Origin of the sequence: Nitratiruptor sp. YY08-10 (assembly GCF_016629565.1) — a bacterium.
Lineage (GTDB): Bacteria > Campylobacterota > Campylobacteria > Campylobacterales > Nitratiruptoraceae > Nitratiruptor.
This window is the reverse complement of sequence record NZ_AP023057.1, coordinates 512,318-973,690: the sequence shown is the minus strand read 5'-3', so window position 1 is coordinate 973,690 and position 461,373 is coordinate 512,318. Positions and strand designations below refer to the sequence as shown.

Here is a 461,373-nt window from a genome sequence, read left to right as displayed (position 1 = left end):
TGTAGTAACTTTGATATTTTTAATGATCTGCTCTTTTCGTTCTAAAAGTAACATTTGAAAATACTTAATATCCATGTTTTCTACCCTTTCCCAAATTTTGCGAAATTCTATCATATTAATCTTGCTAATAAGTTTAAACCAAAATAAAAGAATAAGATATAATACGGAAAATCTAAAAGGAGCAGATTATGGGACTAAAAGAACAGTTACAACAAGACTTGAAAGAAGCGATGAAAAGCAAAGACACTTTCAAACGAGATACCATTCGATTTTTGATGAGCGCTATTAAACAGGTAGAAGTGGATACCAGAAAAGAATTGAGCGATGAAGATGTTATCAAAATCATCCAAAAAAGTGTAAAACAGCGTGAAGAGGCTGCTTCTCAATACAAAGAGGGAGGAAGAGAAGATCTTTATGAAAAAGAGATGAAAGAGGCTGAAATGCTCAAAAATTATCTCCCAAAACAGCTGAGTGACGATGAGCTTGAGAGTGAACTCAAAAAGATTATCGAGGAAGTGGGTGCCACATCAATGAAAGATATGGGAAAAATCATGGGAGTTGCAACAAAAAGACTCGCCGGACGCGCCGATGGAAAGAGAATCAACCAAATGGTAAAAAAGATTCTTGGGTAATTTTAAATTCTAAAATCGAGAATTAGGAATGTGGAATTGGTAACTTTTTAATGTTCAAATAACCTAATTCCTCGTTCCCGATTCCTGATTACTTTCCTTTAATTTCTTGAACTGCCTTTGCAATATCGTTTTGTCTCATAAAATACTCTCCAATCAAAAAGGCATCTACCCCTAATTTGTTTAATTCCACAACCTGTTCATGGGAATGAATGCCGCTTTCAGCAACGATTATTTTCCCATTTGGAATAAGGGGAATGAGCTTTTCACTCAAACTCATATCCATTTCGAATGTTTCTAGATTCCTGTGATTGATACCGATAATATTGGCCCCTGCAAAAATCGCTTTGATCAAATCCGCTTTATCATGAATCTCTACAAGTGCTTCCATGCCCAAATGCCAGGTATACTCTAACAACTCTTTGAGTTCTTTTCTGCTGAGCGCTTTTGCTATCAATAAAACAAAATCGGCACCATATACCAGCGCTTCCACCAACTGATATTTATCGATGATAAAATCTTTTCGAAGAAGCGGCATGGGTACATAGCGTCTAATTTGTGTAAGGTATTCGATATTTCCTTGAAAATAGTGTGGTTCAGTCAATACAGAAACTGCATTTGCCCCGCCCTTTTCATACTCTTTAGCAATTGCGATTGGATCGAAATCCTCCCGGATGACTCCTTTGCTAGGACTGGCTTTTTTCACTTCCGCAATGATCTTATACGGATCGTCTGGCGTACTTTTGAGTGCCTCTTCCACAGGTCTTGGAACAAATGGATTGTACGCAAGACTTCTGCCAAGCCACTCCAAAGGATACTCTTTCTTTCGCTTTTCAAGATCAGCTTTCGTTTTTTTAATAATTTCGTCCAAAATCAAGGTCTCTTTCCTTTTACACATTTTTGGATAGTTTTGAGATGATATTCTACCTCAGGCTCTTTTAAACCAAAATCATAATAGACTTTTTTCATTATTTTCAATGCTTCCTTGCACTTGCCTATTTTATAATATCCCCACGCCAAAGAGTCCAAAAAATAGGGAGAATTCGGATTAGACTCCAGAGCCTTTTGGACAAGTTTTATACCCCTATGAATATTGAAATCATGGTCAATGTAAAGGTATCCCAAAAAATTGTAATAGATCGGATTTTTCACATATTTCAAAGCTCTTTCCATTTTTTGCGCCACATCTTTGAGCAGATCCCTGTTCTTTTCTGACGCACTTTCATACTCAAAAATCGCAGCATCGGCAAGATACTTGTAATTATTTGTTTCGTGAAAAAGTTCGTTTGCCAGCTGATAGGCTTCTTTATACGACTTTTTCATTCTATACAAATCTAAAAGCAACTTTTTCATTTCTGTTTTCTTCGCCCATGCAATTGCTTCGTTAATTCTGTTTTGATAGACAAGAAACTCAATTACTTTTTTGGCATATTGAGGGTCTTTATATGTTTCATAGAGTCGTTTATATACAGAAATCATACCATCGATATTATTTTGGAGGCCATAAAAGGATGCAAGAGAGTGACAGACATGTTTGCTGCATCCATAAATACGCATGTGGGTCTCAAGGTATGCAATCGCTTCTCTCTTTTTTCCGAGATAGAAATACATTATATATGCCATAGTTGAGAGAGTTGTTGCAGATGGTTTGAGAGCATAGGCACTTTTGTAATATTTTAAAGCGAGTTCATACCGTTTTTGCGTTAAATAGATAGAAGCCAACAACTCATAGGTTTGTGGACTTTTTTTAAGTTTTATCGCCTCTTTCACAAATTTTTCTGCTTGCATTAGATCTTTTTTTTGTATGTACAATACCGCTGCCAATTCATAAAATCTTGACTCTTTCGGATAGAGTTTCATCCCTTTATGTGCATATTTCAATGCTTTGTCAAATCGTTTGGCACGATAGTAGTTTTCAATCGTTTTGATCAAAAAAAGTTTGGCACCTGTCATTTTGTACAGTTTTTCATACATCGACGCTGCAGGTACAAAATATCCATTTGATTCTAAAAAAGCTGTCTGTATGAGCAGTCCATCGATTTTAGCACTGTTATTTATTTTCGGCGATTTTAAGCTACATCCACTCCAAAACAGTAAAACGATTAAGAGTGTAAGATAATACCTTTGCATTCTTGACAAACCTCTTGTAAATTTTCTTTCTCTTTATACCGATCCCAGAAAGGATAGGTACGACACTGCATAGGTCGTACCGGATAGATAGTACAACCTTTCCCCTCATCAAAAAAGAGACAAAAATATTCATTGTTTCTTTTTAGCTCTTTTAAAGAGTAGCGATAACCAACTTTTACCAGATACTCTTTTTTGAACTGCTCGTTTTCTATTCCTAAAAAATCGCTGATTTGGGCTATCTCTTTTGAACTGACCCAAATATATCCACTTTCGCCTCTACAGCAAGCTCCATTACAACTGGCACACGCATTTTGATCAAAACGGAACGCAAAACCCTCTTTTTCTATGATAGATCGCATTTTATACTGTGTACTCCCACTTTTTTAAATATTTTTTTTGTCTCTTGTGTATATTTCCCGTCCTCTCCAAAAACGATAAGGGGCGGAAGAATACTGCAAAGCGATTTTGAACTTTTTCTCGCATGCATTATAACCAGTGATGCATTTTTATCTTTTTTTGGATGAATATATTTCATTGTCTCAATCGTAAATTTATAAAAATGAAGCAGTGTCATTATGGATTGTATCTGCTTCGCATCATAACAAAATATGACTGAACCCCTGGGTTTGAGCAAGGAATTGGCTTTTTTCAAAAATTTGTCCAGCGGAAGATGCCCCGCATACCGAGCGGTATCTATCATCTCGTTTTTGCTTCTAAGAACCTCTGTATGATAAAAAGGAGGATTGGATACGATCCAGTCAAACCGTTTCTCAAAGACCATATGCAAAAAATTTCCAAAATAGATGTTGATATCCTTTTTATTTGCTTGCGCATTGATATTGGCTATCTTTACAAAATGCTCCTGCACTTCTATGGCATTAACACTTGCTTTTGGATAGTCTCTTTTAATAAGCAGTGCCAAAATTCCGGATCCGGTACCTACATCGAGCACTTCTCCTTTAATTTCGAAATACCGTATAAAATCGTATAGAAAAATCGTATCGCTATTGTAACAGTATCCCTCACTGGGCTGATAAATAACCATTCTTCTCCTTTATTGCTATAATTTTACCTAAAAAAGGATAATCGATGATTATCATTCCAGCAAGACTTGCTTCAACAAGATTTTCTCGCAAAGTCCTCCACCCTATCAATGGCATACCTATGATTATTCATACAGCACAGCGTGCTTCGCAAGTGGATGAAGTTGTTATAGCAACCGACAGTGAAGAGGTTATGAAAATTGCCAAGCAGTATGGGTTTGATGCTGTTTTGACAAGCGAGACGCATGAGAGTGGAACCGATAGGGTCAATGAAGCGGCAACTCTTTTAGGCCTTGATGCAAAAGAGATCATCATAAACGTCCAAGCAGATGAGCCTTTGATTGAACCGCAAGTTATTAAAAAAGTGAAAGAACTTACTATAAAACATACAAAATCATGCGAAATTATGCTTTGCAGTGCGTATAAAAAAATATCTTTCGATGCAACCAATGATCCCAACAGTGTCAAAGTGGTTCTTGATGCAAGCGATAAAGCACTCTATTTTTCAAGAAGCCAAATTCCTTATCCGCGAAGCGATGTCAAAACCATAAATATTCATCTTGGAATCTATGGATATACAAAAGAGATGCTGCAAAAATTTTGTACCCTACCCACTGCTCCATTGGAACAGATTGAAAAACTGGAACAACTCAGAGCATTGTATCACGGATACCGTATAGCTATGGTTGAGGTAACTTCGCAAAGTATCGGTATCGATACGCCAGAAGATCTCAAAAAGATCAATGCATCTTTTTTCGAATAATCTCCTGGGCTTTTGCCCGAATCTCCTTTTTACTCATCTGTTTGATCGTTTTTTCCCTTTCTTGAGGCTTTCTGTTTTCTTTCAAACTCTTCTGTTTCCCAAACGTTCTCTTTGCCAAAAAAACGATATATAAAAAGATCACAAAATATACAGACCATTTAACGAAGAAAATAGCCCCCAATACATCGGTTTTTTTAACATTTTGAAGATAAGAAAATAGATCTCGATAAAAAAACTCGATCACCAAAACAGTCAAAAGAAGGACGAAGATTTTGTACAGAAAAGCCCTATACCTGTAAATCTGTGTCCAAACAAAAGCAGATTTAATTTGACGAAACATTGTTTATCCTAAAAAAGAGAAAGTCCCAAAGCCGCAAGTAAGGCGATAAGGCCTTTTGCTTTGAGTTCATCATAGAGTTTGAGATGTTCATCTGCATAGATAATTTCAAGCTCTTCTTGGGTAAACTCCTCTTTTTTAAGATGGTGTTGCGTTAAGCGGGCTTGAACTCGAAGCTCCACTCTTTTCTCAATTGCTTCTTTTGCCTTTGTCTGCAGGTGTTTTGGGATTTTTTGTAAAAATTTCATAGCATGGACTCTTTTCTATTTGTCAGTTTTTGAAGATAGTCGCTGATATTAATAAGACTCAATGTAACCAAAAAAATCATAAGTCCGGGGAAAAAACTGACCCACCAGGCGATATCAATTACCTCTTTCCCTTCGCTCAAAATCGATCCCCAACTCATTTCGGGAGGCAAAACGCCAAGGCCCAAAAAGCTAAGACCCGACTCTGCCAAAATAGCTCCTCCAACCCCAAACGTAAAAGAGATGAAAAAAATTGGTGCAATAAGTGGAGTAAAATATTTTAATATTATTTTATATGAATGAACTTTCGCTATTTGCAAAATTTTTGTAAACGGTTTTTTCGCTATGGCAAAACTTTCGCTTCGTATCATCCTTGCCGTACCCATCCAACCCGTCAAAGAGATGACGATGATTAAAACAAGCGCAGAAGCCTGGATATAACTCACAAGTGCCAAGAGAAGAAAAAATGTAGGAAAGGTTAAGAAAAGATCTACAATTATCACAAAAGATTTATCTATAAAACCTCGAAAATATCCCGCACTCACTCCTGCTATCAGACCAATAAACGAAGAGATCACTGCACTTCCTACACCTATTATTAAAGAGTTCTGTCCACCTTTTATGACCCTTGCCAACAGATCCCGCCCCAATCTATCGGTTCCAAACGGATGATCCATCGACGGAGGAAGCAAAATGGCATTTTTATTTAAAAGATAAGGATCTGCAGAATAGACAAATCCACCAAAAAAGACCAAGATGACGATAGCTACAAGTATAGAAATGCTAAAAAATGGTAGTTTTTTCATTGATAAAAACTTAATGAACTCTTTCCATATTTTTTCGTTTTTTCTTTGTTGTATTTTCCAAGCGAGTTCCCAAAATCGTGAGTGCTCATATGCTCGATGATGATAGATTCTACAACCTCTTTAGGAATCTTTTTGATAGTTTGGGCGACTTCATCATAAATATCCTCATATCCTTCACGGATACTGAATGGCGGATCGAAATAAAAATAGGCTTTCTCTTTGTTTCTCTTTAACTCCTCAATGATATCCCAAAGAAGTTCAAATGCATCGCCATATCGAACCAAACATGAAGACTCATCACAGTTTTGTACATTTTTTTTCAAAACTTTGTATGAATCTCTGTTCTTTTCGATAAAATAGACCCTTTTTGCTCCACGGCTCAACGCTTCCAAACCCACACTGCCACTTCCACCAAATACTTCTACAAAATTTTTGTCAACAATATCAAATTGCAAAATATTAAACAGCGCTTCGCGTAAAATGTTTTTGGAACTTCTCGTTACCTCTTTTTGGGGTAGAAGAAGCTTTTTTCCTTTATATTTTCCGCCAATGATACGTGTTGAAAGCTCTTTTTTCATCTTTGTTCCTTTAGCAAAATTTTATCATAAAGATTTTTTGGATAAAATTGTAAAAACTTTATACAAAGGGTGTCAATGACAAAAAAAGTAAACAAAGTTGTTTTGGCATATAGCGGAGGTTTAGATACTTCCGTCATTTTAAAATGGCTGCAAGAGACATACAATTGTGAAGTCGTTACGTTTACTGCCGATATCGGTCAGGGTGAAGAGGTGGAACCAGCCAGGGAAAAAGCACTCAAGCTTGGGATAAAACCGGAAAATATCTTTATCGAAGATCTGAAAGAGGAGTTTGTTCGAGATTATGTTTTTCCAATGTTTCGCGCCAATGCCATCTATGAAGGAGAGTATCTTCTTGGCACTTCCATCGCACGACCTCTCATTGCAAAAAGACAGATCGAAATCGCTCAACAAGTGGGTGCCGATGCAGTAGCACACGGTGCCACAGGAAAAGGAAACGATCAAGTACGATTTGAAATCGCTTATCTCTCTTTAAATCCAGATATCACAGTAATAGCACCATGGAGAGAATGGGATCTCAATTCTCGTGAAAAACTTCTGAAATTTGCTGAAGAACATGGGATTCCTATCGAGAAACATGGCAAAAAGAGTCCCTACTCCATGGATGCAAACTTGCTCCATATCTCATACGAAGGCGGGATTTTGGAAGATCCGTGGGCAGAACCAGAAGAGGATATGTGGCGATGGACAAATTCCATCGAAAATGCTCCAAATGAACCAGAATATATCACCATCGATTTTGAAAAAGGCGATCCGGTCGCAATCAATGGCGAACCTTTGAGTCCGGCAAAACTTTTAGAAGCACTGAACGAATACGGGAAGAAGCATGGAATCGGCAGAATCGACATTGTAGAAAACCGATTTGTAGGTATGAAAAGCAGAGGATGCTATGAGACACCAGGCGGTACTATTTTGCTCAAAGCCCACAGAGCCATAGAGAGCATTACATTAGATAGAGAAGAGGCACATGAGAAAGACAAACTGATGCCAAAATATGCAGAACTCATCTATAACGGATTTTGGTTTAGCCCTGAGCGAGAAATGATGCAAGCAGCTATCGATAAAACGCAAGAAAATGTGAATGGTACAGTACGACTGAAACTATATAAAGGGAATGTTTTTGTGGTTGGAAGAAAATCTCCAAACTCTTTATTCGCACCAGAATTCAGCACATTCGAAGAGGATGAAGTCTACAACCAAAAAGACGCTCAAGGTTTTATCAAATTGAATGCATTGCGGTTTATTATCGAAGGTCATGTAAGGAGAAAAAAATGAAAGTATTACTTATCAAAGATGTAAAAAATCTAGGTAAAGCTGGAGAAGTCAAAGAAGTCAAAGATGGATATGGGAAGAATTTTTTGATTGCACGCGGATTTGCCAAATTAGCCACTCCAGATGTAATTGAGGCATGGGAGAAAGAACAAGCGAAAAAAGCCCAAGAAGAAGCAGCTGAGATAGAAAAGCTCAAACAGCTCAAAGAAAAAATCGAATCTACAAAACTTATTATCAAACATAAAGCTGGGGCCAACGGGGCGCTTTTTGGGGCCATTACAAATAAAGAAGTAGCTGAAGAACTGAAAAAACAGGGCATAGAAATCGATAAAAAACATATCGATATTCATCCGCCTATCAAGCAAACAGGTGAGTATGAGGTGGATGTAAAGCTTGGACATGGCATCCATGCAAAATTAGACCTTGTGGTAGAGGCCGAATAATGTTTGAAGCCACAACGATACTTGGCTATAAAGGTGACGGAATTGCCGTCATTGGAGGCGATGGACAGGTAACTTTTGGAAATACCGTCTTAAAAGGCAACGCCACCAAAATAAGGACACTCTACAACGGACAGATCTTAGCCGGATTTGCTGGGAGCACTGCAGATGCTTTTAATCTTTTTGATATGTTTGAAAAGATCTTAGAAAACAAAAAAGGCGATTTACTTAAAAGCGTTATTGAGTTTTCCAAAGAGTGGAGAAAAGATAGATATTTGCGACGGCTTGAAGCAATGATGATCGTACTCAATACAAAACATATCTTCATCCTCAGCGGTACGGGAGATGTAGTTGAGCCGGAAGATGGCAAAATTGCTGCCATCGGAAGTGGAGGAAATTTTGCACTTTCAGCTGCACGAGCACTCGACAAACACGCCAATCTTGATGCAAAGACACTTGTGGAAGAGTCTTTAAAAATTGCGGGAGAACTCTGCATCTATACCAATACAAATATTAAACTCTTAACCTTGGAGGAGTAATGGATTTAACACCAAAAGAGATAGTTTCCTATCTTGACGAATATATTATAGGCCAAAAAGATGCAAAAAAAGTCATTGCTATCGCTTTACGAAACAGGTATCGTCGCATGCAGCTTCCCAAAGAGATGCAAGATGAAATTACTCCTAAAAATATCTTAATGATCGGAAGCACCGGAGTTGGGAAAACTGAAATTGCCAGACGCCTTGCAAAAAGTCTTGATCTTCCTTTTGTCAAAGTCGAGGCCAGCAAATATACTGAAGTAGGCTTTGTTGGACGTGATGTGGAGTCGATGGTACGAGATCTTGTAGCAAATGCTATCGTTTTAGTCAAAGAGATTTATAAAGAGAAAAATGCCAAAGATATTGAAGAGTATGTAACAAAAAAAATTTTGGAAAAACTACTGCCTCCTCTTCCTAAGATGGCGAGCGAAGAGAAAAAGAGCGAATATCAAAAAAGCTATGAAAAGATGAAAGAGCGTCTTGAAAAAGGGGAACTGGACAATCTCAAAATTGAAATAGAACTCCCGAAACACTCCGTAAGTCTAGAAGATACAAACTTACCACCCGAACTTGCCCACGCACAAGAGTCCATTGCAAAAATTTTTACATTGGGTCTCAATAAAGAAAAGATAAAAAAAGAAGTAAGTGTCAAAGAGGCAAAAGAGTTACTGAAAAACGAAGCAAGTGAAGCACTGCTTGATATGGAGCAGATCAAGCAAGAAGCACTCAAAAAGGCTCAAGAAGAGGGAATTATCTTTATCGATGAAATTGACAAAGTTGCTGTATCAAGCTCCTCGCAGGGGAGACAAGACCCAAGCAAAGAGGGAGTCCAACGAGATCTTTTGCCGATTGTCGAAGGAAGTACAGTCAGTACAAAATGGGGACCAATCAAAACAGATCACATTCTTTTCATTGCTGCCGGAGCGTTTCATCTGAGTAAACCAAGTGATCTTATTCCGGAGCTGCAAGGCCGTTTTCCGCTTCGGGTAGAACTCGATTCACTCGATGAAGATGCCCTATACAAAATACTCACAATGACCAAAAACTCTCTTATCAAACAGTATCAAGCCCTTTTGGCTGTTGAAGGTGTCAAACTGGAATTTACCGATGATGCACTTCGCGCTATCGCCAAATATGCCCATAGTGCCAATCAAAAAATAGAAGATATCGGCGCAAGAAGGCTTCATACCGTTATAGAAAACCTACTTGAAGAGATAAGTTTTGAAGCAGACGAACATAAAGGCGAAACGATTACCATCGATAAAGCATATGTTGATGAGAAACTAGGTGAAGTCGTTGCAAACGAAGACTTAGCAAAATATATCCTATAAGGCAAAAGATGTCCGAGACCAGATCTGGCTTTGTTGCCCTTATTGGGCGACCAAACGCTGGGAAAAGTACACTTCTTAATTGGCTACTTGGCGAAAAAATCGCCATGGTAAGCCATAAAGCACAGGCTACGAGAAAAAGGCTGTATGCTATTGTTATGCATGGAGACGACCAAATTATTTTCATCGATACGCCAGGCCTCCATGAAAAAGAGAGGCTTCTCAATAAATTTATGCTTGAAGAGGCCATCAAGGCGATAGGAGATTGTGATCTTATCCTTTTTTTGGCTCCTGTAACTGATCCGATAACCTACTACGAAAAATTTTTAGAACTTGCAAAAAAGAGACCACATATAGTCGTTTTAACAAAAATTGATATGGTCAGTAATGAAAAATTACTGCAAAAAATAGCCGAATATCAAAAGTTTCAGAATCAATTTTTAGAACTTGTACCGGTTTCAGTAAAAAAAGATATCGGCAAAAAAGATCTTTTGGATACAATCGTGCGGTATCTTCCAAAACACCCTTACTATTACGATCCAGAACTCCTTACAACTGAAAACATCAAAGATATCTACAAAGAGCTTATCAGAGAAGCGATTTTTGAAAATGTAAGTGATGAAATTCCTTATGAAAGCGATGTAATTATTGAAAAAATCGAGGAGTCCCCTACTTTAGACAAAGTCTATGCTATGATCATAGTGGAAAAACCTTCACAAAAAGGTATCCTCATAGGAAAACAAGGGACAACGTTGAAACGAATCGGAAAAGATGCCAGAAAACTGATGGAAGAGTTCAGCCAAAAGAAAATCTTTCTTAATCTTTTTGTCGTTGTCAAAAAAGGATGGACAAAAAATAAAAAAGATCTTGAAACAATCGGCTACAAATTGTAGCATTTCCATACTAATTCTTTATAATTATGTCAACTTTAAGAGTTTTATAGTTACGATATATTTAAAGAAAGTTAGGAAATAGCGTTATGGAAAGAAAAGAGTATAAAAAGATTGTAGGGATAGATCCTTATTTCCGAAAATATTTCGTTTTTGATAACCATAAAAACGAAATAAGACTATACAATGATGTACGAACTTCTAAAAATGATATCCATACTTCCTATTTTCTGACAAAAGATACCATCATCTCAAATATAAAAGTCAGTCGAAATGTCCCTCAAGAGGATCTTGAAGATATTTTGACAACAAAAGCATATGATGAACTAGAACTCGATCCTACGGCAGAGTACAAAATCTCCTTTTTGGAACTACCCACCGATTTACATAGCAAAGAGAGAGAATTTCAGCTGTTTATTACAGAATATGCCACACTTCATGATACATACGATGAATATATTGAAAAACTTGGTTATTTAGATTTTATTTTTCCAGTCCCGTACTTATTAAAAACACTATATACAAAAGAGATTCTTGTCGATTATGAAACCCATCTTTTTATCTATTTTCAAAACAGTGACGCATTTTTAACGATTTATAAAAATGGCCATTTTGTATATACAAAGTCATTAAAATTTTCATTTGCATATATGGCAGAACGACTTACGGAACTCAAAGGCTCAGAAGTCACAATTGAAGAGCTCATTGCAAATCTAAGTACCTACGGCCTACGCCTTTCGGATTACGAAGAGTTGCAATACTATATGCAAATTTTTAGTGAACTATTTATGCATATTAATGACATTCTAATCTACGCCAAAAAGTCATTTGACATAGAGAATATTGACAAGATTTTTATCAGTTCCGATATTGGCCTTATACAAGGTATCGAAGAGTATGCCCAAACTTATTTAGGACAGAAAGCTTACGATTTCGATTTTGATTACGGAATCCACGTTGCAGATCCGTCAGTAACGCATATACATCTTCTCACTGTTCTGACAACTCAAGATTGCCTCGAAGAAGAGGAAGAGTGTGTCAACTTTACTATTTTTGAGCGGCCTCCAGCATTGTGGAAACGTCCAAGTGGTAAGCTCATTATGGCTATTGCGGCTTCTTTGGTTTTAGGCTTTTCATATCCTATTTACAACTATTCCATGGCCTACAAATATCAAATAGAAAAGCTCCTTTTACAAAAAAAATATGCCAAAATTCATGCTAAAAGAGTATCATTAGAAAGTCAAATTAATCATATAAAAAACGAAATCAAAAAAGTTGATCAACAGATACAAGCAGTGACAAGACATTTGCATGAAAAAGAGCAATCACTAAAACGTATCTTTGATAAAAAAGTTCATTACAGCATGAAAGCTGTTACAATAGCAGACTTCGCTCAAAATATCAAAAAACATAAACTTCATCTCCTAGAACTCAATAATACAAATAAAGAGTTCAATCTACTGGTCACAGCAGCTGACGACAAGCGCATCACGGAATTCATAAAAGATATTACAAATAACGCATCTTCAAAATACGACATAACTACAAAAGATATCAACAAAACAAAAGGACTCTATATGAGCTCCTTGAAGGTGAAGAGCAGATGAGTACATTGCTTCAAAAGATCGACTCCTATTTTTCACAAAAGAGTGAATTTGAAAAACTAGCCTATTATTCGCTTATTTTTCTTATTATAGTTTTTATTGCAAATGAATATATTCTTCCCCTTTCAAAAAAGAAACTTACTCAAGAAAAGAATGCAAAAGAAGCAATAGAACAAAAACTCAATATGGATAAAGCGTATATAGCGTCCATTTCTCGAAATGGTGATGAAACCTATTTTATTAAGAAGTTATTGAAAGAAAAACAGCAAAAGAAAGAGAAACTTGCTGCCTTGTTAGATGAAAAAAGTTATCTCAGTATGAAACTCAAAGAGCTTACTCCGCTTTTATATAATAAGAAAAAATGGGCTTCTTTTTTGGATTCCATCACTGCTAAAGCTAATAAATACAAAATAGATGTGGAATATATCGCTAATGAATTTATCCAAAATACAAAAGAGTTTGGTCATGTACTTGAAATAGAGGTAGACGCCAAAGGGAATTTTAAAAATATTCTTGCTTTTCTTAATTCTCTCGAAGAGAGCGATCTCGTTACAGACATTTATGAAATTTCAATGAAGGGTAAATCGCCTATTCAACTCCATTTTAAGGTATCGGTATGGGGAATAAACTATTAATCACACTGCTTTTTACATTGGCACTATTAGCAAATTCTCAATTTAAGGGAATTGATGATCTTATTGTAAAAATAAAACAAAAACGTGTTGGTCTGTCACCTATTGTAATCAACAACATCCCCAATCCCTTTGTAGACGAAAAAAAATTGAATCAGTTGGCAAAAAAAAATAAAATCCTTACAAAAAGAAGACATATATTAAGATTGTATGCCATTTTCCAGGATAGAGCAAAAATCAATGGACGTTGGTATACGATAGGAAGCAAAATCGGATCGTATACGATAAGATCCATAAAGCCGGATAAAGGAGTGGTCTATCTTTTATCCAAACATAGAACCGTACGCCTTTATCTGCAAAAGAAAAAATCTAAAAATATTATTATACGAACCAAAAAAGGATCATAAATGAAAAAGAGTCTTCTTTTTTTACTTCTTACAATCACACTACTGTTTGCATCCAATCGATGTAATGAAAAACTGTTTAGCATAAAAAGTACAGCAGGAATATCCATCAAAGAGTACATTGACAATCTAGCTCAAGAGTGTGATTACAATATCATCATTAAAGATAAATTTGCTAAAAAGAGACTCTACAAAAGATTACAAAAAATATCTTTGCACAACGTCACACTTCAAGATTTTTTAGATCTCTTGCTAACAGAAAATGATCTTACCTATGAATTGGATGACAATATCCTTAAAATAGGCTATCTCATTACGAAAACATTTCATGTCGATTATGTCACATCGAAAAGAACAGGCGAAACAGTAACCGATGCCTCTGTCGATGTAGGAAACAGCCTTACTGGTACAACTAGTGGTACAACAACTACAACAAGTACCCAATCGTCTGGAAGTGGGGATGTGAATAAAATCACTTCCAAAGATGAATTTGATTTTTGGAAAGATATCAGTACAGAAATACACGGTATTTTAAATAGACCAGAAGATGAATATAAAGCGCCGGACCCTATCGTCAATATCAATGCAGGATTAATTACTGTAACAGCAACCAAAAAGCAGATCGAAAGAGTGGAAAAATACATTGCAATGATTCAAAACAGACTTCATAACGAAGTCATGATAGATGTCTCTATTTTGGCTGTCATTCTCAATGATCAGTATACCAACGGTATTGACTGGAGCAGATTTTCACTACTTGTGAATGGTGATTATGGAGCGGATAACACATTTACACCGGGAACAAATACCAAACTACTCTCCTACACCCGTGTAGGATCAGGAACTTCAACTAGTAACTTTAACGTACAAAGAACTATAGGTTCATACTTCGATGCTTCTGTCAATCTGGCCGGAATTATTAACTTTTTAGAAAAAAACGGGCAAGTCATCACACTATCAAACCCAAAATTGATGACACTTAACAATCAACCGGCTATAATTTCAATAGGCGATACAATCAATTATAATGTACCTACTTCCATCGTCATTTCACAAAACGGTGGTCTTGGTACACAGTCCTTTACCCCATCTTCTGTCTTTATCGGTATTCTTCTTAATATCACGCCAGAGATTACAGAAAATGGTGAAATTATACTTAGGATCAATCCTTCTATTTCCGAGCCAAGAGATCCAAAGCAGCTTGATCAGACAACAAACGAAAACGGCATACGGCAAATAGCTCCAGATATCAGTGAAAAGAAAATTTCTTCTGTTGTTAAAGTAAAAGACGGTTCGACACTTATCCTTGGAGGTTTGATCTCGAATATTAAAAATTTTACAATTAACGGTGTTCCTGTCTTACGAGACATTCCTGTCCTTGGTGGTCTATTTCGAAGCAAAGCAAGAAACAACAAACGATTTGAACTAGTTTTTGTCATCAGACCAAGAATCATTAAAAACAGTTCTACAGACAATTACAGTCTCAAAGATTTAGGTTACAATATTGTCGACCATGCAAAAAAATAGAAACAATATCTATGAAGAGGCAAAAAAAGTTTTTATAGATACCAATTCACCTAAAGAGTATGTGAAGTTTGAATCGAATATTCGTTACTTACAGCATCTTCATGAGTTTTATAACTCTGATCAGAAAATCTCTGTTCTTATAGGCAAGCCGGGGATTGGCAAAAGTATGCTTCTCAAAAGGTTTGTCTATGAAAATCCAAACCCAAAACTCATTTTATACGACAAACCTTTTTTTAAAAAATATGAACTAGAAAAACAACTTGCAAAAGATCTTTTAGGACAAAACACGAAAAATTTTATCGAAGAGATTGAAAACAATCTGGAAGATTTTGAATATACGGTTATCTTAGACGAAGTCCAGTTGTACGATGATTATATGCTTGAATTTGTTCGTATTGCCAGTGATACGAAAAAAATAAAATTCATCTTGTCACTTCACGAAATAGACAATGAATCTGCTTTGACAAAAGAGCATTTTACATCACGTATCTTTAGTTATATAACCATTAAAAACCCTTCTTTACCTGAACTTTTTGTCTATTTCCAAAAGAAACTTCTCAGTAGTAATCTGTATGAGCTGTCTGAAAGTCTCAAAAAAAGAGACCTTCAGTTTATCTATCAGTTTACACAAGGAAACTTAAGAGATACAAATAAGTTTTTATATACACTCTTTGATATTCTCTCATATTACAACGAACACAAACCCTCCGTATTGAAATCGTTAAAAATCCCAAAAAAATTTCTTGAAATGAGTGCAATCCATTTAGGATATATCAATGCATGAATATGAACTCTTAGAAAAAAGATGGAAAAAATATAAAAGAAAAAAAACACTACGAGTAATTGTAATTACAACTATTTTTTTGAGCCTTATACCATTGGTATATTTTTCGAAACCGATTCTGACTAAACAATTTCTGCAGCCTTCTATAAAAGAGACAAAACCTACCACAAAAAAAGTTGTTCACAAAAAGCAAGCTAGCAACCAGAAACCACAAGCAAATAACAAACAAGAAACCAATATAACAAAAAAGAGAGAAATTGCAAAAATTACTCACAAAAACATACCTAAAGAAAACATGAAAAAAGAGACACTTTTTTTACCGAATAAAGATTTTGAAAAAAATTTGAAAGAGATCATTGAGAAAGAATCCAGAAAGTTGGAAAACAGTGTTCAAAAAGAGTCGGCATATATTGTTAAGACAAATCCTGTGGTGAAAAAATTACCAAAAAAGAGTTTCGATCAGAAAACAAAAAACTCTATCTTGATTCAAAAAAAAGAAGCAAAGCTTACCACACTTATTGCTAATTTTTATAATGCTCCTTCATATTCAAAAGCACTCATTATTGCCCAAAAATATTATGAACAAAAAAAGTATAAAAATGCTCTAAAGTGGAGTCTCAAAGCCAACGAACTCAATAAAAAGAATGAAGAGAGCTGGATTTTGTTTGCAAAATCTTTGTATAACCTTGGAGAAAAAAAGAAAGCACTCCAAACATTGCAATTTTACCTTCAAAAAAATCCGCTTTCCAAAAAAGCAAGAACTCTTTATTTTTCAATGAAAAAGGGTATGTTCAATGAATAAAATCTTTTTTTTCATGCTATTTTCACTCATATTATTTGCTAAAGAGGCTACTGTTACAAAAGAGAAAATCATTCAACTGTATCAAAAAAAAGAGTATGAAAAAATATGTCATTTGGGATACCGAAAGTTCAAATCGATCAGAAATGACCAAAATCTCATTTCGTTATATGCTTTTTCCTGTCTTTATGCAGATTATATCGATAGACTCGCTATACCAATAATAGCATTGACAAAAACGAAAGAAGCCAGACAAAACAGAACCTATTTCTCTCTTATTTTGACGCAAAAAAATATGCTCTATTCAGCAATTATCGATCATATCACCATAAAAGGTGTCCAGCTCCCTATGACCGATCATGTCATTTCAAGAGTTGCCCATCTCTTTTTCCAAAACCACTATACAAAAAGAGACGGACACTATTTTTTACAAGATCCAAAAGATCCTAAAATTTCCTATGAGGTTTATCAAGAAAAAAGTCGATATAATAGACCATATCTAATTATAGAAGAACATATCGGATCGACTATTATTAAACATAAATTTCTTTAAGGTACTAAGAGTATGGGAAAAGAACGATTAATAGATTTTTTACAAAAACATTTCCGTCTCAATTTCGATAAAAACAGGAATTCAGTTTCTACAATTATCAACTATCTTATAGAGCAAGGCCATTTAACACAGGCACAAATCGTACAAGAAATTGCAAAAGCGTTAAGACTTGGCAAATTGGAAATTCAAGATATCACCTCTTTGCCTTCGAATCTTTTGACAAAAGTATTGCAGACATATGCAAAAATCTTAAACATAGAATATATCGATATGGACAGTTATCCTATCGATATCAAACTCATTTCCAAAATCCCCCTCAATATTTTGAAAAAATATAACTTTTTACCCGTCAAAGAGACTGATTTAAATGTTATCGTTGCCGTAAGTGATCCACTCGATATAGGTGCGCAAGAGCAAGCACAAAGGCTTTTCCCTAAAAAACCGATTAAAATAGCCCTTACATCTGCACAACAACTTGAATATTTTCTCAATAAACTCGAACTCAATGAGAATATACGAGAATACATCAACGAAATCAGAAAAGATCTTCAAAGCGGCGGTACAAATAAAGAAGATCTGCAAGAATCGAGTGCAATATTAAAGCTCATAGAAGCGATCATCAAAACAGCAGTTCTTTCTCGGGCCAGTGACATCCACATAGAACCGACAGAACACAACTGTATCGTGAGAAATAGAATCGATGGCATTTTAACGGAAAAGTTCATATTCGATAGAGACATCTATCCACCGCTTTCTTCACGGCTCAAACTACTAGCCAATCTCGATATTGCAGAAAAGAGAAAACCGCAAGACGGACGTTTTAGTGCACAGATTTTAGGAAAAGAGTATGATTTTCGTGTTTCGACTCTTCCAATAATCACAGGGGAATCGATTGTTATGAGGATTTTGGATAAACAAAAAGCTATGATCCCCTTGGAAGAAGCGGGTATGAGTCGAAAAAATTTTGAAATTTTTACAAAAGCGCTTAAAACTCCTTATGGAATTATTTTAGTTACAGGTCCTACCGGAAGTGGTAAATCAACAACACTATATGGTGCACTCAATATGATCCGAAGCGTTGAAAAAAAGATCATTACTGTTGAAGATCCTGTAGAGTACCAAATCAATATGGTCCAACAAGCCCAAGTCAATCCAAAAATCGGTTTTACTTTCGCTGCAGCCCTGCGATCGATTCTCAGACAGGACCCTGATATCGTTATGATCGGTGAGATACGAGACGAAGAGACACTGCGTATTGCCACCCAAGCGGCTCTTACAGGACACCTGGTACTTTCTACACTCCACACCAATGATGCAATCAGTTCCATCAACAGAATGATCGATATGGGTATTGAGCCCTACCTCGTCAGCGGTGCGCTTATCGCTATCGAAGCACAACGGCTTGTTCGTAGAATATGCCAATATTGTAAAACGGAAATCGAAATCGAACCCAATGTTCTTGCCGAAATCAAAGAGTATTTACCAAAACAGTACAAATTTTATAAAGGCAAAGGATGTAAGCATTGTGATTTTACAGGTTACAGCGGTCGAGAAATGATATGCGAAATTTTAAAAGTGGATGACGAAATCGCAAGACTCATTGCGAAAGAAGCTCCCAAAGAAAAAATTGAAGAAACAGTCATTGCAAAGGGATTTCAAACAATGTTTGAAGATGGAATCATGAAAGCATTAGAAGGATCCACTACAATCGATGAAGTATTTAGAGTAACGAGGTTGCAATGAAATATTACAATGTCACACTGATTACACGAGGGAAAAAAGAGACCGTTTTACTGAAAGCCGAAAATAAAAAAGAGGCTTTGGAAAAAGCAAAACTCAAATACGGTGGTTTGATTATTCGTGCACTGGAAACATCACCGCCGGTCGAGGAGCGTTTTGAAGAATTCAAACGCTATTTAATGGAACAAAGAAAAGGTAAGATCAACAGGGAAGGTCTTATCGCCGCTATCAGACAGCTTGCCGTTATGACAAATGCCGGTATATCGTTGTATGATGCATTAATGGAGGTTGCAACCCAAACAAATGATGCAAAACTAAAACAGATTTTTTTAGATATAGCAAACGGCATCAATTCCGGGATCAGTTTTTCTGAAGCACTGAAACAGTATCAAAACGAGCTTGGCAGTCTCGTTATTACGATGGCGACATTAGGAGAAAAGACTGGGGACATGGCCCATGCTCTTTTTACACTTGCTTCAATCTTGGAACAGATTAATGAAAATATCAAAAAATTCAAAAAAGCGGTCCGCTATCCTATAATCGTTCTTAGCGCAATGGCTATTGCTTTTGTTATCGTGATCTCTTATGTTGTTCCAAAATTCAAATCGATATTCGATAAATTTCATGCGGAACTCCCGCTTCCAACGAAAATTCTCCTGGGTCTGGAACATCTTTTCAATACATATGGTTTATATGTCGTAGGAGCTCTTCTTATAGGAATTTTTCTGATACGCTTTTTTTACAGGACCAACAAACAATTTAAATATGCAACGGATAAATTTCTTCTTAAAGTCTATTTAATTAAAGACATTGTCTTCTATTCTCAAATTCATAGATTTATGCTTGTCTTTTCTGAATTGGTACGTGCCGGTATTCCAGTCGTAGACGCTCTTGACAATTCTGTGACACTAGTAGATAACGCCATTATCAAAGAGCGTCTTCAAATCATTAAAAATCTGGTTCAAAAAGGAGCATCGATAAGTGATGCATTCAAAGATACTGGCCTTTTTGAAAATATGCTCATACAAATGATAAGCGCAGGTGAAAAAAGCGGTCAGCTCGAATCTATGCTTCAAAAGGTCACGGAATATTATGAAATGAAATTCAATCATATCCTTGATAATCTCTCAGCATATATCGAACCGATACTGCTATCCATTTTGGCAGCCCTTGTTCTACTTCTTGCTCTTGGGATTTTTCTACCGATGTGGGATATGGCAAAAGCTATCAACAAGTAACTATTCAATGAGTCCAGCCTCTTTTAAAAAGCGGCTGGGCAGAAACTCCTGTTTTTTTAACCGATCATATTTTGCGAAACTGAGATACAAAATCTCCTTTGCCCGTGTAACAGCTACATAAAAAAGTCTTCTCTCCTCTTCTATGCTGCCACCTTTTGCAATAAGTTTTAAATTTGGAAACCTTCCTTCCATGAGATCGACAATATAGACCTCTTTAAATTCGAGCCCCTTACTCGCATGAACTGTCAAAAGCTGTACTCCCTCTCCTTGCGCCATCTCGTTCCCACCAAGCACCATGGCATTGTAAAAGCGATAGATATCCTCATACATCTGAGACAAATGATGCACTAATGCAATTCGTCTTTGAATCCTCTCAAACGCTTCATCCATCAACTTTTGATCAATTGTCCCATCTTTCAGTTTTGCCCTATTTTGAGCTATTTTTTTGATAATATTATCAAATATGAAAGAATCTTTGACGAGTTGTATAAAAGTTGTAGGTCGCTTGATCCTTTTTATCTCTTTATAGAGCCCCAAAAGTGTGTCCAGATACAATACCGCTTCTTCGCTCAATCTCGGATGTGTTAAGACTGGATGTGATTTTATCGTTTCACTTACATCTAAAGAAGCAAATCTGCTTTTACTTCCTATTTGCAACATATCATCAAAGAGTCCTAGTTGCTGATTGCGAACCTTTTTTTCAAAAGGATTTTGTATATCAATAGGCTCTTTAATTCCTTTAACTATATCTCCGTCTCCACATCGTTGCAGTGCCTCAAAAATCTCTTTCGCACTGCTTGCCCCAACCCCCTTTGCATACTCAAAAATATGGATGAATGCCAAAAGATCTTTGGGATTGATCAAAACAGAAACAAGATCGAATAGCGCTTTGATCTCTTTCATCTCAAAAAAACTTTGACTTCCTTTTCTTTTGCAACCAATGCCTTGCTCTCGCAAAGCTGCCTCAATGCCGTCTGCACTGGCATTATTCCGAAAAATTACGGCAATATCCTCTTTTGGTGTAAGACTTCTTTTGATACGCTGGGCGATATTTTCATACTGTTCATACAGATCAGAAAATGCAAGGAGTATTGGTTTTTTGGGATTTTTCTGATTTACAACTTCCAATTTTTTAGGAAAAATCCTCTCATTATGCGAAATAACTCTGTAGGCAAGATCCAAAATATAGTACGTTGATCGATAGTTTTTGGAAAGATTGAATATATTGGCATTGGGATATCGCTGTCTAAATCCAGCGATAATCTCTATATTTGCTCCATTGAAGGCATAGATACTTTGATCATAATCCCCTACACAGAACAAAGAATCGAAGCGAAGGCTTTCCAAAAAGTGCGCTTGCAAATTATTCGTATCTTGATACTCATCTACCAAAACCTCATAAAAATTTTGCAAAGCCTCTTTGTGTTTGATGGCTTGCAACAAAAGATCATTGAAACTCAGAAAGCCATACTCCTCTTTCATCTCTTCATATTCTTGCACTATGTCATTATATACAGCACCAAAAGCTGTTTGTTCCTCACTTCTTTTGCCTATCCATTGCCCAAAATCTAATTCAAATTCGCTGTTTTGATAGAGTGAATAGAGATCAAAAAGCGTAGTTGCCGCATAGGGTTTTGTATCTGAAACTAATGAGAAATCCCGTTTTTCATAAATACTTTTAAACAAAATTTTCAACTCTTTAGGCTGTTTGAGAACAACTTTGGGATTCAAAGATTTGAGCCACCTGTAACTTACTGCATGAAATGTTCCAGCCTCAATCTCTTTCGCTTTTTTGCCAAATACTCGCTCAACTCTTGCAATCATCTCTGCAGCTGCTTTATTGGTAAAAGTTAATAGAAGTATCTTTTTGGGATCTATACCTTGTTGCAAAAGATAAGCAATGCGAGCCACTATTGTAGATGTTTTTCCTGTTCCGGCACTTGCAATTACAAGGTTGTATCCAGGCTTTGCCGTAGCTGCTGCCAGCTGTTCAGGATTCAGTGTTGAAAGCGGCATATTTTCCTCTATGGTGAATTTATCTCTTTTTTGGTAAAATCGGCCCCAAATGTCAGGATAAAGGGTTTCAATGAGCAAAGCAACCAAATATGATCCCAAAAAAGTAGAGAAGCAATTTTATCAAATTTGGGAGACAAGAGGCTATTTCGAAACAGAGGGAAACAAAAAGATACAAAACGGTAAAACATTTTGTATCATGATGCCTCCTCCCAACGTTACAGGACGTCTTCACATCGGTCACGCCCTCACCTTCACCCTTCAAGACATCATGGTTCGCTATAAGCGAATGGATGGATATGAAACGCTTTGGCAACCTGGAACCGATCATGCGGGAATCGCTACACAAAATGTCGTTGAAAAGCAACTTTTGGCCAAGGGTATCAAAAAAGAAGAGATCGGACGAGAGAAATTTTTAGAGTATGTTTGGAAATGGAAAGAGGAGTCTGGCAACGCCATAGTCACTCAGCTTCGACTCCTTGGAGTTAGCCCGGCCTGGAGTAGAGAGCGTTTTACAATGGATGAGGGGCTTAAAAATGCAGTGCGCGAAGCTTTTGTAAACTTGTACTATGAAGGGCTCATCGTCAAGGGTAACTATATGATCAACTGGTGTACACACGATGGAGCCCTAAGTGACATAGAAGTCGAGTATGAAGAAAAAGATGGAGCTCTATACTACATTAAATACCCTATCGTAGATAGTGATGAGTATCTGGTTGTAGCAACAACAAGACCAGAAACCTATTTTGGCGATACCGCTGTAATGGTCAATCCAAATGATGAACGATACAAGCACTTAATAGGCAAAAAGGTACGTCTTCCACTTATTGATAGAGAAATTCCAATTATTGCCGATGAGCATGTTGATATGGAGTTTGGGACAGGGGCAGTAAAAGTCACTCCTGCACACGATCCAAATGACTATGAAGTTGGGAAACGTCACAATCTTCCATTTATCACTATCTTTGATGAAAATGGGATCTTAAACAAAGAAGCTGGCGAATTTGCTGGAATTGAGAGACTGGAAGCCAGAAAAAAAGTAGTAGATAAGCTTAAAAGCGAGGGGTTCATAGAAAAAATAGAACCTCACAAACATCAAGTTGGACACTGCTATCGATGTGGTAATGTGGTTGAACCATACATTTCTCCACAATGGTTTGTGAAAGCTGAAATTGCCAAAGAGGCTGTAAAAAAAGCAAACGAAGGAGAGACAAAATTCTACCCTCCCCAATGGCTCAACAACTTCAACGCCTGGATGAGAGAGCTTAGAGACTGGTGTATTAGCAGGCAGCTTTGGTGGGGACACAGAATTCCTGTCTGGTACTGCCGAGCATGTGGACATGAGTGGGCTAGCAAAAAAGAGCATGAAGAGACCTGTCCAAAATGTGGCAGCACCGATATCTATCAAGACCCAGACGTTCTTGATACCTGGTTTAGTTCTGCTCTTTGGCCATTTTCAACTCTTGGCTGGGGCAACGGTGATTGGGGCAAAGGTGTAAAATGGTTTGAAGATGATCTCAAAAAATTCTATCCAAACGATCTGCTCATCACGGGATTTGACATCCTCTTTTTCTGGGTAGCTCGCATGATGATGATGGGAGAACACTTTTTACATAAACTCCCTTTCAAAGATGTCTATCTTCATGCACTCGTTCGAGATGAGCATGGACAGAAAATGAGTAAATCAAGAGGCAATGTGATCGATCCGATCGACACAATTGAAGAGTACAGTGCCGATGCTTTGAGATTTACTCTAGCAGCTTTGGCCGTGCAAGGCAGAGACATCAGGCTTTCAAAAGAGAGACTGGAGCTTTATAGAAATTTTACCAATAAACTCTATAATGCAGCCAGATTCTTACAGATGCATCAAGAAAAATTTGAAGATCTAGAAAGTATCCAGATTAAAACCGATCTTGGAAAATATATGCTTAGCCGATTTGGCACCGCTATCGCGGAGACAAGAAACAATCTTGACAATTATCGATTCAATGATGCTGCAACAACACTTTATCGGTTTTTATGGGGTGAATTTTGTGATTGGGGGATTGAACTGAGTAAAGCAAATAAAGACTCCATCCCTGAACTTGGTGCCATTTTTAAAGAGTCGATGAAATTGTTACATCCATTTATGCCATTTATCACCGAATATTTATACCAAGAACTGAGCGGGACATCGTTGGAAGATAATGAATCTATCATGATTCAACCATATCCAAAAGCAGCTCATATCGATGAAGAGATTGTGAAACGATTTGAAACACTTATCGATGCAATCGTCTCTATCCGACGGGCAAAAGCCCTTATCGATATGGCAAACAAATCTATTCCAAAAGTTTTGATCAAAGGTGATCTAGAAGAATCCGCAAAAGCTTATATTGCTAAACTTGCAAAAGTAGAAACGATCGAATTTGTAACTGAACCAGTAGAAAACGCGGTTGCGGATATCGGTAAGTATGTAGAAGTTTTCATTCCACTTGAAGGCATCGATCTCAGTCCAATCATCAATCGACTCAATAAGCAAAAAGAGAAACTCAACAAAGAGATTGAAAAACTGAGTAGAATGCTTTCAAATGAAAATTTTGTCAAAAATGCTCCTCAAGAGGTCGTTGCACAAAATAGAGCCGCACTTGAAGAAGCCAAAAACAAGCTTTCTACTATCGAAGAGGAGTTGGCGAGACTCGCTCGCTAACTCTTTTTATGCTAAAGGAATTTCTTGTCACTGCAAAAACGATACAACTTCACTACAAATCCAAAAAATGACATATTAAGCGGTACAGTTGTTGCCGTTGCATTGATACCAGAAGCAATCGCTTTTTCACTCATTGCAGGTCTCAGTCCACAAATAGGGCTTTATACTGCATTTATATTAGGGCTCATTACAGCCCTCATTGGTGGCAAACCTGGCATGATCAGTGGTGCCACTGGCGCAGTTGCAGTCGTACTGGTGGATCTTGTTATCAAACATGGCGTAGAGTATATGTTCTGGGCTGCGATACTTGCCGGTATTTTTCAGGTACTCATAGGAGTTTTGCGTCTTGGAAAATTTATTCGGCTTGTTCCACAACCCGCAATATACGGTTTTGTCAATGGCTTAGCTATTGTCATTGCCACAAGTCAAATACCACTCATAAAAGATAGCAACCTCATGACAATCTTTTTAATTGTTTTGACAATGGCAATCATCTATCTTCTTCCACGATTTACAAAAGCAATACCGGCAAGTCTCGGTGCATTGATCGCCATAACCGCACTTGTACTTCTTTTCAATATTGATACAAAGCAGATAAAGGATCTGGCAGATATCAGCGGTTCGTTTCCAACATTTCACATTCCAACTGCACCACTCAATTTTGAAACGATACAAACCGTTTTACCCTACTCTGTTATCATCGCTCTCGTTGGACTTATTGAGTCACTGCTGACTCTGTCGGTGCTGGATGAAATGAGCGGAGAGCGAGGCAGCGGAAACCAGGAGTGCATCGCCCAAGGCGTTGGGAATATGACATGTGGTCTGTTTGGAGCGATGCCTGGATGCGCGATGATAGGACAGTCCATGATCAATTTCACCAGTGGCGGTACTGGCAGACTCTCTTCACTTACAGCGGCGGTCCTACTCATACTGTTTGTAGCCGTACTGAGTAAATACATTTCTCTCATTCCTCTCGCAGCACTCGTGGGTATCATGTTTGTGGTCGCCATAGCCACATTTAGCTGGAGCAGTCTTGGCCATTTCAAAAGGATGCCAAAAGAGGATCTTTTTGTCATGGTCGCTGTAACCATCATCACAATCTTTGCCGATCTGGCAATTGCAGTTATTGCCGGAGTCATCATCTCAGCACTCGTTTTTGCATGGAAACATGCAAAGATTTATGCAAAAACACATATGGAAGGGGGACGTAAAATCTACGAACTTGAAGGTCCCCTATTTTTTGGTTCCGTCCACTCCTTTTTAGAGAAATTCGATCCCAAAAATGATCCTTTTGAAGTAGTAATAGACTTTAAAAATGCAAGGGTTATGGATCAAAGTGGAGTTGAAGCTATTGACAAAATTACGAGAAAGTATAAAGAGGCGGGAAAAAGCATTGTTTTACGCCATTTGAGCCCTGAATGCAAGCAGCTTTTAACGGAAGCCGGTCCATATTGCACATGGGAAGAGGATGACCCAAACTATAGAGTCGCAATAGATTATTAAGGAGTCAAAATGGAAAAAATGGTTGAAATGTTCACATTGCAAAACGAATTGAACAATGACACAAATGGCACACAATGGCGAAAAGGAGTAACAAAACAGGGAAAACCAATAAATTGGAAACGGTGTATCTACATGGAAACAGCGGAACTTATCGACTCATTCCCTTGGAAACACTGGAAGAGCATCGATGCGAAACCGGATTTGGAAAATATCAAAATCGAACTTGTCGATATCTGGCATTTCCTTATGAGCCATCTGTTGGTACACAATGCTTTGGATGAAGCCGTGAAATTGGCCAATAACTTCAAAGAGGAAAAAAGTGATATAAAAATCCCAAAAGAGTGGAATAATGAAAAACTGGATGAGATTTTGGATCCCTTTGAAGAGTTGATGGCTCTTGCCATGGTGAAAAATGATTCAGCTATGATGCAAGAAGAGCTTTTAAGCCAATTTTTTAAAGCTTGCGATGCAGCAGGTCTTGGTTTTGATGAACTCTATCAGCTCTATATTGGCAAAAACGCACTCAATCAATTTCGACAAGCCCATGGATACAAAGAAGGAACATACAAAAAGATATGGAACGGAAAAGAGGATAATGTCGTCATGCAAGAAATTCTTGCTTCCAATCCTTCTATGAGCTACAATGAACTTCTCCAAGCATTAGAAAAAGCATATGAAGAGGCGGAATAACGGCCTCTTCGTAAAATAAGACTAAATTACTCCTATTTATCTTTGGTAAATAAGATAAATTTTATCTTATTTGTGCTACATTACGAATAGAACACTTATGAAGGAAACGCCATGGGAATGGAAAAAGTCGACAAAATTATCAATTCCGACTATGAACTCGGATTTGAAATCGACGTCGAAGAGGAGAAAGCTCCTCCAGGATTGACAGAAGAAACAATCAAGTTCATCTCATCAAAAAAGAATGAGCCGGAATGGATGTTAGAACTTCGTCTCAAAGCATTCCATGCCTGGCAAAAAATGGAAGAACCCAAATGGGCGAAGGTAACCTATCCTCCAATTGATTACCAGTCGATCAGCTACTGGGCTGCTCCCAAAAAAGCGCTTGAAAGCCTAGATGAAGTAGATCCGGAAATTTTACGAGCCTACGAAAAACTTGGAATCCCATTAGAAGAGCAAAAAGCGCTTGCAGGGGTTGCCGTTGATGCCGTTTTGGATTCAGTTTCTGTAAAAACGACATTTGTAGAGGAACTGAACAAACTTGGAATCATTTTTTGCTCCATCTCTGAAGCAATTAGGGACTATCCTGATCTTGTAAAAAAGTATATGTTCAGCGTTGTACCGATGACGGACAACTACTTTGCAGCACTCAACTCAGCAGTTTTTAGTGACGGGACATTTGTTTACATTCCCAAAGGGGTTAAATGCCCTATGGAGCTTTCCACCTATTTTCGAATCAATGCCCAAAATACAGGACAGTTTGAAAGAACCCTCATTATCGCAGATGAGGGAAGTTATGTAAGTTACAACGAAGGATGCTCCGCTCCTAGCAGGGATGAAAACCAGCTTCATGCGGCTGTGGTGGAACTCATCGCCCACAAAGATGCCCATATCAACTACTCCACGATTCAAAACTGGTATCCAGGAGACATTGAGGGGCGCGGAGGAATCTACAATTTTGTTACAAAAAGAGGACTATGTGAAGGAGAAAACTCCAAAATCACGTGGACACAGGTTGAAACAGGTTCTGTGATTACATGGAAATATCCAAGCTGTATTTTAAAGGGTGACAATTCTGTTGGAGAGTTTTACTCTGTTGCTATCACCCGTCTTGCGCAACAAGCAGATACGGGAACAAAAATGATCCATATGGGCAAAAACACAAAAAGTGTCATTATCTCTAAAGGAATTTCAGCACAAAAGGGACAAAACAGTTACAGGGGACTTGTTAAAATTGCTGAAAGTGCCAAAGGGGCAAAGAATTTTAGTGAATGTGATTCGCTGCTCATAGGGGATAACTGTGGAGCGCATACCTTTCCATATTTAGAGAGCAAATGCGCCAGTGCTCAGGTAGAGCATGAAGCGACCACAAGTAAAATCAGTGAAGAACAGCTCTTTTATCTTCGACAAAGAGGGGTGAGCGAAGAAGATGCTGTGAGTATGATCGTTCACGGATTTTGTAAAGATGTTCTGAGTAAACTCCCGATGGAGTTTGCCGTTGAAGCAAAAGCATTATTAGATTTAACATTGGAAGGAAGTGTAGGATGAGTGTAATGATGAAAATAAACAATCTTCATGCAAAAATTGGGGATAAAGAGATTTTAAAAGGGATCGATCTTGAACTTTTCAAAGGAAAAGTACATGCGATAATGGGTCCAAACGGAGCCGGAAAATCGACTCTTTCCAAAACTATTGTCGGCCATCCGGATGTCGAGGTTACAGAAGGTGAGATTTTGTATAAAGGTAAAAATATTGTCGAGATGGAACCGGAAGAGAGAGCGTTAGAAGGCATCTTTATGTCTTTTCAGCATCCCGTAGAAATACCGGGGGTAAATAATGCCTATTTTCTTAGAACCGCACTCAACGCCAAAAGAAAGCATCAAGGGCTAAATCCGTTAAATGCAGCAGAATTTTTGAGACTTTTGAAAGAGAAGATCAAAGAACTTGGCATGCGTGAAGAGATGATCCACAGAAGTCTCAATGAAGGCTTTAGCGGTGGAGAGAAAAAACTCAATGAAATTTTACAGATGGAGATTTTGGAACCCGATTTTGTCATCCTTGATGAAATAGATTCAGGCCTGGATATTGATGCACTGAAAAAAGTGAGTGAAGCCATCAACAAAATGCGAGATGAAAACAGAACATTTATGATCATTACCCATTATAGAAAGATTCTGGACTATATCAAGCCTGATTACGTCCACGTTCTGAAAAATGGAAAAGTACTTCAAACAGGTGGTCTTGAAATCGTTGACGCTCTTGAAAAAGAGGGATATAAAATATTTGGGGAAGAGTGATGAAGATAGCAAACATCAATCTCGAAGAGTTTGGGGATAAAAAAGCTCTTGTACAAAAACTCAAATCCATGGGGATGCCAACACCAAAAACGGAGCACTATCGATATTTTGGCATCAAACCGATTTTAGAAAAAGAGTATACATTTTATCAGCCACCTGCACAAAAGATCGAGATAGCCGATTATGTAGAGATTGTCGATGGAACGGTTACAAAAGCTCCCAAGAATGTATACATCGAGCTACTCAAAAATCCAAAAATAGATGATAGTCATTATGATCAGGTCTATTATATCAATCATCTTTTGGTGGATAAAACGATTCATCTCGATATCGAAGAGGATTGTGAATTTAAAATCGTTCAAAAATTTACTAAATCCAACACGTTCGTACCATACAGAATCAAAGTAACTGTTCATCCTGGAATCAATGCCAAGATTCGGGAAGACTATCTTGTCTTAAGTGACGAGTCGCTCTATTTTTACGGATTTGACATCCATTTAGGCAAAAACAGTGTTTTACAGCTCGTTCAAAACAGAACGACGAATTTTGCAAATTTCGCACAAATCGCTCCACACAGTATTCGATGTGATATGAGTAGTGAATTTAGACTTTTTACATTTGATTTTGGAAATGCAAAAACATTGCACAACTACCATATATCTTTAGAAGAGAATGCTGCGGCAAATGCAAGCCATGTTCTTTTTGCCAAAGAGAATGCACGCATAGGAAACACTTTCCATATCGAAAATAGAGGAAAAGACTCTAGAACCGTCCAAATGGCAAGAAATATCCTCAAGGATGAAGCGAGAGGAATTTTCGATGGGCTTTTGATCGTAAAGAATCCTGCAAAATATAGTTCCATCTATCAAGATTCAAAAACAATCTTGCTCAATGATGGCGCATATATGGTCAGTAAACCGCAAATGGAAATCTATACAGAATATATTCTTGAAGCAACCCATGGCTCCACAACGGGACATCTTGACGAAGAGGCGCTCTTTTATCTAAGGCAACGTGGTATTGCCGAAGCAGACGCAAAAGAGATGCTGGTACTGAGTTTTCTCAATGAGATTTTCGAAAAACTGGGTGATCAAGAAATAAAAGAGGAATTTATAAAACTCTATGAGGAGAATCGATGAATCTTGAAGAAAAAGAGATTGAAGTAGATAACGACGGGATTGAAGATATCGAGGACCATGAAAAAAAATATGGGAAACCCGAAGAGATCAAAAAAGAGATTATCAAATATCTAAAAACGATTTACGATCCAGAGATTCCAGTCAACATCTACGACCTTGGTCTAATATACGATTTGAAACTCAAAAGAAGACCCGATGGCTATGAAGCCATCATCACAATGACCCTGACAAGCGTCGTCTGTCCTGTAGGTGAAAGTATCGTCGAAATGGTAAAAAATATCGCCAATAAAATTGATGGTTTGGCGGAAGTAACAGTCAATTTGACTTTTGATCCCCCATGGGATCGAAGTAAAATGAGCGATGAAGCGAAACTGGTACTGGGAATGATGTAGAGATTACTTTCTACATTGCACCCTTATCGTCCACTCTTCGTTTCGTTTCTCTTTTGAAAGTAGTTTATATCCAGTATAACCACACTTCAAGCTGGCTCTTTGCAAACATAAATCAAGATTTTTCCCACATTGAATCTCTAACTGACCAGACTTTTTAGGAAAAATTCTATGGTTCACTCGTCCCAAATCCATGCCACATCCGCTGAATAAAAAAGCAAATGCAGGTGCAACAAACAGCAATTTTTTCATTTATGCTCCTTAAAGGCCATCGCTTCAGCTCTTTGCAGCATCTCTTTCGCACCATTGGCTATCATCGAATCGGCCAACGCTTTACCAAGTTCTTGATAATTTGTTTTTGAGCCAAAAACTTTGTCTTTTAACAGCTCACTGCCATCTGGAAGTCCCACCACTGCTTTTACGATAATATCACCATTTTCAAGAAGTGAGGCACGAACACCTATTGGTACCTGGCACCCACCTTGAAGCCTATCAACGAAATCCCTTTCGACAGATGTCTCTATTGCACTTTTTTCATCATTGAGTTGACCAACAATATCAGCCACATCCGGCCGACACTCTATCCCAAGAGCAGCTTGACCCATTGCAGGAATCATGGTATTTTCATCTATCGGATGCACATAACGCACACTATCTAAAATACCAAGTCTTTTTAACCCTGCATATGCCAATATAATAGCATCAAACTCGCCATTTTTTAGTTTATTGATTCTAGTATCTACATTGCCTCGAAGATCTTTGATTTGGATATCTGGCCGAAGATGCAACAGTTGCATTCTTCTTCGTAAAGATGTTGTCCCTACTACTGCATTTGGAGGAAGATCTTCAAGTGTTTCATATTTTTCACTAAGAAGCGCATCATTGGTTACTTCTCTTTTGGTTATGGCTCCAAGCATAAGACCATCAGGAAGAAGTGTTGGGACATCTTTGAGACTATGGACAGCCAGATCGGCTTCTCCTCTTAGCATTGCATCTTCAAGCTCTTTTGTAAAAAGTCCCTTTCCACCGATAAGCGCCAGGGGTGTATCAAGTATTTTATCCCCTTTTGTTTTGAAAATTTTCAACTCCACTTCATAACCAAATGATTCTAACTGGGCCTTAATATGATTCGATTGCCATAATGCCAGTTTACTGCCTCTTGTCGCAATTGTCAGTTTTTTCATTCATGACCTTTAGGAATGTATTTAAGATATTTTTTTCTTGATGGATCAAATCTGCCATCTAAAAATACGGCCGGTGTTCCATGAATAAGAAGTTTTCTTGCCAAAGACTGATCATATTGTAACTCGTCACGAACCCATTTTTGATTGATTTGCTCTTTTGTGAGTTTCAAACCCAGTTTTTGATCAAGCTCCTGTAAAACTTTGTCCTCATCTTTTTGGGAATAATCAAACTCCGTTTTATATATCTTTTCAATAGCTGATTTATTCCCCTGCTTTTTCAGATAAATAATCGCTTTTGCTAATGGAACAGATGCCGGATGAAGACTTCGGATAGGAAGATGATAGTAATACAGCGCAAAGATATCAGGATATTTTTTCGCTGCTTCAAAAAGCTTTGGCACTACTTCGCGACAAAATGGGCAGAGCGGATCACTGAAAACAACTATTTTATGCTTGGCGTTTTCGTTTCCGAAAATGAGATGTTTTTTGTCATAAAAACTCTCTTTAAAATTCAGTACTATTCTTTGTTTGAGGCTTCTATTGGTTTTGATATCAACGAAATTCGGAGCCACGTATCTATCATTGGCAAAGAGGATATCCATTTGCGTAAGGTTTTGCTCTTTATTGCCTCTTTTGACGCCTATTTTAAACTGCACAGCATAGGCGTCCCAGCCTTTTGGGTTCTCAAGAGCAATTTTATCGATAATTTTTACATCGTAGACTTTGAGATTTGGATTTGAGCCCAGTCCCCTTTTCACAAACTTAACCACATCTTTTGTCGTTGCCGCTTGCAAAGCAACAGCACAAAGAACACTAACGCTCAATAATCTCCACATCAATAACATCATCTCTCTCCTCTTTTGCTTTCAATTTAAATATCTTTTTAGCTAGAAATTTCGAAAATACTCCAAATTGGAGAAGAATTCCCAATATATCTGTAAAAAAACCGGGAATTATCAACAGTATCGCTCCCAATACCATTGAGAGATTCATCTGTTCAAACTCTTCTTGTGTTATCTCTCCATTCGCCAATGCCTGCATCGTTGTGAAAAGCTGAATATGAATATTTTTCAAAAGCCATACGCCATAAGCAGCTGTTGCAACAATCTCTATAAATGTCCAAATTGGGCCTATGCGACTGGCAATTGAAACAGACACAACTGTTTCAATAAAAAGATAAAGAACAAAATAAATCATCAACTTGCTTGTACCTTTTTCATTATCATTTCAAATATTTCCTCTTTGGGTATTTCAACTTTTTCCAATGTCGCTCTTTCGACAATCTGTACTTTTCCCTCTTTAAGGCCTTTACCTACAATAATACCATAAGGAAAACCTATAAGTTCAAAATCTTTGATTTTCGGACCAAATCGTTCGGGTCTATCGTCCAAAATAACATCTACACCACTATTTTTCAATTTTTCATACAGCTCTTGCGCAAAATTATACTGCTCTTCATCTTTAATGTTGGAAACGATGATATCGACTTCAAACGGAGCAATCTGAAGTGGCCAAATACAACCCTTATCATCATGATTTTGCTCTATTGCTGCTGCAACGAGCCTACTGACACCTATACCATACGTTCCCATGACAAATGGCTTCGCTTTCCCCTCTTTATCCAAAAAAGTGGCATTCATAGCAACGCTATATCTGGTGCCAAGCTGGAAAATGTGTCCTACCTCAATTCCTTTAGTCAGTTTCATGACCGCCCCACATTTTGGACACAAATCCCCCTCTTTTACCTGGGCAATATCCACAAAAAGCGCATCATCGAAATGACTTAGATCTGCTCCTATAAGATGATAATCTTTTTTGTTCCCGCCACAAATTAGACCTTTGGCTCCTTTGAGATCCTCATCAAAAACGATTGTACATTGTTGTTCATACGGCGCTATAAAACCTGGAACAATGCCTGCTTTTTCCAACTCTTCTTCATTGACGTCAACCAATTCATTTGCACCTATCGCATTGGCAGCCTTTACCTCCTGCAGCTCATCACTTCCTCGCAAGAAAAATAGAACTATCTCTTCACCTTCGTCATAGAGCGCTTTTTTCGCAACGGCTTTGACAAAATAGTATGGGTGAACCTTGAAAAAGTCGCTCAACTCCTCAATAGAAGTTAGATTTGGAGTGTAAAAAGGTTCAAAATTACTAAATTCCGGAGCCTCGGCAGGAGCTTCGGGTTTTTTTCTTTTTGCAGCTTCCACATTTGCTGCATATTCGCATTCGCTGCATATTGCAATCGTATCTTCTCCACTCTCTGCTATCACCATGAACTCTTTGCTTGCACTTCCGCCAATGGCACCCACATCTGCTTCTACGGCTCTAAAACGAAGTCCCAGTCTCGTAAATATATTACGATATGTCTGTTCCATCAAAGAATACTCTCGCTTCATATCCTCTTCATCTGCATGAAAGGAGTAACCATCTTTCATCAAAAATTCTCGTCCTCTCAACAGTCCAAATCTTGGCCTTGCTTCATCTCTAAATTTCCAGTTTATTTGATACAGATTGAGAGGAAGTTGTTTATAACTCGTCACCCTATTTCGAACGAGGTCTACCATCATCTCTTCGTGTGTGGGTCCAAGAACAAAACAGTTCTCTTTTCTGTCTTTAAATCGAAGTAACTCTTTGCCATATTTCCCAAACCGTCCACTCTCTTCCCACAATTCACACGGTGTCACAAAGCCCAAAGAGACTTCTTGGCATCCTGCTTTATCCAACTCCTCTTTGACAATAGCTCGAATCTTATCTAAAACCTTTTTTCCAAGAGGTAAAAAGTTATATATTCCACTAGCAACTTGTGTAATAAATCCACCTCTGACAAGATAGATATGGCTTGGAAGAACCGCGTCTTTTGGGTTCTCTTTCATTGTTGGAATAAAGGTTTTGCTAAAACGCACATCAGCTCCTTAAATTCATATAATATTCACACTTATAACGGTTCAAACCGACCTCTTCCTCTATTTCAAAAAAGAATTTTATAGCTTCTACGATAGTATCAGCCCTTGGTTCATCCGCAATCGCTTTGAGTTGCTTGGTGGGATCGTGCAAGAATCTATTGAAAGCATTGTGCAAAAGTTTCTCTATGCTTTTTTCATACTCTTTTGGAATATATCCCTTTTTTATCGCCTTTTGCAATTCTGAGATAGCTGACTCTTTGGCACGTTTACGAATCTCTTTGATAATTGGATCTATCTCAAGAGTTTGAAGCCATCTAAAAAACTCATTGACAAAATGACCAACAATTTTATAGGCATTTCTTGCCTGTTCTTCCCTAAAGGCCATATTTTTATTGACAATCTCTTTGAGATCATCTACAGCAAAATAGTGAACCCGTGCCACATAGATCTCTTCAATGTCTCTTGGCACCGCCATATCGAACCAGTATCGGTCAAAACTCTGCTCTTTGACCATATCCTTGGTAATAACAGGATTTTTCGAAGATGTCGCACTAAATAGAAGGCGGTAGCTGTTGATCAATTTTTGAAGATTGGAAACATGCTCCACACGAATATCCGGATCGATCTCCTGGGCCACCGTTTTTGTCTTTTCGAGATCACGTCCGACAAGTATCACATTACAGCCATGGGAAATGAGATGTTTTGCGGCAAGTCTGCCCATTTCTCCGGCTCCTACAACAAGAGCGCTCATTCCTCCCAGATTGCCAAGCTTCTCTTTGGCCATGTTGACCGCTGCACTTGCAACAGATACGGGACTTCTTGTGATATCGGTACTGGAACGAACCTCTTTGGAACATTTGAATGCATAATGCATGACGCGTCCCAGTTTCTGTCCACACCAACCTTTTTCATAGGCTTCTTTGTATGCATCCTTGATCTGACCAGTTATCTGTGTCTCTCCCACAACGAGGCTATCCAATCCACTGGCGACACTAAACACATGATGGATAGCACCATTGTCTTCATAGATATCTGCTCTACCTTCAAGCTCTTCATAATGGATTCCAGAAACCTCGGAAAGCTTTTTCAAAACTGCTTCAGTTGCACTGAAAGGATCCTTGACGCTTAGAATAATTTCTATTCTATTGCAGGTTGATAGGATAATCACTTCATTGATAGAGGAGTTTTGTAACAGGGGCGTTGCAACTTCCTCTCTTCGCCCCTCGTCAGAAAGAGCAAGCTTCTCTCTTGTAACAATATCGGTATTTTTATGTGAAAAACTAATTACAAGATACTGCATCAATATGTCCTCTCAATGAGAGCTTCCATAATCTCTTGCAGTTTCTGTTCCTGTTTTGGAATTGCTTGCATTGCTTCATATCCCAATCTTCTTGCGAACTCTTTACTTTTTTCTATCGCCCCTGTCGATTCGAATCGATCCAATAGCCACTCTTTCTCTTCTTCTTCCAATCTTTTTTTATATAAATTTTTTAGTTTCTCTTTCTCTTCTATATCCAAAGCTTCATAAAGATAGATATACGGCAATGTTGTCTTCCCCTCATAAAAATCATTGAGTACCGGCTTGCCAAGCGTCTCTTCATCAGATGTAATGTCTAAAATATCATCAACTATCTGAAAAGCGAGGCCAAGTTTCTTTCCATATTCTCCATAACTTTTCATATCTTTGCCGCTAAGATATGCCGCACTTATTGCACTTGCTTCGATTAAGGAGGCTGTCTTTTTATAAATCATATCCATATAAGCCTCAATATCTGGATGAAAACGTTTAGAAAGTTCCACATCTTTCAACTCCCCGAGGCTAAGCAGCGCCACAGCTTGAGAAATAGTCCGAGCTATCGTCCCGGGTAAAGAAGTAAGCTCATAAAAAGCTTTTGAATAGAGAATATCACCTATCATTATAGCTGGTTTGTTGCCAAGCACTGCATTGACAGAAGGCTTTCCTCTTCGTGTATCCGCTTCATCAATCACATCATCATGCAGTAAACTTGCCATATGAATGAGCTCAATGATGGCACTTATGCGTATCGCCTCTGCAACAGGAGCGATATAGAGAATAAGTTTACTTCGAAGCATCTTACCCATGGGAATGGAACGATAAATCTCTAACACTTTCTCATCTTGCAGATCACGTATGATCTGCTCCATTTGCATTTTAACCTGTTCTAACAATGAAGCCCTTTATTCGGATTGACTTAAAATTTTTCCCATATATTCAATATAGAGTGAATTGACTTTGTTCTCTAAATCCTTCTTTTTCGAATCATCAAAAAGGATGTTTCGGACCTCTTTTTCCACATCCAGATCACATTTTTGTTCGATAATCAATTCAAGTGCAGCCATCCACTCCATAATCTCTTCCAGCTCTTTTTCCACAACATTTCTATTTGCGTGAAAGACAATATCTATAAAACGACTTTTAGGTGAACCACCCAAAACATCATCGTCCTCAAAATACATCATCCCCTCCTTGAAATAAGCATAAGTATATCAAACTTTTTGTTGAACTTTCTTTACAACGGAATATAAAAGCGGAACCAAAAGGAGATTGATAACTGTAGCCCATGCAATCCCAAAACCAAGCGTAATCGCCATGGGCTGCAATATGAGACTTTGCCCGCTTGCAAAAAACATCAAAGTAGAAAGTCCTAAAATGGTAGTAATGGACGTAAGCATGATCGGACGGAGTCTCAGTTTCGCTCTTCGTATGACACACTCGATGCTTGTGCATTTTCGTATAAAATCGAGCATAATCAGACCGTCATTGACAACGACACCAGCAAGTCCCACTAGGCCAAGCATACCGGGCATTGTCAAATTGAGTCCCATAATCTTGTTTCCAACAAGGACACCAAATAACGAAAGCGGTATGACACTCAATACAATCAAAGAATAGACAAAACTGTTAAACATCCAGACTAAAGCTCCAAAGATAAGAAAAATTGCAATAATAAAAGCTCTTGTAATCTCCCTTATCAGTTTTGTATTCTCTTTTTGCTCCCCTTTTATCTTTATCTTTACACCAAGTCTCTCTATTTTTTTCAATAATGGATTGAGTCTATCATACACTTCTGCAGTCGTTATCATCTTTTTGTTGAGCGAAGCATAGACCGTTCGTATTTTTTTTCCGTTCTCTTTGATGATATTGTAAAAATGACGTTGTACCAAAAACGTCGCAATTTCTTTTATAAGTACTTTTTGGCCATTAGGTGCCTGAATGACCAAATTTTGAAATTGATCAAAAAGATCTTTTGTCTTAGATCTCAATTTGACATAGATGAGTTTGTCATATTTGAACATCTTTGCAACTTCAGCATCAAGATAGAGAGATCTAAGATAAGAGGCCAAATACCCCTCGGTTATACCGAGGCGATCAGCAAAATCGTTCAGGATCAGTTTGAGCTCTTTTTCCCCTTCTTTTGCATCATCTGTGATGTTATACACTCCTGGTATATGATGCAACCCATCTTCAAGCATCCGGATAGCCTTAAGAACCTGTTTTGGATTTTTATATTCCAGACTTATCTCAATATCACTTTTAACGATTCCCGCTTGAGGAACAATGACGTTGATCTCTTCAAAAGGGGGATGTTGAAATTTCGCAACAATATTTTTGATATCTTGGGCAATCGCTCTTGCAGTTCTGTTTCGAAGCATATCACTGTCGTCATACTCGATTGAAAAGAGTGGCGTAATATACTTATCGACAAAATTCTGGGGTTTCAACTCATGCAAATTGATAAAAATATGAAAAAGATTGCTCCCCATTTGAGCGTTATTTTTTGCATCCAATTTCATTCCAAAAATAGCCGTAACTGAAGAGACTTCGTCTTTATTTATCGAATGCAAAATAGCCTGTTCTAGTTGCGAAACTATTTTTTGCGTATCTTCCACATCTGAATTGATATTCACAGAACCGCTCACATATATCTGGGTCGTATCGAATGTGGGGAAGAGCTGAAATTTTGTCTGTTTGAGTAAAATGAATGTTCCAAATAGAATGGATCCAACCAGAACTATTGTCGAAACCGTTTTTCTTTTCAATAAAAACCGCAAAACCCTTTCATACAAATCACCTAAAAACCGCCAAAGCCTTGATGGCTCTTTTTTCTTTCCAACTTTTAAAATCTCTTTAGCATGCAGCGGCAGAAAGTAAAAGGCTTCAAAGAGCGAGCTTAAAAGAAGTATCGAGATGATGACAGGAAGAATTCGGATAAAAATTCCCATTTCCCCACTTATGATAAGCAGAGGTAAAAAAGCGAAAATAGTCGTTGCCGTTGCCGTCAAAACAGCTGGAAACATCTCCAAAGAACCCTGTATAGCCGCAGTTTTGGAATCCTCTCCCATCTCCAGATGCCGATAGATATTTTCTGCTACGACAATCGCTTCATCCACAAGCATTCCAAGGGCGATAAGAGCACCAAAGAGTGAAAGCATATTGAGACTGTACCCAAGCATTTCCAAGGAGATAAGTCCTATCATGAAACTAACAGGAATTCCCATACCCACTACCAGAGCTATACGCCAATCCACTGTCAGCAAAAGAGCGGTAAAAACCAATATAAGACCGAAAAATAGATTGGATGTAACAGTGTTGAGCCTGTTTCGAATCCAGATAGATGTATCGGTATAAATTTTAAATTCGAAACCGGGATAGCGCTTTTTGTACTTTTGTAAGATATTTTTTATTTTTTTGACAAGTTCGATTGCATTGCCGTTTTTTGTTTTGGTAACATTGATAGAAACATTGGGCTTACCATTAAAGTGTGATAGTGTTACCGGTTCGCTCAGCGCAAAAGAGATATGTGCAATATCTCCCAAACGAACCCGTTTTTTTCCTATAACAAGAATTGTATTTTCCAGCTCTTCTTTCTTTTTTCGTCCATTTTGCGTGTTCAAGAAGAAGTGATTACCTCTTTGTTTGATACTTCCTACCGGAAATATCGTTGACAATTGCGCAACGAGATCACTCACCTGAAGAAGACCAAGCCCCAAAGCATTGATTTTTTCGGGATCTATTTCGATTTGAAGTTCATCCTCTCTCCAGCCCCTTATATCAATTTCACTTAAATTTTTCAAAGAGGCAAGATCGCTTTTGAGTTTATCTGCAACATCGAGGAGTTTGCGTTCCTCTTCATCTGTGGCAATGGCAATGAGAACCAGAGGGAAACTTTTTGTCAGTATCGTAGCAATTGGTTCGTCCATGTCAGGTGGCAAATCTTTTCGGATCTTGGCAATTTTATCTTTGACATCATTGAGCACCAAGAGATTGTTTGCACCCTCTTTGATATCAGAAACAATCGTGAAACTTCCATTTTTTATAATCGCATCGATATCGTAGAGATTTTGTACATTTTTGAGTTCATCTTCCAGATTTTTTACTACCATTTTGTCCAGTGTCTGGGCACTGGCTCCTGCATATCCGCCAGTGATAAGTATCTTATCCAGAGTCGCCGGGGGAAAAATCTCTTTCGGAACGTTTTGATAGGCAAAGATGGAAAGAATGAAAATGAGAAGCAAAAAAAGATGGTTTAATGAAGCCTTCTCTATGGCAAATTCAAGAAATTTCCTCATTGTTTCCTCAAAATATAGAGTCTAAAACCTGGTTTTTAAAACGAATCTGTTCCAATTTTTGCTGCAAAAGTCTATGCTCCTCTTTTAAAATTTCATAATCGTCCAACAATTTATTGATCTTTCTACTTTTATAGTAAATCTGATTGCTAATGTAAATTTTTGGAAAAATGAGTGCAAAAATAATGGCTATAACCAAAAAAGTAAGAATGAGATCTTTTACATCCAAAAGGCTTTGTTCATATTCAGCCTCTTCAAAAGAGTCTAAAAGCTCTTTTTTCTCTTCACTTTTCATTTCATTCCTTAAACTGAAAAACCCTCAGTTTTGCACTTCTCGATCTTGGATTTTCTTTGCACTCCTCTTTGGATGCGGTTATCGGCTTTTTTGTTACAACAGTGCCAAGCGCATGATCTGCTCCACATGTACAGCGCATTGCTTCAGGGGGACAGATGCAGCTTTTTGCCCACTCTTTGAAACGCTGTTTAACGATCCTGTCTTCCAAAGAGTGAAATGTGATAATGGCTACTTTTGTACCTTTGGGCTTATGATGTTCCAAAGCATCCAAAAGTCCTTCTAATTGTTCCAGTTCTTTATTGACTTCTATTCGAATCGCTTGAAAAAGCGTCGTTGCAGGATGGATTTTCTTGTTTTTTGGAAGAATTTTTAGAGCAATATCTGCAAGCTGTTTTGCGCTTTTAATAGGTCTGTTTTCTACAATAATCTTTGCAAGTTTTCCTGCCTGTCGAATTTCTCCATACTCTTTGAATATGCGTTTCAACTCCTCTTCATCGTACGTGTTTACTACATCATATGCACTTAGCTTGGCATTTTGATCCATACGCATATCAAGATTTTCACTGAACAAGGAAAAACCTCGCTCTTTTTTATCCAGTTGCAAAGAGGAAACGCCGATATCAGCCAAAACCCCTTTGACTTCGTTGTTTTTCAATATATCTTCAATGACCTCAGCAAATCGACCATGAATGATCCGGACTCTATCACCATAGGGTGCCAGTCTTTGTTTGGAAAAGGCGATCGCCTCACTATCTTGATCGATTCCGACTATTTTAATATCTGGATTATGCTTCAATAGTGCTTCACTATGACCACCGTATCCGAGAGTAGCATCAACAATGATTCCAGTCGTATTTTGAAAACTGTCCAAAACCTCATTGAGTAAAACAGGTTTATGAGGTGCGTCCACAAAGCTCCTTTATCGTTTCATACACACCCTCGATCATGGTGTCTATCTCTTCAAAATCAATAATATATGGAGGCATGAAGTATACCACACTCCCTAACGGTCTAATAAATATCCCTTTTTTCAAGCATGTTTGATTGATATGCAATCCTATACGCTCTTTGGGATCGAAACCTTGCAGTTCCACTGCTGCAATCATTCCTGTTTGTCGCACCTCTTTCACACAGGGAAGCTCAGAAAAAGTCTGCAATTTTTGTTTGATATACTCAATTTTTACTCGATTTTTTTCTATGACATCTTCTCGTTCGAAAATATCGAGTGTCGCATTTGCAGCCGCACATGCCAGAGCATTGCCTGTATAGCTGTGCGAATGCAAAAAAGCTTTGAATTCATTGTAATCACAATAAAAAGCATTGTAAACATCATCTGTGGTCAAAACAACCGAAAGTGGCAGATAACCTCCTGTCAATCCTTTTGACAGACACATAAAATCTGGAGATATACCAGCTTGTTCACAGGCAAACATTGTTCCAGTCCTGCCAAATCCTACAGCTATCTCATCTGCAATAAAATGAATGTCATATGCTTCGCACAATCTTTTGGCTTTTGTAAGATATTCGGGTGCATACATATGCATATATCCGGCACACTGTACAAGTGGTTCCACAATGAAAGCAGAAATCTCTCCTTTATGTGTCTCAAAAATTCTCTGTAGATCCTTGATCGCTTCATCTGTTGCTTTCTCACTTCTATCTTTTGGCACTTTGGCTTGCAGTGTACGAATCATTATCTCTTCATAAGTCTCTTTGTACAGTTCCACATCCCCAACTGCCAAGGCACCCAACGTCTCACCATGGTAACTGTTTGTCAAAGAGACAAAATAGGGTCTTGTCTCTCCACGATTCTTAAAATAGTGAAAGCTCATCTTCAAAGCCACCTCAATGGCACTGCTGCCGTTATCCGCATAAAAACACTTGTTGAGTCCATTTGGAGTTATCGTAACAAGCCGTTCACTCAAGCGAACAATCTGCTCATGTGTAAACCCGGCAAATATCACATGTTCCAATACCGCAAGCTGTTCTTGAATCTTTTCATTGATATAGGGATTTTGGTGTCCAAAAAGATTGACCCACCAACTGCTTATTCCGTCGATATATCGATTACCGTCAAAATCATAAAGATAAACACCTTTTGCTTTTTTGATAGGAATGAGAGGGATCGATTCGTGATCTTTCATCTGGGTACAGGGGTGCCAGATATGCGCTAAATCACGTTCCATTATCTGGGCGTTCGTCATGATTTACCTTTATTGTCTATTAATATCTTTTTCAATACAATAAGCCCAATTATTATACAAAGGTTGGCTTATGATTAGCTGGATGCAAAAACATAAAAAATATCTTGTCATTACCATATGGATCAGTACGATCGCTTTTGTCGGTGCCGGATTTGTCGGATGGGGTGCATACAAATACGGTTCAGCATCGAATGCGGTAGCCGAAGTGGGCAATGAAAAAATAACACTAAAAGAGTTTCAACAGCGTTATGCAAACGTTTACAACTATTACAACAAGATGCTGCAAGGTAAACTTGATCAAGAACAGGCAAAAAAGATGGGCCTGGACAAAATGGTACTCAATGAACTGATACAAGAAGCTCTTTTGGAAAACTATGCCCATGACCTTGGCCTCCTGGTAACGGATGAAGAAGTTGCTCAAAAGATCGCTTCAATGAAAGTTTTTTGGCAAAACGGAAGTTTTGACAAAAATCTATACAACAAACTATTGCAGCAAAACCACATAAAACCAAAAGATTTTGAACAGAGTATTCGAAAAGAGATCCTTTTACAAAAACTCAATCATTCACTCTCCTATTCTAAACCATTACAACTTGAGTTTGACATGATGGCTTCTGCTCTTTTTATGGGTGATAAAATAAAATATGCCATTATGACCGACGATGAGATCAATGCCACTGTCAGCCAAAAAGAGCTGAAAAAGTATTATGAAGAACATAAGAATAGGTACAAAACCGTTCCAAAATATGATCTCTCCCTCATCGAAATACCCATTAAGCATTTTCATGTAAGTGAAAATGAACTCAAAGACTATTACAAACAGCACAAACTCAAATACAAAGACGACAAGGGAAAGATATTATCTTTTGATAAAGCCAAAGAACAAGTGATGCGTGATCTTGATATCAAAAAAAGCAAAAAAGAGGCTCTAAAAAAATATATACAATTTAAAAAGGGAAAATTACAAGCACAAAAACATCGTATTGTAGCTCTAAACGACACCACATTTCCTAGCTTACTTATGCAAAAAATTGCACGAGCATCCCAAAACAGTGTACTCAAACCGGTCTTTATAAAAGATCGCTTCGTTATCGTAAAAATCAACAAAAAAATCCCATCTTTGCCAATGTCTTTTGAAAAAGCCGTTTTTGAGGTAAAAAAAGATCTCTTACAACAAAAAAGATATCAACTTCTACTGGAAAAAGCAAAAAAGATGGTCAAGAATTTTCAAGGAACAATAACAGATGGTTATATTACCAAAGAAGATTTTGACAAGCTCAACAAACTTTCCCCACAAGAAGCCCAACAGTTTTTGCAAAAGCTTTTCCTTTCCCAAAGTGTCAGGGGTTTTGTGGCGTTAGGAAACAAAAAAGTGGTTCTGTATCAAATTCTTGATCAAAAACTGCAACTGATACCTAAAATAAGGAAAAATAAAGCACTGATAAGCAATAATAGTGTAAAGTTAAAAAATACAATCCAAAATGACAATTTAATAAAAAAATTACAATCTATGTATGAAATAAAAGTGTACAAAGGAATTTAGTTGTCAAACACTATTTTAGCGATCGATATAGGCTCAACAAAAGTTGCCGCTCTGATTGCACAAAGAGATGACGAAGAGGCACTTGTTGTTACAGGCAGCGGTGTCACAAAAACCCAAGGCCTTAAAAAAGGAGTTATTACCAATATAGATCTGGCCACAAAATCCATCAAAGAAGCGTATGAGGACGCAAACAGAATCTCCGGTACATCTCCTAAAAAGGCAATAGTCTCGATTTCCGGAGCTTATGTCAAAGGTACAAACAGTACAGGAATTGTCAATATTCCAAACAAAGAGATCTCCATCGATGAGATCAACAGAGTGATGCAAACCGCTCTTTACAATGCAAACATCCCACATGAATATGAAGTAGTCCATGTTCTTCCCTATAAATTCAAAGTTGACGGGCAGGATTTTATAGAAGACCCCCTTGGTATGAATGCAAGCAGGCTCGAAGTGGATGTCCATATCATCGCTGCACCAAAATCGAGTATTTCCAATCTCAAAAAAGCTGTACAGCAAGCAGGATTACAGATTGAATCGATTGTCTTGAGCGGATACGCTTCTGCAATTGCGACGCTCAACGAAGATGAGAAGGAGCTTGGTGCCTGTGTCATCGACATGGGTGGAAGTACATGCAATCTCGTAATCCATGCAGGAAATTCGATCGTTTACAACGACTTTTTGGCCGTAGGTTCGATGCATATCACAAACGATCTTTCGATGGCTTTGCATACACCCCTTTCTGTGGCAGAAGAGATAAAGCTGCTTTACGGAAATATCAAAAATGCTCAGGCTGAAGCAATCGAAATCCCCTCCATTGGTGAGGAAGGAAACACGCATCAAGTCTCTTTAGAAATCGTTTACAATGTTATCTATGCACGAGTGGAAGAGACACTCATGATCTTGGCCCAATCGATAGAAAAAAGTGGACTGAAAGATCAGATAGGCGGCGGTATTGTACTTACGGGTGGAATGACAAAACTTGGCGGCATTCGAGAACTGGCAAACGCTATTTTTGATCATATGCCTACGCGTATCGCAAAACCAAGAGCTCTGCAAGGAATGCCCAAAGAGTGGAACGATCCGGCTTTTGCTTCTGTGGTAGGTCTGGCACTTTACGGCAATGGAGAGTTTACTCCGTATGAGATCGATTCCAACCGCCGTTTGCGATACAGTAAAGAACTTATATCCATCAACGAGATGCCTCATTTCAGTAATGAGGAGCAACACGATATTTCTGCTCCTACTGCAAAAGAGGATCTTTTAAATCTTGAAGAGATGGAATCATTTGAAGAGAAAAAGAAGAAAAAAAGTATCAGCGGTTTTTTTAAATGGCTTACGCAACTATTTTAAATCTCTAGGAAGGATGGGTGATGGAAAACGGTTTCAATATAGAAGAAAAACATAAAGTAACCGGAGCAAATATAAAGACTGTCGGTGTCGGTGGTGGCGGTGGAAACATGATCGGCCACATGATTGCCGAAGGCATCGATGGTATAGAATTGATCGTTGCAAATACAGATTCACAAGCACTATCCACATCACAAGCTCATGTAAAAATTCAACTTGGCGAAAAAACCACAAGAGGACTGGGTGCCGGTATGAAACCGGAAATCGGTCGCGAAGCGGCTTTGGAAAGCTATGATGAAATCAAAGAGAAACTTGAAGGCGCTGATATTGTTTTTATCTCTGCTGGTATGGGTGGAGGCACCGGTACAGGAGCAGCCCCTATCATAGCTCAGGCTGCAAAGGAAGTGGGAGCACTGACTATTTCAGTTGTTACGAAACCTTTCAAATTCGAAGGGAGAAGAAGAAGCAGACTTGCTGAAGAGGGAATCAGTGAACTAAAAAAAGAGAGCGATTCCATTGTTGTTATTCCAAACGACAAACTTCTCTCCATTGTCGATAAAAAACTCGGCATCAAAGATAGTTTCCGTATCGTTGACGATGTCCTTGCCAGAGCAGTCGGTGGTATAAGTGGGGTAATTCTTTCTTATGGTCAAAACGATATCAATCTTGACTTTGCCGATGTTCAGACAGTCATGAGCCATAGAGGTCTGGCACTTATGGGTGTAGGTGAGGCACAAGGTGAAAATTCTGCATATGAAGCGATCAAGAGCGCAGTTGAATCACCTCTGCTTGACAATATGTCCATCAACGGTGCCATGGGTGTCCTTGTTCATTTTACAATCCATCCGGACTATCCGCTTGTGGATATCAGCGAAGCGATGGATGTTGTCTATGAAAGCGCGGATGAAGATGCACATGTTATTTTTGGTACCACAACAAATGAAAATATGGCCCCGGATCAAGTCAAAATAACTCTTATTGCCACAGGTTTTGAGCATCAAGAAGAGAAATCCGAACCTGTCCAGATTGTCAAACCTATTCAAGATACGATGAAAATACGAAAAAAAGTGAGCGGAGGATATGAAGAAAACGAAGATGTCCTTGACATCCCGACTTTTTTAAGAAAGCAGATGGACTAATATCCTCTACTTTTTTCTATTTACTCCACTATTTTGATGGGGCCTTCGCCCTTTCCTTCCAAGAATTGTCGTACATACGGATTTGTTGAGTTTTGGAAATGCTCTTTGTCACCATACTCAATGATCTTTCCATCATACAGCATGGCAAAATAGTCTCCACATTTAAAGCTCTCTTTGATATCGTGACTGATCAGAACAGAAGTTACCCCTAAATTTTCTTGCGTCTTTTTGATAAGCTGGGAAATGAGATCGCTTGTAATTGGATCGAGTCCACTCGTAGGCTCATCATATAAAATGATCCCGGGATCGAGAACAATGCTCCTGGCAAGTCCCACCCTTTTTCGCATCCCACCACTGAGTTCATCGGGATAGAGTTTCAAAACCGTTTTGGGTTCAAGTCCGACCATAACAAGCCGCTCTTCCACTCTTTGTCGAATTTCATCTTCACTGAGATTTGTATGTTCTCTTAAAGGAAATGAGACGTTTTCATACACATTCATACTATCAAACAGTGCACCACTTTGAAAGAGATAGCCAATTTTTTTACGCATGGCAAAAACTGTCTTTTCATCGGCAGTAGCCATATTAACATCATCTACCCAGACTTCACCTCGGTCCGGCTTCAAAAGTCGTACAATATGTTTGATGATTGTCGATTTTCCGCCACCGGAAAGTCCCAATATAACAGTGGTCTTTCCTTTCACAATATCAAGATTGACGCCTTTAAGAACCTGATTATCGCCAAAACGTTTCCATAAATCCTTGATACGGATGATATATTCCACCCTTATCCTTTGTACTGAAGATAGAGTCTTCGTCCAAGCAATAAAAGAAGCGAAAACCCAAGTAAACCAAAATCGATTTCACTCGCTTTATGAAGCGATTGAAACAATGGATCGTTTATTATACTGCTTCCTTTTGCCTGAAACGCAACTATTTGCTTAGTATAGTATAAGGTAAATAAAAATATCATCAAAACAGCAGTAGCAGCTGATGGCAATACCAATCTATCACGAATAAACCGCTTATAGTCATACGATTCTCGTATAACGATGGCAACCGCTGTACAATTAAGCAGATAGTTTGCTTTTACAAAGATGGCTGTCATGATAAGCCCCATCTGAAAATGGCTCAGCAAATTTTCCCCGATATAATCATTTGCATGAAAAACAACTGGTGCCACGAATGCTCCCAAAGCAACCACAACACCAAGTGTAATACCTAAAAGTATCATATACCCTATATCAATCCAACGTAGCATCGTTTCTCCTTTGCATAATGAATCCCCGATCCAATCCAGCTAAATCATTAAAAAACCGTATCGTAATCTCTTTTTTATTCTGTACATAATTTTTTATGGTATCTTTTTGATCAAATCCCATCTCGCAAGCAAGAATTTTCGCATCACTTGCCAAAAAAAGATCAATGATTTGTTTTAAGAGCTCATCCCCTTTTTCACCACCAAAAAGTGCTTCATGAGGCTCATAATTGACGACATTTGGTTCAAGTTCAAACCCTTTTGCAATATAGGGAGGATTTGAAACAATAACATCAAATCTTTTGTCCACTCCATCTAAAAGACTGGTTTTGATAAGCTCAATATCTAAATTATAGCGTCTAAAATTCTTTTTTGCACAAAAAATCGCATGTTCGCTGATATCCGTTGCTGTAATTTTCAATGCTGGGAACTTCATCTTCAAAATAGCACTTATGACACCACTGCCAACTCCTATTTCAGCCACAGCTTCGTTTCCCTTCAACTCTTTACTCACTTCATCAATCAATATTTCTGTCTCTGGTCTTGGGATAAGGACACCTTTTTGAATATAAAACTCCTTGCCATAAAAAGAGACACTTCCTGTAATGTACTCAATCGGTTCATGTGCCAGACGTCTTTGGACAAGTTCAAAAAAATATCGACTCTCAAACTCTTCTTCTGGATGCGTATGCAGATATATGCGATCCTTTTTGATGGCATAGCAAAGAAGTATTTCGGCCTCCAAAAGAGGCCTTTGGACAACTTTGGAGAGTTTTTGCCTTGCTTTTTGAAGCGCTTCAGCTATCGTCATCATCGATTGTAACGCACTTTCCTTTGAGTGCTTCATCCGCCTCACTCCTCTCCTCAAAACCCAGTGCTTTGAGTCGTTCCAAAATTGGCGGATGAGAGTAGTAAAAGAAGATATACAGAGGATGCGAAAGTGGAAAATGGCTATTTTCTTCAACGAGTTTTAAAAGTGCATTTCGTAGATTTGCTCTTCCGCCAAGCTCACTGCCATATCTATCTGCTGCAAACTCATTTTTTCGACTTACAAAATTAATGAGCGGCATGAAGAAAAAGAAAAAGACCGGACTCAAAAGCAAAAACATGGCAATCACACTATAGGGTGCATTTGCCGGTATGCCGGCTTGTTCATACAAAGAAGCTGGCAGATTGGCAAAGATATAAAAAAGTGCAAAGAACATAACACCCATCATGACAATATTTTTTACAATATCTTTATGTTTAAAATGACCCAACTCATGTCCCAAAACAGCCAGCAACTCCTTTTTTGAAAGTTTATCGAGCAAGGTATCGAAAAGCACAACCCTTTTGTTTTTCCCAATTCCACCAAAGTAGGCATTGAGCCTTGTATCTCGTTTACTCGAATCCACTACGTAGACACCATTGGCCTTAAATCCGCTTCTATTCATGAGTTCTTCGATATCTTTTTTGAGCTCTTCGTCTTCCAATGGGGTGAATTTATTGAATATTGGCGCTATGAGTGTCGGATAAATTGCATTGATCAAAATGATAACTGCAAATATAAATACAAATCCCCATATCCACCAGTTGGAGACATGAAGCATAATCCAGCCGATGATATAGACAAGAATAGAAGCAAAAACCAAAAAGAGTAGCGCCATTTTGATCTGGTCTTTTATGAAAAGAGAAACTGTAGATTTGTTGAACCCAAACTCCTCATCCAGAACAAATTTTTCATAGATATCAAAAGGAAGTGTCACAAGATAATTTATAGCAAAAAAAAGATCGATATAGACCACACTTTTGATCAAAATGTCATCGATCTGAATGATGGTATCAAGCCATCTCAAACCAAATCCCATCCAAAACAGAAACAAAATATATTCTACAAATGTTTCCATAATTGCAAGACGCTCTTTTTTGAAACTGTACCGTCCCGCTTTGATAAATTTAGAAGGTAGCATCAAAACCGCTTTTGTATGTTTCGCCTTTGCAACAAATCCGGCTTGCATTACAGAAACATAGATTTTGACCAAAATATAGATTCCATACAGGATACTTACACCTAACATCCTTTTCCTTTTTGAAAATTTTGACTATTATACTCAAAAAGCATTACTATTACGTTGCTGAAAAATTTTAAGATGAATTATAAACATTTTTAAAGGACAATATCAATGGCATTGATAGATCTTGCACAAATTAAGAAAAACTACGAAGCACAAAAGATCCTATGTGGCGTAGACTTTACTATCGATGAAGGAGAACGGGTAGCGATTGTCGGGAAAAATGGCAGCGGCAAATCGACCTTGATGAAAATAGTGGCAGGATTGGAAGATTTTGATGAAGGTGAAAGGAAAGTTCGTCAAAATTTGCAAATCAGAATGCTGCCACAAGTTCCAAAATTTGATCCAACATTGACAGTAAAAGAGGCAATTTTAGATCAACTCAAAGAGATCAATGAGGCCAAAAAAAGATATGAACAAGTCAGTATCCAAATAGCCGAAAATCCGGAAAACACCGCTCTTTTGGAAGAGCTGAATGCCCTCAGCAATTTTTTGGACTATCACAATGCCTGGAATATGGAAGAAAAAATAGAACGCGTATTGCAAGAGTTCAATCTCAAAATGTATGAAGACAGACTTGTTACGTCACTGAGTGGTGGTGAACAGCGACGCGTGGCACTGGCAGGACTTTTGCTTCAAAAACCGGATATATTACTGCTGGATGAACCTACAAACCATCTGGATGTCTATATGGTCTCCTTTTTGGAAGAGATGATTGCAAAAGAGCACTATACCATGCTTTTTGTGAGTCACGACAGGTACTTTATCGATAATATCGCAACGCGAGTTGTAGAGGTGGAAGATTGCAAACTCCGTAGCTTTAAAGGAGGATATAGCAGCTATTTGGAACAAAAAGAGGAGCTGCTCAAAAATTTGCAAAAGCAGCATGAGAATCTTTTGCGACTTCTAAAACAAGAAGAGGAGTGGCTAAGACGGGGAGTAAAAGCGAGAGTGAAACGCAACGAAGGACGAAAGAAACGCGTTCTTGAGCTCCGGGAAAAAGCCAAAAAAAATCCTGCCCTCATTAAAAAAGTCCAAATGCAGTTGGAGCGGGAAAAGAAACATTTTAATAGAGAAGATGGAATCAGCAAGAAAAAGGTTCTATTTGAGCTGGAACATGTCACAAAATATGCCGGAGAAAAGCTGCTTATCAAAGATTTTTCCACACGCATATTGCAGCGAGACACCATTGCCATCGTCGGAAAAAATGGAACGGGAAAATCCACATTTTTGCAGCTGCTTTTAGGCCAGACAAAGCCGGATAGCGGGGTTATCAAACGGGGTGAATTTACAATAGGCTATTTTGATCAGCACAGAACGATGCTTGATGATGAGAAAAACCTTATCGAAACTTTTTGTCCTAACGGAGGAGACAGGGTCGAAGTCTGGGGAAAAAGCATGCATGTATATGGATACCTTAAAAACTTTCTGTTTCCAAAAGAGTTTTTGGACAAAAAGATTGGAAGCCTCAGTGGCGGAGAGAAAAACAGAGTTGCTTTAGCGCTGCTTTTTACAAAAAAAGTAGATTGTTTGATTTTGGATGAGCCAACAAATGATTTGGATATTCCAACAATCAACATTTTAGAAGAGAATCTGCAAAAATTCCCAGGAGCTGTGATTTTCGTCAGCCATGATCGCTATTTTGTCGACAAAATCGCTAAAAAGCTCTTTATTTTTAAAGGGAACGGTATCGTTGAAGAATCGTATCAAAGCTACAGTGAATATCTGGAAATTGAAAAAGAGATCCATGAGCTTGAAACACTAGAAAAAGCAATACACGCAACACAGGAAAAGCCGATACGAGTTCGACAACGCAAGGAAAAACTCTCCTATAAAGAGCAAAAAAGACTTGAAGAACTCCCCTCTCTCATCGAATATCTTGAGGAAGAGATAGCACAAATCAGCGAATGCCTCAGCAACCCCGAATGCTATGAAAAGGAGGGGATCGTAGCAATTTCTCAAAAACTGGCAGAGCTAGAAAATGAACATGAAAAACTACTCGAGGAGTATTTGGAACTTGAAGAAAAAAGAGAAAGAATAGAAGGAATGCAATGAAGTTTAAACTCAATAAATATATTCAAGATGATATTTTCAATAATGAACATCCAAGCGATTTCGAATTGAGCAACGGATATGGCGTTTTAATTCTTAGACTTCCCTATATCAAAGAAAATCACGTTTTTGTTGTCAGTTACGCTTTTTTGATCCATAACAAAGAGGTATATGTATTCGACAGAAGTTCTAAAGAGTTTGCATTATTAGGGGATTTTTCCAGTTTGTATACCTATCTCGATGTACGAATCGACAAGATTTTAGCAAAAATATCACGATTACAAACGGTCATAGAAAAACTGGAAGACAGACTCTATGAAAATGACATCGATTCAAACTTCCCCAATGAGTGGCTGATGCTCAAAAAAGAGCTCTCCTTGATCGAACGACTTATGTCCCATGCCATGATAGCTTTTGGAAGATTTTCAAAACACTACAAGTCCGATCTTGACGAACATGCTTACAGAGATCTTGAAGAGCATTTAGACAGAGCTTTCCGTTTTAGTAAAGCAGCACTGGAAAAACTGGATAACCTCTACAATTTTTATCAGGCAAAAATGGATGAAAAGATGAATAAAATCATGTTTATTCTTACCATTATCTCCGCCATATTCTTGCCTCTCACTCTCATAACAGGCTTTTTTGGAATGAATACAAGCGATCTTCCTTTGACACAAACCCATCATGGAACGTTGAAAGCTACAATCTTGGCTACTCTTTTTGAGATTCCTTTTGTAATTTGGATTTGGAGAATGATCAAAAAATATTGATCACTCCAAAAACTTTATAATCGTTTCTTGAATCTTTTCTTTTGGAATTACCGTATCATGAATAATCGGTTTTTCAAAAAGAGATTTGATCCTTTCGGGGATTTTCGCTCCAGTCATTTGGGAGACTGCTTCCAAAGCTTCCTGGTCACGAACCTTTTCATCTTTTCCCGTCAGCGCCTTATACACTGTAGGAGCGAACTTTGTCCATTCTGCTGTTGAATAGGCGATATTCTCTTTTTCCTTGTGCGTTTTGTAGAGTTTGACAGTCGTTGCAGTATGAGGATCCATCAAATAACTCTTTTGTGTTACATACTTTTTGATAACTTCCATGACTTCATCATCAGTGGTAAAATCAGCATCAAAATCCTCTTGCAGCGCTTGTAGCTCCTCTTTTGTAAGCTCATAGTAGTTCTTTTCATTAAGACTTTCCATAAGCTCTTTCGTCCGCTCAGGGCCAAATTTATCAAAGAGGACACGCTCAACATTGGATGATTTCAAAATATCCATTGCTGGAGAACTTGTCTGAATCAGACATTTATCTCTCAAATCGTAACGTCCTTCTCTAATAAGTTGCGTCAGTACGTTATTTGCATTGGAAGCAATCAAAATTTTTGCAACCGGCAATCCCATCTTTTTCGCATAGTATGCACCCAAAGCGTTCCCAAAGTTTCCGCTTGGCACGATTAGATTGATCGCATGGCCAAAATCGATTTTTCTTTTTCGCATAAGTTCAAGATAACTATGGATATGATAGATGATTTGAAAGATAATCCTTCCAAAATTGACAGAGTTCGCAGCACTAAGCTTGATACCTTTGCTTTGCAAAAACGATTTAAATTCGGAGGATGCCAAAAGGTTTTTCAATGCCGTTTGTGCGTCATCAAAATTGCCCTCTATCCCTATCACTTTGAGATTTTTTCCATCTTCTGTAACCATTTGCAATCGTTGCACATCACTTGTCCCACCAGCCGGATAGAGACATGCCACTTTGATATTTGGTTTGTTTTTAAATGTTTCCAGTGTCGCTGGACCTGTATCACCACTGGTTGCTGCCAAAATAAGATAGTTTTCTCCTCTTTGTTTTGCAAGAGAAGAAAGAATATAGCCAAATGGCTGCAACGCCATATCTTTAAAGGCTCTTGTGGGTCCGTGATAGAGTTCGCTTACATAAAACTTCTCTTCTACCTCTACCACCGGTACGGGATTGTTTGGATCATCAAATTTGTCATACAGATCTAAAGCCTCTTGTATCAAATCATCTTCGATATCGATTTCGAAACGTTTTAAAAGATCATATGCCAATGCTTTATAACTGCTTTTTAGATGGTTTTGAAAAAATGTTTCATCCAGATTTGGAAGTGATTCTGGGACATACAACCCGCCAAAACTTGCACTTGGGCTTAAAATTGCCTCACTGAAAGGTACCTTTTGTGGTTTTTTGCCATCATTTCCCCGTGTCTCTATAAACAGCATACACGCCCTTTAAATTTTTTGCTTATTCTACCAAAACTGACTGCATCCATGATAGATATTTTTCATCGATATCCGCTATATCCATGGCGATAATCTCAGGTACATCGTATGGATGCATCTGTGTGATTACATTTTGCACATTTTGAAAATTGTTCGTTTTGATTATGAGCAGCAGCTCCTTATCTTCTTCTATTTTCCCCTGCCATTCATACACAGACAGAACTCCTGGCACGATATTGACACAAGCAGCTACTCTCTTTTCAACCAAAGATTTCGCGATATCTCTTGCTGTTTGCATATCAGCAACTGTGGAGAAAACAACTTTCATTTATCCTCCTAACACTTGTGTTCCGATACCCTCGCTTGTAAAGATCTCCAAAAGAAGCGAGTGTTCCACTCTTCCATCGATGATATGAGCCTTTTCCACACCTCCATCAATCGCTTCAAGGCAGGCATCCACTTTCGGTATCATGCCCCCACTAATCGTTCCATCTTTTTTCAACAGCTCAATTTTCTCTTCCGTAAGTGTCGAAATGAGTTTTCCATCTTTATCCAATACCCCTGGAGTATCGGTCAAAAAGATGATCTTTTTGGCCTTCAGCGCACCTGCTACTTTGCTGGCACACAGATCTGCATTGATGTTGTATCCGGGGTGTCCCAATTGATTGCTTGCAGCAATAGGGGCGATTACTGGTACAAACTGCTCTTGCAACAGATTTTGTACGACGCTTGGATCGATATGGTCAATAACACCTGTATAGCCAAACTTCTCAAAATCTTTCGGACGCGCTGTGATAAAATGGGCATCTTTCCCACTTACCCCTATCGCTTTGGCTCCATGGTTGTTTAACAGACTCACGATCTCCTTATTGATATCTCCGCTTAAAACCATCTCAACGATCTCCATCACTTCAGCTGTCGTTACCCGCTGACCATCGATAAAAGTCGTATCGATTTTGAGTCTGCTGAGAATCTCTGTGATTCTCTTTCCTCCTCCGTGCACGATTACCGGCTTGATACCAACGGTATAAAGCAGCAAGATATCTTGTGCAAATTTCTCTTTGAGTTTCTGATCTGTTTGGGCACTTCCTCCATATTTGATGACAAAAATCTCATCACGAAATTTTTTGATGAATGGAAGAGCATCAAGCAGTGTCTGAACGATTTGAATCTTTTTTTGCATCATACTCCTTTATGTATCTATCAACCTTTTCATACACCTCTTTAGAAATAGTGAGCTCAAGCTCCAAAATAGAAAGAGGATAGGAAAACTGCTCCAATTTTACCGCATCTTTCCTTGTAACCAGAAATGCATCCGGCTTTTCTTTGTGCCATATTTGCTCAAGTTCTTCTTTTGTAAAGTGGTGATGGTCTTCAAAAAAATAGGCTTTTGTTCCTTTCGGTACATAGCGAAGCACTCTTTTTGGATAGGCAATGGCCGTTAATAAAACCATCTTTTTCTTTGGATTGCTGATCCAAACGTTTCGCAAAAAATCTCTTTCTTCTTGAACGACCAAATCGGCCTTTTTCAAAAACGCTCTTGGAAGCCTATAAGGACCACTTGGAAGACAGAGCCTATTGGGTGTCTTAATATCGATAAGGATATCAAACTTTTTGTAGGGTTTATGAAATGCATCATCTAAAAATAGAACGTTACAGCCTAATCCTTTTGCTTTTTCGATCCCCTCTTCTCTTCTTTCGCAGACGATAACAACTGCATTCGGGACCATTTGCGCAAGCATTACCGCTTCATCCCCGCACTCTTTTGCATTACATAGCAAACTTTTGCCATTACTGACAAGACGTAGTCCCTTGCTGTGTCTATGAAACCCTCGAAGCACTATTGCGCATTTGTCATATCTTCTTGCCAGTGCGGCAACGATTGGCGTTTTCCCACTTCCGCCAACTGTGAGATTTCCAACACTTATTATAGGTATATCGAAATCTTGCTCTTTTGGAAGAATCTTTTTTAAAATCGCAACGCTGCAATAGAGTATACTGAATGGAAAAAGTGCGAAAGAGATAATTCTGTGCCAAGCAGAGGGACGATAAAATCCCTCCTCGAAAAAATGGACTATACCCTTGATTGAGCCACCTCTTTGATCTGTTCTATAACATAATATACATCTTCATCACTCATTCCCGAATGTATTGGAATTGAGAGAATTTGTTGATAGTTTCTCAACGCTTTTGGAAAATCGTTAATGCGCAAACTATATTTTTGCTTATAGTAACTCAATAGATGAAGGGGAATATAGTGAAGGCCTACTTCTATTCCTCTTTTATAGAGTTCTCTTGCAAAAGAGTCTCTGTTTTTATCTATCTTGATAATAAAAAGCGAATAGATATGGTCTCTTACCTCTTTTGGAAGTTCAATATGCGGTGTATTTGCCAACTCTTTATGGTAGATTGCCGCAATTTGACGTCTTCGCTCTATCGCTGCATCGTTTTTTTGCAGTTGAGAAAGATTAAACGCGGCTTCTAAATCACTCATATCATATTCCAAACCGATATCAACGACATCATAGATATATCCAAGATGTCCCTCTTCATCCCATTCACTGCGAACCATTGCGTTTCTTTGCAAGAGTCTTGCTCTTTCTTCCAACTCTTCATTTTTCAAACACATCATTCCGCCATTGTTCGTCGTAAAACGTTTATGTGGATTGAAACTAAATGTGGTGATATCTGCTTCCAAAGAGCCTATTTTGTTTCCGTTGTATGTCGCACCCAGTGCATTGGAAGCATCTTCAATAATGAGGATATTATATTCACGTGCAATTTCATACAGTCTGTCAAGATCTGTAGGCTGGCCTGCAATATGTGAAATGATAGCACCTTTGAGCTTTTTGCTTTTGTTCTTACTAAGGATCTTTTCCAACTCATCCAAATCGATATTGAAATCATCTGGACAGATATCGACAAAGATCGGTTCTGCATCGAAATGGCGAACTACTTCGGGAACATTTGGGTAGGAATTGACACTACACAAAATCTTATCGCCCCGTTTTAAATCTATCGTCGTCATTGCCAGATGCAACGAGGCCGTTTCATTGGATGTAGCCAAAGAGTGTGGGCATCCTATATATTGCGCAAAACTTTTTTCAAGTTCGTCTCGCTTATTTTTTTGTTCAAGAGCTTCTTTGATCGACTCTATCTCTTTGCTGTCTATTTGCAGTGAAAAAAGAGGAATTTTTTTCATTTCTTGCTCCTACCTTAAGGATATTGAGTAAATTATACTAAATTACTACTTAATCTATTCTTTTATATTTAATGCTCTTGATTAATATTGATAATTTTTAACAAATGATAATTTTTATCCACAATCTATTCTCTCTTTTGATAATAGCTCTATCTCACGGCAACTAAAACCCGCTTTTTTTCTTGCTTCGATATTCACCTCCGTTTTGCTATGAAGCGTTCCGGGGTAGATTTTCTCGATTCTTTGAAAATACTCTTTTTCAATATCTTCACATCCCGCTTGTTCACAAGCCCAACGAAACCAAAAATCTCCCTTTTTCACATGGGCTATCTCTTCAGTAAGTATAATATCGAGTGCTTGTGTCATTTTTATAGCAAAAGGGTCATGAAATTTTTTTAATTTTTGAATGATTCTGGGATTGGCATCAAGTCCATTTGCTTCCAAATATCTTGGGACAACAGCCATCCGATCAATTAAGGTTTGACTCGCCTTGCCCGCATCAAACAAGCCTTGATGTACAGGAAAATCACCATACCTGTATCCAAGCTCTTTTAAAAGCGAATCTATCATTAAAAAGTGTCTACATTCATCATCTGCTACCTGCAACCAGTCTTTATAAAACTGCTTTGGCAAATTTTTAAATCTATAGGCTGCATCCAATGCAAGATCAATGGCACTATACTCAATATGCGCTATGGCATGCAGAAGTATTGCACGCCCCTCAGCGGTTCCGAATCTGCTTCTTCTTGGTACCTTTTGGGGATCAACAATCTCGCAAAAACCTCGAAAAGAGGGCTCATGAAACATAATACTTTTTTGTTCGTGATTCATTGGAATTGAGCCATTTTGAAACAATGTATAAAACCTTTTAAACTGTTCCATCTTCTCGTACGGATCAGATATCTGTATAATTGCTTCTAACGTTTGAAAAAATTCCATCATCACCTCTTAAGGAGTAAATTTGCAAATCAAATATCAACCAATGGGTCAATATCAAACAAATTGCTATATTGTAACAATTAACGACAAAGATTTCATCGTGGATCCTGGCGTAGGAGCCACACCTTGGGTTTTGGAAAATGTTACAAATCCTGTTGCCATACTCAATACACACGGTCATTTCGATCATATTTGGAGCAATGCAGAACTCAAAGAGAAGCTCAATATCCCTATCATTATCCATGAAAAGGATGCTTTTTTCCTACAAAAAGATCAGTTTGGGATGCAGATGCCAAAAAGCGAACCAGATATCCTTGTACAAGGTGATCAAACAGTTGATATTGCAGGAGAAAAGATTACATTCTTACACTTTCCAGGTCATACGCCAGGATGCAGCGTTATCGATTTTGGTGATTTTTGGTGTAGTGGGGACTTTATTTTTAAAGGTAGTATCGGCAGGGTCGATTTCCCCTACTCTGATCCAGAGGCTATGAAAGAGAGTCTTAAAAAATTCAAGACCCTCCCATACGATAAACCGGTCTATCCAGGACACGGAGATCCCACATCTGTTCGCTCGGAACAGCGGTTTGTCGATTACTGGCTTCGAGCTATATAATTATCTGTCTAAAATATGAGTCTGCGGAATAAATGTAACGAAACTTCCTGCGAAGACCTTTTGGTCTTCCACTCTACCAACCACATCAATGAATGCTTTTTTCCCCTCTTTTTGCACTACTTGGGCCTCAAAAACAACATTATCACCTACCTGCACAGGCGCAGTAAATCGAACTTCGGCACTGCTCAGTACCACATACGGTTCATTGACTGCCGCCATTGCCGCAAAATCTGCGGCACTAAAAGTAAATCCACCATGTACTAACCCTCGTTCATCGGCAGCCATTATTTGTGACGTTTGAAGCGCAACCTTTGCGTAATCCGGCCTTAGCTCTATCACACGTCCACTCAATGTCGGATCAATGTTTTTATGCGTCCTAAGCTCCATGGAACACCTTGTTATACAGCTCCTCATCAAATCCAACAATCACATCACCATTATTCAACTCAATAACAGGTCGTTTGATCAAAAGATTCTCTTTACAAAGCCACTCTCTCTTTCCTGCATCATCCAAATTTAGTTCTTTTAATTTTAATTGTCGATATTTGGTCCCTCTGGTATTGAACAGTGTATTAATTCCTACTTTCTTGATCCATTCATCTATCTTCTCGCATCCTACCGGACTCTTTTTAAAATCGACAAACTCATATTCGATACCGTTGTCATTGAAAAACTTGAGTGCTTTTTTGACACTTCCGCACGTTTTTATGCCATATACCTTCATCAAATCTCCTCCATGAGTTTTGGTAAATCTGCAATAGATTCTATCAAAAAATCAGGGCGTCCTTTCAACAGGTCTTTTTCTTTATATTTTCCTGTTTGGACCATGACCGTAGTAATCCAACAAGCTTTCGCACCTAAAATGTCACTTTCTATATCGTCTCCAACCATTATTACCTCATCTTTTTTCAATCCCATACTTTCAAGTGCCAAGGCAAAAAATTCACAATTTGGTTTTCCCAAAATTTTTGCCTTTTTGTCGCTCGCATATTCCAAACATTGTACAAAACCACCGGCATCAAGACTCAAACCATCTTCATCTTTAAAATACCTGTTCATATTAGTTGCTATGAATCCGGCTCCAGATTCAAGATAGCGAAATCCCTCATTCAGTGCGTCATATGTAAAGTTTTTATAGGCATCGCATACGAGAACATATTGCATCGTACCATCTAAATCATCAAAATAGTTTTTCGCTTCATCGGTCGCTATCACATACGCTTTAGCATTCTGGCTTTTCAGAAAAAGCTTTGCTGCGCTCAAAGCGGTAAAAAGTTCCTCTTCGTAAATCTCAAATCCCATATTACGTAGTTTTTTTAATAGATTTTTTGGCGATACTCGACTCGTGTTTGATACAAACCGTATAGTATAGTGTTTGCGAAGTGAACAAAGAGCCTCTTTAGCTCCCTTTATCGGACTCTCTCCTTCATACAGTACACCTCCAATATCAAGAAGTATTCCTTTTTTCATCTTTTTCTCCGTAACTTTATATAAACCCGTTTGGGTGCGGGATATCCCTCTACTGTTCGTTGAGGATCAGCTGGATCCAAAAAATCTTCCAGACTCTCACCCAAAATCCAATCCGTTTTTCTTTGTTCTTCAAATGTAGTCGGTTTTGTTGCCAATATTTCAAAATATTCAAATCCAGCCTTTTCGCACCAGTTTTGCAGTGCTTTGATGGTTGGAACGAAATGGACATTTGGAATTTTTGAGTAGGTTTTAGCCGGACACAGCGCAACTGGATCCTCTCCTTCGATGTAAAAGGTATCCAAAAAAATCTCGCCACACTCTTTCAAACCTTGCTTGAGCCATTTGAGCATCGCTATGGGATCGCTTCTATGATAGAGCACTCCAAGACAAAAGATGACATCAAACTTTTTCCTATACAAAGGAAGATGTTCTACACCCAAAAGCTCATAAACGATACTGCTTTGGACAAAATGATTGATGAAATCAAACTGCGTTCGAAACAGTGGAGAGGGATCAAATCCCGTTAAAGATTTTGGATGATGTGTGAGCATACGAAACATATAGTAGCCATTGTTGCAACCAATATCCGCTACGTCCTTTCCTTCAAGATCAAAATGGGGCTCTAAAAGATTGTATTTGATATAGCTTTTCCATTCACTGTCGATATATGTGCCAAAAATCTCAAATGGCCCTTTCCTCCATGGTCTCATAGCCCATGCCGTCTCAAAAATCTGTTCTTGTATACTTTGTGGTATATCTCCAGTAATCTTTATGATATCTCCAAGCTCCACATCGCACTCTACTTTAGGAAGTTGGCAAAGCTTTTCTCTAAGTGGTGCTATGTTTTTCCATTGTAGCCATCTTTCACGTTCACTCTTGATTTCCTCTATCCCCATAGAACCTTCCTCCATTTTTTTGTATGATAACAAATATTTTTCGAAAGAGGCGCTATGCTTATTATCGCAGCGACATATACAGAAATTGCTCCTATTATAGAAAAATTGGATATGAAGCAAATAGAAAAAAAACCTTTTTCCATCTATGCAAACCAAAAGCATCGTATAGTCATAAGCGGTATAGGAAAAATAAAAGCTGCAGCCGCACTCTCCTATGCTCTTGTCCAGAAAAGAGAAGAAGTTTGTAACATAGGATACGCAGCAGGAGAGAGTATCGGCTCACTTTTTGCGATTAAAAAAGTGATCGATATCGATAGCGATAAAGTGTTTCATATCGATACTCCTCCCATTTTACCGAAAACCAGCTGCACGACATTTTCCAAACCTGTACATATCAAGCAAAAAACATTGGCAGATATGGAAGCAAGTGCCATTGTCGAGACGGCAAAACTGTTCAAAACACCTGTATATATAATCAAACTTGTCTCTGACAATTTTGAGCCAGAAACGGTACAAGAAAAATCTCTTTTTACTACAAACCAGATAGACCGACTCTTAAGCCTTCTTTCGTTACAATCCTAAAAATTTTGTAAAGGATTACAATGACTTTGCAGAAAAAAGCAACTGTTGTAGCAAGTGTTGTCGCTACGATTTTGGTATGTATCAAGCTCATTATAGGTATTTTGAGCGGCTCTGCAGCTGTTTTAGCAAGTGCAATCGATTCGATTCTCGATATCGCAGTATCGATGTTTAACTATTTTGCCATTTCAAAAGCGGAAAAAGCACCAACGGAAAAATTCAACTATGGACTAGGCAAGATAGAGGCACTTGCCGCTGTCATCGAGGGAACTATCATCACCATATCGGGGCTCTTTATTTTTTACAAAGGAGTCGACAATATCTGGCATCGAAAACAGATAGCCTATCTTGACGATTCTATAATCGTCATGGTGATTTCCATTATTCTTACAGGGGGACTCGTCTTTTTTCTCAATTATGTCTATAAAAAAACAAAAAACATGGTCGTCAAATCGGATGCCCTGCACTACAAAACAGACCTTTTTTCAAACTCTGCTGTTTTACTCTCACTGGCCATCATCTACTTTACCGGATGGCACTGGATCGATGGCATTTTTGGTATAGCAATAGCCGTATATATCATTAAAGAGGCTTTTGAACTCATTAAAGAGGGGACGCTTATTCTTTTGGATGTAGCGTTGGATGAAAAATATGTGGAAAAGATCAAACAGATAATCACAGAGCAACCGGAAGTAACCGACTATCACTATTTGCGGACAAGAAGAAGTGGAGATACGAACTTTGTCGATGTACACGTAGTTTTTACGCCTGACATCTCCCTTTTAGATGCACATAGGGTTTCAGACAAAATCGAAGAGGAGATTAAGAAGCTCGATCCCGATTCAGAGTGGAATATCACAATCCATCTCGACCCTTACGACGACTCTCCTCACAACGATTGATTATCGGGCGTACTCTATCGCCCTATTTTCTCTGATGACATTGACTTTGATCTCTCCGGGATATTGAACCCCAGATTCGATATCTTTTGCAATCTCCTTGGCAAGAAGAACCGCCTCGTTATCATTGACAAGCTCTGCATTGACAATGACTCTCACTTCTCGTCCTGCATTGATGGCGTACGCTTTTTTGACTCCTGGTTTGCTCAATGCTATCTCTTCAATGGCCTGGACTCGTTTTAAAAAGGCTTCAAGTACTTCCCGTCGAGCACCCGGTCTTGCTGCACTGAGAGTATCTGCTGCACATACTGCTGCAGCCTCAATGCTTCTTGGCTCTTCGTGGCCATGGTGAGCATAAATAGCGTTGATAACAACATCCGGTTCTTTGTAGCGTTTACAGATTTCGGCACCCAAATCCACATGGCTTCCGCTATATTCATGCGTTAAGGCCTTGCCGATATCATGCAAAAGCCCTGCACGTTTTGCCATCACTTCATCACCACCCATCTCTGCAGCCATGATACCGGCTAAATGGGCCACCTCCAAGGAGTGACCCAAAGCGTTTTGCCCATAACTTGCCCGAAATTTGAGGCGACCGATCAGTTTTACGATCTCTGGATGTATCGGTCCAATTCCTAGGTCAATCACGATATTTTCGCCCTCTTCCAGAAGCTGCTGGTCAAACTCCTCTTTCACCTTTTCATAAATCTCTTCGATTCTTGAAGGCTGAATTCTTCCATCTTCAACCAAAAGTTCGATTACCTTCGTCGCAATAGCCCGTCTATAGAGATTGAAAGAGCTCAAAATAATCGCATTAGGCGTATCATCTATGATGATGTCCACACCAAGCAGCATCTCCAAAGTCTTGATATTGCGTCCCTCTTTTCCGATGATGCGGCCCTTGATATCTTCACTTGGAATACTGACAGTATTGATAAGACGCTCCGCTGCAAACTCTCCTGCAAACCTCGTCGTCGCCTGGGCAATAATGTAGTTTGCTCTTCGTTTTGCTTCTCTTTTTGCCTCTTCTTCATATTTTCTCACAATATTGGCAATTTCAAGACGACTCTCTTCTTCTGCTTTTTGCAAGATGAGATTTTTTGCCTCTTCAAGCGTCAGACCCGCTTGCTGTTGCAACGCCTCTAGAACTTCTTGATATTTCTCTTCATACCGTTTTTTCAGCTCTTCATACTCGTTTTTAAGTCTATTAACCTCTTCCCTTTCAGCTTTAATCTCCTGCTTTTCAAGGGTAATGTGTTTGAGTTCGTCCTTGAACATCTGTTTCAAGGACATCTCTTTTTCCATCAGTTCACTGAATCGCTCATCATAATCACGTTTCAGCTCTTCAAGTTTCTTTTCAAAATCTTTTTTTAATTCAAGCTCGGCCTCTTTGACTTGGACCTGGGCATTTTGCAAAATCTTTTCAGCTTCATGCTCAATCGCTTTGGCCTTGGCTCTGGCTTGTTCTTCATATATTTTTAATTTATCTTTTTCAATTTTTTTCGACAGTAAATATCCTGCAGCGCCGCTTATGATTGCTGCAGAACTTCCTACTAAAATCTCTACCCACATCACTATCCCCTCGTATATAAATTTTTTTCGGGGTAATTAAAAAATCTCCACGTACATCATACGTATCACAGATTCTCTCTTTTATCAGACACTCTTTTGTTTGTACAAAGATCACAATCGGCTGATATGGCAAAGCAGCCATGAACCTATCGTACATCCCTTTACCAAATCCGATTCGACGAAAATCCCCGTCTACCCCGATGACGGGAATCAAAACTATATCAATTTTTGTTTCAAAAAAAGAGTTGGACGGCTCTTTTATGCCAAATTTTCCTCTTTTTATAGGTAGTCTGAATTTTACCATCTTGAAACTTTGCCCTTGCATAAAGGGAACAAATATATTTTTTTTCCTTCTAAGATGAGCGAAAAATCCTAAAAGATCAGGCTCATGAGCCATTGGCATAAAAACGAGCATATTGTTTGGATTGAGTGCATCAAGAATAAATTGAAGGTTTGCTTGAAGCATCTTGTGTAGCTTTCTTGAAACCGGTTTTTGTAAAAGTTTCTCTTTGCATCTGTTTCGAAAACGCTCTTTAGGTGAACTCATTTTAAGCCTTCATTGAATATAATGTAATCCGATTTTACAAAAAAAGGATGAGGATGCAAAAATTTTTTCTCCCTCTTTTGATAATACTGCTCTTTTTAACAGGATGTACAAAGAAAGAAGAGAAACAAAAAAAGGTTTCAAAAGAAGTTGAAAAACCGGTTATAAAAGAGACACCACCTGTTTATACATTTTATGATACAAGCAATCATAAAAGAGTTGTCAAAATTGTTGATGACAAATTTATCATTCCCAATGGAAAAAATATTGAGATATTTGTCTTTTTTGCCACATGGTGCCCTTCATGCAAAGCTGAAATTCCTGAACTCAATGAACTGTATAAAACTTTTCAAAATAGAATCGATATCATAGCTCTACCTTTAGATAAGAAAAATCTGGAAGAGTTTATACAAGAAAATCACATGGACTATTTTGTCTCACGCTCTGTTGATCACAATCTGCAATTCGCCCAAAAAGTGTATGCAATGCTTCAAGCAGGAGCCAATATGCCAATACCCTTGACATTAATTTTACAAGATGGCAAATATTATATGCACTATATCGGAGCTGTTCCGTATGAGATCTTTCATAGTGATATCAAAAAGGCTTTAGGAGAATAAAGATGTTTGGTTTTATCAAAAAAGCGCTGAAAAAAACAGTTGAAAATATAGAAGAGCACACGCCCAAGAAAAAATATGCCACTCCTGAAGAGATTGAAGAGATCTTGATCGAAGCGGATGTGGAGTATGATCTTGTTGAAAAGATTGTCAACTCTTTGCCGAACAAAGTCAATAGAGTTGCACTCAAAAATGAACTTCTTTTTCTATTCAAACCAGCTCCTGTAAAAGAAGCAAACGTCAAACCTTTTGTTGAACTGATTTTGGGTGTCAATGGTGCCGGAAAAACAACGACCATCGCGAAGCTCGCATACCGATACAAACAAGAAGGAAAAAGCGTCATTTTGGGGGCAGCCGATACGTTCAGGGCAGCAGCCATTGAACAATTGACAAAATGGGCTCATAAACTTGATGTCCCCATTGTCGCTACAAAGCAGGGTCATGACCCCTCAGCAGTTGCATTCGATACGATTCAAAAAGCAAAATCGAAAGGAATCGATCACGTACTTATAGATACTGCTGGAAGATTGCACACACAATCAAATCTGGCCGAAGAGTTGAAAAAAATTGTACGTGTTTGCTCGAAAGCAATGGAAGGTGCTCCCCATAGAAAATTATTGATTCTTGACGGGACTCAGGGCAATTCTGCTATCAACCAGGCAAAAGCGTTTCACGAAATGGTAGGGGTAGACGGCATTATCGTCACTAAACTTGACGGTACGGCCAAAGGAGGAGCGCTGTTGAGCATATCTCATGAGATGGCTTTACCGATTCTATATGTAGGCACGGGCGAAAAAATGGAAGATTTGACTCCATTTGATCCAAATGAATATGTGGATACGATACTCGATGCAATATTTGTCTAATCTAGAAATAGTCTTCTATGCAGGAGCAGGAATTATTATATTCCTTTTTGTTTCTGTGTTAATTGGCAGATTCAAAGATGAAAAAATCGACTTTCGTGAACATAAATGGATCATTTTTACCTATATTTTGCTTATGATACTCGCAATTTGGGTTTGGCGTTATATGTTCGATACGTTTTTTAGTGAAAAATTGCTTTTGCTTCTTAAAAATCGTTGGGAGCTGTAATGGCAAAAAAGAGTATTTATGAATGCCAACATTGTGGATATCAGAGTGCCAAATGGATGGGAAAATGCGTCAATTGCGGCGCATGGGAATCCTTCATAGAAATCAGCCATAAAGATCAAAAAATCCAAAAAAAAGCGCAAAAAAGCTCTTTATCGCAACCAAAACCTATTACAGAAATAGAAAAAGAGAAAATTCATCGGATATCAACCGGTAGCGAAGAACTTGACCTTGTATTAGGCGGAGGCTTGGTCGAAGGTTCCCTTGTTTTGGTAGGTGGAAGTCCCGGAGTAGGCAAATCGACACTTTTGCTTAAAACCTGTGCCAATCTTGCAAAAAGCGGGAAAAAAGTTTTGTACGTCAGTGCTGAAGAGTCCGCAAGTCAGATAAAAATGCGAGCCGATAGGATTGAAGCGAACCATCCCAATCTCTTTTTATTGAATGAACTCATTTTGGAAAATATAGTGTCGCATCTTCACACAGATAGCTATGATCTTCTTGTTATCGACTCAATTCAAACGATCTATTCTGAAGAGATTACGACAGCTCCTGGAACAGTCAGCCAGGTCAAAGCAGTGACATTTGAGCTGATGAGGATTGCGAAATCGATGAAACTCCCTGTTTTTATCATCGGACATATCACCAAAGAGGGATCTATCGCTGGTCCCAGGGTCCTTGAACATATGGTAGATACGGTACTCTATTTTGAAGGGGACAGTTCAAAAGAGATACGAATGCTCAGAGGCTTTAAAAACAGATTTGGCAGCATCAGCGAAGTCGGTATTTTCGAAATGACGCAAAAAGGACTCATGAGTGCAAAAAATATCTCCAAACGTTTTTTTCAAAGAGGATCCTCTCAGATCGGATCGGCAGCCACTGTGGTAATGGAAGGAAGCAGACCCATTATTTTGGAAGTTCAGGCTCTTGTGGCAGAAACGGGTTATCCAACTCCAAAAAGAAGCACAACAGGATACGACGCAAGCAGACTCACGATGCTTTTGGCACTGCTTGAAAAAAAACTCGATTTACCATTCAATCAATACGATGTTTTTGTCAATATCGCAGGAGGCATCAAAATTGCAGAAACCGCTGCAGATTTGGCAATTGTCGCTGCCATTTTAAGTAGTTTTCGCAATAGACCACTCAGTGAGGAGACCATTTTTTTGGGAGAAGTTGGACTGACTGGAGAAATAAAAGATATAATGATGCTGGATAATCGTCTCAAGGAAGCCGCAAGTCAAGGTTTTACAAAGGCGGTAGTCCCTTCAAAACCATTGCAAAGCATAGCGATCAAGACATATGCGGTACGTAGCGTTGAACAGATTATAGACTGGATGTAAGGAGCGACAATGAAAAAAAACTCAAAAGCACATATGGCTATGGAAGAGCGGTATGCGAGATTGGAGATTGATTATGATTCTTTGGAAGAGAAAAAGAAAATATGCAATCTTGTTAATGACCTCATAGCGAAATACAGAATTTCTCCGCAAATTACCGTAGAACCAAAAGATATAGAGAATGGAGAATATGTGATCGAATTTCATGACGATTACGACAAAAAAGCCGGACCATTTTTTGAAGATCTTATAAAAGAGCTTGATATTACCTGCGACTGATTACCAGTCCAGGTATAAAAAGAGCGTAGAGAGAAAATAGTTGGCTACAAAAACGGTCATCGCCGCATAGACAACGGATTTTGTTGTCGAAAGGCCTACTCCTCTTGCGCCACCTCTCGTAAAATATCCGATATACGTTCCAATGATACTGATAAGGTATCCAAAAACAAAAGCTTTGATGATTCCTGTACCAATATCGCTAAATTCCAGATACGTAGTGATAGTGTTTTTATACGATGTAGGATTGACGCCAAGAGCGTATACAGAGATCAGATAAGCTGCAATATTTCCCAAGAAAACAAAAACGATTACCAAAATAGGTGTAGACAATGTCGTGGCTATCACCCTGGGAACAATAAGATATTTTTTACTATCCACCGCCAACGTATCGATAGCATCGATCTGCTCTGTTACCCGCATCGTTCCTAGTTCGGCCGTCATGGCACTCACCGCGCGTGACACCAGCATCAAAGCCCCAAACACCGGCCCAAGTTCTTTGGAAATAGAGACAAATATGGTATATCCCATAAACTCCTCAGCACTAAATTTATGAAATCCATGATAGAGTTGAATCGCTTCAACAAGTCCAGTAAAAATCGCTGTCAAAGCAATGACAAAAAGGGAACCTACACCAATAATGTCCATCTGCTGCAATGTCTCTTTGACTCTATAGGGCGGCTTGAAAAAGAGCGGCAATATCTTTATCTGAAAAAGTATAAAAGTGCCAAATTTCTCAAGCATTCTAAAAAACTGAACGAACGGATAACCAAGATAGAAAAAAACCTGCTCCATTAGGATCCTTCAAGGATAGTTGTTATAATTTTATCAAAAAAAGGCTTTCATGATAGGTATAGATATCGTCCAGATAGAACGAATAGAAAAAATGATAGAAAAATATGGTCAAAAAGGACTTGAGCGATTTTTACTGCCTCAAGAGATTGAGCTTGCGAAAAAACCTCAAACAATTGCGGGTTTTTGGGCGGCAAAAGAAGCTGTATCCAAAGCACTCAAAACAGGAATAGGAAAAGAGCTAGGATTTCACGATATCCAAATATATAAAGAGAAAAATGGAGCTCCAGCTTTTAAACTTCTCAATGGAAAAGAGAAGATGTTTCATATTCAGCAAACCGCCCTCTCTATCTCCCATGATGCGGGCGTGGCAGTCGCCGTGGCAGTCATCATCCAATACTGATTATCCTCCGCCTGTAAACCCCAAAAATTCTATCTTGTCTCCCTCTTTGGGTTTGAAGCTGCTCCACTCCTCTTTTTTGACAATTTGCATATTTACTGCAACTGCCATCACTTTATCCATAACACCCAACTCTTTTAAGATATCCTCAATGGTCATGTTTTCTTTAATCTCTCTTTGTTCACCGTTAATTGTCACCAACAACACACTCCCCTTTTGTGAAACTTTGCATATATTTTGCCACTAAAAATCTGTGCTTGGCGTAAGCGAGCTGACAAGGATTCATTCCTAAAGCATTTTTAATATTTGGATCCGCTCCCAGTTTCAAAAGAAGATCGATCATTTTTACATCCCCCATATAAGCGGCTTGATGCAAAGGAGTGATTCCATATCTGTTTTTTGCATTAATATCGGCATCGTGTTTGAGAAGATACTTTACGATACCTACTCTTCGTTCGCCCACAGCATAGTGCAAAGCCGTCATTCCGTTGTTGTCCTCATCATCCACATCGGCACCATGTTCGATCAAATATTTTACAATATCCAGATTTCGCATCTTGACAGCCATCAGTAGTGGGGTAATCCCCGCTTTGCTAGAAGCTTCTATATCTGCTCCGTTTTTGATCAATCGCTCAATCTGTTTCATGTCCTCTTTATAGATAGCCTCATGCAGCCGTGTCCATCCATTGATACTGTCGGCATATAGAACTAATGCAAAAAGAATAGTTGCAACAATTTTTCTCATTTCCCCTCCTTTTGCAACTATTATATCATAAGTAATAAATTTTATCCTTTACTAAACTGTATCATCTTAAAGCGTTCTCCCATATGAGAAGGGTGGATAAGAATTTTGACTTTCTCAAGCTCTTGCCTATACAGATCATACCCTTTTTTCTGCAAAATCTCTTCAAGAAGCTCCATAATACCAAACTCCACTAAAGCAGCCAACTGCGTCTGATAGGCATCCACCACAAATCCAGACTCCTCGAAAGCCTTTCTGAGATGGGAAAAGTTGACATCATAGGTGATATCGCTTCTTTTATATACTTGCTTGATATCTAGTTTTTCATCAAAAAATGGAAAAACTTGGTGGTTCGTATAGACCCGAATACTAAAATCGTTTCTCACTTCCAAATCACCATAATCAAATGTTACGAACTCCACTTTTTCAAATGCACTATATAGTTTTTTGGCGAATTCTTCATATCCTACGGCAACTTCTCCCTTTATCTGTCCAAAACTTTTGGCAAGTTCAAGAATTTTTGAATCTGCTTCCTTCCATTCAATCATAAAATCCTTTGAAACATATGCCTGTTTCCCTTTATAGACAAGTTCACATCCAAATGCATCAAATATTTCATTCGCAACTACAAATGCCTCTTTGCACCGAACCTCATCGAACGAACTGTAATGATGAAACTGGATTGCATCGCCAAAACTTTCTTTCAAATACTCATTTTGCAATGAACGTAGTTTTGCAATAGGCTCCACAATGCCAAATTGCAATGTTTTTAACAATGCAGGATCGAAAGTATAGAGAAACTGGATGATATCTGCCAAGAGATATCCCTGATGAGCTCCTATTTCCATAATTGTTGCATGGGGTGAGAGTCTGCCCTTTTGGATCTGTGTATAGATATGTTTGGCAATGGCTCCGCCAAAAAGAGGCGTGACACTGACTGCCGTAAAAAAATCACCGCTTTTTCCTATTTGGAGCTGATTTGCGTAATATCCGTCAGAAGCATAGAGCCACTCGTTCATAAAAGTACTAAATCGCATGAGCCATCTCTTGATACAATTTGCTCAGAAGTATTTGTTTTTGAATATCATATATCTGCAGATCGATCTTTTTTGTCTGCAAAGAATTTTGCATTATCATCACATCGTACTTCGTTTTTTCTCCCGCCTTATAACGATCTTTCGTATCTTTTAAAAGTCCCTGATAAAGTATAAGATCCTCTTTGGTAAGAGCGATTTTTTTATCAAGCAGATGAATGGAGCGAAGCGTTGATCGATACAGATTCAGCTTCTCTCGTTTCAATTGAGCAAATCTGTTTTTTGATTTGAGATAGTCTATTTTGGCCGATTCGATATTCCGTAGGGCATTGATATCAAAAAGAGGCATGGTGATACGAAAACCGTAGGTTTTGTAGTGATCGGTATATTGATAACCTGGAAAATAGAGACTTCCTTGCATCTTTTGATAATTTACATTGGCAAATAGCGAGAGTGTCGGCAAATATCGAGCGATACTCATATATTTATAGTGCCTGTTCGCTTCAATATCGGCTCTGCTTTGCTTCAACAACAGATTATCATCGATATAATTTTGTTTTGCAACCAATGAAAATCTTGGAAGTTTCGCACTCTTTGGATCAAGATCGCTGATGTTTTTTATCTGATGTAAAATCTGTTGCCTCTGATCTTCCAGATCAATAAGCGCAAGAGCAAGAGAGTTTTTGTTGACGATAGCGTTATCCAAAAAAGTGCTGTCAATCTCTCCGTGAAGGTATTGATCCTTTTTGATCAAAATGTCAAGTTTGGCATTTTCTATCAAAAGTTTCTGTTTTTGTATCGATAGCCCCAACTGCTTGTACTGCAATGCAAGCTGAATATATTGAAAAACGTAGGCTTTTTTCTTGCTTTCCACACCAAGCAGTGCACTTCTTTTTTTGGCATCTGCATACAGCATTGCTTTATATATCCCCCCACTTTTGAAAATGGGCTGATCAACTTGTATGGAAAAAGATTCAAAAAGCTGATTGGGATATTGATCCCCTTTTTGGTAGGTATACTGCATATTAACTGGATTAATCCAGCTATCGTGCAAAATTTTCGCCTCTACAACACTTTTTTGGGCATCGAGCTTTATCTCTTGCTTTTTCAGTTCAGAGATGAGACTGCTTTGCGCAAAAAGTATCAGTGGCAAAAAAGCAATACCGGCTTTTTTAAGCAACTTCTACCCTTTTGAGTGCATTCTCAAATCTTTGAAAACCTTCATCGATCTCCTCTTTGGTAATGGTAAGAGGCGGCAAAAAGCGAACAGTGTTCCGTCCCGCTTTCAATACCAGCACCCTTTCTTGAAAGCTCTCTTGTATAATTTTCCCTTGGATATCACCGTTTTTTGCACGAAGACCTCGCATCAGTCCCAGTCCAACCTCTTTTTCAAAAAGCTGTTCATATCTTTTTGCGAGTTCCTTAAGTTTTGTTTCAAAATAGATAAACCGCTCATCCAACTCCCCGCTCTCTTTGAATTCTTGCAAGATTGCTATCACTTCAAGGGCTGCTCGGGTACTCAAATAGTTACCACCAAAGGTACTGCCATGATCTCCTGGTTTGAAAATATCTTTAAGGCGTGTCATCACAGCTCCAATCGGCACACCTCCCCCAAGTCCCTTTGCAAGAGTGATGATGTCTGGTTCAATCTCATAAAGATTACTGGCCAAAAATTCGCCGGTTCTGTAAATTCCTGTTTGGACCTCGTCCACGATTAGCAGTACATCTTTTTCTTTGAGTATTTTGGAAAGATTTTGCACTGCCCTCTTATCTTGTGGCTCTACACCCCCTTCACCTTGAATCAGCTCAATCATCACTGCAACCGTATGATCGTCTATAAGCTCAGGAATTTGATCGATCGAGTCTGCATACACAAAGCCGTCTGGAAACGGACCAAAATAGGTATGCATCGCCTCCTGTCCTGTAGCTTTTAAAGCAGTAATGGTTCTACCATGAAAAGAGTGTTTGAGTGTAATAATCTTATATCGTTTGATTTCTCCGTCCACTTCTCCATATTTTCTGGCTATCTTTATCGCCCCCTCATTTGCTTCTGCACCACTGTTGGCAAAGAAAAGGCGCATATCGTATTCGCTCAGATCTACAATTTTCTGGGCTAGTAGAGCCTGAGGTTCTATGAGATAAAGATTTGATATATGAATGATTTTTTGCGCCTGATCGCAAATAGCTTGGGCAAGTCTTTTGTTACCGTGTCCCACGCTCACTACCCCGATGCCGCTGGTAAAGTCGATATACTCTTTCCCTGTATCATCATAAAGTTTTGCATTCTCGCCTTTTATGAAATTGACATAGTTTCTTGCATAGGTGTGCAACACATAGGTTTGATCAATTGCTTGTAAATTCATCATCATCCTTTTTTTTGATAAATTACTATTCCTTTTTTTGCTTCTTGCTCTATCGTTCTATGAGTATCTCTATGAAAAACAATATCAATCTTTTTATAAACTATTTTTTTCCTCAGCTCCACAAGGAAATCCAATTTTTTTGATACTTTTCTCTCATGTTTAGGCACAATTAAATATAGATCTATGTCTCCGCCCTTTCTATAATCATAAACTCTGCTTCCAAAAAGTATAATCTTACCCTGACTGAAAACTTTTTCGAAACTTCTTTTTATTATTTCTATCTCATCTTTTGAGAGTCTCATTGGCTTTTTTCTCTATTCTATTTAAAATCTTTTGAAGAAGGGTAAAACCCTCCATAGCAATTTGTATATTTTCTATCCGCTCATTCAAATCATATGGATACTCGTGGGCCAAAATGTTACGTATTTCTCTAAGCCGCTGCCACTCATCTATTTGGAGTATATTTAATTTTTCTAGGATATTTAAAATCTCTATCATAGAAACTTCATAAGTATCAATTTCTTGCAATTCATATAAAAATTTTTTAAAAAGCTTAGAACCAATCTTATCCTGCAACTTTGAAAAGTTAAATAAAAAACTATTGACAACTCTGACGTTATTGTAATCTTCAAAAAATTTTTCGTCTAAATTCTTCTTTCGTAGATCTTCAAAATCTATGCAAGCACTCTTCTCGATATCTTTGTACAATCGAATCATTTCAAAAAGAGTATTCTTCATTATACACTCCAGCTTTTATAAAAGTAGATCTATCAAGAAACTTTTTTAATCGAAACTTTTACTTCCTGAAAAATAGCATTGTTTCCATGCTCATCCGTTATCGGAGGTGTAACAAAGTTTATTAAACTGCCTGAATAGGCAAGAACACAGTCATCCCTCAACTCAGCTAGAAGTTTTACTTCCATCTCCGTTTCTCCCCATTGGCTCCTTACGATGACTATGTCACCATCATGCAATCCGCTTCGAAGGGGAACATACAGATAGGGGTCTCGTTTAAATTGCGAATTGATCGCATTTTTCGCTTTTGGCGTAATGAGATAGTATCCTTCTTGCAAAATATCAAACTCATCTTCAACCTCATCGATAAAGCAAAACGGCTCTTCGAATCCTTGCTTGTATGGAACCTCTTCATAACTTGGAAGCAGGTAATATTCTCCTCTTTTTTTAAGCTGCTTTGTAAAGATTTCGATATACTCCTCTTCAGCTTTCAAATCACCCAATCCGAATCTTCGCATCATCTCTTTCGTAAACTCATATTCACTCAAAGCGTTGTCATTCTCTTGGAGTTTTGGCATCAGTTCCACAAATTCATGTCCATAGCTGAATCGAATATCGCTCTTTTGCAAAAAGTTCTTCGCTGGAATAACCAAATCGGCAAGCTGTGCCGTTTCATCGTTATAGAGCCCAAAAACTACAGTAAAACTTTTTTTCAGACCCTCCTGGACTCGTTTACTTGAAGGCATGGTAACAGCGGGATTGGATCCTTGGATAAAGCAAAGATCATACGCACCAAAATCGACCGTGGCTTTTGGTACACGTTTTGCTGTGACTCTGAATGGATCATCAAGCCCTAGTGAGGTATCTCCTAAAAAGCTCACGCCGCACCCCTCTTTGCCAAAGAGGCCAAGCATTGCCGCAAGACTGTCAATGGCTCGTACCACTTCAGTACCATGCGCATATTTTTGCACACCGTTTCCAACCAAAATAACCGTTTTCATATCCATCATGAGTTCAGCCAAAGTGGCTATATCCACAAGATCGACACCTATCTTTTCAGTTGTTGGCACCATCCGGTAGCTTCGGATAAAATCGGCATAAAAATTGTAATCCTCTGTATGCTGTTCTATAAACTCTTCATCTTCTCTGTTTTGCATATAAACAAATCGAGCCAACATACAGGCAAGTTCAAGATCGGTTCGTGGCGTAATTTGCAGATGCATTGCTGCATTTTTTGCAAGATTCGTCTTTACTGGATCTATTACTACAAGGGTTTTCCCCTGAAGATACGGAATAAGATGGTGGTTGGTATATCCAACATTTCTTCCCCACACAATAACAAGCTCGCTTTTTTCAATCTGTTCCAATGGCAAAATCAGATTTTTCCCTCTTCCCTTTTCGATACCAAATTGACCTGCGGCATCGCATAGACTGCCTTCTGTCAGTGTGGCACCGATGGCTGAAAAGAAAAGATCGGTAACAGCTTGCATTTTCCCCACATTGCCGCTGCCTCGAAAATGCAAAATCTCTTGGCTACTTTTGATCTTCTCTTCCAATATATCAAGAGCTTTTTCCAAACTGATCGGTTCACCTTCATAGTAGGCACTTTGCAACTGAGGATAATCAAAATAGTGATTGAGTTTGTAGCACAAATGCCCCTTCGTAAAGGGATGCTCTTTATCACCTACAAGTTTGTCATCTTCAAAAATGACACTACATGCATCGTAACAATCCAATGGACAAGCTGTTTTCATCGTATCTCCACTTTAATGAGTTTTCCAAAAATTTTTGGCTTGGGAACTTCGATTTCTGCTTTATACTGTGTAATATATTCACTATCCGGTACTCGGATAATCTTCAAAAATTTCGCCTTGCTTTTTTTTCCATCGATATAGATCAATTTATGCTCTATTCCCTCCATCTCTTCAGGGGTAAGATAGACTACAACTTTTGCTTTGCTAATATCGGCAAGTTGCAATAAAGGCATTCCTGGCGAGACAAAGTCGCCCTTTTTGACATGTATCGCATAGATATATCCTTTAGGAGCGATTCTCTTTTTTGCAAGGAGATCCTGTGTTTGTGCCATGGCAAACTCTACATCAGACAACTCTGTTTTAAGAGATTGAAGCTTTTCGGTAGACGCAAGATAATTTTGCTGTGCCACTAAAAATTCGGACTCCCGCAAATCTTTTTCATATTGCGATTTCGTACGAAGATTTTTGATCCGATCAAAACTCTTTTTCTTGATCTGCATTGTTCGTCTGGCATTTTCGATGCTTTGTTGCGTGATCTTTATCATATTGAAAAGATACTCTCTTTTTTGACGAAGAGACTGAAGCTTCTTTTGATCGACAAAATCGTCTATTTGTATGATGGTTTTGCCTTCGTTCAGTTTCCCTTCCTCTTCAATGGCACTACGCACCACTTTTCCAGAAACCGCAGCTTTGATTGTATAGATTTCATATGGCACAATCTGCGCAGTGTGTACTTTTGCCCAAAGAATGGAAGCAGATACCAAAAAAAGAATCACTCTCATCAACGCCTCTTTGTTCGTTTGAAAAGTATTTTACTATAATTATCGCATGAAAGAATGAGGAAGGCCATGAAACATAAAGATTTGTTACAAAGATATGAAGAACTGAGAAAAAGGCTCAAAAGCAAACTTTTTGGACAAGATGATGCAATTGATGAACTGATTAAAGCCCTTTTTCACATCCACCACTCCCCTATCGATCAGCCGTTTAAAGGACTCTTCACCTTCTTTGGACCACACAATAGCGGAAAAGTCTACCTAGCTACGCTTTTGGAGCAAGAAAGTGAAGAGTTTCAAGGAATAAAAGTGGTCAACATGGCTGAATTCACCGATCCAGCTGATCAAAAGAAACTCATAGGAGAAAATGGTACTTTACCTACTTTCGTACATGCCCATCCACAATCGATTATCGTTTTTAAAGATATTGAAAAGTGTGACAATGTCATCCAACTGGCACTCATGAACTATATCTTTGCTTCAAAAGAGGAAAGAGGAGTTGATTGTTCGAATGTTTTATTCATTTTCACTTCAACTCTTGGAAGTTCTTTGATCAAAAAAGAGGATTTTCAGCGATTTTACAAAAAAGATCCGCTCAAAGCCCAGGCTAAATTTATCGAATTTATCGCAAAAGAGAAGAAAATCATCTATGATATTGTCGAAAGCGCTATCGTACCCGAACTCCTTTCTGTAATAGTGCAAAACTATATCATTCTTTTTAAACCGTTGGAATTTGACTCGATTGTCAAAATCGCCAAAGCAAGTTTCAAAGAGACGATACAAAAGAGTAAGATTGAAGGCATCGAAAAGATTGCACTGCCTAAAAATGATTTTATAGAGCTGCTTGTGCTCTCGTTCTCCCCCTATATCAATGCCAGAAGAGTCCATAAAAAGCTGCCGGATTTCATTATCGATCTTATATATCAAGCCATCATAAAAGCACAGCTCCCTATCAAAAAAATCGTTTTTGAAGTATCGGATGAGGCAAAGCAATTTTTAGAGAAAGTTGACAAGAAATTTTTAGAAAACCTCATCAAACAAAACAGATCTGTCCATCTTTCCTGGTCCATTACAACTCAAAAAAACATCGTTACAATAAACATACAAAAAGCAACCCTTTTCAAGCTGCCGCTCTATATCGAACCGACTCAAAAACCGTATATGAACTATTCAACAATCTCATTCAACGACATCGCCGGACAAAAACATGTAAAATCACATCTCAAAGAGATTGTACGTATACTCAAGCATCCTTCGATGGTAGAACGGTTTCATATCCCCATGCCAAAAGGAATGTTGCTCCATGGACCAAAAGGTGTAGGGAAAACCCTTTTGGCATACGCCTTTATCAAAGAGACAGAGTTGCCTTATGTGATGCTCACCGGCTCAGATCTTCTAGATACCAACCTCATTCATGCCGCATATCAAAAAGCAAAAGAGATTGCTCCGGCTGTTGTCTTTTTGGATGAACTGGATGGAAAAGATGGAATGATCATACCTTATGATGCCATCAGTGAAGAGATCGATGCCATCAGCGATGAAGAGTATGTTTTTACAATCGCCACGGCACTCAATATCGATGCTATCGACAAAAATCTCTTGGCAAGCGAACGGTTTGATTTTTTGATCGAGGTTCCAGATCTCGATATGGAGGCAAGGAAATTTTTTATCAAAAAGATTTTACAAAAGCCAAACGACGGCAAGATCGATATCGATAAAGTGGCACGATATATGAGTGGGCTGAGCGGATATGAGATGCAGCGTGTAGGGAAAGAAGCGGCACTTTATGTCATTCGCAAAAATCTCAAAGTCATTACTGAAGAGATTTTAATAGAGCAGATCAACAACATTAAATATGGACAAAAGATCGATAAGAAACGCATTAGAAATCTCGAAAAAGATCTGCACAAAACAGCCTATCACGAAGCGGGACATGCAGTCGTCAGCTATCTTTTGCTTCCTGATATCAAAATCGAGCAAGTTACCATCACACCAAGAGCAGAAGCACTGGGATTTGTCTCTTATACAGATGAGTTCATTACAAATATCTCCAAAGAGGAGCTGTACAACGATATCTGCGTCGCTTTGGCAGGAAGACTCAGCAAACTCAAAAAATTCCCGCAAGAAGGTGAAGATACAGGAGCTGCGCAAGATCTGGAACAAGCGACATGGGAAGCCTACAATCTTGTAGCAACCTTTGGTATGGATGAGTCACTCGGGTATATTCATATCGATACCCTGATGCAAAATGTCAGCAAAGAGCTTTTCAATGACATAATAGAAGAGCGGGTGGCATACTGGATAGAAAAAGCCACCAACGACACGATAGAGCTCATTGAGACACATTGGGAAAAGATAGAAAAAGTTGCCTCAACACTTATCGAAAAAGAGATGATAGATGGGGCGGAATTGAAAAAAATTATGGAGTCCTAACTATCGTAAGGGCTCCACGGAAATTACACGAGACTCTTTTGTCACTATTCGGACTCGCTCACCCGGATAGAAACGAAGTCCTTTGACTACAACGACCACTTCTTCACCGTTATCGAGTAAAATTGTAAGTTCTTGGGCATTTGCTTTCGCAAGTTCGCTTCCGACATAGGCTCCTGCGAGCCCGCCTCCAAGAGTAGCAAGAGTCTTTCCTTTTCCTTTTCCAATCATTGATCCAAGAACCGCCCCTGTTATAGCACCTAAAAATGCACCCGTTCCATTGTCTTTAATGACAACAGGACGAATCGATTCGATAGTACCTCTTTGCACTTTCATCACATAGTGTGTAGCCGTTGGAGATACCTCCTGAGCATATGGTCTTTGCACGCATCCACTCAATACAAACATGATCACCAAGCTTACAATCAAGGCTATACTTCTTTTCATTTTCCCTCCTTTTTTTCATAATAGCAAAATTTCTCAAACGTTCCCTTTTTTTAAATATTGCTGCAACGTTTGCGCTTTTTTTTCCAGTTTTATACCTATTTTTGGGATATATGGATTCTCATTATAAATATCTTTGAGATTTGTTGGAATCATTTGAAAGCTTTTTTCAAAATACTCTCTAATTTGAGGAAGTTTTGGATAGGCACGGCAAAGTTTTCCCTTTTCCATCCATTTCTGTACTAAAGACTCGCTCTCTTGATACGCACTATCAAACGTATCCACGATATCCTCTTTAAAAAGATTGCCATCGTACCTTCTAAAGATCTGTTTCTGTCCCGGTAGCGTCTTTTTATGGGAACTCAGTTTCATTTTCGGTTTCCCTGCATACTCTACCATTTTATAGGCACAATCAAGATAGGGAACATCTGCGGATACAACCAGTTCCGTTCCTACTCCCCATGCATCGATAGGAGATTGGCGTTGCAAAAGAGCGTCGATTGTATACTCATTGATTCCTCCACTTGCTAAGATGATCGCATCTTTAAAACCTGCCTCATCCAGTAGCTTTCGTGCCTTTTTCGAAAGTATTTCAAGATCCCCGCTATCAAGCCGGATACCTTTGAAATGCTTCAGCCCCATCTCCTGAACAGCTTCGATGGCATATTTTATCCCTCGTATGGAATCGTATGTATCTATAAGCAGTATCGCATTGTCTGGATAGCTTTGGATAAAGTCTTTAAATGCTTGCAGTTCACTCTCATGAGCCAGTATAAAGGAGTGGGCCATCGTTCCAAAAATAGGTATATCATAGATTTTTCCAGCCAAAACATTGGATGTGCCAAGAAATCCCGCAATATAAGAACTTCTTGCCGCTTTTAAACCGGCATCCATACCATGTGCCCTTCGAAGACCGAAATCGACCAGTTTCGTATTTTGTGCAACGCTTTTGCATCGAGCCGCTTTTGTGGCAATGAGTATGGAGTATTGTAAGGTATTGATTAAAAAGGTTTCGATAATCTGCGCTTCGATCAAATTGGCTTTTATTGTTACCAGCGGTTCATTGGCAAAAACGATCTCTCCTTCACTCACAGCCCATACATCGCCAGAAAATCGAAAATGTTTAAGATACTCTAAAAAACTTTCGCTAAATTTCTTACTTCCTCTGAGATATTCGATAGAAGAGTCGCTAAATCTGCAATATTGCAAAAAATAGAGAAGCTGCTCAAGACCAGCCATTACAAAATAGGGACGTTTTTTTGTGGGTCTGATAAAAAATTCAAATATTGCCTCTTTATTCATACCTTTTTCAAAATAGACCTGTGCCATTGTCAATTCATACAGATCCGTTAGCATGGGAAAGTTTTTTGCATCCACAAAACCAAACTGCATAACCACTCCTGTGTTACAATATATTCAATTATAACTCAAGGAGCTGTAATGCGTTTGAAAATCACCCAAAATGACGCCTTGATCGTAGTGGATATGCAAAAAGATTTTATGCCAGGAGGTGCGCTTCCTGTACAAAATGCAGATACTATCATACCTGTTATCAATACCTATATAGAGTTTTTCCAAAAAGCGCAAAGACCCATCTTTTTTACACGAGATTGGCATCCAAAAGATCATCTCTCATTTAAAGAGTATGGTGGTATCTGGCCACCCCACTGTGTTCAAGAGAGTGAAGGAGCAGAGTTCGCAGAAGGTTTACAGCTGCCTCAAGAGAACTACTTTATCATCTCAAAAGGCACATCAAAAGAGTTTGACGCCTATTCCGGCTTTCAAGGAACGATCTTACACGATCTATTACAAGAAAGAGGTGTTAAGCGAACATTCATCTGTGGTGTTGCAACGGATTTTTGCGTCAAAAACAGCGCTTTGGGAGCATTGCATCTTGGGTTTTTTACCATTATTTTGGAAGATGGAATCAAAGAGGTATTTGAAAGCACCCAGACCTTGCAGATGCTGCAAGACAAAGGTGCCATACTTTGCAAAAAAGAGGATCTAGAGTGATCGGAACCACTCTATCTCATCTAGCTGTTCCCAGGGATAGTTTTCATATCCTACCTGCCCTTTGGCGGCAGTCTCTTTGTAGGAAAATCCTTGCGGTTTATGGAGCGAAAACTTCTGCATAATCCAGTACGGACTCAGCTCATAGCGATCCGCTATAAGAGCTGAAAGCTTTTCGTCATCGAGTTTTCCAGTGCCGAATGTATCCACTGTCACCTGAAGCGGTTTGGCTCTACCGATCACATATGAAAGGGCAACCTGCGCTTTTTTTGCCAATCCAGAGGCTACAATATGTTTTGCGATCCACCTGGCGGCATAGTGAGCACTTCTGTCCACTTTGGTGTAGTCTTTACTGCTTTGGGCCCCTCCACCGATCGGCACATAAGGGCCATAATTGTCAACTACAATCTTTCTTCCAGTAAGACCTGAATCCGCAATGGGACCATGGATGACAAATTTCCCTGTTCCATTGATAATAAACTCCGTCTTCTCATCGATAAAATCGTTGAAACTGCATTTTTGCTCAATAAGTTCTCGAATCTGGTTTTGCAAACTCTTTTGATCAAAATCTCTTACATGCGACTGGGCGACGATAATCTTATCCACTCTTTGGGGTCTGTTCGCTTCGAAATTGGCCTTGTTACCATAATCTAAAACTACTTCCGTTTTGATATCAATGCCATATTTGTCAGGATTGAGTTTTGCATTATGGTATAAAATATCTCTCAATTCCCTTGCCATCATAGTGGCATAAGGCATGAAATCCCCTCTTTCACTGGTGGCATATCCTATCATGATCCCTTGATCCCCGGCACCAAGCTCTTCGGGCTTGTCAACACCCTGGCTGATATCAGGAGATTGGCGATTGACAAAAATATGGTAATTCAAGTCTTTTGGATAGAGAGTCTCTTCCTTGGTAAATCCGGCTTCTGGATAGCCGATATATTCCAAAGCCTCCATCGCTTTTTGGATAAAAAACTCTTTCGATAACTCCTGATGAATTTTATACTCCCCACCAATGACAACATGCGTACCAGCAATAAAAACCTCAGTAGCCAACCTTGCATTGGGATCGATTTCCAGCAGCGCATCGACAATGGTATCAGCTATAATATCGGCACATTTGTCCGGATGACCGGGACTTACCGATTCGCATGTAAAAAGATACATGATTACTCCTTCTTGTTAGAAAACAGCAGTTGATTTTTTGCAAGTTTTTCTAAAATCTTCTCTTTGGGCATTGGTGGCGCAATATAAAATCCTTGCATACAATCACATCCAAGTTTTTCAAGCTCTTGTAACACTACTTCATTTTCTACACCCTCTGCAACAATTTTATAACCAAAAATCTTGGCTAGTGCGATAGCAGCTTTTATAATCTCATAACTTTTCCTATCTTCCAACATATGCAAGACAAAACTGATATCGATTTTTATAAAATCAACATCAAAATTTTGCATATAAGTCAAAGAAGCATATCCTGTTCCAAAATCATCGATTGCAATTTTACTTCCTAACTCTTTTAGTTCTTCAAACAACTTTTTTGCCCGAAGAAGATCTTTGAGTGCTGAAGTTTCTACAATTTCAAAGACAAATTTCGAAGCAGATATATTATACTTTTTTAAAATATCTTGAAAAAAATCTAAAAAAACTTCACTCTCAATATCATAAACTGTCATATTAACACTAAAATCGCTCTGTGCATCATATGGCATAAAATCTACAATATCTTTCGCAACCTGTTCAAGAACATAATGGCTTAACTGTTTCATCAGTGATTCATTATTTTCTATATAAGGTAAAAAATATGATGGTTTTAAAATCCCTTTGTTTGGATGATTCCATCGAATTAATACTTCATATCCTTTGAGTTGCCTCTCTTTTAAACATACTTTTGGCTGATAATATAAAACAAATTCACGATTTATAAAAGCTCTTTCAATTTCAACAACTATTTGATCACACTCTTTTATTGATTTTGCAAAATTACTATTATCTGGATCAAAAATAAAAAACTCACCCTTTTTCTTCTTTTTAATATAATACATTGCAATATCAGCTTGCTTTAAAAGCTCATTTGCTCCAATTGCTCTATGTTGCGGATAGAATGTCACTCCTATACTAATACTAACGTTAATCATTTTACCATTGCAGTTTATTGGCTTTCGCATCTCTTTTTGCAATCTATCCAAAAGTGAATATATTACCTCCCTGCTCTTAAGACCCCAAAAAATTATCGCAAACTCATCTCCAGAGATTCGAGAAACGATATCTTCTTGTCTACTTACATTTGATAGTCTATTCGCTATTGCTTTTAAAACACAATCACCAATATCATGACCAAATGTATCGTTTATATCTTTAAAATCATCTACATCCAAAAAAAGTATTGCCATTAGCTCTTTTGTTCTGTTACTTCGCTTTAAAAATTTTTCCAAAAATTCGATAAAGAAGTTTCGTTGATAGAGATTGGTCAAAGGATCATATTTTGCCATAAATTCCAATCTTTTTTGATAATACTCCTTTTCTCTTTTATAAAACAAAACTCTAGTAACATTTAAAATTGTTGTCAAAAACTGTTCTAGGACAAAAGGTTTAAGAATATATCCATTAATTCCTAATTTAATCGACTCAAGCAGATACTCTGTATCACTATAGGCGGTGAAAAAGACAATGATCTGCTCCAAATCTTTTTCTCGTATTTTTGTGCTCATCTGCAAACCATCCATTTTTGGCATCACAATATCACTTATGATAATATCTGGTTTAAAACGTTTATATTTGTTATATCCGTCCTCTCCATCTTGAGCAACCAAAACCTTGTTAAAATAGTTTGAAAATATATTTTTTACAAATCTGCTTGTCTCTTTTTCATCTTCCACATACAAAACATTCAATTCTTTTAATTTGGTTATCTCATTTTGATCAAATTTCATTGCACTTCCTTTGGAATTTTAAGAGTTACTTTGACACCATCACCCTCATTTTCTAAACTGATATCCCCTTTCATTGCCTCCATAATCATTTTGGACATATATAGTCCCAACCCTGTTCCATTCGATTTAAATTTTGTTGTAAAGTATGGTTCGAATACTTTGTCCAAAATCTCTGGCTTTATACCGCCTCCATTATCTTGCACATATAAAAAGATGTACTCTTTTTCATTTTTGTTATAAATAATAATTTTTCCATTTTGAATTTTTCGCTCTTTAATAGCATCTTTAGCATTATTAATAATATTGATCAAAACCTGCATCAATTCACTCTTATAACCAATAAGCTCTATATCTTTGATATTCTCTTTTAAAGCAATATGGTTTTGCTCCAAAGATGGCAAAACAATCTTTTTTGTATCTTCAATAAGCTCCTTTAGTTTGAATCTTAACTTTATTTTGTTAGTAGAAAAGAAATTTCTAAAATCATCAATCGTTTTAGACATATTTTGAATAATTTCATTACTTTTTTCATAAAACTCTTCAAATTTGTCTTGTGTTAAATGATTATTATTAAACTCTATATGTAAATCGGTAATAAGTAGACTTAAAAGATTGAGGGGCTGTCTCCATTGATGGGCAATATTGGCTACCATCTCCCCCATAGCCGCTAATTTGGATTGTTGGATAAGTAATAGATCCTTTCGTTTCATCTCTGTTACATCTGTAAGTGTTACGATACGCTTTTTATCGATTGAGGTTTGACTCACTTTTGCCAGAAATATCCTTTTATTTCCATCTTTATCTTTCAAATAGACTTCATGCGCCTCTTCTGGATGCTGTTTGAGATAATCCATCCATCCCTTTTTTTCAACTTTTTGAAAAAGAGGAGAATCCTCTTCAAAAAGTTCATAAACTTTTTTCTCTTTGAGCTGTTCTAAACTCTCAATACCTAAAAAGGTAAAAAATTTCTTGTTTGCCAAAAATATACGAGATCTATTAGCAAGTAAAATAATATTTTGCGACTCATCAATAATAGTTTTAAGTTTTTCTTGTTCTATCAACAATTTCTTTTGATAATTTTGAAGCATCTCCTCTTTTTTTCGATACTCTGTTACATCATAAATTGCAATAATAGCACCTTTGCACTCTTTATGGATAGAATTTTTATCAATATAGGGAACGATTTTAATATGAAAAATTTTATTTTTGTCTTTGACTTCAAAACCGTACTCTTTTTTTGTCTCGATAACCTGCTCCAAAATTGGACGAATATTGCCTATGTCCACCTTTGTTCCTACAGTTGTAATTAACTCATGAAGATTTGCATAAGAAAGATTGAAAATATAGTTGGCTTTGTGCGTAAAATTTTTAATTTTTAAATCTTTGTCAACAATTACCGCCCCAAAATCCAATATTCTAAATATATTTTCCAAATCATTAGTTTTTTCTCGTAATTGCTGGGTTTTAATCTCCAACTCTTCATTGACTGTCCGCAATTCTTCATTGGTTGATTGAAGCTCTTCGTTGGAAGTCTCCAACTCTTCATTGGTAGATTGGAGTTCTTCATTGGCTGATTGCAACTCCTCATTGGCTGATTGAAGTTCCTCATTTGAGGTTTCAAGCTCTTCAATCGTAGTTTGTAACTGCTCTTTCGTTAGCATCAACTCTGTTTCAAGATCGTTTATATACTGCTGCAAATCCTTATTATCTATTTTAATATCTTTATCAATAGCAACTTCATCAGAACTTTCTATAAAAATAAGTGCAATACAGTCTCGGCAATACTGGTTACTAATTGGAATTGCCATTATGTTGATATACTGGACTTTTACTTTATTTTCACTCTCTTTATAACGAATTCTTTTATTAATTGAAATTGATTCGCTTCTTACTTTTGAGATTAAATAGCGTATATCAAACTTTAGCTCATTATTGATCAGCGTTAAAATATCATTACTAAAGTTCCCTTTTGGAAATTGAAGATACTTATTTGCATTCCCACCAATATAGATAATATTGTTATTTCTGTTGATAATAACAATATTTTTAAAAATGCTTTTCAAAAGTGCCTGTACAACACTTTTTAGAAGCACATCCTCTTTCGTAATGGTACTTTCTTGTTTCTGTCCATTTTGATGGGAAGTTAATACAATTTTGTTTCTATACCGCTTTGGATAGTAGGTTAAAGCACTTAAATCGGTTTGTTTGTAGGTTGGATCTTTTTTAAAGATCCTTGCTTTTGCATCCAAAACAATAAACCTCTCATGCAAGCTTGAAATAGCTTCACTTTTGCCCAAAAATAAAATTCCATTTTCTTTAAGTGAATGGTGAAAAATATTGATAATTCTATTTTGTAGTGTGGAGTTAAAATAGATAAGCAAATTTCTACAACTTATAAGATCAAGATTTAAAAATGGTGGATCTTTTATGAGATCATGAACAGAAAATATAATCTTTTCCCGAATCTCTTTGATAATCTCATACTTATTGTTATCTATTTTTCTAAAATAGTTAGAAAGATAAAAATCATCAATATTTTCCACTTCATCTTTGGAAAATATTCCAATTCTTGCTTTTCTAATGGCTTCTTCACTAATATCGGTTGCAAATATGGTTATTTTTTTATGTAGCTTCATCTGATGAGTAATCTTATCTAATAGCATTGCAATAGAGTAAGCCTCCTCTCCTGTAGCACATCCTGGCACCCATACTCTATAATCATTATCTTGACTTTCACTCATCTGGTTTATAATGTGCTTTTCAAGTATATTCCAAAACTCTTTATCCCGAAAAAAAGAGGTTACAATAATAATCAAATCCTTAAACAAAAGCTTTAGTTCTTGGGGATTATTTCGTAAAATCTCAATATATTCTTGGAGTGAATTGACATTATTTACAGCCATTCTCCTTTCGATTCTTCGATGAATCGTTCCAATCTTATAGTCAGTAAAATCAACATTAAATTTCTCTTGCAACATATCAAAAATGGTCTCTAGACTACTCTTTTCTGTTTCCTTTTCGATGGTATGAGGAATATTTAGAATTTTTAAGAGATTCTTGGCAATATCTTTAACCGGAAGCACCAAATCGACACATCCAGTCTGAATAGCAGCTTGTGGCATGGAAGAGTATTTTGCCTCTTTTGGATCTTGCGCAATAGTAATGCCACCCGCATTTTTAACAGCCATTATACCTTCTGCACCGTCACTCCCCGTACCTGATAGAACAATTGCAACGATATCCCCGTCAAAATGCTTTGCAAGCGATTTTAAAAAAAGATTGATAGAGGGTTTTGGAAACCCCTTTTCTCCAGGAGGTGTCAAAATAAACTCTTGTTGTTCATTGACTGTTAAATTGTTATTTGGCGGACAGATATAAATGACTCCGGGTTCAATTTTTTGGTGATCATAAATCATTTTGATGGGTAAAGTAGTATACCTTGATAACAAATCTTTTAAAAGGGTCGGATGGGTTGGATCAAGATGTTGTGTTATAACAAAAGCAATATCTTTGCTGTATGCTTCATCTAAATTTTTGATAAACTCTTGCAGTGCCTCATATCCTCCAGCACTTGCTCCTAAAGCCACTATTTTCATACTCCACCCTTTTTTATGTTTACATTCAATAAATAAATTTTATTATACAAATTATATATAAAACTTCTGGATTATAGACATCATTGGCAGTCTTGGCAATAACCATAAGTAATATCCTTCCAATATTACTTCATTTTATTGTCTGATTTGTTGTATAACCTTAAAATTATGTATAATTATTTTAACAATCTAAGGAGTTTACATGACACAAGAGCAGTTGGAGCATTTCAAAAAAATATTACAGGAACGATTAGATCGTGTCCAAAAAGAGATCGATGCTTTATTGAATGAACTTGAAGAGGTAGGAACATTTGAAAATATTGATGATATAGAAGATCTCGCTCAGCTTGAAACGATCAATGATACCGATAAAGCGCTCCTGCAAAAACTCAATGAAGAAAAAAAACAGATTCTAAGCGCCTTGCGAAAAATCGAAAATGGAACCTATGGTCAATGCAGCGACGGCTCAACGATACCTTTGGAAAAATTGGAAGCAGATCCTTTATATGAGTGCTAAGATGAAAAAAAATCTAGAAAAATATCTCCAAGAGCTCAAAGAGATCGTCAAAAAAAGAGGATTGAAACACTCTTCGCAAAGAGAGCAGGTTCTAAAAGTTCTTTTTCATGCCAAAGAGCATCTCACCCCGGAAGAGATATACAACAAAGTAAAAAAAGAAAACCCAAATATCGGTTTGGCAACCGTCTACAGAACCCTCTCATTGTTAGAAAAAGAGGATATGGTCAGTAGCGTCTCCTTTGGCCATGAGGGGAAAAAGTATGAGCTGAACCGCGGCGAGCATCATGACCATATGATCTGTCTAGAATGTGGCAAAATCTTGGAATTTTACGATGAGAATCTCGAAAAGCTCCAAGAAAAAATAGCAGAGGAACACAACTTCAAGCTCCTAACACATCAGATGAACCTATATGGCATCTGCAAAGAGTGCCAAAAGAAATAGACTATTTTCTGTAGATCAGCTCTCTTTGCTCTTTTGGCTTCTTTGCGTCACTTTGTACCTTGTTTACCATGTAGACTGGAGCAACGAAAATAAATAGAATGGATGCCACTAAAAAAAGAGCGAGTAGATACATGGGTATAAGTCGTATATGTTTACTCTTCATGGCTGCTCCTATCCACTAATTCCAACGCTTCGAGAGTATTGATCAAAATCTGCTTTTTCGTCACAAGTGGCTTTGTTTTCAGGTTCTTTTGCTTTTTGTCCAGTTTCGGGTTCGCTATGATTTGCATAAACTCCGCTTCCAGATCTTTCAACAGTTCATCCATGCACTTTTTGTATTTTTGCGTAATATCGCTCATTATTTCGCCTTTGGCCTGAAGGCTCGAATCACATCTTCATTTGTCTTGATATATGGTCCTCCTATGAGGTCGATACAATACGGAACTGCCGGAAAAACCGCATCAAGACATTCTCGGATGCTTTTTGGCTTTCCAGGCAGATTGATAATGAGGCTTTTCCCCCGTATCCCGGCAGTTTGGCGCGAGAGAATTGCCGTTGGAACATATTTGAGACTTACAGAGCGCATCAACTCTCCAAAACCTGGCATCATCTTCTGGCAAACTGCTTCTGTAGCCTCTGGGGTCACATCTCTTGGTGCCGGGCCTGTCCCGCCAGTCGTCACGACCAGTGCGCATCCCTCCTCGTCACAAAGCTCTATTAAAGCCTTTTCAATCTCTTTTTGTTCATCGGGAATACAGCGATATACTATCTCGAAATCGTTCAAAAGATACTCTTTCATCGTATCCATGATCGCTTTGCCGCTGATATCTTCATAAATTCCCGCACTTGCCCTGTCACTGGCTGTTACAACGCCTATTTTGATTTTATCCATTACTCCCCCTTAATAGATGTCCAACATCTTTGATGTAGTAGACCTGTCCATATTTTTGAAAAAAATCTTTGCTTTTTTGCGGATTGACAATTTTATCCAATGCACCTATATAGACTTCGATATGAACTCCACTTTGAACCAGAAACTCCAGTGCTTTGTCATCCCAGATGAAAAATAAAAGTGCTTTAAGATCACCTAAAGATGGTTGCGTAAAAAATTTTGAATAATCTTTTTTGGATGGATAGATAGCTTTTTTATAAAAAAACTGCAAATAGGCATCTTGGTTTTTCACAAAAGACAAGACCTGTTTATGCTTGAACTCTTTTGGCTCTTCATCGAAATATGCAGGCGATATGAGTTGTAACGTATCGACTCTTTTGTTCTCTTGTACCAGTTTTAGTGCTTCTTGAAACGCTTTTTGCGCTCCATAACTAAATCCTGCTATCGTAAAATCACTTCGATTCAAAATATCGAGAAAAAGGATTTTTTCATTGTGAAAGCCAAAACCGCTAAAAAACTGCATCCACGATCCTCTTCACATCCTCTTTCGTCACAGACTCATGCTCTTGAAGATAGGTTGCTATCTTTTCCACCAGTGCAAAATGGCTGCTTAGATACTCTTTGAGTTCAGCTTTCGCTTCCTCCACAAGCTTGATCGCATCGTTAATATCGGCAAAAAGTCTCTCTCCCATACCGTATCGCACCACCATCTCTTCAGCAAGCACTTTTACCCGTTTCAAATCTTCTGCAGCATTGGAGAAGGTTTCATTGTATTTGAGTTGCAAAGCCACGTATCCAGCAAGAAGCGCTTTTATTTTCGACATGAAATCCTGTTTGGAAACGATCTCTCTATCAATATCTTTGAGGTATCCGCCAACGAGCGTAAGCTTATCAAAATCGACCCCATACCAGTAAGCGCACAGAGCCTTCGCAGCCTGATAAATACTTTGAATCTCTTTTTCCTTTTCGTCAAAAACAAGGAGTTTTTTCTTGCCATAGAGTACTTTATCTTTGACTGATTCAAAATCACTCAACTCCACGATTTTTTTTCCCAACTTCAAAGCATGTAAGGCTGCCTCATTGACAAGACTGGCTAGAGCGGCACCGCTAAATCCCACGCTCATATCTGCAAGTTTCTCCAGATCTACGTTGTGTGGGATCTTTCGAAGATAGATTTTGAGTATCTTCATTCTATCTTCTTTGTTCGGCAAAGCCACATAGATTCTTCGATCAAAACGTCCAGGTCGAAGAAGCGCTTCATCCAAAACCTCGATCTTGTTCGTCGCCCCTATGACGATGACCCCACTGGAAGCCTCAAAACCATCCATCTCGGTAAGAAGCTGGTTGAGCGTCGCTTCGCGCTCATCATTTCTCATACCGCCTCTGGCTTTTCCCACTGCATCGATCTCATCGATAAAAACGATGCTTGGGGCCATCTCTTTTGCTTTTTTGAAAAGCTCGCGAACCCTTTTCGCTCCCATACCTACATATATCTGTACGAACGCACTTCCACTTTGATAAAAAAACGGTACCCCGGCTTCACCCGCTACCGCTTTTGCGATCAATGTCTTTCCGACTCCTGGTGGACCCACAAGCAGCACGCCTTTTGGCATGCGAACCCCGAAGCTTGTATATTTTTTCGGATCTTTCAAAAAGTCTATTATCTCTTCAAGCTCCTCTTTCACTTCATCGATGCCCGCCACATCATCAAAGGTATAAGCACTCACTTGCGGCTTGATATCCATCTTCATCTCAGGCGTTTCAGCCGGAGCGATCTGTATCTGATGCTTGATAGGGATAGGCTCTTTTCTTTGGCGCTTGAGATAGTATACAAGATACCCCACAAAAAAAGCCAAAATAATAATTGTTAGAAGATCATAGAGATTTTGATAATTTTCCTGCATCTTGATTGGGACTTTTTTATACAACTCTTTCGTATCGATAAACTCTTTTGGGATTTTATACTCGATACCGCCACTTTTTATATAGACATATTCGTTTCCTATCTTCGCTGAATCGATCATGCCGTTTTCAAGAAGCGTCTGATAGGTCGTATAATCAATACTTTTTTGCGGAAAATACTTCACAAAAAAAAGTGCGGTAAGCGTTATGAACAGTATAGATGACAATGCGATGATTATGATCTTTTTTGATTTAGAACTTTGCAAAATTGCCCTCTTCTCGTACTTCATATTGACTAATATTAACCCAATTTCCTTTTAAATCCAATGTGCTCTCAATAAAAATAGGGTTATAGAACTGATCATATCCAAAAAAACTTCCCCTCTTTTCTCCCTCGACAAGAACATGCAAGTCTCTTTGTTTTTCCCTGAAATCGATATTTTTTTGTTTGATAAGCTCTTGAATCTTTTTGTATCGCCCTTTTGCCACATTACCTGGTACCTGGGACTTCATAGTGGCTGAAGGTGTACCGTCTCTTTTAGAATAGGTAAAAAGGTGTATATGGGTCAAAGGGAAAAGTTTTAAATTTTCATACGCCTCTTCGAAAATCGCTTCACTCTCACCCGGATGTCCCACAATAAAGTCTGTTCCAATGGCATATCCATGTGAAGCGATCTCTTCAAACAGTTTCAAATCCTCATGAACTCTGTTTCGGCGATTCATGATTTTCAGCATCCTATCTGAGGTATGCTGTAACGCGATATGCAGATGCTTTGCCATCCAAGGCTCATCCAGAATCTCTTTCAATTCATCTGTGATCTGAACCGGTTCTATAGAACCTAGACGAATACGGCGAACACCACGTATCATAGCTGTTTTTTTGAGGAGTTTCGCCAAAGAAGTGCCGTTATCTTTCCCATAGCTTCCCACATTGGTTCCAGTAAAGATAAACTCTCCAAAGCCGTTTGCCGCCAATTTTTGGATCTGTTCCAAAATGAGTGATTCATCCAGACTTCGGGCATTGCCCCTGACATAGGGGATAATACAGTAGCTGCACCTGAAATCGCACCCTTCCTGGATCTTGATAAAAGCTCTGCTTTTGCCGATAAATTCGCTTACTATAGTCTGATCGACAGACTCAAGATCGCCAAGCTGAAAAAAATGCTCTTTTTTGAGCAGTTCATTGATTCGCTCTTTTTCGGAATGCCCAAAAACGCCAAGGACTTTTTTCTTTTCAAAAAGCTCTTCCCCTTTGGTAAATGCACCGCATCCAGTCAAATAGATCTTTTTATTCCCTTTTTGCATTCGGTTGATATAATTTCGCACACTGCTGTCTGCTCCGTTGGTTACGGTGCAGGAATTCACAACGACAATATCGGCATCCTCTTCCTTTTGGGTGATGGTAAAGTCTTTGAGCCTGCTCATCATCACCTGCGTATCGAATAGATTTGTCCGACATCCGAATGTTTTAAAAAAAACTTTCACGCTTCAGCCTCTTTCATCTCTTTTGGCAACCTTTTATCATTAAAATCCTCTTTTGTCAAGAATATTTTTTGGGCTGGATATGTGATTTTGATATCCTCTTCTTGCAAAAATTTCTCGATGACTTCGGCACTAATGGTACTTCGTAGAGTCAACGTAGCATAAGAGTTTGTCTGATACCATAAACTTATACGAATCCCATAGTCCTCTGCAAATGTGTAGACCCTCACATCCACATTTGTATTTTTGAGATGGTAGGTCGATCTGAGTTTGTTGAGCTGTTTTCTTGCAATATCGGTATATCCTTTGGCATATTTCCTTGCCGTCTCTTTGGCGATATGAGAAGCCTTTTTATAATTGGAATCAAATGTGATATTGAAGTTGATATTGTCCCAGACCGTTTTGAGACCGGAATGGGTATAGTTAGCTATCAAATCGGTAAATATGTAGTTATTGGGAACAAAGATGATACGGCCGGATCGGATATTGTGGAGGTAACTGGTCAAAGTGACATCTTCAAGTATCGTAATTCGTAGCAAAGAGATATCCACCACATCACCCACATACTCCAAACCGTTGCGTTTGACCTTGATTCGATCTCCCACATGGATCGATCCGCCAAAAACAATCACCATCCATCCAAGGAGGCTCATAAACATATCTTTCATCGCAATGGCAATACCAGCCGATGCAAAACCCAGTATCGTAATGAGATAACCTACATTCTCTATATAGGAAAAAAGGAGAATCATAATGATAAGTAACGCAAGTAGAAAATTTATAAATTTGTTTGCCATATAGGCCCGCTGATTATCCTGTATATATTTATGGATAATCCATTTCAAAAAGAGACTAAACATCAAAATGCCCAAAATAATGGCACCGATACGGAATGCCTTTTCTCCTTGGATTTTGATCTCGTCTGTTGTTTTTAAAACGTTTTCTTCAATTTTTCGTTTATAAACTCTCAGAGTCTCCTTTGCAACTCTCAAAGACTCCTGAAAATCTTTAATCTCCTTTTGTAATGCTTCCAGTTCATCTTTCTTGATAACCGTAGGATCCATTTTAGCTATTTCGCTCAAAATATGGTACTTTTTATTCAATAGATCCAACGCCGTTTGCATATCTTGTAATTTTTGCAAGTAGTACTCTTTTGAACTGTTGAGCTGTTTGATATAGGAAAGTGCCGTGATAATGTCGAAAGGATTTTGAATAGTTGGTGGTTTGGGAAGTGTAGGCGGTTTGACGATTTCCATAAAAGGAGATTCCTGATACTCCTTCAGAAGTTCAAGTTGATTTTTCAGTGTCTCTTTTTTTGCCAAAAGATCTTGTAATCGCTTTTTTTGCCGTCTTCTTTTCGCTCTCCAGATCTGTTTATCAAGATCTTTTAGCTCTTTGCTTATTTTATAGTAGGTCTTATAGTTCTCATACTTTTTGAGCCATATATTTTGCTCAATTTTTTCCTTGAGGTGATTGAGATCTGATCGCAACTCTTGAAGATGGAACCGCTTTTGGATCTCTTGCTGCTCTTGTTGCTCTTGGATTGAAGCATTTTGTTCGGCATATAACGACAAAACAGACCAAAAGACAACCAATAAAAGTTTCAGCATTTCTCAAACTCTCTTAAAACATCGATGATCTGATCTTTTTTGATTGTATCTGTGATCACAAAATCTCCGATACCTTTTGGCAAAACGAATTTGATCGTATCGTTTTGCGTTTTTTTATCTAAGAAAAAGTGTTCATAAAAATCCTCTGGATCTTTTACTTCGTAACAGACAGGCAAATTGTATCGTTGCAGCAGATTTTTTATTTTTTCCGCATCCTCTCGGCTCAGCAGCCCGGTTTTCACGGCAAGTTCATTTGCCATCACCATCCCTATAGCCACCGCTTCCCCATGCAAAAATCGCTTATATCCCGTTTCGTTTTCAATCACATGGGCAAAAGTGTGACCGTAGTTGAGACTCGCCCTGATACCACCTTCACGTTCATCCTTGGCCACGATAGCTGCTTTGAGTTCAACGGATCGTTTTATAGCGTATTTGAGATTATCTTCTTCTTGAAGATCGTTTTTCATAAGCCATTCAAAAAAGTCTTTATCGAAAACAACTGCCATTTTAACAATCTCGGCCACACCTGCAGAAAACTCTCTTTGAGGCAGTGTCTTTAAAAAATGAGTGTCGATATAGACCGCTTTTGGCTGGTGAAAAGCACCTATGAGATTTTTGCCAAATCGATTGTTGATACCCGTTTTTCCTCCTACACTGGCATCCACCTGAGAAAGCAGTGTCGTAGGAATCTGTATAAAATCGATCCCCCTTTGAAAAATGGAAGCAGCAAATCCGGTCATATCTCCAATCACACCACCGCCAAAAGCGATAAGCATAGATTTTCTATCAAGTTTATGATCAAAAAGTCTATCGAGTAAAAAATCGATCGTTTCTTGATTTTTATAATCCTCACCGTCAGGAAGCGTAATGATATAAAGTTCTGGAGCTTCGATTTTATTTAAAAGATATTTCAGATGCAGTCCGGCAACTTTGGGATTTGTCACTATTGCCGCTTTGGATGTAAGCTGTATTGTTTCAATCGGACCGATATGAATCGGATAATTTCGATCCTCGTGTTTTTTGAGATCTATAAACACTTCCATAAATCACCTTTTTTAGTTTTATACAATTATAAAAAAAGTTCTCTTTCTTTTAGGTTACAGGAATAAACATCTGGTGGTGCATACCAAGTTTGTAAAAAAGAGCTTCCGGATCGGTACAAAAAGGATTAAAAAATGTGGATTGTGCCACTTTTTGGCTAAAAGGATAGACCAAAAGCAAATCTTCTTTCGATCTGAGCATACGAATGGGATTTGATCTTGTTTTTTCTATCACTATCGGTTTGGAAAAAATATTTGCAAGATTTTCAAAATGCTCGATTATCTCTTGTGTCTGGGCAGAACTTTGTTCAAGATACTCTACAAGTTTCAACGAAATTTTTAATTGAATCGCGATATCAAAAACGATGGAAGATATGGTTTCTAGTTTTTGATTTTTTGTCAAAATCAATTCCAACTCTTTTATTTTGGACAAGGATGAGTCGGCGAGCGAAAAAACTGGAATGTTCATCTCATATAAAAGCGAGCGACAATGTCTTTTCATGAATGTTTTGTGATGAAGCATAAAAAGGCCGATACGCCGATGTTCAAGATCTTCTTGAACATTTTGTTGCAACGATCTGTAACGGTAATCCACCATCACCTCAATCGTATCACCGTCATAATTCTTGATAAACTGCAACAGTCCGATGTCGTTTGGGTTGACAACGCGGATAAAAAGCTTTTTATCTTTGAAACGGCTATGCGCATATACTCCACTCAACACCATATGCCGGATCGATTTAGGACTCAACTCCTCCATATCCACAAGCAGATAGGAGTTGGTACCAAATGGCATAGGAAACTGTCCCACTTCTCTTTTGATAGAGCGATAGACGTTTTTCAAAACATCCGGATCGCCGATAAGTAAAAGAATATCATTTGGCCATATCATTCTGCTTGGAGTGGGGAGCAAGAGTTTATTATTTCTATATATAGCAGCTATTTTCCAGTTTTTTTGTTCAATGGATCCGATATGCCGATAGACATAACTGCTTCCAAAAGGGACAAGAACTTCCATAATTTCACCCAAACCAAGTCCCACATTTTGTGCGATAACAGGAACATTTGGGAAATAGTCCATTACCCTGCTAGCAAGAATTTCATTTGCATTGAGTAATCGGAAATTTTTTCCTTGAAACTTTAAATCCCATTTATCCAACACGACAATATTGACATTGTTATCGAGTCTTCGAACGTTTTCAAAAGATGCAACGGTATCGATTTTATTGCCTAAAACGATTATCACTTCGTTATATTTTTTATTAAAGAGGCGTGAAAGCTTCACAAACGAAGTGGGATCAAAATGATAATAAAGAATGTTTTCTGCACTCTGTGAGGGTTTGATAGCAGGATCGTTATAGACGATATGATAGAGATTGTTCGTTACTTGATTTTTTACAATTCTTTGTAATAGATGTTTTGCTACAATTCCATCAGCAAGTACTAAAACATGGGTTTGCACCAAGCCCCTTTATAAAGGAAATTTATTGGATTTTTTTATTGACGCTACCGACAATAACGCCAGAGCCTGTACTATAAAAACATCACATTCTACCATAAAAACGCCAGTGTTTATGCCTGTCGGAACGGCTGCCAGTGTAAAATCTCTCGATACTATCGACTTGAGAGACATCCTTCAAACACAAATTATTTTGGCAAACACATACCATTTATATCTAAGACCGGGAGACGATGTGGTCAAAAAACTTGGAGGACTACACGGATTTACCGGTTACAATCGAAGCTTCCTGACAGATAGTGGTGGCTTTCAAGCTTTCAGTCTTAGCGATATCAGCAAAGCCAATGAAAAAGGCATTCAATTCCAAAGCCACATAGATGGTACCAAACACTTTTTTACTCCGCAAAAAGTTTTAGACATCCAATACAATCTTGGTAGTGACATTATGATGATTTTAGATGATCTGGTCGCGCTTCCGGCAACTAAAGAGCGTCTTGCACTCTCTGTCGATCGAACCACCCGATGGGCACAAGAGTCGATCGAATACCACAAAAAAATGCAAGCACAAGGCATAGGAACCAGCCAAAATATCTTTGCCATTATCCAAGGCGGAACCGATTACGTATTTCGTAAAAAAAGCGCTATGGAACTGACGGCTCTCGATTTCGACGGATTTGCTATAGGAGGGCTCAGCGTAGGAGAGGAAAATAACGTCATGTATGATACAGTAGAGTTCACAACTCCTTTTATGCCCAAAAACAAACCAAGATATCTCATGGGCGTAGGCACACCAGAAGATTTGGTTGAATGTATCGACCGAGGCGTAGATATGTTCGATTGTGTGATGCCAACAAGAAATGCACGAAACGGGACGATATTTACCTCTTTTGGCAGACTCAACATCAAAGCTGCAAAATATAAGCTTGATCAAAACCCTATCGACGAAAATTGTAACTGCTATACATGTCAAAACTATACAAGAGCCTATCTCAACCATCTTTACAGAGCAAAAGAGCTGACATATTACCGGCTCGCTTCCATTCACAATCTGCACTACTATCTAACGCTCATGAAAGAAGCAAGAGAAGCAATCCAAAAGGGTGAATATAAAGCGTTTAAAAAAGCATTTTACGCAAGGAGACAATCATGAAACTCGGTGTCAACATCGATCATATTGCAGTACTGAGAGAAGCGAGAAAAATCAATGATCCCGATCCCATAGAAGCTCTTTCCATCGTGAAAAGAGCAGGAGCAGATCAGATAACCATCCATCTTCGTGAAGACAGACGACATATCAACGATTATGATGCAAAAAAAATTATTGAGCTCTCCTCTCTTCCGGTGAATATGGAGTGCAGCATTGATCCGGATATCATTGACATCGTTGCACAGCTCAAGCCTCACAGAGCAACACTTGTCCCTGAAAAGCGAGAAGAGGTGACTACAGAAGGTGGTCTTGACGTCATTGGACAGTATGAGCGCATCAGTGATGCCATAGAAAAACTGAAAGCGAAAGAGATAGATGTCTCCTTGTTTATCGATCCGGATATCGAAATCCTAGCGGCCTGTGCCGATACGGGAGCCGATATGGTGGAACTGCATACAGGAGAGTATGCAAATATCTATGCAATGCTCTATTCCAATCTATCCAAAACGCCCCACTCCATCAAATCTTTGGAACTTTCTCGAAAAGAACTGCAAGATAGGCTCTCCCTCGCTATCGGGGACTTGGAAAACGCTGCGATTTACGCTGCAAAATCGGGACTGCTCGTAGCCGCTGGACATGGTCTTAACTACCAAAATGTCGGAACAATTGCTGCAATGCCAAATATTATTGAACTTAATATCGGCCAAAGCATCATCGCTAGAAGTATTTGGGACGGCCTCTTCGAGGCGGTAAAGAAGATGAAAGAATTAATCGATGAAGCCAGTCATTGCCATTAGCCTTGGCGATTTTAACGGTATCGGCCCAGAAATTGCTCTAAAATGCCATGATATTATCAAACAGTCTTGCACTCCCCTTTACTTTACCAATTATGAAATGATTCAAAAAGCAGCCAGACTTTTAAATATGCATATTCCAAATGATTTTGAAATAGAGTATGTCAAAGGCGATTTTCCGATAAAACCTGGAAAAGTGAGTAAAAAAAGCGGTGTTTTTTCGTTCCGTGCTTTCCAAAAGGCGGTTGAATTTACCAATTCCGGCATTTGCGAAGCGCTAGTTACTCTACCAATCCATAAAGAAGCTTGGATGAAAGCGAATATCCCCTACAAGGGCCATACAGATTATATGCGAAAGAGATTCAAAAAAGAGGCCATCATGATGCTTGGCTGCCCAAAACTTTTTGTAGCTCTTTTTACGGAACATATCCCTTTGAAAAAAGTACCGAGTTGCATCGAAAAAAAGAGACTCGCTCAATTTTTAATCGATTTTTACCGTGAAGCTGCGCCTAATAAACCTGTTGCCGTTTTGGGTCTCAATCCGCACGCCGGTGACGGGGGAGCACTGGGCGATGAAGAAAAAGTAATAAAAAAAGCGATCGACAAAGCAAACAAAGCAGTCAAAAAAGAAATCTTTTTCGGTCCAGTTGTACCTGATGTAGCGTTTACGCCAAATTTTAGAAAAAATCTTACTCACATTGTCGCAATGTACCATGATCAGGGCTTGGCGCCTTTAAAAGCACTCTATTTTGATGAGTCAATCAATGTCTCACTCAATCTCCCCATTTTACGAACTTCAGTGGATCATGGCACCGCTTTTGATATTGCCTATAAAAACCAAGCCAATACACAAAGTTATCTCAATGCTGTGCAATATGCCATCTCCCACTTATGAAGAGAGATGCTTCTGCACTGATTCAACCTTTTGTTTTAATCTATCTTTTTTCCCTGGCCTGATATCAAACTTTACTACACTGTACACCCGTTTGCATCCCATCTTTTCCAGAGCATGGTACATTTTTGGAATCAACGCGCTCACCTCTTCCACACTCTCTCCCTCGACGATAGTCGCCATGGGAGTGAGTTGATATGGCAGTCCACTTGCTTCAATAACCTTTAAAACCTCAGCTACATACTTGCTTTTACTCTCACCAACATCCGTTGGAAACATCGCTATCTCCATTAGAACCGACATCTACTCTCCTTCGTCTCTACTCTTTGGCATATTCTGAAGCAAAAACGTACACACCGGCATTATAAAGACTCAAAAGATAGGCAATGACAAGGACAAGAGGCAACAGAATGATACTCATCGACATCGGTATCAAAAGCATAAAAACGCCTAAAAGAATCAAAGACCAAATGAGAATGAGGATAAAATACTCTTTATTGAAGCATCGTTTCCAATATCCTGGATTGAAAAGCAAAAAAACTTTTTTAAAGCCATCATTGAACGTCTCTGAACGAATCACCTCTCCCATAACACTAGGAAAAAAGTAAAAAAGAAAAGCTCCGATCACCAATATCACCAATCCAAGTATCCCATTTGCCATGAAACCGGCTGCCATTTCCTGCTCTACGGCAATACCGTTTTGCATCGTTTGCATATCCATATGCATATTCATTCCCATAACCATCATCATAAGAGCCATAAAAAGAAGCGAAAGCAAGAAAAGAGCCAAAAATGCCCCGGCTGCAACGTGCAGATGTTGAATCAGCAAATCCCCTATTTTAGAATCTTGTGCTACCTGGGCCATCTCTTCTTCGCTCTTCACTTGTAAAAGCGCTTTGCCAAAATAGATCTGTACGCTGAGGCTTAAAATGGAGTATGCCAAAACAAAAAGCATTCCAACAATTGGAATAGCACCCAAAAGACTAATAACTATCAAAATTGCCAAGACTCCAAAATTGAGTGCATAATTTCCCTTAAAAAAATTCCAGGCAGCTTTAATCGCCGTTATATTGTTTTTTTGCATTCACTCTCCTTAGCATCCGCTTTTTTTCATACTTTTTGCCATTTCAACCGGAAATCGCTTTTGATTTTTTGCAATCTTTTTCTTTGATGCCTCATACAGATCTATATCAAGGACCGAGGCGAGTCGCAATAGATAGTGTAACACATCTGCCATCTCTTCACCAATTTCTGCCTTTTCTGATTGGCTAAACTCTTTGGCATCTTTATCACACCACTGAAAATGTTCCATAAGTTCTGCCGCTTCTATCGCAATACTCATGGCAAGATTTTTGGGTCTGTGATACTTTTGCCAATCCCGCTCTTTGATAAACTCATCCAAAAGATGCTGCAGTTCATACAGACTACCCTTCAAAATACTCCTTTGCATGGCTTTTCAGTTTCTTATATATTTTGAAAAAATCAGTGCTATAGACTCTTGTATGGCCAATTGTTGTGATAAAGTTCGTATCCCTTTGCCACCTTGGTACCAGATGCATGTGGATATGTTCTGCTATCCCTGCTCCTGCTGCTGCTCCTAAATTCATACCAATGTTGACGCCCTCGGCATTGAGTACATTTTTCAGTAAAGCTACCCCTTGTTTCGTCAATCGTGAAATCTCTTCCCAATGCTCTTGTGGCAAATTTTCCAAATTATCGATATGCTGATTTGGAATAACCATAAAATGACCCGGCGTATAGGGGTATTTGTTCATAACAACAAAAGAGTATTTGGCTCTATAAAGCACTCCAAGTTCTTCATCCTCTTCAGGATGCTTGACAATATAGCAAAATACACACCCTTTGATTTTTTTCCTCGTCACATACTCACTTCGCCATGGGGCATATACAATATCATACATCAAAACACCTTTATCAAAGATGGAAAGAGATAGATGATTACAAGCACAACGATCTGTAAAAGGATATATGGAATGACACCTTTATAGATATCTTTTGTTTTTACGAGATCACCGGCCGCACCTTTGAGATAAAAAAGACTAAATCCAAATGGGGGTGTCAAGAAAGAAGCTTGCAAATTGAGTGCCACTAAGATGCCAAACCACAAAGGATCGATATTGAAATGTGCAAGAAGCGGAACAAAAAGAGGGATCACAACAAAAGAGATCTCAACGAAATCGATAAAAAATCCAAGGAGAAAGATAATCGCCATGGAAACAAGCAAGAAAGTCTCTTTATTACCTATTTGATAGGCAAAAAACTGTTTTACAAGCTCTTCACCGCCAATCTCATTAAAAACAAGACTAAATGCAGTGGCACCGATCAAAATAGTAAAAATCATAGCGCTCAGCTTTACTGTCTCAATCGTTACATAAACAATCATCTCTTGATTGAGCGTTTTTGTAAGCAGCGTTAAAATCAAGGCGCCCACGACACCCATGGCTGCAGACTCAGTTGGAGTGGCAATTCCAGCAAAAATAGATCCAAGCACTGCCAAAATCAGGGCAAAAGATGGAATGATGGCTTTTGTCAGTTCCAAAACAGTCGGTTTTTTCTCCAGTTTGATAGCCGGTGCAACATTTGGTTTTAAAAAAGCAAATGTAAGAATATAAACAATATAAAAAAAGACCAGTAAAAGTCCTGGTATAACTGCCGATTTAAACAGATCGCCAACACTTACACTCAAAACATCTCCAAGTACAATGAGAACGATGGAAGGAGGGATGATCTGTCCAAGTGTTCCGCTTGCAGCAATCGTTCCACTAGCAAGTGTCTTGTCATATCCATAGCGGATCATCACAGGCAGCGTTATCACACTCATCATCACCACACTTGCCCCGACTATTCCCGTTGCCGCGGCCAATATCGCTCCAACAATCACGACACCCACAGCCAGTCCACCTCGGATATTGCCAAACATCAGTCCAAGATTTTCCAATAAAGATTTGGCGATTTGGCTCTTTTCCAAAATGAGCCCCATCAAGATGAAAAGAGGGACAGCCATCAGCGTGAAGTTTTGCATGATGCCATAAATGCGCATCGGAAGCATCTTAAAAATGGCAAAGCTCAAATCCGCATCGATCAATGCAAAAACGATTGCAGAAGCGGCAAAGACAAAGGCCACCCGAAATCCAAGCATCAAAAGAACCAAAGAGAGTCCAAACATCAAAAGAGCCGGGTGCAAAAAGTAGTACAAATCAACAAATCGAAAGGCTACGACCGTAACCACGATCAAAACTGCAATGAAAAAAGCCTTTTTCCACTCTATTTTTTGCGAAATTTTGATGATTTCACTGATAGCTTGCAGAAAGAGCAACAATGCAAAAAGGACAATCGCTGATTTGATAAGCCACCTATATGGAAGACCGCCAGGGTCACTCGATGCCTCATGCTGTAAGAAACTTTGCCATGTGAAAATCCCTGAATAGTAAAGAATAATCACTGAAAAAGGAATGATAAGCAGCAATGCATCGTAAAAATTGATCAATGCTTTTGTCTTTGGAGAAAAACGCTCATAAAAGATATCGACCCGTACATGTTTATCATGCTTGAGAGCAAATCCGCTGCTAAGCAAGAAAGTGAGATCAAAAAAGTACCACTCGAGCTCTTGCAGAGCGATAGAGCCTTCATGAAAGAGGTAGCGCATGAAAGCATCATAAAAAACCAAAAAGGCAAGAATTAATGCAATCAAAGCACTGAAATAGGCAAAAAATCTATTGAGCTTATCAATCCATAAAGAGAGTTTATTCACCCATTTTCCTTTTGAAAATGTATTCGAAAACCTTCTGCAAAGCAACAACGATCAATACTAAAGCAATAATCGCCAAAAACTCTATGGCAAAATCTTTTATATCTTCCATATTATCCCTTACATAAACGAGGGAGTATCGTTACTAAATAAGATCAAATCGCCACTTTTTGTCTTTTTTGCAAGAACATCTTGCAGCTCATTTTTATCTTCCACGATAATCGTATCAATAGTGATATATTTTTTTAGTATCTCTTTGTTTATTTTACCCGTTAAGATGGCAAGATCAAAAACATCGTTGATTTTTTTTGCCAGTTCGATATTGCTTTTTTCGTCACTCTCAACGATACCGGGCGTTACCACCACTTTTCTGCCAGGATAGCTTTTGACAAGTTCATAGGATGCAATCATCCCTTCCAAATTGCCATTGAAGCTATCGTCGATGATCTTTTTGCCTCCGGCTTCAATTCTTTGGAGTCTATGCTCAACTCCTTTGAGCTGTGATACACTTTTTTGCAGCGTCTGCATATCGATACCAAACTCTTTTGCCACCAAAATGGCAGCTGTGATATTGAAGGCATTGAACGCTCCTAAAATTGGCGCTTGGAAATGAAAAACCTCTCCTTGCAACTCAAGATCCCAGCATACCCCATCCAAATCGGCTTTGACGTTTTTGATATTTGAGCCAAATTTGACAAATTTTGGATCATCTTTAACAGGCAATCCGTCCCACAAAAAAGATTTTTTTAACCGATTAGAGTGCAAGATCTCCAGCTTCGTCGCGATGATGTTTTCCAATGTTTTAAAGTATTCAATATGTTGGGGGCCGACTTTACCAACTACTGCATAGTGATGATTGAGAAATTTCGTGATTTCCAAAATATCGCCACGCTCTCTGGCTCCTGCCTCCACCACATACACTTCACATTTTGGAGGCAAAGCAGTGTTGATATCTTTGATGATTCCTGCCAGAGTATTGACACTTCTTGGTGTTTTGTAGACTTGGTATGAGTCGTTCAACAGCTGATAAATGAAGTTTTTGATGCTGGTTTTCCCGTAACTTGCCGTAACTGCTATGATGGTAGGGTCTATCGTTTCAAGTTTTTTTCTCGCCTCTTTTTTATACAGCGCCATCAAATAACTCTCGATGATATTGGAGAGCAACAGCGCAACTGCCAGAGGCAATACAGTACTAAAAAGCGGACAATGCAATTTTGCAATACATAAAAGATCAAGAAGCAGTGTAATCCCAAAAAGAAGCAGAAAAAAACGTTTCACTCGAGCTGTAAATACCAGTTTTTTATCAATTTTTCGCTGCCAAACATAAAGGATCGCTCCATAAAAAATGTCCATAACCAAAACATATTCGCGAATTGCGATATAAATAAACAGAGGCGCTAAGAAAAAAAGAATATGTTGCCATGGAGCGTGATGGTGCAATACAACTCTACTGAAGCGGTAGTTGTACCATTGCAGATTTTGAATCAGATAAAACCCAAGCATAAGGACAAAAAGAGTATGCCCAATGAGATGCAGCCAAATCATCGAAGCACCTCAAAAGGTCCGCTGAACGTTTTTTTGATAGGCTCGATTTCGATCGACTCCACTTTTGCCAAAGGTGGTCCTTCATGTAATGCTTGCAAAAACTCCTCCCAGACAGTTTCGGGAACACTTGCCTCCACTTCCACAGACCCATCAGGAAGGTTTCGCACAAATCCACTGATTCCGAGACTGTTGGCAATATCTTGGGTAAATCGTCGAAACCAAACCCCTTGTACCCTTCCTTTTATGATACATCTACAGTTTTTCATACCGCTCCTTCACGATTTTACAGATCTCTTTGCCTTTATCCAAAAAGAAGTAATGGTCACCATTGAGAGGGAAAAAGGTACTGTTTTTAATTAACTTTGCAATTTTTTTACCGCTTTGCAACGATGTTGCTCGATCTTCCTCTCCCCAAAATATCAAAGCCTCGCTATGACATTTCTCAAAATGGGAAGAAAAATCTTCATTTACAACATTTTTAAATGTCTCATACATCGCTTCACTCATCCCTTTGGCATCTCGTGAGACAAAAAGATTTCTAAGTCGTGCAATGCCAAAAGGTTTGAGCATTTTAAAAAGAGCTATTTTCATTCGCACTGTAAGGGGCTTTTTTTCCACAATCCCGGCACTGCTCAAAAGCACAAGCATTTTGGGCTCAAGCAGTGTCGCAACCTTACCGCCAAAAGAGTGACCTACGACGATATCAGGACGAACGTTTAAATCTTGTAGAAAAGTTTGAACGATATTTGCATAATCTTTTGTGGTCAAGACCGATTCGTTCGGACTTTTTCCAAATCCTGGCAGATCAAGATAGATCGATTTGTAAGAACAGTGTTTTACAAAAGCCGTTTGCATGAGTTCTTTATTGCTTCCCCATCCATGCAAAAAAAGAATCGCCCGATCACATTTGGGATTTTTCAGTTCATAATTCAATGAAAAAATTTTTCCGTTATAAGATATTTCACGAATAGCCAAAAAGATCCTCTTTTTTGATTCAATTGTACCAATAAAGAGGTTAAAGCTAATTTAGCCAACAGGTTTTGCTATGGATCTTTCATAACTGCATGTTTTTACGCACGATCGTTTGCTTGTTACATCCATTATCACCCAAATGGTCGTAATGATCATAAATACCACGAAAGCAGCCAAAATTGCGGTAACAAGGTAGATATTTTTATACTCTTTATTGAAAGTCATTACAGCCTCCTTTTGCGGGCTATACTATATTGTGCTCTTATCTATCTAAAAATCAAATTATAACTATTTTTAATTTATAAAACTATGCTTTGGGAAGGTTCCATTGCCTGTAATAGGCAATCATGCGAAGCAAAAACGAGAAGACAAAAATAGATACAATACTCAATGTATTCATGAACTGCATTTTATCTACAGCATAAATGAGTCCTCCGGTAATGATCGCAACACTTCCGTAAAAATCGCTTTTGAGAATCAATGGGACCTGATTAAGGAGCATATCACGCAAAACTCCACCGCCAACAGCCGTGATGAGTGCAACCAAAATAACGCCAAAAAAGTTGAAATCTGCCTGAGTAGCAACCATCGCTCCTGTAATAGCAAAGGAAACAAGACCGATCGCATCACTGACGATAAAAAGTGTCCTATTTTGAAAATGAAAATATTTTTTCAAATGAAACAGATAGGAGATCAAGACAACTGAAATCACTAAAAGAGAAGGCAGCGAATGCGAAAAGGCGTATGGGGTCCTATCCACCAAAATATCGCGCAAAACTCCTCCTCCGAGTGCTGTCAAAAACGAAAGGATAAAAGCACCCAAAAGATCGAACCGCTCTTTTGCCGCTACCCAGTATCCGCTCAAAGCAAAGGCGACAATTCCAAGGATATCAGTGATTTCCAAGATACTCATATATCCCCTTTGCTGCGCTGTATCCGCTGGAAAAGGCCCACTGCAAATTGTATCCGCCAAGCTCTCCAGTGACATCGAGAACTTCTCCAGCAAAAAAGAGACCAGGAACATGAACACTTTGCAAACACTCATCCATATCTTGCAAATGCACACCCCCTTTTGTAACTTCCGCCCTTTCATATCCAAAGGTTCCGGCGGGTGCAAAAGAGTAGGACTCAAACAGTCTCAACCTTTTTCTCTCATTCTCCCCTAACTGCTCATATCTTTTATCTTGAAGACCGATGACCTGCAAAAATCGTTTTACAAACCGTTTTGGCAAGGAGATTTGCGAACTGATATGTTTATGAGGTACAAACCTGGGAAGTTTTTTCAAAAAAGCGATTTCGATCGTTCCTTTCTCCCAATACAGCGATGCATTCAGTATGGCTGGTCCACTGATGCCTCTATGTGCAAAAAGGATATTGTCACAAAACTCCTTCTTGCCCACACGCACCGTTGCTTCAAAAGCAATTCCACTAAGCTCTTTGAACCAAAACTGCTCTTTTTGAACCGTCAAACCGACAAGAGCAGGACGAAGTGGTGTCACATTCAATCCATTTCTTTTGGCTATTTCATATCCTATACCGCTTGCCCCGATTTTTTTATAGCTTAAACCTCCTGTAGCAACCAGTACAGCTCTTGCCTTCAACTCATTGCGTGCAGTTTTTACCAAAAAATGGTCGCCGACTTTTATGAGGTCTAGAATTTCTGTACAGGTGTGGATTGACGCATTCGTTTCCGAACGAAGAATTTCGATAAGCTCCTGGGAAGATTGGGGACAAAAAAACTGATATTTTTTCTGTTTTACAGGCTTACAACCTCTTTGATGAAGCCATGAAAGGAGCTTGTTGTTATCAAATCTTTGAAGAATCTGCCACGCTTTATCAGGCGTTGAGGTAACGAAGTTCTCGATGCTGAGCTTTTCGTTTGTTACATTGCAGCGCCCTCCCCCGCTTATTTTTATTTTTTGGGCGATTTTAGGATTATGTTCAAAAAGAGCCACTTTTTTGTTTTTAAGATGCGAAGCGGCAAACAGCCCGCTTGCTCCGGCTCCCAGTATCGCTACATCAATCACTTTTTCGCTGACTGAATGGAATTGATATATCGATAATCTATAACAATATTTTTTGATCTTGGAAGATGCTTCGAAACATCGTCCAAAACGGTTTTGAAATTCTCAAAAAGATAGTTTGCCAGGCTTCCTGGAACCGGATTGATTTCGTTGAGATAGAGCTTTCCATCATGAACAAAAAAATCGATTCGAATAATTGCCCCTAAAAAGAGAGGATCGTATATCTTTTCAAAGGCATTTTGCATCTGCAAACGTAGCGTTTCACTCAATGAAGCATCCTCGACTTCTCCGCTTCTTCCAAAATCGAGATATTTTTTCTCAAAATCGAGCAATTTCTCTTTTTTTACAGCCTCTATTTTGGAAAAGTGAAATCTTTCTCCTTTCGCTCCAGCTAGGTTATACTCTTCGATCCCTTCAATAAATGGCTCTATCAAGACCTCATCATCAAACTCAAAGGCCACATCCAGTGCATATTCCAGCTCAGAACTATCGTGAACCACACTCACTCCGATGCTGCTTCCAAGATGGTTCGGCTTGATGATGATAGGATATTCAAAATCTATTGCTTTTTCATCTTGCTTCCTTAGAAGCTGATACGGCAAAACTTCTATTCCACACTCTTTTGCATAGTGCTTTGTCAAAAGCTTACTGTAGCTTATCACACTTCCTTCTATCCTGGGTCCTATATAGTCGATTTCAAAAAATTCCAACAAAGAAGCCAGCTTTCCATCCTCACCATCGGCACCATGAACAAGATTGACCACAACATCGGCAGCAATCTTTTTCTCTTTCAAAAGAGATTTTTGATAAAAACCGCCTTTTTTGATCTCAATTTTTGGTGATTTTTTATAATCGCCCGAACTAAAATAGTTGGATTTGAGATTCGCTTTCTCGATGAGATAAAAATCCCTATTGCTATCCAAAAAGATAAAAATGGCATTTGGCAAAATCTCCTTAATAGCAATTGCGCTGACAATACTAATCTCATGTTCATAACTTTTTCCGCCAAACAATACAGCATACTGCATCACTGCTCCTACAGTTTTTGAATTTTTTTCAGTGCCTCTTTGACCAAGCTTGCCGTATCTGTCGCCGTGCACTCTTGTAATGCTTTTTGAATCTGCTCTTTTTTAAACCCAAGGCTTTGCAGAGCCATAGAGGCTTCCTGAAAAGCGCTGGAAGCAACATTGGATTCAGAGATGTCGAACTCGCCAAGTTCAACGAGAATCCTTTGCGCACTCTTTGGTCCAATTCCAGGAACTTTTTTGAGCATCGCAACATTTTTTTGCTGGACAATTTGGACAAACTCCTCAGGCTTGAAGGTGGAACAGATAGCGATAGCAACCTTTGGTCCAACACCGTTAAGTTTGATGAGTCTGTCAAACATCTTCTTTTCATTGATATCCACAAATCCGTAGAGACTTTCACTCTCTTCTCTGATGATATGAGTCGTATGGAGGCGAATCTGTTTCTTGTCTATTGCAGCACTTGCATTTAAAGAGATAAACACTTCATACACAACACCATGCACTTCGATATGCAAAGAGGTGGGTTCTTTTCTAACTACTTCTCCCACAAGTCCAACAATCATAGCCTCTCCAAAGTTTTTGCAATTTTATCATATAATTTGCGCCATGAACTATGCAAAGAATAATCTCAAAAACGTCCTACACGGTTTTTTCCTCGCCATCGCTTTGGGTGTGGCAGACCCGGCAACCACACTGCCACTTATTATCCACCATTTTAGTTCTGATGTTACGATTGTAGGATACTACACTTCACTCTTGCGCGGTGGTGCCATTTTGGTTCAACTTTTCGCAGCCTTTTATGCACAAAGTTTCGCTCTTGTGATGCCCTATCTCAAAAGAGTCTTTCTTACAAGATTTCTCAGTTGGCTCAGTATCGGACTTGTGCTTTATTTCATCGGAGACAAAAATCCAACACTAACGCTTCTTCTCATCGCTCTTTTTCTGTTCATTTTCAGTTTTTCAGCCGGTTTTGGAAGTATCTATTTCAATGAGATTTTAGCAAAAGTTTTTGATCAAAATACAAGAGGAAAATCGATGGCAAACAGACAGTTTTTTGCTGCTATCGGTTCGATCCTAAGCGGTATTGCCGCAGGATTTATCTTGCAGCACTACCCGGTACCTGTGAGTTACGCCTATCTTTTTATTATCAGTGCATTTTTGATGGCTATAGGATTGATCGCGTTTTCTACCATCAAAGAGCCTGTCAAAGAAAATATCACGAAACGGGAAAATAGTTTTGGAGCATTTTTGAAAAACGCTTTTGTGCTTTTACGAAACGATAAAAGACTGCAGCGCCAAATCTTCACAGTATTACTTAGCTACTCCTTTTTGTTCTCATTTGCATACGTCATTTTGCAAGCAAAAGAGCATATCCACTTAAGCGGATTTCTCATAGGCGGATTTATCGTTATCCAGATGAGTGGTGCCCTTCTTGGAAACATCATCTACAAAAAGATGTCGCCAGCATACAAGCAAATAATGATACTTGCTTTTGTACTCTCTATTCTTGCTTTTTTCATACTGCTTCTTTCCCATCATACTTTCAGTTACATTACAGCCTTTTTTCTGCTTGGCATGGCAATAGACGGATTTCGCATCGCTTCTATCAATCTTTTGATCCATATCGCTCCCGAATCAAAACGCCCCGTCTATATCGCCTTGCAAAACAATCTCACTTCCATCGGTCTCTTTTTTGCAATTCCCGGCGGCTTCATTCTCAAATTTTTCGGCTATGAGATACTCTACACTTTTACGATCATTATGCTTCTATTAGGACTTCTTTTTGCCACCACTTTACAAGAGCATTGACTCTTACGATCAGCTTTTCTATAATTGCCTAATGTTTACAAAGATATTTACCAATAGTGCCGGCATACTATTCAGTAGAATTCTTGGATTCATCAGAGATCTCTTAACCGCTTCCATTTTGGGTGCGAACATATACAGCGATATCTTTTTTATCGCTTTCAAACTGCCAAATCTCTTTCGAAGAATTTTCGCCGAAGGTGCTTTCGTACAGAGCTTCTTGCCGGCCTACACCCATTCACGTCATAAAATCCTTTTTGCAACTGCCATTTTCAAGCGTTTTTTTCTCATTTTAATCCTATTTTCTTTACTTGTAACCATCTTTTCTCCTTTTTTTACGAAATTGATCGCCATAGGGTATGATAAGCATCTCATCGACTTGGCAGCCCCCTATGTAGCGATCAACTTCTATTATCTCGATTTTATCTTCTGTGTCACATTTTTGGCAGCTCTGCTGCAATACAAAGAACATTTCGCAACAACCGCATTTTCCACTGCTCTACTCAATCTCTCTTTGATTGCCGCTTTGATACTGTTTCATAGTGCATCCAAAGAAAAAATCGTTTATGCCATGAGCATTGCCGTTTTGGTAGGTGGATTGTTGCAGTTTGCCATCCATTTGTATATGAGCCAAAAGCTTGGTATCTTGCCAAAATTTTGCAAAGGTTTTTTTGTCCAAAAAAAAGATACCATCCAAAAGGATCTTAAAAACTTCACTTCCAACTTCTTTCCTGCCATCTGGGGCAATTCAACCGCTCAAATTTCAGCTTTTTTGGATACGTGGCTGGCTACCTTTTTGCAAGCTGGAGCCATCAGTTATCTCTACTACGCCAATAGAATCTTGCAACTTCCTTTGGCTCTTTTTGCTATTGCAACAGCCACTGCACTCTTTCCAAGCGTCTCCAAAGCGATTAAAAACGGTGACGAAACAAAAGCGCTTGTCTATCTCAAAAAGAGTTTTTGGCTCCTTCTTTTTGTGCTGGGGTCTTCTATGATCGGAGGTATCATTTTGGCAAAGCCGATTATTTGGCTTTTGTTCGAAAGAGGCAGTTTCACCCATCAAGATACGCTTCAAACCGCTTTTGTTCTACAGATGTACATGATCGGTCTGCTTCCTTTTGGCCTATCCAAACTGTTTTCTTTGTGGCTATATGCCCATCAACAGCAAAAAACAGCCGCCAAAATAGCAACATATTCACTTATTACCAATATGGTTTTGTCACTGCTTTTAATCAACTTTTTAGGAGCTGCGGGACTCGCTCTTGCTTCAAGTATTTCAGGTTTTGTGCTTCTTTTTTTCAATCTCAGACTCTTTGGAAAAGAAAAATTTGCGATAGTTGCCAAAGATTCAAATGGATTGTTTGTGACACTTGCTATAATTGCACAAGCTATTTTGTATACAATTTTACTAAAGGTCCTCGATGGTTATATACGATAGTTCCAAAAAAGAGTACTGCTCCCTTGAACCACTCAAAAACCGCCACATCAAGGTCTATGTCTGCGGACCAACAGTCTATGATGATGCCCATTTAGGTCATGCACGAAGCGCAATTGCATTTGATCTGCTTAGACGCACATTAAACGCTTTGGGCTACAAAACCACATTTATGAAAAACTTTACCGATATTGATGACAAAATCATCAAAAAAATAAATGAAACCGGAAAATCTTTGCAAGAGATCACAAGCTATTACATTCAGCGCTATTTAGAAGATATGGAGGCTCTTGGCGTTCAAAGAGCCGATATCGAGCCAAAAGCCACCCAAAATCTGGATGCCATGATCGATATGATTGAGCGTCTTTTACAAAAAGGGTGCGCCTACCAAACACCGAATGGTGATATATATTTTGATACATCAAAAGATGAAAAGTACTGCACATTAAGCCATAAATGCGATGAGCAGAATTTGAGCCGTATCGAACCCAATCCCGATAAGAAAAATCCAGCCGATTTTGCACTGTGGAAAAGATGCAAAGGCGAAGAGGATGTCTGTTTCGATTCACCTTTTGGCAAAGGAAGACCAGGATGGCATATCGAGTGTTCAGCCATGATCGATAAACATCTTGCCTACCATGATACCCCTTTTCAGATCGACATCCACGCCGGAGGAGCGGATCTTCTTTTTCCTCATCATGAGAATGAAGCGGCACAGACACGGTGTGCTTGTAACCAAGAACTATCAAAATACTGGATGCATAACGGATTTGTCACCATCAGTGGTGAAAAAATGAGCAAATCTCTTGGCAACAGTTTCTTTATCAAAGATGCTTTGAAGGTATATGACGGAGAGATTTTGAGATTCTATCTTCTTTCCACCCATTACAGGTCCGATCTCAATTTTAATGAAGAGGACCTCCTTGCTTCCAAAAAGCGGCTGGATAAACTCTACAGACTCAAAAAAAGGATTTATGGAGTGCAGCCCTCCCAACCTCACAAAGAGTTTGTCGATGAACTGCTGCAAGCACTGAGTCAAGACCTCAATATTTCAAAAACCTTGGCTGTTATCGATCAGTTTATCGCTTATGCCAACGAATATCTGGATACAAATCCGAAGGATAAAGCTTTTAAAAAACAGATCGTTGCCAATATAGAGTATATCTCCAAACTGTTAGGCATTGGCCACAAAGATGCGTATAGCTATTTTCAGCTTGGAATAAGCGAAGAAGAGAAGCAAAAAATCGAAGAGCTTATTCAAAAGCGAACAATGGCAAAAAAAGAGAAAAATTTTCAACTGGCTGACAGTATCAGAGAGGAGCTTCGCTCAATGGGTATCGCGATCATGGATACACCTCAAGGGACACTCTGGGAGAAAATTTGATCAAAATATTGAAGCGCTTCGCTCCCTTTTTACTCCAATATAAACTGCAGTTTTTCATAGCGATCCTCGGCATGATCGCTGCTGCCATCGGAACCAGCGCTTCAGCATATATCGTAAAACCTGTACTGGATGATATTTTCATCAATAAAAACGAGCAAATGCTGAGTATCCTGCCATGGGTTGTCATATTTTTGTACTTTCTCAAAGGAGCGGGCCGATTTACTCAGGTCTATTTTACTGAGTATATCGGTCAAGATGTCATACGAAAGATACGCGATCAGATGCTTGACTCCATCCTCGCCATGCATATAGGCTACTTTATCAAGCAGCCATCCGGTGAACTGATCAGCCGGCTTACCAACGATATCAATCGTATCAAAAACGTCGTTGCAAATATGATTCCCGACTTTCTTCGTGAGACTATCACCATCATAGCCCTTGTAGGTGTAGTGATTTATCAAAGTCCAAAACTTGCTCTATACTTTCTTTTCATCATGCCGCTTGCGATGTGGCCTTTGAGTAAATTGGCCAAAAGAATGAAAAAGATCTCCCATCAATCCCAAGAAAAGATAGCAGATCTCACCACCCATCTTACCGAGATTTTCAACAATATCGAACTTATCAAAGCGGAAGCGAGAGAAGAAGAGGAGCTGCACAGATTTAAAAAACACAACCTCGATTTTTTTAAACTCTCGCTCAAACAGGTCAAAACAAATGAGCTTGTATCTCCTTTGATGGAGGTTCTTGGCGCACTGATCATCGCCCTTGTTATCTATACAGGAGGGCATGAAGTCATCGAAGGCCATATGACAACAGGGGAGTTTTTCTCATTTATGACAGCTCTTTTTATGCTCTATACCCCTATCAAACATGTCTCAAAGCTGTATAACTCCATCCAAGATGCATTGGCAGCTTCTGAGAGAATATTTTCTATCATCGACCTACAACCCCAAATCAGAAGTGGACACAAACCTTTTCCACCACATCCAAAAACACTCTGTTTTGAGCATGTAACATTAACGTATGACGACAAAGTGGTATTAAAAGATGTCCATTTTTGCTGTAAAAAAGATCATATAACCGCAATCGTGGGTGATAGCGGCAGCGGAAAGAGCTCTTTGGTCAATCTCTTGGTTCGATTTTATGATCCGATATCTGGAAGAGTGGTTATAGACGGTATCGACATAAAAGAGTTTGATATTTTGAGCCTTCGAAAAAATATCGCTTTAGTGACGCAGAGAGTCTATCTTTTTCAAGCCTCTATTGCTGAAAATGTTGGGGGGAGTTCATTTGATGAAACCCGTGTCATTGAGGCGCTCAAACAAGCAAACGCATGGGAGTTTGTCCAAAATCTTCCTGAAGGCATTCACACAAAACTCGATGAAAATGGTATGAATCTCAGTGGTGGACAGCGTCAGCGACTTGCCATTGCAAGGGCACTCTATAAAAATCCATCCATCATGATTTTTGACGAAGCCACCAGTGCACTGGATCCAGTAAGCGAACAGCAGATTTTTCAAACGATCCAAAAAATTTCCTTAAATCGAATCGTGATTCTTATTTCACACAATGTCCGATCCCTCACCTTTTGCGATACAATTGTAGTTATGAAAGATGGAAAAAATATTTGTCAAGGTTCTCCTAAAACGTTGCAAACATGTGATGAATATCGAAGACTTCTTATGAAAAGTGAAGGAGATAGATGAGTCTTTCTGTCGTCATTTTGGCTGCGGGACAAGGAACCCGAATGAAAAGTTCTTTGCCCAAAGTTTTACACACTATCTGCGGTCGTCCTATGATATGGCATATTATCAAAGAAGCCCAAAAAATCAGTGACGACATCACTGTCGTTTTGTACCATCAAGCTCAGATCATCAAAGAGTATATTCAAAAAGAGTTTGAGGGCGTCCGTTTTGTACTACAAGATCATGCAAACTATCCCGGAACCGGCGGTGCCCTTCGAAATATCTCTTTTTCCAATGAAAAAATTCTTGTCCTGAATGGAGATATGCCGCTGATTCAAGCAAAAACGCTCAAAAATTTTATCTCTATCGATGCGGACATCGTTTTAAGTGTTATCCGTATGGAGGATCCATGCGGATACGGAAGAGTCATCATCAAAAACGATGAAGTGGAATATATCGTTGAACAAAAAGATGCCAATGAAGAGGAGCTTTTGGTTTGTGAGGTCAACGCAGGCGTCTATCTTTTCAAAAAAGAGATACTGGAACGGTTTTTGCCTATGCTTTCCAATGAGAATGCGCAAAAAGAGTACTATCTCACAGACATTATCGCTTTGGCAAAAAAAGAGGGCTTTTCTATTAAACCCATTTTCGTTCCAGAAGATGAATTTCAAGGCGTCAACTCAAAGTATGATTTGGCAAACGCGGAAATTGTGATGCAAGAGCGTATCAAGAAACACTGGATGCAAGAAGGCATCACCATGCGCCTTCCGCATACAATCTACATTGAAGTGGATGTCCAGTTTCAAGGAGAATGCGAAATAGAAAACGGCGTTGTTCTGCGTGGCAAAACCCTTATAGAAAACTCTCATATAAAAGCCCTCAGCGTTGTCGAAAACAGTACCGTTCGCTACTCCACAATCGGTCCATTCGCTAGAGTTCGGCCACAAAGCATGATACAAGAGAGCCATATCGGCAATTTCGTGGAAGTGAAAAAAAGTAGTCTCAATGGTGTCAAAGCCGGACATTTGAGTTATCTTGGAGACGCGATGATTGATGAGGGAACCAATATAGGTGCCGGTACGATCACTTGCAATTACGATGGCAAAGCAAAATATGAAACGATTATCGGCAAAAATGTATTCGTTGGCAGCGATACACAACTCGTCGCGCCCGTGAAAATAGAAGATGATGTACTCATAGCAGCTGGAACGACTGTTACAAAGGATATTCCAAAAGGCGCTTTGGCGATAAGCAGAGTGCCACTGAAAATCGTGAAAGATTTTTACTACAAATTTTTTAGGAAAAAAGATGCTTGAAAATAGAAATATTTTACTGGGAGTAAGTGCCAGTATCTCCATCTATAAAGCGGTAGAGCTTCTGAGACGGTTCAAAAAGGCTGGTGCGAATGTCAAAGTGATTATGACTCCCTCGTCAAAAAAGTTTATCACGCCCCTCACCTTTGAAGCTGCCGGAAGCCAAAAAGTTCTGTGCGAAGAGAACGAAGACTGGACCAATAGAAACAACCATATCCATGTTACCGAGGATTACGAACTTTTTGTCATCGCTCCGGCAACGGCAAACACCATCAATAAACTCAGTAACGGCATAGCAGACAATCTTTTGACCCAAACGGCTCTCGCATTTGATGGTCCTAAAATTATAGCTCCTGCCATGAATACGAAAATGTACAATAATCAGTTCACCCAGGCCAGTTTCAAACTGCTCAAGCTCAATGGATACACTATCATAGAGCCTCAGACAAAAGAGCTCGCATGTGGCACGGAAGGTGAAGGTGCTCTGGCTGAGATAGAGGATATTTTTTATGAGGGAGCTAGAGCGTTATTGAAAGATCCTTTTTGGGAGGATCGCTACGTGATTGTAACAGGTGGAGGAACGAAAGAGCACATAGATGATGTTCGATCCATTACGAATGAATCGAGCGGAAAACAGGCGTGTGCCCTTGCAACAGCGCTGTATCTCAAAGGGGCAAAAGTAGAACTTATCACGACAAAACCGTGCGAAAATTTACCAAAGGGGATCGATCTATTTGCGTGTGAAACAGCACAGGAGATGTATGAACTTGTGCAAGAACGCATCAAAGTAGCCAAACGGGGCATCGTCAAAAAACCCGACCTCATCAACGATCTCACGCAACCACAGCTTATCACAAAAAAGCCATATCTCTTCATGGCGGCCGCAGTAAGCGACTATAGGCCCAAATATCCTCAAAAAGGAAAACTCAAAAAAGAACAGCTTGGTAAAGAGTGGTGCCTGGAACTTGAAGAAAATATCGATATCTTACAGTCTATCGATAAAGAAGGGATCATCGTAATCGGATTCAAAGCAGAAACCGATGAAAAAGAGGCTTTGGAAAACGCTCAAAAAATGCTTGTAAAAAAAGGGGTTGATGCGGTTTGTCTCAATATCGTCAAGCATACAACCGCTTTTGGAAGTGACATGAACCAAATCGTATTTATTACGAAAGACAAGGCAGTCCAGAGTCCCTTAAAATCAAAACTTGAACTCTCACTTGATCTTGCTACACTAGCAAAGGCGCTGGATGAATAGACCTAGACATATCGCTATCATTATGGATGGCAACGGACGCTGGGCTCAAGAAAAAGGTTTAAGTCGAACCAAAGGGCATGAAAAAGGAGCTCAGGTGGTTCGAGATATTACCAAATTTTGTACAACTCATCCAGAGATTGAGGTTTTAACCTTGTATGCTTTCAGTACAGAAAACTGGAAGCGACCCAAACAAGAGGTCGATTTTCTAATGCGACTTTTAGACAGATGGCTTCAAAAAGAACTTGCAACCTATCAAGAAAATGAGATCAGGTTTGTTGTTATAGGCGATATTTCCAAATTTTCAAAAAGTCTTCAACAAAGAATCATCAAAGTCCAAGAAGCAACCAAAAGTTTTACAAAATTGACACAGGTTTTAGCCCTCAATTACGGAGGAAGAGACGAGATCATCAGAGCTTGTAAACGTGCGGCAAAAGATGATTGTGAAATTGACGAAGAGAATTTCGAGAACTATTTTGATGCAAAACTGGGTGATGTGGATATGCTCATTCGAACCGGTGGTGAGAAGCGGATCTCAAACTTTCTACTTTGGAGAATCGCTTATGCGGAGCTCTTTTTTACAGATACCTACTGGCCCGATTTTACATCGCAAGAGCTTGCAGCACTCATAGAGCAATTCAAAAAACGCCAACGAAGGTTTGGAGGGATATGATCATAGAACTTCTTTTTGCAACTATTCTGGGCTTGCTTTTTGGATCCTTTTTAAATGTCATCATACTTCGTATTCCCCAAGGCCAAAGCATCGCTTATCCTCCAAGCCACTGTCCCGCATGTACAACACAGCTCAAATGGTGGCACAATATTCCCCTCCTTTCTTGGCTTTTGCTCGGGGGAAAATGCGCGTACTGTAAAAGCCCGATTTCATTGCAATATCCTATAATAGAGCTTTTAAGCGCAACCATTTTTGCCGTAGTCTATCTCAAAAGCGGTTTTACTCTTTATGCTTTAGCTATTGCGATTGTTTTTGATCTTCTTTTGGCCCTTTCGCTCATTGACTGGCGATTCAAGGCGGTTCCTGACAGCATCAATCTCACTGCAGCCATGCTCTCTGTGTTTGCTTCTGCACATTTTCTTGACAATCTACACAATGCACTGATAATAGCTGGTATTTTGGCGATGCTTCGCTTTTTTGTAGGATATTATGTGAGCAAAAAAGAGGATGTACACATCCGAAAAAAGCTCAAAGAAACGCCCTGGCTTGCTCCTTACTATCCGAAGTTTCCTATGATAGAAGCAATGGGAGAAGGAGATATAATCGTAGGATTCACTCTTGGAGCGATCCTTGGAGTCCAACTGAGCTTTGTCTCTTTTTTCTTAGCAGCACTCATAGCCTTGCCGTTTTCCCTCGCTTTTCGGTATCAAAAAGCGGATAGAGAACTCCCTTTTATCCCTTTTTTAGCTCTTGGAGGATTTATCGCTTACCTATTTGGCAATGAAATCTTAGGAGTCATCAGTGCCTAAACTGTTACGATATCTGGGAAATCATCTGTATGAATCTTTTCTTTCCTATTTCTTGCCACTCTTTAGTATCGCCTCCCTTATATTTTTTATCAAAATCGTATCATTGACAAGTATTGTCCAGCTCTCTTTGGGCGACCTCGCAAAACTGTATATTTTTATAACTCCACAAATTCTCTTTTTTACTGTTCCCGTGGTATTTTTCATTGCAGCAGTCACAGCGTTGCATAAACTCTCTTTTGATTATGAAACGATCGCCTTTTTTTCACTTGGAATCTCTCCGGTTACGATCATGCGTTATTTGACTCTTTTAGCCGTATTATTGAGTATGCTGCTGAGTATCGTTGCTTACATTTTAATACCCCAAGGTAAACAATTGGAAAAAGGTTTCTACCGCTACAAAAAAACAGAAGCCAATATCAACCTCAAACCGAGTGAATATGGTCATAAATTTGGAAGCTGGTTTGTATACGTCCAAAAGAAAGACAAAAACAATTTTTTTAAAAATGTAGTTTTATACAATTTCAATACTTCCCGGGAGCGATTTATTACATCGCAAAAGGCGACTTTTGACAACAGTCAATATGGTTTGAAATTGACTCTTTATAATGGAAATGCCTATACATATAAAAAAGGATCGCTCGATCAAATCTCTTTTAAAAAAATGGATCTTTTTGACACATCAACATCATACTATTTTCAATATATCGATCCAATGCATTACTGGGAGAAAGCATTTTCGAATAAGCAAAGAGCTTTTGATATGCTCTTTTTTCTTTGGATCACTCTTCTTCCAATCCTTGGTATGCCTTATGCCGGTATGATTGGCATTCATCATCCAAGATACCATAAAGGAGGGGTTTTTTTAAAAGTGTTTTTGGTGCTCTTTTTCTATTTTGGTTTTGCTTTTTTACTCAGTAAAACCCTCTCTTTCTTTTCGCCAATGATCATGGCAATATGGTTTTTCGGCGGTATTTATCTTTTTCACAAAACAGTTATGAGTAGGTACTGATGCGCATTAAAGCGGTAATCTCTTATGATGGCAGCAGATTCGACGGATTTCAGATACAAAAGCATACGACAAATACCGTCATGCATCATCTTTATAATGCTTTGCATCGGGTAGGAATAGAAAGCAAAATAGTCGGAAGCGGAAGGACCGACAAGGGCGTCCATGCAACTGCTCAGGTGATCCATTTCGACCTTCCCTCATATTGGAGCGATCTTGAAAGACTCCAAACACGGCTCAATAACACACTGCACCCCTATATCCACATCAAAAGAGTCGTATCGGCACCAAATGATTTCCACGCACGATACAGTGCAAAACGAAGAGCTTACCGATATCTTTTGAAAAAAAGTAAACCAAGTGTATTTGAAAATGCTTACGTACATTATGTTTCCAATCTCGATATAGAGACAATAAAAAAGAATATTTCCCTTTTTGAGGGACAGCATGATTTTGCCTATTTCATGAAAACAGGCAGTGATACAAAAAGTTCTTTGCGAAGGATCTTTAAAACGGCTCTGTATGAAAAAGATGACTTATATGTTCTTTATTTTGAAGGAGACGGATTTTTACGAGCACAAATCCGGCTTATCATGGATGCTTTGATAAAACTTGGCAAAGGAGAGCTCAAACCTGAGCAGATAATCGATCAGCTTGCCTGCAAAGAACGATATACCTCAACCCTGGCTCCCCCCAATGGCCTTTATCTGTGTAAAATTATCTATTAAAGAAATGCCGCACTCATATATCCAACTACGGAACTTGTATCTCCACTTGCATCGGCACTGGTTCTATAATCCAAAATCCTAGGTTTTAGTCCTAGATCTTTTGCGGCTAAAACAATTGCTTCTACTCCGATTTTTCCGCAAGCTTCACAGCCGTTATGGAGTTCTGCAACATCAAGCTCAGCAACCCCTTGCAAACAGTGCATATCAAGCTCTTTTGCTTTGGAAAGAGGATAGTAGTGGCTTAAATCTGTACTGATAACCACAACATTTTGAGGATCACTCAATACCTCTTCACATATCATGGCAACATTTCTTGGATCCACATCCCCATAGACCAGCTCAATTACCCTGGCATCCGGCAAATAGTGATGAATAAAAGGCATTTGCACTTCAGTGCTGTGTTCTTGATGGGCTTCGGGTACAAAACCGATACCATATTTTTGTGCCAGCATTTCTAAATAGGTCCTATCAATCAAAAGATCTCCACAAGGCGTCTCGAAAGCGTCATAAAAACTCCCACTTACACCACTGAAATAAACTCTATGACTAGGACCTATGACAACTACTCTCTTAGCATCTGTATTTTGCAAGAGCCTATGGGCGACATTGGCCGTAAATCCGCTGTACACATACCCGGCATGTGGGGAAATAATCGCTCTAGGTCTCAAAGAAAAATAGCTTTGATCTTCTATCGCTTTGTCCAAAATGGAGTTGAATTGCGCTATCATACTCTCAATTGATCCACACTCTGCTGGATAAAATGCTCCGGCAACACTCATCATCCGTTTCATGAATCACTCCTATTTGTGTATAATTGCATCAAAATAATCAAGGTTTTTTATGCCTAAGAGCAACTTCAAAAAACTCTTAATCATTATCATTATAATACAAATCTACAGATTTTTTGTGCTACTAAACGCACAGATTGATCTATACGTCGACGAAGCATATTACTGGGAATGGAGCAAAAACTTAAGTTTTGGCTACTACTCGAAGCCTCCTATGATCGCATGGATAATAGCGCTCTTTACATCCTTTTGCGGTGATTCGCAAATCTGTATCAAACTCCCGGCACTCATTTTTCATCCTCTTAGTGCAATAATCATCTACTTGATCGGGAAAAAACTCTTTGATGAGAGCGTAGGATTTTGGAGCGGAGTTGCTTACATTACACTTCCTGCAGTATCACTGAGTTCTATGATCATTTCTACAGATGTACTACTTCTCTTTTTTTGGAGTACAACGCTTCTTTTTTTCATAAAAGCTTTGGAAAGTGACAGCTGGAAATATTGGCTTGGAGCAGCTTTGTTTGCAGGATGTGGATTACTCACCAAATATACGATGATAATTTTTGTCTTGAGTGTCTTTTTCTATCTTCTTTGGATACGAAGCCGCCATCTCAAAAATCCGAAACTCTATATTACTATGGTTCTTGCAGCACTGATTTACCTGCCAAATCTGATATGGAATGCTCGACATCAATTCATCACATTCGTCCATACCAAAAATTTGAGTGAAATTGATCAAAGTTCCCATTTTCATCTCGATAAACTCTTCGAATTTCTAGGTGCACAGTTTTTTGTGTTTGGTCCCATCTTTTTCGGTGTTTTTTTGTATCTCATTGTTCGTCCTAAAATGATCGACAATCGATACAAACTTTTGTATGCATTCGCCATACCTTTTTTAGCAATAATCTCTTTTCAAGCTTTTCTGTCCAAAGCATTGGCCAACTGGGCTGCTCCCACATATGTAGCAGCCACTCTTTTAGTCGTAGCCTATTTGCTCCATAGGCATCATACAAAACTGTTAAAGCTAGGTATATTGGTTAATATTGTATTGGCACTTATCTTTTATCATTACCATGCATTGACTCACACATTCCATATAGAACTTACGAAAAAAAATGATCCATACAAAAGAGTTACCGGATTTCATCAACTGGCTCAAAAACTTCAATCCATCGTACAAAAATATCCAAAGACAAAGCTGTTATTTGATGATAGAACGACAATGGCCGAGATGATCTACTACCTCAAGCCCCACCCATTTGACGCAGTGATGCTCAATCCCACCCATCACATAGGAAGTCAATTTCACTTAACAACAGATTTGCAAAAACATAAAGGCGAGGATTTTATCTACATCACAAAATTTCCGATAAATAAAGCCGCAAAATATTTTAAAAATTCGAAGCTGTTGGCAAAAATAGAAATACCTCTGTATAAAGATTACAAGCGAGTCTATTATGTCTATTATCTGAAACAATTCAAAGGCTACCAGTGAGAATAGTTGGACTGTTGATTGCAGGATGTTTCATCTTTTGGCTTTTTCCCCAAATTGATCTGTGGTTCTCTTCTCTTTTTTTCAAAAATGGGATCTTTTTCCTAAAAGACCAATACATGCTTCATATCATCTATAAAGCTACAATGATTCTCATCACACTTTTCACTCTTGCCATTTTCATGCTTTTTGTTATAGAACTTCTTTTTAAAAAGGAGTGGATTAGCAAAAAAATTTTGGTATACCTCCTGCTTGTTCTACTCATAGGACCAGGACTTATCGTCAATGTTGTCTTTAAAAACCATTTTGGAAGAGCCAGACCTTCTCAGATCGAACAGTTTGGAGGAACGAAAAAGTTCACGCCGGCACTGCAAATTGCCGATCAGTGCAAAAAAAACTGCTCCTTTAGCAGTGGGCATGCCGCAGCAGCCTTTTATTTCTTAGCCCTTATCCCTCTTTTTCGGGGAAGAAAAAGAAAAATAATTGCTGCTCTTGCTATAATTTGGGGAAGCGTTGTAGGGCTTGTGCGTATCGCACAGGGAGGACATTTTTTGAGTGACGTCTACTGCAGCGCAGTTGTCGTATATTTTGTCAGTATTATTGTATATTACCTACTTTTTGAAAGGAAACAGCATGAAACTTTCGGTGGTCATACCGGTTATGAATGAAGAAGAAAATATCGAACCTTTGATGAAAGCTTTAAAAGAAGCATTGCAAGGTTTAGACTATGAACTTATTTTCGTCGATGACGGTTCAACGGATGGAACTGTCGAAAAGATCAAAGAGCTAGCCGATGAAAGAACAAAACTGATCGTATTTAATAGAAACTTTGGTCAAAGTCTCGCCATGGCTGCGGGTATCGATGCGGCCACCGGAGATGTGATAGCGACAATCGATGGAGATTTGCAAAACGATCCAAGAGATATCCCGTTGATGCTGGAAAAGATGCAAAACGAAGGTTGGGATGTGGTTGCAGGCGTTCGAGCCAATCGACAAGATGGATTGGTCCTTCGCAAAATCCCCAGCAAAATCGCCAACTGGATCATTCGACGAAGTACAGGAGTCTATCTGCACGACTATGGATGTACGCTGAAGCTTTTTAAAAAGGATGTGGCTAAAAACTTGGGGCTTTATGGTGAGCTTCATCGGTTCATTCCAGTCCTTGCGAAACTGTATGGTGCGAAAATGACAGAGATGGATGTGCGCCACCACCCTAGACTACATGGGGAAAGTAAATATGGAATTGGCAGAACATTTAAAGTCATCAGTGATTTGATGCTTATGCTCTTTTTTCAAAAATATGGCACAAAACCGATGCATCTTTTTGGAACCCTCGGATTTGGTATGTTTGGGATAGGAATGCTTATCAATTTCTATCTCTTTATGCTCAAACTTTTTGGCCACGACATCGGTGGACGACCCCTTTTGATACTCGGAGTTATGCTTACTCTTGGCGGTATCCAACTGATCACTACAGGATTTTTGGCAGAAATCATGATGCGAACCTATTATGAATCGCAAAATAAAAAGCCTTATGTGATCAAAGAGATTTATGAAGGCTCAAAATCTTGAGAAAAAAAATCAAGACATTTCTTAAAATCGGCATCTCTTTTGGCCTTCTTCTTTTCGTTCTTTCTCAAATCGATATCAATAAACTGCTCGCTACACTGCAAAAAAGCAATCCATGGTGGCTTCTTGCAGCATTTGTCTTTTTCAATCTCTCAAAAATTATCAGCTCTGTTCGCCTCAACTACTATTTTAAAGATATAGGAGTCTATCTGAAAGAGAAAGATGCACTGATTTTATACTATGTGGGAATGTTTTACAACCTCTTTTTACCGGGTGGCATCGGTGGAGATGGATATAAAATCTATCTGTTGCAAAAAGTTCATGCGCCTGGAGTCAAAGAGCTTATCCAGGCTACACTGCTCGATCGATTAAGCGGACTTGCCGCTTTGTTATTTCTTGCCGGTACTCTTTTTCTTTTCAGTAGCTATGCTGCTCTCTACCCGCCGCTTGCATGGTTGGCTTTGGCAGGAGCCATTTTGGTCTATCCAATCTTTTTATTCTTACATAAAACGATTTTCAAAAGGTTTCTTACCTACATCGTTCAAACCACGCTGCTTGGACTCTCAGTCCAGATACTGCAACTCCTTTGCGCTTTCTCTTTAGTGTACGCTCTTGGAATTTCGCAGCATCTCATAGACTATCTCACACTCTTTCTTATCTCAAGTGTCGTTGCGGTTTTGCCTTTGACTATAGGCGGTGTCGGAGCAAGAGAGTTTACCTTTTTGTATGGTCTGAAACTTCTTCATCAAGATCCATCAACCGGTATCGCTTTTAGTTTCCTCTTTTTTATGATTACTGCCATTTCATCGGCAATAGGCCTCTTTTTCGTTCACAATCCTTTACAACTCAATGAGTGACCCTTTTTTAATAACCGCCTCTACTTTTCCATCCAACTCCTCTTCATAAAGAGTCGGTACATCAACTTTGGTCTTTGCATTTGGATCAAATATCACTAGATCAGCTTCATATCCAGGAGTTATCTGTCCCACTTTTTTTTCTATGAAGCAGGCCGGATTTGCACTGGTCAGTTCTGCAAATTTTGTAACTTTTATGATATTCGACTTTACCAACTTGGTATAGAGTAAAGGGAGATAATAGGAAATGGATGATATGCCAAATGCTGCCTCATCAAAGCTGATATCTTTATGCACATTCGATTTTGGCGAATGCAGTGATGTCAAAAGATCGATTTTCCCAGCTTGCAAAGCTTTTACCAAAGCTTCCCTCTCCTCCTCCTCACGTAATGGAGGCGATATTTTTGCCAATGTATTGTACTCTTTGCAGCTCTCATCATTTAAAAGCAGATGGTGAATACTTACCTCGGCAAAACACTTTCTGCTTTTTGCAATTCTTTCCAAACTTTTTGCAGTTGAGACATTTTTAAATAAAACACCAACACCGTAATGCTCACTATATTCTATAATTTTGGCTACTTCTGCAATCTCTTCGAGTTTGTCGATTCCTCCTAAACCAAGTTCAAATGAGACTCTCCCTTCATTCATGACACCCACATCTCGAAAAACACTGTTTTTGGGCTCTATAAAGATTGGAACTTGCAGCATTTTTGCATACTCAAAAACCCTAGCCATCAAGTACGGATTGATATCCGAAGTTGTATAGATTCCTTTTGCGCCGTGCTTGAAAAGCACCGATATCTCGCTGAGTTTATCTTCGTCTTGCAATGCCAATACAACTGGGACGATTTCATCATTTGTTTGCTGGGAACAGATGAAATCCAGTGCAATCTCATTGCAAATAGGCGGCTCGCTATCAGGTACTAAGGCGATTGTAGTAACACCACCTTTTCTGGACTCATCGATGCATTTTTTAAGATTGGAGGAGTTGATCTTATCGTCATGTATGCGTACATTCAAATCTATCAGACCGGGCATTACCATTTTCCCGCTGCAATCAATTACCTCTTCATCACGAAATCCGGTGCCTATCTTTTCGATTCGACCGTTTTTGATCAAAATGTCTGCCTGAAGCTCTTTATCAAAATCAACAATATGCGCATTTTTAATGAGCATACTTCTCCTTAATCTCTTTGAGTTTTTCCAAAAAGACTTTTGCCGTAGCGCCACCGACCAGTGCTCTTGTAAGTCTCTCTCCTTTTTCATTTAAAAAGTAAAATGTTGGTGTTCCATATGCTTTGAGATTATATTTTGGAGCATCTTTAAGTTTTATCTTTAAAGGAATAAAGTTGTTCTCGACATATTCGGCCAGCTCTTCGTTTTCAAAAGCCACATCATCCATATATTGGCATGTGATACAGTTTTTTTGACTGATCATCACCATGATCGGTTTATGCTCTTTTTTAGCAAGTTTGAGCGCTTTTTCGTAAGATTCTATCCAATCAAACTCTGCTGCAAAGAGTGCAACAGCAAAAAGTAGTACTAAAAGCTTTTTCATCGGTATCTCCTTTTTACTTCTTCAAGTATACTCAAAAACTCTTTAGGATTCTTAAATCCCACAATACGAAGAGAGCGTATCTCCTTACCGTTTTTATCAAAAAAGAGAATCGCCGGTGGACCAAAAATGCCAAAACGCTTCATAAAAGCTTTATCTTCTTTTGAGTTGTCGCTCACATCTAGCCTTAAAGCCAAGAATTCCTTTCGTAATGCAGCCTGTACTTTTGGATCTGCAAAGGTGATCTCTTCAAGCTCTTTACAGCTTGCGCACCATTTTGCGGTAAAATCCAAAACAACCGGTTTATCGGCATTTTTCAATAATTTTTGAAATTCATCAAAGCTTTGTACCTCCTGAAAAAGTGGTTTTTGTGATGTTGAAACCTCTGTTATAGCTCCTTTCGTTTTCAAAACTTTCAAAGGATCCAAAGGGTTGCTGGCTCCCGTGAAACTTCCAATCATCAAAAAGATCCCATAGACAAAAAGAACGATACCAATGCTTTTCTTAAGATACACAAACCAATGAGCACCTTTTTCTATTCCTTCCAAAGTTCTCATATAAACTGCACTTCCTATAAAAAGCATAGCCCACAAGAAAAGAGAAATAGAATCAGGAAGTATACGTGACAGCATCCAGATGGCAACACCGAGCATCACTACGCCAAATACAGCATTGACCGCCTGCATCCATCCACCTGGTTTTGGCATGAGTTTGCCAGCACCAGTACCTACCAATATCAGTGGCATACCCATCCCAAGGCTCATAAAAAAGAGAGCCGCTCCACCAAGCATTGCATCGCCTGTTTGACCGATATAGATAAGTGCTCCAGCCAGTGGCGGAGCCACACAAGGCCCAACGATCAATGCAGAAAGAAAACCCATGATCGCTACACCGATTAATCCACCCTTGTGACTAGCCTCATCACTTTTTTGCGCTATTTTAGTCTGCCAGGAAGCCGGAAGCCCTATTTCATAAAACCCAAACATACTCAAAGCCAGTGCTACAAAGACGGCGGCAAACAGAACAATCGCTACAGGATTTTGCAAAGCTGCCTGTAGATTTGCTCCAAATAACCCGGCAAGCACTCCTGCTATCGTATAGGCAATAGACATCGCCAATACATAAACAACCGAATAGAGAAACGCTTTTTTGGTATTCATATTTTTCGCGCCAACGATTAACGAAGAAAGAATAGGAAACATCGGAAAGACACAAGGAGTGAGTGCCAGCAAAAATCCAAATCCAAAAAAGGTTGCAAGAATCACACCGATCGACTGCGTTTTTAGTGTTTGTGTTATCGACAACTCATCAGAGAGCTCTTCACTCTTTTTTGTTTTCTCTTGAGATGCATTTGGGATAGAAAATGTAAATATTTTTTTCTGAGGAGGATAACAGATGCCAACTTCGTTACACCCTTGATAATCAAATTCGACCTTAATCTTACCGGTATCGAATTCCTGTATTGGGATCGCAATAGTAAGATTACCCTCGTAAACCTTTTCTCCATGCAGTTCTATCGGTTTGGGAAGATACTTTTTGATAGCAATCTCTTTTCTTTCCGGCTCAATCTGCATAAGCTTAAAATATTTTTGATACAGATAGACTTTGGGAGCCATCTGAACAGTTATTTTGATCTTATCTTTTTGTACTTGTAGATTTGGTTTGTAGGCTTGTTCAACAGGGACAATCTTGACTTCCTGGTCCACAAAACCAAAAGCCAACAGCGAGGAAACTATGAAAATGGTGTATAATAGAAAACGCATGAAAAACTCCTGCAATTAATTTGTGAGGCTGGCAATATTTTAACCTAAAACTATTTATGTTTTATAAATAAAAAAAACTAATGAAGGGCATTTATGGCAAATAGACTTGAAAATGAGAAATCACCCTATTTACAGCAACACAAAGACAATCCTGTCGATTGGTATCCATGGGGTGAAGAAGCATTCCAAAAGGCAAAAAAAGAGAACAAACTCATCTTTTTATCTATCGGGTACAGTAGCTGCCACTGGTGCCATGTGATGGAAAAAGAGGTTTTTGAGAACGAAGAAGCTGCAAAAGTGTTGAATGAGCACTTTGTCAGTATCAAAGTAGATAGAGAAGAACGGCCAGATATCGATAAATATTATCAAGAGGTGTATCAGCTACTCAATCAAAGACCCGGGGGATGGCCTCTTTCGATATTTATGACTCCAGATAAAAAACCCTTCTATGCAGCAACTTATATTCCCCTGCAACCAAAATATGGTATGCCAGGATTTATCCAGCTTCTTCAAAACATGGTAGAGGTCTTTGAAAAAAAACCGCAGGATATCGAACATCAGGCACAAGAGGTTCTTCGTTTCATGAAACCGGCAAACCCGCAAAAGGCTGTACGCTTCGATGAAAGCATTGCCCAAAAATTTGTTGAAGCTACGAAACGATTTTTTGATCAAAACCATGGAGGATTTGGAAGCAAACCAAAATTTCCCCACACATCCACCATCAATACCCTTTTGGATGTCTACCGCCTAACTGGAAACAAAGAAGCGTTACATATGGCTACATTTACTTTGGACAATATGGCCAAAGGGGGTCTTAGAGACCTTGTGGATGGTGGGTTTTGTAGATACAGCGTCGATGAGAAATGGCTTGTACCACACTTTGAAAAGATGGCCTATGATAATGCCTTGTTGATGGAGAGCTATCTGAAAGCCTACCACACAACGAAAAATGAGACATATAAGCAGATCGCTTTTGAAACAGCCGATTTTATCGCCGAATACATGAGCCAAAAGGGGCTGTTTTTCAGTGCAAGTGATGCAGACAGTGAAGGAGTTGAGGGAAAATATTTTGTCTATAGCTATGATGAGGTTGTCCAAAAACTTCAAGAGGATGGTTTTAGCGATGAAGAAATCCAGACTGTACTTCAAAAACTGGGTATTACAAAATCTGGAAATTTTGAGGGAAAAAATATCCTAAGAAGTGAAGAACTAGAACTTTGTGCAACAAGTAAAAGAGCCTTACAAACCTTAAAAGAGCTGCGAAAACAAAGATGCTATCCATTTATCGATAAAAAGATCATTACTAGCTGGAATGCGATGATGATCAAATCATTGTATATCGCAAGCCGCATTGATGCAAAATATTTTGAAATAGCCGAAGAGTCACTGCAAGCGCTTCTTGATACGATGCTTATAGACGATCATCTCTATCATGCGACGCTCATAGGCGAAAAACCAATAATTCGTGCTTTTTTGGAAGATTACGCCTATTTGGCTACTGCTTTGCTTGAAGCTTACAAAACAACACTTAATGAAGAGTACCTTGCAAAAGCAAATCTTTTAGTCAATGACGCACTTGTAAACTTTTTTGATGAGGGACGCTGGTACTTTAGCAAAGGTGAAATCGTAACAGAAGCAGAACACACAGACACCTCCTATCCAAGCAGTGCCGCAGTCATAGTCGATGCAATGCTGACCCTTGGTACAATTTTAGATCCAAAATATATTCAGTTTTCTTTCTTATCGATCGAGTTTTACAGTGAAAAAATCTACAAGTATCTTCCTTGGTCGGCGAAATTTGTCGAAGATATCTTGCGATTTGTCTATCAAGATCGCGTCATCAAGGCAAATGAAAAAAATCTTATCCAGTGCATTGGATCCATCGACTTTGTCAAATACCCTTTTGTTCTTGTAAAAGAGGAGGAGATGGAGGGATTCATGCTTTGTGACCGTGCAAAATGTTTTTCTCAAAGCAATTCGTGCGATTCTATCCTAAAGGTTATCGATGAGTGAGAGTGCGATACTTGGTGGAGGATGCTTTTGGTGCCTTGAGGCTATTTTTCAAAGAGTCAAAGGGGTCAAAAAAGTTACAAGCGGATATGCGGGTTGTAGAAAGCCAAACCCAACATATGAACAGGTATGTACCGGAGTAACCAAATGTGCCGAGGTTGTAAAAATTGACTTTGATCCAAAATCTATTAGTTATGAAGAACTGCTTCACATTTTTTTCGCCGTGCATGATCCTACACAGCTCAATCGACAAGGCGCCGATATCGGAACACAGTATCGCTCTGTCATTTTTCCCCTAAATGAAGAACAAAAAGAAAGTGCCAAAAAAGTGATACAAAAACTCAACCCCTATTTTGATAACTCAATAGTCACTACCATAGAAGATCCAGGTACTTTTTATGAAGCAGAGGAGTATCATCAAAACTACTATAATACCCATCCAGAACAAGGATACTGCCAAATGGTTATTGCTCCTAAAATCAAAAAATTCATGAATAGATTCCAAAAGTATGTGAAATGACAAAGTTTGCCTTTTTATTAGCTCTACTTTTTATTATTGGCGTTATTAAAATAATCAATGAGTATGAAGGAGATAAAAGAAAGTTTCTACTCGATCTTTTTCTTCTTCTTTTTTTACTTTCCGCTACAGGGTTTAGCAAATATGCAAGAGTCTATCTTCCCCTTTTTGTCGCACACATTGTGGCACTCTTTTTCGCATGGGGATGGTTCTATATCTATCTCTTCAAAAAAACAAGCAAAATCTACCCCGTTTTTTTCCCACTTGTTACGATTGCACTCTTTTTCTTATTAGCAGAAGCAGCCTCATCGATGTAATCGAGTATTTTTTTCCACTTTTGCACTTTCTCTTCCAATGACATAGCCCTATATGCAGGCGATGGGGACGGAAGATAATATCGTGGAATATTCAAAAAAGAAAAATGTTTTTCAAAAAGTTGCTGAGATTTTCTTCCAGTAAAAAAGATTGCCTGGATATTTGGATATGTTTCCAATATCTTTTCGATGTCATTGACTTCTATAGAAGAGAGTGAGCTATCCAAGGAGTTTTCTCTTTTACACCCTTTCACCATATCCCACAAAGCGATATGGTGTCTTTTTAAAAACTCCTTTTTCTCTTCAAGTGTATCTGGAACCTTTTGCTTAAAAACGGCTGCAATTATCTTCCAAAACTGGTTTTGTAGATGACCGTAGTAAAAACCGTTTTCAAAGGAAGCGAAACTCGGGAATGAGCCCAAAATCAAAACTTTGGACTCATTATCGATGAACGGCTCGAAGGGATGGATCTCTTTCATGTTTTAAAATGGTTGATCATCGCTTCAAGATCTTTGGTTGACTGCAACAGTTCGTTTGCCAAAGAAGCGATCTCATTGATATCGGATTTATTGCTCTCAGAAAGCTCTGCCAAATGGGATATTTTAGCTGCAATAGATTCGATAGTTTGAGAAATTTCAACAGAATTTGCATAGGAGACTTCACTCTTTTTCGCACTTTCATTGAGATTTTGCGAAAGCTGCTGTATGATGGTTGTCGAAACTTGATTTTTTTGCACAAGACTTTTCATATGTTTAGAGTTTTGATCGATAAATGTATGGGATTTTTTGATGCTGTCAATAATATTTTTGATGATATTTGTAATCATTTCTAACTCTTTTTGCGTCCTCTCTGCCAGCTTTCTTACCTCATCTGCAACAACGCTGAATCCTTTTCCATGCTCTCCAGCCCTTGCAGCTTCAATAGCGGCATTGAGTGCTAAGAGATTCGTTTGCGCTGCAATTTCAGAAATGATATCTGCTACATGTTCAACTTCTTTGATCTGTTTTTCCAAAATCTCGAAATTTTTGTTGATACTCTCTTCTGTTTGTGAAGTGACATCGATCGTTTTAGAAATTTCATTGATATTTTCCATCACTTCATCCATCTTCTTCGTAGCATCAAGTATTTTTTCTCTTGCCTCTTTCGCCATAGCCTCGTTGTATTGGCTCTTCTCTTTAATCTCATTCGCTAGTTGGACACTCTCATTGGCCTGTTTGGACTCTTCCATAGCTCTGTTTAAAAGATCTGTCGATATTTTATCGATATTCTGCGCTACATCTACTACATTACCAAGCTGATCTTTTGTTTTTTGTATCGTTTGAGCAATTTTGGCAATGAATCTGTTAAGATACATTGTCGCAATTCCTATTTCGTCGGATGACTCTTCAGGAAGTCGTTTGGTGAGATCGCCTTCCCCTTCGGCAATATCTTTTGCAACTTCATCGAGCCTTTCAACAGGACGTAAAATGCTTGTTCCCGTAATATAGTTGATAAAAATCAAAACGGCAATAACTATACCTCCTAAAATGATAAGCAGATAGAAAAATTTTCTTTTGAGCTGCTCATAGTAGTCTGCTTTGTTCGTTCCAGGAACCACCCAGACTCCCCACGGTTTGATATAGCGAAACGCCGCTATTTTATGTTGACCTGTTGCGGCTGAAACATACTCATAAATCCCTCCTTGTGGATGGGTGCGGATATAGTCTACATAATCGTGTCCCGCAAAATTTTTTCCCTCTTTTTTAAAGTGAACAACAAAAGTCCCTTTTTTATCTACAAAATAGACATATCCGCTTTTACCTATTTTTATCTTATATATCTGCTTTCGAAACTCTGGATCGTTGATAGCTTCTGGCATTACTTTGGCTATATAATTGATCGTTTTTTCAAGAGCATCTGCAACGGAATTGATATCTTGTTTCATCACATCTTTTATCTCATTGATTGCTATAAAATAACTGATACCTATAGTGACTAAAAAAGCGCCTATTGAAAGGACAAGATTGATGATAAATTTTGATTTGATGGATTTGCAAACGAAGAAGCGCCTGTTACAAACAGTATTTGCCATAGGAGTCCTTTTTGGCCATTTGCGTACTATAATAATAAATTTTTATTTAAGTTAAACTAAAAGGGGGGAAATAGAAGAAGGATTGGAGGAAGGAAGAGTAAGGAGGAGCCTTACTCTACTTCGGCATCTATGACGTCGTCGTCTCCACCACTTTTTTTCTGTTCGGCTCCACCTTGCTCAGCTCCGCTTGCTTGACCTTGCTCTTTTTTGTACATCGCTTCAGCAAGTTTATGGCTCACTTGTGTTAGAGCTTGTACTTTTGCCTCAATCTGCTCTTTTGTTGCGTTTTCATCTTTGAGTACATTTTTCAAATCATTCAAAGCTGCTTCAATTTGCGCTCTCTCATCTGCACTAATCGCATCACCAGCCTCTTTGAGGCTCTTTTCTGTTTGATACGCAAGTGCGTCTGCTTGGTTACGAGTCTCAACAAGCTCTTTTCGTTTTCTATCTTCTTCTTTATGCGCTTCTGCATCTTGAATCATTCTTTGAATCTCTTCTTCGCTGAGTCCACTTGTTCCAGTAACAGTAATTTTTTGCTCTTTACCAGTCGCTTTATCTTTTGCACTTACTGTCAAGATACCATTGGCATCGATATCAAATGTAACTTCAATTTGTGGCACACCTCTTGGAGCTGGTGGAATACCTTCAAGCGTGAATTGACCCAAAGATTTGTTATCTTTTGCCATCTCTCGTTCACCCTGCAATACATGGATAGTCACTGCAGGCTGATTATCTTCAGCTGTACTGAAGATTTGAGATTTTTTTACAGGAATCGTTGTTCCTTTTTCAATAATTTTTGTCATAACACCACCAAGTGTCTCAATACCAAGACTGAGTGGTGTAACATCAAGAAGCAATACATCTTTTACATCACCTTTGATAACAGCCCCTTGAATCGCTGCACCAACTGCTACAACCTCGTCTGGGTTAACAGATTTGTTTGGTTCTTTTCCAAAGAACTCTTTTACTTTTTGTTGTACAAGTGGAATTCTTGTTGATCCACCTACAAGCACAACTTCATTTACTTCATTTTTACTGAGACCTGAGTCTTTAAGCACATTGTTGGCAATTGTAATTGTTTTTTCAACCAAATCTTCAATCAAGCTTTCAAATTTTGCTCGTGTAAGCTTTTTGACCAAATGTTTTGGACCAGTTTGATCAGCTGTGATAAATGGCAAGTTGATCTCAGTCTCCATTGCTGAGCTGAGCTCTTTTTTCGCATTTTCGGCCGCTTCTTTGAGTCGTTGCAATGCCATAATATCAGATTTTAGATCGATTCCTGTCTCTTTTTTAAATTCATCAACAAGCCAGTCAATGATTCTGTTGTCAAAATCATCACCACCTAAGAATGCATCACCACCGGTAGCCAATACTTCAACAACATTATCTCCAGTCTCAAGAATTGTTACGTCGAATGTACCACCACCAAGGTCATATACCACAATCTTTTCAGACTCTTTTTTATCAAGTCCATATGCAAGCGCTGCTGCAGTTGGCTCGTTGATGATTCTTAATACATTAAGTCCTGCGATCTGTCCAGCCTCTTTTGTCGCTTTTCTTTGTGCGTCATTGAAGTATGCCGGAACGGTGATAACAGCTTCTGTGATCTCTTGACCAAGATACGCTTCAGCATCCTCTTTGAGTTTCATCAAGATTTTTGCACTAATCTCTTGTGGAGTATAGACTTTTCCATCAACATCAACTGCACATGCACCATTTCTATCAACGATGTTGTATGGAAGTCTTTTTTTCGCTTCTTGGGCTTTCTCTTCATTACACATCATACCCATGATTCGTTTAACTGAATAGATAGTTCTTTTTGGGTTTGTAATCATCTGTCGTTTTGCAGGATCACCTACTAAGATTTCACCTTTATCTGTAAAAGCAACAACAGATGGAGTAGTATTTTTACCCTCTTTATTTGGTATAACTTTTGCTTCTTTTCCTTCATATATTGCCATACATGAGTTGGTTGTACCTAAATCTATTCCTAATACTTTACTCATTTTCTCTCCTTTGGATAATTATTTTTGAAAATTATAGTTCAGTTCACTAAAGATTTCTGCTACTTTAGTAGCACTCACTCTTCGCCTTTTGCAACGCTCACCTTTGCAGGGCGCAAAATTCTTTCTTTATATTTGTACCCTTTTTGAATTACTTGAACAATTTGTCCCGCCTTTTTCTCGGCATCATCTACTTGCAAAATCGCTTCGTGCAGATGTGGGTTGAATTCTCCACCCTCTTCGATTTCAATTACTTCTATTCCATGTTTGTTGAAAGCTTTGATAAATTGATCGATTGTCAGCTCGATCCCCTTTTTGAGTTCTTGCACCGCTTCTTCTGCATTGAGATTATCATGACTTACTGCTGCCAGTGCCATATCGAGGCTATCAAGTGCTGGCAAAAGATCCTGAGCGAATTTTTCGAGTGAATACTCGATTGCCTGAACTTTTTCTCTTTCTAATCGTTTTTTTGTATTTTCAAAATCGGCATGTACTCGTAAATACTTCTCTTCACACTCTTGGAGTTTTTTCTCCAATTCTTCACACTCGTTTTGTTCATTTTGCATTTTTTGCTCTTCTTTTACTTTTTGTTGCTCTTGTGCTCTTTTTTTCTCTGCCATCTTTTACTCCTTAATGTAGTTTTTGTATAAATTGCTGAAAATTCCGAAACAGATGCCCCATTAACAGCATTTCACCTTTTTTGCGTTCATCAATATCAATATAAAATTTATAGGTCAAAAAATTGTCATGAAACATGACTCCAGGTTTTTGTCGCACCAGCTTTTCCCCGCTCATGATTTTCGGTAGATCAGATTTGGCCCATAGATCATGCTCTTTTGCAATCGCAAGGAGTTCTTGCATATTATAAATATGAAAATCCTCTTGCGCAAACTTTTTTAGTTCCGATGCAAGTCCGACAAGTCCCACTGCATCCAAAAGTTTATAAAGTGATTCAAGGTCCAAATCGATATGATTTGCAAGAAACTCTTCTAGTTTTTCGTTATAGGGTATCAAATACTCTTTTTGATTATCGAATAGTGCTATGATATATCTGTTTTTATAATTTTCTATGGAACGTAAATGGATATTTTCATAAATAAGATATTCACAAAAGATTTCATCATTTTGAACATTTTTTAATGTTTCACTACTGCGCAATTGAATATGCTTTTTTCCCAATCTATTTTGCCAAAACCGTTTTAAAGATAAAGGTGTAGGAATACGGCCACTGCTTACATGCTCTTTTTGTAAATATCCCTGATCAGTCAGTTGCTTAAAATAATACCGTATCGTAGCGCTCGAAATAGTAATCGAAAGACGTTCTTGAAGAGCTTTTGAACTCACCGGAGCATGTTTTTTTATATACTCTTCTATAACGCCCTCTAGCACTATCTCTTTTTTATCCATTTTAGCACTCTTTTTCTAAATTTGCTGATTGTATTATATACTATTGAGTGTATTATTGTCAAGTTTATTAAGCTAATAAATTTATATAAATTATTTTTGTAAAACAAAATCCTAGTACAGGAAACTATTTTGGCATGAATATATAAATTTGGAAACAAAGTTTTATATGAATGGAAAATTTTTATAAAAATAAAAGAATGGTGTGAAGCTACGGAGAGACTAATCGGAAGGAGAGGTTACCCTCTGATTCCGAGTTCTTTGATCACTTGTGTATATTTATCGTAATCTTTTCTTTTGAGATAGTTGAGCAGTCTTTTTCTCTGTCCAACAAGTTTCAAAAGTCCAAGTCTTGATGAGTGATCTTTTTTATGCTCTTTCAAGTGTTCAGTCAAATAACTGATTCTTTCACTCAAAAGTGCGATCTGGACAGCAGGACTTCCCGTGTCACCTTCATGCTCTGCGAATTTAGAGATAATCTCTTGTTTTTTCGCCGAATCCAAAGCCATAGTAGCCTCCTGATTGGTCTAAATTTTAAAGCGTTATTATATCTAAAAAATTTCTCAATGCAAACTATTGCACCAAACAAAACTTAAATCGAATTTCTATAGGATACTCTATCTCAAATGTATAGGTTTCATCACTAAAATTCTCTACTTTGTACAAATTTTGTATTTTGCAGTTTATAGCCTTTTGCCTTGTTGCTATCTAGATAAACAATTTAAATTTTATTCCTCACTCTTATTAAATGCTTATCTTTTTTACACTGCTTTTTGAAACGACCTAAAAATAACCTCGAAAGCTTATTAAGCCTATTTGCAAATGGATAACAGAGTTAAATGGTTTTACACTTGTATCTTCATTAAACTCTATTTCCATAAAAGCCTTTTTATTTTGATTATAACAAATTCAAAAAAACTATATATATAACTTCTTTTTATTCTTTTGCCTTTAAAGCTTTTAAATGGGAGAAATTTAGTATAATTTACAAAAAAATTCAGGATCAAGAATGCTTTTTACACGTGCAACAGAATATGCCCTTTTGGCACTGGTGGTCATAGCTAAAGAAGAGAGGCCGTTGGGTACAGATTATCTTTCCAGACGTCTCAATATTTCAAGAAGCTTTCTTGCCAAAATTTTACAAGCCCTGGCCAAACAGGATATTTTAAAATCATACAAAGGGGCTTCCGGGGGATTCCAATTGGCTAGACCAGCCAATCAACTATCTATCAAAGAGATCTCTACCGCTGCCGAAGGAAAAGGTGTCAATATATTTGACTGTTCCAGCGATCAGGCCTGCTGTCCAAGTAACAAAGGAGATTTTTGTACTCTTTGGCCCTTTCTTAATAAACTGCAAACACGAGTCGACGACTTTTTAGAAGAGTTGACACTACAAGATTTAATGGAGTAAACATGCATTTTTTTCATCTTTCCCACACTGACCTGGATGGATATACCTGTCAGTTCATCACAAAACAGATCTATCCTGAAGGATTTTTCACTAATGCCAACTATGGCGACGAGATTATGGTTCGAATCGATGAAATTATTAAAAAAATGGAAGAGGATCCTACCAAAGAGTATTTTTTCCTAATAACCGATCTTAATCTCTCTGACGAAGAGGCGACATTTTTGCAAGAAAAAACAAAACAGTTTTCAAATCTCAAATTGCAACTTCTTGATCACCATATATCAGGACTTGAAACCTCTCAGCAGTTTCACTGGTACCATCTGGACGTCACAAAATCCGCTTCACTCATTACCTATGAATATTTCAATCGACCACAAAATCTTGAAAATTTGATCAAATCGGTCAATGCTGTCGATATCTGGTTCCAAGATGATCCGGCATTTGAGATGGGAAAAGTGCTAATGCGACTGATTGATGAAGCAAAAGAGATTAGCAGGCTTACATTCAATGCAGAAAATATCGCATATAAACATTTTATGCTTCAACAAGCCCTAAAGTATCTTCATCAAGATAATGGTCATATTCTTTTGGATGAAGCGATCTGTTCTATCAAAAAATCTTTTTTTCAAAAAGATCACAATGATACTTTTGACAATCTTTTGACATCCTTTATCGTCAATCTCTTAACGATCAAAAGTGATGAGATGTCTATAGAATATCAAGGATCCAAAGGTATTTTAACCTTTGGTATTCAAAATAGTTCCATTGTCGGAAATGCCTTTTTAAAAGCAAATCCCTATTTCCACTTTTTCATGAATGTAAGTCCAAGAGGAACTTTTAGTTTACGAGCAGACAACAAAATCGATGTATCCAAAATGGCAGAAGCAATTGCCGGAGGTGGAGGACACCCAAATGCCAGTGGCGGAAAGATAAAAGGAATGAAAGAGTTTTTCGTTTATCACGATCTTCGAAATTTCATACAATCTCTTTTAAATGAGAAAAAGTAATCAATACTCTTTCATTTCCTCGGCTGTGATTGAATCACATACTACAACTTTGTTTCGACCATTTTCTTTTGCTTGGTAAAGTGCCATATCGGCCAATTTTATTGCATGCCAAAACTGTTTTGTATCTTTTGGAAATTCACACAGTCCGATACTTACAGTTTTATGAATCTTCTCATCTCCCACATCAATTCTTTTACTAGCAAAGCTCTTTCTTATATTTTCTGCTATTTGTAGACCATCCTCTTTATGGCAATTATATAGAAGCACTAAAAATTCTTCACCACCAAATCGAACGACTACATCAGATTTTCTAATATTTTCTTTAATGGTATCAACAAGTGTTTTAATCACTTTATCCCCTGCATCGTGCCCATATGTATCATTTACCATTTTAAAGTGATCAATATCGAGCATCATTATAGTATATGCTACATTGGCTCTAAGCGCTTGAGGAACATTTTTTTTCATAAAAATATCTAAATAGCGTCTATTGTATGCACCTGTCATTCTGTCAATCAAACTTTGATTTTGCAACTCTTGCATCAAAAGCTTCGTTTGCAAAGAGACTTTGGAGATAGTAAGGTAGTTTTGAAGTGTTTCGATTTTTCCTTTAATCTCTTCAAACTCTTTTTCATCTTTTGTAATGATATTAACTACAATCACTACATCTTCGCTTAATATCAATGGTATACAGATATATTTATACTCTTTTTTATCAACTGCACTACAAACATCTATAATATTGTTTGAATAGACAGGTTCTTTTATACGATATGCACGACAAAGCGTAATATCATCATCTGCTTTTGGACAGATTTGCTCATACTCTTTTTCAAAGCGAATAAAACGCTTTCCATCTTTTTTATTAATTTCATAAATACAAAACTGTTTTAAACCAAACTTTTTACTTAACAGCTCGCCTATTCTTTCATATATCTGTTCCAGATCTTTATCTTTGTCAATGATATTTTTAAAGTTATAAATATTGCTTAACTCCTCTACAAGATCTGTTACCATATGAAGTGGATCTTTTTTCTTGCTGTTATAGTGAACGAAACTATGTACCGCCGTTGCAATTCTTTGAAGGTTATTTTCGATTTTATCCATTAAGGTATTAATCCATTTAAAAACTTCTTGGATCTCTTTTTCATTTGAAGCCGGCAATCGATAGTTATACTCACCATTATACGCATGACGCATAACATTTTTCAAATTTTCAAAAAATGTTATATAAGCATTAAGATGTCTATTTAGGAAAAAGAGCGCAATAATAGTTAAAATTAAAATAATGGCTACTATTTTTAAAATAATTCCTATAACATAATCTCTTACATCAGTAATATCAAAATCCATGCTAATTGCACCTAAAACTTCACCCTCTTTTGCCTTATGGCACTTTAGACAATTTGGCTTATTGTATGCAGAGGCAATATAAGGAATCACTACTTTGAGCTCTACTTTGTTTGCATCCTCTATAAGCTCATCTTTCTCTTTTCCTGTTTGAAGCACCTCTTTTTCTAATGGTGATAACTTTTGATAGCTCTCAAAACTCTTTCCAAATTGTTTATCAACATTTTTGCTTCTCAAAACTCTTAATTCTTTTACTCCTCGTAATTCTTTTATCTTTGCCAAAAACTCTGCCCGTTTATCCATAATGCCATTTTCCATATGGGTCGTCAACCCATCACGTGTTAGTTTGGCAATTACATAAGCCTTATCTTTGGAAAAATCTATGGAAAAATGTCTAAAACTATACACGAGCAGCATTGCAACAGGTATAAAAACAGACACAACAAATACAATGAGCATATAATTAAATTTTTTTCTCATATCGTCTCTCTTTTGATAGCTACAAACGTCACAAAGTTAGCCCATCGAAATACCGGCTCCACAAAGCCAAATCCACACTTTTTGACCATTTCCATATTCTCTTCAAGTGTATAGGGCACCAAAACATTCTCCAAAGCCTCGCGTTTTTGCGCTATTTCAAAATCGCTATATCCTTGTTTTCTCTTAAATTCAAAATAGATATCAAGAAGCTGCTTGTCCAGCTTTTTATCCGGACTGATTATTTTTTCACTAAAAATGAAAATACCATCCTCTACTAAAGAATCATAAATCTTTTGAACCAAAGGCTCTCGTTTTAGAGGTCTGATAAATTGTAGCGTATAGTTACTTATAAAAATTTTGGCCGGTTTATAGCTATACTGGACAATGTCAGCTTTTTGAAAATCGATATCGACTCCAAAAGCTTTTGCTTTATGACGTGCTCGTTGCAGCATAGCTTCTGAGCTGTCAAGCCCAATCAATTCCAAAGAATAAGGAGATTTTTTTGCAATATCAATCAATAATGATCCTGTAGAGCATCCAAGATCATAAACCCTATCATTTTTTTTGACATTTTTAAGTACAATATCTCGCACCAACGCCATATTCTCTTTATAAAAGGGCACGGACCTTGCTATCATATCATCAAAAACACTCGCGACCTCTTCATCAAACTCAAATCTCTTTTTTATAGGCTTTGCAAAAACTTTATCTTTTTCCAAAAAACCATCCTCCCTGATGCTCTTTCGTCAAAACTCTTTGTTCTATAGCTTTGACAATATCTTCAAAATGATCACTTTGTATAAAACATGTCTGAACAGTGCAAGCTTCAAATCCTTTCAAATTTTCCTTCTTATCAAGGAGAAACGGATAGGAAATGAAAGCAATTTTCTTGAGTACTTTTTGTAAAACATTCTTGTTCGATTTTATAACAACATCTCCAAACTCCACCCTCAATGCCGCTAGGGTTGCAGTAGGATAGTTTGCAGGATTTGCATGAATCAAAGCTGATACTCCATCAATACTCTTTTTTGCAAAATCGTACAACCTCAAATCATATGTAAGCAGTGCCAAATCTAGCATCGCATGGTAAAGAACTGCAAGGGGTGAGCTGTAGTAACTGTCATCAATCGTTGCAGCAACGCTTTTTCGAGCATCCATATACCAAATCCCGCCTTTGTAAAATTTGGCTTTTGCTTTTTTAAAAAGTTTCACAGCAAGTTCAAGATATTTTTCATTGAAACTTAGCATATACGCGGTTGTAAGCGCTTTTATAAGATAGGCATAATCTTCTAACAATGCTTTTCGTTTTGGCTTGGAATGGGGGAGTTTTTGATGGAAAAGCTCACCATCAATCCACATCGTTTGTATCAATCTATTCAGCGATTGAATCGCTTCATCTTTATATCTTTTGTCAAAAATAAAGCTTTTCATTTTTGCTTCGATATACATTGCATTCCATGCAGTAATGATCTTTTGATCAATAAATGGGTATTCTCTTTGTTTTCGCAAACGTTGAAGCACACGTAACGTTTTTGAAGAGACGTTTCCACATTTTATCGGATTGGAATATTCTCCATCAAAGTTTCCATTTGGCTCGATTGAAAGATTTTCAAGCTCCTTTTTTGGATTTTTTACTCCAGCTTTCTGTAAAGCTCTCAACGTATCTTCATATCGAAACAAAAAATAGCCACCCTCTTCTCCTTTTGTATCGGCATCGCTTGCGCTAAAATAGAGTCCATCATGACCGAATCTATGATCAATCTCTTTGATGGTACGCTGCACCACCTCTTTATACAAGGGCTTTTTGGTAATTGTATAGGCTTTTGTATAGACACGGATTAGCTCTGCATTGGTATAGAGCATCTTTTCAAAATGGGGCGCTGACCAGTCTCTTCTAGTACTGTATCTAAAAAAAGCACCCTCAATTTGATCAAAAATTCCTCCTTTTGCCATAGCATCCAAACTTTTCATTGCCATCTTCAAAGCATTTTCTTTATCTGTTAGCTGATAGATGTCTAAAAGCATTAGAATGGTTGAACTCTCAGGAAATTTGACTCTTTTGGAAAATCCTCCATAAACAGGATCAAAATCTTTTTCAGCCTCTTTTAGCGCTTTCAAAGCCAAAGTTTTATCAAGCCGGACGGGATTGAGTGTTGCGTGCATCACCTTATCCACAAGTTTGAGTACCGCTTCACCTCTTCTTTGCACTCTTTGCTTTTGCTCATGATACAAAGCGGCATACTTTGGCAAAATAGTTGTCATGCCCTCTACCCCATATCCATCTTCGGGTGGGATATATGTTGCGCTAAAGTATGGTTTTTTGTCAGGCGTCATAATGATTGTTAAGGGCCAACCACCGCTTCTATGATGCATTACTGCAAAAACGCTCTGGTAAAACTTATCTAAATCTGGTCTTTCCTCTTTATCTACTTTTATGGGCACATAATATCGATTAATCAGCTCTGCAATTGCCTCATTCTCAAAGGATTCTTTCTCCATCACATGACACCAGTGGCAAGTGCTATATCCAATAGAAAGAAATATCGGTTTGTCAAGTTTTTTGGCCAATTCAAAAGCTTTTTTACCCCAAGGCAGCCAATGCACAGGATTGTGTGCATGCTGCCGTAAATAGGGTGACTCTTCGTAGATAAGGTCATTAGTATATTTTGTTTGCGCAAAAAGAAAGAGTGAAACAAAAAGAAGTACAATCAGCCGCATATAACCTCTTTTGCCATTTGGATATCTTTTTGTATCTGCTCTTTGAGTTGCAAAAGGGAGTTAAACTTTTTATTATCACGCAAAAATTGCACAAAATAGATTCGCACTGCTTCGATAGAATATTCTATTTTTTTATCAATGATATGGGTCTCAATGGAAAAACTCCCATCCACGCTTTCCCGTTTGCCAATAAATGTCACACTTGGAAAAATTTCTCCGCCAACCTCACTCCATGTGGCATACACTCCCTCTTTTGGAAGCAAAAAATTCTCTACTGTAAGATTGATTGTTGGAACAAGCTCTCTTTTGCCAAGTCCCAGTCCTTTTTGAACCTTTCCAGCTATCGAGTAGCTTCTTCCAAGCATCTTGTTTGCAAGGTAGATATCGCCTTGAGTCAATAACTTTTTAATCGTTCTAGAATGCACGGAAATACCATCAATTTGCACCTCATCTACAACAACTACTTCACCTTTAAACAACTCTTGAAGATCACCTATACCATATTTTCTATCTTTTCCAAAAGCAAAATCGTACCCCACCACAACTCTTTGTAAAGCGGGAAAACGTTTTTGAAGCAGATCCAAAAAACCTTTTGCATCCAAATCCTTAATCTCTTGCAAGGGAAAAAAGGAGCATGGATAAAGAGTATGGATACACCGCTCATACCCCGGAGTCAAAAGGGCATACCCTTTATCGATAACAACTACTGCTCCATTTGAAGTAAGTTTACGAAAAAGCGCCTGATGGCCTCTATGCATACCATCAAATGCCCCGATGGCAACCGAATCAATTCTTTTTGAAAAAATAGAACCACTCACGATTTCCCTCTTTCCCTTCTACCTTAGATACTCTTTTTTCTATCAATTGCCATCCTAACTCTTTTGTCTTTTTTTCAAATTGCTGCATCGCCTCATCAATCGCTTTTTGGTCTCGTACCACACCTTTTTTGTCTCTTTTAGCTCCTTTGCCCACTTCAAACTGCGGCTTAAAAAGAATGATGATATAGTTTTTACTCAGTCTATCAATATCAGGCAAAATCTTTACAATACTAATAAAACTCACATCGCATGTCACTACATCAAAGGGTTCATGCTGAAATTCTCGTATATCGGTATTGGACATATCGATTACATTTTTTTTAGACTTAATCGATGGATGCAGCTGATTGTTTCCTACATCCAAAGCGACTACCTCTTTTGCTCCATATTCACAAAGAATCTGTGTAAACCCTCCCGTTGAAGCACCAATATCCAATACCTTAGCACCTTTGATAAAAGATGCATCGATTGCATCCAAGAAGTATTTGAGTTTATAGGCTGCTCTGCTGACATAGGGCTTTTCTTGTATATAGACCTCTGCCTCTTCAATCTCAAATGAAGGTTTTGTAATGATCTTCCCGTCAACAGATACCAAACCCTCTTTTATCAGTTCAGCAGCCTTATTTCGACTTGTAGTGAGCCCTTTTTGATACAGATATTTATCAAGCCTCAATCCCGGCCTCTTTCAAAAGCTCCCACATCTTCTCTTCAGGTAGCAGCGGTACACCAAGCTGCTTTGCTTTTGTAAATTTACTGCCTGGATGCTCTCCATAAAAAACATAATCCGTATGATGGGAAACACTATTGGTCACGTGTGCTCCTGCTCGCTCTAGTAATTCTTTGATTTTGCTTCTTGGAAGCTTCATCTCTCCGGTTAAGACAACCGTTTTATGCGCCAGTGGAGAGTTTTGGATCTCTTCCTCTTTTTTTGGTGCTGTTGGCTGCAAGAGTTCAATAAGTTTTTCAATTTTGTCTTTGTTTACTTCTACAAACTCCTCAATCGATTTGACCATCTCAGGACCAAACCCCTCTATCTCATAGAGTTTTTCTTTTGGTGCCTTATACCAATCTAGTCCAAACTTTTCACATAGTTTCTTGCTCGCAACCTCTCCGATATGCTCAATCCCAAGAGCATTGACAAACCGCCAGCACTCTACTCCTTTGACACTTTGTATCGCATCAATGAGGTTTTGCGCCTTTTTCTCGGCAAATCCGGGAAGTTTCAAAAGATCTTCTTTCTTGAGCTTAAAGAGATCCACCACATCTTTGACAAGTCCTTTTTCATACAAAAGCTTCACAGTCGCTTCTCCAAGACCCGGAATATCCAGACACTGCTTTGAAGCAAAATAGATAATGGAGTTTACCACACGGGCCGGACAGCTTAGATTTTGACATTTGATCAAAAGTCCCTCATCCAAGACCGGCTGTCCACACACGGGACACACTTTAGGCCGTTCAACCTTTTTCTCTTTACCCGTTCGATACTGTGTAAGTACTTTGGTAACTTCCGGTATCACATCTCCACTTCGAATAACAATGACCATATCGCCAATGCGGATATCTTTTCGCTCAATCTCTGCATAGTTATGTAGTGTCGCTCGCTCTACCACCACACCCTCTATCTCCACAGGCTCCAAAATCGCAACCGGCGTGATAATTCCGGTTCTTCCAACCTGGGGAACGATATCGATGATTCGTGTCATCTTTTCTACTGCCGGGAATTTATACGCCACCATCCATCTTGGATATTTAACCGTATATCCAAGCTTCTCATGCAAAGCGACTTCATCTACTTTGACAACCATCCCATCAAGCATAACCGGCAAAGAGTCACGCTCTTTGGAAAAATCATTATAGAGCTTTTGAATCTCTTCTTCATTTTCACAAATGGCTCGTTTAAATGGCTTGATAAAGCCTTGCTGATAGACAAAATCCATCTTTTCATGCTGATATTTGAAATTTAGTGTATTGTATCCGATATCCCATGGATAAAAGTAGAGTTTTCTTTGGGCTGTCACTTTTGGATCGAGCTGTCTGAGGCTCCCGGCAGCCGCATTTCTTGGATTTGCAAAAGTGGACTGACCTTTTAAGGCACGTTCATGATTGAGTTTTTCAAAATCATCTTTTCGAATAACCACTTCTCCACGTATCTCTATAAGCCCTTTATATTCGATACCAAGAGGAATGGAAGGGATCGTTTTGGCGTTTGCCGTCACATCTTCACCAACTTCTCCATCCCCTCTCGTTGCTGCACTTTTAAGAAGTCCATTTTCATAAATGAGATTTAAACTAGCCCCATCAAATTTTGGCTCGATATAAAATTGCAAATCATTACGCCCAGCATTTTTATAGACTCTCTCCAGCCACTCATGCATTTCACGCTGATTAAACACGTCCTCCATCGACCACATTTTCGTTAAATGTTTAATTTTTTTAAACTCTTTTGCAGGCTCAGCTCCAATTCGCTGCGTTGGAGAGGTAGGATCGATTTGGTCTGGATGGGCCTTTTCATACTCCTCTACTTCTTTGTAGAGCTTATCATACACTTCATCAGGCACCTCCGGATTATCTAATACATAATATGCATATGCCCATCGTTTGAGCTTTTCAACGGCTGCTTTGTATTCTTCATATGTTTGTATCATTGCTTTTCCTTTTGCCAATATTCTAAACTTTTCGGCTTACCGATATAGTAACCCTGCGCATAATCGACACCGATTTTTTCAAGAATAGTAAAAATCTCTTCATTTTCCACATATTCTGCAACCACTTTCTTCTCCATCGATTTTAGAATCATAACGAGATTTTTCATAAATTCCTGCAAATTCGCATCTTTATGGAGATTTTTAATGAAACTTCCATCAATCTTTACATATTCAGCAGGCATCTCTTTGATAAACCGCAAAGATGTATATCCCGTTCCAAAATCATCAATAGCTACACAATACCCGTTGGATCGAAGTTTGGATAAAAAGCGAATTCCCTTCTCCGTATCTTCTACTACTGCAGTCTCTGTCACTTCAAATGTTATTTTGTTTGTGTCAATTTGGTACTCTCTTCGCTTTTGTTCGATAAACGTTGCAAGATTTTCGTTCATCAAATCGATACCAGAAAGATTGATATTGAGCGCAACATCAAAATCTTGCAATGTTTTAAATGCCTTATCTATCACATATTGCGTAATTTCACTGATCAGATTAAAACGTTCGGCATATTCGATAAATTCCGAAACATTTTTAAATTCATTCCCTTCTACTCTCAAGAGTACTTCATATTTCACGTTCTGTTTGGATTGTATCTCCATAATAGGTTGAAAAACAAGTCTGAGTCTATGCTCTTGCAAAATATGCAGAATCTGCTGCCTTTTCACAATAGCTTGTTGTGTAAATTGTTGATACTCTTTGATATAGGGATCTTTATCGTTAAGAAAGACTATCTTGTCGCCACCTCTTTTTTTTGCACTAAAAAGGGCGGCTTGTAAAAAAGCGTTCAGTTTGAGTGTTTCAATTTTTTGCTCTACCAAATATGCTCCTGCACTTACAGTAATCGCATAAGGAGAGGTGTGTATGAATTCATTGGATATCTTTTTGAAAAAAGCCTCAATCAATCGCTTATCAGTATCTTCGACAATCACTACAAATTCGTCGCTGGAAACATGAAACACTCTACACCCGTTTTTTTCAAAAATTGATGCAAGAAGTCTCAAGATATCATCACCCGCTTGCACACCAAAATTGTCATTGACATACGAGAAGTTGTCGATATTGAACTTGACGATATAAAAAGGAGGCTGCAGTGAGTGCAACTCTTGAAAAAGAGCAAATCTGTTCGGCAGTTTCGTTACGAAATCGTGACTTGCCATATATTCAAGCTCTCTTTCGATTTTTTGCTCTTTTGTAATGAAATAGTATACAAGCATAGTAAATAAAAATATGGCACCAACCAAAACACCTTCCATGATAATTTTTTGTCGCTCTTGTACCACCAGATATCCATCAAACTCTTTTTGAAGCTCGGCGATATTTCTTGCAAGCCGTTTATATCTTTGTATAAACTCTTTTTGTTGGCTGTGGAGTTGGTGGAGAGAGGCGTAAATGATCGTTGTATGCTGCAAAAAGTTTTGAACTATCTTTTTTGTTACTTCTCTTTTTACCAAAGTTTCAATAGTATGCACAAGCTCAAAAAATGTCTGTTGGTCCATCGGTTCATCAAGATAAATTTGATAATTGAGCTTTTCTATCATCTCTTGAACTTTTCTCAAAAGATTTGGATTTGCATGTACTGAAATAAGATCACTCTGGAGTGTTGGAAGATACAGTGCAGAGCTTTTTATCAAAGCACCCTCTTGCAGCAGACTCTCCATCGCATCTAACTCTTTTGCAAAATTTTCCCTGATTGTTCTACAAACCCCTTTTTTATCGATCTCCTCTTTGAAATCGCTCCTGCATATCTGATAAAGATTTTTTTCAAAAGCTTTAACGGCCTCTATAACATGATCATGGTTGACGAAATGCTCTCCCAATACATTTTTGATACTGTCCTGGATTAAACGGTTGTAATAATCAAGATTTTTCAATGTGTTATTTAACATATTCAGATAAGAGATCTTTTTATACTCAATGAAACGATCCAGATAGAGTATGACAAAAAATAAGAAAGCGGCAAAAACAGAAAGTTTGATCCATTTAATCATCAAATCTTCCCGTCAACGTTTTCAAAAATGCGACTATTTTTTCCGCTTCTTTGGGTGTAATATCTCTGCCTAGCTGCACTTTTGCCATCCAAATAACCGCATCTTTGAGTCTTTTGATTTTTCCATGATGAAAATAGGGATAGGTCAGCGCAACGTTACGAAGGCTTGGACATTTCACGAAGATCTTATCTTTTTGTTTTGAAAAGTAGCCATATCTATAGTAGATATGTCCACCAACAGCTTTACCGTTATAGCATGCGATGCATCCAAAACGTTTAAAGAGTCGATACCCTTCCTCTTCTTTGGGGGTCAGTTTTATCTTTCCTTCAAGATAGAGATCAAATTTTGAGTTGGGAGTGGTCAGTGTCAAAATATAGCTTCGCAAAGCTTCCACTAACGCATCAACGTCCGCTTTTTTGAAATGTGTTCGCAATGCGGTTTTCACCCAGCCGTTTTGCTCGATATATGTTTGCAAAGATTGCGGTGTATTGCCCATCTTCTTCTCATCATATAAAACGATCTTGATCATTTCTCGCAAAGAGTAGATCTTTTTTTGCCAGCTGTAGGCAAACTGATATTTAAGATTGTAAATGGAGGGGACATTGTACTCTGTCTTTTTTCCAAGAGCTCCAACAGCTTTTTCTTGATTGAGGGTTCCCCCTCTTTTTAGATCATGACAACTTGCACATGAAATTTTTTTTGTAACGGAAAGATTGGGATCAAAAAAGAGCTTTTTTCCCACTATCTCTTTGGGCGTCAAAGATCTCTTTTCATGGGGAATCGGATCGATAATCATATCTGCATAAGCAAATGTAAACAAAAAGATAACCAATAATTTTATATATTCAGTATTCTTTAATTGCATACTACGATAGTAACAAAAAAAGTTTAAAAAGCTCTAAAAATTACTAAGAAGTCACCCGAACGAGCAAACCTTTGAGATAAAGAGAAAAGGGATTGTTCAGAATATAGGGATGATCTATATCTTGGTACATATGGGCGAGCACTTCCACTCTTTTGTGATTGTCCTTTGCGGCTTTGAGTACAATTTGCACAAGATCATCCATATCCACATAATGCGAGCAGGAAAAGAGCGCCAGTTTACCACCATCATCCAATAATTTCATGGCATTCACACTGATATCTTTAAATCCTTTCATGGCCCCTGCTTTTTGATGTCTGCTTTTTGCAAAGGATGGCGGATCCAAAACGATAGTATCAAATTTTGCTTTTTTCTTGCGAAGCTCTCTTAAATAGTCAAACACATTTGCTTCGACAAATTTTCCACTAACACCATTCAGTTCAAAATTTGATCTTGCTAGAACAAGAGCGTGAGAGGAGATGTCCACAATCTCTACATCCGCACCCTTTTTCAATGCTGCATACAATCCAAATCCACCGCTGTTACTGAAGCAGTCAAGCATGCGTTCTTTTTGTTTCATAAATTTGGCAACGATCGCTCTATTGGCCCTTTGATCAAGATAAAATCCCGTCTTTTGCGAGTTTAGGATATCGACTAAAAAACGTACGCCATTCTCCTCTATCACAATGCTGTCTGGCAACGTGCCTACCACTTTTTCAAAAGACTCTTTTCCCTCTTTTCGCATTGCACTCTCAGGGGCTGTTATATAGGCCCCTTTGGGAGTAAGCACATCAAACAGAGCTTCTATAATCATCTCTTGAAATAGAAGAATCCCGGCAGTCACAAAGTGAATACTCAGATACTCTTCATACTTGTCCACAATGAGTCCCGGGAGCAAATCCGCTTCAGAGTGGATGAGTCTATATGCATTCGATGGGATATCGAGTCGTTTGTATTGCGCTTCTTGGACTCTTCTTGTAAAAAAACCAGTATCAATGGATTCATTTGTAAAACTTAGAATTCGAATGGCAATAGTACTTTTGGGATTGATATATCCAATTCCCAAAAATTTCCCCTCTTCGTTCTCTACATGAACAAGTTCTACGCCAAATTTTTCCAAAGGAGTAACAATATCGCTTCTATAAACCCATGGAAAAAACTGTATTAAAGATTGGGAAGCCTTTTTATTGACAACAACTGTTTTCACCCTATATGCTCCAATGCTTGATAAACTGTGATCGCTTGATGATGCTCTTTGACATCGTGACAACGAATGATGGAGGCTCCATTTTGGAGCGCTTTGAGGTGGATGGCCAAGGTTCCCGGAAGACGATTTTGCACACTGGATGGAACGATGGCATCGATCATCGATTTTCTACTGGCCCCCACTAAAATCTCATACCCAAATTTCGTAAATTCACTCAAATCTCTAATCAACTCTATATTGTCCTGGAGTCTCTTTCCAAAACCGATACCCGGATCCAAAATAATATTTTTGATACCAAAGCGGTTCGCCTTTTCGATGCGCTCTTCGAAAAAACGGCTTACCTCTACAACTACATCTTCATAAGAGGGATTGTTTTGCATATCTTTGGGACGCCCTTTTTTATGCATGATGACAACTGTCGCACCATACGCAGAAGCTATCTGTGCAAGTTCGTCATTTTCCAGTCCAGTAATGTCATTGAGAATATGAAATCCATTTTGCAATGCATACTCGGCAACTTTCGGTCTATAGGTATCGATACTGAAAAGTACATCAAAGGATTTTTCTTTGAGAATATCAATGATTGGCTTGACTCGAGCCAACTCCTCTTCTTCGCTGATCTCTTCGCTGCCGGGTCTGGTACTCATGCCTCCTATATCGATAATGTCCGCACCATCTGCGATCATTTTCTCAATCGCTTCGATCGCTTTTTTGCCTTGGAATCGACTTTTGGGATAGAAACTGTCATCATTGGCATTGATGATCCCCATAATTTTTGTCTCGAAACGATTTTTTTTCAGATATCTTTGCAACTCTTTCGCCAAATATTTCAGACCATATGGCTGAGCAAGCTCTTTTCGGCTCAAAATCTCTATATGTTTTCTTGTTCCCATCAATAAAACATCGACCGATTTAAATGCGCAAGTAATGGTCCCGTTTGGAAGCGCTACATCGGCCCCGATACTCAACGCATCCTGTTTTAAAATATTGGCAGCACCCACATGAAGATCTTTGATCAAAAAAAGCATCACTTCGCACTTTTTGGACATGATAGTGATGCCGGGTCTATCCACCCCCAGTTTTTCCATCAATTTGGCAGCATCGATGTGTGAATTGAGTCTATGTATCGTCACCTTCGCCTCTTTTTATGGGTTAATACAATCAAACCGGCCGTTATCAAAACGTTGGAGATATTTGTATTGAGTTCGATCAGATGCAAAGCATTTGAAAAATAGTCCATTTCCCGCTGTGAAAGAGAATAACCGTTTTTGAGTGCAAATTTGAGCATCGATTTTATCAGTGCTTTTGCCTCTGCTTTTGTTATATCTTTTCTCTTGACAAGATCATATAAAATTTCAAGATCGAATGTTTCCAAATCTATCGGTTCAGTACTTTCTCCTTTGATTTTCACAACAGGAAGTCTGGATAGAATCGTGGGTAAAAAGGTAGATTTCGCTTTGGATACCAAAATAAAGTAGACATTGTTTGGTGGCTCTTCCAAAACCTTTAAAAGAGCGTTTTGGGCATAGATATTGAATCTGTTCCCAAGAAGTACAATATATTTTTCCTCTTTTGTAGCGATAAATGCCTCTTTGATAGCCTCTTTGGCAAGTTCCAGTTTTATCTCGTTCTCTTCAAAAATGGCAAGATTTTCGGACTCAAGCTTTTCTTGAAACTGCAATTTTACAGGTTCAAAATCTTCACAAATGATGATTTTACTATGACCATCAATCATAACTCTAATGTAAACTCTCCGAAAATCGCGGCATCTAGACTCTTTTCAAACAAACGAAAAAGCTGTAGCAACTTCATGTCTAGGAGTTCATCATAGGATTTGAGGGTAAAATTGTTCTGCATATCCTCGTCCATAATCCACAAAAAACTGTCATCTTTTCGTTTCGCTATCTTGACCAAAGGATAATTGGATCGCCCAACATACCAGATAAAATACTCTCCGGCATAAGAAATATCGAGCATATCAAAGAAAAGTTCTATATCCTCATTCGTTTGGATATTTTTGAGATAAGGAGCCGTTTTTTTAAGATTGTAGATAGGAATAAAAGGCCGAGTTTTCAGCGACTTGTTAAATGTCGTGATAGCGTAGTCACAAAACCAGTCGCGCTCATCATCTGTGAGCATCAAAACACTATAGCCTGAAATGATCTTTTTTAAAGCATCCATTGCCAGAGGAAGCCAATCATATCGGCGTTCCTCCAGCCAATTCATCATACTTTTGTCATATCGGATCGTTTTCAGAGTCCATTGATCAAAGGTGGTTTGTTCGCTCATTTATCCAGTTCGTATGCGGCATGTAAAGCACGGACCGCAAGCTCTCCATATTTTTCATCGATGATCATCGATATTTTAATCTCGCTGGTACTGATCATCTCGATATTGATATTCTCTTTTGCCATCGTCTCGAAAGCTTTGCTGGCAACTCCGCTATGAGACTTCATTCCAACCCCGACTATGCTCACTTTTGCCACATCGGGATCATATTCAATCTTTTCATACTCATCTTTAAACTGCTCCATCACCTTTTTCACTCTCTCTAGCTCATTTTGCGGGACAGTAAAATCAAGGTTCGTTTTGCCATCTTCGCCGATTGTCTGTACGATCATGTCTACATTGATGTTTTCGTTGGCCAAGGCTTTGAAGATCTCTGCTGCGATTCCCGGTCTATCCTTGACGCCCCTCAGACTTACTCGTGCTTGATTCTTATCAAGCGCAATCCCACTTACCAAAGGTTTTTCCATGATATCCTCTTCCTTTGTTATGATTGTTCCTGGATTATCGTTGAAACTGCTTTTTGCCTCAATAACAACACCCAGTTTTTTTGCAAGTTCTACGCTTCTATTTTGTAGTACTTTTGCTCCAAGACTTGCAAGTTCCAACATCTCATCATAACTGATTTTATCCAGTTTCTTTGCTTTTGGCTCGATACGCGGATCGGTGGTATAGACTCCATCCACATCAGAATATATTTCACACTTATCTGCATGGAGCGCTCCAGCGATGGCAACCGCAGTCAAATCACTGCCCCCGCGACCAAGAGTTGTCACTTCTCCATCTTCTGTAATTCCCTGAAATCCTGCAACCACCACAATCTTGCCCTCTTTCAGGGCATTTTGCATCGGCTCAGGATTTATCTTTTCAATACGCGCTACGGTATGGGATTTGTCTGTCACGATACCGGCTTGCCGTCCCGTCATAGCAACGGTGGGATAGCCCATCTCATTGAGAGCGATTGAAAGGAGTGCTGCTGTAACACGCTCACCACTACTTAAAAGCAGATCCATATCTCTTCTGCTTGGCGTAGCACTGAAGTGTTTGGCAAACTCAATCAGTTTATTGGTCTCTCCACTCATTGCTGAGACTACAACTACCACATCGTTGCCAGCCGCTTTCGTTTGTGCCACTCTTTTGGCCACATTTTCTATCCGTTCTAGCGTCCCTACACTCGTTCCCCCATATTTTTGTACGATCAACATCAAAAATACCCCTCTTTTTTGAAATACTCCAAAACTTTTTTATAGACCGGCCTTTTGAAGAATGTCACATAATGGAAAAGATCCTTATATGGAACAAATTTATAATCATTGAACTCCGGCTCTTTTGTATCCAGGTCGATTTTTGCTTCTGGTTTGAGTTTGACTAGAAAATATTTTTGGGTCTGCCCATCGTAAGGATACATCTTTTTCGCTATCTTTTTTGGAAAATCGTAACTCACCCATTCTGGAAATTCGGCAATGATTTCTATCTTATCTGTCCCAATCTCCTCTTTGAGTTCTCGCAACAACGCCTCTTTGGGACTCTCACCCTTATCGATACCACCTTGAGGAAACTGCCACGAATCTGGCACATCACTTCTCGCAGCAATAAAAAACTCCACTTTTTTGGGATAATTGCTACTCAATACAATCGCTGCCACATTTGGCCTATATCTCTTCTTTTCCATTCTTTCCTCATGCCACAGGAGAAGTCCCGTTTCGGTATCGTTTTTTTAATCGCTATAATACCCATAAAGGTTTTAAAAAAGGATAAAATTGCTTCTATATTGTCACATCCCATTTTGTGATAGCAAATGTCATTATTGCGCTTTCAACTCCTTTGCTTCCAACCATCATCTCAAAAAAGAGTATATGGAAGCATTTTTACGACAACTCAAATTTGACCTTGACCGTTTTGAAGTCAAAAAACTTGAAACAGTCTATATCGGCGGCGGAACACCATCAACCATCAAACCAAAACTGTACGAAGCTCTTTTTGATACGATAAGTAGTCTCATTGATAAAAACACAGAAATCACAATAGAAGCCAACCCAAACAGCGCTACCAAATCCTGGCTGGAAGGAATGAAATCTTTAGGGGCCACCCGTATCAGTTTTGGCGTACAAAGCTTTCATGAAGAAAAATTGAAACTTCTTGGTAGAGCGCACTCTCCGCAAGATGCCATCAAAGCGGTAGAAACGGCTTTCAAAGTCGGGATTGAGCATATCAGTATCGATCTTATGTACGACACCATACTCGATGATGAAACACTTCTGCGCAAAGAAGTTGCACAGGCTAAGCAACTGCCTATTGACCACATTTCCGCCTATGCACTCATTTTGGAAGAAGGAACCCCTTTTGAAAACAACATGGAGATGAAAAAAGATGACGAACACCAAGGTTATTTTCTAAAAGAGCTCATTCCATTCGAACAGTACGAGGTCTCCAATTTTGGAGAGTACCGTTCGCAGCACAATCTTGGATATTGGAAACTCAAACCATATCTGGGAATAGGATGTGGTGCTGTTGGATTCGCACACAAAACACGATATTATCCAAATAGCGATCTATTCGAATATATCCAAAATCCAACCATCTATCAAACAGAACTTTTAAGTGAAAGAGAGCTTCGCTTCGAAGCGATCTTTTTGGGGCTTCGAAGTATTGTAGGAGTCGATCTGCAACTTCTTGATTCGCACAAAGTCGCTATACTTCAAGATGAAGGCAAGATAGAGGTACAAAATGGCAAAGTTTACAACAAAAACTTTTTTCTAGCCGATGAGATAGCTCTTTTTTTAAGCGAATAGTTGAGATTTGATCCGGATATTGCGTAATACCTTCTGTTTGAGATGCTGCACTTCTTTATCGGTGATACTCTTTAAAAAACGATATATCAATTGTGCACTTTTTCTGTCAAGCTCATATCGCTTTACAATGTCAAGAAGTTCTTGCAGTTTTCTTTTCTGCTTTTTCTTTGACTCTATAATCTCTTGTATTTCCAAATAGGGATCAAAAATTCCATAGGTTTTGGCAACTTCATCCATATCACTGACACAACGAAAGTAGTAACGTTCATTTATGGGACCAGTGGCTACACTGCCCACGGCAAATCCAACTACATACACCTCATCATCATTAAATTCATCATCGCTCACATAATATTTGTGATGCATGTGACCAAAGATCGCTTTATTTACAGCAGGTTTGACGTAATTGTAGTTGACTATCGAATAGAGCTCATCCACCGTCGGCAAGCGCCAAGATCGCCCAAAAAGATGGAGATTCTCGCAGTAGCGCTGTGCATCTTCGTAACGGAGCTTTTTTGCATCACGTTTTTTATCGTACGGTTCCCAATAGATTTTGTTTTTATAGTCTGCCACCATACCGTTGGCAAGCTTTTTAAAATGCCGGTCCAATTGATGCACTTTTTGCTCATCCATACAGATGACATGGGCTTTTGTCTCTTTTGGTGTCGGTGTGATGTCTCCGTCTTGCAGATAGAATGCAAATGCAGGGATCGATCTATTTTGAACAAATATCTCACTCTCGTGACGGATATTTTTCTCAATTCTTGCCTCACCCAAGGTATTGCCGCTCCAATAGAGCTTGCCTTTTCCAAATCGTTTTACTTGACCTCTTAGTTTAAAAAGCTCCCAAATCTCGGTGATCCTCCACTCTTTTCCAAGTTTTTTGCATGCGTGCAACGCTTCTAAATAGGTGTATTTTCCAGGTATCTCTTTTACTTGGGCAAAAAGCAATACAGGTACAAAAAGTAGTACAAATCTCATTCTTCCCCTTTTATTATGGATTAGGATATGATACTTTATCAAATTGTAATATCTTTTGATGTACAATTTTCCAAAATTCCGATAAGGAACTCTTTATGTTTGGAATGGGTTTTACTGAGATATTGATGATTGCCGTAGTAGCAGTGATATTTTTGGGTCCTGACAAATTGCCGCAATTTCTCGTGGATGTGGCCAAGTTTTTCAGAAGTGTCAAAAGAGCAGTAAACGATGCAAAAACGCAGTTAGAGCAGGAAGTAAAACTCACTGAACTCAAAGAAGAAGCTCTCGAATACAAAGAGAAGTTTCGATCTGTCACAGAAGAGATGGGCTCCATCACCGCAGAACTTCAAGAAGACCCATTAGCAGAAGTGGAAGAGATCAAATCGGCAATCGAGAGCGAACCAAAAAGAGAAGTTGTGAAATTCAAAAAGAAAAAACTGATTGATGAAGATAAGGATCAAGTGAATGTTTGAAGAACTCAAACCCCATTTAGCAGAACTTCGTAAAAGACTCCTCATTATCATCGCAACACTTTTTGTGATGTTTGTTATCTGTTTCGGATTTTGGGAACATATTCTAGATTGGATGATCATGCCTTTGAAACAAGCCCTTCCGCCAGGAAGCAATGTTATCTTTACCAAAGTTGGAGAGGCGTTTTTCACTGCACTCAAAGTCTCCTTTTTTGCTTCTTTGATCGTCAGTTTGCCAGTCATATTTTGGCAGTTGTGGCTTTTTATCGCTCCAGGACTGTATGAACATGAAAAAAAACTTGTTTTACCATTTGTGATTGCTGCAACGGGAATGTTTGTTACAGGAGCACTTTTTGCCTATTATGTGGTCTTTCCTTTTGGCTTTAGTTATTTGATCAACTTTGGCTCCCAACTCTTTACCGCACTGCCAAGTATTGGAGAGTATGTCGGCTTTTTTACAAAACTGATGATAGGCTTTGGCATTGCTTTTGAACTCCCTGTTATCACATTTTTCCTAGCAAAGCTCGGCCTAGTCACAGACGAGAGCCTCAAAAGCTTTTTCAAATACGCCATCATCATCATCTTTTTAGTCGCAGCTTTGCTCACTCCACCAGATGTGCTCAGTCAGCTCTTGATGGCTGGACCGCTGGTTATTTTATACGGTGTTTCCATTCTGATAGCAAAAATAGTCAATCCAGCTCAACCTGAAGAAGAGATCGAGGAGAGCGAATAATGCTCGATCCCTTGAAGGTGGATAGCTACGACTATCACCTTCCTTCCCACCTCATAGCAAAAGAGCCGGTGCAGCCAGCAGATATGGCAAAACTTTTAGTCTATGATAGGAAAACAGACACCATCACCCATACAGTTTTTAAAAATCTTCCCAATTTTCTTCCCCAAAAGACACATATTATATTCAACGATACAAAAGTGATAAAAGCCAGAATATTTGGCCATAAAAGCAGTGGTGGCAAAATAGAGCTACTTATCAATCGCCCCTTGGAAAATGATAGGTTCAATGTCTTCATCCGAGGAAAAGTGAAGGTTGGAACAGAACTTGAATTTTCTGAAGGTCTTCAAGCCAAAGTAGAAGAACTGGGTGAAGATGGAACAAGAATCGTCACATTTTATCACAACGATAAACGGCTATCCTTTCATGAACTTTTGCCGATTCTTGATCACATTGGCTTAATTCCGCTCCCACCATATATTGATCGAGCGGCGAAAAAAGAGGATGAAAAAAACTATCAACCGATCTTCGCCAAAAAAGCCGGGGCCGTTGCAGCCCCTACGGCATCACTACATTTTACTGAGCAGATGCTCAATTCTATGCAAAAAAAGTTTCCATTCCATTTTGTGACACTCCATGTAGGAGCCGGAACATTCAAACCGGTAGAGACTACTCTCATCACCGAGCACGCAATGCATTCAGAATATTATGAAATTCCTAAAGAGACGATCCAAGTAATAGAAAGTGATAAAAAAATCCTGGCAGTTGGTACCACCGTCACAAGAACCATCGAATATTTTGTCCGGACAAAAAAGAGCTTTGGAGAGTGCGACCTTTTTTTACATCCTCTCAATCGACCAAAAAGAGTCGACTATCTTCTTACCAATTTTCATCTTCCAAAATCGACGCTCATCATGCTGGTAGCCTCATTCATAGGTCTGGAAACGACCAAAAGAGTCTATCAAGAGGCGATAGAGAAAGAGTACCGATTTTACAGCTATGGCGATGCAATGCTTATCTTATAATAGATTAAGATCAAGAGGCCTATAATTGAAATGGACCATTGCATAAAGGATCTGAATGAAACTGCTTTTTATCAGACACGCAAAAGCTTTATCGAGGGATGAATGGCACCAAGATGATCTTTTGCGTCCTCTCAGTGAAGATGGCATCAAAAAAGCAAAATCGTTTTTCAAAAAATTTCCTTTGATGTTTCAAATCGATGTCATCATATCTTCTAAAGCTGTACGCGCGGTTCAGACAGCCAAACTGTTACAAGAAGTCTATCCCAATGCAAAATATTATGAAACTTCCAGACTCAATCCAGGAGCGTCACCGCTCAAATATGAAGAGATAATTGAGCGTTTCCGTGGTTATCACAATGTAGCTTTCGTAGGACACGAACCCGACATCTCACAAACTGTCTCTCACTTAATTGGATGCGAAGAGGCAAACATCCATATCAAGAAGGGTTCCGTCACACTATTGCAGGGAGATCATATTTTCGAACTTACAGGCATGATCTATCCAAAGCTTTTACGCCATCTGGAGTGCTGATGGAACTCAAAGGTGGGGATCTGAGCAAAATACTCATTTTTGCTTTTATTCTTTTAGTGGGACTTGTAGGGACCTATCTTGAGTTTCGAAAGCCAAAAGAGAAAGAGGAGCAGTTTGAAATTGATCAGAAAAAACTCAATAAAGAGATTTTAGAGGAGCTTGAAAAGCATGAAAATAGCAACGTTTAACGTCAACTCCATCAATGCCAGACTTGAACTGGTCAAAAGATGGCTATCTGAGAAAAATCCTGTGGATGTTTTATGTCTGCAAGAGATCAAATGTGAAGAGAATCGATTTCCTTTCAAAGATTTTGAAGAGCTTGGCTTTCAGTGCGCCGTTTTTGGCCAAAAAGCCTATAATGGGGTAGCTATATGTTCAAAATATGGTTTTAAAGAGGTGCAAAAAGGATTTGGCGATCCCATTTGGGATGAACAGAAACGACTGATAAGAGCTAAAATAGAAGATATTGAAATTTGCAATGTCTATGCTCCCCATGGAGATTTTGATGGAGAAAAACATATCTACAAGCTCCAGTTTTTCAAACAACTCAAAGAGTATATACACCAATTTGATCTCAACAAAGAGAATATTGTAGTCGTAGGTGATATGAACGTGGCAAGAGAAGATATCGATGTGTGGGATGCTGAACTGCTTCGCGGCACGATCGGCTTTATGGACGATGAGCGAGAGGCTTTTGAAGATTTTTTATCTATAGGTCTTGTTGATCTGTTTCGTCAATGCCATCCCGATACAAAACAGTTTACCTGGTGGGATTACAAAAACGGTGCCGTATGGAGAGACGAAGGAATGCGAATCGACTATATCCTCACTTCACCGCCCATGAAAGAGCGATGCGAATCGATTGAAGTGGATATGTGGACGAGAAAGAGAAGATCTCCTACTCCAAGCGATCATGCACCTGTTGTAGCGGCTTTTCATATCTAAAAACTATTGACACTTATCGCAAATACCTAGAATCATCACAGAGGATTCAGTTGGCTTAAATCCTTCAGGCAATTCTATCTCTAGACATTTTGGTTCATCTATATCATATACTTCTCCACACTTTTGGCAAACAAAATGGCTGTGTTTATGCTTCGTTACTTCAAACTTACTTTTTCTGTAAGGGATTTTTATCTCTTGGATAATCCCTGAATCCAGCATTGTATTGATATTTTTATAGACAGTAGCCAAAGAGATAGTGACAAACTCTTTTTTTATTTCACTATAAATATCTTCAATATCGGCATGCCCTTTTTGATCAAGAATATTAAGCATTGCGACCCGTTGAGGCGTGGATTTGAGTTCTTTGCTTTTGAGCATATCTGTATAAATCTGATAGCGGTTTTCCACTTTCCCCCCTTTATATTTACTGCATTTATACACGATTCATCCTTGATTGTCAAAAATTTTACTACATAATTATTTAATTAAGTTGGAAATAAGAATATTTATTGATATTTTTTTTCTTTAGAGTTAATTTTTCTATAAGTATAATTTAGCGATAATGATCTAAACAAAGGAGATACAATGGCACGAAAAGGGATAAGCATCCTCAAAGGAATAGAAGCGAACGAAATCATAGCGCTACTCAACAAGGCCTATGCCGATGAGTGGCTGGCCTATTATCAATATTTTATTGAAGCGAAAGTTGTAAAAGGGATCATGAAAGATGGTGTTGTAGCCGAACTGAACCAGCACGCTGCTGATGAACTGAGGCATGCCACCATGGTGGCAGACAGAATTTTGCAACTTGGAGGAGAGCCGCTGTTACATCCAAAAGATTGGTTCATTCATGCAAACTGTGCTTATGAAGCTCCCACAAATCCTAATGTGTTAAATGTTTTGGAACAAGCCATCAAAGGGGAGCAATGTGCCATTGAAGTCTATAGCCGATTAGCTGAAATCACACAGGGAAAAGATATAGTCACATACGATATAGTGAGCCAGATATTGGCTGATGAAGTGGAGCATGAAGAGGATTTACAAGGACTGTATGAAGATATCCAAGAGTTTATCCATAACATAAAAGGAGAGATCCAATGAAAAAAGTGATCCTACTCTGTTTTTCACTAGCCCTTATTGCAGCTGAGCCTTTCGTTTCCGCCCATTGGCTTAAAAATCATCTGAATGACAAAAATATCGTCATATTAGATGTATCCAGTCCAAAGCTTTATAAAAAAGAGCATATACCAAATGCAATTAATGCTCCAATTGCATTGTGGAGAAAAAAAGTTGGTCACTACGCTCTTTTAAAAGCACCTAAAGAGTTGGAACAAGTCATTCGTTCTCTTGGAATCACTCAAAACTCGCATGTGATTCTTTACAGTCACCGATGGGGAAAAGATTTTCTAAAAACGAGCTATATAGCATTTGCATTGGAAGCTATGGGTTTTGCCAATAGCTCTATTTTAGATGGTGGATTGGACGAATATCGAAAAATCGGCAATCTTACAAATAAAATCCAATTACCAAAGCAATCTCATTTCAAAGCAACTTTCCATCCTGAACTTATAGCAGACAAATCAATGGTACTAGCACATATCGGCAAAACTCGCATGATCGATGCAAGAAATCCAATCTTTTATTTTGGAGCCGAAAAACAGAAGATACTCGCAAGAGCCGGTCACATTCCAAAAGCAACGAGCTATTTCTGGGTTTTTAGCTTCCATGATGAGAAGATTAAAGATCCAAAAGCGTTACATGAAATGCTTATAGATGGATTGGGACTCGATCCAGATAGACCTGTTATCACCTACTGTACTGGTGGACTTGAAACAAGTATGAATTGGTATATCCTTCATCGGGTACTCGGTTTCAATAAAGTCAGACTCTACGATGCAAGCATGAAAGAGTGGGCAAATGATCCAAATACACCACTTACAAAATACAGATGGGAATGACTAAAAAGAGAAAAGCAGTTTTAAAAAGGCGGCAGCAAAAATTGCCGCCCCAATTTCCTTCAAGCCAAGCAAGACCAGCAAAATTCCAAGAAGCATCCCAGCAAAACTGAGCACAATTGGTTTGAAATACTCTCTTGCCTCCTTTTTGAGCCATTCGAGCTGCAAAAGTGACATCTGCACTTCAAGATCACCTTCACTGGCCTTTTTGATAGTGGTCTTGAAATCTCTGGCTATATAAGGACTCTGCTTGATCTCATCAAAAATCATTTGAAGTATTGAATCTTTATATCCCAATGCTCTTGGAATATTTTTTTGTAAAATCGGCAATATATCCTTCACTCCGTTAAAATTTTCTATATACGTGGTTCCAAGTCCTTCAATAATCGCGCTGGCTCTAAGGATATATATCGCCTCCTGAGGCAGTTTAAAAGGCAGATCCCTCATCGATTCAAGAAGTTCAAAAGCCAGTTTTTGCATATTGAGTGCATTCAAACGCTCATTACTAAAAATTTCAAACATATTTTCCACAAGCTCTGCAGTTGCACCTTTTGGTGCTTCATACGCTATAACACCAAGTTTTTTTGCATTGGTGATGTAGAGTTCATAATCTTTTTCATAAGCAGATTTCACCATCTCGATAATAGCGACTCGCACGTCATTTGGAATTCTTTTGACCATTCCAAAATCAAGCAGTATAAGCTCACCTCTTTCATTGATCAAAAGATTTCCCGGATGGGGATCGGCATGAAAAAAACCGACGATAAGCATCTGTTCCGCATAAAATTCGATGAGCCGCTCCAATATCTGATGGAAGTCGATACCCATCCGCTGGAGCGCCTTTTTGTCATCGAACCGAACACCATCCATAAAACTCATGACAAGTGCATCGTCGCTGCAATAATATTCATAAGGTTTGGGAAATAAAATCTTGCAATGCGCATAGGTTTTTGCAAACTTTTTAAGGTTTTGCAGCTCTTTTGTAAGACTCACCTCTTGGATAATCATATCGGAAAATTCGTTTATCACAGCCTCTATTGAGTTTTTTGTATATTCGCTAAAAAGCGGACGAAAGAGAAGATTGATCCCTTTTAAGATCCTGATATCGCTTCGAATACGTTTTTCTATGTTGTAACGTCTCAGTTTGACGGCAACCTCTTCTCCACTCTTCAAGATAGCTTTATGCACCTGTCCAATCGAAGCGCTTGCTATTGGATTTGAGTCAAAGTAGGCAAATGGAGAGTTTGTAAAAGCTTTTTGGAACACCTTGCGAAACTCATCTTCTTGCATCGGTGGTAATTCATCATGCAAGGTTTTGAGCTCTTTGAGATACGACTCGTCGAAAAAGTCTGCTCTAGTAGCCAGAACCTGGGAAAGTTTAATGAAACTTGGTCCCAGTTCGACAATGACTTGTCGCATTTTTTGAGGTTTATATGGTTGTATTCCTAAAAATGAAGGTCTCTTTTTTATCAATAGGAAAAAAGAGAGTAACAATAGAAAGATCTTATAAATTCTTCCAAGTGAATAGTTATTTTTCAAGGAGCTTCTTCAACTCTTCGATATCCTTTTTTGTTGCAAGTCCCAATTCAGAAACAACCTCTTTGAGCAATTTTTTGAGCTCTTGTTTGGCCCTGATTTCTTGCTCTTCTCCCTTCTCTTTCGCCTCTTCAATAATTTTTTTTACCTCCTCTTTTGAGACCTTCCCCTTTTCAGCAAGCTTTTGTATCTCCGCTTCCACCTTCTCTTTAGCAAGCAGTGCACTGCCGATTCCGAGCGTCAACATATCTTTTAGCATAACTGCTCCTTGCTTTTTTTCTATTATATCTTATTGTAAACGTACCTTGATATGTACTGTTTCTCTGCCCCGTAGAACTGTTAGAGTAATTTCATCTCCATGGTTAAACTGCTCCAACATATCTTGCAGTTCTTGGAAACTGTGCACCTTTTTGCCATTGACAGCCACGATAATATCGCCAAAAACTATTCGTCCATCAGGATAGAGTATAGTCGGTTTGAGCCCCGCTACTGCCGCCGGGCTTTGAGGATCGACTTTTAAAACCGCAACCCCTTCTATTCCAAATCTTTTTTGCAAAACTCTATTGATACGATCATCACTCTCTACACCAAGCCTTGGAGGCAGATAACGACCATACGCAATAAGTGAACTCACTACCCTATTGACTGTATTGATGGGAATGGCAAAGCCGATCCCGGCACTCGCACCGCTGGGACTGTATATTGCGGTATTGACACCGATTACTCTGCCAGCACTATCTAGAAGTGGTCCTCCGGAGTTTCCGGGATTGATAGGAGCATCGGTTTGGATGGCCCCTTTGATTTTGGCTCCGCTCTCCTCATCGATGACACGATTGAGTGCTGAGATGATGCCCATCGTCATCGTCCAATCCAACCCAAAGGGATTGCCAATAGCATACACGATTTGTCCAACTCTCAGCTTATCGCTATCTCCAATGATAACCGGCTTCATAATGCCTGGAATCGGTTTGATTTTCAGTACCGCCAAATCATGCGATGGGTCGGCTCCTACCAGGATAGCTTTATAGCCAAGACCGTTACTGAGTGTCACAACCGCTTCGCTGGCACCCTCGATCACATGAAAATTGGTAACGATATGACCGAAATTGTCCCAAACAAACCCGCTTCCCGTTCCCTTTGGAATATCCCATACATTCAGACTCCAGTAGTCCACCACTTTTTGAAGCGTGGAGATATAAACGACACTCGGTTTGGCCTCTTCGAAAATTTTGATGTTGCTCTTTTCGATACTCATCAAATCGCCCCGAGGAGTGACGGGTTTTGGTTTGGCCGCTATCATCACTTCCACAAGGGGAATCATCCGCCACAAAAGCAGAACCAAGAGCCCTGCCAAAAAACCGGCAAATATCTGTTTTCTCATTCTTTTTCCTCACACTTTGGAACCATTGTCACTACAGCGCTCTCCTTATTGAAGATAATGAGTTGATCCTCAAACACCAAATAGTAATCATGCATCCCTTCATAACAATACTTCATGGATGAGATATCGGCAAATTTTTGTATATGTACCAAAACAGTTTCAGGAAGCGGTACATCTTTTTTTTGCTGTTGGACAGGATGTGTCTGCTTTTTTTCAACGAGGACATAGCGAACTTTCTTCCCGTTCTCTACAACCTCTTCGGCTTCGATCTCTCCTTTGACAATCATATGGATCACTTGTGCCCTGCTCATCTTTCTCATTTTCGCATATTTGCTCAAAGGAATGCGCTCCATTATGCTCCTTTATAGATAATTTGAAGATTATGTATCGCAATCAAACCTTGGATCTCTGCTTCGAAGATCTTTTCTCCATAGCGGTGTAAGGCCTCTTCATAGGAAGGATTCGTTTTGAGATACTCTATAAAAGGATCGCTTTTCCCCTTTCCTACAAATTGATCAATATCCCATATCACTTCTGCCAAGCCCTCTTTGATTAAATCGTTCGTCCCTTCGCTTTCCCCCATTCTGTGGGGCAAGACATAGATCTTTTTTCCCAACTTTTGTGCGATTTCAGCGCTTCGCATACTTCCACTGTTTCTATCAGCCTGAGTGATGATGAGAGATTCACCGAGGGCGACGACCGTTTCATTACGTACGATGAAACTCCATTTCGTGGCCCTTTTCCCATAATCAAACTGACTAAGAATCAAACCCTCTTTTTCAATCTTTTCAATCAGCCCTGCATTCACCGCAGGATAGCGAATATCCAAACCGGTTGCAACAACGGCAATGGTATTTGAAAATCCGGCTCCTTTATGAGCCAGGGCGTCCACACCCATGGCAGCGCCACTGACAACTACGTAGCCTTTTTGGGTCAAAGCAGCAGCAAGCTGTATGGTTTTGGCTTTGGTGTAGCTGTTTGGCCTTCGTGTCCCCACAATAGAGATTTTTGGTCTTTGTAAAAGATGCAGATTTCCTTTATAGTAATGCTTTACACCTTCGATCTCAACCAAAATAGAGTCTCCAAATCGTCGTTGCGACGGCAGTAACGAGGATAACACCAAGCAAATTGATCCAAAAACCTATACGGGCCATCTCTTTTATCTTGATAACACGAGAACTCATGACAATTGCATTTGGTGGGGTTGCAATCGGCAACATAAACGCATAACTTGCCGCAATTGTCGCTGTAAAAAGGATAATAGGTGTCGGAAGATGCGATTGCTGACCAAACGTATACAGAATTGGCAAAATAATGGAAGTGAGTGCTGTATTGCTGGTAATTTCTGTTGCAAAAGAGACAAAAAGAGCGATAACGAAAAGTAAAAGTGGTAACGACAATCCTGAAAAAACAGCAAACTCTTTTGCAATCGACTCAGCAAGTCCAGTCTGGATAAAAGCTTTTGCGATTGCAAAACCGGCTCCAAATAAAAAAACGATCTCATAAGGCATCTCTTTGGTATCACTCCATTGCAAGATATCGATACCGGGGAGAAAGAGCAACACTCCAAAACCCAATAAAAGCATTTTTTCATTCATGCTCCACCCAAAAAGAGGCTTGAGAACAGCATTTACAAGCAGCAACATAACAAGTGTCCCCAAAATCCAAAGGAGCTTTTTTTGCTCTTTCGTTAAACGATGTATCGGCTCAAGTGTACAAGAGATATTTTTGTCTTTGAGATGTAACGAGAGAATCCAAGGAACAATAATGAGCATTCCCAAAACCACTGGCAGCGTCAATCCCATCCACTCCAAAAAAGTAGGCTCTTGAATATTCCAGTCTTCCAAAAATCCAAGGAGAATAAGGTTTGGAGGAGTTCCAATAGGAGTAAATATTCCACCGATACTTGCGCCATAAGCCGTTGCCAAAAGATATCGGACTTTAAGCACATTATCCTCACTCAAAAAAAGAGCGATTGGTACAAGCATAATCGTCACAGTGGTATTGGACAAAAAAGCACTAAGAGCAGCCGATGTTATTGCCAAAGCATAGATAACACCCCGTGCACTTTTTGGAAAAAATCGTAGCAATCTGTTGGCAATAATTTGGTGCAACAAGGTCTTTTGCATTCCAATAGCCAGTAAAAACCCTCCTATGAAAAGAAAGATAATCGATTTTGAATAGTTTGGAGCAGTACTTTTCATATCGAGTATGCCAAAGAGAGGAAAAAGTATGAGTGGGAGCAAAGAAACAACACCAAGCGGCAACGCCTCACTGCTCCAAAGATATACGAGCATACCGACAACTCCGACTAAAAAAGACTGCTTTGTTGTAAAAAGCATCAATGAAAGAACGAAAAGAGTGATCCCCACCCCAATAGAAATCAATAGATGTCGCACAGCAACCCTTTATTTGAGCAGACTATCTATATATATTAGTTGAACTTGATTTAAAATATCTTTAGATTCCCGAAGAGCCTTCAATGTTGCAGGATGAGGATGGCCTATTGCAATGGCAAGCCCTCGTTTTTTTGCAAGTGCAATGGCTTGACGCAACTGATTTTTGATATAAGGAACATTTTGTTCATTATCCAAAAAAACATTTCTTGCAAGATAGGTCCGTCCAAGTTCTCTGTCTATTTTTGGCACGACGGTCTGTGCAGTGGTTCTGCTGTCTAAAAAAACGAAATGGTACTTATCCAAAATCTTGTATAATCGTTTCATCGCTTCATAATTTGCTGTAAAGCGGCTTCCTGTATGGTTGTTGATCACTTTCGCTTTTGGAAACTCTTTTCGTATTTTTGCAATGACTCTCTCGATTGTCTGGAGAGAAGATGTGATTCGCAACGTATCTGGCTCTTCATGCAAATAGTGGTTTGCTTCCATCGGTAAATGGATCATGTAATGGGAAAACATCGCCGCATATTGAGGCGTTTTTGGGTGTCTTGGAGATGGCGGGAAGAAGGAAGGATTAATAGGAATACCAAGGTTTTTGATCGCTTTTGCCTGGTATCCATAAGCAACATCGTCGATAATAATGGCAAGTTTTGGTTTGTCTGTATCTATGGCTTTTTCATGTTTTGGTTGCAAAACGGAAGGCTCTTTCATCTGTTCACTGTTTCTTTTGTAATCTTCTATTTCTGAAAGTGCCGCCTGATGTTTTTTTTCAACGTTACGAACAGTTTTTGTCTTTGGTTTCTTTTTTTGAAGAGTTTTTACTTTGGTCTGTTCGGCTTTTTTTTTATACTCCTCCTGTGCCTGCTTATAGCCTTGTTCGTATCCAAGTGTATAGAGGAAAAAACCCGTTCCGGCAATGCCCAATAGAAGTAGTGCTATGAGAATGGTATAAAGAAACTCTTTTGAACTCTTTTTTTTCCTCTTTTTTGTGGAGCGTTTTTTAGCCATAAAGCGCATATAACATAGGGAGGAGCCCTATGTTTTAGTTCTTTTCTTGGTCGACGATTTTATTTGCCGTAATCCAAGGCATCATCGCTCGAAGTCGTTTACCAACCTGCTCGATCGGATGTGCTTCACAGTTTCGTCTCTCAGCCGTCATTCTCGGATATCCAGCCATACCTTCAAGGATAAAATCTTTTGCAAATTTTCCGTTTTGTATCTCTTTCAAAATATCCTTCATCGCTTGTCGACTTGCTTCATTGATCACTCTTGGACCACTGACATAGTCTCCATACTCTGCAGTGTTACTGATAGAGTATCTCATGTTTGCCAATCCACCTTCATAGATAAGATCAACGATGAGTTTGAGCTCATGCAAACACTCAAAATATGCCATCTCTTCTGGATATCCCGCTTCAGTGAGCGTTTCAAATCCCGCTTGAATAAGGGCACTCACACCGCCACAAAGAACCGCTTGCTCACCAAAAAGGTCTGTTTCAGTTTCATCTTTGAAAGTGGTATGGATAATTCCGGTTCTGCCACCGCCAATTGCACTTGCATAACTTTTTGCAAGCTCTAACGTATTGCCGCTTGGATCTTGTGCAACCGCGATTAAATCAGGAATACCACCACCTTTGACAAATTCGCTTCGAACAGTGTGTCCGGGAGCTTTTGGAGCAACCATCATAACATTGATATCGGCTCGCGGTTTGATTCTTCCATAATGGATATTGAATCCATGACCAAAAGCGATAGTATCACCCTCTTTGAGGTTTGGTTCGATATCACGGTAATAAACCTCGCTTTGGATCTCATCAGGAATCAAGATCATCACAACATCGGCCCACTCAGAAGCATCGGCAACTTCCAAAACATCAAATCCTTTCGCTTCTGCCTTTTTCCAGCTTCTACCACCCGGATACAAACCGATTTTTACTTCAACACCGCTGTCTCTTAGGTTTTCTGCATGGGCATGCCCCTGGCTTCCAAAGCCAATAATCGCTACTTTTTTACTTTTAATCAAATTGATATCACAATCTTTGTCATAATAGATTGGTAATGCCATCGTACATCCTTTGGAAAATTTTGGCTAATTTTACTTAAAACTTCTTTATGTCTGGATAAAAGTTGGAACTGGAAATAGGGAATTAGGAATGAGTAAATAAATTCTTTCCAAATTCCTCTACTACTTTTGTTATAATTCTTAAAAAGATTTAAGGAAATATATTTTGAAAGAATTTATACTCAAACTCATTCGAGGAATCGATAAAAAAGATATTCCAAGAGAGTATCTGCCTTTAGTGGATGATCTTCTACGCCATAAAATCATAAAGGTAGACGGCAAAATCTATACAATCAGTTCAAAATATCGTGTCGGAAAAATTGACATTGCAAGAAATGGCACTGGATTTTTAGAGGTTCTTGGCATCAAAGCCAAAGATCTTCTCATAGAACCCCAAGATCTCAATGGTGCCACCAAAGGCGATCTTGTGGTCGCCAAGCGAATATTTAAAGGCGGAGGTCGCCCAAAAGCAAAAGTGGTCTACATCCTTGAAAAAGCTTTCCGCTTTAGCGTAGCCTACTATGACAAAGAAAACAACATCTTTTTCAATGTGAAAAACGAGATGCCGCTTAGTGTAAAAGCATCAAAAAAGTCACTTAAAAACCTTCCAGATGGTACCGTTGTGAAAATTGACAATGATGCAGCCTTTATCGTCGAAGTCCTTGGTGTTTTAGACGATCCATTTGTAGATGAAAAGATTTCATTAGCTCTTTACAACAAAAAGGAGGAGTTTAGTAAAGAAGCAGAACTCGAAGCAAGCGCATATGGCAATGTTGTAGACAAAAGTCTCTATCCCAATCGAGTCGATCTGACTCATCTGCCCTTTTGCACTATCGATCCAGTTACCGCGAAAGATCACGACGATGCCATTTACTTTGATCAAAATTCAAATACACTCTATGTTGCCATTGCCGATGTAAGCGAATATGTCAGCGCTATGGGACCAATCGACAAAGAGGCAAAAGAGCGGGGCTTTAGTATCTACCTTCCACACAAATCGATCCCTATGCTGCCAAGAAGCCTGAGTGAAGGGATCTGCTCACTCAAAGAAAATGAAGAGCGCTTGGCCTTTGTGAGTAAAATCACACTCAATAAATCGTATGAGCCTATCAAAGAAGAACTCTTCGATGCAATTATCAAAAGTAGACGAAAATATAGCTATGACCGTGTGGACGAGTTTATAGAAGGCAAACGAATCGGTGTTGACAGCACAGATGAAGAGATTTTGGCATGGCTGATGCCGCTTTTTAAAGTGACCAAAGAACTTCGAAAAAAACGGCTCCAAAAAGGGTTTGAATTTACCAATCCTGAAATCAGACTCGTTCTTGACGAAAACCAAGAACTTGTTGAAACTGTTATAGAAACAGAAACACCCAGTCATGCACTGATCGAGGATTGTATGCTTTTAGCGAACAAAGCGACTGCCAAGATGTTTGATTATGGAATCTTTCGAACCCATGAAGAGCCTTCCATGGAAAAGATCGAAGAGCTATTAAACGATTTGGCGCAAGTTGGGATCTTCACAAAAGAGTACAACACCATTCACGAACTCTTTTTGCATATCCAAAAAGAGGCCGAGAAACTGGGCATCAAAGAGCATGTGGACAGGCTTCTTATCAGAACCCAAAAACAGGCAGGCTACACCGCCGAAAATATTGGACATTTTGGACTTGGTTTTGAAAAATATACCCATTTCACTTCCCCTATTCGAAGGTACAGCGATTTGACACTCCATAGACTGCTTAAAGCATTGATCCAAGAAAATACAAAGCAGCTCGATTTTATTTTGCGAAACATTGAACCGTTGACCGTTCGTATCAGCGAACTTGAGCGAGAGGCGGCAAAAGTGGAGTGGGACTTTATGGATAGGAAATTTGCCAGATGGGCAAAAAGAAATCTGGGCAAGCGGTTTCGAGCCATTGTCACTGATCCTGAATCTACGCCAATCGCCCAAATTGATGATGAGATAAAAGGAGCCCGAATATTTTTGCCAAAAGCCCAGGTAGAACTTTTTGATACAATCATCGTTGAAATCATCGACGTCAATATTGCCACCACAAAAATCTATGCAAAAGTAGTGGAAGTATTGGATGTATAAAAAAGAGTTCGACACCCAAAAAAAAACATACAATGCATATCTTTTTTGGGGTGAAGAACCCTACTTCACACAAAAGTACACCAAAAAAACAGCTGACTCCATTACCCCGAAAGAGAATCGCTTACAACTCTATTTTGACGAATATGATTTTGAAGCGGCCAAGAATTACCTTTCGCAAGCTTCTTTGTTTGGCGACACCAATCTTTTGATTATCAAACATGACAAAGCGTTACCCAAAAAAGAGATCGAAACGCTTATCCAACTTTGCAACAAAAATCCCAACTCCTTTTTCATCTATCAACTCGATTCCAATGAGGGCAAAAAACTTGAAACGCTTTTTGGTCCTAAAAATAGTGCTGTACATGTCCGTTTTTTCAAACCCTCTTTACATGAAGCGAAAAACGAACTTTTGCACTATGCCAAAGAGCAAAACATCGATATCGATAACCATAGTATCGAACATCTTTTAGCCACTTTGCAAAATAATCTCTCGCTTGCTATTCAAGAACTTGCAAAACTCTCCTTGATAGAAGGTCCGATTGGCTCCAAAGAGATAGATGCTTTGGTTTTTCCTCTCAATCCATTGAAACTGGAACATTTGTATAAGTCAATCATAAAAAAGGAGCCCATCGAAGAACAACTCCAAAAGATTTTGGAAGAAGAGCAAAATGAGATGAAAATTTTGCTTGGTTTTGAAAATTTCCTTCAACAGCTCTTTTTATTTTACAGCTATATTCGGCTCCATGGCAAAAGCGACTCCAAAGCCATTTTGGGTTATAAACTCCCAAAACAGATAGAAGAGGAACGCGTACAACTGGCTATACGTATCAAAAAATATCCGGAAATTTTTCTCTTGCTTCAAGAGTGCGAACTCCTTTTAAAGACAAAAACCAATATCGACAAAGAAGCAACCTTGTTTTCTTACTTAATAAAAATACAAGCTTTTTTTTGATAGTATAAGGGCGCTTTTTTATATTGAGAAAAAAGCCTTGCCGGGGAAACTCGGATATATAGCCATAAGGAGAAGAAATGAGACATTACGAGACACTTTTCGTGCTCAAGCCTACTTTGACGGATGAAGAGTCCAAGGCGAAATTTGAGTTTATCAAAGAGGTGATCCAAAACAACGGTGGTGAAATCGTTGCGACTGAGGATCTTGGTGTAAGAAAACTTGCGTATCCTATTCAAAAATTTGAGCGGGGACACTACTATATCATCTACTTTACCGCACCTTCTCATACTGTTTTGGAGCTTGAAAGAATCTATCGAATCACTGAAGATGTCATCCGATTCTTGACTATCAAATATGAAACAAAAAAAGATATTAGCGCTTGGGAAAAGATGGTTGAAAGAGCAAAAAAACTAAGCGGACAAACAAACAGCGAAGCAAAAGAAGAAGCAAACGAAAATGTTTAATAAAGTCATAATGGTCGGCAACCTCACCCGCGATATCGAACTGCGATATACCGGGTCTGGTATGGCTATTGCAAAAAGCGCTATAGCAACAAACAGGCGCTACAAAACCCAAAGCGGCGAACAAAAAGAGGAGACCTGTTTTATTGACATCACACTTTTTGGACGAGCTGCAGAAATTGCCAACCAGTATCTCTCCAAAGGGAGAAAAGTACTGATCGAGGGCCGACTCGTGTATGAGCAGTGGGTAGATCAAAACGGAAACAGACGAAGCAAGCACTCTATCGCAGTGGATAATCTGCAGATGCTTGGAGGACGTGAAGAAGGAACAACGGCTGTGCCAAATGAGCCAAGAGCGAGTGCTCAGCCTCAACCCACTCCATCCCAACCGGTACAAAAGCCAGAAATTCCAGAAATAAACATCGATGATGATGAAATTCCATTTTAGAAAGGATTAGACAGTGGCAGAAAAAAGAAGATTTAAAAAAAGAACTTGCAAATATTGTGAACAAAAAGTTACATTTATCGATTACAAAGATATCGAATTGATCAAACATAGTCTAAGCGAACGATACAAAATCATGCCAAGACGACTCACAGGGAACTGTAAAAAACATCAAGTCATGGTAGAAGAAGCGATTAAGAGAGCGAGACACGCTGCACTTGTTCCATATATCGTTGATAGAAAACGGGTAATTCCAAACCCATTTGAAGAACTTCAGCCAATCTACAAATAATAAAGTAAAACGGGCCTGAGCCCGTTTTACTTTAAACACTCTACATATACACTCTTTTGCGTCACATAATCGTTTTTGAACAATGCAATATCACAAGCAGATGTGCCAAGAAATTTATTGATTTGCTGTGCTGTATTGGTAAGCATTTTGGTATAAAGAAGCGGACTTTGGTAGTAGCTTGGGAAATCGACAATATAAGGCTGTAATGCTTCAAAAAGCTCTTTGTTCTCATACTCTATCATCGAATCGCTGCTAAATGTACAAATAATCTTATCTTCGTAATCTTTCCATATTTTAAGAAAATCTTTTTGTAATTTTTTTGGAAGTTTGTCTACATCTTTAAAAACGACAAGATTGAATGCTTTGAATTGATCCATTGGGACTTCATCATCGGCCAGGGCACTGCAAGGCACTATAACAAAAGCGCTGTTTTTAAATCCAAATTCATCAAAATTGAGCACTTTTTCCAGTACATCCATCGTGTAATACTCATCTTCAAACCGTAATGCCATTCTTGTAGCTTTGTCATCGAATAAAACAAGCATTCTATGGACATACTCATAATAGATCCCTGACCCAATGTAATTTTCCAATGAAAACGCATATCCGCTTCCAAGATCTGGCTGCTGAATCTTTTTGTCAATTCCCAAACGAATCAACTGCTGGTTGATAAGGGCGTTTGTTTCGTTGATAAATTCTTTCGCACTTACCGCATCATATCCCAACCGTTTGAGTCTATTATAAAAAATGACTCCACTGTATTTGTCTTTTGAAAGAATAAAGCGAAGGGCCAAAATACAAAGATAGACAATAAACCCAAAGCGCATCTTTCTTTCACTCAGTTCTATTGTATAGTGAGGCGTGTATTTGGGATAAAGCATCATGTTTGCCAATACAAATCCATCATAGATATAGCGAAAAATATTGAGTGAATCGACAAAGTAATATTTGTTAATTTCGAAAAGATCCGTTCCAAACTCACGATATTCCATGAACCGCATCTCAAAACTAAAGAGTTCATACGGAGATTTGTAAAGTTCGGCTAAACGTCCACTCTGTTTCGCAAGATATTCCGCTCCTATATTGAGCGTACTTAAAAAGTGTATCGCTTCATTGTTTCTGTCTTTAAAACCAAACAGAGGCGCAAACTTTTTAAAATAAGCCCCTAAAACAATTTTATATATATCGAAATCTTTAAAATGCGAAAGGGATTCATCCGCTTTCGTACTCTCTTGCATAATATAGTCATACACAATAGCCTTTACTCTATCAAAACCGAGCCTCGTAACGGCTCCTCCCTCATCTTTTACTTCACCCAGTCTGCTGTTTTCCAGCGAATTGGCTTGAGCAATAAGATGGTCCCGTATCTCAGGGATAGCATGAATACTATCTTTAAATTTTTCTACACTTGTATTGGGATCTTCTAGTTCAAGCATAAGATTAATGATCGCTCTTTTTTTCTCCATATCAGGGTCATGTTCCATATTTTGAAAATCGAGTAAAGATTTTGGTTCAATTTCACTCTCTTTGAGTTTGGTTTTTATCCGTTTTGCTACAGATTCGGCAAGATCATTTTCCAATTTTAAAGCCATTTTTTTCGGAGCAACCCGTAATACTTTTGCATCAATACTGATTCCTTCAAGCTCCAGTTGCAAAGATTCACCCGTTTCATGGGACCCTTTCGTAACAGCTACAGCAAGACTCTTTTTTGAAAAATCGACAACCTCACCATAATTGCAAGTGGTACCAGACTTTGCAATATACCGATTCTCTTTTCGATGATTAATGGCAATATGTTCAATTTCATTCGTTTCGCTGACAGCAACCTGCTCCTTTTTCTTTTTACCAAAACCAAACAACCCCATCATCTACCCTTTTGAAACGTCAATAACGCCTTATCTGACTGATCTGCATACAACGATATCAAATCTATATCAACCAACTGTAACGCAAATTTTTTCAGGTCGGCAACATCATGATAATATTGCACTATATTATCGACAGATTTTGTAAAACAGTTATCTTTTTGTTCAAAAAGAATAAATTTTGTCATAAGCTTTTCCCTATCAAACTCTGCATCAATACCGATGCAAACTGTTTCTTGATCAAGAATGAGCGAACCTTGTGCAATCTCTTCAAATCCAAAAAGCGTATTGATATCACAAAGAAAATAGCCGCCGATTGGGAGCCGTTTTGCAATACAGTCAAAAAACCTCTCCAAATGTTTCGGTTCAATATAATTAAGCACATCAAACACTGCAGTAACAGCCTCAAACCTCTCCTGCATATCGCATATATCGATCGCTTTTGCTTTTAAACCTTTGTTTTGACATCGACGAACCATCTCCGTACTCAAATCGATACCAAAAGGCTCCAACCCCTTATCAAGGGCCAATTGCATGAATGTACCGCTACCGCATCCCAAATCAAGAAAATTTTTTATTCCTAAACTCTGTAGTTTATCGATGTAGATTTGATAAAGTTTCTGTTTTTCTTGTTCAAATCCCAAAAAAGGTTCAATTTTCGCATAGAGTTCAAGCCCCATATAAAACCTTACTCATCTGCTCACGTAAATGCAAAATTTGTGCTTTTTTCTGATAAAAGCTGTTTTTATTGGCTATCAAAAAAGCACTGCTTTCCATAATCTTCAAAGCAGGCTTCAATCCATTTTGACGCATTGTCTCTCCCGTTTCGACAATATCTACGATCATATCGGCTAATCCTACAAGAGGTGCCAACTCAATAGAACCATACAGTTTAATGATCTCAACGGGTATCGCCTTTTTGCTAAAAAAATCTCTTGTAATATTTTCCATCTTAGTTGCGACTTTATAACTTGGCTTCGAAAAATCCAGCTCCTCTTCCGCTTTGATCCCGATACATATGTCACATTTGCCAAAACCGAGATCAAGCAGTCTCATAATATCAAGCCGTTTCTCCTCCAACACATCCAATCCGACAATACCAAGATCAGCCGCTTGATGATATACATAGGTTGGAACATCTTGGTTTCTCACTTTCATAAACCGAAAGCCACCTGCTTCCAAAATCAGTTTTCTTTTTCCAAACTCAAATTTCTCATCAAAAATTTTTTCAAAAAGAGCTAAAGAATCCTCACCAATCCGACCCTTTGGAAGTGCAATCGTTAGCATAATCCATTCCTTTGTATTATTTGCTTCATCGCTTCAAAAATCATATGAGGTCTGTATATCGCATCTGGCAAATATTGCAACAGCAATCCTCCATCACCCCCTGTCACATACCACGGCTTTGGAAGTTTTTCGACCAGCGCCACCAAAGGAGCTATAAAACCGTAACTCAGTGCCGAACGTGTCTCTTGAGGCAATCGATCTTTCAAAATATCCTGATAAGAAAAATCGAGCCTTGGTGAAATATTTCTAAAAGCTTCAAAAAAAGCTTTTTTCCCAGGATAGATAAATCCACCCGTATGAATATTGTCTTGCATCACATCAACCGTAATGGCACTCCCTGCGTCAATCACAGTTCCTTCATCCACAAGAGAACATAATGCTTTTCTATCCACTCCCAATCCGTTATAACTACTCTTTACAGAAACAAATGGTTCAAGATTGATCCACTTCTTGCAATCCGGAAAACTTTGTAAAGAGGGATGGACGCTAAGATAGAAAAGCCTTTGATCCTGATAGGACAAAAGTTCCTCTTGAGATACTATTTGCACCAATCCGTCATTGTATATTTTTATATTGGTATTTCCTATATCACAAAGAAGCATCGATTTTCCAGCCTCTTTTTTTGAGATACTCGGCCGCTTTTGAACACAGAGGTGCCTGCAGCAAAAGATATCTCTTTTTAAAATTGTGGCCCAACTCGTTCGCAACCGATGCACTCACACTTTCAAGCTCTTGAGCATCTTTAAGCAAAAATCGACTTTTGCGCGCTATACGAACAACTAGAATGTACTCTTTTTTTTCGTTGACTCCTTCAAACAGCTCCCATCTCTTTTTGATGCCAAAAGAGGAGAGATCAATTTGGCGCAGCTGTTGAAAGAGCTCTTTGTTTTTCAGTTTTTCCACTAGCTTTTTCATCGATTAAGCGTGAAATATTTATCATCATAAAATACTTTGTCTTTGGCAGTAAAGATATACTCTTCAATTTTGGATGGGAATTCGAAAATATTGGAAGCTCTCAAATCTTTATCCAAAGCGATAATATAGCCGCCTCTTTCTATGATATAGAGATATTGGCCATAGATAGCGCCGGTATAGTGGGCAAAATTGTACTTTCTTTGTTTTAAAACATTCAGTGAAGGATCTGTAAGTGTGATCGTGCCGTCTTTTGCTAGAAGATAGACTCTATTTTTGACATATACTACATCACTGAGCTCTAGATCCAAAGCATTGGTGAATTGGGGTGTAACAGAGATGATACGGTTTGGCGTTGCGGCAATCAGTTTGTCATCGATGACATTCAAAAAGATAACATTGTTAAAATTCTCATGCGTCCCAACAATAATCGTACGGAGCTCTTTTTTTCTTTCCGGATCGACCACTACAAGTTTCCCGTCTAACGTAGGGAAAATGACAAGTTTTCCCAAAAAATAGGGATTGGCTATTTTTGTATCATTGGCAATCGCCGGTTTTTGTCTGGATGAATAGAGCACTTCACCGCTTCGTATATCGATAAGCCCAAGGGAATTGTCATCAAAAACTAAAGCAAGAAAATCACCGTTGATATTGGCAGCTACCGCACTTTTCATATCAAAATCTTTTTTGAAAATGATCTTTTTTGATGAGGCATCAACAACTTCAACTCTCTTACATCTGTCAGCGATAAGATATTTGCCCTCACTTTTTTTAATAAATAGAAAATTTTTGGGCATCTTATAATGTTCCAGACCCTCTTGTGAAATAAACTCACCGTCAGCAAGCGTCGCTCCGTCTCGCAAAACATCTGTAATAGGAGCTGGCAAGTTTCCGTCAAAACTTACGGCTCCTGCAATATCCTCAGGTTGGAAATACTGTTTTGAACTACAACCTGTAAGTATAAGAGCCGCTGCAATACCGATTCCATATATCCATTGTTTCATCTATTTTCCTTCACACCATAATGTTTGAGAATCTTCGCATAAAGATAGCCCTGAGAATTTTGTCCGATACTATCCAAAACCTTATGAGCCTCTTTGATGCTGTTTCGTGCCAATAGAGCATATCCTCGGTCCAAAATGGCAAACTCTTTTAAGATAGTCTCTTTGTTTGCATACACCTGCAGAGCCTTTTGATCTTTGTTGATAACAGCTAAATGATAGGTAGCAAGATCGGACAAAACCGTATCACCTCCCTTTTTTACTGTTTCAAGATTTTTTGCATTCTTGTGTTTTACACCGATTTGATAAAGATAGAGCATATAAAGTTTTGGATTTCTGTCTTGCAAAATCTGTAAGGATGTTGCATCCTTTGGATTTTTTAAAAGTTTAAGATATGCGATATTGGATTCTTCCAGATCACTCTGTTTTTTCCACTCATATACACTGTATCCCACACCTGCTACAAGGAGCAAGACAACGGCTGAAACGATAATTTTGCTATATTTTTTATACCATTTTTCCAGTCGGATAACCGACTCCAACAGTTTCTCTTCGTTACTTAGTTCCTGTTTGATAAAATCGATGTTCTCTTTTGTTCCCAAAATCAGGCCTTTCAAATCGTTTTGAATGTTTTAATCTTATCAAAGAAAAGATTATTTTATGGTAAAATGCTATCAAAAAAATTCATGAAGGCATAGAAAAAATGCAAAAAATCGATCATCAACTCCTAAAACGTCTCCAAACACTCTCCATGGTTGAAGTGGACGAAGCAAAAAAAGATCAAATACTCGAGGAGCTCAATAAATTTTTGGAATTTGTAGATATTTTAGATGAACTGGATTATTCTGGAGTGGAAGCCACATTTTCTCCGATTGAAGCATCTGCACCACTCAGAAAAGATGAGCCGAGTCTGCATCCGGAAATCGGACAAAAAATCCTGCAAAATGCACCGAAATCAGCCGATAACTTTTTCATCGTTCCAAAAATTATAGAATAGGATGCCCTATGCAAATCGAACTCACCTCTTTGTTTAAAACCGTCGTTGCCCACAAAGCTTCCGATTTACACCTTGTTGCAGGCAGCGAACCACAAATTCGTATCGATGGGAGGCTTGTTCCGCTCAATCTTCCAAAACTGGAACCCAAAGAGGTACAAGAACTCCTATACAGTCTACTGACAGAAAAACAGAAAAAAACCTATGAAGAGGAGTTTGAGCTCGATTTCTCTTTTACCGTTCCAAATGTGGGACGTTTTCGGGCAAACTACTATAGAACTCTCGGTGCTCCGGCAGGGGCTTTCCGTATCATTCCTATGGAAATCCCTACTCTGGATGATTTGGGAGCTCCACAGGTTTTTAAAAAACTCGTCAAACGTGAAAAAGGGCTTATTCTCATTACCGGTCCGACAGGAAGCGGTAAATCAACCACACTTGCTGCCATGCTCAACGAAATCAATGAAAGCGAGCGCAAACATATTATTACCATCGAAGATCCGGTAGAATTCTTGCATAAAAACAAACAATCTCTTTTTTCCCACAGAGAATTGGGTCTCGATACGAAAAGCTACGCCAATGCTTTGAAATATGCGCTACGTGAAGATCCGGATGTCATCCTCATCGGGGAGATGCGAGATAGAGAAACGATTCACGCAGCACTCACCGCTGCTGAAACAGGGCACCTGGTTTTTGGAACCTTGCATACAAACTCCGCACCTGGTACCATCAACAGAATTATCGATGTTTTTCCTGGTGATATGCAACCACAAATCAGAGCACAGCTCGCAGGAAGCCTTGTCGCCGCAATAGCCCAATCTCTTTTGCCTAAAATTGGAGGAGGAAGGATAGCGGTGCACGAAATATTGATCAACACACCAGCCATAGCGAACCTCATTAGAGAAAATAAAGTACACCAGATCTATTCACAAATGCAACTCAACCAGCAAGAGACGGAAATGCAAACCCAAACAAAAGTTTTGCAAAAGCTGCTTATGCAGCATGTCATTGACAAAGAGACCGCTTTGCAATATGCAAACCGCCCGGAAGAGTTACTCAACTATATAAAACATCTATAATCAAGGAACGAGATGGAACATATTACAAGTTTCGATATCGTTATCGCACTGATCATTTTCATTCTAGGTCTTAAAGGCCTCATCGACGGCTTTATCAAAGAGCTTTTTGGACTTGCCGGAATCATTGGAGGGATCTATTTTGGATCACGCTATGCCGATACTGTTGGAAACTTTATCGATCACAACATCATCACGATAAAAAATGAAGCGGCTCTAACTTTCGTCGGGTTTCTTGTAGGGCTTTTTGGAATCTGGATAGCCATGGCCCTTTTGGGTAATATCGTTACAAAACTTACCCATATGAGTGGCCTTGGCTTTTTCAATAGACTTTTTGGAGTGTTGTTCGGTTGGGCAAAGATCTTTTTGATTTTTGCTGTTATTGTCTATGCGATTTCGAGCATGGAGATTACCAAAAGGGTTCTTGAAAAATATACAAAAGATTCCATCCTCTATCCTCTTATGATGAAAACCGGTGCATATATCATCAAATTGAAACCGGAAGATTTTGTTTCCCAAAATGTTCAGGAGAAAAGTTCCAAACTCATGCAAAATACCAAAAAAGATCTGCAAACAGAAGCGATCCATCAAACAATCGATTCAACAGCAAAAAAACTCAACAATAACAAGGAGTAGCATTGATATTTGACAATCAATATGAACAGTTACGTATTCAAAAAGCACAAGAACTCAAAGAATCAGGTATTAATCCTTACGGGCACGGTTTTTGTAAAGAGATTTCCAATAGTGAATTTTTAGAAAAATATGCATATGTCAAAGATCTTGAAGAAAGAAAGGATGAAAAAGCGTGTGTAAAACTCAATGGCCGAATCAAATTTTTACGCCATATGGGCAAAGCGGCTTTTGCAAAGATCGAAGATGAAAGCGGAATTGTCCAAATCTACTTCAATCGTGACTCATTGGGGGATGAGTGGTTCAAAAAGGTGAAAAAACTCATTGAAGTGGGCGATATTATCGAAGCCAAAGGATATCCTTTCGTAACGAAAACGGGAGAATTGACGCTTCACGCAAATGAATTAAACCTTGTAACAAAAGCTATCGTTCCGCTTCCAGAAAAATTTCACGGTTTGCAAGATAAAGAGCTTCGATATAGACAGCGCTATGTAGACCTTATCATGAACCCTGAAGTAAAAAAAGTCTTCATGCTTCGAAGCCGTATCGTCAGCCTCATTCGAGATTTCTTTGAAAGCCACGGCTTTTTGGAAGTGGAAACTCCTATGATGCATCCGATTCCAGGCGGTGCAAATGCACGTCCTTTCATTACTCACCATAATGCATTAGGTGTAGACAGATATCTAAGAATCGCGCCTGAACTCTATCTCAAACGGCTCATTGTCGGAGGATTCGAAGCAGTCTTTGAAATCAACAGAAACTTTAGAAATGAAGGGATGGATGCAACACACAACCCAGAATTTACAATGATTGAGTTTTACTGGGCATACCATACCTATGAAGATTTGATGAAACTCACTGAAGATCTTTTTGATTATCTATTTGAAAAACTTTCTTTACCGAAAAAGCTCACCTATGGTGAACATACGATCGACTTCTCCACTCCATTTAGCAAAATAAAATATAAAGATGCCATCATTGAAATCGGTGAAGTGCCCGAAGATGTGGTGGAAGATAAAGAAAAGATTATTGCGTTTTTGAAAGAAAAAGGCATTGAATTAGAATTCGCACACAAAATGAGCCTCGGGGCTCTTCAAGCCGAACTTTTTGACAATTTCGTAGAAGAGCGACTCATCAATCCAACATTCATTACCCATTTTCCGATCGATATCAGCCCACTTGCCAGAAGAAGTGATGAAAATCCGGATATTGCCGAAAGATTTGAACTTTTCATTGCCGGCAAAGAGATCGCAAACGGCTTCAATGAGCTAAACGACCCACTGGATCAGTATGAGCGTTTCAAAGCGCAAGTACAAGCGAAAGAGGTGGATGACGAAGCGATGCATATGGATGAAGATTTTATCCGTGCCCTTGGATACGGTATGCCTCCCACTGCAGGGGAAGGTATTGGAATCGATAGACTCGTCATGCTTCTTACAAACCAACACTCTATCAGAGATGTGATATTATTCCCAGCTATGAAACCGATACAAAAAAATGAAAAAGGAGAGTAAAAAAATGGATTTTCTGAAAAACCAAGACCCTGCTGTATATGAAATTTTCGAAAAAGAGTTGCAAAGACAGACAGACCATCTTGAAATGATCGCCAGTGAAAACTTTACAAGCCCTGCTGTCATGGAAGCCATGGGCAGTGTGTTTACCAATAAATATGCTGAAGGATATCCTGGGAAACGGTACTATGGCGGTTGTGAATATGCTGATGCCATAGAGGAGCTTGCAATTGAACGGGCAAAAAAGCTCTTTGGATGTGAATTTGTCAATGTCCAACCCCACTCCGGCTCTCAGGCCAATCAAGGCGTCTATCTCGCTCTACTTAAACCATATGACAAAATTTTGGGGATGGATCTAAGCCATGGTGGTCACTTGACTCACGGAGCCAAAGTCAATGCCAGCGGAAAAATCTATCAAAGCTTCTTTTATGGGGTAAATGATGAAGGATGGATCGACTATGACAGAGTTTTAGATATTGCGAAAATTGTAAAACCAAAACTGATCGTCTGCGGTGCAAGTGCATATCCAAGAGTGATCGATTTTAAAAAGTTTCGCGAAATTGCGGATGAAGTAGGTGCACTTTTGATGGCGGATATAGCCCATATTGCCGGTCTTGTAGCAGCAGGCGAACATCCGAGTCCTTTTCCATATTGTGATGTTGTGACTACAACGACTCACAAGACCCTTCGAGGTCCAAGAGGCGGTATGATTATGACCAATGATGCCGATATCGCCAAAAAGATCAATAGCGCAATATTCCCTGGAATCCAAGGCGGTCCACTTGTTCACGTCATAGCAGCCAAAGCGGTAGGGTTTGGTGAAAATTTGAAACCGGAATGGAAAGAGTATGCAAAACAGATGCGAATCAACGCTTCTACGCTCGCAACCGTTTTGATGAACAGAGGCTACAACGTTGTCAGTGGCGGAACAGACAACCATCTCGTGCTTGTGAGTTTTCTGGATAAAGATTTTAGTGGGAAAGAGGCTGATGAGGCTCTAGGACGCGCCGGAATTACAGTCAATAAAAATACAGTTCCCGGAGAGACAAGAAGTCCGTTTGTTACAAGCGGTATCCGTATCGGAAGCCCGGCACTCACTGCAAGAGGTATGAAAGAGGCAGAATTTGAACTCATTGCCAACAAAATTGCAGATGTTCTTGACAATATCCATGATGTGAATCTGCATGAAAAAATAAAAGAGGAGATGGTGGCACTAGCTCGAAAGTTTGTCATCTACGATAGACCTACCTACTAGGTCTCTCCTCTTTCAAGCTCCCTTTTAGAAAAAAATCATTATAATATTTTCACCTCCAAACATCACTAAAGGATTCCCTATGGGTCAAGAAGAGTTTCCATTGAACGAAGAGAAAGAGACGGACAACTTGGATAATATCATACTCCAACAGGATGAAAAGCGTGAAAAATTGAAAAAATATCTCTTGCTTATAGGCTCTCTTCTTCTTGTTTTTATTATTATCCTAACAATTGTTAAAATGTTCAATAATACAACACCAAACTATCAAGAAGTTTTGACAGAAAACGAAAAATTTTTAGATGAAGAGCCAATGAACGACGAGTTCCAAGAGGTCCCTATTCAAAAGAGCGAAGAGAGCCAACCAAAAGCAGCTACAGAAGAAAAACCGATCCAAAAAGTACTCAAAGAGGTCAAAGAAACAGAAAATAAGGAACGACCTGCTGCAAAACCGCAACCGAAATCGACAGCACAAAAGACCCAAAAAAATAGCGTCAAAAAGGAAATAGTACAACCAAAAGCAGTACAACAGAGCGTAAAAACCACAAAGTCTAAAACCAGCGCCAAAAGTATCAAAGAAAACATCTATATCCAAGTAGGAGCATTTTTACGCTCTTCACCCGATCAAAGCCTTTTACGTAAAATCAAAAAGCTTGGTTTTCATTATGTTATCAAATCATTTACAATAAACGGTAAAAAAATCAAAAGAGTGTACGTAGGTCCATTCGTTTCAAAATCGGATGCACGAGAAGCATTGGTGAAAGTGAGAAAGTCAATCAACAAACAAGCATTTATAACGAAGGTTCGCTGATGATTTTTGCAAAACAGTTTATGCTTGATGAATTTACGCCGATCGCCCTATATGAAAAGATAAAAAACCATTTTGATCAAAAAACTTTTCTGTTTGAAAGCGTCGTCAATACAAGTGATGGAAACTTCAGTTATATCATTGCAGGAGAGAAAGAGGCCATCTGGTCACAAGACGGGAAAAGCTACTATAAAAAAGATGGTGAAACAGAAGAGATTGATTCCAATCCCCTCCTCTTTATGAAAAGATACTATCAAAATATCGATTTTGCTTACCACAAAAAGATATCAAAAGAGCTTGGAGTCGGCTTTATTGACGGTTTTATTGGCTACATTGGCTACGATATGGTCCAGGAGTTTGAACCTGTCCTCAAACCGTTTATGGAAAATTTAAAAGATGAACTTCATACCCCCGATTTTTATATGATCCGTCCAAAACTGATCATCGCATATTCTCATAAAAATTCCACACTCACGCTTTTGTGTAGTGACGAAGAGACAAAAAAGAGCTATTTTGATCTTTTGGAAAAAGAGATAAAAGACAGTTACAGCTATACGCCTTTAAAAAAAGCGAAGCTGCTGGGAGCACCTACCTTTGCCCACTCAAAAGAGCGATTTTTTGAAATGGTAAAAAAATCAAAAGAGATGATACGAAGCGGAGATGTTTTTCAGATCGTTATCTCCAATCGTCTTAAACAACAAGCAGTGGTTGACCGATTCAGTTTTTATAGAAAACTGCGAAGCCTCAATCCATCACCATATCTCTTTTTGCTCGAGTTTCAAGATTTTGCCATTGCCGGAAGCAGCCCAGAAGTGATGGTGCGATTGACAGATGGCGAGATTTTGCTGCGACCGATAGCAGGGACGAGAAAAAGAGGAAATACCCCCACACGAGATAAAGAACTTGAACTTGAGATGCTCAACGATCCAAAAGAGGTAGCAGAACACGTCATGCTTATCGATCTTGGTCGAAATGATGTGGGCAGAGTTGCAAAACCTGGAACAGTCAAGGTGCCTGAAGTCATGCGAGTGGAACGCTATAGCCATGTAATGCACATGGTCAGCGATGTTGTAGCCAGACTGGATGAAAAATATGATATGTTTGACCTATTTATGGCAACATTCACAGCAGGGACAATGACAGGAGCACCTAAAATCAGAGCAATGGAACTTATTGCCGAGTTCGAACAGCTCAAACGGGGATTTTACAGCGGCAGCGTGGGATATTTTGGATTTACCGGAGATATGGACAGTGCCATTACGATACGAACAGCAATGTTAAAAAAAGATGAAGTGATTTTCCAAGCTGGAGCAGGTATCGTAGCAGATAGCAAACCAGAATTGGAATACCTTGAGGTCAACAACAAACTTGGCGCCTTGAAAAGAGCTTTAGAGGAGCTTGCCGAATGAATCTGTATACAATATTTGGAAATCCTGTCCATCACTCCATCTCACCAATTTTGCATAACTTTGTCTTCAAACACACCGGATACAATGGATGTTACACCAAAATACTGGTCGAAGAGGGAGAGAAACTTAAAGATATCTTTCTCACTCTGCAAATCAAAGGTGCAAATATCACGGTACCGCATAAAGAGTGGGCATATCGGCTAGCCGATGAAGTTTTGGGAATTGCACGAGAGATTGGTGCTGTCAATACATGGTATAACGACAATGGCAAAATCGTTGCATACAATACCGATGCTCCCGGTTTTTTTGAAAGTGTACGAAACTTTGATTTCCAAAAGGTCTTGATACTTGGAGCCGGAGGAACTGCAAAAGCGATCGCTCTGTATTTCAGGCATAAAGGATATGAACCGGTTATACTCAACAGAAGTGCCAAAAGAGTGGGATATTTCTTGGAAAAAAACTTTCACGCATACACATGGGATGAATTGAAAGAAAAAAGTTTTGATCTTGTCATTAATACAACTTCAGCGGGATTATCTGACAACAATCTTCCTGCCCCCAAAGAGTTACTGGAAAAAATTTTTTCTCATGCACGATATGCAGTAGATGTTATTTACAACAAAGAGACACCCTTTTTACAACTTGCAAACGATATGGGACTCATCACAAAAGACGGTACTGAAATGCTTTTGTATCAAGGTATTTTGGCAAATGAGATATTTACCGATTTTTCAATTGATAAAAAAAGAATTGAAGCATTGATGAGAAAAAGTTTAGAATTACTCGGCTAGCACGATCCTATTTTTTGCCAGCCAAAGTACCCCATTCACTTTGATATTTTCCAAAAATAACTCTTATACGAGAGAAATCATGGAACCTGAATCGATTCTTTTCAATAGTTTTGTATAAGTACGGATTTACAACTCATTTTTGAAGCGGTAAAGAGTGCTTTTTCCAATCCAATATGCCATATTTTAGATTGTAGACATGTTTTATGCCCCAGGATTCCAGCATTCTACTCGCTTCTGCACTTCTGTTGCCACTGCGGCAATACACCAGTATCTTTTTGTCTGCTATTCCTTTTCCTCCTAGAAAAATATATCGAAAGAGCTGAAGGGGAATAAGGTTTGCACCGGGAATATGACCCTCTTGATACTCTTGCGGTGTCCGTACATCAAGAAGGATCACACCCTTTTGTTGTGTAAGCTTGTAAAAGCTCTTGGCATCCAGATCTGTATATGCAAAGAGCGCCGATATTAAAAAAAGCGAGGCAAACAAAATTCTCATTTTTGCAAATCTTTGAATGTCTCTGCAACCATAAAGGCAAGCTCCAACGCCTGATCCGCGTTCAATCTTGGATCGCACTGCGTATGATATCTGCTTTGAAGTCCCTCTTCGGTGATGGAAGCACTGATACTTCCCGTACATTCCGTAACATTGCTTCCCGTCATCTCAAGATGCATACCACCAGGAATTGTCCCTTCACTTTGATGGATCTGGATAAACTGTTTCACTTCGCTTAAAATCTTTTCAAAATCTCTTGTTTTCAGACCGGACTCTGTTTTATAGGTATTACCGTGCATCGGGTCGATGCTCCATACCACCTCTTTGCCTGCTTCTTTAACGGCTCGAAGCAGCGGAGGAAAAATATCAGCGATTTTTTCGGCACCCATACGAACAATCAAAGTCAATCTTCCCGGCTCGTTTTCCGGATTGAGCTTGTTTATAAGAGCAAGCAACTCATCTTTTTGCATAGATGGACCGACTTTAACGCCAATCGGATTTTTTATCCCTCGAAAAAACTCGACATGCGCACCATCAAGATCTCGTGTCCTATCGCCAATCCAAAGAAAGTGGGCACTACAATCATACCACTCACCTGTAAAACTATCTTTTCTAGTCAAAGCCTCCTCATATCCCAAAAGAAGCGCTTCGTGACTGGTATAGAGTGTCGTTTGCTTCAGTTGCGGCGTATTGTCTGGATCGATTCCACAAGCCTCCATGAAGTGAAGTGCCTGGGTGATCTTATCTGCAAGTTCTTTAAACTTGTTTTCCAGTTCATTCCCTTTTAAAAATTCCAGATTCCACTTATGAATCGCGCGAAGGTCGGCAAATCCACCTCTTGCATAGGCTCGGATTAGATTTAACGTTGCAGCGGACTTGTAATATGCTTCCAAAAGTTTCTGTGGTTTAGGCTCCCTCGCTTCAGCAGTAAAATCAATATCATTAACAATATCTCCTCTGTAACTTGGCAGCTTAACGCCGTTGATCTCTTCAAAATCGCTGCTTCTTGGTTTTGCATACTGCCCCGCTATTCGGCCAATTTTGACAACAGGTTTTCCCGTAGCGTACATCATCACCATATTCATCTGCAACAGTACTTTAAAAAGCTCCCGAATATTGGCCGCATTAAAATTTGCAAAGCTCTCTGCACAATCTCCACCCTGGAGCAAAATCGCTTCGCCTTTGGCGACTTTAGCTAGCTTCGATTTTAGTTCCCTTGCTTCTCCGGCAAAAATGAGAGGAGGAAAAGTTTTGATCTCCTCTTCGATTTTTCGGAGTTGCTCTTCATCTTTATAAACTGGTTGCTGTTTTATAGGGAATTTTCTCCAACTGCTTGGACTCCAACTCATGATAACCTCTTTTAAAAATTTGGCACATTATACCAAAAAAAGGGGCAAGTTATATCTTAACTCGTTCACTTATTGCTTTGGATAGAGAAAGCATGTCTACATTTTCCAGATGAACCCCAGTAGGGACTCCCTGTGCGATTTTTGTAAAATGTAGATCAAATTCTTGGAGCTGATCTTCGATATAAAGCATTGTGGCATCACTCTGCATCGAAGGAGTAAAAGCAAAAATGACCTCTTGAACGTCATTGTTTTTGATCATCTCTTTGAGACTCTCCAAAGTCCGTTCATTAAGAGATTCAAAAACAAAATAGAGTCCGTGATACTCCCCGCTCTCTTCAATCACATAGATATCACGGGCACTCTCTACGAGGCATACAGATGTACGATCTCGTAACTCGTCACTGCAGATATAGCATAGTTCATCTTCGCTGAGCCCTCCGCATTGGCTGCATCTGTGAATGGAACTGACAGCATCTTCTATGGCATGGGCAAGTTTGAGAGCATCCATGGGACTGTGAAGAACCATGTAAAAAGCAAGACGCCCAGCGCTCTTCTTTCCAATGGATGGCAGCGTTTCCAAAGACTCAATGAGTTTGTGGAATTTTTTTAGTTTCCCCTTCAAAACTCCCCCACTTTTTTGCAAAATTATATCAAAAATTCAACTTTCTATAACGATTCTTTTGATAAACTTAAGCCGACTTAAACATTGCTTAAAAGGAAAGCAAATTGGTAGATATCGATTATTATGAATTGTTGGAAGTTGACAGAAACGCAAGTTTTGAAGAGATTAAAAAAGCGTATAGAAAGCTCGCTCTCAAGTACCACCCAGATAGAAATCCAGACAACAAAGAGGCAGAAGAGAAATTCAAACTCATCAACGAAGCCTATCAGGTACTGAGCGACGAAGAGAAAAGAGCACTGTATGACCAGTATGGCAAAGCAGGCCTTGAAAATCAGGGCTTTAACGGCTTCCATCAAAAAAGCTTCGATGATATTATGGACTTTTTTGAATCCGTTTTCGGAGAGACATTTGGCGGAGGTTTCGGAAACAGAAGGAGAAGTGAGGAAAAGTATCCGCTCGATCTCTCCATCGAAATGGAGATCAGTTTTCAAGAAGCTCTTTTTGGTACACAAAAAGAGGTTCAATACAGCTTCAAAGTACCATGTAGTGAATGCAAAGGAACAGGCGCAAAAGATGGCAGGCTGACTACTTGTCCAGAATGCCATGGACGTGGCCAGATCTACTACAGGCAAGGTTTCATGACCTTTTCCCAAACATGTCCAAAATGCCATGGACAAGGAGAAATCGCCCAAGAGAAGTGTACAACCTGTAGTGGAAAAGGATATCGTATCGAAAAAGAGAAGATAACCATCGATATTCCTGAAGGTATCGACAGTGGAAACAGAATCCGCGTCCAAAACCGTGGGAATGTCTCGGCTTCCGGAATGAGAGGAGATCTGTACATCACGATTTTTGTACAAGAAGATGATCACTTCGTACGATACAACGATGATATCTATATGGAAGTTCCGATATTTTTCACACAAGCTGCTCTAGGAGAAACGATCACCATTCCAACCCCAAGAGGAGAGCGTGAACTTCATCTTCATGTAGGGACAAAAGATAAAGAGCAGTTCGTTTTCAAAGGGGAAGGATTTAAGAATGTCCATACGGGGCAAAAAGGCAACTTGATCGCCCAAGTTAGGATCATCTATCCCACATCGCTCAATGATGAACAAAAAGAGCTGCTACACAAACTGCAAGAGAGTTTTGGAGTAGAGAGCAAGCCACACGAAGAGAAATTCTCATCCATTTTTGAAAAAGTGAAAAATTGGTTTAAAAAGTAATTGGATATTTGACATTGGACATTGGTTTAGTCAATGTCCAATGTTCACTCCTTATATCTTCAAATCGATTTGATACTTTCTTTTTTTCCAGTACGCCAAGGCAATAATGACAAAAACAATCCCTATTGCCCAATAAACCCACTCAGGGATAGGCACAGGATCACCCGAAGCGTAAGAGTGCATTCCACTCAGATAAAAATTGACTCCAAAATAGGTCATAATGACACTGGAGTACCCTAACAGCGCAAGAACATTATACAAAAAGAGTCGGTTCATTTTTGGAATGAGTCTGATATGCTCGATACATGCATAAACCAAAATCGTCACAGCAGCCCATGTCTCTTTTGGATCCCATCCCCAATATCGCCCCCAGCTCTCGTTCGCCCATACGCCGCCCAAAAAGTTTCCGAGCGTCACAAGAACAAGGCCGATAATAAGGCTCATCTCGTTGATATAGGTAAGCTCTTTGAAAGTAAGTGTCATCATCTGTTTGTTGTTTTCATTGATAAAAATAAAAAGAATCAAAACGATGAAAGCAAGAAGTGCACTGAGCCCCAAAAATCCATAACTTGCAGTGATCACAGAAACATGGATCATAAGCCAATAGCTTTTTAAAACCGGTACGAGATTGGTGATTTGCGGATCGAGCCAGTTCAAATGGGCTACAAAAAGGATAAGACCTCCAAGCAAAGCGGTAGCCGCAAATGCAATAGGGCTCTTTTTTGCAAAGAAAAAACCTGCAAAGATCGTCGCCCAGGCGATATAGATCATCGACTCATATCCATCGCTCCATGGTGCGTGGCCAGCCACATACCACCTTAAAGCCATACCAAACGTATGAGCCAAGAATCCAAGAGCGATGAGGCCTACACCTATTTTGACAACGGGTCCTATTTTTATCTTTGGATTGATAAGATTTGCCAGTATCAAGACCAAAAGAACGAAGCCGATGAACATATAATATCCGACAAGCCGGTTGAAGATATCGAGTTTGTTGTAAAGCAGTTCTGCTTCGATCTTTGTTTTAGAAGGGATCATCGAAGATCCATAATAGTGCTGAAGCTCTTTGATCACTTCCAATGATTTATCCGCTTTGCTCCAATCGCCACTTTTGATCCCCTCATCGACGTTTTGGAAATAGCTGGCGATAATAAGCCGAATGAGATTCGCTTCTTTGGGTGGAAAAGTTTTGATAGCATCAACGGGAGAGAGCCATTTTCCATGTTTATCATGGGAATTTGGAATGATGCGAAGCAATGCACCGGTATAGACCATGTAAGCCACATTGACACGCTCATCAACTTTTAAAACATCCTTATCAAACTGATTACGCTCGGCCGGCTTTTTGGCAACAGCTTCCTGAACATAAGGAGCTAGTTTGTACGGGTTGACTTTGTTATTTTGATCAAAAAAATCATCAAAGGAGGCATACTTCTGTTTTGTAGGGATACCTAAAATTTTTTTGAGTTTTGGATGATGCACATAGATCATATCTATTTTTTGGAAAATATCCGGTCGCACCGTCATCCCAAGAAAATATTGGTTGGCATCAAGTCCATACAGTTCCTCTTTTCTCGCAATCTTTGCTAAAACTTCCCGTGATAATGTATCAATGGGTTCTATTCGTCCTCCATTGTCCTGAACCAAAATAGTTGCTCCAAACTTATCAGCATGAGCTTTGTTTATTTTCTTGGCCATATCAAGATAGTGATCCCCAGCGTGAAGCTGAAAAGCAAAGATCATCATCAATACTGCCATGTTTTGCAAAATAAGTTTTCTCTCTTCCTGAACTTTCCTCGTCAAGCGTGCCAATTTTTGGAAACGGCTTTGCGGCATAAAAAAGTGCAGCAGCATCCCAAGCCCCAATAGAAAATATCCGATATAGGTTATCAATGTCCCTGGGTCATGGTTGACTGAAAGTATTGTTCCATGTTCATCTAAATCATACGAACTTTGGAAAAAGCGATATCCTCTATAATCCAAAACATGATTCATATAGATACGATACGGAAAAACCTTTTTTTGTTCTTTATCGATCACAACAACCTCGCTCGCATAAGAACTTGGACTCATCGATCCGGGATAGCGCTCAAGCTGAAAATCTTTCAGTTTTATAGCAAAAGGCAGTTTGATGCGTTTGGCTCCATAGGTTATCGTTACATCCAGATCCCCGACTCGTACATGAACCGGCTCTCCTTCCGTTCCGCTTTTTCCAAAAACCTGTACCTCTTTTTTACTCTTTCCAGTATCTATCTCAAAAAGTAAAAGATCCGGATTTTCACTCTTTTTAGCCAAAGGATTTTTGGAAACAATTTTTGTTTTCGCATGCGGCAAGAAGTTTTTCAAAACGATATTGAGTCCGGCAATCTCATACAGACGCCCTTTTACAAAAGGAACAATTTCTTCTGCCTTGTAATGCTCTTTGGACATATCCTCCATACGCAACGTCTCTATTGCATAGGGAGCTTGAATAAAAAGTTTTCCGTTCTTTCGTACTATTTTGATAAGAGGTTTTTTGGAGTCAAGAGAGGTATCAAAGGCGATGATAGCGTCACCGATGTCTAAAAATTCTCCCTCTTTGATGTTCTTTTCAATTTTGCCACTTCCGGAAGCAGATAAAACTACCTGAATGTAAGCCGGTCCGTTTTTAGATGGAACAAGTTCGACTGAAGCGTTTGGAAGATACTTTTTCAACTTTATATCCACTTTTTCATCACCAAAGCGGATAGTTCTTTTCCATCTGTTCGTACCAAGTTTTGATAAATAAATCGGCTCTTCATACAGATAATATTTGCCATTCTTTTCCAATTTCACTTGAAGATAATTTCGGGCACTGAGAATCGTATCGCTGCTTGAACCTTCTCGAATGTGCATCGTCCCTTCATATCCAAAATATCTTGTCACAGCAGCACCGATGAGAATAATGAGAAATGCCATATGAAAGAGCCCCGTAAAAAACTTCTCTTTGCGAAAAAGTCTGAATCGAAAGATGTTATACAAAAGATTGAGCGAAAGCAGTACAAGAAGTATTTCAAACCACTTTGCCGTATAGACAAGAGCCCATGCAGTTTCAGAGCCATAATCATTCTCTATAAAAGTAGCCACACCAATGCTTACAGCAAAAATGAACATCATGACAATTGCAGATTTTATGGAGAAAAAGCCTTTTTGTAGGACTTTGAACATCAATAGACCTTTTATGCAAAATTATTGTATTGTATAGAAATATTGAAAAATTTCATGCATTTTTTTTAATTACAATTTTTATTTAAACTACTTTAAATCTCCCCAGTTACGGGCAATCTGTACAGAACACTCAATAGGTACATTGAGTGGATAGATGGTTTGCATAATATGTTGAAACTTTTGAGCCAGCTCCTGGGCAAGTTCCTCTCGTACTTCAAAAATGAGTTCGTCGTGAATCTGAAGCAGAATTTTTGCTTCAAGCTCCTGCTCATCGATTGTCGATTTGATTGTATTCATAGCCATTTTGATCAGATCCGCTGCACTTCCTTGAAAGACCGTATTTGTCGCTTCCCTCAAATATGCAGCTAATTGTGCTCCGTTTGCATGGGCAAAATCAAAATAGCGTCTCCTTTTGAGCAGTGTTTCCACATACCCATGCGTTTTCGCAAAATTCTCAATCGATTCGAGATAATTTTTGACAGTAGGAAAAGAAGCAAAATAGTTTTCGATAATCGATTTTGCCTCTTTTGTAGAGATACCAAGCGTCTCTGCAAGTTTCCTGCTACCCATGCCATAAATCAGTCCAAAATTGATACTTTTGGCAATATTTCGTTTCTCTTTTGCATGATCTTTTCCAAATAGTTTGATTGCAGTCTCCATATGGATATCTCGACCATTCTGAAAAGCTTCCAATAGAGCCGGATCTTTGGAAAAATGTGCAAGCAGTCTCAGTTCTATCTGAGAATAGTCTATCCCGATCAAAAGATTGCCTTCCCCTGCGATAAAACCGTATCGGATTTTGCGTCCTAATTCGGTTTTTACCGGAATATTTTGCAAGTTTGGATTTTTACTTGCCAATCTTCCTGTTGCTGTTCCCGTTTGGATAAAACTTGTATAGATTCTGTGATGAGGATCTTTTTTGGCATATTTGATCAACGGATCGATATAGGTACTTTTGAGTTTATACAGCTCACGATATTCCAGCAGTAAAGGAATGATCGGATGTTTCTCTTTGAGTGCCTGGAGTGTCGTTTCATTCGTACTGTATCCCGATTTTGTCTTTTTGAGTGGAGGAAGTTTCAATTTTTCAAAAAGAATCGCTGCAAGCTGTTTGGTGGAGTTGATATTGAACTCGCCTCCGGCATACTCGTAAATCTGTCGCGTAATCTCATCAATTCGCTTTTCAAGCGAACGTTTCAACTCCTCGAAAAATGGTATATCGATTTTGATTCCGGCTTGCTCCATATGAATGAGGGTATTGACAAAAGGAAACTCCACCTTTTTGGCTTCGTCGATTAAATGGGATGCTCCCTCTTTATGCAGAGCATCGAGGAGTTTGAAATAAATCAGATAGGTAATGATCGCATCTTCGGATGCATATTTGCAGGCAGCATCGATGGAGACTTGTGAAAAGTCCTCCCCTTTCTTGACCGTCTCTTTGAAAGCGATCATATCATGATCCAAAAACCGCTTCGCCACACTTTCAAGCCCCACACTGCTTCCAGGATCCACAAGCCATGCTAGTACCATCGTATCAATAATATCTTTTTTCTCATTAATGCCATATCGATACAGCAAGGAAAGATCAAATTTGAGATTATGTCCGATAATGGTGTGTTCAAAAATCTTTTCGATAGCTTCCAACGCTTCATTGAGTTGCACCTGATCACCCACACCAAGATAGTTGTGTCCAACAGGTACATAATAGGCTCTATCCTCGTTATAGGCAAAACTGAAACCTACCAGATTCGCTTTTTTTGTATCCAGATCATCTGTTTCGGTATCGAATGCAACCAGTGCCCCATCGGGAATGGATTGAATAACATTGATTAACTTTTCATAACTATCGAGACAGACAGCTTCAAATCGGACACTCTGTTTTTTTGTTTGCTGTATCGGAGTTGCTTTGAGCTTCCGTAAAATTGCTGTTATATCATAATCAATCAGCTCATCCGCTATTTTTATAATAGGATTGATGGATGGCAGATGATACTCTTGCAGATTGCAATGATCAAAAACATTCTCATCAAGTTCCACCAGCTTTTTACTCAAAAATGCTTTCTCTTTCCCCTCTTCAAGAAGCTTTTTGATTCTTTCTGGCCTCACCTCATCCAAATGTTCATAAATCCCTTCCAAAGATCCAAACTGCTCTAAAAGCTTGACTGCCGTTTTGGGACCTATACCTTTGACACCAGGAATATTGTCAGCACTGTCTCCGACTAACGCCAGATAATCCTTAATGAGTTTTGGAGGAATGCCAAATTTTTTTGTCGCTTTCGTTTCGTCAATCTCCTCTTTTTTAATCGGATCATAAAGCACCACTCTCCCGTCATCGATGAGTTGATAGAGATCTTTATCGTGGCTGACGATTTTTACCTTGATCCCCTGATCTTTTGCACACTTGACAAGTGAAGCGATAATGTCATCGGCTTCAAATCCCTCTTTTGACAATGTTTTAAACCCCATCTCTTCAATCCATTTGATGGCAACGGGAAGTTGCATTTTCAATTCTTCCGGGGGTTCTGGTCTTTGCGCTTTGTACTCTGGATCGATCTTCGTTCGAAAACTCGGTCCCTCACTATCTAAAGCAAATACAATGTAATCGCTTCTCTCTTCGCTCACTAATGAATTGATAAAATTGATAAAGCCGGTTAGAAGACCTGTTGGGAAACCTTTTTTACTTTTGAGCGGCGGCAAAGCATAGTAACTTCGAAAGAAAAAACCAAACGTATCGATGATGGTCAATGTCTGCATGCAAACCCTTTACAAATCTTGAGTATAATTGTACAAAAAAAAGGATAGCGATGCGGACTCTCTTTCTTACAACTCTTTGTTTTATGAGTCTTTTTGCAAACTCTTTTCGTCAGCAAGAGATAAAAAAATTGACGCGATCATATCGATTTTACAGCAAAGAATACTATGCATGCAAAAATCAAGCGGCAATCAATGTTTGCAACAATATCCACTGGACCCAAAAAGTGATACAAGCGACAGAGTCTTTTTAATGAGTTTTCCGCAAAGCTTCTATGAAGCGAAGCTGCATCGTTCGATCAACGAACTTAAAAGACAAAAACTGTGCATAGGAAAGTCGATGACACAAAAAGAGGCAAAAAGCTGTTTTACGCAATAGCCTTCAGCGCCTCAATCGCTTCTTCAAAAGAGGTTATCTCAACTCCATTTTTTTGTGCAATGTTTTTGGCAATCGTGATACTTATATCATGTAATGGTTTATTGACAGGAACTGCTCTTTTGACAAGATGGAGCGCTAAAGACTCTTCAAAAAAATCATCTGCTTTTTCATAGTCATCAGCATACGAGATAGCCTCTACAAGATCTTTTTCAAACCCCCAATACTCAAACATAGCACCAGTGATTTCTGCTGTTGAGGAACCTATAAAACTTTTCTCTACATGAGCGATATCATTGGTCATCTCGATCTCGGATCGGAAAGGGTAGACCATATCCTCTTGAATGATCACATCTGCAATCACAATTTTCCCAAGCTCTTGCAAAAATGCGGCCAGTTTTAAAAAACGTACCTTTGCAGGATTGATCTTTTTATACCATACCTCCATCAGTTTTGACTGCATTTGTGAAATATGAGCAAACTGCTCTGCTGTTATTCCATATGGTTCCATATCGATATTGAAAAGTTTTTTTATGGAATGCTGCATGACGATCGACCGAACCTCTTGCAACCCAAGATACGAGAGCGCTCTATCCAAATCCTCTATTTTTTCTCTGAGACCGTAAAAAGGCGAATTGACATGTTTCAAAATATCGGCAACAAGCATCGGATCTTTTTGCAATATTGTTACCACTTCATTTAAATCCACATCTTCTTTACTGACCGCTTGCTCAAACTCTTCGATCGTTTTAGGCAGTGGTGGCAGTGACCGTATTTTTCTTATGATTTCATCTCTCATCTCTCAACTCTTTTGCTAAAAATTCTCCTGTAAAGCTTCCTGTCTTTTCATAATGTGCAGCCACCTCTTCGGGAGATCCGGTGGCAACGACTTTTCCACCCCGTATCCCGCCTTCAGGTCCCATGTCGATGATATAGTCTGCGTTTTTGATGACATCCAGATTGTGTTCTATTACGATAACACTGTTTCCCAATTCTACCAAATGGTGCAATACTTTGATAAGCCTGTCCACATCGGCAAAATGAAGTCCGGTGGTCGGCTCATCCAAAATATAAAGCGTATTGCCCGTATCTTTTCGACTGAGCTCTTTTGCCAATTTTATCCTCTGCGCTTCTCCACCGCTCAAAGTTACGGCATTTTGTCCAAGAGTGATGTATCCAAGACCAACATCTTGCAAGGTTTTGAGTTTTTGATAGATTTTTGGAATATTTTTAAAAAACTCCAGCGCTTCATCTACACTCATGGCAAGCACGTCGGCAATATTTTTCCCTTTATAGTGCACTTCTAGCGTCTGTTCATTGTATCGTTTCCCTTTACACGCATCACACTTGATCATGATATCGGGCAAAAAATGCATCTCGATTTTGAGTTCTCCTTCTCCCCGGCACTTCTCACATCGTCCGCCTTTGACGTTGAAACTGAATCGTCCCGGACCATACCCTCGAATTTGCGCCTCTTTCGTTTTTGCAAAAAGAGCGCGAATCTCATCCATCACTCCTGTGTAGGTAGCGGGATTGCTCCTTGGGGTTCTTCCGATTGGAGACTGGTCAAGATAGATCACCTTATCGAGATGCTCCAACCCTTCAATCGTTACACCACTTACTTTACGCACCTTTTTTGCATGATTCAACGCCTCTTTTGCCACAGGCAGAAGAGTTTGCAGAACAAGCGAGCTTTTTCCACTGCCACTCACTCCCGTAACAGCTACAAAATTTCTCAAAGGAAAGAAAACACTCAAATCTTTGATGTTATTGATCGTAACGTTTTTTACATGAAGCCACTCTTTTTGCGGGCGTCTATGAAAATACTCTATCTTCTTGGCACCACTGAGATACTGTGCGGTGAGTGTGGAACTCTTTTTCAGTTCATCCACGCTTCCTGCAAATACAACCTCGCCTCCATGCTTGCCGGCACCTGGTCCGATATCCACAATAAAATCGGCCGCCTCGATCGTCTCTTTGTCATGTTCCACGACAATGACAGTGTTGCCTTTTTTTTGAAGATTTTTCAGTGTTCGAATAAGTTTGAGCGTATCTCTTTCATGCAAACCGATACTCGGTTCATCCAAAACATACATCACACCGGTTAGTCCGCTTCCAATCTGGCTCGCAATCCGTATCCGTTGCGCCTCTCCCCCACTGATGGTTCGGGCATCCCTTCCCAATGATAGATATCCAAGCCCTACATCCACCAAGAAAAAGAGTCGCTCTCGTATCTCTTTTAAAATTGGAGCGGCAATTGCCGCTTTTTGCTCAGAAAGATAGGAGAAACTGCTCTCATTGGCAAAAAATTCATACGCCTCCTCTATCGGCATATCCAGAATATCCGCTATCCCTTTTTCGGCAACTCTGACAGCTAAACTCTCCTGCTTGAGTCTGTGGCCGCTACACTTGTCACACACCTTTTCACTCATATACTCACCGAGCTCTGTTTCATCGCGGAACATATCATAGGCAATTTTCACTATTCCTGGCCACTCCCGGACAAGGTTATGGCTTTTCCATCTAAATGAGACCTTCTGCCCCATTCCGTATAAAATCGCTTTTTTCTGATGTTCTGGCAACTCTTCATAAGCAACAGTTGTATCGATCCCCTCTTGCTCGCAAAAGGCCATCAAAAACTTATAGTAGTAACTTTTATTATACCCATATAAAAATTTGATAGCACCTTTTTCTATCGATTTGTGCTGGTCGATAATCTTTTGGAGATCCAGCGTATAGCGAATACCAAGTCCATCACACTCCTCACAAGCCCCTTTGGGGGAATTAAACGAAAAGCTCAAAGGTTCCAAGGGTTCAAAACTCACTTTACAATCAAAACAGGCAAGATGCTCGCTGTAGTGATAATGCGATTTGACACCAAGCTCATCGGCATTCAAAATATCGATCTCCACTTCCCCATAGCTCGTTTGCAAAGCCTTTTCGATATCTTGGGCGATTCTGCTTCGATTCTCCTCTTTCATCACAACTCTATCCACAACCGCTTTAATAGTGTGCTTTTTCGTTTTACTCAGCTCAATCTCTTCATCGAGTCGCACCATCACTCCATCGATCATGGCTCGTACATACCCTTTTTGACGAAGTCCTTCCAACAAATCTGCAAAACTTCCCTTTTTCTCTTTGACTAAAGGTGCTGTGATAACCATTTTGGCACTCTGAGGAAGCTTGAGCACTTCATCGATAATATCTTGCGGATTCATTTGCGAAATAGGTTTACCACAAAGGTGACAGTGCTGCTGACCGATTCTTGCATAAAGAAGCCGGAGATAGTCATAGATCTCCGTTATCGTTCCGACAGTCGAGCGAGGATTTTTGCTTGTGGTTTTTTGTTCGATCGCAATCGCAGGCGTCAGCCCCTCTATTTTATCCACATCCGGTTTATCGAGTCTATCGAGAAACTGCCTAGCATAACTTGAAAGAGATTCGATATATCGCCTCTGCCCTTCAGCGTAGAGCGTATCAAAAGCAAGTGTAGATTTTCCGCTTCCGGAAAGTCCTGTAAAGACAACAAGCGAGTTTTTTGGAATTTTTAGATTAATATTTTTGAGATTGTGCTGTTTTGCTCCAAAAATTTCTATATGATTTTTCATTGAACTCCTCTAAAAAAATATCTTTTTTACAACCAATAACAAAATAATGGAATAGATAGCGATCAAAGCTTTTTTAAATTTCGCATGGTGTGTCATATGGGCTAGCTTTATACCAAAATAGACCCCAAAAAGGGAAGATACCCCCACAAGCAAACCATCTTTGTAATCAATATGTCCAAAGAGACTCAAACTCAAAAATCCGCTGATGGACGAAAAAATCACAAAAAAGAGACCCATGGAAGCCGCTTTTTTCACATCCATATGAAAAAAGCCAACAAGGATTGGTGTAATGAGAATCGACCCGCCAACTCCTATACTGATTGCCAACAATCCAACTATCACTCCCACTCCAAGTATTACTAGAGGAGGAATCTCCTTTGCTCCTCCTTCAATAGTGGGGGCTTTGAAAAAGCGATACATCGCAAAAAGAACAAATCCCAAAAACATCCACTCAAGCACATGGCTTGAAACGATACTTAAAAAGTATCCACTGCCAAGAGCGCCTATAAATCCGCCAATGCCAAGAGCCAACCCCTCATGAATCTTGAAAATATTTTTTTTGAAATTGAGATAGGACCCAAAAAGCGAACTAAATACCATTTGCGTAACTGATATCCCTACAGCCTCTTTAATATCAAATCCTAAATACAAAAGGATAGGCACCAAAATCGTTCCGCCGCCAATTCCGAAAAAACCTGAAAGAAAACCCACAAGAATACCAACGAGAATCAGTTCCATGTGCACACTTTTTTTTTCGGATTATATCGAAACTTAGAGAAATTTTATGAAGGATTTATCAAAATCAAACTATAATTGGTAAAACCTCTCAGGAGTGAGCATTGAAAAAAATTATACTTTTCCTATTTCTTACGCTCCAACTTTTTGCAACGATGATCCTTAACCTCAATGTAAAAGAGACGAAAAGAGGAATCGATCTTTTGCTCAATTTTGATATTCCCTTTGATGGCAAGATCATCGAAAGACACGAAAAGGACAAGACTATTCTTTATCTTGAGGACGTTAAAATCCTAACCCCATGGCAAAAAAAACTGCACAATCCAAATGTGTATCAAATCGATGTTTTACCGGCCAAAAACGGATCCAACGTAATCATCTACTCCACAAAAAAGATCAAACTGCGTGCAGCGAAATCCAAAGATGGATTCAGCCTTAAAATTGAAATTTATGCACCAACCCAAACGCTTGCAAGAACAGTCCATAAAAGTACAGATACCGGTATATGGATATTGATTTCTATCGGCGGTTTCATTGTACTGATCATGTTGGCCGTTGTGATAAAACTCTCTTCGGCAAACAAAGTGGCAAAGAAAAAGGTGATAGTTCCAAAACAGGAAGAGGAGTTTACGATCAAATTTGAAAAGCCTCTGGATGAACACAATAAAATCGCTCTCATCTCCTTTAAAGGAATCGATTATCTTGTTTTGATAGGAAGCACTAACGTTCTTCTTGGAAAATACAAAGAGGGGGAAATCGAATCGATGGAGGCCTTTGAGAGTGCCATTGAAAATCACAATTTTGAGCCAAGCGAGCCGCCACAAGAAAAAGAGGAGATATTTACGACGATAGAGGAGTATAAAAGAAAAGCGAGTGGAAAGTTTTAGAAAAAATCTTTTATCATCTGCTCCATCTCTTCAGGATTTTCCACTTCATTGATTTTCGTCCGAAAATGGGTGGCACCGGGATATCCTTTGGAATAGGTATGCAGATGTTTTCGAAACAGTACCGCACCATACTCTCCATAAAAACGGATCATTTGGTGAAAATGCTCTAATATGATCTCTTTTTTCAAGGATGCATCCACATCCTCTTTGCCATGTTTTAACTGATAGAAAATCCAAGGCTTTCCTATGGCACCCCGCCCAATCATCACGCCATCTGCCTTTGTTATCAATAAAACCTCTTGCGTTTTTTTATAGTCTGTAATATCTCCATTGGCAATAACCGGGATAGACACACTCTCTTTGGCCTGGGCAATCGCTTTATAATCCACTTTCGCTTTAAATCCGCCGCTTCGCGTTCTACCATGGATAGTGACAAAATCGGCTCCCGCTTCCTCTATTACTTTTACGATTTCGACAACTCTGTTTTCGGTAAATCCCAAGCGAATTTTGACGCTTGTATAATGTTTATTGGAAGTCTCTTTGATGGTCTGGACAATTTTTCCAAGTCTATCAAGATCTTCAAGAAGCGCACTGCCGGCTCCCTGTTTGACAACTTTCGGTACAGGACACCCGCAATTGAGATCAATCCCGTCAATCCCCTCCAGTTCATTGAGTCTTTCCACAGCCTCTTTGACAACTGCTGGATCGCCTCCCGCAATCTGAACAAAATAGGGATCCTCATCTGGAGATTTTTCAAGCATTTTATAGGTTTTTTTACTATCGTAGACAAGGGCATTGGAGCTGATCATCTCACTGATGGTCAGATCGGCCCCGAACTTTTTTACCACACTTCGAAAAGGAAGATCTGTATACCCTGCCAATGGCGCTAGAACATACAAAGGCTTCGAAAAATCCAGTTTCATCTATACGAACAGCTCCAACGGATAGTTTTTACCACACTCTTTGAGTTCCAGATAGGCTTTGAACTCTTGTAACTCCTCTTCGTTGGTCGTCTCAAGAAACTCTCTTGCTTTTTCGATCATTTCAAGATCGAGCAGTGTATACAGATAGGCTGCTTCACTCTTTTCATCCTCTTCTTTGAGCAGTTCAAACAGTTTCAATCGCTCATCAGGTGCCAAAACATCCTTAATTTCTCTCGCTATGGCAATATAATCTTTCCCATCTAAATCCATATGCGCTTGCTGAATGATATACAGAATATCTTGATACTCGATGCTCTTTTTCTCTTCTTTTACATGCTGGATGAGATAAATCAGTGTTTCTATATCAAACAGTGATGCATACTCTTTTATTTTCGCAATATCACTGAAATCCATAAAAATACGTAAAGCTTTCTTGCAGAGCTCTTTTGGATACTCTTTGCAGTTTTTCAAAACAACACCGCTGTATGTCGGCTCCTCTTTCATTCTGTTCTCGATATTGCGCAATAGTATCGGATTTTTAGGAGAGAGTTGAACACCTTCAAGTTCCACATACATTCCATTGTTGATATCTTTCAATGTATCGATCACTTTTCGCAATCGCTCATCTTTTGTATCTATTTTGAAATGTTGCGGGATCAAATAGGAAGCATCGCTCACCGTTCCAAGATTTTTAGCCTCTTTCGATTTGTACTGAAGCGCTTTTGGCTCTCGATACAAAGCGTTCACAAATGATGCAATCAGCGTATCGTAATCTTTTTTGTACCGTTTGAGCCGCATAAAATTGATAAAAGAATAATATGCCATATGAAAGAAGGAAGCCACAAACATCAAAAACATCGGGAGTATGACCCATACGGCTATCGGTAACGTCACAGGAATACCAAGCACTTCCAAGGTATAGGTCTGTTCTGTCTGAGTATAGATGAGACCTCCCACCAAGCCCATCAAAATAAGGCTAAACAGAATATATTTTTTTAAACGCATAATCACTCCTCTTTCATTTGTGATAAGGATGGTTGTGTATAATCGAGAGCCCTCGGAACAGCTGCTCCAACAACACCATTTTCGCAATTTTATGACTCATTGTCAATGGACTCAGACTCAAAGCCATATCACAAGATTGTACAAAAGATCTTTGCAACCCATACGCTCCGCCGATAAAAAACGCTACTTTCGTATGCTCTTTCAAAAGGTGTGCAAACGCAAAGGAGTCCAGACATTTTCCTTCGGGATCCAATGCAATATTGAAGCCGTCACTGAGTATATACGGCTTGAAGGTGTCACTATAAGCTTGCATAGCTTTTTTCGCATCGCTTTGTGCTGTATTGATCTTTTTATTGAAAATGTTCTTCGTCTCGATAAGGGCAAATTTTTTGCTGTTTTTGATCAAATCTTCATAGATGGCTTCATAGCACTTTTCATCTTTTTTACCGATTGAATAGATTGCAATCCTATGCAAATGTCAGCCCTTTTATCAAAAGATCACTTCCTATGGCTCTGAGCCAGACATTTTCGATCGGCTCAAACAGTCGAATGCCTCCGATAGCTACTACCTTATGTTTTGATTGTAATGCGATTTCGCTGAGTCTCTCTCCCAAAACATATTGCACATCTTTTGTGATGCTGCTACGATACGCTCCCAATCCCACATATTCCAGATCAAGTTCATTGGCTTCTTGAATCTCTTGTAATGTATGGGTAGAAAGACCCACCATTTTTGCACCATACAGCTTTTTTATGATAGTTACTGCTTCATTTTTTGAGTGGATACCAAAAGAATCCAGCACATTGTGCAAATCTTCTTGGCCGATATGGACACCGTCACACAAAGATGCCAAAGCCAGTTCATCATTGACAATGAGTATCCCGTCCCATCTCTTTCGAAGATACCGTATATCCCTTTTTTTCTCTTCGATTTCCCCAGATTTGTTGCGATATTGGATAATTTTGGCTCCAAATCTTTGGGCGATGGATAAAAATCCATCCAGATCAATTTCAAATCTTTTTAATAGCGATCTATCACACAGAGCATACAGATCATTCGGAAACAACGTTTTCCTCTTTCCACAATATTTTCAACAGATCTGCTATCGTTTTTTTCATAGCAGGTCTTTCGACAATCATATCGATCAAACCGTGTTCTAACAAAAATTCGCTTCGCTGAAACCCTTCCGGCAAATCAGCACCTATAGTCTGTTTGATAACCCGTTGCCCTGCAAATCCTATGAGAGCACCCGGCTCGGCCATAATGATATCTCCGATCATGGCAAAGGAAGCACTCACTCCCCCCATCGTAGGATCTGTGAGTACAGAAATATAAGGAAGTTTTGCCTGATGAAGCTTTGCTAGTGCCGCACATGTTTTGCTCATCTGCATAAGGCTGAAAGTACTCTCTTGCATCCTCGCTCCACCGCTGGCACTGACAATCACCAAAGGTTGTTTCTTCTCGAGAGCTCTATTGACGGCACGAACGATCTTTTCTCCTTCCACAGAACCGAGACTTCCTCCCATAAAGGCGAAATCAAAAACCACGATCTGCGTAGGAACTCCTTCTATCGTACATTCGCCACTGATAGCGGAACTGGCTCTCCCTGTTTTTTTCTTACCTTCTTCGATACGCTTTTTGTAGCTCTTTTTATCGACAAATTTGAGCGGATCAACTGGTTCCAACTCGGCGTCATATTCGACAAAAGTTCCTTCATCACACAAAATCTCCAGACGCTCCTGTGCACCTATGCGAAAATGGTATCCGCATTTTGGACATACGTTGTATCGATTTTGTACCTCTTTGTAGTACATGAGTGCATTACAGCTGGGACACTTTATCCAGTGGCTTGGCTGTTCTTTTGTGCTTGGCTGAGAGCGACGTATTTTGAAAAAATCGCTGATCCCCACTACTCATCCTTTAAAACTATTTCTTTAATCTTATCAAAAATTGCTTTGTCCTTACTGACTATGATTGTGGTAGTATCTTGATAGATATAACAATCACTGCAAAGATGCAGACCCGCTGCAATGTCATACTCTCTGATCTTGCCTACAAACAGGACATACTTGACTGAATAGGCATACGCCAGCGAAAGAGCTACAGCTCCTGGACTTCGAAATTTCAAACCATTGGCATTAAGTCTTGCAACAATCTTCGGATTTGCATAGGCCTTTTCAAAGAGGCCTATTTTGGAGAAAGGATGATACTTTACAGGTTTCATATCTGATTCGAGAATCTTCCCTTTGAAAAAGCCTCCATCATATTTGATAAAAAGATCTCCGTTTGCAAAGTTGGCAACACAGGATAAAAGCATCTCTCCATCTTTTTGTACAGCTATAGAAGTTCCATAGTAGGGAAAAGATGAAAGGAGATTGTCACTTCCGTCAATCGGATCGATAATCAGTTTCCACTCCCCTTTTCCGATGATTCCAGACTCTTCAGATATTATCTGACCATAATGCGAAAGATATTTTATGTAGATTTTTTCTGCAAGCAGATCCACATTGGATGAAAGATCCCCTCCGGCTCCGTATCCGTTGTATTGATAGAGTTCATCGATCATATCGTACCGCACGGTACGATAGATCTCCTTGAGTGCCGATCGTAGATCAGTGATAAAGTTTTGCACTATCCAATCAACTTTCTCACAATCGATTTTGCCGCTTCTCTTCCATCATAAGCCGCAGTTACAACCAGATGCGCCCCTCTATAGCAGTCACCTCCGGCAAATACACCCGGTTTTGTCGTTTCGTAGTTTTGATCAATTTTCACCGCACCCCACTGATTGGTCTCGATTCCATGTTTTGAGAGAAATTCAAGAGGTGTGTTTTCGAAACCCAAAGCAAAAATCACCACGTCTGCTTCCATTGTAAACTCACTGTTTTTAATCGTCTCCAATTTTCTTGATCCATCTTTGGAAACAGTCGAAATCGTTTTGACAAATTCCACACCGATCACTTTATTCTCTTCATCTGTCAAGATCTTCGTTGGAGCAACGTTATAGACAAATTCTGCACCCTCTTCCTGAGCGTTTTTCACCTCTTTTTTGCTCCCTGGCATGCTGGCAGCATCTCTTCGATATGCACAGATCGCTTTGGCTGCACCTTCACGAAGTGAAGTTCTCACACAGTCCATAGCAGTATCACCACCACCGATGACGATCACACGCTTATCTTTTACTTCCATAGAGCTGTCATAGGCATCACCAAACACTTTTCTTTGTACATTGGTGAGAAAATCCATCGCCATAAAAGCACCTTTGGCATCTTCGCCAGGAATATTTGCTCGTCTTGGTTTTGTAGCCCCAATTCCCAAAAAGACGGCATCGAAATTCTCCAGCAATTCTTCAAAATCGATATTTTTCCCTACCTCGATATTAAGATTGAGTTTCATACCGGCTTCTACAAGCCAGTCGATCCTTCTTTGCACAACTTTTTTGTCCAGTTTAAAGTTTGGAATACCGTATGTCAAAAGCCCCCCTGCTCGATCAGAGCGCTCATATACATGCGGTTCGATACCATGTCGAAGGAGATATGTCGCACAACTGAGACCCGCAGGACCGCTTCCGACAATCGCTACTTTTTTGCCGGTTTTTTTCTTTTCAAACTCCGGCCTCATTCCTTTTTTGAAACCCTCTTCACTGATAAAGGTCTCAATGGCTCCAATGGTAATAGCTCCATACCCTTCATTGAGAGTACACGCACCTTCGCAAAGTCTATCTTGAGGACATACTCTCCCCATGATTTCTGGAAACGGAGAAGATTCATTTGAGATTTTGAAAGCAAGCTCAAGGTCTTTCTCTGCTACCGTTTTGAGCCAGTGAGGGATGAAGTTGTGCAAAGGACAGGCGTTGTGACAGTATGGATCCCCACACTGCACACACCTGTCTGCCTGGGTGGCAGCTTCATTGGGATTGTAAATCTCATAAATTTCTCGAAAATCTTTAATTCTCTCATTGACTGATCGTTTTTTCGGTTCGATTCGTTCATTGAAAATAAAATTTTGCATATTATTCCCCTTCCTCTAGGTTCAAAGGCACTTTTCGAAGCTCTTTTGGCCGTACCATCCAAAAATTTCGTATCTCCATTCTGAAGTTGTCCAAGATAAATTTGGCTTTTTTACTTCCTGTCTCATCATAAAAAGATTGTAGCAGCTTTTTAAGATAGTGTCGTGCCTCGTCAAACTCGTCGATATCGATACGTCTAGCTTCGATGAGTTCTTGGTTGATTTTCTCGATAAAAGTGTGGTGCGTATCATACACAAATGCAAGACCTCCAGTCATACCCGCACCAAAATTGATACCCGTATCACCAAGAATCACTACGATCCCGCCAGTCATATATTCACAGGCATGATCACCTGTGCCTTCTACCACTGCCAATGCTCCAGAGTTTCGAACAGCAAATCGTTCACCCACTTCTCCGGCGACAAACAGCGTTCCTCCTGTTGCACCATACAAACAGGTATTTCCAGCAAGACTCAAGCCTTCATTGTGGGTTTTAGATGTTATGACGATCTTACCGCCATTCATTCCTTTTCCCACATAGTCGTTTCCAGCACCCACAAGATTGATTGTCACACCATTAATTAAAAAGGCTCCAAGGCTCTGTCCTGCAACTCCTTGAAGATTGATTCGGATACTATCTTCTTTTAGACCCTCATCGCCATAATATTTTGCAATCTCACCACTGATTCTGGCTCCGAAACTTCTGTTGACATTGGTAATGGTTTTATTGACAATCACTTGCTTTCCAGGATTTTCGATCGCTGGATAGACCTCTTTCAAAATCTCTTTTTCATACTCGTTACTGTCAAACGGCTCATTGGATGGAACTTGACAGGTATCTACGCCATCAAGTCTCATAAGTACAGAACTAAAATCAAATTTTTGAGCCAGTTCATTTTCTACAACTCTCAAAAGATCCGTTCGTCCGATAATATCTTCAAGTTTTGTATAGCCTAGTGTTGCCAAAATTTTTCGCACATCTTCTGCAATCAACGTAAAGTAGTTGATGAGTCTGTCAACCGTTCCAACATAGTGCTCACGTAAAAACTCATTTTGTGTTGCAATGCCCACAGTACATCGGTTCAAATGGCATACTCGCAAAATCTTACATCCAATGATAGTGAGCACACCTGTACCAAAAGCATAGCTTTCAGCTCCCAAAATTGCCGCTTTGACAATATCAAGACCGGTTTTGAGTCCACCATCCGTTTGAAGCTGCACAAACTCTCTTAAGTGGTTGGCTTTGAGTGCGTTGTGCGCTTCACTTAGCCCCAGCTCCCAGGGGTTTCCGGCAAATTTGATAGATGTGAGTGGTGCAGCTCCCGTACCTCCATCGCCACCGCTTATTATGATCTTGTCTGCATAGGCTTTCGCCACACCTGTTGCAATAGTTCCAACTCCAGCAGTAGAAACAAGTTTGACAGCCACTTTCGCATCCGGATTGACCTGCTTGAGATCGAAGATAAGCTGTGCCAGATCCTCAATAGAGTAGATATCGTGGTGTGGTGGAGGCGAGATAAGGGTGACGCCTGGCATCGTATGTCTTAGCTTAGCGATAAGCGCTGTCACTTTATGTCCTGGAAGCTGACCACCCTCACCCGGTTTTGCTCCTTGAGCGATTTTGATCTGAATCTCTTTTGCACTTCTAAGATAGGCCGGGGTTACGCCAAAGCGTCCACTTGCAACCTGTTTGATTTTTGAGTTTTTGATGGTTCCAAAACGTCTTGCATCTTCACCACCTTCACCTGAGTTGCTTTGCGCACCGATTTTGTTCATCGCTTCAGCAATACACTCATGCGCTTCCGGCGAAATGGATCCAAGACTCATCGCAGCACTGTCAAATCGCTTGAAGATATTCTCGATCGGTTCTACTTCATCGAGGCTTACTGGCTTTCGATCGCTTTGAAATTCGAAAAAGTCTCGAATAAACCGAAAACCTCTGCCATCCACCATCTTTTTAAGCTGCTCATAATCACTCCAGTCTCCAGTAATCGAGACTTTATGGATCTGATTGACAGTATTTGGATTGAAGTCGTGATATTCACTGCCGTCGATATATTTGTAATAGCCTCCAAGTTCCAATGGAAAGATTCTCTTTTCTATATCGATCTCATACGCTTTTTCATGATACCTGTTGAGCCGCTCCTCTATATCTTCATAGGTTAGTCCTGGAAGCAGGCAAGCCGAATTGGAAAAGCATTCATTCACGATCTCTTCACTTAGGCCCAAAACATCGAAAAGACCAGAGTTTCTATAGGATGCAATAGTAGAGATACCCATTTTTGACATGATTTTCAAAAATCCGGCATTCAAGGCATTGACCACATTTTTAAACCTGTTTCTTAGTTCAAAAGGAGTCAGATCCTCTTTTTTAAGTTTCTCATAGACTGTGGCAAAAAGCAGATACGGATAGACCGCACTTGCACCATAACCTATCATAACTGCGGCAGAGTGTGAGTCATACACTTCACCGGTGATTGCAACGGTAGAGACAAGATGCCGAACCTTGGCTTCAAGCAATCGCTTATTGAGCCGGCCTATTACCATCGCCATAGGCATCGTCTTTTTATTTGGACTGAGTTCTCTGTCATCTAAGACGATGATTCGCACCCCTTCGTTGACAACGGCATCGATCACCTCATCGCACAGCTTTTCAAGGCTTGCTTTGAGATCTTTTTCAAAAGCTGTCGAAAACGTTCTATTTTTAAAGCAAGCCTGATAGCGCGGATGTTTCGGATCGCCATAGGATAGAAGGACATCGAGTTTTTCTCGAATCAGAATAGGCGATACTGCTTTGAGGCGTATCGCGTGATTTGGGTCTTCATCCAAAATATTGTGGATCTCGCCAAAGCCGGTATTGAGACTCATAACAATCTTCTCTCGAATCGGATCGATCGGAGGGTTTGTCACCTGGGCAAATTTTTGTTTGAAAAAATCAACAAAGGCTCTTTGCTTTTGACTAAAGGCCGCCATAGGCGTATCGTCACCCATAGAGCCAACTGCTTCTTTTCCCTCTTTGATCATCGGCTCAATCACCTGCTCTACTAGCTCATGGGTGATATTGTAATAACGCTGTTTGTGAACGATATCTTCAAGTTTGTAATCATCAATATTGCTAAATGGCGTTTCGATATGCTCTTGCAAATAGACCATATTTTCATTGAGCCACTGGGCATATGGATTGGAGTTTTTGAGGTAATCGTTGATATCTTCGTTTTTAAGAATGACACCATATTTGAGATCAAGCGCTATCATCTCACCACTTTGCAGTCTTCCACGCTCCAAAATATTTTCTTCCGGAACACCCAAAATTCCATATTCACTCGCAATGATCAGCCGTTTATCTTTCGTGATGATATATTTTGCCGGGCGAAGGCCGTTTCTATCGAGTACACATCCAATATAACGCCCATCGGTCATACTCACAGCCGCTGGACCATCCCATGCTTCAAAACAGGTACTGGAATATTCATAATAGGCCCTGAGGTGCGCATCCATATGCGGAGCATTTTGCCAAGGAGCCGGAATAAGTGCGCGAGTTGCTTTGAAAAACTCCATACCATTGACAATCAAAAATTCAAAAAAGTTATCCAAACTTTTACTGTCACTTGCCTCTTTTTCAAGAACCGGTAGGATTCTCTCGATCTCTTCAGGGCTGAAAACTTCGCTTTTAAGTGATTCGCATTTAGCCAGAACGTTGTATCTGTTGGCGGAAACGGAATTGATCTCACCATTGTGTGCAATCATTCTAAAAGGCTGGGCAAGCTTCCATTTTGGCAACGTATTGGTGGAAAATCGCTGATGGAAAAGAACGAAACTGGCTTCAAAATCCTCATCTTGGAGATCAGGATAGAACATTTTGATATAGGTGGGCATAACAAGCCCTTTATAGGAGACCGTTTTACTCGAAAAACTTGGGATATAAAAATCTTCATCATCTTCCAAAGCGTGTTCGATCTCTCTTCTTGTGAGATATAAAAGAGCTTCAAATCGTTTTGTCGCGATCAAAGAGTTTGGAGCAACAAAGATTTGAACAATATTTGGGAGGGTTTTCAGCGCCAGTTCCCCGAGAGCTTCGGTATTGACAGGAACCTTTCTCGTATGAAGGACTTTGAGGTCGTTCTTTTTACACTGCTCTTTAATGACAGTAAGATTTTCCTCATTTTTATAAAAAACCATTGCCACAGCATATTTAGAAGGAAGAACAAACCCCTCTTCTTTTGCTATTCTTTTGAAAAATTTATGAGGCATGGAAAAAAGTAGTCCGCTTCCATCACCACTCTTTCCATCTGCCGCAATGGCACCTCTGTGCATCATTCTCTCAAGCGACTGAATCGCGTCATTAACATTTTTGTGGGAAGGCTTGTTGTCAATACTGGCAAGCAAACCAAACCCACAGTTGTCTTTGTAGGAAGTTAAAAAATCCATCCGTCCACCTTTCTTACTTTAAACAACTTTTAATATTTTTTTTAGTATAAGTTGAAATTATTTTATCCTAAATTTCGTTAAAAACTACTTATAAATGAGCTGTTGATGCAAGGATTCATACTCCATATTACCAAAGTAAAAAATGAAGACCTCATCGTAAAAGTCCTCACTCAAAAAAGAGTGTATACACTGTATCGATTCTATGGTGCAAGGCACAGTACGATCAATTTGGGCTACAAAGTGGACTTTGAAATAGAGCATGATATCGGTTATCTTCCCAAAATGAGGCACATCACCCATTTAGGTACACCCTGGCTTAAATCGATGCATACAACACTGCTTTGGCAAAAGTTTATCAAACTGCTACATGCCCATCTTTTTGATATAGAAGCAATTGATCCATTTTACTATGATCTGCTTTGCGATCTTTCAAAACGCCTAGAAAGACAAAATCCCAAACGCGCAATGATAGAAGGCTATTTGAAGCTGCTGTATTTTGAGGGAAGACTTCATACTGAACCTGTCTGTTTCGTGTGTGAATCAAAAATCAAACGAGACCCTGTATTGGTGCGAGCTTTTTTACAAGCGCACAGTGAATGTATCCCTAAAAGAAGTTTTGATCAAAAAAAGGTAGAGTATCTTTTTACCCATTTCGATACACAGTTTTTTGAAGAGGATGAGATAGAGGCTCTATGGAGCCTCATCGAAGAGGGACTATAATACTTATGCATTCTTTTGTAATTGTTCCACTATCCATTTTGTATTGATAATGTTATAGACTTCATCATGATACTCTACCGTCCCTTTAATAAAATGCTCTTTTTCTGAAACAACGATATGCACATCATCTTTTGGAACTTGTATGATTTCTTGAATAGAACCAATAAGCAGGGCATAATCGAAGAGTCTGTTCTCAACTTCCGTTTGCATGATAAGGATCAGTCCATCCTTTCCTTGACTTTCTGTTTTGGTTGCCAGATATTCCAAATCAAAAAGCAGATAACTTCTTGAATCGATAGCAACAATTCCTTCAACCCCTTCTCTATGTTCCAAAGATCGTGTGATATGCACTTCATGCTCTTCATGAATACCTTTGATATTTTCCATTTTAATCGCCAATCTTTTTCCGTCCACACTGACGATCAAGAACTCTTCATATTCATGCACCCTTTTTGAAACTTCGTTTTTGTCATGAGAGGTAATACCGTACATCTCGATAAGATTTTGCAGATATTCATTACTAATGATGGATATCACCTGGTTTTCATATATAAAAAAACGGTCGAGAATCTCTTCTCCTCTTGCAATATTGATGTTTTCTGTTTGGACATTGACTATATTGAGAATCTCACCGACACTGAGTCCCAAATGAAGATTCTCTTTTTTAAAAATAAAAATATTTTCACCAAGCTTACTATCAACATGTAGCAGTTTCCCAAGATTGATAAGATGCAATAGCCTATTTTTCACCAAATAAACACCTTCTATAAACTCCTCTTTCGGAATATACATACCCTTTTTTGCATCTTCCAAAACTTCGACAAACTGCACCATAGAAGCATCCACGGCAAAAATCTCTTTCCCTAGTTTAAACAGAATCAAACTTGTCTCATCTTGATCTGTTTCCAAAGTGTTATCTAGAAGTTCCTCTTTTTGCTTTTGATAGGATGGCTTGATCGTCGGGACATCGACACTGCTATAAAAGAAATCCTCTTTCAAAATTTCCACCACTTCTTCATCAAAATTGATCACTTCGATTTTGTCATTGTTATATTTTATATTTTCTATCTCTTCGATCTTATGGATTTCATCCACAAGGATGGCAAAATCTTTATCTTTGATGCTTAAAATTATGGCGCTCTTGTTTTTCAGATCTTCACAGTCTCCAAGCTTCAACAGCTTTTTGAGGCACACCAAAAAATAGACATCATCATTTTGTTTGATCTCTCCTATAATATACTCCGGCATAAAAGCAACATCATACACCTTCTCCACATCCACAATCCACTTCACATTGTCAACATTGACGCCGAAAATGGAGTTGTTTAATTTAAATGTACAGACGGAGACCATTACGCTTCTCCAGCCAATGCTGATGCTATTTCATACAGTTTTGCAGAAAGCTCTTTCATATCTCTACTGATTTGTAAAATGATATTTGCAGCCTCTTTCGATTCAGCAGCATTTTTGTGAGATAGTTCTCCGGCTTCTAAAATCTGTTCTGCAGCAATTTTACTCTGCTCGAGCGCCTGTACGATATTTTCGACAAGTGTAACACCTTTTTCCACCGCTTCTAGCACTTTTGTCAAATTCTCTTTATTGTTGGCAAGTTCATATTCGATTCTATCAAGCTTCTCGTTTTCCGCACGTTGGGTAAGAATAATATTATTGACCAATACATTGATTTGGTCATTTTCCTCTTTTACTTTGTTGATTGTCTGAATAACCTTGTCAAGATTCTCTTCTGAACTGTTGGCAAGCTCTTTAATATCGCGACTCACTTCACTAAAACCGCTACCAAATTCACCAGCTCGTATTGCTTCTACTGAACCATTGATTGAAAGGGCCGAAATTTGAACGATGGAGAGTTCAATTTTGCGAATCATATCATTGAGAGCATTGATTTTTGAGTTGATAAAATCAAGTGAAGGAATGATATCTTCGGATGATTTTGTATTTTCCAAAGCCATCGCTTTTATTCTTTTTAGATCTTGTATCACACTATCAAAAATCTGATCAATTTTTTTCAAATCTTCAAAAAGATTGTTCAATAGATCCTTTGCATGAGATGCCTCTTGCAAAGTTTTTATTGTTATTTCTTCCGCTCTTTTAGCATCCTCTTTGGCAATATTGGCTGCCTCTTCTATCTGTTCCAATGCTTCAACAGTCTGCTCCATCGAACGCTCGATCTCCTCATTGGTGCTGGTTAGCTCTTCTGAAGCAGATGCCAACTCATCTACTACCGCTTTTTTATCGCCTCCTTCCATCTTGTCGATAAGATCTTTGATCATTTTTGCTGCAACTTCAGCTTGCGCGAAGGCTTCAACCTGCTGAGAAATTGTATTGGTGATCTCACTGACTGCACTGGCACTCTCTTCTGCAGCACTGGCAATAATCTCCGCACTTTGATGCATAGCACTCACCTCTTTTGCCGTTCGTTTTACTGCATCAACAATACTCATTGTCAACTCATTTGTCTTTTTGATCAAATTCATGATGCTATACATGTTATTTGAGCTGTCAAGAGCAATTTTTTCGGCCTCTTGCATCGAAGTATGAAGTGTATTCATCACATCTTTTGCTACAGCAATCTTTTCTTGCGTTATTTGGACAATCTCTTTGATATTGACCACGTATCTATTGGATTTTGAAGCAATCTGGCGAATCTCAGAAGCCATAATAGTGAAGCTTTTGCCTTTTTCTTTAGCTCTGGCAGCTTCGATAGCAGCATTGAGTGCCAATAATGAGGTTTTCTTTGCCAGTTTTGTAATCAAATTGACTGCATTATCGATCTCTTTGGATGAATCGTATAAAAGATTTGCCTTCTTTGCAATCTCTTCTGCAAAATTTGCAGTAACACGCATCTTCTCTTTATCTTCTAAGATACTTTGATTCGCTCCTTTGATGAGCTCCATAAATTTTTCAGAAATCTCTAATATAAAGTTACTGTCATTTTCCAGAGTTTGGGCATTTTTATTGATCTCTTCAATTGCACTCAGACTCTCTTCAGCCGCCCCAGCATTCTCTTCTGCCGCTGCAGCAATCTGCTCCATTGTTCCTTTGATTTCTTCAATTGCCGCCAAACCTTCTGCCGTTTTTTCAGTCAGTTTGTGAGAAATTTCCTCGATAGTTGCTGTATTTAAATCTATACTGTTTTGCGTTTCATCCTGTTGCGTATTATTCGAATTTTCTGTTATTCCCTGGTTTTCAAAATGTTTCTTTATAAATCCCATTTATACTCCTTATAAATTGATTGATTTCGGGTTTGCCAAAATAGTATCCTTGATACACATCTACCCCGATCTTTTGTAAAATTTGCAGCTGCTCCTTTGTCTCAACACCCTCTGCAACTACTTGCAACTCAAAAATATGACCAATTTTTGTCATCGCTTCCACAATTGCATAATCATTGGAATTATCGACAATATTTTTTACAAACATTTGATCGATTTTCAGCTCAGACAGCGGAAGCGTTTTTAGATATTCAAAGGAAGAAAACCCCGTTCCAAAATCATCGATGCTAAATGATATACCAAATTTTTTTAGTTGAATTATTTTAACAATCGCTTCCTTGATATTTTCCAATAAAATATTTTCTGTTATCTCAAAGATAAGATTATTTGGCTCGATGCTATATTCATTGATAATTTCTTTCACTCGCTTGACGAAAAGCTCGTCCTCAAATTGTCTTGGACTGATATTGACCGAAATCTTCGTATCACTATTTTGAAGATAGGAGCAGACCGCACGCAAAACATACTCACCTATTTCGATAATCAATCCATTCTCTTCAGCTATAGGTATGAATTTGGCTGGAGAAATTATCTCTCCGTCTCGTTCCCATCGTATCAACGCTTCATATCCAACAATATGTGGGGAACCGTTTTGTAAACGGACTTTTTTTTGAAAGGCTAGAAAAAATTCGCCTCTTTTCAGTCCGGCTTTGATTTTTTCTTTTAATGCGCTCTTCTCTTTTACCATCTCAAGATATCTGGAATTAAAAACGATAATGCGATTTCTTCGCTTCTCTTTCGCGTTGTACAAAGCGACATCAACCTGTTTTAACAAAGTGGCGATATCTAAATTTGGCTCAATCAGTGCAATACCGATGCTGACTGTTATGTTGATAGTCTGATCCTCGATACAATAAGGCTTTTCCAACTCTTTTCGCAGCCGATTTGCAAACGTGACACTGAAAATCCGAGCTCTCTCTCTATTTTTTTCTTTTAAATCACAAAAGATAAGAAATTCATCACCTCCGGCTCTGGCTATCAAAGCCTCCGTTTTCACAAGGGCTTGTAGTCTTTTTTTGATCTCTTTTAAAAGAAGATCTCCAATTTCATGTCCACGAATCTCATTGATCTCTCGAAAATCGTCGATATCGATAAAAAAGATTGTCCCATAAAGAGAATGACTCGTATAAAAGGAAAGTACTTCTTGGATATACTCTAAAAAAAACTTTCTGTTGTAAAGTCCTGTAAGCAAATCGTAATTGGACAGGTAGTCAATAAGGTTATCTTTTTCTACGATTTCGGAAATATCAAAAATGGAAACGATACGCAAAACAGTACCGAATAACTGGATACTTCTCCCCTTCACCAAAACCCAGGCATTCGAACCGTCTCTTTTTTTAACCTTGACTTTGTAGGGTTTGCTATAATTTTTTCCAATATGGTTTTGTACAATACTTTTGCAATTATCATCAACAAATTCAAATACGTTTTTCCCTACAAGCTCTTCTTTTTGATATCCTACTATTTTTGCAGCACTGCCGTTGGCATATAGAATCGTTCCATCAACTTCAATAAAAATAATTCCTTCAAAAACATGTTCAAAGAGATGGACGATACACTCTTGAAGCTGCTGATTGAGACTTTTCAAGTTTTAATATCCTTGACACATATTTTTTGAAGCAAAAAAATATTTCATAATAAAAAATGATAACTAAAATATCTTAAATAGAGTTTACTCAATGGTAATATCATGCTTATATCATACTATAGAAAGAAATAATGGATAAAATCGCCCTCAAAACGAGGACATGCGGAGACTCATAAGGGAAAAAAGGAAAAACTAATTTGCTTCAAAATCATCTACGATCATATCTGTCCCGCTCAGCATCCTTCCACCGTAATCGATTTTTTGCAATACTTTCACATCTCCTACCGGATCTTTTTTTACGACATAGAGCTGTCCGTAACTTTGAACAGGATGAAAAACAAAATCCTGAAGCTCTACTGCCGCATCCTTTACCTTCAAGGTTTCCGGAAGAAGTGTATCGCATAGTACATCAAGATAACCTTCTCGTAATATGTCGTATTGATCAAAAAGCACAGAACAATCCACATACCCAAACTCTACTTCATTGGACTCGGCATGCTCGATATCTGCTACCAAATCCCAACGGCCATCACCCTCTTGAACAACAACGAAGAAAATATCACCCACTTTGGCATTTTGAATCAATGGTAGAAGATCGACAATATTTTTGTTTTTCAATATCACATCATCGGTATAGTATGTTTTCGAATCGATCTCTATGGAAGATTCGTCCGGATCGGCGCAATGTATCTCTTCAGGTGCTTCGATAGCATCTGCTTCTGCGCTCTCGACATATTCTTTGGCGATTTCAAAAAGCTCTTTGACATCTTCAGCAGATTCCAAATCAAACGCATCCCACTCGATACCTTCCATCTCCAGTCGTGATATGTTATATATTTTTACGATTTTTGCTTTTCCTGCGACTGATACGTTCATCGTTTCTCCTTTTTCTTTCTATAGATATAAGCCAATATTTTGGCTACTGCCACATAGAGTTTTTGTGGTATCTCTTCATCCAATTCAACTTTTGAAAGAACCTCAATCAGTTCAGGATCCTCATAGAGCTCGATACCATGTTCTTGTGCTAGTTCGATAATTTTTTGTGCCCTGTACCCTTCCCCTTTTGCAATAACCTTTGGCGCATTCGAACTCTTTTTGTCATATTGAAGTGCTACTGCCTTTTTTTTCATACTGTTATATTGATTCCATCTGTTGTAGTATAACGCGTTTTTTCACCCGAATGTGATACAAAAGTCACAAAAACATCCTCGAAATCTTCCAGATCTTCTATCAATTGTGTAACGCCATCTCTGAGAATTTCACGAAAAACGGCATCTTCTATAAAAAACTCCACTTTGAGACTATTGTGTATCATCAAAAGATCTACTTGTGCTTTTCCAATGTCTTCAAAATCGAGATCTATCTGACAAAAATAGTGTTTTTTATCTGCCCATACCCGCAATGATCCTTCTTTTAGATCCTGCCAAACAACCGGAAGGTAGGTGTATACCATCCCGCTCACCAACGAATAGAGTTGAAAATTTTGGAGATTGTGATAAAGCGTAGATACTTTTTTGTCATCGCCCAAGGATTCTTTCATCTGTGCTACCAATACCTTGAGGTCATGGGTGATAATCTCCTGTGCTTTCGTGTGAAGAGTATGTAGAGCTTGTTGTATGAGAATCTGCAAAGGCTTTTGTGTTTCATTGCTAAAGAGTGCTTTGATATGTTCATCCAAAACAGTCGCATTGAGCACAAACTCTTTGATCTCTTTTGGGGTTTTAACATCCAACTGCTCTTGAACATTTTGTAAAAGCGTAAACTGCTTGACAAGAGTGTCGAGTCTCTTTTCCAAAAAAGTTCCACTGTTGAGAATCAGTTGTTGAATATCTTGAGTCAGCATTGAGTTGAACTGTTCAGCCGGGAAAAATATATCATTGATCTGCTCAAATCGTTGTACGAGTGTTTGCGCATCATTTGCACGTGCGATATAGCGCAGAAGCGGCGTATCGGCATTTTTTAGCTGAGGAAGATTTTTTACATTTTTCAAAACTTCTTCAAGTTCGTTTTTTGCACCTTTTTTGATCAGCTCCTTTGCCTGAGCAATGAGCGTTTTAAAATCTTGTGAGGAGGACAGGGCTACGAAACTTTCAGGTTTGAGTGTTTGAATAATCTCTTCGTTCATCCGTTGCAACTGCTCATTGAGTCCTTTTTGGAGCAAAATCTGCACTGTTTCGTCATCTTTGTTTCCAAGGGCTATTCGAAGAGCTAGTTGAAGATCTTTTGTCAAATCCAAAGATTGCAGTTTTTTCTCAACTTTCTCTTTTTTTGGACTGAGAATTTCAAGCAACTGAAGTTTGATCGCTTTTTCGCTGCCTGGCATTCCAAGGACTTTGAGAAGAAGCGTCGTATCTTTTTGCAAAGGGATTTCTGTTCGCATCTCAAGCTCTTGGCCATTGATACGAACCAAAACGGAACCGCTTGGCAGCACGTCGACTACTTCGGCCCGTACAGTTCCATTGACTTTGAGATTGAGTGAGACCTGCGGCAGTTTGAAAAATGTCTGTTCTTTGAGAACATTCTCCACATTGAGTGGAGGCAGATGGGGTTGCATATCAGACCTTCAGACGCTCTTTATCAAAAAAAGTATCGTCATGAATATGACGAAATGAGGCTCTGATATATTTTACCACATCACGAAACCGCCCCTCTAACTCCGAAACAAAAGCTTTCATATTTTCGCGAACATATGGCTCTTTGATATCAAAACGCATGGCAGGACACATCTCATCACCGATCGCCATAAAACCGTTTCGCTCTACAAATCCTTGAAGCTGCTTTTCACGGGTCTCGATGAGTGGTCGAATAACGTAGAGTCCTTTCGAGCTTTTATAGATTGGAGGCATAGAGCGCATCGCTCCGTTATAAAACATATTCATAAAGAAACTCTCAATCGCATCATCAAGATGATGTCCAAGAGCCAGCTTGTTAAATCCGTTTTGCAACGCGTATGTATAGAGTGCCCCTCGCCTCATCCTTGAAAAAAAGCTGCAATAGGATGAGTTGGTGCGGATCTTCTCTTTAGCCAGATCAAAAATCTCCGTTTCATACACGGTATGCTCGATACCATACTCTTCGCAATGCTTCGTTAAAAAGTCGTAATTTTCTCCCATGCCATAGCTGATCGTCACAGCTTTGAAGGTAAAATCATATGGTGCCACTCTTTGGATATGCTTGAGGGCATGTACGAGCGTCAAAGAATCTTTGCCACCGCTCAGTCCCACTAAGACTCTGTCGCCTTCTTTGAGCAGTTCAAACTCCACATTCGTCCGAGCAATCTGTTTGATCAGCTTTTTCGTAAATTCTGCCCGCTTCATTGTATGATCGCATCCACCATTTTTAAGATAAACTCCGCACTTCGTTTGGAAGAGCTTTTCAAGAATGTGTCAAAATCAAAACTCGCATCCATATCCGCTGCATCACTGATGGATCGTAGGATAAAAAAAGGGATATCAAAAGCATCACAGACAACTGCCACAGCAGCTCCTTCCATCTCCAAAGCATCCGCATCAAAGGTCTTTTGAATCCACTCTTTCCTTTTGGGATCGGCAATAAACTGATCACCTGTTGCGATAGTACCCTCTTTCAAAGGTACTTGCATCTGCTTTGCCACATCTTTTGCGATCTCTCGTAAAACGGGATCACTCTCCACGTACACTTTGCCCTCTGGTACATACCCGTACGGATGACCAAAAGCCGTGATATCAAGATCGTGCTGGCACAGTCTCTTTGCCATTATAAGATCGCCAATGTGCAAATCTTCGCTGATAGCTCCGGCAACACCGCTAAAAAGCAGTTTTTCAACTTTGAAATGCTGAATCAACACATTCGCCGTCAAAGAAGCGTATACTTTTCCTATTTTACTATACGCAACGATAATTTCATGGCCCTTATACTTTGCTTCAAAATATCTGTTTCCGGCAATATAGTGCAGTTTGATATTTTGCATATGTTCGATAATATACTCAAGAGGCTCATCCGCATTCAGCGTCGAATCAAGCCTACTCAAAATAGGCTCGATCTCTTCAATCATAGCGCCCATAATCGCTATTTTCATGCTATTCTCCAGCTTTTTTAGTAGATTGTAGCAAAGAAGGGGATAAGGAGGGCTTAAACCCTCTTATTTCCAAAGATTGTTGCTTTTGGCAACAGGACCTTTATCGAAATGATAGATGGTATGTTTGTTTGCACGTTCACCATTTTTGTAGACAATGTAGCTCGCCTTAAGATGCTTGTTGTTATTGGAGAGTTCTAAAATGATATGATGAACATGCGATTCGTCACTGTCACACACCTCGCTTCGTTCCTCATCACAATCAAAAATGAGCTTATTGGGCGTACTCTCTTTTTCATTGAAAATAAAGCTTGGTTGATTCTTTTTCGCGCAATAGTGCGTCGCCAAAAGAGTATTACACTCCGGATAGTGATCACAGTGATACATAGTTACCATCCAACGAATGGTGTCCGGCAAAAGCTCCTCTTTTATCGCAGAGCCCGATCCAATCACCGTATATTCCACACCCGTTTTATCTGTCCCCAAAAGCCTTTTTACCGCCGGATGGTTATGGGCGCCAGTAGTATCGATCTGCTTGCTAGCAGGTGAGAGCGTCCATTTGCCAGGTAAAACCTTTTTCATATGAAAAAAAGCCTCTTTGGAACTCATCTGTGCAAAAGCGGCAATTGATCCAAGTAGCATCATACTGATTGCAAATCTCTTCATTTTCGCTCCTTTTTTTAAGAATAGTAACGAAATTCAAATAATAAGCATTTAAAAAGATAGATTAATTTTCGTTATCTTTTTTATAAGATGGTGCGAAAAACGCACCAAATTAGGAGAGTTTTTGGAGAGTCTCTTCGAGGCTTTTCATATCTTTGATACAAAGCGTAGGTACTTTTGTTACCCTTCTATTGATACCGCTGAGTACACATCCTTCACCAAGTTCAATGAAGAGATCGTTCTCATTTTCGATCGATTTGATCGATTGTTTGTACAAAACAGGTTTGACGAGCTGCTCATCAAGCTTACGAATAGCCTCTGTTTTTGTATTATAGGGTTTTGCATCAACATTAGCTACCACAGGAACTTCAAAGGCGTTTCGGATAAATTTTTCGAGATATTCTCTCAAAGGTTCTCTCGCCGGCTCCATCAACGGACAGTGACTCGCTACACTCATGTTAAGAAGGAGTGCTCTTTTTGCGCCTTTTTCTTTAAAGAGCGGAGCAACTGCATTCAAATCAGCCTTGATTCCTGCAACGACAATCTGACCATCACTGTTGTAGTTTGCGGGCCATACTCTTTTTCCTTGTGATCTTGCCTCTTCACAAATCGCCTCTACCACAGCATCCTCTAAACCCATCACAACCATCATGCCGCCATCCGCCTCTTTCGCGGCTTCTTGCATAAATTTCCCTCTCATATGTACCAGTTCCACCGCATCAATAGGATCGAGGGCCCCTGAAGCGACAAGTGCGCTGAATTCGCCCAAAGAGTGGCCTAAAGTATATTTTGGTTTTTGATCACAGCTGGATCGAAAGAGTGCATGAGCGATGGTACTGACAAGCAAAATGGCAGGTTGGGTATATTGGGTCTGATTGATAAGATCGTTTTCTTCGAAAAGCAGCTTTTGAAAATCAACGTGCAATCGATCGCTCGCTGCTTCTACAAGTTCTTTCGCCATAGGAGAATTTTCGACGAAATCTTTTCCCATACCGATTTTCTGACTACCTTGTCCTGGAAATAAAAAAGTGAATTGTTGCATAGATACTCCTCTTTTTGAGAAGTATTATATCAAGGGGATCTTTTGGAAGTGTTTAAATGGGGCAAAGCCCCGAAGGATTAGTGGCTACAGCCGCAGCTGCCGCTTCCGCAGTGTTCGTCTTCTTGAACTTGGCCTGTCATCACCTCTTCTGGAGTTGCTTCTCGAACTTCTTTGATCGCTACAGTAAACATAAGGTCTTTTCCGGCCAAAGGATGGTTAAAATCAATAGTTACTTCGTTATCATTGAAAGATTGCACTGTTACTTGAACAGTTTCTCCATTTTCTCCCTGTCCATAGAGTGTCATCCCTTCTTGAAGATCGATTCCTTGGAACTGCTCTCGTGGAAGCGTCTGAACAGCATTTTCGTCTTTTTGACCATATGCTTCTTCTGCTTTAACAAGAACGTCTGCGTTTTCGCCTACATTCATCTCTTTGATTTTCGATTCGAGTCCTGGAATAATCTGACCTTTTCCAGTGATAAATCGTAATGGTTTATGACCAACATTACTGTCAATCACTTCACCTGTTTTTGCATCTTTTACCGTATATTCGATGCCTACTACTTTATTGTCTTCGATTGCCATATATTGTCCTTTTGTGAAATTGCAATGTAGATTGTAACAAAATAAACTTGATACCACTTTAATGGTACCCACTAGTTGTCTCTATTTTAACTTTTTTTTCGCTATTTTCGCGGCTTTGCTTTTTGGATAGAGACTCACTAGATTTCTATAAAATTTCTTTGCCTCTTTTTTTCGTCCAAGTTTTTCCAATGAAACGGCTGTATGAAGTAAAAGGGTCGGCATATAGGAAGCTTTTTGATACAAAGAGGCACTCTTTTTATAATGTTTCACAGCGCAAGCATAGTTTTTTTGATAATAGCACGACTCAGCTATATAAAAATTACTTGTCGCAGGCTTGTAGTGTTTCTGAATGGCGTATCCAAAAAGTTCTTTGGCTTTCTCATACTCTTTTTTTCGAAAACTGTGCAAAGCCTCTTTAAAAAGTTGCGCTCCACTTTTTTTACTAACATTTTGCTTTTTGATCAATGCATAGATTTTGGAAAGTTCCGATTTGAGCTCATCTTTCGTTACATATGTGGAGTTGATCTGATCGATGAGGGACGATAGCTCTTTGAGGATCTTTTTGATCTGCTCGAAATTCTCTTTTTGTATACTCATTGAGGCATTGAGATCTTTTTGAAGCTGAGCGATCCTTTCATCATTGCCACTTTTTTCTTTCAATCTCTTTTTGAGTTCACGAATATTCTCATCCAATCCTTCTACGATACTCTCTAACCCTTTGACTCTTTCATCGATTCTGTCAACTTTTGATTGGACTGTATAAAGATTCTCCTGCAGTTTTTTGATGGCTTTCTTGTTCTGCAGAATATGCTTTTCACTTTGAGTCAATCCGTATGGCTGATCAGAATCAAGATTGCCCGCTTCAAATACCGATGGCTCTGCAGCCATTAGTATTGAAGCAAGAAAGAGCACCAAATATCGCACAAAAAATCCTTATGGAATGAGTTCAAATTCAACGCGTCTATTTTTTGCCCAGCACTCTTTGGTATGTTCTGTACAGACTGGATTAGATTCTCCGTAACTGATAAGCGTCATGCGATCTTTTGCCACACCTCTCGCAGCAAGCGCGTCTCGTACACTTTTGGCTCGTTTGAGGCCAAGAGCGTAGTTGTACTCATCTGTCCCCCACTCGTCACAGTTCCCTTCCACTTTGATATTGAATGGTTTTGCTTCTTCGGAATTGAACAGTTTTGCATCAAACTCAACTCTCGGCTGTTGATCCGGACGAATGTTGTATTTGTCAAAATCGAAGTAGATCTTTTTGCTTTGCGCTTCTATAGCCTTCATTTTTCTAAGTTTCGCTTCTTCCATCATCTCTTGATCATTTCCGATTGTCTGTATGCCTGAACCTTCCGTAACTTCAGTAGCCTCTTGCTGCTCTGTAGCTTGTGTTTGAGGAGCTTCCACTTCTACCTTTTTCGCACAACCACTGATTAAAAAGCCGATAATTACGGCTGAAGTCAGTATATCTCTTGCCTTCATTGACCATCCTTTTTTTCAAATTTTTGATATTGTATCAATATTTTACTTAAAAAGTGTTACCAATCTATCGACTGTATCCTTCCAACATGGAGCGGATAGATATAGCTTTTGTTATATTGAAGCCGGATAACACCCAGTGCACTTTGACGTTTGAACATTTTAATAAATAGAATCGTCTCACCGTCTGCGGCAAAACGCGGAAAGATATTGATACCATTTGCTGTCAATCTTCGTATATAATCGCTCGTTGTAGAAGTGAGATAGAGATTGAACGTATTGCTACCAAAAGCATTGTCCGTTTCTCTGCTTGAATAGACTACATAATCTTTATACGTGGTACAAGCGCTGTTGTTTTTTCCATGATACACCACTCTCTCTACCGCTTTGGATCCAATCCTCTTGGCAAAAATGGTAGGATTACCGAGTCTGTCGGATACAAAGACGATACGATTGCCATCTTCGACATAGTTGCCGTTGACATCGATGCCCGGATATGTAGTGAGACGTCTGAGAGTTTTACTTCTGAGATCCAACTCGTAAATATCGGGCTGATAATTTGGTGCCATAGTGAGCAAAAGTTTTTTTCCATCACTACTCACATCCGAACATACCAACATTCCTTCGCTCTGAATTATTTTGGTTCGTGTTCCTTTATATATATCTACTTTATACAGAGTCGGAACCTTTTGCATAGAGGTATAATAAAACGCTCTTTGTGTTCTGTCTGCCCATTTTGGAAAAATATTGAGTCCCCCATGCACAACCGTCTTTTGATATGTCAATGTATAATCGCTGATAACGATATCCGCTCTTCTTGGACCGACATATTTTGAAAAAACAACGAAACTTTTCAAAAAAGAGACATCCGGCAGATGCAGTTTGGCATTGATATCATATACGATTCTGTGAGCCAAGAAAGGATATCGGTCATTATCAGAAATTTTGTACCGTTTTTTGAGCAAAATAACCTTTTGTGCAAGATCTGCAAAAAGGATCTGTACACCCAAATGACCGTAATCATCGTACATCAATTCATATTTTAAAAGATATCCTTCATTGTGGACACCACTCTCATCTTTAAGAACATCAAAATGAGAGGTCACCTCCAAGTCGGCATTGATCAACTTTAAAAATTTCTTTCTGAGCATATAATTGATATTTGAAGAGTGGTCTTCAACGATAATTTTTGGCCGGTTTCCTACATCTTTGACGATTTCAAGCGTCATATCCTGTGCGTATAATGTTAAGGTTAGAAGTATAAAGAAGATAAGTCTTGCCATACAGCCCTCTTTTTTCCAAAGATTTTATCATAACTTCTTTAACATCAATCTTTGGCAACAAAAAGTACTGTCAGCTCTCTTTTCTGATCTGGCTTTGGAAAATGTTCTGATTTCATAGCCTGAAGATACTCATCAAGCTCTTCATTAAAGGTTTCATTGTTAGAATATTGCAGAACTTTATAATCAAAATTACCTTGCGTATCGATGATAATTTTCACTTTTGCCTGTGCTCCCGCACTCTCTTTGGACGGTATCCAGTAGGTATAAAGAATCTTATAGACCTTTTCAAGGTAAGGATCTTGTTTGCCTTCAACTGATTTTATAGATTTTTCTTGGGCAGGCTGAAACTCTTTGAGTTGCAACTTTTCCAGAAGTTTTTGCGCTTTTTTTCCCCCTTTGCCTTTAAACCTGCTCACCTCGGTCGATTTTCGTTTTGGTGTTTCGGCGTGCAATGACTTTGTATCAAGCGAAGCAAAAAGATTTTTGATATTTGCTCTTTTTTTAGGAGACTTCGAACCACTCTTTTTGTGTTTTTTCGGCGTACTCTTTTTTTCCACTCTCTTTTTTGTTACGACTTTTTTCATCTCTTTTTTTGGTTCACTTATCATAATGTCGATACTTTGCGCTTTTATGGCAATTTTTGTTGGATTTTCTTGTGTAAAAAAATGCAATACACCCAATACAATGAGAAGATACAGAGCGATAGAGAGAGTTAAAGAAAAGATACCTAGTGTAAATCTATCCATTTGTTATTAGCGACACCTTTGAAAATCCGGCTTCTTTTACAACTTTGAGCACATACATGATATCGCCATAGCGTAATGATTTGTCCGCTGCTATGTATACAGGAGTTTTCCTATCGAATCTGTTCGCAAGCATGATGAAGCTATCTGCAAAATTTTTATAATTCAATCGCTCTTTTCCAACAGTGATTGTTTTGTCTTTCGTGATCTTTATCTGAATGCTTTTTACTTTTTGATAGCTTTTTGTCTTTGAACCCTGGGGAAGATTGATATCTTCTTGATATACGATAGCAGGCGCTGCTACCATCAAAATGGCCAACAGCACCAGCATCACATCGACAAGCGGAGTGATATTGAGTTCCGGTTTTTCATCCCAATCAAACATTATCGATCCATTAAAAGATCTAACTGCATGGAAAGCGTTGTCACCAGTTCATAGGCTTTTCGTTTCAAAATAAGATGATAGCTATATGCAAAAACGGCCACAAAAATACCTGCTGCAGTAGCGACCAACGCTTCACCGATGGAAGCTGAAATCGTCGATATGCTGGCTTTTGTGGATCCAAGAACATAAAATGTCTCTAAAATCGATACAACAGTGCCAAAAAGTCCTATAAAAGGAGATGTAGAAGCAGCTATAGACAAAAAAGTAAGGCCAGATGTTGCCTCTTGCGTACCATTTTGTATACAAAAATCCTGCATTGTCTTCGTTATCTTGCTTTTTCCTAAACATGTTTGTAAAAATGAGTTTGGAGCTGGACGATTATTGCCCATGCTGATGGTTTGCAAAGAGTTCTTCTCTCTGTTTTGCCAAAAAAGAAGATAGAGATAGCGATAAAAAAAGAGCCAATTCACCAATAAAAAGTAGAGTGACAGCAGTACAAGGACTGCTATCGTTATCGCGTTGCTTTTTTGCAGGTAGGCCAGAATAAGATCAAAACCCATGTTAGACGATTTTTGCCGCTTTTTCGATTCGAGCTTCCACAGTTGCAAGTGCTGCTTTGTTTTCGCTTGCTCTTTCGATAAGTTTTTTAGCCTCTTCGATTCTTTTGGCTATTTCACTTTCAGTCGCACCTTCTAACGGCACAGCACCCTCAACAAGAGCAGTTGCCTGATTTTCAGAGACATTGACATGTCCCCAGTTGATTACAATAGACTCTTTTTTTCCATCTGGAAGCTCTATTTCTATTACACCGGGTTTAAGAAGGGACAGCAAAGAGGCATGTTTTGGGAGAACCCCAAACTCACCCTCTTCCCCAGGAAATGTTACGCTTTTTACATCTCCTTGAAATATGAGACCTTCTGGCGTAACTATTTCAAGCTTCAATGTATCCATTCAAATCCTTTTATCGAAGCCTTGCTTCGTTATTTCGCTTTAAGTTTTTCTGCTTTTTCAAGAGCCTCGTCAATATTTCCTACCATATAGAATGCTGCCTCAGGAATGTCGTCATATTTTCCTTCAAGCAATCCTTTGAATCCTTCAATAGTCTCTTGTAATGTTACATATTTACCAGGCGCACCTGTGAATACTTCAGCAACGAAGAATGGCTGAGACAAGAATCTTTCAATTTTTCGAGCTCGCTCAACTGTGAGTTTATCCTCTTCAGAAAGTTCATCCATACCAAGAATTGCGATAATGTCTTGCAAATCTTTATATTTTTGTAGCACTGCCTGAACACCTCGAGCAACTTTGTAATGCTCTTCGCCAACGATGTTCGGATCAAGCATTCGTGATGTACTATCAAGTGGATCCACCGCTGGATAGATACCTTTTTCCGCAATTCGTCTATTCAAAACTGTTGTCGCATCAAGGTGTGCAAACACAGATGCTGGAGCAGGGTCTGTCAAGTCATCTGCTGGTACATAGACTGCCTGAATAGATGTGATAGAACCTTTTTTTGTCGATGTAATCCGCTCTTGAAGTCGTCCCATTTCACTTGCAAGGGTAGGTTGATAACCAACCGCAGATGGAATTCGTCCAAGAAGTGCGGACATTTCAGCACCTGCCTGAGCGTATCGGAAAATATTATCAATGAACATCAATACATCGAGTCCCATTTCATCTCGGAAATACTCAGCCATTGTAAGACCAGTAAGTGCGATTCTGTTTCTTGCACCTGGAGGCTCGTTCATCTGACCATAGCACAGTGCAACTTTGTCCAAAACGTTGGACTCTTTCATTTCATAGTACAGATCGTTCCCTTCCCGCGTTCGCTCACCAACGCCAGCAAATACAGAGTATCCGGAGTGTTTATATGCAACATTGTGGATGAGCTCCATGATGATAACTGTCTTACCAACACCTGCACCACCGAAAAGACCTGTTTTTCCACCTTTTTTGTATGGTGCAAGAAGGTCGACAACTTTGATCCCTGTTTCAAAAATCTCCTCTTTAGTACTTTGCTCTTCAAAAGGAGGTGCGCTTCTGTGGATTGACCAGTATGTTTTTGCTTGAAGAGGCTCGCCTTCATCGATGGTGTCACCAATTACGTTGAAGATACGTCCAAGTACCTCTTCACCAACAGGAACTTTAATAGGAGCACCTGTTGCTTGTACTTCCATGCCTCGAACAAGACCATCTGTCATATCCATTGCGATTGTTCGAACTCTGTTGTCTCCCAAATGGGCTGCAACTTCCAAAACGAGTCTTATTTTTTTATCTTCAACTTTCAACTCCATCTCCAATGCTTCGTTGATGGCAGGAAGATAATCTTCGAAATCCACATCGACGACGGGACCCATGACCTGGATAATTTTACCTATTTTATTCGCCATTACCTTTCTCCTTTGTTATTTCATAGCTTCCATACCACTGATAATCTCGATAAGTTCAGTGGTGATAGATTCTTGTCGTGCTTTATTGTATGAAATGGTAAGTGATCGTACCATCTCTTTTGCGTTGTTCGTTGCCGCATCCATAGCTTGCATTCGCGCACTGTGTTCTGCAGCCAATGAATCGATCAAAGCATAATACATGTTAAATTCTATATATTTATTAAGAAGCGATTCAAGAACTTTTTCACTCTCATCCGGTTCCATTTCAAGCATAGATCCATCTACTTCTTGGGTATATTTACTGATATCGATCGGCAAAAGTTGAATCGCTTTCATCTCCTGGGTAATCATATTTTTGTACCCGTTATGGATCAAGATAACCTTATCCGTCTTTCCTTCAAGGAAATCTTCCACAGATTTCAAGATATAGTTCTTCGCATCTTCATAATTTGGTGATGAACTAAGCCCGACAACGGAGTCACTGAGTTCATATCCTTGAAAATTAAAAAACTCGATTCCTTTTTTGCCAACCGCTCGAAGTCTAACTTTTGCGCCTTTTGACTGGTACTCTTCAAGCAGCGATCGCACAGTTTTGATCGTTTGGTAATTGAAACCGCCACATAAACCTTTATCGGCAGTAATGAAGATGATATCTACGACACCATCTGCTTCAGGCTCTTCAAAATATCGGCCCTTGATTCCGCCGACTTTGTATTTTTTTATTGAAGATGCAATTTGACGCAAAGTTGCGTTGATCGCATCTTCAAAATATTTTGTTCTTTTTGCAAGCTCTTCCGTTCTGCGAAGTTTCGCAGTGGAAACAAGCTTCATAGCTCGGGTAGTCTTCTGGGTATTTTTGACACTCCCGATCTTTCGCTTGATATCTTTTAAATTTGCCATTTTTTATCCTTATTCGGCACTAAAGCTTGCCTTGAACTCTTCAATCGCTTTATTGAGTAGCCCCTTAATCTCATCATCGAGTGCTTTTCTCTCTCGGATGAGCTCGAAAATCTGAGGATATTTTGCTTCAATAAAGCTATAGAGTTCATACTCAAATTTTCCGATTGCACTTACTTCAATGTCATCAAGGTATCCATTTGCTCCCGCATAGATGATAACGACCTGTTTTTCAACAGGTAGCGGAGAGTATGGAGGCTGTTTAAGGATCTCTACCATTCTCATACCGCGTTCTAGCTGCTGACGACTCGCCTCGTCCAAATCACTTGCGAACTGAGCGAATGCTTCAAGCTCTCGGTACTGTGCAAGGTCTAGTCGAAGTGTACCTGCAACTTGTTTCATCGCTTTGATCTGTGCTGCACCACCAACTCGTGATACGGAGATACCAACATTGATCGCAGGTCTGATACCAGCGTTGAAAAGATCAGATTCCAAAAAGATCTGTCCATCTGTAATGGAGATTACGTTTGTTGGAATATACGCAGAAACGTCTCCAGCCTGCGTTTCAATGATAGGCAATGCTGTCAAACTTCCTGCACCGAGCTTATCGTTGAGTTTTGCAGCTCGCTCAAGAAGTCTTGAGTGCAGATAAAATACATCCCCAGGATATGCTTCCCGTCCAGGAGGTCTTCTAAGAATCAATGACATTTCTCGGTATGCAACCGCGTGTTTACTCAAATCATCATAAACGATGAGTGCGTGTTTACCGTTATCTCTGAAATATTCCCCGATTGTCACACCGGTATATGGAGCCAAGAATTGAAGTGCTGCAGGCTCACTTGCTCCTGCATTTACTACGATGGTATAATCCATCGCGCCATGTTCTTCGAGTTTTTTCACAACCTGCGCAACAGTAGACTGCTTTTGTCCCACTGCAACATAGATACAAACGACATCCTGACCTTTTTGATTGATGATCGTGTCGATAGCTACTGTCGTTTTACCAGTTTGTCTGTCCCCGATGATAAGCTCCCGCTGACCTCGACCAATTGGAACTAGAGCATCGATCGCTTTGATACCGGTTTGAAGTGGCTCATGAACAGATTTTCTCGCCATAATACCAGGCGCTTTCTCTTCCACATATCGGTATTCGGTCGCTTCAATTGGACCTTTTCCATCAATCGGCTCACCGATAGCGTTGATAACACGACCCACAAGCGCTTCGCCAACCGGAGCTTTCAAAAGCTGTCCGAGTCGTTTTACACTGCTTCCTTCACGAATACCTTCACCTCGTCCGAGGACAACCACACCTACATTTGTCTCTTCCAGGTTGAGCGCCATACCTTTATCGCCATTTTCAAATTCAAGCATCTCTCCGGCCATGACGTTGTTTAGGCCGAATACTTTTGCAACTCCATCACCGAAAGAGATAACTTTCCCTGTTTCCTCTACATCGATTTTCAGTTCGAAATCTTCTATCCTCTCTTTTATGATAGAGCTGATCTCATCTGCTTGTAGTTTTTGTGCCACAGTTTCTCCTTTCTATATTGCTTTCAAAATATTTTCAATAAGCTGTTTTTTAATTTTACTTTTGGAAAATTCGATTTCGATTCCCACTGTATTGACTTCTACCTTTATCCCGTCATACGGCTCTTTGCCTTGATGAAGAATGACTTCACCATCCACTTTTTTTGAAAGTGCCTCAGCAATCTTTTTCAATTCGCTGTCTGAGAGTTTGAATTCTGAATAGACTACTCCATCAAACTTTCTCTCATTCAACGCTCTTTGGATTTTCAGTTCATTGGCAAGGGCAGGAATAATTTCGAGTCGATCTTTTTCAGCTAACAGTTTGATCAAATTTTCAAACTTTTTCCCTGCATTTTGAAAAGGAACGAGAAGTATCTCCTCTTTTGCCGATTTCTCCACTTCAGGTGAAATGATAAACTCTTTGACCTTCCAGTCACTAAACAGTGCCGCTATTGCCGAAAGAGCATTTTCTATTGCCTGAAGCTCCTTTTTACTGCAACTCTCCATCAACGCTTTTGCATACCGTTTGGCAATCAACTCTTCCATCAGGCCACCTTCTTCACGATAAGATTGACAAATTTCTCTTTTTCAAGTTCAAGCGCTTTCTCTTCAAAAAGCTCTTCAAGAACCTCTTTCGTTATAGCCCGAACTCGCTTTCTTCTTTCAAGTTCCATACTCTCTTCAAAACTCTTTTCAAGGAGCTCAATCTCTTGTTTCGCCTGCTCTTTGATCTCTTTTGTTAAGATCTCAATCTCCTGTTTTGCCGTCTCGACAATCTCTTGAGCCAACTCTTTTGCTTTCTGCAACTCTGCTTCAGCCTGGGCTTTCTCCTCTTTTGCTTCTTTCAGCTTCGCTTCAACCTCTTCGAGTCTTTTTGCGATGCCCTCTTTCCTATCTTGGAAAAAACGCTTGATAGGTTCTGCAGCCAGATAGTATAAAATAGCTGCAAAGATCAAGAAGTTAACGGTTCTTGGAATGATATCCGTTCCACCACTTGCAGCTGCTTCATTGGCGAACAATGAAACAGAGCCAAGCAGTAGAAACGTCAGAAGTTTATGCTTCACACCCTCTCCTTCTTACAGTTTATTGAATTTGGCTTTCAAAGCCTCTTTGAAAAGTGGCATTTGAGAAATCAAAGCACTCTTAATACTTTTTTCTTCTTCTGCCAACTCTTGCAACAATGCAGCCTGCTTCTCTTCAAGCTCCGCTCTTTTTTGCGCAATAAGCTGAGCCATTTCATCCTTTATCTTCGCGACTGCTTCACTTTTCATACTGTTCGCTTGCGCTTTTGCTTCAGCTACTATCGCTTGCGCTTCAGCCAATATGTGTTGTGAACCGGATTCATTCTCTTTCGCTTTTTCCAAATCTTCCTGAATACTTCGCTCACGCTCTTGCATATACTCCATCAAAGGTCGATAGAGCCAGGAGTTGAGGAGGAAAACAAGCACGAAAAAGACCACAGCGGTCAGGACAATCAATCCAAAACTGATATCTAACATCGCACTCCCTTTTTAATTTTGTTCGGATTTTATCATACGTATCTATATAAAAAGTTTAAAGCAAAATGACTCATTGCAACAAATCGGTAAAACGTTTCACTTCTTCATCGTTTCCAAATGTAATCAATACGCCATCTTTTTTGATTTTAGCAGTAAAGCCAAGCTCAGTAAGTCTCGTTTTAAGACCATCCAAGTTTATTTCATTTTTTCTCGTTTTGGTACCTTTTGAAACACTTTTTTTTCTGTTTTGTATATACTTTTCAACATCTCGCACACTCAGCTTTTGACCTATGATGGAATCGACCATTATCTTTTGCTCTTTTTTATCAAGGCCCACGATCACTTTTGCATGCCCGAAAGATATCTTTCCTTCTCCAAGTGCTTTTTGTGCATAGTCACTCAGATGCAAAAGTCTGAGAGTATTGGTAATATGTGTTCTACTTTTTTTGACGATATTGGCAAGTTCTTCATGGGTTATGCCATACTCTTCGATGAGTTCTTTGTAACTTTGAGCGAGCTCAAGTGGCGTGAGATTCTCTCTTTGGATATTTTCGATAAGTGCAAATTCACGATATTTGTTTTTATCGATTTTGGCAACGATCGCTTTGATCGTTTTAAGACCTGCAAGTTTGCTTGCTCGAAGTCTCCGCTCTCCTGCTATGAGCATAAAACCATCGATATCCTCTATAACCACAATAGGCTGCAGCAGTCCATGGGATTGGATCGATTCGGCAAGTTCATGTAACGCTTTTTCATCAAAATATCGTCTTGGCTGATACGGGTTTTTTCGGATTTGATCAATTTCGATCTCCACAACCTCTTCATTTCGGGGAAGTTCTTTCTCATAAGCTTCAGCAACCTCACCCAAAATGGAACCTAGCCCTTTTCCGAGGCTCTTCTTTTTACTCATGGGCATTTTCCAAAATGATTTTTGCCAATGTTTTGTAGGCAATTGAACCAGTGGAGTTCTTGTCATATTCGATAACAGGCTTTCCAAAACTCGGACTCTCGGCAAGTTTGACATTTCTTGGAATGACTATATATGCTGCATTTTCCTTGTCTTTGAAAAGCTTGTCGTTGAAGTGATGGGTCAGATCCGCAAGCACCTGTTTGGAAAGATTGTTTTGTCTGCTGTACATCGTCGGAAGAAAACCTTTGATCTTCAATCCTGGATTGATCGTTTTTCGAATGAGGCGGATAGTATTCAAAAGCTGCGCAAGGCCCTCAAGGGCAAAAAATTCGCACTGGATGGGAATAATCACCGAGTGAGCTGCACTTAAAGCGTTTATCGTCATAGGTCCAAGAGCAGGAGGAGAATCGATGATGACATAATCATACTCCGAAATTATTTCGGAGATCGCTTCTTTGAGCATCAATTCACGCTTGTTACCGCTGTTGTAGAATTCTTTTTCTATACCTACCAAACCTATATTGGAAGGGGCTAAAAAAAGATTGTCCACATCGGTATCCAAGATGATCTGGGAAAGTTTTTTCGTGCCGATCATAACATGATAAATATTGAATTCATAATCGTTTCTGCTATAGCCAAGGCTCGTTGTTGCATTCGCCTGGGGATCCGCATCGATCAAAAGAACATTTTTCCCTTCTTTGGCCAAAGAAGCAGAAAGATTGACTGCCGTAGTCGTTTTCCCTACGCCGCCTTTTTGATTTGCTATAGCTATAATCTCTTTCATCGATACGAATACACCCTTTCTCCGTTTATTATCAACGCCCCATCCTCTGCAAGTTCGGCATTTTCAAGCAGAATCTCTTTGTCTTCAATATGTGTCCTGTAGGATTTGCTTTTATGAAATTCTAACTTATATTTGCTAAAAATTTGCTTCCATGAAATTTTTTGCTCAATCAGTGCAAAATAGTCTCGCAAAAAGGAGGTCTCTTCGATTTCAATATCCAAAATGGCAAAGCCTTCTGGTGCCTTTTTTGTATTGATTCCAATCCCGCAAACGATTATATCACCCACCTTGTTTGTTATACACCCCCCGCACTTCTTCTTTTCAAGATAGAGATCATTTGGCCATTTGAGCCATGTATGTGATCCTTTTTGCTCCAAAACCATTTTGAGCTGATACATGAAATAGATGGCAATCGACTGCAGCGGCAGATCTTTGGGTAGCTGGGAAGATTCCAAAGCAAAAGAGAGGAAAAAGTTCCCTTCTTCACCGATCCACTCATTCCCTCTGCTTCCGACACCCTGGGTTTGCAATGTCGTAAAATAGGCAATTGGTGGAAAGACTTTTCGATTTTTCAGATCTTCCAGTAACGCTTTTTGTGTCGAATCAATCTTTTCAAAAAAATGTATCTCCAATATTAAGCCTTTTTCCTCGTAGATATGCCACTGCTTTCATCGCTTTTTTTGATGGTGGCTGGACACTCTTGATACAAATCGATCCTCTCTTGCAACCCACTACAACACCTGCATCTGAAATTTCTAAAATTTTGCCCTCTTCATGGGGATGCTGCGTCTCAACCAATACAATCTCTATAAGTTTCAATCCATTTTCCAAAAAGATACCTGGCCAAACAAGAAAAGCTCTATACTTATTCCAAATCACCTTGGCATCATCAAATCGTATCAGACCATCTTGTTTTCGAATCTTTTTGCAGTAACTTGCATCCACATCATGTTGTGCTATAGGAGCGATGCTTTCAAATGATTGCAGAACTTTTGGCGTCAACTCCTTTGCAAGATGACTCAGCTTTTCAAAAAGGGTAATCGCATTGTCACAGTTTTGGATATTGATCACATCATAAGCCAAAATATCGCCTGTATCAAGCCCCTCATCCATCAGCATTGCCGTAACACCCGTGACAGTGTCGCCATTGAGCAGTGCATGCTGGATAGGGCTTGCGCCACGATATTTCGGCAGGAGCGATGCGTGCAGGTTGATACAGGGAGCCATTTGCAAAATCTCTTTTGGCAAAATCTGCCCATAGGCAGCCACCACGATAAAATCTGGTGCAAGGGTACGAAGCTGCTCATACACCTCTTTCCTTTTGAGTGATATTGGCTGAAAAATCGGGATATCTATATTTTTCTCAATCAAAAACTTTTTTACATGCGGCGGTGTTACAACCTGTTTCCTGCCAACCGGTTTGTCTGGCTGCGTAAACACACCAACTACTTCAAACTTTTCAAGCAGACCGTCCAAAATGGTGGTTGCATAATCTGGGGTTCCCATAAAAACTATTCTCATATAAATCCTTTATGGCTCATCGGCTTCTTCGCAAGATTTTCGAGAAAAATGGTAGCATAACTTCCTTTTGGGAGTGTAAATTCCAGCCAAGCACCATCTCCCTCTTTCTTGATATCCGAAATTTTGGGATAGACTATTGCATCGCGCCGTTCACCTTGAAGAGGCAGCAGTGCATCATATTTTGTCTCTATTTTCTTCGCTTCGCCTTTTGAACGGATCACTTTGCTGCCTGGCAAAAGCCCTGTAGGAACGATCTCTTTTTTTAAAAAGGGCTCTTGTAAAATTGTATCCGATACAAAAAGCTTCTCTCCTTTTCTGTAGACTTCTCCCCTCAACAATTTAAAATAGCCGCTACTTTTTCGCACCCTCTCATCGAGCCATCTGTTGAAAAGATCACTTTGATAGATAAAAAGCAAGAATTTTTGCATCTTTTTATCTTTGGTAAAATAGTCTCCTTCTACAAAAGCTTTCGCTTTTTGCAAACCATCTCTTCCAAAACGCTGATGTCCAAAATAGTTCGGCATCCCGTGTATTGCAGTCCAATGAGCAAGATCTTGCAGTTTTTGAAAATCCACAACATCATGAACTCGCATGACAAATCTATTGCCAAGCAAATCGCCCATACTGATGGGCTTGTTATGCAGAGTTGTTGCAATGATTTTGATAGCGGGATGTTTGAAACGTTTGAGCAGCTTATACAAATTTTTATGCAAGGAAATATATTGGATCGTGGTGGCATGTTTGTCTTTGAGACCTGCATACCCGATTTTCACATCACCAAATTCTCTTTTGAAAACTGTGATTAAGTCCCAGGTAGAGAGCCCCTTTTTCTCTATTTTCAAAACAAGATGTCCCCCTTTGCCTTTCCACTGCAAAGGGATCTCTGCTACAAAAAAATCTTCAACTGAAGAGCGAAACCGGAGTCCAACACCCTCTTTGATCAAATAGCTTCGCATTGTCTGGGTACAAAAAGAGTCCCGCCTTTATGCTCGCCTTGGAGCAAAAAGCGTGTTGCATCATCAAGGTCAAATCCGCTGGCAAGATACATCGGAACACCTCGTTCCATCAAAAACTGAGCCGCTTTGAGTTTCGTGACAATCCCGCCCGTTGCAAAGGAGTAGTTTGGATTGCACTGCTGCTGAAGAAGCTCTTCAGGTATGGAGTCCACCTCTTTTAAAAGTTTTGCATCGTCACTTCTTTTGGGATCTTTGTCATACAATCCATTGATATCGCTGAGAATTACTAAAAGATTCGCATCAAAATAGTATGCCACATGGGCCGAAAGCTGGTCATTGTCACCAAACACGAGCTCTTCGGTTGCTGTCACATCGTTTTCATTGATGATAGGAATCACTCTGTTTTTCAAAAGAGTTGCGATAGCATTTTTCGCATGAGCCGTTCGCTTTCTGCTGTCAAAATCGTCTGCGCTCAAAAGCACCTGAGCAACATGGATACCGAATTTTTCAAACTTTTTCTGATAGCTTCGCATCAAAAGAGGCTGACCGATCGCCGCAAGAGCCTGTTTATTGGCAACGTTTGATTTGTCCAGTTTCAAAAGAGTGTATCCGGCCGCCACTGCACCGGAACTCACCAAGATCACTTCATATTTTTCATGCAGTTGACTCAAAAACTTTACCAGATTTGCCATCCGCTCTTTTGCAAGCCTGTTTTGTTCCGTTAAAACGGCGCTGCCGACCTTAATCACTATTCGCTTCACTGCGTTCCTTCTTTACCAAATCATAAAGTGCATATTTCAGTGCATCGATATTTATCTGCGCCACTGCCGAGATAGGAATTACAAAAAACGGTTTGGCTCGTTCATACTCAAAAATATCTTGTATAAAGTAGGGATAGCGCTCATCCAATCCATATCTATTCTCTCCGCCTGCATGCAAATGCAGATCATTCATAAATTTTTCTATCTTCTCTTTTGCTTCATCTTCTTGCAATGCATCGATCTTCGTCAATGCTATGGCAAAACTTCTTTTAAAAAGCTCTTCACTGAAATTTTTCAACTCTTTTTGTAAAGTCTTAAATTGTGTCACAGGATCTCTGTAACTTGACATATCGATCATGTATAAAAGCGTTTTTGTTCTTTCAATATGTTTAAGAAACTGCAGTCCCAGGCCTTTGCCTTCACTCGCACCGCCAATGATGCCCGGAATATCTGCCATTACGAAGCTCTCAAACTCACTGACCCTCACAACACCAAGTTTTGGCGTGAGTGTAGTAAATTCGTAGTTGGCAACTTCCGGTTTTGCATTGGAAATGGTTGAGATCAGAGTGGATTTTCCTACATTTGGGAAACCCACAAGTCCCACATCGGCTATCAGTTTGAGTTCAAGCCGTATCTGGACCACTTTTCCCGGAAGTCCTGGTTGCGCATAGGTTGGTCGTTGATTGGAAGCACTTTTGAAGTGCCAGTTTCCTTTGCCCCCTTTGCCACCCTGTAAAAAAAGAACCTTTTGTCCATCTTCTATAAGATCAAAAATGAGCTCTCCACTCTGGGTATCATATACCTGGGTTCCAGGAGGTACTATGAGAATAAGGTCCTCTCCTTTTTTGCCATGCTTTCTTCGCCCTTCTCCGGGCCGTCCGTTTTGCGCTTTGAGAACTTTTTTACCTTTAAAATGGGAAAGCGTATGGGTATTTTTATCTACAAGAAAATAGACATTGCCCCCATCACCGCCATCTCCACCGTCGGGACCACCTTTGGGAACAAACTTTTCTCTTCGAAAACTAACAGCGCCTTGTCCACCTTTTCCCGAATGGACTGTGAGCTCCACATTGTCGATAAACATCTATTTTCCTTTGTGACGTCGGACATCGAATGCTTGAAGAGACTGCAGAAGTATAAAATTGAGACAATTTTGGGCGGGTGCCCAAAATTATTCTACTGGATACACAGAAACTTTTTGACGATCTTTTCCGTATCGTTCAAATTTTACAACACCGTCAATCAGTGCGAAGATTGTATGATCTTTTCCAAGACCTACGTTATTTCCTGGGTGAACTTTTGTTCCTCTTTGTCGGATGATAATGTTCCCAGCTCGAACAAATTCACCACCAAATTTTTTTACGCCTAATCTACGACCCGCACTATCACGGTTATTCTGAGTACTACCCTGACCCTTCTTGTGTGCCATTTCTTCTCCTTGTTATGCGTTGATAGCAGTAATTTTTACTCTCGTAAAGTCTCTTCTGAAACCTCTTTTGACTTTAGAGTCTTTTCTTCTTCTTTTTTTGAAGATGATAACTTTCTTGCCTCTACCTTCATTAATCACTTCGCCTTCTACCACTGCACCCTCAACAAAAGGAGTACCAACTTTAAGTTCTCCGTTATCCACTGCAAGAACTTCTTTAAATTCAACTTTTGTTTTAGGCTCTAACCCCATTTTATCAAAGCAGATTACATCGCCTTCTTTGACCTTATACTGCTTTCCGCCATTTTTGATGATCGCATACATCTTCGCCAATCCTTTGCCGATTTTTAGTTGCGAATGATATCAAAGAGGAGTTTAAATTTTGTTTAAACTTTTGCTATAGCATCTATCTCGACCAGTGCATTTTTTGGCAGTGTCTTGACTGCCACTGTACTGCGTGCCGGTTTATGATTGCCAAATGCCTCTTCATAAACTGTATTAACTGTTGCAAAATCATTCATATCGGCTAAAAATATTGTGGTTTTTATCACTTTATCCATTCCAGAACCAGCCGCTTCCAAAACATTTTTGAGATTTTGCAAAACCTGTTTTGCTTGCGTAGCAACATCTTTTGATAAAAGCTCATCACTACCATCTGGCAAAAGCGCGATCTGACCCGAAGTGTAGACCATACCATCAACAATCATTGCTTGAGAATATGGACCAATTGCCTGTGGCGCGTTAGAGGTTTGTACAGAATGCATTACTACTCCTTATTATTAAAAATTTAGCAAAAAATTTATGCACTTATTGAACACAATGAGACAGTTTCGTTATTATATCTACAGCTCTTGACATTTGCAAACCAACATATTATAATTTCGCCTGAATTTATTGGGGTGTCGCCAAGCGGTAAGGCAGCGGGTTTTGGTCCCGCCATTCGGGGGTTCGAATCCTCCCACCCCAGCCACTTCTGTCGCGGAGTAGAGCAGCCTGGTAGCTCGTCGGGCTCATAACCCGAAGGTCGCAGGTTCAAATCCTGCCTCCGCAACCAATTTAAAAAATCTCTCCATTAAAATATCTTATAAAATAATCAATCATTTTTTTATATTGAACATCGTTAATAGCTTTTGCTTCTAAAAACATACTCAATACACGATAATAATCAACATTAAGAGATTTAGGAAGTTTTGCGATTTTTATAATCTCTTTTTCAACTTTAGGATCAAGATCCAATTCTTGAATTAAAACAATCAGTTCTTTTTTAGTCATAACATCTCCTAAAATGGAATTTCTTCTACTATTTCATCAAAATCTATATCGTTATCTAGATCAATCGCATATTGCAAAGGTATAACATCATCTTCAATCAATCCTCGATCTACCATTTCATTATGTACAACTGCAAATTTTGCATAACTAAAATGAAGATCATCAGGATCAAGGGAACTATAATAAGAAATAAGCTCAAAATCATTCATTCTTTTAGGAATAGGTTTGGGTTTGATTACTTTATTTCCTTTGTAATACATTCTACCCATCGGTGTATCAATAGGTATAATCTCCTCTTTTTCTTGCGGAATCCATTTATTAGGTACTTTCTCGTATCTTTTATTACCTATTTGTACTTTTACAAAACTCTTTTTATACCAAATAGGAACATCTTCAAAAACATTCCCATCATCATCAATTACATCAACAGTAATATGACATAATTTATCTGTCTTATTATCGATATATACATGCAATAAGCCTTTATTCTTTAATTCGTGAAGCTCCAATAAAGAAAATTTGCCCTTTAATTTTCTATATACCTCCAAAGAAGGAAATGTTTTAGAAGTATATATACGACATATTCCCCAATACACGTACCAATACGTAAGATCCGTTAATTTTTCTTCATTTTGACGAAGATCATCAAGTGTTTTTAATACATACTTCATCATATAAGCAGTAGAGTTTTTAATATCTGTTTCTATACTATGTTCTACATCACTATACAAATTTTTAAATGCCCGAACAAAATCATTTACATTTTCTTTTGGAATATAAAATAATGCATGAGTATGAGGCACTCCCGTTTTATGAGGCTCTATTACACGAAAATACAAGCGATCCTTTTTCGGTATCTTATAATAGGATCTATGACGTAAAATTCTACTAAACATTTTTGAAAGATATTTACTTGCTAATCGTGGATTATTTTCCTTACCATTAATTTCTGTCAAATAATTATCATTACGAACATATCGATATTGACCGGTTTTTAACTTTATTCGACGTTTTGGGTGAAATTGAGATGGTAGAGTCAAAGTAATAAACACAGGATAAAGCCCCCTACTTTCCGCATACTCTTTAATTGAAGCTACACGATGATTAATTTCTGCAATATATCGATACGTATTAATAAAAGAATTTTGTACAACTTCTATAAGAGGGATTTTCTCATCATTAATTAGAATAAGAGCATTAGATAAAAAATTTTTTGTATTTTTGATTTTTTCTTTAGCTAATGCTCTTTTATCTCGTGTTATACCATATGCCATTATTTCCCCTTTTTACGGTGGTTTTTAAAACTGTTAAAAAGTTGGCGAACAACTTTTTAACAGATAGTCAAGAGGCATCTCCTCCCGTGCGGGCAAGCCCGCACAGTCGGAGACGCTTTTTCGCTTCGCCCCGCCGTGTGTTACTTTTAATTTGGCTTCGGCACAGTGCGGGCGAGATCTGGATAGCCTTGCTTCCCTTCTTTTCTTCGGCGTGCGTTTAGCACGCCTTCGAAAAGCGGGAGCCCTTGGCAAGGCTTCGCCCGCACGCCTACGCCCCCTCCCCCTATGTAGCGACACGGCAGGGCTACGCTAATTAACAGATATTAAAATAGAGAACGTTACGTTTTTATTCTGATTAGATCGAAACTTTGTTAAGTCATTTAAAATAGGAATATTTTCAATAAAAGGGATCGTTTGAATAGTTTCATAGCTTTCATTAGAGTTAATACCGCCGATCATAATGCTTTGATTATTTTCCAGGGTTACATGAGTTTGGAGGTGTTTGTTAGTAACAATAGGAGTAACGGATTTTTCTAAAATTGATTGCACGTTAATATCGAGATCAAAAGAAATCTTATCATCTATAATGTCCACGTTTTTTATATACAGCTTTAACCCAACGTCCTTGTAATCGTATGATGTTTGAGTAACGTTTTGAGCGTCTTTGGTTGTAGTAGTAGTAACAAGAAAAGGTAAAGTAGTAGTAGATTCGATAACGTAATCATGCTGATCTATAAGGTTAATAGTCGGGTTAGTAACGATTGTTGAATAACCTTTATTATTGAGAAGATTAATAAAAGAATAAAACTCATAAATATTTGGAACATTTGAATTAAAAGAGATTGAAGAAGTAAGTAAACTAATATATGCTTTTGCGTCTGGAAATTCTTTTTGTATCTGATAATTTGCTCCAATCTTGCTTAATTTTGAGTTTTGTGTAGATACAACGATAAAATGTACTTGCTTTTGTTGATAGGAATTGTCAAGGGTTTGTATCATCTGTTTGATTTTTTTGTAATCCGATTTAGAAGATCTGAATACTATCCTATTGTTAAAGATATTGAATTGAATATCGGAAAAAGTAGATAGAAGAGATTTAATATCTTCAGAGGACAAATATTTATATTTGATTATGTACAGATACTTTTTTGGCTTGGTTTGTATTGGTTTCATTTGCGGTGTTTTATATATGAGCATTACTGAACCGGAGTTTTTATAAGAGAGTCCATTAATTTTGAGAATATCAAATAAAACTTTGGTGGACGTTTTTTTATTTATAGAGTTAGTAGGTAAGAAAATATGAAAGTTTTTATCTATTTCATCGGATAGCACTATATTCCTCCCAGTTTGATGCGATAACAACTGAATAAAATCTACAAAACTCAACTGTTTAATATCATAAGCGTTAGAACTTACCGTTAAGATTAGGCAATAAAGGACGATTATTATCCGTTTCATTTGGGAACTCCTGTTTAGTAATAAGAAGATCTATTAAATTTTGCATTTTTGAATCACATTCAACTATATACGTACGTTTTGGCGGTACTCCATAATCTGTTAAGAATTCTTTGCAGTTAAATTTTTCAAAAAGCTTTAATATAGAATCGAGAGAAAAGTAACTATTCGTATCTTTAAAAGAACAATCGTAATCAATGCAAGAAATAGAAAACAAAGAACGTTCTTTATCATCAGTTTTTATTGGTGATTTTATTTCATTATCAGATTTAACAGGTAATTCTTGATTAACTGGATCATTATTAACTACTGTATCTTTTTGTACAAAATAATCAAAAACAAAATAAGACAAAACAGATAAAAGTAAGATCGGTAATAAAAATTTATGTAATACAGATTTACCTTTTTGAACAGATCCGGAATTATAAAGATCAAATATTTCTTTTTTAGCTTTTAATGAAATAATCTCTATTCTATTTGATTTATACTCTTGATAACTTGCATATACCTCATAACGAAATACATTAGAAAAGAATCTTTTTGAAGAAGGTAAGCCCTTATACATTTTTTCAACAAAAACAAGATACTTTTTATCTATGAGGTTTTTATTTTGCGTAATAAGATAAAGATCAATATCAAAATGGCGATGATATGAAAGAAAACGTACTAATTCAGGAGTTGCTTTAGATTCAAAATATAAATGACACTCATCAATAAATATACAAGATCCAATATATTTTTGAAATACTCCTTGAGATTTGACAAACTCATCATAATCTTCACAATGGATAAGATTTTTTTTGTACTGTTCATGATAATTATATTCTTGAACTATATGGAGTTTGAGATCTTCGAAATCAAAAGGTTGTGCAAAATCTTGCGATTTTGCGATCTGATTTAATTTATCATATTGTAAACCGTTAATATTTGTAAATACGTGTTTATATTTACACTTATTATCTTTTTTATCCTCACAAATGTTTTTAATGGTATTTACAGCAAAATAAGTTTTACCAGCACCCGGAACACCAATGATTAAATAAATCATAACTTACCTCATTGAGTTAATAATTTGAGAGAGTCGGTAATAATTACATAGATCTCACGAGATAACATAATAAAAAGTTGATATGCCTTTACAGTAAAATAAGCAGATAATAACCCCATAAATAAATCAAAACTTATTGAAAGAGCTTCAGTAATACCCGCAGACTGCATAAATCCCCAAGCGTTCAATAATATAGTTTCTAATGAAATTCCATAAGCAGATCCAGATACAGACATATTATTTAACTGATCCATTACTTGATGGACAAGATCCCAAATTTCAAAAAGAAAATTAACTATAAAAGTAACAGCAGAAAATAGAAAAACATAATATGCACCTGCAACAGCTATTTGAAGAGCAAAAACACCTTTTGAAATAGTTAGCTTTTTAGCAAGCCATTTAAGAATGCCAACAAAAAAAGATACAATAACGCCTAGTATAAACTGCATTATCTACCCCCACCCGGATTTGTAGAAAATAGATACTTAATAGCAAACAAAAGAACCTCAAATGAAAAGAAAAGAGTAAAAAATAGAGTAAGTAATGGACGATAAGGAGCAACAAATTTACACGGATCAACTACGTAAGTATGATGATAGAAAGTAGCACTAAATCCACATGATCCAGAAGGTAATGAAGAATTAGGTTTATTATTAAAATAATCTTTAGCTTGTTCCATTTGTTCTTGAATATTTTGTAAATTATCTAACATTTGATTGATATAATCTAAAAGGTTATCAACAAGAGTAGAAAAATCTAAAAGCGAAGCATTAAAATGATCTAAAGTAACAGAAAATTCGTTTGCATTTGGTGGACGATAATTGATAAGATCATCTAACTTCTGCTCAATATTCTTACTTGATTGTGCTAACTCTTTAGAAGTAGTATCAATAGATCGTAAATATCCAACCAAAGGATCTAAATTAAATTCTGAATTACTTTCAGATGATCCAGTAGAATTGGATATAACATTATTACCGTCTGTTATTTGAGATTCTGAAATATATGATGATGAAGTAGAACCGTCGGAATTAGTCTGAACTTGATAAGTACGTTGAAATTCAAATCCCGGTTTTGTAGGAGTAGTAACAGTTATTTGCTTAACCTTCGCACCATCATTATATATTCTCTCAACAATCTTAAAATTTAAATCTCTATCGGGAATACTTGCTTTATATTCATGTTCAACATAAGACGAAAAATTTTGAGTTTTCGTTTTTGTAATAACTAAATTCTCTTGTATAGGTTTATTTCTCAAAAGAGAATCATTTAAAGTAATAGTTTGTGTAGCAGTACCTCCTACTTCTATATCGGGTGAAGTTGGAATATCTGTTTTTTCATCTAAAATATGTTTAGCATTAATGAATGATGGCTTAAACTCATCAACAAAATCAGGATTTGGAAGATTATCATAAAATCCGGTTGGTACATCGGGAGTTTTTGGTGGATAAGGAACGGGAACATCATCGATTAAATTAGGATTACCCGGATCATTCCAACCGATTTGAGGTACTGCTTCATTGTTAACTACCTCTACATCAATAATTTCAGGTTCTTGTATAAACACTTTAGGATCTTCAAATTTTGAAATATTCGAATTAAATCCCATTTTCTCGAGTACCCATTGATAAAGTTTCTTGCCACCTGCAAAAACCTTATCGAAGAAACCAGCTAGAGCCTTAACAGGAGTACTTACAAGTAAACCGGAAGTAATCAAAGAAAAATTACTACTCATAGCATCTGAATTAACAAAATTCAGATCAACACAACCGGAACCGAAATTAGAAAAAAGATAGCTATCATAAGGAACATTGGCAGGATCAGAAAATAAACTATATTGTACTTCACCATAAATCGGATCTATCCAATACCCGCCATTCGCTTCACATTGTTCTTTTGTGGTATTATCATCTGCTACACAGCGGTAATTAAGACCAGGAAAAATTGAGTTATCGACTTTTTGTTCTTTCATTAAAGAGGGACAATGACTTATAGACGGTTTTGGTATATCATCACAAGCTGCATCATCATATATTCGACCTTGCTGAACTCCCCAAATACCAAATTTATTTGAATCATAATCTAAACGTACATCAACTGCATAATATACATCACCTTGATACTCATAATAATGATTTAAAGCAGCTTTTGCTCCCTCTGGAGTTTTTGTGCTAACAACACTTTTAAACGTTGTAGGAGGATCTAAAGGTTCATAACAAACATAACTTGAAATCTCGGTATAAACATGAGAATAACGATCTAGACTACCATCGATCTTAATCCATTTATATTCCGCATATGAATAAGAAGAAAAAATTAAAAAAATGAGAGTGAATAGCGGGACGCTATGCTCCGGGCGTGAATTTTTCGCAAAGCGAAACCGCTTCGCTAATTCACACCCGCCCCGCCTTGATTCGATCGTAAAAAGCAATTCGAGTAGTTTTTTCATTTTAAAATTCCTTTTTATTTAAAAAAACGAACCATTTCTACTAAAATGAAAATAGGAACGATCATGATCAAACTAACCGTAAGAAAATAGTTAAAAGCCTCAACCGTTAAAACATCAGCCATTACGTACTCCTATAATTGCATTCAAGAAACTAACTCCAATCAAAAGACCCAAGAGAGCAAAAAGGAAGTTATATTGATAGTAATCGAGCCCTAATTTCTGTAAAACTTCTTTTTTATTGCACGTTCCGGAAGTAGCGTTATATTCATATCCAGGGTGAATCTGATCTTGATCTATGTCAAGGGTATAAGATTTTCCGTTAGAAGAAAGAACTACATCGATATAACGATCTGAATCTCTTATGGAATACGAATCGATACAATATTCACTTGATCCATATTGCATAAGATATTCGGCATGCAAAGGTAGACACAGAGAAGAAGATAGAACTAAAGCAATAAAAATCTCTTTCATCATGAACCTTTCATAAGAGAGGGATAACCCCCTCTTATTCTTATCTGAAGAAACCTTTTGCTCGTTTAGCAAGCATGACAACTAAACTGACACCGAGAACAACACCTACAACTGCTTCAAAGTCTGTATAATCCGGAGTTGGAGGCGTAATAGCCGCAAAAGAACTGATAGCACCAAGTGTCAAAGCAGATAAACCAGCGAGAACCTTTTTCATTCTCTCCCCCTTTAATGATTTTTTAGAGTCATGGCCATAGACTCATTAGAGCCCTCGAAAAGAGGACTCTATGAACCTATGCGGCTTTTTTAGTCGTTTTTTGCTCAAAGAGCGGATTATGATCCAAGATAACGGGCTGATATTTTTCATCAACGAAAAGATAGGATTTATCTTTTGTTTGAATGTAGTTATAAGGAATGACGATATATTTTCCTACACTTTGTTCGATGATATTTTTGTATTGAATAGGAAGCGTAATATCATCTGCAAAAACTTTAGGCTTACCATCTTTAGTTACCATTTTCATCATTACGTTTACGGTTACATAGTGATTAACCACACCTGTCGTTTTATCTGTTCGCTCAAGTACATCATGGCTCACGATCTCTCCAATGTAGAATAGTGTCATTTTGAACTCCTTTAATGATTTTTTTTTGGGAACTCTCTTAAGCGACGGAGTAGGCGGAGTTCCCTTTCTACCTACTCCGGAGCAGTTTTATGACTTACTCAGGTCAAGATCAATTAGATATACTCCTTTAATTTCCAAATAAAAAAACTCTCAATTAAAGAGATCTCATTACACCTTAATTCTTTTTTTTTTAATGCATTTTCAAGAAGATCAATAAGTCTTACTTTTTCATTCATCGATTTTTTTAAAAAATCTACATCAACACCAAATTCTTTAAACTTTTTAAAATTTTCTACATCACGTAACAAAGACAATTGGACAATACTCTTTAATTCAATTAAATCTGGAATACTGATATCAATTTTCATTGGAACTCCTTTAAAGATGAAATAATTGAATCAACAACTTCTTTTGCACTTTTTGGACGTTGTGTAACATATCGTTGAGTAGTGGTTATATTTGTATGACCAAGTGCATAACTTACTTTTTCAATTGGAAGATTTAGTACATTTATTGAGTAAGTACCTACTAAATGACGAATATCATGTAATCGGATCTTTGGTAGATCATATTTTGAAAGAAATCTTTTCCATGCTTTTCTAATATCTTTGTATCGATCCATTGTATTAGGATTGAAAAAAACGTAAGAGTTCATTTCGAGGTAATCAAATTTGATTGCAAGATCTCTTTGAAAAAGAAAAACGGATCGTAAAAGATTAGTCATTTGATATTGCATATCTTTTTTTGCTTTATTGATTCGTGCGGGAATTACGTAAAGCTGTCCCGGTAAATCAACATGTCTCCATTGAAGCGATAACGCTTCGTTTAATCTTCTGCCATGAGCGAGAAAGATAAAAATATTTCTGTAAATAATTTCATCATGATCAATTATGCATTGAAAAATTTTTTGCATAACTTCGGGAGGATAATTGAAATAAACTTTATTATCGAATTGTGGAAGTTCTACGTATTTCAGAGGATTTTCTTGCATTATTCCAAGTCGAACAGCAATATTTACAACTGCTTGAACATCATGTTTTATATTTTTTACAGTTTTTGGAGCAAGTTTTTTAAGAAGTTTGTTAAAAAATTTCTGATAATCTATGAAAGAGAGGGACGCACATTTTTTAGCCCCGATATCGTTTTTTACGTAGTTTTTCCACATACTTTTTTTAGTAGTTATAGTATGAGGAGCACGAGATGAAGAATACAACTCAAGGTAAAGGTTAAAAAGATCGTTTAATGTGTGATCTGTGTTAAGAGTCATGGGAACTCCTGTTCTTTATTACATAAAAATATTCTACATTACAGAATATTAAAGGAAGCTTAATTTTATGAAAACAGATTATGAAAAAATAGCAGAAAAACTAAAAATAGGAATATCTACACTTTATCAATGGAAAAAAACAAGACCGGAACTATATGACTTTATTATAAATTCATTCCATATTACAGAAAATGGAAACAATAAAAAAACAGATATAAAAAAAGAATTATGTAAATACTTAGAAGATCTAACACAAGAAGAATTAGAACTTTACTATCATGAAATAAAAGCAAGAGCGTTAAGAAAGAAAATAGGATAGAAAATGAGATATATAATATTTTTAATATTTCCTCTATTACTTACCGCAGGAGATAAAATAATTACCGAACATCTCAGTAATACTTTTAAAACATATGACAATATCTACAAATACAAAGAAATTAAAATAATCGCTACACCTAAAAAGAATGGATTTATTTCTATTTCAGGTGGTCACGGAATGCATTGCCATGTAACAATCAGAAAGGAAAACGGGAAAATTATAGGTACATTAAAAAATATAACTGATAAATTAGAATCTGAAGTAAATAAAAAACAAAAATACTTTATTACTATTTACGCATTAAACAATTTTTGTAAAAAGATAGATATATTTGTACCATAATTTTAATATCCCCACCTTATTTCATTCGGATCTGCATATTCTTTTCTAACAGGATTAAACAAGAACTTAACATCATTTCGAGAAAAAGAACCTACTAAACCATCACCTAATAAATATTGATAACTAAAAGGATCTTTTTTAATTATTGGCTTTTTAGACGTAGTCTCAATAAAGATGTATTTCTTACCCTTAATATATGCTCCAATATAATCTTTAAACCGATGGATATCTTTATATCGTACCAATATAGCCATATGATGAGGAAGTAAAATATAATAATAATCATCTATTTTTAAATAATGTAAAATAGATGACATAAGATTAACACGATCTCCACAATCTAAACCATCTTGAACCAATAACTCTGTCATCGTTTTTTTATCATCATAAGGCTTATATTTTTGCAAAGTTAAAAAATAAAAAGTTCGATCTATTAGACAATCATGATAATTATTTTTCCCAATGCAATAAGGACGTACTAACTTATCAGCGATAAATCTGACATTTTGATTAGTATCCAATAAATAATAAAATGCTTCATTATTATAATGTGCAATACAAATCTTTGAACCATCAATGACTTCACATTCTTTTTTTTGAAATGATTTAAATGAATGATTAGAAGTAGAATAAGAATAAAAAACATAGAAAGGAAACAATATATAAAAATATAAAAGAATCTTTTTCCACATATTTTTACCACATATAATATAAGGATTTTCTATAATTGTAACATATAATACTCATAACCCGAAGGTCGCAGGTTCAAATCCTGCCTCCGCAACCAATTTCTTCGACCCATTCATCTCCCAACCAAGGACTTGACAAATCGCAACTTTATGATATAATCGGCGCAAACTCATTACATAACACCTCCCAAAAACTTCAATCAAGGAGCTGCACTGAATGGCTGCAAAAGATTTAACCAAAAAACTTGAAGAGTTTTTCAAAGAGCATGAAAAAGGCTATGTAACATACGAACAGCTTGTTGATTTTTTTGATCGACAACCTACGCTTGCCCAAGCCAAAAAAATCTTGGCACTTCAAAAAAAATATAACGTAGACATCATCACCAGTGGTGAAGCTGCTAAGAGACTCAATATCGAAGAGAAAGAGAAAAAAGAGGAAGAACGCAAGAAACTTTCCGAAGAGGAACTTGCCGAAGAATTCGACCTAACGAAAGATAAAGAGCTTTTGGAATGGAGCAGAAGTGACAGTCCAGTACGGATGTACCTTCGAGAGATGGGTCAAATTCCACTACTTACAAAAGAAGAGGAGATAGAACTTTCCAAAAAGATTGAACTTGGTGAAAATATCATTCTCGATGCGATCTGTTCTGTTCCTTACTTGATCGATTTCATTCTTGATTATAAAGAACCGCTTATCAACAGAGAAAGAAGAGTAAAAGAGCTTTTCAAGAGTTTTGAAGATGAAGAAGATGTAGAAGAGGATGAAAACCTCGATAAAGAAGCGAAAAAGAAAGCAAAATATTCCAAACGTGAAAAAAAGATTATCGAACTGTTCAAAGCTTTAGAAAAAGCGAAAAAAGAGTGGCTTAAAGCAAGAGACAAAGAGCTTCCTGAAGATGCGACACCCGAGCAAAAATTTCATCATGAACTCGTAGTGGCTTTCAAGAAAAAACAGATGAAAGAAAGACTCCTTGAACTTGGTCCTACAAGTAAACTGATCAATGAGCTGGTCAAGTCCATGGAAACTGCTCTCAAAAGCGACGAAGGCTTTGAAAAAGAGCTTAAAAAACTGGAATACAAGCTTCCACTCTTTAATGAACAGCTTCGAGAAAACCATAGAAAACTCTTGAGTGAAATCACTCACCTTTCCAAAGAGGAGATTGCTGCACGTGTTCCAGAAGCGACCATGGTCAGTACTTATATGGATATTAAAAAACTTTTTCAGGCCAAAGAGGCGAGTAAAAAGGGATTTAACCTTGATCCAGAACAGCTAGCAGAGATTTTAGAGCAGATCAAACGAGGTAAAAAAATCAGTGAAGAAGCCAAAACACGAATGGCCAAGAGTAACCTCAGACTTGTTGTCTCTATCGCCAAACGATACACCAACAGAGGGCTCCCTTTTCTTGATCTTATCCAAGAAGGCAATATCGGCCTTATGAAAGCAGTTGATAAATTTGAATATAAAAAAGGATATAAATTCTCCACATATGCTACCTGGTGGATTAGACAAGCAATTAGCCGAGCTATAGCAGATCAAGCACGAACGATTCGTATACCTATTCATATGATAGAAACCATCAACAGGATCAACAAAATTGTTCGAAAGCATCTGCAAGAAACGGGAAAAGAGCCAGATGTAGAAACAATTGCCGAAGAAGTGGGTATGCCTGTTGAGAAAGTTAAAAATGTGATCAAAATCACCAAAGAACCTGTCAGCCTAGAAGCTCCTATCGGGAATGAAGAGGATGGGAAATTTGGTGACTTCATCGAAGATAAAAATGCACCAAATCCTTTGGAAGTAATCATGAAAGAGGATATGAAAAGTAAAATCGAAGAAATTCTAGAAAATCTCAATGAGCGTGAAAAAGCGGTGGTGCGTATGCGATTTGGACTCATGCCAGATGAGAGTGACCGAACGCTTGAAGAGATAGGAAAAGAGCTTAATGTAACAAGAGAGCGTGTACGTCAAATCGAAAGCAGTGCGATAAAAAAACTCAAACACCCAAAAGTGGGTAGAAAAATCAAAAATTACATCGAAGAGTAATCTACCGGCTCTTTGCCGGTACTAAAGCCATAATCAAAGCGCTAACAGGAACCACTCCAAGTCCCAGTAAAAAGCTCCATGCATCGAACATCGAATGTTTTATCAGCACTAAGATAGCGATCACCATAAAAAGGTATCCAAAAAGTCTATAGGGAGAAAAAAAGCCGTTTGCTGTTTTCAAAAAATTCGTAAACCCCTTTTTCGCTCCTTTTATCTTGGCTTTTTCCTCTTCAAACAAAGCTTTGGCATCCTCAATTGGTTCTTGCTCTTCATCATACAGATCAAACCTGTCTTCAATATCATCGATAATATCCTTCGTAACCGTACCGATCCTTTTTTTAATCATCTTTTTATATCCATAAAAGGATCCGAGCACTATAAGTAAAGAAGAGATGAAAGCAAGCTGGGAATTGAGCAAAAAGTATCGGTTACCGATAAAAAAGGATGCTGCGATTACTATTAGATCAACTATAAATGCGATACGAAAAAACTGTTTCACTGTTCAAACTCTTTAAGATCCTCATCGTCGCTTTTGTCGTAATAGTTTTTGTATCGTGGGTCCTTGGCAAGTTCATCTAACTCTTTTTTCTGCTTTTGGTAGGCTTTGTAGATATTTAAAATTGCAGCAGCCACGCCCCAAAAGACTCCTAGCCAAAAAAGCCAGGTATAACCAAACGTCTTTTTAAGCCAATACCCGATCCCAACCCCTATCAATATTGCAACCACAATCGATACACCAAGACTGAGGGCTTCAGCACCCTCTATGATTTTTCTATATTTTGGCTGTTTCATACGATCTTTTTAAGCCCTTCTTCAATCTTTTCGAGTGTCTCATCGATCAGTTTTTCATCCAGTGGCGTACAGATAAATCCAGCTTCAAACTGGCTGCATGCAAAGTAGATACCCCGTTTGATCATCTCTTGATGAAACTTGGCAAAAAATTCAAGATCGCTTTGCTTGGCATCATCAAAGTTTTTCACCGGTTTTTCATTGAAGAAAAATCCAAACATACTGCCTCGTACATCCACTTGTAATGGCACGCCAAAGCTATCGGCAATCTTTTTAAATCCACCTACAAGCCCTTTTGCTCTTGCCTCTAATACTTCATAGATGGATGGATCATTTTTTAGTCTTCGTATAACACTGAGACCCGCTGCCATAGCTACAGGGTTGCCGCTTAAAGTTCCTGCTTGATACACAGGACCCTCAGGGCTTAAGTGTGCCATGATTTCAGCACGCGCTCCAAAAGCACCAACCGGCATTCCCCCACCAATCACTTTTCCAAAGGTTACCATATCTGGAACAACAGAAGTAAATCCCTGCGCCCCTTTGAGACTTGCTCGAAATCCGCTCATTACCTCATCAAATATCAAAAGTGCGCCATGCTCGTCACAAAGTCTGCGCAAATCTTGCAAAAATTCTTCCTCAGCTGGAACCAAGCCCATATTTCCTGCAATCGGTTCAATAATCACGCAAGCGATATTGTCACTTGCTTCAAAACATCGTTTAACGCTCTCGATATCGTTGTAGCGTGCGAGAAGCGTATGCTTGGTAAAGTCTTCTGGTACCCCTGGACTGCTTGGATTTCCAAAAGTAGCTGCACCACTACCGGCACTGACTAAGAGTGAATCACTATGACCGTGATAGCATCCTTCAAATTTGACAATATCATCTTTTCCCGTAAATCCTCTTGCAAGTCGAATGGCACTCATGACCGCTTCAGTACCACTGCTGACAAATCGAATCTTGTCGATATTGTCAAAAAGTTCAACAATCTCTTTTGCTAGCTCTGTTTCGATGAGTGTTGGCGCACCAAAACTGAGCCCTTTTTGTGCCTGTTCGCATACCGCTTCAAGGGTTTCTTTGTCTGCATGACCAAAAATGAGCGGTCCCCAGCTTTGTACATAATCGATATATCTGTTTCCATCGATATCATATAAAAAAGCGCCTTCGCCTCTTTCGATAAAAGGCGGAACCCCACCAACACTTTTAAAAGCCCGAACAGGTGAATCTACACCACCAGGAATGTAACGAAGAGCCTCTTTGTATGCAGCTTCACTTTTTGATAACATCGTTATCCTTTTTTTGATACGATTTTACACTAAAGTTTATAAAATAAAAGAAAAAAGCACATGAATAGAGTTCTATTATCCTTTTTTATTACGCTCTTACTTTACATTGCACTCTTTCTTATTTTTCAAATCGACTTGCGGCCCAAATTGCATACACTTCCCAAAAAAGTGAGCCGGTTCAATATCTCTGATATTCGTTTTATAAAACCTCAAAAAAGAGTCCATAAGATGCAGCAAAAAAGCATCAAACACCCTCCTATACAACCAATCACAAAAAGACCACAAATCAAAAAACTCCAAGAAAAACTGAAAAAACTCAATACTCCTAAAAACCCTATCAAAAAGCAAAAAAAGATAAAAAAAGTTCTTAAAAACAAGGCTATAAAAAAAAGGATAAAATCAAAAAAAATCAAAAAAATACATCATACCAAAATTGCACATAAACGAACAAAAGAAACAAATCAAACAAAAATTCCCTCTTTGATGCAATTTTTTGCCAAAAAAAACAAGCCAAAGCCACAATTTACAAATCTTCCACACCAAATAAAAAAACTCTATAAAGATGACTTTTCTACTTTTACAAAAAATCAAAAAAAATTCATCAAAGATAATCTCGGTAAAATCGGTATGATTACACAAAAGTATCTTTACTTGCGAGGATACCCTTATATTGCCATCAAAACAAGACAAGAAGGAACCAATTTAGTAGAGTTTTATCTCCATCCTAACGGAGATATCACAGATCTAAAAATACTCAAATCCAGTGGATATGAGGCATTAGATAAGAATACGCTTGAGACAATAAAAACAGCATATAAAGACTATCCTCTTCCTAAAGAGACTACTCTCATACGAATATACGTTAAATATTCCATCATATATTAAAGATATACAACGGTCATCTTTTTTTATTTTTTAATAAGCTTAATTTATATATAATTCGCTGTCAATAAATTTTACTTATTTTTTATATTTTCCTCGCATTTTTAATAACTTTTCGAAATAATATATCTTTTTTGGAGCAAACAGATGTTTAGTTTCGATACACTTTCCCTTTTATTTTTATTATTCCTTATTCTGGGAATCATTCCAAATATTTTCTACTCTTTTGGATATCTTAGTCACATTAAACGAAAAAAACACTATCTTGTACACTATTTTGCATTTATTCTTTCCATGACCGGTGTGATTATTGCCAATACGCCATTATTATTCCTTCTTTTTTGGGAGTTGATGAGTCTTACAAGCTGGCAATTGATCTTAACGGATGCAAAGGATGAGAAGACAACGACTGCGGCTAGATTTTACTTTTTTATGACCCATTTTGGATTTGTTTTCATTCTTCTTTTCTTTCTCATCGTCAGTAATGGAAACGTCTCTTTGCCTTTTGATCAGTTGCACCCTATTGCCAAACAGTTTGCCTATCCGACGCTTCTATTTTTTATGCTTATTTTTGGATTTTTGAGTAAAGCCGGTGTTATTCCTTTGCATGTATGGCTTCCTTATGCCCATCCAGCAGCCCCAAGTGCTGTGAGTGCGATGATGAGTGGTGTCATGCTCAAAATCGCTTTATACGGATTTTTACGCATGATTCTGGAAATTCTCTATCCTTGGAGTTTGGAATGGGGAGTCACTATCCTTATATTAGGCGCCCTCTCTAGTGTAATTGGGGTACTCTACGCACTGGCTGAACACGATATCAAAGCTCTTCTTGCAAACCACTCCATAGAGAATATTGGAATCATCCTCATCGGCATCGGCATGGGTATGATTTTTGATACGTTACATCTCAAACTTCTTTCCACATTCGCTTTTATTGCAGCCATTTATCACATTTTCAATCATATGAGTTTTAAATCGCTTCTTTTTATGTCTGCCGGATCCGTTTTACATGAAACGGGTACAAAAAATATTGAAAAGTATGGCGGTCTTATCAAAAAGATGCCAATTACTGCATTTAGTTTCTTACTTGCGGCCATCTCTATATCTGCACTTCCTCCAACAAATGGATTTTTGAGTGAATGGATGATCTTTCAATCGCTTCTTGGATCGAGCAACATTTCTGATATCTCACTCAAAATATCGATACCTTTTACAATTTTTGCATTAGCCCTTACAGGCGGACTTGCCATCGCATGTTTTGTCAAAGCCTTTGGAATTACATTTTTAGGACTTCATAGAAGTACAAATGCAAAATATGCCGAAGAAGTCAACGCTCTTATGCGTTTAGGAATGATCCTGATGGGCATCGTTACACTTTCTTTGATGCTCTTTGCACCCTTTTATATCCATCTGTTCAATACTTCTCTTACTCCTTTTGGATGGAGTGACATCACACAAAAAATAGTCCCTAACTTTTGGAATATACACTCAATTGCCAATAATGGAGGAGTCGTATCGCCTCTCATTTTACTTGTATCGCTTTTAATAATAACAGCCCTTTTGGTTATAAGTGCAAAAAAATTAGGAATTCAAAAAAGAATCTCTCACACATGGGCATGTGGATACAATACCACAGCAAAAACCCAATACTCTGCTACAGGATTTGCAGGTCCTATTCGTCGTTTCTTTGTATGGCTCTATAAACCTCAAATTCACTTTCACAAAACTACTATCGCTGGTCATACAACAAAATTCAAAACTGCACTATATGACGTACATATTAAGCCTCTCTTTGAAACTACGCTGTATGATGGAACAAAAAGAGTGCTTAACATCATCAGCTACTATCTTTATCGATTGGCACATTTTGAACAGGTTCGGTATGGAGCCATTATTTTCAATCTTGTACTTTCCGTTCTTTTTGGATATCGAATAGTGGCCCATCAGTTTAACTGGTCAACATTTCTTGTAGAGTTTTTCATTTTACTTGTCAGTATCAAAATATTGGTTATAGGAGACAAGAAGTGATCCAATACCTCATATTTATAGCAACACTTATTGCAACAGCCCCGTTTTTTATGAGTTTGATCAAAGCCGTTAAAATGTGGCTTTTATATAAAAAACCGGTATCTCTATTTCAAGGCTACAAAGACTTTTCTAAACTTATTTCAAAAGAGGTGATTATCAGCAAAGAGGCAAGTTCCATAACATCTATTGCACCCTATATGGTATTGGCTCCGCTTCTCATCGTTCTTTTTTTTCTTCCCGTTCCGTCTGAAAACTCATATTATGTCGGTTTCGTAGATGCTTTTACTATCACTGGGCTCATAGCGCTATCTACATTTTTTCTCATGCTTTTGGGTTTGGATAGTGCTAGCAGTTTTGGAGGAATTGGCAGCAGTAGAGAAGCCTTTATTTCCGCTTTAGTTGAACCGGCTATGATTTTGGTAATATTCAGCCTCTCTTTGATGGCGAAAGATCTAGGCGTGGCAAAAGCGGCTCTCAATCTCAGTAACAATTTTCCTGTACAACATTTAGCAAGTTTTACATTTGCAGCTATTGCATTTTTTATCCTTTTATTGGCAGAAAATGGCCGCATTCCTGTGGACAACCCTGAAACCCATCTGGAACTGACCATGGTCCATGAAGCGATGATCCTGGATATTTCGGGATTCTATCTGGCACTCATCGAAAGTGCATCAAGCATAAAATTTATGATATTTGCAACACTGTTTGTAAGTTTCTTTCTTCCCTTTGGCATGCACCTTCCTTTTGTACTGGCACTTGGGCTCTTTTTGCTAAAAATAGCATTTGTTAGTATTACCGTAGCACTTATTGAAGTCAATACAGCTAAACTGCGACTTTTTAAAGTACCAAACTTGTTGGGTATCGCAATTATTTTTGCTTTTTTGTCTCTCATCAGTTATTACACATTAGGAGCATAGAATGGGTAATTTTTTCATAGGACTCTTTCTTTCGACACTCATTACTGCGATATTGACCACAAGGCTGTATCGACTTTTTGTATGGTATGGACTCAATTCGATTTTTTTAGGTACTGCTGCGATCATTATCGGTTCAAACATTGCAGACACCGCTATGATAGTATCCGGTAGTATTGCGATTATTCTCAAAGGATTTTTTATCCCTTATGTTTTGAAATATTTTTCTAAAAAATTTGATACCGAGCGAAATATCCAACCTTCGATTAAGATTCAATACTCCATTTTGCTTATACCAGCTATTTTGGTATTTACGTTCTATCTAGTCGATCCCATTTTTCATGCATACAACAAAAATTATATCTCTCTTTCCATCGCTTCGCTTTTTTTAGCACTTGTACTCATGATAGAACATAAAGCTATTTTTCCAAAGATAATCGGTTTTTTAATCATCGAAAATGCACTGTTTCTTTTAGCCATGAGTGCCACTCAGGGGATGCCGATGCTGATTGAACTTGGAATATTTTTTGATCTTTTGATGGCTATTATCATTATCAACCTTCTACTCACCAAAGAGGTTCGCCATGTTTGAATTACTTTTCATACCACCATTATTCATCTTAGTTTTTAGTTTTTTCAATACACAAAAAACGAAAAAAATTCTTCCATTTATCAGTGCACTCATACTCATTCCCGCATTGATGCTTCTTTTTCAGCAAGAAAAATTTTACTGGCACCAATATATCCATATCGATTCTCTTGCAAAATATATTCTGCTTTTGAGCTATATTGTAGGAATTGGTGTTACACTGGCACTGGAAAGTCTTCAAAAGCATGTCTCTATCAGTATACAAGAATATAAACGTTTCTATAGATTTTTCGCCACTTTTTGGATCGGTATGATTCTCAGTATCACGGCAAACAGTATGGGGCTCTTTTGGGTCGGTTTAGAACTTGCCACACTCAGTACAGTTTATATGATCAAAACCAACCATACTCAATTTGCTTCAAAAGAGGCTTGGAACTATATGATTGTCGGCACTATCGCAATCTCATTGATCCTCTTTGGCATCATACTCATTTACGCAGCAGCAAAACCCGTACTTGGTGAGGAGGCTATGCTTTTTACGCAACTGCAAAGTGCTATACACACTATGAATGCACCCTACCTCTTTGAGATAGGTTTTGCTTTTGTAGCAGTGGGAAGTTTTATCAAAATGGGTTTTTTTCCTATGAATCTTTGGCTTGCCAATATTGAACGAGCCTCACACTATCCTGTTGCAGCTTTGTTCAGCGGAATTTTGGAAAGTGCTATCATGACAGGTTTTTTTCGATTTAGTTTGCTGGCAAAATCAATAAATGAATCGCATTTGATTGGCTTTACATATATTTATGCACTGTTTACACTTTTCATCGTTGCATTTTTGATCTATAGAGTGAAAGATTTTATGAGACTTTTTAGTCTCAGTGGAATTGAACATATGGTTTTAATTGCAATTTTTTGGGTTAGTGGCGGATATTTTGCCGCACTTCTTCATTTTGGAGCACACGCACTCTTGAAACCTGCTCTCTTCATTTCTACCGGAATTTTGGAATCAAAAGGAAAATACCATATAGCTGGTGCTTTACGAGGATTTCAAGGATACAAAGGAAAACTTTTCGCTTTATTGGTCGCTCTTTTCATATTGGCAATTATCGCACTCCCTCCAAGTCCTATATTTTTTAGTGAAATCTTTGGATTTTCCGCAATGGTGGAGATGGCGAAAAAGAGCCATCATCTTCTTTTGATGTTCACTGCAATCACTTTTATGCTCTTTTTACTTGCAATTATCTTTTATAAATTTGTCGATATCTATCAACAGATGAAATACAGTGGGAGTGAAGAGGAAAAAAATGTCTATTCATCAGATATAGCAGCTCTGATCATTTTCGCTGTTGCTGTAATGATTCTTTTAGCCAATTTCAAAACACTACAAACAATTGTGTAAAGGGATAGGATGCGTTTTATTGCCAGATTTGCCCAAGAACTTCCGGATCATTTCGAAATCATTGATGTTTTTGATACAAAAATTGAAAAAACTCCAATCGATAAAGACAATCCTGAAATCGAAACTGTTGCTCATATCTATCCTGCTGCTGTGTGGTTCGAACGAAAGATACATGATGATTTTGGTATAAAAATCCTTCACACCTTTGACAACAGACCTCTCATTCATCATGAAAGATTTCCCAACATTCATCCTATGCGAAAAGATTTCACTCAAAAAAGCATTGAGCAAGTTCCTTTTCATCCTTACCATTACGAAGTTATAGAAGGCGATGGTATCTTTCAAGTAGGCGTAGGGCCCGTCCATGCTGGGATCATAGAACCGGGCCATTTTCATTTTTCTCAAGAGGGAGAAGCGATTCTGCATCTTGAAGTTCGCCATTTTTATAAATATCGAGGGATTGAAAAAATAGTAGAAAAAAAACATCCGAATGAGGTTTGGAATATAATAGAACGAATCAGCGGAAATGAAAGCATTGCTTATCAGTTAGCCTATCTTGAGCTTTTGATACAAGCTTCCAATCAAAAACATAATGAAAATATACAAAAATATGGTGCGATTCTTTTAGAACTGGAACGAATTGCACACCATTTGGTTGATCTCGGGTTTATTCCAAACGATGCGGGCTTCGGTGCAGCTCTAGCCTACTCTTCAATGTTGGCTGAAGATACGAGAAGAGCGCTCAAAACTTTGACAAATCATCGATTCGGTTTTGGAGCGATTCGAGGAAAAGCAAAAAAGATTGATCAAAATATATTAGAAAGTTTCTTAAATGATTTGGAGAGTAAAATAGATTTTTTTGAAAACTGGATCATCGAAATTCCATCTTTATGGGATAGACTCGATACTACTGGAAAACTCTCACCAAAAAAAGCTCTCAAATACTCTACCGTTGGTGTTGTAGCCAGAGCAAGTGGAGTGCGAATAGATAGACGTGAAAACAGTTTTTATAAAAAGCACGGATTTTCTATCCAAACGCAACAGAGCGGCGATGTTGCAGCACGTTTCAAGGTGAGACTCCAGGAAGTAAAAAATAGTATCCAAATCATACGAAATCTACTCGATTTTCAAGAGGATTCAATTTCACTCAACGCATTTGAGGATGGTGAATATTTTTCATTCATAGAAAGTTCACTGGGAGAAGTGATGCTCTATCTCAAAATCAAAGATCAAAAAATAGACCGCTTCTTTGCTAGAGATCCAAGTTTCATCAACTGGCAGGCCCTCCATCTGATGATGCCTGGAAATATAATCGCCGATTTTCCACTTACTAACAAAAGCTGTGATTTAAGTTACGCAGGGAGCGATTTATGATAGATTTTTGGTTGCAACGATTTCAAAAAGGGATACAGACACAAAACAGTTGGGCTGATGAAGAGCTCGCAAAAATAAAAAAGAGACTCAAAAGTGAAATCGGCAAAAAATTCTCCGGTTCCTTAGCCATTCGAATGGTAGATAGTGGCAGCTGCAACGCATGTGAAGCGGAATGCAACGCTCTATCCAATCCCTATTATGATTTAGAACGTCTCGGTATCCGTTTTGTTGCGAGCCCAAGACATGCAGATATTTTACTTGTAAGTGGCGTTGTCACCTTCAATATGCTGCCACATCTTCTTGATGCCTATGAGCAACTCCCATCACCAAAATGGGTTATAACCTTAGGAGATTGTACACAAGGTACTGTTTTTAAAGATAGCTTTGCCATCAAAGGTCCGGTAAACAAACATCTGCCTGTTGCATACCATATTCCGGGATGTCCTCCTGCCCCAGATGAGATAATAAAAGGCCTACTGGGGTTTTTACAAACGCTTTAGTATATTGAGGGCATCTCTGTATATTGGCTCATCGATGAAACCGTACTTCTCATCACGAAAACCGGTGATGCCTTGCTTGGCCATCTCCTCAAACCGCTTCTTAATGTATTTGGCTCGCTCAATATCAAAAGAAGCAAAAATTCTATTTGCAATCTCTACCTGCTTTGGAGAGATGCAGGCTTTCGCGCTAAATCCCATTGTTTTTTCATACTTGCACCATGCCTCAAACTCTTCTAAATTTTGATACTCTTGATAGACAAAGCTTACTGGAAGCACTCCAGCTGTTTTTGATTCAACTAAAAATCTTGCAAGAATATAATCGATGGTTGGATTACTCAGTTTCAAAACGCTTTGTTCGATGTTCAAATCTGCCAAAAGATCCAAAATTCCAAGATAGTAGGCTTGCACTCTCTCTTCCACCCGTAACTGCGTCAATAGGGAAAAAGCCTCTTTGGTTTCAATGGAAAGATGAATATCGATTGCATCATCTGCCAGCCATAATGCATTTTTCACGTCGCTCAATTGACGCACTTTGGGAATTCGAAATGCATCAGGAAAAAAGGGATTTAAAAACTCAATCTCTTCTTCCCCTCCTTCTTGCAAAGGATTTGTTCGCACAACCAACAAAGGTACATTCTCAGGTACATGTTGCAAAAAGTAAGCTAACGCATATCTTGCAATCTCTTTATATTCTGGAGCAACTCCATCTTCAAGATTGAGTATCACAGCATCCGCTTTGATTTCATCCAATTTATTGAGATGTTTTGCCCTATGAGCCGATACCATAAGTGCCGTATGAATCAGTTTTGCTCTTTTTGGTCTCTTGCCTGGCTGTAACATTGATCGAAAAAAATCGATATCTTTCGCATCAATGGCTGCTTGAATTCTCTCAATAGTAGCTGCATCAAAAATCATTTTTTCTTCTTTTTGCTTTGGAGATAGTAATATAAAGTTTTAATCTCTTTATCCGTCAAAAAATAGTGTGGCATCAAATAGTGCTTTTGTGTCGTTAGTGCTTTATAAAAACTTTCATAGTCGATATTGGTAATTTTAGGGCCTTTCAATATTTTCGTCACATTCCCGTCTCGATATCTCCCAATAACTCTTCCCTCTCCCTTTTTCCCATGGCATTTGTCACATCCAATGCCTCTTGGATTTTTATAAAGCATTTTGGCGTATTCATCTTTCGTGATAAAAGAGTCATCCAATGCATAAGAGTAGATACTGAAAAGAAAAACAAAAATGAGTCTCACCATTTTCCTTAAACCAACTTACAATATAGTTTTGATATCATATCAAAAATTTTCAAACCCAGAAAAAGAGGCGTTTTATGCAGATTCTAGACGGAAAGAAGCTCTCCCAAAAGATCAAAGAATCAATCAAAAAAGAGGTTGAAGAGCTAAAAAAAGAGCAAGATATTATTCCGGGACTCGCTGTGATCCTTGTAGGAGATGACCCAGCCAGCCACACCTATGTCAAAATGAAAGCACGAGCCTGCAAAGATGTAGGAATCTACTCCATCGTTCATGAAATGCCAGAGTCTATCAGCCAAAGAGAAATCGAAGAGACAATCTTGATGATGAATAAAAATCCAAACATCGATGGCATATTGGTTCAACTGCCATTACCAAAACATATCGACACAACCAAGATTTTGGAACTTATAGATCCGGCGAAAGATGTAGACGGATTTCATCCATACAATTTTGGTCGACTTATGCAAGGTCTCGATACATTCGCACCATGTACACCACTTGGTGTCATGGAGCTTTTGGATGAATACGGCATCGATGTCAAAGGGATGAATGCCTGTGTGGTTGGTGCGAGCAATATCGTTGGAAAACCGATGGCTGCACTTCTTCTCAATCGCTTTGCCACAGTAGATATCTGTCATATATATACCAAAGAGTTGGCTGAACATACAAAAAAAGCCGATCTCATTGCAGTAGGTGTTGGAAAACCGAATCTCATTACAGCAGATATGGTCAAAGAGGGTGCAATCGTCATCGATATTGGTATCAATAAAGTCGAGGACAAGATTGTCGGAGATGTGGATTTCGAAAATGTCAGCAAAAAAGCTTCCTACATCACTCCCGTTCCTGGCGGCGTTGGCCCTATGACTATTGCTATGCTACTGAAAAATACAATCAAAGCCGCCAAACAAAGGAAACGCACTTGAAAGAGAAACTCAAAAAGTTCTATCACTGGTCCAATACCTGGACCGGAACGATTGTTATCGTTCTTCTTGTCATCTTCTTTATAGCCCAGGCATTTGTGATTCCAAGCGGAAGTATGAAAAATACACTTCTTATTGGTGATCATCTTTTTGTAAAAAAATTTGCCTATGGAATCCCTACTCCCCATATTCCATGGCTTGAAATCCCGGTACTTCCCGATTTAGATGGAGACGGACACCTTATCGAAGGCCCAAAACCGAAACGAGGAGACATCGTCATTTTCCGTTATCCTGTCAATCCAAAAATCCACTATGTGAAACGCTGTGTGGCCCTGGGAGGAGATGAGATTCTTTTTCAAAATAAACGCCTTTTAATCCATTTTCGTGAAGGGGATGATTGGATACAAAAGCACTATCCAAAAAATAAAATTGTCTCGATTTCCGGAAAGCTTTGGGTTATCAATCCGTATATGGACAAACATCCAGGTATTCACTATGACCCGAAAGTAGATACTTTTAGAAATATGCTTTTATACTATATGAACAAATCTTTAGCGATGGAGCCGGTTATTGTTGAAGGTCTTCCACCATACGATCCACAAATTGATGTAAATGCCTTTTACTTTAAAGTACCAAAAGGTCAGTTTTTTATGATGGGAGACAATCGTGACCATTCCAATGATAGCCGATTTTGGGGACCGGTTCCTTATAAGCTTATCGTAGGCAAACCATGGTTTATTTACTGGAGCTGGGATGAAAACTATGTCCCACGATGGGAAAGAATCGGTAAAACGGTTTCACAGATAGAAGAGGCTATGAGGGAAAAAACGCGTGGAAACCATTAAAATCCTCAATATTATTGCTATGGTCTTGGCGTTGATGGTTTCTGTCATAGGACACGAGATTATGCATGGGCTTGTAGCATATAAATTTGGCGATCCAACGGCTAAACTTGCCGGAAGACTCAGTATCAATCCAATCGTCCATATCGATCCGGTAGGGACTATAATAGTTCCAGCCCTTTTATACATAGCAAACGCCGGTTTTATCTTCGGATGGGCAAAGCCTGTACCGGTAAATATGCAGATTGTTTTAAGAAACGCAAAAGAGTTTGGTGCCATTGCAGTGAGCCTGGCCGGAGTAACATACAACTTCATCCTTGCCATCATCAGTGCCATACTCCTTGCATGGCTCGGAAAACCGGATGGCTTATTTGAGACGTTTTTCTTTCTGTTTTTGGCCCAAAGTGTTTTGATCAATATCGTTCTGGGTGTCTTCAATCTTTGGCCTATTCCGCCACTGGATGGAGCGAATGCAGTGATGTATTTGGCACGATGGCTTAGACTTGATGCCATTGTCAAATTCTATCAATATCTTTTCCCTTACGGGATGATTCTTTTGATTGTGATTTTAGCAACACCATTGAGTCAATTTTTCTTTTTACCTGTCTATTATCTTTTAATCGCATTGAGTAAATTGACGGGAATCGATTTTATTCATCTACTTAGTTTACTTGAAAGGATTTAAGATGAAAGTATATATCGGATGTGACCATGCAGGTTTTGCTATCAAAGGGTTGGTGATCGAGCTTTTGCAAAAAAGAGGGTACGAAGTAGAAGATCTTGGAACCTATAGCAGCGAACGAGTGGACTATCCAGACTATGCCGAAAAAGTAGCAAGAGCAGTAGCTGCGGATAAAGCAAGCTGGGGTGTACTCATTTGCGGTACGGGGATCGGCATGAGTATCGCTGCAAATAAAATAAAAGGAATCCGAGCAGCTGAAGTACACGACTACTACACCGCACAAATGGCTCGTGCACACAATGATGCCAACATCGTGTGTTTTGGCGAACGTGTTGTAGGCCCAGGAGTTGTAGAATCCATTCTTGATGCATGGTGCAATACAGAGTTTGAGGGTGGACGACACGAAAACAGAGTCAAAAAAATTATGGCTTTGGAAGAAAAATGAGTATAGAAATCGCGGGATACTTCTTTTTTGCACTACTCATGGTGATTTTAATCGGTATCAAAGTAATACTCTTTGGAGGAAAAGATGAAAAATCTGACAGATGAAATAAAACAGTTTTTACTCTCTAGCATACGAGACGTTCCCGATTTTCCAAAACCCGGTATCGTTTTTAAAGATATAACTACGCTGCTTAACAATGCACCTGCATTTACGATGCTCATGGATCATTTGGAAGATCGCTACAAAGAGAAAAATATTGAATTTGTTGCCGGAATTGAAAGTCGGGGTTTTATTTTTGGTGCTGCCCTTGCTACAAGACTCGGTATAGGATTTATTCCTGTCCGGAAAAAAGGGAAACTCCCCTATACCACAATCAGTGAAAAGTACGCCCTCGAATATGGTGTGGATGAGATCGAGATCCACATAGACGCTTTTCGAGGTGAAGGCAAAAGAGTACTGCTTATTGACGATCTCATAGCCACTGGCGGCACAGCGGAGGCTGCTGCCAAACTTATCCAAAAAACGGGACAAGAACTCGTTGAAGCCTGTTTTATCATCAATCTTAAATTTTTAAATGGTGAAGAGAAACTCAAAAAGTTAACAAATATTTATAGTGTATTGGAGATTGAATAATGTATATTCCAAAGCCAAGCAGATTTGACCCGGATGAATTTGGACATTTTGGTATTCATGGAGGACGCTATGTCCCAGAAACCTTAATGCCTATACTTTTGGAACTGGAAGAAGAGTATAAAAAAATACGATTTGACGAAGAGTTTTGGAAAGAGGCAAGATACTATCTTGAAAATTATGTGGGCCGGCCCAGTCCACTCTACTATGCACAAAATATCTCAAAAGAGCTTGGAGCCACTATCTATCTCAAGCGAGAAGATCTTAACCATACAGGAGCTCACAAGATCAATAACACCATTTTACAAGGACTTGTCGCCAAAAAACTTGGCAAGAAAAAGGTCATTGCAGAAACAGGTGCAGGCCAACACGGTGTTGCTACCGCCACAATGGCGGCACTTTTTGGGCTTGAGTGTGAAATTTTCATGGGTGAAAAGGATGTCAAAAGACAAGAGCTTAATGTCTTTCGCATGAAATTGCTTGGAGCAAAAGTTCATTCAGTAAAAAATGGCTCAAGAACGCTCAAAGATGCGATGAATGAAGCTATCAGACATTGGGTAACCAATGCACGAGATACCTTCTATGTCATTGGTACAGTCGCTGGACCTCATCCATACCCAATGATGGTTCGAGATTTCCAAGGAATCATCGGATATGAAGCAAAAGCGCAAATATTAGCAGCTGAAAAACGGCTACCTGATTACGTGATTGCTTGTATAGGGGGTGGAAGCAACGCCATGGGGATTTTCAATGCTTTTTTAGATGAAGAAGAAACCCAGTGCATCGGCATCGAAGCAGGGGGTCTCGGACTTGACACCGATAAGCATGGAGCAAGCCTTGCAAAAGGAAGTCCCGGCGTTTTACATGGCCAGATGAGCTATGTATTGCAAGATGAAGAGGGCCAGATCCTGGAAGCCCATTCTATCAGTGCAGGTCTTGACTACCCAGGGATTGGACCAGAACACTCCTTTTTGAAAGATGAAGGAGTTGTCAAGTATGATGCTATTACCGATCAAGAAGCACTTCATGCATTTGTGTGGCTCAGTCAACAAGAAGGGATTATTCCAGCGTTTGAAAGTTCTCATGCAGTGGCGTATCTTAAAAAGATGGGTAATATCCAAAATTCTCTTATCATCGTCAACCTCTCGGGTCGAGGTGACAAGGATATGATTCAAGCCAAATCACTACTTCATTTTGATTAGGGAAACAATGAAACAGTTTTTTGTAAAAAATAGAGATTGGCTCATTCAAGCCCTTTTGGGCTTTGTTTTTTTGTTTATAGCCTATCTTGGATATCAGCTTTTTCAAGCCCCGGGTCACAATCTCGAAGAGAAATTTGTCTATTTACTGAAAGAGTATGGATATATTATTCTTTTTGTTTGGTCTATTTTTGAAGGTGAAACCGGTCTTGTCATGGCTGGCGTTTTGAGTCATACCGGAGATATGAATCTGTGGCTTTCCATATTAATAGCAGGACTTGGAGGATTTGTAGGAGATCAGATCTATTTTTACATCGGACGATTCAATAAGCATTACATTCATAATCTCATGCACAAACAGCGCCGCAAATTTGCCCTTGCTCATCTCCTTTTGAAAAAGTATGGCTGGCCAGTCATCTTTATTCAGCGATACCTGTATGGAATGAGGACAATAATCCCTATGGCAATAGGTCTGACACGATATAGCGCTAAAAAATTTGCGATTATCAATTTCATCAGTGCCCAAATCTGGGCGGCAATGACTATCATTCCAGCCTATATTTTTGGTGAAGAGATACTACAAATTGTCAAATGGGCAAAAGAGCATTGGTACTATGCCTTACCATTTGCTTTGATTATTGGAGGTAGCATCTATTACTATTTCCATACAGTCACAGAGAAAAAATTGAAGGAGAGAAAAGCATGAAATGCGAAATAGTTGATAAAAAAATGTCCCAAATAGAGGCAGATATCGAGATCATATTTGTGATCGATAAAAATCTTGATCACAAATGGATTAAAGACAAAGCAGAACTGGAACTTTTGGGTTTTAAAGGTGACAGCGAAGAGGTTGCATTTTTACCGGAAAAAAGAAAAATCTACGTAGGAAGCAAACTCGATCACGATGAGATACGCATAGCAGCTGCCAAGGCGGTCAAAACCCTTAAAGGCAAAGATTTTAAAACGGCAAAAGCCGGCGTCTATATCCAAAACTGCCCTATTACAAACATCAAAGCCTTTGTTGAAGGCGCCATTTTGGGAGATTATGAATTCAAGAAGTACAAAAGCAAAAAAGATTCCAAAGGTTTGGAAAAGATCATCCTTGCAAACGAAGAATATAGCGATAAAAACTTTACCCTTGAAAAAGCAAAGGAAAGTATCCACGAAGCTAAAATCGTAGCAAAAGCGACCAATATGGTCCGTGATATCGTCAATACACCACCAAATGAAATCTATCCAGAAACTTTCGCTGAGCTTGCAAAAGAGGTTGCCCATAGCAACGACCTCGAAATCAAGATTTTGGATGAAAAAGATTTGAAAAAAGAGGGAATGAACGCCTTTTTAGCAGTCGCAAGAGCAAGTAGCAATCCTCCAAGACTTGTACATCTCACGTACAAACCGGACAATGCAAAAGCAAAAGTAGCCATCGTTGGAAAAGGTTTGACATACGATAGCGGAGGACTCAGTTTAAAGCCAAGTGATTATATGGTAACAATGAAAGCCGATAAAAGCGGTGCAAGCGCAGCACTTGGTATCATCAAAGCAGCCAAAAAACTAGGACTTCCTGTAGAAGTGCATGCCATTTTGGGACTTGCAGAAAATATGGTTGGAGGAAACGCCTATAAACCGGATGATGTACTTGTAACTAAAAACGGAAAAACGATTGAAGTAAGAAATACAGATGCCGAAGGACGACTCGTTTTGGCAGATTGTCTATGTTACGCCCAAGAAAAGATTGAACCAGACTACATCATCGATATGGCTACCCTAACTGGTGCATGTGTTGTCGCTCTTGGGGAATACACCACAGGTGTTATGGGACACAATGATACATTGATAGAATCAATGATTGGTGCTGCAAAAAGTAGTGGTGAACTCGCTGGCATCTTGCCGTTCAATCGATACTTGCCAAAACTTCTTGAATCCAAAATCGCAGATATCTGCAATATCAGCACATCTAGATATGGTGGTGCTATCACTGCAGCGCTCTTTTTGAGTGAATTTATCGAAGAAAAAAACAAAGATAAATGGCTCCATCTTGATATTGCCGGTCCAGCGTATGTGGAAAAGGAGTGGGGATACAATCCGTATGGCGCCAGTGGTGCAGGCGTTCGAATGGTCATTAAATGGTTACAAAAAGAGTTTGTCTATAAAGATCTGAAAAAACATCCTTCAAAATAACTTTCGGACCTTTGGTCCGATTGTGCTATAATTCCACAAATTTTAAACTTCTCTTAAGGAAAATCATGGGACTAAGTGTCGGTATCGTAGGACTTCCAAATGTAGGAAAATCAACAACATTCAATGCGCTGACAAAAGCACAAAACGCAGAAGCACAAAACTATCCATTCTGTACCATTGAACCAAACAAAGCAGTTGTTCCCGTTCCTGATCCAAGGCTCGAAGAGCTTGCAAAAATTGTCAATCCTCAAAGAATCCAGCACTCTACGATCGATTTTGTGGATATTGCTGGACTTGTTAAGGGAGCAAGCAAAGGGGAAGGCTTAGGGAACCAGTTTTTAAGTAATATCCGTGAAACGGATATGATTTTACATATGGTCAGATGTTTTGAGGATGGAAACATTACCCATGTCGAAGGTAGCGTTGATCCGATCCGAGATATAGAAATCATCGAGACAGAACTGATATTTGCTGATTTGCAGCAATTAGAAAAGAAGATCGAAAGACTCAAAAAACAGGCAAAAGCAGACAAAAAAATAGCTCCAATTTTGGAAGTTGCCGAAGAACTCAAAAAACATCTTGAAGAGCTTAAACCTGTTCGGACATTTGCAAACAAAAATGAGGCGTTTGAAACACTCAACAAAGAACTACGGTTTTTGAGTGCAAAGCCGGTCATTTTTGGTGCAAATGTGGATGAAGAGGGAATGCTTGAAGACAACGAATATGTCCAAACAGTCAAAAAGTATGCAAGCGAAGTGGGTGCCGATGTGATTAAGCTTTGTGCAAAACTGGAAGAAGAATTGGTAGGCTTGAGCGATGAAGAGGCAAAAGAGCTTTTGAATGAAATGGGAGTAGAAGAGTCGGGTCTTGATAAAATCATCCGAACCGCATTTAATAGACTAGGGCTCATCAGTTACTTTACAGCAGGTGTCAAAGAGGTTCGAAGCTGGACCATCCACAAAGGATGGACTGCCCCTCAAGCAGCCGGTGTGATTCATGGCGATTTTGAAAAAGGATTTATTCGAGCTGAAGTGATCAGCTATGAAGATTTCATCAAATACGGCGGCGAGCAAGGAGCCAAAGAGGCTGGGAAAATGAGACTCGAAGGAAAAGAGTACATCGTCCAAGATGGCGATGTGATGCATTTTCGATTTAACGTCTAAGATATACTCCGCTCTCCAAATGCGGAGTATAAGGAAATTGATCAAAAACCGCCATTTTTTGGATCGTATGTGTTTTTGAAAGTTCCTCCAAATCTCTGTGGAGTGTTTGTGGATTGCAAGAGATATATACAATATTATCAAACTCTTTTACAAGTTCTCTTGTATCAACGTCTAGACCACATCTTGGCGGATCAACAAACACCGTTTTAAAGTTGTACGATTTTAAATCAATCTCTTTAAGCCTTCGAAATTCCCTTACCCCTCGTAATGCCTGAGTCATTTCTTGACTGCTAAGTCGTACAAACTCTACATTTTCTATTTTATTGAGCATTGCATTCTCTTTTGCAGCCTTGATAGAGGATTTGCTCACCTCTGTCGCAAGTACTTTTTCAAAATAGCGTGAAAGCGGCAATGTAAAATTACCTGCTCCACAATACAACTCCAACAAATCACCCTGCAAATCTTTTGCGATGCTTCCAGCCCACTCGATCATTTGTATGTTCACATATGGATTTGGCTGTGTAAAGCTTCCTTCATAGTGACGATACAAAAACTCTTTTTCAAAAACAGGAAGTTTTTTGGTGATATACTCTTTTCCTATAACGATTTTTTTCCCTCTGCTTCTACCGATGATATCTATATTCAATTCTTTAGCAATCTCACTGGCAACATTTTTCCATGCCTCATCAATGGGTCTATGATATACCATGGTCACCAAAGATTCGCCACTCAAACCACTTAAAAAATCGACTCTATATAGTTTTTTACTTAATATCTCGTTCAGCTTGATTTTTTCTCTTAGGTTTGGCATCAGCTCATAAATAGAGTTAAGCACCATTTCACAAGCTTCTATGGTCACTAAGCCCTTTTCATAGAGTCTATGCATAGCATACTCCCCATCGATAATCCGAAATTCTGCACGGGCTCTGTAGTGACTCTGTTTTGAAGGGAAAATTTCAGGCTCTAATCCAAAAAGTTTTTCAAATTCATCTACTTTTTTTTGCAACTGCCCTTCGTATCCGCCTTCATACAAAGAGCAGCTTCCACATATCCCAAAATACTTACACTCCATTGCCTTCCTTTCGAAAAATAGCGCTTTATTGTATAATAAATTCCAAAAAATCGGGAGTATAATGGATTACGAAAGTATCAAAAAAATCCTTTTTCGATTCGACCCTGAAACGGCTCATCATATAGCAGAAACAGCATTTGAACTCGCTTCATTTTTCCCGTTTATCCTAAACAGATTGCAAGAAACATATTTGATCAAAGACCCTATACTTACCCAAGAACTTTTTGGAAAAAGTTTTTACAATCCTTTGGGGATTGCTGCAGGGTTTGACAAAAACGCCACAATGGCAAAAACGCTCCATGCCCTTGGATTTGGGTATGTGGAAGTTGGCACCGTCACACCAAAACCGCAAAGCGGCAATCCAAAACCAAGGCTCTTTCGTTATGTCAAACAAGAAGCCATCCAAAATGCTATGGGGTTTAATAACGACGGAGCCGAAGTAATCAAGGATAGAATTGAAAGAATATCCCCTGCCCCCTTTCCTATCGGTGTCAATATCGGCAAAAACAAAACAACACCCGAAGAAAATGCCCTTGATGATTATAAGTTTTTAATTACAACATTTCACACTTTGGCAGACTATCTCGTCATCAACATCTCTAGTCCAAATACACTGGGCCTTCGGGACTTGCAAAACGAATCCTTCATCAAAGAGCTTTTTTCCATGGCAAAAGAGCTTACCGATACTCCAATCTTGCTTAAAATTGCACCCGATATGAGCGAAGATCAGGCCGTATCTCTTTGTAGCAGCGCTGTTGAAGCAGGAGCAGCAGGGATAATCGCAACAAATACCTCCATCGATTACTCCCTTTTGCGAGGTGCAAAAGATTTTGGCGGAATCAGCGGAAAAGTGATCAAAGAGAAAAGTTTTGCTATTTTTAAAGCGGTTGCAAAGGAGCTTTTCGGTAAAACAGTTCTTATCAGTGTTGGAGGCATCGACAGTGCAGAAGAAGCCTACCGAAGAATACGACATGGAGCCACACTTTTGCAAATTTACACATCCTTTATCTACGGAGGACCGGGATTGGTAAAAAGTATCAACGAGGGGCTCATTGAGTATCTGAAAAAAGATGGTTTTACACACATCTCTGAAGCAATAGGAATCGATATACGATGAAAAAAATTCTTGTTCTATTTTTGATCATTGGAGGATTGATGGCAAGCAGTTTACCCAAATATTATGAAACGACACTCAAAAACGGCCTCAAAGTAGTGGCTATTCCTATGAAAAAGGGAAGCGGTGTTATCACCACTGATATCTTTTATAAAGTTGGCAGTAGAAACGAAGTGATGGGAAAAAGCGGGATCGCCCATATGCTTGAACACCTTAATTTCAAATCCACCAAACACCTAAAAGCCGGTGAGTTTGATGAGATCGTCAAAAGCTTTGGTGGAGTGGATAACGCTTCCACCGGATTTGACTACACCCACTACTTTATCAAAAGTGCAAAAGAGCACCTGGACAAATCTCTTTGGCTTTTTAGCGAACTTATGGAAAATCTGAAACTTGATGAAAAAGAGTTTTTGACTGAGCGCGAAGTTGTAGCAGAAGAGCGAAGGTGGCGAACAGACAACAATCCCACAGGATATCTCTATTTTAGACTTTTCAACAATACATACATTTACCACCCTTACCACTGGACGCCGATTGGATTTATGAAAGATATCCAAAACTGGAGCATTGAAGATATAAGAGCGTTTCATAAAAGATACTATCAGCCAAAAAACGCCATCATAATCGTCGCTGGGGACATCAATAAAGATGAAGTTTTTGCTTTGGCAAAAAAACATTTTGAACACATAAAAAACTGTTGCGATATTCCAAAGGTCCATCAGGTCGAGCCACCTCAAGATGGGCCCAAAAGGGTTTATATCCAGCGAGATGTTCAAACCCAGATGATTGCCATCGCTTTTCATATTCCAAACTTTGAAGACAAAGAACAGGTGGCATTAAGTGCCATAAGCGAGCTTTTAAGCAGCGGCAAAAGTAGTAGGCTCTATAAAAAATTGGTAGATGAAAAAAAGATGGTCAATCAAATATACGGCTACAATATGGAAAATAAAGATCCAGGTATTTTTCTCTTTTTGGCTGTAGCAAATCCAGGAGTTACGGCTGAACAGATTGAAAAAGAGATATGGCGCGAAATTGAAAAAATTAAAAAAGGCAATATCAAAAAAAGCGAACTGGACAAAATCAAAATTAATACAAAAGCCGATTTTATCTTTTCACTGGAAAATTCTAGCAATGTGGCAGACCTTTTCGGTGCCTATTTTGCCAGAGGCAATATCGAACCGTTACTGCATTACGAAGAGAATATCGACAAATTGAAAACCCAAGATTTGAGTGATGTAGCTAAAAAATATTTCATAAAGAAAAACTCGACTACCGTGATTATGAGAAAGGAAGATTGATGGAAAAAGTAAAAGGAGCGATGACCGCACTCATCACCCCGTTTCGCAATGGACAATTGGATGAAGAGACATATGCAAGACTCATCCAAAGGCAGATCGACAATGCAATCGATGCAGTGGTGCCGGTAGGTACGACCGGAGAGAGCGCAACTCTCAGCCATGCTGAGCATAAACGATGTATTGAAATAGCTGTTGAAGTGTGCAAAGGAACATCCACAAAAGTGATGGCAGGTGCTGGAAGCAATGCAACCCATGAAGCGATCGATCTGGCCCAGTTTGCACAGAAGGCTGGAGCGGATGCCATTTTGAGTGTCAGCCCCTACTATAACAAACCCACCCAAGAAGGTCTGTATCAGCATTACAAAGCATTAGCCGAATCGGTAGACATCCCGGTACTTTTATACAATGTTCCAGGTAGAACGGGAGTCGACATTCAGCCTGAAACGGTTTTTCGCCTTTTTGATGATGTGGACAACATTTATGGCGTAAAAGAAGCAACTGGATCGATTGAGCGATGTGTCGAACTTCTTGCAAAACGGTCGGAACTCTATGTCATCAGCGGCGATGATGCAATCAACTACCCTATCATAGCAAACGGCGGAATGGGAGTCATTTCCGTAACAGCGAACCTTTTACCGGATAAAATCGCAATGCTTGTGCATGCAGGACTCGCTGGACAGTTTGATACGGCAAAAATGGTCAACGACGAACTTTTTGATATCAATAAGGCCCTCTTTTGTGAATCCAACCCTATTCCTATCAAAGCGGCAATGTACATAGCAGGTCTCATCGATACCCTTGAATACCGTTTGCCACTTGTGGAACCGAGCAAAGAGCATATGAGACTTATCGAAAAAACATTAGCAAAATATGAGGTCGTATCATGAGCAAAACACTTGTCATCAGCGGGGGAACACGAGGAATCGGACGAGCTATTGTTGAGAGATTTGCAAAAGAAGGAGTCAATGTCGCCTTTACCTATAACTCCAATGAAGAGCTTGCAAACACATTGGCAAAAGAGATAAGTGACAAATATGGCATCAAGGCAAAAGCGTACCCCCTCAATATTTTAGAACCAAACGAATATAAAGAGTTATTCAAAAAAATCGACGAAGATTTTGAAAGAGTCGATTTTTTTATATCCAACGCCATCATTTCTGGTCGACCTGTCGTCGGCGGTTTTGGACCCTTTATGCGCCTCAAACCAAAAGGACTGAACAATATCTATACTGCAACTGTTTTGGCCTTTGTTGTAGGCGCGCAAGAAGCTGCAAAAAGAATGGAAAAAGTTGGTGGTGGAGTGATAATCTCAATGAGTTCAACCGGAAACCTCGTCTATACTCCAAACTACGCCGGTCATGGCAGCAGTAAAGCAGCAGTCGAAACCATGGTCAAATATGCGGCCCATGAACTTGGTGAGAAAAATATCCGTGTCAATGCAGTCAGTGGCGGTCCAATAGACACGGATGCCTTAAGAGCTTTCCCAAACTATGAAGAGGTAAAAGCGGAAACTGTGGCAAGAAGTCCGCTTAAACGCATGGGAAGACCGGAAGATCTCGCAGGTGCTTGCTGGTTTTTGTGCACAGATGATGCCAGCTGGATTACGGGGCAAACAATCGTAGTGGATGGAGGAACAAGTTTCAGCTGATGAATATCCCAAATATTTTAGCTTTTATACGATTATGCATAGCACCACTGATGTTTATGCTCCTTGTCAATAGAGATCTGTCCCTTTTTGCACACATCCATCCCTCATGGCTTGACTTCTGGGCCGCTTTTTTATTTGTTTTAGCAAGTATTACAGACTTTTTTGATGGATATATCGCCCGAAGCTTCAACCAGATCACTGAACTTGGAAAAATTCTTGATCCTTTAGCTGACAAAATGCTCACATTGGCCGGTTTTTTGGGATTGATGGTTCTTGACAGAGCTGATCCCTGGGCAGTCTATCTCATCTTGACAAGAGAGTTTTTCATTACAGGTCTTCGGGTCTCGGCTGCAGGAAGCGGAAAAGAGATTGCAGCATCCTTTTTGGGAAAAATAAAAACGATCATGCAGATGATCGCTATTGGATTTTTGATCATGAACTGGCCAGGAGGCGTACTCCTACTTTGGCTTGCAGTCATCATCACGCTTTATAGCGGATATGAATATATCAAGGAGTATTTACAATAATGGGTTTTTTAGTCAGTTTACTCGTCTTATCATTTCTCATCTTTTTTCATGAACTGGGTCACTTTTTAGCAGCTAGATTTTTTGGTGTAGCAGTAGAGCGATTTAGCATCGGTTTTGGACCAGTGCTAGCTAAAAAGTGGTGCTGTGGTACCGAGTGGGCAATCAGCGCCATTCCTTTGGGTGGATATGTCAAGATGAAAGGGCAAGACGATACCGATCCAACAGCCAAAAGCAGCGATCCGGATAGCTATACTATGAAAAAACCGTGGCAAAGAATCATCATCCTCTTCGCTGGCCCTTTTGCAAACTTTTTTCTTGCTTTCTTACTCTATCTCTATATCGCATTAAGCGGATATGATGTGCTAGCGCCAAAAGTGGGTCAAGTCCTGCCAGACTCTCCAGCATCCAAAGCACATCTGCAAAAGGGAGATATGATCCTCGCCATCAATGGACAAAAGATTAAAACATGGGAAGATTTAAGTAGCATCATCGCTCATTCTCATTCGCCACTCAAACTCCTTATTGATCGTAATGGCAAAAAAGAGATTGTCATTTTACAGCCCAAAATCATGAAAACAAAAAATATTTTTGGCGAAGAGGTACAGCGCCCAATGATTGGCATCGCACCGGCAAATGCCTATATAAAAGTACACTACTCTTTTTTTGAAGCGATACAAGTGGCCTATGATAAAACGATAGAAGCTGGTAAATTCATTCTTTTGGGTATAGAGAAGATGATCGAAGGGGTTGTCTCGCCAAAAGAGATCGGTGGGGTACTCACCATTATGGATGTAACAGCAAAAGCGAGTCAGGCAGGTTTAGTAGCGCTTCTGAGTTTTACAGCATTGATCTCAGTAAACCTTGGCATTTTAAATCTTTTACCAATTCCGGCTCTTGATGGTGGTCATATTATGATCAATCTGTATGAAATGATCACAAAACATGCACCAAGTGAAGAGATGCTTTATAAAATCACACTTGCTGGATGGATTTTTCTTATCGGACTTATGGGACTTGGCTTATATAACGATATCAATAGATTATTAGGAGTGTACAGTGGATAGATATAGACTCAGAGACAATTTCGATGAAATCGTACAACGAGTTGAAAAAGCGAGAATGGAGCGAAGCGAACACCATATCGTCCAAATTGTGGCTGTTACAAAATATGTAGGAACTGAGGAGATTGAAGCACTGTATGAACTTGGACAAAGAGCCTTTGGAGAAAGCCGAGTCCAAGATCTTAAAACCAAATCTGAGGCTCTAAGCGATCTTCCGATCGAGTGGCACTTTATCGGAAGACTGCAAAAAAACAAAATCAACCACCTCATTGATCTCAATCCTTGGCTTATGCAATCCCTTGATAGCCTTGAACTGGCACTAGAAATAGACAAACGGCTTGAGAAAAAAGGCAAAACAATGGATTGTTTGTTACAGATCAATAGCGCAAAAGAAGAAAGCAAAGCCGGTGTATTACCAGAAGTTGCGTATGATGAGTATTTAAAAATCATTGAGGAGACAAAACACCTCAACCTTTGTGGTGTAATGACCATAGGAGCCCACACTGATGATACTACATTGATCCAAAAAAGCTTTGAGACAACTTATAAAATCTTTGAATCTTTGAAACCTCATGGAGCCCAGATCTGCTCTATGGGAATGAGCAATGATTTTGAACTGGCGATTCGGTGTGGATCCAATATGGTGCGTATCGGTTCGCTTTTTTTTAAATAACTTCTACTCTGTTCCTTCCTCTCTTTTTGGCACTATATAGGGCTTCATCTGCCCTTTTGATACACTCTTCAATATGTGTCGGGTCTTCACATACTGTCACTCCGAAACTGCAACTTACCGGAAGATCTTTGGATATATTTTCGATTGCTTGTCTCATTTTTTCGGCCCTGTTTTTTACATCTTCCAAACCAATGTTTGGCAAGACCATCAAAAACTCCTCTCCTCCCCATCTTGCTAAAAGATCATCTTTTCGAATAAATCTGGAAAGTGTTTTGGCTACTTTTTGTAATATTTCATCCCCTTTATCGTGTCCATAGGTATCATTGATTCTTTTGAAAAAGTCTATATCGCAATAGATAATTCCATATTTTTGTTTTTGATCCAAACTTTTAATAAAGTATTTGTACGCTCTTCTATTCGCGATTTTTGTTAATGGGTCTTTAAGAGCGGCTTTTTCAAGAGCAAGCATATTATTTCGAATCTGTTTCAAATAAAGAAGTAGCATAATCGAAATAAATGTTAGCAGCAATAGACTTATCAATGCATATTTCACAAATAGATAGAAGTGTTTCAATAAATATTTGCTTGGATGTAAAATTATAAAATCGCCTACATATCTTCCCACACAATTTTGTATAGGCAATGTTATAACAACATATTTATGCTTTATTGCAAAAGCATTGGATTTTTGTATGTCATATTTTGCGATAACTTCATCAAGAATCTTTTTCTCTTCGGGAGTTAATCTGTTTTTTTCAAAACTGACTTTATCCCAATAGTACTTACTGTTTGGGATACTAAGGTAGTTTCGTTTTTCATCACTAAAAAGTTTTTTATCTACGACATCTTTTTTTAAAACAAGACCATAAAAAGCATTAGGAAAATAGTGCTGCATCAATCTCGCTATGGCATAGGGAGAAAAAGATATTTCAACACTTCCTATATAACGGTTTTTATAAAAAATAGGATAAATATTTCGAAATCCGTTAAAGATTCTTCCTTCTTCAAAACAGTGAACGGCTTTTTTCGTTTGTATGACTAGTTCTATTCCTGAGCGCACACCCTTCAAAGAGTCTCCATATTTTTTTGGTCTGTGGAAACGAAGAAAACTTTGCATATTCGGCAAGTGAAAATGGAGTTGTCGTAAACCCAACTGTTTCAGATCGGCATAATCATCTTTCAATAATTCATACAGTCTCTTTCTGTCACGACGAGCAAAAACACGTTTAATTTCAGATTGATTGATACGCTCTTTGAAAAGGACATCAGATAAAACGATCAAACTCTCTTTTACAACAAAAAACAGTTTGCTCTCATCTTGTAATGTTTTTTGTAGATAAAGTTCTTGTTCACTATTGTAGTCATTATAAATGATATACAAAACTACAAATGAAGAAATCGTAAAAAAAATAAAAGAGATAAAAAACTCTTTTGCATAGCCCATAGATTTACCTATTTTGGACAGCTTGGCGGTTCCGTATCACAAACACCCCCACAATATCTAGCCTCCATCTCATCTAAGGCTTTGCGCATCTCTGTTAAAATGAGTTTTGCAGCGATATCCTCATCAAGCTCCGGGATATCCCATCCATATCGCTTCATCCATTTTTCAAATACTTCCTTCGTATCTTCATGAATCTCTTCAGCATACTTGCACTCTTCTTTAAATTCCGCTCGCATTCATTCTCCTTTTATTTTTCTATGAGCAATCTCTTCTAGCAATACTGTAGCATAACTCCCTTTGGGTAAAAAGAAGCTTAGTTCGTACCATGCGTTTTTTTCCTTGTATACCCCATGCAACTCTTGTGGAAATATCCAGGCATATCTTCTGTCACCAAATTCACTAATTCTTTCATCATCGTAATCTTTTTCTATATCACGGGCCAAACCATCACATCGCTTTGTTTTCACGCCTGGCAAAAGACCTGTTGGAGCGATCGTTTTTGCGAAGAAACGCTCACTCTCTTCTTTTACATCTTCTACACCAAAAATTTTTCCCTTGGGATAATGCATGGCAATATCACCCGGGAAAAGCTTGAAAAACGGTTTTTGACACTGTAACTCTTTAATGATAGATTGTGGTAAATCGAGTATCTGACTAAGCTCGTTTTGCGTAAAGCAGTTCAGAAGTTTGCTGAGTTCTATTCGTTTGCTCAACCAAAGATTGAAAAGATGGCTCTGATAGGCATTGATCAAAAGTCTTTTAAGCGTTTTGTTTCTCTCTTTTCGTTTCCCTTCAACGATCTCTTTGCCAAGTTGCCAATTGTCGCCGTCGATGCCAAATCGTTGATATCCGAAAAAATTGGGCATTCCCTCTTCTTCCAAGATTGCAATAACTTGATCAATCTTTTTTGCATCGACCGGTTTGACCTTTTTTAAACGTATAAAAAATTTGTTCCCTTTGAGATGACCCCTTCGAATCTTGTTTTTATGGTACGTCATTTCAATGATCTTGATCTGCGGATGACTCAATTTTTTCAAAGCCTCTTCGTACTTTTTATGCAAGGAGATATACTGATATGTCAAAGCATTTTTATCTTTGAGTCCAGCGTAGCCAATATCGCGTATTTTTACCCCTACCTGCTCGCTTAGGGTCTGGAGCATCTGCCACGTAGTCATATTTTTCTTTCGAATTTTCAATACAAGATGCTCTCCCTCATCGCTGAATGGATATAGTGGTATCTCTTCTACCACAAAAGTCTCAGGTGATTGTTTGAAATAAAAGTCGATTGGAGAGTGATCCAAAAAAAATAATCTATCCATACATTTCCTTAAAAATGGTTTGGTTTACATATATTTTTATAGGGTTTTCGTATAGCCTTTGCAAAAACAGTGACTGGGGTTCTTGTAATTTTTGAGATTTGCAATATCTTTTTTAAATCTCTTTTATCAAAAGCAAACAGAAGTTCATACTCTTCACCACTGCACCCGACACTTCTAGGAATCTTTTTGAAAAAACGAACACCTTTCTTATTTAATCTGCACATTTTAGCCAGGTCATCAAAAAGCCCATCGCTGATATCCATGGCCGTTTTGATATGTCGTGATGCTTTTTTCATAAACTCTCTACGCAGTCTTGGCCGGATAAATTTTGACCTTTTAGAAACTTTTCCGCCTCGTAGGAGTTTTTTTAGATCTTTTCTAACACTTCCAAGCTTACCAGTATATGCAAGAAGATAAGTCTCTTTGAGCGGTTTTCGAAATATAGGCCGCTTCGTCTCAGAAATGAGTGAAAGATGAAAGTCAAGCCGATCAGAAGCAATGGTATCTCCTCCAATAATTTCGATACCGAACTCCCTTGCAGCCTTTTTTAGCCCTCTTGCTATCATCTCCATTTCAAATGGGGAAATATGTTTAGGTAAAACCACAGAGACCAGCATCTGCCTTGGCTCGGCATTCATAGCAATGGCATCGGAGATATTGACCAGCATCGCTTTGTAAGCGATCTGCTCAAAACTCATCCACTCTCTTTTAAAATGGACATTTTCACAAAAGGCATCGGCACTGTAGACCTTGCCACCAATGTAAGCCCCATCGTCTCCGATATATTTATTATTAAATAAACTTATATAAAAAATTTCTTTATTCACCCTAATTACCCCCGCTTTTATGATAACAATTGTAACAAAAAAGGCCTTAACGGATGGGTTATAGGAATATTTATCCATTTTTATTTTATGAAATGCTATAATCTGAAAAATTTTGACTCCAATTAAAGGACACGCTGATATGGAAATACCTATTGTCACTACCGACGTTGTAATCGTAGGCTCGGGACTCGCCGGATGTGCGGCAGCCAGAGAGATCAAAAAGAGCGGAAAAGATGTCATTGTGCTCACAAAACTTCACCCACTGCGAAGCCACTCCGGTGCAGCACAAGGTGGAGTCAATGCAGCACTCAGCGATGACGATGATGTAGAACTGCATATGTTTGATACTGTCAAGGGAAGCGACTATCTAGCCGATCAAGATGCAGTGGAGCTGATGTGTTCAAAAGCCCCTGAAACGATTCGGTGGATTGAGCATATGGGTGCGGCTTTCAGTCGAAGAGAAGATGGCCGTATAGCCCAACGACCCTTTGGCGGACAGAGTAAACCAAGGGCGTGTTTTGCGAAAGACAGAACCGGTTTGACACTTTTACAAACCATTTACGAGCAAGCACATAGAGAGGGAGTAGCTTTTTGGGATGAGTGGTATGTAGCAGATATTTTGTACAAAGACGGAAAAGCTTATGGCGTTGTCGCATTTAATCTAAGAGATCTAAAACCCACCATCTTCAATGCAAAAGCCGTTATGTTTGCTACAGGTGGTTACGCAAGAGCTTTTAAAATCAACTCTAACGCCCACGCCAACACGGGAGATGGCCTCAGTATCTTTGCACGGCATGGCCTTCCGCTTGAAGATATGGAGTTTGTACAGTTTCACCCATCGGGCCTTGCAGGAAGTGGTATTTTGATCTCTGAAGCGGCTCGCGGTGAGGGAGGACGCCTTTACAACTCATTGGGTGAACGGTTTATGGAAAAATATGCACCTGAGAAGATGGAGCTTGCACCTCGTGATGTTGTTGCACGTGCTATTATGAACGAAATTCGAGAAGGTCGAGGTGTAGGGCCGGACAAAATGGCAGTTTATCTTGATCTCACCCATCTTGGCGAAGCCAAAATTATGGAAAGACTTCCAGAACTTCGGGATCTTGCCATTACATTCCTCGGTCAAGACATGGTAAAAGAACCTATTATGATCACTGTAACTGCACACTACTCTATGGGTGGAATTCCGGTAGATATCAATGGCCATGTGAAACAGAGTCCAGATAAACTCACAGAAGGACTGTATGCTGCCGGTGAGTGTGCTTGTGTGAGTGTACATGGTGCAAACAGACTTGGTGCAAATTCACTTCTTGAAGCTCTTTTCTTTGGTAGACATGTGGGACAAAGTATCGTAAATGATCTTGAAAAAGGGATCGATTTTCAACCGGCTGCCGGCTCAGAAGCCAACACGATGCTCGAAGAGATCGATTTTATCATGACAAACAACGGTACAGAAAAAACAGCAAAGCTTCGACAAGAACTACAAGACACAATGTTTGAAAACTGTGGGGTCTTTAGAACGGAAGAATCACTCAAAAAACAAAAAGAGATTTTAAAAGAGCTCAGAAACAGATTTAAAAATATCAGAATCGATGACAAATCAAAAACTTTCAACACAGACTTGCAAGAAGCGATAGAGCTAGGACATATGCTCGATTATGCGAGCTTCATCGTTGAAGGAGCAATTGCAAGAAAAGAGTCAAGAGGTGCGCACTACCGAGAAGACTATCCAAATAGAGACGATGAAAACTTTCTCAAACATACATATGCCTATATGGATGAAGAGGGAAATATCTCTTTAGAATATGGTGACGTAGTACTAGGCAAATTTGAACCGCAAGAAAGAAAATATTGATAGGGGCTAGAGATGAAAGTGACATTTAAAGTATTTCGATTCAACGCTGAAACTGATTATCTGCCTCATTATGACACTATTGAGATGGATGTAAAAGAGGACGAGGTTGTTCTAGATATCCTTAACAGAATAAAATGGGAACATGACGGAAGTTTTAGCTATCGTAGAAGCTGCCGTCACGGGATTTGTGGAAGCTGTGCAGTTAAAGTAAACGGCAGAAGCACCCTCGCCTGTAAAGAACGAATGGTTGATATGATCGAGCTTTTTGGAAATGAACTGATAATTGAGCCTGTCAGCAAAAAGCGAGCCGTAAAAGATATGGTTGTCGATAAAGCCGACTTTTGGAAGAAATACGAAACCGTCAAACCTTGGCTTGAAGCCGAAATTGACGAACATCCAAGTATGGAAAATATCATTCCACCTGAAGAAGCGGAAAAACTGGAAGAAGCGGATTATTGTATCCAGTGTGGCTGCTGCTACTACGCCTGTCCTGTTGTAGAAGTGAACGAAGACTATCTTGGACCAGCCGCTTTTGAAAAGGCGTACCGATTTACCGCAGATGTCAGAGACCATGCAAAGAAAGAGAGACTCGAAATTGTCGATATTCTTGGACAAGGGGTCTGGGACTGCGTGAAATGTTATGAGTGTGCCGAAGCGTGTCCGAAAGAGATCGATCCTATCGGAAAAATCACAAAACTCCATAACCAGATATTTGAAGAGGGTGTAGCAAAAAGCAATGTTGCTACAAGACATGCCGTAGGCTTTAAGCGATCTATCAAAAAACATGGTATTTTGGATGAAGGAGATCTCGTACTTTACAGTGAAGGTTTTGGTGTAGTCAAACATATGCACGAAGCATTTGAGATGTTTAAAAAAGGAAAAATTGTTCTTCCTTGGAATATGCCAAAATCCAAAAATCTTGATGAGATTCAAAAACTTATCAAAAGTTCCTCAACGGTAAAATTTTAAAGGATGGTCCATGAGTAAGCTACGATATGCACTTTATACAGGCTGTACAGCGAGAGAAAGTACACCAGAACTGCTTAAATCCACATTGGCGGTTGCAAAAAAACTCGATATTGAATTGGTTTTACTGGATGAAGCGAGCTGCTGTGGTGCAAGCCATTTGCAAGATTTTGACGATTTTTTGAGTCTCGTTCTCAATGCCAGAAACATATGCTATGCGGAAAAACGTGGTCTTGACATGGTTACAATCTGTAATACATGTCAGCTCAACACAGCAATGACAAAGCATAGACTCGACTCAAATCCTGAGCTTAAAGCAAAAGTAAACGAAAAACTTGAAGAGGTAGGTCTTGTTTATAAAGGGACTAGCAATGTACGACATTTTCTCTATGCCCTTATAGAAGATTATGGCCTCGATAACTTAAGAGACAAAGTTGTAAAACCATTGAGCGAACTTAACATTGCGCCATTTTACGGATGTCACAATATACGGCCTAGTGAACTCCATCACCATTTCAACAGAACAAAAGAGAACCCATATAATCCTACTTCATTGGAAGAGCTTATCGAAGCTCTAGAAGGAAACTCAGTAGATTACTGGCATAAAAACAAATGCTGTGGCTTCCATGTTGACTTGCAAGCACCAAAAACATCCAATATTCTGACCGGTAACGCACTGGCCGATGCATATGACAACAATGCTGATGTGATGGTCACACCATGTCCTCTTTGTCATCTCAATTTGGATGTAAAACAAAAGGCTGCAACAAAAGCAGTAGGAAGGGAACTCAAACTTCCTGTTCTTCATCTTCCTCAACTTATCGGACTCGCTCTTGGATGTACGCCTGAAGAGCTAGGCCTTAAACACCATGTCACAGAAGTTCCAGCCTAAGCTGGGGACTTCTTACAATTTTTGTTTCGTTGGAAAAATCGTACATTTAAACGCCTTGGCAATAAGTTCCAGTACAGTAATGATAATAACAGATCCCGGCAGTAACGATATAGGAAACAAAAAAAGAATTTTTAATATATCCACAAACTGCTTATTTGCTTCCCGTCTCAATTTTTCATTGTCTCTTTGCGTAAGATAGATCTCAACCATCCGTCTTGTCTCACGATACTCTCGTATGAGAAGAAGGAGAAATTTTCGCCATTTTCTTGTAATATATCTGAGTGCTTTTTTCATAACACTATTTTATCCAATTCTTGATATCAAATAAATAAGAGATATTTTATCCTATTTTAATTTTTTTCATGTACAATATAGAATGAAAAAATCAAAAAAAGGAGGCAACTATGCCAACAATTAACAGATATGTAGATATCAGCGAAATCGATAGAGAAGCAAAAAAAGATTATATCGACCGACACTCTCCATTTGTCATCTGTGACAGCAGTGCAAAAAAAGGAGAAAAATTCAAAGTTAAAGTACGAGTCGGAAACGAGTACACACACCCAGATGATTTTGATCATTACATTGCATATGTTCAACTTTGGGATGGAGAAAGACTTCTCGGACAAGCAACATTCACACCAGGAACACTTGCAAACGAAAAAAGCCAAGTAGAAGTTGATTTTTACATCATTCCAACAAAAAAACTCAAACTTACTGCAATGAGCTACTGTACAAAACATGGCCTTTGGGAATCTACTCCAGTAGAAGTAGAAGTTACTGAATAATCCTTGGGGCTTTTGCCCCTTTAACCTAATTTTAACTCCTCCGCTTGTATAATCTTGTATGCACTATAAACAACTTAAAATTCTTTACACTCTATATCAAAATCAATGGCTAGGCAGTGAATATATGAATCCTATCGATTTAGAAACGAATGCACCTCTTACTCTACCCAACGATCTGGAAGCTCTTCGTGCGATAGTTTTGGAATGCCACTTGTGTGATTTAAGCAAAACACGAAAAAATGTGGTTTTTGGAGAAGGGAATCCTCATGCAAAACTGATGTTTATCGGGGAAGGTCCTGGAGCTACAGAAGATGAAACAGGCAGACCTTTTGTGGGTAGAGCGGGACAGCTCTTAACAAAAATGATTGAAAATGTTTTGGAAATTCCAAGAAGTGAAGTATATATTGCAAACATAGTCAAGTGCCGGCCACCAAACAACAGAGTTCCCACACCTCAAGAAGCTCAGACATGCATTCCTTATCTATTCAAACAGATAGAGATTATCGATCCTGAAATTCTTGTTGCCCTTGGCACCACAAGCTATCGTTGGCTCACAGGAGACAATACGCCTATTTCCAAGGTACGAGGCCAAATCATATCCTTTCGGGGGAAAAAACTTATTCCAACATTTCATCCAAGTTATCTTTTGCGCAATCCATCTAAGAAAAAAGAGGCTTATGAGGACCTATTAAAGATCAAAGAGATGCTATGAAAAAAATCATTGCATTAATGCTCTTAACACTCTCTCTTTTTGCATCCGGCAAGTTCCTTTCCCCTCTCCCATTGCCCAAAACATATTTTATCGATCTGGATATCAATAGGTGTGACGACTACTGTTTGCAAAGCCTGCTCAACAATGGAGAGATATTCTCTTTTTTAGCAAAAGCAAAAGAGAGCAACGATCCAGATATTCAAAAAGAGTACAAAAAATATGCTTTGTTATTCCATATGTCCCAAAAAAGAAGTATAGGTGCATACAACATCCTTATCGCCCTACAAAAGAGATTGGCACCTTTCGGAAACAGTATCAATAAATCGCTCTTAGCCTATTTTTTGAAAAATGGCTTCGATTTTGATGTTACAACAAAGCTTTTTCAAAATAGCGATACACTGATTACATATATTAATGAAACAAATACCTCTTACGATCTTATCATAGTTCCATTACCGTATGCACAAAAAGATATTATCGCTAGATTGCAAACCAATACACCAATTTTTATCCCAACAATTCATAGATCCATGGTAGAGTCAGAAAATGAAAATATCTTTTTTGGCGGTCCGGACTATTATACTCAACTGGATACTCTCTTATCATTTATTGATGAAAATTTGTCTATATTTTATTTGGACAAATCTCCCCTTTCAAAAGAACTCACTGATTTTGCTATTTTATATGCATCCGTAAACAGTAAGCTCTATCCAATCGATGAAAAGATCCAAAATATGAAGCAGATCTTGTATGAGAACGAGGATTTGAATGAAAGTTCTGTTCTTTTTAATACACCACTTGTGAAAACCGCACTAGCACTTTCACAAATGACCTACTATGACATCGAACCAAAAATAAAGATTTCAACACAGATCAATTATAACCCTAGACTCTTTTCCCTTACGCAACCAAAGGATAGAGAAAATTTATATATTGCAATCTCTTTTGCCCCAATACAGCCAACATTGGAAGCATACAATGCTCTTATTGATAGCAACATCAATTATGACTGGTTAGGCTATGCATGTTTTGCTGGCATAGAAGCTCTAACCAATACACAAGAAGGCATGAAAAGCGATTTTCAGATTTTAGACAACCAGATCCTCTATCCAATTCGCATACTCCAAACAACAAAGTATCGTTTTATCGATCAAACGCTTCAAGAAAATAACTTGGAATTTTAGAAGGTTTGAGACCTTTCATGCAGACAAGTTCAATCTCCATTGCAAAAACTATATCTTCTTCTTTATACACATTCTGCAGCAGTTTTATTCTTGCACCCTTTGTCTGTAATAGCTTAGTCTTTACTTTCAAAAGATCACCAAAAAAAGCAGGTTTGAGATAAGAAGCTCTCAGTTCTTTGACAACAAAATGGTACTCTTCGTATACAGGACTTTTTTTCTTTTCAAAAAAGAGCTCACTCCTCGCCCTCTCACAAAAATTGAGATATTTGGAGTGATAGACTATACCACCTATATCCACATCTTCGTAATAGACTCTTATTTTCACTCTTTTATCCCCTTGAATACGATATTTTAAACCTTTTGATTTTATTTCGTGCCTAAAATTGTGCCCATTTTTTCACTTAATTAGCAAATTTTATAAAAATCTATTTTCTATACTTTCCCTAATTTACGGGATTTTTCTATATTTTATAGAATAAGAAAGTCTTCGTAATAGACTCTTATTTTCATTTCTTTTTCCATTTTAATAATTTTTCTATCTCTTCTTCTGGTAAAGGTTTGAAAAAATAATACCCTTGTATATAATCAACTCCAAACTCTTTGAGCATTACATACTGCTCTTTTGTTTCCACCCCTTCAGCAACCGTTTTCATATTGAGAGCTTGTGCTAAAGTGATAATAGCTTTAACAATCGCTTGGGATTTTTCATTTTCCATCATTGCTCGTACAAAAGAGATATCAATTTTTAAAATGTCTGCATGCATATCTTTCAGATACGACAAGGATGAGTATCCAGTACCAAAATCATCGATGGATATCCGTATATTTTTACACTCTTTGAGTCTTTCTATCATTTTTTTGGAACGTTGTGGATCATTCATATAGAGTCTCTCTGTAATCTCTATCGTCAAGGGAGCCGGTAGGTTTTTTGCATAAGACAAAACCTCTTCAGTTAAACTCTGATTTTTAAAAGATTTTGCCGAAATATTTATACTAATTGGTTTTTTCCAATCCCTTATTTTTTGCGATACTTCATTGAGAGCCCATTTTCTAAATCTGCCCAAAAAATGTGAATTTTCCAATAGATCGATAAACTCATTTGGATAGTGCAGCGTTCCATCTTCATCCTTGATCCTTGCAAGGGCTTCAAAACCGACTATCTCTTGAGTTTTCACATCAATATAAGGCTGGTAGTGAAATACGAAGAGATCATTCTGCACCGCCTTGTTCAATAGCTGCTCTGCAACAAAGAAAAACTCGATATTTTTTTCTATTGATTTATTGTAAATTTTTATAATATTATCGCCCTCTTTTTTTGCAGACTGTAGTGCCACACTTGCGTTTTCCAAAAGTTTTTGAAATGTTGTTCCGTCATCGGGATAGATAGAAATACCTCCATGGATGGTAAGGGTTAAGTTCATACCATTTATAGTGAAAACAGAACTTCGATCAAGAATGTTTTTTACCCGTTCAATAAGCAAAAAGAGATCTTCCTTCTCTTTTATATTTTTAAAGCATATACTAAATTCATCTCCTCCTACTCTTGCTATAATATCACTCTTTTTCAAATACTGCTTGAGTCTACTGGCTATTTCAATGAGGATTTTGTCTCCTACCACAACACCATACGTTTTATTAATAAAAGAAAAATTAGCAATATCGATCAGTAAGAACGCACAAATAGTTTGAGGTTGATTTTGAAGATATTTTTCAACCTGAACAGCAAAGCCGTTATAATTGTATAATCCTGTCAAAGCATCATAAAATCTGAGTTGCTCGTTCTCCTTTAAAAGCTCTTTTTCTTTGGTAATATCTCTGCCAAGAGCGACGAATTTCTTTTCACCATTTGGAAGTGTTACCGGTATGATTTTGAGATCTAGATAAAAAAGCGTCCCATTTTTACTTCTATTCACAAAAATTGCACTGAACTCATTTCCAGAAACAATCGTTTGCCATACAGTATCACTGAAGCTTTTCGAATGAAATTGCTTATATAAAAAACTTATATGTTTGTTTAGCAGATCCTCTTTTTGATAGCCTGAAATCTTACACGCATACTCATTGACATATTCGATATAACCGTCGTAGTTAGCAATCACTAAAAATTCGGAACCTTTCTCAACTGCTTTTTCTAAAATGATCGATTTTTTGATTGTTTCAATTTTTTGGACTGCAAAACTTAAATCGTGTTGGAGTTCTTCCAAAAGAGTTTGATTGAGATCGTCAAAGAAATGTGGGATCGGTGAGTAGATATTTAAGACAGCGTGTACTTTCCCATTTTTCAAAATCGGCACTGCGGCAGAAGACAAGAAACCTCTCTTTAACATCTCAGTACGCCATGGTTTTATCACCGGATTTTCTTTTGTGTCAGGATTGATGACAATTGCACGTTCTTTATACGCTCTGCCCGTGGGACCTTTTGCTTGAGGGAGATCACCTCCAACAAACACTTTTATATGATCAAGATAGTCTTGTTCTTCCCCACATTTATATATTGCTTGAAAAGTTTGACCCTTTGGATCCGGAACACCGATCCATACGAATTTAATGTCCAGTTCACTCACAAGTGTTTCACATACTATTTTGGCAAGCTCTTCTTCCGTTAAAACGGTGGTTATGGCTCTGTTGACATTTCGAAGAGCCTTATAGAGTTTTTGATACAGCACCTCTTTTGTAATATCGACCAAAAAAACGAGTCCTGCATAGGAGTTTTTATAAAGAATGGTGTTTGCAAACGCAAGAGTATAGATTCTTTGTTCATCTTTTGTTTTTATTATAAGCTTTTCATATCCTTTTGAGAAAAACTCCCCGTTTATTCTTCTTTGAATAGCTTCTTTGACCATTGCTTTTTGCTCATCACACACCATCTCTTCAGGACTCATATATTCCAACTCTTGTAACGTATAACCAAATTTTTCCTGGAGCGCCTCGTTGGCATATTCGATTTTATTTTTATAAATGAGTACTCCTACAAAAGGGTTGTTGTAAAGAGCCTTAGAGACATCAAAAAACTCCTTCGTTTTTAAAAAAGAGATAATCGGCAGTTTCTCTGTAATTCCATCTAAAAACTCTTCCTCGTCTATAAGCTCAAATTCTTTGTACGTTTGTAATATCTTTTGAATATTTTTATAAAGATTTGGCTTTACCATTAAGGTATGATGAAAATTTGATGGTACACGAGCAACAATGGGAGGTTTATCTGAATCCTTTATAGCATCGTAACTATCTTCATACATAATTCCATATTCAACTTTTTTTGCTTTCACACGTTCATAAATCTCTTTTTGGGTTGGAACCAGTACAACATCCGTTGTAACAAAATCAAACTCCTCTTCTATAAGCATAGGCAGCATATGTGTTTCTATATAAGTCGTCGTTAATGTGGTATGATGGATTGTATTGTTTTTATATCCGATGACAACAAATGTGTCTTTTTTATCCTTCAAGCGTGCAGCCGGTTTATAGCCATTTTTATATAAAAAATACGAAGCCACGGGATTCGCATAATAAAGATCATAATTTGCTTCAGGGAGTTTTATTTTCTCTTCGATGTAATTTGCAAACGTAACCAACTTTATGGTTTTATGCAGCTTTTGAGAAAGTGAGTTTGCTAAATGTTTCCACTTCTTTAGCTCTCTCTCATCCTCAGAATCATGAGGACATAGAGCAAATGTGAGCATTTTCATCCTTTTTGTGAATACAATCATTATAACTTAATATGGATTAAATTATGTAGATGAAAATTTAAAAATTTTTAGCGATTTCTATCTCTTCGACTATATCGAGCCCAAATCCGCTGAGTCCTACAAACTCTTTTCCTTTATGCGATGTAAGAAGTCTGATCTCTTTGACACCAAGCTCTTTTAGAATCTGCGCCCCTATACCATACTCTTTCGTCTGGTCCCCCACTTTTTCATTTTCCAAAAAGACAAGAACACCGCTGTTTTTTTTCAAATAATCAATTGAGCGGATTAATGTTTGATACTTTTTTTGATCAAGTAAAAGCTCTTTATCTTTCGATACATTATGAAAGCGTACATTTGCCTGACCATTGGCTGAATAGAAAACGATAGCTGTATGGATATTCCCCAAATGATCTTGAAAATCAATCCGGTTGACCTTTACACCAAAAAACTCTATCTCCTCTTCATTGATCTTTTTTATGAGCCGCTCGTTTTGCAGTCTATACTCTACGATATCTGAGATATACAAAATTTTTAGATTATGCTCTTTGGCAAACTTCTCTAAACTGTCTCGTCTGGCCATCGTTCCGTCTGGATTCATAATCTCGCATATAACAGCTGCTGGTTGAAGACCGGCGAGTTTACAAAGATCGACAGAGCCTTCAGTATGTCCTGTACGAACAAGCACACCCCCCTCTTTTGCAATGAGCGGGAAAATGTGGCCAGGCTTGACAAAGTCACTCGGCGTAGAGGTAGGGTTTGCTAACAGCTTGATAGTAAGATCCCTCTCAAATGCAGAAATTCCCGTTGTAGCCTCTTTTGCATCCACACTGACGGTAAAAGCAGTTTCATGAGCCGAATCATTCTTTTGTACCATGGGAGTAAGCTCTAACCTATTCGCTATATCTTTGGTCACTGTTACACATATAAGACCTCGTGCCTCACTTGCTAAAAAATTGACTTTTTCTGGAGTACTAAAAGTAGCAGCATAAACGAGATCCCCCTCGTTCTCTCTATCTTCATCGTCAATCAAAACAACCATATTGCCTTTTTTAATCTCTTCAAGAGCCTCTTCTACTCTCTTTACTGGCATCGCCTCTCCAATTTTTTTCGATATTATATCTTATCTGTGCATATCGCTTTTTTTGCTTTTTCTTCACAATTAGGGCAAAATCGGTATCCTTTTGTATCTGCCTCGGCTAATGTATTGGAAAAATGCATTACGCAGTGAGGATTCTCACAATGTGATAGCCCCAAGACATGACCTATCTCATGAATCGCCTCTATTGCAACCCTTCTATAGTAAAGTGCTGCATCCTCATGTAGACCGTAAAAACTGTTATGGAGTCTCTTCGTTCCGATGATAGCTACGCCATAAAGTGGTGTAGCGATACCAAAAACAAAATTGAGATTTGGCTCATACAGATCTTCACCCGTAATACCTAGTACGATATCAGAAGGGTTTGTTTTAAAAAAAAGAAGTTGTTCCAAAAAAGCAGAGGCCAAATACTGTCGACGCAATAAATGATACGCTTTTTGCGGCAAAGAAACTTTGGAGACAAACTCTGATTCGATACCTAAAACTTCTTGTATGGCATCTTGCAAAAAGGCTATTGTTGTTGGCTCATACCAAGAAAATCCGACAAACAAGACTCTTTTATAACACATCAGCGCAAAAACTCGTTTCCGCACTCTTTGCAGTACCAGTTCGGCACATCGATACTCCTGGCTATTCCACCAAGTTTCACTTCACCTTGTCTCTCTTTTTCAAGCATTTTCTCATCACAGTGCACCCCATATATAATTGGTATGATATGTCTGTTCGTTCTGCAATATCTGCATCGCGGACGAAAAGGTTTTCTTCTATTTACTCTTGCCATGCAGCATACTCCCCCAGCTTCTCTTTGAGTACCTGTACATATGTATTGGTTACGTGACATTTTCCTTGAATAATCTGATAGATTTTATAAGGATCACAGTGATAAAAATGCGCATTCGCTTCATAATCCACCTCTAGTCTGGATCCGGCAAGCGCCAATCCGGCAAAAGCCCCCATACTTCTTGAATATGAGAGAATCTGCGCACGAAATCCGAGATCGGTCGCTTTTTGTCCAGCCCTGCCTACTGGCCCTAAAGCAATAGAAAGATCCCCTCCTAGTGTCAAAGAGTTGCTTAAAAGGCGAAGAGCATTTTGCCTGTTTTTAAATATCAAAATCACATCAATACTTTCTAAACCTATCTGCCACCCAAGACTCCCCCCATACAATTTTATAAATACAGGATCACTCCATCCATTCCTATTTTTAATAAGCAACACTCCTTTACCAAAACGGGCCCCCACAACAAATCCACCACGAATCAGATTTGGTACGATGGCAATAGCTGCGGCTCTTCTCAGAAGCCTTGGCGGGATTCTTTCTTCTGGAAGCGCCATAAATCGATCTAAAGCATTGACGGCCGCAATGAGCGTACTATTTTCATTGGCAAAAATATACAGACTGCAAAGAAAAAGTAATGCTAATTTCCTCATTGATGTCCTTTTTAGTATAATTGATTATAGCAAAAAGGAAGGAGGAAAAATTAAAAAACGTTTTATAAAACTCTATAAAAATTTCAAACGTTGTGAAATTGAAAAAGCAATAATCTCTTTTTCACTTTTTGATGGATTGGAACAGTATTTTACACTTGATTTTGATAATAGTATTGAAGATAACATTTTAGTGGTTTTACAAAATTTTGAGCAATTCATCGAACCATTTTCCCAACAAAACAATTTCTTCCTCTCCGCTTTGGCAACCGGCGATAGAAAAATCGAAACAGCCATCAAAAAAAGCTTTGCTAAAGAGCATGAGGGATACGAGAGTCTTCAATACTATATTGATCAAAATATCATTGAAAAAGAGTATAGCAGAGAGGTCCTTCCGCAAAAAAAACCAAAACAGAAACTCAAAAAAGAGCTTCGACGATATAGGATTCAGCATAAGGCAAAATTTTCCAGGCCTTTCTACAGATTTTGGTTTCGCTACATCTATCCATCATTAGAACAGCTTTACAACAAAGAGTTTGAACAAGTACAAAATTTCATACTTACAGACCTCGATAACTTCGTCAGTTTTACCTTTGAAGAGCTCTCCAATGAACTATTGAAAGAACGGTTTCCTGAACACATCCGTAGCGGAAGCTATTGGGACAGAAAAGTGGAAATCGATCTGATGATGGAACTAAAAAATGGCGATATCATCATTGGTGAATGCAAATGGAAAAACAGCAAAATCTGTAAAAAAACCCTCACTTCCCTACAAAAAAAGAGCCAAATCGCCGGATTTTCTCCAACATATTACGCTCTTTTTTCAAAAAGCAGTTTTTCCAATGAACTGCTCAAATCACAAGAAAAAACAATACTTCTTTTTGATCTGGAAGATTTTAAGGAGTGGAGCGAAGAGGAAGCTTATAAAAAAAGGGAGAAAAAGCCATACTCTTTCGAATTTTAAGCCACCTGAACTCCCAAACTTTGCACCTCTTTTGCAAAATCGCTATTGACATAGACTTGGGATTCAATCTCCACTTCTTGCAGTTTTGAGACAATCACAAGTTTTAAAGGTTTTTTGCCAGGATAGCGCATCGCCAAATGGTAGAGCTCTTCTAGGCGCGCAATTTCATGCGTCAGATCAAGCCGCACGACAAGAGGCTCCTCATACTTTTCCTCTATCTTTGTGGTAATATGTTCATTTTTCGCTTCTTCTAAGCTCATAATCTTGTCGCAACGAATTCTGGTAAAATTATCGTTTTTTGTCACATAAACCTTGAAAGCTACCGGTTTTTCAAGATCGAGCTGCTCAAGCTCTTCCAGTTTATCACTAAAAAGCATCATTTCGATATTGCCATGCAAATCCATAATATTGACAATGCCAAATTTGTTGCCTTTATTACTGATTTTTGTCTTGATCTCTTCCACTTTCCCAACAAACAGTGCTTCGGATGAATCGGCGATATTTTCTAGATCGCTTGAAAGCGTATAGTGAATCTGTTCGAGTTCACTTCTAAATGGATCAAGCGGATGACCGGAAACATAAAATCCCAACGTCTCTTTTTCAAACTCCAAAATCTGTTTCATCTCATATTCGCCCAGATCTTCCAGCTCCACTTTGATATCGATCAACTCCTGAGCATCTCCAAAAAGCGAATTTTCAGCCATCTTCTTTGCTCGTGCTATCTCATGGCTGGCAGTAACTATCTTTTCGATTCCAAGAAGCATCGTTCTTCTACTGTATCCAAAAGAATCCATCGCACCAGATTTGATCAATGCTTCCAACACTTTTTTATTCACTTTATTTGGATCGATTCGTTGCAAAAAGTCGTTGAGATCCTTAAACGGTCCTTCACTTCTTGCTTCCAAAATACTTAAAACGGCACTTTTTCCAACTCCTTTGATCGCTCCAAGCCCAAAAAGGATAACATCCTCGCCTTCAATCGTTGTCGCGTTAAATTCCAAAGATGAGAGATTGACATCCGGTGGTAAGAGTTTGATTCCCAATCGTTTAACCTCATCCACATATTTAACGATTTTATCGGTATTATCCTGTTCACTCGTTAGAAGTGCCGCCATGAACTCTTGCGGATAGTAGGCTTTGAGATAAGCAGTTTGGAATGTAATCATCGCATAGGCTGCAGAGTGGGATTTGTTAAATCCATATCCGGCAAACTTTTCAATCAGTTCAAAGAGCGTCTCACTCTTTTTGGGATCAAATCCCCTCTCACTTGCACGCTTGACAAATTCGCGTTTATACTCTTCCATCAAATCCCGTTTCTTTTTCCCCATGGCGCGCCGGATGATATCGGCTTCGCCAAGACTGAATCCACCAATAATCTGAACGATCTGCATAACCTGCTCTTGGTAGACGATCATCCCATAGGTAGGTTCCAGAGCCTCTTTGAGTTCATCAAAACTTACCTCTTCAAAAGGATAGTAGACCTGTTTTCTTCCATGCTTTCTTTCGATGAAATCATCAAGCATCCCTGATTCCATAGGCCCTGGCCGATAGAGAGCGAGTACTGCGATAATATCTTCGAAGGTGGTTGGTTTGAGTCTTGCATTGAGCCGCTGCATACCATCAGATTCTATCTGAAACAGGCCCAATGTATGCCCGCTTTGGATGAGATCGTACACTTTTTTATCATTGAGATTGATTCTGTTCCAATCGATCTTCGTGTTGTACCGTTTTTCCACAAGTTTTACAGCATTGTCGATTACGGTTAATGTTTTGAGTCCCAAAAAGTCAAACTTGATCAAATCCACATCTTCCAAAAAGTTGAGCGAATATTGTGTCACTATCGTCTCTTCCCCGCTCGGTTTATACAGCGGAGTTTTGTGCCAAAGCTCCTCGTTGCTGATAACAACACCGGCCGCATGCATCCCGGCATTTCTTTTGAGCCCTTCCAAAGCCAATGCGAATCGCCACACTCGCTCAAACTTTGGATCACTTTCGATCAGCTCTTTGATTTTTGGCTCTTGATCATAGGCTTCTTTGAGTGTGATACCAAGTTTGTCTGGAATCAGTTTTGCCATGCGATCGCCATCGTTGTAGCTTAATCCCAAAACCCTTGCAACATCACGGATCACCCCCTTTGCAAGAAGCGTACCAAAAGTGATAACTTGAGCCACATTGTATCGCCCATACTTTTGAACCACATAATCGATGATTTCGCCTCTTCGCTCCTGGCAAAAGTCCATATCGATATCGGGCATACTTACCCGTTCAGGATTCAAAAACCGCTCAAAAAGAAGATTGTATTTGAGTGGATCGATATCGGTAATCCCCATAGCGTATGCTACAAGGCTTCCCGCTGCACTCCCTCGTCCGGGCCCCACCGGAATACCTCTTTTTTTCGCTTCTCGTACAAAGTCCCAAACAATGATCATATATCCCGGAAACTTCATCTTTTTGATGATATCGATCTCATGCTGAAGTCTATCCCAGTACTTTTGATGAAGCTCTTTGGGAATATACTCAAGTCTTTTTTGCAGACCCTCTTTACAGATATACTCAAACAGCACCTCATCGTTTTCGAAACTGTATCGCTCCTCAGTTGGCACCTCTAAACCATACTCTTTTGCATATTCAACAGTAAATTTAAAATTTGGCGGAGTCGGGTTTCCAAGATTCAACTCAAGATTACACTTATCCACAATCTCCTGCGTATTTTCAAGAGCTTCCGGAATATCGGCATAGAGCCTTGCAATCTCTTCAGGAGACTTCAAATAAAACTCATGCACACTGTGTCTAAGTCTGTTTGGATCGTCATAGAGTTTGTTCATAGCGATGCACATAAACGCTTCATGCGGTTCTGCATCCTTTTTTTCCAAGTAGTGGGTATCGTTTGTCGCTACTATTTTGATCCCGGTTTCAAGGCTCAGCTCGATAATCTGCTCATCAATAGCCAACTGATCGTGAATACCATGACGCATAAGTTCTAGATAAAAATCATCTCCAAAAACCTCTTTGTACCATAAAGCCACTTTTTTGGCCTCTTCATACCCTTTTGCACCAAATTTCGTATTTCGCTCATTTGTATTGAGATGCCAGTTCACTTCACCCTGCAAACATGCGCTGGTACAGATAAGCCCTTCGCTGTGCTCAGCCAAAAGTTTTTTGTTGATTCTTGGATAGTAGTAAAATCCCTTGATATAGCTCATGGAGCTTAAAAACATCAAATTTTTATAACCAATCTCGTTTTTGGCAAAAAGACACAAATGAAACCGCTGTCTTGTGGATTTGTCACCAAGATCATCGGAGTTGTGCAAATAGGCTTCCATTCCGATAATTGGTTTGAGGCCTTCAGCCTTCATCGTTTTGTAAAAATCGATGGCTCCAAACATATTGCCGTGATCTGTCATGGCAACGGCACTCATACCGAGTTCTTTTGCCTTTTTCGCAAGGGCTTTTATTTTATTGGCACCATCTAAAAGGGAATACTCTGTATGTAGATGCAGATGGGTGAAGTTTGGCTTCATGGATACTCCACTTTATGAGTTTTGATAAAATTATATAGAAATGTTACTAAAGAGGGGCTATGAAGAATATTTTACTTATCGGTTTCATGGGTGTCGGAAAAGGTACGCTTGCAAGAGCAATGGCTGGAAAAACAGATATTTACGCTATCGATACAGATGATCTGATCGAAAGCCTGACCAACACAAAAATCAAAAAGATATTCAAAAAAAAGGGTGAAAAATATTTTCGAAAACTTGAACAAAAGACAGCCGACTGGCTTGCAAGCAGTGTAAAAAACTCCATCATATCAACAGGTGGTGGATTTTATAAAGTCAAAAACATCAAAGATATCGGTATCGTCGTATACCTTCAAGCAGACTTTGATTGGATCTATGAACGCATCACAAAGAGCAAAAATGCCAAAAAAAAGATCAAAAAAAGACCTCTGTTTAAATCGTATGAAGATGCGAAAAAACTCTATAAACAAAGAGTAAAAGAGTATGAAAAAGTCGCTGATATCATCGTCAATGTTCAAAACAGATCAACCGAAGAACTCATTGAAGAGATCTTGACTAAGGTCAAAGACCTACCTGATATCGCGTTATAAATTTTTCGCAATTTTAGCCATAAAAAAACCGCTATAGGCCCCTTTGGGCAATATCCGTACAGCTTTTTCAATATCTGGATGAAATCTCTTGCCTTCCCACTCCATAAGACCTCTCATCCAGTTTGAAAATGGAACTTCAACTTCTACAACGTGAGCCTCAGGATATTTTTTGATCAAAAAATCGACTACTGCCTCATTCTCTTCCGGTGCAAAGGTACATGTAGAATAGATCATTTCTCCGCCAGGCTTCAAGCTTTCATAAGCACTTATAATCAGCTCCTTTTGCAATTTTGCAAATTTTCGAACTCTTCGTAAACTCCACCATGTCACCTCCCCATCAATATGGGCTTCGCTGCTGCAGGGTGCGTCCAAAAAGACCTTGTCAAACCATCCGGGACAGCTTTTATAGATAAATCGGCCATCTTTGTTGTAGGTCTGTATATTTTTTGCCAGATGCTCTTTGAAATTTCTCTTCATACGAAAAAAACGCCCTTTATCAGGTTCAACAGCACTCACTTTTTTCGCTCGTTCACTAAAAATGAGGCTTTTGCCACCAGGTGCTGCCGCCAAATCCAACACCCAGTCCTCAGATTCGATATCAAGGGAGTATGCTGAAAAAATAGAAGAGAGATTTTGAATATAGATCATATTCTGCGTATAGGCACTACTTTTGACAATGGCTTTTCTTTGATCCATCGGTAACTCAAAAACATCGTCAGCCCAATCAACTCTTTTTGGATGGAAACCATCTTTTTTCAGGAGTTCTATAGCTTCTTGTGTTGATGCTCTATGATGATTGATACGAAAACTAAAAGACTCTTTTGAGCGCAACATATCAAGAATGGAAGGTTCTATTTTTAAAATGCGCTCTTCAAAAATTTTTTGGTTCACACAACACCTTTTTTGCTACAATTGTAACAAAAAAAGGGATTTGGTGGAGTTCTTTGTTACGGATCTCGATAAAACATTTTTGCGAAGCGATCTGACACTTTCAAAGTTTAGCAAAGAAGTTTGGAACAATTTTAAAAAACCACTTACTATTGCTACAGCAAGGAGCTATACTGGCGCTACAAAACTACTCAAGGACTTAAAACTTCAATACCCCATGATTTTACTGGATGGAGCGATGATCTGTGCCCCTGATGGCACACCGATAAAAATAAACGCTCTTGAAAAAGAGATTGTGGATGATTTTATAGATCTCATAAAAAAAGAGTTTGACGAGCGGCCTTTGATTGTTGGACTCGATGAAAAGATGCAAGAACGATTTCTTTATCCCAAAAAACTCAATATCCATCAAAAAGAGCTTTTGCAAAACTACAAAAATGACAACCGTGTACTCAATATTGAAAAACTAAGGGCATTGCCGAAAAATCTCAAAGTGGTCTATCTTGGTGATGAAAAACTTCTTCAATCGATTGAGTCTTATGTTAAATCTTTATACAATGTAGAATCGAAGTTATCGAAAGACCCTTATCAAGACTGCCACTTTTTAACCTTTTTACACCCCTTAGGCGATAAGGCTCATGCTTTAAAAGAATTGGAAGCGATTCAAGGAGTGGATGCAAAAGAGGTAAGCGTTTTTGGTGACAGTCACAACGATATCGGCATGTTTCAGTGGGCCGGAAAATCGATAGCAGTCAAAAATGCTTTACCGCAAGTCAAAAAAGTTGCCGATGAAATATTGCCATGGAGCAATGACGAAGATGCAGTTGCAAAATATCTCTCCTCTCTTTAGCGTCATCATCCCTGTTTACAACAGAGCAAATGTTATCAAAAGAGCCATTGAGTCGGTCCTTCATCAAACATATAAGGATTTTGAGCTTATCGTTGTCGATGATGGATCGACAGATGAGACTCCAAAAATTTTAGAGCAGTACCCCATACAAGTCATCAGGCAAGAAAATAGAGGAGTCAGCGCGGCACGAAACAGCGGTATCAAAGCGGCAAAAGGAAAGATTATTGCTTTTCTTGACAGCGATGATGAGTGGAAAAAGAACCATTTAGAGACACATGCAGAGTTTTTTGAAAAAAATCCAGACTATACAATCCATCAAACCGATGAGATATGGATACGCAATGGAAAATTTTTAAACAAAAAAAAGATTCATCAAAAAAAGAGTGGCTATATCTTTTACGACTCTTTACACCTTTGTCTCATCTCCCCTTCAGCTGTTGCTATTAAAAAGGAACTTTTTGACGAAGTTGGCCTTTTTCGAGAAGATTTTGAGGTATGTGAGGATTATGAGCTGTGGCTGCGTATCACAAAAAAATATCCCGTTGGCTTTAGCCCCATACAAACAGTCATAAAATATGGAGGACATGAAGATCAGCTCTCCCAAAAATACTTTGGAATGGATCGGTGGAGAATCAAAGCAATGCTACCCTTTTGCAAGGATCCAAAGGTGCGAAAAATAGCACTACAAAAATGTACCATTTTGATCAATGGTGCAAAAAAACATCGCAATAAGCAAATCTTGCAAGAGTTTGAACCAATTTTCGAACAATTAAAAGCAATGAAATGAAACTCTCTTCTCAAACTATCGTTAGAATTTTTCTGTGGCTTCTCTTTTTATTTGGCGGAATCATTGTTTCAATCTACTTTGATACACTCTATTTCAGAGATCTACTTTTCTCTCCTCTTTTTCATCTAATAACTTTGCTTTTTGGTCTAGCACTTTTGAAAATATCATCTTGTGCAGCATCCAAAGGAGGAAAAGAGCTCAAGCAAAAAGGCAGACAAGGCAATATTCCAAGACTTGAGACAAATAGACTCGTCACAGATGGCATCTATGGATGCACAAGACATCCTATGCTTTTTGGACTTATACTATTACCGCTTGCCATTGCACTTATATTGGGTTTGCCAACTTTTATATTTTTCATTGCTCCAACCGAGGCAATTCTTATTTTTTTACTGATGATAATATTCGATGAGATGGATGCTAAAAGAAAATTTGGGCAAAAATATGAAGGGTATAGGCAAAAGGTGCCTATACTGCCCAAAAAATGCTGGAGAGAGCTCTTTTTTTGTTAGCAGTAGTCTGCCAAAAGTCCGGCTTTAAGCTGTTTATATGTCTCTTCACCATTGAGAAGTCGTACAAGCTCCAACCCAAAGCAGATCGCAGTCCCCGGACCTCTTGATGTAACAACATTGCCATCAATGACAACTTTTTGATCGGCTACATATCCCTCTTCACCTGTTTTTTCTTCAAATCCAGGGTAGTTGGTATGTTTTTTGCCTTCTAGCACTCCAGCTTCTTTTAAAGCCCACGGTGCTGCACAAATCGCACCTACATACTTTCCTTTTTCATTCATTTTTCGAATCATCTCTTGGACAAGTTCACTTTTTGCCAAGTGCTCTGCTCCAGGAAGCCCTCCAGGCAACACCATCAAATCATACTCATCGATTTCGACATCTTTCAAAAGAGTATGGACAAGAACTTTTAATCCTGTATTGGCTCCTTCTACCTCATTATCAAACAGTCCAGCAACAGTTACATTATTGCCGGCACGACTCAAAACATCGATGATAGCCATCGCTTCAATCTCCTCAAAACCATCAGCAAGTGGTACTAGGACATTTGCCATATTGCCTCCTTTTTTTAATATCGAGTAAGTTTATTGTTCTACTAATTCTACACGTCTGTTTTTCGCTCGTCCTATTTCTGTTTGATTCGTAGCAACAGGACATAAAGGTCCAACACCATAAGATCGTATTCGTTTAGGATCTATATGGTATTTTTCAATCAATCTATTTCGAACGGCATCGGCTCTTCTTTGAGATAGTTTCATATTATAAGTAAATTTTCCTTGATTATCGGTATGACCGACAATATATATTTTAATTTTTGGATGAGTACGCAAAAAGGTAGCAATCTCTTTCATTGTAGGCTCAGACTCTGGCTTAATGACCGCTTTATCAAAATCAAAATATATTCCATATATTGGTATATGTCCTTGTGCTTGTAGCCTATTGAAAATCGACTTCGCCGTCACAAGCCCATGTTGCATGGAAGATTTTTCCACAACACCAATCGCTATACAACCTTTTCGCCCATTATAACCTTCACCAACATACACACTGATATAGACACTGCCATCTTTGTTTTTGGCAGCAATATAAAAATGACCTCTCTCACTCTCCCCAAGATCTCGTAAATCCGGATATCCTTTATCAAATCCGGCTTTTGTCCTTGTAAAATTTCGCACTTGTTTCGTTTGAAGATTGGCAATGATTTTATATCCGCCATTGGATAATGCTTCCAAATAATTCCTGTATATTTCATAGGGTGTTCGCCGTGATGGGTAGAGATATTTAATTCTCGTTACTTTTCCATCCACACGTTTTATTTGACATTTTTGAATATTATGTTATTTGACATTTTTGAATATTATGAAGCAACTTTGAAGAACCACAATGTAAAACTGGAAATTGATCAAATTTTTTCTCTTCATAGTATTTCATTTGAGAACCAGGAAATCTAGAAATCAAAGGATGATCTTTGCCCGGTTCCTTTGCCAATAACCAAACTGATACAAATAGTAAGGATATGAAGATATAAAAATTGAAGTATCGTGATAGCATAGTGCCTCCTTTTTCGAAGCTAAATCTATACTATCACAAATATGTTAAAAGTTTTATTTTACTTTTTCGAGATATTTCCCTTCGACTGTATCGACTTTGATCACATCACCAGTTAGGATATGAAAAGGAACTTGCACCACTGCACCTGTTTCAAGGGTTGCAGGCTTTCTACCACCAGTAGCCGTATCACCTTTGAAAGCAGGTGCTGTTTCAGTCACTTCTAGTTCTACAACTGGTGGGATTTCGACAGAGATCGCTTTGCCGTTATGAAAAAGTATATCGACAGTCATTCCATCTTTCATATATTTGATATTGTCATCGCCCACTTGTTCGTGTGTCAATGTAATCTGATCATACGTTGTCGTATCCATAAAATGCATATTTTCACCGTCATCATACAGATACTGCATCGTTTTTTGCTCAAGATCAGGTTTCTCTGCTTTGTCACCTGCGTGGAATGTTTTCTCCAAAACACGTCCGTCAATCAAAGATTTGATTTTCGTTCGAACGTACGCTGCACCTTTTCCAGGTTTTACATGCTGATATTCAACGATTCTATATGGTACACCACCCAGTTCTATCCGTAGGCCCTTTTTCAGGTCATTCATACTATATGCCATAACTGCTCCTAAAATGTTTTTGCAATTTTATCGAAAAAATCTTGAAAAGATATATAAAAGTACTGAAAGTATGATACTCAAAACTATCGAAGTTGTTATAGGAAAATAGAAAGTGAATCCATCTTTCTTGATATAGATATCACCGGGCAGACGCCCGATAAAGTGGATAAAAAGTCCAATTATTACTAAAAAGATACCCAAAAAAACGAGTATCTTACCAAAATCCACTACTTAAACTCCTCTTCGCTTTTCGTATGTTCATCTGTAAAATCCATCGCTTTGGCATTATCCATCAAAACAGGAATAAAGATGAGTGATACAATCACAGCCGCGACAGTACCACCAATCAATGCAACTCCAAGCCCTCCAAAAATTGGATCACTCGCAAGAAGAGCAGAACCCAAAATGATAGCGATTGCCGTAAGCATAATCGGTCGTGCCCTTGTAGCAGTAGCTATCGCAATCGATCTTCTTTTTGGGATATGCTTTTCGATCATCAATGCTTTTGCAAAATCAATAAGCAATATGGAGTTTCGTGAACTGATCCCCATAAGGGCGATAAAACCGATCATTGAGGTAGCTGTCAGAAAGAATGTATCGGCAGTTACAAGATCTGCGACCCAGTGCCCAACTATTACACCAATGATGGAGAGAAAACTTCCCGCCATTACAATATTGGAAAGTGTATAACTTTTGTAGTAAACAACGATCAAAAGGTAGATCAAAATAAGTGCAGCAATAAACGCAAGACCCAAATCTCTAAAGGTATCAAGCGTAACTTTCATCTCCCCATCCCATTTGAGATCGTATGCTGCACCTGTTTTTTTATTGATTAAGCGAAGATTAAAAAGATAATCAGTTTTTTCTATTTTATAGTCTTTACTGAACTCTTTCATGATTTTTTCTCGTGCATCGAGCAGTGGATAAACTTGTGAAACAAGATCGGTTTCCGCAATCACATTGGTATATCTTCGAAGATTCTTGTGCATGATTTTTGGCTCATTCGTCGCTGGAACGAGATCGACCACTTCAAGAAGTGGCACAAGCATCCCCTTTTGGTTCATAAGCTGGAATGAAGCAAGTTTCTTTTTCACAGACTCCAACGTTTTATCGTCAAACCGTCTTGTCTCATCAGAGAGTCTCAAAAAGAGCTCTATTTGTGAAGGGTAATCTTCACTGTTTTTTACTCCAACTCCCATTCCCTCAAAAGCAAGATAGAGTATCTTTTGTACCTGTTCAACTGCCAAACCGCTCTTTTGTATCTTATCGATATTTGGTTTGAGCAGATATTTTCGAAAAAGTTCATCTTCCATAATATCTACATCGACAAGACCAGGAGTTTTTTTGAAAATAGAAGCTACTTTTTTTGCTATTGCTCTTCGCTCTTCGTTGTTTTGTCCATAAATTTCTGCTACAACTGCAGCCAAGGTTGGAGGACCTGCAGGCTGTTCGATCATTTTGATTGAAGTGCCTTGTACCAAAGGTTCACATTTCTTTTGGATGATCGGTCGCAACCTATGCACCATATTGTAGCTTCGCTCTTCTCGCTCGTGTTTATCGGTAAGATTGACAACAATTTCTGCTACATTTTCACTGTTTTTGAATGCACTCCCTTTGACAAGTCCTGCATAATCAAGCGGCGCACCCATACCAAGATAGCTTTCTATGTCAGTGACCTCTTTCTCTTTTTTCAAAACATCCAGTACACACTCGTTGACTTTTTTTGTCTCTTCTATAGAACTTCCTGTTGGCAAATCAAGATAGACACTGAAAGTATTGGCACTCTTTCCAGGTAGCATCTTTACCCACACAACTTTTGTAGGTATCATCATCACTGAAGCAACCAGTGATGCAAGGATCAGAGTAATCACCAATGCTTTTTTCGGTTTGCTATCAAGAATCTTATATATGAACTTTTCAAATTTTTTCACGATTTGCCTCCATCTATATCACATTCACTTGGTAACTTTTCATGTTTTTGGAAATGGTGATGGTGATGATGCATATGGGGTTTTTTCAAAAGCTTCTTCGCTAAATATGGTGTAAAAATATAGGCTATCAACAGTGAAGCCAAAAGGGCTACAGGCACATTATAAGGTATTGGCTTCATAAATTCACCCATCATACCACCAACAAATGCCATTGGCACCATTGTTAGAATGATAGCAACAGTTGCAACATTGGTAGGTGCACCAATCTCATCAGTCGCTTCGACCAATATCGTATCCATATCTTTATGAACAGCATCGTGTTCATGAAGGTGTCTATGTATATTTTCGATAACGATAATTGCCGCATCCACCAAAAGACCAAGAGAAAGCAAAAAGGCAAAGAGCGTTATCCGGTTGATTGTCTGACCTGTAATATATGCTACAAAGAGAGTCAAAGCCAAAATGGCCGGTACTGTAAAAGTAACGATGAGGGCCTCTTTGAATCCCAAGAAAAATACGAGCATAACCGCTATGATAGCGATCGTAATGAGCAGGTGATCAACGAGTTCATTTACAGCATCATTTGCTCTTTTTCCATAGTTTCTTGTCAATAAATATCCTATGCCTTTCTTTTCAAGATAAGGCTTCAGGTCATTGATAAGCGCCAATACATCGTTTGCAACAAAAACGGCATTTGTCCCTTTGAGTTTACTCACTTCAAGGGTGTACTGAGGTTTCGTATCAAGTTTTTTTGTCCAAATTTGGGCCTGTTTGAAATCTTGGATGTTTATCCCGTCTTCAACTTTTGCTATATCTTTCACATAGATAGGTGAGCCCATGTAGTTAGCCACCATAATGTTTTTGACATCTTCAACACTCTCTATCGCATTTGGTACACCAAAAATAACGATTTTACTGTTCTTTGTTCTGTTTTTTACTTCAGGAACCTCTTTGGCAACTGAACTGATCGCTTGCATGATTTGGCCAAGTGAGAGGTGGTATCCAGAGAGCTTTCCTAAATCCACCAAAATATTGAATTGGCGTTTATGGGCACCTTTGAGATTTGTTTTGGAGACATCTTTGACACCGTTTACGCGATATTTGATATCTCGAATAATTTTATAAAACTCTCCATTGCTCAAATTTGGATTTTTCTTGTAAAAAGCAAAAGTAAGTATAGGAATATCGATATCGATATCAAACGGTTTCACTAAAGGCTGCATCGCATTTTTAGGAAGCATATCCATGTTTTGCATTACTTTGTCATACAGTTTCAAATTGGAAATTTCTCTATTTTGTCCAATATAGTATTGCACATTAACAATACCTACATTTTCCATCGCAATTCCGTAGATATGCTCCACCCCTTTGATCTCTCGAATCTTCTCTTCCAAAGGTTTGACAATAACATTTTCTATCTCTTTAGGTGTAGCACCAGGCATAGGTACGATGATAGTACCGCCACTGATCGCTATTTGAGGATCCTCTTCACGTGGCATCACTTCAAGTGAAAGATAGCCTATTGCCAAAATAAAAATTGCCAACAAAGCAGTTAAAGGGTTGTGTAAAAAGGTAAGAGCTAGTTTTCCGGCTATATCTTTTGGTTTATATGCACATTTCATCATGCACCTCTATTTCCAAATAAGTTTTGCATACATACCGGGAATGAGCTTTGCACCCTTTTTGTCAAAAGAGACTTTTATTTTGAATTTATGTGTCATAGGATTTGCAGCTGGGATAATAGCACTCACCTTTCCTACTGTTTCAAATCCTACTGATGGCACTTCAACAGTTACTTTTTGCCCAATGTGGATGTTTTTTAGATTGCTTTCACTAATTTCAGCTTCAATTTTAAGATTGTCAAGTGTCGTAAGAACCATACCAGGATATCCGGGAACCGTCAACTGACCCTCTTTTACCATTTTTTGTATGATAACGCCATCATTTGGTGCTTTGATTTTGAGATATTCATATTGATGCAATACTTCTGCTAGTTTCGCTTTTGCTTGAGCAAGTTGCTTTTTTGCTATCTCCACCATATTTTTTGTATTCTTATACATCAACTCCATCTGTTCAAGTTCAAACTTGGAAACCATCCCTTTTTTATAGAGTTTTTGATGTCTCATATAGTTGACTTTTGCAAACTCATACATGTTTTCATTCATAGCAATTGCAAGTCTTGCCTGGGAAATCATCAACTCTACTTGAGATTTGGCAAGATCGATCTCTTTTGAATCGATCTTATAAAGAATTTGTCCTTTCTTGACCCAATCCCCTTCACTCACATAGACCTTTTCCACATATCCCATAAAACGGGTCCCTATCATTTTCGTATCATCGCTTTTCACATATCCGGAAAGTTCCAGACCTTTTGCCAAGAGTGCAATACTCATCAAGCAAAACAGTATTATTTTCTTCATCGAGTCTCCTTATCGAGTAGGCTTTCTAGTTCAAGTACTTTTTCATTTCGAAGTGTTTTTGTTTTCAGCAGTTTCAACAATGCTTTAATCTCTTGAGAGTGCTTAATCAAAACATCGGTGATATTGGAAAGACCGACTTTATATCGCTCCACATACATCTCATAGATTTTTTTCGAAAGCTCAAATTCTTTGCTTTGCGCCTTGATATCAAAATCCTTACTAACCACTTCCGTTTTGATCTGATTGATTTTCAAAGCCAGTCCTCGTTTGGCTAAAATCTCTTGCTCATTCATCTTCATATATTGTAATTTCGCTTTTTGCACTTCATCAGAAGTTTTTCCGCCGCTAAAAAGATTCCATTTAAGCTGTGCCCCGATTGTATAAGCATCTTTGTCAAAAAAATCGTTAAACGGTTTGTCATCACTGCTTCCATACTCTCCAAAAGCTCCGATCATTGGATAAAAATCGCTTTTTTGTAGTTTGATGTTCATTTGTGTGATTTTTTTACCCAGTCGAACTCTTTTTATATCGACGGTTTTTTCAACAAGTTTTTGTGTAGACTCTTTCGGTAATGGTAAAACTTCTTGAACATGCTGAATACTTCCCACATCTTCGTTGAGCAAAAATGAGAGGTATTGATATGCTAAATCACGATTGAGTTTTGCCTGATTGAGATAACTGAGAACTTCCGCTTTCTTTGCTTCAACTTCCAAAACATCAGTCTCTTTTGCATACCCTACCTGTTTGAAAGTTTTGATAATATTTTCAAGCTTGTCCATATTCGATTTTAACACTTCAAGATTTTTTATGTAGTTTTCTACAAGAGTAATATCTGAAAATGTCTTTTTCGTCTGAAAAATCATCTCATTGATAACTTTTTTCGCTTCCAGATGCTTCATCTTCTCCATCGATTTGGAAATCTTCTCATACATACTGAGTTTGAAACCGGTAAAAAGAGGAACTTGGTACTGGAGTTTTGTCTGAAAATGGTTCCGGGCTTCAGGATAATTAAGATCATGTGGCGCAGTACTTAATAATTGGTTCTGCATTTTGGGATTTGTCATATATGCTTTAAATGTATCAAAATCTGGAGAATTTTGTAGAACATATGAAACACCGCCTAAAAAATCCTTAAAACCAAAATCTCTGAATGTAGCTTCTCTACTTTGGAGTTTAAATCCAAAAACGTTCCCTGCGTCATTACTTCGAAGGGCGTTGAAAATAAGATTAAGTGAGCCATAATTGTAGCTTTTGGCAATTTTTGTATCAAAAGCTGCCATTCTCTCTTGTAATTTGGCAATTTTGATATTACTGTTATTTTTTTTCAATATTTTTAAAGCCTCATTGAGTGAGAGGTTTTCAATCTTAGCAAACGCCATTACCCATAAGAGCAGCGTCAATAAAACAATGCGCATTACACCCTCCATTAATCAGTTAAAGTGATAGTTGAGATTATATATAGTTATAACTTAGTAAGAGATTAATGGAGCAGACTTATCTGCTCCACATTAGAGAATAGCGTAAGAAACGGAGATACAAGCTTTTAAATTTGCCAATTCTTTGAGGACCTCTTTGCTTACATCGTCATCGACAATAATCACCGCAAGTGCATGCCCGTGATTGTCTCTACCTAGTCGAAAATCAGCAATGTTGATATTGTGTTTAGCCAATATCATCCCTACTTCGCCAATGACACCTGGGACATCGGTATTTTTGAAAAGAATCATCTTTCCTTTTGGCTCAACATCCAAAGCAAAGTTATTGATATCAACAATGCGTTGAACACTCTCTTCAAAAATGGTTCCGCTGATTTCAATAATATCTTTATCCGTTGTCAGTTTCACGGTGATTTTATTTTTATAACCACTCACTTCAGGGCTCTTTTTACTTAAAATATCAATTCCTCGCTCTTTTGCAACAAACTCTGCATTCACATAGTTGATCGACTCACCAAGTGACTCTTTCAAGACTCCTACAACTGCAAACGTTATCAATGATTTGAGATATTCTGCAATCTCACCTTCAGCAATCACTTTTATCGACTTATATGCACCTTTGTTGACTTGTGCTGCCAAAAAGCCCATTTTCTGCGTCAATTCAAGATATGGCTTGACAAATGGAGGCATCTCGTCTTCTTTTATAGGAAGATTGAGTGCATTTGGATAGCTGATTCCTCTTGCTGCTTCAAGGGCTTGTGAAGCGGCACCTTCGGCAATTTTTTCTTGGGATTCTTCTGTGTTTGCCCCAAGATGCGGAGTAACAGTCACATTGTCAAGCTCTAATAACTTGTTGTCCGCTGCCGGCTCTTTGGCAAAAACATCTATTCCTGCAAATTTTATTTTGCCACTTTTTAGACCTTCGTAAAGAGCATCTTCATTGTATAACCCGCCTCTAGCACAGTTGATCAAAACAACACCATCTTTCATCTTCGCGATCTCTTCTCGATCGATCATATTGATCGTTTCTTTTGTTTTTGGCGTATGAATAGTGATAATGTCACATTTGAGAATTTCATCAAAATCGGTTGTATATTTTACACCCAAATTGGTCGCTTTTTCTGGTGAGATGTAAGGGTCATATGTAACTACGTCCATCTCAAATGCAAGGGCTCTTTTTCCTACTCGGCTTCCAATATTTCCAAAACCGATAATCCCTAGTTTTTTGCCCTTAAGTTCATTTCCTATCCAGGCTTCTCTTTTCCAAATTCTTTCAAGCTTTAGTTGATTGTGTGCATAGGGAAACGCTCTCATACATGCCAGCATATGTGCAAAAGTCAGCTCAACTGCTGCAATGGTATTGGCAGTTGGTACGTTCATAACGATAATACCACGCCGACTGCACTCCTCCATATCAACATTGTCAACACCGACACCGGCTCGTACAATTGCTTTGAGTTTTTTCGCATGTTCCAATAATTCTTTATCTACAGGCGTGGAACTTCTTGTGATGATCACATCCGCATCAGCAATCTCTTTATACAGTGGTTCACCTTTTGGCACATCTGCAGCATTGACATAAATAATATCTTGTTCTTTTGAAAGAATCTCTTCAGCTTTTTTATGAAGATGGTCACAAACGACAATCTTTTTCTTTTCCATTATCACCCTTACTTTTCAAGTTTTTCTTTGATAATTTCACCAAGCGTAGTTTTTTCATCACTATTGATTTTTTTCAAATCCTCTTTCTCTTTCATTTTCTGAAGTCTTCTGACTGAAAGTCGCAAGCGATTGTTTTTTGTATCAAGATGAGAAATAACTGCTTCAATCTCGTCGCCTGGCTGTATCTCCTCTTTTTTCAATGGATAAAGATCCTCATTGCGGATTAAACCGTCCACATTCTCATCCAACGCAACAAATACTCCAAACTCTTTGATATCTTTGACTGTTCCTTTTACAATATCCCCTACTTTATGCTCTTTTGCAAATTTTTCAAGAGGGCTCTCCAACAAAGATTTTCTATCAAGAGAGATTTTCTCGTTATCTTTGTCTATTTTGGCAATTTTTACTTCAACTTTGTCACCAACATTGAAAAGTTCTTTTGCTTTCTGACCTTTTTCCCAGCTGATATCTTGATTGTGCAAAAGTCCTTCTACACTGCCTATACGCACAAATGCACCAAAATCGGTCAATGAAGTGACTTCACCTTCAACTATATCGCCCTCTTTATAATTGGATAGAAACTCTTCAAAAGGCTTCGGTAAAAGGTTTTTCAAAGATACACGGAGTTTTCTATTTTCTGTATCAATCTCTATAACTTCAACATCCAATTGCTGACCCTCTTGGACATACTCTTTTGGATGTTTCGGCCTTTTATCCCAGCTCATTTCAGAGATATGAAGGAGTCCTTCTATATCATTGCCAAGATCCACAAATGCACCATATGGCTCAATATTGCTGATCGTCACATTGATTACATCACCCGGTTCAAGCTCACCTTGGATCTCTTCCCAAGGATCTGGTTGCGTTGCCTTGATGGACAAAAGCAATCTTCGTTTCTCTTTATTAAAATCGATGGCTTTAACGTTGACTTTATCACCCTCTTGAAAGTATTTTGCAGGATTGACAGGACCTTTATAGCTAATCTCATTATAATGAACGAGACCTTCCACTTGTGGAGCCACTTCTACAAACATTCCATAATTAGTAATCTTTTTAACGGTTCCTTCTACAATTGTCCCTTCGTTCAAAAGCTGGTTGATAATCTCTTCTCTTTTTTTGAAAATATCTTGTAAATAGGATTTTCGAGATATGACGATAGAGTCGCTTTCTGGATCGATTTTAATAACTTTTGCAGTAACTTTTCTTCCAATTTCTGGTTTATTTTTAAAAAAGCTTTGTGAATTTGGCAAAAAGAACTGGACACCTTCTTCATTTTCTACAATATAACCTCCTCTATTTTTCCCTTTAATAACACCTTCAACAATGAGGCCATCGAAATCATCTTTATGTTGTTCAATAAACGCTTTCACTTTCTCTTTTGCTAAAGCTTTTCTATGGGAAATTACCGGTCGCTCATTTCTATGTCCAGAAACCATTACTTTGATCGTATCGCCAGGTTGATATTTGAGATTGCCCTCTTCATCGCTAATCTCTTTTATATTGAGAATACCCTCTTGCTTTTCACCCACATCCACAAGTACACGCTCATTATCTTGTATTTCGACAATGACTCCATCAATGATTTTTGATTCATTTCGCTGATTTTCATGCTCTTCTAGCATCTTTGCAAAATCTTCGTTTGCATTCTCGCTGTTTTGCGTATTCATCTGAACCTCTTTTTCCATCTTTGCTTTTTCCTTGACTAAATTTTGTGTATTATACTTGAAATTTCTTTATATTTTCTATAACTTCTTCTATTATCCAGTTCGGTGTGGAGGCACCGGCTGTGATACCACACACTTTTTTCCCTTTAAACCAATCCTTTTGGAGTTCCTTTGCATTCTCTACTAAATAGCTGTCTGGACAGTTTTCTTGACATATCTTATAAAGCTGTTTTGTATTGGAAGAGTTCTTACCGCCAATAATAATCATCACATCCGCTTCTTTGCTCAATTCTCTTGCGGCGTCCTGGTTTTCAAAGGTTGCATTACATATGGTATTAAAAACTCGTACCTCTTTTTTATGTTCCATTAAATAATTGACAATTTTTTGATACTCTTCGAATTTCCTCGTGGTCTGGGCAACGGTTGCCACTTTTTCTTTTAAGGGTTTACCCTTTAACTCTTCGACACTGAGAACTACTATTGGATCTTTCGCATAACTCATAACACCCTTTATTTCAGGGTGGTTAATATCACCAAATATAACGATACTGTACCCTTCTTCGCTCATTTTCGCAACAATTTCTTGAGGCTTCGTTACAAAAGGACAAGTGGCATCGATCACTTCAACATTTTTATCTCTGAGTTGAGCCAATTTATCTTTCGGGATCCCATGCGTTCGAATAACAACTCTGCTGTTTTCCTCAATCTCCTCAATCTCTTCCACCAACCCCACATTATATTTTTCTTTAAGCCTGTCTATTTCGTTTTTGTTGTGGATAAGCGGACCAAAAGTGACACTGTTTGGACTCTCTTCTGCTATTTTGATTGCCCGTTTTACTCCAAAACAAAATCCATAGCTTTTTGCTAGTCTAATTTCCACGCTCTACCTTTGCAATGTGAGATAAAAGATCCAAAAAGTTAGGAAATGAGGTCTGAATACACTCAATATCATGCACTTCCATGCCACTAACAAGCCCTGCTATCAAAAAACTCATAGCAATCCTATGATCACCACAGCTATCAATCACAGCTGCATGAAGTTTTCCTCCTGTGATCTCATACCCATCTTCCAATTCTTGTACTTCTATGCCACATTTTTTGAGATTTTCTACAACACACGTAATCCGATCGCTCTCTTTTACTCTCAGTTCTTTAGCATTGCGAACAATACTTTTTCCATCAGCCACTGCCATAGCGATGGCAAGAGCCGGCAATTCATCAATAAGCCAGGGGATGTTTTCAGACACTTCGACACCGTGTAGAGTATCATGAGTAACAATAATGTCACCAATTGGTTCATATTTGTTCTCTTTTTCCAAAAAGACAACGTCGGCACCCATTTTTTGCAAAATTTTAAATGCCTCTATGCGGGTAGGATTGAGTGTAATATTTTCAAGAATCACCTTGCTTCCTGGAACGATTGCCGCTGCAACTGCAAAGAAAAAGGCACTTGAAGGATCTGCTGGAATACGGATTTTCAAAGGCTCCAAAGGTTTTTGCAATGGAGTGACATCGACTCTGTATCTGCCATGACTCCAATATGTCTGGATCTTTGCCCCCATCCCTTTGAGCATACGCTCAGTATGATCACGACTGAGTTCTGGCTCACTTATTGAACACTCTCCCTTTGCTCGAAGAGCTGCTAAAATAAGGGCACTTTTGACTTGAGCTGAAGCTATAGGGCTTTCATAATCAAAAGGCTCTAATGCGATATTTCCTCGCAACGCTAATGGAGCTTTATTTCCATTTTCTCGACCATCTATTTTGGCCCCAATGGATCGAAGAGGATTGGCAACACGTGCCATAGGACGCTCACGCAGATACTTGTCTCCTGTCAATACAAAAAAACCGTCGACTCCGGCTAGCAAACCACAAAATAGACGCATACCTGTTCCACTGTTCCCACAGTCAAGCACATCCCTTGGCTCTTGGATCTGCTTAGGAGGCCGTATCACAATTTTTTGACCGTCATCTTCCACTTCAGCACCAAGGGCTTGAATGATTTTGAGCGTATTGAGTGTATCTTCTGCTCGTAAAAAATTTTCAATAAAAGAAGGCTCATTGCTTAAAAGTGAAAACATCGCACTTCTGTGAGATATTGATTTGTCTGGAGCAATATCTGAAATACTCAATTCAAAAGAGGAGGCTTTTTTAACTTTCATATAACTCATCGTAGCGTCGCTCCAAGTTCTTCTTGTAAAATCTGTAAAATGTTTTCCAAAATTTTAGAAATCTCCTCTTCTGTCAACGTCTTTTCAAAAGACTGAATGGAAAATCGTATAGTCACACTTTTTTTGTCTCCTAACGATTTATCCTCATAGATATCCACAGGATAGAAATTTCGAACCTCCTGTGGTAGATTCTTTTCTAATACTTTCTTGATATTTTCATACGGTAATGATCGATCTACTACAATACTTAAATCTTTCAGTGAACGTTGGTAAATGGAATAAGGTTTTGCTTTTGGATAGCTCATGGAAAGTTTGTCAAAATCGATTTGTGCAATATATGTAGTCGGAATATCAAGCTCTTTTTGAACTTCAAGATGCAGTTTATATGCCTGCCCTACACATTCATTGTTTTTTATAATTTTTGCCACTTGATATGGGTGAATAAGTTTATGTCTTACATCTCCTTCACACACATCAAAATCACCTATGATTGCTGAAAGTTCATTGAGAAAAGCAGGAAAATCAACCATTGGAGCTTTTCCGTGATTCACAACGCTTTCAGGCTCTTTTTGACCACTGAAAACCAAGACAAATTCTTCGTGTTCTTCCCTTGTTTGATCAAAAATAGTTCCTATCTCAAAAAGTTTCACTCTTTTGTAACCATTTTTGATATTGTTTTGCAATTGCCCCAAGAGATTTGGTACAAGTGAAGTTCTTAATGTATTCATCTCGTTTGTAATGGGATTGATCAGATCAAAATTTTTCTGTACTGTTACAAATCCATACGCTTCCAACTCTTCTTTGTTGGCAAAAATATAACTAATAGTCTCAATATAACCTTGAGCAACTGCTCTTTCGCGTAAGCTCTTCTTTGCTTTATATTTTTGATAGGCTTTTGTAATTCTGTTTTGTTCTACAAAATATAAAGGCTGTGAAGTGATTCTATCTATTCCATAGATTCGAACTATCTCTTCAGCAATATCTTGGATATTCGCAATATCATGACGAAAAATAGGTGGCTTGACTATCAGTGAGTCTTCTGAAACCGAAATGATCTCAAATCCTAAATTTTTCAAAATATCGACGATTTTGTTCTTTTCGATCTCTTGCCCAATGATTTGATTCAACTGTTCAAAAGGGATTTTCAAAGCTTCTTTTACGATCTCTTTCTCAGCTTCATGTCTTCCTGCATAAAACTGAGGGTTTTCATAATACTCATTGATGCATTTTTTTGCATACTCCAAACCTATACCGAGTCTAGGATCACTGCCTCTTGAGCTTCTGTAATAAACCCAATCCGACTTTATTGGATGTTCATACATCTTTTTTGATATTGAATCAGGATCAATAAAACTTGTCTCCAAAATATACGTAGAATCATTTTGAGCAGGCTTCGCTTCATCAAACTGAATCACACCGATGATACTTCCCTTTTTCATGCCATACACAGCATCGTACCCGTTTTCATCTTGTCGGATACGGATAGTATAGCCATCGCTATCCGTAAAAAAATGTAAACCGTATAACCGTGTAATGACACCTGTTGCATGTGTAATATAAAACCCAAGCGTATCGGCAAAATTGTCAAAAATCTCACCTGCCAAAGCGGAACGATATCGAATAAGCAAAGGATTTTTTTGCGTTTCAAGAGTAAAAGCCTTATAGGCCACATTCGATTCAATATCACTTTCTGGTTGAAACTGTGCTATACGCCCAATACCTATTTGCATTTGATCCGGTTTTTGATAATTGACCTCTTTGATTGATCTGCCAAGAACGACACTCAATTCTCTTGCAATCCCAAGAATACTGAGACAATCTCCTCGATTGGCGGTTAACTCAATTTCAATGATTTCATCATTTAAAAGAGGGTATTCTCGAAGCTCCTTTCCAATTTCCAATGTACCAATGGAATGATCAAAAATCATAATACCTTCTTCAAATTTTGGCAAACCAAGTTCGCTTGCAGAACAGATCATTCCAAAACTTTCAACACCTCTCAATTTCGCCGGCTTGATATGAAAGTCATCAGGTAATACCGCATCAATTTTCGCTACAGCAACATATTCGGCATGAACTACATTTTTCGCGCCACAAACTATTTGCAGTTTTTCATTACCCACATCTACTTCACAAAGATTGAGTTTGTCAGCATTGGGATGTTTTTGACATGAAACAACTTTTCCTACTACAACATTTTGGGGAATCTCAATTTTTTTATATTCCGCAACTTCCAAACCAATGCTGTTAAAAATAGAAATCAGATCCTGTGTAGAAACATCTTTGATATCGATCCACTCCTGCAACCACTCTCTTGTAACTATCATCGAAACTGCTCCAATAAACGTAAATCGCCTTCAAAAAGACTTCTAAGATCACCTATACGATGTATAAGCATCGCAAATCGCTCCACACCGAGTCCAAACGCATATCCGCTCACATTTTCATAGCCCACCGCTTTAAATACATTTGGATCTACCATCCCACATCCTAAGACTTCCAACCATCCCGTATGCGAGCAGACACGGCATCCCTCTCCCTCACAAAAAATACAGCTTATATCCACTTCTGCACTAGGCTCTGTAAAGGGAAAGAAACTAGGACGAAATCGAATGTTGACTTCGCCAAACATATAACGTAAAAAATCTTCTAAAATAAATTTTAAATTGGCAAAACTGACTCTACTCTCTTCATCAACAACCAAGCCTTCGACCTGATGAAACATAGGTGTATGGGTCAAATCAAAATCTCTACGAAAAACAGATCCCGGACTAATCATACGAATCGGAGGTTTTTGCACCTGCATAGTTCGAATCTGAACAGGCGAAGTGTGGGTTCGCAAAAGTTTTCCATCGGCGAAATAGAACGTATCTTGCATATCACGTGCCGGATGATATTTTGGAAGATTGAGTGCTTCGAAATTGTAAAAATCTTCCTCTACAAGAGGTCCTGTTTCTACTGCATAGTTCAATGAAACAAAATAGTCAATAATTTGATCAAGTGTATATTGTACTGGATGAAGCGCTCCTTTTTGACCTCTTGGCGCATACAACGATACATCGATTTTCTCTTTTTCCAGCTCTTCTTCAATTGCCTTTGCTAAAAGATCATCTTTTTTGGACTGCAATGCCTGAAAGAGAAAATTTTTCGCTTCATTCAAGGTTTTGGCAACCTTTGGTTTCTCCTCTTTTGAGAGGGTTTTAAGTTTTTCAAACTCTTTGGCAAAATAGCCTTTTTTACCAAAAAGCTCTACTCTCAACTCCTCAAGCTCATCCAAAGAGAGGGTTTTTTCAATTCTATCCAACCAATCCTTCAATCATCACCTCGTTCCGATTTTTTCGAGTATAATAATATAATAATATTTATAAAAAGATAAGGGAGGCATCTATATGTGTATATTTTGCAAAATCGTAGCTGGAGAGATTCCATCAAACAAAGTCTTGGAAAATGAGGAGTTTCTTGCCTTTCATGATATCAATCCTAAAGCACCTATTCATATTCTCATCATTCCAAAACATCATGTGGAAAATTTTCAGTCAGCAACACCTGAGCTTATGGCAAAAATGACTCCTTTTATTCAAGAAGTCGCGAAAGTACTAGAACTTGATAAAACTGGATACAGACTCATAACCAATAACGGAAAAGATGGTGGCCAGGAGGTTATGCATCTGCATTTTCACATGTTAGGCGGAGCTCCTTTAAAATGGCCATATCAAGCGATTGAAGATGTTGCAAAGAAAAATTTGTAATTGGAGGCTATCCCTCCAATTGCTTTAAAAATTTTTCAAAATAATCTATCTGTTTTTCAACTTGCTCTGTTGCAGTTCCTCCATAAGAGTTTCTCGCATTCATTGAGTGCTTGAGATCAAGATATTGCAAAACGTCAGATTGAATCCTCGGATCGATACTTTGAAGTTCCTCTAAACTCAGTTCACTCAGGTCTTTTTGCTTTTGTTCAGCCAATGCAACGGCTTTGCCAGTAATAAAATGCGCTTCTCTAAATGGTATGCCAATCTTTTCCACCAGATAATCTGCCAAATCCGTAGCTGTTAAATGCCCTATTTTTGTGGCAGCTTCCATTTTTTCTTTGTTGATACTCATCGTTTTAAGTGTTTCGTTGAGAATTTTGAGTGAAATTTTCGCATTTTTAACGCTATCAAACACTCCCTCTTTATCCTCTTGCATATCCTTGTTATAAGCTAACGGCAACCCTTTCATAACGGTTAACAAGGCCATGAGATTCCCGTAAGCCCTTCCTGTTTTACCTCGCAAAAGTTCTGGGACATCTGGGTTTTTCTTTTGTGGCATAATGGAGCTTCCAGTAGAATATTCATCACTTAAAGTCACAAAACCAAATTCGTAACTGCTCCAAAGAATCAACTCTTCAGCAAAGCGAGAGATATGCATAAACATCGTTGCTATATTAAAAAGTATTTCTAAAGCAAAATCTCGATCACTTACAGTATCGAGGCAATTGATTGTTGGTGCATTAAATCCTAATTCCTGAGCTGTCATCTCTCTGTCGATTGGATGGGGAGTCCCAGCAAGTGCTGCACATCCTAAAGGAGAGTAGTTGTTTCTTTCAAAACTACTTTGAAATCTTTCTATATCTCTTTTAAACATACTTGCATACGCTAAAAGATGGTAAGCAAAACTTATTGGCTGCGCATGTTGCAAGTGCGTCATACCAGGGATAAGTGTTTGTGTATGATGCTTAGCAATTGTTACTAGAGTTTGTATGAGACTTTTTAATAGTTCTATAAGATCCTTATTTGATTGCTGGACATATAGACGAAAATCTAAAGCCACTTGATCATTTCGACTTCGCGCAGTATGGAGTTTCTTACCTGCATCACCAACCAGATTTGTTAATGCTTTCTCTATAGCCATATGAATATCTTCATCTTCGATATTCCATTCAAACTGACCATTTTCAATCATATCTTTTATTTTTCCAAGACCTTGTATAATGGCATTTACTTCATTTTCACTTAAAATACCTTGCTTCGCAAGCATCTTTGCATGAGTAATGGATCCTTGTATATCTTGAAGGTACAATTCTTTATCGAAGGGAAGTGAAGCATTAAACTCATCTAAAAGTGAACTTGATTGTGCATTGAAACGTCCTGACCACATTTTACTCATATACTGTTCCTTCTTTTTTAAACGCAATTATACTATTAATCACTGCATGCAGGAACGTTTCCACTATCAGATGCATATTTTTTGAAAAATTGGAGCAGATGTTTCGCTTTTTTCTTAAAGCGTTTGCTATGAAAATATTTTGATGCGGTTGCATTATTATCATGTTTTACGATAAGCACAGCTCCTTTATTTTGAAAAAGCTTCACCCATTCATCTGTTGTATGTGTTTCAGCGAGTTTTCCACCATTTCCATGACATTTTTTACACTTTTTCATATATTCCTTTTGACCTTTGTATACAGATGCATATGAAAAAGAGAGACAAAGCGATACTGCAATCAAAAGAGTGATTCTTCTCATAGTAGATTCCTTGCAATTGAATATATGATTATAATAATGCAGCTTCACTTAATTTCGTATTAATATTTATAATATTTCGCCGATAGTACATGTTGAAATTGGAAGTATTACATCAGAAGAAAAAAGGAGAATAAAAAATCTCTGCCTGGCGCCGACCTACTTTTCCACACCCGAGGGGTGCAGTATCATCAGCGATGCGGAGCTTAGCTTCCAGGTTCGGAATGGATCTGGGCGTTTCCTCCGCTCCATAGGCACCAGGACAAGAGAAGAGAGGCTTTTGGGGTTAAAAGACTCTATTCTCTTGTCTCTTGACAAGTTTTGTTTGAAAGATCACTCATTGTTCGCAGCAAAAGAGTGGTAGCTCAGTAAGGCGGCGGTGCATATAAAACGTGTAAGCCAAACGGACTATTAGTACTGGTCAGCTAAACGCATTGCTGCGCTTACACACCCAGCCTATCAAGGTGGTAGTCTTCCACCGTCCTTCAGGGAAGGCTCATCTTGGAGTCGGCTTCCCGCTTAGATGCCTTCAGCGGTTATCCGTTCCGTGCATAGCTACCCAGCGGTGCCCTTGGCAGGACAACTGGTACACCAGTGGCACGTCCAACCCGGTCCTCTCGTACTAGGGTCAGCTCTCCTCAGCCTTCCTACGCCCACGGAAGATAGGGACCGAACTGTCTCACGACGTTCTGAACCCAGCTCGCGTACCGCTTTAAATGGCGAACAGCCATACCCTTGGGACCTGCTCCAGCCCCAGGATGCGATGAGCCGACATCGAGGTGCCAAACCTCCCCGTCGATGTGAGCTCTTGGGGGAGATCAGCCTGTTATCCCCGGGGTACCTTTTATCCTTTGAGCGATGGCCCTTCCACTCAGAACCACCGGATCACTAAGACCGACTTTCGTCTCTGCTCGAGTTGTCTCTCTCGCAGTCAGGCTGGCTTATGCCTTTATACTCTCCAAGCGATTTCCAACCGCTTTGAGCCAACCTTTGTAAGCCTCCGTTACTCTTTAGGAGGCGACCGCCCCAGTCAAACTACCCGCCAGGCATTGTCCTCCGTGTGGATAACACACGCGAGTTAGCCACCAGAATGAGGAAGGGTGGTATCTCAAGGACGGCTCCACCCGAGCTGGCGCCCGGGCTTCTCAGCCTCCCACCTATCCTGCACATCCCCATCCCGATGGCAGTACCAAGCTGTAGTAAAGGTCCACGGGGTCTTTCCGTCTTTCCGCGGGTAGGAGGAATTTTCACCTCCACTACAATTTCACCGGATCCCTGGTCGAGACAGCCCCCATCTCGTTACGCCATTCATGCAGGTCGGTATTTAACCGACAAGGAATTTCGCTACCTTAGGACCGTTATAGTTACGGCCGCCGTTTACCGGGGCTTCGGTTCATGGCTTCGCCCTAAAGGGCTAACCAATCCCCTTAACCTTCCGGCACCGGGCAGGCGTCACACCATATACATCCTCTTACGAGTTAGCATAGTGCTGTGTTTTTGATAAACAGTCGGATGGAGCGCTTCGCTGCGACCCGCCTCGGCTCCAGCCGCAAGGGCCTTCACCTACTACGGGCACACCTTATACCGAAGATACGGTGCCAGTTTGCAGAGTTCCTTGACCAGGGTTCTTCCGCGCGCCTTAGAATACTCATCCCGCCCACCTGTGTCGGTTTACGGTACGGGCTACTTACTACTCAAACAGCTTAGAAGCTTTTCTCGGCTCGACGGCATCACCGGTTCCCCCGCCGCCCCGAAGGGCTTTGGGGGCCTGTCAGGTCTCGGCCTATCGCTGGGCGGATTTGCCTACCCAGCAGCCTACACCCTTCGAGCCACTATTCCATCAGTGACCCCGGCTAGCCCTAAGCGTCCCTCCTTCGCCTTGTAGTAAGTAGGTATCGGAATATTAACCGATTTCCCATCGCCTACCCCTCTCGGACTCGGCTTAGGACCCGACTAACCCTACGTTGACGAGCATCGCGTAGGAAACCTTGGGCTTTCGGCGAAGTGGATTCTCACCACTTTTATCGCTACTCATGCCTGCATGCTCACTTCCAGCCGCTCCACTGCTCCTCACCGGTACAGCTTCACCGCTGACTGGAACGCTCTGCTACCGCGCATACACCAGTATGCACCTGCGACTTCGGTGTGTGACTTAGCCCCGTTATATTTTCCGCGCAGGGCCGCTAGACCAGTGAGCTGTTACGCTTTCTTTAAAGGATGGCTGCTTCTAAGCCAACCTCCTGGTTGTCTAAGCAGCCCCACATCGTTTTCCACTTAGTCACAACTTTGGGACCTTAGTCGGCAGTCTGGGTTGTTCCCCTCTCGACATAGGATTTTATCACCCTACGCCTGACTCCCAGGATTCCACACTAGGTATTCGGAGTTTGACAGGGTTTGGTACCCCTGTGTGGGGCCCTAGCCCTATCAGTGCTCTACCCCCTAGTGCTACGTCCTGAGGCTATACCTAAATATATTTCGCAGAGAACCAGCTATCACCGAGTTTGTTTGGCCTTTCACCCCTATCCACAGCTCATCCAAGGAGTTTTCAACCTCCACTGGTTCGGCCCTCCATGGGGTCTTACCCCCACTTCAGCCTGGCCATGGATAGATCACCCGGCTTCGGGTCTGCAGCCAGTGACTATTTCGCCCTGTTCAGACTCGCTTTCGCTACGGCTTCGCGTTCGCTTAACCTCGCCACTGACCACAACTCGCAGGCTCATTATGCAAAAGGCAGTCCGTCACCCTGTTCCGAAGAACATAGGGCTCCGAATGATTGTAGGCATACGGTTTCAGGTTCTATTTCACTCCCCTCACTGGGGTTCTTTTCACCTTTCCCTCACGGTACTTGTGCACTATCGGTGTGATGGTAGTATTTAGCCTTGGAGGGTGGTCCCCCCGTCTTCAGTCAGGATAACACGTGTCCCGACCTACTCGCAAGGTCTCTGCCTAGTCCCACCTACACTATTTCGCTTACGGGACTGTCACCCTCTATGGTGTGCCTTTCCAGACACTTCAGCTATAATGTAGGCTACACAGAGACGGGCTACTCCCCGTTCGCTCGCCGCTACTAGGAGAATCTCGGTTGATTTCTTTTCCTCTGGGTACTGAGATGTTTCACTTCCCCAGGTTCGCCCCTGACAAAGTCAGGTGACTGGTGTCTCCACCAGCCGGGTTGCCCCATTCGGAAATCCCCGGATCAACGCTTCTTGGCAGCTCCCCGAGGCTTTTCGCAGCCTAGCACGTCCTTCATCGCCTCCATCACCCTAGGCATCCACCGTACGCCCTTTGTAGCTTACACCTACTTCTAAAGCGCACCGCCGCCTTACTCAACTACCTTTGTCAAGTAAAACAGCTTGCCTATTGTATTTACCTCTTTTACTACGAACAATGAGTTGTCAAATATCTCTTAGACCATAAAGTCTAAAATAAACCCTAAATACCTTTAGAGCTTATTTTAAACTTCATCCAAACCTGGTGGAGTCTACCGGGATCGAACCGGTGACCTCCTGCGTGCAAGGCAGGCGCTCTCCCAGCTGAGCTAAGACCCCATCCACTAAACTGGTGGGCCTGAGAGGACTTGAACCTCTGACCTCACCCTTATCAGGGGTGCGCTCTAACCACCTGAGCTACAGGCCCATTATTAAAGCTCGCCCCTGATAAGGGCTCCTTAGCTCTTCTTCTCCACCTTCTCTTTCAAAGAACACCCGATCTCTCACAACTAGACAGAAATGAAGAGTCCCCTCAAGCCAATGAGTGTGAGTCTCATCGGCTTCCATCCAAAGAATTGAATCTTTGGATCATCACTCTAGAAAGGAGGTGATCCAACCGCAGGTTCTCCTACGGTTACCTTGTTACGACTTCACCCCAGTCGCTGAGCCCACCGTCGACGAGGGTCCTCCCTTACGGGTCGGTCCCCCGGCTTCGGGTGAGCTCAACTCCCATGGTGTGACGGGCGGTGAGTACAAGACCCGGGAACGTATTCACCGCGGCATGGCTGATCCGCGATTACTAGCGATTCCGACTTCATGCAGTCGAGTTGCAGACTGCAATCCGAACTGGGACGCGCTTTAGAGATTTGCTCCACCTCGCGGTATCGCCTCTCTCTGTACGCGCCATTGTAGCACGTGTGTCGCCCTGGGCATAAGGGCCATGATGACTTGACGTCATCCTCACCTTCCTCCCGGTTACCCGGGCAGTCTCCTTAGAGTGCCCACCCTAAGTGCTGGCAACTAAGGACGAGGGTTGCGCTCGTTGCGGGACTTAACCCAACATCTCACGACACGAGCTGACGACAGCCGTGCAGCACCTGTCACCGAGCTCCTCCAAAAGGAGGCACCCCTCCATCTCTGGAGGGTTCTCGGGATGTCAAGCCCAGGTAAGGTTCTTCGCGTATCTTCGAATTAAACCACATGCTCCACCGCTTGTGCGGGTCCCCGTCTATTCCTTTGAGTTTTAGCCTTGCGGCCGTACTCCCCAGGCGGGATGCTTAATGCGTTAGCTGCATCACTGCAGTGACTAGCACCACAACGACTAGCATCCATCGTTTAGGGCGTGGACTACCAGGGTATCTAATCCTGTTTGCTCCCCACGCTTTCGCGCCTCAGCGTCAGTACCGTTCCAGCAGATCGCCTTCGCAATGGGTATTCCTGGTGATCTCTACGGATTTTACCCCTACACCACCAATTCCATCTGCCTCTCCCGGACTCTAGCCTAGCAGTTTTGGACGCAGTTCCACGGTTGAGCCGTGGGCTTTCACATCCAACTTACTAAGCCGCCTACGCGCCCTTTACGCCCAGTGATTCCGAGTAACGCTTGCACCCTCCGTATTACCGCGGCTGCTGGCACGGAGTTAGCCGGTGCTTATTCGCAGGGTACCGTCATTATCTTCCCCTGCAAAAGGAGTTTACACCCCGAAGGGCGTCATCCTCCACGCGGCGTTGCTGCGTCAGGGTTGCCCCCATTGCGCAATATTCCCCACTGCTGCCTCCCGTAGGAGTCTGGACCGTGTCTCAGTTCCAGTGTGGCTGATCATCCTCTCAGACCAGCTACCCGTCATAGCCTTGGTAGGCCGTTACCCCACCAACTAGCTGATAGGCCGCAGCCCCATCCCATAGCGCTACATAACGCTTTCCACAACCTGACTTGTGCCAGGAAGGAGTATAGGGTATTAGCAGCCCTTTCGGGCTGTTATCCCCCGCTATGGGGCAGGTTAGCTACGTGTTACTCACCCGTGCGCCGCTTAGCTGACACTCAATTCACCCCGAAGGGATCATTGAGCCGTTCTCGCTCGACTTGCATGTGTTAGGCACGCCGCCAGCGTTCACTCTGAGCCAGGATCAAACTCTCCATAAAAATACTTTTATGAAGTTTTAAAATCCTACTTTAAAACTCAAAGGACTCTTCATTCTGTCTAGTTGTCAAAGATCAAATTCCCTAAAGAACTCTCTCGCCCATCTTCCACTCAAGATGAGCCATTTGAATTCTTTCTCTTTAGCTCCCCGCGTTTCGAGGACTGAAATTATGCCAAAATCTTTCAGGCTTGTCAAGAGCCTCTCCAAACCCCCTCAGCCTCTCGTGAACTACTCGTCCACTCTCCCCTGTTTGAGGCCGAAATTATATGAAGTTTCTCTCCTGTTGTCAAGGGTAAAGAACTATTGAACAACTGTTTTTATGTAAGAAAAGCCTGTCTCAGGCTCTATTGCGATAATGAAATATCTGGGACAGGCATCTTTGTCATCGAAACAGACTTTAATTTTACATTCAGAATGGATAAGTCTGTTTTTTTGATATGCTTGAGTCATTGTTGCAGGAGAGCCTTTGTAAGGCCTTCCCAATGCATCGAAGGAAATTCTTTTGCCTGAACATCCACCAAACAATTTTACATCAACTACACCATACTCCTCTCCAATAGCTGCTTTTTTATAGGTTTTAGGATCATCATAATATATAGTGAATCCTCCACTAATAAGCTTATGTGTTATTGGATCTTTTACCACCTCTCCTGTTGTAGCATTCGGATTGCCATCATAGCCACTCCCAACATCATGATCACTAAATATCGCATATGCAAATTGTGATGTTTGATGATCACGACTGGCATACTTTTTCTTAAAGAATCGTATCTGCCAACGCTCTTTATACCACTCTGGATTATATGGATCAAATTTTTGGTCTGCCATAGCAAGATGCTGGGTATATCGAATATGTTCGATAAGTTGATTGGCAAGTGAAACAACTGGATTGGTCTGTAATCTTGGAATAATGAATGAGGATAATATACCTATTATGACGATGACAAGAATAAGTTCATAAAGAGTGAAGGATTTTCGCATTTTCTGTTCTTTATATGCGGCACTAGCCGCATATAAAGTTATTTAATCTCTTCGGCTTTTTGTACGTCGTAGAGAATATCATCAAATGGATGGCGGTACATTGGCATACCAAGTCGTTTTTCATCCAAAATATGTCCGATAAATCCTATGGTTCGACCAAGGATAAAGAAAGAGTTGAGTGTACCGCTGCTGATAAACTCATCGATCTCTTCTTCAGTGTACCCCAATGCTCTCCACATATCTACCATCAAGATACCAATTGTACCATCCACATTCAAAATAAGATTATCTTTTTTAGAAGTAGTAAGTTTTTCAACTTCCAATGCGTAATCGAGCAGTGATGTTTTTGGAAAATGCTCTGCTGCAAACTTTTTAAGACCCTCTACCCGCTTATCTGGGTTTCGTACAGATTTGATTCTGTGACCAATTCCTGGAATCGGGATACCTTGTTTTTTCATATAGTTGATAAACTCTGCTGGACTCATGTTGTTGTCGTGTGCATATTTGAAGTAGTATGCTGCCCCATCAATTGCCCCACCAAATCTTGGACCAATCGTAAGAAGTCCTGTTACAAGGCTTTCAACAACAGATTTTCCAGCCCGAGCCGTTACTTTCGCATTGTGTGCACCACTTACTGCCGGACCATGGTCTGCAACTGTTTTGATCACAGTTTCAATAAAATCAACTGCCCATCGTGGATATACCTTTTTAAACCAAAGGAGGCTTACAACATCACCGATTGTTTTTCCAGTATCTGGTGTTGCTACGCTGCTGATTGGATAACCTGCGTATGTAGCCTCTTCGCCTCTGTCATCACTAATTGTACAGATAAAGTTTTTCGGTTTTCTGATTTTTCCAGCTTTAAGCGCTTTTGCATAATCTTCTGGAATTTGTGGAACTTCTGGCTCTTCGATATCTTTGATGATTCCTTTGCCTTTTAGCTCTTCATAAACCCCTTTGATTACATGAGGGAGATCGTTAAAGCTATCAGGTACATGAATACCCGCTTCTCTCATCGCCTGATTTTTTGCTACTGCTGTCTCTTCATCTGCATTTGCGCTAGCTCCTGCATGTCCAAACTGCACACCACTGCTAAAATGTTGTGCAATCGTTCCGATACACCATCCAATAACTGGCTTAGTGATCTTTCCGCTTTTTACTGCTTCGATTACTTTATACTCTTCTCGTCCACCAACTTCACCAAGCAAAAGCATATATTTTACATTCGGATCTTTTTCCATTCGAAGGAGGTGATCGATAAATACAGATCCAACAAATCTGTCTCCACCAATCGCAACACCATCTGCAACACCATCTGCATTAAGAGCGATTATGTTACAAAGTTCGTTAAACAGACCTCCACTTCTCGTTACCAAACCACAGCTTCCTGGCCGATGAAGTTTGCTTTTTACGATATTTTCAATAGTACCACCAATATTTGCAACTTTGAATGCACCTGGTGTGATCGCACCAACAGTTGCAGGACCAATGATAAGCACACCTTTGTCTCGTGCCGTTTTGTTCATAATCCTGGCAAGTCGTTCAGGAATCCCTTCAGCTGTAATCATAATCGTTTTAAATTGATCAAATCTCAAAGCATCCATCGTTACATCGTATGCCGTTCGAAAAGAAGCAAAGTTCAAAAGTACATCAGCATTCGGATGTGCTGCAGCTGCCTCTTCAGTGCTTCTGTAAATTGGAATCATTACCTCATCAGTACCAAAGAAAAATTTATCAAATTTATTGGAGCTTGTCGGTGCAACAATTGCTGCAACAGATGGTTTTTCTCGTTTAATCACATAATCGTAATCAAGCATTCGCTGGATTGCGCTTCTGTTGTTATTCCAAAAAATTGCTTGTGTATCTCTTGTAAAAAGTCCCATTCATTCTCTCCTTATGCTTTTGCTTTATCTTCTTCGATTGCCATTCGAACGATATCAGTTATGTGCGTTTCTGGTCCAAAAACTTTAATCGGAAGTCCCAGTCTCTCAGCTGCTTCTTTAATGTCTTTGAGTCCTTTTTCATAATTTGGACCACCGCGTCGAACGTAAATTCTTACACCAACATCTTTCATTTTGTCCGCATATTTTTCGAATGCTTGGATGATTCCTGTAAACGTTTTTGCAACGTCAGTAAAGTTAGCAATCGCACCACCAATGATTAAGATTTTATCTCTTCCTTGCGGATCTTTTTCTCTTGTCATAAGATCTAAAACAGTTTCAGTGTAAAACCGTGTTTCATCTGTTGTTGGTCCCCCAGAGTATTCACCATGGTTCGCAAGCTCGGCAACCCCACCAGCCAAATCTGCAATGGTATCTGCATACACAACAGAAGCACCACCACCTGCTACGAGTGTCCAAATTCTTCCTTTAGGATTGAGAACTGTCAGTTTCAAAGAAGCACCACTTTTTGCGTCAGCTTCTGCTATTGCTTTTTCTTCTGGACTCTTTTCTGGCATTCCAAAAGGTGTTGGGAACTCAATATCACCCCATACATCTTTCATCAAAAATCCGGCAGTATCGTCAAGTCGCGCAACGAGATCGAGCAGATATACATTGTCTCCAACGATAACAACAGGGTTGATTTCAAGATATGCAAAGTTGAGATCTCTGAAAAATTTATAAAAATTTACTGCAAAATTTGCATAAACCTCTTTTTTATCCTCAGGAATATCAGCTGGAATATGTTCTTTAATAAGTTTTTCTATCTCTTCATCACTCGCATCGATAGGAATTTTAACCTCAGTCACTTTATCCCAGTTCTCTTCAACTTCCATACCACCATGAGCACTCATATACAGTACATCATAATTTTCATCAAGTGTTGTTGCTGCAATATAATACTCTTCATCTTCTGTATGCGGTGTGAAAGGCTCAACAATAAAATGTGTTAAAACCCCTTTTTGCCCACTGAGAAGCGTGGTTTCTTGGTTTCTTTTTTCATCGATCCATTTTGCGGCATCTTCAAGAGTAACATCACCGGGTTTGTTTACTTTAAAAAGAACTAAATTGTTTTTTCCTCGTTTACCAAAAAGCATATCTGGTTTCGCTACAAGAGGCTTTTCCTTGAGCCATTCATATCCTGGTTCTTCGGCTTTTTTCTTTAGTTCTTCTCCGCTTGTAACAAGAACACTTTCAAAAGGATATTTCAGACCTTTGAAATATTTGTCCCAGTTTTGGGCAAAAAGTTTTTTGCCGTCATATTCACGTATCGCTCTTTGGGCCATTCCTACTCCTTAGAAAATATGATATTTGATATTGTAACATTAAACAAAGTTTTGAAAAACATAAAAGAAGCAAAACATAATTCAATTAGAGATATTGTTAAATTTCGTTACATTTCTATTTGCTCAACAGTTTTTTTGTAACTATTTGTAACGAATTCGACTTCCTTTTTTCCAAAAGGAAAATCCAATTCTATAGATATTCCTGATTTGAATGGACTGAGCGAATATTGCCTACAATGTTGTATTCCATAAAAACGTAGCTGTAATTGTAAATCCTCGTCTTTCGCATCAATACACGAGATATTGTTTTGATAGAGTGCGTTCGCCAAAGATTTTGCAAAATAGTACTTATATGCAAAATGGTGCTTTGGTTCTTCAAATATAAAAAGTGTTTGATTGAAAATGAGAAAAAAATCATTGAGTATCAAAGAAAATATAACAATAAAAAAGGCAATTTTTAACCGCTTCCTATATTTTTCAAGACGAACCCTGTAACTTGCATAAAATGTCCTTACCATCAACACAGCACCTACAACCATAAAAGGAGCAAAATTGATCAAATCGATTTTTTGTCTGAATGAAAGAACAAGTGCAAAAAGAAAACTAACTCCGCTCAAAAACCAAAGGAGATTTTTCTTCTCTTTGACAAGAATTCGATAAACAGTATAAAAATAGTATAAAAAAACCAAAGGAGAAAAAATAGCCGCCAATACTGCAATCGTATCCAAAAAATAGTTTTTAGGTTTTCCACCCACATCGAAACCATATATCCATAATGACATAACGAAAAGGAGAAAATAATAGAGCGCAATTTTCTCTTTTTTATACCAATAAAACGTTGAAACAGCTAAAAATAGAATCGCAAAAGATTGATCAAACAAGAGTAAAACAAGAGAAAAATATGGCAACCATTTTACATATTTATGGTACATATAGATAAAAATTAATGTCAAAAAAATGATAATAGGTGCTTTGTTGATTAAAACCGAAGTCGCTATGACCCCTGGCAGCATAGAATAAATAAAAAGTGCTAAAAACCTATCCTCTTTTCTTTTAAGATAATAAGGTGCTATCTTTGCATACAGAGCCAAATTCAGCAATGATATACAAACAATAGGCAATCGCACGATAAATTCATTGGGATTTTTCGAAACAAAAGGAGCAACGATGTAATGCAGCCAATGGTGGGCGGTATAGATATACTCGGCTTCTTTCGGACCTATTCCAAGTGTTGATGCACCAATAATCAAAAACAGGGCATAAAAAAGAAAATAAAGAGTCATCTAAAGTTTCAAAAAATTATCCAGTATTTCATATCCATGTTCGCTCATAATTGATTCTGGGTGAAACTGAACACCATAAATCGGTTTACCTTCCACTTCCAGTGCCATTATCTCTTTATCATCGTCACTGTATGCAGTAGGTTTAATAATTTTAGGAAGACTTTTTTGGTTCACAACAAGAGAATGGTACCGTGTTGCTCGAAACTTTTCGGGAAGATTTTTAAAAATTGGTGTTGGGTTTGTCACATCGATTTGAGAAGTTTTCCCGTGCATCATATTTTTTGCTTGGACAATCTCGCCTCCAAACGCTTGAGCAATCGTTTGGTGTCCAAGACAAATGCCAAAAATCGGTTTTCTGTCTTGAAACCGTTTAACCACTTCCAAACTTACACCCGCTTCATTGGGTGTAGCAGGACCTGGTGAAATGATAATCTTTTCAGGATTGAGTTTTTCTATCTCTTCAATAGTTAATTCATCATTACGAATAACCTTGAGATTGGCCCCAAGTTCCAAGCAGTATTGCACAACATTGTAGGTAAAGCTGTCATAGTTATCTATCATTAAAATCATGCATATCCCTCGTCCAAAAAAAGTCTATCCACTCTTTTGCTTCATGTATTGAAAAGTCTGGCTGCACAGATGCATCTTTTTTAAAAAAAAGCGATGCAACTTTGAAATTTTTCTTTGGATAGCACTCTTTTATCGTTTTTAAAAGATGTGCTATCGTATCTCCTGAATCAATTATATCATCTACTATCAAAATATTTTTTCTTTTCCCTAAATCCGGCAAAGTTCCAAGTTGAATGCAAGAGAGTTTCTTATAGCCTTCATACCCTTGAGAGGTCACTGTAAAAACATCTCGTATTTCCAAACACTCCGCCAAAAGATGAGCTAGGGTGAGTCCGCCTCTTGCAACTGCCAAAATCGCATCAAAGGGTTCATCAATCATTTGACAAAGCATCTTTGCATCTTTGATCAATTCATCACACGAGTAGTATCGCATTACCAGACTTTCAGTTCGTTATAGAGACTGTCTCGCTCAACCGGAATAAAACCACTATCTTTAATCAGATGGACAAACTCTTCTAAAGGAATTCCATTTTTACTCGGTGCGCCTGCTGCACTTTGAATCGCCTCTTTTTCAATCGTTCCATCCAGATCGTCTGCGCCAAATTCTTGTGCAACCAGAGCAAGATTGAGTGTTGATGTAGCCCAATAAGCTTTGATATGGGGAATGTTATCCAGTATCAATCGTGCAATGGCTATCGTTTTGAGATACTCCTGACCAGTTACAAAATTTTCGACTTTCAAGTAGTTGTTCTCTTTTTGATACACAAGGGGAATAAAACAGTTAAATCCCCCTGTTTCATCCTGAAGATTTCGCAGCCTGAGCATATGATCTATTCTATGGGCTCTGTTTTCTATATGGCCAAAAAGCATCGTGGCGTTACTTTTTCTTCCTTTTTGATGCCAAAGCTTATGGATCTGCAGCCACTCATCACTGCTCACTTTTCCTTTGCAAATATAATCTCGCACCTCTTCATCAAAAATCTCGGCTCCCCCGCCTGGCATACTATCCACACCATTTTCTATCATGAGCTCTATCATTTCGTCATAGCTCATCCCATGCTCTTTGGCCAAAAAGTTTACCTCAGCCGCCGTTAAAGCTTTGATATGAATTTGAGGAAACTGCTCTTTTATCTTTTTAAAAATGCCAAGATACCAATCTAATCCTACTTGATCATTATGCGCTGAGACGATATGGACCTCTTTGATTCCTCGTTGGGTTGCCTCTTCAACAATTGCAAGTATCTCATCATGGCTCAGTGTATAAGGATTTGGATTTTTCCTGTTTGCGCTGAATGCACAAAATTTGCAGATATCTTTACAGATATTTGTGGGATTGATGTGGCGATTGATATTAAAAAAACTCTTTTTCCCATATAAACTTTTTCTCTTTCGATCAGCATATTTTGCCAATGTAAAAAGATCCAGATCGTATAATTTTACGCCATCTTCAAAACCCAATCTCGCACCGGTTTCAAGTTTTTCGATCAACTCCATAACAGTCCTCAAATAATTTTGAAGAATTATACAAAAAGAATTGTTACAATAACAAAAAAACTTTCGGAGTACATTGTGTGTGGAATAGTTGGGTATATCGGCTCTAAAAATGTTAAGAAAATTTTGTTAGATGGGCTTAGGGAGCTTGAATATCGCGGATATGACAGTGCCGGGATCGCTATCATGCAAGATAAAAATCTATATATATTCAAAGCAGTCGGTAAACTGGATAATTTAAAAGAAAAAACAAAGCAGTTTGAGCCAGAAGGTTTTGGCATCGGTATCGGTCACACCAGATGGGCAACACATGGAAAACCAACGGAACTCAACGCACATCCCCATATGGGTGAGTACAGTTATGTGGTTCATAACGGAATCATCGAAAATTTTAAAGAGATCAAAGAAGAACTCAAAAACAGAAATTTTGTCAGCCAAACAGATACAGAGACTATCGTTCACCTTTTTGAAGAAAATCTGAAAAAATCCGAAAATCCGAAGGAAGCGTTCCGAAAAACAATCAAACGGCTTCAAGGAGCCTATGCCGTACTGCTGATCACTAAGGCCGAACCGCAAAAGATATTCTTTGCAAAAAAAGGCTCTCCCTTAATCATTGGCAAAAATGGCAACGAGATCTATTTTGCATCCAGTGATGCACCGCTCATTGGCAATGCTAAAGAGGTACACTATTTAGAAGATAATGAGTGGGGCGTAGCAGAAGCCAGAAAGATAGAACTATTCCAAGACGATACCCGACTCTCGCCTTCGTTTCAAAAGCTCACTATCAATAAGGAGTATGCTCAAAAGGGCGGTTTTCGATTTTTTATGGAGAAAGAGATTTACGAACAAAGCGATGTGATAACCGAAACAATGATGGGACGTATCCATGATGAGGGAATCCATTTTGATGAGATTGATGATGATTTTTTGCAAAACATATCCAATATAACCATATGCGCTTGTGGCACAAGTTATCACGCGGGGCTCAGTGGAAGCTATCTTATCGAACAATTGGCCAAAATACCTGTACGTACAGAGATCGCCAGTGAATTTCGATACAAAAACCCGATCTTACAAAAAAATACGCTTTTTATCGTTGTCAGCCAAAGTGGTGAAACTGCAGACACTTTGGAAGCATTGAAGATGGCAAAAAATGCAGGATTGAAAACAGTTGCTATATGCAATGTGGACAACTCCTCCATCGTAAGACTTGCGGATAGATCCATTCTCACTCGTGCTGGCATCGAAAAAGGTGTAGCCAGCACAAAAGCTTTTACGACACAACTTATGGTTTTATGGATGCTTTCGGTGTATCTTGCACAGCAAAAATCGACTTTAACAAAAAATGAGATAGAACAAGAAATCCATGCCATGAGTACGACTCCTAAAGCACTCAAGGTTCGTCAAGAGATGCATGAACGTATCAAAAGGCTTTCCAAAAGATATCTGCATGGACATGGATTTTTCTATATCGGTAGAGATATCTTCTATCCGTTGGCACTCGAAGGTGCCCTCAAACTCAAAGAGATCAGCTATCTTCATGCAGAAGGATATCCAGCTGGAGAGATGAAACATGGTCCCATTGCATTGGCGGATCCAGAACTCTTCACAATTGCCCTTATGCCCAAAAACAGACTCTATGAAAAAACAAAGAGCAATGTTGAAGAACTCAGCGCAAGGGATTCGACAATCTGTGCCATTTCATTCCAGGAATTTGATCTAGCAGACGATTTTATAAAGATCAATGAATGGAACCATTTTATGTTAGAATATTATGAAATGGTTGTTGTATTACAACTTTTGGCAATGGAGATAGCCATTCGTCTTGGCAATGATGTGGATATGCCACGTAATTTGGCCAAATCTGTAACCGTGGAATAAAAAATGAACCAAGAGATTCAAACTATTTTGCAAGAAATTATACAACTGTTGGAAAAAGAGAAAGAGCTACTTGTTTTATCGATCAAAAATCATGATGTCAGTAAACAACTTGAAGAGATTATAGAACAAAAAAAGAGTGCACTTTCGAAACTATCTGAACAGAACGAGGAAGATATTTTGCAAAATAAAAAAGAGTTGGAAACAATAAAGCTTCTCAATGAACGAAATATTGAACTTGCAAAAAACAATCTCAATTTCATTGATTCAATGTTTGAAGCGATATTTTGCGATGAAGCAAAACAGTACACCCCAAATGGAGAGTTAACATCCCAAAAAGAGGGATTGGTCAATAAAAAAGCATAAGTTTTTTCCGATAATATAAAAAGCCTCATCAAAAGGAACGATCATGGCAAACACTTCTGTATTGCAATCAGCTATGGCAAACGCTTTGAACAATATCTCTCAAACTCTTTTGCAAAATCAAAGAGCTATCGATATTGTCAACAACAACATCGCAAACCTCAATACAGAAGGATACAGCAGGGTTGAGGCAGGTTTTTCTTCACTCCCTACTGGTGGAACACTGTTGAGTGAGGCAAAAAGAGTCTTTGATAAAAACTATTTTTTACGGATGATCAACACAAATCAAGAAAAAAGCTATTATGAAAATTTAGACAGCACCTTAAGCCAACTTGAAGCTCTTTTTAAAGACTCTTTAGGCGGCGGTTTCTCCAAACAGATCGACGAATTTTACAACTCTTTAAATGATGTGATCTCATCTCCAGACGATTTGGTGGCTCGAAAATCGTTTCTTACAAAGACAAAAATGCTTGTAGGAAGAGTCCGAAGCGTAGGTGAGGGAATGGATGATCTAAGCGGGCTTATAAAAAACTCTTTTCGAGAAACTGTGATGCAGATCAACAACCTTGCAAAAAGAATTACCGATCTTAATAAAAATATAAAATATTTCGCAAATGACCAGACAAAGCTCAACAGTTATCTTGATCAAAGAGACCAGGCCATAAAAAAGCTGAGCTCTTTGATAGATATCAAGGTTATCTATCATCAAAACAATACGGTAGATATAACCACGGCAAAAGGCCATATGCTTGTATTGCAAGATAAAGCTACTCCAATACAGACTCGCACAAACAAAGTCACCATGGTTAATAGTTATATTGTAACACCTGCCAATACACTCTCCTCACCGAAAGATATCATTACGGATTCTGGAACACTTACGATCAACTATAAACTTAATGGAGAGGACCAAAGTTTTAGTATCGATTATCAAAACAAATCACTCTTGGATATCGCATCTGAAATCAATGCCCAAAGCAGTGATTTAAAAGCAGATGTAGTCAATGTCGGAGATCAAACAAATCCAGACTATCGTCTAACAGTTTCAACAAAAATGAAAAATGTCCAAAACGAGATCGTTTCCATAGAAGACAGCGATGCTGATGATACAACAGGTTTTGATACAAGCAATTCCAGTGAAATATACAAACAAAACTATGCAAAACTTCGAGTTTTGTCAGGCTCTGTGGATTTGACTAATCTTTTCCAGTTTGGAAAAATAGCCTCTTTGATCAAATCACAATCTCTCATCAATCAAGCTTTATACAACGTCAATCGTTTTGCACAAGATTTTGCCTATCAAATAAACTCTATTCACAGAAACGGATACAATCTTAATAATGAAACAGGATTGGATCTTTTTATCAGTGAACAAAGCGGGAACGGTTTGGGAGTCGATGCAACGAATATAAAGCTCAATTTTGAAGATCCCAAAAAGCTGGCTGCCGGAATAGCACAGAATATGCCAGCGGATAATACACTAGCAAAAGCCATCGAAAAAACGAAAGATGGAACCATCTCCTATTTTGATTCGACTATAAAAAGTTTACAAGAGTACGAACAGCCAGACTTTCTCGATGGTTTGACATATAACGATTTTTATAACAGTAAAATCGTTTCCGATATCGCTTTTGAAACTAAGTATACAAAAGATAGATTGGATGACACGACCTTATTATTTAATACATTAAATGAAAAAATAGAAGATATAAGCGGGGTCAACCTCGATGAAGAGCTCGTTAAACTGACGCAACTTCAACGCAGCTATCAAGCCACTGCAAGAGTCATGATGGTTACAGATGAACTTTTTAAGACACTCATCGAAATGACGCGCTAAAAAAATATTAAGGAATGACCGATAATGACAAAAGAATTACCATGAGGAGAAACAGATGCGTATAAGCACCTTAGGTGTCTTTAACAGATATCTAAGCAACATTACCAAATACCAAAACAAGATTGAGCGCTACTCAAATGAACTCAGCAGCGGAAAAAAGATATTCCAACCTTCCGATGCACCTGTAGATAACAGCAGAGCGCTTCAACTTAAATCTTTGGCAAAAGAAATTGATGGCTATATGCACAATATTGATCTTGCTTCCAACAGCATGTCTATAGCCGAGACAAGTTTGAAAAATGTCTCAGAAGCGGCTCTGGATGCTCGAGTAGATATCGTACAACTCCTCAATACGGGTATTCTTGATAGTGAAGATGCCAATATGTTCAAAGACTACCTACAAAATGTCAGAGACTACATCATCTCTCAGTCAAATGTGAGAATAGGCAGCAACTATCTCTTTGGTGGAGAAGATAGCAAAACTGTCCCTTTTGATAAAAATGGTTTTTACCGAGGAAGCAGTGTGGAAGTAAGTGTTCCAGTTGCGAAAGCGACAGAAGTTGTTACTAAATTCAATGGAAAAAATTATCTCTCAACTACTCAAAGTGGTATTTTAGGAAATGAAAAACAAAAAATTGGACTTGTGAAAGCGATCGATGATATTATTGCCATTATCGAAGACGGAGAGATCTACAAACTTCATGGGAAGAACTCCGAACTCGGATATGCTTCTGTAAATGATGCTCTCATATCTTCCGCTGAAACGAATGGTACAGTAACCATTAACTATAACGGTACCACTATCAGTGTGAACTATGACAGCGATACAGCCGATGCCATAAATCCATCTACATTACAAGAGCTTGTGGATGCAATCAATAACGATCCCGCAAACAATGGAAATATAATAGCGTATACATTCACTGACAAAGACGGTATCGAACGATTAGGTTTTACAGGAAAAGAGACAAATAAAGATATCAAAGTAACAATCACCGGTGATCTTCAAAATCACCTGGGCAGCTTCAAACATGTTCTTAATGAATTTGATGAAGGGTTTGATGGAGTAGATAGACATCGAGGTATGATAGGTGTACAAGAACAACTCATAGATAATCTCAAAGAGCAGCATGACAATTTCAAAGTAAATTACAATGAACTCGCATCAAAATTTGAAGATAGTGACTATGCAGAAGCTATAGTCAATCTAGAAAAAGCCAAAACAACCTATCAGGCCACTTTAGCGAGCTTTATGCAGAACAAAGAGTTGTCTCTTCTAAAATATTTCACTCCATCTTAATATTTTTTATAGACTTCGAGAATCTTTTTCTCACTCTCTTGGGATTGAAGTTTTTGAGCAATATCTTGTTGCAATGTTACAGCTTGTTCTTCAAGTTCTTTGATAAGTTCGATGATTTGATAAAGTTCTGTTTCTTCACATTCCTTTAAGGAATTGGGTAGATCATTCAAAAATGCGATATAACAATCAATTTCTTCGCTGCGGAAATTGTTCAACAAACTGCGAAGAAAATCGATCGACTTTTGGCAGCTCATGATGCGGAAGCTATAGGATTTTTCAGACTCTCTTTAAAACCTTCGGCGATAGGTTTGAGTACTTCCAATGCATTATTGATATATTCTACTTTATTTGTAGCGTTTGCTTTTATGATCTCATCTATACAAAAAGCGTAAATTGCATCTAAATTTTTGGCAATCTCCCCGCCTTTTTCGAAATCCAAAGAGCTTCTTAACACTTCTAGTCCCAAGATAGCCTTATCGAGTTCTTTGATTTTTGCTTCTATAAGTCCTTCCGTTATAGCTATCTTCACCATATTGAGCTTGGAAAGTAGTTCATCAAACGTCGCAAGTAGTAAATCCTCTTTACTTTCTATTTGCGTCATATTTTTCTCATATACGTTATATGGACTCATTCCCTATCCTTTCTATTTATCTCCACCATTGAGCAAGGCTTTTGTAAAGTTCTCTATTCTTAATCTCGTATCTTGGAGCTGAGAAAGATAGACATTTATTTTTGCATAGCGAGTCCGAAGAGCGTCGATCTCTTTTTGTATTCTCTCGCTTTTCTCCTCTATCTCTTTTTGAATTCTATCACTTCGCTCAAGATAGCGTTCATTCATCAAGATCATATTGTCTGTATAATTATTGACATACGACTCCAGATCTCTAGTCATATCGGTGAATATCGTTTTCGCATCAAAATTTGGATCATTTAAAAGGGATCCCAAAGCATCTTTTTTCAGTACGAGTTTTCCAGTGGCCGCCTCACCATCACCCGTCGTATCCAAAAGACCATATTGGCCAAGGACACTATTGAGTTTATTGAAAATTGTGGTAGTGATGCGAGACAAACTTCCTTCTCCCTGGAGTGGCTGCCCCTTTGCAGTGACTTCATTGATCGTATCTTTGAGTGTATTGTAAGATGAAACAATTGTATCGAGAGAATTTTCAATATCTGAAAAATCTTTTGCGATAGTAAGGGAACTGGTGCCCACCTCTTGAGCGGTGATTTCCACACCACTTAATACATCACTAAAGGTATTGGTAGCATTTTCTATGATGATGCCATTGAGTTTTATCTGGGCGTTTTGTGCTGCTTGTGTGGTATAGGACGCTCTAGGGTCAGTAGTAGGATCGCTATTGGTATCAAAACCTGTTGTATCATCACCATCGCTATCGGAAATTCCTGTTATTTCATTGTCAATGCCGGTTTTTTTCGAGGTGACTAAAATACGATAATCAGGGGATGTGGAGCTCCCACTATTAATCATTGTCGCTTCCAGATCTGCAGACTTATTGATCTCATTCACAATGTCAGCAAGAGATTTTCCTGTATAGTCAATATCTAAAGAGGTTGCAGCTCCATCCAATTTATAATTGATCGTCAATATGCCGCTATCCGTAAAAGCTGCATTTGGGTCTGAGACATTTTGTGCAGGAGAGATCAGAAAAGAACTTGCCTTGGCAAGCTGTACTACTTCCAAATCGTAACTGCCAGGTTGGGCTTTAGTACCGTCAACACTTACCGATGCGATGTTGTCGTTGGAAAGTGTTGCATCTAATTTGTCATAAATAGAACTATCTTGCAAAGTGGTCAAAGGAGAAAGAAAATCGCTCAGTGCACTTTTTACCTGGACAATAGCCGTAGATTTCGCGATGATCTTTTGTTGCTGAGCTTGCATTTGCTGCAAAGGAATGGATTTGAGTTGGGCAAGTTTATCAAGGTATGCATTATAATCAAAACCCGTATTGGTAAGGCCCGTTATGGACATCTCTCCTGCCATTTTCTACCCTTTAGGCTTTGTTTTTATATAAAAGTCCAGTTATTTCATCGATATATTTTGCAATTTTCAAAAGAGCTTCTGGAGGAAGCTGTCTGATAACTTCTTTTGATTCTTGATCTACAATTTTGACTATCTGTTTGCCTGTATCCTTGTCGACTTCGATTTTGAGCTGAGAGTTTGTAAGCAAAGATATCTTTTTTTGGACTGTATCAAGAGCGTTTTTGAGATCTTTTTCCGTAATATTTTTTTTCTGATTTCTAACTTCATCTTTTTGAATATTTTGTTCAATTTTTTTCTGATTGTCATTTTGTATTTGCGTTTTTTGCGTCTCTTTCAACTGTTGTGTCGAAGAGTTTTGTGTATTGAGTTGCTGTATCGATTGATTGCTCATAATTGCTTTGACATCCATCGCTCTCTCCTTATGCTTTTTGAAAAAGCTCTTTAAAAACCTTTTCAAAAAGCACTTTTATTTCATTATACCATAGGGCAAAAGCCCTATGAAAAAATTATCTAAGAAGTTGTAGAACCATCTGAGGTAGCTGATTTGCCTGTGCAAGCATCGCCATACCAGACTGCATAAGCGTTTGTTGTCTTGTAAATTCACTCATCTCTTTTGCAAAGTCCACATTTCTAATACGGCTCTCCGCTTCTCTTGTCTGAGTTGCAGCGAAATCATTGTTGTCAATGATAGCTTGCAAATTTTGTTGAATGGAACCAAGATCACTTCTTTGTGTATCTATTGTCTTAATAGCATTATTGAGAATTACCATTCCTAATTCAGCACCAAACTGTGTGGTTACATCAATATCATTGAGGTTTTTAAATGCTCCATAGTCAGCAACGCTACCCGAAGCAGTTAAGCCAAGACCTGTTGTTGTAGTACTCAAACCTGTAAAATCATAAGTATCAGAATCTTGGAGACCTGCAATTGTTAGATCACCAACTTTTATTGCAGCCCCTGAAGTATTATTAGTATCATCAACAACTGTTGTTGCCCCCTGAATGATTGTACTTAAATCAACGCTTGTATTTGCAGTAGCGTCACCATCAGTAATGGCTACATCCAATCCTATTGTCTCACCATTTGCTGTTTCCAAAACAAGTTTACCATCACCAGTTTTGGATGCACTCAATCCAATATCTTGACCTTGTGCATTGATATCACTAATAAGCTGATCCAAAGTCACATCGCTGGTATATTTTAATGTAAATTTTTGGGCATTTGCGCTTGTCATATCACTACCTACATAAAAAGTCAGATCCACTTCGTCTCCCGAAGCAATAGCCAATGTACCAAAAGCAGCGTCTGCAGTACTTTGATTCTTCGCTAATGCTGTAATACCTTGTCCTGACAAATATGAATCTCCATTTATCGCAGTTGCAATGTCATAAGCATCTGTCGCATTACCATCTGTCAACTTATTCTTAAGATCAACCCCTGCAACGATAAATTTATCATCACTATCAACAACAAAATCATCAAAATTAGTTGTATCATTCAAAATATCAGCCACACTACCATGTGGAGTTGCGTCACCAGAGTTGCCGGCAGCCGTTTTTCCTGTACCTTCCAAAACTTTAGTTCCTAATGCATCTGCAGTTGATTTTGCAATTGAAATATCAAGAGTCTGTCCTGCTCTAGCACCATATTGTACTGATTTAGCTGTAAATGAACCATCTAATAACTTGATACCGTTAAATTCACTCGCTTTTGCCATTCTATCAATTGCATCAGTAATAGCTTTAATATCATTTTGAAGAGCATTTCTTGCATTTGCATCATTCGTATCATTCGCAGCCTGAGAAGCTTTTGTATACATAGATGTCAATTTGTCATAAATTTGACCGAGTGTAGATTCTGCAATTTGCGCTGCACTTATACCATCGTTGGCATTTCTCGAGCCTTGATCAAGAGCCTTACTCACAAGACTCAACTGATCAGCTATAAATAGACCTGCTGCATCGTCTTTCGCGCTGTTGATCCGAAGACCTGTTTCTAATCGCTCTAACGATGTATTGAGCCTGTTTTCCGTTTTTTTCAAGTTGACATGTCCGAAGTCAGCTTGAAAGTTATAGTTTACTCTGAGTGCCATGATCGCCTCCTTATTTTTTTTTACAATCTCATTATCGGTGATGCCAAATTATTTTTTAGCCTAAGCAGAGAATATTGAATAATTTTTTTGCACCTATGCTTTAAATACTGAAAAAGTGTCATTTTACGAGAATTTTGCTACCATATTAATGTGATTTATACAAAAGGATTTTTATGGAAGGAAACCGTTTCGAAACGGTCAAACTCGCAACGCAGTTTTGGAACAGTGATAGCGAAACGACAAAGATCATTGTTGTTTTATCAATAATTGGCTTTATTATTTTTTTCACTGCGGGTTTTTTCTTTCAAAAATATAGAAAAGAAAAAAGTGTTTTTGAATATTTTAAACGATACGCTATCGAGAGGGAACTAACTCCAGAAGAGATAAAACTTCTTTGGGCATATGCTCAAAAAATGGGACGTGACCCGATGGTAGTCCTTGAATTTAAAGCACCTTTTGAAAAAGTTGTTGATCTTTATTTGCAAGAAAATCCTAACGCAGATGAGAGACTCATCAAAGATATGCGAAAAAAACTGGGCTTTGAGATCCTCTCGCCCTATATTCCGCTTGTGAGTACGAAAGATATAGAACTCTTTCAAAACGCGACACTTATCCATCAAAACAAATCCTATAATGCAACGCTTTATGACAAAGATGAACGATATATGTATTGGTTGCTATCCGATGCTATACCAAGTGATCTAAAAAGTGGTGATCTTATCAAAATTATTTTTATACGCAAAGATGATGCTATATATACAGTTATCGTTCCAATCGAAAATATACTCAATGAAAATGGAAAAATTGTTATCCAAACCCCACATACATTCGAAATGAGCCGAACACAAAGAAGGGAATATCCAAGAGTCCGGACAGAACTCCCTGTCAAAGTTTTTTACCATGACGAAAAAGAGGATAAACAGTATACCTTACACGGTGAAATGGTCGATATCAGTGCAGGCGGGGCGAGAATCTGCTTCAACGGCAAACCTGATATTATAAAGAGATTCAAATACGCCGATATCATACAGATAGAATTTACACTACTCGATATCAAAATCAAAAGCTATCTGAAGCTCCTTGATAAAATCGAGTATGCAAATAATCTTTGTATACGGGGAACCTTTGAAGAACTCTCAGCACAAATCGAGCAAAAAATTCATGAATATGTCCAAAAAGAACAGAAAAAATTGGCACAATTGAAAAACGCATGAAAAAAAATTCGCTGCAACTTTTCATTAAAGAAAACAAGATTCAGCTTGATAAACTCTCCAATGAAAAGAGAGAACTCGATGTCTCAATTGATGAACTTATTGCATATAAACAATCAATAATTAAAAATATCGATGATCTTGAAAAGCAAACATGCCAAACGCTTTTCGAACAGATTCATACAATCAACTTTATTCGAGAGCTCAAACTCAACATTTCCAAAATCGATTTTCAAATAGAACAGCTTGAGCAGAAAAAAGAGTATATTCTTCAGCAGATGAAAGAACTACGCGCTATAAAAAAAGCATATGAAAAATTGCAGGAAAAAATGAAAAAACTGCAGCAAAAGAGAGAAGAGAAACATGAAGAGATTATGGCAGAAGAATCTTATCGTTTTCATACTAATAAGCAGTAGCACTCTTTTTGGACAGACAGAAAAAAAAGAGATACAAAAAGAACTTACCAAATTAAAAACTATGCAAAAAATTTTAAAAAAACAGATCGAGGAGAAAAAAAGATTACTCAAACAGATCAAAGAAGAAGAAGCAAAATTGCAGCAGTTCAAAAAAGAATTGGATACTCAACTCAGAACCATCCAATCTCAACGTTTCAAAAAACTGGCAAAAGATTTCGAAAGTATGGATCCTGAATATGCTGGAGACAAACTCTCAAAAATCAAAGATCCGAAAATTGCTGCATACATTCTGTACAATATGAAGTCAAAAAAAGCAGGGGAAGCCCTGAATTTTATCGATCCGGAAGCATTAAACAAAATAACAGTAATTTTGACAAAACTCAAAAATGACAAGAAACAGTAAAACGACCATTCTTTTTATAACGCTTCTCTTTGTCGCAATTATAGGGATTATTGGGATATATTTTTATTTTTCCCAAGACAAGCAAAACAGAATAGATCTCTATCTTTCCCAAAAAATTGATCAATTACGTTCAGAATATCGTGTAACAAAATATTCGTACCAACATTTGATATCATTCTTTTACGATACCCTCTATGACGATCAAGAGTTTTTGAGATTAATAAATCAACCTAAAGACAAAAAAAGACTCTATCAAAAACTTCTTCCATACTACAAAAAGCTAAAAAAATATCATATCCATTATCTCTCACTGAACAAACCGGATGGAACACTTCTATTGAATATGAACAAACCGCAATTGACAATCTCATCCAAAAAACGGTTTTTAAATAACCAAAATAGTATGGCAAACAAGCTTTTGATCACTTTTCAAAAACCGATTTATTACAATAATCATCTCGTTGCATTAATCAATCTCGCGCTGTCATATAATGTTTTTACGAAAGAACTACAAAAACTTTTCCATGCTCATTACGAGTTTATCGTCAATAAACTAATGGTTCAGGGCTTTGCATTTCGTTACGGTATATACTCGTTTGTTCAAAGTGATTTCAGCCCATTTTTTTACTATGAGAAAATTTCCGACAAAAACGATGATAGTTATCCACAAGTCATACAAAAAATCAAATTAAAAATACGAAACAAAATAGCCAACCAATTATTACAATATCAGGATTTTGCAACATACATAAATATTGATGGCAACTACTACGTGGCAACATTTTTGGCAATCAACAATGACCGCTTTAATATCGGCTATATCGTTTCTATCAAACAAGATAACAATATCAAGATATTTGATACGATTTTTTGGCAAAATATTGTCATAGGCTCTATACTTATCCTCTTTTTATTTATGATGCTCTTTTATTTTGCAATGTCAAGGATAAAATTTGAAGAGATGGCAACAGTAGATAAATTAACTGGTCTCTACAACAGACATAAATTTCAAGAGATTGCAGAAAGTGAGATCAAAAGAAGCCATCGACATAAACGACCTTTATCCGTAATTTTGTTCGATATAGACCATTTTAAAAAAATCAACGATACCTACGGACACGACATAGGAGACGCAGTTTTACAAGAACTGGCAAAAATCATCAAAAAAAATATTCGAAAATATGATTATGCAATTCGTTGGGGAGGAGAAGAGTTTTTGATTTTGGCTCCTGAAACAGATGAAAAACAAGCCTTCGCCATGGCTGAGAAACTAAGAAAAGCAGTCGAGTCACACACATTTCCTGAAGTTGGAAAAGTAACTATCAGTTTGGGTGTTGCCAGTGTAGATCCCAATGAAAGTATCGATCAAGCCATCAAAAAAGCGGATAATGCACTCTATAGCTCCAAACTCGGCGGAAGAAACAAAACAACAATTGCATTATAACTTTTGTCTCTTTTTTTTGAATACTTTTGCAAAGATTTTCGCTATCGCTTTATAGAGATTTTCCGGGATATACTCATCCACTTCACAGGCTTGATAAATTGCTCTTGCCAAAGGTGGATTCTCTTCTATAGGAACACCGTGTTCCTTTGCTACTTCTTTGATCTTTAATGCAAGATAGTCTTTTCCTTTTGCAACGACTTTTGGTGCATGCATTTTCTCTTTTTCATATTTCAAAGCAATAGCAAAATGCGTCGGGTTGGTAATGACCACATCCGCTTTTGGAACTTCGGCCATGATTCTATTCATGCTCATTTCTCGCATCCGTTTCCGAATCTCAGATTTTATCTGAGGATTCCCTTCCATCTGTTTGTGTTCTTCTTTGATTTCGTGTTTACTCATTTTGATATTCTCTTCAAATTCAAACTTTCTGAAGAAAAAGTCAATAGCAGCGATCGGAATGGATAATATCGCAAATCCTAGAATCATGATAAGGGTATATTTCACCAAAAGTACGGCATCTTTATACGGTGTAGTCAAAGCATATTGGAAAACGTCTTGGAGTAAAAATTGCACTAAAAAATAACTTACGACAGTTGCGGCAATCAATTTTAAAATATTTTTGACAAGCTCAAAAAGCGTTTTCAAGGAAAAGAGCCGTTTCAGTCCTGAAATAGGATCAATTTTTTCCAGTTTTGGAATCATAGTTTTAAATGTAAAAAGAAAGCCGATTTGTGCTATATTCGATACAACACCGGTTATCAGAAGTGCAAGAAAGAAGGGGATTATCAAATATCCCATAAACTCCATGACCAAATAGAGTATCGAGTAGTTGTATTGCGGAATATTGTACATTGGATCAGAAAAAATAAGTGTAAAAAGCTCAAACAGTTTTTTATATGCAAAAGGAATATAAGCAATAAAAAGCAAAAAGACGATAATCAATGTCGCTGATATGGGAATATCCTGACTTTTTGCTACCTGTCCCTCTTCTCGTGCTTTTTCCCGCCTACGGGGGGTGGCCTTTTCGGTTTTACTTGGATCTTTTGCCACGTTTTATCCTAAATGCTTTATAAATATAAAGTAGTTTTCCACCATCTGCTGTACATAGGTAACTCCCACGGAAACCAAAACCCCAGCTCCAATCATCAAAGCAACTATTCCTACAAAAATCTGTAGCGGCAAACCTACAATAAAAACATTTATCTGTGGAATGAGCCTGTTCACCAAAGCTAAAGCCAAATTTATCAAATAGACTATGAGAGCAAATGGAAAAGCAAGCTGAAAAGAGAGACTAAAAATCAATCCGCTTTTTTGAAACAGATAGGTAAAAAAGGAGTCCGGATATGAAGTTTGAATGAGAGGAATATATTCAAAACTCTTAACAATTGATATGATAAAAATATGGTACACATCTGTTACAAAAAAGAGTATAAAAAAGAGCATTATAAAAAGTCTACTTAAAATGGAAACCTGACCATATGTGGGATCAAACACGTTAACAATTGTAAAACCCATAAAATAACTAATGATCTCGGCAGCATAGGTAAATGCAGCAACAAATATCGAAACGAGTAGACCAATGGAAAACCCCAGCAAAATCTCTTTTAATATCATCAATGTAAATTGCATCAGCGTCACTTTGGAGAAGTCGTAATGAATTGTGAGATTTTGCAGGAGATAAAAAGAAAATGCCAACACAAGAAGCAGTTTTATATTGTTCGGAATATAATTTGCATTCAGTACCGGCAAAGAGAGGAATATTGCTCCTACTCTGAAAAACACCAATATAGCAAAATATATCTGATCAAGTGAAATACTCATTGAACCAAATGAGAAATCGAATCAAATATTGATTTATAATAATCGATCAATGTCATGAACATCCATGAACCAAATATAATTAACGCAACTACCGTCGCTATGATTTTTGGAATAAATGTCAATGTCATTTCCTGAATCTGGGTCGCCGCTTGGAAAATGCTGATAATAAGACCTACACCAAAAGCTGTCGCTAACGGAGGCAAACTCACCAGTGCCGTGATCTTTAGCATCTGTTCTACCAATGTGATAGCTTGATCAACATTCATTGATATCCTTTAATAAGCGCTTTAATCAGCAGTTCCCATCCATCTGAAAGAATGAAAAGTATCAGTTTGAATGGAAGAGAGATCATCATAGGAGGAATCATCATCATACCCATGGACATTAAAATACTTGCCACCAACATATCAATTACCAAAAAGGGTAAAAAAATAACAAAGGCTATCTCAAAAGCGATCTTAATCTCACTGACTAAAAATGCCGGTAACAAAACAGACAAACTGATATCATTGTAATTTTTTGGTGCAGTTTTGTTGATATCCAAAAAGAGCTTTAGTTCCTCTTTTTGAGTATTATTGACCAAAAACTTTTTTATTGGCTTCATCGCTGCTTCCACAGCTTCCATATCACTCATCTTATGTTGCATATACGGCTGTACTGCGTCCACATAAATTTGATCAAACACGGGTTTCATGATAAAAAATGTCAAAAAAAGTGATAACGCGATAATCACCTGGTTTGGAGGGGACTGGGGAATACCAAGAGCTTGGCGAAGAAGTCCTAAAACAATGACAATTCTTGTAAAAGATGTCATCGTGATCAAAATGGCAGGGGCGAGACTTAAAATAGTAAAAAGGGCAAGAATTTTTAGTGTCGTATCGACATTTTTTAACTGATCCAGCAAAGCATTGATATCATTTGCCGCGAAAAGAGGCATTCCTACAAAAAGTAATAATAGAAAGATTTTTCTCATTGTTCACTTCTTTCCCACTCTTTGATTACTATAGCTCCTTTTTCATCATTGAGTATGAGAAATTCTGTGTCCTTGACACGTATAAGAAGTATCTGTCTGTTCCGATCGATATAGTTTATTTCTTCGACATGTATCTTTCCGTTTTGCTTAATTGCTGGAGCTTTTTTTTTCAGATAATAGTAGATTATATATAAAGTAAAAATAAGTAGAAGAAAAGTTACAAGGAATTTAACAAGGAAATATGTATCAAGCAAGATCTACAATCCTCACTCCATACTTATCATTAATAACGACGATTTCCCCAATTGCCATTTTCTTGTCGTTGAGCATAACGTCAATGTAGTCTTCGGTATTTTTTTCAAGTTCAATCACATCCCCCTCTTTGAGAGAGAGTATCTCTATAATCATCTTTTTTGTGCTCCCCAGCCGCACGCTCATCTTTAACGAAATATCTTCCAATAAAGAGAGATCTTTTTGTTCACCTATCTCTTTATCCATCATCTTTCCTATGCTGTTTGAATCACAAAATCGGTAAAATAGACATTCTTCACACCGCCTATCGGTAAGATAGCATTGACTCTTTTTAGGATTTGCTCTTTTAACTCTTCGATTCCTTCGGCCGTACGAAGTTCATAAGACGACTTGGTAAAAAGGAGCGTCGTTATCGCATCCTTGACCTGAGGCAGTCTCTTTTCAAGCTCCTGTTTTACCTTCTCATCCTGCACATCCAGAACAATTGTCACTTTCAAATAACGATCTGCATCTTTATCCTGCAAATTGACAATAAATGTTCCAACATCGTATGTGATACCGAGATCTTCAATATTCTTGAGATCTTCCGCTATTTTTTCTGCTTTTTTCTCTTTTTTATTTTCCTCTTTTTTCTGCTTGTCCAATACCAAAAATTTGTACGCAGCAGCACCACCCCCGCCCAAGAGGATAAGAACAATCAAAAGAATGATTATGAGCTTTTTTTTCCCGCCACCTTGTGACTCTTCCTGTTCTTTTGCTTCTTCAGCCATAGATGGATCCCTTGTATGATGAATAAGTTATTCAAGTATAGTAAATTAATGATTAAACAAATATTATGTTAATGAAAGCCGGACAGGGAAAATCCCTATCGCTTTATGTCCATCGTCGTTTGGAGTATCTGATCAGATGTGGTGATCGTTTTTGCATTTGCCTGATATGCACGTTGTGCAGTAATGAGGTTGATGAATTCTTGAGAGATATCCACGTTACTCATCTCAAGCATACCACTTCGTATCTTACTGATGACGCCACCAGGAACGATTATAGGTGTGAAAGTCTGTTGATTTGGTAAGTACAGATTGTCCCCTTTTCGAACCAAGATCTCTTTATCCTTAAAAGTTGCAACTGCGAGTCTTGCTACATCTTTTACTTGACCATTTGTATAAGTTCCTTTAATGATACCATCTTCTGTTACACTGATACTCATCAAATCACCCTTACTCGCACCATTTTGCTGCGCGTAGAAGATGAATTCGCTATCGAGTTGTGTTAGCTTTTTAAAATCTTCAGAAATAGAGGAGTCTGTAGCACCATTATTTAAAAAACGACTTTCATTATTTGAATAATTGATAGTTGTTGTAGAAATATTACCTAAATCTGTAACTTTAATCCCATATTCGAATTCAATAGTGTCATTCGTATCACCATCACCATTTGTTAAAGTAATAGTACCTGTTTGATAATCTATTGTACCCACTTGCGTATTTGTCGAATCATAAATATTGCCATCGCCATTTTTATCAGTCCATGGCCCATTTGATATATCATTTGTACCATCTGTACCATCATCCCAAACATAAATAGCCAATGTTCCTGGAGCAATATTTGTAATACCTGTATTGTAAACAGAATTTGTCCCGTCATCACTTGCTTCTAATGCGGATGTATATTTATAATCTTTATATGTAACTGTAATACTATTTGTATTGCCATCACCTGCTGCACCAATTATTGTTATTTTTCCATCATCATAACTAATGGAACCTTTAATTTCTCCTGTTTTAATATCAACAATATTGCCTGAACCATCATCATTCCATGTGACATCTTGATTATTTTGATCTTTTGTTATAAATACTGTTCCGGGTAAGACAGGAACAGTATTTAACGTAAAAACACCATCATCTGAAATTTCTGATGCAGTATCATTTTGATTAAGTGTAGGTATTCTCATATAATAGGCAGAAGTAAGTTCGCCTTTACCGTTAAATTTCAATTCCAATGATGCATACTCATTTGCACCATCGGTGTATGTAATGGCCCTATCATCCAATTGAGTATATACGCGCCATGTATTTGTATCCGTTTTCACAAAATAGTGTTTTAAAACATGAGCTGTACCCAAACTATCGTAAGTGGTAATAGTATTTACATAATGGTAAGTAGTAGCATCACTTGGATCAAAAGTTTTCGTGATAGCATCGACTCCAGCATCAAGATTCGCAGGATTCTCAAATGCCACTTTATCCGTATTTTTTGGGTCAAGATTGTTAGGTATATTGATGCTTCCCATAGCTCCTGCAATATTTCCTGTCTCATCTAACATCCAGCCTTGAAGCTTTAACCCTGCGGGACTAATTACATCTCCATTCGCATCTACTCTAAAATCACCAGCTCTTGTGTAGTAGGTTAGATCAGCTGAAGGGTTTTTCACCATAAAAAAACCTTCTCCATCTAAAGCAAGAGAAAGAGGTTGGTTAGTATTTTTAAATGATCCTTGAGAAAAATCTTTAATAGTTCCGGCTACAAAAGCACCACCACCAATCTCTTTATTTCTTGGAGCACCTGATGAAGAGTATGTAGTGAGTGAACTTGCGACAAGATCACTGAAGTTCACCCTCTCTTGTTTAAAGCCGTTAGTATTGACATTTGCTATATTATCACTTATCACACCTAGCCACGTTTTATTTGCATTTAATCCACTGTTTCCAGTATAAAACGACTGTAACATCCTATCCTCCTATGCTGTATACATCATTCAGTTTTACACTCTGACCGCTGTTCACGCTCAAGACAATTTCACTCCCCTCTTTTTCCACACCGTCGACTAATCCAGTAGAGTGAATTTCAACTTGTGATATCTCTTCTTCCCCATTTTTTGCAACCACTCCTACATTGTAAACACCATCCGGTATACTCTCATCGTTGATTTCAAATCTTTTCGATGTACCTGCAGGTATAGTCTCTGTTAGCTCTTTTTGATATACAACATTCCCATTTTCATCATAAAGATAGAGAGCCAAGTAGTTCACATCCTCATCCAGTTTCACGCTCACATCCGTTTTGCCATTTTCTACGAATGTTTCGTTTCCGGTATACACAACTTTTTTGCCAATAAGATTTGCCGCACTCAAAAGTCGTTCAGTTCCGTTTGCCAATGTATTGACACTTGTTTCGAAGTTGTTGAGTACTTCCAGCTCTCTGAGTTTGACGGTATTGTCGATAAACTTTGCAATATCTTGTGCTTCAAAAGGATCTTGGAATTGAAAGTTTGCCAGTAGCACTTTCAAAAAACCCTCTTTGTCCATTTTGGACTGATCAACATTTTTATCGTATACATTGATCTCTTTTCCAGCATACCCTTGTATTGTCTGGATTGGTTCAAGTGCCATAAACGTCCTTTATACCGAGTCTATTTTAGATTGTAGCTGATGAAATATTAAAATTTTCTTTAATAACTAAAAAATCCATCACTTTTCGCCGATAATATTAGATTTTTCAAATCTTCAAAGCTTTTTTCCAAATTGACAGGCTCATCGATAGACTGTCTCAAATATTCTAGGCACTTCGGATAATATTTGATAGCAAGATCGATTTTTTGTGAACTGCCCGGTTTATATAACCCCATATTAATCATATCTTCGTTCTCTTTGTACAAAGCGTATATCTGAATAAACTGGGCCTGAAATTCTGAAATTTCTGGTGTTACAAGTTGCGGCGCGAGTCTGCTGATGCTTTTTAATGGATCAACTGCAGGAAACACTCTTTTTTGTGCCATCTCCTTTGAAAGGACCACATGACCATCTAAAAAACCGACTGCCGCATCTGCTATAGGATCACTTGACAACTCCTCTCCCTCAAATAAAACGGTATAGATACCGGTAATGCTTCCTTGATTGCGAAATGTCCCGGCTCGCTCTATTATTTTAGGAAGTAATGTAAATACAGAAGGCGTATACCCTTTGGACGTAGGCGGTTCACCCACGAGCAGCCCGATCTCTCGTTGCGCCATAGCTAGTCTCGTAAGTGAATCAACTAAGAACAGGACATCCTTGCCTCTTTTCGAAAAATATGTTGCATATGCCATAGCGATATGGACAGCTCGAAGTTTTGCCAAAGGTGGTTGATCCGAAGTAGCAACGACAACTATAGATTTTTGCAAGCCATCTTGACCCAGATTGTCTTCTATAAATTCTCGTACTTCCCTACCACGCTCACCAATAAGTGCAATCACATTGATATCGGCACTCGTAAATCTTGAAACCATCCCAAGAAGTGTCGATTTCCCCACCCCTGCACTGGCAAAAATTCCTATTCTTTGACCTTTTCCTATCGTAAAGAGTCCGTTAATGCTTCGTACACCTACATCTAAAGGAAGTTTGATACGCTCTCTCAAAAGAGGATTGATCGTTTCATTTTTTAAAGAGACTTTTGTTTCGATTTGCACCTTTTCTTTATTCAAAGGATTGCCAAAGGGATCAAGAACCGTTCCTAAAAGATCTTCGCCTACGCCGATTTTGGATGAAGAGAGAGATGAAGAGATGAAACTGCCTATGCGAATCCCAAATAGATCATCATAGGTCATCAACAGTGTTTTTCCATCGCGAAAACCGACAACTTCTGCTTCAACCCCATTATCTAGATAACATAAATCTCCTATGGAAACATCGGGCAAAACAGCTTCGATTAACGGACCTTTAATACTTGTAATCTTCCCTTTAATCAGATATTTTGGATGAGTTTTCAATCTCTTGACTAAGTTCATCTTTAATGAGTTCCAATTTCTTTTTTAGGTCCGGCTGTATCAAAAAATCATGAAAATGGATAACAAATTCATTCTCTTTCATATGTTCGTTGACTTTTATTTCCACTCCAGATGCAATTTTGTTTTGCAAAAGATCTTTTAAACGAGAAGAAATTTCAATGGAGATCGGAAAATAGTTGTGGAACTGCTCAAGAATCTCTTCTATTTTCTCTACAACATACTGGCTATTGTTCGGATCGATATAAAGATATTCTAAAATAGATGTGATATATTCATTTATCTGCGTTGAGAATTTTTCAATCGTGATTTCATAGGCTTTTTTCAACTCCTCTGTCATATGAGCCACATTTTTGGCATCTAGTTGCTGTTTTTGTTTATATTGTTCTTCAAACTCTTTTTTCAATTTTGAAAGATTCTCTTGCATTTTTTGCTCGTAAAGCTTCGTGGCCTCCTGAAATCCCTTTTCATAGGAGTCTTTAGAAGCTTTTTCGATCAGATTTTTATACTCTTTTTCTAACTGTAAAAGTTTCTCTTGATATTGTCTCTCTATATCTTCGGGATCCTTTTGTTGATTTTGCTGAGTCCCCTCTTCTTGATCATTCAATAAAATTGAAAAATCATCTATATCAAGCTTCATTTGCTGCTAGCCTCTTCTTTGATCCATTTACTGATCAGTGTTGCAATCAAATCAGGATTTTCTTGGGCAATATGAAGAATTTTTTGATAGACCGGTTCATCCTGTAAAGAGAGTGCGCTCATCTCCTCTTCCAGTTCATGCAGAGCTTTTTTTGAACTTTCCGTTAAGCTTTGTGGCGTTGTCGTACCAGGTTGTGCTACGGTTGCCAGTTCTTGCTCCAATAGAACTTTTTGTTTTCTTTGTTTGAGAATAAACCAGACCAGCAAAAGTGCCATAATAGCAATCAATGCAAAAGCTGCATATATGATATAGCGCTCAAATCCTTTGCTTGGTTGTATCGGTGCAGCAAGAGCTTGGTTTTCAAAAGGAACACTGACAACCGTAACCTGATCTCCCCGTTTTGGATCATATCCAATAGCACTTTTGATCAAGTTTTCAAATGATTTGAGTTCTTGCTCGCTGCGTGGAACAAATTGTACTTGCATCGTTCCGTTTTTATCCATTTTTTTGATATATTTTCCATCAATAAGAACGCCTACAGTAATCTTCTTGACTTTAAAAACATTTTGCTTGGTCACGATCAATGATTTCGTCACATCATAGTTTGTCGTAATATCTTTTTTACTCTTATCTTGCAAAATATTTCCATTGGGACCGGTATTGATCGTTGCAGGAACATTTGTAGGTGTACCAGGAGATCCGACAGGGCGTTGCGGAACACTTTTGGATTTCTCCTGAATCTTTCTCTCACTTACAACCGCTGTTTTATCAGGGTCATATATCTCGTCACGTTTATCTATTTTGGCAGTTTCAATTTCTACATTTGCCCGGACGACCACTTTTTGAGCACCAAGGGCTCTTGCCAACATCGACTCGACACTCTTCTCGATATCTCTACGAAGTTTTCGTTTGAGATCAACAACATCATTGATCTCTTTTTCTTCATTTTCTTCAAGCATATCCGAAAGAACACGTCCTGTATTATCGACAACTGTCACGTTTTGAGGTTTTAGTTTCGGTACAGCATGCGATACCAAGAAAACAATCGCTTTCACCTGCTCTTTTGTCAGACTCATTCCAGGATGCAATGATATGATCACAGAGGCTTTTGCCTCATCCTCTTCCCTTGCAAAAATACTGTCTTTAGAAAGAGCGATATTGACCCTGGCATCTTGTACAGCATCTATTTTTTTGATTGTTCTAGCAAGCTCTCCTTCTAAAGCCCGTATATAGTTGATATTTTCTTGAAAGTGAGTTATACCCATTTTGGGCTCATCAAAAATTTCAAATCCCACATTTTGCGATCTTGGCAGGCCCTTGGCTGCAAGTTTCAGACGTACATCATAAATCTTATCTTTTGGAACAAGAATGATTTTTCCATTCCCTTCCACTTTGTAGGGGATTTTCTCTTCCTGGAGGATAGTTAAAATATTTCCGGCATCATCTGCTGTCAAATTTGCGTATAAAACACCATACTTTTCAGCCGAAATATCCCGGATTAGCAATGCAGAAAGCAGAACAATCAAAGCTCCGATGCCGAGAGCCAAAAAGAGTGTTTTTATAAAGTTTTTATTTTCAAAAGCCTGTTTGAGTTTTTCTTTGATCGTTGCTATATCTAAAGCCAAATATCACCTCTTATACTTGCATACGCATAATCTCTTGGTATGCTTCTATCGCTTTATTACGAAGTTCTGTAGCAAAACGTAAGGAGATATCCGCCTTTTCGATTGTCGCCATTGTTTCGATCAAGTTTTCCACTTTACCGCTTTGTAAAAGTTTTTCCGCCTCTTTTGCTTTTGTCAAATCTTGATTGACATCAGCTATAAAATGCATCAAAAGATCAGAAAACCCCTCTTTGTTTTTGATGTTTTTTATCTCGTTGACACCCAATACATTGTTTTGTGAAGCTATTTGTCCTATGCCATCAATCTTCATTTCCTATCCTTTACACTTTCAAAATATCGATGGTTTTTAATAGCATATCTTTATGCGTATTAAAAGCGGTCAGATTTGCTTCATACGTCCTCATCGCAGAGATCATATCCACCATCTCCCTTAAAGGATCTACATTTGGCAGCTGTACATATCCATTAGCATCGGCAAGAGGATTGTTTGGATCATATTTGAGTTTAAATGGAGATGGGTCTTCGACAACCTGCTTGATTGCAACTTTTGAAAGAGGAATTTTGTTTTGTTCTTTGTCCAAAATCTCTTGAAAGATAGGAACTTTACGCCTATATGGGATGCCGTTATCGTCTATAGAGTTCGCATTGGCCATATTACTCGCAACGATATCCATACGATACTTTTGCACTGAAAGACCGGTTTGAGAAACTTCTAGACCTTTAAAAATCATGGCTATCTTCCTGTTATAACAAGTTTAAGTTTTGTAAACTCTTTTTTCAATGTTTCAGAGAGCGACTTATACATGATAGAGCTTTCGGCCAATTTGGCAAGTTCTTCTTGAATATCAACTCTGTTGTTGTCATATCCTCTAATCTCTCCCAACTCCACCTCTTTAAACGCACTTTTTGGCGTTTGCGGATCGATATGTTTCGGATCGGTTTTTTTGAGCTCCATCTGGTTTTTCAGCTCTTGTTCAAAAACAAGCTCTTTTGGTTTAAAGTTTGGGGTATCGGCATTGGCAATATTTCCTTGAATAACTTTGGAGCGTTCAAAAAAGAAGGAAGCCGCTTTTTCCAATCCGTCGATTTTCTCCCACATTATTGACCCTCTATTTCTTTACTAAACAGTATATCATCATATGCAGCTTTTGCGATATGGTACCACTCATTATCACATGAACTCATCTCATTTAATATCTTGCCAGCATATTGCATTTTACCAATTCTAACATAAGATAGAGATAATATACTGTTTAAAAAACAGTCCTCCTTGATATAGGAAGCAATGGGAGAAAGAAGGTCTATGATTTGCTGATATAGTTCTTTTTCTATCATTTTTTTCGCCAATATTTCTACATATTTTCTCACAACAGGATCTTTTGTGTAATTTTTGACAAAAAAATCCCTGTGAGATTTGACAAAAGAGGTATCGATGATGCCTTGCTCCAGCTTGGAAGCAGAAAGAAAAAGCAATTTATAAAAACTGTTTTGTTTGCATCTGTTTTTCAACATCTCAAATCTATTGCTGCATTGGCGCTGTATTAAAAAGCATAATTTATTGTAATCTATCGCATATGTACAACCTCTCTTCTTCACTTTCATGAGATATTTCATAGCTTCACTGTATTGTCCAAGTTCATAATGGACATCAACGAGTTTATACAACAGTGCATCATCTTTGAACTTTTTATACATTCTTTTCAAAAGATCGATATATGTTTTTTTCCCTTTTTCGCATTGATATATAACTTTGCCCATATGCAATAAAACTGACTTTGTGAAAATTTCTACAAAAAACTGGGGATTGGATCTGTATAGAATGCACATGAGCTTCGGATCATTCAGATGGTACAACTCCGGTTCCCAAAGTTTTCGGAAATACTCTTTGTGTTCATATTTCAGACTCTTCACAGGAACCAATGAGATCTCCCAGCCAAGTCGTTTCATGAGTTTTTCGCTTCTGAGTTCAAGAACATTCAATCCAAAATTTGCCAATGCAAAAAAACCGAGATAGTTTTGTCTGTTTTTTACCAATATTTCCAAAGTAAACTTTTGCGGATTTTTCAAAAACATTGCATCAGGCAAAAATTTTTTTAGATAATGTTGCACCTTCTTATCTTTTTTCATGATGTATAGGAGTTTAAGTTTTGCGATCGTTGCGTATTTGCTTTTGGGAAATTTTTTGATAAGACGATAGTAGTATCCGACACTCTCATGGGTATTGTTGGTATTAAAGGCTATATCACCAAGCCGTAACAGAGTCTTTTGTAAAACATCCCTATTTTTAACATATTTTAGTATTCGTTTAAAAAGCTGTTTTGCCGTCTTATATTCTCCATATCGATATGCATTTTCTGCAACAATATAATAAAACTGTGGATTGTCTATGAGATACTCTTCATACTCTTTGTAGGTTTGCAGCAACAAACGTCTGGCTTTTTCATACTCGTCTTGATAAAAATAGAAAAGCCCTTGAATAAAACGATACTCTTTTTTTTGTTCTTTCGATAAGTTTTCTATAGATAGCATGATCATATATTTTGTAAAAAGATTGGTTTTCTTTTCTAGTGCTGCTGTCCGCAACATTCCAATCAAAATATCTTCTTTTATTTGATTATCTGCTTTAGCCAAACCCAGCTGATACAGCGCAAGTGCTCTTTCATAGAATCCCAAATTTTCTAAAATAAGAGCTTTGAGATAATAGTACTTTGCATTATCTACTCCACCTCGTCCCAAATAGAGATTGAGATAATTCAATGCACTCCAAAAAAACTTTTTTTCACCTGTGCGTTTGCCGATTGCAAGATATGTTTTTGCAAGTTGGTACAAAGCGTCCAAAAAATAGGGTGTATTGGGAAATTTAACAACGTAAGAAAATTCATTTAAAGCATCATAATATGAACCCACCCGAAAGTCACGTAGCGCATTTTCATATACTATTTTTATGTAGCTGTTATCTTTGTGCGAAGAGGTATTCGTTTCATTGAAATCTTGTCCGCTATGTTGGCGTATAGTCTCATTCGTTGATGCAAAAACGGCTGTAAGGAAACAAAATAGAAAAAGGCTATATCTTAACATTTACCAGACTTGACTCACTTCTTGTTGAGGGAAGTACGGTAGTGTTTGAAAAATCTCTTCTTTTTTCTTTATCTTTTAAAGTTATCCTGTATTTGTCAAAACCGGTCTGCTGCATTACCTTATCGATGTAGTGCTGCAGTCCATCCTCCATCATCAAAGGCGTCATACTCACAAATTGCATCTGAACAGATTGATGATGAAGACTGATTCTGATTCGAGTTTGATCAAGCGTTATGATAAATTGCTGCTGTTTGTGGCTCTCTTTAAATAGAGTGGTTTGATCATCGGACCTGCTAACAAAACTTTTTGTAGAGGAATCTGAATTTGCATTATGGTCACCGTTTTGTTGCGATGGATCATTGTGAGTATTGAGTATGTGCTGTTCAATGGTTTTTTCAATCGAATCAATCTGCTTTGAAAGAGCGATTCTTTTAGGACTCTCTTTCCTTTCACTTCCAATAATTATATTTTGTGAAGTAGATATTTCTTGATTTTGGGTAATCTCTTCAGAATGCTTTAATGCTTTTTCTTTCGTTGCACTGTTTTTTTCAAAAATTTGTTTTTGCTTCAATTGACTATGAATTTGTGATACATCTAGATGGTTTCTTTCACCAACAATCTGTTTTGGTTTATTCTGGCGTTCAGTTTCAAAAAAAGCCTCTTGAACACTCTTGTTTAATGTACTTTTTCTGTGTTTACTTTGACTTTTGTCTTCATCGACATATTGCGTACTGCCATCGAATGTTTTCATCATATACATTTGTTTGATATCCGGCTGATGTACCCTCTTCTTGTTTAAAGGCATATGTCCTATTTCCAAATCATTACTTTGATCTGCAATATGCTTTATTTTTTGTGCACTTTTTTGCGATTCCTCTTTTATAAAAGGTTTTGTAAAAAAAGGAGTTTTTGATTCGAAATTTTTTGATGCATAGAACGGAGTACGATTATTTTGTAAGTTCTCTTTTTTTGGAAGTGTCGTATGTTGGAAAGGAGCATGAATGTTCGAAACGGTTCTACTGATTATCTGGTTTTGTTTCTTATTTAATTGTATCTCATTTTGTTTTGAAAAATCTTTTAGAGATTTTGGTGGAATCGGGTTACGACGCATTTCATTTATAAAATCCTCTGCTTTCAAACGATTCTTGGTTTTTTGACTTCCGTAAGAATGAGCCCAAGCATATATTGTTTGTTCGGTTTTGTATTCAGTACAATGCTCTTTTTGCTTTTTCGATTTTTTTTCTAACTCTTGATTTTCGTTGATATCCTTTGTAGGAACAGTATTTGCAGCAAATATATTCTTATGAATTTTTTGATTTCTTACATCATTTTTCTTATTTTCACCAATTTTCACTTCTTCTTTTTGTATTACAGATGGCGTTTGTACACTCTTTTTGGATATTTGGACTGCTTTGTGCAAATATTGCCGCTTTTCCACACTCTTTGCAGAAACGATAGTAAAACTCTGTAAAGGTTTTTTACCAAACGCTCTTGTATCTTTATCATATTGAAAAATCACTTTTTTTAAAGAGTTTTTCTTTGCAGAAATTTGTAATAACTTATGCGGTATATGCGTTTTCTGTTTGTACCGAACAGAATCTTTTTGAAAAAAATTATCTTTTATCGATTTCCCATCTGCTGTTTGTACTGATGATTGTACATTGGCTTGTGAAGCTTTGGGCATTTGGCCTATGAGAGTTTGCAAGGAGTGTTTTGGTACTAAGTCAAGCTTTTTCTGTTCAAAAAGAATATCGTTTTTTTTCGTTTTTTCTTGAAGTATCGATGTAAGTACTGTTTTAAAATCGAATTTAGGGCCTGAGGGGGTAGAACTATTTTTTATAGCTGTTTTCTTCTTAACCTCTTTTGGAGAAAGAAAAAGCAGGTCCAATAGATTCATTACATCTCCATTTTCTTAAACACACATTTCAACTTCGCTATCGCTTTCGATTTTATCTGCGATACCCGTGATTGTGATATCCCAAGTGCCTGCGACACCTCTTTAGGCTCACGCTCTTCGAAATAGAGCATCTGTAACGTTTTTCGCTCACTTTCGCTAAGATCAGCCAAAGCTTCTACTATTTTATCATGAATTTCTGAAGAAATGGCATAATCTTCTGGACTTTTTTCATTACTGATCAAAATATCCATCAGTCTCAGACCATTGTCACTCTCTCCAAGAGCCTTTTCCATACTCATCATAATGGCAAGATTAGACAGAGGAATATCTTTTTGCCCTTCCTCTTTCTCTTTTTTGATTTTTTCTCTCATGGTACGAGGAACGATATGTAACGAACGAAGGTAGTCAAGTATTTCACCACGAATTTTTATATAGGCGTACGTAGAAAACTGGGCTTTGTCGCGATTGTATTTTTCTATCGCTTTATACAAACCTATGGTACCTGTACTAACAAGTTCGTCAAATTCAATATTTGCATCTTTGGGAAGTTTAAAATATATTTTTGATGCCACCTTTTTGACAAGAGCCAAATTGTCCAGAACAATCTGCTGTTTCTCCTGTGGCGTTAGACTCATTCACTCTTTCCCATGAAATCAAAAAGTTTTTGCCAAAAATTTTCCGAAGATGTTTTTTGAATACGTAGCTCTGATTCACAGATTCGCCTCATATTGATGGTGTAACTATCCTTAGGAAAATTTTTGCATACAAGCATTTTTTTACGAACAGATTGTCTTAAACTATTCGTATAGGGCAAAATACCCAAAAGTTCAGCATCAATCTGTAAAAATTTGTTCAAAGAGACACGGAGTTTGTTGTAGGTATTTTTCCCATCTTCGCGGTTTTTAGACATATTCACGACTATTTTGAACCGATCATATCCATAAATGTTATACATCGATTTTATGAGTGCATATGCATCCATAAGTGCAGTAGGCTCCGGGGTCGTGACGATATAGGATCTGTCTGAGGCTCTTAAAAAGCCGGCAATTTTATCATCTATCCCCGCACCGCTATCGATGATGATATAATCATATCGGCTACTCACCTGTTCCAGTTGCGCTACAATGGTCTGCGCAGTGGTGTCTTCTATTTCCCAGATATCATCGATGCCAGAAAATCCAAGCAAAACGTCAAAACCGTCCGCTTTTTGTATCACCTCATCCAAAGAAGCCCCGTTGTAAAGATTTTTCATATTTCTTTTCGCATCCGCCTCTACAAAAAGATGGATATTTGCCATGCCAAAATCCGCATCGATGAGCAATACACGTTTATTATACTGGTTAGCCATCAAATAGGAAAAATTGAGAGCAAAATTTGTTTTACCCACACCGCCTTTGCCGCTTGCAATGGTTATAAAATTGGAATCTCTTGTTTGTTTCTGCTTTTTTGAAACAAGTTCCCGTAAACCACTTGCCTGATCCATCATAACTGTTCACCTAATACATATTGTGCTACCCGCTCAGGATTAAGAAGCCTGATATCTTCCGGCACTTTCTGTCCTACACTGATAAAAGAGAGAGGAATGTCTGTTTTGATCGGAAGATTGAGTAAAATTCCAGGTTTGTACGTCTCATCTATTTTTGTAAAAAAGAGACTATGGATAGGGAAAAAGGTTCGGTAGCGATTTACCACTTCCAGGGCTTCGCTGTTTTTATAGTTACAGCTAAGAACCAAAGAGATATCCATAAAGTCGGCACCACCGCCAAGGATTTCTCGCATTTCACCTAATCTCCAGTAATCGTAATGGCTTCTTCCAACGGTATCTATCAGTACTACATCGATACCATTGAGATTTTGCAACGTCTTTTTAAGATTTTTCGAATCTGTAATAGCGTAAAAAGGAATATTGAGGATATTGGAAAAGGATCTTGCCTGCTGTACGGCACCTACTTTGAAGGTATCGATGCTGATTACCGCAATTTTCAATTTTTGGTTGATCACAAGTTCTGAAGCAATTTTAAAGAGGTTGGTTGTCTTTCCAACACCAGTTGGACCTACAAAAGCTATTACTTTGAAGTTGCCTTTCTGTATTTTCAAAGGACCTCTAAATTTAATCTTCTTTTCTATCGCCGTTGTCAGAGCTTCTTTGAAAAAAGAGGTATTGAGATCGAGTTTATTGGTATCAATATCAAGTCCACATGACTCTTTGACAAGCATCTTGGCAACTTTTGGATCCACATCGTTTTCGACTAGTAGTTTGATAAGCTCTACTGCATCACCAGTAAACTCGTCAAACTGCTCCTCTTTGAGAAGAGGATTTTTTGCATGAGAGGGAAGCTCTGCAGGTTCAAACGAGACACTACCTCTTTTTTTGATCTCCTCCTTCAAAGGCTCAATCTTTTTATCGATCATCGCCTCTATTTTGGCAAGAAATTGATCAATCTCCTGATTTTTCTCCTCCTTTGATAAAAGATCCAAAAAGTTTTCATTTTTGTCTTCAATCTTGATAAACAGTGTATATTTCTTTTTTGCAAAGAGAAAAAAGCGACGCTGGGTTTGTGTCTCATAACTTAAAATTTTTACATCTTCTCCATACTCTTTTTTGGCTTGTTCGATCAAAGCCTCCAGATCGTATCCTTCGTACTTAACTATTTCCATCGAGGCTGACCTTGTCTATGATTTTGAGTTTCGTTTTGGGATCAACTTCATTGTAGGACAGAACCGCCACATTGGACAAATAGGGTTCTATTATTTTGTGAACATACCTACGGACATTGGGAGATGTAAGAAGCACGGGTGTTCTTTGTTCGATCACAAACTTTTCAATATTTTTACTGATTTGCATGATAAAGTTCTGCAGTTTTGCAGGGTCTATCGGAGGAAGATTGCCGTTGTACTCTTTAATTTTTGTATAGAGTTTCTCTTCACTCGCCGGATCTAGCGTCAAAGCATACAGCACTCCATCTTTTGCATAGATAGAAGTTATCAATCTTGCTAAAGACTCTCGAACAAGTTCTGTTAAGATATCGGTATCTTCCGTTTTTGTGATATTGTCAGAAAGCGACTCGATGATAGTAAGCAGATCTTTAATAGGAATATGCTCACGTAAAAGATTTTGCAATACCCGATGCAAGACAGAATATGGTACCTGCTCAGGCACGATCTCTTTGACAATCGGATATTTCTGGGCAAGTTTGTCCACAAGCTCTTTCGTTTCACTTCTTCCCAAAATCTCATGAGCATTCTGTTTGATAATTTCTGAAAGATGAGTGATAATGACCGTAGGGATATCAACGACGGTAAAGCCCAACATTCTCGCTTTATCTTTTTGACTCTCATCGATCCAGTAGGCTTTGAGTCCAAATGTAGGCTCTTTCGTCTCTACCCCTTCAAGTTTCCCATTGGTCTGCCCAGTATCGATGGCCAGCATCTTACCTGGTTGTATTTCATATCTTGCTACTTCCACCCCTTTGAGCAAAATCCTATACTCTCCGGACTTAAGTTCCAGATTGTCCTTGATATGAATGAGCGGCACCATCAGACCAAGCTCTTTTGAGAGCTGCTTTCGCAAAGATTTGATCCGTTTGAGCAGTTCTCCACCCTTGTCTTCATCCACTAAAGGTATAAGGGCGTACCCGATCTCAAAGGTTATGGTCTCAGGCTGAGCAATAAACTCCTCTTCTCTCTCCTCCTCTTGCTGCTGTAGGATCTCTTTAACCTCTTCCTCCTCTTTTTCGATCGTTTCTCTCTTCATTTCAAGCTGCATCATATATGCCGTCAACGCAATCATACCGGCCAGAATGGTAAAAGGGACAAACGGCATGCCAGGTACCGTACCGATCACGAAAAGAGCGCCCGCAGTCATATATAAAGCCTTGGGATAACTGGTGAGTTGAGAGAAGATCTCTTTTCCAAGATTTGTTTCTGAAACTGCACGAGTTACCATCAAGCCGGCTGCAGTAGAGGTAATAAGGGATGGAATTTGACTCACCAACCCATCACCCACAGTCAATAGCGTAAAGTTTGCCACAGCGGTAGAAAGATCCATACCATGCTGCAATACTCCTATCGCGATACCGCCTATGATATTGATAGTAGTGATGATAATACCGGCAATTGCATCCCCGCGTATAAATTTACTTGCACCATCCATTGCCCCATAAAAATCGGCCTCTTTTGCAATGGCTTCACGGCGTCTTCGGGCTTCTTGTTCATCAATGAGTCCGGCATTGAGGTCTGCATCGATTGCCATCTGTTTCCCAGGCATCGCATCGAGAGTAAAACGTGCGCCCACTTCACTGATTCTTTCCGTCCCTTTTGTTACCACAATGAAATTGATCGTCACTAATATAATGAAAATGATGATACCGACAATATAGTTTCCTCCCACGACAAACTGACCAAAACTCTCGATCAGTTTTCCAGCAGCCTCCGGCCCCTCATGGCCGTGCAAAAGTATTCTTCTTGTTGTAGCGATATTCAAAGCCAAACGAAAAAGTGTCGCCAAAAGCAACAGTGAAGGGAAGGATGCGATCTCCAAAGGATTGCCCACATACACAGTAGTCATAAGAATAACCAAAGAGAACGTAATACTCGCTGTGAGTAAAAGATCGAGAAAAAATGGAGGCACAGGAAGTATCATCGAGGCCAAAATGGCCAATATTAAAACGATGATAATGGCATCGGAATGCTCATGCACTTTTGAAAAAATCTTTTCAATTCCGTAGGTCATTGGCTATTCTTCTTGTATGTCTCAACTGCATGTGCAATATACTCTTTCAAACCAAACTGGTCACTATCACTTAAGACTTTTGCGATCTGCATATCGAACATATCCCAATACATTTTTGCTGAAAAAGAGTTATCCAAAAGCGGCGATGTTCTCTCAAGAGATTTTCGTACCTCTTTTAAAAACTGGCGTATAAACTCCTCTTCAAAACCTTTCGCCGCCAAATCTTTCGTTTTTATCTGGCTCAGCTGTGCAAAATCCCAATATGTTTCTATCTTCATATCCATCCTACATTATGACGATTTTTGCGTGGAGTTTACCGGCGTTTTTAATAGCCTGTATTATAGCAATAAGATCTCTTGGTGAAATCCCCAAATCGTTCAGTGCTTTGACAAGATCTTTGAGTGAAGGCGATCGTATAGAAAAAATTCTTCCGTTTGCTTCTTGAACCGTGGTTTGTGTCGATTGGGTTTGAACGGTTTTTCCTCCGGCAAGGGGGTTTGGCTGGGAAATTACAGGCTCTTTCTGAACTGTTACATAGATACTTCCATGGGAGATATACACAGGCGTATCGATTTTGATATCGCCACTCATAATGACCGTTCCTGTCCGCTCATAAATAACGATCGTAGGCTCATTTTCGCTTTGCACTTTGAGATCAAGAAGTTGCGAGAGAAACTGTACTTTGTCGTACTGGTTCTTCATCGGGTACAACACACGAATGGTTGAAGCATCCAATGCAAAGGCGAGCTCTTCTTTGAAATGTTTGTTGATTGCATCCACAATACGACGGGCCATTTCAAAGCTTGGATGTTTCAGCGTAAGCGTTACCGTTTTTTGTTCGTCAAAACTGTAGGGAAGATCCCTTTCTATGATCGCTCCATTCGGAATGAGTGCTGTGGTAGTGAAATTTTTTTGTACCTTGCCGCCTTTATTCGATTCACTGAATCCCCCACCCGTTGACGTAGGGCCCTGGGCAAAAGCGTATATTTTTTTGTCCGGTCCAAAAAGCGGGGTACGAATAAGCACGCCATTGCCTATATCTTTCGCATCTCCCATACTCGACACCGTCACATCCACCGTCATCCCGCTTTTCGCGAACGGTGGCAACTTGGCCGTCACAATAACTGCAGCCGCGTTTTTTGTTTTCACATCTTTTGGATCGATATTGATCCCCATTTTCTTCAGCATATTGGCAATGCTCAATAGTGTAAATTTCGTGGTCGTTCCGTCTCCTGTACCATTTAAACCTACAACGATGCCATACCCTGTCAAGTAGTTTTCACGAACACCGACAACGTTGACTTGATCGCCAATCTTGATTTCGACAGCCCAAAGAACATCGAACAGTATAAAAAACAGTAAAAAAAACAGTCGCATTCACACCCTCAATATTTTCATTAATTATATCAAAACGGCCATATTTTCATGACAAATTTCGCGAGCCAGCCCGGCTCTTGCGCATCTGTAACAAACCCTTGACCATTATACTCCACATACATATCCGATATTCTTGACGAGTCTATACTGTTGTCTGGCAATATATCTTTTGGATTGACAATGCCCGCGATTTTAAGGTACTGGGTATCGGAATTGATTTTGAGATATTTTTTCCCTACGATATAGAGATTGCCGTTTGGATAGACTTTTACGACTCTTGCAGTGATTTTTGCAATCAACTTCGCACTTCTTTTTGTTCCGCCTTTCCCTGAAAAACTGTTTTGTGAACTACCGTCAAGACTTAAAAACTCATCCCCTTTGATGACCGATCGACCTTTTATTTTCGGAGTCGGAACACCTAGCCCTACGCTATTGCTTCGTGAAGTCTGAACATCGCTCTGGCCTTTTCCTGATAAATTTTCATTGATGTTGATCGTAACCACATCACCGACCTCATAGGCCTTCATATCGCTAAAAAGATTGTCATATCCGCTATAGAGTGAACCTGGTGCTTGCTGTTTAGGAGCTTGCATCACCTCTTTTTCGCTTAAAATCTTTGGCTTCATAGGAGCTTTCGGTGCTGAGCCCATACATCCGCAGAACAATATCAATACAGAAACAGCACAACACCATCGGATATAACTTTGCATGCCAAAACCTTGTTCGTAGATATGTTTTTCACTTTTATTATATCACCCCTTTTCCCATTTTGGAGGGCAAGTCCCAAAAGCTCTATCATAATCGGGCCTTTTTTATAGATGATGCGAACATTTTGATGCTTTTTTACTGCATAGTTTGGTTCTATCATATACCGGGTAATCTTTCGATTTTTATAGATATTCACTTTTGCCACAGATCCTATAATCTCTTGGAGATCTGGATAGTTCCTGCCATGGACTACCGCTTTTTGAACTTCTACATCTTCGTTTTGTATCACTGAGCCTTTGGGGATATCATGTGCTGCAACAACAACATTGGCAAGAGTTTTAATCATCAAATATGCCCTATAAGTGATCTCTTTTCCATCAGCTGGTTGGATATGAACTCTGACATAAGCATAATTTCTCGATACGGTTTCGGGCTCTATTGTTGTTGTATAACGTCCTACTATTGCGACAGGTTTCATACGAAGGGAGATTTTTCGAATCTTTTTATTTGGATATTTCTTTTTGAAATATTTTCTGATCATATCTTCTATCATCTCTTTTGAAAGAGTGTTTTTTTGAAAGCGAACAGTTGTCTGTTGCCCTTTGATGGAGATGTGCGAAGTGTCTATGAAATTTTCTTGCAGGAGTTGTCGAACCTCTTCTTTTGTGATTTTTGAGTCGTTTTTGTAATATTTTTGATCAATGAGAAGATGGGAAAGATAGTTCTTTAGTTTTTGATTGTTGATATCTATTATCGCAATTTGGGAGAGTTCTATCTTTGGTGTATTGACAAGAACCTGTTTTTTTAAAAGAATTGTTTCACGACCAAACAACATGGCCGTGAAAAAAAGAAAAATGACAAATTTACGATTTAAGGCCGGCAACGGTTCGTAGCATTTCATCAGCAGTTGTGATGCCTTTGGAGTTCATCTCGTATGCGCGCTGGGCAACGATCAAGTTCACCATCTCCTCAACGATATTGACATTGGACATCTCCAAAAAGCCTTGCGAGAGTTTTCCAAAACCATTTGTATCAGGATCTCCCTCGATCGCTTCTCCAGAAGCATCCGACTGAACAAAAAGATTGCCGCCTATTGCTTTGAGCCCTGCCGGATTGATAAAACGATAAAGTTTGAGCTGTCCAAGCTCTTCCGTTGTCTGACCTGCACCTTCATTTCGTACAGCAACGATTTTCCCGTTTGGACTGATCGAGATACCCACAAGGGTTTCTGGCGCATTGATCTGGATATTTGGTAGTACCTTGTATCCCTGGTCGGTTACGAGATTGCCTTCATTATCGATTTGAAAATTGCCGGCTCTTGTATAGGCTTCGCCTCCTCCGGGAAGCTCTATTTTGAAAAAACCTCTCCCTTGAATAGCAACATCCAGATCCCTTTCGGTATGTTTGAGGCTTCCTTGGGAGAACATTTTCGCCACATCTGCCACTCGCACACCAAGGCCTATTTGAATACCGGTAGGAAGTCTGTTGCCATCACCGTTTTCTACTCCGGGATCTTTGATATTTTGATAAATGAGATCTTCAAAATTGGCTCTGCTTTGTTTGAATCCGGTCGTATTGACGTTTGCAATATTGTTTGAGACAACATCAAGATTTGTCTGTTGTGCCTGCATACCCGAAGCTGAAGTCCATAGTGCTCGAATCATTTGCTATCCTTTACGCTCTTCCGATTTCATTGGTTTTTTGATTGAGTTGATCTATACTTTTTATCATATTACCATACATATCAAAACGTCTTTGCGCCATAATCATCTCCGTCATCTCCATTAAAGGATTGATGTTGCTTGATTCTAAAAACCCCTGACGCACTTTGGCATCCGATTCTACTTCGTTCCCTTTCGACTGATAGTAGGTATCACCAAGAATTGTCAAAGCATCATAATTTTTAATCTGCAATCGCCTGACAAATTTGCCATCTTGATAAATAGATCCATCTTCAGTGACATTGATTTCACTTTTGCCTTCTAAACGAATCGGTTTATCTTCCGTATCCAAAAGGTAATGTCCGTTTTGGTCTACCAGCAATCCTTCACCATTGATGAAAAAATGGCCATTCCTTGTCAGTAGTTTCTGATTCCCTTTTTGTACAACGAAAAAACCTTTTCCTTCCAATGCAAAGTCGAGTCTGTTTTGTGTATGTTTTAATGAGCCTTGTGTAAGATTCAATATACTCTCTTTAAATCTTGGAAACACAAAAAGGTGATTGGCATCCCCTCCATTTTCATAAAGGCGCTGACTCATCTCTTTTACAACCATCTCTTTAAATCCGGTTGTATTGACGTTGGCAAGATTATTTGTAATGGTATCAAGCTGCTCCATCGCCCTGGATGCACCGCTTGCCAATACATATGTTGCTTGTAGATCAAGAGCCATTGTTTATCCTTCCAAAATTTTCAGTCGCTCTTCAGGAGTGACTACATGAGTAATTTTCAGCCCAAAATTATTTTTTACTGTATAGAGCTCCCCTTTTGCAATCACTTTACCGTTCACTTTCAAATCAACCGGTTCATGGATAAAACGGTTAAGCTCCACTACACTGTTTGGGTTGAGCTTCAATACTTCTTCAAGAGGCATCTGTGTCGATCCGATTTCTACAATGACGTCTAAAGGAACATCTAAAAGAATGGAAAATTTACTTTTTTCAATGCCTTCACTTCCTTCAACATTAGATTCCTCATCTTCATCATTCCCGTAACTCTCCTGTGCAAACTGCTGTGCCATCAACTCATCAGGAGAGAGCTCTTGCTCTTCGTTATTTTGCTCTTCAGATGAGGGATTTGTCTCTTCACTCATTCTCTGCTTCCTCTTCTTGATGCTCTGTTTTTAGGAGTGCCGCATATTTTTCTTTTATTTTTCCAACTTTACAACGAAACTTGTATTTATCAGAAATTCGCAAATATGCATCCTCATCTTTTTCGATATCCAATACAAGTTCCATTCCTTCCTTCCATTGTAGCACATCCTTCATCAAATAGGTCTGTTTTGGAAGTTCCAAAGCAACTTTCACATCGGTTTGCAATAAAATCTCATGGACTCTTTTTTTCCATACAGGATCGACCTCTCCTTGAAATTCACTGTAAATAATCTCTTTGATAGGTAAAAACATCCCGTGTGGAAAACAGAAATAGATAGGGGCCTCAAAACCGTCGATATCCACAATACATTCCGAAATAATTACCTTTTCATTTCCCGAAGTTATCTTTGCCAAAGCGGGATTGAGTTCTATCGACTTTTTTTCAACATCAACTGGATAAACTGCGCTGAAAACATCTTGCAGTGACTCCAATGCTATATCGATAAAATCTTTGATCACATAGGTTTCCAGTTTTGTAAATTCTCTACCTTCTACTTTAAACGGTTTTGCGGGACCTCCAAACATAACACTGATAACAGTAAAAACAAGTCTTGAGTCTATAACCAAAAGAGCTGTCTCTTTCAAAGGCCTCATCGTAAATGTGGTATAGCTTGACGGCATGGGAATATTGAACATAAAGTTATTGAAACGGGTGATATAGATGGATTCTTTGGAGACCATGTTGATTTTTGGAAGAACTTTGCGAACCTCTTCTCGAAAAAGCTTCACCCATCGCTCATAAATGAGCTCAAGGCCTGGGAATCCCCCTTTTTTTATACTCTCTAATTCATCAAAATCAAAGGGTCGAATATCTGAAAGCTCTTCAACACTGCTCTCCTCTTCTGCTTCCGACTCACCGCCTCCAAGCAGTGCATCTATCTCTTCTTGAGACAAGAAATCCTGTTCAGACATTCCAGTCCTTATTTGAACTTTAAGCTATTATATTTCATTTTAATAATCATTTCAAGTTTTTTAAAAAAATGAAGCCACTATTTCGTCACTTTTTCACATTTGTGACGATATTACACGTACTCTTCTCCACTTCCGAACTCGATCACACCTTTATTGATCAAATTTTTAATCTCTTCGATGATTTTCTTCTGAGCCTTTTCCACATCACTTTTCTTCACTGGACCCAAGACTTCCATATCTTCCAAAAACATTTCAGCCGCACGCTTGGACATATTGGATAAAAATTTGTCCAATATCTCTTGAGGAGCACCTTTGAGAGCCATCATCAAAACGTTTTTATCGACATTTTTCAAAATTTCAATAATCGCTTTATTGTCAAGCTTCAAAATATCTTCAAACTTAAACATTCTCTCTTCGATGTTATCTGCCAAAATTTCATCCTCTTTACGGACTTCTTCAAGAAGCTCTACTTGTACCTCTTTCGGTAAAGCATTGACTATTTCTGCTGCGATATCGATGCCACTCAATGTCTCTTCCGTTCCTGCACCAATGGTTAGCAACTCTTCTTCTAATGTATTGGCTACGATTTTTAGTGTCTGAGCATTGATTTTTTCTATAGATGCAATTCTTTTTATCACTTCTTCTTGCACATTGGTTACTCCCGCTCTTTTGGGAATATACTGTAATATCTCTGCTGCTACGGAAGGTTTAAGTTGAGAGAGGATAAGAGCAATTACCTGGGGATGTTCATTTTTAATAAGATTTGCTACCATTTTTGGATCGAGTTTTTCCAACTCTTTAAATATTGCTTTAAACTCTTCCTCATCAAATGTTTGATTTAAAAGTTTTTCTAAAACTTCAGGAGGAAGAGCCTTTTGTAAAATCTTTTTGAGATGATCAGGTGCTATTTTTACTGGAGAAGCCTCTTTTAAATTATCGTAGGCCTCTTTCAGGACTTCTAAAACTGATTCTTTTGATGGAGTTTCAAGCATCAAAATTGTTTTAACAATCCTTTCTACTTCAAAATCTTTCAATTTTTTAAAAATTTGTACACTAATATCTTCGGGAAGTGCAGAGATCAAAATAGCAGCTTTTTGCAGTTTTGTTAAATGCACCTTTTTCTTTTCTTCGGACACATCTTATCCTTGTTATCATTATCATTAATTTTACTTTTAAATAAATTGTTATTACTTATTCTAGTACATTTTATTTAAAATTAAGATGAATTAAACGATAATGTTTACATACATAGTCAGGATAAAATTTCCTAGAAAGGGTTATTTTAATGAAAAAAAGATATCATAATGAACATATAAATATAGCAATTCAACATCTTGATCTTGCCTCACAAGAAGTTACTAAGTGTTCCAACTCCATATTGCACACCCTTCAGGAAATCCAAAAACAGATAATAGATCCACAAATGCATGAAAAGATTAATGAAACTATTGCCGTTTTGCAATTGGAGGATATCATCGTTCAAAGATTAAAAAAAGTTTCAGATTTTCTAACTATGATAGATGAAAACATTGAACTGGAAAAAGATAAAAGATTTTTAGACGAATTTGCATGGGAAAAAGAGGTAGATCAAAGTGATATCGACAGAATGTTTAATGAATACAAAGGATAGATAGATGAGAGTGAATGTCAGTGAAGATATGCAAGAGATTTTAGACGAGTTTGTACAGGAAGCCGAAGAAATCATAGAAAACCTTGATCAAGAACTGATAGAACTCGAAAGTGATCCTACAAACAGGGATCTTCTCAATGAAATATTCAGAGGAATGCATACCCTAAAGGGCGGAGCCGGTTTTTTAGGCTTAGAAAGTATTATCGAATTGGCTCACGTTATTGAAAGTATTTTTGATAAACTCCGCAATAATGAGATGACTTTGACATCTGATATGATGGATGTTATTTTAGAGGGAATAGACGTTCTCAAATCTGCTATTGAGACATTAAAATCAGAAAATGAGATTCCTGATGTTGATGAGATCAAGCCGCTGCTGGACAAACTCAATCACATTTTAGAAAATCCTGAATCATTTCAAGCAAACGAATCGTCTGAACATGAACAAATTGGTAGCGAGATAGAACAAGAACCATCCGAGGCAGCACAAGAACCCTCAAACGACAATTCTGTAAAAGAAGAAATCATTTTCCATGATGATGTGGATGAAAAGATACAGCAGCTGATCCGCGAACACCCTGGAAAAAATTTCAAAGAGATTCTCGACGATCTCATACTTTTGCCTCCAGAAGAGCGGGATATGGATCTTATCATGAAACTGGATGAGCTCATCAACGAAGGAAAAGATGTTGAAGATCTTATCAAAGAAAGACGCATAATCGAACCAGAAGTCAAAGAGCAGCCTGCTGTTGCGACCAAGCAAGAAGAAAAGGCACCGGTTACAGTACCGGAAAAATCAAAAACAGCACCCAAACCAAAACAGAAGAAAGAGGAAACGGAAACAATCCGTATAGATATAGAGAGAGTAAGCACATTGATGAATCTCGTAGGAGAACTCGTTCTTGATAGAAACAGAATTGTCAAGCTCACCTCTCGTCTTCGAACCAACTGTGAAGACTCTGAAGCGGTAGAGGAACTGAATGAAGCGATTGCCGGTATGAGCCGATCGGTTTCGGATCTACAGGAAGTCGTTATGAAACTAAGAATGCAACCGGTCAAACGGATATTTAGCAAATTTCCGCGTATCGTTCGCGATCTCGCAAAAAAAATGGGTAAAAAGATCGAACTTATTTTGGAAGGTGAAGATACAGAAATCGACCGCAGTATTCTCAATCAACTCGAAGACCCACTCATACACCTTGTACGGAATTCTATTGACCATGGAATCGAACCACCTGAAGAGCGTATTGCCAAAGGAAAACCCGAAACCGGACATATTATACTCTCTGCTTTACAAGAAGGGGATAGAATTATCGTATTCATTGAAGATGACGGACGGGGCATCGATGCTGATAAAGTTAAACGAAAAGCGATTGAAAAAGGACTGATTACTCCGGAACAAGCAGCTCAAATGAGCGATAAAGAGGCATATGAATTGATTTTTATGCCAGGATTTTCTACCGTTGAAGAGGTCAGCGAAATTTCCGGTCGTGGCGTGGGTATGGATGTAGTAGCCAATGTTATCCACTCCTTACGAGGTGCCATAGAGATCGAAAGCGAACCCGGTAAAGGCACAAAAATCACGATGAAACTACCTTTGACGGTAGCAATTATCAGAACATTGATGGTTGGATCCAATGATAGAATCTTCGCTATCCCTCTTTTTAGCGTCGTAGAAATTATCAAATACAATCCCGATGATATCAAAGATGTTGGTACATACAAATCTTTGGTCCTCAGAGACGAGGTGTATCTCTTCTTTCATTTGAACGAACTTTTTGATCTTGAAAGCAACGATCACGAGAAATTTGTAATCATCCTAAACATCGGGGAGAAAAATATCGCAATTGCTGTAGACGATCTTTTTGGCGAAGAGGAGATCGTTATAAAACCGCTGGGTGAAATGCTCAAAGATGTCCAGGGTATTGCCGGTGCAACAATCACAGGTGATGGAAAAGTGGTTTTGATTTTGGATATCAAATCACTTATCAGTGATAAAAGAAATGAACTTATAGGAGTTATCTGATGGGTGAAATGCAAGTATTCGGTATCGATGAAAATATAACCCAATCTATTAAAGAGGAAGAACGCGTTATAGCTTTCATGTTAAACGACGAACTTATCGGCATCAATATAAAAAACGTAACAAAAATCACAAAAAAACTCGATATATCACCTGTACCAAAAACTCCCGAATATATCGTCGGGGTCATGAATTTAAGAGGCAACATCGTACCTGTTGTCAATCTTAAAAAGATGCTCAACTTACCGAACAGTGATATTATTGATCAAGAATATATTTTGATTATCGATACCGAAATAGGCAATATCGGTCTTTTGATCGATAAAGTAGTCGGAGCAATCACCATAGAGAATGAAGAGATTCTCCCTGCTCCTATCAATTCCATCGGTATTGATGCAAAGTATGTTATCGGTGTTATCATCATCGATCAAGAGAAGGAACAGTCAAAAAGAAACCTTCTCATCTTACTCGATACAGATAAACTCTTTAACAAAAAAGAGATCCAAGAAAACCAAGAATAAGAGGCGCGGATGAAAAAGAATGACTATTTACCGAAAATTCTCGAAACAGGTGCCAACGAACTGGAAATCATCGATTTTCGGATGTATGAAGAGCTCGAAGATGGTTCCGTGTATGAATGGGTTCTTGGTGTCAATGTCGCCAAAGTAAAAGAGGTCATACAAAAGCCGGAACACATCTTCAAATCTCCCGGATCACCTCCAGAAGTTGAAGGTTTGGCGAAAATCAGAGAAGAGGTGATTCCTATCGTCAATCTTCAAAAATGGATGAAGATCAAAGCTCCTAAAGACAAAGAGAACAAATACGTCATCGTCATGGAGTTTTTACGTGAAATCATCGGAATTTTGGTCCATGAAGCAAGACGGATACGTCGTATCAAATGGACGGATATCAAAAAACCGCCTGCAAGTATAGATGAAAAACTCGGGGGCAAGGTTGTGGGTGTTATCGAGATAGAAAATGGTCAACTTCTCCTGCTTCTTGATTTTGAAGGTATTTTGGATGAACTTGGAATGATCAAAGTTTTCCATGTAGAAGAGGAAGGATCGTATAAAAAAACAGGCCAACACTATCGTATCCTAATACTCGATGACAGCCCGGTGGCACGACGAATCATCCGAACGATTTTGGAAAAAGATGGTCATACTGTAATCGAAGCCCAAAGTGGTATCGAAGGATTGCAGATTTTACATGAACTTGCTGAAGAGGCTCAAAAAGAGGGAAGTGACATTACAGATAAACTACAATTGATTATCAGTGATATCGAAATGCCTGGAATGGACGGACTAACATTTACCAAAAAGGTCAAAGAGGACCCTGTCCTTTCCAAAATTCCAGTGGTCATCAACACCTCTTTGTCAGACAAAGCAACTGTCGATAAAACAAAATTTGTCAATGCAGACGCACATCTTGTAAAATTCGATACGAAAGATCTACTGCACATAGTACACGAATATGCGATAAAAAAATAGGAGGATAAATGGCATTACCCAATAAAAACATAAAGATTTTAGTTGTCGACGATGCTCCTACCATCCGCCGTATCCTCAAAAATGCTCTGAAAGAGATGGGATACGAGAATGTAGATGAAGCGGAGGATGGTCAGGTAGCATTGCAAAAACTAAGAAGCGGCAATTACCAGTTTGTAATAACAGACTGGAACATGCCCAATATGACAGGAATCGAACTTGTTCAAGAGATCAGAAAAGATCCAAAACTCAAGCATCTTCCCATTTTGATGGTTACAGCAGAAGCGAAAAAAGAAAACATCATTTTGGCTCTCAAAAGTGGGGTCAACAACTACATCGTCAAACCTTTCACACCAAAAGTACTAAAAGAGAAAATCAGCGCAATTTTTACACCGAAAAAAAAATAGAATAGGAGCTCAATATGGGGAAAAAAGATATTGAATTGAAAAATGAGACCACAACCGAGTGTGAAGAAGCACTAGATACATGTCAGAAAGAACTGGAACAGCAGATACAAAAAGAAAAGATCATATGGTACGACAGCGGAATCAAGCTTGCAGATGGACTGTTCCAATCTGCATTAGTAAAAACTGGTATCTACCGATTCAAGAATAGATTTCATAATTTCAATGACTCTTTCGAAAAAATTACTCAGACAAGCAAAGAGAGCCTCAAAACAACCGATATAATCATGGAAAGTATCCACCAAATTGAGCAGACTCAAAAAGAGACCAATGAATATATAGAAGAGGGAGAATCCATCCTCAATAAAACCAACGAGGATATTCTCCAATCTGTCCAGGCAATGGATAATCTGACAAAAACCACGGAAGAGCTCAAGCGAAAGATCAGTGGAATAGACCATGTTTTAAACGTTATTTTGGAAATTACAGAACAAACCAACCTGCTTGCGCTCAATGCTGCAATCGAAGCAGCACGTGCAGGAGAAGTTGGACGAGGATTTGCTGTTGTAGCTGACGAAGTACGAAAACTTGCTGAAAAAACAAGCAAGAGTGCCAGTGAAATCAGGGAAGTGACCGTTTCTGTAATGGATGAGATGGACAATACCTCTCAAGTTGTCAGTAATGCAAAAACAATTGTTGAAGACAGTGCCGAGGGTGCAAGTGACGTACTCAAATCCTTTTTCAAAATCAAAAAAGCAAGCAACAAAGTAACGGATCTAATCTCGAAACAGATAGAATACACTACAAAACAAAAAGAAAATATCTACACTTTCAGTGATGAAATCAAAAAACTCAATAATGAACTTCAACAGGTTCAAAAACTTGCCAATATAACAGGTGAGCGTATTCTTTCAGCCATTGATGAAGTAAAAGAAGGATTTGATAACTGCTCAACCGTTGATCCTAATGAACCAATTACAAAAATTTTAAGCGCTATAAAAGATCATTCGGTATTTGTGGTTGATACAGCCAAATATACCGAAGGCTATGAAAATATCACGCTTAAAGATTATACGTCGTGTAATTTTGGAAAGTGGTTCTATTCACAAGAAGCTTTTAAAGAGTTGAAAAAGTATGGCCCTGAAGTCATCTCACTGCTAGAAGACATAGAAGAAGATCACAAACAAGTGCACACCATCGCTTTTGAGATACTAAGACTCAAAAAAGAGAATAGAAATGATGAGATCTTTGAGAAATTTTCAGAACTTGCCGATGCATCCAGTAGTCTCATAAAACAGTTAATGAAGATTTACGCAATTATTGCAACGACTGAAAAGGATAAAATAGAAACCAAATCCAATAAGTAGGATCAAAGATGCACTTTAAATACAATAAACGAGGCATTGAACCTAAAAATATTGAATCACCATTTAATCTAGATGAACTCTTTTTTTCGATAACCAATCCAAAAGGAATTATACTGACTGGCAATGATGTATTTGTGCACGTTTCTAAATTTACAAAAGATGAAATGATCGGGAAACCACATAACATCATTCGCCATCCCGATATGCCTAGAACTATTTTTAAAGCACTCTGGGATACCATCAAAAGCGGAAAACCCTTTGTCGGATATGTAAAAAACATGGCAAAAGACGGTTCATATTACTGGGTACTAGCCGCAGTATACCCTATCTTCAATAATGAGGGAGAGATAGAAAAATACATCTCCATCCGACTAAAACCCACTTCGGAATATTTTAAGCTCATTCCTGAGCTCTATCGAGAAATTCTTGAAAAAGAAATAAAAGAGGATATGGATGCGGCACAAGAACTGTTAATAAAAAAGATACAAGAGCTTGGGTTTCATACCTATGAAGACTTTGCCAAACGCATCTTTTTCGAAGAAATTCTAAATAGAGAAAAACTTTTAGATCAAAACAGCAATCCTGCTTCATGCAGAACCAATCTGCAAAATATACTGGAAGAGAATCTGGACTTCATCGATTCACTTTGTGGTTTGGAAACCATTTTTCTCCGAATCAATCGATATTTCAATGAAATATTCAACAAAGTACATACTTTTTTGGATCTGAATGAAGAGTTGGAAAAGAAATCAAATTTTATCTTTGGTTTAGCAGAAGATATAAGACTTTTATCCCTCAATGCATCTATCGAAAGTTACAAAGTCAAAAAAGAGGGAGTTTCATTCTCTACCCTTTCTCATGAAATGAGAAAAAATGCAGAAATCAGCGAGAGAAAAGTCCTTGAAATGAATCGGCTCATCAATGAAGCGAAAAAAGATATTGAAGGTATCGGTTTCAACATCCTTACTTTAAAACTGAATATCGAAATGATCGTCTTTTTTATTAAAGAAATGATTGTAAACTTTTCAGACAAAGAAATTGGTGAAAAAGAAGAAAATGAGATTACAAACAATATCAACGAACTATTCCAATTGATGCAACTTTATGTAACAGAACTTCAAAAAAGCATGTTCGCTTCCAAAAATATGTTACGCTCTATTCTATACAACATCAGCGAACTCAATATCCTTATCAACAGACTCGATTTTATCCATATCAACGGTATGATTGAATCAGCTCATACTGAAGAAGAGGAAGGTGGATTCCATATTATCTTTTCTCAGATGCTTCATCTAATCGAAAGAGCAAAACAGGAGATCATTAACCTCGAACACTCTTTGTTCGATGCGACAGAAGAAAACACAACGGTATTTACAATAACCAATATCGCTATCCAAAAGATCAATCAGGCAAAAAAAAGATTCTCCCACCTATTGGTGGGCTAGAATCTTTTCCAACTCTTCAAAAGCCTTCCGCAAAATTTTTTCATAATACTTCTCACAATCACTTTTGAGTGATTTTTTAAAGCTGAGACGTTTGATTTCCTCTTTCGTAGCACCACCGGCTATTGCTTCTTTCAGCTCCTGATCCATATCCATCTCTTGCTGGGCCATCTCCCATAATGTTATTCCAAATGCTCTGGAATATTTTATAGCATCACTGTCTGCAAGCACAAGATAGTTTCTATCTTTTTCATTGATATAGTTGATTACGCCTTTTGTATCGAAAAAGCCATACTTATCACCCAAAAAGATATCAAACTGAGATTCCACTTCCCTGTTTTCATTCCATCGATTGAGAGCAAAAATAGTTTTAATTTCACTGTGTGCGTTTTTTATTTTTTGATAAATGTTGATAGCACTTGTAGCGTCCAGTTCACCATCCATCAACGGAATGACCACCGCATCCAAAGCGTAGATCATACCACTATCGATCAAAGCTTCCAAAACATAGACTGCTGTTTTATTTGCTCCCACATCCATAATGATACTTGTATCCATCAAAAGGATATCACGAAGCGTATCACGAAGATCTTGTCCGGAGATTCTAACCTTTTCAAGCCAAACTATTTTACTCTTATCAAAGGAGAGGCTGTCTTCATTCTCATCGTCAAATTCAAAAAACGAAATTGCCGAGCCCTGCTTTTCATACAAAAAGGGGGCGAGAAGCTGCATACTTATTGTACTTTTCCCCACTCCCCCCTTCGTATTGATAACGGCTATTTTATAGTGCTGCTGCATAAGACCCTCTGGAGGTTTTTGTTTATTATACCAAAAGAGGGTTCGTTCGCATTAGTGAGAACAGCCACAGCCTCCGCCGCTTTGATTCCCTGCATTATGCCCTGCAGTGGAACACGCACTTACTCCCGGAGGAGTTGTTGGCTGAATCATTTCATTGCTTGCACCGCCCTCTTCATTCACTTTTTCTATGAAATGCCACAATTTGTTTGCTGCTTGATGGTACCGTTTTGCTGTTTCACTCTCCGGATGATAAAAAACGACAGGTTTTCCTTCATCTCCACCTTCTCTGATTGCCGGCTCGATAGGAATTTCACCAAGCACGCTTGTACCATATTCTAATGCTACATCGTGGGCTGTTCCTTTTCCGAAAATATCACTTTCTGTGCTACAGTTTGGACAGATGAAGCCACTCATATTTTCTACAATTCCGGCAATTGGAATATGAAGCTTTTTAAACATATCAAGACTTCTTCTGCTATCATCGAGGCTCACCATCTGAGGTGTAGTCACAGTGACACCTGCTGTAACCGGTACGCTTTGCGCTAATGTCAACTGCGCATCCCCGGTCCCTGGAGGCATGTCGATAAAAAGCACATCCAGATCACTCCATAAAATATCTCTTAAAAACTGTTCAATCGCTTTCATGATCATAGCTCCTCGCCAAATAAGCGACTGCCCCTCTTCCATGAGCACTCCCATACTCATGACTTCCACGCCATATTTTGTCTCGATTGGCTTAACCTTGTTGCCTACAACTTCTGGCTGTGCGCCAAGTATCCCCATCATTCGAGGCACATTTGGACCATAGATATCCGCATCCAAGATTCCAACTTTTTTTCCTTGCATTGCAGTAGCGATCGCTAAATTCACGGTAGTCGTGGATTTTCCAACTCCACCTTTCCCACTACTGATCATGACGAAATTTTTCACTTGCGGTGCTAGGTTTTTCCCTCTGCTGGAAGTCTCTCTTGGCATTTTAGGCTGCTTGATATTGACAATCACCTCTTTCGCACCTTGCAACCCAAGCTTTTTTGTGATTTCATCTCGAAGCTGCTGGGCAACCTCCGGTGCACTTGATGTGATATCCAGCTCAACGGCAACTCTATCACCATTGACTTCGATTCCTTTGACAAATCCAAATGTCACAATATCTTTGGTAAAACCGGGATATGTCACAGTGGATAAAACTTCTTGTACTTTTGCTTCATTCAGCATTGCAGCTCCTTTGTTTCAATTAGGATAGATTTTATCTTATTTAAGATTAAAGTTTTATGAGAATTTGGAATTGGGAATCTGGAATTGGTGATTCATTTCGCTAAGCTATAACAATGCAACGTTTATTATAAAGAAGTCAGTAGGTATCGATCCATACCAAGGAGTCAAAGATGGAAGTGATTAATCAGACGGTAACAGTTATGCTTATTGTAACTATGTTACAAAAATAGGGCAATTCATTAAAAAATTGGAATTAGGAACAACTTTTTCCCAATTTCAAATAGAGCCAGGCTTTTGCCTTAGGCTCCATGTTTTTCAAGAATATCTTGTGTGATTTTGTAGCTACAAAATTTTGGTCCGCACATAGAGCAAAACTCTGCCTCTTTGAAAACATCTTGCGGTAGCGTCTCATCGTGATACTCTCTTGCTCTATCTGGGTCCAAAGCCAATTCGAACTGTTTGTTCCAATCAAATTTATATCTTGCATCGCTCATGGCATCATCCACATCGCGTGCCCCTTTTCGGCCTCTGGCAATATCCGCTGCATGGGCTGCAATTTTGTATGCAACAATTCCCTCTCGTACATCCTCTGCATTTGGAAGACCCAAATGCTCTTTTGGCGTCACATAACAAAGCATACTCGCTCCATACCATCCAGCCATTGCAGCTCCGATTGCACTTGCCAGATGATCATATCCTGCGGCAATGTCTGTTACAAGCGGCCCCAATACATAAAATGGAGCTTCATGGCAATAATCTCTTTCAATCTTGATATTTCTTTCAATCTGATTCATCGGTACATGTCCAGGCCCTTCAATCATCACCTGCACATCTTTGTCCCATGCTTTGAGAGTAAGTTCTCCCAAAACTTTCAACTCTTCAAGCTGTGCATCATCGCTTGCATCTGCCAAGCATCCTGGTCTCAAACTGTCGCCCAAAGAGAGACTCACATCATATTTTCTACAAATATCCAAAATATCGTCAAATGCTGTATAGAATGGATTTTCCTTATGGTAATGCATCATCCATGCTGCCATCAAACTGCCACCACGACTTACGATTCCCATCTTTCTTTTAGCTACAAGGGGCATAAATCGAAGCAAAAATCCAGCATGAATTGTAAAATAGCTTACCCCTTGCTTGGCTTGACGCTCAATGACTTCAAGCATCTTATCGATTGTCAAATCTTCTATTTTGTTATTGCAATCGTGCAAAATCTGATAGATTGGAACCGTTCCAATAGGAACCTCCGCATGCTTGATCACCTCTTCTCTGATTGCGTCAAGATCACCACCGGTGGAGAGATCCATTATCGTATCGGCACCGTACTTTTGGCACACTTTGACCTTTTCAACTTCCCCCTCGGCATCACTGGCCAAAGCAGAGCTTCCGATATTTGCATTGATTTTACACTTTGCAGCGATTCCTATCGCCATCGGCTTTTGATGGATATGATTAATGTTTGCCGGGATAATCATCCGACCTCGTGCTACCTCTTTACGAATAAGCTCAGCATCAAGCCCTTCTACCTTTGCCACATACTCCATCTCTTCAGTAATAATACCTTGTCTTGCATAGTACATCTGTGTTCGAACACTATCATTTTTGCGTTTCTCTACCCACTCTTTTCTCATAAAAACTCCTTCATCCCTTAAACAATCAGGGGAATTTCCAAAATATTACTGAAAAAAGATAAAAAAAAGCTTTTGTAATGTATAATTTCGTAACAATTAAGAAAAAAGGATAATCTTTGTCCGATTTGACGTTGGTGTTACTTGGTGCCGGAAATTCAAGCAGATTTGGTCTTAACGTAAAAAAACAGTGGCTATGGTGCGGTAATGAACCGCTTTGGCTCTATGTTACGAACAGATTCACTCATAGCTTTTCCTTCCACGATGTTGTAATAACCGCTCATCCCAAAGAGATCCCATTTTATAAAAAATATTGTCACTATACTGTCGTTGAAGGAGCCGATACACGGCAACGCTCTTTACTCAATGCCCTTGAAATGGTTCAAACACCTTATGTCCTTGTTTCCGATATCGCGAGGCCCTGTATCCAAAAAGAGGTCGTACAAAAGATGATAGAAAATCGATCTCACGCCGCATGCATAGTACCGTATATCCAACCTGCAGATACAGTGGTGTATAAAAATGAAACAATCGATAGAAACGAAGTCAAACTGATCCAGACGCCACAACTCTCAAAAACAGATATATTACGCAAAGCTCTTACCCAGGGAAAAGAGTTTACCGATGAAAGCAGTGCCATCGCATCTTTGGAAGAGAAGGTTTTATATATCCCCGGAGACAGAAAGCAGCACAAGCTTACCTATACAGAAGACTTGAAACTGTTGCCTTGTTTGCAAAAGCCCTCAAATGCAAAACGTATAGGAAACGGCTTTGATGTGCATGCTTTTTGTGCAAACAGAAAGCTCTTTTTGTGTGGAATAGAAATCCCCTACGATAAAGGTCTTGCTGGCCACTCAGACGCAGATGTGGCCATTCATGCCCTTATCGACGCACTCCTTGGAGCAGCCGGTTTTGGAGATATAGGAGAACTGTTTCCAGATAGTGTTGATACATACAAAGATATCGATTCGAAAAAGCTGCTTTTTGAAGCAGTTCAGCTCCTTCATGCATGCGGATTTGTAATAGAAAATGTCGATCTCACCATCATTGCACAAAATCCAAAAATAGGTCCTTATAAAGCAAAAATGCAACAGAGTCTGCATGATTTATTGCATATTCCTCAGCATGCAATCAATCTTAAAGCCACAACCACCGAACATCTTGGATTTGTTGGAAGAAATGAAGGCATTGCCGCAATGGCAACAGCTACACTACACTATTTTGACTGGAGTGCAATATGAAAGTACTTATCGTAGAGAATGAAATATATCTTGCCCAAAGTATCGCAACAAAACTCTCTGAAATAGGATTTACCTGCGAAACGGCGGCTAGTATCAAAGATGCGTTGCAAGAGCAGCATTATGATATCATCCTTCTATCTACCAACATCAACGGTCAAGATTTTTATCCGGTTATCGAGGCCTATAAAGATAAAATCATTATTCTACTGGTCTCATATATTTCGCAAGACACAGTATCGGACCCTTTGAAAGCAGGCGCAAACGATTACATCCTCAAACCTTTCATGATCGAAGAATTGATACGGAAAATGAAGCATTTTATTGAATATGAGAGACTTCTAAAAGAGAATAAAACATATAAACAATATCTCAAAAACAGTTTCAAGGGTTTTTCTATCGACAATATTTCGATCAAAGACCCATTACCTCTTTTCATAACGACGAATTATCAACGATATGCAGATGCATACGCTTTTGCGTACGCTGAAACGGTAGACGAACCCTTTGTCTATTATACCCTCAACGATAAAGGGGCGATCAATCAAATCAAAAGTGAAGATCCTACACAACTTCTGTATATTACCGATTTTCAAAACCTCAAAAAAAGTGAAAAACTGCAATTTTTGGAGATAATAGCAAATAAGAGGGCAATCGTCTCTTCAACAGAGAAAGAGTCTGAAGAGATACCGTTTAAACAGATTGAACTCAAAAGTGACAATAAGGTGTTTGACAGAAACGATATCATGACAATTGATGAGTATGTCAAATATATCATTATCAACTATCAGTATAAATTTCCCGATACTACTATCTCAAAAAAGTTAGGGATTTCTCGAAAGAGCCTTTGGGAGAAGAGGAAAAAATATGAAATCTTCAAGAAAAAATAAATCGTTATTTATTGACCAAGAGGCGGTATCGACACTTGCAATGGTGCAAGAGGGGCTTTTGCACCCGATAGACAAGCTGATGAATCAAAAAGAGGCACAAGAAGTTGATACCACAAAAGAGTATAAGGGCAAATCTTTTCCTTTTTCCTTTATTCTTGCACCAAGTGGAAAAAAAAATGAAGAGATCCTTCGTTCACTCAAACCAGGCGATCACGTAGAACTCATCTGTAACGGCCGACAAGTAGGCTCAATCAATGTAGAAGAGATTTTTCCCATCGATCCGATTGAAAGACTCAAAAATATTTACGGTACTGCAGACATTTCCCATCCCGGTATTGAAGCGACGTTGAAACGCCTTGGAAACTATGCAGTTGCCGGCGATTTTCAGATTGAGTTTGAAGATGTCAAAAAAGCAAAAGAGGATATTGTAAAACGTAAAAAGGAGCTCAAAGCGAAAGAGGTGAGCGCCATCATGCTCGCTGCCAAACCTCTTCACAGGGCCCATGAGAGACTGATTCGTTCCACTCTTGAGCATAGTGATTTAGTCGTACTCTTTTTGCTCAAACCCTATGTCAATGATCAATTTTCCTATGACTTACGATACAAAACCGTGGATTATTTTGTCAAAAACTATCTCCCCAAAAATAGAGTTCTCATCGTTCCATTGGAAAATACCTATATTTTTGCAGGATTTAATGAACTCATCCTTGATGCCATCGTAGCACAAAATTTTGGATGCACTCGTCTGGTCGTAGGAAAAAATCATGCCGGATTGGGTCTGTACTATGATAAAAATCATCTCAAAAGTGTTTTTGACAATCTTAAAGGAATCAATATAGATATCGAGATGGTCAATGAATTCGTCTACTGCAACAAATGTAAAACGCTTGTGAGCACAGAAACCTGCCCACATGGCAGTCATCATCATATCTCCTATCATGCTGACTCCATTTTGGAACTTTTGAAACTAGGGCTCCTTCCTCCAGCCGTTTTGGTACGGAGAGAAATCAGTGCGATACTTTTAAGTAAACTATTTCCAAATCGCTTTAAAAATCTTGAAAAACTCTATGCAGACCTTATTCCAAATGCCGGTATTTTGGAAAAACATACTGAAAAAGATTTTTACATCCAACTCATGAAACTCTATCAAACAACCTCTTTGACATAGGAGTACGATGCGACGCTTTTTTCTAACAGGATGCTACACGGGAACACTTCCAAAAGCGCCTGGCACATGGGGAACACTTTTTGGAGCAATTATAGGAGCTTTTCTTTTACACTTTCTACCCCAATCAAGCCTGTTTTTACTGGTTATTCTCATTACCATAATTGGGATAAAAGAGATCAATATCTATGAAAAGCAGACCAATACCCACGATGATCCATCTATTGTAATTGATGAGATTGCGGGAATTTGGCTCGCCTACTCCATTTTGCCAAGTACGCATCTTATATGGCTTGTAGTAGCATTTATTCTTTTTAGAATTTTAGATATTACAAAACCATCCTATATCAAAAAGTTAGATAGCATGCCAGGAGGTCTTGGCGTCATGGCGGACGACCTGCTTGCAGGTGTTTTGGCCGGACTTTTAACAGGACTTATCTATGTCGGAGCAGAAAAGCTTTTATGAAGATAGCATTTGAACACCCATGGTTTTTGGCTCTGCTGCCTTTGATGCTCTGCTTTTTTCAGTGCAAAAGAGAAAATCTCAAAATCTATTTTGCAAAAACCGAACTTCTATCACGATTTCAGATTCGATTGACTCTTTTGCCAACGCTCACCTTCACTCTTTTTGTCTTAGCCCTTTCTACACCGTTTCTCTACTCCTCTATCAAACTTGATGACAGAAAAGGAAGGGATCTTGTTTTGGCTCTTGATGCCAGCGGATCGATGGAAGAGACTCTGTATGATGAAAAAAGCAAATTTGAAGTAGTCAAATCGATGGCAAAAAACTTTTTTCATAGACGCTATGATGACAATATCGGCATTGTCATCTTTGGATCCTTTGCCTACATTGCAGCGCCCCTAACCTATGATACAAAAGCCCTCGATTTTTTAATCGATTATCTTGAACCATCGATTGCCGGCAACAATACCGCTATTGGTGATGGACTATGGCAAGGAATTGAGGCTCTCAAAGCAGACAAAGCAAAAGAAAAAGTGCTTATTCTAATAACTGATGGTCACCACAACAGCGGCTCCATCTCACCTCGCCAAGCAGTTGAGAGAGCAAAAAAAGAGGGCATCAAAATCTATACCATTGGCCTAGGAGATGCGGATAAAAACCTTTTAAAGCAGATTGCAACAAAAAGCGGCGGAAAATTTTTCTATGCAAAAAATGAAGAGGATTTAAAACAAATTTTTGATGAGTTAAACAGTCTTGAACCAAGCCCTATTCGAAGTGGAAGTTATGAGAATAAACACTATCTATTTCCATACCTGCTTTTTATTGCTCTTTTTTTGCTGGGATTTGAGCTTTATAGGAGTTTTAGATGAGCTTTGAAGCAGGATATTGGCTCATTCTTATCATTCCGACTTTACTTCTTTTTTGGATTATCAAAGAAAAAAAAGATAGCATCCCTTTACCAAAAGAGCTTATTATAGAGCAAAGTTCCAATAAAATAAAACTACTTCCTCTAGTTCTCATCTTGCTTTTTATCGCTTTGGCTAGACCCATGCAGCTCACACCAAAAACCTCCACCACATCCTTGCAGCCTCTTTTTATAGCTTTGGATATGTCGGCAAGCATGAGGGCAAAAGATTTAAAGCCAAATAGACTTATCTTTGCCAAAAAGGCAATCAAAGAGCTCATCCAAAAAGCAAATAGTAAAATCGCATTAATTGTATTTACCTCAAATCCTCTCATCATCGCTCCTCCAACGTCGGATAAAGCGATACTTTTACAAGCACTAAATAGTATTGATCCCAAAAACATTATGACAAAATCAACCAATATCCAAAAACTGCTCAATTTTGTCTCAAAATTTCAAGGAAATATCGATTTGGTCCTTTTTAGCGATGGAGGAGAAGAGAAGATTTTACATAAACCCAAAAATATCCGTTTGCACTTTGTACAGATTGCGACAAAAGAGGGAGCGCTTATTCCAACAAATGAGGGCTATCTCAAACACAATGGCAAACTAGTTGTCACAAGACTCAATCAAGCTATCAATCAATACGCTGACTTCATCTATCCATACGATAAGTATCTTGATGTTTTAGAAAATATTGAAGCTAAAATAACAAAAACCCAGACCATGGACAAAATTGAACTCTTTTTTATTCCACTTTTTATTGCGACAATTCTGCTATTATATATCTACACTACCCTTTTTGAAAAAATCCGATCATTTATCCCTTTCATGATCATTCTTGCCTTTCCACTGCATGCATCCTTACTGGATGAGTGGAAACTGCAAAAAGGCTATAAAGCTTACTACAATAAAGAGTATAAAAAAAGCTTGAAATATTTTCAAAATCTACCCTATCTTGAAGCAAGATACGCCCAGGCAATGGCTTTGATGAAACTAGGAAAATATAAAGAAGCTATCAATATCTTACAATCTATCAAAACAAAAGATATTGCTCTAAAAGCAAAAATATATAAAAACTTGGGTGTATGCTATGAAAAGATACGAAAATATGACGAGGCTTTACAATATTATGTTTTGGCAGCACAATATAAACCAAATAGTGATCTCATTAAAAAAATAGAAGTGCTGGCTTTGAAAAAGAGACCCAAAAAGCTATTGCTTCCCTTTTCAAAAAAGAAAATAGTAAAAAAAGAGCATGGGAAAAAGGATAAAGGCAAAAGTGCCGGAAGCAGCAATCTGCAAACCGCAGCCCTTGCAAGCTCAAGCCGCGGAGGCAAAAAAACGAAACAAAAAAGCCAAAGTATTACCCAAAAAGGAAGCAGTATGCCCCTTGGCTCAAGACTCTATGATCTGATCAACAAAGGATATATCCATGAAAAACATCCTTGGTAGTCTATTTTTTTGTATCGCCCTTTTTGCTAACGAATACAGTGTTATTTTCGATAAACATGAAGCATTTGTAAAAGAGCCTATTCATCTCAAGCTTACCTACTTTGCAAAAAACAAAGAGACGATAATTTGGGTTAAATTTGCTCCAAAAGCAACAAAAGATTTTAAAGTGGTGCTTTTAAAAAAGAAGACCCTAACAACTGGTTATGAAAATGAGTTTCTAATTTTCCCATTAAAAGAAGGCAATCTCAAACTACCGATAGAGCTTACAGTCAAAAGAGCCTCAAAACAAGAGATCCAAACAGATATTTTAGGCACCGGGTATGAGCAAACCAAAATCATCGAAGGTAAAATCACCTCATATCCAATTGAGCCCCTAAAAATTTTTGTCAAAAAGACACCAAAAGCCGATCTCTATGGTGATTTTACGTTGCATTTGCAACTTGATAAAACAAGAGCCAAAGCGTACGAGCCAGTCTATGCAATATTGACAATTACCGGAACCGGTTTTGATCAAATTCCCTCACTCCATTTAAAAACCAATCCAAAAATAAAGATTTTGCAAGATAAACCTATCCAGAAAGTGGAGTTCGCACCAGATGGTGCTCATATCAGATATAAAATCTCCTACGCTCTCATAACCAAAAGTAGTTTTGAAATTGAGCCTTTAAAGCTAAAAATGTTTGATTATCACACGTTGCAAACCCTTGCAACGCCAAAATATCAAATCGACGTTAAAACAGTTCCCATCCAGCCAGACAAAACCGACAACCCGCCAAAAATTGAACCTGTTTTTCATACCTTTGAAAAAACTTTCGTCTATATTTTTATTTTTCTAAGCGGGCTTTTAAGCGGCATACTGCTTTTTATCCTTCTCAAAAGAGTCTATCAAAAACAGTTTGAAATTCTTTTAGCCAAAGATGAAAAAGAGCTTTTGCAGATTTTAGCACCACTTCCGGGCTTTGAAAAGGAAAAAGAGCTTTTAAATGAAGCAATTAGCACAAATAAAAAAATATCCTTAGTACAAATCAAGAAAAAAATCCTAAAGGAACTAACATGATTTTTCAATCGATAAAAGCTGAAATTCAAAAAGTAATCGTTGGTCAAGAGGAGATGATAGATGCCATCATTTTGGCACTTCTTTGTGAAGGACATGTACTGCTTGAGGGACTTCCGGGACTTGCGAAAACAACAACCATCAAAACATTGGCTCAGACACTTGGCATCGACTCCAAAAGAGTACAATTTACTCCAGACCTTTTGCCTAGCGACATCACAGGCGCTCAAATCTTCAATCCAAAAACGGGAGATTTTACGATAAAACATGGTCCAATTTTCACCAATCTGCTTTTGGCAGATGAGATCAACAGAGCACCGGCCAAAGTGCAGTCAGCTTTGCTTGAAGCGATGCAAGAAAGACAGGTTACTATTGCAGAAGAGAGCTTTGCTCTTCCTTTTCCGTTTGTCGTAATGGCGACACAAAACCCGATAGAGCAAGAGGGAACATACCGGTTGCCTGAAGCGCAACTGGATCGATTTATGTTTAAAATTGAGCTTGGATATAACACTCCAAATGAAGAGCTGGAAATTTTGGAGCGCTTTGAAAAGAAAAAAGAGGTGCAAATCCAAAACGTTTTGTCGAAAGAGGAGCTAAAGCAGGCAAAAGAGCAGGTGGAATCGATCCATATCGAAAAGGCTTTGAAAAACTATATCGTGCAAATCGTTCAGGCAACCAGAGACCATCCGGATACCATGTATGGAAGCAGTCCAAGGGGAAGTATCGATCTGCTCAAAGCCTCTAAAGCCGTGGCATACAAATATGGACGAGACTACGTTACACCAAAAGATATTTTAGATATTGTAAAACCGACTCTTCGCCATAGAGTCATTTTAAATTATGAAGCAAGAGCGGAAGGCAAAAACGCAGATATGATACTTGAATCTATCATGAAAGAAGTGCCTATTCCATGAAACGGCTCATCATAAAAGCAAAAAAGGCAGTTTATGCCCACCAGCACGGAATCTTTAGTGCCAGCTTGGGAGAGGGCTTTGATTTTGTAGAGCTGATTGAATATGACTATCTTAGTGATGCAAAAAAGATCGACTGGATGGCCTATGCAAAGACTGGGCAAGCCTATATGAAGCTCTATCAAGAGGAGCATATGCGAAATATCACTATCATTCCCTTAATGAGTGGGACGCTCTATTTTGGATTTTTTAGACTCAAATGGGAGATGCTGCTTGAGTCGTTGGCGCTCATTGGATTTTCTGCACTAGCTTCAAAAGACAATCTAAGTCTTATTAGTGAAAAATCGCATATTTTGAAAATATCAAATGAATATGAGTTAGAAAATGCGATTACTTCAATTGCCCATACACCAATTATTGGCAAAACTTTCTCCTATAATCTCGATGAGCTCTTTTATAGACTGACTCAAAAGCATCTCATTATTTTAGTTGGTGACTTTTTGGATCCTTTTTCTTTAAAACTACTTCCTACAAAACATGAAGTTGTCGCTATTGCCTTTGCAAGCAGAGCAAAGCACTTTTTTAAAGAGACCATTGTAAAAGATACCCAAAGCCTAAATGAGAGAAGCGTAAAACTCACTCCAAAAAGCATCGATAACTACTCAAAAAAAATAGATACACTTCAACAAGAGCATTTGATACAACTTAAAAAAGCTGGATGTGATACACTCACAATTTACGAAGATGAAGATATTTTTACCAAACTGCAACTCTTTTTTGGGAGCCGATAATGGAGTTACTGCCTTTGCCAGATTTTCACCATATTCTCATGGCAACCATTGTGATTACTCTGCTTCTCATTCCTACACTTTTTGTAGCTGCTATTGTAAAGAAAAACAAAAAAACTAAAACCAAGCCACCAAAAGATATCTATGAACTTAGTATCGCTTTGCAAGAGTTGGCACCAAATGATAAAGAGGTGCAAAAACTTTTAGATGAGGTGGCAAAATACAAATATAACCCTAAAGCACCTTCAATACCCAAAGAGCTATATAAAAAAATGATTAAACTTTACAAAGATTTAATAAAGCAATATAATAAAAGAAAAAAGGATGAGCTATGAAAAAGTTATGGCTCCTTTTCTTTGGGACTCTTTTGCTTTTTGCTGCTCCGTATACAGGCTTTCTCAAAATGAAAAAAGGTGCATGGGCAAAGTATGAGATCGTAAGTGATGGTACATCAATGCAGATGACTATCAAGTATCTTGGAACAATCAAATACAAAGGAAAGCGTGTCAATATCATTGAAAATGAGGCAACTTCACCTCAAGGCAGATTTGTTACACAATATTGGAGCGATAAAGAAAATGACTCCTCTTTACAAAAGATGATTACTAAGACGCCTCAAGGTATTATATGTATGGAAGAGGAGATGATCGGTATGAGTGGAGAAAAACCAAACTACTATACAAAAACACCAAAAAAGTATAGTCCCCAAAAACCAAATATCAAACTCTCCACCTATACACTTCCATCAGGTAAAAAAATTTCCGTTGCCATCTTCAAAGATGAAAAAAGTGAAGTGTGGGTCAGTTCGCAAGTTCCTTTTGGGATCGTTCTCGTAAAAGAAAACGGAAAAACAACAATGAAACTGATCGATTTTGGACTCAGTGGAGCAAATCCGGCCATACCTCTGGATGAGGCGAAATCGTGTTCTCCTATGGCTCTGCCCTTTTTTCCGGGGCAGTAAGCCACTCTCTCATCCAAACTTTCCAGTGATATACTCTTCGGAGAGTTTCATTTTTGGATTGATAAAAAAATCTTCCGTAATACCAAGTTCGACAAGTTCACCCATATACATAAACGCAGTATAATCACTGATCCGCGCGGCTTGTTGCATATTGTGCGTTACGATAACGATGGTCATCTGATCTTTTAGCTCAATCACTAACTCTTCGATCGCTTGAGTACTGATTGGATCGAGAGCGCTGGTAGGCTCATCAAACAGCAACACTTTTGGCTTGACAGCCACTGCTCGTGCAATACAAAGACGCTGCTGCTGACCTCCTGAGAGGGCATTGGCATCATCCTTGAGCCTATCTTTCACCTCATCCCACAAAGCCGCACCCTTTAAAGCCTCTTCTACGCGGTCTTTGAGCTCTGTTTTGTTTTTAATCCCTTGGAGCCTCAGTCCATAAGCGATATTATCAAAAATGCTCATAGGAAAAGGGGTCGGCTTTTGGAAAATCATTCCGATTTTCACTCGAAGAGCGATAAGATCAACTCTTTTATCTAAAATATTTTTGCCTTCAAAAAGAACCTCCCCTTCATATCGATTACCGGGATAAAGGTCATGAATGCGGTTAAGACTCCTGAGCAGAGTCGATTTTCCGCAACCGCTGGGACCTATCAGTGCTGTTACTCTGTTTTTCGCAACAGGAAGAGTGATGTTTTTGAGTGCCGGTTTGTCACTGCCTTTGTAATAGAAACTAAAATTTTTAATTTCTATCTCTTTTGGTTCTTTCACTTCACACAATACTGCCATTATTTAACCTTTTTTTTGATAATCATTCGTCCTATGATATTTACAAACAGTACAAATGCTCCTAAAATGAAGGCTGCCGCCCATCCAAGCTTGATCCAATCCTCATACGGACTGGTGGCAAAATTGAACATTGTAACGGTCAAAGAAGCCATCGCTTCATTAAGATTTGTCGTATAGAAGTTATTGTTAAACGAGGTGAAAAGAAGTGGTGCGGTTTCACCTGCAATTCGTGCGATTGAAAGAAGAATTCCCGTAATCATCCCTACTTTTGCCCCTCGATAAACAACTTGCATAATCACTTTATATTTTGGAGCGCCCAAGGCATATGCTGCCTCTCTTAGCTGCTGGGAAACAAGGGAAAGCATGTCATCTGTGGTTCTCAGCACAATCGGTATCATCATGATTGCTAAGGCCACAGCTCCAGCCCAACCGCTAAAATGACCAACAGGTGCCACAAGAATCGCATATACAAAGGCTCCTATAACTATCGACGGAGCACTCATCATAATATCACTGATATCGCGCAAAAAGTTTGAAAATTTGGAGTTCCCGCCATATTCACTCAAATATGTTCCGGCAAATATGCCAAGAGGAATACCGATCAAAGAAGCGACACTCACCAAAAGAAGCTGACCGACAAGGGCGTTTCTCAGTCCCCCTTCACGCCCAGGAGGAGCCGTATCGAGTATAAATATTTTGATGTTCATTGCATCCAAACCTTTACTCAAAAGAACCCATAAAATCCAAAACAAAAAAATGAGCCCAGTAAGAGCAGCTACCGTTGAAAAGCTCATGATAATAAGATTGATTATTTTCCTTTTTTTCATTTTGCAGCCCTTACTTTTCTCAGAAAATAAAACTTCGCAAATGCAATGACAATAAAACTGATAACAAATAATATGAGAGCAAGGTAAAAAAGGCTTGAGTAGTACAGATCGCTATCGGCTTCTGTAAATTCATTTGCCAAAGTAACAGGAATGCTGGTTGCCGGATCTGTCAGATGTTTTGGGATTTTGTGTGCATTTCCCATAACAAATGTCACTGCCATTGTCTCACCAATAGCTCTGCCAAGAGCCAAGATAATGGATCCAATGATCCCAGCTTTTGCAAAAGGAATCACCACATCTTTGACTACATCCCATTTTGTTGCTCCAAGCGCATAGGCTGACTCTTTGAGAACATCGGGTATTGTGTTCATACTGTCTCTGGTAATTGCAGCCATGAAGGGCAAGATCATGATCGCAAGAACGATACCGGCAGTGAGCAGTCCAAGACCATTGCCGCCAAACCACTCCCTGATATAGGGTGCGAAGAAAAAGAGACCCCACATACCATAGATAATGGAAGGAATAGCTGCAAGCATCTCAATAGCCGTTCCAACAGGTCCCTTGAGTTTTGCATGGGCAATTTCTGTCAAAAAAATCGCCACCCCTATTGCCATCGGTGTTGCGATAAGCATGGCGATAAGTGTGGACATAATAGAGCCATAAATTGCAGGAAATCCACCAAAAATATCCATATTCGGAGCCCATCTGGTATTGACCAGAAATTTCCAGCCAAAGGCGTTGATTGCCGGAAGTGCTTCTTTGAAGAGTATGGCAAAAATAGCGATTAGCACTATCAAAATAGAGATTGCCGAAAACAGAGCTATATGTTTGAAAAGAAAATCGAGGGCTTTTCTCATAGGAAGCGCTCCTGCTTTTTTGCGAAGATTATATTACAGGATGATTTCATTTTGGTTACAATATTCGGCGAAAAGATCGCCGATTAGAAGAACCACTGAGTGGTAAATTTGACTCTTTTGACTTTTTTGTCTCCTACATTGACATCATAATCATCTTCTTGATATGCGATACCAACTTTTGTAGAGTTGCCTCTTAAATACCAGTTAATACCTGCGATTTTAGAAGTCATATCGTAGCCATTTGCATCTTCAAGTTTATCCCATTTCTCATATCGAGCAAATGGCGCTATATAGTAAAGCGATGGGATAACATACTCACCAGTAACGTACCAACCATTCGATTTACCCACTTGTGCATTATTCCAGTCACTCACAACGCCATCAAATTTGAAATATTCTGCCTGAACAAATGCGCCTTTATAGTGCGCCGAAAGTTCATAGTTGATAAGAGTGTGATCGAGTTTTACCGCTTTTCCATTACCGTCTACAAAGTTGATATCAGGACTTTTCCAATAGGCCGCACCAATGGAGAAATGTTTTCCTTGTGCAAAATATGTTTCTGTTCTTTTCTTCTCTTCCCACCCATCAAATGGTGAAAGGACAATTTTCCCACCATAGAAGAACTCATCTTGATGAAAACCATTCGCAGTAGAACTACTAAATTTCTTTCCTCTGGCATCTTTGAGTTTTCCAGAGTAGACACCATCACCCATAGCAATTTGATAGGCAATTTTGTGCTTCCAGTTTCCATACATCTGGATGTTTGTCGCCCGTCTGTTGTGTGAGATATATTGTGCAGCTTCATCTGCAACATGGGGTCGATCATAATGGATTACATAAGCAGATTTGACGGTTTCAGTTCTTGATACATCGATTTTACCTCGGTAGAGTTTAAAGTTTGCAAGGGATGTTCCGAAAGGTTTTTTGATTTTCAAATAGGCATCACCAACATTAAACTCTTTTTCACCACTATCTCGATAGTTCGCTTTATCGTTTCGGATATCCATAGTAAAAGAGGTGTGTTTGCCAAATCCTGCTGTCACTTCAAAGCGCACCCTTCTTAGATATGCATCCCAAAAATCCTCTTCCGTAACTCCTGTCGCTTTGTTTTCCTCTTTGTAGTTTTCAAACGTTCCCATCACACGAACACCGAATTTCATGTACATATCTGGATTGTCAAAAGGACGAACAAGCATGTTTGGTCCAGTCTCTTTTCCTAGCAAAAACTCTGGAGAATTTTTCTTAATGACACGAAAATGCGTTTGAAGCGTATGTTTATATGGAAGTTCTTTTTTTATTTCTTTAAGAGTCTCTTTTTTTAACTCGTCTTTGCTGACAAATTCTCCCAAAACTACTCTATTGGGTCCCGGCTTTGTATAGATAGCACCGGTATTTGTGTCTTGATAGAGTGTAACTGTCGCACAAAAAGCGTTTACAACCATGAATGCTGCCAAAGACAATTTTTTCATATCTTTCCTTTCTATTTGAGATTTATGGTTTGGTAAATATAGCCTTTTAATAAGGAAACTTTAATTCCCTTCATACGTTATTTCCTATTTAGGAGCAATTCCGTGCATTTTCCAATATGATTGAATTTTCTCTTTCGTACTTGCCGGAAGTGGTATATATCCGAGTTTTTTTGCCGTTTCATCTCCATTTCGAAATGCCCAGTCAAAAAAAGCGGTCACCTTTTTGTTTGTCTCGCTTTTTTCTCGTGGAAGCAAAATAAAGGTTCCTGCGACAATGGGGTAACTATTGTCACCTGGCTGAAGCGCTAATACCTGGTAGAAGTGGTTTTTAGGGCCCCATTTTGCATGTGCAGCAGCCGCTTTGAAATTTTCTTCTGTTGGTTGTACCCATTTTCCGCTTTTTGTCTGAATTGCTGCAGCGGTAAAATGGTTTTGGAGTTTGTATGCATACTCCACATATCCGATACTGTATGGTGTCTGTTTGACAAGATTGCTCACACCCTCGTTGCCTTTGCCGCCGATCCCTACCGGCCAGTCTACTGCTTTTCCTGTACCAACACTGTTTGCCCACGCTTCACTAACACCGCTGAGAAAATATGTGAAGTTGAATGTCGTTCCACTGCCATCGCTTCTGTGTACAACAACAATTTTTTTGTGAGGTAGCTTTACTCCAGGGTTGTCTTCAGCGATTTTCTTGTCATCCCAAAACGTGATTTTTCCAAGAAAGATTTCGGCCAAATCTTTGTTTTCCAGTTGAAGCTGCATATCAGCTATTCCTGGAATATTGTATACCACAACTATACTGCCAATAACTGCCGGAAATTGATAGAGTTTTTTTCTGTTCAGTTGTCTTGGCTTCAGTGGCTTATCACTCGCACCAAAATCAACTGTTCTAAAACTTATTTGTTTGATTCCGCCGCCACTTCCGATAGATTGATAATTGACTTCAACACCAGTGAGCTTTTCATAATCGTATGCCCATTCATAATAAAGAGGCACTGGAAATGTCGCTCCTGCTCCGCTGATCTTGTCTGCATTAGCCGCAGTGACAAGCATAATAGCAGCTGAAGCTATCAGACCTGCTTTTTTCAGCATCTATGCTCCTTTATCTGTTTTGATACCGTAATGATAAATCATAATGATTACAAAACGGTTACAGTACTGTTATCAAAATGTAATCAAAATGATGTACAATTGAAAAAAAAACAAAACAAGGATAACAATGCTTAAAAATTATCAAGAGCGACTTAAACAGATTAACAAACTTGTATCAGATGCCGCCAAGAAGGTACTCAATGCCCATAAAATCGCACTTGATTCATTTAAAAATAAAGATATTGATGCGTTCAAATCGGTTGCCGAGATGGTAAAAACCCTTGATAATGAAGCAAGAGATATCGATAATGAAGTTGTCAAAACTATCGCACTTTTTGGTCCTGAAGCAAGTCAGCTCCGAGAACTGATAGCCTATATCAAACTCACAAATGAGATCGTCCGCGTAGGAGATTATGCCAAAACATATACAAAGAATATGGCAAAACATATCAAAAACGAGATCGAATTTACGCTATTGGATAACTACATTGTTCAACTTCACGAGAGCGCCATAGAAGCACTTGAATACTCTTTAAAGATGCTTAATACAAACGATCTTGATGAAGTAGAAGATCTGTATAGAAAAACACTCGTTGAAGAGAGCAAAACAGATGAGATTTTCACACTTTTCGAAAAAGAGTTGCTTGAAAATCTATGTAAAGATACAACAAAACTTACAGATTTTCTCAATGTCTTGTCTTCATGCAGAAAACTTGAACGTACAGGCGACAGAGCTGTTGAAATTGCAAAACTTTTGATGTTTGCTAAAAAAGGCGGGAGACTGGAAAACTTTTAAATCTCCTCTTCCACCTCTTCAAAATCTTCCAAAATCTTTGCCAAAACTTTCTTGAACTCTTGAAATTTTGCCTTTTTATCATCAAAAATAGGCCCAGAATGTGGAAAAGCCTGGCTTAGCTGATCGTAAATATCTATCTTTTCCTGCCCTACTTTTTCAATCACCTCAAAAAGATTTGCCAATGCCTCTTTGGAGGTGATAGAGCGTAAAATATCTCGGATCATTCTTTTCCGCTCCCGAACCTGTACATCCTCTTCTATCATGAGTCCTATAATTTTAATATCGAGACGACTATAATAGACACCGCAGTTTGCCGGTGCAAGCATATATTTTTGAATAGTCTCAATAAATCCTTCCGCTTCTTCAGCAGGCTCACACCCTATCTCACAGGCCTCTTCATCTTTAAAATCTTTTGCAGCTTTGAGTGCATCAAACTCTTTTCTCAAATCATCTAAATTAAAATCCATCCCTCTTCCTTACAATTGTTTTGATAATTTAAGCAGTTTTTGATCATCTATCAACGTCTCATTTGGTGCAGTAACAAATTTCAATGCACCATTTTCTTTGTAACTCATAAGAAGATATCCATCAAGACCAAAAAACTCAGCCGATTTTTTCTGAAATTCTGGCATAAAAATGGTCACTTCCACTTTCGAATCTTTAAGATTGTGGATAAAAAAGCTAAAATCCTCTTCATTGATATTTATGCCTATCATAAAAAGGTTTTTATCGGCTATCTCTTTATTGACAACCGAGATAAACTGTTTTCCAAACACATCTTTACCTGCTACTGCTATCAGTTTTTTCCCATGAATGTCAGCTGAATTCATTCTATCCCCCATAAAGTTTTTGCCTCTTCCTCTTCTATCTTACACCTTGGGCAAACCTGTTCACCTCCTGTATAGGTAAAGAAATTGCCACAGTCGATACATCGAACCACATTGAATTTTGCCAAGATTTTCTGAGAAGGCTCAAAAAACTCTTTCGTGTCGAAGGTTTCGGCAAGCTGAATACTCTTCTTTTCGCATACATCGTGACACAGATGACACCGAACACACAAAAGCGGATCAAACAAAATCGCATCCATTTTTCGTGTGGTACTGAGCGCTTCAGTGGGACAGATTCGATAGCAGATAGAGCAGTTGTCACATGTCTCATCAACTGTTTTATCCGATGTAAAACTTAGATATCTGTTTTCAAGTATCTTATATTCATCCGGTTTTCCCATCTTTTTTAAAAGCGTAAAAAGAAGCTTCCTTTTGTTTGGAATGCTTTTTTCCTTGATCGCTTTGGCTCCTGCCGCATCGAGAGCAATCTCTGGATTGTCCAGGGCTTCCAGTTTTGATTCAAACTCACTTTTGGCTTGGGCCACTTTTTTGAGTGAAAAGAGATTGAAAAACTCTCTTCTGTTTGGTTCAGTCTCTTTTGTTTTTACCAAAGACTCAGCTTTGATTTCTTTGCCACCTATCGTTTGTAGTACATAATTAGCTTCATTGAGCATATCTTCTATCGCTGGAAAACATTTCTCCTTCAACTCACATGTTGGACAATGCCCAATATCAAGAACAATATCTTTTACGATTCCCAAAGCGATCATATACTCCGTACCAAGTGCAGCCAGACAGACAAAATTTGTTTTACAGCTGATGACTTGCTCGTCTTGATTTAGAAACTCAAAGAAGAAGTTAGTTACATTAAAATCGCTTAATTCAAGAGCTTCTGTGGGACATACACCAACACATCCTCCACACTCCACACACTTATCTTGATAAATGGCAATCCCAGCCTCTTTTGTCTCAACAGCTTCTACCGGACAAATTGCTTCACACTTATTACATTCACTCAGTTTTGAGTAGTATCGGACACAACTGCTGGGATTGAGTTTTAGCATGTTTGACTCAAATACTCATTATCTTCAAGAATAAATTCAAGTGTCAGTTTTGCAGCATCTTTGTAAAAAGGCGTACGTGCCTGCTCTGCTACATTGATCAAATACATTGGTGCAAATTGAAGTAGATGATTTTGCAAAAACTGTTTTTGCTCCTCTTTTATCTTTTGCACTGCTTCTCCATCTCCTTCCTCCTCGGCCTTTTTTTGAGCATTCGTCAAAAGATTCATAAACTCAAGCTCTACACCAATGTGATCAGCACTTACAACTCTAGCCTTTTCATAATCGACTCTGTAACCAAAATCGTTATAGACTTGAAGAACAGGATTTGCACCACCACTTTCTATCATACCATCCTCTCTTATATAGAAAGTTTCATAAGGAATAAGGTGCATAATAGCAATATCTGTAAAATCAACATTAAGAAGTTCATTGATCAATTTATATCTGCTTCTTTTTTGTCGCTCTTCCCATTCATAATAGTTCGGAAAAAGCTCTTTGAAATTGGGGAGTTTTTCAATTCTTGCAAGTGTATCCGGATCCATTTCGATAAGAAAAATTCGAGAAACAAGTCCATACATTGCATTTCTATTTGCAGTAATATCCACTTGGACAATCCTTTGAATATAGTATAATTGTATCCTATCCAAGAGCAGCTTTAAAACCGATTATTGGAGCGTCTTAATGAAAAAGATGTGGACTCTTTTAGCTATTGCACTGTGTTTAATTGTAGCAGACACCAATGAATCAATTGGTGCGAAACTCTATACAAAACATGGATGTTACGGTTGCCATGGTATTAACGCCGAAGGTGCAAACAATTTTCCAAAACTTGCTGGAAAAAGTGAAACATATATACAAAAACGACTATTCGGATACAAAAAAGGATTAATCCACTCCAACAGAGCCAACATGATGGCACCTTTTGCAAAAGCTTTGAGTGATGAGGAGATTAAAATAATTGCACACTATCTTCATGTATTGGGGAAAAAGAAAAAACTATTTGATGAAGAGCGCTATTTTCAAGATTACGAAGTTGGAACAAGTAGTGGAAGTTAAAAAATTTGATAATTTGCAATGAGGAATTTGGAATTACACCATTTACATCAAAAAATAACAATCACGTAATTTCCTTATTCCTATTTATAAATTTTCACAAGCCAGTTGGCTTGTGAAATTACCCTTTATACATTGGGTTTTTGTAGGCTCTGAGAGTCAATGGAGTTGCAGGTCGTTTGATCCAAGGCGGACGTCTGAATTTCATCTTTTCACTAACCGGTCTTGTCAGTTTGTCTCTCCATGCCTGATATGTTTTGAAGTTGTTTTCATAATTGACATAGACATCACCATACTTATCACCCGGTTTTGCTTTTTCAATGTAAACCATCTGATGCCATGCATGGTTCCCTGCAATTGGATCCGGATGTACTGGAGCAACCGCATTTTGCCATGCTCCTGTCAAACCATCCCACCAGATATTGTCAAGATCTTTGTTGATCTCTTTGAATTGCCAGCTGTCTTCTCGTTTCAACATGCCAGCTTTGATACCCTCTTTCGCTCGCATTTTACCGATTTTTCCATCCATCTCCATCTTATACAGTGGAGCTCCAAGACCCATGACACCAAGCTTGTGCTCGAATCCCGGTATTTCAACAGCATTTTTGAGTTTCCATCGTCCTGCGTGGTGTGAACATGCAAGAACTCCCGGTCTCGTTGCTTCCGTTGGAATAGCCATACCGACAAAATATCCGCTCTCTAATCCACTTACAGTATCGACGATTTTCACCCGTATCTTTTCACCTTTTTTGATACCAAGTCGTTTCGCATCGCTTGTATGGATCCAGATCGGGTTGTGGTTTTGACTGATCTCCATCAAGTGCTTAGAGTTGACACTTCTTGTATGGATGTTATATGGCAATCTGTAAATGGTATTGAGCGCAAATTGGTTCTTATCTTTGATGTAATCGTGATGTACTTGCGTCACGAGATGCACCATCTCTTTTCGCTCTTTTTCGTTTCTTGGATAGATAGGAATCGCATACTCTGGCCATTGATACTCTTTTGCAAGCCAGTCGACATAAAAGTCAAGTCTCTTATCTGGCGTATGGAATCCATGATACACTTTTCCATCAATCTCGATACCAAACGGCTTTCCATCATGGTAGAGTACATCGTATTCATCTTTTTCAACATGATTTTTATGGATCTTTTTGCCATGAACAGTGTAGTATTCCCCATCAAAAGGAATCTCTTCTTCCTGCGGTTTATAGATATCTGTCTCTTCTGTCCATGCACCCCGATCTCGCATAAACTCATAGCAAGGATATTTACTGTTAGGATAAGCTGCTTTTGCCGCTTTTTTCAATTTCGGCAAGTTAGCAAATGCTGCATCATAAAGCTCAGCTATTGTAATAGCTCGGCTTGGATCCTCTTTGCTAGCCCAGTACTGTTTTACACCATATTTTCCATCTGGATCAACATAGTGTACAAACAGATTCGCCCAAAACTCATTCTCTTCCCAAATCTCACCAAGTCCAGCTTTGATATGCGCTTCAAGTGTTGCCCTCGTTGGATCTTTTGGTTTCCAACCCATCTTTTCAAGCGCTACTCTTAGAGCTGGCTGACGAAACGCTGTCCACTGTTCTGGTTTTGTTGGAGCGGATTGCTGATCGTGTCTCTCACCGGAAAGCCCTGTTGGCAAGACATAATCACAATACCAGTTTGTCTCACTCCAGGTTGGTGAAAGATTGAATGTTAATTCAAACTTGTCTTCTCGCTTCAGTGCTTCTATCCATCGAAAACCATCTGGATTGATCCAAACTGGGTTATACATACGTGGTACCCATACAGCTATTTTTTCCGCTACTTTAAATCCTCGTTTATTCCATTTTTCTCTCCACTCATCATCCATAATAAGGTGAGGAAGCAAGAAACTCATCTCATATGTAGAGAGTGGATACTCAGGCGGCCATGAATAGTCATTCCATGTATCGACACGCTCTGGCGCTTTTCCAGCAACTGTCGCTTTGAAAAATTTGCCATTAACACTCACTTCATGCCAATGGTGCCAGCTCACTCCACCAATATCCCCTTTAAGTGCACCGGTGAGTGCAAGAAGCAAGAAACCACTTCTAGTGTTCATCCATCCGCCTCTGTGGCCAATCGTACCTGCACGCCATAGATAAGTGCTTATTTTATCTCCAGCATCTTGGATCATTTCCCAAAGCTGCTCTAACTTATACTCTTGCCCTTCGAGTTTACACTCTTTTACAACAAAATCCAAATCATAAGGCTTATACATATCTTTAAGCAGTTCAATGAAACTCTCATAGCTCTCATCTTTTGGAAGCCTACTGATGTATCCTTTTTCTTTGATAAAGTTTAGGTATTCTTTATCTTTCATCAGTTTCTTCCAGTTGACCCAATTTTTCACAAATTGATGGTCAACCATATCTTCACCATTTTTCTTCTTCTCATGAAGTACTCTATTTGCTAGGTAAAGATACAACGCAGCTTCTGTTCCAGGCCAAACTGGAAGCCACAAATCTGCCATACCGGCGCTGTTTGAAAGTCTTGGATCGATTACAACGAGTTTTGCACCTTTTTTTCTTGCATCCGCAATAAGTCCAGCACTTTGTTGGAAATAGTGCCCGGCATCTGCAGCGTGAGAAGATTGCAAGAAAATAAGTCGGCTGTTTGCCCAGTCTGGTGAGTTCCTATCATCATTTGCCCACTGGATCGATCCTTGTCGAGCTCCCGCACTACAGATGTTTGTATGGGAATCAAATCCGTCAAATCCAAGAGTATGAGGTACTTTTCCACTAAATCCATTCTCATTTGGTCGGCCGACATGGTAGATGAACATTTTTCTACTTACTTCATCGCCTTTTTCAAGAAGTTCGGCTACTTTTTTACCGATCTCTTTCATTGCATCATCCCATGTTACCCGGACCCATTTCCCTTCACCTCTTTTACTTCCAGGAGCACGTTTGAGCGGGAAAGGAACCCTGTCTGGATCATACATTTGTGACCAAACGGCATACCCTTTTGCACAGTTTCTACCACGGCTTCCTGTATGCAAAGGGTTACCCATATATTTTTTAACAACCATGCTTTTTTTATCGACCCATGCAGTCAAACCACATCCTGCCTCACAGTTACTACATACTGTTGGAACGATCACATAGTCGTTGACATAAATACCATCTGGGTTCTCTTCGCTTTGTACCCCTTTTCTATTAATTCCGCCTCGTTTCCAATCATCCCCATCGAGCTCTTTGAAATCATCCCACTCTTCTAAAGGTGGATAGAAGTTTAACTCTTTTGGAGTATTGGTAAATTTTGTTGTCTCTTGCACATTCGCTTCGGCGATGGTCTCAAAAACGCCTTTACTTACAGCAATTCCTGCAACTGCAGCTGCTGCTGTTCCTTTTAGAAAATTTCTTCTACTTTCAATAAAACTCATATTCGCTCTCCTTAGCTAAGAGGTAATAGTTGTGGAATGATAAGCCATACATGTTTTGCAACATAGAGCCCAACAATTGCTGAAACGCTTGCAAGATAGAGTAGTGAACTACTTCTTGATTTCAAACTGAAATAAACTAAAATCATTGGAATGATAAATGCAAGCCACTGTCCTGCCCAGAACATTACATGGTACGGTCCATGCTCTTTTACGTATGCCAAGATTGCCGCTACTTCCTCTGCTTTCATATGTCCAAAGTAGTATTCACCCATGTAGATTGTAAAACTTAAAAATGCACTTGATCCAAGAATAATCGCCAAATCTCTTTTTACTTCATAACTCCAGTTGCCACCGATAATGAGAAATACCGCACTACCACATAGAAGTGCTGCCAAAAGCATCTGAGCAAGTTCCGTTGGTGTTTGCCAAAGCTCTCTTGCTGTTGCCTCACCCATGATAGTCGCAGTGTAAAGTGTCACAGGAATAGCAAGGATAACCGCGGCTTTTAAGAGGGGATTATATAACCCTTCCAATTTGCAAGGCTGTTTGAGAAGATATTTTTTAACAGCGATCACACACATAACAAAAACGATACCGGTAAAAACAGTTGCCATCCACGCACCTACTGTAATTGCACTTGTGAAGTGTGGATAGACAAAAATGTGCCACATTCTAAACGGTTGATGCAAATCCAACAGTGTAAAAAGCAAGAATATATTGAGAAAAATAAAAGAGATTATAGGCATCCACAGTTTTACTTTGTCGCCAACTTTATCACCATATCTTGCAAGTAAAAACGCACCAACAAGGATAACTCCAGTACCTATACTTTTTGCCCACATATTCAGTGTAATCATCCATCCCCAGATTACTTTGGGAATTGCGACATCTAATGTAACGATAGCGTTAGTCGCTGCAACAGTATGCTCTACCATTAGTGGCCTCCTATATGGTCTAGATGAGTAATGTTGTTAAATAGGTTGTATCCCTCTTCTCGTTTAGAAGCTAGAGGATTGAGTTGCACCTCACCTCCACCGACATAAAAATGTTTAGGATGGGTATTTTTCTCTGGTTTTCGTACTCTTACTCCACCATCTTTTTGGTGTCTCATGATGTATTGGCTGATATGACTGGTTGGATCATCCAAATCACCGAAGATGTTTGCCTCAACTGGACAAGCTACAACACATGCTGGCATCATCTCGCTGGCTATTCTGTGTGCACAGTATGTACATTTATCTGCAGTATTTGTTTCAGGATCCATATAGATCGCACCATATGGACATGCCATCATACATCCAGCACACCCAATACATCGCTCTTTATCGATATTGACAATGCCGTTTTCAAGATAATGCAGTGCACTCACCGGACAGATTCGCTCACATGGCGCATCTTCACAGTGGTTACATCTTAGAGGTGTATAAGTTCGTTTTGTTTCTGGATATACACCGACATCTACATATTTGACTCGTAATCTCCAAGAATGAAGTGGCACTTTATTTTCCACCTTACAGGAGACCTCGCACCCTTTACACCCCATACAGAGGTCCAGGTCAACCAAAAAGCCTAACTTCATATCCTCTCCTTTTGACTGATAAGATCAGTTTAATCATAAGGCCAGCTTTTTATATCTATAAGCTGTCTTAAACACCGTTTTTACGCTACTTCCTAGCTATTTATAGTCTAGCAACATTTGCTTAACATATGCTAAAAACCGGACGGATGTACCTCTTTTTTTTTAAAATCGATACAGAACCTTATAATTACAGTGATTTAGTCAAATAATCTTTGAGAGTCGATAAAAAAAATTGATAGAAACAGAAAATTTTTAAAAATGAAATTAACTACCCAAGAAATAAAACATGAATAACGATTTTAGTTCTCATTCTGAGGAAAGAGTAGTTCTATCTTGAAACAAGCGCCATACAGCTCTTTATTTTCTATTGTAAATTTTTTATTTCTAACGCTTAAAAATCCATGGAAATGTTTTTCTATTATCTGTTTGCTCATATATAGCCCCATACCGGTTCCTTGGGCTTTATGTTTGGTAGTAAAATAAGGGTCGAAAATTTTTACCATAATGCTGTCTTCTACACCTCCACCATTATCACAAATTTCTACAACCAATTTCTCTTTCGTTTGAGCCAGTGATATCTTTACAACTTTGTCTTTTATATTTTTTTCAATCAATACATCTTTGGCATTATTTAAAATGTTTAAAAAAACTTGCGCAAGCTCATTTGGATAGCCTACATAAAAATATTCCATATTTTGATCATATTCAAAAACCGTTTTGATATTATGATGCTCGTAAGAAGCCTCAACCAAAGAGAGTGCACGTTTGGCAACATCTAATACATTAAACTTCTCTTTTGTTTTATCTTGTTTGAAAAAATTTCTAAAATCATCAATAGTTTGCGAAAGATAATCTGTATAATTCATAATTTTTTCTATATCTTTATCGATATCTTCCATTTTTAAAAGACCAGTTTTTTTCCTCATTTTCAAGCCACTCGCAACAATTTTAATCGCATTTAAAGGTTGACGCCACTGATGTGCAATATTTCCTATCATCTCTCCTAAAGCAGCTATTCTTGATTGCTGAAGTAAAATCTTGTCTTTCTCTTTTTCTAATTGTATATCTTCAATATTTGCAATGACAATTTTTTTATCGTTCAAGGTTGTTGTTCCAAAAGAGACTCGTATAGGAAAAATTTCACCATTTTTTCTTTTGCCTTCAAGTTCCAAAGGTTTGTTATCATGTTTTAAAATCCCACTTTTTATAAAGTTGGTAAAACCTTTTAAATGTGCTTCATAGTATTTTTCCGGAATAATATTTTTCAAAGAGTTTTTATCTCTCATCTCCTCTTTTTCAAAACCAAAAATCTTTTTAGCATTTTGATTGAAAACATTTACTTTCATCTCTTCATCGACTGCAATGATTGCCACCGGACTTGAATTGACGATAGCCTCTTCAAACATTTTTTCGTCAAAGAGTTGCTTCATGTATTCTTCTATTTTCTTAATGGCCGGTCTAAAAATAAATAATGCTTCAATCAATAGTGCTAAAAGAGTTAAAATCAAAATGAATTGCTCTTTTTTTACAAGTTCATTTGTTTGTCTTTCACTCTCTTTTTGATACTCATATACAACTCTATCTAGATCTTTTAACAGTGTTTGCGAATGAGTCAATATATACGATAAACTTTTTCCACTTCTCGTTTCATAAAAGTGTTTTGCCTCCTGGATATATCTTTTGACCCTTTTATCCAAAAAGACCGGTTTTTCAAAAAATATTTTTTCAACCCTTAATGGCATATTTTTTAAAGATATTAGAAAATTGTGGGATTTTTCCATTAACTCGGCTTTTTGTTTCAAATCTTTGGTTTTGTAATATATTGCAAAAAGGGCAATCTGCTGGGATAACATCCTTTGTCTACCACTGATATTTATAATTTCTGCGTATTTAGACTGCTTTTTTATGAGATTTGTAAGATTCAAATAAGCAAGAAGAGACAAAAGTGCAATCAACATTAAAGCTATTTTATACCTTAACGAAAGATTTGCCAAATTATATTTTTTAAACATTCCACTTCTTACACATAACTTTTCGGCTTATCAAAAAAGTATCCTTGAAATTTGTCAACATTTAACTCTTTCAATTTCTCAAATATCTTTTGTGAAGACACAAATTCTGCCACTGTTTGAATATGCAATTTTTTTGAAAAATGAGAGATTGTTTCGACAATATATTGTGCTTCTTCATTCACTAAAATCTCTTTGATCAAGGATCCATCTATTTTGATCAAATCAGGTTTCATTTTCAAGAGATACTCAAAATTCGAATAACCGCTTCCAAAATCATCAATTGCAATTTTTACCCCATATTTTTTTACTATTTCTATAAATTTCAAGATATTATTAAAATCCCTTATTGCTTCATTTTCTGTAATCTCAAATACCATTTTTTTACCAATATCATAATATTTAACTTTTTGTATTATCTCTTCCATATTTTTTTTATTATCCAGGTCTTGATAAGAAAGATTTATACTTATATGTCGATCAAACTCTTTTGCAATTTGCATAGATTTATCTATCATTACGCTTGAAAGTTTATTGTAGAGTTTTGCTTTTTTTGAAATTTCTAGAAATTGGTAAGGAACCAAAACAGTACTACCGGTTTTTATCCTTATTAAAGCTTCATAATAATTGATATTCCCATCTTTATCAACTATAGATTGTAAATAGGGAACGATACCATCTTCTCTAATAGCTATTTTTATCGTTTTTAAAATTTCCATATAGTGTTCATACTCTTTTTTCAAGGTATCATCATTTTTTAAGATATAGTATCTTTGATGATTTTCTATCGCTTTACTTAAAGCCATATCTGCTTTTTCCAATGGATTCTCTTTCCCAAATCCGACACCTATAGTGATATCTACAAATATCCCTAAATCATATCCTTTTAAATATATTTTTTGAGAAGAGATAAACTCTATCATATCCTCTATGATTTTTTTATATTTTTCTTCTTCAAAATGATTATCTTGCAACCAAACAAACTCATCAGATCCTGAACGATAAAATTTCCCCCCATATTTTTTTTCAAAAATTTTTAAAAAACCAGAAAACTCTTTTAAAACATAATTTCCATTTTCTATCCCATAAATATCATTTATTGTTTTAAAGGAATCAATGTCCAATAATACTACTATAGGTTTTTCCAGTCTTTTTAAATCTTGAATCAAAGAGTTTCTATTTGGAAGATTTGTTAACTCATCATAAAAGGCTATTTTTCTTAATTCTTCGGTCTTCTTTTCAATCTCTTTTTGCAGATACTCATTGATATCTTTTAATTTTTCTCTTAATCTTTTTGCTTCAATAATCTCACCAGCCTTTTTGATAGCTTTCAACAGCTCTTCAACATCTATTGGTTTTAAAATATACCCACATATTTTTTGTTTTATCGTTTTTATCAAAAGATCCGATTCACTAAAAGCTGTTACATAGATAATAGGTACTTCTTTATCAAACTCTCTAATTGCATCTACCATAGAAATACCATCCATCTCAGGCATTACGATATCTGTAACTATCAAATCGATATCTTCATGGTTTTTAAAGATCTCCAATCCTTCTTGTCCATTTTTAGCCACGTAAATCTTTTTAAAAAAAGGTGATAAAATGTCATAAATATTATCTCTTATAATTTTTTCATCTTCAACAAATAAAAAAGTTAAATTTTTAAAGTTGTAATCATTCATAAATTGTTCCCATTTTATTTTGTATTTGTAATATTTTTGCCAAGTAACTGTATTTCATATCCAATTCAAAACTCTCATTGGTTGGATACTCATATCCAAATACCTTTTTCCACAAGGAGTGATCTTCCATGCACATATAGAAAAAGACTTTCCCGCGCCAAGGTGCCAATGCATCATATGCAAATCGGAACATCTGCTCTTTGATTTCTAACGGATAGGAGAGTTTTCCGGCAGCATCTGTTAGAGGCATCTGCAAAATTTTGCTTTTCATTGCCCGTTTCCGAAGCTTTTTGATGACAGGCTTGATAAATGTCAATGTCCCGAGAGAAACTAACGCCACCAGGCTTGGATCAAAAGTTTTGATCAATGTGTCAAAAATCTCACCATACTCTTGCTGCCACCCTTCATACCAAACCATCGGATGAAAATGAAAACCTACCAACCTGCCTTTATCATGGATTTTTTTGGCTGCTTCCAAACGCTCTTGCAAAGAAGCTGTAAGTCGCTCCTCCTTGTCTATAATGGTTTGCGGATTGAGACTCCAAGTAACAATTATGTTCGGAGGATAGTCGTGTTCAAGCAGATATTTGACATTGTCACTTTTCGTTTTTAACTCCAAAATAACGTTTGGATATTTTTCAGCAAAAGCGATGAGTGCTTCCAGCACTCCACCACGATTGCCCCACATGAGACTGTCACTGCTTTGGCCGGTCCCGATATGATAAATCTCTCCTGGGTCAATATTCAAAGCAAGCAGTTTTTCTTTCAGATTTGTATTGAATGTAATAGTATCTTCATTGTAAAAGCTCTGAATCGAACAGTAACTACAGTCATATCCGCAAGATTCCACCATGTCCAGAGTCCAAAGATTACAACATCGTGTTTTTGGACTGGCCACCGGGCACATTCCAAATCCAAGCTTTTTGTCAACTTCAGTAAAACGGATTTTATGCGTTTTTTCTTTATCTATCTCAAAACCGTCATAATTTTTTGGCTTTGTTTTAATACGCTCATATTGTTCTTTTATCTTTTTCAATACCTCTTTTTTCGGACCATCGACCCATAAATCCCGAAGACTCTTTTCATCCCACATAGCCAGATCAATGGCCATGTCGGTAAGCTGCTTGATTTCATTGGCACTCAAGCGGTACTCATACGCCTTTTTCTTGACAAACTCCTGCTCTTCTTGAGACAAAGAATGAAAAAAAGAGTATCGAACCTTTTTTTCAAAATCATACATCAAGGTAGCATAATCCCCCGAATCATGAAATAGATCATAGCTGCCAATACTGCCGCTGCTGGCACAGTGATAAGCCATGCCGCTACAATCATTTTCAAAGCACTTCTTTGAACAAGTTCATACTTTTTGAGCGCTTTCAAAGCCTTTTTCTCGATTTTCGTCAATTTTATCTGCCCATGCTCTAGTTTCGCAATCACCTCTTTTTCTCTATTGATCTTCTCTATGAGCGCTTTTACGATAAAAGGATCCGCCTTTTTGGGATCACCTAAAGCTTCCAAAGCTCTTTTGTACTCGCTCAGTTTTTCCAGCTCCTCTTCTATATGAGCTTTTTGAAACTCCTCTTTGAGTCTCTCCTCTTCTTGTTTCACCTTATCTTCCAAACGCATCAGATATTCACGTAAAAACCCGACTCCAAAAACGCCTCCAACGGCAATATGTGTAGAGCTAACAGGAAGTCCTAATGCAGAAGCGACAATCACGGTAATTGCTGCAGCCAAAGCTATACAAAAAGCTCTGATTTGATCAAGCTCGGTAATTTCACTTCCAACTTTTCGTATCAGTTTTGGTCCATATAGCGCCAATCCTATCGCGATACCAAGCGCTCCCACCATCATAACCCAAAGAGGAATCGGCGCTTTTTTCCCAAAATCTCCGCTCATAATAGCATCACTGATCCCGGCAAGCGGCCCGACAGCATTTGCCACATCGTTTGCCCCATGAGCAAAACTAAGAAGTGCGGCACTGAAAATTAGAGGAATAGTAAAAAGAATATTGATGGACTCCCGGTCATTTTCCAAACGATCCGCTTTTTTTACAATCAGCGGTTTCACAAAAAAATAGATCCCCAGCGCAATAAAAAAACCTATCACAATCGCCGTTGGTAATGGAACTTTAACAATATGTTTGAGCCCTTTGATAATGAGATAACTTCCAAAAGCCCAGCTCATGATGGCTATGTAGAGTGGTACCCACTTTTTCGCCGCTTCGATCTTGTTTTCTTGAAAAATAACATTTTTTTTGATGACATATAGAAACAGAGCCGCTATCGCACCTCCAAGCAAAGGCGAAATCACCCATGAAGCTGCAATCTTTCCCATAGTTGGCCAACTCACAGCAGCAAACCCGGCAGCTGCAATACCAGCCCCCATAACACCGCCCACAATGGAATGGGTTGTAGAAACAGGAGCTCCTATGGCAGTAGCAAGATTGAGCCAGATGGCACCGGCCAACAACGCAGCCATCATAAGCCAGACAAAGACTTGTGTATTTGCAATGAGATTTGGATCGATAATCCCTTTTCGAATGGTTCCAACAACATCCGCTCCTGCAATGAGCGCTCCGGCAGCTTCGAAAATGGCTGCTATAACAATAGCCCCCATCATTGATAAAGCACCGCTTCCAACAGCCGGGCCAACATTGTTGGCAACATCGTTTGCACCGATATTCATAGCCATATACCCACCAAAAATAGCGGCAACTACAAGAAGTGTTTGATGTTCTATTCCTTTAGCATACATCGAGACATATAACATAACCCCAAGAATAAACAGCAGTGCGATGACAACGCGAACAGCATCTTTCAAATCAAACTTTTTCGCCCGTTTGACTTCCGGATAGAGCCCTAAGTCCATGATCTTCCCTTCCTATTTATTTAGTCTTATCTCTATGGATTTCGCATGCGCTTCAAGTCCTTCGGTATGTGCCAAAATGGCGGCAGCATCACCAATATCTTGCATCGCTTGGCGCGAAAAATTGATGATAGAACTCTTTTTCAAAAAATGTTCCACATTTAATGGACTATAAAATCTTGCCGTTCCGCCCGTTGGCAAGGTATGGTTGGGTCCTGCAATATAGTCACCAATCGGCTCAGGCGTATTCTCACCTAAAAAGATAGCACCGGCATGCTTGATTTTTGAAAGCAGATCAAAAGGATTTGCTGTCATGATCTCAAGGTGTTCAGGGGCGATGGTATTCATAAGTTCAACCGCTTCATCCATATTGGACGCAACGATAATGGCACCCCGTTCCTCAATCGATTTTTGGGCAATCTCTCTTCTTTGAAGATTTTGCAAAAAGAGCTCTACTTCATCACTGACAGATTGTGCAAGCTCAGCCGAGTCCGTTATCAAAATGGAACTCGCCATCTCATCATGCTCTGCTTGACTCAGTAGATCAATTGCAACATATTTTGGATTCGCACTCCTATCGGCGATAATGCCGATTTCGCTTGGCCCCGCAACCATATCGATGTTGACTTCGCCAAAAACCAGCCTTTTGGCCGTCGCTACAAATATGTTTCCAGGTCCAGTAATGACATCTACTTTCGGTATAGACTCAGTTCCATACGCCAAAGCGGCTATAGCGCTCGCCCCACCCACTTTATATACTTTTTCGATACCGCACAAATGGCAAGCAGCCAATAATAGATGGTTTGGTTCATTGTGAGGCGTAGGTGTTGTGACGACGATCTCTTCCACACCCGCAACGAGTGCTGGAATTGCATTCATCAGTAGACTGCTTGGATAGGCGGCTTTTCCTCCTGGAATATAGAGTCCCGCTTTTTCAACAGGTGTCACTTTTTGTCCCAAGATCGTCCCACTCTTTTCAAAATCGACCCATGATTTTGGCAGCTGCTTTTCATGATATCTTTTGATTCGATCATAAGCCAGATGAAGAGCGTCTCTCAATGTTTCATCCAATTGCTCATATGCTTTTTGCATCAAGCTTTGATCAATTTGTAGATCCGTACCCGTTTTTGGTTGCCAATGATCAAACTTTGCAATGTGCTCAAAAAGAGCTTTATCTCCATCATGTTTAATCTCTTCTATTATTTTTGTAACGATAGGCATCACCCATTCATTGTCCTCTTGGGCTCTTTGTAAAATAGCTTCAAATTCTTTGGAAAAATTACTGGATTTTGTTTCAAGTATTTTCATACTCCACCTTTTGTGAAATTTATCTGATTGTATCAAACTTTTTCTTGTATCTCTCTATCATCGTCTCATTGCCTTTAAGACCTCCTTGATGGATATATAAAAAAGGAATTGGGAATCGGGAGTTAGAAATTATCGTTTTAAAAGCAATTGGATCATATAGCAGATCAAATTCGACTCCTGTCTGTTCCTTTAATTTTTGCCATATTGCAAAAAGTTCTTTGTAGAGTTTGCCAAAATGATATTTTTTGGGTGGCTCAAGTATGGTTGGATGAAACTTCTCATCTGCTTCTAAGGCAAAAAACTGTTTTTTTAGATACTCTTTGTCGCCTACGCAAGGGACGGCAAAGACCTGGAATCGGGATAGATTTTTTTGTAGAAAAAGAGCGGTGGTACCCGTTCCTGAAGGTAAAAAGATATTCAATTGTTTTATATTCTCATTTTCAGCCCACTCCATAATTTCTTGAGCCAACAGTTTTATCCCCTCTTCAGCCTCTTTGCATCTTGCACCTTCTGGCACGATTACTACGTCATCTATTGTTTTACACTCACTAAGTAAATTCAAATCTCCAATGTCCAATGTCCAATGTCTAATGTCTTTTAGCTTCATCCCATTTTTAAGCGCCGCTTTTAAATTTCCTTTTGGATTTTGTAAAAGCTTTTCATTGATTCTTGTATAATATTCAAACTCCCATCCCCTCATTTTGGCTATAACTGAGAGTGAATACATAGCATTAGACTGCATTGAACCATAAGAGATAATTTTTTGTATATTCTTTGGAGGATTGTGTAACAAAAAAAAGAGTTTTCGTGCTTTATTGCCGCTAAAATCCGGATGGAGGAGATCGTCACGTTTAAGATAAAAAGAGAGATTTTTATAACGCACCGTTTCTACAGGTGAGGGTTTAAACAATTTCAAATCTCCAATATAGTATTATATTAATAAATTATAACATCTTCGACGAAGGGTGCAATCAATGAATATATTCATCATTCTTTTTACTACATTTTCGCTTCTTTTTGCTGAGTCTTTTGTTAATCTTTCTCATGCAAAAATAGATGATATTGAAAAATTTTTAAAAAATCTTGATCCCAAAAGTAAAATAGAGCTAGAGGTACTAGATCTTGTTCGTCACGGTGATAAAAGAAGTGCAGCCTTTTTACTTTCACTTTTACAAACCGATTCCCATACCGACGATAAACAACTTGAAAATCTTCTTGTCCATCCAAAGAGTTTTAGCGTCATTGTCGTAAGTAAAAATGAACAGAAACTCAAACTCATCTATGGAAAAAATGGATTTATACGAACAATAGAAATTCCTTGTATCACAGGTAAACGGCAAGGTGATAAATTAGAAGCCGGAGATAAAAAAACTCCCAATGGAGTCTATTTTCCCAAATGGTTTATACCCCAAGAAAAACTCAATAAAATTTATGGAGTAGGAGCATTTCCCCTTAATTATCCCAACATCATCGACAAAAAAATCTATCATAAAACAGGTGACGGAATATGGTTGCATGCTACCAATGACGACAAAAGAAAACCATTTAGCTCGAATGGGTGTGTTGTCGTAACGAATAAGAATTTTACAAAAATTAAACCATTTGTTATACCTAAAAAAACACCTATAGTAATAGTCGATGATTTTTCCTATGTAGACAAAAAAAATTTTGAAAATACAAAGCTATCTTTAGGATATTTCTTGTATCATTGGAAGAAATCGTGGGAACAGAGTGTGAATGGAAAATATAAAGATTATATTGATTGCTACAGCGATCACCTCATCAGTCGATACGGCGATAAAAAGAGTTTTACCGAATACAAAAAGCAAGTGGCACAAGGAAAAAAGTGGATCAAACTTACTCTTAAAAATCTCTATGTGACAAAAGATGGACGAGTACTCGATTACGGTCATATCTATGTTGCCTCGTTCGATATGGATTATCGATCCAACAACTATAAATGGCACGGCAAGAAGATACTGTACATCATAAAGGAAAATGGAAAATGGAAAATCTTAGCCGAAGAAAATTTATAATAACTAGTGCACTTCTAAGCGCATCTCCACTTTTTGCTAAAAATAGTTCAAAAGTCCACATCGATCTAATGAAGAAACCTTTTGAATACCATGTAAAAAAAGGAAAACTCCCCGGGAAGCGAGTTTTGATAATTGGAGGGATTCATGGTAATGAAATCGGGGCTTATAAAGCAAGCGATCTTTTAGTAGATTGCGATATCAAACGAGGTGAGCTTATCATTATCCCACGTAGCAACTTCACCTCCATTCTAGCCAAAATGCGAGGCTATAACGGAGATATGAACAGAAAATTTGCCCATATAGATAAAAAAGACCCGGATAGATATTTTGTTGAGCTTTTAAAATCGGCTATCTTGGAATTTCGGCCAGATGTTGTCATATCTATGCATGATGGATACGGTTTTGCTAGGAAAAATCCTAACCATTGGGGACAATCTATTGTTATTGATGAAAATGTATATAAAAACTTTCATCTTTATGAGGAGGCTTCTTCTATTTTAAAAGATGCGAATCCCCATTTTGCCCATTATAAACTGGGACTACTCAACACAAGAACATTTACAAGCTCACGACACAAAGAGCAGCGAAACGCATTAACAGGCTGGTGTTTGCAGCATGATATCAAGGCTTATTGTATCGAAGCTTCAAAACAGCTTCGTCTCGATCAAAAAATTTATACTCATCTTGTCATGCTAAGAGAGTTTTTTAAACGATACAAAATTGAACTTGCTCCTTCTATCGATCAGCTTATTCATGATGAGACTCTTTGGAATCACCATAAAACACCTACCGTAACATTAAAAATTAATGGAAGTATTCATAAATTTTCAAAAAGTAGTACTATTAAAATTCCAAAAGGAAGCAATATCGAAGTTATTGCAATAGACGGCAATCGGGGAAGTTATTTGATAGGAAAACATATCAATCTCAATTGGCAAAGCTTCTGTTTCTCTAAACCTCAGCAATTTTTGCTCAAAGAAGATTATAAAACAAGGATGAGACTAACCGTTTGTCCTGTCTAAAGCAGCCATAACTGCTGCTTTAGTTTACATTGAGACTTCGAAGATCCTCGTAGGCTTTAATGACTCTGGCTTTCATACTCTTTTCACCTTCTCGAAGCCATTTTCTTGGATCGTAATATTTCTTATTTGGTTTATCTTCCCCTTCAGGGTTTCCTATCTGGCTTTGGAGATAGTCGTGATATTTTTCGATATATCCCTTCACTCCACTCCAAAATGCCCACTGGGTATCGGTATCGATGTTCATCTTCACGACACCATAATCGATCGCTTCATGGATTTTGGAGAGTTCACTTCCACTTCCTCCGTGAAAAACGAAGCTCACAGGTTTTTCTTTATCGATACCAAAATGCTTTTTAATATATTCTTGAGAGTTTTTCAAAATAATAGGCTCCAACCGTACATGTCCCGGCTTATAGACTCCATGGACATTTCCAAAGCTTGCCGCAATGGTAAAATATGGACTGATGCTACTTAATCTTTTGTACGCTTCAGCAACCTCTTCTGGCTGGGTATAGAGCTTCGCATTGTCAATACCGGTATTGTCCACACCATCTTCTTCTCCACCAGTGACACCTAGTTCGATTTCAAGATGCATTCCAAGCGGTGCCATTCGCCTGAGATACTCTTCACACGTCGAGAGATTCTCTTCCAGTGGCTCTTCGCTTAAATCAAGCATATGGGAACTAAAAAGAGGCTTGCCGTGAAGCTTAAAGTACTCTTCCCCAGCGGCCAAAAGCCCGTCGATCCATGGAAGGAGTTTTCTTGCCGCGTGGTCTGTATGCAATACCACACTCACGCCATACGCTTCAGCCAAGATATGGACATGTTTTGCTGCTGCAATCGCACCAAGAATGGCTGCTTTTTGCCCTTCGTTATCCAGTCCTTTACCAGCCCAAAAATGTGCTCCTCCGTTGCTGAGCTGAATGATGACAGGAGAGTTTGCTTCCCTGGCAGCTTCCATAACGGCATTGATAGAATTAGTCCCTACAACGTTAATAGCTGGTAGAGCAAAAGAGTGCTCTTTTGCATACTCATAGAGTTTCAAAAGATCATCGCCCCAAACTACTCCTGGCTTTAGAAACGATCGTACGCCCATCAGCTATCCTTTTAGATGTTTTTTTGGATTTTTGCGCTTTTTTTCAGTTTTTCTGCCTCTTTTTGCACTATCTCTTGAAATTTTTTCATTTTCAACTGCGCTTTGATACGATCTTTGATTTGATCAAACGGAATAGTTCCGGCTGGCTTTTTCTCTTCCACATAGATGATATGGTATCCAAACTGTGTCTGAACGGGTTTCGTGGTAAAGGTACCCGGTTTCAAAGAGAAAGCGGCATCACTAAAAGGCTTAACCATCTGTCCTTTTTTAAAAAACCCAAGATCTCCGCCTCTTTTCCCACTTGGTCCGACAGATTTTGTTTTTGCAAGTTCGATAAATTTTTGCTTGAGTTGGTTTTTTGGTGTTTTTTTCAACTCATTGATGATATCTTGTGCTTCTTTTTCGCTTTTTACCAAGATGTGTCTTGCATGAACAAGTTCAGGACGTTTAAATTTATCGATATTTTTTTGATAGAACGCTTTCGCCTCTTTATCTGTCACTTTAATTGAGTCATACTTCTTTTTCATCCAGATTTGCAAAGTGAGGTCCCGTTTGATTTTCGCCAAAGCCTCTTTGAACTCCTTACTCTTTTCAACTCCGCTTCTTTCCGCTTTTTCTTTCAAAAGTTCTCTCTCGATCGCTTTATCGATGACCTGCTGTTTCATCTGTGGCGGAAGCTGTTCAAAGCGCGCACCAATTTGGGAAAGCATAGGAGCGATATCTTCTGTTGTTATCGCATGTCCATTCACTTTTGCAAGTACTTTTGCGGCTATTGCCTGCGTTGCGATAAGAGAAACGGCCATAAGTCCAGTTGCTACAATCTTTTTCATCTGTTTCCTTTGATAATTTAATGTACAGGTTTGATTATATCTTAAAATTATTAACAATTACTTCATATTATGGTACACATTTTGTACATCATCATTCTCTTCGAGCATATCGATAAGACGTTCTACCTTTTCCGCGGTTGCATCATCCACATCGATCTCGTTTGTTGCTACAAGTCCGACACTGCTTTCCAAAATTTTCGCACCAGCTTTCTCTACCGCTTCAAGGACTTGATTGAAATCTGCCGGATCCGTCTCGATTACAAGCACTTCGTCAAACTCTAAAATATCATTTGCTCCCGATTCTAATGCCGCCTCCATAATTGCATCTTCGTTCTCATCCCGCTCGACTGTAATGACACCTTTTTTCTCAAACATCCATGAAACACTTCCGCTTGTTCCAAGACTACCGCCGCTTTTGCTGAATGCGTGACGAACAGATGCAACGGTTCTATTTTTATTGTCTGTTAAACATTCAACCATGATTGCCACACCACCAGGCCCATAACCCTCATAGGTAATCTCTTCATATTTGACACCCGGTAAATTACCGCTTGCTTTATCGATAGCTCTTTTAATGTTATCTTGCGGCATAGAAACCGCTTTTGCTCGCTCTATCGCAAGTCTCAAAGCAGCATTTGTATCTGGATTTGGTCCGCCATCTCTAACAGCCGTCATGATATCACGGACCGCTTTTGTAAAGACCTTCCCTTTTTTCGCATCCTCTTTCGCTTTGATATGCTTTACTTTTGACCATTTATTATGACCAGCCATTATCTCTCCTCATCCAAAAATTTAGGTAAAATTATATCAAAAGCATTAAAGGGCTTATAATGGTACGACGAAGTGCAGAAGAGATAGCAGAGATTAAAAAACGACTCCTTGAACATTATCCGGCAGCAAAAACAGAACTCAAATATAAAAATCTCTACGAACTTCTTGTAGCTGTCATGCTCTCAGCCCAATGTACCGACAAAAGAGTCAATATGATCACACCGGCTCTTTTTGAAAAATACCCAGATATCGAGTCTTTAGCCAAAGCGGATATAGAGGATGTAAAAGAGCTTATCAAAACTTGTTCATTTTTCAACAATAAAGCCAAAAATCTGGTAGCTATGGCAAAAATGGTGATGGAGAAGTATGGTGGGAAAATACCGGAAACAGAAAAAGAGCTTGTAAAACTGCCAGGCGTCGGCCAAAAAACAGCCCATGTGGTAATGATCGAATATTTTGGAAAAAACCTGATGGCTGTAGATACCCATGTTTTCAGAGTAGCCCATAGACTCCGTTTAAGCGATGCAAAAACGAGAGAAAAGACAGAAGAGGATTTGGTCAAAGCGTTCAAAACGGATCTTGCCGCCATTCATCAGGCAATGGTACTTTTTGGGCGTTATATCTGTACGGCAAAAAACCCAAAATGTGATCAATGTTTTTTATATGATTTATGCGATAGTGAAGATAAGCGAGAGATCAAATCTGAGTAATACTCCATTTTCCGCTTTTTTTCTCTAAAACGACTTCATCACATCGTCTCTTTACATCGCCTGCAACAAAATGGCCAAATTTTCTTCCAAGCAGTGCCACGAGACCAACATCAAACCTGGCTAAAAAAGAGTTGGGATATTCTTTCATATATCGCACCAATTTCTCATAGGAAGTCAAAAAACGAAATTCATAGCAGACCTTTGCAACTGCTTTTGTCTCACTCAGTTGCTTTATCTCCTGCACATCTATTGATTGAGGTACTAAAATATTTGTCGAAGAGTATGGCGTATAGTAGTTGCTTACCATATCCGCAACAGCCCTTTTAGAAAGGACTGATTTTTGAGAACAACCCCAAAAAAGCAAAACGATCAACAATAAAAAAAGTCTTCTTTTCATCCCAACTCTTTTATAAGCTTATATAGTGGCTCTATTGTATCCAATCGTACACGTTCATGCACTGAATGTGGATATTCGATATCGGGTCCAATGGAAACAATCTGCATAGATGGAAATTTTTGGGCAAAAATGGCACACTCAAGCCCTGCATGGATTGCTTTGTATTCAACATTTTGTGTCAGTTTTTCATATTTTTTTGCAATTTCTTGCGCCAAAGGTGTTATCTGTGGTTTCCATGCCGGATACTGTCCACTCACTTCCACTTTGTAGCCTAGATTTTCAAAATAGCATCTATTTTCTTCTATAATCCGATGCAACTCTTCATCACTGTTCGCTCTTACACTACACTGAATTGTACAAATACCCTTTTCCACATCGGCAAGGGCCATATTTGCACTCACTTTTGGAATGCCAAACGTTTTTTCCCAACCTCTCACACCATGAGTATATCCACACAAATCTCCAATAATCCTATACGCGTTTTGCTGGGATTCAGCCAATTGTACATCGAAATATTGCGTACTTTGCAGCTCTTTGTTTGTGGCAATGACTGCTTTAAGATGAACCGGAATGGAGTTTCTGCGCTCGCCTGCTGTGAGGTTTACGACCAATGCATCTTTTGCAAAAAAAGCAAACTCTTTGATGGCATTTGGGATATCTTTATCAATATCCACACCAGAATGCCCACCCGGAAAATTTTTGGCTTGTACGTGATAAAAATAACTCTTTTTAACTGTAACGGGCTCTAAAGTTTTTGTCGCGATAATATCAGCGCCTCCGGCACAGCCCACATAGACTTTACCAAACTCTTCACTGTCAAGATTGATCATCTTCTTTGCTTGCAAAGGAAGCTCAAGATGGATCGCTCCAACGAGGCCAATCTCCTCATCGTTGGTAAAAAGGTATTCCGCTTCAATCCCCTCTTGCATCAGTGAAAGCATCATTGCCACACCGATACCGTTATCTGCCCCTAATGAGGAGTTTTTGGCCATAAGGTATCCATCTTTTTCCACAATCTCTATTTTTGGTGCATTTCCAACACAGACCATATCGTAGTGGGCTTGAAAAACAAGCTCCCTTTTTGATTTGAAACACAATATATTTCCAGCACTGTCTGTTCGAACCGTAAACCCTTGCTTTTTTGCAAAATCAGTAATAAACGAACGAAGAGCTTCTGTGTTCCCAGAACAGTGAGGTATGGAAGTGATTGTTTTAAAAAGTTCTAATACATGCATAGGGATACCTTTGGGAAAAACCCAAAAGTATTAGAAATGTTTTCCTTGGTTTTTGAAGATTTCTGGGATTTTGTTTTTGTCTGTTTTGGTCAGGTCTTGTTCTACGTACCGAAAAAGCTTGTTCACTGCTTCAGGATATTTTGCTTGCAGGCCCTCCACTTTTTGCCACACTCTGGAAAAGATATTTTCAGGCAACGCTAAGAAATATTTTGGCGGATTTTGCTCCGCAACCGTTTTTGCAATATCTTCTGCAATCGCTTTGATCACATCCTCTTCAAGTTTCTTTTCTAGTTCATGGCGCTCTCCCGCATTGCCTCCCATTTTTCCGGCATCTGCTTTGAATCGACCGGCCTCATCCGTTACTATGTCTTTTACTTTCCAGTGTGCTTCTACATAATCGATTGCATTGATTTGATCAAGTTTAATGTTTTGGGGCTTTAATCCTGCTTCAGCTTCTAAATCTCTTGGATTTGCTTTATAAACTTTCATCTCTCCAAGATTGGCAACGATTACGATATCTCCGATTTTCATTATGATTCCTTTTTTCTTTTTATTCTAACTACTTTTGGGTAAATTTATGATAAAAGTAATTTGTCGCCTCTACATACCCTTGCACACTCCCGCAGTCAAACCGTCTTCCTTTAAATTTATAGGCTATGACCATATTCTGTTTTGCTTGCACCCGTAATGCATCCGTTAACTGGATCTCTCCTCCAGTTCCCGGCTTTGTATCTTCAAGGATAGAAAAGATATCTGGAGTAAGGATATAGCGTCCAATGACGGCAAGATTGCTTGGTGCCTCTTCAACGGAAGGCTTCTCTACCATCTCCTCTACCATAAAAATATCTTCATCGATCTCTTTGCCACTGATAACGCCATATTTGCTTACATCTTTTTGTTCAACTTCCATGACTGCCACGATGGAAGTTTTATATTTGTGATAGAGTTCTACCATTTGAGCAAGCACACCCTTGCCTTCACCTTCACAAAGGTCATCTGCCAGTACAACACCAAAGGGCTCATTTCCTATGAGCGTCTGGCCTACAAGTACCGCATGACCAAGCCCCTTCATCTCTTTTTGTCTGGTATAAGTAAATGTGTAGTTCATGACTAAATTGCGGATATCTTGTAAAAGATGCTCTTTGGATGTCCCTTTGATTTGATGTTCAAGTTCATAACTGATATCAAAATGATCCTCTATTGCCCTTTTCCCACGACCTGTTATGATAGCCATTGTATCCATTCCAGCTTCGATCGCCTCTTCTACACCGTACTGAATCAAGGGCTTATTGACAATAGGCAGCATCTCTTTTGGGATTGCTTTGGTAGCCGGTAAAAACCTTGTCCCGTACCCTGCAGCCGGAAATAAACATTTTTTTATCATCGTTTCCTCTTAAATGATTGGATGAAGAACCATATTATAACAATTTCAATCAAAAGCAAGAGAAAATGCAGATCATACACTTGCTGTTGTTTGGAACCTTGGATGATTTTGTAAAAAAGATAACTTCCTACCATTCCGCCAAGATAACCGATCTGCTTGGCCACATCCACTTTTGTCAAAAAAAGCGCCTTTTTAACGATAAGCGTTTCAGCCCGTACCAGGTACGCTCCGAACATAAATGTGAGTTGATATCCAGCATAGACAAAAAGAGCCGTCATATAGGTATAAGGATACAACAAAAAAACGCTCACCAACACCAATATAACAACTTCTACCAGAAGCCCAATTTGAAAATATCTTTTAATGTTGAGCAATACATCATAAAATTTGGCGATAACAAGCATACCGAGGGCTAACACTATACCTCCCAAAGAGTATATAGAAGGTTCCAGCGGTTCATAAATCACAAAAATGGTACCGACCGAGAGGCCGGTAAAAAGGGAATTGAAAAATTTATAATAGAGGTATCGATGTAGATCGAGTCTCAATAACTCGCCCTTATGCCAATATAGTAACTTCTATCAGCAGTAGCATAACCGTGCACCTCTTGATAAAAGCGATTAAAAATGTTGTTTACTCGTATAAAACCGGTCATATGCTTTGCGAAATTGTGCTGCAATGAAAGGTTTGTCACATTGTATTTTCCAATATTCGTTCCATCAACATCTTCTCTTTTACCCACATAATATCCATTGATGTTTACAGTATGTTTCTCTGTTGGATACCATGAAAGTGAATATCCAATTTTCTCTTTAGCTCTTCTTACTAGATCCTTGCCAGTGGCATCTTTCGCATCAAGATGCGTATAGTTTAGTCTGAGATAAAACTTCTCAAATAAATCTTTGGAAAATGTCGCGGTGTACCCTTTAAAAGTGCTTTTTCCAGGAGCGTTATAGTAGTAATCATTCGGTGTAGACCAGTCTGAATCCGGATCGATATAGCTGATAAGATCTTTGATTGCATTGTGAAAGTAGGTAAGTTTTATCATATCGTTGCCAATGAAGAAGTTATATCCAAAACTTTTCTCGGGATTGAGATTTGACGTGGCATTGTAATTGAGTTGAAAAATAGAGGGGGCTTTATAACCAGTTGCTCCATTTGCTCCAATGTATATATCTTTTACAATCGGATATTTGATCCCTACTTTATATGTCAGTTTATCATCAAACCGGTTATAGCTATCATATCTCGCATCAACGTTAACAAGAAGCTTGTTCCATTGCAGAGTGTTCGTTACAAAAAAATATCTGTTTTGATACCCATCATTTGTAGGGGTTCCGGCCGATTTTTTTTGATAAAAGCGCTGCCACCCGCCACCAATTTGCATCGTCATGGAATTGAGTCTAAAACGGTCTCTTATCTCAAGCTCACGGATACTCCCTTCATAGCCTCCATATTGAGATCGTTTAAAACCAGAATAGGAGTATTGCAGCTTCAATATATGCGATTCGATACTTTTTTCTAAGCCAGCTTGAAAAAGCGTATCATTGATGACATTGACAGTATAAGGACCATCTGGCGCATCTGATCCAAATCCATCATAATGGACTGTCGCATCGATTTTGATAAAGTTTGCAAAGAGTTTTGCACCATACATTTCCCAGCCACTCTTTAACTGAATTTTTCGGTTTTCGTATCCGTCATCTTCTAAAGGAAGATCGCTCGCCTTTACTCCATAGAGCGGTTCTCCTCTTTTGGCGCTATAGGCACTGAATCCTTGTGTTTGGTATTTGGACAATGCCACACCAAAATAGCCTTTTTCAAATCCTTTGAAAAGATTGATATTTCCATCAAAGGTGGAGTAGTTGCCCCCTTCCATGCTCCATCCGCCATGGGTACCTTTTTGTGCACTCTTTGTCACTATATTTATCACGCCTCCCATCGCATCTGCTCCCCAGACGCCACTTTGAGGACCTCGAATAATTTCAACACGTTGGATTTGGGATAGATCGATGAGTTCAAGCTGTCCGCCATTGAGACCAGTTGGATCGTTAAAGCGGATTCCATCGATGAGAATGAGCGTTTTGTCCGGATTTAAACCTTGCAGATAGAGCGAAGTCGGCTGACCAAAACCGCCGGTTTGTACAATATCAAGCCCCTGTATCTCTTTTAGAAGTTCAGGGAGGGTCTGAACACCAAGCTCTTCAATCTCTTCAGCAGTCACAACGGTAACGTCGTCCGTCACATCTTCAAGGGCCTGCGTATCTTTGTTTGCACTCACCACTATCTTCTCAATGGATTCGACTCTCGCCGCTTGGGCATTTAGTGTGACAACAGAAACGGTCGCAGCGATTGCGGCCAAAGAGAAGTACCATCTTTTGAAACCTTTTGCCATAACAACTCCTTGAAAAATTTTAAAAACAGTAGTCTATCAAAATTCTATTCCTTTTCTTGCCATCAAACCTCGATCAAAATAGTGTTTTATCTTTTTCATCTCTGTAACAAGGTCCGCTTTGTCAATCAGCTTTTGTGTCGCTTTTTGGCCTGTCAGTACAAGCTCTTTGTTTTTGGGACAACTTTGCATCAATGCAAGAATATCCTCTTCACGTAATAGACCAAAATGCATCGCTACAATAATTTCATCCAAAATAATCAGATCAAAAGGCATCTGCAGAGTTTTTTTTGCCCGATGAAACTGATGAAACACCATCTTTTTTTGATGATCGCTGGCCTTTTCTTTGATAAAGCGGCCATCCCAGCTTCTATCAATGATGATATTGTCAAAATTTTGCAAAACTATCAGTTCACTCTCTTCCCAAGCTTTCATAAACTGGAAAAAAGCCACCCGCATTCCTGCACCCAAAGCTCGTACAGCAAGACCGATCGCCGCAGTCGTTTTTCCTTTCCCATCTCCGGTATAGATATGAATCATTGAGCAACTTTAATAACAATATCATCAAAAAAAGCTTGTGAATTACCAGAAGCCATAACACCTACCCCACCTGCTCTTTTTTTCAGGTGAGAGAGCTTTGCTATCTCTTTATTATCTATATAAATAGTTGCGTTATCATTACAATAAGCAACTTGCAAGATTTTTGGAGGAGTATTGAAAGTAAGATCTTTTGTCAATAATAACTTTGGCTTCTTGTTTTCTACCTCTTCTACAATAAGTTTTTTGTGTTTGAAATCGATACTTACTGCATAATAGTTTTTACGATCTCTTGCTCGAAAAACCACTCCAGCATTTTTTTTACTCAATAACTTTGCTTGGCAAATACCATTGGTAAAGTATGCATCTTTTGTAAAAAAAATATTTTTCTCATGTGCCTTATTTCCTCGCGGATATTTGATAAAAAGCCTCTTATTCTCATCTACTTCCCAAATTCCAGGAAACGATTTACCACTACAACTTACAATCCAACCAACAGGAATTTCACCTTTTCGCACGTTGTCAAAATCCACCTTAACAACTTTTTGAAAATGATCACATTTAGCAAATAAAAGACTTGCCAATAAAACAACATATACTATTTTTCTCATCATTAACTCCTTTTTGCTACTATATCTTTTATCAAATTTTTTACAAAAGAAAAAAAAATGTGTCTTATCCTTACTATTTTCTTTCTCATTCTTACTATTTGGGCACTCATGCAAAAAGAGTATATTTCAGCTCTTATGTATGCCTGTATTGCCCTTCTTTTTGGAGGCCTAATGTTTTGGAACATCAAAAAAACATGGAAAGAACGCCACAAAAAAAAAGATGCCATGAAATATCATGACATCTAAATATTAAAATATCTTGCCTCTGGATGATGTACCACTATCGCACAAGTCGACTGCTCTGGATGAATCTGATAAGTCTCACTCAATTCAATGCCAAACTCTTCTGGTTTTAAGAGGTTGAAGATATGGCGGTTGAGCTCAAGATCAGGACAAGCCGGATAACCCGGTGAGTATCTGGCTCCTTGATAACCTACCATCTTTACATCACGCAAATCCGGTTTTTCATTGCGTAAAATCCCAAGCTCTATGCGTATCTGCTTATGAGCAATCTCAGCCAATGCCTCGGCAAGCTCGACACTGAGACCATGCACCAAATGATACTCATGATATTTTCCAGCTTTAAAAAGCTCCCCTTCATACTCACTAAACTTGCTTCCAGCACTCACACAAGTAAATGCACTCACATCCATTTGGTCATTGTGAAAATAGTCTGCGATGCATCTATGAGGCGGTTTAGACTGCCTTGGAAAGGTGAAAATCTCGATCGCATCACCGATGATATTCTCTATCGGTTCACGATTGGCATCCTCATCTCTTTGCCAGCCAAACTCCTCTCCAAAAACATAGAGCTCATTCTCTACAGCTCTTGTAGGCCAATAGCCATAGAGAATTGTTGGCTCAAATATGTCTCCCAGCTCGCTTCTTAATCTGTTAAAAGCTGGAATCACCTTTTCATCCAATTGCTTTTGATACTCCTCTTTGCTCAGACCTTTTGATTTATATCCCCAGCGCTGTTTAAAAAGAAGCCTTTTGTTGATCCACTCATAGGCGATATCGGGGTCAATCTCAAGTATCTTTCTACCCCAAAATGGTGGGGTAGGTACAGGGGCTGGTTTTGGCAAAATGATATTTGCCGGATCGATCTTTATCTCTTCTTTTGGTTTAACCTCAGCAATCTCCTCTTCATCCTTGTCACTTCCAAGTTTTGTATCAAAGTTTCCCTCTTCGATTCTGCTCATCGCCACAATCCCATCAAAAGCATCGCGGCAATAAAAGATAGGTCCATCATAGGCCGGACGACAAAACTCATCCACAAACTTCTTTGTCAGCGCAGCCCCGCCTAAAAGCACAGGCGCATCAATTCCTTTTTGCTTCATCTCTTTGAGATTTTCCAACATCACTTGCGTGGATTTAACCAGCAGTCCACTCATTCCGATTGCCTGGGCATTATGCTCTTTATAGGCTTTGATAAACTCTTCAAGCTCCACTTTGATACCAAGATTGACAACTTTAAAGCCGTTATTGGTCAGCAATATATCCACAAGGTTTTTGCCAACATCGTGCACATCCCCTTTGACAGTTCCCAAAATGAGAGTAGTCTGGGACTGCTTATCGGTTTTTGGCAAAAACTGGTTGAGATAATCTACTGCTGCTTTCATCACCTCTGCACTTTGCAGTACAAATGGCAGCTGCATCTGTCCGCTACCAAAAAGATCTCCCACCTCTTTCATTGCTCCGATCAAAATTTCATTGATAATCTTTTCTGGATTAATGCGATCTTTGGCTTTTTCAAGCAGTGGCATCATCCGATCTTTGTCCCCATCGATAAGAAGTTTGTGGATTTGCTCTTCAAGTGGGAGTTTGCTCAGTTCATCATCACTTGCAGCCTCTTTTTTTTCTGCTTTACTGAAGTGCTCAATGAAAGCAAAGAGTGGATCGCCATTTTCGCGCCTGTTAAAGAGCAGATCTTCGCATATTTTTCGATCCTCTTCGCTGATTTTATGGTATGGAATGAGATTTTTGACATTGACGATCGCCATCGTTAAACCAGCTTCAACGCAGTGATGCAAAAAGACACTATTAAGATACTCCCTTGCATGCTTTTCAAGACCAAAACTGATATTGGATACCCCTAAAACGGCTCCCACCTCTGGATGGCGTTTTCTAAGCTCCCTGATCGCTTCAATAGTCTCTATGGCAGCTGTGTAATACTCCTCATCCCCACTTCCGACAGTAAAGGTTAAAAGATCAAAAACAAGATCACCAGGATTGAGGCCATGCAGATTTACAGCTCTTTCATACATACGCTCAGCAACCGCCAATTTTTTCTCTTTTGTCTTTGCCATTCCCTCTTCATCGATTGCCAACAGTACCAATGCCGCACCATAGCGCTTTGCCAATGAACAGATCTTGTCAAACTTCTCTATCCCATCTTCGAGGTTGGCTGAGTTGATAATCGGACGTCCGCCAATATGCTTGAGAGCTGTTTCTATAGCTGGAACTTGCGTGGAGTCCGGCATGAGAGGAATCGGGATCTTTTCATTGTAGAGCTTGATGACTTCTTTCATATCTTTTGTCTCATCACGCCCTGCAAACCCGACACTTACATCAATACCATGGGCTCCACTGCGCACCTGCTGCTGAGCGACACTCAAAGTCCCTTCATAATCGCTTTTTAGTAAAAGTTCTCTAAAAGCTTTGCTTCCTGTTGCATTACTTCGCTCACCCATCAAAAAGGGAGGAGGATTTTGCATGAGTGTACGAGCTTCAAAGAGACTTGCAATGCTTCTTGACTGCTTTCCTTTCGGAGGAAGGGGCTTTTTGCCTTCAACCGCATCTACCAAAGCTTTAATATGTTGCGGTGTGGTTCCACAGCATCCGCCAAGCAGCGCCACACCATCAATGGAAGTAAATTTGGCTTCAAGCTCTGTAAACTCTTTTGGTCCCATAGGATAGTAGGTATAGCCGCCTCTGTTTTGAGGAAGCCCAGCATTGGCATGGATACTGATAGGTCTATCCCACACTTCACTGAGCACTCTTACATGTTTTTCCACCATATCAGGACCGGTTCCACAGTTAAATCCCAAAGAAATGATGTCAAACGGTTCTAAAATAGTCGCAATCGTTGCCGCATCGGTACCGATAAGCATCGTACCGTTTTGCTCAATGGTAACACTTACCATAATGGGAATTTGGGGAGCTGTATCTTGACAAGCATGGATTGCCGCTTTGATCTGCAAAGGGTCTTGACACGTCTCAAGCAAGAAAAGATCTGCTCCTCCATCTTTGGCTCCACGTGCGGCTTCCGAGTATCCTGTATACATTGCATCATAATCGATATGCCCAAGACTTGGCAGTTTTGTTCCGGGACCCAAAGAGCAGGCTACGAAACGCGGTTTTTCCGACGTACTATACGCTATGCAAACCTCTTTGACTAGCTCACACCCTCGCTTTGTCAAATCATACGCTTCGCTGGCTAAACCATATTCTTCCAAAACCCAGGGCATTGAGCCGAACGTATTTGTTTTAATGATGTCGGCACCTACTTTGGCATATGCTTCATGGATTGACCTAATAACCTCAGGTGCAGTCCTATTCAAAAGCTCATTGCATCCCTCTTTGCCTTGCCATGCTTCAGGCGGTATCTCTTTTGTCTTCACCTGAAGCTGTGTTCCCATTGCACCGTCTATGATAAGTATTTTTTCTGTGAGTAGTTTTTTGATCAACGTTCCCCTCGATAAATGTTTTTCTAATTATATCTTTTTCAATACTCTATTGCGATTTTACTATTTTTACTTTATAATATAAATAATAATAAAAAGTAATATAAAGGACTGTTTGTAATGGGATATAAGAAAAAAATAAAAAATCTTATCACCGGACAAGAGATTATAAAACCAGATCCCGTAGATGAAGAGGTACCGTTTGATGGTGGTGTGATGATCACAGAAACAGACACCGCAGGCATCATTACCTATGCAAATAGAAAATTTCGCGAAATGACTGGATATACCAAAGAGGAACTCATCGGCTCTCCGCATAATATCAACCGCCATCCCGATATGCCAAGCGCCGCTTTTGAGGATTTGTGGAATACGATCAAACGCGGCGAGTACTGGGAAGGTTATGTCAAAAATATGAGAAAAGACGGGAAGTACTACTGGGTTGTCGTCTGGATTAAACCAAAATTTGACGACAAAGGCAATATCACTGGTTACATCGCCGGCCGAAAAGTTCCGGATAGAAAAATGGTAGAACGTGTAATAGAACAATACAAAGAGATGAAAGCTCAGGAAGAGTAGTGTTTATCAACCGCTTTCCCAAAATGGCTGCACTGCAAAAATATAGAGCACTTGCACTTGGTTTCGATGAAGAGATGGCCGAAGCGATAGGCATCGCACAAGCCACAAAATATGCCATTTTCAAAAATCTCTCCTATCGACGCCGCAAAGAGCAAGAGGTGGAATATATAACGAAAAAACTTAAACAAGCTCCAGAAAACCTTGACGAAAAAACTTTCGCAATCTTCAAACTACAAGCATTTCACGGTCTCCCCTTTGTCGGGAACAAAACCTATACCAGCGAGGACTACAAAAAAGCAGTTTTTATGAAATTTGGGGAAGAGATTGGTCGAAAAATCGAACAATGGGCACAAACAATCATAGCTTCATGCAAGAACGAATTTTTGGAAAATGAACAGAAATTTTTTAATGAATGCTGGAAACCACATCGAGACGAAGACCCATCAACAATTGATACAGGTCAATGAAGAAATTTCCATATAATTCATATACTTTCTTATGAAGTTATCCGAATATGAAAGTTTATTATGAAAAAAATATTTATTCTTATTGTTTTGCCACTTCTTATAATTACTACTCCCTATATTTTAGGAAAAGTTAACACCTATGTTACACTTCATGCACCCGCACAGCAAATATCTCCTCAACAGCTTCGGCAATTGGCAATTTCTGCTGGATTTCAATCCAATCCAAAAAATTTCGATGAACTTTTAAAACTTCTCGATACACCATCTAATAGACTTACGAAAGAAAAAATTCTTCTTGGAAAGATGCTCTTTTTCGATCCAAGTCTCTCCAAAGATCGAACTATCAGCTGTGCAAGTTGCCATGATCTTGACAGAGGCGGGGATGATGACAGGCCAACGGCAATCGGTTATAAAAACCGAAAAAATCCTCATCATCTCAACTCCCCAACTGTTCTCAATGCCGCCCTTCAAAAGTTTCAATTTTGGGATGGAAGAGCAAAAAGTGTAGAAGAACAGGCAAAGGGTCCTTTGCAAGCACCTTTTGAAATGGCAATGACGCCAAAAGATGTGGTGGAACGAGTACGACAAAATCCATCTTACCGCAAGATGTTTACAGAGGTTTTTGGCAAAGGCACTATTACATTTGATCAAATTACAAAAGCAATAGGAGCGTATGAACGAACGCTTCTTACACGAGGGCGGTTTGATGATTTTCTTGATGGCAATTTAAGTGCGTTGACTCCAAAAGAGCAAAAAGGATTAAAACTTTTTATCAATATCGGCTGCAAAGCCTGCCATATGGGACGCAGCATTGGCGGACAGATAATACAAAAATTTCCAATTATCGAATATCATAACCCAATCTATCCGGTTTTCGGTTTTTATAACAACAAATACTATTTCAAAGAGTTGCGTTTTGATACAAATATCTCGTACGATCCCTACCCGTTTCCAGACATTGGTCATTACTACGGAAAAAACAGTGCCAAATATTTTAAAGTACCAATCTTGCGCAATATCACCAAAACAGCCCCCTATTTTCACAATGGCACCGTCAAAAACCTCAAAGAGGCTATTCGGATAATGGGAAAATACCAAAGAGGATTGGAATTAAACAAAGAACAAATTGATAGTATTGAGGCATTTTTGCATACCCTTGAAGGAGATGTAATCGATTATGGTATTTAACGAACCTTTTTGAGTTTACTTTGTGATAGTCGAAAGATTTGTGAAGGCTTACTTTCATAAAGACCTCGTCTATCCTCTACCACAATATCTGCTTTTTGAACAGCCCAGTGTCGCTCAAATCTTTTACCGCTTTCATTGGCGCTTGTCGAGTAAAACCAGCCAAACTTCTTTAAAAATCTATAGTGTTCCGTACTCTTGATAACCCGCAACGCTTTGCCATTTGGATAGATAAAAGTACTTCTTTTCGATCTTCTCACTCTCTTTTTATGCTTTTTAGGAACTCTGACAAAATGCTTCAACACTGAAAAAGAGGAAACGGCTATCAAGAAGGGTTTTGATGGAGGTCGATTTTTGATATTTGCCAGTTTTGAGCTATCTTGACTCAAAAATCCGACTGTCGTGTCGGTTTGAGCCAAGTAAATCTTTTTTGGATCTAAAATATTACTCATTCAAATAGTCTTGCAACGCTTTTGGTTGCAGATCATGCTCTTTCAAAGATCGTATCGCTTCAGCAGCCACAAGAGCGGCCGATACTGTGGTAAAGTACGGGATCTGGTGTCGTAAAACCTGCTCCCGTATCCGTTTTGCATCGTTTTTGCTTGCTTTGTTGTCGCTGGTGTTGATGGCCATGGCAATCTCGCCATTTTTGATCATATCTTCAATGTTGGGCCGACCTTCACTGATTTTGAGTACCAGCTGACTCTCGACACCATTATCTTTTAAAATTTGGTGGGTTCCTCTCGTAGCAACGATCTCGAATCCAAGATCGATATAGGTTTTTGCGAGCTTCGGTGCAAAAGGCTTGTCATAATCGGTCAAAGACAAAAAGAGCTTCCCAGCTGTAGCGAGTCTGTTTCCGGCAGCAAACTGTGCTTTGGCAAAACTCTCTCCAAAACTTTTGCTCACTCCCATCACTTCACCGGTACTCTTCATCTCAGGTCCCAAAATAAGATCGGCTCCAGGGAGTTTGTTGAATGGAAAGACAGCCTCTTTTACCGAAATATGGCTTTTGAGTTTCGGTTTGAAGATTTCACCGCTAAAATCCACTATGCCATACTCATCGTAAAATTCAAGCGCCTCTTTGAGATCCCCTTTGATCATCACCCGAGTTGCCACTTTTGCCATCGGTACACCCGTAGCTTTACTCACAAATGGAACGGTTCGCGAAGCTCTTGGATTGACTTCTATGAGATAAACTTCATCTTTGTAAATGGCATACTGAATATTGAGTAAGCCTTTGACTCCAAGGCCTAGTGCAATTTTTTTCGTCTGATTTTCGACTTCATGCAAAATCGCTTCATCGATGCTTACTGTTGGCAAAGAGCATGCGCTGTCGCCTGAGTGGATCCCAGCCTCTTCGATATGCTGCATAATACCGCCGATATAAACATTTGTTCCATCACTTATCGCGTCTACATCCAGTTCGATTGCATGGTCAAGAAATTTATCGATGAGCACGGGAGACTCATGGCTCACACTGACCGCTTCATCCATATATTCTTTGAGTTCATTTTCGTTGTAAACGATACGCATTGCCCGACCACCTAGTACGTAACTAGGACGAACAAGGACCGGATAGCCTATCTCATCGGCGATTTTGAGCGCATCCTCTTTTGTAAACGCAGTTCCATTTGGAGGCTGTTTGAGTCCGTTTTTGGCAACGAACGTACTGAATTTCTCTCTGTCTTCTGCCAAGTCGATCACTTTCGCACTTGTTCCTACGATTTTTGCTCCCAAGGCAGTCAGAGGTTTTGCAAGTTTGAGTGGCGTTTGCCCGCCAAAATGGACGATAACTCCGCTTGGATTTTCCTCTTTGATCACTTGCCTTACGTGCTCAAGATCAATTGGCTCAAAGTAAAGTATATCGCTGGTATCATAATCGGTAGAAACTGTTTCAGGGTTGCAGTTGTACATAATAGACTTTATACCCATATCTTTCAAAGCAAAGGCAGCATGGACACAGCAGTAATCAAATTCGATTCCCTGGCCGATTCTGTTTGGACCGCCGCCGATAATGAGTACTTTCTCTTCGTCGGTCTCTTTTTCTACCCTTGGCAGTTTTGTAATATTGGTAGAACTATACAAATATGGCGTACGTGCCGGAAATTCTGCGGCACAGGTATCAACCTCATTGTATTCCAGCTCAATACCTAAAGCAACTCTTGCATTGTAAACATCATTTTCACTTAAATCGGTATGCTCTTTTTCATTGATGAGTTTTGCAATCATCTTATCGCTAAAGCCATAGGTTTTAGCTCTTCTTAGAAGTTCTTCATTTTGCAAAATATCAAGATCGATTTGCTTTTCAAACGCAACTATCTCTTCGATTTGGTACAAAAACCAGGGATCGATTTTGGAAAGTTCATGAATCTCTTCTACACTCAAGCCTTCTCGAAATCCCTGAGCCACATATAGAAGTCTTTTTTCGTTCGGTCTTCTGATTTCTCTTCGAATGGTATCGATATCGGCTTCGATTTTTTCAAATCCGCTAAGACCAGTCTCCAGGGAGCAAAGCCCTTTTTGTATGGACTCTTTGAAGGTTCTTCCTATCGCCATCACCTCACCGACACTTTTCATGGAAGTAGTGAGGGTTGAATCAGCCATAGGAAATTTTTCAAAGGTAAATCGAGGTATTTTTGTTACGATATAATCAATCGTCGGTTCAAAACTTGCAGCAGTTCCTGTAATATCATTTTCAATCTCATCTAATGTATACCCGACAGCAAGCAAAGTAGCTACTTTGGCAATTGGATAACCAGTCGCTTTGGAAGCGAGTGCACTGCTTCTAGAAACTCTTGGGTTCATCTCGATAACAATCATTCTGCCTGTTTTCGGATTGACGGCAAATTGAACGTTACTCCCCCCAGTATCTACACCAATTTCTCTCAAAATTGCAAATGAAGCATCCCTCATTCTTTGATATTCTTTATCGGTAAGCGTAAGAGCAGGTGCAACAGTAATGGAATCTCCAGTATGAACCCCCATAGGATCAAGGTTTTCGATGGAGCAGACGATAATACAGTTATCCTCCTTGTCTCGAATCACCTCCATCTCATACTCTTTCCATCCAAGGAGGCTCTCTTCAATCAATATCTCATTGATCGGACTTGCCTCTAATCCTTTTGCAGCCAATGTTTTAAATTCATCGATATTGTATGCAACTCCACTTCCACCACCTGCAAGAGTATAGGAAGCTCGGATGATGAGAGGAAAGCCGATCTCGGCAGCCGCTTCCATTGCCTCTTCCATACTGTAGGCATACCGGCTTTTTGGCAAATCCATACCAATCTTTAGCATCGCCTCTTTGAAGGCCTGCCTATCTTCACCCTTCTTGATCGCTTCGGGCTTTGCTCCCAAGAATTCAACACCCTCGAGCATTCCCTTCTCGTACATGCTCATTGCCACATTGAGCGCCGTTTGACCACCCATCGTAGGTAAAATAGCATCGACCTTCTCTTGTTGAATGATTTTATAGACAACATCTTCAGTAATTGGTTCAATGTAGGTTCGGTCGGCAAAACCGGGATCGGTCATGATGGTTGCCGGGTTGGAGTTGATGAGAACAACCCTGTATCCAAGAGATTTAAGAGTTTTTACAGCTTGCGTTCCGGAGTAGTCGAATTCACACGCCTGACCTATGACGATGGGGCCAGATCCTATGAGTAAAATCGTTTTGATATCTTCTCTTTTTGGCATGATATCCCTTGCGTTTTAGTTTTTGATTTTATCCAAATAATGTTTATAACTTCATTAGCCAAAAAAACCTTGGATGTGATAGATCGGCATAGTTTCGAACCTTCGCAATCTTGTAACTGCCTTCATGTTTGATCTCGACAACGCGTCCAACCTTTATCCCATACACAAAGATTCCATCCAAGCCGTTTGTCACCACTTCATCTCCAACATGAATATGCTCATAATTTGGAATATACTTGACAATTGTAAAACGGTTATCACCATTTCCGATAGCAATTCCATACGCTTTTGCTCCTACTTGCACTCCAAAAGAGCACTTTTTGTTTCCCAAAAGCAACAATTTGCTTCTTTTGTCTTCTCCGATAGCGATCCCTGCGACATAGGCTCCTTTTAAAGCACCTACAATACCTTCTTTTGGAATATCTGCATCGATCCAAAGGGTCGTAAAATCACCGAGTTTCACATAGGAAAGAGCTTCAACGGACTCTACTTTGAGAGAGGTTTTCTCGAAAATTTTGCAATCTTGCAACAAAGCACGGTATCGGTCTTCTAAATCCGAATACAACACTTTGTATTTGAAAAGTTCTCTGTTTTGTGCTCGTAGTTTTTGGATCGTTTGCTGTTGATTGAGATGTTCTTCCAAAAATTGATCAAAACTTCTTTTGAGTTGCAGATACTCTTTTTTGACGCCAAAGGTAAAGCCAAGTACGATATCTTTGAAAAGAGTGTTTGTAAAAAAAAGAAGGACTGCCAAAAGGGCAGTGAACAGAAAGAGAAAGAGTTTTCTATTCATCAGTGAGTTGTTGCAAAATCTCTATTTCATCCAATACTTTTCCCGTTCCTTTGGCTACAGCCAACAAGGGCTCTTCGGCTATATAAACCGGAATCTTTACGATTTGGGAAAGATATCGATCAAGATTTCGTATCAAAGCACCTCCGCCTGTAAGAACGATGCCGTTTTCGATAATATCTCCGGCAAGCTCCGGCGGCGTCTGTTCCAATACATCTTTCAAAGCCTCTGCTATGAGTTTGAGTGGCTCTTTCATCGCCTCATAAATATCCTCACTAGTTACCGTTATGGTATTTAGAAGTCCTCCCACCTGATCGCGACCCGTCACATTCATCTTCAAAGGCTTTTCAAGTGGCAGTGCAGTACCTATCTCTATCTTTATCTCTTCGGCCACTCGGTCGCCTATAACGAGGTTGTATTTTTTCTTGACGAAATCGACAATAGCCGCATCGATTTTATCCCCAGCTATCCGAATCGATTTGCTTACCACAAGACCACCAAGCGAAATGACACCAATCTCCGTAGTACCGCCTCCTATATCAACGACAAGACTCCCTTGTGGCTCTTTGACAGGAAGTCCCGCACCAATCGCAGCAGCCATCGGCTCTTCAATCAAATACACCTCTCTCGCCCCAGCGCTTAGAGCCGACTCTTTTACTGCTTTTCTCTCTACCTGCGTCAAACCATAGGGAACACAGATGATAATGCGAGGTCGAATAAAAGCCTTTCGCTTGTGGGCCTTTTCAATGAAATATCGGATCATCTTCTCAGTGATATCAAAATCGGCTATAACACCATCTTTCATAGGACGTATCGCTTTGATATCCCCCGGAGTTTTTCCGACCATCTCTTTAGCTTCTTTTCCTACAGCCAAAATCTTTTGACGTCCTTGTCTGTCGCTTTTGATGGCCACGACAGAAGGTTCATTGATGATAATGCCTTCTCCCCGGCTCAACACAAGCGTGTTTGCCGTGCCAAGATCAATCCCCATATCATTGGAGAACATTCCGATCAGTTTATCAAATATCATCCCTGTTCCTTATGCACTGCATTTCTGTTTTTTGACAAGTATCGGAGCTGAACGTTTTTCGATCACATCTTTGGTGATTACTACTTCATATCCCTTATATTCAGGCAGATCAAACATGATGTCAACCATAATCTCTTCCATAATACTTCGAAGACCCCGTGCGCCTGTTTTTCTTTTAATGGCGAGGTCTGCTATCGCTTCAAGGGCCTCTTTTTCAAATGTCAGTTCTACCTCATCCAAGGCAAAGAGCTTCTTATACTGTTTGACAAGTGCATTTTTCGGTTCTGTCAAGATCCGAACCATATCCTCTCGGCTCAGTTCATTAAGTGTAGCAATCATATGAAGCCGACCGATAAGTTCAGGAATAAGACCATAATGGACCAAATCATCCGGTTCCACATAATTTAATAGATCACTCTCATCCCGTTTACTGCGTTTTTCTTGGCCAAACCCTAAAACATTGCCACCAAGTCTTCGTTTAATGATATCTGTCAATCCATCAAATGCCCCACCGCAGATAAAAAGGATATTGGAAGTGTCAATTTGGACAAACTCTTGATTTGGATGTTTTCGTCCACCTTTTGCACTGATATTGACAACACTTCCTTCAATAATCTTCAAAAGAGCCTGCTGTACTCCTTCTCCGCTCACATCTCTTGTAATGCTTCTATTTTCACTCAGTCTTGCAATTTTGTCGATCTCGTCGATAAATACAATTCCCTTTTCAGCCTTTTTCACATCCTCATCGGCCGCATGATAAAGACGTGTAAGGATATTTTCCACATCCTCTCCTACATAGCCGGCTTCGGTGAGGCTTGTGGCATCCGCAATCGCCAAAGGCACATCCAAGACTTTCGCCATTGTTTGAGCCATCAATGTTTTCCCACTTCCGGTCGGCCCTATAAATAATACATTTGATTTGGCAATTTCAGTATCTTCATCCACCATGTCTTGCTTGAAAATTCTCTTGTAATGGTTGTAGACAGCGACACTGAAAACTTTTTTCGCTTTTTCTTGTCCTATGACATACTGATCCAAAATAGCTTTGAGCTCTTTTGGAGTTGGAAGATAATCAAGTTTGAGCTCCTCTCCCTCTTCCTTCTCTTCAATATCGCCAAATAGAATTTTATATGCCGATACAATACAGTTTTTACAAATGTATACATGACTTTCGCTACCGGCGATTAAAGGATTGTCTCGACTCTCGAAACTTCCACAAAAACTACATTTTTTTAACATTCATTTCCCTCTTTTATCGATATGGTATTCCTCGTTTGGACGCAAGCACAAACTCAGCAAGATTTCGTACATGCTCACTGGAGCTATGGACGAGCTCTTTGGCTACCTCTTTTGGCGATTGGCCAGATTTGAACAGTTTTTTAAAGGCCTGTTTGATCTCATCCACTACTTCATTACCGAAATTTCTTCGAAGCCCGACAAGATTGAGTCCTCTCAGTTTCGCCCGGTTGCCTTCCGCTAAGGTGTACGGCGGAATATCTTGACTTACAGCACTCGCACCTCCAATCATGGCAAAATCTCCAATTTTGACAAATTGATGAATTGGGGTCATCCCTCCGATCACCACGTTGTTTCCAAGCTCTACATGTCCCGCGAGAGTCGCTGCATTGGCCAAGATACAGTTGTTTCCTATCCTGCAATCATGGGCTACATGCACATATCCCATCAAAAGGTTGTTGTCTCCAATAATCGTTTTGCCACCACCATGTGCAGTGCCCGGATTGATGAGACAAAATTCTCGAATAGTATTATTCTTGCCGATAATAAGTTCAACATCCTCTCCACCAAATTTCAAATCTTGAGGAATGGAACCAATGACGGCATTGTAAAATATCTTTGTCCCTTGTCCTATCTTTGTCTTACAATCGATGATGGCACCTTGCATAATGGTACAACCATCTTCAATCACTGCATCTTTGGAAATATAGGCATTTGGACCAATAGTAACATTTTTGCCAATTTTTGCACCCTCTTCAATAATGGCTGTTGGATGAATCATCACTTGTCCACAATCATTGCTTTAAGCTCTGCTTCAGCAACCAAATTTTCATCCACATAGGCTTTCCCATCAAGTACCCAAATGGAGCCTCGATGCTTGATAACTTCCAGATGGTACTCAAGCCTGTCTCCAGGTCTTACAGGATTGCGAAATTTCGCTTTATCAATGCTCATAAAATAGACCACTTTCTCTTTTGCTGCCTCTTGTTCCTCTTCAGAACTACTCAAAAAGGCCAAGACACCACCGGCTTGTGCCATTCCCTCTATGATCATCACACCAGGATAGATCGGATGTCCTGGGAAATGACCCTCAAATACAGGTTCTGAAATACTGACGTTTTTATAGGCCTTGACGCTTTTGCCCTTCTCCAACTCTACAACTCTATCAACAAGCAAAAATGGATATCTGTGCGGAAGAATCTTCTGAATCTCAACGACATCTAACATGCGTATCCTTTATGATGAGTCTCTCTCGTACATCTTTATAGCTTTTGGCTTCAAGATAGATCTCAAACTTTTTATCTGGAATTTTATCTAAAACCACAATAGGAGACAAACTATTCGAAAAGCCCTCTATATCATATCGGATTTTTTGCTCCAACTCCCATGGCAATCCTTGAAAAGCAAGCTCTTTTACACTTGAAAATGGCTTTTTTGAGTATCTATTGATCCAATTAAGGTCTACTATTTTTATCTCATCTCGATTGGCATATCCTATACCATCGATAATCTCTTCAACTTTTGCCTTGGCAAAATCTCTTCGAAGATGGGAATAGCTCAAAATATAACTGGGAACCACCACTTTTCCAATTCTTACAAAAGCTCTCAATAGTCTATAATTCAAAAATCGCTGGCGCACAATCTTATATGCAATCCCTTGCTCTTCCAACTCAATTCTTTTTTGATACATTTTGAGTCGCTCTTCGATAGATCCAGGAAGTATCTGCTTGGTAATCGGCTCAATCATCTCATCCATCAGCATTTGCTGATGTGCTCTTTGCTGAGAAAGACCAAAAAGACAGCCGCAGTAGTCCTGTCTATAGAGCTGCTGCTCTTTTGTCACTTTTGCTTGCTGCTGTGTTCCACCAAAAGAGCGAAAATCCACAAACACAAATTCCGTTCCAAGTTTTTGATCAACTTCACTTCCACTTTGCTTGAGCTGTTCTTGAGATTTGAGTGGACTTACAAGCAAAGTAGTGGTATATCGCTTTTCTCCAATCTCTTTTGCCTTCAGTGCTGCTCTTTGCAGCCGTTTATCAAAACAGACTTTGCAGCGCTCCCCTTTTTCGGGTTCATGTTCAAGTCCTCGAACTGCTTGCAGCCACGACTCATAATCGTACTCTCCTTCAATGAGCTCGATACCGAGCCTTTTGCAGCTTCGCTCCACATCCAATAAACGCAGTCTGTACTCACTGTAAGGATGAATGTTCGGATCATAAAAAAATCCAATAAGCTTTTCATCGGGATATTTCTCTTTCAGTTTTTCCAAAAAAAAGTGGCTATCTACACTGCAACAGATATGCACTAGCATCCATCCTCCAATTCATTCAGCCAGATAGTAACTTTTGCATCGCTTGGCATTCGCCAGTCTCCCCGAGGAGACAAGGCAATCGTTCCTACTTTGACGCCATCTGGCATCGCATTTCGTTTGAACTGGTTGGCAAAGAAGCGTTTCAAAAAGAGTTTCAGCCATTTTTTAATCGTTTTTTCATCATACTTCTCTTCAAATGCGATTTTAGCAATCGCAACAATTTTTTTGGGTTCTGCTCCATATTTTAAGAAATGGTACAAAAAAAAGTCATGAAGTTCATAAGGCCCTATGATATCTTCCGTTTTTTGAGTGATATTTCCATTTTTGGCTGGAAGCAACTCTGGAGATACCGGACGGTTGATAATATCTAACAGTATCTGTTTCAAATGGGATTGACGCAAGGCTACCCACTCTATGACATAGCGAACAAGGGTTTTCGGCACACCGGCATTGACATTGTACATGGCCATATGATCGCCATTATATGTTGCAAATCCTAGAGCGATTTCACTCAGATCTCCAGTTCCTATGACGATACCACACACTTCATTGGCCAAATCCATCAAGATCTGCGTTCTCTCCCTCGCTTGGGCATTTTCATAGGTTACATCACAAAGATTGGGATCGTGATCGATATCGCGAAAATGTTGCAAAACACTTTTGGTGATATCGATCTCTTTGCAAGTTGTTCCAAGAGCTTCACATAGCTTTCGTGCACTTTTTTTTGTTGCATCTGTCGTTCCAAATCCAGGCATGGAAACAGCTACGATATCGGTAAACGGCTTGTGCAAAAGCTCACACACTTTTGCACAGACTAACAACGCCAAGGTCGAATCAAGCCCTCCGCTGACACCAATAACAAGTTTCGTCTCTTTTGCGATATGCATCACTCTTCGTGCTAGAGCCGAAGATTGAATCGAGAAAATCTCGTGGCACACCTCGTCTCGATTCTCTTTAGGAGGAACAAAAGGATGTGGTGTGTATGATCTTCGTATATCTTTTGGTTCAGGAAGGCAAGAAAGCTCAATTTCTCGAAACGCTTGTACATCCGCATCACCGAAACTTGTCTCGCTTCGACGCAAAATTTTGAGTTTTTCAATATCAATATCGGCAATTGTTACCACATCGTCAAAAACAAAACGCTCTCCTTCAGCCAAAATCGATCCGTTTTCTGCAACTATGGTAGCGCCGCTGTAACAAAGATCACTGCTGCTTTCTCCTACACCACTGCTGGCATAAACATAGGCTCCAACGATTCTTGCACTTTGCGTCTTGACGAGCTCTTTTCTGTAGGCATGCTTTCCAACGAGTTCATCACTGGCTGAGAGATTGAATATTACATTTGCTCCAGCCGCAGCCATAGCAAAAGATGGAGGCTTTAGCGTCCAAAGATCTTCGCAAATCTCAACCCCAAAACAGAAATCCTGATATCGAAAAATCAGGTCTGTTCCAAAAGGAGCATCCAAAAGTGTGGCATCTTTTATCTCTTTGCCGCTACTAAACCAGCGCTTCTCATAAAATTCACGATAATTTGCAAGATAGCTTTTTGGAACAATTCCTAAAATATTTTGATTTTGCATCACCACGGCGCAGTTGTAGAGCCTCTCTTTGTACCAAAGTGGAGCCCCTACGATCACAACGCCATCCATTACACACTTTTTGATCTCTTCAAGCGCCTCCAATACCTTTTGGTGTACAATCTCTTGAAAAAAGAGATCACCCATCGTGTATCCGGTGATACATAGTTCAGGAAAAAGAGTAACGGCTACCTCTTTTTGGGATTGAATCAATGAGCAAATATGCTTCGTGTTTGCATCGATATTTCCCAAAAAAAGCTTGGTTGATACAGCAGCAACTCGGATAAATCCAAACATCTAATCTCTATCCTCTTTCACTTCCACTTTTTCCATGATATCGTTTTGATCAATCATATCCAGTGTCATAAGAGACTCGGCATCATCTTCGGGAATCTGTCCAAATACGGTGTGCACACCATCCAAATGGGGGCAATCCACGAAACAGATAAAAAATTGACTCCCACCCGTATCTTTTCCCGCATGTGCCATAGAAATAGTTCCACGCTTATGTTTGTGTACATTTTTATCAGTCTCGCATGCTATCGCCCATCCCGGACCCCCTCTTCCTGTTCCTTCTGGACAACCACCCTGCGCCATAAAACCTTTGATGACTCTGTGAAATGTAAGTCCATCATAAAAGCCACTGTTTGCAAGATGCGCAAAATTCGCTACGGTATTTGGAACCTCTTCGGGAAAGAGTTTGATCCAGATATCGCCTTTGCCTTTTACCTTGATATGAGCCCATTGATATTTTTGCACATCACTTAAATCATACGTTTTTAATTTTTTACCGAAAATGTTAATCATCTGCTCACCTTCAATACTATTTTTTTCCATTGTACTACATTAAATTAAGTTTATCGAAACCTTTGTTACAATCATATAAATTTTTAAATGATAACGAAAGGTTCAACCATGAAAAAAATCGCTTTAGCAATCACTGGCGCTTCAATTCTTACTTTTGGTGCAGCCTATAAAATTCCTGAACAGTCTGCCAGGAGTGTAGCACTGGCTGGAGCGTACGTTGCCGCTCCTAAAGATGCAGATGCAGCTTACTTCAACCCAGCCAATATGGCATTTATGGATAATGCAAACTATGTGGAGCTCAGTTTTACAGGTGCGTATCTTTCAAAAGTCGATTTTGACGGACAGCAAGTGACAAATCCCGGACCACCCCCTACTCTAATCCCCGCATCTGCCAAAAGCCAGTCTCAAAAATATCTTATTCCCCATTTTCACTATGTCGGTCCAAAATTTGGAAAATTTCGATTTGGCCTAAGTGTCACGACACCTGCAGGTTTTGCCAAAAAGTGGGATAAAGCACCACAAACCTGGAGTGCAAAAGAATTTACCCTAAGAACTGCACAACTTATGCCAAGTTTTAGTTACCTTATAAATGAAAATTTTGCGGTAGGAGGAGGCGTAAGAGTCCTTTTTACTGACGGAAAAATTCGATTTGATCATCCTATTTTAGGAACATATGATATGGATGGTGATATTAAAGCACGATATGGCTATGCATTGGCAGCAACGTATAAACTCCTGGGCCTCACACTCGCTGCTACATTCAATTCAAAAATCGATCTTAAAGAATCAGGTGATGTCGTCTATAAAGGAACGACCAAAACAAAAGGTCATACCAAAGTCCCTCTTCCAGCTACTCTCGCCCTTGCAACCGCAATTGACGTCAATGAAAAAGCAACAGTCGAGTTTGTGTATGAGCGAACCTTTTGGAGCAGTTATGATAAACTCGTTATGAGATTCGAAGATCCTACTGTACCGACTATCGTTTCTGAAAAAAGCTGGGATGATACGAATACTTTCAGACTTGGACTTACATATAAAAACAGTGAAAAATTGACGACTATGTACGGTATCGCTTATGACCAGTCACCAATACCAGCCCAAACCCTAGGATATGAACTTCCTGATAGCGATGCAATCGTTTTTTCTCTTGGAGCACTGTATGAAGTACAAAAGGACCTCAAACTTGGAATCTCATATCTTGCAGACTATAAAATCGGACGAACTCTTTCTCTTGGAGAGAATAAAAATGGAATCGTGGGAACTTTTGGAGACGGAGTAGCCGCACAACTTCTCAATGTCTCACTGAACTATAAATTTTAAGGAATGCAATGTTCGATTACCGGTATAACAATTTTTATGAAATTGTAAAAGAACATGCTAAAAATAGACCAAAAGGGATTGCATATTTTATAGATGATCGAAAAATTACTTTCCATAGGCTCCTGTTAAAAATCGATACGCTTGCTCGATTTATGGAACTTATGGGTGTGCAAAAGGATGACAAAGTCGCTATTGTGATGGCAAACTCTCTTGAGTTTATCATTACGCTTCTTGCTGCACAAAAACTGGGAGCGATCCCTGTTCCTATCAACAATTTTTTAAAAGAGGACGAAATCACTTTCATCCTCAATGATAGTGACGCAAAGCTTCTAGCAGCAAGTGCCAAGTATGCCAAAGAGCTTCAAAATGTACTGGAAACGACAAAGGTCCAAAAAATTATATGGGAAGGTGACTATACAGGATTAGACGAGCACAATATCGCATTTTCTGAAATTTTAGAGAGTCTGGAAAGTCACGAAAAGCTAAGTCAGCATGTGGATATCGACGATACGGCTGTGATCATCTACACTTCTGGGACCACAGGAAAACCAAAAGGAGCAATGCTCTCTTATAGAAACATTTTTTCCAATATTTTGGGCGTAGAGAGACTCCTTGCAATTACGCCAAAAGAGCGGTTCATTGTCTATTTGCCAATGTTTCACTCCTTCACTCTCACCGTAACGGTCTTAATGCCGCTCTATTTTGGCTCGCCTGTTGTTATTATCCGATCCATCATGCCATTTTCCAATATCATCAAACAGCTGCTTTTAAAAAGAGTGACTATTTTTACGGGTGTTCCCGATGTCTATAATGCTCTTTCCAAAGCAAAGCTTCCTTGGTACTTTCACTGGTTTAATAAAGTAAAATATTATGTCAGCGGCGCTGCTGCTTTACCGGAAGATACATTGAAGCGGTTTCAAAGCAAATTTAAAAAAGGAAAACTGTTAGAAGGTATGGACTGAGTGAATGCTCTCCTGTGGTTGCGGTCAATCTTCCAAACAAACAAAAGCCAAAATCTGTAGGTCCGGCACTTCCAGGCGTGGAGGTCAAAATTGTAAACGAAGACATGGTTGAACTTCCGAGAGGTGAAGTTGGTGAGATCATCGTCAAAGGCGACAATGTCATGCAGGGATACTGGAAACGTCCGGAAGCGACCGCTGAAACGATCGTCAACGGTTGGCTTAAAACAGGAGATCTTGGTTATATGGACGAAGAAGGTTTTATCTACATCGTTGACAGGAAAAAAGATCTGATCATCTCTAAAGGAATCAATATCTATCCACGGGAGATTGAAGAGATTCTAATGAACAATCCTCATATTAAAGCAGCGGCCGTTATAGGTATCAAAGATGAAAAAAGCGGAGAAGTTCCAGTTGCCTATGTTGAGCTCGAAGAGAACGCAAAGATCAGTGAAAATGAGATCAAGCGATATCTTAAAGAGCATCTTGCAAACTTCAAAGTTCCAAGATCTGTCTATATCGTTGAAGAACTCCCCAAAAATGCAACTGGAAAAGTGCTCAAACGGGTCTTAAAAGAGAGATTGCAAAAGGCAATGAAGTGAATATCGCTGTACTTGGAGGCGGCGGTGTAGGAGCCTATATCGCAGCAAAACTCTCACGTGTTTGTGATGTAGATCTTATCAGTGATTTAACTAAAGAGATTCTTCTCAAAGAGCAAAGCAACATAACCAGATATGACGTATCAACATATACTATCCCTCCTCAAGAAAAACGATATGATGTAGTTATAATCGCTACCAAAAGCAATGTACTTTTACAAAAATTGGAAAAAATGAAAAAAAATATTGATAAAAAAAGTATCATACTTCCTCTTTTAAACGGAATCCAGCCCTATATGTTGCTAAAAAAACATCTTCCTTCAATTGTCATTCCCGGCGCTGTTTATATCATTTCCAACAAGCAAGATGATGGAACCATCGAGGTGAAAGGCAAAGGTGCCATGGTGGTTTTTGAAGACATCAATGAAACCACCCATGCACTCAAAGAGTGTTTTGAAAAAGCTGGGATAAAAACAAAAACCCCAAAAAACATCATGCAAGCCATTTGGCAAAAGTATCTTTTCATTGCAGCAACTGCAGCACTCACCACATACTATCATAAGACATTTGGAGAAATTGCAACAAAGCACATTGACGAATTTCAAGCTCTTTTAGAAGAGATCGCTCAGATTGCTCGCAATGAAAATGTAGAACTCCATGAGGAAGATATCCAAAAGGCAATTACTCTTTTACGAAAATCGCCAGCCAATGCCAAAACATCCCTGCAACTCGACTTTGAAAAAGGACAAAGTGGAGAACTGGACAATCTTTTAGGCTATTTAGCCCAAAAGATGCCATCTGGTAAAATCGCTTCTATCTATAAAAAACTTCTTGAGCTCATTGCTTGAGTATAAAAATAAGCAATCTGCTTAGAATCTAACTCTATATCATTTTGCCAACTTTCAAAATCTCCCTTTTCTAGTTTTTGAACAATCCTTAACAAAAGTCCATAAGAGTTTTGCAATCTTTTCAATGCATTTATGATTTCTTCATCAAGCAATGAAAATTGAACAAAAAATTTCTCCTCCAATACCTCTTTAAAAACAGATAAAGTACCAATCAAAAATGCCTTATCACTGTCAAGTGCTAAAACATCTGCTACTTTTGCCATAAAATAGGCTCTTGTCTTGGCAAGATCAAACCATGGATTGTTTTCGATGTTTTTATCATCTTGTGCGTATAACATCAATAATAGCCACTTTTTAAAATTTTTTATGCCTAAAAAGGCCAAAGCCTGAGGAATAGAAGCAATCTTTTTTTGCAAATTAAAATAGCATGAATTGAGCAGCTTTAAAAGTTTAAACGAAATACTTGGTTCATTTTTCAGTTTTTCAACAACCTCATCAAATTGATCATCCTTCATATTCCAAAGCTCTAAAATTGTCTCTTTGCGTGATAACAAAAGATGTTGCGAAGCGACTTCGGGCTTCATAAAGTAGTATCCTTGAAAATAGTCAAATCCCAATGCTTTATACTTCTCATACTGCTCTTGCGTTTCAACCTTTTCTGCTAAAAGTTTTATTCCTATACTTTTCAGATACTTTACAACATCTTGTAAAATATTGGCATCATTTTTCTCTAAAATATCAAACTTTACAATATCGAAAATATGAAAAAATCTTTTGCAATACTCAAATTGTTCCTTACTTACGATAAAATCGTCCAATATAAGCATATATCCTTGTTTTTTATATTTTTCCAACTCCTCCAATACATTTTCCAGTTTTACATCTTCCAAAATTTCTAAAGCAAAATCTTTTTTTGGCAGAAGCTGCGCAGCATCACTTTTTATAAAAACTTCATCAACATTAATGAACCCTCTTTTTCCATGCAAAATAGATTGGTAATCATTACATAAAAACACAGTAAGCACAGAGCAAGTAGCTTTTATATCCGTTAATTTATCATTATCTTCTCTTTTCCCCCGAAACAATAACTCGTATGCTATCAACTTTTCATCTTTATCTAAAATTGATTGTCTAGCAAAAAAAATTTCTTTTTGCATCATTGAATTCCACAAAGTTTGAGTAAGGCTTCGCTATTTGGTGCTCTCCCCGCAAATGCTTTGAAACTCTCCATCGCCGGCCTGCTTCCTCCTTTACAGAGCACCTCTTGCAGATAACTCTGGGCAATCTCATCATTATAGATCCCATTGTCTACAAACATGAAAAAGGCATCTGCACTCAAAACTTCCGCCCATTTGTAGCTATAATATCCCGCTGCATACCCACCGGCAAAAATATGGCTAAAGCCCCATTGGAATTTGTTGTATGGCGGCGTTGGCACAACACTTACCTCTTCTCGTACTTCATCAAGTACCTTTTGCACATCCACCGGCCAATCCATATGGACAAGCATATCAAACAGGCCAAATTCAAGCTGACGCACCATCGCCATAGCACTTTGAAAGTTTTTGGCAACTTTCAGCCTTTTGATCATCTCATCCGAAAGAGGCTCTCCTGTTTGATAATGTTTGGCAAAAAGATGCAACACCTCCTCTTCATAGGCAAAATTTTCCAAAAACTGGCTAGGAAACTCCACCGCATCCCATTCGACTCCCGCTATCCCGCTCACCGCAGGTTCAGTCACTTCACTGAGTAGATGATGCAGTGCATGCCCCATTTCGTGAAAAAGCGTTACTACGTCGTCTGGTCGAAGAAGACTCGGAGTCGTTTTGGTTGCGGGTGCAAAATTTGCCACTATGTAAGCGACAGGGTAGACTATTTCACCTTTTTGATCAATATGGTGGCTCACCCACTCATCCATCCAGGCTCCACCGCGCTTTCCTTCTCTTGCTTCCAAATCCACATAGAGTCTTCCAACAAGTCTATTTGGCAAGGAAATCTCATAACATTTGACACTCTCATGCCATACCGGCGTATCTATCTCTTGAAACTCTAATTGAAAGAGCTTATTTAAAAAGGTAAAAAGTCCATTGACAGTTGCATCCTTTTCAAAATATGGCTTATAGGCTTCATCATCGATATGGTATTTGGCAATTTTAAGCTTTTCACTCCAGTAGGCAACATCGTACGCCTGCAACTCATACTCTGCCCCCTGCTCTTTTGCAAATGCTTGCAGTGCTTCAAATTCCCTCTTCGCCTGGGATCTGCTTTTTTGTGCCAAATCTTTTAAAAATGAGACTACTTCTTCAGGTGAAGCAGCCATTTTTGTTTCAAGACTCAGCTGGGCATAATTTTCAAATCCCAAAAGCTTTGCTTTTTTATAGCGAAGGGCTAAAATCTCATCTATCAAAGCTTCATTTTCTGGTGCTCTTGTCACATAGGCTTTGTAGAGCTTTTCTCTTTTTTCCCTGTTTGGTCCGTATGTCATATAGGCTATATAGCTGGGTTGTTTGAGGGTAAAGCGGTAACCTTCATCACATTTGGCTGCTTCTTTCAAAGACTCTGGCATCCCATCTACATCACTCTCACCGACTATCATCTCATAGGCATCTGTGGCTTTAAGAAGATTTTGCCCAAATTGGCTTGTAAGCTCACTGAGTCTTATATTGATTTGCTTTAACTCCTCTTTGGCTTTTTCGCCAAGCGCAACACCACTGAGCTCAAACTCTATGATCATATCTTCAACCACTTTTCTTTGTTCTGACTCTAAATCCTCCTCTAATATCTGCTTTAGAGCTTGATAAATATTTTCATTTTGTCCAAGTTCTGTATGATAACGGCTTAATTCAGGCAGTAATGCATTATAGATCTCTTCTGTTTTTGGAGAGTTTTTTACATAGTTTAGATGCGAAATCGGACTAAAATAGAATCCAAGCTTCTCTTCCATCCACTGCAGTGGACGTACAAAATTTTCATAGGTTTTTGGCTCTTTTTCTAAAAGTGTTTCAATCTTTTTTCTATTCTCTTCAATGGTTTGCAGCACAAGCTCTTTTTGTTTGTCTAAATTTTCATCAGTTACTCTAAATTTTGGAAAACTGGGCACTTTGCCTCCTTAAAAATTTTTGAAATTGTACCATTTTTAAAATAGTACCCTACATCCATACTGGGTATCCAATACAAGTTCCACTTTCCTCATCTTTTTATCAAATCCTCGTATGCTTACTTCTGTTTTGCCTTTTTGTAGGAGCTCTTTTACCTGCTTTTTTGTAAGCTCTTTTCCTCCAAATCGTTTAATAGCATTTTTAAAGATGGCAAATTCGCATCCTTCTTCCCATCTACTACATCCGAAACTCTGTGGATACTCCACCACGTCAGCTTGGCACAGCGGACAACTCCCAAATGATGCTGCAGTTGCTCCTGCATGAAAACCCACTTGAGGCCAAAACTTTCCCTCTTTTTCTACAAGTTCCACCCAAAACAGGCGTTGTATCCCGTTATTCATCATAAATGGTAGCTGTGTAGAACCTTTAAGAAGTGTTCTCATCTCTTTAGGAGTGATACTATCATGTCCAAGATGTGTAAGGGACCCTTTGCCAATACTAAAATCACATCCCTTGGCATAACCCATACAGCCATAAAAACTCCCCCTATCCACAACTCCATCACCACATTTGGGACATTTTCCCAGTTTAAATAGCAGCGGCAAGTTTTTCTCTCACTTTCTCTATAAACACTTCCATTGACGGCAATGCTACATTTCCCTCTCTTTGTTTTTGGCCCCAAAGAGGTTCTGGAAAAAAGCTGTCATTTTGAAACCGGGCCTGTATATGCCAGTGCACCTGTTGTACATAGTTGCCAAAAGAGGCAATATTAATCTTATCTGGTTTAAAATATTCAATCATCTCTTTTTCGATAATTTCCAGGGCTCTGTAAATTATCTCTTTTGTCGTTTTATCGCATTCGCTCATCTCTTTGCACTTCCTTTTTGCAAATATTTTGAGCCAGGGTACTTCATGTTTTTCTAGTTCGATATAGATGTAATCATTTTCATAAATCATTGTATTTCCTATTTGATTTTTTTCCTTTTCTTTCCATATAATTGTTGCAAAAAATGGGGAGAATATGAAACAAATTTTGGGATTTATCCTGTTTAGTTCCTTTGTACTCGCTTCATCTATCAAATGGCAACACAATTTTCAAGAAGCTTATGATCTTGCATTGCAAGAGAAAAAACCACTTTTTGTTTTTATCGAAAGAGTCGATCCGCCCTGTCGCTGGTGTAACAAAATGAAAACAACCACACTGCAAGATCCAAAAATTATACAATTTATCAATCAACATTTCATCGCCGTCCGCCTCGATCGTGATACAAGCAGCTATCCTGGTAATCTTTTTCCAAAATATGTCCCAACAATCTATGTTATTCAAAGAAAAAAAGTTATCAAACGAATCATTGGATACTGGAGTAAAAAGGATTTTTGGAGTGATTTGGAGGATATTAAAAGAACTTTACATTTAAAGTAACATCACAGAATAAATAGGAGTAATTTAGTCTTAGTTAAGCTTTTTTAGATACCATTTTTAAAGGCTTAAATATTTTTGAAAGGATGTTACATGGAACAAACACCTGTTTTTGACCCAACACCAAGGATTAAAGAACGAGCTAGAATCAACTCAATGGATCAGTATTGGCAGATGGTCAAAGAGGCTGAGAGGGATTATGAAGGGTTTTGGGATAGACTGGCAAAAGAGAAGATTAACTGGCGTGAGCCTTATACAAAAGTGCTTGATGAGAGTGAAGCACCATTTTATAAATGGTTTGTAGGTGGAAAGCTCAATGTTACCGAGCAGTGTATCGATAGACACCTAGAAACAAAAAAGAACAAAGCGGCAATTATTTGGGAAGGTGAGCCGGGTGATAAACGAGTTATTACCTATTTGGAGCTTTATTATGAAGT

General features: G+C 38.8%; 469 protein-coding genes, 4 tRNA genes, 3 rRNA genes and 1 pseudogene (2 of these 477 only partly in view). 170 read left to right on the top strand and 307 right to left on the bottom strand.

Annotated features, from left to right (window positions below):
• Window positions 1–75, bottom strand: the beginning of a protein-coding gene (dksA, locus tag JG735_RS05285; RefSeq protein ID WP_201334043.1) for an RNA polymerase-binding protein DksA. The gene continues 270 nt to the left of window position 1, outside the view; 75 of the gene's 345 nt are visible here — the first part of the coding sequence; the start codon lies at window positions 73–75; its stop codon lies off the left edge, out of view.
• Window positions 76–188: 113 nt separating this feature from the next.
• Between dksA and JG735_RS05280 the strand changes: the two genes are divergently transcribed.
• On the top strand, window positions 189–632 hold the full coding sequence (locus JG735_RS05280; RefSeq protein WP_201334042.1) for a GatB/YqeY domain-containing protein: 444 nt from the start codon (window positions 189–191) through the stop codon (window positions 630–632).
• Window positions 633–720: 88 nt separating this feature from the next.
• Here the strand turns inward: JG735_RS05280 and trpC are convergent, their stop codons facing one another.
• From trpC to JG735_RS05260, 4 genes are read right to left on the bottom strand one after another with little or no spacing between them, the layout of a single operon-like run.
• Window positions 721–1,506 carry an indole-3-glycerol phosphate synthase TrpC gene (trpC, locus tag JG735_RS05275; protein WP_201334041.1) on the bottom strand — a complete coding sequence of 262 codons (786 nt, stop codon included), beginning with the start codon at window positions 1,504–1,506 and terminating at the stop codon, window positions 721–723.
• Window positions 1,503–2,759 carry a tetratricopeptide repeat protein gene (locus tag JG735_RS05270; protein WP_201334040.1) on the bottom strand — a complete coding sequence of 419 codons (1,257 nt, stop codon included), beginning with the start codon at window positions 2,757–2,759 and terminating at the stop codon, window positions 1,503–1,505. Before JG735_RS05270 ends, trpC begins: the two co-directional genes overlap by 4 nt.
• Window positions 2,732–3,118: a YkgJ family cysteine cluster protein gene (locus JG735_RS05265; RefSeq protein WP_201334039.1), complete on the bottom strand. Its 387-nt coding sequence runs from the start codon at window positions 3,116–3,118 to the stop codon at window positions 2,732–2,734. The genes JG735_RS05270 and JG735_RS05265 overlap by 28 nt, the downstream gene beginning before the upstream one ends.
• Complete coding sequence (locus JG735_RS05260) at window positions 3,103–3,804, bottom strand: tRNA1(Val) (adenine(37)-N6)-methyltransferase (protein ID WP_201334038.1); 702 nt, start codon at window positions 3,802–3,804, stop codon at window positions 3,103–3,105. The genes JG735_RS05265 and JG735_RS05260 overlap by 16 nt, the downstream gene beginning before the upstream one ends.
• 44 nt (window positions 3,805–3,848) lie before the next feature.
• Between JG735_RS05260 and kdsB the strand changes: the two genes are divergently transcribed.
• On the top strand, window positions 3,849–4,565 hold the full coding sequence (gene kdsB, locus JG735_RS05255; protein ID WP_201334037.1) for a 3-deoxy-manno-octulosonate cytidylyltransferase: 717 nt from the start codon (window positions 3,849–3,851) through the stop codon (window positions 4,563–4,565).
• Here the strand turns inward: kdsB and JG735_RS05250 are convergent.
• Genes JG735_RS05250 through rsmD form a run of 4 tightly spaced genes read right to left on the bottom strand, consistent with a single transcriptional unit; the run spans window position 4,543 to window position 6,531 of the window.
• Complete coding sequence (locus JG735_RS05250) at window positions 4,543–4,905, bottom strand: hypothetical protein (protein ID WP_201334036.1); 363 nt, start codon at window positions 4,903–4,905, stop codon at window positions 4,543–4,545. The genes kdsB and JG735_RS05250 overlap by 23 nt on opposite strands.
• An 8-nt stretch (window positions 4,906–4,913) precedes the next feature.
• Complete coding sequence (locus JG735_RS05245) at window positions 4,914–5,150, bottom strand: hypothetical protein (protein ID WP_201334035.1); 237 nt, start codon at window positions 5,148–5,150, stop codon at window positions 4,914–4,916.
• Window positions 5,147–5,953, bottom strand: a complete 807-nt coding sequence (locus tag JG735_RS05240; protein ID WP_201334034.1) for an ABC transporter permease — start codon at window positions 5,951–5,953, stop codon at window positions 5,147–5,149. The genes JG735_RS05245 and JG735_RS05240 overlap by 4 nt, the downstream gene beginning before the upstream one ends.
• Entirely contained in the window at window positions 5,950–6,531 is a 582-nt protein-coding gene (gene rsmD / locus JG735_RS05235) for a 16S rRNA (guanine(966)-N(2))-methyltransferase RsmD (protein ID WP_201334033.1), read from the bottom strand. The genes JG735_RS05240 and rsmD overlap by 4 nt, the downstream gene beginning before the upstream one ends.
• Window positions 6,532–6,606: 75 nt before the next feature.
• On the opposite strand from rsmD, the gene JG735_RS05230 reads away from it, so the two are divergent.
• From JG735_RS05230 to JG735_RS05165, 14 genes are all read left to right on the top strand, one after another.
• Window positions 6,607–7,824 carry an argininosuccinate synthase gene (locus JG735_RS05230; RefSeq protein WP_201334032.1) on the top strand — a complete coding sequence of 406 codons (1,218 nt, stop codon included), beginning with the start codon at window positions 6,607–6,609 and terminating at the stop codon, window positions 7,822–7,824.
• The gene (rplI, locus tag JG735_RS05225) at window positions 7,821–8,264 is read left to right on the top strand and encodes a 50S ribosomal protein L9 (protein WP_201334031.1); all 444 of its coding nucleotides are present in this window, start codon (window positions 7,821–7,823) and stop codon (window positions 8,262–8,264) included. The genes JG735_RS05230 and rplI overlap by 4 nt, the downstream gene beginning before the upstream one ends.
• Window positions 8,264–8,800 (top strand): ATP-dependent protease subunit HslV, encoded by a 537-nt coding sequence (gene hslV / locus JG735_RS05220; RefSeq protein ID WP_012082373.1) that lies wholly within the window; start codon window positions 8,264–8,266, stop codon window positions 8,798–8,800. The genes rplI and hslV overlap by 1 nt, the downstream gene beginning before the upstream one ends.
• Entirely contained in the window at window positions 8,800–10,131 is a 1,332-nt protein-coding gene (hslU, locus tag JG735_RS05215; protein WP_201334030.1) for an HslU--HslV peptidase ATPase subunit, read from the top strand. The genes hslV and hslU overlap by 1 nt, the downstream gene beginning before the upstream one ends.
• An 8-nt stretch (window positions 10,132–10,139) precedes the next feature.
• A complete protein-coding gene (gene era, locus JG735_RS05210; RefSeq protein ID WP_201334029.1) occupies window positions 10,140–11,021 on the top strand; it encodes a GTPase Era in 882 nt (293 codons plus the stop codon).
• An 86-nt stretch (window positions 11,022–11,107) separates the two neighbouring features.
• The gene (locus JG735_RS05205) at window positions 11,108–12,625 is read left to right on the top strand and encodes a hypothetical protein (RefSeq protein WP_201334028.1); all 1,518 of its coding nucleotides are present in this window, start codon (window positions 11,108–11,110) and stop codon (window positions 12,623–12,625) included.
• Window positions 12,622–13,257, top strand: a complete 636-nt coding sequence (gene pilO / locus JG735_RS05200; RefSeq protein ID WP_201334027.1) for a type 4a pilus biogenesis protein PilO — start codon at window positions 12,622–12,624, stop codon at window positions 13,255–13,257. Before JG735_RS05205 ends, pilO begins: the two co-directional genes overlap by 4 nt.
• A complete protein-coding gene (locus JG735_RS05195; RefSeq protein ID WP_201334026.1) occupies window positions 13,239–13,661 on the top strand; it encodes a hypothetical protein in 423 nt (140 codons plus the stop codon). Before pilO ends, JG735_RS05195 begins: the two co-directional genes overlap by 19 nt.
• Window positions 13,662–15,185, top strand: coding sequence for a pilus (MSHA type) biogenesis protein MshL (gene mshL, locus JG735_RS05190; RefSeq protein WP_201334025.1), 1,524 nt, complete (start codon window positions 13,662–13,664; stop codon window positions 15,183–15,185).
• Complete coding sequence (locus JG735_RS05185) at window positions 15,172–15,969, top strand: ATP-binding protein (protein WP_236584369.1); 798 nt, start codon at window positions 15,172–15,174, stop codon at window positions 15,967–15,969. The genes mshL and JG735_RS05185 overlap by 14 nt, the downstream gene beginning before the upstream one ends.
• Entirely contained in the window at window positions 15,962–16,771 is an 810-nt protein-coding gene (locus tag JG735_RS05180; protein WP_201334023.1) for a CDC27 family protein, read from the top strand. Before JG735_RS05185 ends, JG735_RS05180 begins: the two co-directional genes overlap by 8 nt.
• Entirely contained in the window at window positions 16,764–17,321 is a 558-nt protein-coding gene (locus JG735_RS05175) for a hypothetical protein (protein WP_201334022.1), read from the top strand. Before JG735_RS05180 ends, JG735_RS05175 begins: the two co-directional genes overlap by 8 nt.
• Before the next feature lie 12 nt (window positions 17,322–17,333).
• Window positions 17,334–19,064, top strand: a complete 1,731-nt coding sequence (locus JG735_RS05170; protein WP_201334021.1) for a GspE/PulE family protein — start codon at window positions 17,334–17,336, stop codon at window positions 19,062–19,064.
• Window positions 19,061–20,299 (top strand): type II secretion system F family protein, encoded by a 1,239-nt coding sequence (locus JG735_RS05165; RefSeq protein WP_201334020.1) that lies wholly within the window; start codon window positions 19,061–19,063, stop codon window positions 20,297–20,299. The genes JG735_RS05170 and JG735_RS05165 overlap by 4 nt, the downstream gene beginning before the upstream one ends.
• Here JG735_RS05165 and JG735_RS05160 read toward each other — a convergent pair whose 3' ends face one another.
• A complete protein-coding gene (locus JG735_RS05160; RefSeq protein WP_201334019.1) occupies window positions 20,300–22,315 on the bottom strand; it encodes an ATP-dependent helicase in 2,016 nt (671 codons plus the stop codon). It lies immediately after the preceding gene.
• Window positions 22,316–22,385: 70 nt separating this feature from the next.
• Between JG735_RS05160 and JG735_RS05155 the strand changes: the two genes are divergently transcribed.
• From JG735_RS05155 to JG735_RS05125, 7 genes are all read left to right on the top strand, one after another.
• Window positions 22,386–25,001, top strand: coding sequence for a valine--tRNA ligase (locus JG735_RS05155; RefSeq protein WP_201334018.1), 2,616 nt, complete (start codon window positions 22,386–22,388; stop codon window positions 24,999–25,001).
• 24 nt (window positions 25,002–25,025) lie between these two features.
• On the top strand, window positions 25,026–26,504 hold the full coding sequence (locus JG735_RS05150; protein ID WP_201334017.1) for a SulP family inorganic anion transporter: 1,479 nt from the start codon (window positions 25,026–25,028) through the stop codon (window positions 26,502–26,504).
• A 9-nt stretch (window positions 26,505–26,513) separates the two neighbouring features.
• On the top strand, window positions 26,514–27,194 hold the full coding sequence (locus tag JG735_RS05145; RefSeq protein WP_201334016.1) for a dUTP diphosphatase: 681 nt from the start codon (window positions 26,514–26,516) through the stop codon (window positions 27,192–27,194).
• A 111-nt stretch (window positions 27,195–27,305) separates the two neighbouring features.
• On the top strand, window positions 27,306–28,739 hold the full coding sequence (sufB, locus tag JG735_RS05140; protein ID WP_201334015.1) for a Fe-S cluster assembly protein SufB: 1,434 nt from the start codon (window positions 27,306–27,308) through the stop codon (window positions 28,737–28,739).
• A 5-nt stretch (window positions 28,740–28,744) separates the two neighbouring features.
• Window positions 28,745–29,488: a Fe-S cluster assembly ATPase SufC gene (sufC, locus tag JG735_RS05135; RefSeq protein WP_305080205.1), complete on the top strand. Its 744-nt coding sequence runs from the start codon at window positions 28,745–28,747 to the stop codon at window positions 29,486–29,488.
• Complete coding sequence (locus tag JG735_RS05130) at window positions 29,488–30,627, top strand: SufD family Fe-S cluster assembly protein (protein WP_201334013.1); 1,140 nt, start codon at window positions 29,488–29,490, stop codon at window positions 30,625–30,627. Before sufC ends, JG735_RS05130 begins: the two co-directional genes overlap by 1 nt.
• Window positions 30,624–31,019 (top strand): iron-sulfur cluster assembly protein, encoded by a 396-nt coding sequence (locus tag JG735_RS05125; protein ID WP_201334012.1) that lies wholly within the window; start codon window positions 30,624–30,626, stop codon window positions 31,017–31,019. The genes JG735_RS05130 and JG735_RS05125 overlap by 4 nt, the downstream gene beginning before the upstream one ends.
• Window positions 31,020–31,022: 3 nt before the next feature.
• Here the strand turns inward: JG735_RS05125 and JG735_RS05120 are convergent, their stop codons facing one another.
• The 12 genes from JG735_RS05120 to JG735_RS05065 are packed head-to-tail and all read right to left on the bottom strand — an operon-like array spanning window position 31,023 to window position 43,194.
• Entirely contained in the window at window positions 31,023–31,268 is a 246-nt protein-coding gene (locus JG735_RS05120) for a hypothetical protein (protein WP_201334011.1), read from the bottom strand.
• The gene (gene hemC, locus JG735_RS05115; protein WP_201334010.1) at window positions 31,265–32,200 is read right to left on the bottom strand and encodes a hydroxymethylbilane synthase; all 936 of its coding nucleotides are present in this window, start codon (window positions 32,198–32,200) and stop codon (window positions 31,265–31,267) included. Before hemC ends, JG735_RS05120 begins: the two co-directional genes overlap by 4 nt.
• A complete protein-coding gene (locus JG735_RS05110) occupies window positions 32,197–33,048 on the bottom strand; it encodes a thioredoxin domain-containing protein (RefSeq protein WP_201334009.1) in 852 nt (283 codons plus the stop codon). Before JG735_RS05110 ends, hemC begins: the two co-directional genes overlap by 4 nt.
• A complete protein-coding gene (locus tag JG735_RS05105) occupies window positions 33,014–33,397 on the bottom strand; it encodes an FxsA family protein (protein ID WP_201334008.1) in 384 nt (127 codons plus the stop codon). Before JG735_RS05105 ends, JG735_RS05110 begins: the two co-directional genes overlap by 35 nt.
• Entirely contained in the window at window positions 33,397–35,106 is a 1,710-nt protein-coding gene (locus JG735_RS05100) for a proline--tRNA ligase (RefSeq protein WP_201334007.1), read from the bottom strand. The genes JG735_RS05105 and JG735_RS05100 overlap by 1 nt, the downstream gene beginning before the upstream one ends.
• 1 nt (window position 35,107) lies before the next feature.
• Window positions 35,108–36,406 (bottom strand): glutamyl-tRNA reductase, encoded by a 1,299-nt coding sequence (hemA, locus tag JG735_RS05095; protein WP_201334006.1) that lies wholly within the window; start codon window positions 36,404–36,406, stop codon window positions 35,108–35,110.
• Window positions 36,406–37,296, bottom strand: coding sequence for a polyprenyl synthetase family protein (locus JG735_RS05090; RefSeq protein ID WP_236583861.1), 891 nt, complete (start codon window positions 37,294–37,296; stop codon window positions 36,406–36,408). Before JG735_RS05090 ends, hemA begins: the two co-directional genes overlap by 1 nt.
• A gap of 9 nt (window positions 37,297–37,305) precedes the next feature.
• Window positions 37,306–37,587: a DUF2018 family protein gene (locus JG735_RS05085; protein WP_201334005.1), complete on the bottom strand. Its 282-nt coding sequence runs from the start codon at window positions 37,585–37,587 to the stop codon at window positions 37,306–37,308.
• Between the two features lie 27 nt (window positions 37,588–37,614).
• Window positions 37,615–40,698 carry an efflux RND transporter permease subunit gene (locus JG735_RS05080; protein ID WP_201334004.1) on the bottom strand — a complete coding sequence of 1,028 codons (3,084 nt, stop codon included), beginning with the start codon at window positions 40,696–40,698 and terminating at the stop codon, window positions 37,615–37,617.
• A gap of 7 nt (window positions 40,699–40,705) precedes the next feature.
• Entirely contained in the window at window positions 40,706–40,990 is a 285-nt protein-coding gene (locus tag JG735_RS05075; RefSeq protein ID WP_201334003.1) for a hypothetical protein, read from the bottom strand.
• A gap of 1 nt (window position 40,991) precedes the next feature.
• A complete protein-coding gene (gene rsmH / locus JG735_RS05070; protein WP_201334002.1) occupies window positions 40,992–41,900 on the bottom strand; it encodes a 16S rRNA (cytosine(1402)-N(4))-methyltransferase RsmH in 909 nt (302 codons plus the stop codon).
• A complete protein-coding gene (locus tag JG735_RS05065) occupies window positions 41,884–43,194 on the bottom strand; it encodes an adenosylmethionine--8-amino-7-oxononanoate transaminase (protein WP_201334001.1) in 1,311 nt (436 codons plus the stop codon). Before JG735_RS05065 ends, rsmH begins: the two co-directional genes overlap by 17 nt.
• 70 nt (window positions 43,195–43,264) lie before the next feature.
• On the opposite strand from JG735_RS05065, the gene JG735_RS05060 reads away from it, so the two are divergent.
• The 3 genes from JG735_RS05060 to ftsZ are packed head-to-tail and all read left to right on the top strand — an operon-like array spanning window position 43,265 to window position 47,226.
• A complete protein-coding gene (locus JG735_RS05060) occupies window positions 43,265–44,737 on the top strand; it encodes a peptidylprolyl isomerase (RefSeq protein WP_201334000.1) in 1,473 nt (490 codons plus the stop codon).
• Window positions 44,738–46,090, top strand: a complete 1,353-nt coding sequence (ftsA, locus tag JG735_RS05055; protein WP_201333999.1) for a cell division protein FtsA — start codon at window positions 44,738–44,740, stop codon at window positions 46,088–46,090.
• 20 nt (window positions 46,091–46,110) lie between these two features.
• A complete protein-coding gene (gene ftsZ / locus JG735_RS05050; protein WP_201333998.1) occupies window positions 46,111–47,226 on the top strand; it encodes a cell division protein FtsZ in 1,116 nt (371 codons plus the stop codon).
• 20 nt (window positions 47,227–47,246) lie between these two features.
• Here ftsZ and JG735_RS05045 read toward each other — a convergent pair whose 3' ends face one another.
• From JG735_RS05045 to JG735_RS05030, 4 genes are read right to left on the bottom strand one after another with little or no spacing between them, the layout of a single operon-like run.
• Window positions 47,247–48,011 carry an ABC transporter ATP-binding protein gene (locus JG735_RS05045; protein ID WP_201333997.1) on the bottom strand — a complete coding sequence of 255 codons (765 nt, stop codon included), beginning with the start codon at window positions 48,009–48,011 and terminating at the stop codon, window positions 47,247–47,249.
• Window positions 48,012–48,013: 2 nt separating this feature from the next.
• The gene (locus JG735_RS05040) at window positions 48,014–48,487 is read right to left on the bottom strand and encodes a DUF4149 domain-containing protein (protein WP_201333996.1); all 474 of its coding nucleotides are present in this window, start codon (window positions 48,485–48,487) and stop codon (window positions 48,014–48,016) included.
• Window positions 48,471–49,331 carry a peptide chain release factor N(5)-glutamine methyltransferase gene (gene prmC, locus JG735_RS05035; protein WP_201333995.1) on the bottom strand — a complete coding sequence of 287 codons (861 nt, stop codon included), beginning with the start codon at window positions 49,329–49,331 and terminating at the stop codon, window positions 48,471–48,473. The genes JG735_RS05040 and prmC overlap by 17 nt, the downstream gene beginning before the upstream one ends.
• A complete protein-coding gene (locus tag JG735_RS05030) occupies window positions 49,282–50,541 on the bottom strand; it encodes a M48 family metallopeptidase (protein ID WP_201333994.1) in 1,260 nt (419 codons plus the stop codon). The genes prmC and JG735_RS05030 overlap by 50 nt, the downstream gene beginning before the upstream one ends.
• A 105-nt stretch (window positions 50,542–50,646) precedes the next feature.
• On the opposite strand from JG735_RS05030, the gene abc-f reads away from it, so the two are divergent.
• Together abc-f and JG735_RS05020 are read left to right on the top strand one after the other, a co-directional pair.
• Window positions 50,647–52,590 (top strand): ribosomal protection-like ABC-F family protein, encoded by a 1,944-nt coding sequence (abc-f, locus tag JG735_RS05025; protein ID WP_201333993.1) that lies wholly within the window; start codon window positions 50,647–50,649, stop codon window positions 52,588–52,590.
• On the top strand, window positions 52,587–53,357 hold the full coding sequence (locus JG735_RS05020; protein WP_201333992.1) for a CorA family divalent cation transporter: 771 nt from the start codon (window positions 52,587–52,589) through the stop codon (window positions 53,355–53,357). The genes abc-f and JG735_RS05020 overlap by 4 nt, the downstream gene beginning before the upstream one ends.
• Here JG735_RS05020 and thrC read toward each other — a convergent pair whose 3' ends face one another.
• The 6 genes from thrC to JG735_RS04990 form a co-directional block, all read right to left on the bottom strand.
• Window positions 53,358–54,830 carry a threonine synthase gene (thrC, locus tag JG735_RS05015; RefSeq protein ID WP_201333991.1) on the bottom strand — a complete coding sequence of 491 codons (1,473 nt, stop codon included), beginning with the start codon at window positions 54,828–54,830 and terminating at the stop codon, window positions 53,358–53,360. It abuts the gene before it with no gap.
• A 22-nt stretch (window positions 54,831–54,852) separates the two neighbouring features.
• Window positions 54,853–55,158: a divalent-cation tolerance protein CutA gene (gene cutA, locus JG735_RS05010; protein WP_201333990.1), complete on the bottom strand. Its 306-nt coding sequence runs from the start codon at window positions 55,156–55,158 to the stop codon at window positions 54,853–54,855.
• Window positions 55,159–56,013 carry an acetylglutamate kinase gene (gene argB, locus JG735_RS05005; RefSeq protein ID WP_201333989.1) on the bottom strand — a complete coding sequence of 285 codons (855 nt, stop codon included), beginning with the start codon at window positions 56,011–56,013 and terminating at the stop codon, window positions 55,159–55,161.
• Window positions 55,976–56,854 carry a tetraacyldisaccharide 4'-kinase gene (locus JG735_RS05000; RefSeq protein ID WP_236584371.1) on the bottom strand — a complete coding sequence of 293 codons (879 nt, stop codon included), beginning with the start codon at window positions 56,852–56,854 and terminating at the stop codon, window positions 55,976–55,978. Before JG735_RS05000 ends, argB begins: the two co-directional genes overlap by 38 nt.
• A gap of 50 nt (window positions 56,855–56,904) precedes the next feature.
• Complete coding sequence (locus tag JG735_RS04995) at window positions 56,905–58,032, bottom strand: DegT/DnrJ/EryC1/StrS aminotransferase family protein (protein ID WP_201333988.1); 1,128 nt, start codon at window positions 58,030–58,032, stop codon at window positions 56,905–56,907.
• Between the two features lie 114 nt (window positions 58,033–58,146).
• Window positions 58,147–58,971, bottom strand: coding sequence for a ferritin-like domain-containing protein (locus tag JG735_RS04990; protein ID WP_201333987.1), 825 nt, complete (start codon window positions 58,969–58,971; stop codon window positions 58,147–58,149).
• A 22-nt stretch (window positions 58,972–58,993) separates the two neighbouring features.
• Between JG735_RS04990 and JG735_RS04985 the strand changes: the two genes are divergently transcribed.
• Window positions 58,994–59,587, top strand: a complete 594-nt coding sequence (locus tag JG735_RS04985) for an MBL fold metallo-hydrolase (RefSeq protein WP_201333986.1) — start codon at window positions 58,994–58,996, stop codon at window positions 59,585–59,587.
• Here JG735_RS04985 and JG735_RS04980 read toward each other — a convergent pair whose 3' ends face one another.
• From JG735_RS04980 to cmoB, 4 genes are read right to left on the bottom strand one after another with little or no spacing between them, the layout of a single operon-like run.
• Window positions 59,588–59,974, bottom strand: coding sequence for a hotdog domain-containing protein (locus tag JG735_RS04980; protein ID WP_201333985.1), 387 nt, complete (start codon window positions 59,972–59,974; stop codon window positions 59,588–59,590).
• Window positions 59,964–60,311 (bottom strand): arsenate reductase family protein, encoded by a 348-nt coding sequence (locus tag JG735_RS04975; RefSeq protein ID WP_201333984.1) that lies wholly within the window; start codon window positions 60,309–60,311, stop codon window positions 59,964–59,966. Before JG735_RS04975 ends, JG735_RS04980 begins: the two co-directional genes overlap by 11 nt.
• A complete protein-coding gene (locus JG735_RS04970; RefSeq protein WP_201333983.1) occupies window positions 60,311–61,057 on the bottom strand; it encodes a TIGR01458 family HAD-type hydrolase in 747 nt (248 codons plus the stop codon). Before JG735_RS04970 ends, JG735_RS04975 begins: the two co-directional genes overlap by 1 nt.
• Window positions 61,054–61,953 carry a tRNA 5-methoxyuridine(34)/uridine 5-oxyacetic acid(34) synthase CmoB gene (gene cmoB / locus JG735_RS04965; protein WP_201333982.1) on the bottom strand — a complete coding sequence of 300 codons (900 nt, stop codon included), beginning with the start codon at window positions 61,951–61,953 and terminating at the stop codon, window positions 61,054–61,056. The genes JG735_RS04970 and cmoB overlap by 4 nt, the downstream gene beginning before the upstream one ends.
• A 54-nt stretch (window positions 61,954–62,007) precedes the next feature.
• Between cmoB and JG735_RS04960 the strand changes: the two genes are divergently transcribed.
• Window positions 62,008–62,535 (top strand): hypothetical protein, encoded by a 528-nt coding sequence (locus JG735_RS04960; protein ID WP_201333981.1) that lies wholly within the window; start codon window positions 62,008–62,010, stop codon window positions 62,533–62,535.
• A 20-nt stretch (window positions 62,536–62,555) separates the two neighbouring features.
• The gene (locus tag JG735_RS04955) at window positions 62,556–63,434 is read left to right on the top strand and encodes a cation diffusion facilitator family transporter (RefSeq protein WP_201333980.1); all 879 of its coding nucleotides are present in this window, start codon (window positions 62,556–62,558) and stop codon (window positions 63,432–63,434) included.
• Here JG735_RS04955 and rny read toward each other — a convergent pair whose 3' ends face one another.
• On the bottom strand, window positions 63,435–65,003 hold the full coding sequence (rny, locus tag JG735_RS04950; RefSeq protein ID WP_201333979.1) for a ribonuclease Y: 1,569 nt from the start codon (window positions 65,001–65,003) through the stop codon (window positions 63,435–63,437).
• Window positions 64,924–65,550 carry a 5-formyltetrahydrofolate cyclo-ligase gene (locus tag JG735_RS04945; protein WP_201333978.1) on the bottom strand — a complete coding sequence of 209 codons (627 nt, stop codon included), beginning with the start codon at window positions 65,548–65,550 and terminating at the stop codon, window positions 64,924–64,926. Before JG735_RS04945 ends, rny begins: the two co-directional genes overlap by 80 nt.
• A gap of 53 nt (window positions 65,551–65,603) precedes the next feature.
• Between JG735_RS04945 and JG735_RS04940 the strand changes: the two genes are divergently transcribed.
• From JG735_RS04940 to JG735_RS04920, 5 genes are read left to right on the top strand one after another with little or no spacing between them, the layout of a single operon-like run.
• Window positions 65,604–66,167, top strand: coding sequence for a thioredoxin-like domain-containing protein (locus tag JG735_RS04940; protein WP_201333977.1), 564 nt, complete (start codon window positions 65,604–65,606; stop codon window positions 66,165–66,167).
• Window positions 66,168–66,169: 2 nt separating this feature from the next.
• Entirely contained in the window at window positions 66,170–67,030 is an 861-nt protein-coding gene (gene ftsY / locus JG735_RS04935; RefSeq protein WP_201333976.1) for a signal recognition particle-docking protein FtsY, read from the top strand.
• Window positions 67,014–67,256 (top strand): hypothetical protein, encoded by a 243-nt coding sequence (locus JG735_RS04930; RefSeq protein WP_201333975.1) that lies wholly within the window; start codon window positions 67,014–67,016, stop codon window positions 67,254–67,256. Before ftsY ends, JG735_RS04930 begins: the two co-directional genes overlap by 17 nt.
• Window positions 67,256–68,593 (top strand): DNA repair protein RadA, encoded by a 1,338-nt coding sequence (gene radA, locus JG735_RS04925; RefSeq protein WP_201333974.1) that lies wholly within the window; start codon window positions 67,256–67,258, stop codon window positions 68,591–68,593. Before JG735_RS04930 ends, radA begins: the two co-directional genes overlap by 1 nt.
• Before the next feature lie 9 nt (window positions 68,594–68,602).
• Window positions 68,603–68,869 (top strand): hypothetical protein, encoded by a 267-nt coding sequence (locus tag JG735_RS04920; RefSeq protein ID WP_201333973.1) that lies wholly within the window; start codon window positions 68,603–68,605, stop codon window positions 68,867–68,869.
• Here JG735_RS04920 and JG735_RS04915 read toward each other — a convergent pair whose 3' ends face one another.
• Window positions 68,870–69,661 carry an ABC transporter permease gene (locus tag JG735_RS04915; protein WP_201333972.1) on the bottom strand — a complete coding sequence of 264 codons (792 nt, stop codon included), beginning with the start codon at window positions 69,659–69,661 and terminating at the stop codon, window positions 68,870–68,872.
• Window positions 69,662–69,710: 49 nt separating this feature from the next.
• On the opposite strand from JG735_RS04915, the gene acpS reads away from it, so the two are divergent.
• Window positions 69,711–70,061: a holo-ACP synthase gene (gene acpS / locus JG735_RS04910; protein ID WP_201333971.1), complete on the top strand. Its 351-nt coding sequence runs from the start codon at window positions 69,711–69,713 to the stop codon at window positions 70,059–70,061.
• On the opposite strand, the gene thiS is transcribed toward acpS, so the two are convergent.
• The 9 genes from thiS to JG735_RS04865 are packed head-to-tail and all read right to left on the bottom strand — an operon-like array spanning window position 70,062 to window position 77,468.
• Window positions 70,062–70,262, bottom strand: coding sequence for a sulfur carrier protein ThiS (gene thiS / locus JG735_RS04905; RefSeq protein ID WP_201333970.1), 201 nt, complete (start codon window positions 70,260–70,262; stop codon window positions 70,062–70,064). It lies immediately after the preceding gene.
• Window positions 70,246–70,803 (bottom strand): ankyrin repeat domain-containing protein, encoded by a 558-nt coding sequence (locus tag JG735_RS04900; protein ID WP_201333969.1) that lies wholly within the window; start codon window positions 70,801–70,803, stop codon window positions 70,246–70,248. The genes thiS and JG735_RS04900 overlap by 17 nt, the downstream gene beginning before the upstream one ends.
• A 41-nt stretch (window positions 70,804–70,844) precedes the next feature.
• Window positions 70,845–71,837, bottom strand: a complete 993-nt coding sequence (locus tag JG735_RS04895) for an SAM-dependent methyltransferase (RefSeq protein ID WP_201333968.1) — start codon at window positions 71,835–71,837, stop codon at window positions 70,845–70,847.
• Entirely contained in the window at window positions 71,827–73,014 is a 1,188-nt protein-coding gene (locus tag JG735_RS04890; RefSeq protein ID WP_201333967.1) for a TolC family protein, read from the bottom strand. The genes JG735_RS04895 and JG735_RS04890 overlap by 11 nt, the downstream gene beginning before the upstream one ends.
• Window positions 73,007–74,197 carry an aspartate aminotransferase family protein gene (locus JG735_RS04885; protein WP_201333966.1) on the bottom strand — a complete coding sequence of 397 codons (1,191 nt, stop codon included), beginning with the start codon at window positions 74,195–74,197 and terminating at the stop codon, window positions 73,007–73,009. The genes JG735_RS04890 and JG735_RS04885 overlap by 8 nt, the downstream gene beginning before the upstream one ends.
• Window positions 74,198–74,199: 2 nt before the next feature.
• Window positions 74,200–74,499: a nucleotidyltransferase domain-containing protein gene (locus JG735_RS04880; RefSeq protein WP_201333965.1), complete on the bottom strand. Its 300-nt coding sequence runs from the start codon at window positions 74,497–74,499 to the stop codon at window positions 74,200–74,202.
• Window positions 74,480–74,935 (bottom strand): hypothetical protein, encoded by a 456-nt coding sequence (locus tag JG735_RS04875; protein ID WP_201333964.1) that lies wholly within the window; start codon window positions 74,933–74,935, stop codon window positions 74,480–74,482. Before JG735_RS04875 ends, JG735_RS04880 begins: the two co-directional genes overlap by 20 nt.
• A 32-nt stretch (window positions 74,936–74,967) precedes the next feature.
• Window positions 74,968–76,686, bottom strand: a complete 1,719-nt coding sequence (locus JG735_RS04870) for a molybdopterin-dependent oxidoreductase (protein ID WP_201333963.1) — start codon at window positions 76,684–76,686, stop codon at window positions 74,968–74,970.
• Window positions 76,683–77,468, bottom strand: a complete 786-nt coding sequence (locus JG735_RS04865) for an HlyD family secretion protein (protein ID WP_201335699.1) — start codon at window positions 77,466–77,468, stop codon at window positions 76,683–76,685. Before JG735_RS04865 ends, JG735_RS04870 begins: the two co-directional genes overlap by 4 nt.
• Before the next feature lie 66 nt (window positions 77,469–77,534).
• Between JG735_RS04865 and JG735_RS04860 the strand changes: the two genes are divergently transcribed.
• Complete coding sequence (locus JG735_RS04860) at window positions 77,535–79,895, top strand: AAA family ATPase (RefSeq protein WP_201335698.1); 2,361 nt, start codon at window positions 77,535–77,537, stop codon at window positions 79,893–79,895.
• Here the strand turns inward: JG735_RS04860 and JG735_RS04855 are convergent, their stop codons facing one another.
• The gene (locus tag JG735_RS04855) at window positions 79,896–80,339 is read right to left on the bottom strand and encodes a glycine zipper 2TM domain-containing protein (protein WP_201335697.1); all 444 of its coding nucleotides are present in this window, start codon (window positions 80,337–80,339) and stop codon (window positions 79,896–79,898) included. It abuts the gene before it with no gap.
• Window positions 80,340–80,372: 33 nt separating this feature from the next.
• Entirely contained in the window at window positions 80,373–81,728 is a 1,356-nt protein-coding gene (locus JG735_RS04850; RefSeq protein WP_201335696.1) for a nicotinate phosphoribosyltransferase, read from the bottom strand.
• Between the two features lie 48 nt (window positions 81,729–81,776).
• On the opposite strand from JG735_RS04850, the gene JG735_RS04845 reads away from it, so the two are divergent.
• Window positions 81,777–82,349, top strand: coding sequence for an isochorismatase family protein (locus tag JG735_RS04845; protein ID WP_201335695.1), 573 nt, complete (start codon window positions 81,777–81,779; stop codon window positions 82,347–82,349).
• On the opposite strand, the gene metK is transcribed toward JG735_RS04845, so the two are convergent.
• The 3 genes from metK to JG735_RS04830 are packed head-to-tail and all read right to left on the bottom strand — an operon-like array spanning window position 82,341 to window position 88,878.
• Window positions 82,341–83,516 (bottom strand): methionine adenosyltransferase, encoded by a 1,176-nt coding sequence (gene metK / locus JG735_RS04840; protein WP_201335694.1) that lies wholly within the window; start codon window positions 83,514–83,516, stop codon window positions 82,341–82,343. The two genes, JG735_RS04845 and metK, sit on opposite strands and share 9 nt — an antisense overlap.
• A gap of 2 nt (window positions 83,517–83,518) precedes the next feature.
• Complete coding sequence (locus tag JG735_RS04835; RefSeq protein ID WP_201335693.1) at window positions 83,519–85,282, bottom strand: EAL domain-containing protein; 1,764 nt, start codon at window positions 85,280–85,282, stop codon at window positions 83,519–83,521.
• Complete coding sequence (locus JG735_RS04830) at window positions 85,279–88,878, bottom strand: chemotaxis protein CheB (protein WP_201335692.1); 3,600 nt, start codon at window positions 88,876–88,878, stop codon at window positions 85,279–85,281. Before JG735_RS04830 ends, JG735_RS04835 begins: the two co-directional genes overlap by 4 nt.
• Window positions 88,879–89,080: 202 nt before the next feature.
• Here JG735_RS04830 and JG735_RS04825 point away from each other — a divergent pair, with 202 nt between their 5' ends.
• Both JG735_RS04825 and JG735_RS04820 read left to right on the top strand, forming a co-directional pair.
• Window positions 89,081–89,395, top strand: coding sequence for a TraR/DksA family transcriptional regulator (locus JG735_RS04825; RefSeq protein ID WP_201335691.1), 315 nt, complete (start codon window positions 89,081–89,083; stop codon window positions 89,393–89,395).
• A 1-nt stretch (window position 89,396) separates the two neighbouring features.
• Window positions 89,397–89,837 carry a Fur family transcriptional regulator gene (locus tag JG735_RS04820; protein ID WP_012082450.1) on the top strand — a complete coding sequence of 147 codons (441 nt, stop codon included), beginning with the start codon at window positions 89,397–89,399 and terminating at the stop codon, window positions 89,835–89,837.
• Window position 89,838: 1 nt separating this feature from the next.
• Here JG735_RS04820 and JG735_RS04815 read toward each other — a convergent pair whose 3' ends face one another.
• From JG735_RS04815 to JG735_RS04775, 9 genes are read right to left on the bottom strand one after another with little or no spacing between them, the layout of a single operon-like run.
• On the bottom strand, window positions 89,839–90,000 hold the full coding sequence (locus tag JG735_RS04815; protein WP_158297273.1) for a hypothetical protein: 162 nt from the start codon (window positions 89,998–90,000) through the stop codon (window positions 89,839–89,841).
• Complete coding sequence (locus tag JG735_RS04810) at window positions 89,990–90,196, bottom strand: hypothetical protein (RefSeq protein WP_201335690.1); 207 nt, start codon at window positions 90,194–90,196, stop codon at window positions 89,990–89,992. The genes JG735_RS04815 and JG735_RS04810 overlap by 11 nt, the downstream gene beginning before the upstream one ends.
• The gene (mog, locus tag JG735_RS04805) at window positions 90,196–90,729 is read right to left on the bottom strand and encodes a molybdopterin adenylyltransferase (protein ID WP_201335689.1); all 534 of its coding nucleotides are present in this window, start codon (window positions 90,727–90,729) and stop codon (window positions 90,196–90,198) included. The genes JG735_RS04810 and mog overlap by 1 nt, the downstream gene beginning before the upstream one ends.
• The gene (gene bioV, locus JG735_RS04800; RefSeq protein WP_201335688.1) at window positions 90,722–91,252 is read right to left on the bottom strand and encodes a pimelyl-ACP methyl ester esterase BioV; all 531 of its coding nucleotides are present in this window, start codon (window positions 91,250–91,252) and stop codon (window positions 90,722–90,724) included. The genes mog and bioV overlap by 8 nt, the downstream gene beginning before the upstream one ends.
• Window positions 91,239–92,921 carry an ATP-dependent metallopeptidase FtsH/Yme1/Tma family protein gene (locus JG735_RS04795; RefSeq protein WP_370583448.1) on the bottom strand — a complete coding sequence of 561 codons (1,683 nt, stop codon included), beginning with the start codon at window positions 92,919–92,921 and terminating at the stop codon, window positions 91,239–91,241. Before JG735_RS04795 ends, bioV begins: the two co-directional genes overlap by 14 nt.
• On the bottom strand, window positions 92,884–94,059 hold the full coding sequence (gene mtaB, locus JG735_RS04790) for a tRNA (N(6)-L-threonylcarbamoyladenosine(37)-C(2))-methylthiotransferase MtaB (protein ID WP_370583471.1): 1,176 nt from the start codon (window positions 94,057–94,059) through the stop codon (window positions 92,884–92,886). Before mtaB ends, JG735_RS04795 begins: the two co-directional genes overlap by 38 nt.
• Window positions 94,060–94,112: 53 nt before the next feature.
• A complete protein-coding gene (locus JG735_RS04785) occupies window positions 94,113–95,723 on the bottom strand; it encodes a mechanosensitive ion channel domain-containing protein (protein ID WP_201335685.1) in 1,611 nt (536 codons plus the stop codon).
• Entirely contained in the window at window positions 95,717–96,766 is a 1,050-nt protein-coding gene (gene aroB / locus JG735_RS04780; protein WP_201335684.1) for a 3-dehydroquinate synthase, read from the bottom strand. The genes JG735_RS04785 and aroB overlap by 7 nt, the downstream gene beginning before the upstream one ends.
• Before the next feature lie 49 nt (window positions 96,767–96,815).
• The gene (locus JG735_RS04775; RefSeq protein ID WP_201335683.1) at window positions 96,816–98,225 is read right to left on the bottom strand and encodes a COG3400 family protein; all 1,410 of its coding nucleotides are present in this window, start codon (window positions 98,223–98,225) and stop codon (window positions 96,816–96,818) included.
• Window positions 98,226–98,250: 25 nt separating this feature from the next.
• Between JG735_RS04775 and tgt the strand changes: the two genes are divergently transcribed.
• From tgt to pdxA, 3 genes are read left to right on the top strand one after another with little or no spacing between them, the layout of a single operon-like run.
• On the top strand, window positions 98,251–99,372 hold the full coding sequence (gene tgt / locus JG735_RS04770; RefSeq protein WP_201335682.1) for a tRNA guanosine(34) transglycosylase Tgt: 1,122 nt from the start codon (window positions 98,251–98,253) through the stop codon (window positions 99,370–99,372).
• Window positions 99,369–100,166 carry a pyridoxine 5'-phosphate synthase gene (locus tag JG735_RS04765; RefSeq protein WP_201335681.1) on the top strand — a complete coding sequence of 266 codons (798 nt, stop codon included), beginning with the start codon at window positions 99,369–99,371 and terminating at the stop codon, window positions 100,164–100,166. The genes tgt and JG735_RS04765 overlap by 4 nt, the downstream gene beginning before the upstream one ends.
• Window positions 100,144–101,058 (top strand): 4-hydroxythreonine-4-phosphate dehydrogenase, encoded by a 915-nt coding sequence (gene pdxA, locus JG735_RS04760; RefSeq protein ID WP_201335680.1) that lies wholly within the window; start codon window positions 100,144–100,146, stop codon window positions 101,056–101,058. Before JG735_RS04765 ends, pdxA begins: the two co-directional genes overlap by 23 nt.
• On the opposite strand, the gene JG735_RS04755 is transcribed toward pdxA, so the two are convergent.
• From JG735_RS04755 to ruvA, 13 genes are all read right to left on the bottom strand, one after another.
• Entirely contained in the window at window positions 101,053–101,358 is a 306-nt protein-coding gene (locus JG735_RS04755; RefSeq protein WP_201335679.1) for an MTH1187 family thiamine-binding protein, read from the bottom strand. The two genes, pdxA and JG735_RS04755, sit on opposite strands and share 6 nt — an antisense overlap.
• Window positions 101,359–101,374: 16 nt before the next feature.
• Complete coding sequence (locus tag JG735_RS04750) at window positions 101,375–102,139, bottom strand: hypothetical protein (protein ID WP_201335678.1); 765 nt, start codon at window positions 102,137–102,139, stop codon at window positions 101,375–101,377.
• Between the two features lie 9 nt (window positions 102,140–102,148).
• Window positions 102,149–102,490, bottom strand: a complete 342-nt coding sequence (locus JG735_RS04745) for a nucleotide pyrophosphohydrolase (protein WP_201335677.1) — start codon at window positions 102,488–102,490, stop codon at window positions 102,149–102,151.
• Window positions 102,480–102,977 (bottom strand): HIT domain-containing protein, encoded by a 498-nt coding sequence (locus JG735_RS04740; protein WP_201335676.1) that lies wholly within the window; start codon window positions 102,975–102,977, stop codon window positions 102,480–102,482. The genes JG735_RS04745 and JG735_RS04740 overlap by 11 nt, the downstream gene beginning before the upstream one ends.
• Window positions 102,977–104,827: a TRAP transporter large permease subunit gene (locus tag JG735_RS04735; RefSeq protein ID WP_201335675.1), complete on the bottom strand. Its 1,851-nt coding sequence runs from the start codon at window positions 104,825–104,827 to the stop codon at window positions 102,977–102,979. Before JG735_RS04735 ends, JG735_RS04740 begins: the two co-directional genes overlap by 1 nt.
• Window positions 104,828–104,944: 117 nt before the next feature.
• Window positions 104,945–106,369, bottom strand: coding sequence for a UDP-N-acetylmuramoyl-tripeptide--D-alanyl-D-alanine ligase (locus JG735_RS04730; protein WP_201335674.1), 1,425 nt, complete (start codon window positions 106,367–106,369; stop codon window positions 104,945–104,947).
• Window positions 106,366–106,635, bottom strand: coding sequence for an acylphosphatase (locus tag JG735_RS04725; RefSeq protein WP_201335673.1), 270 nt, complete (start codon window positions 106,633–106,635; stop codon window positions 106,366–106,368). The genes JG735_RS04730 and JG735_RS04725 overlap by 4 nt, the downstream gene beginning before the upstream one ends.
• A complete protein-coding gene (locus tag JG735_RS04720; protein ID WP_201335672.1) occupies window positions 106,622–107,344 on the bottom strand; it encodes an alpha/beta fold hydrolase in 723 nt (240 codons plus the stop codon). The genes JG735_RS04725 and JG735_RS04720 overlap by 14 nt, the downstream gene beginning before the upstream one ends.
• A 51-nt stretch (window positions 107,345–107,395) precedes the next feature.
• Window positions 107,396–107,566, bottom strand: coding sequence for a hypothetical protein (locus tag JG735_RS04715; RefSeq protein WP_201335671.1), 171 nt, complete (start codon window positions 107,564–107,566; stop codon window positions 107,396–107,398).
• Between the two features lie 82 nt (window positions 107,567–107,648).
• Entirely contained in the window at window positions 107,649–108,254 is a 606-nt protein-coding gene (locus tag JG735_RS04710) for a trimeric intracellular cation channel family protein (protein ID WP_201335670.1), read from the bottom strand.
• On the bottom strand, window positions 108,232–109,368 hold the full coding sequence (locus tag JG735_RS04705) for an aminoacetone oxidase family FAD-binding enzyme (RefSeq protein WP_201335669.1): 1,137 nt from the start codon (window positions 109,366–109,368) through the stop codon (window positions 108,232–108,234). The genes JG735_RS04710 and JG735_RS04705 overlap by 23 nt, the downstream gene beginning before the upstream one ends.
• On the bottom strand, window positions 109,365–110,393 hold the full coding sequence (locus JG735_RS04700; RefSeq protein ID WP_201335668.1) for a D-alanine--D-alanine ligase: 1,029 nt from the start codon (window positions 110,391–110,393) through the stop codon (window positions 109,365–109,367). The genes JG735_RS04705 and JG735_RS04700 overlap by 4 nt, the downstream gene beginning before the upstream one ends.
• A gap of 8 nt (window positions 110,394–110,401) precedes the next feature.
• Complete coding sequence (gene ruvA, locus JG735_RS04695; RefSeq protein ID WP_201335667.1) at window positions 110,402–110,956, bottom strand: Holliday junction branch migration protein RuvA; 555 nt, start codon at window positions 110,954–110,956, stop codon at window positions 110,402–110,404.
• Window positions 110,957–110,999: 43 nt separating this feature from the next.
• Here ruvA and JG735_RS04690 point away from each other — a divergent pair, with 43 nt between their 5' ends.
• Genes JG735_RS04690 through truA form a run of 10 tightly spaced genes read left to right on the top strand, consistent with a single transcriptional unit; the run spans window position 111,000 to window position 122,484 of the window.
• Entirely contained in the window at window positions 111,000–112,202 is a 1,203-nt protein-coding gene (locus tag JG735_RS04690; protein ID WP_236583864.1) for an MFS transporter, read from the top strand.
• 31 nt (window positions 112,203–112,233) lie between these two features.
• Window positions 112,234–113,637, top strand: a complete 1,404-nt coding sequence (gene murJ / locus JG735_RS04685) for a murein biosynthesis integral membrane protein MurJ (protein ID WP_201335666.1) — start codon at window positions 112,234–112,236, stop codon at window positions 113,635–113,637.
• Window positions 113,621–115,018, top strand: a complete 1,398-nt coding sequence (gene cysS / locus JG735_RS04680) for a cysteine--tRNA ligase (RefSeq protein ID WP_201335665.1) — start codon at window positions 113,621–113,623, stop codon at window positions 115,016–115,018. Before murJ ends, cysS begins: the two co-directional genes overlap by 17 nt.
• A complete protein-coding gene (locus JG735_RS04675; RefSeq protein ID WP_201335664.1) occupies window positions 115,015–116,724 on the top strand; it encodes an ABC transporter ATP-binding protein in 1,710 nt (569 codons plus the stop codon). The genes cysS and JG735_RS04675 overlap by 4 nt, the downstream gene beginning before the upstream one ends.
• On the top strand, window positions 116,721–118,019 hold the full coding sequence (gene glmU / locus JG735_RS04670) for a bifunctional UDP-N-acetylglucosamine diphosphorylase/glucosamine-1-phosphate N-acetyltransferase GlmU (protein WP_201335663.1): 1,299 nt from the start codon (window positions 116,721–116,723) through the stop codon (window positions 118,017–118,019). Before JG735_RS04675 ends, glmU begins: the two co-directional genes overlap by 4 nt.
• A complete protein-coding gene (gene coaBC, locus JG735_RS04665) occupies window positions 118,012–119,271 on the top strand; it encodes a bifunctional phosphopantothenoylcysteine decarboxylase/phosphopantothenate--cysteine ligase CoaBC (protein ID WP_201335662.1) in 1,260 nt (419 codons plus the stop codon). Before glmU ends, coaBC begins: the two co-directional genes overlap by 8 nt.
• The gene (locus JG735_RS04660; RefSeq protein ID WP_201335661.1) at window positions 119,264–119,941 is read left to right on the top strand and encodes a di-trans,poly-cis-decaprenylcistransferase; all 678 of its coding nucleotides are present in this window, start codon (window positions 119,264–119,266) and stop codon (window positions 119,939–119,941) included. The genes coaBC and JG735_RS04660 overlap by 8 nt, the downstream gene beginning before the upstream one ends.
• Window positions 119,938–120,750 carry an A24 family peptidase gene (locus tag JG735_RS04655; protein WP_201335660.1) on the top strand — a complete coding sequence of 271 codons (813 nt, stop codon included), beginning with the start codon at window positions 119,938–119,940 and terminating at the stop codon, window positions 120,748–120,750. The genes JG735_RS04660 and JG735_RS04655 overlap by 4 nt, the downstream gene beginning before the upstream one ends.
• On the top strand, window positions 120,743–121,759 hold the full coding sequence (locus JG735_RS04650; RefSeq protein WP_201335659.1) for an LptF/LptG family permease: 1,017 nt from the start codon (window positions 120,743–120,745) through the stop codon (window positions 121,757–121,759). The genes JG735_RS04655 and JG735_RS04650 overlap by 8 nt, the downstream gene beginning before the upstream one ends.
• Window positions 121,759–122,484 carry a tRNA pseudouridine(38-40) synthase TruA gene (gene truA / locus JG735_RS04645; protein WP_201335658.1) on the top strand — a complete coding sequence of 242 codons (726 nt, stop codon included), beginning with the start codon at window positions 121,759–121,761 and terminating at the stop codon, window positions 122,482–122,484. Before JG735_RS04650 ends, truA begins: the two co-directional genes overlap by 1 nt.
• Here the strand turns inward: truA and amrB are convergent.
• Window positions 122,481–123,275 carry an AmmeMemoRadiSam system protein B gene (gene amrB / locus JG735_RS04640; protein WP_201335657.1) on the bottom strand — a complete coding sequence of 265 codons (795 nt, stop codon included), beginning with the start codon at window positions 123,273–123,275 and terminating at the stop codon, window positions 122,481–122,483. The genes truA and amrB overlap by 4 nt on opposite strands.
• 49 nt (window positions 123,276–123,324) lie before the next feature.
• Here amrB and JG735_RS04635 point away from each other — a divergent pair, with 49 nt between their 5' ends.
• Genes JG735_RS04635 through JG735_RS04620 form a run of 4 tightly spaced genes read left to right on the top strand, consistent with a single transcriptional unit; the run spans window position 123,325 to window position 127,190 of the window.
• Window positions 123,325–124,767 carry a glycosyltransferase family 39 protein gene (locus JG735_RS04635; protein WP_201335656.1) on the top strand — a complete coding sequence of 481 codons (1,443 nt, stop codon included), beginning with the start codon at window positions 123,325–123,327 and terminating at the stop codon, window positions 124,765–124,767.
• The gene (locus tag JG735_RS04630) at window positions 124,764–125,432 is read left to right on the top strand and encodes a phosphatase PAP2 family protein (RefSeq protein ID WP_201335655.1); all 669 of its coding nucleotides are present in this window, start codon (window positions 124,764–124,766) and stop codon (window positions 125,430–125,432) included. The genes JG735_RS04635 and JG735_RS04630 overlap by 4 nt, the downstream gene beginning before the upstream one ends.
• Window positions 125,398–126,336 (top strand): glycosyltransferase family 2 protein, encoded by a 939-nt coding sequence (locus tag JG735_RS04625; RefSeq protein WP_201335654.1) that lies wholly within the window; start codon window positions 125,398–125,400, stop codon window positions 126,334–126,336. The genes JG735_RS04630 and JG735_RS04625 overlap by 35 nt, the downstream gene beginning before the upstream one ends.
• A complete protein-coding gene (locus JG735_RS04620; protein WP_201335653.1) occupies window positions 126,333–127,190 on the top strand; it encodes a lysylphosphatidylglycerol synthase transmembrane domain-containing protein in 858 nt (285 codons plus the stop codon). Before JG735_RS04625 ends, JG735_RS04620 begins: the two co-directional genes overlap by 4 nt.
• Here JG735_RS04620 and JG735_RS04615 read toward each other — a convergent pair.
• Genes JG735_RS04615 through dsbD form a run of 3 tightly spaced genes read right to left on the bottom strand, consistent with a single transcriptional unit; the run spans window position 127,173 to window position 130,505 of the window.
• Window positions 127,173–128,363, bottom strand: coding sequence for a metal-dependent hydrolase (locus JG735_RS04615; protein WP_201335652.1), 1,191 nt, complete (start codon window positions 128,361–128,363; stop codon window positions 127,173–127,175). The two genes, JG735_RS04620 and JG735_RS04615, sit on opposite strands and share 18 nt — an antisense overlap.
• Window positions 128,353–128,745 (bottom strand): thioredoxin family protein, encoded by a 393-nt coding sequence (locus tag JG735_RS04610; protein ID WP_201335651.1) that lies wholly within the window; start codon window positions 128,743–128,745, stop codon window positions 128,353–128,355. Before JG735_RS04610 ends, JG735_RS04615 begins: the two co-directional genes overlap by 11 nt.
• Window positions 128,742–130,505, bottom strand: a complete 1,764-nt coding sequence (gene dsbD / locus JG735_RS04605; RefSeq protein WP_201335650.1) for a protein-disulfide reductase DsbD — start codon at window positions 130,503–130,505, stop codon at window positions 128,742–128,744. The genes JG735_RS04610 and dsbD overlap by 4 nt, the downstream gene beginning before the upstream one ends.
• Window positions 130,506–130,598: 93 nt before the next feature.
• Between dsbD and JG735_RS04600 the strand changes: the two genes are divergently transcribed.
• Genes JG735_RS04600 through JG735_RS04590 form a run of 3 tightly spaced genes read left to right on the top strand, consistent with a single transcriptional unit; the run spans window position 130,599 to window position 133,349 of the window.
• The gene (locus tag JG735_RS04600; RefSeq protein WP_201335649.1) at window positions 130,599–132,518 is read left to right on the top strand and encodes a thioredoxin domain-containing protein; all 1,920 of its coding nucleotides are present in this window, start codon (window positions 130,599–130,601) and stop codon (window positions 132,516–132,518) included.
• Window positions 132,511–133,035 (top strand): peptide-methionine (S)-S-oxide reductase MsrA, encoded by a 525-nt coding sequence (gene msrA, locus JG735_RS04595; protein WP_201335648.1) that lies wholly within the window; start codon window positions 132,511–132,513, stop codon window positions 133,033–133,035. The genes JG735_RS04600 and msrA overlap by 8 nt, the downstream gene beginning before the upstream one ends.
• Window positions 133,032–133,349: a hypothetical protein gene (locus JG735_RS04590; RefSeq protein ID WP_201335647.1), complete on the top strand. Its 318-nt coding sequence runs from the start codon at window positions 133,032–133,034 to the stop codon at window positions 133,347–133,349. The genes msrA and JG735_RS04590 overlap by 4 nt, the downstream gene beginning before the upstream one ends.
• Here the strand turns inward: JG735_RS04590 and JG735_RS04585 are convergent.
• The 6 genes from JG735_RS04585 to rpsO all read right to left on the bottom strand — a co-directional run bounded on the left by JG735_RS04585 (window position 133,277) and on the right by rpsO (window position 139,333).
• Window positions 133,277–133,825: a DNA-deoxyinosine glycosylase gene (locus JG735_RS04585; RefSeq protein ID WP_201335646.1), complete on the bottom strand. Its 549-nt coding sequence runs from the start codon at window positions 133,823–133,825 to the stop codon at window positions 133,277–133,279. The two genes, JG735_RS04590 and JG735_RS04585, sit on opposite strands and share 73 nt — an antisense overlap.
• Complete coding sequence (locus tag JG735_RS04580; protein ID WP_201335645.1) at window positions 133,822–135,417, bottom strand: methyl-accepting chemotaxis protein; 1,596 nt, start codon at window positions 135,415–135,417, stop codon at window positions 133,822–133,824. Before JG735_RS04580 ends, JG735_RS04585 begins: the two co-directional genes overlap by 4 nt.
• Before the next feature lie 110 nt (window positions 135,418–135,527).
• Window positions 135,528–137,423, bottom strand: coding sequence for a molecular chaperone DnaK (gene dnaK / locus JG735_RS04575; RefSeq protein WP_201335644.1), 1,896 nt, complete (start codon window positions 137,421–137,423; stop codon window positions 135,528–135,530).
• A gap of 74 nt (window positions 137,424–137,497) precedes the next feature.
• Window positions 137,498–138,040: a nucleotide exchange factor GrpE gene (gene grpE, locus JG735_RS04570; RefSeq protein ID WP_201335643.1), complete on the bottom strand. Its 543-nt coding sequence runs from the start codon at window positions 138,038–138,040 to the stop codon at window positions 137,498–137,500.
• A 10-nt stretch (window positions 138,041–138,050) separates the two neighbouring features.
• Window positions 138,051–138,827: a hypothetical protein gene (locus JG735_RS04565; RefSeq protein WP_201335642.1), complete on the bottom strand. Its 777-nt coding sequence runs from the start codon at window positions 138,825–138,827 to the stop codon at window positions 138,051–138,053.
• A gap of 236 nt (window positions 138,828–139,063) precedes the next feature.
• On the bottom strand, window positions 139,064–139,333 hold the full coding sequence (rpsO, locus tag JG735_RS04560; RefSeq protein WP_201335641.1) for a 30S ribosomal protein S15: 270 nt from the start codon (window positions 139,331–139,333) through the stop codon (window positions 139,064–139,066).
• A gap of 500 nt (window positions 139,334–139,833) precedes the next feature.
• Between rpsO and JG735_RS04555 the strand changes: the two genes are divergently transcribed.
• Together JG735_RS04555 and JG735_RS04550 are read left to right on the top strand one after the other, a co-directional pair.
• Window positions 139,834–140,235: an Rrf2 family transcriptional regulator gene (locus JG735_RS04555; RefSeq protein ID WP_012082498.1), complete on the top strand. Its 402-nt coding sequence runs from the start codon at window positions 139,834–139,836 to the stop codon at window positions 140,233–140,235.
• A gap of 2 nt (window positions 140,236–140,237) precedes the next feature.
• Window positions 140,238–141,242: a DHH family phosphoesterase gene (locus JG735_RS04550; protein WP_201335640.1), complete on the top strand. Its 1,005-nt coding sequence runs from the start codon at window positions 140,238–140,240 to the stop codon at window positions 141,240–141,242.
• Here JG735_RS04550 and JG735_RS04545 read toward each other — a convergent pair whose 3' ends face one another.
• The 14 genes from JG735_RS04545 to JG735_RS04480 all read right to left on the bottom strand — a co-directional run bounded on the left by JG735_RS04545 (window position 141,243) and on the right by JG735_RS04480 (window position 157,328).
• On the bottom strand, window positions 141,243–143,072 hold the full coding sequence (locus tag JG735_RS04545; protein WP_201335639.1) for a sensor domain-containing diguanylate cyclase: 1,830 nt from the start codon (window positions 143,070–143,072) through the stop codon (window positions 141,243–141,245).
• A complete protein-coding gene (cmoA, locus tag JG735_RS04540) occupies window positions 143,069–143,791 on the bottom strand; it encodes a carboxy-S-adenosyl-L-methionine synthase CmoA (RefSeq protein ID WP_201335638.1) in 723 nt (240 codons plus the stop codon). Before cmoA ends, JG735_RS04545 begins: the two co-directional genes overlap by 4 nt.
• Window positions 143,778–145,790 carry a thioredoxin domain-containing protein gene (locus JG735_RS04535; protein WP_201335637.1) on the bottom strand — a complete coding sequence of 671 codons (2,013 nt, stop codon included), beginning with the start codon at window positions 145,788–145,790 and terminating at the stop codon, window positions 143,778–143,780. Before JG735_RS04535 ends, cmoA begins: the two co-directional genes overlap by 14 nt.
• Window positions 145,781–146,608, bottom strand: a complete 828-nt coding sequence (locus JG735_RS04530; RefSeq protein WP_236583884.1) for a bifunctional riboflavin kinase/FAD synthetase — start codon at window positions 146,606–146,608, stop codon at window positions 145,781–145,783. Before JG735_RS04530 ends, JG735_RS04535 begins: the two co-directional genes overlap by 10 nt.
• Complete coding sequence (locus JG735_RS04525; RefSeq protein ID WP_201335636.1) at window positions 146,577–147,281, bottom strand: TlyA family RNA methyltransferase; 705 nt, start codon at window positions 147,279–147,281, stop codon at window positions 146,577–146,579. The genes JG735_RS04530 and JG735_RS04525 overlap by 32 nt, the downstream gene beginning before the upstream one ends.
• The gene (gene ligA / locus JG735_RS04520; protein WP_201335635.1) at window positions 147,271–149,253 is read right to left on the bottom strand and encodes an NAD-dependent DNA ligase LigA; all 1,983 of its coding nucleotides are present in this window, start codon (window positions 149,251–149,253) and stop codon (window positions 147,271–147,273) included. Before ligA ends, JG735_RS04525 begins: the two co-directional genes overlap by 11 nt.
• On the bottom strand, window positions 149,250–151,301 hold the full coding sequence (locus JG735_RS04515) for an EAL domain-containing protein (protein ID WP_201335634.1): 2,052 nt from the start codon (window positions 151,299–151,301) through the stop codon (window positions 149,250–149,252). The genes ligA and JG735_RS04515 overlap by 4 nt, the downstream gene beginning before the upstream one ends.
• Entirely contained in the window at window positions 151,294–152,121 is an 828-nt protein-coding gene (locus JG735_RS04510) for a cytochrome-c peroxidase (RefSeq protein ID WP_201335633.1), read from the bottom strand. Before JG735_RS04510 ends, JG735_RS04515 begins: the two co-directional genes overlap by 8 nt.
• A gap of 88 nt (window positions 152,122–152,209) precedes the next feature.
• Complete coding sequence (locus tag JG735_RS04505; RefSeq protein WP_201335632.1) at window positions 152,210–153,370, bottom strand: class I SAM-dependent rRNA methyltransferase; 1,161 nt, start codon at window positions 153,368–153,370, stop codon at window positions 152,210–152,212.
• On the bottom strand, window positions 153,367–154,503 hold the full coding sequence (gene folP / locus JG735_RS04500) for a dihydropteroate synthase (RefSeq protein WP_201335631.1): 1,137 nt from the start codon (window positions 154,501–154,503) through the stop codon (window positions 153,367–153,369). Before folP ends, JG735_RS04505 begins: the two co-directional genes overlap by 4 nt.
• Window positions 154,500–155,105: a DNA polymerase III subunit delta' gene (locus JG735_RS04495; RefSeq protein WP_201335630.1), complete on the bottom strand. Its 606-nt coding sequence runs from the start codon at window positions 155,103–155,105 to the stop codon at window positions 154,500–154,502. Before JG735_RS04495 ends, folP begins: the two co-directional genes overlap by 4 nt.
• The gene (locus tag JG735_RS04490; RefSeq protein ID WP_201335629.1) at window positions 155,102–155,659 is read right to left on the bottom strand and encodes a HobA family DNA replication regulator; all 558 of its coding nucleotides are present in this window, start codon (window positions 155,657–155,659) and stop codon (window positions 155,102–155,104) included. Before JG735_RS04490 ends, JG735_RS04495 begins: the two co-directional genes overlap by 4 nt.
• Window positions 155,656–156,861 (bottom strand): aspartate kinase, encoded by a 1,206-nt coding sequence (locus JG735_RS04485; protein ID WP_201335723.1) that lies wholly within the window; start codon window positions 156,859–156,861, stop codon window positions 155,656–155,658. The genes JG735_RS04490 and JG735_RS04485 overlap by 4 nt, the downstream gene beginning before the upstream one ends.
• Entirely contained in the window at window positions 156,861–157,328 is a 468-nt protein-coding gene (locus tag JG735_RS04480; RefSeq protein WP_012082513.1) for an RNA pyrophosphohydrolase, read from the bottom strand. The genes JG735_RS04485 and JG735_RS04480 overlap by 1 nt, the downstream gene beginning before the upstream one ends.
• Before the next feature lie 88 nt (window positions 157,329–157,416).
• Between JG735_RS04480 and hemW the strand changes: the two genes are divergently transcribed.
• On the top strand, window positions 157,417–158,448 hold the full coding sequence (hemW, locus tag JG735_RS04475) for a radical SAM family heme chaperone HemW (RefSeq protein WP_201335628.1): 1,032 nt from the start codon (window positions 157,417–157,419) through the stop codon (window positions 158,446–158,448).
• Here hemW and JG735_RS04470 read toward each other — a convergent pair.
• A complete protein-coding gene (locus tag JG735_RS04470) occupies window positions 158,437–159,429 on the bottom strand; it encodes a DUF1566 domain-containing protein (protein ID WP_201335627.1) in 993 nt (330 codons plus the stop codon). The two genes, hemW and JG735_RS04470, sit on opposite strands and share 12 nt — an antisense overlap.
• A 95-nt stretch (window positions 159,430–159,524) precedes the next feature.
• Here JG735_RS04470 and tatB point away from each other — a divergent pair, with 95 nt between their 5' ends.
• The 6 genes from tatB to xth are packed head-to-tail and all read left to right on the top strand — an operon-like array spanning window position 159,525 to window position 163,131.
• Window positions 159,525–159,902 (top strand): Sec-independent protein translocase protein TatB, encoded by a 378-nt coding sequence (gene tatB / locus JG735_RS04465; protein WP_201335626.1) that lies wholly within the window; start codon window positions 159,525–159,527, stop codon window positions 159,900–159,902.
• The gene (gene tatC / locus JG735_RS04460) at window positions 159,895–160,632 is read left to right on the top strand and encodes a twin-arginine translocase subunit TatC (RefSeq protein ID WP_201335625.1); all 738 of its coding nucleotides are present in this window, start codon (window positions 159,895–159,897) and stop codon (window positions 160,630–160,632) included. Before tatB ends, tatC begins: the two co-directional genes overlap by 8 nt.
• Complete coding sequence (queA, locus tag JG735_RS04455) at window positions 160,632–161,654, top strand: tRNA preQ1(34) S-adenosylmethionine ribosyltransferase-isomerase QueA (RefSeq protein ID WP_201335624.1); 1,023 nt, start codon at window positions 160,632–160,634, stop codon at window positions 161,652–161,654. The genes tatC and queA overlap by 1 nt, the downstream gene beginning before the upstream one ends.
• A gap of 55 nt (window positions 161,655–161,709) precedes the next feature.
• Window positions 161,710–162,186, top strand: coding sequence for a histidine phosphatase family protein (locus JG735_RS04450; RefSeq protein WP_201335623.1), 477 nt, complete (start codon window positions 161,710–161,712; stop codon window positions 162,184–162,186).
• Window positions 162,186–162,374, top strand: coding sequence for a hypothetical protein (locus tag JG735_RS04445; protein ID WP_201335622.1), 189 nt, complete (start codon window positions 162,186–162,188; stop codon window positions 162,372–162,374). The genes JG735_RS04450 and JG735_RS04445 overlap by 1 nt, the downstream gene beginning before the upstream one ends.
• Entirely contained in the window at window positions 162,355–163,131 is a 777-nt protein-coding gene (xth, locus tag JG735_RS04440; RefSeq protein WP_201335621.1) for an exodeoxyribonuclease III, read from the top strand. The genes JG735_RS04445 and xth overlap by 20 nt, the downstream gene beginning before the upstream one ends.
• Window positions 163,132–163,134: 3 nt before the next feature.
• Here the strand turns inward: xth and JG735_RS04435 are convergent, their stop codons facing one another.
• Complete coding sequence (locus tag JG735_RS04435) at window positions 163,135–163,572, bottom strand: Fur family transcriptional regulator (protein ID WP_201335620.1); 438 nt, start codon at window positions 163,570–163,572, stop codon at window positions 163,135–163,137.
• Window positions 163,573–163,716: 144 nt separating this feature from the next.
• Between JG735_RS04435 and JG735_RS04430 the strand changes: the two genes are divergently transcribed.
• Together JG735_RS04430 and JG735_RS04425 are read left to right on the top strand one after the other, a co-directional pair.
• Window positions 163,717–164,232, top strand: a complete 516-nt coding sequence (locus JG735_RS04430) for a ferritin-like domain-containing protein (RefSeq protein ID WP_012082523.1) — start codon at window positions 163,717–163,719, stop codon at window positions 164,230–164,232.
• Window positions 164,229–165,089, top strand: coding sequence for a sulfurtransferase (locus JG735_RS04425; protein WP_201335619.1), 861 nt, complete (start codon window positions 164,229–164,231; stop codon window positions 165,087–165,089). Before JG735_RS04430 ends, JG735_RS04425 begins: the two co-directional genes overlap by 4 nt.
• Here JG735_RS04425 and JG735_RS04420 read toward each other — a convergent pair whose 3' ends face one another.
• The 8 genes from JG735_RS04420 to ilvC are packed head-to-tail and all read right to left on the bottom strand — an operon-like array spanning window position 165,090 to window position 172,464.
• Window positions 165,090–166,625, bottom strand: coding sequence for an AarF/ABC1/UbiB kinase family protein (locus JG735_RS04420; RefSeq protein WP_201335618.1), 1,536 nt, complete (start codon window positions 166,623–166,625; stop codon window positions 165,090–165,092). It abuts the gene before it with no gap.
• Entirely contained in the window at window positions 166,615–166,881 is a 267-nt protein-coding gene (locus tag JG735_RS04415) for a hypothetical protein (protein WP_201335617.1), read from the bottom strand. Before JG735_RS04415 ends, JG735_RS04420 begins: the two co-directional genes overlap by 11 nt.
• A 30-nt stretch (window positions 166,882–166,911) precedes the next feature.
• Entirely contained in the window at window positions 166,912–168,003 is a 1,092-nt protein-coding gene (locus JG735_RS04410) for a S1C family serine protease (protein WP_201335616.1), read from the bottom strand.
• Complete coding sequence (locus tag JG735_RS04405) at window positions 168,000–168,356, bottom strand: hypothetical protein (protein ID WP_201335615.1); 357 nt, start codon at window positions 168,354–168,356, stop codon at window positions 168,000–168,002. The genes JG735_RS04410 and JG735_RS04405 overlap by 4 nt, the downstream gene beginning before the upstream one ends.
• Entirely contained in the window at window positions 168,356–169,075 is a 720-nt protein-coding gene (locus tag JG735_RS04400; protein ID WP_201335614.1) for a DNA-processing protein DprA, read from the bottom strand. Before JG735_RS04400 ends, JG735_RS04405 begins: the two co-directional genes overlap by 1 nt.
• A complete protein-coding gene (locus JG735_RS04395; protein ID WP_201335613.1) occupies window positions 169,068–170,402 on the bottom strand; it encodes a DASS family sodium-coupled anion symporter in 1,335 nt (444 codons plus the stop codon). The genes JG735_RS04400 and JG735_RS04395 overlap by 8 nt, the downstream gene beginning before the upstream one ends.
• Window positions 170,403–170,411: 9 nt before the next feature.
• Entirely contained in the window at window positions 170,412–171,407 is a 996-nt protein-coding gene (locus tag JG735_RS04390; protein ID WP_201335612.1) for a divergent polysaccharide deacetylase family protein, read from the bottom strand.
• A gap of 34 nt (window positions 171,408–171,441) precedes the next feature.
• Window positions 171,442–172,464 carry a ketol-acid reductoisomerase gene (gene ilvC, locus JG735_RS04385; protein WP_201335611.1) on the bottom strand — a complete coding sequence of 341 codons (1,023 nt, stop codon included), beginning with the start codon at window positions 172,462–172,464 and terminating at the stop codon, window positions 171,442–171,444.
• Between the two features lie 163 nt (window positions 172,465–172,627).
• Between ilvC and JG735_RS04380 the strand changes: the two genes are divergently transcribed.
• The 5 genes from JG735_RS04380 (at window position 172,628) to rpsR (ending at window position 176,709) form a co-directional block, all read left to right on the top strand.
• A complete protein-coding gene (locus JG735_RS04380; protein ID WP_201335610.1) occupies window positions 172,628–174,559 on the top strand; it encodes a ribonuclease R family protein in 1,932 nt (643 codons plus the stop codon).
• Complete coding sequence (gene holA / locus JG735_RS04375; protein WP_201335609.1) at window positions 174,552–175,511, top strand: DNA polymerase III subunit delta; 960 nt, start codon at window positions 174,552–174,554, stop codon at window positions 175,509–175,511. Before JG735_RS04380 ends, holA begins: the two co-directional genes overlap by 8 nt.
• A gap of 77 nt (window positions 175,512–175,588) precedes the next feature.
• The gene (rpsF, locus tag JG735_RS04370; protein ID WP_012082536.1) at window positions 175,589–175,975 is read left to right on the top strand and encodes a 30S ribosomal protein S6; all 387 of its coding nucleotides are present in this window, start codon (window positions 175,589–175,591) and stop codon (window positions 175,973–175,975) included.
• Window positions 175,968–176,420, top strand: coding sequence for a single-stranded DNA-binding protein (gene ssb / locus JG735_RS04365; protein ID WP_201335608.1), 453 nt, complete (start codon window positions 175,968–175,970; stop codon window positions 176,418–176,420). Before rpsF ends, ssb begins: the two co-directional genes overlap by 8 nt.
• A gap of 13 nt (window positions 176,421–176,433) precedes the next feature.
• Window positions 176,434–176,709 (top strand): 30S ribosomal protein S18, encoded by a 276-nt coding sequence (rpsR, locus tag JG735_RS04360; protein ID WP_012082538.1) that lies wholly within the window; start codon window positions 176,434–176,436, stop codon window positions 176,707–176,709.
• 26 nt (window positions 176,710–176,735) lie between these two features.
• On the opposite strand, the gene JG735_RS04355 is transcribed toward rpsR, so the two are convergent.
• The 7 genes from JG735_RS04355 to JG735_RS04325 are packed head-to-tail and all read right to left on the bottom strand — an operon-like array spanning window position 176,736 to window position 182,376.
• Window positions 176,736–178,574: an HDOD domain-containing protein gene (locus JG735_RS04355; RefSeq protein ID WP_201335607.1), complete on the bottom strand. Its 1,839-nt coding sequence runs from the start codon at window positions 178,572–178,574 to the stop codon at window positions 176,736–176,738.
• Entirely contained in the window at window positions 178,574–179,254 is a 681-nt protein-coding gene (locus JG735_RS04350; protein ID WP_201335606.1) for a class I SAM-dependent methyltransferase, read from the bottom strand. Before JG735_RS04350 ends, JG735_RS04355 begins: the two co-directional genes overlap by 1 nt.
• Complete coding sequence (gene hisG, locus JG735_RS04345; RefSeq protein ID WP_201335605.1) at window positions 179,244–179,861, bottom strand: ATP phosphoribosyltransferase; 618 nt, start codon at window positions 179,859–179,861, stop codon at window positions 179,244–179,246. Before hisG ends, JG735_RS04350 begins: the two co-directional genes overlap by 11 nt.
• A complete protein-coding gene (locus JG735_RS04340; protein WP_201335604.1) occupies window positions 179,855–180,463 on the bottom strand; it encodes a type III pantothenate kinase in 609 nt (202 codons plus the stop codon). Before JG735_RS04340 ends, hisG begins: the two co-directional genes overlap by 7 nt.
• Window positions 180,450–180,776 (bottom strand): hypothetical protein, encoded by a 327-nt coding sequence (locus JG735_RS04335; protein WP_201335603.1) that lies wholly within the window; start codon window positions 180,774–180,776, stop codon window positions 180,450–180,452. Before JG735_RS04335 ends, JG735_RS04340 begins: the two co-directional genes overlap by 14 nt.
• The gene (locus JG735_RS04330) at window positions 180,773–181,777 is read right to left on the bottom strand and encodes a PQQ-binding-like beta-propeller repeat protein (RefSeq protein ID WP_201335602.1); all 1,005 of its coding nucleotides are present in this window, start codon (window positions 181,775–181,777) and stop codon (window positions 180,773–180,775) included. The genes JG735_RS04335 and JG735_RS04330 overlap by 4 nt, the downstream gene beginning before the upstream one ends.
• Window positions 181,774–182,376 carry a tetratricopeptide repeat protein gene (locus JG735_RS04325; RefSeq protein WP_201335601.1) on the bottom strand — a complete coding sequence of 201 codons (603 nt, stop codon included), beginning with the start codon at window positions 182,374–182,376 and terminating at the stop codon, window positions 181,774–181,776. Before JG735_RS04325 ends, JG735_RS04330 begins: the two co-directional genes overlap by 4 nt.
• Before the next feature lie 101 nt (window positions 182,377–182,477).
• On the opposite strand from JG735_RS04325, the gene gatC reads away from it, so the two are divergent.
• From gatC to JG735_RS04285, 8 genes are all read left to right on the top strand, one after another.
• Window positions 182,478–182,771, top strand: coding sequence for an Asp-tRNA(Asn)/Glu-tRNA(Gln) amidotransferase subunit GatC (gene gatC, locus JG735_RS04320; RefSeq protein ID WP_201335600.1), 294 nt, complete (start codon window positions 182,478–182,480; stop codon window positions 182,769–182,771).
• 8 nt (window positions 182,772–182,779) lie between these two features.
• Window positions 182,780–183,844: a type IV pilus twitching motility protein PilT gene (locus JG735_RS04315; RefSeq protein WP_201335599.1), complete on the top strand. Its 1,065-nt coding sequence runs from the start codon at window positions 182,780–182,782 to the stop codon at window positions 183,842–183,844.
• Window positions 183,845–183,856: 12 nt separating this feature from the next.
• Complete coding sequence (locus JG735_RS04310; protein ID WP_201335598.1) at window positions 183,857–184,477, top strand: CvpA family protein; 621 nt, start codon at window positions 183,857–183,859, stop codon at window positions 184,475–184,477.
• 2 nt (window positions 184,478–184,479) lie between these two features.
• A complete protein-coding gene (lysS, locus tag JG735_RS04305; RefSeq protein WP_201335597.1) occupies window positions 184,480–185,988 on the top strand; it encodes a lysine--tRNA ligase in 1,509 nt (502 codons plus the stop codon).
• A 4-nt stretch (window positions 185,989–185,992) separates the two neighbouring features.
• Window positions 185,993–187,240: a serine hydroxymethyltransferase gene (locus JG735_RS04300; RefSeq protein WP_201335596.1), complete on the top strand. Its 1,248-nt coding sequence runs from the start codon at window positions 185,993–185,995 to the stop codon at window positions 187,238–187,240.
• A gap of 79 nt (window positions 187,241–187,319) precedes the next feature.
• The gene (locus tag JG735_RS04295; protein WP_201335595.1) at window positions 187,320–188,048 is read left to right on the top strand and encodes an SPOR domain-containing protein; all 729 of its coding nucleotides are present in this window, start codon (window positions 187,320–187,322) and stop codon (window positions 188,046–188,048) included.
• The gene (locus tag JG735_RS04290) at window positions 188,048–189,454 is read left to right on the top strand and encodes an anthranilate synthase component I family protein (RefSeq protein WP_201335594.1); all 1,407 of its coding nucleotides are present in this window, start codon (window positions 188,048–188,050) and stop codon (window positions 189,452–189,454) included. Before JG735_RS04295 ends, JG735_RS04290 begins: the two co-directional genes overlap by 1 nt.
• Window positions 189,451–190,245 carry a shikimate dehydrogenase gene (locus tag JG735_RS04285; RefSeq protein WP_201335593.1) on the top strand — a complete coding sequence of 265 codons (795 nt, stop codon included), beginning with the start codon at window positions 189,451–189,453 and terminating at the stop codon, window positions 190,243–190,245. Before JG735_RS04290 ends, JG735_RS04285 begins: the two co-directional genes overlap by 4 nt.
• A gap of 133 nt (window positions 190,246–190,378) precedes the next feature.
• Here JG735_RS04285 and JG735_RS04280 read toward each other — a convergent pair whose 3' ends face one another.
• From JG735_RS04280 to recR, 3 genes are read right to left on the bottom strand one after another with little or no spacing between them, the layout of a single operon-like run.
• Window positions 190,379–190,741, bottom strand: a complete 363-nt coding sequence (locus JG735_RS04280; RefSeq protein ID WP_201335592.1) for a rhodanese-like domain-containing protein — start codon at window positions 190,739–190,741, stop codon at window positions 190,379–190,381.
• Window positions 190,738–192,087, bottom strand: a complete 1,350-nt coding sequence (locus JG735_RS04275; protein WP_201335591.1) for a class II 3-deoxy-7-phosphoheptulonate synthase — start codon at window positions 192,085–192,087, stop codon at window positions 190,738–190,740. Before JG735_RS04275 ends, JG735_RS04280 begins: the two co-directional genes overlap by 4 nt.
• Before the next feature lie 49 nt (window positions 192,088–192,136).
• Window positions 192,137–192,709, bottom strand: coding sequence for a recombination mediator RecR (gene recR, locus JG735_RS04270; protein ID WP_201335590.1), 573 nt, complete (start codon window positions 192,707–192,709; stop codon window positions 192,137–192,139).
• A gap of 104 nt (window positions 192,710–192,813) precedes the next feature.
• Between recR and dnaJ the strand changes: the two genes are divergently transcribed.
• Window positions 192,814–193,935: a molecular chaperone DnaJ gene (gene dnaJ / locus JG735_RS04265; RefSeq protein ID WP_201335589.1), complete on the top strand. Its 1,122-nt coding sequence runs from the start codon at window positions 192,814–192,816 to the stop codon at window positions 193,933–193,935.
• A 51-nt stretch (window positions 193,936–193,986) separates the two neighbouring features.
• Here dnaJ and ccsA read toward each other — a convergent pair whose 3' ends face one another.
• Both ccsA and polA read right to left on the bottom strand, forming a co-directional pair.
• The gene (gene ccsA, locus JG735_RS04260) at window positions 193,987–197,121 is read right to left on the bottom strand and encodes a cytochrome c biogenesis protein CcsA (protein WP_201335588.1); all 3,135 of its coding nucleotides are present in this window, start codon (window positions 197,119–197,121) and stop codon (window positions 193,987–193,989) included.
• An 87-nt stretch (window positions 197,122–197,208) separates the two neighbouring features.
• Window positions 197,209–199,875 (bottom strand): DNA polymerase I, encoded by a 2,667-nt coding sequence (gene polA / locus JG735_RS04255; RefSeq protein WP_201335587.1) that lies wholly within the window; start codon window positions 199,873–199,875, stop codon window positions 197,209–197,211.
• A 50-nt stretch (window positions 199,876–199,925) separates the two neighbouring features.
• Between polA and JG735_RS04250 the strand changes: the two genes are divergently transcribed.
• Window positions 199,926–200,126 (top strand): hypothetical protein, encoded by a 201-nt coding sequence (locus JG735_RS04250; RefSeq protein ID WP_201335586.1) that lies wholly within the window; start codon window positions 199,926–199,928, stop codon window positions 200,124–200,126.
• Window positions 200,126–200,251 (top strand): hypothetical protein, encoded by a 126-nt coding sequence (locus tag JG735_RS09855; protein WP_255529344.1) that lies wholly within the window; start codon window positions 200,126–200,128, stop codon window positions 200,249–200,251. The genes JG735_RS04250 and JG735_RS09855 overlap by 1 nt, the downstream gene beginning before the upstream one ends.
• Here the strand turns inward: JG735_RS09855 and JG735_RS04245 are convergent.
• The 3 genes from JG735_RS04245 to JG735_RS04235 are packed head-to-tail and all read right to left on the bottom strand — an operon-like array spanning window position 200,241 to window position 204,594.
• A complete protein-coding gene (locus JG735_RS04245; RefSeq protein ID WP_201335585.1) occupies window positions 200,241–201,047 on the bottom strand; it encodes an HDOD domain-containing protein in 807 nt (268 codons plus the stop codon). The genes JG735_RS09855 and JG735_RS04245 overlap by 11 nt on opposite strands.
• Complete coding sequence (uvrA, locus tag JG735_RS04240; RefSeq protein ID WP_201335584.1) at window positions 201,037–203,856, bottom strand: excinuclease ABC subunit UvrA; 2,820 nt, start codon at window positions 203,854–203,856, stop codon at window positions 201,037–201,039. The genes JG735_RS04245 and uvrA overlap by 11 nt, the downstream gene beginning before the upstream one ends.
• A gap of 9 nt (window positions 203,857–203,865) precedes the next feature.
• Window positions 203,866–204,594: a sulfite exporter TauE/SafE family protein gene (locus JG735_RS04235; RefSeq protein ID WP_201335583.1), complete on the bottom strand. Its 729-nt coding sequence runs from the start codon at window positions 204,592–204,594 to the stop codon at window positions 203,866–203,868.
• 101 nt (window positions 204,595–204,695) lie between these two features.
• Here JG735_RS04235 and JG735_RS04230 point away from each other — a divergent pair, with 101 nt between their 5' ends.
• Window positions 204,696–205,478, top strand: coding sequence for a hypothetical protein (locus tag JG735_RS04230; protein WP_201335582.1), 783 nt, complete (start codon window positions 204,696–204,698; stop codon window positions 205,476–205,478).
• Here the strand turns inward: JG735_RS04230 and dusB are convergent.
• Genes dusB through gltB form a run of 8 tightly spaced genes read right to left on the bottom strand, consistent with a single transcriptional unit; the run spans window position 205,475 to window position 215,844 of the window.
• Entirely contained in the window at window positions 205,475–206,401 is a 927-nt protein-coding gene (gene dusB / locus JG735_RS04225; protein ID WP_201335581.1) for a tRNA dihydrouridine synthase DusB, read from the bottom strand. The two genes, JG735_RS04230 and dusB, sit on opposite strands and share 4 nt — an antisense overlap.
• A complete protein-coding gene (locus JG735_RS04220) occupies window positions 206,402–207,406 on the bottom strand; it encodes a hypothetical protein (protein WP_201335580.1) in 1,005 nt (334 codons plus the stop codon). It lies immediately after the preceding gene.
• A 13-nt stretch (window positions 207,407–207,419) separates the two neighbouring features.
• Entirely contained in the window at window positions 207,420–207,881 is a 462-nt protein-coding gene (locus JG735_RS04215; protein WP_201335579.1) for a 23S rRNA (pseudouridine(1915)-N(3))-methyltransferase RlmH, read from the bottom strand.
• Entirely contained in the window at window positions 207,874–208,473 is a 600-nt protein-coding gene (locus JG735_RS04210; RefSeq protein WP_201335578.1) for a thiamine phosphate synthase, read from the bottom strand. Before JG735_RS04210 ends, JG735_RS04215 begins: the two co-directional genes overlap by 8 nt.
• The gene (gene accD / locus JG735_RS04205) at window positions 208,460–209,317 is read right to left on the bottom strand and encodes an acetyl-CoA carboxylase, carboxyltransferase subunit beta (protein WP_201335577.1); all 858 of its coding nucleotides are present in this window, start codon (window positions 209,315–209,317) and stop codon (window positions 208,460–208,462) included. The genes JG735_RS04210 and accD overlap by 14 nt, the downstream gene beginning before the upstream one ends.
• On the bottom strand, window positions 209,317–210,039 hold the full coding sequence (locus JG735_RS04200; protein WP_201335576.1) for an inositol monophosphatase family protein: 723 nt from the start codon (window positions 210,037–210,039) through the stop codon (window positions 209,317–209,319). Before JG735_RS04200 ends, accD begins: the two co-directional genes overlap by 1 nt.
• Window positions 210,039–211,418, bottom strand: coding sequence for a glutamate synthase subunit beta (locus JG735_RS04195; protein WP_201335575.1), 1,380 nt, complete (start codon window positions 211,416–211,418; stop codon window positions 210,039–210,041). The genes JG735_RS04200 and JG735_RS04195 overlap by 1 nt, the downstream gene beginning before the upstream one ends.
• Before the next feature lies 1 nt (window position 211,419).
• Window positions 211,420–215,844, bottom strand: coding sequence for a glutamate synthase large subunit (gene gltB / locus JG735_RS04190; protein ID WP_201335574.1), 4,425 nt, complete (start codon window positions 215,842–215,844; stop codon window positions 211,420–211,422).
• Between the two features lie 105 nt (window positions 215,845–215,949).
• Between gltB and recO the strand changes: the two genes are divergently transcribed.
• Complete coding sequence (recO, locus tag JG735_RS04185; RefSeq protein WP_201335573.1) at window positions 215,950–216,564, top strand: recombination protein RecO; 615 nt, start codon at window positions 215,950–215,952, stop codon at window positions 216,562–216,564.
• A gap of 3 nt (window positions 216,565–216,567) precedes the next feature.
• Here recO and JG735_RS04180 read toward each other — a convergent pair whose 3' ends face one another.
• The 34 genes from JG735_RS04180 to JG735_RS04015 form a co-directional block, all read right to left on the bottom strand.
• Window positions 216,568–217,857 carry a chemotaxis protein CheW gene (locus tag JG735_RS04180; protein ID WP_236587240.1) on the bottom strand — a complete coding sequence of 430 codons (1,290 nt, stop codon included), beginning with the start codon at window positions 217,855–217,857 and terminating at the stop codon, window positions 216,568–216,570.
• A gap of 59 nt (window positions 217,858–217,916) precedes the next feature.
• Window positions 217,917–219,797, bottom strand: a complete 1,881-nt coding sequence (locus tag JG735_RS04175; protein WP_201335571.1) for a methyl-accepting chemotaxis protein — start codon at window positions 219,795–219,797, stop codon at window positions 217,917–217,919.
• Window positions 219,772–221,445, bottom strand: a complete 1,674-nt coding sequence (locus JG735_RS04170; protein ID WP_201335570.1) for a GGDEF domain-containing phosphodiesterase — start codon at window positions 221,443–221,445, stop codon at window positions 219,772–219,774. The genes JG735_RS04175 and JG735_RS04170 overlap by 26 nt, the downstream gene beginning before the upstream one ends.
• 192 nt (window positions 221,446–221,637) lie before the next feature.
• Window positions 221,638–222,321 carry a hypothetical protein gene (locus JG735_RS04165; protein ID WP_201335569.1) on the bottom strand — a complete coding sequence of 228 codons (684 nt, stop codon included), beginning with the start codon at window positions 222,319–222,321 and terminating at the stop codon, window positions 221,638–221,640.
• Window positions 222,318–222,575, bottom strand: coding sequence for an EscU/YscU/HrcU family type III secretion system export apparatus switch protein (locus tag JG735_RS04160; protein ID WP_201335568.1), 258 nt, complete (start codon window positions 222,573–222,575; stop codon window positions 222,318–222,320). The genes JG735_RS04165 and JG735_RS04160 overlap by 4 nt, the downstream gene beginning before the upstream one ends.
• Complete coding sequence (locus JG735_RS04155; protein WP_201335567.1) at window positions 222,572–223,999, bottom strand: hypothetical protein; 1,428 nt, start codon at window positions 223,997–223,999, stop codon at window positions 222,572–222,574. The genes JG735_RS04160 and JG735_RS04155 overlap by 4 nt, the downstream gene beginning before the upstream one ends.
• A 1-nt stretch (window position 224,000) precedes the next feature.
• Window positions 224,001–224,762, bottom strand: coding sequence for an ATP-binding protein (locus tag JG735_RS04150; protein ID WP_201335566.1), 762 nt, complete (start codon window positions 224,760–224,762; stop codon window positions 224,001–224,003).
• A complete protein-coding gene (locus JG735_RS04145; RefSeq protein WP_201335565.1) occupies window positions 224,759–225,502 on the bottom strand; it encodes a 5'-methylthioadenosine/adenosylhomocysteine nucleosidase in 744 nt (247 codons plus the stop codon). Before JG735_RS04145 ends, JG735_RS04150 begins: the two co-directional genes overlap by 4 nt.
• A 63-nt stretch (window positions 225,503–225,565) precedes the next feature.
• Window positions 225,566–226,165 carry a hypothetical protein gene (locus JG735_RS04140; RefSeq protein WP_201335564.1) on the bottom strand — a complete coding sequence of 200 codons (600 nt, stop codon included), beginning with the start codon at window positions 226,163–226,165 and terminating at the stop codon, window positions 225,566–225,568.
• 109 nt (window positions 226,166–226,274) lie between these two features.
• Window positions 226,275–227,204: an ACP S-malonyltransferase gene (fabD, locus tag JG735_RS04135; protein ID WP_201335563.1), complete on the bottom strand. Its 930-nt coding sequence runs from the start codon at window positions 227,202–227,204 to the stop codon at window positions 226,275–226,277.
• 77 nt (window positions 227,205–227,281) lie between these two features.
• Window positions 227,282–227,788, bottom strand: coding sequence for a peptidylprolyl isomerase (locus JG735_RS04130; RefSeq protein ID WP_201335562.1), 507 nt, complete (start codon window positions 227,786–227,788; stop codon window positions 227,282–227,284).
• Window positions 227,789–227,869: 81 nt separating this feature from the next.
• Complete coding sequence (locus JG735_RS04125; RefSeq protein ID WP_201335561.1) at window positions 227,870–228,712, bottom strand: tetratricopeptide repeat protein; 843 nt, start codon at window positions 228,710–228,712, stop codon at window positions 227,870–227,872.
• A gap of 9 nt (window positions 228,713–228,721) precedes the next feature.
• Window positions 228,722–229,270 carry an OmpA family protein gene (locus tag JG735_RS04120; protein ID WP_201335560.1) on the bottom strand — a complete coding sequence of 183 codons (549 nt, stop codon included), beginning with the start codon at window positions 229,268–229,270 and terminating at the stop codon, window positions 228,722–228,724.
• Between the two features lie 56 nt (window positions 229,271–229,326).
• Window positions 229,327–230,550, bottom strand: a complete 1,224-nt coding sequence (tolB, locus tag JG735_RS04115; RefSeq protein WP_201335559.1) for a Tol-Pal system protein TolB — start codon at window positions 230,548–230,550, stop codon at window positions 229,327–229,329.
• 44 nt (window positions 230,551–230,594) lie between these two features.
• Window positions 230,595–231,296 carry an energy transducer TonB gene (locus JG735_RS04110; protein ID WP_201335558.1) on the bottom strand — a complete coding sequence of 234 codons (702 nt, stop codon included), beginning with the start codon at window positions 231,294–231,296 and terminating at the stop codon, window positions 230,595–230,597.
• Window positions 231,289–231,678, bottom strand: coding sequence for a biopolymer transporter ExbD (locus tag JG735_RS04105; protein ID WP_012082589.1), 390 nt, complete (start codon window positions 231,676–231,678; stop codon window positions 231,289–231,291). The genes JG735_RS04110 and JG735_RS04105 overlap by 8 nt, the downstream gene beginning before the upstream one ends.
• Complete coding sequence (locus JG735_RS04100) at window positions 231,678–232,238, bottom strand: MotA/TolQ/ExbB proton channel family protein (RefSeq protein WP_201335557.1); 561 nt, start codon at window positions 232,236–232,238, stop codon at window positions 231,678–231,680. Before JG735_RS04100 ends, JG735_RS04105 begins: the two co-directional genes overlap by 1 nt.
• A 1-nt stretch (window position 232,239) precedes the next feature.
• Window positions 232,240–232,629: an ATP synthase F1 subunit epsilon gene (atpC, locus tag JG735_RS04095; RefSeq protein WP_201335556.1), complete on the bottom strand. Its 390-nt coding sequence runs from the start codon at window positions 232,627–232,629 to the stop codon at window positions 232,240–232,242.
• A gap of 29 nt (window positions 232,630–232,658) precedes the next feature.
• On the bottom strand, window positions 232,659–234,068 hold the full coding sequence (gene atpD, locus JG735_RS04090) for a F0F1 ATP synthase subunit beta (protein WP_201335555.1): 1,410 nt from the start codon (window positions 234,066–234,068) through the stop codon (window positions 232,659–232,661).
• 15 nt (window positions 234,069–234,083) lie between these two features.
• On the bottom strand, window positions 234,084–234,968 hold the full coding sequence (atpG, locus tag JG735_RS04085; RefSeq protein WP_201335554.1) for an ATP synthase F1 subunit gamma: 885 nt from the start codon (window positions 234,966–234,968) through the stop codon (window positions 234,084–234,086).
• A 9-nt stretch (window positions 234,969–234,977) separates the two neighbouring features.
• On the bottom strand, window positions 234,978–236,495 hold the full coding sequence (gene atpA, locus JG735_RS04080; protein ID WP_201335553.1) for a F0F1 ATP synthase subunit alpha: 1,518 nt from the start codon (window positions 236,493–236,495) through the stop codon (window positions 234,978–234,980).
• A gap of 12 nt (window positions 236,496–236,507) precedes the next feature.
• A complete protein-coding gene (locus JG735_RS04075) occupies window positions 236,508–237,038 on the bottom strand; it encodes a F0F1 ATP synthase subunit delta (protein ID WP_201335552.1) in 531 nt (176 codons plus the stop codon).
• Window positions 237,038–237,556 carry a F0F1 ATP synthase subunit B gene (locus JG735_RS04070; protein ID WP_201335551.1) on the bottom strand — a complete coding sequence of 173 codons (519 nt, stop codon included), beginning with the start codon at window positions 237,554–237,556 and terminating at the stop codon, window positions 237,038–237,040. The genes JG735_RS04075 and JG735_RS04070 overlap by 1 nt, the downstream gene beginning before the upstream one ends.
• Before the next feature lie 12 nt (window positions 237,557–237,568).
• Window positions 237,569–237,991 (bottom strand): hypothetical protein, encoded by a 423-nt coding sequence (locus tag JG735_RS04065; protein ID WP_201335550.1) that lies wholly within the window; start codon window positions 237,989–237,991, stop codon window positions 237,569–237,571.
• Between the two features lie 70 nt (window positions 237,992–238,061).
• Window positions 238,062–238,907, bottom strand: coding sequence for a ParB/RepB/Spo0J family partition protein (locus JG735_RS04060; protein ID WP_201335549.1), 846 nt, complete (start codon window positions 238,905–238,907; stop codon window positions 238,062–238,064).
• Complete coding sequence (locus JG735_RS04055) at window positions 238,894–239,685, bottom strand: ParA family protein (protein ID WP_201335548.1); 792 nt, start codon at window positions 239,683–239,685, stop codon at window positions 238,894–238,896. The genes JG735_RS04060 and JG735_RS04055 overlap by 14 nt, the downstream gene beginning before the upstream one ends.
• Entirely contained in the window at window positions 239,682–240,317 is a 636-nt protein-coding gene (locus tag JG735_RS04050; protein WP_201335547.1) for a biotin--[acetyl-CoA-carboxylase] ligase, read from the bottom strand. The genes JG735_RS04055 and JG735_RS04050 overlap by 4 nt, the downstream gene beginning before the upstream one ends.
• Window positions 240,298–241,206 carry a methionyl-tRNA formyltransferase gene (fmt, locus tag JG735_RS04045; RefSeq protein ID WP_201335546.1) on the bottom strand — a complete coding sequence of 303 codons (909 nt, stop codon included), beginning with the start codon at window positions 241,204–241,206 and terminating at the stop codon, window positions 240,298–240,300. The genes JG735_RS04050 and fmt overlap by 20 nt, the downstream gene beginning before the upstream one ends.
• On the bottom strand, window positions 241,203–242,162 hold the full coding sequence (locus JG735_RS04040) for a tRNA pseudouridine(13) synthase TruD (protein WP_201335545.1): 960 nt from the start codon (window positions 242,160–242,162) through the stop codon (window positions 241,203–241,205). The genes fmt and JG735_RS04040 overlap by 4 nt, the downstream gene beginning before the upstream one ends.
• Window positions 242,147–242,923, bottom strand: coding sequence for a glutamate 5-kinase (gene proB, locus JG735_RS04035; RefSeq protein WP_236583908.1), 777 nt, complete (start codon window positions 242,921–242,923; stop codon window positions 242,147–242,149). The genes JG735_RS04040 and proB overlap by 16 nt, the downstream gene beginning before the upstream one ends.
• Complete coding sequence (gene obgE / locus JG735_RS04030) at window positions 242,904–244,007, bottom strand: GTPase ObgE (RefSeq protein ID WP_201335544.1); 1,104 nt, start codon at window positions 244,005–244,007, stop codon at window positions 242,904–242,906. Before obgE ends, proB begins: the two co-directional genes overlap by 20 nt.
• Window positions 244,008–244,094: 87 nt before the next feature.
• Window positions 244,095–244,352 carry a 50S ribosomal protein L27 gene (rpmA, locus tag JG735_RS04025; RefSeq protein ID WP_012082605.1) on the bottom strand — a complete coding sequence of 86 codons (258 nt, stop codon included), beginning with the start codon at window positions 244,350–244,352 and terminating at the stop codon, window positions 244,095–244,097.
• Between the two features lie 12 nt (window positions 244,353–244,364).
• A complete protein-coding gene (rplU, locus tag JG735_RS04020) occupies window positions 244,365–244,673 on the bottom strand; it encodes a 50S ribosomal protein L21 (protein ID WP_201335543.1) in 309 nt (102 codons plus the stop codon).
• Between the two features lie 62 nt (window positions 244,674–244,735).
• The gene (locus tag JG735_RS04015) at window positions 244,736–245,113 is read right to left on the bottom strand and encodes a RidA family protein (protein ID WP_201335542.1); all 378 of its coding nucleotides are present in this window, start codon (window positions 245,111–245,113) and stop codon (window positions 244,736–244,738) included.
• Window positions 245,114–245,244: 131 nt separating this feature from the next.
• Between JG735_RS04015 and JG735_RS04010 the strand changes: the two genes are divergently transcribed.
• A tRNA-Gln gene (locus JG735_RS04010) sits at window positions 245,245–245,319 on the top strand.
• A 7-nt stretch (window positions 245,320–245,326) separates the two neighbouring features.
• Window positions 245,327–245,403, top strand: a tRNA-Met gene (locus JG735_RS04005).
• Between the two features lie 2 nt (window positions 245,404–245,405).
• Here JG735_RS04005 and JG735_RS04000 read toward each other — a convergent pair.
• From JG735_RS04000 to JG735_RS03950, 11 genes are all read right to left on the bottom strand, one after another.
• Window positions 245,406–245,621, bottom strand: coding sequence for a hypothetical protein (locus JG735_RS04000; RefSeq protein ID WP_201335541.1), 216 nt, complete (start codon window positions 245,619–245,621; stop codon window positions 245,406–245,408).
• A gap of 8 nt (window positions 245,622–245,629) precedes the next feature.
• A complete protein-coding gene (locus tag JG735_RS03995; protein ID WP_201335540.1) occupies window positions 245,630–246,895 on the bottom strand; it encodes a replication endonuclease in 1,266 nt (421 codons plus the stop codon).
• 309 nt (window positions 246,896–247,204) lie between these two features.
• On the bottom strand, window positions 247,205–248,353 hold the full coding sequence (locus tag JG735_RS03990) for a type II secretion system protein GspD (RefSeq protein WP_201335539.1): 1,149 nt from the start codon (window positions 248,351–248,353) through the stop codon (window positions 247,205–247,207).
• Window positions 248,301–249,398, bottom strand: coding sequence for a zonular occludens toxin domain-containing protein (locus JG735_RS03985; protein WP_201335538.1), 1,098 nt, complete (start codon window positions 249,396–249,398; stop codon window positions 248,301–248,303). The genes JG735_RS03990 and JG735_RS03985 overlap by 53 nt, the downstream gene beginning before the upstream one ends.
• A gap of 8 nt (window positions 249,399–249,406) precedes the next feature.
• Window positions 249,407–249,847, bottom strand: coding sequence for a hypothetical protein (locus JG735_RS03980; protein ID WP_201335537.1), 441 nt, complete (start codon window positions 249,845–249,847; stop codon window positions 249,407–249,409).
• The gene (locus tag JG735_RS03975; protein WP_201335536.1) at window positions 249,847–251,847 is read right to left on the bottom strand and encodes a hypothetical protein; all 2,001 of its coding nucleotides are present in this window, start codon (window positions 251,845–251,847) and stop codon (window positions 249,847–249,849) included. Before JG735_RS03975 ends, JG735_RS03980 begins: the two co-directional genes overlap by 1 nt.
• 114 nt (window positions 251,848–251,961) lie before the next feature.
• Window positions 251,962–252,321 carry a hypothetical protein gene (locus tag JG735_RS03970; RefSeq protein ID WP_201335535.1) on the bottom strand — a complete coding sequence of 120 codons (360 nt, stop codon included), beginning with the start codon at window positions 252,319–252,321 and terminating at the stop codon, window positions 251,962–251,964.
• Between the two features lie 40 nt (window positions 252,322–252,361).
• Entirely contained in the window at window positions 252,362–252,535 is a 174-nt protein-coding gene (locus tag JG735_RS03965) for a hypothetical protein (RefSeq protein ID WP_201335534.1), read from the bottom strand.
• A gap of 76 nt (window positions 252,536–252,611) precedes the next feature.
• Window positions 252,612–252,944: a hypothetical protein gene (locus JG735_RS03960; RefSeq protein WP_201335533.1), complete on the bottom strand. Its 333-nt coding sequence runs from the start codon at window positions 252,942–252,944 to the stop codon at window positions 252,612–252,614.
• Between the two features lie 113 nt (window positions 252,945–253,057).
• Window positions 253,058–253,312, bottom strand: coding sequence for a hypothetical protein (locus JG735_RS03955; protein ID WP_201335532.1), 255 nt, complete (start codon window positions 253,310–253,312; stop codon window positions 253,058–253,060).
• Window positions 253,309–254,211, bottom strand: a complete 903-nt coding sequence (locus JG735_RS03950) for a site-specific integrase (RefSeq protein ID WP_201335531.1) — start codon at window positions 254,209–254,211, stop codon at window positions 253,309–253,311. The genes JG735_RS03955 and JG735_RS03950 overlap by 4 nt, the downstream gene beginning before the upstream one ends.
• Before the next feature lie 67 nt (window positions 254,212–254,278).
• On the opposite strand from JG735_RS03950, the gene JG735_RS03945 reads away from it, so the two are divergent.
• Window positions 254,279–254,530, top strand: a complete 252-nt coding sequence (locus JG735_RS03945) for a hypothetical protein (protein ID WP_201335530.1) — start codon at window positions 254,279–254,281, stop codon at window positions 254,528–254,530.
• Between the two features lie 3 nt (window positions 254,531–254,533).
• Window positions 254,534–254,875: a hypothetical protein gene (locus tag JG735_RS03940; protein ID WP_201335529.1), complete on the top strand. Its 342-nt coding sequence runs from the start codon at window positions 254,534–254,536 to the stop codon at window positions 254,873–254,875.
• A 2-nt stretch (window positions 254,876–254,877) separates the two neighbouring features.
• On the opposite strand, the gene JG735_RS03935 is transcribed toward JG735_RS03940, so the two are convergent.
• Window positions 254,878–255,567 (bottom strand): hypothetical protein, encoded by a 690-nt coding sequence (locus JG735_RS03935; protein ID WP_201335528.1) that lies wholly within the window; start codon window positions 255,565–255,567, stop codon window positions 254,878–254,880.
• A 214-nt stretch (window positions 255,568–255,781) separates the two neighbouring features.
• On the opposite strand from JG735_RS03935, the gene rpoD reads away from it, so the two are divergent.
• Entirely contained in the window at window positions 255,782–257,608 is a 1,827-nt protein-coding gene (gene rpoD / locus JG735_RS03930; protein ID WP_201335527.1) for an RNA polymerase sigma factor RpoD, read from the top strand.
• Between the two features lies 1 nt (window position 257,609).
• On the opposite strand, the gene JG735_RS03925 is transcribed toward rpoD, so the two are convergent.
• The 3 genes from JG735_RS03925 to hemL are packed head-to-tail and all read right to left on the bottom strand — an operon-like array spanning window position 257,610 to window position 259,680.
• The gene (locus JG735_RS03925) at window positions 257,610–258,107 is read right to left on the bottom strand and encodes a hypothetical protein (protein WP_201335526.1); all 498 of its coding nucleotides are present in this window, start codon (window positions 258,105–258,107) and stop codon (window positions 257,610–257,612) included.
• Window positions 258,104–258,400, bottom strand: coding sequence for an AtpZ/AtpI family protein (locus JG735_RS03920; RefSeq protein WP_201335525.1), 297 nt, complete (start codon window positions 258,398–258,400; stop codon window positions 258,104–258,106). The genes JG735_RS03925 and JG735_RS03920 overlap by 4 nt, the downstream gene beginning before the upstream one ends.
• A complete protein-coding gene (gene hemL / locus JG735_RS03915; RefSeq protein WP_201335524.1) occupies window positions 258,397–259,680 on the bottom strand; it encodes a glutamate-1-semialdehyde 2,1-aminomutase in 1,284 nt (427 codons plus the stop codon). The genes JG735_RS03920 and hemL overlap by 4 nt, the downstream gene beginning before the upstream one ends.
• Window positions 259,681–259,740: 60 nt before the next feature.
• On the opposite strand from hemL, the gene JG735_RS03910 reads away from it, so the two are divergent.
• The 7 genes from JG735_RS03910 (at window position 259,741) to JG735_RS03880 (ending at window position 267,366) form a co-directional block, all read left to right on the top strand.
• Window positions 259,741–260,565, top strand: coding sequence for an energy transducer TonB (locus tag JG735_RS03910; protein WP_201335523.1), 825 nt, complete (start codon window positions 259,741–259,743; stop codon window positions 260,563–260,565).
• A gap of 144 nt (window positions 260,566–260,709) precedes the next feature.
• The gene (locus JG735_RS03905; protein ID WP_201335522.1) at window positions 260,710–262,590 is read left to right on the top strand and encodes a proton-conducting transporter membrane subunit; all 1,881 of its coding nucleotides are present in this window, start codon (window positions 260,710–260,712) and stop codon (window positions 262,588–262,590) included.
• Window positions 262,587–263,507 carry a respiratory chain complex I subunit 1 family protein gene (locus tag JG735_RS03900; RefSeq protein WP_201335521.1) on the top strand — a complete coding sequence of 307 codons (921 nt, stop codon included), beginning with the start codon at window positions 262,587–262,589 and terminating at the stop codon, window positions 263,505–263,507. Before JG735_RS03905 ends, JG735_RS03900 begins: the two co-directional genes overlap by 4 nt.
• A 1-nt stretch (window position 263,508) precedes the next feature.
• A complete protein-coding gene (locus tag JG735_RS03895) occupies window positions 263,509–264,096 on the top strand; it encodes a hydrogenase (RefSeq protein WP_201335520.1) in 588 nt (195 codons plus the stop codon).
• Window positions 264,089–265,492: a proton-conducting transporter membrane subunit gene (locus tag JG735_RS03890; protein WP_201335519.1), complete on the top strand. Its 1,404-nt coding sequence runs from the start codon at window positions 264,089–264,091 to the stop codon at window positions 265,490–265,492. The genes JG735_RS03895 and JG735_RS03890 overlap by 8 nt, the downstream gene beginning before the upstream one ends.
• 9 nt (window positions 265,493–265,501) lie before the next feature.
• Complete coding sequence (locus JG735_RS03885; RefSeq protein WP_201335518.1) at window positions 265,502–266,866, top strand: NADH-quinone oxidoreductase subunit C; 1,365 nt, start codon at window positions 265,502–265,504, stop codon at window positions 266,864–266,866.
• On the top strand, window positions 266,863–267,366 hold the full coding sequence (locus JG735_RS03880; protein WP_201335517.1) for an NADH-quinone oxidoreductase subunit B family protein: 504 nt from the start codon (window positions 266,863–266,865) through the stop codon (window positions 267,364–267,366). The genes JG735_RS03885 and JG735_RS03880 overlap by 4 nt, the downstream gene beginning before the upstream one ends.
• On the opposite strand, the gene JG735_RS03875 is transcribed toward JG735_RS03880, so the two are convergent.
• On the bottom strand, window positions 267,352–268,281 hold the full coding sequence (locus JG735_RS03875; RefSeq protein ID WP_201335516.1) for a CoA ester lyase: 930 nt from the start codon (window positions 268,279–268,281) through the stop codon (window positions 267,352–267,354). The genes JG735_RS03880 and JG735_RS03875 overlap by 15 nt on opposite strands.
• On the bottom strand, window positions 268,278–268,619 hold the full coding sequence (locus tag JG735_RS03870; protein ID WP_201335515.1) for a cytochrome c: 342 nt from the start codon (window positions 268,617–268,619) through the stop codon (window positions 268,278–268,280). Before JG735_RS03870 ends, JG735_RS03875 begins: the two co-directional genes overlap by 4 nt.
• 77 nt (window positions 268,620–268,696) lie before the next feature.
• Between JG735_RS03870 and folD the strand changes: the two genes are divergently transcribed.
• The 9 genes from folD to ychF all read left to right on the top strand — a co-directional run bounded on the left by folD (window position 268,697) and on the right by ychF (window position 276,684).
• Entirely contained in the window at window positions 268,697–269,545 is an 849-nt protein-coding gene (folD, locus tag JG735_RS03865) for a bifunctional methylenetetrahydrofolate dehydrogenase/methenyltetrahydrofolate cyclohydrolase FolD (protein WP_201335514.1), read from the top strand.
• Window positions 269,542–270,387 carry a signal peptidase I gene (gene lepB / locus JG735_RS03860; RefSeq protein WP_201335513.1) on the top strand — a complete coding sequence of 282 codons (846 nt, stop codon included), beginning with the start codon at window positions 269,542–269,544 and terminating at the stop codon, window positions 270,385–270,387. The genes folD and lepB overlap by 4 nt, the downstream gene beginning before the upstream one ends.
• Entirely contained in the window at window positions 270,374–271,069 is a 696-nt protein-coding gene (locus JG735_RS03855; RefSeq protein WP_201335512.1) for a site-2 protease family protein, read from the top strand. The genes lepB and JG735_RS03855 overlap by 14 nt, the downstream gene beginning before the upstream one ends.
• Before the next feature lies 1 nt (window position 271,070).
• Window positions 271,071–271,511 (top strand): ribose 5-phosphate isomerase B, encoded by a 441-nt coding sequence (gene rpiB, locus JG735_RS03850; protein ID WP_201335511.1) that lies wholly within the window; start codon window positions 271,071–271,073, stop codon window positions 271,509–271,511.
• A gap of 84 nt (window positions 271,512–271,595) precedes the next feature.
• Window positions 271,596–272,144 carry an adenine phosphoribosyltransferase gene (locus JG735_RS03845; RefSeq protein ID WP_201335510.1) on the top strand — a complete coding sequence of 183 codons (549 nt, stop codon included), beginning with the start codon at window positions 271,596–271,598 and terminating at the stop codon, window positions 272,142–272,144.
• Window positions 272,144–273,343: a tryptophan synthase subunit beta gene (trpB, locus tag JG735_RS03840; protein ID WP_201335509.1), complete on the top strand. Its 1,200-nt coding sequence runs from the start codon at window positions 272,144–272,146 to the stop codon at window positions 273,341–273,343. The genes JG735_RS03845 and trpB overlap by 1 nt, the downstream gene beginning before the upstream one ends.
• Window positions 273,344–273,350: 7 nt before the next feature.
• Window positions 273,351–274,046, top strand: a complete 696-nt coding sequence (locus JG735_RS03835) for a DedA family protein (protein WP_201335508.1) — start codon at window positions 273,351–273,353, stop codon at window positions 274,044–274,046.
• The gene (locus tag JG735_RS03830) at window positions 274,043–275,521 is read left to right on the top strand and encodes a leucyl aminopeptidase (RefSeq protein WP_201335507.1); all 1,479 of its coding nucleotides are present in this window, start codon (window positions 274,043–274,045) and stop codon (window positions 275,519–275,521) included. The genes JG735_RS03835 and JG735_RS03830 overlap by 4 nt, the downstream gene beginning before the upstream one ends.
• A gap of 65 nt (window positions 275,522–275,586) precedes the next feature.
• Window positions 275,587–276,684, top strand: a complete 1,098-nt coding sequence (gene ychF / locus JG735_RS03825) for a redox-regulated ATPase YchF (protein WP_201335506.1) — start codon at window positions 275,587–275,589, stop codon at window positions 276,682–276,684.
• Here the strand turns inward: ychF and trmA are convergent.
• Window positions 276,674–277,756 carry a tRNA (uridine(54)-C5)-methyltransferase TrmA gene (gene trmA / locus JG735_RS03820; RefSeq protein WP_201335505.1) on the bottom strand — a complete coding sequence of 361 codons (1,083 nt, stop codon included), beginning with the start codon at window positions 277,754–277,756 and terminating at the stop codon, window positions 276,674–276,676. The genes ychF and trmA overlap by 11 nt on opposite strands.
• Window positions 277,757–277,817: 61 nt before the next feature.
• Between trmA and JG735_RS03815 the strand changes: the two genes are divergently transcribed.
• The 7 genes from JG735_RS03815 to JG735_RS03785 are packed head-to-tail and all read left to right on the top strand — an operon-like array spanning window position 277,818 to window position 284,077.
• On the top strand, window positions 277,818–278,873 hold the full coding sequence (locus tag JG735_RS03815) for a quinone-dependent dihydroorotate dehydrogenase (protein ID WP_201335504.1): 1,056 nt from the start codon (window positions 277,818–277,820) through the stop codon (window positions 278,871–278,873).
• Window positions 278,870–280,168 carry a pitrilysin family protein gene (locus tag JG735_RS03810; RefSeq protein WP_201335503.1) on the top strand — a complete coding sequence of 433 codons (1,299 nt, stop codon included), beginning with the start codon at window positions 278,870–278,872 and terminating at the stop codon, window positions 280,166–280,168. Before JG735_RS03815 ends, JG735_RS03810 begins: the two co-directional genes overlap by 4 nt.
• Window positions 280,165–281,055 (top strand): 4-hydroxy-tetrahydrodipicolinate synthase, encoded by an 891-nt coding sequence (dapA, locus tag JG735_RS03805; RefSeq protein ID WP_370583459.1) that lies wholly within the window; start codon window positions 280,165–280,167, stop codon window positions 281,053–281,055. The genes JG735_RS03810 and dapA overlap by 4 nt, the downstream gene beginning before the upstream one ends.
• Window positions 281,052–281,816, top strand: coding sequence for an enoyl-ACP reductase (locus tag JG735_RS03800; RefSeq protein ID WP_201335501.1), 765 nt, complete (start codon window positions 281,052–281,054; stop codon window positions 281,814–281,816). Before dapA ends, JG735_RS03800 begins: the two co-directional genes overlap by 4 nt.
• On the top strand, window positions 281,816–282,343 hold the full coding sequence (gene pgsA, locus JG735_RS03795; protein WP_201335500.1) for a CDP-diacylglycerol--glycerol-3-phosphate 3-phosphatidyltransferase: 528 nt from the start codon (window positions 281,816–281,818) through the stop codon (window positions 282,341–282,343). The genes JG735_RS03800 and pgsA overlap by 1 nt, the downstream gene beginning before the upstream one ends.
• Window positions 282,343–283,407, top strand: coding sequence for an RIP metalloprotease RseP (rseP, locus tag JG735_RS03790; protein WP_201335499.1), 1,065 nt, complete (start codon window positions 282,343–282,345; stop codon window positions 283,405–283,407). The genes pgsA and rseP overlap by 1 nt, the downstream gene beginning before the upstream one ends.
• The gene (locus JG735_RS03785) at window positions 283,400–284,077 is read left to right on the top strand and encodes a YggS family pyridoxal phosphate-dependent enzyme (RefSeq protein WP_201335498.1); all 678 of its coding nucleotides are present in this window, start codon (window positions 283,400–283,402) and stop codon (window positions 284,075–284,077) included. Before rseP ends, JG735_RS03785 begins: the two co-directional genes overlap by 8 nt.
• On the opposite strand, the gene JG735_RS03780 is transcribed toward JG735_RS03785, so the two are convergent.
• Genes JG735_RS03780 through JG735_RS03765 form a run of 4 tightly spaced genes read right to left on the bottom strand, consistent with a single transcriptional unit; the run spans window position 284,070 to window position 287,667 of the window.
• Window positions 284,070–285,521: a diguanylate cyclase domain-containing protein gene (locus tag JG735_RS03780; protein WP_201335497.1), complete on the bottom strand. Its 1,452-nt coding sequence runs from the start codon at window positions 285,519–285,521 to the stop codon at window positions 284,070–284,072. The genes JG735_RS03785 and JG735_RS03780 overlap by 8 nt on opposite strands.
• An 8-nt stretch (window positions 285,522–285,529) precedes the next feature.
• Window positions 285,530–285,757 carry a hypothetical protein gene (locus JG735_RS03775; protein ID WP_201335496.1) on the bottom strand — a complete coding sequence of 76 codons (228 nt, stop codon included), beginning with the start codon at window positions 285,755–285,757 and terminating at the stop codon, window positions 285,530–285,532.
• Window positions 285,758–286,840, bottom strand: coding sequence for a tRNA pseudouridine(13) synthase TruD (truD, locus tag JG735_RS03770; protein WP_201335495.1), 1,083 nt, complete (start codon window positions 286,838–286,840; stop codon window positions 285,758–285,760).
• Between the two features lie 8 nt (window positions 286,841–286,848).
• Window positions 286,849–287,667 (bottom strand): thiamine-phosphate kinase, encoded by an 819-nt coding sequence (locus JG735_RS03765; RefSeq protein WP_201335494.1) that lies wholly within the window; start codon window positions 287,665–287,667, stop codon window positions 286,849–286,851.
• Between the two features lie 139 nt (window positions 287,668–287,806).
• Here JG735_RS03765 and sdhA point away from each other — a divergent pair, with 139 nt between their 5' ends.
• From sdhA to JG735_RS03750, 3 genes are read left to right on the top strand one after another with little or no spacing between them, the layout of a single operon-like run.
• On the top strand, window positions 287,807–289,522 hold the full coding sequence (sdhA, locus tag JG735_RS03760; RefSeq protein ID WP_201335493.1) for a succinate dehydrogenase flavoprotein subunit: 1,716 nt from the start codon (window positions 287,807–287,809) through the stop codon (window positions 289,520–289,522).
• 12 nt (window positions 289,523–289,534) lie between these two features.
• A complete protein-coding gene (locus JG735_RS03755; RefSeq protein WP_201335492.1) occupies window positions 289,535–290,491 on the top strand; it encodes a succinate dehydrogenase/fumarate reductase iron-sulfur subunit in 957 nt (318 codons plus the stop codon).
• Between the two features lie 10 nt (window positions 290,492–290,501).
• Window positions 290,502–291,380, top strand: a complete 879-nt coding sequence (locus JG735_RS03750; protein ID WP_201335491.1) for a CoB--CoM heterodisulfide reductase iron-sulfur subunit B family protein — start codon at window positions 290,502–290,504, stop codon at window positions 291,378–291,380.
• 12 nt (window positions 291,381–291,392) lie between these two features.
• Here the strand turns inward: JG735_RS03750 and JG735_RS03745 are convergent, their stop codons facing one another.
• Window positions 291,393–291,674: a hypothetical protein gene (locus JG735_RS03745; protein ID WP_201335490.1), complete on the bottom strand. Its 282-nt coding sequence runs from the start codon at window positions 291,672–291,674 to the stop codon at window positions 291,393–291,395.
• Window positions 291,675–291,784: 110 nt separating this feature from the next.
• Between JG735_RS03745 and JG735_RS03740 the strand changes: the two genes are divergently transcribed.
• The 3 genes from JG735_RS03740 (at window position 291,785) to JG735_RS03730 (ending at window position 294,064) form a co-directional block, all read left to right on the top strand.
• Entirely contained in the window at window positions 291,785–292,168 is a 384-nt protein-coding gene (locus JG735_RS03740; RefSeq protein WP_201335489.1) for a class II SORL domain-containing protein, read from the top strand.
• A 124-nt stretch (window positions 292,169–292,292) separates the two neighbouring features.
• Entirely contained in the window at window positions 292,293–292,880 is a 588-nt protein-coding gene (locus JG735_RS03735; RefSeq protein WP_201335721.1) for a uracil-DNA glycosylase family protein, read from the top strand.
• Window positions 292,877–294,064 (top strand): hypothetical protein, encoded by a 1,188-nt coding sequence (locus JG735_RS03730; RefSeq protein WP_201335488.1) that lies wholly within the window; start codon window positions 292,877–292,879, stop codon window positions 294,062–294,064. The genes JG735_RS03735 and JG735_RS03730 overlap by 4 nt, the downstream gene beginning before the upstream one ends.
• Here the strand turns inward: JG735_RS03730 and JG735_RS03725 are convergent.
• From JG735_RS03725 to JG735_RS03700, 6 genes are all read right to left on the bottom strand, one after another.
• A complete protein-coding gene (locus tag JG735_RS03725; RefSeq protein WP_201335487.1) occupies window positions 294,024–294,389 on the bottom strand; it encodes a YbgC/FadM family acyl-CoA thioesterase in 366 nt (121 codons plus the stop codon). The genes JG735_RS03730 and JG735_RS03725 overlap by 41 nt on opposite strands.
• Window positions 294,390–294,570: 181 nt before the next feature.
• Window positions 294,571–297,744, bottom strand: a complete 3,174-nt coding sequence (locus JG735_RS03720) for an EAL domain-containing protein (protein WP_201335486.1) — start codon at window positions 297,742–297,744, stop codon at window positions 294,571–294,573.
• A 64-nt stretch (window positions 297,745–297,808) separates the two neighbouring features.
• Complete coding sequence (locus JG735_RS03715; protein ID WP_201335485.1) at window positions 297,809–298,840, bottom strand: bifunctional 3,4-dihydroxy-2-butanone 4-phosphate synthase/GTP cyclohydrolase II; 1,032 nt, start codon at window positions 298,838–298,840, stop codon at window positions 297,809–297,811.
• A gap of 23 nt (window positions 298,841–298,863) precedes the next feature.
• Window positions 298,864–299,415, bottom strand: a complete 552-nt coding sequence (locus JG735_RS03710; RefSeq protein WP_201335484.1) for an archaemetzincin family Zn-dependent metalloprotease — start codon at window positions 299,413–299,415, stop codon at window positions 298,864–298,866.
• Window positions 299,415–299,627 carry a YgiT-type zinc finger protein gene (locus tag JG735_RS03705; protein ID WP_201335483.1) on the bottom strand — a complete coding sequence of 71 codons (213 nt, stop codon included), beginning with the start codon at window positions 299,625–299,627 and terminating at the stop codon, window positions 299,415–299,417. The genes JG735_RS03710 and JG735_RS03705 overlap by 1 nt, the downstream gene beginning before the upstream one ends.
• Window positions 299,615–300,277: a lipid-binding SYLF domain-containing protein gene (locus JG735_RS03700; RefSeq protein WP_236584223.1), complete on the bottom strand. Its 663-nt coding sequence runs from the start codon at window positions 300,275–300,277 to the stop codon at window positions 299,615–299,617. The genes JG735_RS03705 and JG735_RS03700 overlap by 13 nt, the downstream gene beginning before the upstream one ends.
• Here JG735_RS03700 and JG735_RS03695 point away from each other — a divergent pair.
• Window positions 300,228–301,238 carry a DUF234 domain-containing protein gene (locus JG735_RS03695; protein ID WP_201335482.1) on the top strand — a complete coding sequence of 337 codons (1,011 nt, stop codon included), beginning with the start codon at window positions 300,228–300,230 and terminating at the stop codon, window positions 301,236–301,238. The two genes, JG735_RS03700 and JG735_RS03695, sit on opposite strands and share 50 nt — an antisense overlap.
• Here the strand turns inward: JG735_RS03695 and dnaE are convergent.
• Window positions 301,235–304,759, bottom strand: a complete 3,525-nt coding sequence (dnaE, locus tag JG735_RS03690; RefSeq protein WP_201335481.1) for a DNA polymerase III subunit alpha — start codon at window positions 304,757–304,759, stop codon at window positions 301,235–301,237. The two genes, JG735_RS03695 and dnaE, sit on opposite strands and share 4 nt — an antisense overlap.
• Before the next feature lie 59 nt (window positions 304,760–304,818).
• Between dnaE and JG735_RS03685 the strand changes: the two genes are divergently transcribed.
• Window positions 304,819–305,346 carry a shikimate kinase gene (locus tag JG735_RS03685; RefSeq protein WP_201335480.1) on the top strand — a complete coding sequence of 176 codons (528 nt, stop codon included), beginning with the start codon at window positions 304,819–304,821 and terminating at the stop codon, window positions 305,344–305,346.
• On the opposite strand, the gene JG735_RS03680 is transcribed toward JG735_RS03685, so the two are convergent.
• Complete coding sequence (locus JG735_RS03680; RefSeq protein ID WP_201335479.1) at window positions 305,341–306,237, bottom strand: RsmB/NOP family class I SAM-dependent RNA methyltransferase; 897 nt, start codon at window positions 306,235–306,237, stop codon at window positions 305,341–305,343. The genes JG735_RS03685 and JG735_RS03680 overlap by 6 nt on opposite strands.
• 43 nt (window positions 306,238–306,280) lie before the next feature.
• On the opposite strand from JG735_RS03680, the gene JG735_RS03675 reads away from it, so the two are divergent.
• The 3 genes from JG735_RS03675 to JG735_RS03665 are packed head-to-tail and all read left to right on the top strand — an operon-like array spanning window position 306,281 to window position 308,383.
• On the top strand, window positions 306,281–307,084 hold the full coding sequence (locus JG735_RS03675) for an HAD-IIB family hydrolase (RefSeq protein WP_201335478.1): 804 nt from the start codon (window positions 306,281–306,283) through the stop codon (window positions 307,082–307,084).
• The gene (locus tag JG735_RS03670) at window positions 307,044–307,871 is read left to right on the top strand and encodes a glycosyltransferase family A protein (protein WP_236584221.1); all 828 of its coding nucleotides are present in this window, start codon (window positions 307,044–307,046) and stop codon (window positions 307,869–307,871) included. The genes JG735_RS03675 and JG735_RS03670 overlap by 41 nt, the downstream gene beginning before the upstream one ends.
• Complete coding sequence (locus JG735_RS03665) at window positions 307,868–308,383, top strand: isoprenylcysteine carboxylmethyltransferase family protein (protein WP_201335477.1); 516 nt, start codon at window positions 307,868–307,870, stop codon at window positions 308,381–308,383. Before JG735_RS03670 ends, JG735_RS03665 begins: the two co-directional genes overlap by 4 nt.
• Here JG735_RS03665 and JG735_RS03660 read toward each other — a convergent pair.
• The 14 genes from JG735_RS03660 to pheS form a co-directional block, all read right to left on the bottom strand.
• Entirely contained in the window at window positions 308,380–308,937 is a 558-nt protein-coding gene (locus JG735_RS03660; protein ID WP_201335476.1) for a DJ-1 family glyoxalase III, read from the bottom strand. The two genes, JG735_RS03665 and JG735_RS03660, sit on opposite strands and share 4 nt — an antisense overlap.
• Before the next feature lie 30 nt (window positions 308,938–308,967).
• On the bottom strand, window positions 308,968–309,615 hold the full coding sequence (locus JG735_RS03655) for an OmpA family protein (protein ID WP_201335475.1): 648 nt from the start codon (window positions 309,613–309,615) through the stop codon (window positions 308,968–308,970).
• A gap of 372 nt (window positions 309,616–309,987) precedes the next feature.
• Complete coding sequence (efp, locus tag JG735_RS03650) at window positions 309,988–310,554, bottom strand: elongation factor P (protein ID WP_201335474.1); 567 nt, start codon at window positions 310,552–310,554, stop codon at window positions 309,988–309,990.
• Between the two features lie 27 nt (window positions 310,555–310,581).
• A complete protein-coding gene (locus tag JG735_RS03645) occupies window positions 310,582–310,782 on the bottom strand; it encodes a DUF2905 domain-containing protein (protein WP_201335473.1) in 201 nt (66 codons plus the stop codon).
• A complete protein-coding gene (locus JG735_RS09850; RefSeq protein WP_201335472.1) occupies window positions 310,782–312,485 on the bottom strand; it encodes an efflux RND transporter permease subunit in 1,704 nt (567 codons plus the stop codon). Before JG735_RS09850 ends, JG735_RS03645 begins: the two co-directional genes overlap by 1 nt.
• Window positions 312,482–314,107 (bottom strand): efflux RND transporter permease subunit, encoded by a 1,626-nt coding sequence (locus tag JG735_RS09845; protein WP_201335471.1) that lies wholly within the window; start codon window positions 314,105–314,107, stop codon window positions 312,482–312,484. The genes JG735_RS09850 and JG735_RS09845 overlap by 4 nt, the downstream gene beginning before the upstream one ends.
• 9 nt (window positions 314,108–314,116) lie before the next feature.
• Window positions 314,117–314,905 carry an efflux RND transporter periplasmic adaptor subunit gene (locus JG735_RS03630; protein ID WP_201335470.1) on the bottom strand — a complete coding sequence of 263 codons (789 nt, stop codon included), beginning with the start codon at window positions 314,903–314,905 and terminating at the stop codon, window positions 314,117–314,119.
• The gene (locus tag JG735_RS03625; protein WP_201335469.1) at window positions 314,902–316,320 is read right to left on the bottom strand and encodes a TolC family protein; all 1,419 of its coding nucleotides are present in this window, start codon (window positions 316,318–316,320) and stop codon (window positions 314,902–314,904) included. The genes JG735_RS03630 and JG735_RS03625 overlap by 4 nt, the downstream gene beginning before the upstream one ends.
• A gap of 93 nt (window positions 316,321–316,413) precedes the next feature.
• Window positions 316,414–318,003, bottom strand: coding sequence for a phosphoglycerate dehydrogenase (gene serA / locus JG735_RS03620; protein WP_201335468.1), 1,590 nt, complete (start codon window positions 318,001–318,003; stop codon window positions 316,414–316,416).
• Between the two features lie 8 nt (window positions 318,004–318,011).
• A complete protein-coding gene (locus JG735_RS03615) occupies window positions 318,012–319,688 on the bottom strand; it encodes a 30S ribosomal protein S1 (RefSeq protein ID WP_201335467.1) in 1,677 nt (558 codons plus the stop codon).
• A 31-nt stretch (window positions 319,689–319,719) separates the two neighbouring features.
• Complete coding sequence (locus JG735_RS03610; protein WP_201335466.1) at window positions 319,720–320,547, bottom strand: 4-hydroxy-3-methylbut-2-enyl diphosphate reductase; 828 nt, start codon at window positions 320,545–320,547, stop codon at window positions 319,720–319,722.
• On the bottom strand, window positions 320,537–321,838 hold the full coding sequence (gene aroA, locus JG735_RS03605; RefSeq protein ID WP_201335465.1) for a 3-phosphoshikimate 1-carboxyvinyltransferase: 1,302 nt from the start codon (window positions 321,836–321,838) through the stop codon (window positions 320,537–320,539). Before aroA ends, JG735_RS03610 begins: the two co-directional genes overlap by 11 nt.
• A complete protein-coding gene (gene pheT, locus JG735_RS03600; RefSeq protein ID WP_201335464.1) occupies window positions 321,835–324,165 on the bottom strand; it encodes a phenylalanine--tRNA ligase subunit beta in 2,331 nt (776 codons plus the stop codon). Before pheT ends, aroA begins: the two co-directional genes overlap by 4 nt.
• On the bottom strand, window positions 324,162–325,142 hold the full coding sequence (pheS, locus tag JG735_RS03595; RefSeq protein WP_201335463.1) for a phenylalanine--tRNA ligase subunit alpha: 981 nt from the start codon (window positions 325,140–325,142) through the stop codon (window positions 324,162–324,164). The genes pheT and pheS overlap by 4 nt, the downstream gene beginning before the upstream one ends.
• An 85-nt stretch (window positions 325,143–325,227) precedes the next feature.
• On the opposite strand from pheS, the gene JG735_RS03590 reads away from it, so the two are divergent.
• On the top strand, window positions 325,228–325,587 hold the full coding sequence (locus JG735_RS03590) for a histidine triad nucleotide-binding protein (protein ID WP_201335462.1): 360 nt from the start codon (window positions 325,228–325,230) through the stop codon (window positions 325,585–325,587).
• Between the two features lie 7 nt (window positions 325,588–325,594).
• Here the strand turns inward: JG735_RS03590 and argH are convergent, their stop codons facing one another.
• The 14 genes from argH to mqnE form a co-directional block, all read right to left on the bottom strand.
• Window positions 325,595–326,983 (bottom strand): argininosuccinate lyase, encoded by a 1,389-nt coding sequence (gene argH / locus JG735_RS03585; RefSeq protein WP_201335461.1) that lies wholly within the window; start codon window positions 326,981–326,983, stop codon window positions 325,595–325,597.
• A gap of 35 nt (window positions 326,984–327,018) precedes the next feature.
• Complete coding sequence (locus JG735_RS03580) at window positions 327,019–327,342, bottom strand: hypothetical protein (RefSeq protein ID WP_201335460.1); 324 nt, start codon at window positions 327,340–327,342, stop codon at window positions 327,019–327,021.
• A 143-nt stretch (window positions 327,343–327,485) separates the two neighbouring features.
• Window positions 327,486–327,601, bottom strand: a 5S ribosomal RNA gene (gene rrf, locus JG735_RS03575).
• 128 nt (window positions 327,602–327,729) lie between these two features.
• Window positions 327,730–330,637 (bottom strand): 23S ribosomal RNA (locus JG735_RS03570).
• Window positions 330,638–330,811: 174 nt separating this feature from the next.
• Window positions 330,812–330,887 (bottom strand) — tRNA-Ala (locus tag JG735_RS03565).
• An 11-nt stretch (window positions 330,888–330,898) separates the two neighbouring features.
• Window positions 330,899–330,975, bottom strand: a tRNA-Ile gene (locus JG735_RS03560).
• Window positions 330,976–331,148: 173 nt separating this feature from the next.
• A 16S ribosomal RNA gene (locus JG735_RS03555) occupies window positions 331,149–332,691 on the bottom strand.
• Together the 16S, 23S and 5S rRNA genes with 2 tRNA genes alongside form the textbook arrangement of a ribosomal RNA operon.
• A gap of 299 nt (window positions 332,692–332,990) precedes the next feature.
• A complete protein-coding gene (locus tag JG735_RS03550; RefSeq protein ID WP_201335459.1) occupies window positions 332,991–333,671 on the bottom strand; it encodes a hypothetical protein in 681 nt (226 codons plus the stop codon).
• A gap of 38 nt (window positions 333,672–333,709) precedes the next feature.
• Window positions 333,710–335,554 carry a citrate/2-methylcitrate synthase gene (locus JG735_RS03545; RefSeq protein ID WP_201335458.1) on the bottom strand — a complete coding sequence of 615 codons (1,845 nt, stop codon included), beginning with the start codon at window positions 335,552–335,554 and terminating at the stop codon, window positions 333,710–333,712.
• An 11-nt stretch (window positions 335,555–335,565) separates the two neighbouring features.
• Window positions 335,566–336,897 (bottom strand): ATP citrate lyase citrate-binding domain-containing protein, encoded by a 1,332-nt coding sequence (locus JG735_RS03540; RefSeq protein WP_201335457.1) that lies wholly within the window; start codon window positions 336,895–336,897, stop codon window positions 335,566–335,568.
• 107 nt (window positions 336,898–337,004) lie between these two features.
• Window positions 337,005–338,180, bottom strand: coding sequence for a hypothetical protein (locus tag JG735_RS03535; protein WP_201335456.1), 1,176 nt, complete (start codon window positions 338,178–338,180; stop codon window positions 337,005–337,007).
• Window positions 338,181–338,750: an aminodeoxychorismate/anthranilate synthase component II gene (locus tag JG735_RS03530; RefSeq protein ID WP_201335455.1), complete on the bottom strand. Its 570-nt coding sequence runs from the start codon at window positions 338,748–338,750 to the stop codon at window positions 338,181–338,183.
• Window positions 338,731–339,183, bottom strand: coding sequence for a phosphoribosyltransferase (locus JG735_RS03525; RefSeq protein ID WP_201335454.1), 453 nt, complete (start codon window positions 339,181–339,183; stop codon window positions 338,731–338,733). Before JG735_RS03525 ends, JG735_RS03530 begins: the two co-directional genes overlap by 20 nt.
• Window positions 339,183–340,244 (bottom strand): aminofutalosine synthase MqnE, encoded by a 1,062-nt coding sequence (gene mqnE / locus JG735_RS03520; protein WP_201335453.1) that lies wholly within the window; start codon window positions 340,242–340,244, stop codon window positions 339,183–339,185. The genes JG735_RS03525 and mqnE overlap by 1 nt, the downstream gene beginning before the upstream one ends.
• 75 nt (window positions 340,245–340,319) lie before the next feature.
• Between mqnE and glmS the strand changes: the two genes are divergently transcribed.
• The 4 genes from glmS to flgL are packed head-to-tail and all read left to right on the top strand — an operon-like array spanning window position 340,320 to window position 345,619.
• Window positions 340,320–342,122, top strand: coding sequence for a glutamine--fructose-6-phosphate transaminase (isomerizing) (gene glmS, locus JG735_RS03515; protein ID WP_236584217.1), 1,803 nt, complete (start codon window positions 340,320–340,322; stop codon window positions 342,120–342,122).
• Window positions 342,123–342,125: 3 nt separating this feature from the next.
• A complete protein-coding gene (locus tag JG735_RS03510) occupies window positions 342,126–342,485 on the top strand; it encodes a hypothetical protein (RefSeq protein ID WP_201335452.1) in 360 nt (119 codons plus the stop codon).
• 43 nt (window positions 342,486–342,528) lie between these two features.
• Window positions 342,529–344,319, top strand: coding sequence for a flagellar basal body rod C-terminal domain-containing protein (locus JG735_RS03505; RefSeq protein ID WP_201335451.1), 1,791 nt, complete (start codon window positions 342,529–342,531; stop codon window positions 344,317–344,319).
• 55 nt (window positions 344,320–344,374) lie between these two features.
• Window positions 344,375–345,619: a flagellar hook-associated protein FlgL gene (gene flgL, locus JG735_RS03500; protein ID WP_201335450.1), complete on the top strand. Its 1,245-nt coding sequence runs from the start codon at window positions 344,375–344,377 to the stop codon at window positions 345,617–345,619.
• On the opposite strand, the gene JG735_RS03495 is transcribed toward flgL, so the two are convergent.
• The 5 genes from JG735_RS03495 to JG735_RS03475 all read right to left on the bottom strand — a co-directional run bounded on the left by JG735_RS03495 (window position 345,616) and on the right by JG735_RS03475 (window position 349,714).
• Window positions 345,616–345,873 (bottom strand): hypothetical protein, encoded by a 258-nt coding sequence (locus JG735_RS03495; RefSeq protein ID WP_201335449.1) that lies wholly within the window; start codon window positions 345,871–345,873, stop codon window positions 345,616–345,618. The genes flgL and JG735_RS03495 overlap by 4 nt on opposite strands.
• Window positions 345,870–346,250: a flagellar export chaperone FliS gene (gene fliS, locus JG735_RS03490; protein WP_201335448.1), complete on the bottom strand. Its 381-nt coding sequence runs from the start codon at window positions 346,248–346,250 to the stop codon at window positions 345,870–345,872. Before fliS ends, JG735_RS03495 begins: the two co-directional genes overlap by 4 nt.
• A gap of 12 nt (window positions 346,251–346,262) precedes the next feature.
• The gene (gene fliD, locus JG735_RS03485) at window positions 346,263–347,621 is read right to left on the bottom strand and encodes a flagellar filament capping protein FliD (RefSeq protein WP_201335447.1); all 1,359 of its coding nucleotides are present in this window, start codon (window positions 347,619–347,621) and stop codon (window positions 346,263–346,265) included.
• 10 nt (window positions 347,622–347,631) lie between these two features.
• Entirely contained in the window at window positions 347,632–348,030 is a 399-nt protein-coding gene (locus JG735_RS03480) for a flagellar protein FlaG (RefSeq protein ID WP_201335446.1), read from the bottom strand.
• 97 nt (window positions 348,031–348,127) lie between these two features.
• Window positions 348,128–349,714 (bottom strand): flagellin, encoded by a 1,587-nt coding sequence (locus tag JG735_RS03475; protein WP_201335445.1) that lies wholly within the window; start codon window positions 349,712–349,714, stop codon window positions 348,128–348,130.
• Window positions 349,715–349,887: 173 nt separating this feature from the next.
• On the opposite strand from JG735_RS03475, the gene JG735_RS03470 reads away from it, so the two are divergent.
• The 4 genes from JG735_RS03470 to JG735_RS03455 are packed head-to-tail and all read left to right on the top strand — an operon-like array spanning window position 349,888 to window position 353,188.
• The gene (locus JG735_RS03470) at window positions 349,888–350,928 is read left to right on the top strand and encodes a flagellar brake protein (protein WP_201335444.1); all 1,041 of its coding nucleotides are present in this window, start codon (window positions 349,888–349,890) and stop codon (window positions 350,926–350,928) included.
• Window positions 350,925–351,341, top strand: coding sequence for a hypothetical protein (locus tag JG735_RS03465; protein ID WP_201335443.1), 417 nt, complete (start codon window positions 350,925–350,927; stop codon window positions 351,339–351,341). The genes JG735_RS03470 and JG735_RS03465 overlap by 4 nt, the downstream gene beginning before the upstream one ends.
• The gene (locus JG735_RS03460; RefSeq protein ID WP_201335442.1) at window positions 351,289–351,744 is read left to right on the top strand and encodes a MotE family protein; all 456 of its coding nucleotides are present in this window, start codon (window positions 351,289–351,291) and stop codon (window positions 351,742–351,744) included. The genes JG735_RS03465 and JG735_RS03460 overlap by 53 nt, the downstream gene beginning before the upstream one ends.
• Entirely contained in the window at window positions 351,728–353,188 is a 1,461-nt protein-coding gene (locus JG735_RS03455) for a GGDEF domain-containing protein (protein WP_201335441.1), read from the top strand. Before JG735_RS03460 ends, JG735_RS03455 begins: the two co-directional genes overlap by 17 nt.
• Here JG735_RS03455 and flhB read toward each other — a convergent pair.
• The 30 genes from flhB to fliG form a co-directional block, all read right to left on the bottom strand.
• Window positions 353,183–354,238: a flagellar biosynthesis protein FlhB gene (gene flhB, locus JG735_RS03450; RefSeq protein WP_201335440.1), complete on the bottom strand. Its 1,056-nt coding sequence runs from the start codon at window positions 354,236–354,238 to the stop codon at window positions 353,183–353,185. The two genes, JG735_RS03455 and flhB, sit on opposite strands and share 6 nt — an antisense overlap.
• A 3-nt stretch (window positions 354,239–354,241) precedes the next feature.
• Entirely contained in the window at window positions 354,242–355,009 is a 768-nt protein-coding gene (gene fliR / locus JG735_RS03445) for a flagellar biosynthetic protein FliR (RefSeq protein WP_201335439.1), read from the bottom strand.
• The gene (fliQ, locus tag JG735_RS03440; protein WP_201335438.1) at window positions 355,006–355,275 is read right to left on the bottom strand and encodes a flagellar biosynthesis protein FliQ; all 270 of its coding nucleotides are present in this window, start codon (window positions 355,273–355,275) and stop codon (window positions 355,006–355,008) included. Before fliQ ends, fliR begins: the two co-directional genes overlap by 4 nt.
• Window positions 355,272–355,982 carry a flagellar type III secretion system pore protein FliP gene (gene fliP, locus JG735_RS03435; protein WP_201335437.1) on the bottom strand — a complete coding sequence of 237 codons (711 nt, stop codon included), beginning with the start codon at window positions 355,980–355,982 and terminating at the stop codon, window positions 355,272–355,274. Before fliP ends, fliQ begins: the two co-directional genes overlap by 4 nt.
• Window positions 355,979–356,236 (bottom strand): hypothetical protein, encoded by a 258-nt coding sequence (locus JG735_RS03430; RefSeq protein ID WP_201335436.1) that lies wholly within the window; start codon window positions 356,234–356,236, stop codon window positions 355,979–355,981. Before JG735_RS03430 ends, fliP begins: the two co-directional genes overlap by 4 nt.
• On the bottom strand, window positions 356,229–356,480 hold the full coding sequence (locus JG735_RS03425) for a FliM/FliN family flagellar motor switch protein (RefSeq protein ID WP_201335435.1): 252 nt from the start codon (window positions 356,478–356,480) through the stop codon (window positions 356,229–356,231). Before JG735_RS03425 ends, JG735_RS03430 begins: the two co-directional genes overlap by 8 nt.
• 8 nt (window positions 356,481–356,488) lie before the next feature.
• The gene (fliL, locus tag JG735_RS03420; RefSeq protein ID WP_201335434.1) at window positions 356,489–357,004 is read right to left on the bottom strand and encodes a flagellar basal body-associated protein FliL; all 516 of its coding nucleotides are present in this window, start codon (window positions 357,002–357,004) and stop codon (window positions 356,489–356,491) included.
• A 95-nt stretch (window positions 357,005–357,099) separates the two neighbouring features.
• Complete coding sequence (locus JG735_RS03415) at window positions 357,100–358,965, bottom strand: flagellar hook protein FlgE (RefSeq protein WP_201335433.1); 1,866 nt, start codon at window positions 358,963–358,965, stop codon at window positions 357,100–357,102.
• Between the two features lies 1 nt (window position 358,966).
• Entirely contained in the window at window positions 358,967–359,626 is a 660-nt protein-coding gene (locus tag JG735_RS03410; RefSeq protein ID WP_201335432.1) for a flagellar hook assembly protein FlgD, read from the bottom strand.
• A gap of 59 nt (window positions 359,627–359,685) precedes the next feature.
• A complete protein-coding gene (locus JG735_RS03405; RefSeq protein WP_201335431.1) occupies window positions 359,686–360,999 on the bottom strand; it encodes a FliI/YscN family ATPase in 1,314 nt (437 codons plus the stop codon).
• Window positions 360,953–361,636 (bottom strand): hypothetical protein, encoded by a 684-nt coding sequence (locus JG735_RS03400; protein WP_201335430.1) that lies wholly within the window; start codon window positions 361,634–361,636, stop codon window positions 360,953–360,955. The genes JG735_RS03405 and JG735_RS03400 overlap by 47 nt, the downstream gene beginning before the upstream one ends.
• Entirely contained in the window at window positions 361,633–363,261 is a 1,629-nt protein-coding gene (fliF, locus tag JG735_RS03395) for a flagellar basal-body MS-ring/collar protein FliF (protein WP_201335429.1), read from the bottom strand. The genes JG735_RS03400 and fliF overlap by 4 nt, the downstream gene beginning before the upstream one ends.
• Window positions 363,262–363,271: 10 nt before the next feature.
• Entirely contained in the window at window positions 363,272–363,571 is a 300-nt protein-coding gene (fliE, locus tag JG735_RS03390; RefSeq protein ID WP_201335428.1) for a flagellar hook-basal body complex protein FliE, read from the bottom strand.
• Window positions 363,572–363,581: 10 nt separating this feature from the next.
• A complete protein-coding gene (gene flgC / locus JG735_RS03385; RefSeq protein ID WP_201335427.1) occupies window positions 363,582–363,992 on the bottom strand; it encodes a flagellar basal body rod protein FlgC in 411 nt (136 codons plus the stop codon).
• 2 nt (window positions 363,993–363,994) lie between these two features.
• The gene (gene flgB, locus JG735_RS03380; protein ID WP_201335426.1) at window positions 363,995–364,360 is read right to left on the bottom strand and encodes a flagellar basal body rod protein FlgB; all 366 of its coding nucleotides are present in this window, start codon (window positions 364,358–364,360) and stop codon (window positions 363,995–363,997) included.
• Window positions 364,360–366,339 (bottom strand): tol-pal system YbgF family protein, encoded by a 1,980-nt coding sequence (locus JG735_RS03375; RefSeq protein WP_201335425.1) that lies wholly within the window; start codon window positions 366,337–366,339, stop codon window positions 364,360–364,362. Before JG735_RS03375 ends, flgB begins: the two co-directional genes overlap by 1 nt.
• Window positions 366,326–368,023: a hypothetical protein gene (locus JG735_RS03370; RefSeq protein WP_201335424.1), complete on the bottom strand. Its 1,698-nt coding sequence runs from the start codon at window positions 368,021–368,023 to the stop codon at window positions 366,326–366,328. The genes JG735_RS03375 and JG735_RS03370 overlap by 14 nt, the downstream gene beginning before the upstream one ends.
• Window positions 368,024–368,235: 212 nt before the next feature.
• Window positions 368,236–368,871 (bottom strand): sigma-70 family RNA polymerase sigma factor, encoded by a 636-nt coding sequence (locus JG735_RS03365; protein WP_201335423.1) that lies wholly within the window; start codon window positions 368,869–368,871, stop codon window positions 368,236–368,238.
• Window positions 368,868–369,722, bottom strand: coding sequence for an AAA family ATPase (locus tag JG735_RS03360; RefSeq protein ID WP_201335422.1), 855 nt, complete (start codon window positions 369,720–369,722; stop codon window positions 368,868–368,870). Before JG735_RS03360 ends, JG735_RS03365 begins: the two co-directional genes overlap by 4 nt.
• Window positions 369,719–370,894 carry a flagellar biosynthesis protein FlhF gene (gene flhF, locus JG735_RS03355; protein ID WP_201335421.1) on the bottom strand — a complete coding sequence of 392 codons (1,176 nt, stop codon included), beginning with the start codon at window positions 370,892–370,894 and terminating at the stop codon, window positions 369,719–369,721. The genes JG735_RS03360 and flhF overlap by 4 nt, the downstream gene beginning before the upstream one ends.
• Window positions 370,881–372,968 (bottom strand): flagellar biosynthesis protein FlhA, encoded by a 2,088-nt coding sequence (gene flhA, locus JG735_RS03350; RefSeq protein ID WP_201335420.1) that lies wholly within the window; start codon window positions 372,966–372,968, stop codon window positions 370,881–370,883. Before flhA ends, flhF begins: the two co-directional genes overlap by 14 nt.
• Window positions 372,965–373,246 (bottom strand): rod-binding protein, encoded by a 282-nt coding sequence (locus tag JG735_RS03345; RefSeq protein ID WP_201335419.1) that lies wholly within the window; start codon window positions 373,244–373,246, stop codon window positions 372,965–372,967. Before JG735_RS03345 ends, flhA begins: the two co-directional genes overlap by 4 nt.
• Window positions 373,247–373,253: 7 nt before the next feature.
• Complete coding sequence (locus tag JG735_RS03340) at window positions 373,254–374,345, bottom strand: flagellar basal body P-ring protein FlgI (RefSeq protein ID WP_201335418.1); 1,092 nt, start codon at window positions 374,343–374,345, stop codon at window positions 373,254–373,256.
• Between the two features lie 29 nt (window positions 374,346–374,374).
• Window positions 374,375–374,971, bottom strand: a complete 597-nt coding sequence (locus JG735_RS03335) for a flagellar basal body L-ring protein FlgH (RefSeq protein WP_236587239.1) — start codon at window positions 374,969–374,971, stop codon at window positions 374,375–374,377.
• A gap of 41 nt (window positions 374,972–375,012) precedes the next feature.
• Window positions 375,013–375,954 (bottom strand): flagellar basal body P-ring formation chaperone FlgA, encoded by a 942-nt coding sequence (gene flgA, locus JG735_RS03330; protein ID WP_201335417.1) that lies wholly within the window; start codon window positions 375,952–375,954, stop codon window positions 375,013–375,015.
• Entirely contained in the window at window positions 375,917–376,717 is an 801-nt protein-coding gene (gene flgG / locus JG735_RS03325; RefSeq protein WP_201335416.1) for a flagellar basal-body rod protein FlgG, read from the bottom strand. Before flgG ends, flgA begins: the two co-directional genes overlap by 38 nt.
• 10 nt (window positions 376,718–376,727) lie before the next feature.
• Window positions 376,728–377,444: a flagellar hook-basal body protein gene (locus JG735_RS03320; protein ID WP_201335415.1), complete on the bottom strand. Its 717-nt coding sequence runs from the start codon at window positions 377,442–377,444 to the stop codon at window positions 376,728–376,730.
• Window positions 377,445–377,447: 3 nt separating this feature from the next.
• The gene (locus tag JG735_RS03315) at window positions 377,448–377,864 is read right to left on the bottom strand and encodes a FliM/FliN family flagellar motor switch protein (protein WP_201335414.1); all 417 of its coding nucleotides are present in this window, start codon (window positions 377,862–377,864) and stop codon (window positions 377,448–377,450) included.
• Entirely contained in the window at window positions 377,857–378,837 is a 981-nt protein-coding gene (locus tag JG735_RS03310) for a flagellar motor switch protein FliM (RefSeq protein ID WP_201335413.1), read from the bottom strand. The genes JG735_RS03315 and JG735_RS03310 overlap by 8 nt, the downstream gene beginning before the upstream one ends.
• A gap of 110 nt (window positions 378,838–378,947) precedes the next feature.
• Window positions 378,948–379,973, bottom strand: coding sequence for a flagellar motor switch protein FliG (gene fliG / locus JG735_RS03305; protein ID WP_201335412.1), 1,026 nt, complete (start codon window positions 379,971–379,973; stop codon window positions 378,948–378,950).
• Between the two features lie 287 nt (window positions 379,974–380,260).
• Between fliG and JG735_RS03300 the strand changes: the two genes are divergently transcribed.
• The 7 genes from JG735_RS03300 to JG735_RS03270 are packed head-to-tail and all read left to right on the top strand — an operon-like array spanning window position 380,261 to window position 387,193.
• Window positions 380,261–380,467: a hypothetical protein gene (locus tag JG735_RS03300; protein ID WP_201335411.1), complete on the top strand. Its 207-nt coding sequence runs from the start codon at window positions 380,261–380,263 to the stop codon at window positions 380,465–380,467.
• A gap of 4 nt (window positions 380,468–380,471) precedes the next feature.
• Entirely contained in the window at window positions 380,472–382,493 is a 2,022-nt protein-coding gene (locus JG735_RS03295; RefSeq protein WP_201335410.1) for a chemotaxis protein CheA, read from the top strand.
• Window positions 382,493–383,011 carry a chemotaxis protein CheW gene (locus JG735_RS03290; protein ID WP_201335409.1) on the top strand — a complete coding sequence of 173 codons (519 nt, stop codon included), beginning with the start codon at window positions 382,493–382,495 and terminating at the stop codon, window positions 383,009–383,011. Before JG735_RS03295 ends, JG735_RS03290 begins: the two co-directional genes overlap by 1 nt.
• Before the next feature lie 9 nt (window positions 383,012–383,020).
• A complete protein-coding gene (locus JG735_RS03285; RefSeq protein ID WP_201335408.1) occupies window positions 383,021–383,980 on the top strand; it encodes a chemotaxis protein in 960 nt (319 codons plus the stop codon).
• 8 nt (window positions 383,981–383,988) lie between these two features.
• Window positions 383,989–384,384 (top strand): chemotaxis response regulator CheY, encoded by a 396-nt coding sequence (locus tag JG735_RS03280; protein ID WP_201335407.1) that lies wholly within the window; start codon window positions 383,989–383,991, stop codon window positions 384,382–384,384.
• 14 nt (window positions 384,385–384,398) lie between these two features.
• Window positions 384,399–385,748, top strand: a complete 1,350-nt coding sequence (locus tag JG735_RS09895) for a methyl-accepting chemotaxis protein (RefSeq protein WP_201335406.1) — start codon at window positions 384,399–384,401, stop codon at window positions 385,746–385,748.
• An 8-nt stretch (window positions 385,749–385,756) separates the two neighbouring features.
• Window positions 385,757–387,193 carry a PAS domain-containing protein gene (locus tag JG735_RS03270; protein WP_201335405.1) on the top strand — a complete coding sequence of 479 codons (1,437 nt, stop codon included), beginning with the start codon at window positions 385,757–385,759 and terminating at the stop codon, window positions 387,191–387,193.
• Here the strand turns inward: JG735_RS03270 and JG735_RS03265 are convergent.
• The 3 genes from JG735_RS03265 to thiC form a co-directional block, all read right to left on the bottom strand.
• A complete protein-coding gene (locus JG735_RS03265) occupies window positions 387,179–387,988 on the bottom strand; it encodes a ParA family protein (protein WP_201335404.1) in 810 nt (269 codons plus the stop codon). The genes JG735_RS03270 and JG735_RS03265 overlap by 15 nt on opposite strands.
• 51 nt (window positions 387,989–388,039) lie before the next feature.
• A complete protein-coding gene (locus JG735_RS03260; protein WP_201335403.1) occupies window positions 388,040–389,203 on the bottom strand; it encodes an Mrp/NBP35 family ATP-binding protein in 1,164 nt (387 codons plus the stop codon).
• A 299-nt stretch (window positions 389,204–389,502) separates the two neighbouring features.
• Window positions 389,503–390,837 carry a phosphomethylpyrimidine synthase ThiC gene (thiC, locus tag JG735_RS03255; protein WP_201335402.1) on the bottom strand — a complete coding sequence of 445 codons (1,335 nt, stop codon included), beginning with the start codon at window positions 390,835–390,837 and terminating at the stop codon, window positions 389,503–389,505.
• A gap of 116 nt (window positions 390,838–390,953) precedes the next feature.
• On the opposite strand from thiC, the gene JG735_RS03250 reads away from it, so the two are divergent.
• From JG735_RS03250 to JG735_RS03200, 11 genes are read left to right on the top strand one after another with little or no spacing between them, the layout of a single operon-like run.
• Window positions 390,954–392,075, top strand: coding sequence for a bifunctional 2-C-methyl-D-erythritol 4-phosphate cytidylyltransferase/2-C-methyl-D-erythritol 2,4-cyclodiphosphate synthase (locus tag JG735_RS03250; protein ID WP_201335401.1), 1,122 nt, complete (start codon window positions 390,954–390,956; stop codon window positions 392,073–392,075).
• Entirely contained in the window at window positions 392,072–392,962 is an 891-nt protein-coding gene (locus JG735_RS03245) for a response regulator (protein ID WP_201335400.1), read from the top strand. Before JG735_RS03250 ends, JG735_RS03245 begins: the two co-directional genes overlap by 4 nt.
• Entirely contained in the window at window positions 392,940–394,130 is a 1,191-nt protein-coding gene (locus tag JG735_RS03240; protein ID WP_201335399.1) for a sulfate adenylyltransferase, read from the top strand. The genes JG735_RS03245 and JG735_RS03240 overlap by 23 nt, the downstream gene beginning before the upstream one ends.
• A gap of 7 nt (window positions 394,131–394,137) precedes the next feature.
• Window positions 394,138–394,593: a phosphatidylglycerophosphatase A gene (locus tag JG735_RS03235; RefSeq protein WP_201335398.1), complete on the top strand. Its 456-nt coding sequence runs from the start codon at window positions 394,138–394,140 to the stop codon at window positions 394,591–394,593.
• A complete protein-coding gene (locus JG735_RS03230) occupies window positions 394,590–395,459 on the top strand; it encodes a VWA domain-containing protein (protein WP_201335397.1) in 870 nt (289 codons plus the stop codon). The genes JG735_RS03235 and JG735_RS03230 overlap by 4 nt, the downstream gene beginning before the upstream one ends.
• Entirely contained in the window at window positions 395,456–396,949 is a 1,494-nt protein-coding gene (locus JG735_RS03225) for a VWA domain-containing protein (RefSeq protein WP_201335396.1), read from the top strand. Before JG735_RS03230 ends, JG735_RS03225 begins: the two co-directional genes overlap by 4 nt.
• Window positions 396,930–398,006: a BatD family protein gene (locus JG735_RS03220; RefSeq protein ID WP_201335395.1), complete on the top strand. Its 1,077-nt coding sequence runs from the start codon at window positions 396,930–396,932 to the stop codon at window positions 398,004–398,006. The genes JG735_RS03225 and JG735_RS03220 overlap by 20 nt, the downstream gene beginning before the upstream one ends.
• Window positions 398,003–398,917, top strand: a complete 915-nt coding sequence (locus tag JG735_RS03215; RefSeq protein WP_201335394.1) for a MoxR family ATPase — start codon at window positions 398,003–398,005, stop codon at window positions 398,915–398,917. The genes JG735_RS03220 and JG735_RS03215 overlap by 4 nt, the downstream gene beginning before the upstream one ends.
• Window positions 398,914–399,705 (top strand): DUF58 domain-containing protein, encoded by a 792-nt coding sequence (locus tag JG735_RS03210; RefSeq protein WP_201335393.1) that lies wholly within the window; start codon window positions 398,914–398,916, stop codon window positions 399,703–399,705. Before JG735_RS03215 ends, JG735_RS03210 begins: the two co-directional genes overlap by 4 nt.
• Window positions 399,705–400,037: a hypothetical protein gene (locus JG735_RS03205; RefSeq protein ID WP_201335392.1), complete on the top strand. Its 333-nt coding sequence runs from the start codon at window positions 399,705–399,707 to the stop codon at window positions 400,035–400,037. The genes JG735_RS03210 and JG735_RS03205 overlap by 1 nt, the downstream gene beginning before the upstream one ends.
• Window positions 400,034–400,663 carry a hypothetical protein gene (locus tag JG735_RS03200; RefSeq protein WP_201335391.1) on the top strand — a complete coding sequence of 210 codons (630 nt, stop codon included), beginning with the start codon at window positions 400,034–400,036 and terminating at the stop codon, window positions 400,661–400,663. The genes JG735_RS03205 and JG735_RS03200 overlap by 4 nt, the downstream gene beginning before the upstream one ends.
• 9 nt (window positions 400,664–400,672) lie before the next feature.
• Here JG735_RS03200 and pstB read toward each other — a convergent pair whose 3' ends face one another.
• The 5 genes from pstB to pstS all read right to left on the bottom strand — a co-directional run bounded on the left by pstB (window position 400,673) and on the right by pstS (window position 405,706).
• The gene (gene pstB / locus JG735_RS03195; RefSeq protein ID WP_201335390.1) at window positions 400,673–401,458 is read right to left on the bottom strand and encodes a phosphate ABC transporter ATP-binding protein PstB; all 786 of its coding nucleotides are present in this window, start codon (window positions 401,456–401,458) and stop codon (window positions 400,673–400,675) included.
• On the bottom strand, window positions 401,458–402,285 hold the full coding sequence (gene pstA, locus JG735_RS03190) for a phosphate ABC transporter permease PstA (protein WP_201335389.1): 828 nt from the start codon (window positions 402,283–402,285) through the stop codon (window positions 401,458–401,460). Before pstA ends, pstB begins: the two co-directional genes overlap by 1 nt.
• Window positions 402,282–403,142 carry a phosphate ABC transporter permease subunit PstC gene (gene pstC / locus JG735_RS03185; RefSeq protein WP_201335388.1) on the bottom strand — a complete coding sequence of 287 codons (861 nt, stop codon included), beginning with the start codon at window positions 403,140–403,142 and terminating at the stop codon, window positions 402,282–402,284. The genes pstA and pstC overlap by 4 nt, the downstream gene beginning before the upstream one ends.
• A gap of 83 nt (window positions 403,143–403,225) precedes the next feature.
• Entirely contained in the window at window positions 403,226–404,611 is a 1,386-nt protein-coding gene (locus JG735_RS03180; RefSeq protein WP_201335387.1) for a hypothetical protein, read from the bottom strand.
• An 84-nt stretch (window positions 404,612–404,695) separates the two neighbouring features.
• Window positions 404,696–405,706, bottom strand: a complete 1,011-nt coding sequence (gene pstS, locus JG735_RS03175; RefSeq protein ID WP_201335386.1) for a phosphate ABC transporter substrate-binding protein PstS — start codon at window positions 405,704–405,706, stop codon at window positions 404,696–404,698.
• A gap of 127 nt (window positions 405,707–405,833) precedes the next feature.
• Here pstS and JG735_RS03170 point away from each other — a divergent pair, with 127 nt between their 5' ends.
• The gene (locus JG735_RS03170) at window positions 405,834–406,502 is read left to right on the top strand and encodes a PhoU domain-containing protein (RefSeq protein WP_201335385.1); all 669 of its coding nucleotides are present in this window, start codon (window positions 405,834–405,836) and stop codon (window positions 406,500–406,502) included.
• Here the strand turns inward: JG735_RS03170 and JG735_RS03165 are convergent.
• Genes JG735_RS03165 through JG735_RS03150 form a run of 4 tightly spaced genes read right to left on the bottom strand, consistent with a single transcriptional unit; the run spans window position 406,499 to window position 408,998 of the window.
• Window positions 406,499–406,969 (bottom strand): hypothetical protein, encoded by a 471-nt coding sequence (locus JG735_RS03165; protein WP_201335384.1) that lies wholly within the window; start codon window positions 406,967–406,969, stop codon window positions 406,499–406,501. The genes JG735_RS03170 and JG735_RS03165 overlap by 4 nt on opposite strands.
• Window positions 406,970–406,978: 9 nt before the next feature.
• Window positions 406,979–407,332, bottom strand: coding sequence for a hypothetical protein (locus JG735_RS03160; RefSeq protein ID WP_201335383.1), 354 nt, complete (start codon window positions 407,330–407,332; stop codon window positions 406,979–406,981).
• On the bottom strand, window positions 407,329–408,393 hold the full coding sequence (locus tag JG735_RS03155) for a 4Fe-4S dicluster domain-containing protein (RefSeq protein WP_201335382.1): 1,065 nt from the start codon (window positions 408,391–408,393) through the stop codon (window positions 407,329–407,331). Before JG735_RS03155 ends, JG735_RS03160 begins: the two co-directional genes overlap by 4 nt.
• Window positions 408,387–408,998, bottom strand: a complete 612-nt coding sequence (locus JG735_RS03150) for a molecular chaperone (RefSeq protein ID WP_201335381.1) — start codon at window positions 408,996–408,998, stop codon at window positions 408,387–408,389. The genes JG735_RS03155 and JG735_RS03150 overlap by 7 nt, the downstream gene beginning before the upstream one ends.
• A 76-nt stretch (window positions 408,999–409,074) precedes the next feature.
• Between JG735_RS03150 and JG735_RS03145 the strand changes: the two genes are divergently transcribed.
• A complete protein-coding gene (locus tag JG735_RS03145) occupies window positions 409,075–409,449 on the top strand; it encodes a c-type cytochrome (protein ID WP_201335380.1) in 375 nt (124 codons plus the stop codon).
• A gap of 118 nt (window positions 409,450–409,567) precedes the next feature.
• Here the strand turns inward: JG735_RS03145 and JG735_RS03140 are convergent, their stop codons facing one another.
• From JG735_RS03140 to JG735_RS03100, 9 genes are all read right to left on the bottom strand, one after another.
• A complete protein-coding gene (locus tag JG735_RS03140) occupies window positions 409,568–412,855 on the bottom strand; it encodes a molybdopterin-dependent oxidoreductase (protein WP_201335379.1) in 3,288 nt (1,095 codons plus the stop codon).
• An 11-nt stretch (window positions 412,856–412,866) separates the two neighbouring features.
• Window positions 412,867–413,790, bottom strand: coding sequence for an NrfD/PsrC family molybdoenzyme membrane anchor subunit (nrfD, locus tag JG735_RS03135; RefSeq protein WP_201335378.1), 924 nt, complete (start codon window positions 413,788–413,790; stop codon window positions 412,867–412,869).
• Window positions 413,790–414,434 (bottom strand): 4Fe-4S dicluster domain-containing protein, encoded by a 645-nt coding sequence (locus tag JG735_RS03130; RefSeq protein WP_201335377.1) that lies wholly within the window; start codon window positions 414,432–414,434, stop codon window positions 413,790–413,792. The genes nrfD and JG735_RS03130 overlap by 1 nt, the downstream gene beginning before the upstream one ends.
• 299 nt (window positions 414,435–414,733) lie before the next feature.
• Window positions 414,734–416,446 (bottom strand): ATP-binding protein, encoded by a 1,713-nt coding sequence (locus JG735_RS03125; protein ID WP_201335376.1) that lies wholly within the window; start codon window positions 416,444–416,446, stop codon window positions 414,734–414,736.
• Window positions 416,447–416,454: 8 nt separating this feature from the next.
• Complete coding sequence (locus JG735_RS03120; RefSeq protein WP_201335375.1) at window positions 416,455–418,128, bottom strand: EAL domain-containing response regulator; 1,674 nt, start codon at window positions 418,126–418,128, stop codon at window positions 416,455–416,457.
• Entirely contained in the window at window positions 418,121–419,446 is a 1,326-nt protein-coding gene (locus JG735_RS03115; RefSeq protein ID WP_236584213.1) for a spore photoproduct lyase family protein, read from the bottom strand. Before JG735_RS03115 ends, JG735_RS03120 begins: the two co-directional genes overlap by 8 nt.
• A complete protein-coding gene (locus JG735_RS03110) occupies window positions 419,368–420,999 on the bottom strand; it encodes an inorganic phosphate transporter (RefSeq protein ID WP_201335374.1) in 1,632 nt (543 codons plus the stop codon). The genes JG735_RS03115 and JG735_RS03110 overlap by 79 nt, the downstream gene beginning before the upstream one ends.
• A 12-nt stretch (window positions 421,000–421,011) precedes the next feature.
• A complete protein-coding gene (gene hisD / locus JG735_RS03105) occupies window positions 421,012–422,304 on the bottom strand; it encodes a histidinol dehydrogenase (RefSeq protein ID WP_201335373.1) in 1,293 nt (430 codons plus the stop codon).
• A gap of 19 nt (window positions 422,305–422,323) precedes the next feature.
• Complete coding sequence (locus tag JG735_RS03100) at window positions 422,324–423,220, bottom strand: 1-aminocyclopropane-1-carboxylate deaminase/D-cysteine desulfhydrase (protein ID WP_236584211.1); 897 nt, start codon at window positions 423,218–423,220, stop codon at window positions 422,324–422,326.
• Window positions 423,221–423,278: 58 nt separating this feature from the next.
• Between JG735_RS03100 and JG735_RS03095 the strand changes: the two genes are divergently transcribed.
• Together JG735_RS03095 and JG735_RS03090 are read left to right on the top strand one after the other, a co-directional pair.
• Window positions 423,279–424,340 carry a murein L,D-transpeptidase family protein gene (locus JG735_RS03095; RefSeq protein ID WP_201335372.1) on the top strand — a complete coding sequence of 354 codons (1,062 nt, stop codon included), beginning with the start codon at window positions 423,279–423,281 and terminating at the stop codon, window positions 424,338–424,340.
• The gene (locus JG735_RS03090) at window positions 424,310–425,362 is read left to right on the top strand and encodes a M14/M99 family metallopeptidase (protein WP_201335371.1); all 1,053 of its coding nucleotides are present in this window, start codon (window positions 424,310–424,312) and stop codon (window positions 425,360–425,362) included. Before JG735_RS03095 ends, JG735_RS03090 begins: the two co-directional genes overlap by 31 nt.
• A 19-nt stretch (window positions 425,363–425,381) precedes the next feature.
• Here JG735_RS03090 and fbaA read toward each other — a convergent pair whose 3' ends face one another.
• Genes fbaA through JG735_RS03075 form a run of 3 tightly spaced genes read right to left on the bottom strand, consistent with a single transcriptional unit; the run spans window position 425,382 to window position 428,059 of the window.
• Window positions 425,382–426,458 carry a class II fructose-bisphosphate aldolase gene (fbaA, locus tag JG735_RS03085; protein ID WP_201335370.1) on the bottom strand — a complete coding sequence of 359 codons (1,077 nt, stop codon included), beginning with the start codon at window positions 426,456–426,458 and terminating at the stop codon, window positions 425,382–425,384.
• A gap of 11 nt (window positions 426,459–426,469) precedes the next feature.
• A complete protein-coding gene (locus JG735_RS09940; protein ID WP_201335369.1) occupies window positions 426,470–427,288 on the bottom strand; it encodes a peptidyl-prolyl cis-trans isomerase in 819 nt (272 codons plus the stop codon).
• A 57-nt stretch (window positions 427,289–427,345) separates the two neighbouring features.
• On the bottom strand, window positions 427,346–428,059 hold the full coding sequence (locus tag JG735_RS03075) for a YebC/PmpR family DNA-binding transcriptional regulator (RefSeq protein ID WP_012081937.1): 714 nt from the start codon (window positions 428,057–428,059) through the stop codon (window positions 427,346–427,348).
• 59 nt (window positions 428,060–428,118) lie between these two features.
• Between JG735_RS03075 and nth the strand changes: the two genes are divergently transcribed.
• Window positions 428,119–428,769, top strand: coding sequence for an endonuclease III (gene nth, locus JG735_RS03070; protein ID WP_201335368.1), 651 nt, complete (start codon window positions 428,119–428,121; stop codon window positions 428,767–428,769).
• Here the strand turns inward: nth and JG735_RS03065 are convergent.
• From JG735_RS03065 to JG735_RS03030, 8 genes are read right to left on the bottom strand one after another with little or no spacing between them, the layout of a single operon-like run.
• Window positions 428,756–429,166, bottom strand: coding sequence for a hypothetical protein (locus JG735_RS03065; RefSeq protein WP_201335367.1), 411 nt, complete (start codon window positions 429,164–429,166; stop codon window positions 428,756–428,758). The two genes, nth and JG735_RS03065, sit on opposite strands and share 14 nt — an antisense overlap.
• Window positions 429,163–430,401, bottom strand: a complete 1,239-nt coding sequence (locus tag JG735_RS03060) for a M20/M25/M40 family metallo-hydrolase (protein ID WP_201335366.1) — start codon at window positions 430,399–430,401, stop codon at window positions 429,163–429,165. Before JG735_RS03060 ends, JG735_RS03065 begins: the two co-directional genes overlap by 4 nt.
• A gap of 30 nt (window positions 430,402–430,431) precedes the next feature.
• Window positions 430,432–430,932, bottom strand: coding sequence for a host attachment protein (locus JG735_RS03055; protein ID WP_201335365.1), 501 nt, complete (start codon window positions 430,930–430,932; stop codon window positions 430,432–430,434).
• Window positions 430,933–430,960: 28 nt separating this feature from the next.
• The gene (gene galU, locus JG735_RS03050; protein WP_201335364.1) at window positions 430,961–431,785 is read right to left on the bottom strand and encodes a UTP--glucose-1-phosphate uridylyltransferase GalU; all 825 of its coding nucleotides are present in this window, start codon (window positions 431,783–431,785) and stop codon (window positions 430,961–430,963) included.
• On the bottom strand, window positions 431,782–432,333 hold the full coding sequence (locus JG735_RS03045) for a hypothetical protein (protein WP_201335363.1): 552 nt from the start codon (window positions 432,331–432,333) through the stop codon (window positions 431,782–431,784). The genes galU and JG735_RS03045 overlap by 4 nt, the downstream gene beginning before the upstream one ends.
• Complete coding sequence (locus JG735_RS03040; protein WP_201335362.1) at window positions 432,330–434,180, bottom strand: TonB-dependent siderophore receptor; 1,851 nt, start codon at window positions 434,178–434,180, stop codon at window positions 432,330–432,332. The genes JG735_RS03045 and JG735_RS03040 overlap by 4 nt, the downstream gene beginning before the upstream one ends.
• 36 nt (window positions 434,181–434,216) lie before the next feature.
• Window positions 434,217–434,717 (bottom strand): cob(I)yrinic acid a,c-diamide adenosyltransferase, encoded by a 501-nt coding sequence (locus tag JG735_RS03035; protein ID WP_201335361.1) that lies wholly within the window; start codon window positions 434,715–434,717, stop codon window positions 434,217–434,219.
• A complete protein-coding gene (locus tag JG735_RS03030; protein ID WP_201335360.1) occupies window positions 434,714–435,325 on the bottom strand; it encodes a hypothetical protein in 612 nt (203 codons plus the stop codon). The genes JG735_RS03035 and JG735_RS03030 overlap by 4 nt, the downstream gene beginning before the upstream one ends.
• 57 nt (window positions 435,326–435,382) lie before the next feature.
• Between JG735_RS03030 and JG735_RS03025 the strand changes: the two genes are divergently transcribed.
• Window positions 435,383–435,571 carry a hypothetical protein gene (locus JG735_RS03025; protein ID WP_201335359.1) on the top strand — a complete coding sequence of 63 codons (189 nt, stop codon included), beginning with the start codon at window positions 435,383–435,385 and terminating at the stop codon, window positions 435,569–435,571.
• Here JG735_RS03025 and metH read toward each other — a convergent pair.
• Window positions 435,568–438,966 carry a methionine synthase gene (metH, locus tag JG735_RS03020; RefSeq protein ID WP_370583467.1) on the bottom strand — a complete coding sequence of 1,133 codons (3,399 nt, stop codon included), beginning with the start codon at window positions 438,964–438,966 and terminating at the stop codon, window positions 435,568–435,570. The genes JG735_RS03025 and metH overlap by 4 nt on opposite strands.
• Before the next feature lie 165 nt (window positions 438,967–439,131).
• Between metH and JG735_RS03015 the strand changes: the two genes are divergently transcribed.
• The 3 genes from JG735_RS03015 to JG735_RS03005 are packed head-to-tail and all read left to right on the top strand — an operon-like array spanning window position 439,132 to window position 441,245.
• A complete protein-coding gene (locus JG735_RS03015) occupies window positions 439,132–439,590 on the top strand; it encodes a PAS domain-containing protein (RefSeq protein ID WP_201335357.1) in 459 nt (152 codons plus the stop codon).
• On the top strand, window positions 439,590–440,057 hold the full coding sequence (locus tag JG735_RS03010; protein ID WP_201335356.1) for a hypothetical protein: 468 nt from the start codon (window positions 439,590–439,592) through the stop codon (window positions 440,055–440,057). Before JG735_RS03015 ends, JG735_RS03010 begins: the two co-directional genes overlap by 1 nt.
• Window positions 440,058–440,117: 60 nt before the next feature.
• Window positions 440,118–441,245 carry a cytochrome-c peroxidase gene (locus JG735_RS03005; RefSeq protein WP_201335355.1) on the top strand — a complete coding sequence of 376 codons (1,128 nt, stop codon included), beginning with the start codon at window positions 440,118–440,120 and terminating at the stop codon, window positions 441,243–441,245.
• On the opposite strand, the gene JG735_RS03000 is transcribed toward JG735_RS03005, so the two are convergent.
• From JG735_RS03000 to JG735_RS02955, 10 genes are read right to left on the bottom strand one after another with little or no spacing between them, the layout of a single operon-like run.
• Entirely contained in the window at window positions 441,242–441,694 is a 453-nt protein-coding gene (locus JG735_RS03000) for a Sua5/YciO/YrdC/YwlC family protein (RefSeq protein WP_201335354.1), read from the bottom strand. The genes JG735_RS03005 and JG735_RS03000 overlap by 4 nt on opposite strands.
• Window positions 441,687–444,941, bottom strand: coding sequence for a carbamoyl-phosphate synthase large subunit (gene carB / locus JG735_RS02995; RefSeq protein ID WP_201335353.1), 3,255 nt, complete (start codon window positions 444,939–444,941; stop codon window positions 441,687–441,689). The genes JG735_RS03000 and carB overlap by 8 nt, the downstream gene beginning before the upstream one ends.
• A 43-nt stretch (window positions 444,942–444,984) precedes the next feature.
• The gene (gene mreC, locus JG735_RS02990; protein WP_201335352.1) at window positions 444,985–445,734 is read right to left on the bottom strand and encodes a rod shape-determining protein MreC; all 750 of its coding nucleotides are present in this window, start codon (window positions 445,732–445,734) and stop codon (window positions 444,985–444,987) included.
• Window positions 445,727–446,761, bottom strand: coding sequence for a rod shape-determining protein (locus JG735_RS02985; protein ID WP_236584209.1), 1,035 nt, complete (start codon window positions 446,759–446,761; stop codon window positions 445,727–445,729). Before JG735_RS02985 ends, mreC begins: the two co-directional genes overlap by 8 nt.
• A gap of 9 nt (window positions 446,762–446,770) precedes the next feature.
• Complete coding sequence (gene clpX / locus JG735_RS02980) at window positions 446,771–448,000, bottom strand: ATP-dependent Clp protease ATP-binding subunit ClpX (RefSeq protein ID WP_201335351.1); 1,230 nt, start codon at window positions 447,998–448,000, stop codon at window positions 446,771–446,773.
• Window positions 448,001–448,013: 13 nt separating this feature from the next.
• Window positions 448,014–448,778: an acyl-ACP--UDP-N-acetylglucosamine O-acyltransferase gene (gene lpxA / locus JG735_RS02975; protein WP_201335350.1), complete on the bottom strand. Its 765-nt coding sequence runs from the start codon at window positions 448,776–448,778 to the stop codon at window positions 448,014–448,016.
• Window positions 448,778–449,224 carry a 3-hydroxyacyl-ACP dehydratase FabZ gene (gene fabZ, locus JG735_RS02970; RefSeq protein WP_201335349.1) on the bottom strand — a complete coding sequence of 149 codons (447 nt, stop codon included), beginning with the start codon at window positions 449,222–449,224 and terminating at the stop codon, window positions 448,778–448,780. Before fabZ ends, lpxA begins: the two co-directional genes overlap by 1 nt.
• Window positions 449,208–450,308, bottom strand: coding sequence for an epoxyqueuosine reductase QueH (locus tag JG735_RS02965; protein ID WP_201335348.1), 1,101 nt, complete (start codon window positions 450,306–450,308; stop codon window positions 449,208–449,210). Before JG735_RS02965 ends, fabZ begins: the two co-directional genes overlap by 17 nt.
• Window positions 450,302–452,182, bottom strand: a complete 1,881-nt coding sequence (locus JG735_RS02960; protein WP_201335347.1) for an NAD(+) synthase — start codon at window positions 452,180–452,182, stop codon at window positions 450,302–450,304. Before JG735_RS02960 ends, JG735_RS02965 begins: the two co-directional genes overlap by 7 nt.
• Window positions 452,183–452,683 (bottom strand): peptidylprolyl isomerase, encoded by a 501-nt coding sequence (locus tag JG735_RS02955; protein ID WP_370583466.1) that lies wholly within the window; start codon window positions 452,681–452,683, stop codon window positions 452,183–452,185.
• A gap of 117 nt (window positions 452,684–452,800) precedes the next feature.
• Here JG735_RS02955 and JG735_RS02950 point away from each other — a divergent pair, with 117 nt between their 5' ends.
• The 3 genes and pseudogenes from JG735_RS02950 to JG735_RS02940 all read left to right on the top strand — a co-directional run bounded on the left by JG735_RS02950 (window position 452,801) and on the right by JG735_RS02940 (window position 456,418).
• The gene (locus JG735_RS02950; protein ID WP_201335345.1) at window positions 452,801–454,012 is read left to right on the top strand and encodes an OmpP1/FadL family transporter; all 1,212 of its coding nucleotides are present in this window, start codon (window positions 452,801–452,803) and stop codon (window positions 454,010–454,012) included.
• Window positions 454,013–454,020: 8 nt separating this feature from the next.
• Window positions 454,021–455,573, top strand: a pseudogene (locus JG735_RS02945) (fatty acid--CoA ligase).
• Window positions 455,570–456,418: a ketopantoate reductase family protein gene (locus JG735_RS02940; protein WP_201335344.1), complete on the top strand. Its 849-nt coding sequence runs from the start codon at window positions 455,570–455,572 to the stop codon at window positions 456,416–456,418. Before JG735_RS02945 ends, JG735_RS02940 begins: the two are co-directional and overlap by 4 nt.
• Here JG735_RS02940 and JG735_RS02935 read toward each other — a convergent pair.
• From JG735_RS02935 to JG735_RS02920, 4 genes are read right to left on the bottom strand one after another with little or no spacing between them, the layout of a single operon-like run.
• A complete protein-coding gene (locus JG735_RS02935; protein WP_201335343.1) occupies window positions 456,388–457,578 on the bottom strand; it encodes an EAL and HDOD domain-containing protein in 1,191 nt (396 codons plus the stop codon). The two genes, JG735_RS02940 and JG735_RS02935, sit on opposite strands and share 31 nt — an antisense overlap.
• The gene (locus JG735_RS02930) at window positions 457,575–459,518 is read right to left on the bottom strand and encodes a M3 family metallopeptidase (protein WP_201335342.1); all 1,944 of its coding nucleotides are present in this window, start codon (window positions 459,516–459,518) and stop codon (window positions 457,575–457,577) included. Before JG735_RS02930 ends, JG735_RS02935 begins: the two co-directional genes overlap by 4 nt.
• A 36-nt stretch (window positions 459,519–459,554) precedes the next feature.
• Window positions 459,555–460,121, bottom strand: coding sequence for a topoisomerase C-terminal repeat-containing protein (locus JG735_RS02925; protein WP_201335341.1), 567 nt, complete (start codon window positions 460,119–460,121; stop codon window positions 459,555–459,557).
• The gene (locus JG735_RS02920; RefSeq protein WP_236584207.1) at window positions 460,105–460,473 is read right to left on the bottom strand and encodes an HIT family protein; all 369 of its coding nucleotides are present in this window, start codon (window positions 460,471–460,473) and stop codon (window positions 460,105–460,107) included. The genes JG735_RS02925 and JG735_RS02920 overlap by 17 nt, the downstream gene beginning before the upstream one ends.
• Before the next feature lie 64 nt (window positions 460,474–460,537).
• Between JG735_RS02920 and JG735_RS02915 the strand changes: the two genes are divergently transcribed.
• Both JG735_RS02915 and acs read left to right on the top strand, forming a co-directional pair.
• Window positions 460,538–460,939: a DUF255 domain-containing protein gene (locus JG735_RS02915; protein ID WP_201335340.1), complete on the top strand. Its 402-nt coding sequence runs from the start codon at window positions 460,538–460,540 to the stop codon at window positions 460,937–460,939.
• A 90-nt stretch (window positions 460,940–461,029) separates the two neighbouring features.
• A protein-coding gene (gene acs / locus JG735_RS02910; RefSeq protein WP_201335339.1) for an acetate--CoA ligase crosses the window boundary here: on the top strand, window positions 461,030–461,373 show its start. The gene runs 1,609 nt beyond the window's last position; only the first 344 of its 1,953 coding nucleotides appear in the window; it begins with the start codon at window positions 461,030–461,032; the stop codon falls past the right edge of the window.

Bases quoted from the DNA above. Each gene is read 5' to 3' on its own strand.
- JG735_RS03530 (WP_201335455.1), bottom strand. From the start codon at position 338,750: ATGATTTTAATGATAGATAACTATGACAGCTTTACCTACAATGTTGTG.
- dnaK (WP_201335644.1), bottom strand. From the start codon at position 137,423: ATGAGTAAAGTATTAGGAATAGATTTAGGTACAACCAACTCATGTATG.
- nth (WP_201335368.1), top strand. From the start codon at position 428,119: ATGGTACGACGAAGTGCAGAAGAGATAGCAGAGATTAAAAAACGACTC.
- rpiB (WP_201335511.1), top strand. From the start codon at position 271,071: ATGAAAGTATATATCGGATGTGACCATGCAGGTTTTGCTATCAAAGGG.
- JG735_RS03525 (WP_201335454.1), bottom strand. From the start codon at position 339,183: ATGCGATACTACTCGTGTGATGAATTGATCAAAGATGCAAAGATGCTT.
- JG735_RS04075 (WP_201335552.1), bottom strand. From the start codon at position 237,038: ATGGAAGAGTTGATTGCCAAACGGTATGCAAAAGCGTTGATGGAGAGT.
- JG735_RS03480 (WP_201335446.1), bottom strand. From the start codon at position 348,030: ATGGATGTCAAAGCAATTATGAGCAATCAATCGATACAGCAACTCAAT.
- flgC (WP_201335427.1), bottom strand. From the start codon at position 363,992: ATGATTTTTAAAGGTCTAGAAGTTTCTCAAACCGGTCTTTCAGTGCAA.
- JG735_RS04155 (WP_201335567.1), bottom strand. From the start codon at position 223,999: ATGCAACCCCATCTGCCTCCACTCAATGTGGAGAATGTTCTCAAAGAA.
- JG735_RS03230 (WP_201335397.1), top strand. From the start codon at position 394,590: ATGAAGATAGCATTTGAACACCCATGGTTTTTGGCTCTGCTGCCTTTG.
- JG735_RS05170 (WP_201334021.1), top strand. From the start codon at position 17,334: ATGGGAAAAGAACGATTAATAGATTTTTTACAAAAACATTTCCGTCTC.
- JG735_RS02920 (WP_236584207.1), bottom strand. From the start codon at position 460,473: ATGATTTATGAAAATGATTACATCTATATCGAACTAGAAAAACATGAA.
- JG735_RS03040 (WP_201335362.1), bottom strand. From the start codon at position 434,180: ATGGCAAAAGGTTTCAAAAGATGGTACTTCTCTTTGGCCGCAATCGCT.
- JG735_RS04120 (WP_201335560.1), bottom strand. From the start codon at position 229,270: ATGAAGGCAAGAGATATACTGACTTCAGCCGTAATTATCGGCTTTTTA.
- JG735_RS03660 (WP_201335476.1), bottom strand. From the start codon at position 308,937: ATGGCAAATGTCCTAGTACCACTTGCTGATGGTTTTGAGGAGATTGAA.
- serA (WP_201335468.1), bottom strand. From the start codon at position 318,003: ATGGAAAAGAAAAAGATTGTCGTTTGTGACCATCTTCATAAAAAAGCT.
- JG735_RS05230 (WP_201334032.1), top strand. From the start codon at position 6,607: ATGACAAAAAAAGTAAACAAAGTTGTTTTGGCATATAGCGGAGGTTTA.
- JG735_RS03265 (WP_201335404.1), bottom strand. From the start codon at position 387,988: ATGCAGCAGCACTATAAAATAGCCGTTATCAATACGAAGGGGGGAGTG.
- mshL (WP_201334025.1), top strand. From the start codon at position 13,662: ATGAAAAAGAGTCTTCTTTTTTTACTTCTTACAATCACACTACTGTTT.
- JG735_RS04410 (WP_201335616.1), bottom strand. From the start codon at position 168,003: ATGAGAAAACAGATATTTGCCGGTTTTTTGGCAGGGCTCTTGGTTCTG.
- JG735_RS04390 (WP_201335612.1), bottom strand. From the start codon at position 171,407: ATGGCTAAAAAACGCTCCACAAAAAAGAGGAAAAAAAAGAGTTCAAAA.
- JG735_RS03835 (WP_201335508.1), top strand. From the start codon at position 273,351: ATGAAACAGTTTTTTGTAAAAAATAGAGATTGGCTCATTCAAGCCCTT.
- JG735_RS04920 (WP_201333973.1), top strand. From the start codon at position 68,603: ATGAAAAAAAACTCAAAAGCACATATGGCTATGGAAGAGCGGTATGCG.
- fliE (WP_201335428.1), bottom strand. From the start codon at position 363,571: ATGAAGATTGATGGCATAGGACAAATAGCTTCACAAAACAATGTATTG.
- pstB (WP_201335390.1), bottom strand. From the start codon at position 401,458: ATGGCAGTATTGTGTGAAGTGAAAGAACCAAAAGAGATAGAAATTAAA.
- grpE (WP_201335643.1), bottom strand. From the start codon at position 138,040: ATGGCAGAGAAAAAAAGAGCACAAGAGCAACAAAAAGTAAAAGAAGAG.
- JG735_RS03130 (WP_201335377.1), bottom strand. From the start codon at position 414,434: ATGAAGTTAGGCTTTTTGGTTGACCTGGACCTCTGTATGGGGTGTAAA.
- JG735_RS03800 (WP_201335501.1), top strand. From the start codon at position 281,052: ATGAGCAAAACACTTGTCATCAGCGGGGGAACACGAGGAATCGGACGA.
- metK (WP_201335694.1), bottom strand. From the start codon at position 83,516: ATGTATCTTTTTACATGCGAATCGGTAAGTCCCGGTCATCCGGACAAA.
- JG735_RS03290 (WP_201335409.1), top strand. From the start codon at position 382,493: ATGGGTGAAATGCAAGTATTCGGTATCGATGAAAATATAACCCAATCT.
- JG735_RS03410 (WP_201335432.1), bottom strand. From the start codon at position 359,626: ATGGCACTTGAACCAATCCAGACAATACAAGGGTATGCTGGAAAAGAG.
- JG735_RS05175 (WP_201334022.1), top strand. From the start codon at position 16,764: ATGAATAAAATCTTTTTTTTCATGCTATTTTCACTCATATTATTTGCT.
- JG735_RS03140 (WP_201335379.1), bottom strand. From the start codon at position 412,855: ATGAGTTTTATTGAAAGTAGAAGAAATTTTCTAAAAGGAACAGCAGCA.
- JG735_RS03300 (WP_201335411.1), top strand. From the start codon at position 380,261: ATGCATGAAAAGATTAATGAAACTATTGCCGTTTTGCAATTGGAGGAT.
- JG735_RS04730 (WP_201335674.1), bottom strand. From the start codon at position 106,369: ATGATTTGGCTGCATCTCATTGGGCATACTCTTTTTGTCCTTATGCTT.
- JG735_RS04490 (WP_201335629.1), bottom strand. From the start codon at position 155,659: ATGAGCGAACAAACCACCTTTGATCAATGGACTCTGAAAACGATCCGA.
- metH (WP_370583467.1), bottom strand. From the start codon at position 438,966: ATGGGAACACAGCTTCAGGTGAAGACAAAAGAGATACCGCCTGAAGCA.
- ssb (WP_201335608.1), top strand. From the start codon at position 175,968: ATGTTTAATAAAGTCATAATGGTCGGCAACCTCACCCGCGATATCGAA.
- JG735_RS04295 (WP_201335595.1), top strand. From the start codon at position 187,320: ATGGGTCAAGAAGAGTTTCCATTGAACGAAGAGAAAGAGACGGACAAC.
- JG735_RS04535 (WP_201335637.1), bottom strand. From the start codon at position 145,790: ATGCGGCTGATTGTACTTCTTTTTGTTTCACTCTTTCTTTTTGCGCAA.
- rpoD (WP_201335527.1), top strand. From the start codon at position 255,782: ATGGCTGCAAAAGATTTAACCAAAAAACTTGAAGAGTTTTTCAAAGAG.
- JG735_RS03455 (WP_201335441.1), top strand. From the start codon at position 351,728: ATGACAAGAAACAGTAAAACGACCATTCTTTTTATAACGCTTCTCTTT.
- JG735_RS03815 (WP_201335504.1), top strand. From the start codon at position 277,818: ATGGATTACGAAAGTATCAAAAAAATCCTTTTTCGATTCGACCCTGAA.
- JG735_RS03995 (WP_201335540.1), bottom strand. From the start codon at position 246,895: ATGGCATATGGTATAACACGAGATAAAAGAGCATTAGCTAAAGAAAAA.
- hemA (WP_201334006.1), bottom strand. From the start codon at position 36,406: ATGCAGTATCTTGTAATTAGTTTTTCACATAAAAATACCGATATTGTT.
- JG735_RS03280 (WP_201335407.1), top strand. From the start codon at position 383,989: ATGGCATTACCCAATAAAAACATAAAGATTTTAGTTGTCGACGATGCT.
- JG735_RS05075 (WP_201334003.1), bottom strand. From the start codon at position 40,990: ATGAAAAGTGAAGAGAAAAAAGAGCTTTTAGACTCTTTTGAAGAGGCT.
- JG735_RS04480 (WP_012082513.1), bottom strand. From the start codon at position 157,328: ATGGAAAAGAAGAGATATAGGCCAAATGTGGCAGCGATTGTATTGAGT.
- JG735_RS04160 (WP_201335568.1), bottom strand. From the start codon at position 222,575: ATGAAAAAAAAGGCAGTAGCACTTCAATATGACAAAAAGAGTTCGAAT.
- JG735_RS03670 (WP_236584221.1), top strand. From the start codon at position 307,044: ATGACGAAGATGCAGTTGCAAAATATCTCTCCTCTCTTTAGCGTCATC.
- JG735_RS03180 (WP_201335387.1), bottom strand. From the start codon at position 404,611: ATGAAAAAATTGTCTTTGGCAGCATTCATGGTTGTAAACGCTTTTTGT.
- JG735_RS04610 (WP_201335651.1), bottom strand. From the start codon at position 128,745: ATGAAAAAGCTTTTAGTACTACTTTTTGCTGTTGCACTCTTTGCAGCA.
- JG735_RS05160 (WP_201334019.1), bottom strand. From the start codon at position 22,315: ATGCCGCTTTCAACACTGAATCCTGAACAGCTGGCAGCAGCTACGGCA.
- JG735_RS04145 (WP_201335565.1), bottom strand. From the start codon at position 225,502: ATGAAAATAGCGATTATGGGCGCTATGATTGAAGAGATCGAGCCTATT.
- JG735_RS04615 (WP_201335652.1), bottom strand. From the start codon at position 128,363: ATGCTCATTAAAAATGCGCATATTGTTGATTTTGATAAAGAGCTTCAG.
- JG735_RS05130 (WP_201334013.1), top strand. From the start codon at position 29,488: ATGAAGATAGCAAACATCAATCTCGAAGAGTTTGGGGATAAAAAAGCT.
- thiC (WP_201335402.1), bottom strand. From the start codon at position 390,837: ATGAGAAAAGAGTGGGTAGAGAAACGCAAAAATGATAGTGTTCGAACA.
- JG735_RS03220 (WP_201335395.1), top strand. From the start codon at position 396,930: ATGAAAAACATCCTTGGTAGTCTATTTTTTTGTATCGCCCTTTTTGCT.
- JG735_RS03065 (WP_201335367.1), bottom strand. From the start codon at position 429,166: ATGAAAAGAAGACTTTTTTTATTGTTGATCGTTTTGCTTTTTTGGGGT.
- sufB (WP_201334015.1), top strand. From the start codon at position 27,306: ATGGGAATGGAAAAAGTCGACAAAATTATCAATTCCGACTATGAACTC.
- JG735_RS03340 (WP_201335418.1), bottom strand. From the start codon at position 374,345: ATGCGACTGTTTTTTTTACTGTTTTTTATACTGTTCGATGTTCTTTGG.
- JG735_RS03365 (WP_201335423.1), bottom strand. From the start codon at position 368,871: ATGAGTCTAACGCCACAGGAGAAACAGCAGATTGTTCTGGACAATTTG.
- JG735_RS04945 (WP_201333978.1), bottom strand. From the start codon at position 65,550: ATGAGTTCACCTAAAGAGCGTTTTCGAAACAGATGCAAAGAGAAACTT.
- JG735_RS03155 (WP_201335382.1), bottom strand. From the start codon at position 408,393: ATGCTAAAACTCAATCCCAGCAGTTGTGTCCGATACTACTCAAAACTG.
- JG735_RS05165 (WP_201334020.1), top strand. From the start codon at position 19,061: ATGAAATATTACAATGTCACACTGATTACACGAGGGAAAAAAGAGACC.
- fliP (WP_201335437.1), bottom strand. From the start codon at position 355,982: ATGAGAAAAATCTTTCTATTATTACTTTTTGTAGGAATGCCTCTTTTC.
- JG735_RS04250 (WP_201335586.1), top strand. From the start codon at position 199,926: ATGCGGACTCTCTTTCTTACAACTCTTTGTTTTATGAGTCTTTTTGCA.
- mqnE (WP_201335453.1), bottom strand. From the start codon at position 340,244: ATGGAGTTGATCGAAAAACTTGAAACCGGTGCGAGATTGGGTTTTGAA.
- JG735_RS04860 (WP_201335698.1), top strand. From the start codon at position 77,535: ATGAAACATAAAGATTTGTTACAAAGATATGAAGAACTGAGAAAAAGG.
- JG735_RS04845 (WP_201335695.1), top strand. From the start codon at position 81,777: ATGCGTTTGAAAATCACCCAAAATGACGCCTTGATCGTAGTGGATATG.
- truA (WP_201335658.1), top strand. From the start codon at position 121,759: ATGCGCATTAAAGCGGTAATCTCTTATGATGGCAGCAGATTCGACGGA.
- JG735_RS04740 (WP_201335676.1), bottom strand. From the start codon at position 102,977: ATGTATGATATTGTATATGCCCCATGGCGAAGTGAGTATGTGACGAGG.
- JG735_RS03310 (WP_201335413.1), bottom strand. From the start codon at position 378,837: ATGTCTGAACAGGATTTCTTGTCTCAAGAAGAGATAGATGCACTGCTT.
- JG735_RS03735 (WP_201335721.1), top strand. From the start codon at position 292,293: ATGAATCCTATCGATTTAGAAACGAATGCACCTCTTACTCTACCCAAC.
- JG735_RS05080 (WP_201334004.1), bottom strand. From the start codon at position 40,698: ATGAGGAAATTTCTTGAATTTGCCATAGAGAAGGCTTCATTAAACCAT.
- JG735_RS04875 (WP_201333964.1), bottom strand. From the start codon at position 74,935: ATGAAGAATACTCTTTTTGAAATGATTCGATTGTACAAAGATATCGAG.
- JG735_RS03205 (WP_201335392.1), top strand. From the start codon at position 399,705: ATGGAGTTACTGCCTTTGCCAGATTTTCACCATATTCTCATGGCAACC.
- ilvC (WP_201335611.1), bottom strand. From the start codon at position 172,464: ATGGCATTACCAATCTATTATGACAAAGATTGTGATATCAATTTGATT.
- JG735_RS04175 (WP_201335571.1), bottom strand. From the start codon at position 219,797: ATGGGATTTATAAAGAAACATTTTGAAAACCAGGGAATAACAGAAAAT.
- JG735_RS03215 (WP_201335394.1), top strand. From the start codon at position 398,003: ATGATTTTTCAATCGATAAAAGCTGAAATTCAAAAAGTAATCGTTGGT.
- pdxA (WP_201335680.1), top strand. From the start codon at position 100,144: ATGAAGCCAGTCATTGCCATTAGCCTTGGCGATTTTAACGGTATCGGC.
- JG735_RS03980 (WP_201335537.1), bottom strand. From the start codon at position 249,847: ATGCAGTTTATACTAGGCGTTATTGTATCTTTTTTTGTTGGCATTCTT.
- cysS (WP_201335665.1), top strand. From the start codon at position 113,621: ATGGTTATATACGATAGTTCCAAAAAAGAGTACTGCTCCCTTGAACCA.
- JG735_RS04850 (WP_201335696.1), bottom strand. From the start codon at position 81,728: ATGCAGTTTGGTTTTGTGGATGCAAAAAACTTTCCCATGCTAACGGAT.
- JG735_RS03890 (WP_201335519.1), top strand. From the start codon at position 264,089: ATGTTTGAATTACTTTTCATACCACCATTATTCATCTTAGTTTTTAGT.
- JG735_RS03550 (WP_201335459.1), bottom strand. From the start codon at position 333,671: ATGCGAAAATCCTTCACTCTTTATGAACTTATTCTTGTCATCGTCATA.
- recO (WP_201335573.1), top strand. From the start codon at position 215,950: ATGCAAGGATTCATACTCCATATTACCAAAGTAAAAAATGAAGACCTC.
- JG735_RS03985 (WP_201335538.1), bottom strand. From the start codon at position 249,398: ATGATTTATTTAATCATTGGTGTTCCGGGTGCTGGTAAAACTTATTTT.
- JG735_RS04105 (WP_012082589.1), bottom strand. From the start codon at position 231,678: ATGTTTGATTGGGATGAAAAACCGGAACTCAATATCACTCCGCTTGTC.
- JG735_RS04995 (WP_201333988.1), bottom strand. From the start codon at position 58,032: ATGAAAAAAATTCCTCTTTTTTCACTGCAAATAGACAGCAAAGAGATA.
- JG735_RS05020 (WP_201333992.1), top strand. From the start codon at position 52,587: ATGAAGTTTAAACTCAATAAATATATTCAAGATGATATTTTCAATAAT.
- JG735_RS03210 (WP_201335393.1), top strand. From the start codon at position 398,914: ATGAAACGGCTCATCATAAAAGCAAAAAAGGCAGTTTATGCCCACCAG.
- JG735_RS03615 (WP_201335467.1), bottom strand. From the start codon at position 319,688: ATGGAAAAAGAGGTTCAGATGAATACGCAAAACAGCGAGAATGCAAAC.
- rpmA (WP_012082605.1), bottom strand. From the start codon at position 244,352: ATGGCACACAAGAAGGGTCAGGGTAGTACTCAGAATAACCGTGATAGT.
- flgG (WP_201335416.1), bottom strand. From the start codon at position 376,717: ATGATTCGAGCACTATGGACTTCAGCTTCGGGTATGCAGGCACAACAG.
- xth (WP_201335621.1), top strand. From the start codon at position 162,355: ATGAAAATAGCAACGTTTAACGTCAACTCCATCAATGCCAGACTTGAA.
- JG735_RS04710 (WP_201335670.1), bottom strand. From the start codon at position 108,254: ATGAGTATCTTGGAAATCACTGATATCCTTGGAATTGTCGCCTTTGCT.
- JG735_RS04600 (WP_201335649.1), top strand. From the start codon at position 130,599: ATGGCAAATAGACTTGAAAATGAGAAATCACCCTATTTACAGCAACAC.
- JG735_RS03775 (WP_201335496.1), bottom strand. From the start codon at position 285,757: ATGCGAGCGGAATTTAAAGAAGAGTGCAAGTATGCTGAAGAGATTCAT.
- flgL (WP_201335450.1), top strand. From the start codon at position 344,375: ATGCGTATAAGCACCTTAGGTGTCTTTAACAGATATCTAAGCAACATT.
- JG735_RS03545 (WP_201335458.1), bottom strand. From the start codon at position 335,554: ATGGGACTTTTTACAAGAGATACACAAGCAATTTTTTGGAATAACAAC.
- JG735_RS04565 (WP_201335642.1), bottom strand. From the start codon at position 138,827: ATGGATAAAAAAGAGATAGTGCTAGAGGGCGTTATAGAAGAGTATATA.
- sdhA (WP_201335493.1), top strand. From the start codon at position 287,807: ATGGAAATACCTATTGTCACTACCGACGTTGTAATCGTAGGCTCGGGA.
- pilO (WP_201334027.1), top strand. From the start codon at position 12,622: ATGAGTACATTGCTTCAAAAGATCGACTCCTATTTTTCACAAAAGAGT.
- JG735_RS03965 (WP_201335534.1), bottom strand. From the start codon at position 252,535: ATGAAAAAGGTTCTCGCTGGTTTATCTGCTTTGACACTTGGTGCTATC.
- JG735_RS04350 (WP_201335606.1), bottom strand. From the start codon at position 179,254: ATGGGGCTTGAACTCTATGCGAAAATTGAACCTTTTTTGGGATTTGAA.
- JG735_RS05030 (WP_201333994.1), bottom strand. From the start codon at position 50,541: ATGTTAGGTGTAAGTATCCTGTATGGAATCTATATTTTGGTCAAAATC.
- JG735_RS05120 (WP_201334011.1), bottom strand. From the start codon at position 31,268: ATGAAAAAATTGCTGTTTGTTGCACCTGCATTTGCTTTTTTATTCAGC.
- JG735_RS03030 (WP_201335360.1), bottom strand. From the start codon at position 435,325: ATGAGAAAAATAGTATATGTTGTTTTATTGGCAAGTCTTTTATTTGCT.
- rplI (WP_201334031.1), top strand. From the start codon at position 7,821: ATGAAAGTATTACTTATCAAAGATGTAAAAAATCTAGGTAAAGCTGGA.
- JG735_RS04885 (WP_201333966.1), bottom strand. From the start codon at position 74,197: ATGAATTTACAAGCAATTGATCAAACCTATGTGTTGCACACCTATGCA.
- JG735_RS03370 (WP_201335424.1), bottom strand. From the start codon at position 368,023: ATGCCCAAAGCTTCACAAGCCAATGTACAATCATCAGTACAAACAGCA.
- JG735_RS05245 (WP_201334035.1), bottom strand. From the start codon at position 5,150: ATGAAATTTTTACAAAAAATCCCAAAACACCTGCAGACAAAGGCAAAA.
- JG735_RS02935 (WP_201335343.1), bottom strand. From the start codon at position 457,578: ATGATGCAAAAAGAAATTTTTTTTGCTAGACAATCAATTTTAGATAAA.
- JG735_RS04430 (WP_012082523.1), top strand. From the start codon at position 163,717: ATGGCACGAAAAGGGATAAGCATCCTCAAAGGAATAGAAGCGAACGAA.
- ftsZ (WP_201333998.1), top strand. From the start codon at position 46,111: ATGGAAAACGGTTTCAATATAGAAGAAAAACATAAAGTAACCGGAGCA.
- JG735_RS04795 (WP_370583448.1), bottom strand. From the start codon at position 92,921: ATGAAGTACGAGAAGAGGGCAATTTTGCAAAGTTCTAAATCAAAAAAG.
- flgA (WP_201335417.1), bottom strand. From the start codon at position 375,954: ATGAAATGCTACGAACCGTTGCCGGCCTTAAATCGTAAATTTGTCATT.
- JG735_RS03715 (WP_201335485.1), bottom strand. From the start codon at position 298,840: ATGCCAGTAAAGAGAGTAGAAGAGGCTCTTGAAGAGATTAAAAAAGGC.
- JG735_RS03810 (WP_201335503.1), top strand. From the start codon at position 278,870: ATGAAAAAAATTCTTGTTCTATTTTTGATCATTGGAGGATTGATGGCA.
- JG735_RS02950 (WP_201335345.1), top strand. From the start codon at position 452,801: ATGAAAAAAATCGCTTTAGCAATCACTGGCGCTTCAATTCTTACTTTT.
- ligA (WP_201335635.1), bottom strand. From the start codon at position 149,253: ATGATACAAACATATGAAGAATACAAAGCAGCCGTTGAAAAGCTCAAA.
- murJ (WP_201335666.1), top strand. From the start codon at position 112,234: ATGTTTACAAAGATATTTACCAATAGTGCCGGCATACTATTCAGTAGA.
- argH (WP_201335461.1), bottom strand. From the start codon at position 326,983: ATGAGTAAAATGTGGTCAGGACGTTTCAATGCACAATCAAGTTCACTT.
- JG735_RS04960 (WP_201333981.1), top strand. From the start codon at position 62,008: ATGCTTATTATCGCAGCGACATATACAGAAATTGCTCCTATTATAGAA.
- argB (WP_201333989.1), bottom strand. From the start codon at position 56,013: ATGCAAAAAAAGATTCAAATCGTTCAGACACTGCTTGATGCTCTTCCA.
- JG735_RS03755 (WP_201335492.1), top strand. From the start codon at position 289,535: ATGAAAGTGACATTTAAAGTATTTCGATTCAACGCTGAAACTGATTAT.
- JG735_RS04955 (WP_201333980.1), top strand. From the start codon at position 62,556: ATGACTTTGCAGAAAAAAGCAACTGTTGTAGCAAGTGTTGTCGCTACG.
- atpC (WP_201335556.1), bottom strand. From the start codon at position 232,629: ATGGATACATTGAAGCTTGAAATAGTTACGCCAGAAGGTCTCATATTT.
- JG735_RS03400 (WP_201335430.1), bottom strand. From the start codon at position 361,636: ATGAAGCTTGATATAGATGATTTTTCAATTTTATTGAATGATCAAGAA.
- JG735_RS03005 (WP_201335355.1), top strand. From the start codon at position 440,118: ATGAAAAAAATATTTATTCTTATTGTTTTGCCACTTCTTATAATTACT.
- JG735_RS03495 (WP_201335449.1), bottom strand. From the start codon at position 345,873: ATGAGCTGCCAAAAGTCGATCGATTTTCTTCGCAGTTTGTTGAACAAT.
- JG735_RS03750 (WP_201335491.1), top strand. From the start codon at position 290,502: ATGAGTAAGCTACGATATGCACTTTATACAGGCTGTACAGCGAGAGAA.
- JG735_RS05060 (WP_201334000.1), top strand. From the start codon at position 43,265: ATGATTAGCTGGATGCAAAAACATAAAAAATATCTTGTCATTACCATA.
- JG735_RS05180 (WP_201334023.1), top strand. From the start codon at position 15,962: ATGCATGAATATGAACTCTTAGAAAAAAGATGGAAAAAATATAAAAGA.
- JG735_RS04425 (WP_201335619.1), top strand. From the start codon at position 164,229: ATGAAAAAAGTGATCCTACTCTGTTTTTCACTAGCCCTTATTGCAGCT.
- radA (WP_201333974.1), top strand. From the start codon at position 67,256: ATGGCAAAAAAGAGTATTTATGAATGCCAACATTGTGGATATCAGAGT.
- mreC (WP_201335352.1), bottom strand. From the start codon at position 445,734: ATGAATAGAAAACTCTTTCTCTTTCTGTTCACTGCCCTTTTGGCAGTC.
- era (WP_201334029.1), top strand. From the start codon at position 10,140: ATGTCCGAGACCAGATCTGGCTTTGTTGCCCTTATTGGGCGACCAAAC.
- trpB (WP_201335509.1), top strand. From the start codon at position 272,144: ATGTATATTCCAAAGCCAAGCAGATTTGACCCGGATGAATTTGGACAT.
- pgsA (WP_201335500.1), top strand. From the start codon at position 281,816: ATGAATATCCCAAATATTTTAGCTTTTATACGATTATGCATAGCACCA.
- JG735_RS04300 (WP_201335596.1), top strand. From the start codon at position 185,993: ATGGATTTTCTGAAAAACCAAGACCCTGCTGTATATGAAATTTTCGAA.
- JG735_RS03990 (WP_201335539.1), bottom strand. From the start codon at position 248,353: ATGAAACGGATAATAATCGTCCTTTATTGCCTAATCTTAACGGTAAGT.
- JG735_RS03875 (WP_201335516.1), bottom strand. From the start codon at position 268,281: ATGATTTTTGATGCAGCTACTATTGAGAGAATTCAAGCAGCCATTGAT.
- JG735_RS04835 (WP_201335693.1), bottom strand. From the start codon at position 85,282: ATGAAATTTGATCAAAATGAGATAACCAAATTAAAAGAATTGAATGTT.
- JG735_RS05195 (WP_201334026.1), top strand. From the start codon at position 13,239: ATGGGGAATAAACTATTAATCACACTGCTTTTTACATTGGCACTATTA.
- JG735_RS04220 (WP_201335580.1), bottom strand. From the start codon at position 207,406: ATGCGTTTAAAAAAATATATTCTGTTTAGCCTTATTTTGATGGGCTTG.
- JG735_RS03015 (WP_201335357.1), top strand. From the start codon at position 439,132: ATGGGATATAAGAAAAAAATAAAAAATCTTATCACCGGACAAGAGATT.
- polA (WP_201335587.1), bottom strand. From the start codon at position 199,875: ATGCAGACATTGACCATCATCGATACGTTTGGTTTTTTCTTTCGAAGT.
- JG735_RS03740 (WP_201335489.1), top strand. From the start codon at position 291,785: ATGCCAACAATTAACAGATATGTAGATATCAGCGAAATCGATAGAGAA.
- JG735_RS03700 (WP_236584223.1), bottom strand. From the start codon at position 300,277: ATGAGGAAATTAGCATTACTTTTTCTTTGCAGTCTGTATATTTTTGCC.
- JG735_RS03510 (WP_201335452.1), top strand. From the start codon at position 342,126: ATGAACCAAGAGATTCAAACTATTTTGCAAGAAATTATACAACTGTTG.
- JG735_RS03905 (WP_201335522.1), top strand. From the start codon at position 260,710: ATGTTTAGTTTCGATACACTTTCCCTTTTATTTTTATTATTCCTTATT.
- sufC (WP_305080205.1), top strand. From the start codon at position 28,745: ATGATGAAAATAAACAATCTTCATGCAAAAATTGGGGATAAAGAGATT.
- JG735_RS04590 (WP_201335647.1), top strand. From the start codon at position 133,032: ATGACAAAGTTTGCCTTTTTATTAGCTCTACTTTTTATTATTGGCGTT.
- JG735_RS03745 (WP_201335490.1), bottom strand. From the start codon at position 291,674: ATGAAAAAAGCACTCAGATATATTACAAGAAAATGGCGAAAATTTCTC.
- JG735_RS03630 (WP_201335470.1), bottom strand. From the start codon at position 314,905: ATGAAGAAAATAATACTGTTTTGCTTGATGAGTATTGCACTCTTGGCA.
- JG735_RS03505 (WP_201335451.1), top strand. From the start codon at position 342,529: ATGGCAAACACTTCTGTATTGCAATCAGCTATGGCAAACGCTTTGAAC.
- JG735_RS03225 (WP_201335396.1), top strand. From the start codon at position 395,456: ATGAGCTTTGAAGCAGGATATTGGCTCATTCTTATCATTCCGACTTTA.
- JG735_RS04340 (WP_201335604.1), bottom strand. From the start codon at position 180,463: ATGCTTCTTTGTGATATAGGAAATACCAATATAAAAATATACAATGAC.
- fliD (WP_201335447.1), bottom strand. From the start codon at position 347,621: ATGGCAGGAGAGATGTCCATAACGGGCCTTACCAATACGGGTTTTGAT.
- JG735_RS04110 (WP_201335558.1), bottom strand. From the start codon at position 231,296: ATGGATAGATTTACACTAGGTATCTTTTCTTTAACTCTCTCTATCGCT.
- fliR (WP_201335439.1), bottom strand. From the start codon at position 355,009: ATGAGTATTTCACTTGATCAGATATATTTTGCTATATTGGTGTTTTTC.
- JG735_RS03880 (WP_201335517.1), top strand. From the start codon at position 266,863: ATGATAGATTTTTGGTTGCAACGATTTCAAAAAGGGATACAGACACAA.
- JG735_RS03580 (WP_201335460.1), bottom strand. From the start codon at position 327,342: ATGAGAAGAATCACTCTTTTGATTGCAGTATCGCTTTGTCTCTCTTTT.
- JG735_RS04445 (WP_201335622.1), top strand. From the start codon at position 162,186: ATGGAACTCAAAGGTGGGGATCTGAGCAAAATACTCATTTTTGCTTTT.
- aroA (WP_201335465.1), bottom strand. From the start codon at position 321,838: ATGAGTTATATGAAAGTTAAAAAAGCCTCCTCTTTTGAATTGAGTATT.
- JG735_RS04165 (WP_201335569.1), bottom strand. From the start codon at position 222,321: ATGAACGTATCAGTCGCAGGAAAAGCAAAAATCGTAAAAATATATAAC.
- JG735_RS03425 (WP_201335435.1), bottom strand. From the start codon at position 356,480: ATGGATAAAGAGATAGGTGAACAAAAAGATCTCTCTTTATTGGAAGAT.
- aroB (WP_201335684.1), bottom strand. From the start codon at position 96,766: ATGGAAGTGTTTATAGATCTCAAAAAACACGAGGATCGAAATTATCCG.
- JG735_RS04895 (WP_201333968.1), bottom strand. From the start codon at position 71,837: ATGCGATTTAGTACTTTTATGAACGAGTGGCTCTATGCTTCTGACGGA.
- clpX (WP_201335351.1), bottom strand. From the start codon at position 448,000: ATGTTAAAAAAATGTAGTTTTTGTGGAAGTTTCGAGAGTCGAGACAAT.
- JG735_RS03270 (WP_201335405.1), top strand. From the start codon at position 385,757: ATGCACTTTAAATACAATAAACGAGGCATTGAACCTAAAAATATTGAA.
- rny (WP_201333979.1), bottom strand. From the start codon at position 65,003: ATGTGGGTAGAGATTTTAGTAGGAAGTTCTGCAGCAATCATAAGCGGC.
- JG735_RS04150 (WP_201335566.1), bottom strand. From the start codon at position 224,762: ATGAAGCGGGCAGAATTTACGAAAAAGCTGATCAAACAGATTGCTCGG.
- JG735_RS04545 (WP_201335639.1), bottom strand. From the start codon at position 143,072: ATGAGAAAAAAATTTAATTATATGCTCATTGTATTTGTTGTGTCTGTT.
- JG735_RS04815 (WP_158297273.1), bottom strand. From the start codon at position 90,000: ATGAAGAGTAAACATATACGACTTATACCCATGTATCTACTCGCTCTT.
- trmA (WP_201335505.1), bottom strand. From the start codon at position 277,756: ATGGAGTGTAAGTATTTTGGGATATGTGGAAGCTGCTCTTTGTATGAA.
- JG735_RS09855 (WP_255529344.1), top strand. From the start codon at position 200,126: ATGAGTTTTCCGCAAAGCTTCTATGAAGCGAAGCTGCATCGTTCGATC.
- JG735_RS03830 (WP_201335507.1), top strand. From the start codon at position 274,043: ATGAAATGCGAAATAGTTGATAAAAAAATGTCCCAAATAGAGGCAGAT.
- JG735_RS03120 (WP_201335375.1), bottom strand. From the start codon at position 418,128: ATGAATGATTACAACTTTAAAAATTTAACTTTTTTATTTGTTGAAGAT.
- JG735_RS03060 (WP_201335366.1), bottom strand. From the start codon at position 430,401: ATGCATGTATTAGAACTTTTTAAAACAATCACTTCCATACCTCACTGT.
- pheT (WP_201335464.1), bottom strand. From the start codon at position 324,165: ATGATAGTTACAAGAGAGTGGTTGCAGGAGTGGATCGATATCAAAGAT.
- JG735_RS04330 (WP_201335602.1), bottom strand. From the start codon at position 181,777: ATGAAACAATGGATATATGGAATCGGTATTGCAGCGGCTCTTATACTT.
- JG735_RS04580 (WP_201335645.1), bottom strand. From the start codon at position 135,417: ATGGCAAATACTGTTTGTAACAGGCGCTTCTTCGTTTGCAAATCCATC.
- JG735_RS03535 (WP_201335456.1), bottom strand. From the start codon at position 338,180: ATGACTCTTTATTTTCTTTTTTATGCCCTGTTTTTGATTATTGGTGCA.
- JG735_RS03295 (WP_201335410.1), top strand. From the start codon at position 380,472: ATGAGAGTGAATGTCAGTGAAGATATGCAAGAGATTTTAGACGAGTTT.
- JG735_RS04290 (WP_201335594.1), top strand. From the start codon at position 188,048: ATGATTTTTGCAAAACAGTTTATGCTTGATGAATTTACGCCGATCGCC.
- JG735_RS04130 (WP_201335562.1), bottom strand. From the start codon at position 227,788: ATGGCAATCGAAGACAATAAAGTAGTAGGCATCGAATATACGGTAAAA.
- queA (WP_201335624.1), top strand. From the start codon at position 160,632: ATGCTCGATCCCTTGAAGGTGGATAGCTACGACTATCACCTTCCTTCC.
- ychF (WP_201335506.1), top strand. From the start codon at position 275,587: ATGGGACTAAGTGTCGGTATCGTAGGACTTCCAAATGTAGGAAAATCA.
- fliL (WP_201335434.1), bottom strand. From the start codon at position 357,004: ATGGCTGAAGAAGCAAAAGAACAGGAAGAGTCACAAGGTGGCGGGAAA.
- JG735_RS03415 (WP_201335433.1), bottom strand. From the start codon at position 358,965: ATGTTACAGTCGTTTTATACTGGAAACAGTGGATTAAATGCAAATAAA.
- pstA (WP_201335389.1), bottom strand. From the start codon at position 402,285: ATGAAAAAAAGGAAAATAATCAATCTTATTATCATGAGCTTTTCAACG.
- JG735_RS04990 (WP_201333987.1), bottom strand. From the start codon at position 58,971: ATGGAATTTTTTCAAACGTTAGAAGCAATTATACAGATATCTGATCCG.
- JG735_RS03540 (WP_201335457.1), bottom strand. From the start codon at position 336,897: ATGGCCCAAAGAGCGATACGTGAATATGACGGCAAAAAACTTTTTGCC.
- flhF (WP_201335421.1), bottom strand. From the start codon at position 370,894: ATGGAAATAGTTAAGTACGAAGGATACGATCTGGAGGCTTTGATCGAA.
- JG735_RS03315 (WP_201335414.1), bottom strand. From the start codon at position 377,864: ATGAGTGAAGAGACAAATCCCTCATCTGAAGAGCAAAATAACGAAGAG.
- JG735_RS04635 (WP_201335656.1), top strand. From the start codon at position 123,325: ATGCCTAAGAGCAACTTCAAAAAACTCTTAATCATTATCATTATAATA.
- tolB (WP_201335559.1), bottom strand. From the start codon at position 230,550: ATGGCAAGACTTATCTTCTTTATACTTCTAACCTTAACATTATACGCA.
- dnaE (WP_201335481.1), bottom strand. From the start codon at position 304,759: ATGAAGCCAAACTTCACCCATCTGCATCTACATACAGAGTATTCCCTT.
- JG735_RS03960 (WP_201335533.1), bottom strand. From the start codon at position 252,944: ATGACACTATTCTACATTGGAGAGATCGTGAGCCATGATGTACTTGAG.
- fabD (WP_201335563.1), bottom strand. From the start codon at position 227,204: ATGCAACAATTCACTTTTTTATTTCCAGGACAAGGTAGTCAGAAAATC.
- truD (WP_201335495.1), bottom strand. From the start codon at position 286,840: ATGGATAGATTATTTTTTTTGGATCACTCTCCAATCGACTTTTATTTC.
- JG735_RS05240 (WP_201334034.1), bottom strand. From the start codon at position 5,953: ATGAAAAAACTACCATTTTTTAGCATTTCTATACTTGTAGCTATCGTC.
- JG735_RS04930 (WP_201333975.1), top strand. From the start codon at position 67,014: ATGCAATATTTGTCTAATCTAGAAATAGTCTTCTATGCAGGAGCAGGA.
- JG735_RS04280 (WP_201335592.1), bottom strand. From the start codon at position 190,741: ATGAGAATTTTGTTTGCCTCGCTTTTTTTAATATCGGCGCTCTTTGCA.
- JG735_RS04550 (WP_201335640.1), top strand. From the start codon at position 140,238: ATGCATTTTTTTCATCTTTCCCACACTGACCTGGATGGATATACCTGT.
- JG735_RS05260 (WP_201334038.1), bottom strand. From the start codon at position 3,804: ATGGTTATTTATCAGCCCAGTGAGGGATACTGTTACAATAGCGATACG.
- rpsO (WP_201335641.1), bottom strand. From the start codon at position 139,333: ATGGCTTTGGATTCGGCGAAAAAACAAGAGATTATCTCTAAATTCGCA.
- JG735_RS04870 (WP_201333963.1), bottom strand. From the start codon at position 76,686: ATGAAAACAGCTTGTCCATTGGATTGTTACGATGCATGTAGTGTCATT.
- obgE (WP_201335544.1), bottom strand. From the start codon at position 244,007: ATGTTTATCGACAATGTGGAGCTCACAGTCCATTCGGGAAAAGGTGGA.
- JG735_RS09940 (WP_201335369.1), bottom strand. From the start codon at position 427,288: ATGAAAAAGATTGTAGCAACTGGACTTATGGCCGTTTCTCTTATCGCA.
- pstS (WP_201335386.1), bottom strand. From the start codon at position 405,706: ATGCTGAAAAAAGCAGGTCTGATAGCTTCAGCTGCTATTATGCTTGTC.
- JG735_RS04040 (WP_201335545.1), bottom strand. From the start codon at position 242,162: ATGCGAAGCTATTTGATCAAAGAGGGTGTTGGACTCCGGTTTCGCTCT.
- hemC (WP_201334010.1), bottom strand. From the start codon at position 32,200: ATGAAAAAACTGACAATTGCGACAAGAGGCAGTAAACTGGCATTATGG.
- JG735_RS03705 (WP_201335483.1), bottom strand. From the start codon at position 299,627: ATGGCAAGAGTAAATAGAAGAAAACCTTTTCGTCCGCGATGCAGATAT.
- JG735_RS03590 (WP_201335462.1), top strand. From the start codon at position 325,228: ATGTGTATATTTTGCAAAATCGTAGCTGGAGAGATTCCATCAAACAAA.
- lpxA (WP_201335350.1), bottom strand. From the start codon at position 448,778: ATGATTCATCCAACAGCCATTATTGAAGAGGGTGCAAAAATTGGCAAA.
- JG735_RS03475 (WP_201335445.1), bottom strand. From the start codon at position 349,714: ATGGCACTCAGAGTAAACTATAACTTTCAAGCTGACTTCGGACATGTC.
- dusB (WP_201335581.1), bottom strand. From the start codon at position 206,401: ATGAAACTGGATTTTTCGAAGCCTTTGTATGTTCTAGCGCCATTGGCA.
- JG735_RS04310 (WP_201335598.1), top strand. From the start codon at position 183,857: ATGGAACATATTACAAGTTTCGATATCGTTATCGCACTGATCATTTTC.
- atpG (WP_201335554.1), bottom strand. From the start codon at position 234,968: ATGGCAAATTTAAAAGATATCAAGCGAAAGATCGGGAGTGTCAAAAAT.
- JG735_RS04825 (WP_201335691.1), top strand. From the start codon at position 89,081: ATGACACAAGAGCAGTTGGAGCATTTCAAAAAAATATTACAGGAACGA.
- JG735_RS03945 (WP_201335530.1), top strand. From the start codon at position 254,279: ATGAAAACAGATTATGAAAAAATAGCAGAAAAACTAAAAATAGGAATA.
- JG735_RS03115 (WP_236584213.1), bottom strand. From the start codon at position 419,446: ATGGCTTATCACTGTGCCAGCAGCGGCAGTATTGGCAGCTATGATCTA.
- JG735_RS03165 (WP_201335384.1), bottom strand. From the start codon at position 406,969: ATGGATTTTAATTTAGATGATTTGAGAAAAGAGTTTGATGCACTCAAA.
- JG735_RS04700 (WP_201335668.1), bottom strand. From the start codon at position 110,393: ATGCAGTATGCTGTATTGTTTGGCGGAAAAAGTTATGAACATGAGATT.
- JG735_RS04450 (WP_201335623.1), top strand. From the start codon at position 161,710: ATGAAACTGCTTTTTATCAGACACGCAAAAGCTTTATCGAGGGATGAA.
- JG735_RS03920 (WP_201335525.1), bottom strand. From the start codon at position 258,400: ATGAAACAGCCAAAATATAGAAAAATCATAGAGGGTGCTGAAGCCCTC.
- JG735_RS09845 (WP_201335471.1), bottom strand. From the start codon at position 314,107: ATGAAATGTGCATATAAACCAAAAGATATAGCCGGAAAACTAGCTCTT.
- JG735_RS05145 (WP_201334016.1), top strand. From the start codon at position 26,514: ATGGAAAAAATGGTTGAAATGTTCACATTGCAAAACGAATTGAACAAT.
- coaBC (WP_201335662.1), top strand. From the start codon at position 118,012: ATGCTTGAAAATAGAAATATTTTACTGGGAGTAAGTGCCAGTATCTCC.
- kdsB (WP_201334037.1), top strand. From the start codon at position 3,849: ATGATTATCATTCCAGCAAGACTTGCTTCAACAAGATTTTCTCGCAAA.
- JG735_RS03950 (WP_201335531.1), bottom strand. From the start codon at position 254,211: ATGACTCTTAACACAGATCACACATTAAACGATCTTTTTAACCTTTAC.
- JG735_RS03345 (WP_201335419.1), bottom strand. From the start codon at position 373,246: ATGAAGATAGAAACATATTGGGATTTTGCACAGCTGAGCCAGATAAAA.
- JG735_RS04285 (WP_201335593.1), top strand. From the start codon at position 189,451: ATGAATCTGTATACAATATTTGGAAATCCTGTCCATCACTCCATCTCA.
- JG735_RS03145 (WP_201335380.1), top strand. From the start codon at position 409,075: ATGAAAAAGATGTGGACTCTTTTAGCTATTGCACTGTGTTTAATTGTA.
- JG735_RS03320 (WP_201335415.1), bottom strand. From the start codon at position 377,444: ATGGCTCTTGATCTACAAGCAACATATGTATTGGCAAGCGGTGCATCC.
- hemL (WP_201335524.1), bottom strand. From the start codon at position 259,680: ATGTTATCAAAAAGTGAAGCTGCATACAAAGAGGCTCTTCGTTACATT.
- JG735_RS05125 (WP_201334012.1), top strand. From the start codon at position 30,624: ATGAATCTTGAAGAAAAAGAGATTGAAGTAGATAACGACGGGATTGAA.
- JG735_RS03025 (WP_201335359.1), top strand. From the start codon at position 435,383: ATGTGTCTTATCCTTACTATTTTCTTTCTCATTCTTACTATTTGGGCA.
- JG735_RS04765 (WP_201335681.1), top strand. From the start codon at position 99,369: ATGAAACTCGGTGTCAACATCGATCATATTGCAGTACTGAGAGAAGCG.
- JG735_RS04195 (WP_201335575.1), bottom strand. From the start codon at position 211,418: ATGCAAAATTTTATTTTCAATGAACGAATCGAACCGAAAAAACGATCA.
- mtaB (WP_370583471.1), bottom strand. From the start codon at position 94,059: ATGATGAGCAGGCTCAAAGACTTTACCATCACCCAAAAGGAAGAGGAT.
- JG735_RS03360 (WP_201335422.1), bottom strand. From the start codon at position 369,722: ATGATGGATCAGGCAAGTGGTTTACGGGAACTTGTTTCAAAAAAGCAG.
- JG735_RS04100 (WP_201335557.1), bottom strand. From the start codon at position 232,238: ATGGGTTTTGATCTTATTCTGGCCTACCTGCAAAAAAGCAACGCGATA.
- rseP (WP_201335499.1), top strand. From the start codon at position 282,343: ATGGGTTTTTTAGTCAGTTTACTCGTCTTATCATTTCTCATCTTTTTT.
- JG735_RS02960 (WP_201335347.1), bottom strand. From the start codon at position 452,182: ATGTTTGGATTTATCCGAGTTGCTGCTGTATCAACCAAGCTTTTTTTG.
- JG735_RS03075 (WP_012081937.1), bottom strand. From the start codon at position 428,059: ATGGCTGGTCATAATAAATGGTCAAAAGTAAAGCATATCAAAGCGAAA.
- JG735_RS04000 (WP_201335541.1), bottom strand. From the start codon at position 245,621: ATGACTAAAAAAGAACTGATTGTTTTAATTCAAGAATTGGATCTTGAT.
- JG735_RS02965 (WP_201335348.1), bottom strand. From the start codon at position 450,308: ATGCTAGTGCATATCTGTTGCAGTGTAGATAGCCACTTTTTTTTGGAA.
- JG735_RS05205 (WP_201334028.1), top strand. From the start codon at position 11,108: ATGGAAAGAAAAGAGTATAAAAAGATTGTAGGGATAGATCCTTATTTC.
- JG735_RS04830 (WP_201335692.1), bottom strand. From the start codon at position 88,878: ATGAAAATAGTGGCTTTAGGAGCAAGTGCTGGAGGATATGAGGCACTG.
- JG735_RS04275 (WP_201335591.1), bottom strand. From the start codon at position 192,087: ATGAGTTGGAGTCCAAGCAGTTGGAGAAAATTCCCTATAAAACAGCAA.
- JG735_RS04415 (WP_201335617.1), bottom strand. From the start codon at position 166,881: ATGCTAAAAGATATGTTGACGCTCGGAATCGGCAGTGCACTGCTTGCT.
- JG735_RS03885 (WP_201335518.1), top strand. From the start codon at position 265,502: ATGCGTTTTATTGCCAGATTTGCCCAAGAACTTCCGGATCATTTCGAA.
- hslV (WP_012082373.1), top strand. From the start codon at position 8,264: ATGTTTGAAGCCACAACGATACTTGGCTATAAAGGTGACGGAATTGCC.
- JG735_RS04855 (WP_201335697.1), bottom strand. From the start codon at position 80,339: ATGAAAAGAAGTATAGCCTTGATTGTAAGCTTGGTGATCATGTTTGTA.
- JG735_RS03405 (WP_201335431.1), bottom strand. From the start codon at position 360,999: ATGAACTTAGTCAAGAGATTGAAAACTCATCCAAAATATCTGATTAAA.
- JG735_RS03970 (WP_201335535.1), bottom strand. From the start codon at position 252,321: ATGAAAGAGATTTTTATTGCTTTAGTTCTATCTTCTTCTCTGTGTCTA.
- JG735_RS04625 (WP_201335654.1), top strand. From the start codon at position 125,398: ATGAAACTTTCGGTGGTCATACCGGTTATGAATGAAGAAGAAAATATC.
- rpsF (WP_012082536.1), top strand. From the start codon at position 175,589: ATGAGACATTACGAGACACTTTTCGTGCTCAAGCCTACTTTGACGGAT.
- JG735_RS05040 (WP_201333996.1), bottom strand. From the start codon at position 48,487: ATGCTACGTTGGATTGATATAGGGTATATGATACTTTTAGGTATTACA.
- fmt (WP_201335546.1), bottom strand. From the start codon at position 241,206: ATGAGAATAGTTTTTATGGGAACCCCAGATTATGCAACCACCATTTTG.
- JG735_RS03710 (WP_201335484.1), bottom strand. From the start codon at position 299,415: ATGTGTTATAAAAGAGTCTTGTTTGTCGGATTTTCTTGGTATGAGCCA.
- JG735_RS02915 (WP_201335340.1), top strand. From the start codon at position 460,538: ATGAAACAAATTTTGGGATTTATCCTGTTTAGTTCCTTTGTACTCGCT.
- fliS (WP_201335448.1), bottom strand. From the start codon at position 346,250: ATGAGTCCATATAACGTATATGAGAAAAATATGACGCAAATAGAAAGT.
- ccsA (WP_201335588.1), bottom strand. From the start codon at position 197,121: ATGTTCAAAGTCCTACAAAAAGGCTTTTTCTCCATAAAATCTGCAATT.
- JG735_RS04915 (WP_201333972.1), bottom strand. From the start codon at position 69,661: ATGGAGCAGGTTTTTTTCTATCTTGGTTATCCGTTCGTTCAGTTTTTT.
- gatC (WP_201335600.1), top strand. From the start codon at position 182,478: ATGCAAAAAATCGATCATCAACTCCTAAAACGTCTCCAAACACTCTCC.
- flhA (WP_201335420.1), bottom strand. From the start codon at position 372,968: ATGACCTACGGAATTGAAAAGATTTTTTCAAAAGTGCATGAGCATTCC.
- fbaA (WP_201335370.1), bottom strand. From the start codon at position 426,458: ATGGGCGTACGATCGTTTCTAAAGCCAGGAGTAGTTTGGGGCGATGAT.
- JG735_RS03035 (WP_201335361.1), bottom strand. From the start codon at position 434,717: ATGATTCATATCTATACCGGAGATGGGAAAGGAAAAACGACTGCGGCG.
- JG735_RS04820 (WP_012082450.1), top strand. From the start codon at position 89,397: ATGAAAAAAAATCTAGAAAAATATCTCCAAGAGCTCAAAGAGATCGTC.
- nrfD (WP_201335378.1), bottom strand. From the start codon at position 413,790: ATGGTAGAGCATACTGTTGCAGCGACTAACGCTATCGTTACATTAGAT.
- ftsY (WP_201333976.1), top strand. From the start codon at position 66,170: ATGTTTGGTTTTATCAAAAAAGCGCTGAAAAAAACAGTTGAAAATATA.
- hslU (WP_201334030.1), top strand. From the start codon at position 8,800: ATGGATTTAACACCAAAAGAGATAGTTTCCTATCTTGACGAATATATT.
- JG735_RS05265 (WP_201334039.1), bottom strand. From the start codon at position 3,118: ATGCGATCTATCATAGAAAAAGAGGGTTTTGCGTTCCGTTTTGATCAA.
- JG735_RS03055 (WP_201335365.1), bottom strand. From the start codon at position 430,932: ATGAAAATCGGAGATATCGTAATCGTTGCCAATCTTGGAGAGATGAAA.
- pstC (WP_201335388.1), bottom strand. From the start codon at position 403,142: ATGAGAAAAGCCCTCGATTTTCTTTTCAAACATATAGCTCTGTTTTCG.
- JG735_RS03235 (WP_201335398.1), top strand. From the start codon at position 394,138: ATGCGACGCTTTTTTCTAACAGGATGCTACACGGGAACACTTCCAAAA.
- flgB (WP_201335426.1), bottom strand. From the start codon at position 364,360: ATGTGGGAGAAAATCGACGGATTGGAAAAAGCGGCTTCCTTCTTTTTT.
- JG735_RS05085 (WP_201334005.1), bottom strand. From the start codon at position 37,587: ATGATGTATTTTGAGGACGATGATGTTTTGGGTGGTTCACCTAAAAGT.
- msrA (WP_201335648.1), top strand. From the start codon at position 132,511: ATGAGTGAGAGTGCGATACTTGGTGGAGGATGCTTTTGGTGCCTTGAG.
- JG735_RS02985 (WP_236584209.1), bottom strand. From the start codon at position 446,761: ATGATATTTGATAAACTGATCGGAATGTTCTCCAATGATATGGGGATT.
- JG735_RS03845 (WP_201335510.1), top strand. From the start codon at position 271,596: ATGAAAAATCTGACAGATGAAATAAAACAGTTTTTACTCTCTAGCATA.
- JG735_RS05065 (WP_201334001.1), bottom strand. From the start codon at position 43,194: ATGACGAACGCCCAGATAATGGAACGTGATTTAGCGCATATCTGGCAC.
- JG735_RS03095 (WP_201335372.1), top strand. From the start codon at position 423,279: ATGAATATATTCATCATTCTTTTTACTACATTTTCGCTTCTTTTTGCT.
- JG735_RS05110 (WP_201334009.1), bottom strand. From the start codon at position 33,048: ATGATGTTATTGATGTGGAGATTATTGAGCGTTAGTGTTCTTTGTGCT.
- bioV (WP_201335688.1), bottom strand. From the start codon at position 91,252: ATGCAGTTTTTTAGCGGTTTTGGCTTTCACAATGAAAAAATCCTTTTT.
- carB (WP_201335353.1), bottom strand. From the start codon at position 444,941: ATGCCAAAAAGAGAAGATATCAAAACGATTTTACTCATAGGATCTGGC.
- acpS (WP_201333971.1), top strand. From the start codon at position 69,711: ATGATAGGTATAGATATCGTCCAGATAGAACGAATAGAAAAAATGATA.
- JG735_RS03935 (WP_201335528.1), bottom strand. From the start codon at position 255,567: ATGTGGAAAAAGATTCTTTTATATTTTTATATATTGTTTCCTTTCTAT.
- JG735_RS03730 (WP_201335488.1), top strand. From the start codon at position 292,877: ATGAAAAAAATCATTGCATTAATGCTCTTAACACTCTCTCTTTTTGCA.
- JG735_RS03335 (WP_236587239.1), bottom strand. From the start codon at position 374,971: ATGAAGCCAAAGATTTTAAGCGAAAAAGAGGTGATGCAAGCTCCTAAA.
- holA (WP_201335609.1), top strand. From the start codon at position 174,552: ATGTATAAAAAAGAGTTCGACACCCAAAAAAAAACATACAATGCATAT.
- JG735_RS04485 (WP_201335723.1), bottom strand. From the start codon at position 156,861: ATGTTGATCGTACAAAAATATGGGGGAACGAGTGTAGGGACGCTAGAA.
- JG735_RS03940 (WP_201335529.1), top strand. From the start codon at position 254,534: ATGAGATATATAATATTTTTAATATTTCCTCTATTACTTACCGCAGGA.
- JG735_RS05105 (WP_201334008.1), bottom strand. From the start codon at position 33,397: ATGATTTATTTTGTTCTTTATCTTTTTATTGAAACAGTTGTGTCTGTT.
- atpD (WP_201335555.1), bottom strand. From the start codon at position 234,068: ATGGCGAATAAAATAGGTAAAATTATCCAGGTCATGGGTCCCGTCGTC.
- JG735_RS04970 (WP_201333983.1), bottom strand. From the start codon at position 61,057: ATGAAAAAAGGAATACTTCTTGATATTGGAGGTGTACTGTATGAAGGA.
- JG735_RS04725 (WP_201335673.1), bottom strand. From the start codon at position 106,635: ATGAAAAACTGTAGATGTATCATAAAAGGAAGGGTACAAGGGGTTTGG.
- mog (WP_201335689.1), bottom strand. From the start codon at position 90,729: ATGGATAAAATCAAAATAGGCGTTGTAACAGCCAGTGACAGGGCAAGT.
- galU (WP_201335364.1), bottom strand. From the start codon at position 431,785: ATGATAAAAAAATGTTTATTTCCGGCTGCAGGGTACGGGACAAGGTTT.
- JG735_RS04660 (WP_201335661.1), top strand. From the start codon at position 119,264: ATGAATAGACCTAGACATATCGCTATCATTATGGATGGCAACGGACGC.
- JG735_RS03895 (WP_201335520.1), top strand. From the start codon at position 263,509: ATGGGTAATTTTTTCATAGGACTCTTTCTTTCGACACTCATTACTGCG.
- JG735_RS03125 (WP_201335376.1), bottom strand. From the start codon at position 416,446: ATGTTTAAAAAATATAATTTGGCAAATCTTTCGTTAAGGTATAAAATA.
- JG735_RS04495 (WP_201335630.1), bottom strand. From the start codon at position 155,105: ATGATTGATGGTCATAGTAAAATCATCATTTGTGAAGATTTTGAACCT.
- JG735_RS04335 (WP_201335603.1), bottom strand. From the start codon at position 180,776: ATGAAAAAGCTAGTGGAAAAACTGAAAAACAAAGAGCTCTTTCAACAG.
- JG735_RS04900 (WP_201333969.1), bottom strand. From the start codon at position 70,803: ATGAGAAAAATTGTTGCAACTATTCTTTTTGCATTAGTTCTATATGCC.
- uvrA (WP_201335584.1), bottom strand. From the start codon at position 203,856: ATGAAAAATCATATAGAAATTTTTGGAGCAAAACAGCACAATCTCAAA.
- JG735_RS09895 (WP_201335406.1), top strand. From the start codon at position 384,399: ATGGGGAAAAAAGATATTGAATTGAAAAATGAGACCACAACCGAGTGT.
- JG735_RS04865 (WP_201335699.1), bottom strand. From the start codon at position 77,468: ATGAGAGTGATTCTTTTTTTGGTATCTGCTTCCATTCTTTGGGCAAAA.
- JG735_RS04785 (WP_201335685.1), bottom strand. From the start codon at position 95,723: ATGCTGAAACTTTTATTGGTTGTCTTTTGGTCTGTTTTGTCGTTATAT.
- JG735_RS03625 (WP_201335469.1), bottom strand. From the start codon at position 316,320: ATGCGCATTGTTTTATTGACGCTGCTCTTATGGGTAATGGCGTTTGCT.
- JG735_RS04750 (WP_201335678.1), bottom strand. From the start codon at position 102,139: ATGCAAAAAAACAATATAACGGCGATTAAAGCTGCCTGGAATTTTTTT.
- JG735_RS04810 (WP_201335690.1), bottom strand. From the start codon at position 90,196: ATGAGCGATATTACGCAAAAATACAAAAAGTGCATGGATGAACTGTTG.
- JG735_RS03160 (WP_201335383.1), bottom strand. From the start codon at position 407,332: ATGAATTCAGCTGACATTCATGGGAAAAAACTGATAGCAGTAGCAGGT.
- folD (WP_201335514.1), top strand. From the start codon at position 268,697: ATGCAGATTCTAGACGGAAAGAAGCTCTCCCAAAAGATCAAAGAATCA.
- JG735_RS03170 (WP_201335385.1), top strand. From the start codon at position 405,834: ATGCTTAAAAATTATCAAGAGCGACTTAAACAGATTAACAAACTTGTA.
- JG735_RS05280 (WP_201334042.1), top strand. From the start codon at position 189: ATGGGACTAAAAGAACAGTTACAACAAGACTTGAAAGAAGCGATGAAA.
- JG735_RS03910 (WP_201335523.1), top strand. From the start codon at position 259,741: ATGAATAGAGTTCTATTATCCTTTTTTATTACGCTCTTACTTTACATT.
- JG735_RS03470 (WP_201335444.1), top strand. From the start codon at position 349,888: ATGGAAGGAAACCGTTTCGAAACGGTCAAACTCGCAACGCAGTTTTGG.
- JG735_RS04055 (WP_201335548.1), bottom strand. From the start codon at position 239,685: ATGAAAGAGATTATAGCTATAGCAAATCAAAAAGGCGGCGTAGGGAAA.
- JG735_RS03000 (WP_201335354.1), bottom strand. From the start codon at position 441,694: ATGAGTAATATTTTAGATCCAAAAAAGATTTACTTGGCTCAAACCGAC.
- JG735_RS03200 (WP_201335391.1), top strand. From the start codon at position 400,034: ATGAAAAAGTTATGGCTCCTTTTCTTTGGGACTCTTTTGCTTTTTGCT.
- tatC (WP_201335625.1), top strand. From the start codon at position 159,895: ATGTTTGAAGAACTCAAACCCCATTTAGCAGAACTTCGTAAAAGACTC.
- JG735_RS05185 (WP_236584369.1), top strand. From the start codon at position 15,172: ATGCAAAAAAATAGAAACAATATCTATGAAGAGGCAAAAAAAGTTTTT.
- JG735_RS04405 (WP_201335615.1), bottom strand. From the start codon at position 168,356: ATGGAGCGCATTCCTTTGAGCAAATATGCGAAAATGAGAAAGATGAGC.
- gltB (WP_201335574.1), bottom strand. From the start codon at position 215,844: ATGGATTTTTTAACTTCCTACAAAGACAACTGTGGGTTTGGTTTGCTT.
- JG735_RS04355 (WP_201335607.1), bottom strand. From the start codon at position 178,574: ATGGGGTTGTTTGGTTTTGGTAAAAAGAAAAAGGAGCAGGTTGCTGTC.
- hisG (WP_201335605.1), bottom strand. From the start codon at position 179,861: ATGCTAACGATTGCACTTCCAAAGGGTCGGATTGGTGAGGATTCTTTA.
- JG735_RS04940 (WP_201333977.1), top strand. From the start codon at position 65,604: ATGCAAAAATTTTTTCTCCCTCTTTTGATAATACTGCTCTTTTTAACA.
- JG735_RS05270 (WP_201334040.1), bottom strand. From the start codon at position 2,759: ATGCAAAGGTATTATCTTACACTCTTAATCGTTTTACTGTTTTGGAGT.
- JG735_RS03375 (WP_201335425.1), bottom strand. From the start codon at position 366,339: ATGTTAAGATATAGCCTTTTTCTATTTTGTTTCCTTACAGCCGTTTTT.
- thrC (WP_201333991.1), bottom strand. From the start codon at position 54,830: ATGCTGTTTATAGAGACACGGGGAAATGATGGCAAAAAACCACAAAAG.
- JG735_RS03975 (WP_201335536.1), bottom strand. From the start codon at position 251,847: ATGAAAAAACTACTCGAATTGCTTTTTACGATCGAATCAAGGCGGGGC.
- JG735_RS03685 (WP_201335480.1), top strand. From the start codon at position 304,819: ATGAAGAATATTTTACTTATCGGTTTCATGGGTGTCGGAAAAGGTACG.
- JG735_RS04555 (WP_012082498.1), top strand. From the start codon at position 139,834: ATGCTTTTTACACGTGCAACAGAATATGCCCTTTTGGCACTGGTGGTC.
- JG735_RS03780 (WP_201335497.1), bottom strand. From the start codon at position 285,521: ATGGGCTATGCAAAAGAGTTTTTTATCTCTTTTATTTTTTTTACGATT.
- JG735_RS03460 (WP_201335442.1), top strand. From the start codon at position 351,289: ATGAAGAGATTATGGCAGAAGAATCTTATCGTTTTCATACTAATAAGC.
- dsbD (WP_201335650.1), bottom strand. From the start codon at position 130,505: ATGCGTTTTCTATTATACACCATTTTCATAGTTTCCTCGCTGTTGGCT.
- JG735_RS04755 (WP_201335679.1), bottom strand. From the start codon at position 101,358: ATGTCGGTTCTAATGGAGATAGCGATGTTTCCAACGGATGTTGGTGAG.
- cmoB (WP_201333982.1), bottom strand. From the start codon at position 61,953: ATGGGGATAGAGGAAATCAAGAGTGAACGTGAAAGATGGCTACAATGG.
- JG735_RS04690 (WP_236583864.1), top strand. From the start codon at position 111,000: ATGAACTATGCAAAGAATAATCTCAAAAACGTCCTACACGGTTTTTTC.
- JG735_RS04715 (WP_201335671.1), bottom strand. From the start codon at position 107,566: ATGACTTTCAATAAAGAGTATAAAAATATCTACCTTGTTACCGCAATT.
- glmU (WP_201335663.1), top strand. From the start codon at position 116,721: ATGAGTCTTTCTGTCGTCATTTTGGCTGCGGGACAAGGAACCCGAATG.
- JG735_RS04060 (WP_201335549.1), bottom strand. From the start codon at position 238,907: ATGCCCATGAGTAAAAAGAAGAGCCTCGGAAAAGGGCTAGGTTCCATT.
- fabZ (WP_201335349.1), bottom strand. From the start codon at position 449,224: ATGTTAGATGTCGTTGAGATTCAGAAGATTCTTCCGCACAGATATCCA.
- fliQ (WP_201335438.1), bottom strand. From the start codon at position 355,275: ATGAATGTTGATCAAGCTATCACATTGGTAGAACAGATGCTAAAGATC.
- JG735_RS03955 (WP_201335532.1), bottom strand. From the start codon at position 253,312: ATGAAAATTGATATCAGTATTCCAGATTTAATTGAATTAAAGAGTATT.
- JG735_RS03665 (WP_201335477.1), top strand. From the start codon at position 307,868: ATGAAACTCTCTTCTCAAACTATCGTTAGAATTTTTCTGTGGCTTCTC.
- JG735_RS04585 (WP_201335646.1), bottom strand. From the start codon at position 133,825: ATGAAAGAGATCCATCCCTTCGAGCCGTTCATCGATAATGAGTCCAAA.
- rplU (WP_201335543.1), bottom strand. From the start codon at position 244,673: ATGTATGCGATCATCAAAAATGGCGGAAAGCAGTATAAGGTCAAAGAA.
- JG735_RS03465 (WP_201335443.1), top strand. From the start codon at position 350,925: ATGAAAAAAAATTCGCTGCAACTTTTCATTAAAGAAAACAAGATTCAG.
- JG735_RS03720 (WP_201335486.1), bottom strand. From the start codon at position 297,744: ATGCTCACATTTGCTCTATGTCCTCATGATTCTGAGGATGAGAGAGAG.
- JG735_RS04980 (WP_201333985.1), bottom strand. From the start codon at position 59,974: ATGGAGCTTAGGACGCATAAAAACATTGATCCGACATTGAGTGGACGT.
- JG735_RS04315 (WP_201335599.1), top strand. From the start codon at position 182,780: ATGCAAATCGAACTCACCTCTTTGTTTAAAACCGTCGTTGCCCACAAA.
- JG735_RS03110 (WP_201335374.1), bottom strand. From the start codon at position 420,999: ATGGACTTAGGGCTCTATCCGGAAGTCAAACGGGCGAAAAAGTTTGAT.
- cutA (WP_201333990.1), bottom strand. From the start codon at position 55,158: ATGAAAGTTGTTTTCTCCACAGTTGCTGATATGCAAACAGCAAGAGAT.
- prmC (WP_201333995.1), bottom strand. From the start codon at position 49,331: ATGAAGCACTCAAAGGAAAGTGCGTTACAATCGATGATGACGATAGCT.
- JG735_RS04245 (WP_201335585.1), bottom strand. From the start codon at position 201,047: ATGAGAGATGAAATCATAAGAAAAATACGGTCACTGCCACCACTGCCT.
- efp (WP_201335474.1), bottom strand. From the start codon at position 310,554: ATGGCATATAGTATGAATGACCTGAAAAAGGGCCTACGGATAGAACTG.
- JG735_RS03090 (WP_201335371.1), top strand. From the start codon at position 424,310: ATGGAAAATCTTAGCCGAAGAAAATTTATAATAACTAGTGCACTTCTA.
- JG735_RS04235 (WP_201335583.1), bottom strand. From the start codon at position 204,594: ATGGAACTGATTCTCGTTGGTATTCTTGTGGGTTTTCTTTCAGGTTTT.
- JG735_RS03245 (WP_201335400.1), top strand. From the start codon at position 392,072: ATGAAAGTACTTATCGTAGAGAATGAAATATATCTTGCCCAAAGTATC.
- JG735_RS04065 (WP_201335550.1), bottom strand. From the start codon at position 237,991: ATGTTAGATATCAGTTTTGGATTGATTGTCCTGACCGCTGTGGTCTTT.
- JG735_RS03260 (WP_201335403.1), bottom strand. From the start codon at position 389,203: ATGCTGAATGAAGCAAAAGTACAAGAAGTTTTATCCACTGTGACATAT.
- JG735_RS04655 (WP_201335660.1), top strand. From the start codon at position 119,938: ATGATCATAGAACTTCTTTTTGCAACTATTCTGGGCTTGCTTTTTGGA.
- JG735_RS04140 (WP_201335564.1), bottom strand. From the start codon at position 226,165: ATGAAGAGATTTGCAATCAGTATGATGCTACTTGGATCAATTGCCGCT.
- JG735_RS04880 (WP_201333965.1), bottom strand. From the start codon at position 74,499: ATGAGACTCTCAAAAGATGAGATAGAAATAATAAAAAGAAGTTTCGAA.
- JG735_RS05250 (WP_201334036.1), bottom strand. From the start codon at position 4,905: ATGTTTCGTCAAATTAAATCTGCTTTTGTTTGGACACAGATTTACAGG.
- JG735_RS05155 (WP_201334018.1), top strand. From the start codon at position 22,386: ATGAGCAAAGCAACCAAATATGATCCCAAAAAAGTAGAGAAGCAATTT.
- JG735_RS04470 (WP_201335627.1), bottom strand. From the start codon at position 159,429: ATGAGATTTGTACTACTTTTTGTACCTGTATTGCTTTTTGCCCAAGTA.
- JG735_RS04975 (WP_201333984.1), bottom strand. From the start codon at position 60,311: ATGAAGGTATATGGCATAAAAACGTGCGGAAGTGTCAAAAAAGCACTC.
- JG735_RS03285 (WP_201335408.1), top strand. From the start codon at position 383,021: ATGAAAAAGAATGACTATTTACCGAAAATTCTCGAAACAGGTGCCAAC.
- ruvA (WP_201335667.1), bottom strand. From the start codon at position 110,956: ATGATTGTTGGACTTGTGGGAGAAGTAGTTAGAAAAGAACCCACCTCT.
- rsmD (WP_201334033.1), bottom strand. From the start codon at position 6,531: ATGAAAAAAGAGCTTTCAACACGTATCATTGGCGGAAAATATAAAGGA.
- amrB (WP_201335657.1), bottom strand. From the start codon at position 123,275: ATGAAACGGATGATGAGTGTTGCCGGAGCATTTTATCCAGCAGAGTGT.
- abc-f (WP_201333993.1), top strand. From the start codon at position 50,647: ATGGCATTGATAGATCTTGCACAAATTAAGAAAAACTACGAAGCACAA.
- hisD (WP_201335373.1), bottom strand. From the start codon at position 422,304: ATGAAAATACTTGAAACAAAATCCAGTAATTTTTCCAAAGAATTTGAA.
- JG735_RS04515 (WP_201335634.1), bottom strand. From the start codon at position 151,301: ATGATTAAATGGATCAAACTTTCTGTTTTTGCCGCTTTCTTATTTTTT.
- JG735_RS04015 (WP_201335542.1), bottom strand. From the start codon at position 245,113: ATGCATTCTGTACAAACCTCTAACGCGCCACAGGCAATTGGTCCATAT.
- JG735_RS03240 (WP_201335399.1), top strand. From the start codon at position 392,940: ATGAAATCTTCAAGAAAAAATAAATCGTTATTTATTGACCAAGAGGCG.
- tatB (WP_201335626.1), top strand. From the start codon at position 159,525: ATGTTTGGAATGGGTTTTACTGAGATATTGATGATTGCCGTAGTAGCA.